Origin of the sequence: Aquimarina sp. AD1 (assembly GCF_003443695.1) — a bacterium.
Taxonomy (GTDB): domain Bacteria; phylum Bacteroidota; class Bacteroidia; order Flavobacteriales; family Flavobacteriaceae; genus Aquimarina; species Aquimarina latercula.
In genome coordinates this window covers 3,727,571-4,188,943 of record NZ_CP031966.1, presented here as the reverse complement: position 1 = coordinate 4,188,943, position 461,373 = coordinate 3,727,571, and the positions used below count along the sequence as shown (strand labels likewise).

Sequence of the window (461,373 nt, the reverse complement as noted above, 5' to 3'; positions counted from 1 at the left end):
GGAATAATACGCTTGCTAAAGCAAGCATCGTGACATATTATCAAAGAAGCAAGAAATAAAACTATTTATAACTATATATGCAAGTCTAATGACTTGCATATATAGTTATTGTGATGATAAAACATCAACTCTATTCTGTTATATTCACTTTATAACTTCAATCCATTTCCCTTTGGTACGTACAAGATAATCATTGTCGTACATTGCCTCACATTGAATTCCTGGTAAGTAATACTTTCCTAAATAAGAAGCATTTAACAATAAAGTTACTGTTTTACTTTCTCTTGGTTTTAAATCAAAATAAAAGTTAACACGATCATCACGAATATCCGTATATGTAACTTTATTACTTCTGAATGAACCAAAATCTGTAAATCGTGTATTCACAACTTCCCAACCCGAAGGAAAAATCTCCGTAAGCGCTATATCTTTCACTTCACTTCCAGAAGTATTAGTTATAGTTACTTCTGCGACAAAATCCGTTCCTTGTGATAATCGAGTAACATCAATAATTTTTCCATCTCGATTCTTATAATCTACGATAGCTTTAAAATTACTTTGTATTACTTTTTCTTGCCCTACTGGTAAAATTCCACTTGTTGCCAACTGTACAAAAATAGTATTGTCTTTATTGTTTTTAAGTAGTAATTTATTATTCTTAATAATAGACAACTCTCCAGATGACTGCAATGTTTTATCTGTATTGGCATTATTAGATTGCCCATTAAGTGTATAATTTACATCGATTCCTTTTCCACCTACATAAGCGGCATATTTAGCCATTGCCATTAAAGCATAAGAAGTAGTTTGGGTACTCATCCATTGCTTAGAAGATAACTCTTTAGCTAATTCTTCTGCTATCTTTTGTGCTTTTATTTTTTCATCCAATAATACTAATGTCTCTAAAGCCATTGCTCTGTTTCGATTAGTAGACCCATATGTATAATAATGATTTTTCCTTGGCTGAAAATCGATATTAGCGCTATTCAATAATTTATCTGCAGCACTCTTCTGACCGATAAGACCATAGGCAGCTGCCAATCTTAATTTTGCATTATTAGACAAATTCGATGTTTCCCTTAATCTATTCATAGAGGATAAATCTGGACTACCAGCTAATGCTAAAGTATACAGTCGATATGCCTGCGCTAAATCACTACCACCACTTCTCCAACGTTTAGCCTGTTGCTGCTGATAATTAATCCAATTACTTTTAAATCCAATAGGCAATACATATCCTTTCTTATTAGCTTCTAATAAGAAATGCCCCGCATATGTTGTCCCCCAATCATTAGAATTACTATATCCAGGCCAATAGGACATCCCTCCATTAGGCTGAATAAAACTTTTTAATCTATAAATAGCAGCTTCCATATGACGCTGTATCTTTTTCTTTTTATCTGAAGGTAATGTAAATACATCATTTAAATATAACTGCGGAAATGCTCCAGAAGTTGTTTGCTCAACACATCCGTGAGGATAACGTATCAAATACTTTAATCTACCTTCAAAATTCATTGGTGGTAAAGAAGACAATTCAATTGTAGTGCTATTGCTTCCATCTACTCCAAAAGATGTAAAATCTACTTCTTGTTGACTATTTGGTTCTAAAACTATGGTGGTAATCTCTGTAGTCATAGGATTAGGATTAATAATATCAATTGGAATACTGTAAGAAGCTTTTTCTCCGTTACCACTTGCTACTACTTCAATATCAGTAATAGATGCACCATCGATTACTTCTATATCAAAATACACCATCTTTTCATCTGGTTGAGCAAAAGAAATCTGTTTCGTAGGCTCTCCAATTACCGTAAATCCTTTATTTGGTTTTAAAGTTACATTCACATCCTTCACCTTTTTTTCCATCGCAAAAACTGTGACGGGAATGGTAACTTTTTCACCAGGAGTTATTTTTCTAGGAATAGATGTTAGCACCATTAATGGTTTTCTTACTGGTGTTGTTTTCTCTGTACTTCCGTAGGCAGCATTATTAGCATCAGAAGCAACAATCATAGTTCTAACAGAACCTATGTACTTTGGTATTTTAATTTTATGAGACTTTGTTTCCCCATTTTTTAATTCAAAAGGTCCTTTATAAACAACCATTGGTTTAAATCGGTTGGCTTTTTTTGCCTTTCCTCCTCCGGCTTCGGCATCACCTCCAATACTAAAAATTTGGTTGATACTTCCTCCATACGCTCCAATAATATCATCATACACATCCCAGGTTTTTACTCCCAACGCTTCTCTAGCATAAAATGTATTCCATGGATTTGGAGTTTTATATCTTGTAAGATCCAATAAACCTTCATCTACAATTGCAATAGAATAGGTCATTGCTTTACCATTTGTCTCACTAATTTTAACATCAATTGTTTCTTCTGGACGCAACACATCAGGCATCTTTACTATTGGTTCAATCCTAGTTGCTGGATTTTCGACAGAAACTGGAATAACTCCATATAGTCGAATCGGCAAATCATTCGCTGTAGCGTTATGCGCTTGCAATAATGTTATATGTATATATACATTTGGCGTATATATATCTTCAATAGGCAATTCGAATTTAGTTTCTCCTTTTTGCGGTGTAACCCAAAGAGAAGATAGTACTTCGGTACCGTTTTCTACAGTTACTAAAGCTCTTCCTCCTTCGCTAGAAGGAAATGTAACTGTAGCCGTCTCTCCAACATTATATGTGTTTTTATCTGCTGAGAACATAAGCATCGTAGCAGCAGATGGATCATTCTTGTTAGCTCTACCTGCCCAACCAGGCCAATCGATATAAATCGCTTTTCCGGTAGCATGCCCACCATTAGGATCTACTACTCTTACTAAATATCTACCCCATTCTGGATGCTTAATTTCAAAATTAAAATTGGCTTGTCCCTTACTATTCGTAGAAACTTTAGTTTTAAATACTTCATTTTGATACGATCCACGATTGTAGGAAGAAAGATTATCCTCTGAGGTATCCCACCACCATCGCCAGTTCACCTTATAAACATATACTTCTAGGTCTTTTACCGATTTAGGTTTTCCTTCTTTATCAACGGAAACTACCTCAAAATTATGTGTCGTATCCGTTAGCAACATTCCACGTGCTTTATCGCCTTTGGGAACATTCAGTCCTATATACGTGTCATATGGTGAAAAATCTTTAGAAATAACATCTGTACTAAAATCACCACCATTTTCGTAGACCTTAGTTATAAATGAGGCTCGTAGCATTCCGGCAGCTTTATTTTCTAATTTAGGTTTCATGGAAAAACTGGCTTTACCTTCTTCAGAAATCTTACCATTAAAAACTTCTAACTCTTCACTACTAAATCTTCTTGAAGGATCATCAAAAATATATCCTGGAAATGCTTTAAAACTTGTTCTTTTGGAATTAAAACGAACATTGATATCTGTTTGCAAATTCTTAGCTACTGCACCATGTAACCACAACACTTCTAAATCTCCATTGATACTTTTATTTGCTCCTAATACCTCATCGTCAAAACTTGTTTTTATTTTAAGACGATTTGGTTTTATAGTTTCTATTTTTAAAGCTTTAGAAAAACTCGCTCCTCCTACATTAACTTGAGCTTGCCAATTTCCAGTGGGTGCTTCATCAGAAGTTGTTACACTAAACTTATAAAAGTTCCCTACTCCTTCTGTTTTAGTTTCTTGATAAATTACTTTTCCATAAGGATCCTTTAATTTGAATTTTACAGGATGCCCTTTTGGTAATTTATTAGCATTATCATTAAGCATAAAAGAAAGGAATAAGGTGTCTCCAGGTCGCCATACACCACGCTCACCATATATATATCCTTTAATACCTTTCTGTAATCGTACTCCAGAAACATCAAACTTACTTACAGATAATGCATTCCCATCATTAAGTTTTACATATGTTTGTTGTTTTCCAGATTGAGCAATCGCAAAATATGCTTGTTTTTCTGCATCAAATCCAGACATTCCTTGCGCATCTGTGGTAGCAACACCAATCTCTTGTTGTTGATAGTTATAGAAAGTAACTTTAGTATTAGGAACTGGATTAGTGGTGATGATGTCATTAACTGTTACCATATACGAATTATTCAATCCCTTTTTTATAACTACTCCTAAATTAGAAGCTAGTACATTAGCAGCTATTTTCTTATTTCTATAAAAAGAATTACTACACGGATTATCTCTTTCACTCCAATCATAATCATAATAATCCTCATAATAATATTGTGAGCTATCCCAAAAACTAGACTCTTCTTCACTATCATAATTCTCTGATAATTCATTGATTGAAGTATCATCTGCACTCGCACCATCACATTTATATAGAGAATACGCTTTTCTATACTTTAGCTCAATTCTATAAATTGCTCCTGGATCAGGCGAGATCAGTTCTTTTAGATCTATTGCAAAAGCATTCCATTTACTCAAATTTAAAGATGTATTCTCTTGCAGATTAATTAGTTTTTTAGCGATTGGTCGTGCAACGCTTCTTAAGTTACTTGCTCCATTAAGATCATTATTTTGTAAAAACTGAAGTACATTGTTTTCAAATACTTTGACTACTTGTACTTCTACTGCCCGCAAGTTAATTGCCTCAAAATTAAATTTCAGATTCTCTGAAGTTGGTAAAATAACCCCGCTTTGTAACAACCTGACTTCTGGCTTTGGTTGCTGAAACGAAATATTTTCTGAATAGGTACTCTTAAGTTTATAATTGTCTACACTCTTAATACCTTCAAAAATGGTTACTTCTAACGTTCCTTTTAGTTCCTGTTTGGGGTATACTTTTAAATTCTGACCTATTACAGTATACTTTAGTCCTTTTGCTCCTTCAATGGCAACTAAACCATCAAAATTTTGATTTTTTTCCAACGGATCAGAAAAATTAATCTCTACATATTGTCCTTCAAAATTGGAAACAGATACGCTTATTACAGAAAAATTATTTTTCCCAGGAATGTTCAATGTGTTTTCACCTTCCGTATCGATATCAACTGATTTTCCGGACCATTTTACAGTCACCTCAGAATCATCTTCAAATCTTTGTATACTATCAATTCTAAAACTAAACTGACGGCTTTTATCTAGTGATTCTCCAAAATTAATTGGAATATTTTTTCCTTTTTGAGTAGCAGTAATTAGTTGTTTTGCCTTCTCGAAACTTAATTGATCACTGGCCGTAATCGTTCCATTTACATATTGCCAATCTTTACTATAGGATTGAAGATTTTCTGTTAGCACGGAGAACTGCTGCTTTAACGTTTTAACACTGAAGACAAACTCTTCATCTAAGTCTTCTTTTAGATCCTTAACCAAACTTTCTAAATTCAATGTAAAGGTATACTCCGTATCTTCTTTAAAACCATCTTCTGGTTTAAAAGCAATAGTTTGATTATTAACAGCAAATACTTTTCCTTTTACTTTCGGCGAAACTGAAAGGATTTTATCAGAAAGTTCTTGATTATCATCCCAACCCTCAACAGGTGTTTGCAACACTACATACACATTATCTAATACCGAAATTACACCGGTAGAAAGGTCCGAAACATAATCTTGATATTTATTTAGTTCTGAAGCATTTGCTTCAGCTAATGATTTAGCATCTTTCTTTTTACAAGAAAATATAATCGTAGCAAATAAGAAGAAGCATAGAATCCGTGATGATCGCATGTTGAATGATTTTAATTGACCATATAAATGTAAGACATTTTTACACGTACTGATCCCCTGAAAATGGTGATTTTTTGGATTTTAAGTATAAAAACCACATTTTCTCTTCAAATATGCTCACATACTTCTGTCTTTATAAAAATCAATTAAAGCAATTCTTGCCTGAAAAAATCTAAACGTTAAGTATACAATATTACCCTTATTATCCTCTAGAGCAATTGATTTATTTAATTCAAAATCATAGGGTTGATCTTTTCCTCCTTCAATAGCAATATTATCGGCGTACAATAACAACTTCTTATCGGACTTTGATACAGGTTCTATTTTACCAGAAATCCCAGGGACTTGTCCCGATTTATTGATAATAATCGAACCCGAATTGTTAGTTTTTTCGATAGTAACTTCTACATCTTCTTTTGGGTTCATACTATTAAAAACCACCGCTGGATATTCTGAATGGGCGATAAGAACTGTATATAATTTTCTTGTTCTAATAACAAAATGAGCTAGACCGTTCTCATCTGTAAATCCTTCGAGATATGTCGAATTGTTTGCTACTAAAACTACCTTCGCATGCTTAATCAGTTGCGACTTTTCATCAACTACCTTAATTGTAAAAATAAACGGTTTGGGACTAATCATGGTAGAGAGTTTCGACCATCGGTTTTTTAAAAAAGTTTGATCCTTTTTTAATTTATTCTCAATTAGAACGGCTAATTCTTCTGGAGTTCTATTTTCCAGATTAATATAACCGATAGTTTTAAGAATTCCAGGAATTTCTGTATCATCAAATCTAGCAGGTAATATATATTCCCTACTCTCCTGAAAAGCTCTTGCTTGCATCGAAACTCTCTCATGATTCGTCCATAATTTTTTATTATAAAAACTGGATACAAAAAGCACTGTATACCTTGCTTTATTCTGATAAATTTCTGACAAATACTCATATAAATTCTTTCCCCACAAATTAGCCTCTTCAAACAAGTCATAAAACACTTTAACTCCTTTTGTTTTTAAGCTATTCGCTACCTTCTCTACATACGCCCTATTCTCTCCTGCAAAAGATAAAGCCACATCATATTCATAACTTCTATTCTTCATCACTGACTATTTTTTTAACCTAAAACTGACTTATACAAAATTACTTTCTTTATTTGGAAATATTCCATTTTTTATTGGAAATATTCCAACAAAAGTTTTACTTTTAAACCGTAAAAATCAAAGCTTTTGGAACCAAAAAGAATTATAAAAGGAAGAGGTGCTCAAGAAAAAATTCATAATCGTTTTTCTGCCAATCATTACGAACTAAGAGATGACTTTCTCAACTATCTGCAAAAAGAAGGTGAACCGATTCAAAATAACAAGACAACATTCATTGAAACTTTTCCTAAGACTATTATCAATAAAGTAAGTAGTCCGGATGTTGGCATGCTATATTCCCTAAATCCATATCAGGGTTGTGAACATGGTTGCGTATATTGTTATGCCAGAAACTCACATGAGTATTGGGGATATGGAGTAGGTCTAGATTTTGAAAGTAAAATTTTAGTAAAAAAAAATGCCCCAGAATTATTAGAAAAAAAGCTTAAAAGCAAACATTGGAAAGCATATCCTATTGCTCTTTCTGGAAATACCGATTGCTATCAACCCGCAGAAAAAAAACTTGAAATCACAAGACAACTTCTTAAAGTATTTTTAAAATATAAGCATCCGGTAGGCATTATTACAAAAAACGCTTTAATTTTAAGAGATATAGATATCCTTTCTAAACTAGCAGAAGATAACCTTGTGTCAATTTTTCTTTCTATCACTTCCTTAGAAGAATCTACTAGAAAAATACTGGAACCAAGAACAGCAAGCATAAAAAAACGATTAGAAGCTTTAGAGAAATTAAATCAATTGGGGATTCCAACTAATGTTATGATGGCCCCTATTATCCCATCCATAAACAGCCACGAAATTCTGGCTCTTTCTAAAGAAGTATCTAATAGAGGGGCAAAAAGTATTGGTTATACAATTGTCCGTCTAAATGGTTCCATTGGTCAAATTTTTACTAAATGGCTAGAGCATACATTACCTGATAAAAAAGATAAAATATTACACCAAATTATGGAATGTCATGATGGCAACCTTAACGACAGCGAATTTGGTAGAAGAATGAAAGGAAGTGGTAAAATAGCTGATCAGATCCATCAAATGTTTACCATTGCTAGGAAAAAATACTTTACCAAAAAAAACAATATTCTTTTGAATTGTGACTTGCATGATTCTCATAAAGATGGGCAATTAAAGCTATTTTGACACTATTTTGGTTATTTTTGGTCCTTCACCCTAAGCTTATATGAGATTGCATCGTTTATTCATCTTATCTATTCTTTTGTTTTGTAATACTTTAATTTCTCAGGTTGAGAATATTATTGTTACAAAGAATGAAGAAGATATTCGTCTTCAGTTAGAAGCTCTTGATGAAAGTAAAATAGATGAAATCATTTCCTTAAGTAATATTTTATACAAAATAGCTTTTGATAACGATGATCCAAAAGGAATGATAAATGCTCTGGAACGTTTAAGCATTGCCAATCTTAATTCTGGAAATAATAATTTAGCTATTGAGTATCTCGACAACGCTTCTTCTATTGCATCCAAAAACGAAATGTACCAGAAACAGGTACAGATAATGAATCTTAAAGGAAATCACTACTTTGACATTGAAGAATACGATAAGTCAAGTTCTGCGTATTCAAAGGCATTATCTAAAGCAGAAGAGATTAACAATCCTTCTTATATGTCTGTAATTAAAACTAACCTTGCATTTATAAAACTAAGAACAGGTGATTACAAGACTGCTCTTAAAGAACTAAAAGATAGTGAAGAAGAACTTTTAACAAACCCATATAAAAGAAGTGAGGAAGGAGTTAATATCGGGATTATGTTATTTAATGCTCGAATTTCTGAAGCTTATATAAAATTAAATAAATTAGATTCTGCATTATATGCTAACAATAAGGGGTTGTCTTATACTGAAAAAGTAAAAGTTGATAATGTACATATTGATCTGTTAATGCATCGAGGTATTATCCATAAAAACAAAAAGGATTACACCAACGCCCTTACATTTCTAAACCAAGCAAAAGAACTATGTTACAAGGCAAATGATATTATCTTTCTAGGAAAAATTCTCAATTTACTCGCAGAATGTAAACTAGATTTAAAAGAATACAAAGGAAGCATTGAAGTATTACTCGAATCTGAAGAAATTCTTACCAAGAAATATAGTAACTCCGACGAGATAAGCAAATGTTATAAATTACTTGGTCAAGCCTATAAAATGGATGGTGACTTAAAAAAATCTAATTCGTATTATGAAAAACATATTTTAAGTTTAAGTAAACTCAATAATAAAAGATCATTAGCATCTAGAAAGGTTCAGGACATAACCATGAATGATTTTCAAAATGAAATAAACGATTTGGAAAATCAAAAAAAGAAACAAAAAAGCAAACTCACCTATTCTCAGATTGGATTAGTTCTTGTAGTTTTTGGACTTATTTTGGTGATATTCTTTTTTCAGAAAACAAAGAGAAAGAACAAAGAAAAATTTGAAACATTACACGCTGAAATCGAAAGAAAAGAAAAAGCAAATACTTCGGAAATAACTGTTAATGACCTTGCAATTAACGACCCCATTATTGACACTAAAGATAAAAAATTAGAATCCCGATCCAGTGAATTAGATATAAGTGATGATTTATATGAACAAATACTTATTGGATTAAAAAAAATAGAATCCCAAGAATATTATCTTAAAACAGATTGCAATCTATATAATGTAGCCAAGAAGATCAATACAAATACTTCTTACCTGTCTAAAGTAATTAATGCTCACTTTAATAAGAATTTCAATACCTATATCAATGATCTAAGAATAAACTATACAATCGTTCGACTTAAAAACGATTCTAAATTTAGATCTTATTCTATTAAATCTATTGCTAAAGATGTTGGCTATAAAAGTGCCGATTCTTTTTCTAAGTACTTTAAAATTCACACAGGACTACTCCCATCTTTCTATGTAAAACAATTAAATTCTAAAAATTGATCCATTAACTTTTACAAAAAAAATGAACAAATTACCCTAAATTTATAAAAATAGGGCTCTCAGTAATTTTTGGAAACCAAACTTCTTGTTTTATTATAAATAATTGATATTCAATTATTTATAATAATAAACCATACCCGTTTTTCTTTAAATTGGGTTTACCCCTCTTGTTATTACGGTTTTTTTAAAGGTACTTTGATCAAGCAATCAATTAAATAGTGGTTGTATCAAAATCTGATGAAAAAGCAACTTGTTTTATTTTCTATAGGAATTTTAGCCGGGATTTTAGTTTATGCTATGTATGTCGGAAATAAAGTAGAGGATAAATCAAACGCTATTCTAAAGGTATTACAATCTAATTGTGAATGTGATCAGGTAAAACAATTCTTATATGTAAAAGGCTTAGCAAGTTCGGAAAAAGGAATTTCTACAGAAACTGCAGAGTACGAATTAAAAAATTGTAAATATTCTGACTTAACCACAGAGGCAAATAGAATCAATGAATTATTAATTAAAAAAGTTGATGGATATCAAGAAATCGACAGGTTTACACTAGAATTTGTCAATCGAAATTCATCAAAACTAGTAACAATAAGTAACGGAAACATAAATCACTAATCATGATAGCACTTACAAAATTATTAATCGACTTTATTTTGAACTATTTTCTTTTTATAGTTGAATTTGTAATCAGCATTTTCGCATAATCAAAAAACGGACAATCAAATTCTATCAAAAAACGAGCATTTGGAATACAAAGAAGGTAGATAAATCATCAATGTCTGCCTTCCCATTCTTTAAAAAATTCTTCTAGAAAAGATTCCATAAAATGATGCCTTTTTTCTGCCATTTCCCTACCAGTATCTGTGTTCATTCTATCCTTAAGTAATAACAATTTTTCGTAGAAATGATTTATCGTTGGAGCAGTAGAGTTTTTATATTCTTCTTTGGTCATATTTAAATTAGGCGCTATTTCCGGATCGTATAGCGTTCTATTTTTAAATCCCCCATAATTAAAACAACGAGCGATTCCAATAGCCCCAATAGCATCTAAGCGATCTGCATCTTGTATAACATTCAATTCTGGGGATGTAAATTTCTGCTCAGTATTACCTCCTTTAAAGGAGATATTTTCAATAATAAGTACTACGTGATTAACAATATCTTTTTCTAGTTGAAGACTTTCTAAAAAGTTCCTTGCGACTTTTGGACCAATCGTTTCATCTCCATTATGAAATTTGGAATCTGCAATATCATGAAGTAATGCTCCAAGAGAAACTATAAAAACATCCACCTCTTCACTTTCGGCGATGGTTTTTGATGTTTTAAAAACCCGTTCGATATGAAACCAATCATGTCCTCCTTCAGCATCTTTCAGCGTATTTTTTACAAAATCAACAGTTTCATATATAATCTGCTCTTTGGTCATATACGCCATAATAATTTATTTCACTAAAGCAGGTTGCACCCATTTAAATTCAAAAACTTCTTCTGGAATTACCAATCTCTCACTAATACGTTGCATTCTAGCAGGTAATCTCATTACAAAATCACGTGCTTTTTCTGCCTCATCAGTAAGATCCACAAGTTTGTCAATTTCCCATTTATCGATCAAACGTTGCATAATATCAATATAATCCTGAGAAGTATATACTCCTATTCGTTGAGCGGCATTAGAAAACTCTTCAAAAGCACTTCCGATTGTATTTCCGGATTCTCTTAAAAAAACCGCTGGCATTACAATTTTATGCTTCATCATATCACTAAAAGCTACCATCATTTGACTTGGGTCTACTTCGAATATGTTTTTTACAAATTCACTATATGCATTAAAATGACGCATCTCGTCACCAGCAATAATTTTACACATTTTAGCTAGAGATTTGTTTGAATACCCTTTTGCCAACTTTGCCACTCTAGTATGCGAAATATTAGTTGCCAACTCCTGAAAGCTAGTATAAACGAAGTTTTTATAAGGGTCTCTATCGGTTCCGATATCAAACCCATCATTAATTAAATGTTGCGTTGTACGTTCAACTTCTATCATATTTACTCTTCCTGACAAATACAAATACTTATTTAAAGTATCTCCATGTCGATTTTCTTCACTAGTCCAATATCGTACCCATCTAGACCAGCCATTTCCTCCTTCTTCTTCGTGTTGATTTACCCCTTCTACATCCATTAACCAGGATTCATAGGTAGGAAGTGCTTCTTCTGTAATCGTATCTCCAACTAAAACGACCCAAAAGTCATATGGAAGTTCTTTTGCCAACTCTCTTAACTCCTTTACCTCATCAAAAAATGTATCTTCATTTTGTGAATCAGGTAAAAAATCTGTTGGCTGCCATACTTTATCTATCGGAATCAAAAATTTATCGATAAAAGATTCTATTTTCTTTTCCAATAATTGCATTACTTCTAATCTAATATTATCTATAGCCATGACTACTTATTTACGTTTTTATGGTAGAGATTACTCTCTTTTCTGCAATATCTAGTATTTCTTCTTTAGTAACTCCTTCTGAATTTATAGGTTCTTTGACTTCTAGAGTAAGATGTATTCCTACTCCCATAGGGAAATTACCAAATCTAACCAACTTCCAACTGTTATTAATAGTTACCGGAACTATTAAAGCTTCAGGAGCATTTTTCATTAATATTTTTAATCCTGTATGGGCAAAACTTTTAGGTTTTCCATTTCTACTTCTAGTTCCTTCCGGATAAATTACAGCTGAAAAATTATTTTTGGCAATATACTTCCCAAACCTAGAAATCTCTGGTATCGATTGTTTCGCATTTTTTCTATCTATTAAAGCATGACCTCCATTTCTTAAATTAAAAGAAATACTCGGGATTCCTTTTCCTAACTCCATTTTAGAGATAAACTTTGGTCGATGTTTATGCAAATACCAAGATATCAAAGGAACATCAAACATACTCTGATGATTTGATACAATAATCAAGGAACGATTTTTAGGTAATTTAAAAGAATTTTTAAAGCTAATTCTTACTCCTAAAACGTGTAAACAACGAAGCAGACAAAGGTTCATTAAATTAACCACACCTCTGTGTCCTTTTGCTCCGCCCAGTTTAACTCCCAACCATTGTAAGGGATGAAAAACTACTAATGTTAATCCAAAAAATAAATAGAAAACTATCGAAAGCGGATATGAAATTATCCTTTTTAATGCCCCCATAACTTCTCTTAGCAATTAATAATTTTGACTTGTGTTACTGCAGTGCAAGGTCTGATATTATTTTTTGTTTAGCAACAGTTTAAAGAACTAAAATCAAATCAATCAGTGAACTTTCTATTTACTACTGAAAATTTTTAGGTTTTTTTAATGAAAATATGTGGTAAAAGAAATGTTACACACCACTTAAATAAAACTTTTTTAAAAATTTCAGGCAACATTTTAGGGGAAATAATCATTAACATATGGACATATGCTTTGTGGATCTATAATTATTCAGAGTATTATATAATTTTAAAATTTACAGTATGTTACACAAAATCTTAAAACTAGAAGGAGCTAAATTATTAACTAAAAATGCATTGAAACAAGTGCATGGAGGAACTGGATGTCAATGTGATGGATACTCTAATGATAGTGGAAATGAACAAGGAAGTATTGAAGGTAGTGATTGCCAACCTTGCAAAAAAAGAAATAAAAAAATCCGGTACTAACCGGATTTTTATTTTTTATCTAAATATATTAGCAGTGCTCATTATAAGCATCTTTAAGGTTTTCTGCAATCATATCAGCAGGTCTCCCTTCGATATGATGACGCTCTAACATATGAACTAATTCTCCATTTTTAAATAACGCCATTGAAGGTGATGATGGAGGAAATGGGATCATATATCCACGTGCTTTATCAGTAGCTTCGCGATCCACGCCCGCAAATACTGTTACTAAATTATCTGGTTTTTTATCATTTGCCAAAGAAGCTTTCGCTCCTGGTCTTGCATTCGCTGCAGCACAACCACAAACAGAATTTACAACGACTAAAGTTGTTCCTTCTTTTGCAATCGCAGTTTCTACATCAGCTGCTGTTTGTAATTCATCAAAACCTATATTTGTTAGGTCTTCACGCATTGGCTTTACTAAATCTGCTGGATACATATTTCTTAACTATTTTTTATTTAAACTTTGATACAAAGATACAAATAATGTACCATATCAATATGACTGCCAAGTAGTCGTAAAACATCTTTACAACTATCTAACAAATCATTTTTTCGTAACATTTTTAATGAATATGTTACTAATTAAGTATACTCTAAATTGTGTAAATAATTCAATTATCTTTACACCCTCAAAATTGACTATGAATGATTAAATGGATTGCTGCTTTATTAGGAGGTATTTTTTTTAGATTTCCAGGAGCCATATTAGGTTTTATACTAGGCAGTTTGTTAGATACTACTACCAAGAGTAAAGGAAGTGGAGGATTTACTCAAGTATTCTCTCAAGAAAAAAAAGTAAGTCCCGGAGATTTTGAATTAAATCTACTTTCTCTTTCTTCAATTGTAATAAAAGCCGATGGTCGTGTAAATCAAACAGAACTAGATTATGTTCGTCAGTATTTCGTAAGTGCTTATGGAAAAGAGCGTGCTAATGCCACGTTTAGAACCTTTAATGAAATTATAAAAAGTAGAGAGATTTCTGCCCAACGCATCTGTTTGTTTCTTACCCAACGCACTCGCTATGCAGCAAGGTTACAAATTCTTCATTTCCTATTCGGAATTGCAAATGCAGATGGTAATGTAAGTAACGCTGAAGCAATAGAAATTCAGAAAATGGCTGGATTTATGCGAATAAATTTTAGTGATTTTGAAAGTATTAAAGCCATGTTCTTTAAGACCGGAAATCACGCCTATAAAATTCTTGAAGTTGAAAAAACCGCTACTGATGCAGAAATAAAAAAGGCATATCGAACCATGGTTAAAAAATACCATCCTGATAAAGTACAACATATGGATCCTGTGCATATAAAAGGAGCAGAAGAAAAATTTAAAGAAGTACAAAAGGCTTATGAACAGATCCAAAAAGAGCGTGGTCTAACATAATCATCCGTTTCTCTTTCAGAATAAAACTAATAGTTGTATATTATTTGGTTTAATATTTGATGCTAAAACAATATGCCTAAGCTAGTATTATTTATTTTATTAAGCCTATTATCTGCTAGTCAATCCTACAGTCAAGATTTTGATAGAATTGAAGCTATTGTACATTTATACCCTAAAAAATATAAAACTCCTAAAAAACTAGCAGAACAGATCTCCAAGGATTTTGATTCTGAAATAGATAAGGCCAAAGCCCTATATTCTTGGATTACAAAAAACATATCCTATGATTATAAGGAATCAGGAAAATATTACACTGATTATGCAAATTCTTATAAATCAGTCCAACACAACCCCTTTCCTAGCTTTCGTTCTACCAATTATATAGATTATCATAGGGATAAATCAGGATCTAAAAAGCATCTACAGACAGAGAAAAAATATAGAGAAAAAATATCTAAACGTGTTATATCTAGTGGTATAGCAGTTTGCGAAGGATACACTCAACTTTTTAAAGATGTCTGTGATCACCTTGGAATCATTAGCTTCTACGTTTTAGGAAATGGTAAAAATCAAATTCATCATATTGGAAAAGAATACCGCTCTGATCACGCCTGGAATATTATTGAAATAGATTTTAAAAAGTATTTAATAGATGCTACCTGGGGTAGTACAGGATATTACGATATCGATACACAAGAATTTATCGAAGAGCCTAATTATTTCTATTTCGGTACACCGGCAGAAGTTTTTATTAAGGGACATTACCCTAATTTTTATGAAAACAGCTTGTTAGTAGATAATATTAGTAAAGAAGAGTTTTCTAAAGCTCCATTATTTTATCAACACGAAAAATCAAAAGATTTTAATCTAATTTCTCCATCAACAGGAATCCTAAAAAAAAGGGAAGCAGTGATTCAAGAATTTATAATAGAATACGATCAACCTGTGCACTCGATTGTTTATTTGGTTAATAATCAACAATTCAGCTACAAAGGAAAAATAGCATATAATGACGGGAAAATTAGTTTTAATGTAGACTTATCACACCCTAATGCAAAAGAGCTTGTCATATTTATAAATGAGATTCCTATGGTAGGATTTAAAATTGAATAAATGAATCTACTTAATCAATCGATTCCAGACCATTTTAAGAAATTTACTAGTCGGCATTGTTGACATTATCTTTAGATCTTCTATCAACGAGGTTTCCTCATTTAAAAATTTCAAGATTTTATATGTATTATTTTTTCCGAATAATCGTGAAAATAAAATAGCACCATTCTGATTTTCTTTTGATAATAGATCTAAAAAGAATAGATCATAATACCAAAATTTAGTTCGTTTCTCAAATTTGGATAAATCCCCACGTCTTTTAAGAAACTTGATAAGCTTTTTTACCTTTTTTTCAGTGTTCAGAAAAGTAAATCCAGTACTAGCCTTTGTCCATCCTCCAGCCGTTCCAATATGAATAATGTTCTTAGAATTTTGTTTTCCAAACTCATATGAGGTCATTGGAATACATCCTACTTCTTTTTCTGTAATACAATACTCTTTGATCCCTGTAGTATTTAAATATGCTTTAATTTCTGTTTCATATTCTTCTTTAGAAAGAAGATCTTTAGAAAACAAGGTGTACTCAAATAAAGCTTCTGTTTTAGACATCGGCAATACATACATAAATCTTGTATTCCCCTTTTGATCAATGTCAAAATCCATAAAAGTAGCTGTCTCACTATCAAAAGTGGGGCTTACCACCTTTATAAACCATCCTATAAAATGTTGATTTAGTAATGGATATTTTTTTTGTGTTTTAAACTGTTTAGAAAATGGGATACTATTAAAAACCTTATCTCCTAAATACATTCTTTGATCAGTTTCTACCTCTACTATACTATCCTCATCTACAAATCCCATTACGGTTTCCTGTACTACAGTAATATTGGATTTTTTACTTAATTGCTCAAAAACATGATTGTAAAAGTCTTTACTACGAATCATCTTATACTGATATGGAGAAATATCTATTGTATCCGAGAAATCAGTACTTCCGAAAAAGATATTATTCCATTTTTTACTTACAACAGAATCCCAAGTTCCTTTTCCTTCTTCCCAAAAACACCAAGTACGATCATTTTTATTTTTTTCCTCTTTATCAATTAACAGTATTTTCTTTTTATCAAAAAAAGTATCATTAATTAAATAATAAGCCAATATCAAACCTGATGCTCCGGTGCCTGTAATAATATAATCATATTTCTGCATCTAGTAAAATAAGAATGTGGTAAAAAAGATAAATATAGCAATGAAAATATGAACCGAAATCGTGTATTGCAAAGTTTTATATACTTTTTGAAATAAAAAATGTGCTACAAAGGAAACTACGACCCATCCTATATAATTCTGAATTGGTACTATCTGTCCTTCAAACTCCCAAAAATCAAATCTTGGAGCGGAAACTTCGATGATAATATCCAATGCCACCATCAACACTGCACCAATAAAAGAAGAAATAGCTATGTTTGTGTGTATCTTTTTTGATATTGCTGCTGTACAATATACTAGTAATGCCCAGTTTACACCAATAATCCAAGGTACTCCTAAAATTTTACTTCCCAAGTTATTACCGTATTGATAGTTGCCAAAAATCAATCCATAGTTAACTCCCAGATACTCCGTAATCATTCCAATACCAAAAGGAATTAACAATGCTAAAATCAATTTTTTATTAATTCTAGAATTCCAAATCATTAAACCTAAATACAATAGTAAATTGAGAGGCGTTAATGGCAAGAACCAACTTTCATATCCTATCAGAATTCCAATTATTCCTGAAATATTAAACAACCAAATTAAAATTATGGATATAAGAAGTTTTCTTTCTAGACGCATAGTTTAATCATTAAAATCTTTTTCAATTAACTCAGAAACTATCTTACCAGACAATAAACACAATGGAATTCCTCCTCCAGGATGCACACTTCCTCCACAGAAATAAAGATTTTTAATATTTTTAGAAAAGTTAGGATGTCTTAAAAAAGCTGCATATTTATTATTGCTACTAGAACCATACAATGCACCTTGATAAGATTGTGTTTTGTTTTCAATACTTATAGGATCTAAAATCTCTTCAGTTTCTATTAACTCTTCAATATTTACTTTTAACAATTTTGATAATTTATCCAGAATATTTTTTCTAGACCGTTGTATTATTTCTTTCCAGTCTTGTCCTTCATTACTAGGAACATTAATCATAACAAACCAGTTTTCGGATCCTTCAGGAGAATCATTTGGTTCATTTTTAGCAGTAATATTTATATAAACGGTTGGATCATTACTTACTTCCTTCTTTTCAAAAATATATTCAAATTCCTTTTTATAATCTTTAGAAAAAAAGATGTTATGTAGATCCAATTCAGGAAATTCTTTTTTGATTCCCCAATAGAAAATTAAGGCGGAGCTTGATCTTGGTTGTTTCAGAGTTTTTTTCGGTGCTTGCTCATTTGGAAGTAATTTACGGTAAGTAGGAACTACATCCATATTGGATATAATTACATCCGCTTCTCGTATAAAACCATCAACAACTACTGCTGTTGCTTTTTTATTTGTAACAACTATTTGATCCACTTCTGATTCAAAATGAAATTTTACATCAAGATCAACAGCCAACTGATAAAGAGCTTTTGTAATACTATACATTCCTCCTTTTGGAAAAAAAGTTCCGTAGTACTGTTCTAAATGCGGAATCATAGACATAATTCCAGGCGTAACATAAGGAGACGAACCATTATAAGTTGCAAATCGGTCAAAAAACTGAACCAATCTTGCATCCTTAAATATTTCATCATTATAACTGTGTAATTTCTTATCTATTCCTAGGCTATTAATTCTAATAATAGCTTTTATAGTGTCCAAAGACAGATATGTGGATAATTTATGTAATGATTTTTCTAGAAATAAAGTAGAGGTCAAGTCATATTTTTGCTTACTAGATTTAAAATATTTAAAAATCTGATCCCTTTCTACTTCAAACTTCTTTTCTGCTTCTTCTGCAAATTTTTTAATATCGGCTAACGCTGTAAATCTAGTTCCGTCTTCATAAAAGTAATTACATACTATTTCTTTTTTGGAATACTCAAAATAATTCGAAATTGATTTCTTAGAGATAGCGAACAACTCTTCTAAAAACTGAGGCATTGTAAACAAGGATGGTCCGCAGTCAAAACGATATCCTTCTTTATGAATTTCGGCTAATTTTCCTCCAGGATAAGAATTAGTCTCATATACTTCTACACTAAAATTTTGACCGCTTAAACGGATTGCAGAGGCTAAACCGGCAATACCAGATCCAATAATTATTGCTTTCTTGTTTGACATATTATGTGCATAAAGATATTATGAAAAATTATAAAGCGAAGACAATTGCCATAATTTAGTATGGATTTTTATATATCTTTAATTTTAAACATATTTAAACTAACTTGTATCTAATAGATTTATTAGTTTGGAAAATCAAAAAATTGAAATAAGAAAACTCAAATTATCTGACACATTACAGTTGGCAAAACTAGCTAACAATAAAAACATATGGAATAACCTAAGAGATTATATCCCTTATCCTTACTCAGAAAGTGACGCCGAAACTTTCATTAATTTTACTCAAACACAAGATCCTCCACAAAGTTTTGGTATTGAATGTAACAATGAGCTATGTGGAGTAATCAGTTTAATCATACAAAACGATGTTTATAGAAAAAGTGCAGAAATAGGATACTGGATAGGTCAACCATATTGGGGAAATGGAATAGCCACAAAAGCGGTGAATCTTATAACCCATTACGGATTAAAAAAACTAAATTTAATTAGAATTTATGCTGGTGTTTTCGAAAATAATATTGCCTCTATGCGGACGTTAGAAAAAAACGGGTATAGTAAAGAAGGGGTTTTTCGAAAAGCGATTATTAAAAATGGTAAAACTTTAGACGAACACAGATATTTTATATTAAGTAAAAATCAAGAATAAAAATCCTCATAATGAAACAATTCATTTATCTACTTTTAATATTCTGCCCTATTTTCATAAAGGCTCAAGACACGAATAAAAAGGTAAAAACTCCTCAAATAGTTACCAAATTAAAAACTGGCAAAAAAGCTAATTTTGGAAATAAAAGTATACATTTTATAAAAGTATTAGAAGATTCTCGTTGCCCAAAAGGAGTATCCTGTATATGGGCAGGACAAGCAAAAATTTTGATTGGTCTCTATGAAAACGATACACTTTTAGAAGAAAAAGAAATCTTAATCAAGGCTCCTATTAAATCAAAAGAACTATTAAAGTCATTGGAGAAGACGGTCTATAGTCACAATCTAAGTCCTTATCCAATTAATTCTGAAAAAATAGATCCCTCGAACTACTATCTAGAACTATTGGTTAAATAAATAGTGCTAAAACCATGAGAGTACTTATCTCTATATTTAGTTTCTTTGCCAAATGATTTCTAACAAAGCCAAAGCTCATATTGCATTATTAAGTGTAAATATGATCTATGGAGCAAATTATCTTATTGCAAAAGGTTTAATGCCTGATAAAATAGGTGCATCCGCCCTAGTATTTCTAAGAATAAGTGGAGCTGGATTGTTATTTTTTATTTTAAAGTTTTTTGTAAAAGAACAGGCTCAGAAAAAAGATATTCCAAGATTAGCAATTTGCGGGCTTTTGGGGGTAGCAACAAATCAATTCTTCTCTATGAATGGATTAAGTTTGACATCTCCTGTAGATGCCGCTATCATAGTTACTGCCATGCCTATTTTCACAGTGATTATTAGTTATTTTTTGTTAAAAGAGCCTCTTACTTTATCTCGTGTTTTAGGTATATGTATTGGAGGTGGTGGCGCAGTATTATTAATATATTTAGGCAACTCAGGTTTAGGAACAGGATCGTTAAAAGGAAATATTTTTATAGGTTTAAATGCATTATCATTTGCTTTTTACTTAGTCCTAGTGAAACCATTAATGCAAAAATATAAACCAATTACTGTTATTATCTGGACTTTTTTCTTTGGATTTATCTTTATGTTTCCATTTTGTATTGGTCAATTATTAGAAACAGATTTTAATTCTTATAAAACGACCAATTGGATATCATTATGTTATGTAATCATAGGCCCAACGTTCTTAGCTTATTTATTAAATATGTTTGCTTTACAATTTGTAAAACCTACAGTTTCTAGTAGTTATATTTATGTACAGCCCGCAGTAGCCATGTTGTTGGTTGCAGGAATTGCCTATTTTATTATTGATAGTGAATATAAAGGAGATATAACAATAGTAAAACTGTTATGTTGTTCTTTAATTTTTGTAGGTGTTTATTTGATTAGCAGTAATAGCTCTCTAAAATGGATACGAAGAAAATAAATTACTTTTTGATAAGATGCACCATCAATAAGTGGACAAAACTATAATAAATATTATTAATGGTCTAATTGACTAGTGACAACCGCAGCCGTTCTTTCCACAACTTCCAGGCGTCTTTTTACTTGAAGTAACTGGCTTTGGTTTCCAAATAAATTTCTTAATCAAAAATCCTATTGCTATAGCAAAAACAACAAATACTAATATGTTCTGGACAAATAAATTCATAATTTCTTAGTCGAATAAAGATACAAAAACTTATTTTAAAATCTGATATGCCACCAATGCAACAGTATACGCTAAAACACTCATAAACACAAGCTGTACCATAGGCCATTTCCAACTGTTAGTTTCCCTTTTTACAATAGCTAGTGTACTCATACATTGCATTGCGAATGCATAAAACAATAACAGAGATATTCCACTTGCCAGGTTAAACAATGGGGTTCCCGTTACAGGATGGACTTCAGAAGCCATTCTATTTTTGATGGTTTCTTCCTCATCACTTCCTACGCTATAAATAGTTGCCAAAGTACCAACAAAAACTTCGCGTGCTGCAAAAGAACTAATGATCCCTATTCCAATTTTCCAATCATATCCTAACGGAGCTACAATAGGTTCAATAGCTTTACCTGCATAACCAATAAAAGAATATTCTAATTTATAAGAAGCAATTTTCTGATCTAGTTCTTCTTGAGAAAGATTAGAGTGCTCTGATGTTACTATTTCTTCTGCATTACTAAAGTTCTCATTAGGTCCGAAACTGGCTAAAACCCATAAGATAATCGAAATGGCTAAAATTATCTTCCCTGCCCCAAAAACAAACGCTTTAGTTTTTTCAATAACATTAAATATTACATTCTTAAACAAAGGCATTTTATACCCTGGCATCTCTATCACGAAGTAATTATTGCTTTTTATTTTTAGAATTTTATTTAAAATCCAAGCAGAACCTACAGCGGCACCAAAACCTATAAAATATAATAACATCAAAGTCAGACTTTGATAACTAAATATCCATCCAACCTTTTCATCAGGAATTACCAGTGCTATTATGATCAAATAAACAGGTAGTCTTGCAGAACATGTCGTAAATGGAACTACTAGAATCGTTATCAAACGTTCTTTCCAACTTTCAATATTCCTTGTAGCCATTACAGCAGGAATTGCACAAGCTGTTCCAGAAACTAAGGGAACAACACTTTTTCCACTTAATCCAAATTTTCGCATTACCCTATCCATAAGGAACACTACACGACTCATATATCCACTTTCTTCCAAAATGGAAATAAATAAGAATAAAAATGCAATCTGAGGTATAAAAATAACAATACCGCCTAATCCAGGAATTATACCTTCGGTTATTAAGTCTATAAAAGGTCCTGACGGCAAAGCTGATTTTGCGGTCTCGCTTAACCACGCAAATCCTTCGTCTATTAGATCCATTGGGTATGAAGACCAATCATAAATAGCTTGAAAAATCAACAACAATATGGCAAAGAAAATAAAGTACCCCCAGAATTTATGAGTTAATACTCTATCTAATCTAGCACGTATACCGGTTGCCGCTTTTTCATCAATTATCAATCCTTTTTTTAGAACTTGATTAATAAATTGATATCTTTTAATAGTTTCTTTTTGCTGAAATCGCTTGAGCTCACTTTCCGATTTGATCTCAAAATCTGGCGGAACTTCGGGCTTCTTTTTATCAATTTTTCTAAAATTGACATCTTGTGTAATTACTAACCAAAGTTTATAAATAGATTGATTAGGAAATGCTTTCTTAAGTCTATCAAAATATTCAGGAGCAAAAGTCAATGCATCTACACAAGGTTTAGTAGGTATTGAAGCATATGAAAGAATCAGCTTTTTAAGTTCATCTATTCCTTCATTTTTTCTAGCACTTACTAAAGCAATTTTAGTATTTAACTCTTTTTCGAGTAGTGGAATATCAAGAGAAATCCCTTTCCTACTCATTCGATCTGCCATATTAATGACTAGAATCGTGGGGATTTCTAAATCCTTTATTTGGGTAAATAATAATAGATTTCTTTTAAGGTTTTCTACATCACTTACGACTACGGCCACATCAGGAAAATCCTTATCTTTTTTATTAAGTAGAATTTCTATAACTACATTTTCATCTAAAGATGAAGCATTAAGACTATATGTTCCTGGTAAATCAAGAATATGTGCCTTAACTCCTCGTGGCAATTTACAAACCCCTTCTTTCTTCTCTACAGTAATTCCTGGATAATTGCCGACTTGTTGGTTTAATCCAGTTAGCAAATTAAAAACAGATGTTTTACCTGTATTTGGGTTTCCGATAAGTGAAACTTTAATCTGCTTGGCCATAAAAAGTAATCCTATTAAATAATTTCAATCTCAATTTGTGAAGCAATTTCTTTACGTATGGCGAGATGGCTACCATTGATTGTAAGATACATTGGGCATTGAAACGGTGCGGTTTGTAATAATTGCACCTCATTACCTGGCAAGCATCCCATTTCCAATAACTTTAATGGAATAGTATCAGAAGTTATTTCCTTAATCAACGCACGTTGACCCCTTTTGAGATTTGCTATAGTAATTTTCAAGCCTTTATTTAGAATAATTTTAAACAAGGCAAAAGTAGTGGAAAAATATCTATTGAAAAAACTATCTCTTAGAAAAACCTATTACGAGTTGTTAAAATATTCTTCCTGTCTTTTCTTTTTAGATTTCATTAATAAAAACCGTTTTAAACCTATTCAAAAAAGGGTTAACAACCCAAAAAAAGTCCAAAATCATTGAAATTCAAATTTTTCGGATATCTACGAAGGTATGTCGCTTTAATTTCATCATATCTAAATTTAGAAAAAGGTGGAAACTAAAAAGCCTTAAATAGAATAAAGTCTAATTAAAAAATTATAGAATGAAAAATTATAAAAAACTATTACTTCAAGCATTAATGATCTGCTTGGTTTCAATTATTTATTCTTGTGAAAAGAATAATTTAGAACAAGAAAGTTTGGACATATCTGGTCAAAATAAAAACGATAAAATCGAAAAATATGATCAATATACAGTTAGAAAACCTAAAAAAGATGGAGTTTATCTAGTTGCAAAAAACGAGCATACAGGTAGTCAATTATCTTACAAACTACATAATGCACATATCACAAGTTTTCAAATTCTGCAAAGAGATGGAAATACTATTATATTTGATAAACTAGTGATCCCTACAGCAGAAAATTTACCTCCTTGGAGACCAGATTGTCCTGATGGATGGGACGAAAAATTAATTTGCTACGTAAACAAGGATGGTGTTGCAGTTTCCTATACACGATGTACTCCTACCTCATTTACAATTGGCCTGGAGCCTGAATGGTAATATTATGGATAGAATTCATAAGATCACTTATTATTTTTTCCCTAGAAAAACACAGTTGTTTTTTAAAAACCCGAATTTTACACAAAAAGCAACTGTGTTATTTTACTCCTTCATTTTTTAAGACTTCTATATCTTCTAACAACCTTTCAATTTCTTCTAAATCAGTTCCGTCATAAAAGCCTCTAATACGCTTTTTCTTATCAACTAACACGAAATTTTCGGTATGAATCATATCATAAGGCCCACCATCACCATTCGATTTTGCTACTAAATATGATTTGCGTGCAAGATCATAAATATGCTTTTTGTCGCCAGTTACCAAGTTCCACCGAGTATCATCAACTCCTTTTCTAATTGCATATTCTTTTAATTGTGGTACCCCATCTGTTTCTGGAATTACCGTGTGAGATAATAGCTTAATATCTGGATCATTTTTTAATCTTCCCTGGATAAGTTTCATGTGATCTGTCATTATTGGACATATAGTCTGACATGTTGTAAAGAAAAAATCCGCAACATAAATCTTATCTTCATAATTAGACTGCGTAACTTTCTCACCATTCTGATTTAGAAGATTAAAATCTGCTATCTTATGGTATTTGCGTACATGCTGAACCGTACTATCTACTAATTCTAAACTCACCATATCTGGTTCATATACCTGTAAAATTCTTTTGGGTTTTAGAATTGAATAAATTATTGAAATAATAATCGCAGATAGTATAAATAAAACTATGGCAAAGAATTTGTACTTAGCAAAAAATCGAAGCATACTTACATTTTAGAGTTACAAAATTACAAGGTTTATCTTTTACAAAATTATGGTTTTCGCTAAAAAAATATTAAAACCGGAATCTGTATCCTTGATTTCTTTCATAAACTACTCTAAAAGGTTACTTTTGCGTGATTTAATTTTGAATAAGACCATATGAGTCCGATAATTATAAAAGCATTACAGCTATTATTAAGTTTGTCTATCCTAATCGTTCTACACGAATTAGGACACTTTATTCCGGCAAAGCTATTTAAGACACGAGTAGAAAAATTCTATTTATTCTTTGATGTAAAATACTCGTTATTTAAGAAAAAAATTGGAGAAACAGTTTATGGAATTGGATGGTTACCATTAGGTGGGTATGTTAAAATTTCTGGAATGATCGATGAGAGCATGGATAAGGAGCAAATGGCTGGACCACCACAACCATGGGAATTTAGATCAAAACCAGCTTGGCAACGATTAATTATTATGCTTGGGGGTGTTACAGTAAACATCATCCTTGGGTTTTTAATATATATGGCAATTATATTCACTTGGGGAATTTCTTATGTTTCTTCTGAGGATATACCGGATGGATATGAAGTTGCAGAAATATTTGAAGAATATGGGTTTAAAGATGGTGATAGAGTCCTTAAGGTAAATGGTGAAGATTTTAAAGATGCAAGAGATGTAAATATGTATCTTTTCTTAAGAGATGTAAAAAACATTACCGTATTATCAATTGATGGAAACACTAAAACTATCGACATCCCGGAAGACATTGGCACAACCATGTTTGAAGAAGGTGTTATGGAACCTTTTGGAATAAGACTAAAACCTGTCCTTGATACCGTAGTTGCTGATCGGCCTGCATATAAAGCGGGACTTAGAAATGGAGATGAAATTTTATCTGTTAATGGTAAAAAAATTAGTTGGTGGCATCAGTTTAAGAAGGAAGTAAAACCAAAAAAAGAAGAAGAAATTCAGGTTACCTTTCTTAGAGATGGATCGGAACAAACTATTTCTATAAAAACCGATGAAGAAGGTACTATTGGCGTATTACCAGTTTATTATAAGATAAATAAAGATGAGTTTTCGTTTGGAGAAAGTATCAGTGCAGGATTTAATTATAGCTACTGGAAACTTCACGATTATATTGCGCAATTTAAGTATGTCTTTACTAAGAAAGGAGCTACTCAAATTGGTGGATTTGCTGCCATAGGTAATTTATTTCCACCTGTATGGGATTGGGCTGCCTTTTGGAGTACAACAGCCTTTATTTCGATTATTTTGGCTTTCATGAATATTTTACCAATTCCTGCATTAGATGGAGGACATGTAATGTTTTTATTATATGAAATCATTGCTGGCAGAAAACCTAATGATAAGTTTATGGAGTATGCACAACTTGTTGGTTTTGTTATACTAATCGCTTTGTTACTTTTTGCAAATGGGAATGATATTTATCGAGCTATCTTCGAATAACAATAAAAAATCAAAAAAATCTTTTTGTGTTTTAAAAAATAGTATATATTTGCACTCGCAAAAGAGAAAAACACTTCTCGATTGTAAAGAGATATTCCTCCTTAGCTCAGTTGGTTAGAGCATCTGACTGTTAATCAGAGGGTCCTTGGTTCGAGTCCAAGAGGGGGAGCAAAAAAAGCCTAAACTTTAAGTTTAGGCTTTTTTGTTTTACAATTTTTTATTAAAGTTACATTTGGAAAAAACTAAAACAAGGTTGTTATAATACACTTATCTTTTTTAAGATTTAGCTCTATAATCTTTAGGGGTTTTTCTAGTGTATTTTCTAAACGCTCTATGAAAAGATGATTTGGAATTAAAACCTACTTCATACAAAATCTCCAAAACATGACTGGATCTTCTATTAGGGTCTTCAAGAATTTTGATAGCCATCTCAATTCTATACTCATTAATGAAATCAAAAAAATGCTTGCCAATATAACGATTAATCAAAATTGACAACTCCTGAGTTTCCATACCAACGCTATTTGCAAGCTCCTTTATGCTTAATGTAGAATTAAGAAAAGACTGATTAATTTCAATGTGTTGTCTTAATTTTACAATTTTTTCTTGAATTTCTTTCTGATCACTTACTTGATTCAAATTTATATTTTGAGAATTATTTAGATACAAATTTTTCACTAACTTATGTTTAGTATCCACCGCACGGAAAATTTCTGGAGAATACAAACTTTTTAGTATCAGCCAAGACACAAATAATACTAAATAAATAGTATGAAAAATTCTTATATTTAATATTTCCTCATGATTCCCAAAATAAATAATTGCCGTTCTGAAGAATGAAAAAATAAATAACAACACTAATAAAAAAGTTAACTGATTTAACCATTTGTAATTAAAATATCTTTTATCTGAATAATTTTCTAATAATATCAATTTATATTTTTTTAATTCCACACACATAAGTATCAAATAGAAGCTAATAGTAACCATATTTAAAAAAGCGTATAATTTTGCTTCTAAATGAGAATGGTATGATTGATAAAAAACCATTCGATCTGTTTCACTTACAGAAAAAAATCTTGGAATAAAAATTATGATTACCAAAACAAATGGTATTATATGTAATAAGTGTCCCTTGTTTAACTTAAAGTCAAGATACATAGATGAAATCAAGTACAAATAAAGTAGAGGCCCGGAAAAGAGCATAAATTGATCTCTTAACTGCTCAAAAATTAAAGGTGTTCTAATGTAATCAGAATAAAGAAAAACACTGATATGAATCGCCAATATCAACAAAAATAATCCCATTAACATATTGCTAACTTTATTATGTCTTTTACTTTTAACAGTAAACAAAAATAAAGCTAACACCAATGCAATGAAAAATGCAAGTATTGTGGCTTTTTCCAAAATAAAATCTTGACCCATAAAAGAAACAGTAGTATAAATGCTAAAATAAGCATGTTCAAATAACTACTGTTCAAAATGGATTATAAATACAATTTTGTTAATTGTTTTCTAATTCTTTTATCTTGGCGTTCATTTGGTCATTGTAGTTCCACTTATTAACCACATTCATCTTAATCGCACGTTTATAACCAGCTATAGCTCCTAAAGTATCTCCTTGTTTTTCGTATGTCTCAGCCAAACCTGCTTGAGGAATCCACCACTCCGGAAATGTCTTTAAAAGAATATTGTAAACATCAAATGCTGCAAAATCACTATTATAATTCAATGTATTTCCTATCCCATTTATATTCCACTTCAAATTATAAAACTCGGTTTCCAAGTTTTCTGAGATAAGTGTTTTAAGTACTAATTCTGCCTTTTCATATTCTTTATTCACCACTAAGCTCATAATATCTTCTTCCAAAGTCAAATCTTTAGTTTTTAATTCTGGAATTGTCATCCTAGCAATATCATCTATTATGATATCATAAGCTGGATGTAAATAACCATTTGAAAGTAAAATAATAGTTGTATTATTATCTAAAAACTTTCTAAATCCTACACAATTCCCCCCAGAAAAACCAACAGATTTCAGGTTATTTACCGGATAGATTCCCCACCCGTGCAAAAATTTATCTGTTTTGTTTTTATAATTAAAAAGTGTCCATAACATTTTTTTTGATTCACTATTAAGCAATTCATTATTATCTAATTTAGAATTCCACTTAACAAACTCATCAAGAGTAATGTTTAATCCATTACCAGAAAACCCTCTCGTCCCACTATTATTCTTGTCTTTATCAAACTCTTTAGTCTTATAATTATAGAAATACCTTGTTGCTCTTTTAGGAATATCATCTGTAGCATTAGATGAAAACAATACATTATCATAGTCACCATTAAATTGATTCTTAAGTACAAACTCTGCAAAAGACAATCCAGAGACATTTTCGATTATTTGAGAAAGAAGCCAATAATTAGTTTGATTGTATTCAAATTGATTTCCTCTTTCAAAATCCATTTCATCATTAGATAGTTTTTCCATTAACTGATCATCTGTTAAATCCCATTTATATCTAATCATATCAGGTAGTCCAGATGAATGACTTAATAAATTGTTGATTCTAATATCACGCCACTTAAGTGGTAAATTGTTAAGATATTTTGAAATTTTATCATTCAAGCTGATTTTTCCCTTTTCTATAAGTTGAAAAACAGCAGTAGATGTTATTAGTTTTGTTGAAGAAAACATTCTAAACAATGTTTGTTCATCAACATTCCTGTTTTGCTCCAATGAAGATTTTCCTTTATAAGTTTGATAAATTATACTATCATTTTGTATAACAGAAATAGCCAAACCTGGAATACTATGCAACTTCATTACATTGGTAACATAGGTGTCGATATTGTTTTTCAAGTTGCAACTTGTCTCTACATTTTTTTTATTAACGCATGAGACACTAATAATTACTAGTATTAAAACATGCAATAGGTTTTTTTTCATTTTTTTTTCTTTTAATTGATGATGAAGTACTAATAAAGAATGTATATCCTTTATTATTGAGCAATATTAATTTTAAGAAATGAATTAAAAGTCCCATTTAAAAAAAGCGAACTTATTTTTTCAAAAACTCCATCGTCAATTTGTCTACATCTGAACATATTATTTTCAGTATAAAACATTCTGAAGAAAAACTAAGAAACAATAAAACTTATCAATATTATCAAATATATTTTTTAACTTTAAGTTCATTCAAATCATTTTAAAAATGAAGAGTTTAAAAAAATTCAAAAAACTATCTAGAACCGAACTAACAAAAATAAACGGTGGTTCTAATAACACTACTGGTGAATGCAATGATTTTATTGACTCATCAACAACAATGGCAATGCCGGAACCCGGAAGATATTGTTTGTAAGATTAACATCTGTTAACTTTTATTCTATTATTAATTAAATCCTAAAATTTCATAAGAGTAATCTGCTCTTAAAAACCTAGGATTCCTTAAACTATCCGTCATATAGCTTTTACGTTCAGCGTTAAGGGATAAGCCCGTTTTATCTTCATATTTTGTATTAACAATATAACTATAAGTAGTCCCGTGATGTACCATATTACCGACTAATTTATACGTTAATACATCAAAATAATACCACCAAGTATTCGCAGAAGAACCATCATCATTAAAATAAGTAACTTTCACTATGTAGACTTCCTTACTATCTATTGTATCTATTCCAACGTAAGATAATATGACTTCCTCATCTAACAATTTATAAGGTTGCCAGATAACATAGTGTGCTGCAATAACAGATTTATAGTACTTTTCTTTTAAATCTGAATCACCTTGTATAACGTTATCAAAATACACACTAATTTTATCATCCTCGAATACAACTTTCTTTTGAACAGTATTCTCTACCCATACCATTTCTGCCCTAAATTTTGGACTGAATATATTTTTATGGGTTTGTATAATTTTCTTCTCTATAGCTCCAAGACTATCATATAAAATAGTAGTTTTTTTATAAGAGATCTCCTTTACACTCTTCCATTTTTCTAACCCACCATGTGCCTCTAATGATTTTAGTATTATTTCCTTAGGATTCAGTTCATTTTTACAAGACCGCAGAGACAATAGTATAACAGGGATAATTAGGAATACTTTTATGACCTTTAACATCATTATATTTTTTAAAATAGTTGAATTAATCTTTAGACTATATTCTACCTTATCACAAAGTAAATTATTAATATAACTTTATTTTGTTAAACAAAAACTTAATTATTAGTTTTGCCGAAAAGTAATAAAGGAAAAAATTATCTAACATCCCCTCCCCTAGATAATTACAATACTATTCTTAAAACCAAAGGCAACGAGATATAAACAATTCTCGATTATGTGCCTTTTATGTAATTGGTTTTTATCAATAATAGTATTATTTAAAAAATTGTAGAAAAAAGCTTTAAAATTAGGCTCTAGATTTTATAGAACTAACCGCTATACTTGGAATAAAATGATAAAAAAATTAATTTCTATTTATTTACTCCTTATGCTAGGGAATCAACTCTTATTTTCCCAAGTTGATCATGTAAGTTGGGAGTTTAGAGGAGGAAGTCTTCTTAATAATCCCGACGGAACATCTACAGGACCAGGACCAGTACCTGCAGGATTAGATGTCGCAACAATACCAAACACATCTATCACAAGAGGCCGTTTACGATCCGCAATATTGGGTGACCTAGATAATGATGGGGATCTAGATTTTATTTCTGGTAGCCAAGGAGGTACAGTACACTATTTTAAAAATGAAGGTACGATTACATCTCCAAACTGGGTATCGGCATCTATACCTACTTTAGATACTATTTGGATTGATAGAAATTTAACAGTAAGAAACCAAAATAGACCTCAACTTGCAGATATTGATGATGACGGAGACCTTGATTTATTTATAGGTACAGATTATGATTATGAACGCGACCGAAATAATGACGTTCTTTTTTATAGAAACATAGGCTCCCCTGAAATTCCTGTATTTGAATATATTCCGGATGGCTTACCGGGACTTGATAATCAAGAGATAGCCGAATTTCCTGGTTTAGGTTTTGTAGATCTTGATAATGATTCTGATCTCGATCTCGTAGCACTAGGTAGTGATAAACTAACTTATTATAAAAATATTGGAACCAAAAATAATCCCATTTTCGAACGGCAATCTGAAGCAAATAGTCCTTGGGTTGATGAAAGTGCTTTTAATAATATGGATGTTCCAATACCCGTTTTTGAAGATTTTGACAAAGACGGAGACTTAGACATGTTTTTTATGATTGATACTGGATTTGTTAGATGGTTAGAAAATACCGGAACATCTACAGTTCCTAATTTTGCTTCAGTTCAGAATATGTTTAATGGTGAATTAACTCGTGGAGAAATTGGAAGTTTCGCTACTATTGATTTTGGAGATGTTGATGGAGATGGTTTAAAAGATGCAATTCTAGGTAGTTTTAATGTAGCAAGGTTTGCCTGGTTTAAACAAATTCCAGTATGTATAGCTCCTAGTATTCCTAATATTTCTGCAACTACCGAGTTATGTGAAGGTGAAACGACTAATATCACCATATCTGGTGATCTTAATATTGCTTCCACCTGGTCTATTTATACGGACTCCTGTGGAGGAAATTTACTAGGAACTACCACCACAAACACTTCAACGTTCGAAGTGACTCCAACTGCCCCCAGCACTACATACTATATAAGAGCAGAAGATGGTAATATCACGTGTATAGATGAAACGACAGCTAATTGCTTAACAATTACAATAAACGTTAATCCTATTGATGATCCTAGCTTTAGCTATGACCAAGTAATATATTGTGAAAATCAACCAAATACAACTCCTTCTATTACAGGTCTAACTGGTGGAACATTTAGCAGTACAACTGGACTTGTAATTGATCCTTCTTCAGGAGTAATAAATATTGCGGATAGTAATGCTGGTGATTATTTAGTTACCTATACAACTAATGGAACCTGTCCTAACTCTAGTCAAACTAATATAAATATTACTGAACTTGATGATCCTAGTTTTAGCTATGATCAAGCAATATATTGTGAAAATCAACCAAATACAACTCCATCTATTACAGGTCTAACTGGTGGAACATTTAGCAGTACAACTGGACTTGTAATTGATCCTTCTTCGGGAGTAATAAATATTGCAGATAGTGATGCTGGTGATTATGTAGTTACCTATACAACTAATGGAACCTGTCCTAACTCTAGTCAAACTAATGTAAATATTACTGAACTTGATGATCCTAGTTTTAGCTATGATCAAGCAATATATTGTGAAAATCAACCAAATACAACCCCATCTATTACAGGGCTAACTGGTGGAACATTTAGCAGTACAACTGGACTTGTAATTGATCCTTCTTCGGGAGTAATAAATATTGCGGATAGTAATGCTGGTGATTATTTAGTTACCTATACAACTAATGGAACTTGTCCTAACTCTAGTCAAACTAATGTAAATATAACGGAACTTGATGATCCGAGCTTTAGCTACGATCAAGCGATATATTGTGAAAATCAACCAAATACAACCCCATCTATTACAGGTCTAACTGGTGGAACATTTAGCAGTACAACTGGACTTGTAATTGATCCTTCTTCAGGAGTAATAAATATTGCGGATAGTGATGCTGGTGATTATGTAGTTACCTATACAACTAATGGAACCTGTCCTAACTCTAGTCAAACTAATGTAAATATAACGGAACTTGATGATCCTAGTTTTAGCTACGATCAAGCAATCTATTGTGAGAATGAGCCAAACACTGCCCCAACAATTACAGGGCTAACTGGTGGAGTATTCAGTAGTACAACGGGATTAGTAATTGATCCTTCTTCAGGAGTAATAAATATCGCAGATAGTGATGCAGGTGATTATGTAGTAACATACACAACTACGGGAACCTGTCCGAACTCTAGCCAAACTAATGTAAATATAACGGAACTTGATGATCCTAGTTTTAGCTACGATCAAACAATCTATTGTGAGAATGAGCCAAATACAACCCCATCTATTACAGGGCTAACTGGTGGAACATTTAGCAGTACAACTGGACTTGTAATTGATCCTTCTTCGGGAGTAATAAATATTGCGGATAGTAATGCTGGTGATTATGTAGTTACCTATACAACTAATGGAACCTGTCCTAACTCTAGTCAAACAAATGTAAATATTACTGAACTTGATGATACTAGCTTTAGCTACGATCAAGCAATCTATTGTGAGAATGAGCCAAATACAACTCCAACAATTACAGGGCTAACTGGTGGAACATTTAGCAGTACAACTGGACTTGTAATTGATCCTTCTTCGGGAGTAATAAATATTGCGGATAGCAATGCTGGTGATTATGTAGTTACCTATACAACTAATGGAACTTGTCCTAACTCTAGTCAAACTAATGTAAATATAACGGAACTTGATGATCCGAGCTTTAGCTACGATCAAGCAATATATTGTGAAAATCAACCAAATACAACCCCATCTATTACAGGGCTAACTGGTGGAACATTTAGCAGTACAACTGGACTTGTAATTGATCCTTCTTCGGGAGTAATAAATATTGCGGATAGTGATGCTGGTGATTATGTAGTTACCTATACAACTAATGGAACCTGTCCTAACTCTAGTCAAACAAATGTAAATATTACTGAACTTGATGATCCGAGCTTTAGCTACGATCAAGCAATCTATTGTGAGAATGAGCCAAATACAACCCCATCTATTACAGGGCTAACTGGTGGAACATTTAGCAGTACAACTGGACTTGTAATTGATCCTTCTTCGGGAGTAATAAATATTGCGGATAGTGATGCTGGTGATTATGTAGTTACCTATACAACTAATGGAACCTGTCCTAACTCTAGCCAAACTAATGTAAATATTACTGAACTTGATGATCCGAGCTTTAGCTACGATCAAGCAATCTATTGTGAGAATGAGCCAAATACAACTCCAACAATTACAGGGCTAACTGGTGGAACATTTAGCAGTACAACTGGACTTGTAATTGATCCTTCTTCAGGAGTAATAAATATTGCGGATAGTGATGCTGGTGATTATGTAGTTACCTATACAACTAATGGAACCTGTCCTAACTCTAGTCAAACAAATGTAAATATTACTGAACTTGATGATCCGAGCTTTAGCTACGATCAAGCAATCTATTGTGAGAATGAGCCAAATACAACTCCAACAATTACAGGGTTAACTGGTGGAGTATTCAGTAGCACAACTGGACTTGTAATTGACCCTTCCTCGGGAGTAATAAATATTGCGGATAGTGATGCTGGTGATTATGTAATTACCTATACAACTAATGGAACTTGTCCTAACTCTAGTCAAACAAATGTAAATATTACTGAACTTGATGATCCGAGCTTTAGCTACGATCAAGCAATCTATTGTGAGAATGAGCCAAATACAACTCCAACAATTACAGGGCTAACTGGTGGAGTATTCAGTAGCACAACTGGACTTGTAATTGACCCTTCCTCGGGAGTAATAAATATTGCGAATAGTGATGCTGGTGATTATATAGTTACCTATATAACTAATGGAACCTGTCCTAACTCTAGTCAAACAAATGTAAATATTACTGAACTTGATGATCCGAGCTTTAGCTACGATCAAGCAATCTATTGTGAGAATGAGCCAAATACAACTCCAACAATTACAGGGCTAACTGGTGGAGTATTCAGTAGCACAACTGGACTTGTAATTGATCCTTCTTCGGGAGTAATAAATATTGCGGATAGTGATGCTGGTGATTATGTAGTTACCTATACAACTAATGGGACTTGTTCGAATTCATCTAATTTTGACATTACAATTAATGATTTAGATAATGCATCATTTTTATATCCAGCGTCTTCTTTTTCAACTACTGAATCAAATACAGCTCCTGTAATAACTGGATTAACAGGTGGTGTTTTTACATCCTTACCAGCGGGATTGGTTATCGATAATAACACTGGAGAAATAGATCTAACCAATTCAATACCTAACACCTATACCATTACATATACAATAGCCAGAACATGTGTTAACTCATCTAGTGTGAATATATTTATCATAGACAATTCACCTCCAACTGCAAGTATTACTTCTACTGAAAGTAATCCAACAGGTAATTCTTCATTTGAAATCACTATTACTTTTAGTGAAGAAATCAATGATTTTGATTTAAATGATATTATTGTTCAAAATGGAATTGTAAGTAATCTTTCTGGTGACGGATTATCCTACCAAGCTACGGTCACTGCAACCGAAACAGGAACGGTTACTATTGATATCAATACAAACAGTTTTACAGACCTATATGGCAATGGAAATATTACTACAACTCAATTTAGAATTAATTTTGATAATACTTTAGGTATTAATGACGAAAGTCTATCAAATCGTATTACTATTTATCCAATACCATCCAGAAATACAATCAATATATCAGGTGAAATCAGTTTAAATTTAAAACGTGCTGAATTTTTTGATATTCAAGGTAAACTAATATTTTCCGAAACATTAGATACCAATAGTATTACTAACAGCATTGACATATCTTCAATTCATTCTGGTTTATATTTAATGAGAATAATTTCTGAAACAGACTCGATAACAAAAAAAATACTCAAAGAATAAAATTATTCTTTGAGTATATAGTTGTATTAGAATTACGTTACTTGAATTGAAATATAGTGCATTAAAACTCAAACTTTTCAAATAACACTCTATTTTTCTATCTATTATGTTTTATTCTTAAATTTTCTTATCCCCCAAGCTACTTTATAGGTTCTGTATAATAGATCATACAATACCATTTCATGCAGACGATTTTTAGACCTAAACAATCGATTCATAAGCATATGAATATAACTACTCATCATGTCATCTAATTGATTTTTATCTACAATCGTCAATATTTCTTTAACCAAATCTTTACTACTTATACTTTTCTCATCTAAAGCATCAATAATCGGAGCGTAATCTGGATCTGAATCTCTTTTAAAACTTAGGAAATTTTTAATTTTATCATGTTCATTTCGGAATTTCTTATCCATTTGCTTCTTAAGCCCCTTATTCATTCCAAACTCAACACCAAATCCAGTCTTTAAACGTTCCAATAAAGCCAACTTATCATCTTCACTATAACCAAAATCCTGAAGCAATTGATCTATAGCTCTAACGCCAAATAACCATCTCAATTCTTCTCCTTCGTCCCCATCAATCATATCTAAAAAATCCACTATCATTCTGCTATCCAAAAAAAATAATTCTTCTGAGATACTCATAGTTTCTCCTCCATATCGCTCTACCTCTCTTTGATATGTATCCAATTGTATTTTCCATATAAGATCTTCATCAGAAAACTCTTTTAACGAGCCATATAATGTGTTTATAACCTCAGCAATATTTTCAGGTTTATTATAGTGAAATCTTACTCTAATATGATGTTTTGGATCGTTATATCTTATAAAAAACCACTTATCGATAATTCCTTTGTCTAAAAGATGCGTAGCAATTGGTTTAATAATATCGGTTAGAATCAGGTCAGAGGTTTTAGGTCCAGTGTATATTTTATAATACAACCACTCGCTACCTACAATAAAGGATCTTTGTACATCAACCATTAATTCTGTATATTTTTTAGCTTAGTTTCGTTATAAAAAGACACCACAATTTGATTTGTAAACGTATTTTCTCCTTCTTTTATAGAACTATCTTCGGAATGCAAAAATTCCTTTAATTTAAATCTTTCTCTCTTCTTTACTGTATTCAGCAACATTTTCATTGATGTTATATTCCTCGTATTAATTAACAATTCATTATCTCCATCTACGAGTAGTACAAATTGAGGTAGTTTTTTAGCATCAATAATTTTATGTAATTCGATCTTAAATTCATCATCATCCTTTTGAGATTTCAATAAATCAGCGATATCTAATGATGAAATATTCCAAGTTGCATTAGAGAATATAACATCTTTATACTCAACTCTTGGTAAAAAATCATACTCCTCCGAAAACGGTCCCCAATCAAAACCAATTCCACTTCTTACATTTTGCGTTTGCATATTTGCTAAAAACTGATAAATCGGTAAAGCATTACTCGAAAAATTATGGGCATTTGTTAAATGGGGAACTACTTCTTTATTAAATTTTTTGGAACGTAATTTTACTTTACCTCTTGGGCTTGCAGAAATCATTAAATCATCTAACAAAAGTTGATCTTGGTCAGTAATAATAGATTTTGCTAAATAAGGAATTTCATATTTTCTAAAATTAGGTCGCATCAAAATATTACCAACTCTTGATTCGGGTAAATGCACTATTTCTGCTACAATTTTGTCCGGATTTAACTTGGTTTCTAAATCAATTATTTCCTGAGTGTAGGTATTTAAAGACTCATCACCGTGACAAAAACGACCTAATAAATTGGCTGCGCTCGAGCCTCCACAACTAGACATTACTATTTTTTGTGCACTATCTATTTCTACTAATTCTACCATAGAAGAAATCGTATCTGGCAAATCCTGCCAGTTTTCTTCTAATCCTTCAAAATCCTTATCTGTAAGTTCTAATAAATGTTTTCCTTCTTTTATAGACGACACTAATTTTTTATGAAGAATTGATTGTATCGAAGACCATTTAACCTCTTTTACAGCTACTTTTTCTTGTTTATATGGCAGTAAAAGATCATCAATAATCTGACTCACATCTCCAGAGTCTTTATCTTGTAAAAAACCAATTCCTAGTTCTACATCAAGCGCTTTTGATAAGGACACCTCTCTGCTCTCGTAACGTTCATAAAAAGCTGATTTAAATCTAGAAATAAATGTTTCTTTTGGAGGCAAGGTTAATTTGTTAAGTAATGATAACCCTCTTCTTATTTTTCTTATCGTATCATAACTCAGTGTGTTCTTCTCCACCGATAAACTCATATCCGTTTGAAACATATATTTTAACTCAAAACCAGTTTCTAACTTCTTAAGAGATTCGCTAAGATCGATATATTCCTGAGCCGAATTCCCGATATTTTTATCAATATGTTCTAATGTTTCTCGAACATTTTCTAATTCGGAAACAATATGATCAGTTCCTGATAATTTCTGTAGAACAGGCATTATTTGATCTAAAAATTCTGGTCCAGAAACAGAAGGTTCTAATTCACTAATTAATAATTGACTTTCTACCAATTGATCGATATATCCAGAAGCTTCGTCATAGGTAATTTCATCGTCTATTAATACTTCTGCTAAATCACTAAGTAATGCTCCTTTTTTTACTTTAGTTAGTACTTTTTGTAAATATTCTGAGTCCTCCACAGCAACAATATGATGCACTCTTTTACTATTCACATAAGAATATTCTACATATCTAAGTTGTTTTCCTGCTTTATATATACTGGTATTAGGGTAAAACAAGAGTTGATTCCGGATTTTCTTATCCTTTACAATATCCTGTGATAACGCTACCAGATAATTCATATCTAATCGTGTATGCCGATTGTTCTTTGATTTATCAGAAAGTTCTATGGATGTGATGTTAGAAAATTCTCCAACCGCAGTACCGGCAAAAAGACCAAATGGCGTACATCTAGAAGACATCCTACTAAGATATTTCAAAACAGAATACATCATACGTTCTGATGCTGCTTTCTCCTTTATTTCTCCTTTTAGCCACTTTTCAAACTCTTGATATAATGAAGGAGATGCTAAAAAAATCGCTTCTTTAACAATTTTATCCGTACAAACTGTTTTTAGTTCTTCTTCACTTAATTCTTCGTTTTTAGTTAACTCTTTATAAAATGAAAAAGAAAAGAGTGGTGTTCTTAAAACGTACTTAGAAAAGTTTTTATAGCTCATAGTTTTGCTATTTGGAATTAACTGATTAATAAACACTCATCCCATTTCATCTCGAATGGTGCCAAATAAGAAATTATACTCAGTCCAATTCCTGCTACACCTTCTAATAAATTGATTTCTTTTCTCCAACCTTCATCCGTTCCACCAAACCATTGTTTATAACCTACATATCCATCTTCATGTATTGCCATTTTAAGCCCTTCTTCCATCCAAAAATCGGCTGTTTCTTTAAATATTGTCTTTTTTGTTTCTTTATACATATAATTATAAATCTGTACCATACCAAAGGTACCATGGCATAGGCCGTTATCTTTTACTTTAGCCTCTATAAGATCTCTTCTTTTACAGGAGTTTTCCACTGTGTCAATTCCTTTTTGAATAATTGTATCATCTTTTAAAACGTTTCCTACCCGCCATAAGGTTAAGCCAATTCCTAAATCCCCATAACACCATGCCAATCGCTCAACACTATTCTTTTCCTTGCCTTGATATACCCAACTTGGAAAAAAAGAAGAACAAGATACATCTTTGTTTTCATTACTTAGAATAAACTGTGTAGCTTTCTCTATTACAGGCATTACTTCATCATAAAAGTCATCATAAATTGCCAAACGTGATAAAAAGTTTATAATACTAGACATTCCATGGGAGAGACTTAAGTTACATCCTCTAATTTCTTTATTTTCATCTAGATAACTTTCCCATTTCATCATACCATCCTCTTTAATAGCAGCTCTTTTAAGAGAAGCCACAATCTCTAAAAGTTTTACTTTATAGTATTCTTTTAAATCTACAGATTTTGTCCTCTGATATCTTTTAAAAAAATAAAATCCAATCCCTATTACTCCATGAAGAAAATCATAAAATTTATCTTTCTCTCCCATTTGTACGATAGCACTGCTTAAATAAGCATCCAAATCCGATAGAAGTTCATCACTATCTATATCAATAAACTCTTCTTCCTCTAACAATTCTATCACCCAACCTGCTCCGGCAATTCCAGTACAGAAAGTAGGAAAACTATATCCTTCATTAATTTTTTCAATTACAGAAGATATCATTTCTACTCCTATATCAGCATGAGATTCTTGATTAGTAAACTTAGAATAATAAAAATTAAACAATGCGATTCCAGAAATACCTGATAAAACACCAACATGTTCATTCGTCTTATAATTTTCGGAAAGAATGGTACTTATTCTTTCCAGTTTATCTAACAATATAGGTTTAAGTGTATTCATTTGCTTTTCTTAAATAGTACTATAAAAAAACTGCCCAATTAAGGCAGTTTTCGCGTTTAAAGTATTAAAAAAACTTGTATTTAGATCTATAGTATGACATCATTTTTAAAAATATGTCAAAGTATGACCCATTGGTTTTAGAAACAATATCTTCCTGGAGGAGGACAGCTATTAAAAGCATCTAGGGTAGGACAACAATGTGTTGGATCAATACCACCCTTTATTTTATTAAGGTTTAAGTCACTAATCGTTTGTTTTTTAAGCTCCAATTTTTTCAATGATTTTTTCATGATATTGTATAATTTTTAAAATTACCTACTCTGTTTATGGTTTTCGGCTTCCCCATACCAAAATTGATTATTCTAAATATTCCATTTTGATTCTACAACCAAATTAACACAGAGTAGGAAAGCAAAAAAACATAGTTTCCTCATTTTGGATAAAATACGGAGCAAAAAAAGCCCCGTAATTTTACGGGGCCCTATATTTTATTTCTATTTGACTAAGGTATATGACTATGGTCACAACGTACATCAGAATCAGCGTGTTCCGTCGGTAAACAATCACCTCCTTTAATTTGGCGCAACCCAACATTATTAATTCTAGCAATAGTAAGCCTTTTCAAGGTTACCTTTTTCTTTAACTGTTTTTTCATTGTATAATATTTAAACGATCAAAATACCAACTGATATCATTACAAAATCGTAAAATTAGATAGATGAAATATAATTTTTATCATTACAAAATCATAGTTTATAAACCGCATTTTGTTCAAAATGCGGTGTTTATTTCCTTATATTAAACACTTTGTACTTTAGGGTGAAGTTTCTCTATATTTTTTATATAATACGACGGATTAAGTCCTGTTTTAGCCTTAAAATGTTTTGTGAAGGAATTATCACTCTTGTATCCTATTTCTGATGCAATGGAACTAATAGAAAATGATCTAAATTTTTTATCATTCTTTAATCTTTTAAGAGCGTAATCAATTCTTAGATCATTGATATAATCATTAAAACTCTTCGCTTTATAGGTATTAATAATTTTAGAAAGATACGTAGCATTTGTTTTTACCTTTTTTGCAATCGACCTTAAATTACAGTCTAAACTCAAAAAATATTCTTGTTCTTCCATCTTAAGCAATCCTTTGAGAACTTCGTTGATTTTTTCATCATCTATTAAAATCTCTTTTGCTACGTCTTTTCTATCAGTAGATTCTATTTTCTCTTTAGTTTCTAGATCTGATATTTTTTTTACAAGCTCGTTAAATACAATTTTATTCGATTTTTGTTTTCTAAAATACACTATTAATACCGTAATCATTATCAAAAAAACCAATGCCAAAATTCCAGAAATATATTCCTTATACTTTTGTTCTTTTACCCGTTTACTTTCTAATTTTTTGATTTGATCGCCCAATTGTTGAGTGTTTTGATCATATATTTTGTTAACAGTTTTGTCCTTATCTTTTTGGAATTGATCTTGTAATTCTTGGTGTCTAGTAAACCAATGAATAGATGCATCCCCATCTCCTATCTCCTTATAACTTTTAGCCAAAAGTACATGTGCATCAATGATTCTATTTTTTCTTAAATCACTTTCTTTTAAAGCATTTATAGTTTCTAGTAGATAATTAATAGCTTTATCATAAGATTTAATATCGTAAAAATAACTTGCCAAAAAATAATTAACGTTGATCCATTGATTTGATCTTTTACTAACCTTCAGGTTCTTTAAAATACCTTCTGCTTTATATAAAAAATTCAACGCTTGATTGAAATCTTTACTTTGATAAAAAACAATACCTTTTTTAATATATAAATCAGCAATAGCTATTTGATAATCCAAAAGTTCACTCATTTTTATACCTATATCAGTATACTTAAGAACAGAGTCAAATTTTTCCAAATCCAAATACACTTCACTAATAATAGTGAGTACATTAACATGATTTTTACCATTCTTAAATGATGTTTTATCAATAAAACTTAGTAATTTATTACAATCAACCAATGCGTTATCCAACTGATTCATGCGCCTTAAAACTATAGCAATATTGGATTTAGCAACAATCTCATTTTTAAGATCCCCTTTTTCTTGCGCCATTTCTAAGACCTTATGATACGCATCTAATGCTTCTTGATTTTGCCAATCTTGTAAATAAGAATTCCCCTGACGTTTATATGCCTCACATAGGGTTTTATCGTCATTATTGACTGAAGCAATTTTTATAGCTTTATCTAAATAAGATATACTCCTCTCCGACTCTTCTTTCTTATAGAAATAATATCCAATGTCGGAATATACAATGGCAAGATTTGTATTTGGTTTCCTAGATTTATTTAGAGCGATTTCATAAGCTACACTTTCATTGATCTTAGAAATCTTGATCAAATCAATTAATTCTGTAAAAGTTTTGTTTTCTAAACTATCAACTACTATTGAACCTTTTTCCTGAGCTTGAATTTTTAACGTCAAAACACCGGATACAAACAAACAATAAAGTAGAAACTTTGGGATATATCTATTAACAAAAAAAAACATTCAGATTGATATTGTGTGATCATCCAAATGTAATGATTCTTTTTAAGCTGTTTAGAATGTCCTATTCTGAAAAAGGAGTTCCCTTATCTAAAATTGATCGTACAACTTTGTGATTGTCCAAACCACTTTACTCTATTACGAGAAGCTAATTTATAAATTCCATCACGTAACATTCTTGGCACAAACGCTAAAAGAGCGGCTACCCTTTTCCATTTTGGGATTTTAGAAACAATTCTTAAAAAGCCGTCTGAATGTGTATGAGATCCATTTTCATCAATAAGAATTACGGTATCTAATTGCTCTGTAGGGTATCCATATTTTTTTAGGTATTCTTGACCTTGAGGTGATTGAAACGGAGTAAAATGGAAAAGATCTTCTGGAGCAAATTGCATTAACCAACCAACTACACCATTACACAGATTACATTCTCCATCGAATATAATAATACTTTTGTTTAAAGAAGTTTCCATTTTATTGATTTTTAAGTTTTTACAACCCTATAGTCGTATAAAACCATCAATCATTTCAATACTACGATGAGAATTAAGATAAATCTTAGGATTGTGCGTTGCAATTACTACCGCTTTATTTCTAGATCCGGTAATTTCCTTTAATAATTCAAATATCATTTCAGAATTTTTCTGATCCAAATTTCCTGTCGGCTCATCAGCTACAACTAAAGAAGGATCATTGATTAGTGCCCTAGCAATCGCTACTCGCTGTTGTTGTCCTCCAGAAAGTTGATATGATGGACGCTTTGCAAAATCTTTCATACCTACTTCTTCCAACAAGATAAAAGCATCTTTTTTAATTTCTTCTTTACTCTTTTCTGATAATTTCATCGCTGGAAGCATTACATTCTGCAATACGTCAAACTCAGGAAGTAAATAATGAAACTGATATACAAAACCAATATGTTGGTTTCTAAAATCGGTAAGTGATGAAGGCGTTAAGTCTTTAACATCCTGATTATGGATATTCAAACTCCCTTCAAAATCCATATCTAAGGTGGATAAGATATATAACAAGGTTGATTTTCCGCTTCCGGATTCTCCAAATACCGAAACCAACTCTCCTTCAGAAATTGACACAGAAATGTTCTTTAATACCTGATGCTTTTCTGGATCAAGAAAGTATTTGTTAATATGTTGTGCCTCTAATATCATATTCCTCTAATAATTGTTACCGGATCCACTTTACTTGCTTTTCTAGAAGGGAAATATCCAGAAACAATAGTGGTCAAAACACCAAACAAAAACCCTAAAATATAGTAAGACATTCTAAAATTAATAGGATATGTATCTACAATGATGAAATCAGAAGTATCCAATGGTGTTGTCGAAATCATATAACTAATTACATACCCTAAAATTCCGCCAAAAAATGCTCCTAAAACTCCAATGATCAATGATTGTATTAAAAAAATAAAAACAATATCATTGCTAGAATATCCAATAGTTTTTAATACTGCAATATCCTTTCTCTTCTGAATTACTGTAATATTTAGAATATTATAGATCCCAAATCCAGCAACTAAGAGTAAGGCAAAAGAAACAGACCAAGTAAGAATATCACGAACCTTATTCCCTATTACAATAGTCTTATTACTATCTTTCCAATCTTCTGTGGTAATTGTATCTATGTTCTTTATGAGATCTTCCTTAAGATTCACATTATTTCTGTCTTTTAGCTTAATATGAATATTGGTTATACCATTTTCATTTCCTAATAAATTTCGCAAAGTACTTGCAGAAACATATGTTCTAACATTATCAATAGTGGTTATCCCGAAACTAAAAATACCAGAAACTTTTAACGCTTGATTCTTTCCATTGGGAAGTATCATTTTAATTGTATCACCCACGGATATTTCTAATCTCTTTGCCAAGCTTATCCCTAAAAGAATTGTATTTTCATTTAACAAACTAGAAAAACCTTCTCCTGCTATCAAACGTCTTTCTAGATCAACCACGGTTTGCTCTTGGTCAGGAAAAACACCATTGATACTTCCTGGAAATTGCTTTGTATCACTAATTAAAATTGCTGGTGAAATTATCTGTTGCGCAAAAGATTGTACATTTTCATGATTTGCTAAAAACATATTGATTCTTTCACCGTTTTCTATATAGTTAGACGGTACTAATGAATTGTTTTCTAATTCGGTGTTTGTTTTTTTACTAACAATAATATCTGGACTACCATTAAAAACTGCATCATCCAAAAAGTCATTGACACCAGTCATGAAATTAATCATTACAATAAAAGTAGTCACACCCAATAACACACCAATAGTAGCTAAAAAGCTTTGCTTTTTTCTTGCAGAAAGATATTGTAATGCAATAAATACATTGGTTTTATTAAAAACTTGATTTGACATATTTCTTAGGTCGCTATAGCAAGAATATGATTACACTAATTAATAATAGTATATTTCTGTAATTTCGAACCTTACCAATATTCAAAACCAAAAACTAACTATTTATTTCTTTTACTACTTTTTGCAATAGGGTTAAAATCCAGACATAATTGTATCCAATATTCTAGGTCTTTATCTAAATCGAACCCATCTGGAGTAACAAATGCATACCCTTTCATAGGTCTACCAGTAAAATCCATAGGGTAACACCCTTCTCTTTTTATAGCATTTTTATATGCTTCCTCTCCAATGCGGGCCATCAGTAAATCTGTTTCCTTTTTTTTGTCATAATGAATCCCACAACACATCTTATCATCCACCATAAAGCAAAGCCCCCCCATCATTTTTTTAGTGTAAAAGTTAGCTCTTTTATCTCTAAAAATCTGGTTGATTCTATCCGCTAAATATTCATTATACGCCATTAATATATTGCTTTGGTTAAATATTCATTTATTGGACGCATTACCTGCCAATAATCCATAAGCTTATCTATCAGAGATTCACTGGTAATAAGCGCAGGAGATTCTTCGCCGACAAAATAAAATTGCTTATTAGCGATTAAAGGCTCTCTTTCATAAGCCTCTTTCCACTCTTTAGGGACGCGCTTTAGTGCTCGTCCTTTTATACTACCAAATTTTTGAACAAAATCATTGTCATTTAATAATTTTCTAAATCCTGAAGAATCTTGGCTAATTTTAGTTCGTATACCGTGTAATTGTTCTTTCGAAACACCAAAACACCCTCCCATCACACCTACCATTTCTGGGGAAAATCGTAAAAACATTCCCGGAACGCTCTTATCCTTGCGACCTCCTCTAGATACAAATGCTGTATAATGGATATTATATGGAGTTTTATCCTTAGAAAAACGAATATCCTTGTTAATACGAAGTATACAATCCTTTGCCTCTATTTCTAAGGTAGGATCATATTTTTGTATTTCCTGAATCATCCTATCTACAAAAACCTCGAAGGGTTTCTTAATACTTAACTCGTATCTTTTCTTGTTAGCATGAAACCATTCTTTATGATTATTTTGTTCAAGTTCTTTAAAAAAGTTTACAAAATCTTCAGTAAAATATTGCATAAGTGAAGTTATTAATATTTAAATATAGTCAAACCATAAATTAGAACGAAATCAAAGCGTATGTATAACTTCTATCTGTTTGTAAACACAAAAATTACAGGCGCTTTGATTTCATTCTAACGGATAGCTTTTTATATGTTAAGACATAGAATGAAATGCCACTCGATTACCTTCTGTATCCAGGAAAACAGCCATAAAGCCATTTTCTCCAATAGAAGTTTTGGGCATTAAAATTTTTCCCCCAGCCCTTTCCACACGAGCTAATGGAATAGCCAAATCATCACCTCCGTTAAGATATGCAAAGGTTCCTTCTTGAGAAGGTGTATTGCCATTTCCATGAGTGATACATCCCCCGACACCGCCTTCTTGATATGGAAAGAAAGCCATTTTAAACTCCATTTCCATCGGTTGTAATTCTGCACCTAACAGCTCATTATAAAATTTCACGGCTCTTTCAAAATTGGTACTTGGTATTTCAAACCAACTAATTGCATTCGACATAATAATATATTTTGTATTGATTAAGAATATCTCAAAGGTATATGATAAGAATCGTTTAGAAAAACATTATTTTTGACAAAACATAGGTTTCTAAAATGAAAAAGAACGAAGAATTATTCTACCTAATTAAATCATTAAGTAAAAGTGAAAAACGTTATTTCAGACTTAGCTCAAAAGGCGGAGAAGACTCGGAATACCTATTGTTATTTAATGCGATAGAAGAACAAAAAACATATAACGAGGCTATAATAAAAGAAACATTTGCAAACAAATCTTTTGTAAACCAATTAACTACTATAAAAAACTATTTAAAACAACGTATTTTACAGTCTTTGCGAAATTATCACGCTAGGATTTCTATACAGGCTGAATTAATAGACATCATCCGCAATGTAGAAATTCTGTTTCATAAAGGTCTATATACTATTTGCAACAGTGAACTAAAACGTGCAGAAAAAAAAGCAATTAATTTTCAGCAAAATATTGTATTGTTTCAAATTAAAGACTGGAAAAGAAAAGTACATCAGGCATTATACCCTCAGGATTTTGATTCTTTAAAAATTATTATTGTTGAACAGAAAAACTCACTGAATTCTGCTGTTGAATACAGCAATCTTCTATTAGCTAATGTCGACCCCATAAACTCATCTTTATCTCACAAAAAAACAAATCACTTACACAATAAAACACTAAAAACCTTACACCTATACAGAAAACAACTTGCCGCTAAAAAACATGAAAAAGCAAAAAACACCATAGAAAAACTACTAAAAGAATGGGAACAGCAGCCTGAGTTACTCAAAGAATATTTTACTACCTATTTCTCTGTATACAATAACTATCTAGGATATCTTGTCTTTAAAAAATTACATAAAGAAGCTTTTGTTAGGATCTTGGTTTTAAAACAGAAAGCACAAGAAATCAACTCAAATTCTGCTTCATTAATTAAAGAAAAACTTCGTCTTTATAACATCGAGCTTGAAATTCATCGATATCTAAAAGATCTGCACAACACACAAGAGGTAATCGAAAATATCCAAACCTTTATTAGACAAAACAAAAAAGTTATTCCTTATAATTATTGGCTATCATTTCGCTTTCAATTTTCTACCATTTATTTTCAGAAAAAAGACTATAAAGAATCACTTCACTGGATTAACAACATCTTAAACAATCAAACAAAAAAGGATCGAAAAGATTTGATTACATACACTTATTGGCTTAACCTTTTAGTTCATTATGAACTAGGAAATGGATTGACTTTAAGGTATTTAATTACGGCTATTAAGAAGCATATTAAAAAACGAAAAAACATAGCTTCCTATGAGATGCTAATATTAAAATTATTATCCAAAACGGTCGAGTACTCGGAAAAAGATAAGGAAATTGCTTTCCAGGAATTATCCTTCCGGTTAAAAGAAGATCCTATTCCAAAATTTATAATAGGATATGTCAATTTTAATGAATGGATCGATCAAAAATATTAAGTGTTCTAAGTTTCCAAAAGAGAAATAAATTAGTTAGATTTTTACCGGTAGTAGATAAAAAAGCCCATAGTGCAAAACTACAGGCTTGTTAAGTGATTTATACAACTTTATTAATCAGATTCATCAGGTTTAGAGTTTCCATACATTGGTAACCCTTCTATGGGGTATAAAATCTCTTTATTAAAACCATCAAACTTGTAATTAGATAATGTGAAATAATACACAAAACTATCTTCTTTCTTAGGTGACAGTAGTTGTATACTTATTTTGCTAGGTAAATATGCTCCAGAATCTGTTTTTTCACGATCAAATCTAACGGTACCATGTTGTAAACCTTTTGGCATGGTAATAAAAAAATCATTTATCGTGACTTCTGTAAGATCTATAAAACCAGTTTCTTTATTAATATAAATTAGCCAACGATCATATTGATCATTAGGTTCCTCGGACCCCCAAGTAGCATATACCAAATCATACTGTTTATTTTCGAACTCTTTTTCTCCTGCATACCTAATAATCGTTGCATCTAACATTCTAAATGGTGATTCTAATATGTAATGATAGGTTGCCAATCCCCAAATATATCGATCGTGTTCATGCTTTTTTATTTCGTTAGTTTTATCTTTGATTTTATATCCTTGCCAAGATTGTAATCCCTGTATAGTTCCTTTTTTTCTTCCTTCGAGGTATTGCAACTGCCCATCAAAAGTGTTAGTAGCGAAACGAAATTGAAGATCTTTTTTATTATTCCCTGGAAAAGCGTTCATAGGCATAACTAACCATCCTTTTTTCCAGTTAAATTGCGCCGTTACTTCATATACATCTGTTTTGGAAAAATTATCGTATCCCATTTTTTCCATAGAAGCCTGTAAAAGTTCTCTTCCTTTTGCTTCTGTTTGATTAGGATTACTTATTAAATAGTCACTTCGCAAATCAACAGATGAGCAAGATTGAATGATCAAAATAGCTGTTACAAGAGATATCAATTTGATTAATAATTTCATGATTCTTTGGATTTAAATTAAACACTGGTTTGCTTTTGTAAATTTTTTAAAGCTTTCTTCATTACTGATGGTAACATGACATTTTTGGCCATCCATTTTTTTATAATATTCCCGTTAGGATCATAATATTGAGTCCAAATGACTTCTGTTCCTTCCATTTTTTCAATAAGCTTAAAATAACCCAAATGATTCTTAACAATATGCATATCTGCAATCATATATGCATACCCATATGGTGGATCCCAATACACTATTTTTTCTTCTAATAAGTCAGGGCCGAATTGACAATTCCGCTCACATCCTTCTTTCCATTCACCGCTTTGATTGGCTATAGTAAGATCTACTTCTTTGATCATTGGCATCCAAGATGTCATTCCTTTGTGATCGGAAACTACATCCCAAACCTTATCGATTGGTGCATTGATAAACCTCCCTATCTCAAGTTGCTTGGGAGCATTGGTAAATTGATTTACATCTAATGTTTTCATAACATATATTTATAATTAGACCGTTCTACTTATTTTAATTTAAAAAAAATTAAACCCTTATAAACTTAAAAGTCATTTCTAACCAAGTATCCATATCTTTTCTAGATCTTTCTACTTTCATCTTGAAAAATGTTCCATAAAATCCAGAATGTAAATAATTAGCTATTTCTTTAGGAGTAAAACTATCTGTTATTTCCTTTACTTCCTGACCTTTTCTGGCAACCTCAGCTATTACATCCAGCCATTGATCAAATTGTTCCTTTGTTTCTTCAGCTAATGAATCATATAATCTTCCTGTTTCAATCCCTAAATTGTTAATCAAACATCCACTACAGAAATTATCTTCTTCGTTATATCCAATTAATAACTTATAAAATGACTTTAAGGTATTAATAGGTGTTTCCTCTGATTTTTGAAATATATCCTGAAGCCATTTCCTATTTCCTTCTCCATAGTATTGAATTACCTGTCTTGCAAAATCTTCTTTAGATTTAAAAAAGTTATAAAAAGATCCTTTTGGTATTCCCGCTTCCTTAAGAATTTGGTTGATTCCCACATGATGGTATCCGTTCTTTCGGATTACCTGATATCCGACCTCTAAAATCTCTTCTTTATTATGCTTATATCCCATTGCAAAGCAAATATATAAAATGTTTTTATAAATTAGACCAATTGGTTTATTTTAATATATAATTTAACTAAAAGGGTTGTCATTAACTAGACAAACCCTTTAGTTACCCTACTAAAATAATTATTACTTAACCACCTTTACTTCTGGATATCTCTTTTTAATTTCCTTATACCTTCCATTACTTGCATTTACTTTTTCTCCAGTCTCAACATAATGTTTTAAACCTATCAGCGTTCCTATCAGCGTTTTTTTAAAATTCCCTTTCGCAATTGCTCCGATAAATGCCGGTTTCGTTCTAAACTGAAACTCATAAGAGGCCGTAGAAGTTCCATTCCCATTATCTCTAACTCTATAATAGGCCTGGGAATTATCTATATCCAACGGAAACTTTTCTGCATCAATTACTATATTGCGCATCACCTTATTCTCATTATCAATCTCTTCAATTCTTTCATGTGTCCAACGTGTACCCTTTTCATTAAAACTACATTTACGTTTGGCACCGAGTTCACCCTTTAATGATCCATTAATATAATCAGAGGTGTATATATATGGAGAAAAATTAGAAATCTCCCCATAATCCAATACCATAGCTTCCCATACTCTATCTGGTGATGCTTTAATTTCTATTTCTACCTTAATGATTCGATGCTTCTTCGACATGCTCTGCGAAAAAGCAACCGTACTACATATGAACATAAAGGTTCCCAAAATCCAAGTTTTCATTGTTGCTTTCATAATTTATAATTTGATCTAATACTAAACAGTTTTTAAAGGATGCTTTTTAAAATACTTTACATCGGATTTCAGTTTCGCAGCTGTCTGTTTACCTGTTTCTAAATAATACCGAAGATCAACCATAGTTTGTATAATATCTTTTTTCAACTTGGGTACTATCATCCAACTCATCAATGCTTTTGGTATCGTTGCAAGTTCTATTTCGAGGTCTATCGAAACTTCCGAGGTATTTACACCTCTTTTATGAACTTTCCAGGTATTTCTAGCGCTCTTCATCATAGCTGGTAATCCATCCGCGTAATAAGTGTATGTCATATTATGCTCATCCACTTTTTCTATAATTTCACTAATTTCACCCCAAGTAGAATGGCAACTTCGCCCTCCTTCTAATGTATTAGGTACTTCACGTTTTTCGGAATGATTTACAGTACTTGCCCAATCGCATACTTGTCCATAGTCTTTCCACAACACTTCCCAAACTTTTGCTGCGGGAGCATCTATACTAATTATTTCTTTAATCTTCATCTTGTTTTAGTTTATACTTAGATGCAAATCAGAAAACGGTGTGACAAACAAGCATAAAAAAACCCAAACTTTTTGTTTGGGTTTTACATATATACCTAGCAGTTTCTAATTGAGATTCATAAGCTTCTTTACATGTTCATCATTCACAATGTCTTCTAAAAATGTTCTTTTATCAAAATTGTTTTTATATGGAAGTTTCTGATATAACTGAGCGTACTTATCATCTACATAATCTAACATCGTATCTGCCTGAGGTTTTAATAGATTTCTAAATTCAGAATACTCCTCACGATTGAATAACAAATTTTTACTGTCTATAGCCTTGCCTTTTATAGCATACGTAACTTTTTTATGACAACGACAGGGATTGTTTTTATTTACCAATCCACATTTATTATTCATAAAACTAAAAATATCTGCTCTAGCTCTTGATAATCGTTTCCTAAAATTACTCTTAGATATTCCCAAAATTTCTGAGCCTATAGTATGATCTGCATTGAACATCTCTCCAAGTATAAATGTAATTCGCTGTTCTTTAGTTAAACACAGTAACATCCCACTCATGCACATGTAATTCATTTCACGAATTACCTTCTTATTTTCCTCTTGCTCCAATGCCGTCAATGCAACATCAGGAGTATTACTTAAAGCGCGTTCCATAGTGTCAAAACTATCAAGTACCGTCTCTGCTGGTTTTCGTTTAGACATTAAAAAATGATTAGCAACGATTCTATAAAGCCAAGTTCTAAACGAACTTTCTCCTTTAAACTGTGAAAGCTTAGTAATCACTTTAATATTTACTTCTTGTGTCAAATCTTCTGCATCAGTAGGATTTTTAACCATTTTCCAAGCAATATTGTAGATATATGGTTGATGTTTTAGGACTAAGAACTCCAAAGATTTCTTATTACCTGATTTAGCTTCATTAACTAATTGAATATCTGTAGTATCACCACTATACTCTTTTAAAAAAGGATTCTCCATGATTATTTTTTACTTGGATGCAACAAAACAATATGTGTGACAACTATTAAAGATACTAATTTGACACTTCACTTTTACAAAGAGTTTACCATTGGATTAACAGTATATTAGATAGGCTATTAGTATCTTTAATTTATAGAACAAACTACTTAAAACCAAAACCATGAAAACCATACAATTCATTAAATTAGGAATACTTTGCACATCGGTAACTTTACTAAGTTGTAATCAGAAAAAAGAAGAGAATTTAACTACGGAAACTTCAATCGCTAAAACTGTAGAAGAAAAGCAACCTGAGAAAAAGGAAATTACTTATGATGTCACTAAACCTAAAACTATTATTAATGCAGTTGCCGAAGCTTCTGGAGGTTGGAACAACATTTGGAATCTTAAGGATGTAGAATACACCTATACCTACGAGCAAGCAGATGGAAAAAAAGACGTTTCTATCGAACGCTATATTTTTGATGGCGAATATTCTTGGGGTAAATACACCACACATCAAATAAATGTACTACCTGAAGGTGAACAGACCATCGTACAGAATTTTTCTAAAGGAACAGCTTCAGTAAGTATGGACGGTAAACCGATGACTGATGAAAAAATGATTGGAACTTCCGATTTCCTACGTCAGGTAAACTATTACTGGTTTATGATGAACTTTAAAATTGGCGATCCCGGAACCATTTATGAATACAAAGGTCAGGAAACCATTAACGGAAAAGTGTATGATAAGGTCTCCGTAGCCTATGATCCACAAAAAACGGGTAAAGAAGCCAATGATGCCTATATTCTTTACGTAAATCCGGAAACCAAACTGATAGATCAATTCTATTTCTCTCTACCCGCTTGGGGAATCAATGAGACTGTATTATTAATGAAAGTAACATATACCGAAATTGATGGTATACAAGTATCTACACATCGATATGCATATATCCCCAATGAAAAAGGAGAGTATCCTAAAGAGCCATCTTTATCTGAGATTTCTACCAACATAAAATTTAATAACGGATTTACTCCGGAAGACCTTAAAATCTAAGCAATTTTAAGAAACTAGTATAAAAAGGGATACCAGGCGGTATCCCTTTTTACATATGACACTGATATTGCTAATTCTATTAAAGCTGTCACACTTTCTTTTTTATAGAATCTAAAAAGTGTAATAACTTTTAAAATAATACATCATGAAACTTACAAAATTTTTATGCTTATTAGTAATAATACTATTAGGATCGAGGAATATTAATGCTCAAAAATCTAATGCCAATATCACCTTAACAAAGGTTGTAGATACTTCTGCCGATAATGTTTGGGATAAATTAAGACAGTTAGATGATATTGATAAATATTCGTCTGCTATTTCTAAAGTAAAATGGACTGGTGAAAAAGGAATCGGTGGCCAAAGAGTATGTACATCCGCAGACGGACAAGGATACTTTAAAGAAAGTATTATCGCGTTTGATGATCAAAATCGCACTTATACATATGCATTAGTAGAAGGTGTTCCCACAAAAGGAATGATTAACAACTTTAAGGTAATAGACCTAGGATATCAAAAATCCATGATTGTATGGACCAGTAACTATGATCAGTTTATGAAAAACCCACAAATGACTGAAAAGCAATTCTTAGGATTTTTAAACCAATCTGCTAGTGAGATGATTGCCAATGTGGCAATTGCCGCAGTAAAATAGTTTTGATCTGATGCCTTTAAATGATGTTTGAAACATAACATCCCCATTGTCACACTGAGCCTGTCGTAGTATAATATAAAAAAATTGTTTTAATCATCTTCGACAAGCTCAGACTGACATAAATATATCAACTAAATCTTCCATATATAAAATTTATTTTTCTTTCTACTTGAGTTAATAATCCGAAAGTTATGTTAAAGTGCTAAAAGCTATGTACACTTCTAAAAACTATCATATCAAAACAATAAAAACCAACGGAGGAAACGATTTTAAGAAATGGAATGGTTAATTGACATTTATTTTAATCTTCTTATTTTCAGTGTTTTAAATACAATAAACAAAACTTTAACACAATAAATTTTGAATTACTAGACGAGTGGTCATAATTTTGCTCTTTCAAAAATCAAAATGTCAAAGACCTTAAAACACGAAATCAAAGCGGATTATCTCCTAGAAAAAGGGGTAGAGATCATATGGTCCAAAGGTTATAATGGCACTAGTGTAAATGACATTGTAAAAGCAGCAGATGTACCAAAAGGTTCCTTTTACTTTTATTTTGATAGTAAAGAAGATTTTGCAATAAAAGCATTGGATAAATACTTTACTATGCAATTTTCTCCTGCCTTGGATATTCTTCAAAATAGTGATGGGTCTCCTAAAGAACGTTTACTAAACTTTTACCAATTCCGTATAAAAGTTTTAAAAGAACAATTAGAATGCAAAATGGGATGTCTTGGATGTAATTTAAGTAATGAAATGTCTGAGCATAACGAAAACATAAGGAATGCTGTATTAGATAGACATAATTTGGTGAAAACTGAAATAACCAAGGTTGTTAAAGAAGCCCAACAATCCGGCGAAATAAATTCTTCTATTAATGCAGAGGATCTAGTTGGATTTATTGAAGATGCAGGAAAAGGGGCGATGATAACAATGAAAGAAATGAAAGATTCATACCCTGTCGATAATCATCTGAATATGGTAACACACTTATTAATTAAATAATTTTTTTTTATTCTATTAATAGACGACTGGTCAATTATTAATTTATTTCAAAAATTTAACCAAAACTTGTCCAAGTAGAATAAATTAAAACGTCAATATATTAAACAATCATAAATCACACTAAGTCAACATAACATGACATATAGTCGACTGGTCAACTAAATTTAAAAAAATGAATACAATAAGAAAATTAGGCAATGCTTTTTCAAAAAAATGGGCAGAATTTGTTATCAAATTCAAATGGCCAGTTTTGATCGCAACTTTAATCTTAGCGATGGGGTTAGGTTCGCAAGGAAATATGGAATTTGATGGAGATTATCATGTCTTTTTCAGTAAATCAAATCCAGAACTAGAAGCATTCGATGCTCTACAAGAAAAATATACCAAGGATGACAATGTTGTAATAGTCTTAACACCGTCTAATGGTGATATTTTCACAAGAGAAAATTTAACTGCAATAGAAGAACTTACTGCCCAAGCATGGAACACCCCTTACTCTTCTCGGGTAGATGCTGTTACAAATTTCCAATACACTAGTGCTCAAGGTGATGATCTCTATGTAGACGATCTTTCCTATGAATCTTCTAACAAAACTGAAGCAGAAATTGAAGTAATTAAAGAAAAAGCATTAAAAGAACCACTTTTGGTAAATCGTATTCTTAATGAAACCGGCACAGTAACAGCAATCAACGTAACAGTACGACTGCCTGGTGAAGATAGTGCGAAAGAAATACCAGAAGTTACCGCTTTCATCCGCAGTACTATTTCAGATTTTAAAAATAAGTATCCAAACTTTGAAATCCATTCTTCTGGATTAGTTCCATTAAATACGGCATTCTTCGAATCCTCTATGAATGACCTTATGCTGACCATGATTATGTTAATCATTGTTATTATTACAACCTTCATTCTTACACGAAATATCTATAGTACTATTGCAACTTTTGTAGTAGTTATATTTTCAATTATGAGTGCTGTTGGATTTGTTGGATTAGCAGGTATAAAATTAACTCCTCCATCTTCTGTATTTCCTACTATGATATTAACATTAGCGGTTGCAGATAGTATTCACATTTTGATCACCATGCTTCAGAAAATGAGAAAAGATGGATTCTCCAAAAAAGATGCATTGGTAGAATCTATGCGACTTAATTTTATGCCAGTTTTCATTACTAGCTTAACCACAGTCATTGGGTTTTTAACTATGAATTTCGGAGATGTTCCGCCATTCTGGGATTTAGGAAATATTACCGCTTTCGGTATGACTATGGCGTTCCTATATTCCACTACAGCACTGCCCGCTTTAATGGCAATATTACCAATAAAAGTAAAAACTAAGGAAATAGCAACTTCAGAAAAAATAAGTTGGTATACCTCTTTAGGACATACGGTTGCTAAACAACCCGTAAGACTTACAATTATCTCAACAATTGTTATTGGTATTTTGACATTTTTAGCCACAAAAAATAGGTTTAACGATGAGTTTATTAACTATTTTGATGAGACTGTTACGTTTAGAACCGATACTGATTATATCAGTGAAAACCTAACAGGTATCTATAATGTAGAATTCTCTGTAGGTAGCGGAGAAAGTGGAGGGATTAACAACCCACAATATCTAAACAAACTAAATGAATTCGAAAATTGGCTCAATGAACAACCAGAAGTTGTACATGTAAACGCTTTTAGTGAAGTTGCTAGAAGAGTAAATCGTTCTATGCACGGTGATGATCAAAACTATTATAAGATCCCAAAAAGTCGTGAAGAAGCAGCTCAATACTTATTGCTATATGAATTATCTCTTCCATTCGGATTGGATTTAAACAATCAAATTAACGTAGATAAATCGGAAACACGTGTAACTGTCACCATCGAAAATATTAAAAGTGCTGATATGATCGCTTTTGCAGATCGTGCAGAAACTTGGTTACAAAACAATACACCAAAACCAATGCACGCAATAGGTGTGAGTCCAACATTAATGTTCTCTACACTTGGTTTTAGACAAGCAGACAGTATGTTTACTGGTAATATTATTGCATTGATTTTAATATCCCTTGTATTAATGTTTGCATTAAGAAATTTCAAATTAGGTATTTTAAGTATTATTCCAAATGTAACTCCTGTTTTAGTTGGTTTTGGTTTCTGGGCCCTATATAAAGCCCAAATTAATACAGGAATGGTAATCGTATTCGGAATGACATTAGGGATCATAGTAGATGACACTGTTCATTTTATGAGTAAGTTTTTACGAGCTCGAAGAGAATTAGGTTATGATGCTAAAGAAGCTGTGATTTATGCTTTTGAAACAGTAGGTAAAGCTTTAGTAACTACCACTATTGTCCTACTAGCAGGATTCGCAGTACTTTCTACTTCTTCTTTTGCATTAAACAGCTATATGGCAAGAATTACATTAATCATAATCTCATCAGCCTTAATCATCGATTTTATACTGCTTCCTTCACTTCTTATTCTAACTAGTAAAAAGAATGAATCAAAAGATGCTGTAAAAGATTTAAAACCACAAATACAACTTGACAAATAATTTTAAAAAATAAAATAATGAAAAAATTAATTTTAACAGGAATCGCTTTACTAAGCATTTCCATGACACAAGCACAAAGTGCAGAAGAACGAGGTTTACAAATTGCCAAAGAAGCCGACAAAGCCGATCAAGGTTTTAATAGTTCGATAGTAAATCTAAAAATGACTTTAAAAAATAAAAATGGCCAAACAAGCGAACGTTTATTAATTACTAGAACCTTAGAACAGTCTGATGATGGTGATAAATCCATGATTGTATTTAATAGCCCTAAAGATGTAAAAGGAACTTCAACACTTACTTTTACACACAAAATAGGGTCTGATGATCAATGGCTTTTTTTACCATCCATAAAAAGAGTGAAAAGAATTTCATCAAACAATAAGTCTGGTCCTTTTGTAGGTAGCGAATTTGCCTATGAAGATCTCTCCTCTCAGGAAGTAGAAAAATATAGTTATAAATTTCTGGAAGAAAACGGGAATTTACTTGTCGTAGAACAAGATCCTGTAGATCCAAAATCCGGATATACAAGGAGAGTAGTTACCTATAACAAAGATAAAGCATATCGTTTAGAAAAAGTAGAATTCTACGATCGCAAAAACTCTTTACTAAAAACACTTACCTACAGTGATTATAAATTATATAAAGGTAAATTTTGGAGAGCATTAACCTTAGATATGGTAAATCACCAAAGCAATAAAGAAACACAATTAAAATTTAGTGATTACAATTTCGAATCCGAATTATCCGAAGATGATTTTACACAAGTAGCTCTTAAAAGAGCTGGGAAATAATCTCAAAATCCTAGCACACATAAGACACGTTTTTAGTTCTGATCTTACTCTTTACCAAATGTCCTTCTAGTAATAAAGACGGTCTATGTGTGCTTAATAATATTATAAAAATGAAATTTAAACCCTATTTACTTCTTCTTACTCTACTACATACCATACTTATAATTGCCCAAGAAGAAGATAAAAAAGTTACCCAAGATTTTGAATTAGAATTAGAAGGAGAATACCGCTATTTTTATGACAACCCCCTTTTTGAAGGGCAAAAAGATCATTTTCCCTCGTTAGGTATAACCCCAGAATATTCGATAGCATGGAATAAAGGATATGAAAGCATTAATTTTAAAGGGTTTTTCAGACTTGATGTTGATGATGAAAGAACACATTGGGATATCCGAGAACTCTATTACCAGAAAGCTAATAAGAACTGGGAATTAAGTCTTGGGTTAAAAAAAGTATACTGGGGCGTAACTGAAAGCAATCACTTAGTCGATATTATTAATCAAACAGATGCCGTAGAAACTTTCGACGGAGAAGAAAAGCTAGGGCAACCCATGGCTCAATTTACTTGGACTACTGAAAAATTTGGTTCTTTTGATTTTTTCTATCTTCCTTATCATAGGAAACGAACTTTTTCAGGCACCAAAGGAAGACTAAGATTTCCTGTTGTAATTGATAAAAACGATTTAACTTATGAAAGTAGTGCAGAAGAATGGCGACAAGATATTGCATTTCGCTGGAAACATTACTTCAGTATTTTAGATATAGGAATATCTCACTTTTACGGAACAGGTAGAGAACCCTTATTTACATTTGATAACCTAGGAAATATCAATGCATTTTATCCAGTAATTAACCAAACAGGGTTAGATTTACAAATTACGCATGATGCTTTTTTATGGAAACTAGAATCTATCTATAGACATGTGGATGTCCAGGATTTCTTTGCTCTGGTTGCTGGCTTAGAATACACATTTTCCAATATTGATGGAGATGGTTTAGACATTGGTATCTTAGGTGAATACTTATATGATGAACGTGATGCACTTGCATTAAATGCATTACAAAATGATATTTTCATAGGAAGTCGTATTGCATTTAATGATACTCAGGATACTTCCATACTAATAGGTGGAATTGCTGATCTAGAATCTAGTAGCAAAATTTTCAGTTTAGAAGCTTCTAGACGTTTCGGAAGTACTTGGACAGCATCGGTCGAAGCTAGAGTATTTAGCAATATAGACCCAAACGAGTTTATATTATCAAACTTTAGAGAAGACAGTTTTCTTAGAATTTCAATTTCAAAATACTTCTAAACTAAGTTGAACATTTTAACTATTTTTTCTGATCAAAAGTTAATTTGTTACAAAAAAATAATATTTAATAATCATTTGGGTTTAACATAATGTTAATAATTTAAACACAAACTCAAATGAAAATCAACAAATCAATCTTATTGATGAGTGCAGCCTTTGCCGTACTCTCATGTTCAGAAAATGAACCAATTTCTGAACTAGAAAACCTAGAACCTGACAATCAAATCTTTGATGGCGCCGAAAGAGCAAATTTTGACAAAATTGGAACAACCGAAGAAGGTTTTTATGCAGGATTACCTATCAACTATGAACTAGTAGACGGAAAAAGAATTTTTGAAGGTGACATTATTCTTCCTAAAGACGAAGTCTATACAGAAGACTCTAATTTTGTATTAGAAGACGGACAAGATCCTTCTTTAAGCAGAAGTGTTGGACGTACCTCTGGAAGATGGCCTGATAATAAAGTTTACTATACCATAGCAAATGATCTTCCTAATAAAGCTAGAGTTACCAATGCAATTGCTAGCTGGGAAAACAATACGAATCTTACTTTTATTGAAAGAACTAACGAATCCAACTATATATACTTTAGACCTGGGAGTGGATGTTCATCAAGTGTAGGAATGGTAGGTGGAAGACAAAACATCAATTTAGCAAGTGGTTGCAGTACTGGAAACACTATTCATGAAATTGGTCATGCTGTTGGATTATGGCACGAACAAAGTAGAGCTGATAGAGATCAATATGTAACTATTAATTTTCAAAATATTCAATCTGGTAGAGATTTCAACTTTAAAACCTATGTAGAACAAGGATATGACGGAGACGAATATACTAGTTCTTTAGATTTTGGATCAATTATGATGTATGGAGCGTATTCATTCTCTAAGAACGGTCAGCCAACAATTACCAAAAAAGATGGAAGCACATACTCTGTACAGAGAAATGCATTGTCTACTGCTGATTTAGAAGGAATAGATAAAATGTATCCCGATGGTGGAGACGGCGGTGGTGAACCGACTTATGAAAATGGACAATACTATACAGTTTATGGACTAAGAGTATACCGATATAATGATAAATGGTACTACTACAGCTCCAGAGGATGGAGAGAAGTAGTTTATGTTAATGGGGCTTGGTATTATGCATAATCTATAATATCATATTAATAAATTGTTTTAAGCCTTAGGTCTATAATACCTAAGGCTTTTAATTTTTAGTTGCAACGATATTCCCTATTTTTGGTCTGTTATTGAAAATCTTATGATGAGATCATTTTTATATACAGTAGTTACCGTTACAATCATTTGCGTAAGTTGTAAAAAAGAAAATACTACTATACAAGAAGAAGTTGAAATAGTTAAGCTAGATAGTTTATCTAAAGAAAAAGTCGAAATAGATGTATTAAAACTATCTCCGCAAGCTTCAAAAGACATTGAAAACTTTGAGGATTTTCAGAATCTTAAAAAGTTAATAGTATCTATGAGCAAATCAAACCCTTTTTATATCAAAAAATACGCTGATAGTATGAATTTACTTGTTCAGTCTTTTAAAGAAAATGTGTCCGAAGATTTAAAGGTAAATAACATCAGTTCTAGAATCGCGGTACTAACAACGGAATCGGGTTTGTTATTACAACTTACTGAAACTACTAGTCAAGATTCTCAGAAACTTATGGACGCCAATATTAGATTACTTACAGCTTATAATAGTCTTATTATTCAGCTAAATGAATTATCATTAGCAATTCCAGAAAACATTGAAAAAGAACTTCTTAGAGAACGTGACATCCTAAGAGATTCCATTTTATCTCCAGAAGAAAAGAATATTGAAATCGAAGAATAAAATAATATGAAGAATTTAGTAGTTTTTATATGTTTTGCAATTACCATTACTTTTCAAGCCCAAACAAAAAAAGAAATCAATACCGTATTAGAACAATGGCATAAAGCTGCAGCTGATGCATCATTTGATTCCTATTTTGGTTTGATGACCAATGATGCTATATTTATTGGAACTGATGCTACAGAGAATTGGAATTTAGCTTCCTTTAAAGCATTCTCTAAACCTTATTTTGATAAAGGAAAAGCATGGAGTTTTAGCACGTTAGAAAGAAATATATTTGCACAAACTGACAGTAAATTAGCTTGGTTTGATGAATTATTAGATACTCAAATGGGAATCTGCAGAGGTAGCGGTGTGTTAGAGAAAACAACTAAAGGCTGGAAAATAAAACATTACGTCTTATCCATTGCAATACCTAATGAAAATGTAAAAGAAATTACTACGCTTAAAAAAAGTTTTGACAGTGATTTAATGGAAAAATTAAGAAGTAAGTAGTACTCGAAAACTAGAATATACTTTTACTGAATTCATCTATATTGGAATAACATCTAGTAGCACCATTCTGTAGTAGTTTCTCCTTATTCTTATCTCCAATACCAACAAAATCTAAAGATAAGTTTTGAGCCGTTTTTAGATCCCAAAGCCCATCGCCCACCGAGATAATCTTAGTAAACTCCGATATGTTATAAAAGGCTTTTGCTCTTTTCAAAGCATCCATTACAAAGCCTTCTCGTGATTCGTGTGTCATAGAAGTAGCCAGTAATAACTCGTCGTACCATATACTACATTGCTCTAATTTAAGCATTGCAGGTTTAGGAAGTGCTCCCGTAGCAAAACAAAACGGAATAGACTTATCTCTAAAAGATTGTATTAAAGATTGAGCTCCTTTAATTTCTTTTACCGGATCGAATTCTAGCATTTGTGTTACCAAATTATTCTCAAAGTCCCCTAAAAGATTCTCTGAAAGATCTTGTTTAAAACTTCGCTCATAATTATATCGCAACGCATAACTATCAGTATGATGCTTATAATTATTATAGTCTGTATCAATATTATTAATCCCCATACTCATCATAGCTTTGGTTACAGAGATTAAATACATAGGTACACTATCCGTCAATGTCCCATCAATGTCAAATATGTATAATGTATCTTTCAGAAGTGTTGTTTTTATATTATAAAGAATACTTTAAGGATAAAATAAAGTTTCTTCCTGCTCCGGCAATACCAGATGAATATGGTCGATAACGTTGATCAGTAATATTCTCAACTGTTAACGTTGCTTGTAAACTTTTAGTAAACTGATATCTTGATCTCACATTAAGTGTATACCAAGAAGGAGAATATGGATTTCCATTTTCATCTAATGCATATAAAAAGTCATTGTTTTGTTGAGAAGGAGCCAACTCTTCAAAATCAAATTGCCCATTATAAATTGCAGAAAAATCAATCATCCATTTATCATTTGTATAATTAAGATTTGTACTACCAAACTGAGGAGCAACATGTCTTGAAGGAGAAACTGATCCATCATCCAACTCTTCTTCTCCACCAGTAAATGTATATTTAGAAGAAAGGTTAAAATTCTTTATAAAATCATAACTAAAACCTGCCTCAAAACCATAAATCTGAGCATTGGCTGCATTCTGAATCGCTTGTACATTGCTTAGCTCTCCTCCAAAAATAATTTCAGTTTCTCCATTAAGAGAAAAATCTCTTCGAACTAAAGCATTATCCAATTGCGTATAATAGGTTGCCAAATCAATCTTGAAATTCTTACCAACATTGGCAGTCAACCCAATTTCTCCATTATAAGCATATTCTGGTTCTAAATCTGGATTTGGCACTACTACTGACCCTGGTTCCGAATCAAAAATTTTACCCACATCATCAATATTAGGTGCTCTAAATGCTGTAGAAAAATTAAACTTCCACTGTAAAATATCATTTGGTAACCAGCTAATTCCTGCCGTACCTGTAAAAGCCTCCGTATCAATATTTGCTTCTCTAAAAGGAAAGTCAAAAAACGTATCATCAAATTCTGAATACAGAATAATCCTATTGTATCGCAACCCACCTTGAAACCTTAATTTTTCAGTTAACTTACTTTTTAAACTGGCATATGCAGCAATGGACTGCCATGTAGACCCATCCGGATATCTAGATGGTGCGGCAACAACATCATTGGTAGAAATATTAAGTTCCGAACCCTCTGACGAGACTTGATTCAAGATATATTCCAAACCATAATATATCGTTGTTTTATCATCAAATTTCTTTTCAAAATCAAGATTTGCAGAATATGCATCTACATCCTCTTTTGTTCTTGATAAGATATCATCTCCAAAATCCCGATCATTTCTACTTTCCTGAAAATTCTGATAGGCAGCTGTAAATTTTACTTTATCGTATAATTTATTTTTCCATTTATTAGTTAATTGAAGATTTCCCATTAACCATTTTTGAGGTCCATAATACCATTCGGCAGATCTTAAACCCACATCACTACGACGGATCAATCGATCATATCTAGGATAATCAGAAGTTTTTGTATAAATAAATCCTGCATTAATATCCCATCTTTCATTAGGAATAAAATGTACCTTTTGCAAAAAATTAAATTGATTATAACCAGTAAAAACCTGACTTTTCGGGTCATCATTTTCAATTAGAGTATCAACACCATCTATTGTTTCTACATACTCATTTCGTAAATAATCATCAGGGCCATGACTTCCCATTGTAAGATCATCAAAATCTGTATAACTTACACTAGTTAGAAATGCCCACTTCTCTAAGCCTATATTAAAATCTACATGACCTGTTCTTTCATTACTCGCACTAGCATACCTAGCTATAGCATTTCCACTAAATTTATTCTTTCCTCGTATAGCTATTTTAGGTTGAGCTGTGTAAAAGTTCATCACACCTCCTACAGCATCACTTCCGTAAACTACAGAACCAGGTCCTAATATAACTTCTGTTCTATCTATTGTAAATGGATCTACAGATATCACATTTTGAACATTACCACCCCTAAAAATAGCATTATTCATTCGAACTCCATCCACCGTAAGTAATAATCGATTAGTAGAAAATCCTCGAATTATTGGACTACCTCCTCCCAATTGACTTTTCTGTATAAACACTTGCCCACTGCTCTGCAAAAGGTCTGCCGAAGTTTGTGGTGTAGAGAAAGAGATTTCATCAGATGTAATACTAACAATCTTTTGAGTAACATCTTTTTTATCCTGTTCCCACTTAGAAACAGAAATCACCACCTCTGACAATTGATTTTCATCCACCTCCAAATACACTTTATTTGATAAAGCTAGAATTTCAGATTTAGTAGTAGCAAAGCTTATGTGGGATATGTGAACAAAATATAGTATTTCTGTTTCCGAAAAATCGGAAATATCCGCTATACCATCAAAATCTGTTATAACAGTTTTTGATTTCGTTTTATTATGAATTGTAACACTAGGAATAGGCTGGTTATTTGACCTGCTTAGCACAGTAATACTTTGAGCAGTATTTTCCGTTACAAAAAATAAAGTGAATACAACAATTAAAAATAAGCGCATTACTTAACTAAAAATTTCATTCAAAATCGAAAGTGACTTTGGTTTTTTAAAACCGTGCAAATGTAGCTCAAAATATACTAATAACGTATTAAGAATCTCATTTCTTACCATTCTAGACATTTTAATACTCATACTTTCCTCAAATGTCGTGCCCAAAAACTTCTTGAGTACCAAAACACTATTTCCTTCGAGACAATAAATGTTAGAAGAATCCTCCTGAAAGCAACCATCTTGCATATTAAAAACCGATGAAGAAATATTAGATGTATCTGGATAAAACCCTAAATATTGTGTCAACTTTATTAAAAATGAAATATGGAAATTACCAATATTATCATGTGAATCTAACCACAAAAATGTTGTTTCTAAATAATGAAAAAGATCCTCATTTATTTCTTGTTCTTGAATTGTATTTTTTAATATTTCTGAAAGAAAAAATACTAATGAGCTTTTAACAAAATCAGTATGCAAAGATTGATAAGGTATTAGAATTTTAGCTTCTTTAATTCTTTCTAAAGTACCTTTATCTTTGTGATTTGCTTCAATTTCTAGTAACGTCAATGGCTGAAACAAAGAAGATCGTATTTTTCCTCTTTTAGATTTTAATATTCCTTTTAGCAAATAGGAACGTAATCCACTAGTTTTTGTTAATAGGGAAACTATTAAATCACTTTCTCCATAACGCAAAGAATGAATTACTATGGCTGGAGTATTTACAATCATTACCTAACTATCAAAAGCTTAGAAACAGTTGTTTCTGCTTGATCTTCTCCTGTAACTAAAATAAGATAAACTCCAGACGCTACCTTATGCCTTCCAAAAGCGGTAGTATCCCACTGAATACTTCCACCTTCACTAACTTCTTCATATACCAAGTTACCTTCGATATCAGTGATCTTTACATTTGATCTACTTGTTAAACCTTTTATTGTTACCTGCCCATTAAATCCTGGGCGCACCGGATTAGGAAATGCAACTACATTATCTAAATTATCTTCTGGTCCAGTAGCAGTTCCTTTAAACTCTAATAAACCTTTCTCAGTTGCAAAATAAACAGAACCCGTAGAATCATCTACTGATATATCTAATACATTATTTGTAGGTAACGGAGAATTATCAGCCGTAAAATGAGCTAATGTCTCTTGCCCATCAGAAGAGAAATAAAACACTCCTGATGATGCAGTAGCTACCCATTTATTATTAGACCCATCTGCTTCTATATCAGTAATTGTCTCATCAAATAATAATTCTTGAGGAACACCTTCATCATCTAAAATAATAATCTGACTTGCTTGGGGATTACTTTGCTGAAACACTCCAGAGGTATTAAACAAAACCCTTATACCTCTAAAAGTACCAATCCACAACTGATTATTCCGATCGACCTCTAAAGCAAGTACATAATCACTAGGAAGATTAGAACCCTCAGTCTCACCAGATAATTGAATTTGACTTTCTGTATCAGTATTGTAACCAATCACACCCGAATTAAATCCACCAACAAACAAATTTCCGTCTCTATCTATCACCGTATCCGTAAAACCTAAATTATTTAAAGCATTAGGTATTGATCTGCTTAAATTAACATTAAGCGTTTGTGTCGCACCAGGAGAAAATCTTTTCAAACCATTGTCAACCCTAGCGTTATTAACCCACAGATTTCCATCATTGTCAAAAACAGAGCCGTTAAGAAACACAAAAATTGGATCATTTGTTACAAATGACTCAAAACCACTATTAAGGTTGTTATATAAATTAGTTACTACATTATCATTGATCTCTAATAAACCACTACTTAAACTACTTATAAAAACCTGATCTTCATTATTGGGATTAATAGTAATATGAGATAAAGATGTAGCACCCATAACCTCATCTTTAGAAATATTTAACCATCCTTCAGAAGTGAGTTTACTTATCCCTCTTTGTTGTAATGGAAACGGGTTAAAATTCACATCATATTGACCAAATACTACCCACAGTTTACTATTTGATGCTTCTATCCCAAAAGTAAAATTACTTAATGGTCCTTCTGGAGATATTGAAGTTTTATTAGTAAGATCATTAAAATCAACTTGTAATAATCCTCTACTATCTGTTCCTAGATATAGTGTGTTATTAAAAGATAACGCGGTCTTTAACAAAAAAGAATCTCCAGTTGTACTAATTGCCGATGTAGTTTCATTAAAGCTTGTATCAAATACCGATGCTCGATCTGTATTAACAACTATTAAATTGTCAGAATCGATAGAAACATCTATTACATCACTAGAGGCTGTTACAACTGTAGTTAGAACTGGTCCATCAAGACGACTGATAAGGTTATTATTCTCCCATACCAAAATCTCCTCATTAAATAATGTAATTCCTCTATACTGTCCTGGAACTAATGTTATCCATTGGTTAAAATCAACTAAATTAAGGTTGTCAACATTTGCATTTAAAATTCCATTATTCGAAGTAGTTGCATAAATCACATTGTTTGAAACTACCGTTCCGGTTATATTTATTTGTGATCCAGCTGGACCCACAAAAAACGTATCACCAAATTCTATTCTTTCTAAATTAAACTCTACGATCCCAAACTCTGTAGAGACATACAATATATTACCATTTTCAAAAAAGTGATTGATCCTTTTCTGTGTTGGAGGAATCGTCGGTTTCTCTAAAATATCGATAAAAGTTATTACCTCATCATCAACTATTAGCTCTAACAATCCATTATCATAACCAATAACAGTAATATCAAATATTGAACTATGATAAATTGTAGATACTGTTTCTCCAGACAAACCATTTACAGTAGTAAAGGTTTCCGAAGTTCTTGTATCCGTATCGTAGATAAAAATTGTATTCTCAGAAGCAACATAAATTTTATTTTCTATTGCATAGGAATCGTTAATTTGAAAATAGGAATAATGCCCTGTCCATTGATTACTAAAATCCTGAGAAAATAGAAATACCGGAAAAATTAGAAGTATTAACTGTCTGAAGTATCGCATAATTACGGAGTGATATTAACGCTGCCTTGATAACACGCTAAAATACTAATTATTGCTTTCAAATAATGAAAAAAGCCGTTCTTTATAGTAAGAACGGCTTTCACAATAAATACTTATTATTATTTATATAACTCCTTGAGCTAACATAGCATCAGCAACTTTTACAAAACCTGCAATATTTGCTCCTTTAACGTAATCAATATAACCATCATCATCTGTTCCATATTGAACACACTTTTCATGAATATCGTTCATTATTTGTTTTAGCTTTTCGTCAACCTCTGTTCTTGTCCATTTAAAACGTAGAGAATTTTGGGTCATCTCCAATCCAGAAGTAGCAACTCCTCCCGCATTTGATGCTTTACCTGGTGCAAAAAATATCTTAGCTTTATGAAAAGCTGCGACAGCATCAGAATCACAAGGCATATTAGCTCCTTCACTAACACACATACATCCGTTATCAATTAATCTTGTAGCATCATCACCATTCAATTCATTCTGTGTTGCACAAGGTAATGCAATATCACACTTTTCACCCCAAGGTGTTTTTCCTTTATGAAATTTTGCAGAACTGTATTTTTCAGCATACTCACTTATACGTCCTCTTCTCTCATTCTTAAGTTCCATTACAAACTTAAGCTTATCATTATCAATTCCATCTTCGTCATAGATATAACCTGAAGAATCAGATAAGGTTACTACTTTAGCACCTAACTGAATAGCTTTTTCTGTAGCATATTGCGCCACGTTTCCTGAACCTGATACTAAAACTGTTTTTCCTTCAAAAGAATTGCCTTTGGTTTTTAGCATATTTTCTGCAAAATATACGGTACCATAACCCGTAGCTTCTGGACGAATCTCAGATCCTCCCCAGGTTAATCCTTTTCCTGTTAAAACTCCGGTAAATTCATTACGCATTTTACGATACATCCCAAACAAGAAACCAATTTCACGTGCACCTACTCCAATATCTCCAGCAGGAACATCTGTGTTAGGTCCAATATGTCTAAAAAGCTCACTCATAAAACTATGGCAAAAACGCATAATCTCATCATCGGATTTTCCTTTAGGATCAAAATCTGAACCTCCTTTACCACCACCCATTGGCAGCGTTGTTAAACTATTTTTGAACACTTGCTCAAAAGCAAGAAACTTAAGAATACTTAAATTTACTGATGGGTGAAAACGTAATCCGCCTTTATAAGGACCAATCGCAGAATTCATTTGAATTCTATATCCACGATTTACATGTATTTCTCCCTTATCATCTACCCAAGGTACTCGAAACATTATGGCTCTCTCTGGTTCTACCATTCTTAATAGAATGTTTTTTCCATTATATATTTCTTGTGTAGCGATATACGGTATTACAGTTTCCGCAACTTCTTGTACCGCTTGTAAGAACTCTGGCTCATGTGAATTACGAGCTCTTACTTCTTCCATAAATGCATCTATTTTTGCTTGCATATGTTAATAGGATTAAAAGATTCTTATTTAATGGTTAATTTATTTGGTCAAATATATGATATTATCAAAAAATTACATCTAATTTTTTGAATTTAATAACACTCTATCCAATAGCTTGCTCTAAATCTGATATTAGGTCGTTTACATCCTCAATTCCTACACTTAATCTAATCAGAGAATCGACAACACCAGTCTTTTCTCGTTCTTCTTTTGGAATTGACGCATGTGTCATACTTGCTGGATGTCCTGCTAAACTTTCTACTCCGCCAAGTGATTCTGCTAATGTGAAAATTTTCAAATTTTCAACAATTCTTATCGCTTCTTTATAATTACTGTTTTTTGTAACAAAAGATATCATGCCGCCGAAACCATTCATTTGTTCTTTAGCTACACTATAACCTGGATTATCTATAAATCCTGGCCAATATACATTTTCAATTTTAGGATGATTTTTTAGATAATTTGCTATGGTTTCTCCATTTTCGCAATGACGTTGCATTCTAACATGTAATGTCTTAATTCCTCTAAGAGCTAAAAAACTATCTTGTGGACCACAGACCGCGCCACTTGCATTTTGAATAAAATATAGGCGATTCGCAATTTCATCATCCTTAACTATCAAAGCACCCATTATCAAATCACTATGCCCTCCAATATATTTAGTAACACTATGCATTACGATATCGGCACCAAGATCTAAAGGTTGCTGTAAATAAGGTGTTGCAAATGTATTATCTACGGCTAATAGAAGATTATGTTTGTTAGAAATCTTACCAATTGCTTTAATATCAATAATATTCATCATCGGGTTTGTTGGTGTCTCTACCCAAATCAGTTTTGTTTTTTCATTAATATATTTTTCAACGTTACCCGAATTTTTCATTCCAATAAAATGAAATTTTATTCCAAAACCTTCAAAAATTTTGGTAAACAACCTATAGGTTCCCCCATAGAGATCATTTGTCGAAATCACTTCATCGCCAGGTTTTAATAATTTAAGTACCGCATCAATAGCTGCTAATCCTGATCCAAAAGCCAATCCATGTTTTCCGTTTTCAAGACTTGCCAAAGCATTTTCTAAAGATTTTCTAGTTGGATTATGTGTTCTACTATACTCAAACCCTTTGTGTCCTCCAGGAGTAGTTTGAGCATAGGTAGAAGTTTGGTATATTGGAGGCATTACAGATCCGTAAGCAGGATCAAGTATTTGTCCTCCGTGTATTGTTTTGGTATTAAACTTCACGATTCCTCGATTTTTATCAGTGTTCTTATTTTTTATATGTTCTTTCGATCAATTCTTATATTTCAGAACTGAAAAAAACCAACTTGTAATCTATTTTGTTAAAAAACTAAAACAAATTTATAACTTAATTCGTTCTAATCATATTTCAATGAATATCTTTAGTAGATGATTAACACAAAAACTAACACCAATCTTAAGTCACTTTTTTTAGCAGTAATCTCTATTTGTTTTTATAGCTGCCAAAAGAGTGAACCTTTAAGTTTTCATAAACGCACTATCGCCATTGATGATTATTTTGACTGCAATAGCTCTGATTGCGCTATTACAGAAATTTTTCTTCTCGAATCTATAAATGAAAATGAAATTGCAAAAAAAATCAATATTCAAATAGAAAAGGCTGCCAGTACTAGCTTAAACGTAGAAGATGACACCTCTATAGACAACATAGAAGAAGCACTTAAAAATTTTAATAACTCCTATCAAGAAATAAAAAAGGAATTTCCAGAAGAAATTATTCCATATGAAGCAAGTATAAACTGTGACATCAGTTATCAGAATAAATTCATTCTTTCTATTCTAATAGATTCTTATATATTTACTGGAGGTGCTCACGGAAGTGGCAATTCAAAATACATAAACATTGATGCAAAAACTGGTGCAATTATACCACAAGAAAAACTGCTAAAGAATGTAAACAACTTTTCAATATATGTCGAAAAAATATTTAGAGAGAAGTACGCTATTCCTAATGAACAATCTATAAATAGTACTGGCTTCTTCTTTGATAATAACACTTTTAGTTTGCCAAATAACATTGGGTTAACAGAGACCCATATTATTCTTTTCTATAACCAATATGAAATAAGCTCATACGCTGAAGGACCTATAGAATTAAAACTTAAAAAAGAAGAAGTAGTGGATTATTTTACGACTACTATTCTATAATGACTTCTTGAGCGCTAAAATGTATCCGAGATGTATTCCTTCATGAAAATTATTAAAATTGATAGCATCCTCTACAGATTTTAATACAAAACCAGTACTAGTAGGATATTCTTGATACCCTTCAAAAATACTACCATCTATGTCTTTTTCAGTTTTATCAATGGTAGTAAAAAGAAGTTCTTTTACTTTTTCTACCTCTTCTTTACTTACCAAACCTTCTGTTTTAGTCCCTTTACGATATTTAACAATCATCTCATCACTAATCATCATTGGTAATCCACTTAATTTGTAAGTAAGTAATTGTTGCGTAACCACTACATGAGCAATATTCCAAATCAAATTATTATTAAACCCTTGGGGAACTTTGTTTAGATCTTCCAATGAAAAGTTATCCATAATTTTGGCTAGTAATTTTCTATTGGTTCTTGTGATTTCTAATTGATCTCTCATATTTAAGTAGTAAACGTTCTTAATTTTTACCCAAAAATATGAGTTTTCAAAGAGAAATGAATTTCCTTTGTGTTGATTTTGACATTTTAAATATAAATCTGTGAAAAAAATATATTACCTATCAACTTGTGATACTTGTAAACGCATCATGAACGAACTAAACCTTTCTTCTGATTTCGTTTTGCAAGACATTAAATCAGAAGGCATTAGCTTAGTTCAAATAGAAGAAATGAAATCGTTAGCTGGTTCATATGAATCCCTGTTTAGTAAAAGAGCACGGCTTTATAAAGAAAGAGATCTAAAAAATCAAGCACTAGCAGAAGACGATTACAAAAATTTAATTCTAGAACATTATACCTTCTTAAAGCGTCCAGTACTATTATTTGATAATCAAATATTTATCGGTAATAGTAAAAAAGTAGTGGAAGCTGCTAATATTGCTATTAATGGATAAAAGAACGGCAGCATTACTAGCAGCTTTTGGTGCAAGTCTAATTTATGCAATCAATCACACCTTGGCAAAAGGTGTAATGCCCACTTACATTAAACCTTTTGGCTTTATTCTTCTTAGAGTAATTGGTGCTGCAGCACTTTTTTGGCTGGCATCAATATGGGCTCCTAAACAAAAAATTGATCGCGCTGATTGGCTAAGAATATTTGGGTGTGCTATTTTTGGTATGGTCATTAATATGTTGATGTTTTTTAAAGGACTTCAATTATCTACGCCAATAAACAGCTCAGTTATGATTACCATTTCACCTATTTTGGTATTCGTTTTATCTGCTATTTTTCTAAGTGAAAAAATAACATGGTTACGAACTGTTGGAATTCTACTTGGTTTTTCTGGAGCATTAGGGTTGATTCTCTTTGGTTCAGAAACTAGGCAAGATGCTCCTAATATTCCACTGGGTAATATTCTTTTTATTGTCAATGCTGCTTCTTATGCTATATATCTTGTATTAGTAAAACCCCTAACATCAAAATACCATTCTTTTACTTTAATGAAATGGTTTTTCCTTATTGGAGTTATTATTAATTTTCCTATTACCATTTCAGAATTTAGCGAAGTACAATGGACATCACTTCCTTATGACGTCATATGGAAAATGGCTTTTGTGGTCATTGGAACTACTTTTTTTACTTATTTATTAAATGTATTTGCACTTAAAACACTAAAAGCATCTACAATTGGTGCATTTATCTATTTACAACCTTTATTGGCAATAAGTTTCGCCATGGCAATGGGAGCTGATTCTCTTAATGCTGTCAAAATAATCTCTGCCCTATTAGTCTTCTTAGGTGTTTATTTGGTAACCAAAAAAACTAAAAAACTAGCTTAGGTCTTGTGGTATTTTTGCAAATTTTCTAGTGTCTTCTTTGGTAAGAATTTTAAAATTATCAGGACGCTCCACTTTATCCATAAACTGATTCATTTCTTCCGGAAGTGGTATTAATTTTCGAGTATTTAGATCTATCCATGCACCCATCATCTCACATCTCGCAAAGTTTCTTCCTTTATAATCATAAAAATTATGTAAAAATTCAAAGAATTTTCCATCCTCGCTCATTCCTGATAATTCTAAAGAAACTTTTACAGGTCTACCATAAAAAACCTCTTTAAAATAATAGATATGTTCGTAGAAAACTACTGGCCCAATATTGAATTTTCCCAAAGATCGTTGATCAAAACCCAACTCGGATAAAAAGGTCATTCTGGTATGTGCTGCATATTCTATATATGCTTTGTTAGCTAAATGACGATTTGCGTCAATATCATTCCATCTAATTTCGAATTCCTTTAAATACATAACTATTCATTTTTACGCTGTAAAAATACAAAAGACTTATTATGCTTGCATAATAAAAACCTGTTAAAAATTGTATCTCTATTCAACACCTCAAACATTTTTGAGCATAAAAACCTTTAGTAAATCAATATTTCTGAAATCTATAACTTCAAAATAAGACTCTTTAGGTTTTGAAAAGCTTTAGGGTCTTCTTATTTTAGGAAAAAAAATAACGAATGTACATCAAACGTAATATTGGCTGGGGACTTATTCTTCGCTTTGCATGGAGAAACTTACTTTTTTTCACTGTATATACCGCAGCTATTTTTTCATTATATCATTTTTTAGATTTACAATTTATAGACATTCCTTTTCAGCCACTTACCGTTATTGGAATTGCCGTAGCATTTTACATTGGTTTTAAGAACAGCCAAAGTTATGACCGTTTTTGGGAAGGTCGTAAAATTTGGGGAGGTATTGTTAATTATAGTAGAACGTGGGCAAATCAAGTTTTATGTCTAGTTAATGATAATCCTGAAACAAAAAAAGTACTTATTTACAGACATATAGCTTGGATTAACGCATTACGTATACAACTTAGACAACCTACTTCATTTTCCATAAAAGAAAATCCTTCTGTAGAGCGCCTTGTTAAAAAACACGGAGAGAAAAATCCCGCCTGTGATGCCACTAAAAGTTTTATTTCAGACGAAGAGTATTCTGATTTACTACAAAGAAAAAACGCGGCAACTCATTTAGTAAAAAACCAAGGATTACATCTAAAAGAATTATTAAACTCTGGAAAAATTACGGAATTCGACAAACAACTTTTGCACGGAATATTAGAGGAATTATATAATTTACAAGGAAAATGTGAGCGTATCAAAAACACTCCTTTTCCTCGTCAATATGCATATTTTAGCACTGTCTTTACCTGGATTTTTGTGCTATTATTGCCTTTTGGGCTACTTAATGTTTTTGAAAATGAACTCAGCGATATGGCACACCATATTAAACCTTGGTTTATTTTCTTAATGATTCCGTTATCTGTATTAGTATCTTGGATATTCACTACAATGGAAAAAGTAGGAAGTAATAGCGAAGATCCTTTTGAAGGAAGAATTAATGACGTTCCGATGACTGCACTTTGTAGAACAATTGAAATAGATTTAAGAGATATGTTAGATGAGAAAGATCTTCCTGAAAAAGTAAAACCGAAAGACAATATTCTTTACTAATGCCTTTAATAGAATCCACATACACTCCACCATATTTTTTTAAAAATGGTCACTTCTCTACTATATACCCTAATTTACTTAGAAAAGTAAACGATATTCTTCAGACGCGAGAACGTATAGAATTAGAAGATGGTGACTTTATTGATATCGATTGGAGTTATCCGTCTAATGGTGAATCTAATCAAAAAGTTGCTGTCTTAATTCATGGTTTAGAAGGCAATGCACAACGTCAATATATTGTCGGTTTGGCCAGGCACTTAAATAATAATCATTGGGATGTAGCTGCAGTAAATCTTAGAAATTGTAGTGGAGTCGTTAATAGACTATATAGATCTTATAATGCAGGTGTGAGCGAAGATTTAAGTTCAATTATCACCCATATCATCGAGAAAGAGTACAATACTATTTCGATATGTGGGTTCAGTCTTGGAGGTAACATAACGCTAAAATATTTAGGAGAGAGAGCAACCCCTACTCAAGTTAAATCTGCCGTTGTAGTATCTGTACCTTGTGATCTATATGACTCTTTAAAGGAGATCAATAAACCAAAAAACTTTGTTTATCAGAAACGCTTTATTAAAAGCTTAAAAGAAAAACTACACGAAAGGCAACAGGTTTTTCCAGAGCAAATCAGTAAATCAGATATCAATGCTTGTAAATCATTAATTGATATTGATAACTTATATACAAGCAAAGCTCATGGCTATACAGATGCTATTGATTATTATACAAAATGTAGTAGTAAACAATTTTTAAAAAATATTCAGGTTCCAACACTAATTATTAACGCTAAGAACGATACTTTTCTGGGAAATGCATGTTACCCAATTAAAGAAGCGCAGGAAAACAATAATTTATTTTTAGAGACACCTAGTTTTGGTGGACATGTAGGCTTTTATCTTAGAGGTCTAACTTATTATAACGAGCATAAAACCGTACAGTTTCTGAATAAATGGTAAGCGAACCAGATGTTTTTACCATAATTTGTAATATTTTACCTACATATTCGAATTAATGAAACAAACGTTAAGTCAATGTTAAGGTTTTGTGTAGTAATTTTTTATCCCTTTATCGAAAATCTTTTTTTAATTAGGAATATTTTAAGAGTTTTGGTCGTTTCCTTATAGAATTATCAGGGAAATCAAATTATCGCTAACTCAAACTCAATAAAAATGAAAAAAAGTTACAAAAACCTTACTGGGGGAAGGTTTAAAAAACTACACATGTTAGTTTTTTCTATGATGATACTTCTTTCGGCTGGAGCATTCGCTCAGGACAAAGCCCAGAGGTCAAAAATCATGTCAAAAAGTAATCTTTCTAAACTTAATCAACTACAAGCTGAGAATGCAGAAAAAGCTGCAATTCAAAAGAAAGAGGCTATACAAGCTGCAAAGCAAAATGGATGGCCTATTAAAACCACGCTAAAGGATGGAACTTTTTCTGAGCTGCAAAGACTTGCTCCAGATGGAAGTGCACTTTATTATACTACTTATAACGTAGACGCTGCGGAATCCACAAGAACGAATCATCTTAATATTGGAGGATCACTTGGATTAAACCTAGATGGTCAAAATATGACTGCCCATGTATGGGACGGTGGACATGCAAGAGAATCTCACCAGGAATATGATGGTGCTGGAGGAAACAATCGTGTTACTATCCAAGATGCCGCTTCAGAAGGAGGTACTCAATTAAACTTTCACGCTGCTCACGTAACTGGAACTATTACAGCTTCTGGTGTTCAAGCTGCTGCAAAAGGAATGGCTCCTCAGTCTAAAGTAAATGGATATATGTGGAACAATGATGTTGCTGAAGCTACAACTGCTGCTGCAAACGGAATGATCATATCTAATCACTCTTATGGATTTAGAGGAGATCTTGTACCAGATCAATATTTTGGTGCATATATAGACACTTCTAGAGATTGGGATGAAGTAATGTTTAATGCACCTTTCTACCTAATGGTAGTAGCTGCTGGTAATGATGGTAACCAAAATGGATATAACGGACAACCACTTGATGGAAACTCTTCTTATGATAAATTAACAGGACATTCTACTTCTAAAAACAATTTAGTAGTTGCGAATGCTCAGGATGCTAATATTAATTCAGATGGGTCTTTAAATAGTGTTTCTATTAACAGTTCTAGTAGTGAAGGCCCAACGGACGATTACCGTATCAAACCAGATATTACTGGAAACGGTACTGGGGTTTACTCTACATACGAAAGCAGCAATACAGCTTATGCTAGTATTACTGGTACTTCTATGGCATCACCTAATGTTGCAGGATCATTACTATTATTACAGCAACATTATAATAATACAAATGGTAGTCTTATGAGAGCTGCAACTCTAAAAGGTTTAGCTCTTCATACAGCAGACGATGCTGGACCTTCTGGTCCTGATGCAGTTTATGGATGGGGATTATTAAACGCTAAAAAAGCTGCTGAAACTATCACTAACAATGGAAATGAAACCAAAATTGAAGAACTTACGCTGAATAGTGGACAAACATATTCAATTACTGTAGATTCTGATGGTGTAAATTCTTTGATGGCTTCTATCTCTTGGACGGATCGTGCTGGAACAGCTGTTTCTGCAACTAATTCGAATGCAGCTGTGTTAGTAAATGATTTAGATATTAGAGTTACAAAAAACACTACTACATACAATCCTTATAGATTAACCGGTATTACAACAAATGGAACTGGAGACAATACTGTAGATCCATATGAAAGAGTTGATATAGCTAATGCTACTGGTACATATACTATTACTGTAACCAACAAAGGATCTTTGGTGGGAGGAAGTCAAAACTTCTCTCTTATCGTAACTGGATTAACAGGAACACCTGTTGTTTGTAATGCTACTGTTCCTGTAGGAGTAGGAGCTTCTAACATTGGTTCTGATTCTGCGACAATAAACTGGACTGCGATTCCTGGAGCATCTTTTGATGTAAGATATCGTCAAACAGGAACTTCAACTTGGACTACACAAACAGCAAGTGGTGTTTCATCTGTAATTTCTGGTTTAGCTGAGACTACTTCATATGAAGTACAAGTAAGAAGTAACTGTTCTGATGGATCTACATCTTCTTACAGTGCATCTACTACTTTTACGACTACCGAAATTCAATTAAACTATTGCGCATCTAATGGTAATAGTGTTGCTGACGAATATATTGGTAATCTTCAATTAGGAACAATTAATAATGCTTCTGGAGCAGGAAGTGGAGGTTACTCAGATTTTACTTCGATTTCTACCTCAATTTCCAAGGGAAGTGATTATACAATTACTGTAACACCAACCTGGACAGGAACTACATATAGTGAAGGATATAGTGTATGGATTGACTATAATCAAAATGGAGTTTTTACAGATTCTGGTGAACAAGTATGGACACAAGCTGCAACCCAAACTACACCGGTTAGTGGAAGTTTTACAGTACCGTCAAGTGCATTAAACGGAGATACAAGAATGCGTGTTTCTATGAAATATAATGGAGTACCAACTTCTTGTGAATCTTTTCAATATGGAGAAGTAGAAGACTATACTGTTACAATTGGAGCATCTACTGGTGATACACAAGCACCAACTGCACCAACAAGTTTAGCTGCATCTGACATCACTGAAACTACTCTAACTTTATCTTGGAATGCTGCTACAGATAATGTAGGAGTTACTGCTTATGATGTATATCAAGGAAGTACTATTTTAGGAGAAGTTACTGGAACAACTGCAAACGTTACTGGATTAACAGCAAGTACTGCATATCAATTTAGTGTAAAAGCAAAAGATGCCGCTGGAAATGAATCAGCGTTTAGTAATACAATTGATGTTACTACTGCGGACGCTCCAGATACACAAGCACCAACTGCACCAAGCGGATTATCAGCTTCTAATATCGAGGAAACAACCTTAACACTATCATGGAATGCTGCTACAGATAATGTAGGAGTTACTGCTTATGATGTATACCAAGGAAGTACTGTATTAGGAGAAGTTACAGGAACAACAGCAAATGTTACTGGATTAACTGCAGACACTACATATCAGTTTAGTGTTAAAGCAAAAGATGCTGCTGGAAATGAATCAGCATTTAGTAATACTATAAATGTAACTACTACTGGAGGATCTGGTGGAGGTGGTTGTACTTCAGGTATTTCCTCTTTCCCATATGATGAAGGATTTGAAAATACTTTAGGAGCTTGGACTCAATCAACTGCTGATGATATTAACTGGACTGTTGATGCTAGTGGAACACCTTCTAGTAGCACTGGACCTTCTAGCGCCACTCAAGGTTCTTACTATATTTTTGTTGAGGCTTCAGGAAATGGAACGGGATATCCTAACAAACAAGCTATCTTAAATTCTCCTTGTTTCGACCTTTCTGGTCTTTCAGAAGCAAGCTTCTCTTTCAGCTATCATATGTATGGTGCTACAGACATGGGAAGTATCGCTGTAGATGCAAGTACTGACGATGGAGCTACTTGGACAAATATTTGGAGTGAATCTGGAAATAAAGGAAATTCTTGGTTAACAGCTAGTATTGACCTTGCAACTTATGTTGGAGGAGGAGTTCAATTAAGATTTAACAGAATTACAGGATCTACCTGGCAAGCTGATATTGCAATTGATAATGTATCATTAACCAATACTTCTGGTGGTGGTGGATCAACAGATATCTGTGAAGGAGTTGCTGAATGGAGTAGTTCTCAATCCTATCAAACTGGGGATCAGGTTACGTATCAAGGAAACCTATTCGAAAGAACGGCTACAGGATGGACAAACCTTGGAGCATGTGGAACTACAACATCTTTTGTTACCACTTCTGATGACCCACAAGGACCTCCAACAGAATTACTATCTGTATATCCTAATCCATTGAAAGGAGCAATTCTTAATGTTCGTGCAGGAAACTACGGAACTCAAGAATATTCAATTCATAACATGTTGGGGCAAACGGTTCTTAAAGGAACTTTCTCTAACACAATTGATGTTCAAGCATTGGAAGCTGGAGTATACATGTTAAAAGTAAATATGGGAACGGTTCGTTTCATAAAAGAATAAAAATTTAAGACAGATAACCTTAATTTTTAATAAAGCCCTGAAACAATTTTGTTTCAGGGCTTTTTGTATACTTGTAATTCATAACTAGCTGATTTTAATCAATCATGAAATATTACGAAACTGACAGACTTAAATTACGCGCTGCAACTATAGAAGATGCTGATTTCTACCTAAAACTTCTAAATAGCCCTAAATGGATTCAAAACATCGGAGATCGCAATGTAAAAACCACTAAAGACGCAGAAACTTATATTACAGAAAAAATGACCCCTCAATTAGAGAGATTAGGGTATTCAAATTACACCGTAATTAGAAAATCTGATAATATAAAAATTGGTTGTTGCGGATTATATGACAGAGATGGTATTGAAGGCGTAGATATCGGTTTTGCTTTTTTACCAGAATTCGAAAAAAAAGGGTATGCCTATGAAAGTTCATTTAAAATAAAAGAAATTGGAATTAGTAAATTTGGAATTAAGAAAATTAGTGCTATTACAATACCAGAAAACACATCTTCACAAAAGTTATTAGAAAAACTAGACTTTACTTTTATAAAAATGATCAAAATTCCAAACGATGATGAGGATCTTATGTTATATGAATATCAAATAAATTCCTAAAAATTTTTGGTATAAGAATTCTCTAAATTGATACAATTATGAAAAACATCACACTTGTTTTATTTATAGCACTTAGCGTCGCGCTCACAGGATATATTCCAATTCATAAGTCAAGTATTGAGAATAAATTTTTAAGTCATGAAATAGACCTAAAACATCAGTGTTTAAAGTTTTATTGGAAAGATAAGTATGGAAAAAACTTTAGAAACTTTCAAAATCTCAAATCAGCATTGCAAAAAGAGAATAAAGAGTTAGTTTTTGCTATGAACGGAGGTATGTACAACAAAGATTTATCACCACAAGGATTATACATTGAAAACGGAGTGGTAAAATCCGAGACAGACACTCTTGACAAGGGTTACGGAAACTTCTACCTACAACCAAACGGTGTGTTTTATATAAACAAGGATAACAAACCTATTATTATTCCTACCAATAATATTAAAAAACTTGATCATATCGCTTATGCAACACAGTCTGGCCCAATGTTATTGATTAATGGAAAAATTCATTCTAAATTTAATCAAGGTTCTCCTAATGTTCATATTAGAAATGGAGTTGGAATTCTACCAAATGGAAATTTACTTTTTGCAATCTCTAAAGAAAAGGTCAATTTTTACGATTTTGCTAGCTATTTTAAAGAGAAAGGATGTAAAAATGCTTTATATCTTGATGGTTTTGTTTCTCGAGCATATTTACCATCTTCCAAATGGGAACAATTAGATGGTAATTTTGGCGTAATCATCGCAGAAATCAAATAATTAAAAATAAAAAACCTGTTAAACATTATAGGCTAACAGGTCATTCATCGCGACTTGGGGAGGTTGCGATTAATTAACAACAAAAAATCACATAACAAAAATTATCTTTTTTGTTAAAACAAAAATACTTTCTTTGCTAAATACATACAGTTAGAAATCAATTCGATTGTAGGTTTAACTGATTTCTGTAAACGATTTATACGCTTTTTCATAATAGGGCAATGTGTGAGGGTTAAAACTTAATTAAAATTTTAAAAGAGAACAATAATAAAAACTGTACTTCTTTATAGGGAATGCTAATATGCAAATTATTTTTCAAAATAACGTTTAAATGCCATTAAAATCGACAAAAAACACAAAATTTTAACATTTGTTAAGATTTTTATAGAATTTACAGGTTAAAGCAAAGGTTTAGGTAAGTAAAAACAACAGTCTTAAAGTAGGTTTATTCTTACAAATTAATTGTTTTATAACCTCTTTTACACATAACGTATTATTATTTGATTTATTATTCGTTCGTAATTATTTAATAAGCGTTTAGAATTATATAGTATCTGATTAAATCAATCCAAAATCATTTCTGGCACATTTCCTTCAATTATTAGATTCCCTTCTGTTGCATTTTGTATATCTTCTACACTAACACCCGGAGCTCGTTCTAACAATTTAAACCCCTTATCTGTCACTTCTAAAACTGCCATATTGGTCACTATTTTTTTTACACAACTTACTCCTGTTAAAGGCAACGAACATTTTTTAAGTAACTTAGAAGCTCCTGCCCTATTCGTATGCATCATTGCCACTATAATATTCTCTGCACTAGCCACTAAATCCATTGCTCCACCCATTCCTTTGACCATTTTGCCAGGGATTTTCCAATTTGCAATGTCTCCATTCTCAGCAACTTCCATAGCTCCTAAAATAGTTAAATCAACATGCTGTCCCCGTATCATATTGAAACTTGTAGCAGAATCAAAAAAAGAAGCTCCTGGCATTGTCGTAATAGTCTGTTTACCAGCATTTATAATATCTGCATCCTCTTCTCCTTCAAATGGGAATGGCCCCATTCCCAAAACTCCATTTTCACTCTGAAACTCCACTTCTATACCTTCTGGTATGTAATTAGCTACTAACGTAGGAATTCCAATTCCAAGATTTACAAAATACCCATCTTCCAACTCCTTAGCGATACGTTTTGCTATTCCATTTTTATCTAGCATAATATATTTTCTTATAATATTTATTTGAAATGTATATAATTTAATAAGGAAAAACTTATCTCTTACGCACTGTACGTTGTTCTATTCTCTTCTCATAATTATCTCCTTGGAATATTTTTTGAACAAAAATTCCTGGTATATGAACCTGATCAGGATCAAGACTTCCTGCCGGAACCAATTCCTCCACCTCGGCAACAGTAATTTTCGCAGCACCACACATACAAGGATTAAAATTCCTGGCGGTTCCCTTAAAAATAAGATTACCTGCTTCATCGCCTTTCCAAGCTTTTACAAAAGCGAAATCTGCTTCAAAAGCTTTTTCAAGTATATACATTTTACCATTAAACTCTCTGGTTTCCTTTCCCTCTGCTACTTCTGTTCCATAACCAGCAGGTGTATAGAATGCAGGAAAACCTCCTTGCGCAGCTCTACATCTTTCTGCTAATGTACCTTGCGGAATAAGTTCTACTTCTAACTCTCCACTTAACATCTGGCGTTCGAATTCTTCATTTTCTCCAACATAAGAAGAAACCATTTTTTTTATTTGTTTTTGCTGTAACAAAAGTCCTAAACCAAAATCATCAACACCGGCGTTATTAGAAATACAGGTTAATCCTTTAATATTTTTCTTTACCAATTCTGCAATAGAATTTTCAGGTATTCCACAAAGACCAAAACCTCCTAACATAAAGGTCATATTATCTTTTACTCCTTCTGTAGCTTCAACAACTCCAGCCACTGTTTTACGAATCATAGTGTTTAATTTTTAGCAGATTAAAAGTACCAAAAAAAACAGTACTAAAACGTTTGAATACTTATAGTTTTAGAAATAATTTAATTTTTTATACAGGAAATTAAAATTGGAATTCGTCTTGTACCTTATCCCTAGTTTCATAGATTTCACAATCTAACTGTACAGATAAATTTATAGGCTTTACAAATTCAGACTTAGACACTTGTAAACTTGTATCCTGATAACATTTTTGCATATACAGTGCCCATATTGGAAGTGCCATAGAGGCGCCACTTCCATAAGTTATAGATTCAAAATGTATTGATCTACTATCTCCGCCAACCCATACTCCCGTACAAAGATTAGGAACAATTCCCATAAACCATCCATCACTATTATTTTGAGTAGTTCCAGTTTTACCAGCTATTGGATTTTCAAACTTATAAGGGTGTCCTGTAATAACATTTTTATAAAGATATTGATTCGAAGTATCCGTTCTTAACGACCTACCTGATCCAGTTTCTGTAACACCTTCCATCAAATTAAGTGTTATATACGCTGATTCTTTGCTAATAACATCCTTACGTTCAGGAAAATTATCATACAACAAGGTTCCGTTTTTATCTTTGATATGAGAAACTATAAACGGTTTTATATATATTCCTTCATTTGCAAATGCACTATACGCCCCAACCATTTCGGAAAGCTTTATATTTTCTGTCCCCAACGCAATAGAAGCTACCGCATTTATTTCTGATTGAATTCCTAGTTTTCTCGTTAAATTAATCACAGTTTCCGGACCAATTCTATCCATTAATCTTGCAGAAACTGTATTAATTGATTTTGCCAACCCATTTTTGAGTGTTACTGATCCAATATAATTACCGTCTGTATTTGTTGGCGTCCAATCCTGACCAGATACCCCATGTTTTCCCACGGGTATAGTAATTTTAGCTCTTGGTACTTTATAGCAAGGAGAATACTTTAATTGATCCACTGCTGTAGCATATACAAATGGTTTAAAAGTAGAACCAACTTGTCTTGCGCCCTGATCTACGTGATCATACTTAAAATATTTATTATTAATTCCTCCAACCCAAGCTTTTACCTCTCCAGTTTGAGGATTCATCGACATTAATCCTGTGTGTAAAAACCTTTTATAATACAAAATAGAATCTCTTGGCGTCATAATAGTATCAATAACACCTTTCCAAGAAAATACTTTCATCTTGGTTTCTATATCGAAAGAAGCAAGAATTTCGTCTTCACTTTTGCCATTATCCTTCATTACTTTTCTTCTAGTCGAATTTCTAATAGCTCTATTTACAATGTCATCTTTTTGTTCTTTAGAAATCCCTCTAAAAGGAGTCGTACTATTTGTTATTTCTTGTTTATTAAACTCTTTTTGGAGATTGGTCATATGTTCTTTAACAGCTTGCTCCGCATATTTTTGCATTCTCGAATTTACGGTTACATAAATTTTAAGACCATCCTGATATATATTATGATATTCTAGCTTTCCATCTTCATTCTCGCCAATAGGATTATCTTTTATCCAATCCTCCACAAATTCTTTCACTTCTCTCCTAAAATAAGTTGCAGTACCTTCTGCATATCCTTCTGGCTTGTAATCAAGTTTTATTGACAACTTCTGTAAACTATCTTTTTGTTTATTTGTCAAATATCCATATTTGGCCATTTGGCTTAACACTATATTTCTTCTATCAATAGCATTCTCTAATCTTGTTCTTGGATTATATATGGTCGCACTTTTAAGCATACCTATTAATACGGCTGCTTCCTCTATTTTAATGTTTTTAAGTTCTTTATTAAAATAAATTCTAGAAGCAGATCCAATACCTATTGCTTGTCTAGCAAAATCATATTTATTTAGATACATTACAATAATTTCGTTCTTGGTATACTGTCGTTCTAAACGTGCCGCTATTACCCACTCTCTGATCTTTTGAGTGTACTTATCTATATTTTTTGATCTAAGACCAATGAAAAGTAACCTTGCTAATTGCTGCGTAATTGTACTTGCTCCTCCCTTACTTCCTAAAGATGCAAAAGCTCTAAATGTCCCTCTTGGATCAACACCAGAATGTTCATAAAAACGGACATCTTCCGTAGCAATTAATGCATCAACTAAATGCTTTGGTAAATCATCATACTTTATTGGAGTTCTATTTTCGTTGGGCTTAAAAATAGTTCCTAATTGAACACCATCAGAAGAAATAATCTGAGAAGCAAGATCATTTCTAGGATTCTCTAAATCCTCAAAAGTCGGCATCTCCCCTAAAACACCCCAACTAGCCAAAAGAAACAAAAAAGGGACAGTAATAACTGCTACAATAAAGCTAACCCAGAAATATTTAATATATCTCCGTTTATCCGAAAACGATATTTTTTTACTTGTAGTTATTTTAGAATAAGATTTCTCCATTTTATAACTAATGGATTTATTTACCTAAAGACCAAACTCATCTTCTATTGGATCTTCTATTTTAATGTTTTTCTTAAACTCCTTACAATCTACCTCTATTGTTAAATTTTCTGGCTTTTTAAATGCTGCTTTCGATACTTTAAGGGTTTTGTCTTCATAACACTTCCTCATATATAAAGCCCAAATTGGCAATGCCATTGTAGCTCCTTGACCATATCTTGTAGAATTAAAATGTGTAGCACGATCATCTGCACCAACCCAAACACCGGTACATAAATTAGGAACTATACCCATAAACCAACCATCACTTTGATTCTGCGTTGTACCAGTTTTACCTGCAATTGGATTTGTAAATTGATAAGGATATCCTGTTACCACATTCTTTAAATCATATCTATTGGAAGGTCCTGATCTAAGACGAGCCCCGGATCCTGACTGCGTTACCCCTTCTAATAGATTTAGTGTTACATAAGCTGCTTCTTTACTAATAACATCTCTCGTTTCTGGCTCAAATTGATATAAAGTGGTTCCATTTTTATCCTCAACACTAGTGATCATAACGGGTTTATTATAAATCCCTTCATTAGCAAACGTACCATATGCACCAACCATCTCAGACAATTTAAGGTCCACCGAACCTAATGCAATAGAAGCAACTTCTATAATCTCAGATTCAACACCAGATTTTTTAGCGAGTCTTACGATAGGTTCTGGCCCAATTCGATCCATCAAACGTGCAGAAATTGTATTTACCGATTTTGCCAAAGCCTCTTTAAGACTAAGATAACCCGTATATTTTGCGTCACTATTTTTTGGTGTCCAATCTTCCATTACACCATGCGATCCTGCAGGAATTGTAATCTGTGACATAGGTAATGTATCACAAGGAGATAATTTAAGTTGATCAATTGCCGTAGCATACACAAAAGGTTTAAAAGTAGAACCCACCTGACGTGCTCCTTGATACACATGATCATACTGGAAGTGTTTTATATCAACACCTCCGACCCAAGCTTTAACCTGCCCAGTTTGAGGTTCCATCGACATCATACCAGATCTTAGAAAACTCTTATAATACAAAATCGAATCTCTAGGAGTCATAATAGTATCGATATACCCTTTCCAGGAAAATATTTTCATCTCTGTCTTAACATCAAAAGATTTTAAAATTTCCTCCTCACTTTTATTCTGGGATAACATTTTCTTTCTCCTAGCCGAACTACGAATAGCTCTTTTTATAATTCCATTTACTTCTTGTTTAGTAAGATCTCTAAATGGTGCTGTTTTATTCTTAAGTTCTTGCTTATCAAACTCTTTTTGTAAGTTAGACATATGCTCATGAACAGCTTCTTCTGCATATTTTTGCATTCTAGAATCAATGGTTACATTAATTCGTAATCCGTCTCTGTAAATATTATAAAATTGCTGGTTTCCTTCTTCATCTTCTCCTTTTGGATTCTTTTTAACCCAGTTACCCATCCAACTTCTTACATACTCTCTAAAATAAGTAGCAATTCCATCAGAATGCCCTTCTGGAGCATAATCTAAATTTAAAGGTAATTGCTGTAAACTATCTTTTTCTTTAGTAGTTATATATTCATATTTTGCCATCTGAGACAAAACAACATCTCTCCTATTTTTCACTAACTCTGGCCTTCTTAAAGGGTTAAAGAGCGAAGAATTCTTAAGCATACCGACTAATACAGCAGCTTCTTCTTTTTTTAGCTCCTTTGGAGTTTTATTAAAATAAATTCGTGAAGCAGAACTAACTCCAATTGCTTGATTTAAGAAATCATACTTATTAAGATACATAGCCATGATCTCATCTTTAGTATACTGTCTTTCTAATCTTGCAGCAATTACCCATTCCTTAATTTTCTGGGTATACCGTTGCCAACCTTTGGATCTCGTACCTGTAAAAAGCAATTTTGCCAATTGCTGGGTAATTGTACTTGCACCACCTTTTTTACCTAGGAAGGCAAAAGCTCGAATGGTTCCTCTAGCATCAATTCCTGAATGATCATAATATCTAACATCCTCAGTCGCCACTAGTGCATCCACCAGATTAATGGATAAATCCTCGAAACTTACTGGTGTTCTATTTTCCTTAAAAAAAGTTCCTATTTGTTTTCCATCAGATGAAATAATCTGCGTTGCTAAATCATTTTGTGGATTTTCTAAATCATCAAAACCAGGCATCTCTCCAAAATACCCCCAACTTGCAAACAAGAAAATTAGGATTACTAAAAATATTCCTGAAGCAAAAGTGATCCAAAACCACTTAATATATTTAAGTACACTAATTTCTGGGGTTTTTGACTTTTTCCTAGTCGCTTTGGGTGTTGCTTTAGCCATTTTATTTAGGATTTTGTGCAAATTCGATTCTAAAACCTATATCTGTAATTCCTTCAAGAGAACTTATACCAAACGTCTCTCCATTTTTTCTCATTGCGTGTTGCAAAGTAATTTTATAAATTCCTTTTTCATTGAAATTTACATTCTCTTTATACCACAACTTACTTTCTTTTACATCGGAAAAACCAGTTCCAAGCCATTCTCCATTCGATGCTGCCATATCATATTCTAAAGTATCTGCAACTATTTTTCCATTAGGAAACTCCATCTCACTAATCAAAAAGATATTACTATATCTATAGTCATTTGTATTCCTAAGATTAATAAACAAATCATACGATTGTAATGAATCTAATACCGGTAAATCAAATGTAATTTTTTCATCTTTTTCCCAAGAACTCGATACGGTTTTATATTCATCAAAAACACGGGTGTCGTCACAAGAAGACAACACTATAAAAAGAAAAACCAAAGTTAAGAATCTAAGATTTATCATTATTCTTGCGTTGCTGTGGTTTACGTTTCCTATTATTACGTTGGTTATTTTTTTTCCTATTCGCATTTTTGCTTTCAGGAGTATTTGTATTAGTTTTTGATTTTGATTTTGATTTTGATTTTTGAGAAGTAGATTTATTCTTTTCTACTACAACCTTCTTTTTATTTCTGTTTCGGTTTTTATTTCTCCTTCTACTTCTTTTTGGTTGATCAAAACGTGTTAAACTATCTTGTCCTACAACGTTCTCAAAATCCACTTTAGTATCTTCAATTAATTCTGAAGCAAATTCTTCAAGGCTTGCAACCTTCTCTTTCTTTTTATTAGCGTCAATGATTTCATTTGCGTGATCAGCAGAGATTTTATGCCAATTCATCCATTCTCCTTCATAGGCATACCACAAATAACCTTTGAATATATCAATTTTCTGACATACTGCAGTACCCTTTTCTGTTTGTAATTTTATCTCTGTTTTAGGAAATTCATTTAAAGCATCTATATAAGCGTCTAATTCATAATTAAGACAGCACTTTAATTTACCACATTGACCAGCTAATTTTTGCGGATTTAGGGATAATTGCTGGTAACGCGCAGCACTTGTATTTACAGATCTAAAATCAGTAAGCCAAGTAGAACAACATAATTCACGTCCACAAGAACCTATACCACCCAATCGTGCAGCCTCTTGTCTAAAACCTATTTGACGCATCTCGATCCTAGTACTAAACTCTTGGGCGAATTCTTTAATTAATTGCCTAAAATCCACACGTTCCTCTGCAGTGTAATAAAAAGTACATTTAGAACCATCTCCCTGAAACTCAATATCCGAAATCTTCATTTGGAGTTTTAGACGAATTGCAATTTCTCTTGATCTTACTTGTATAGCTTGTTCTCGATCTCTAGCCTTTTGCCATATATCGATATCTTTCTGAGATGCTTTTCGATATATTTTTTTAACATCTTCACTATCGATATCTACTTTTTTCTTCTTCATTTGAATACGTACCAACTCTCCAGTAAGTGTAACAATACCTACATCATGTCCGGGAGAAGCCTCTGTAGCAACAATATCCCCAATACTCAAAGAAAGATTTTCTGTGTTCTTGAAAAAACTTTTTCTTCCGTTTTTAAAACGAACTTCTACACAATGAAAAGGTGCTACACCACCTGGCAGTGACATATTAGATAACCAATCAAAAACAGTTAACTTATTGCAACCATCTGTACCACATGTACCATTATTCTTACATCCTTTTGGTTGTCCGTCTTTCCCGGAGGAACAACTACTACACCCCATATTCTCTTGCTATATTGAAATTTGTCTATGACTAGTCATAACAAATATGATTCTTACTCAGATCAGATGCTCAATACATCCGACATCTTAATCGATAAAGATACTATGATTTCTGTTAAAACCATAGTATCTAAATCATTTTAGTATTATTGCTTATATTTCAGTACTTCTGAACGCCCTTTTTTAAAGATCTTATTGCTATTACCTTTACCCTTTCTTAAAGCTTTCTGTTCTTCATACGGTAAACTATTTATTTCTTGACATTCTGTAGAACAACAACTATCCATTTTGGATGCACATTCCTCACACTGGATGAACAATAAATGGCACGCCTCATTTTCACAATTAATGTGGGTATCACAAGGTTTTCCGCACTGATGACAATTAGAAATAACATCCTCAGAAATTCGTTCGGATCTTCGGTGATCAAACACAAAATTCTTGCCTAGATATTTATTTTCTAATCCTTTTTCTTCTACTTGTCTGGCATACTCTATAATCCCACCTTCTAACTGGAATACGTTTTTAAAACCTTTATGCTTATAATATGCACTAGCTTTCTCGCATCTAATCCCGCCAGTACAATACATTACCAATTTTTTATCTTCTTTATGATTTTTTAAATCTTCTTCAATTATATCTAAAGAATCTCTAAATGTATCTACATCTGGAGTTATTGCTCCTTTAAAATGTCCTATTTCACTTTCATAATGATTACGCATATCAACTAAGACCGTATCAGGATCTTCAATCAACTGATTAAACTTGTCTGCATCTACATGAACTCCTTTATTAGTAACATCAAAAGTTTCATCATTTAAACCATCTGCCACAATTTTTTTACGAATCTTTACTTTCAATTTTAAGAAAGATTTGATATCCTGCTCTCTTGCAATATTCAATCGAACATTTTCTAAGAAAGAGATACTATCTAAGTGTTTTTTAAAGGCTTCAAAATTTGGAGCAGGAACGGATAACTGACCATTAATTCCTTCTGTAGCGACATAGATTCTTCCTAAAACATCTAGTTCATCCCAATGTATAAAAAGGTGATTTCTAAAAATCTCAGTATTTCCGATATGTGCGTATTTATAAAAAGAGAGTGTAAGACGATCAGTACCTGCCTCATCAATAAGAGCAGCCCTCTCTTTTGCACTTAATTTGTTGTACAGTTGCATGCTATACTAATTTTTTAAGTTAAAAAGAATTTATTTTAATTTCTGCAAAAGTACAAATCATGGTTTAATATACAAGGATTGTATCGTATAGGAATAAAAAATGCCTTGAAAACCACTTCAAGGCATTTTTTGGGCTAATTCGTTATTTAATTAATTTACTTAATCTAAAACGACTAAAAATTAAATAACGAAGCTAGCCACCTTCTACTATACAATTACTAATAGAAGTAATCGTACACCCAACAAGGTTATGTCTTACGACTCTTTTAAGAAATTTCATCTACATCCTCCTTCTTCACTGTTTGTTCTAGTTTTGCTTTCTATGTAGATGCAGAAAAATAAAAAGGGTTGCGTTGGCATTCAAAAAAAATAATAAAATCTTCTTTTTCTGAATGAATAATCATTGTTAATAAATTAGTTAGATAAGTACAATTTTTAAAATGGGTATGCAAAAAACTTATAGTATTTTAGCCATTATCAATAACAAAAGAAAGTGAGCGCATGAGTACTGAAAAAGAAAAAGATGCAAAATTAAAAGCGTTAAAACTAACTTTAGACAAGCTAGACAAAGCTTACGGGAAAGGTACCGTAATGAAGATGGGAGACACTGCAGTTCAAGAAGTAGAGGTAATCTCTACAGGATCACTTGGATTGGATTTAGCTCTAGGTGTCGGAGGATATCCTAGAGGAAGAGTTATAGAAATTTTTGGCCCAGAGTCTTCTGGTAAAACAACACTTACAATTCACGCCATTGCACAAGCTCAAAAAGCTGGCGGAATAGCTGCTTTTATAGATGCTGAACACGCATTTGATCGTTTTTATGCAGAAAAATTAGGTGTTGATATAGATAACTTAATTATTTCCCAACCTGATAATGGAGAACAGGCATTAGAAATTGCTGATAATTTAATACGATCTGGAGCAATTGACATCATTGTTATTGATTCGGTGGCTGCATTAACTCCTAAAAGTGAGATTGAAGGAGAAATGGGAGATTCTAAAATGGGTCTTCATGCAAGATTAATGTCTCAAGCATTAAGAAAACTGACAAGTTCTATAAGCAAGACCAATTGTACTGTAATCTTTATCAACCAGCTTCGTGAAAAAATCGGAGTAATGTTCGGAAATCCGGAGACTACTACTGGTGGTAATGCCCTTAAGTTCTATGCTTCGGTTCGATTAGATATACGTAGATCTACCCAAATTAAGGATAGCAATAGTGCCGTACAAGGAAATAAAACTCGTGTAAAAGTCGTAAAGAATAAAGTTGCTCCACCATTTAGAACTGCTGAGTTTGATATTATGTATGGTATGGGAATTTCTAAAACTGGTGAAATTATAGACATCGGTGTTGATTATGAAATTGTTAAAAAGAGTGGTTCGTGGTTTAGTTATCAAGACACAAAACTTGGACAAGGTAGAGATGCAGTAAAAAATCTATTAAATGATAATCCAGAACTTATGGAAGAACTGGAAGAGAAAATCAAAGAAGCTATCAGTATTGTAAATGAATAAGTTACAATAGTATTCTATAAAAAAATCCCGGACATCCGGGATTTTTTTATACCTTATATCGAAGTTTCATCTAATATCAATCCTTCTAAAAATAGTATTCTCGTTAAAAAACTATCATCTAAACGCAACCATATCTATATCTAAACATCTATCTAATAGAATTTGGTATGTAAACCCCAAAATTAGTGGTATGAAAAATATAAAAATAATAGCACTATTCATTTTTACAATTTGTTTATCCAGCTGTTTGAATGATGATGATGCAGGAATCAATTTTTCTTATGAATTAGTTCCAATTGAAGAAGTAAGTATTCCCGACCAATTTGTAAGAGGAGACACCTATGAGATTACAGCATCTTACTTTAGACCTTCGGATTGTCACTCTTTTAGTGGATTTGATTATGATAGAGTTTCTAATGAGCGAACTGTATCCGTGGTAAATGTAATAGTTAATGATCGTACTTGTGAAAATCTCGAACAAACTGATTTAGTTGATGTATCCTTCAACTTTTTAGTTGGGTTTGAAGATTCATATATATTTAGATTCTGGCAAGGTAGAAATGACCAAGGAGAGAATCAATTTTTAGTTATGGAAATTCCCGTAGTGGAATAATGATTTCATAAATTCTGTTAATCAAAACAAAAACTGTTAGTGAGTTTAGACCAACTCATAAAAAAGTGTAAAAAACAAGATGCCAAGGCACAAGAACAACTGTATAGATTATACGGCAGTAAATTATTTTCTATCTGTCTAAAATATTCTAACAGCTACCCTAATGCTGAAGACACCTTGCAAGACGCTTTTATTACAATTTTTGATAAAATAGAGCAATATCGAGGTAAAGGTTCATTCGAAGGGTGGATAAAAAGAATCACCGTAAATACTGCTTTACAAAAATATCGTAAACAAAAAGTTTTTGAAATTATTGGAGAAGAACAGATAGAAGAGGTAGAAGTAGAAATCGATGAAGATACGGTTTCATTAGATTATTTATTAGAAATTATCCAGCAACTACCTGATAGATATAGATTAGTATTCAATCTATATGTATTAGATGGTTATTCTCATAAAGAGATAGCGGAGATGCTAGACATTTCTACCGGTACTTCTAAATCTAATTTAGCAAGAGCCAGAAATATTTTAAAAGAAAAAATAGAAACCAATCAAGAACATCACGTTCAATCAATTGAAGGATGAAGATGAGTGATAAAAAAAATATAGACAGATTATTTCAGGAGAAGTTCAAAGATTTTGAAGTTTCTCCTAATGATGAGGTGTGGAAAAAAATTCAAGCTCGAAAAAACAAAGATCGTAAACGAGTAATTTTTATACCATTTTGGTATCGTATTGCTGGTGTTGCAGCTATCCTAGCAGTTATTTTATCCGTGGGATCTGTATTTGTTACAGATGACTCAACAAAAGAAACTATTGTAAGTACCGAGGAAGAATTGAATGACCTAAAGCCTTTGTCTTCTGAGAAGCAAAATTTAGATTCTAAAAACTCTGATGATGCACTTGTTAATACTTCAGATAATAATGAATTTGACTTCAATGATGAAACTTCAGAAAGTAATAAAACAAACAACCAGGCCATTACTGAAAACTCTTTAACTAATGACAATAAAGAAGAAGAATCTTCAAAAAAATCAGAAGGTAAAAATACTTTTACCACTAATTCTTTTAAAAACCCTCCAGTAAATAAAAACAATACTGAAGGAATAACAAATATCAACGAAACAAAAAAGGAGATTGATAATATTAATGATGATTACCTCAGAAAAGATCAGACTATTTCAAAACAAAAAGTAACTAACACCGGTTCAATAACAGATATACAGAAAACAAATACTTCGCAGAAAAATACAGAAGAAAAACTTTCTGAATTTAAGAAAACAAATATTGAGAATACTATTGCAGATAATGCAATATCGTCAGGCAATAAAAAACAACAAGTCACTGATAATAAGGATAACACAAAATTTAAAGATTCTGAAGACTTTATAAAAAACACAGAAGAAAGTATTGCAAATAATACGGAGATCAATAAAAATAGAGAAATAGAGAAAACAGTTTCAGATGAAGTAATAGATCAAGACCTAGACAATGGCAAAAAATCAATCTTTGACGCTATAAAAGAAAAAGAAGAAAAAGAAGCAGCTGTAGCTAAAGCAGAGTCTAAAACAATCAAAAGATGGAATATAGCTCCTAATATAGCACCTGTTTACTACGATTCTTTTGGTGGTTCTTCCATAGACTCCCAATTCTCTGACAATAATAAACAAGGGGAAGTAAATCTTAGTTATGGAATACAAGTTGCATATGCCATAAATGAAAAATTAATTTTACGATCAGGTGTTAGCAAGGTTGATGTTGGCTACAATACCGAAGATGTTGGTTTTGGAATTGCCTCATTAGGAAGAGAAAATGGATTAAGCAATACCCAAAGTATAGTTGTCTCTGATTATCAAAATGGATCTGTTAGTTTAGCGCCTCCTCCAGGAGACGTTAACAGCGAAATTTTAGTGAAATCTCAGAATCCAGGATTACTTAATCATAGTATTGGATACATAGAAGTTCCTTTAGAACTTAAATATGCACTAACCAACTCTAAAGTTGGAATTCATATGATTGGTGGAGTTAGCACTCTATTTCTGGAGGATGATGAAGTATCTATTATTGCAGGTAGTTTTAGAAACGAAAATGTGAGCAGAGAGCAAACTGTCAATGATATTAGTTTTAGCGGTAATATTGGTATAGGATTTGATTATAAGTTATCTGATAAGTTTAAAATTAATATGGAGCCTATCTTCAAATATCAATTTAATGGTTTCAAAGACAGTGCAGACAATTTTAAACCATATTATTTTGGTATTTATACAGGAGTAAGTTTTAGGTTTTAAAAACAATGAAAAAGAAAATAACTAAAATGTGTTTTAGGTTATTTTAGTTGGTTAGGTTGAATTATTGCTCTAGGGAAGCAATGATGACAAAGCTGTTTCTGGGGAGAAGCAGCTTTTGTTTTTTTATAATTGATTGGATTTTAACTTATCCAAAATAACATTTCGTGCTATCATATTCAATTCTTTCTTACGTTCTTGAGTAAATCCTTCTGTCAAAATCTCTTTATGAACATAAGCTCTCATCTTACCAGGACTTCCGCTAAAGAAGGTGTAGGAAAATCTTCTTTTATTATCCAGAAAGGTTAAAGGAAGTATTGGGATTTGGTGATCGATCGCTAATCTAAAAGCTCCATCTTTAAACTCATCTAATAAAACCGACTCATCCTCAGGCACACCACCTTCTGGAAAAATACAGATACTTGTTCCATCTTGTAGTCTTGCCTGAGCACGATCAAAGACTTCTTTTCTACTTTTTTGACTACTTCTATCTACAAGAATACAAGTTCTCTTGTAGAAAAAACCGAATATTGGAATTTTCGCTAGTTCCTTTTTACCTACAAAAACAAAAGGATTCTTTACACAATATAACATTAACATGATATCTGCCATAGAAGTATGATTAGCAACAAACATATAGCTTCTTTGCGGATCTATTTTTGTTTCATTTTTTACTCTCGGTATAAACCCACTACCATACAAAACTATTTTAGCCCAAAACCTAGCCACAACAAAAAACTGTGCGTACCATTGTTCTCTTGAAGTTAGTATTAAAAGAATAGGAAACAGAATAATGATAGGAATTCCCATCATTATATAAAACCAAATACGCCAAAGAAGAATTAATATATTCCTAAGGACAACCATAAGCGCAAAAATACACAATTGGTTTGAGGTATCTGAACAAAAAAATTACCTTTGCCGGAAACTAAAAATTACTATGGCAAGAATTTTAACCGGAGTCCAGAGTACAGGAACACCTCATTTAGGAAACTTATTAGGAGCTATCATTCCTGCAATTCAAATGGCTAATCAGCCGGAGAATGATTCTTTCTTATTTATTGCAGATATGCATTCTCTTACTCAGATTAAAGATGCTAAAACACTAAGAGAGAACACCTACTCTACTGCTGCTACCTGGTTAGCATTTGGTTTAGATATAGAAAAAACGGTGTTTTATCGCCAGAGTGATATACCACAAGTAACAGAACTATCTTGGTACCTAAGTTGTTTCTTCCCATACCAGAGATTGACCTTAGCTCATTCTTTTAAAGACAAAGCAGATCGATTAGAAGATGTTAACGCAGGTTTGTTTACTTATCCTATGTTAATGGCAGCTGATATATTATTATATGATGCAGATATTGTACCTGTTGGAAAAGATCAGGAACAACATATAGAAATGACTCGTAATGTAGCAGAACGCATGCACAATCAGGTTGGAGAACTTTTTGTACTACCAAAGGCGCAATTTCAAAAAGAAACTATGTATGTACCAGGAACAGATGGTGCAAAAATGAGTAAATCAAAAGGTAATACAATCAATTTGTTTTTACCTGATAAAAAATTACGAAAAGATGTCATGTCTATTAAGACCGATAGCACACCTTTAGAAGAACCTAAAGACCCTGATACTTGTAATGTATTTGCAATATATCAACTAATAGCCACTAAAGAACAGCTATCAGAAATGCGTGCTAATTATTTAGGTGGTAATTATGGATATGGTCATGCGAAACAAGCTTTATATGAACTATTAATTGACAAATTCTCTGAAGAACGTAAACGCTACACATACTATATGGAAAACCTAGCGGAAGTAGATAAAGCTTTAGCCATTGGTGCTAAAAAAGCTTCAGAAGTTGCCAATAAAGTACTTTCTAGAGTGCGTGAAAAAGTTGGATATTAAATATCTTTGATTCATTTAGAATTAATAATTTCTAAAACAAAACTTAAAAAATGCAATCTCTTTATAAGTAGATTGCATTTTCTTTTTATAGTTATTCTTTAGAATCTCTTATATATATCTTAATTAAGCTTTCATTTTTTCTTAATACTAGAAAGAATTTGTGTATGATTAGTTACAGGTTAAAGAACTAACTTAGTAAATAATCCTTTGCCAAAACAATTAGCTATCGCAAAATATTAGGCAACTTTTTCCTCGTTTTTTTCGTAAGTTCAAGTTCAGGATATTTATTACCTAACTCCAATAAATCAGAGTGTTCATCTAATAAATACAAGTCAAAAAATTGTAATACTATTTTTGTAGTTACCTCATATGTTTTCCTTGGATTTATTGTTCCTGCTTCATTTATAAATTGTAAATTAATCATTAACGGAATATCCATAAAACTAGAATGTCCAGAATTCTTGATTTTAGCATTGTAAAAATCAGAAGAACTTCCATTATGATACGCCTGTATGTTTAAATTTGGGTGTGAATCATCCCATTCAGACGAAATTAAAGCAAATGGTTTGGTCATTATTGTATCTATCATTTTTCCCCATTGCATACCATCCACGTTAATTCCTGCTTTTATTCTGTCATTATCAAGTAATGCTTGACCTGCAGCTGCGCCTCCTTGAGAATGCCCAAATACGCCAATTTTCGTTGTATCAAGATGGTGTGCTAAAAAAGAAGATGTGTTCCATTTTTTTAATTCATCTATAACCAAAGAAATATCGTTACTATATCGCTCAGTTAGTTCAGCGCCGTAATAATTTAAAATAAGATTGTGAACAGTACTAAATTGTTCTTCTGGTGTTGTTGCCTTATTATAGTTTTGCATGGCATTCCAAGCCATTTCAGCCATTTCTTGATTATTCTGTTTTCTGTCGTATTCAGAATTAAAAAGCTTTATTTCTCCATCAGGAAAAAGTGTTCCTGTACTTTCATATGTATGATTTATATTTAAAACAATGTACCCGTGACTTACAATTTCTTCTATCAAAGCATAGTAGCCCGAAGCTTGAGAATAGCTCCCATGAGAAAAAATTAATACAGGGAATTTACCTGTAGCTACAGATGGCTTAATATATGTATGCGTTTTGACAATATCTAAATAATTAAATATGGTTTTAGGCAACCCATGTTTTACTGCAAAGCTCACTCTGTCCCCGTCATTAAGATAAGGTTCTGCTTTCTCATTATCTAGGATTGCAGGATACCATGCCTTTATCATCAATTCTCTTTTATCTCCTATATCAGAAGTCATTATTTCATCTTGGGTTGATTTTAAGTGAATATATTGAGAGCCAATATTGTATTTTCCAGTAGGTTTTGGCAAGTTAAAAACAGGTAGAATATAGGGTAACACCCAACTAAATAACAATAGTAAAATTAATACTATTCCTCTTATAGTTTTTCTAATCCAACCTCCATTAAAAAATGGATATTCTTTATACAAACACCAACCTAAAATTAGAACTAATAAGTAAGTAGGAATCATTTGCCATCGGTATCCTTCAAAAACAAAATGTAAAACAGTGATGCCTCCAATAATCAACAAGGGGATTTTTTTGTTTAATCGATAGCCTTTTGTTGAAATGTAAAAAGGAAAAATTGTGCTAATGGTAAGTAGAATGATTTCTAGAATTCTCATAAAAAAAATTAAAAGATTATTTCGCAAGATTCTTAATTTAATCTATTAGTAAAGTTAAAATAGACAGACTACTCTTTTAGGGAACCTTTCTACAGAATTAACCATTTCTAAGGCATCCTATTTGTTTAAAAAACAAAAATTAAACTAAAATATTAGTTCAAACTAATATTTTAGTTTATATTAGCAACCTCAAACTAAATTCTTAGTTTGGATCTATAAAAAATAGACAAATGAAACAATTAACAAAAGCTGAAGAAGATATTATGAAAATTCTATGGAATCTGAATGAAGGGAGTGTTCTATCCATACTCGATGAATTACCAGAACCCAAACCAGCTTACAATACTGTTTCTACAATCGTTAGAATACTAGAAGATAAGGGTTTTGTAAACTATCGTAAAGAAGGACGAATTCATATCTACATTCCACTAGTTAAAAAGACAGAATATAGTAACCAAAGTATTAACAAGTTAATCGATGGTTATTTTCAAGGTTCTTTTAAAAGTATGGTATCATTTTTCATGAAAAAAAATGATATCAGTATCGCAGAAATGGAAGAAGCTATGAGAGAAATTAATAAAGAAGAATAATATGATACACTATATATTACAGATCATAGGATTTCAATTACTTTTTTTAATCACTTATGATTTATTCTTAAAAAAGGAAACATTTTTCAATTGGAATCGTGGTTATCTTTTGATAACTCCTATTCTTAGTTTTTTACTTCCACTAATTCAATTAGATGTGATAAGACAACTTATACCTACATCTTATAACATAAAGTTACCGGAGATACTTACTACTGATTCTCCTATGCAGGTTCATCTGCTACCAGAAGTAGTAATCGGATCAGAGAATCAACTGTCCAACTATTTTTCCTTAATACCAATTATTGGATATTTATGGTATATAGGAATTACAATTAGCGTATTTCTATTTCTTTTCAAAGTATATAAAATATCTAAACTAAAGCGTTCCGGAAACAAAGTACATACTAAAAATATCACTCTAGTTTCATTACCAAATACTGATACTGCATTTTCATTTTTCAATACAATATACATCGGTAATGATCTTTCTGAAGTTAAAAAAAGTAATGTCATTATACATGAAAAAATACATGTAAGAGAATATCATTCTCTTGATTTAATTTTCTTCGAGATATTACGAATTATACTCTGGTTCAATCCATTGGTATATATCTACCAGAATAGAATAGCTACACTTCAGGAATACATTGCCGATTCTGAAGCAATAGCAGAAACCAATAAAAAAGACTATTACCAAGACCTATTATCTCAGGTTTTTCAAACAGAAAAAATTTCATTTATAAATACATTTTTCAATCATTCTTTAATCAAAAAAAGACTTGTTATGTTACAAAAATCAAAATCAAAAAAAGTTTATCTATTAAAGTACTTACTTCTTATTCCGATCATCAGTTCAATGCTTATCTATAGTTCTTGTTCGGAAGATTCACGTACAATAGAAAGTAAAGAAGTACCATTAACAACCCTTACACAAAGAGCCGAGTCCTTGTTAAGTAAAATAAACAGTGAAGGTACTTACTCCGAAGAAAGTAAAGAACTGTTTTCTATTCTTATGCAAGACATTGGAAATATCTCGGATGATCAATTAAAATCTGAAAAGATGGAAGTTTTTCAAAACTTAATCCAGACTATTACGAAATTAACCCCAGAGATTACTCAAAAAGAAGAAATAGAAGGCGTACCATTTATAAAAGCCGATGTTGTTCCTATTCATCCTGATTGTACTCACTTAACCGGAGAAGATGCTAAAAAGTGCTTTTCGCAGAAAATATCACAACATATTGGTAAAGAGTTTGACACTAAAATTGGTAATGATATTGGGCTTAATGGAAGATTAAGAATATATGCTAGATTTAAAATAAATAAAAACGGAGAGATTGAAGACATTCAGGCTAGAGGTCCACACAAGAAATTAGAAGAAGAAACTCTTCGCGTCATAAATACATTACCTAAAATGACACCTGGAATGAAAGATGGAAAAGCGGTAAGCGTTCTATACTCTTTACCAATAGTTTTTGAGATAAAAGAATAAAATAAATTCTTAGAATAGGCAATTTTTCTTTAAAAGCTAATAAAAAATACTACCCATCCTAGAGGATTAGTCTCTAGGGTGGTTAGGTTTAAGCATCAATTATCGAAGTTTATGAAAAGAATAATTTTTCACATAATTTTCCTTGGTTTTATCTGTAATAGCTATGCACAATCAAAACCATTATCAAAAGAAACTAAAGATTATTTAAAAAAGCAATTAGAAATAGTTTTTATGAAAGATCAATTGTTTAGAAAATTATATAAACAGGCAGAAGAACAGTTTGGTAAAGAATCTAATGAAATGGACTATTTTTGGGAAGTCGTCGAAAAACAAGACAAACTTTTGGAAAAAGAGGTCATTTCGATTATTGACACTTATGGCTGGTTAGGGATTTCAGAAGTTGGTCGATTAGCCAATACCACTTTATGGGGGGTTTTACAACATGGTTCGATTTCGTCAAAAGAGAAATATGCACCATTATTAAAAGAATCAGTACTACAAAAAGAATCCCAACCAACTCATTATGCTAGGCTTATTGATAGAATGTTAATTAACTCTAATAAGTCCCAACTTTATGGAACACAATATGAGTATAACTCTAAAGGAAAAATATCTTTTTTACCAATTAAAAGTCCTGAATCGATAAACAAAAGAAGAAAAGAAATTGGACTTAATTCAATTGAAGATTTCTCTAAATCAAAAAATATTCCTTGGACAATTCCTCAAAAAAAATGAAAAAGACATTTATAATCGTATTGCAACCGTAAAGTTGATTTATGATAACTAGGTCGAATACCTACAATTAATTAAACTAGATGGTCATTAGGAAATTATAAATTTACTCTGGCAATATAAAGATGTAAGAAGATATGGCGAATAAGTACTTTTACCTATCTACTCACATAACATAATTACAATAATAACCTGATTAGAGAGTTACTCTAACCAGGTTTATTTATTACCAACATTTTCACTAAATATTAGCGTTTGAAACCTTTTTCTACTGCTAAAATAACATTATAAGTTCCGTTCTCTTTATTATGAATCACAGGATATTCGCCAGCTTTTACTACATTACCTTGTAATCCCAATTCTTTGGAAGTCTCTGCATCCAAGACTAATGATTCCTTTACTGTAAAAACATTATCCTTAAATAAACCTTCCTCTTGATAAAATTGTAATCCCGCTATTTCTTCGTTTAATGCAAATGGCATAGCAGTTTCTCGTGGATCAATATCTAATTCTAGTTTATCTCTAAAAGAAAGAAAATCTCTAGGATCTATCTTTTCATAAATTATCCATGGATCAAAAATATCTATCCAACAAGGCACAATCCAACAAGGATCCACGATGATAGGGATACATATTCTCTTTACACCACAAACTCCATTAAATTGTGAGTAGCAATTACCTCGAAAGTTAAGCCCTCTTTCGAAAATGTAATAACATCGCCAAACAATGCCCCATTTACCCTGAACATCTGTTTCATTATCAATAAGATCAACTGTTACATTTTCATTTGCTTCCTCTACGCTTCCTTTTTCGCAGGAAAAGAACATGCTTGATAGTACTATTACCGCTAAAAAAAATACTTTTTTCATATTATTTGGTTTTAAGATTAGAATAAAAAACCCCACGACAATTGGATGTTGGCATTCCAATTATTGTAGGGGAATATAACGCTAAAGTATTATCAATTTAGAAACAATACGAGGGTTATTTAACTGTTTTTTAATAAGTTAAATAACTAATAATGGTAAAACCTTAAGTTTATGATACTAATACGCCTCGTTGTTCCATAACAGGAAGATCCCGAAAGGCACGTTCGTTTATTGTATTTTTTCTGAAGATGTATTTCTTATCATACAATTTTCCATCTGAAAAGAAGGAAACAGCAAATTCATTATTCATGGAAAACAATTCTTCCTGAATCATTTCTATTTTAGCCGATGATTTGGCATTCACGGTTCCAATACCGTGTCTAAGTAAAGATGTTTTTTTCTGGGCATCATACCCTTTTGTCACCACGAATACCATCTCTATAGGGGTATCTCTATCATTAATGATGTAAGAATTCCAATCGTCGCCTCCAAATTCATCATTCCACTCTTTCACAATGGCTATGTAAACATTTTTTACTAATGGTATTTCTATATCCTTTCTCAATTTATAATGCGGACTTAAATTGTTCTAAGAAACGTACATCATTTTCACTTAACATACGGATATCAGAGATTCCATATAATAGTAAGGCAATTCGATCGATTCCCATACCAAAAGCAAATCCACTATACTCTTCAGGATCGATATTACAATTCTTTAATACATTAGGGTCAACCATCCCACAGCCCATTATCTCTAACCAACCTGTTCCTTTGGTCATTTTATAATCTGTTTCGGTTTCTAATCCCCAATATACATCCACCTCAGCACTTGGTTCTGTGAATGGAAAATATGAAGGACGCAACCTAATCTTAGATTTACCGAACATTTCAGTAGTAAAATATTGCAACGTTTGCTTAAGATCGGCAAAGGAAACATCTTTATCTATATATAATCCTTCTACCTGATGAAAAAAGCAATGTGATCTAGCAGATATCGCCTCATTTCTATAAACTCTTCCTGGAGAAATTGTTCTTATTGGAGGTTTATTCTCTTCCATATATCGTACCTGTACGGAAGAAGTATGTGTGCGTAATAAAATATCTGGATCCGTTTGTATAAAGAAAGTATCTTGCATATCACGTGCTGGATGATACTCTGGTAAGTTCAGTGCTGTAAAATTATGCCAATCATCCTCTATTTCTGGACCTTCACTAACATTAAACCCAATACGAGAAAAAATATCTATAATTTGATTTTTTACTAAAGAAATTGGATGTCTAGATCCCAACGAAATAGGTTCAGATGGACGGGTAAGATCTCCATAGGCTCCTTTTTCTTCTTCCTTTGATTCTAACTCATCTTTTAAGGATTTTACTTTCTCTTCTGCTGCTACTTTTAGTGCATTTATTGCTTGACCAAATTCTTTCTTCTGATCATTGGCAATGTTCCTGAATTCTGCAAAAAAGTCATTTACAAGTCCTTTTTTACCAGAAAACTTTATTCTAAATATTTCAACTTCTTCTTTGGTCTTCGCAGAAAACTCCTCAACTTCTGAGATATATTCTTTAATCTTATCGATCATGATCTTTTTCTTATATAGAGGACAAATTTAAACAGAAATACAATAAATAGTACCCAAAATATAATAGAAGTTATATTTAAGAGCTTAATTTTTGTTTTTTTGTTCAATTGCTTCTAAAACTACATTATCTTTCAATTGATTTTTGCACACAAATTGTATCAAAAAGAAAACTGTATTCTCTCAAACTACCAAAAAAGAACACTATAACATCCACATCTCACTCTAATCAAGAAACAGAAATACAACATACGTTAAAGCTCGTTAAAAATCTTGATAAAACAGATAACATTGATTATATTTAAGTACAGTTTTTGTGCTTATAGAAACAACTATTGCTTAGCCTAAACTTCCCAAAAAAACTCCTTAACCAATAATTTTGAATCAATGGTAATGACTAAAAGTTAGTCATGTAATGTTTAATTTAAAATTGCCGGATATGAAAAAGTTATTTTTTGGAATTCTTATTATAGATATGAAAGGATTAAAAGAATTGATTAGCAATCTTCCTTCGGCCTCTTGGTATGCAATGAGAAGATAATTATACAATTAAAAACTTAACTATAAAAAAGGAGCCTTATAAGGCTCCTTTTTTATTAAATCTCATTAATAGCGATTATTACATGTTTTAATAGATAATTAAAAAAGTTACATCGTCAAACTAAAGAATATATTGACTTATAACAAAATAATTCACAATTGCTTCTTTCATCAAAATCGATTGTTCTCCTGCTTTAAGATTAGGAAGTTGTTCTTTTACAATATAATGTGGCCATCCTTCTTCATCAAAATAATCAAACTCATAATAACCATATGGCTCTAACAATCTACAAATTGCAATGTGCATCAAATCTAATTTTTCATCCTTTTTAAATCTACGATGTACTTGACCTAATTCTTGCACTCCAATCAAATAAATAATAGCGTCTAAATCTAACTCATCTCCATCGGCAAACTGATTAGATAACTTCATTACCAATTCTTCCCATCTTTCCTTTAATTTCTCATCTCTGGTCATAATCTAATTTTCCTCGCTTTTTATAAATACTAATTAAAAAATTAAACAGTACAAAAATAACGCTTAACTAAAAGACCAACCATCATTTTTTGAGAAAACTTAAAGCATCCATAATATCCTAACCCTAACAAATTATTGAAGTCTAACTGTATAAATAACTCGATTTTGATTTAAAACATTATATTAGTCTAAACAAAGCTGTCAATGAATTATATCGATATCATCTTAGGTATTTTACTGCTATGGGGATTAATCAAAGGGTTTAGCAAAGGGTTATTTGTTTCTCTTGCGTCTTTAGTTGCATTAGTAGCAGGGATTTATGTCTCTGTACACTTCTCACACTTGATAGGAGGTTATCTAGAGAAATACCTTAACTGGGGAGATGGGGCTCTTAAGTTAACTGCATTTGCCATTACATTTATTGGTGTTGTAATCTTAATATCTTTAGCCGGAAAACTACTGACAAAAATTGCAGATTTTGCCTCATTAGGTATCCTAAATAAACTTTTAGGTGCAGCATTTGGCGTATTAAAATTTGCCTTTATAGCAAGTGTAATAATTATATTTGTAGACGCGGCCAATCGATCCCTAAATCTAATTAAGCAAGAGACATTAGACTCTTCTATTCTTTATGCTCCTGTAAAAAAAATAGCACCTACAGTATTACCAAATATCCTTAGAGATACTACTAAGGAAGAAGACCAAAAAACTTAACTTATTTAGTTAAGCTGTGTTTTTTACATTATGTTCAATATATTCTAAGCAAGAATTAAAATCCTCAAATATATAATTCTCAGGTACTAAATCAGGAATAATATCTATATGTTCCATCATATATCTAGGCTGTTTAGGAAGCCCCACGAATAATACTTTGATCCCTTTTTCTTGTAACCCTAAAATGATTTCTTCCATGGTATATAATCCGGATTGATCCATATATTGCATTTTGGCTAATCGAACTACAACTACTTTGGAAGTATCAGGGATTTGAGCCGCTAAATTTTGAAAATCACTTGTAGAACCAAAAAACAATGGACCTTTAAGGTGCTTAATGAATACTTCCTCCTTAAGTTGGTCTGGGAAATTTTTCTCATCACTCCATGCTTCTTCTTTAAGCGGCTTAACATCAGATCTTTCTGCAGTTAAATCACCAATTTTTTTCATGAACATCAAACAAGCAATTACTAATCCAATACCAACTGCATACACCAAATTCCAAAATGTAGATAACACTAGTACAATCAACATTATTAAAACTTCAGAACTTAGTTTAATAGGTCCTAACTTAATATCCTTAGGCATACTTGGTACTGCCTTTAATCCCTTATAATCCATTACTCCAATACCTACTGTAATTAGAATTCCTGCAAGAACAGCTGCAGGTATTTTTGATGCAACAGGAGCCAATCCAAGCATAACCACAAATAAAATTAATCCTGCAATCATACCAGACAACTTAGTCTTACCTCCAGCATTTATATTAACTACAGTTCTAATAGTTGCTCCAGCACCAGGTATACCGCCAAACAAAGCCGCTATACTATTTCCAATTCCTTGTCCCATCAATTCCTTGTTTGGTTTATGCCTTGTTTTGGTCATATTATCCGCAATTACACTAGTCAACAAAGAGTCAATGGCACCTAAAAGGGCAAGTGTAAAAGCTGTAAATAAATAGGGAGTTATACTACTTAAACTAAATCCGGTAAATATCTCCCATCTTGGTATTGGTAAACCACTTGGGATTTCTTTTATAGGGCGATAATCCAACCCGAAGCCATAGGCAATCCCAGACATTACAACCAACGCTACCAATGTACTTGGAACGGCTTTAGTAATTCGTTTAAAACCATAAATTATAAAAATGGTTCCTAATGCAAGTAACAATTCTAACCAATTAATGTTTTTTAACGCCCGCGGAAGTACTTTAATTGCTCCATACGCTCCAGATGCTTCTTTTCCCGCAAGCGTTTGTGATTCTTTTAAAATATCTGCTTCAGAAATTATTTCTGCCTTAGTTATTGTTTGTTTAAAATCTTCTAGCACCAAAACACCCTTACCCGCCTCTTCTTTAAGAATATTTTTAAGAATTACTTCTTGCGCTTCTGGCTTAAATTTAGAAACAAACGCATCGTCTTCTTTAGGATAATATCCAACAGATGGTAATATCTGAGTAAGTAATATAATGACACCAATCGCAGTCATAAAACCAGAAACAACTGGATAAGGAATATATTTAATATACTTTCCTACTCCTATAGCTCCTAATAAAATCTGTATCAGTCCACATAATAAAAAGATCGTTAGAATAGCAGGTAATGCTTTTTCTACACTTCCGTCATTGGCGGCAATAATTCCTGCAATTACAACCATACTTACAGCGGTCATTGGAGCTGTAGGTCCAGAAATCTGAGTATTGGTTCCTCCGAATAATGCTGCAAAAAAACTTATAAAAATAGCTCCATATAACCCTGCAGTTGGTCCCAATCCGGAAGATACACCAAAAGCTAAAGCCAACGGCAATGCTACAATACCGGAAGTTAATCCACCAAAAGCATCTCCTTTAAAATTCTTAAAAAATCCTTTCATGCGTTTTATATTATTTTTAGACATACAAGAAACTCACCAAAAAAATTTACAAGAGTATCAAAATTTCATCTTGGTTTGCTTCATTGTATTAAGATTTATAATATCTTTTTTTACTTAAACACTAGTGTAAAACTATTAAAAATAAAACAAAAAAGCCGACACTAAATAATGTCGGCTTTATATTAGATACCTAGCATATCCTAGTTCTCATAAAAAGTTACACTTCCATCGTTAATATCATACATCCCTCCTATAATCATAATCTCGCCATTAGCTTCCATTTCTTTAAGAACTTCACTCTGATCCTTAATGTTTTGAATCGTCATATTTACATTTTGTTCAGCAACTTCATTTACAAAATCTATATTTTTTGAATTTCTTTCTGCTGGATCAGATGGTTCTGTAACAGCAGCTACTGCTGGCTTTATTTTACTTAATAAGGCAGTAAGGTTTCCTAACTTAGCATCATCACAAGCTCCCTTAACAGCACCACACGCAGTATGTCCTAAAACCAGTACTAATTTAGTTCCTGCAAGTTTACAAGCAAATTCCATACTTCCTAAAATATCTTCATTTACAAAATTACCTGCTACTCTTGCACTAAAAATATCCCCGATCCCTTGATCAAAAATTAATTCTGAAGAAACTCTAGAATCTATACAACTTAGAATTGTTGCAAATGGAAACTGACCCGACTTAGTGTCATTAACCTGATCTAATAAATCTCTATCAGCCATATGCTTTTGTTGAAACCTTTGATTTCCTTCTTTTAATAACTGTAATGCAGTTTGCGGTGTTATTGCCGCTTGTGTTTCTTTTGTATGTGCTTTCATAATATGTTTTCTTTAATTTACGTAGTTTTTGGTCTTAATTTAAAAAATTTAATGTAACTCTCAGGGTTTTCCGCAATTCCACGTTCTGATATTAATTGAATATCAATATTTCTTTCTTTTGCTTTATAAGCAAAATCCTCTAAAATCTCTATAATATCATTATCCAAGTACCTAGTTTTTCTAACATCTAAAGTAAGATATGTATCTTCTGGTAATTGATCCAACTCTTTCAGAATAGCTCCTTTATTAAAAAAGGTAACCTCTTCTGCCAAAGTCATTTTAATTCTATGTTTTCCATTACTCTTATCTTCGATATGTAAGAAATGAGAGTTCTGATAACTTTTAAATAATATTATTACGATACCTACTGCTAGTCCTAATCCTATTCCAACCAATAAGTCTGTAAGTACAATACCTAAAATTGTTACTATAAAAGGAACAAATTGTTTCCATCCTGCTGCCCACATTGCCTTAAATGTTGAAGGTTTAGCTAATTTATATCCTACAATAAAAAGAACTGCTGCAAGTACAGAAAGAGGAATCATATTTAACAATGTAGGAATTAAAATAACCGAGGTTAATAGAAAAAATCCGTGAATTATTGCCGACATTTTACTTTTACCACCAGATTGTATATTAGCTGAACTACGCACAATAACCTGTGTTATTGGTAACCCTCCTATTAACCCAGAAACTACATTACCAGCTCCTTGAGCCAACAGTTCACGATTAGTAGGTGTTACTCGCTTTTCAGGATCTAATTTATCGGTTGCCTCTACACATAATAAAGTTTCTAAACTAGCTACCAATGCAATAGTGAAACCTGTAACCCAAACATCTCCTCTAGTTATAACTCCAAAATTTGGAAAAGCAAACTGTCCCAAAAAGCTATCAAAGTTATCAGGTACCGGTACTGAAACCAAATGTTCGGTTGTGATTCCTATTGAAGAATCCTTTGTAAATACATAAAAAAGTATTCCTATAACTACTGCTACTAAAGGACCTTGAACTAATTGAAAGAATTTCCCCTTTTTAGATAACACATTACTCCATAAAATTAAAATTCCTAAACCTAAGAGTGCCACTATTGCAGCTCCAACATTAAAACTTCCGCTCAATAATGCATTAAGAGTTTTTAGTAATTCGGTAAATGTGTTTTCTCCATCAATTTGAAGAAAAGCAAAGTCACCTTCTGGGTTTTCATCAATACCAAAAAAATATGGTATCTGTTTTAATATAATAATAATCCCTATTCCTGTAAGCATGCCCTTAATTACAGAAGAAGGAAAATAATACCCAATAATTCCAAGTCTTAAAACTCCAAAGACTACTTGAATTAATCCTCCTAAAACAACAGCTACCAAGAAATTCTCATAGCTTCCTAAAGATGAAATGGCAGCGAGAACGATTGCTGCTAATCCTGCTGCTGGTCCACTTACTCCAATTTGAGAACCACTCAATGCTCCTACCATAATTCCTCCGACAATTCCGGCAATCAAACCAGAAAAAAGTGGAGCCCCACTTGCTAAAGCAATTCCAAGACATAATGGTAATGCCACAAAGAATACAACAATACTTGCTGGTATATCGCTTTTTATATTTTTAAAAACACTCATGATTTAATAATTAAGTTATTACCTGTTAACAGGTGATTGAAATTGAAATTGATTTAAACAAATCAAAACCTATATTCTCTTCTTACTGATTAAGAAAAAGAGAACTGAAATATTTTATGTAAATCTTATGAATATTCCGGAGGTGGTGTTACATACTCTAGATATACGGAAGAATTTCCGTAACTTAAATCAGGATAACCCAAAATAATAACATTAGATATCCTAGTTTGTTTCTCATCAAAATATTGAGAAATTTTATCTTTTTCTTTTAAGTCTTCTTTTTCTGAACCGTCTTTCTCATTCGATTCAGACTTCTCTTCTGAATCATCTATAGCATAACTAATCGAAGTAATATTTCCGCTATAAAAATCCAACAAGCCTAATGAATAGTTTCCGATGTTTAAAAGAAAACCGGAAATAATCAAAAATCTAGCAATTTTTATTTTTATAGCAGGCATAAATAATTTTTATGGGTTGTAAAAATAATAGTATTACTTTCAAAATTTGTTAAATCAATCGTAAAATTATTTGAACGATTTGTTCTTTCTCTACTTTAATCTTAACCGCAACGGAACAATTAGTATAATTTAACTTCATTGCTATTGTTTAAACAACATTAATGAAGTAATTTTAATTCACTTTGACAGCTAATACTTCAAATAGAATTATAATTATCGATGCTTTGCGAGGTTTTGCATTAGCTGGAGTATGCTTAGTTCATATGAATGAACAATATATTGCATCTCCTCCATCAGAAAGTCTTATGGAGGTAACTAATACCATTTTTGATCAAATTTTAGGTGGAATTATTGGGTTCTTTATTGTTGGTAAATTCTTTGCTTTATTTTCTATCCTTTTTGGTCTTAGTTTTTTTATCCAAATGGATGCGGCTAGTAAGAGAAATGAAAATTATGGATTACGATTTCTCTGGAGAGCTTTTTTACTTTTTATTATTGGATACATTCATCAATTGTTTTACAAGGGAGATATATTAACTATATATGCAATGCTCACTCCTTTCTTAATACCTTTTTACCATATTCGTAATAAATGGACCCTTTTAGTTGCCGGGCTATTTTTAGTAAGTATTCCTCGGTTCATTTCGTTTTACTTTTTAGGAAATGAAAGTCTTTTTGGATTTCCATCAATAATGGATGGTAATAGCGAAATGAACACAGCATATATAAACATTTTAAAAGAAGGTACTATTACAGAAGTATTTGCTACTAACGGGAAACAAGGAATGTTACAAAAAATAGATTTTCAGGTAGGTTTATTTGCCAGATTTTACCTAACCTTTGGTTATTTCTTAATTGGTTTATGGCTCGGAAAAATTGGGTTATTCCATCATTCAAAGGAAAAAATCCCTTTAATTAAAAAATGGCTTAAAAGAAGTTCAATATTTTTTTTAATTGCTATGGCTATAGCAGCAGGAATATTTGCTATTTCTCCACAACCTGTTGATTTTAGTAGTTGGTTACACGTATTGGGTATCAATGTTTATGATTGGTCTAATATTGCACTGACCGCAATTATCTTATGTAGTTTTATTCTCTTATATTACAAAAAAAGAGGGTACCGATTCTTTACTTTCTTTGAATCGTATGGTAGGATGGCACTAACTAATTACGTTCTACAATCAATTATTGGTACATTTCTACTCTTTGGATGGGGAATAGGCCTTATTGGAAAATTACAAACTATATATCTTATCATTTTTGCTTTAGCACTGATAATACTCCAAGCTTTAATCAGCAAAGTATGGCTACAAAAATTTAAGTACGGTCCATTAGAATGGTTATGGCGTAGCGCAACAAAAGGTAAGATTCAGTCTTTTAGAAAACAAACGTTATAACTCTTTTAAATCAGTAGCGGGAATCCATCCAATTTTTCCGTCGGCAAGTTTTATTTTTTTCCAATCGTTTACCGTTTCGGTCACTTTAACCTTTGTGCCTTCATGAAGCTCGAATACCTCTTCGCTACGAAGATTAGGTTCACTTTTTATAGTAGTTTCCTGAGCAAATACTATAGCATACTGATTATTTTCTATAAAACCATATTGTTTAAAAGCAAAGAAGATAGCAAATAAACCAACCACTAGAGATATCCAAGAACCAATAAAAAACAACCTCTTCTTAGAAGAAATACGTGTCACATAATACAATATAAATAATACTACAAAAAGAACGATACTTAATATCGAAATCCAAGCCCACATATCAAAACCAAACATATTTGTGAAACCATTAATGGTTCTAGAAATCACACCTTCTGGTATAACATCTATTGCATCGATAGTAGCATTATTGGCATAGGCAAGATTGTTTTTAATATCCTCATCATTAGGTGCTAGTTCTAATGCTTTTTCGTAGAAATATATACTTGGACCTATATTACTTAATTTATAGTTAGCATTTGCTAAATTATAATACAATGATGCAGACTCATTACCACTATTTATTATAGTTGTATATGCATCAATAGCTTGCTGATACTCTTCTTGATTATAAAACGTATTGGCCTTTTCGAATAATTCATCATTCTGGGCAAAGCCAATCATATTCATTAAGAAAACAACTATTACTACTAAATTCTTCACTACTTTCAATATTTTATAATTGTTTATCGATTGCCGAGATCACTCTAGACGCCTTATCATAATCCTGTTGCATAGCTGTTGTAGATGAAGGAGTATATCTAGCAAATTCACAGCTTTCTAATAATGCTATAAACTCTATAGATGTAGTATCATCTACTTCTTTTTCTTTTAATAACCGCTTAATTCGATCTTTACTCATATCACTAGTTTGGATATGTAATTTTGCTTTCAAATAGTTATGCAACGCTCGTTCCATTGCAATGTAAAACTCTTTCTGATTTCCTAGGTTCTTTTTAGCCTCAGAAAGATATTTTCTTGCAAGTTTATCTGCCTTACGTACTCTATTACCACTAACGTCACTTAATCTTTCTTCTCTCTTTTTTCCAAAAAACAAAAATAACGGAATCGCAAAAAGCGGAGCTGCAAGAGCTATCCAGTATCCTGTCGATTTAAAAAAATGTTTTTTCTCGATTGGTTCGAGATTAGCATTCAATTTTAAAAACCTAAACTGACTTCCCGTTTGAGTAACTAATTTTTTATTGTTACCTGTAGCTTCTAAATTTGTAACAATACTTCCACTATCAGGACCATTCTTTACATTAATTACTATTTCTTGAGATGTTATTCTTTTATAGGTTTCGGTTTTTAAATCGAAATACGAAAAAGAAACAGGAGGAATTGGATAGGTTCCTTTAAACTGAGGAACCAATGTATAAGAATCAGAAATATTCCCAGACATTCCTGTCATATTCGTTCTCACTCTTTCATTATGCTCTGGTTCATATTGTTCTAAACCGTTTGGAACACTTAATTTAGGTAGATCAAATAGTTTAAGATTTCCATTACCCGAAACCAAAATCTTAGTCTCTAGGGATTCTGTCGCATCCAACTCAGTTCTATTAGGAGTAATTTTGAAATCAAAAGACCCAACTGCACCAGAAAAATCGTCTGGTTTTCCTTCTATAGGAAGCGGTTTTACATTAATTGTTCTGGTACCAGCAGCAACCGTTTTATTTACTGTAGAATACAACTTGCCTCCAAAAATATCACGACGATTTGTAGGAACATCGACCGCAATTGATAAAGTTAAAGGCTCTATATCTAATTTTCCTGTTTTTTGGGGATATAACACTGTTTTACCACATACAACAAAGTTATACGGTTCTCCTTTGTACTCACCTCTTTCTACTTTTAACTGACCAATCTTAATCGCCTGACTCCAGAAATCACTATATTTTGGATTATCTATTTCTCTTAAATTACTAATTTGTATTCTTGGGCTTACATACAATTTGTATACTACTGTGATAGCTTCATTTAGATAAGGATTGGATTTAGAAACCTCTGCAACTAAATGTAGATTTTCACTAGCAACATAATCCGCATTATTTCCATCTTTTGGCTTTTGCACTGCAGCAGTTACTTGTACTTTTACTGGTAATGTTTTATAGGTTTGTCCATCAATTTCTATAGTCGCTTGACCAATTGTAAAATTACCTCTTTTTGTAGGAGAAAGGAAATAACTAAATGTCTTGGCATATGATCTTTTACCATTGATCCAAGAATTACTAATGGATTGATTAGGTCCTCCAACAACAGTAAATCCTTTAAAACTAGGTTGTGTAAAATTATCACCGTCTTTATTCATTTCAAAATCGACGCGTAATCTTTCATTGATACCCAGTTTTTTCTTACTCAATTTAGCCTCAAACTTTACTTGAGCGATCCCAAGCTGGGTTATTGCTAAAAATAATGTTAGAAAAATTAATTTTATATTCATCCGTTTTATATACTTTTTAGGAACAAATGATATCTAGAGTGACAAAATAGTCAATATCAAAATGTAATGCTCTTAGTCGCATAGATTTCATTCGCTTACCAATCTTTTTCAGTTTTTGTTTTTGTTCCTTTAGCTTTTTTAGCATTTATTTTATCTTGTACTTTTCTTTCTTCATTGTTCATTGCCTCTAAAAGACTTTTTACTTGCTGAGGAGATAATTGACCTTGCGCTTGTTGTGGTTGCTTCTTTTGTTCTTCTGGCTTACCATCTCCTTCTTTCTTATCTTCTTTTTTGTCTTTACCGTCATCTTTAGGATCACCTTTTTCATCTTTTTTATCTTCACCCTTTTGATCCTCTTTATCGTCTCCTTTATCTCCTTTTTTATCCTTATCGTCTCCTCCTTCTTTCTTATCTTCTTTATTTTCGCCCTCTTTCTTATCCTTGTCCTCTTTATCTTTTTTGTCGTCTTTATTCTGATCTTTATTATCCTTGTCCCCTCCTCCTTTATCTTCGTTTTGTTGTTTTTCTAATAATTGTTTTGCTAGTGCTAAATTATATCGTGTCTCATCATCTTTAGGATTATTACGTAAAGCATTCTTATAAGCCGCTACTGCTTCTTTATATTTTTTCTGTTCCATATAGGTATTACCTTGGTTATGGAATGCCTTATGTTTTTCTACTTTTGAAGTTGCTGTTTTTACAGCTTCGGTATATCGTTGGTGTGCTTCATCATATTTTTCTGTGTTGTAATATGCATTTGCTAAATTGTACTTAGCTGTTGGATCTACCGGATTTTTGGATATTGCTTTACGATATTCCCCTTCTGCTTTTGGAAAATTACCATCTTTAACCAACACTTCATTTCCAGTCGCTACAAATCGATCTGCCTCTGCTATAGCTTCTATTCGATCTTCTTCTTGCGAAAAAGTAATCCCGAATTGAAAACATAGTACTATAATCAGTAAATTTTTCATAACGTTTTTATTTTATTCTGTATCAAGCTTTAACAAGCTTATTCCTTCAATATTTTATTGCTCATAACTTATTCTTCATTAAACAAGTTTAGCCTTTTAACCCAAGAAGTTTTTCTTTCTAATAAGAAAATATCTAAGAATAGCAATAGTAAACCTGCTCCTAGAAACCATTGGAACTGATCTTTAAAATCTGCAAATTGTTTGGCTTCAAACTCTTTTTTATCCATGCCTTGTAATAATTCTGTCACATTTTCTACCACTGCATTTGTACTAGAACCATCAATGTATGTGCCATTTGCTTCATTAGCAATTTCCTGTAAAATTGTCGTATTTAATTTTGTAATAACAGTTTCTCCCTGACTATTTTTCTTATACGATTGGACTATTCCGTTACGTTTTATCGGAATTGGGCCTCCTTTGGTTGTTCCAACACCTATTGTAAATATCTTAATGCCTTCTTTAGCTGCTTCTTCTGCTATAGATGCTACATTTCCTTCATGATCTTCTCCATCGCTTATAATGAATAATACTCTATTCGTCTGTTCCTCATCATCATAATAGGTTTTTGCTAGTTCGATAGCTTCATTAATAGCAGTTCCCTGAGAAGAAAGCATATCCGTATTCATTGATTGTAGAAACATCTTCGCAGATCCATAATCTGTGGTTATTGGTAATTGCGGAAATGCACTAGCTGCATATGCAATAATACCTACACGATCACTTGCTAAATTATTAATAATCTGAGTTACTAATTGCTTTGTTTTCTCTATTCGATTTGGCGCAATATCCTCTGCGAGCATACTTTTAGAAACATCTATTGCAAATACGACATCAACACCTTCTCGTTTTACTGTTTCTAATTTAGTTCCTACTTTGGGATTGACCAAAGCAATAATAAAACAAGCAAAAGCTAAACTAATAACCACAATTTTTAGTATTGATTTAAAAATTGATTGATTAGGGCTTAATCTTTTTAATAATTCTTTGTCTGCAAACTTTTTCTGAGCCGTTTTCTTCCAAATTAAAACACCAAGAAACAACACAATTACTATTGGTATTACCAATAATAACCAGAAATATATTTTTTCTTCTAATAGATACATTTTATTATTCTTAGTTACAGCAAACACTGTAATTTATATACGAACCAACTACACTTAAAAAGTTTAGTATGCTGTATATTTAATTTTTTATTTTTAAAGCAAAAGCATTTATTTTTTCTTTCATTTCTTGAGAAAGTTCTTTATCCCGAACCCAAGTATGTATATCTCCTAAATACTGCATTCCCAGGTATTCAGCACTTCTGGAAAAAGGAAGAGGGAATTCCATTACTCTATCATCATCATTACTGCAACTGATCATCGCCATCTCTTTTCCTCTTAACATTCTTCCGAAATCTTTTTCCTTATACAGATAATCAGAAATTCTGTCTAAAAACACTTTCATAATTCCGCTCATTGTATACCAATATACTGGCGTGGCTAAAACTATCGTCTGATAATTCCGTACTATATTTTTAAAAATTATTTCAAAATCATCATTGTTGTTAAAATCGTAATCAAAGTAATTTATTTCTCTTTGATTTAAATCAACCATTTCAAAACCAGTCATTTCTTTTAAATAAGAAACTACAATACCGGTATCTCCATTACTTCTCGAACTTCCTTGAATTATGATTCCTTTTTTCAACTACTGTACTTTTACTTAAATAAAACTTCTAAACACGGTAAATCTCAACAAAAATTCAACCAACAATAACAATCCAGCTAATAACACTAATGGTCGAAATTTTTCTTCATAGTTATAAAACTTAAACTCTTCTACATCTGTTTTTTCTAGCTTATCAATCTCCTCATATATCTGTTCTAGTTTCTTATTATTGGTTGCTCTAAAATATTTTCCTTTGGTCACTTTTGCAATTTCCTTCAAAAGTTCTTCATCAATCTCAACCTTTACATTTCCATATTGAAATGATCCATTTGGTCTAATAGCAACTGGTGCTAAAGCCATTCCATTAGTTCCAATACCAATCGTATAGGTTTTAATGCCATACTCAACTGCCAATTCTGAGGCTATTTTAGGATCAATAAAACCAGCATTATTAGAACCATCAGTAAGTAATATAATTACTTTGCTTTTTGCTTTGCTGTCTTTTAGTCTATTTACAGAAGTAGCCAATCCCATACCAATTGCCGTACCATTTTCTAAAAGATTATTATATTCTATTTCTTTCATTGCACTAAGCACAATCGCCTTATCACTAGTAATTGGTGTTTTAGTAAAACTTTCTGCTGCATACATAACCAATCCAATTCTATCATTTGGTCTGCCTTGGATAAACTCTGCCGCAACATCCTTTAAAGCTTCTAAACGATTAGGTCTTAAATCTCTTGCAAGCATACTTGCAGAAACGTCAATCGCCATTACTATATCAATCCCTCGAGTTGTTTTCGTTTTAGTTGATACATCGACAGTTCTTGGTCTTGCCATCGCCGTAATGATTAATGCTAAAGCAATTAATCTCAACAACAGCAATAATGGCTTAACCTTAGCCAACCAACTCCCTGATACTTTAAATCCTTTAATACTGGAGATTTTAAGCTCAGCTTGTTGTTTATTTCGTTTCCAGATATACCAAGCAATCGCCAGAGGTAGTGTTAAAAACAACCAAAAGAACTGCGGATTTTCAAATGTAAAATTTTCAAACATAGTTATTTGGCGTTTCTAAGTTCTACAGAGTTTATAATACGTTGGGCAACTTCTTTAGCATAACGATCTTCTTTATCATAAACTACCATTATCTGTTGGAAACCACCATTCTCGGCAAAATTAAGCATCAAATAATCGCTTTTTTGTTCTTTCTTGGTTACTGTATTTACAACCTCTAAATTCCCAAAGACCTTTATACCTTTTGCTCCTGCCAATGTTTCGTACTCTTCATCTTTTACGGTAATATTTTTAGCTCCTTGCGATTCGAAATTACCAACGACTCCTTCTACCACTTTATTTAAATCCACTTCTGTTTTCTGGTTGTATTGAACCGTCGAAACGGAGATAAAAAAGTTTCCTACCAAACTTCCGTATATAAAGGTTTCATTTCCTTTTAGAATTTGTTTTTGTTCTTCAGTTAATTGAAAATTATTTCTAATTAACACTTTGGGAGTAGATATCGTAACTGGTGGCGCTCCATAAGCACTACTGATCCACTCTGTTTCGGCTAACTCTTTCGTTGGATGCCCTAAGATTGAATCTTTCACAACATCATACCCTTTTACAACAATAAAAATCATTAATGTAATTGCGATTACACCAACACCTGCTATACTTCCGAAAATAATTTTTCTTCTTAGTTTTTTTTCTGCGACAGTTTTTCGATATTCTTCATCCGCCAGCAATTCTTCCTCAGTTGGTTCTGGAATTGCATTCTTTGTCTCATTTATTACTTTTTCAATAACATTTCTATCGGCTTTAGCAGTACCAATATCAGGTTTGGACTTAGCAAACTTTGCCATATCAGCCGTTTTTAGGACTGATTTAAGTTCTTCGATTGTATGCTTATCTAAATTTAATGATCCTGTTTTAATTTCTTCATCAAGTCGAGCTATTAATTCATCCGTAGTACTTTCCATTGCATGATCATACACTTCTTCGTCAATATACTTACGTGCTGTATCACTCAATTGAGAATAATATTCTTTATGAGAATCCTGCTCTAACAATTGTGATTCATCAATTCTTTGTAATGCTAAAATTGCTCTTTCATAAGGAGGAAGCTCATCTTCCTTTGCCTCTTTTCGCTTTTTTCTTCTTAAAACAAGAAATACAATCAACCCTATCAATGCTAGTGGTATTAGAATCCACCACAAATACTTTTTCCAGTTAAAAAAAGAAGCATCTACATCCACTATCGGTTTGATCTCAAACATTTTTTGTTTTATAGTATCTACAACTACATCTCGAACCTCTACTTTTAATGAATCTGTAAAAAATGATCGATCCCCTATCATCACTTTTTGTCTCGGAATTGTGTAATGCCCAGAATCAAATTGTGTTAACGCATATTCTTTGATTAGATTAAATCTATTTCCGTTTTTTGTAGTATCTGTTTTATAGGATTCTATAACTTCGAGTGGCGAAAATGTTTGCCCTTCTGGAAAAATTACAATTTCGGTAGAATCTACTTCAACCTGCATTTTGTATCTAATTTCTTCACCGATTTTTATTGATGTAGAATCAATACTAGTTGCAACTTGTGCAATACCATGAAATCCAGAAAAAACAAGAAAGAGGATCATAAATATTATCTTTCTAACTTTTTTCAAAAGCTGAATATCATATGTTTTATTACTAATTAGTACTTTATAATTACTCATTCTTACTTGTAGCCTATCCTCTCCTTTTAAAATATCCTAATAATTTCTTTACGTAACTCTCATCCACTCTACTACTTATCGAACCTGCACCGCTTCTAGTAAAACTATCTTTAAAATAATCTACTCGATCTTGATAATACTTTCCATAATTGGTTCTTATTTTCTTAGAGCTCGTATTTACCAAAAGTAACTCTCCCGTTTCTTCATCTTCCATCTGGACCATTCCTAAATTAGGAATCTCCTCTTCGCGCTTATCATATACTCGAATGCCCGTAACATCATGTTTTCCTCCAACAATTTTTAACGTTTGCTGATAATCATCCGCAATAAAATCAGAAAGCATAAATACAATTGCTTTCTTTTTCATTACGTTTGATAAGAATTTCAATGCTTCCGTAATATTAGTTTGTTTACTCTTAGGCTCATATTCTAATAATTCTCTAATAATTCTTAACACATGAGATCGTCCTTTTTTTGGTGGAATAAAAAGCTCGATTTCATCAGTAAACAAAATCAATCCTATTTTATCATTATTCTGAGTAGCAGAAAATGCTAATGTCGCAGCAACCTCTGTAATAATGTCTTTCTTAAATTGTTGTTTGGTTCCAAACAATTGTGATCCAGAGACATCTACCATTAACATCATTGTCAATTCTCGTTCTTCTTCAAAAACCTTAATATATGGTTCATTATAACGAGCAGTTACATTCCAATCAATATTACGAACATCATCCCCAAATTGATATTGTCGAACTTCGCTAAAAGTCATACCACGGCCCTTGAAAGTAGAATGATATTCTCCTCCAAATATATGGTCACTCAAGCGCCTTGTCTTGATCTCAATTTTTCGAACTTTTTTTAGTAACTCTTTGGTATCCATTTTTTGTTTTGTCATTTCGCACCCGATGCGGAATCTATCAAATCATACTTTCTAACAAATAATAATGAGATTCCTGCCTTCGCAGGAATGACAATACTATGGAACTTCAATCTCGTTTACAATCTTATTGATGATATCTACTGAAGTAACATTTTCTGCTTCAGCCTCATAAGTAATTCCAATACGATGACGTAATACATCGTGCACTACAGCACGAACATCTTCTGGAATAACATATCCTCTTCTTTTTATAAAAGCAAAACATTTAGCAGCAGTAGCCATATTAATACTTCCCCTTGGTGAAGCTCCAAAACTAATAAGAGGTTTTAACTCTTCCAAGCCATATTTCTCAGGGAAGCGAGTAGCAAAAATGATATCCAAAATATATTTTTCAATCTTTTCGTCCATATATACTTCTCTTACCGCTTCCTGAGCTTTAATAATTTGCTCTACGGAAACTACAGGATTTACTTTTTCAAAAGAACCTTTAAGATTTGCACGAACGATTAATTGTTCATCCTCTAATTTGGGGTAATCAATCACCGTCTTTAGCATAAAACGGTCAACCTGCGCTTCTGGTAGTGGATACGTTCCTTCTTGCTCAACTGGATTCATAGTCGCCATTACCAAGAAAGGTTTATCTAACCCGAAGGTCTCATCACCAATTGTAACTTGTTTCTCCTGCATTGCTTCTAACAAGGCACTCTGCACCTTGGCGGGAGCACGGTTAATCTCATCAGCTAACACAAAATTTGCAAAAATAGGCCCTTTCTTGATCGAAAAGTCATTTTCTTTCATATTAAAAATTAGTGTACCTGTTACATCTGCAGGTAATAAATCTGGTGTAAACTGGATACGACTAAAACTTCCGTGTACGGCTTTTGAAAGGGTATTTATAGCTAAGGTTTTTGCTAAACCAGGAACACCTTCTAACAAAATATGTCCTTGTCCTAGTAATCCTATTAATAATCGCTCGACCATGTGCTTCTGGCCCACGATTACTTTATTAATTTCTAAAGCAAGTAAATCTACAAATGCAGATTCTTTCTGTATTTTTTCATTGATTGAAGCAATATCAATAGAACTATTTTCTTCCATCTATTCTTTTTTTTAAAAGCGTGAATTTAACATTCATGTTTCAGCATTGCAAATTGTTAAATTATTTTTCTTCTTCTTGTTAATTATAGGTTAAATGTGTTGTCTTAAAATACGCTTACGCCCAAATTTTACAGTATATTTAGATCTTTTTACTGAAAAAACGGACGTAACAATTTTCATCGCCTTTCGCGATGATGTTTCTTAAAGACGAAAGTCTTTAAATAATGTTGCAAAAATCTAAATGAAAATTACCTATTTTATGAAAACAGCATTGATAACTGGAGCTACAAGTGGCATAGGAAAATCAACAGCTTATGAGTTTGCCAAAAAGAATATAAATCTAATACTTTGCGGAAGAAGACAAGAACGGTTAGATCAAATGAAATCCGAATTAAGTAAAACGGTAAAAGTCCATACGCTCTGCTTTGATGTTAGAGATAAAGAAAGTGTTTTTAAAAGTATAGAAAACTTGCCTCGAGAATTCGATACCGTAGATATATTAATTAACAATGCTGGGAATGCACATGGATTAGATCCTATACAGACTGGAGAGATCGATGACTGGGACGCTATGTTAGATATAAATGTAAAGGGACTACTTTATGTATCCAAAGCAATTATTCCTAAAATGATTTCGCAAAAATCCGGACATATTATCAATATTGGTTCTATAGCAGGTAAAGAAGTTTATCCTAATGGAAATGTCTATTGTGCCAGTAAACATGCCGTTGATGCTATTAATAAGGGAATGCTGATAGATCTAAATAAACATGGTATAAGAGTTGGAGCTATACACCCAGGATTAGTAGAAACTGAATTCAGTAATGTTAGGTTTAAAGGAGATGATAAAAGAGCTGATACCGTTTATAATGGTTTCGACCCTTTGAGGCCTGAAGACATTGCTGACATCATTAGTTTTGTAGTTACAAGACCTTACCACGTAAACATTTCTGATCTTGTAGTTTTACCAACAGCTCAAGCTAACAGTACAATTGTAAATAAAGGTTGATAATTTCTTTATCTTCAGAGTATTGTATGTTCGGTAAAAATACCTAAGTTTATGTAGGGAAAAAGAATATTGCAATATGTATGAGGAATGATTAACAAACGTCTTTTAATAAAAAATCTTTTAGCGCATAATGATGAGAACAGTTTTTATGACAAAAAACGCAAACTTAATATTGGTGAAAAAGAAGGTAAGGCTAAATTCCTAAAACATATATGCGCTCTTTCTAACTCCAATCCCAAAAACAACTCATATATTGTCATTGGAGTTGAAGATGAAGATAACCAAATCATAGGAGTAGATTTTTTTGATGACAGTAAGATTCAAAATCTCGTAAATGCTTACCTATCGAACCCTCCTATTGTAGCTTATGAAAACATTCCATTCCCTCACCTACCTAGTGATAAAGTGGTTGGACTAGTATCGATTCGTTCTCAAGACGGCAAGCTATGTTCTCTGCGCAAAAACATTTGGAAATATTATGGTGGCAGTGTCTTTTTTAGGGATGGAAGTATCAGTATGCCTAAAGTATTTGACATAGAAATCAAAGATGTTAATTCTGACATTGTTGAGTCCATAGAGAGTCATGCTCAAAACAATATTGAATTAACATTAGATGGAGTATTTGATTTTATGAGCTCCAGAAAAGATTACAATCCTACGTATAAAGTATTTAAAGAATACTTCGTAGTATGCTGGTCTGCTAAAGAAAAACATGTAAACGAAGAGGTATACTATTCTAGAGTAGATATTGCTTTAATCAACGAGCAAGTAAAATTATTTTATTCCCAGTTTGACGAAATAAGCATCTCTATTACTGAAGATGAATTTAAAATAATAGAATATGTTCAGCTTGGTTTGCAAGAAACATATAATTACTACCCTCTAGAAGAAGTAACTATTAAATTTAAGAACAATGTTAGTTATGATATAGAAAGTAAGATTTTATTTGAACCTCCACAATTTGATAGGAAAACATTGTATCATCTATACAATAGTAACAATGCTTTAATCGAAAAACTAAAAAAGAAAATGCCATTAACTAGAAATGAGCAAAAAGACATTCTTAATCTACCTGTAACCTATCTTTTATGTTATTTTAATGATTTTAATGAAGCAAAAGATAGATTAGAAGAAGCTAAACCTTACCTAAAAAATTATACTGATAGTAAAGTATATTCATTATATAAAGAAAGTATGCGAATCTTGAGAAAAGTAAGATACAATTAGATAAAGACTATACACCTTAAAATAAATAAGGGAAAATCAATTATCTCCCCTTATTTATTAAAAACCCTAGTTATTGCTGTAATAAATCAAAAACTTGTTGTGGATAAGGACTATTAAACATTGCTCCATGACCTCCAGTATCAATTTCTATTACCTTAGCCATTCTATCACTAAGAAATGTCTTTTCCGTAGTCAACAATCCTCCTGTTTGAAAATCATCTTTTGCAAAAACATAAATCACATTAGACAAATCTCCTGCTGTAATCTTTAAAGGAAAACGCTCTCCGCCGATAACTCCTAAAAATGAAAAAACAGAGGGGCAGGATTGTTTTATATCATTATATTCTTCCAAAATATCTGTCCTATCTTCTTCTTTTGGTGTTGTTCCATTTAAAAAGTAATAAGGATTCCCTTGCAAAAAATTATCAGGTACTTCTGGTTGCATTTCTAAACGAGCCGCCATGATTACAAATTTATCCGCAGTAGTATTTCCTTTCTCTGCAATATATTTTGTTACCAAAAAACCTCCAAACGAATGTCCCATTACATATACCTTCTTTCCCTTGGACTTAAAATTCTTAATTACTCTATCTAGCATCTCTATACTCACTTTATTTTCTAAATCAGCTTGTTCCTTTTTCAATGCTTCATTCATACATAAGCTATTATTAAGTGTAAGTGCTTGATGCATATATACTCTATAATAGTTCTTAAATAAATCGTTGTAATCTGTATTAAAACTACCATTAAGCTCAAAATACTCATCATCTAATTCCTTATCTGGTCCTCCTTGTTCATAGATAACAACTGTATCAGCGCTTTCATTTCCTTTAGCACTAAATAATTTTGTAATATCATCTGGTATTTTGGTAAGTGCATTTTGTATATCTAATTCTTCTAACTGTACTGAATCGTCATCATTGTTACAATTGACTAATAACAAAGCAATAGTAAATACATAAATTATTTTTTTCATTTTGGATAAATTTTTACAAAAGTCACTTCGACTTTCTTTATTTATATTTTATTCCCAAAACACATAACTCATAAAATACCCTAAAAAAACTTTCTAATATTTTATTCTTTCTCAATCTTACATTATTATCTACATCTAAAACCTTTTAGACAATATTCAAAAAAATAACATTTTACTCTTATGTAATACCTTTAAAAATGTTGTAAAATAGTATCTTCAAGTCCTCTTAAAATCAGAAGTGTAAAATGAGTAGAAATCTTGTTATTGGAGATATACACGGAGCTCTAAAAGCTCTTAAACAATTAATTAATAAAGCAAGTGTAACAACTGATGACACCTTAATCTTTCTTGGTGATTATGTTGATGGGTGGACAGATAGCGCCCCGCTAGTTTCGTTTCTTATCGACTTGCAAAAAACGCATAACTGTGTATTCATAAGAGGCAATCACGATGAACTCTGTTATACTTGGTTAAAAGAGAAAAAATATAATCCAGAATGGATAAAACACGGAGGTCAGGCCACTATGGACTCCTATCAATCCTTATCAAAAGAAGAAATTGAGACCCATCTTTATTTTTATGAAAATCTTCTTAATTATTATATTGATGATCATAATAGACTATACCTACATGCAGGTTTCACGAATATCCATGGACCACATCGAGAATATTTCAGCAAATTGTTCTATTGGGATCGAACTTTATGGGAAACTGCTCTTTCTATAGATCCTAAACTAAAGAAAACAGATCTCGCATATCCAAAAAGACTTTTACTTTTCGATGAAATTTATATTGGTCATACTCCAGTGACTAGAATAAACAAAACAACTCCTGTAAACGCAACTTGTATTTGGAATATGGATACAGGAGCTGCTTTTAAAGGCCCACTTACCATAATGGACATAGACACTAAAGAGTATTGGCAAAGTAATCCGGTATATACCTTATACCCTGATGAAAGCGGAAGAAATTAAAAACATTTACGCCTATAAAATCAATCTAAAATCGCTCATTAGAGCGATTTTTTTATTCTTGATGTTTACCTAATCATATAATACTATACTAATAGGAAACTAAAAAACGTAACGCAATGAAAACCTCAAAAATTTTATTAGTATTTCTATATGTTATTAGTATAGCATGTAATACAGAAGACGACGTAATTACAAATGATTTCTCAGACATTTCTTTGGCTTTTGATTTAAAAACTCAAGAAGATCAAATGGGTGGGTTTGCCGAAAACTCCATGGTAGTATTTGAAGGAAAAGTATGGTCTGTAGGTGGTGACAACGCTTATACCGCAGAAGACATATACTCAAGTGATGTTTGGTCTAGCGATAATGGTATTAATTGGATATCTGTTACTAGCAATATCTTCGAAGCAAGATATCGTCATACACTTACTGTTTTCAATGACCAAATGTGGTTAATTGGTGGAAAAAATAACTCTGATGAACTTTTATCCGATATATGGAACTCCGACGATGGTATTACTTGGTCTAATGTAACAATGACAGCCCCTTTTGGTAATATGTCCGCTCATACTACTACAGTATTAAACAACAAAATGTACGTAATTGGTCCTTCATCTGATCGAACTAATATGATTGTGTGGTCCACTACAGATGGTATTAATTGGACAGAAGAAACCGCAAATGCTTTTCCAGTTAGAGGGAATCACCAAACAGTAGCCTTTAATAATACCCTATACGTTATTGGAGGTAGAAATGAAACCGACAGATTTAATGAAATCTGGTCAAGTAACGACGGAATAAACTGGTCTTTAGTGTCTATTTCATCTTCAATTTTCAGCGCTAGAGATTTACATACTGCAACTGTTTATAACAATAAAGTATGGGTTGTTAATGGAAAATCAGATGCATCAAGAGTTGTTAAGGATATTTGGTATTCTTCTGATATGCTTAATTGGACAGTGTATGATGGAATTATTCCTTTTGAAAGCTCGCATTCTCATACTTGTCTGGCTTATGGAGAAGAACTATGGCTGTTTGGAGGTTACATAACATCTGGAACCTCTGGAGAAATCTGGACAATTGATGAAGATTAAAATTAAATAAATCCCTTTATAATTATGAAAACGCTCTTATTAATTTTCGCAATACTTATTACAACTAATAGTATCTCTCAAAATGATTGTAGTCAATTTTATCCTTCCAAAGTTGGGACTAAAATCACAATGCATCATTTTAATAAAAAAAACAAATTAACATCTGAAACAAACTATGAGGTTTTGGAAGTGAACTCGTCAGGATCAGATTCTAAAATTAAAATGAATATGTCTATGAACGATTCTAAGAAACAAAAAATTATTACCGAAACACAATTTATTGCAATCTGCGATGGAGGAACTACTAGATTAGATCCTGAATCTATAATTTCTCCGGGATTATTTAATCAATATAAAGATATGGAATACAGCATTAAAGGAACTGGAATTGATATTCCTAATTCAATCAGTATTGGACAAGAATTACCCGATGGCCACGTAACCATGTCAGTGGATGCTGGTGTAATGAGTATTGATATGACAGTAGATCTAAAAAAACGTAAAGTAGCATCAAAAGAGACTATTAGCACATCTGCAGGATCATTTGATTGTTATGTAATCACCTATGTCAACGAAACTAATATGAGTATAGGTATGAAACAAACATTTTATGTAAAACAATGGATTTCTAAAGGTGTTGGTTTAGTACAACAAGAAACTACTAAATCAAATGGAAAATTACTTAGTAAATCTGTTTTAGCTAGATTACAATAGACATATTTTAACCATTTACATAAGAGAATCTAATAAAAAAAGGTTCTCTTTATTGTAAATAAAAATAAGACACCTTATACCGACACAACCTCATCATCATCTAATAATTCTTCTTGTCGTAGACGTAATAGAATCTGTGCTACTGCTACTGTGTCCTTTTCACAATAAATTACAATTCTGTCTATATCGTTTTCTTCATAATAAACCTGTCTTACCTGACTACCATCAATATCATCCTTAGGAGAAGGAATCCCTAAAATGTTGGTCAATAACTTTAATGAAGTATAATGTTTATAATCCCCAAATTTCCATAAATCCAAGGTATCTAGATGTGGAACTTCCCAAGGTTTTTTACCAAACAGATTTAGCTTAAATGGTAAGCTGATATTATGAATAATCATTCTTCTAGCTATATATGGAAAATCAAATTCTTTACCATTATGTGCACAAAGTAAATGATGTGGATGATTAAAATGTGTTTCTAATAAATTTTTGAAATCTATCAACAATTGTTTCTCTTCTCCGTAAAAAGAGGTAGTTCTAAAGGATCTTATTTCTCCTTTAAAGGTAAAATATCCTACAGAAATACATACAATTTTTCCGAACTCTGCCCAAATTCCTGCTCGATCATAAAATTCTTCTGGAGAGAATTCTTCTTTACGTTGATATTTGGTTTTATCAGCCCAAAGATATTTTTTCTCATCTGTTAAATTATCAAAATTCTCTTGTTCTGGAACTGTTTCTATATCCAAAAACAAAACGTGTTCTAAATTAATCTTATGAAGCATTCTCTAACATTTTATAAGCCTCTTCTATATAAATGAAAAAATCCTCACTAAAAGATCCTTGCGGCCCTCCTCTATGATGTCCTAAACGTACAATAATTATATTATCTTCTGGAATAGTTATTACATACTGTCCCAAAATCCCTCTCATTACAAAAATATCTTTGTTCAAATGATCTGATAACCAAAAGCCATATCCGTACATATCATCATTTTCGAAACGTTTTTGGGTTGTTATTTTTGTAAATTCCTTTGGTAGTATTTGCTTTCCATCAAACTTTCCGTCATTTTTAAATAGTACTCCAAAACGAGCAAAATCCCTTGCATTACTAGCGATACAACAATAGGTTTTCTCCATACCACTATCCTCACTATCTACCTGCCATAAAGCATCTTGTTCCATACCCATAGGTTTCCAAAAGCTTTCGCTTAAATATTCTGACAAAGTCTTGCCAGTTGCTTTCTCTATCACCATTCCTAATAGCTGTGTACTCCCACTTAAATATTCAAACTCTTTACCAGGTTCGTTCACTACTTCTAACCCATTCATAACATCTCTTAATTCTGGGTCATAATATGCTCTTGCAGTTATAGAAAAAGGACTTGTATAATGCTCTGTCCAGTTTAATCCCGATGACATAGATGAAAGATCCCCTACAGTTGTTTTAGCAGCTAATCCTTCGGAGAATTTTGGCAAAAAATCTCCAATCGGTTGATCCAAACTTTTGATATAACCATCCATGATCGCCTTTCCTAGCAAGGCTGTTGTAATACTCTTTGCCATAGAAAAAGAATTCGTCTTAGACTCCGCACCATAACCTTCTGCATAGTTTTCATACCAAATCTTATCATTTTTAATAATCATAAAAGCAACGGTCCCCATTGCATCATTGGTAGTATTTAATCTTTTAGTAGGAATTACTTTATTATAATTGGTATGCAATTCCCATGGAATTGGTTTATCTCCTTTTTCTATTGTGTGATTATCAAAATAAGTATAATCATCTATATAAGCAGTGGTATGTCCTGTCATATATACTACACGAACTCCTTTTAGAATATAATCATAATCAAAAATATATAACAAAATCACACAAAGTAGTATAATCGCCAGAAGACCTTTAAAAAGTTTTTTGATAATTCTCATCTGAATTAGAAATTTTAATCCTCTAAGGTATGAAAAATAAAATCTCTGTTTAGAACAAAAAAAATGCCCGATTCATCGGGCATTTTAATTAAAGATAAACAATTATTATGACGATAATTTAATTCGATTAGGTTATAATAGTGTAGATATATAACTTATAAGAATGCTTGTTGAGTTTGTGTTATTTTTTTGAAATATCAGTTTAATATTTCACATCTTTTATTTATAAGCTACATCTAAAAACAGAAATCTATAATTAGGGCATATGTATTACAAAATAAAGTCTCACTAAAAGCTAATCCAAGTAAACTAAAGACTATTAATCGCTATTTCAAATTTAGGAGTTATTTGTTTCAATCCTTTTGGGGAATATTTTTTTGGTATGATTCAATGTATAAAATGCAGATTTTAATGTATGAGCAGACAAATTTAAAATCATGTTCGAAAAATAGTATTCTAAAAAAATTAAATTACGTTCAATTTCTGATATAATTCTTTCTTAGAATCTCTCGCTATTGGTAATGATTTCTCATTAGACATAACAACGTATCCTCCTTGTTCTTTCACCAAGGTATTAACGTGATCTAAATTAATTAAATAGGATCTATGAATTCTAAAAAAACCAAAAGGTTGTAACTTAGATTCTATATATTTCAGGTTCTTAGATATTACTATTTCTTTCTCATTTTTTCTAATAAACGTAGTGTAATTACCATTACTAATACAATAAAGAACACTAGGTATTTTTATAACATGTGTGCCTTTAGAATCTGTAATAGAAATTTTAGGAACTTCGTGAATTTTAGCATAAAGTTGATTAAAACTAGCTATTGGATCTTCTTTGTCTTCACTCTTTTCTTTTATAGGAATTGCCTTATCTATTACTTCTACTAATAGCTTAGGATCAATAGGTTTTAATAAATAGCCTAACGCATTATATTTATATCCGTCTACGGCATATTGATTAAAGGCTGAAACAAAAATGATTTTAAAATTAATTTCTTCGAGTTCATCAAGAATATCAAAGATTGTAATGGATCCTAATTGTACATCCAGAAAAACCACATCTGGGTTAAGATTAGACAGACCTTCTAGTATAGATTTTTTATCACCTGCCTCCCCTATAATTTCTACCTGAGGGCAATATGTACTTAATAAAAGACTTATGTTTTCTCTAGCCTTTTTTTCATCATCAATAATAAAACATTTTAACATTTGATCCATTATTTCTTAATCTCTTTAACTATAGGCAATGTAATAATTACTTCTGTTCCCAATGAATTACCCATACTATCATACAAATCATTTATAACAATATTAGACTGCCCTTTTACCATTGTATTTAAAATATCTAATCTTTCATTTGTGTTTTCTGTGGCAATGGACAAATGAGATACATCAGTTCCTTTTTTCTTTAGTTGTTCTGATGCTTCTCTACCAATTCCATTGTCTACAACTTTACAAACAACCATATCCTGTTCTTTCAGCAATGTTATATTTAATTGCCCTGCAACAGAAGAATGTGAAAAACCATGAATTATTGCATTTTCAATAAACGGCTGTAAAATCATAGACGGTATTCTAGGATTACTTTCTACAAGGACCGGATCCACATCGAAACTAGCTTCAAATTCTTCCTGAAATCTTCCTCTTTGTAGATTTACATAGGATCGAATAATTTCTAGTTCTTTTTTAAAGTTAATATATACACTATCCGAACTATTTAAAACATTTCTTATTAATCCCGAAAGTTCCGTCATATATTCGTTTGCTCTAATATTATCATTTTTTAAAATATAATTCTGTAAGGTATTAAAGCTGTTAAACAAAAAATGTGGGTTCATTGAAGATCTCAACGAAGTTAATCGTGTATGCGTTAATTTTTCATTTATTTTATAATATTTAATACGATTAATATACCCTCTATATACTAATACCAGCACAGTAACTACTAATAATAGTCCAAGGAAATAACTTTGCCATTTCGTCTTACTAACTTCTTTTTCTATTTTTAGATTTTTCTCTTCTAGTCCAGAAATGACTTCTTCTTTAGCTAATAATAAATTCTTACTTTCACTTTTCGCTAACTCTTTACTTACCTTAACCTTTAATTGCCTAGATTCCAGCAATCTTATATCTCGTAAACACTGAACACTTGCTTTTAAATTTCCTGTTGTTTCATATAGCCTTGATAAATCTTCTTTTACCGTAATTAAATCAGAAATATCGTTTTTCTTTTCGAAATTATTTTTAGAAATTAAAAAGTACTCAAGTGCTTTATCATAATTTCCTAAATCATATTGTATTGCACCCATGGTGTGCATTAATCCTGGATATAAATCATCTCCATCTTTATACGTCAAATTATCATTATCCCACTCTATATTAGTTCGTATTACCTCTAGTGCTTCTTTGGGCATTTTTTTTAAATAATATGACCAAGCAATATTATTATATACCATAATGCAATGTCTGGTCGACAATGAATTTTTCTCACAACCTACAGCAGCTAATCTAGAATAGTATAATATAGAATCAGCTTCTTTATCATTAAAAGACGCCGATAAATTTAAGTACGTAGCTCCTTTCCGTTTTTTAGTATCCTCTGGATCAATGTGTGTTAAGGCTCTTTTGAAATCAATTTTAGCTTGATCTTGATCACCAATATCTAAGAATAGTACACCTCTATTTAATAAAATATCCCACTGATAATCCGAATTGTCATCTGAAGAAGCCAAGGCTAATGCATCTCCATAATACTCTAAGGCTTTTATATATTCTCCTATTCTATTATGTAATAAACCTAATCTATTTTTTACATACATCAAGCATTTTTTATCATTCTGATTCGCACAATACTCACTTAAAAAATTAAGTACATTCATGGCTCTCAGGTATTCTCTAGTACTATCCGTAAAAAAGCGTTCAATTTTATAAACCATCCTTTTTACACTATCAATATCCGAGCTATTCTGAATTAGTTCAAAAGCATTATCGTACTCTTTTTTAGCACTTACAATGTCATTTGCTTTAAATAAGCTATCTCCTGTTTTTAGTATTTTCTGAAGAGACTCTTTTTGCAACTTTATAGGTTGATTTAACTCTTTATCTAGGGCTTCTTGAGATACAACATTAAAACACCCAAAAAAAAGTATACTAATCGAAATGAAAAAGGTTCTAAAAAAAGTCATTAAAAAAGGGATTGTTGCTTTACAGGGTTTTCATGATCTAATAACCATTTTTTGCGCCACAATCCTCCAGCATATCCGGTAAGAGAACCATCACTACCAATAACACGATGACATGGAACAACCACCCAAAGCGGGTTTTTTCCATTCGCAGTGGCGGCTGCTCTTATACATTTTGGATCGCCAAGTCGTTTAGCTATATCTAAATAACTTACTGTTTTTCCAAAAGGAATATTAGAAAGCTCTCTCCAAACTCTTTTCTGAAAATCTGTCCCTGTTGGATTTAAATCAATATTGAAATCGGTTCGATTCCCTTCGAAATAATCTTGTAGTTGAGTAACTACATCTTTAAGTTCGTCTGGAATTTTATCGGAAGGTACTTGTTCTTTATCTGCTGTTATAGAAATCTTAGAAACACCGTTTTCATCACCTGTAATAGAAGCAATACCTAAAGGAGTTTCTATGAAAACGGTAGAAATCACTCTTCTTTTTTATCATTCAGAATACCTAAACGTCTTGCTCTTGTTTCCCAATTTTTTCGGGCAAGGATTTGCATATCTGTTTCTGTATCACTTTCATCGACAATCTCTAGACCAAGTAGCGTTTCTATCAAATCTTCCATAGTTACTAATCCACTAACGGAACCATATTCGTCTACCACTAATGCTATATGATTCTTAGTCTGAATCAAATCATTGAGTAAATCTGGAATAGGTAAATTTCTATTAGTAAATATGATTGGTCTTTTTATTTCTCCAAGAAGTTTATGACCGTTCTGGTTGGCCATTTCTTTAAAAATTTCATCTTTTAATACCTGTCCTGTTATATTATCAGCTTTATCTTTATAAACGGGTATTCTAGAAAATCTAAGATTTTGATTCTCTTTAAAAAACTCTTCTACTGTTGTATCTTCTGAGGCAGTTTTAATAACTGTTCTCGGTGTCATTACATCTTTAGTAAAAATCGTTTTAAAATTTAAGAGATTTCTAATCACTGTAGACTCCGATTCTTCAAAAACACCTTCTTCTTCAGCTATATCAGCCATGGCTGTAAAATCTTCTCTGCTCAATACCGATCCATGATGTCCTTTTCCCCCTATCAGTTTTGTTGTTAACTGTAATAGCCATAAAATCCCTGTCCATTTAAGTGGCCAGATCAATACGTTTAATGCTTTAGAAGTAAAATTAGAGAGTTGTTTCCAATACGTAGCACCAATAGTTTTTGGTATAATCTCTGAAGCAACTAATATCAATATGGTCATTATAGAAGAAACTACTCCTACCATTAGATCTTCTGTCATTTCTATTCCAAAAATCTTACGAGTTTCGGTTCCATACATTTCTGCATATGCGACTTTTGCTTGCACACCTACTAAAATAGCTCCTACTGTATGAGCAATTGTATTAAGTGTTAAAATAGCAATTAGCGGTCGATCAACATCTTTCTTTAGTTTTTCTAATGCTGTTGCGTATGCTTTTCCTTCTTTTTTCTTAACATTAATAAAGGTAGGAGTGATACTTAGTAATACCGCTTCTAGTATTGAACATAAAAAAGAAAAGAAAATAGATACGACTCCGTATACAAGTAATAATGCCATAATTATAATTAGTTGGTTTTGCTAAAGTACGGATTTGGTATTCATTTGCGAAAATAAAAATATAGAATACTTATTACCAGCCCACATACTTTGGCGGTTTTATCTCATTGAGATTTAGATATACAATTAATTGACCTCTATGATGTGTTACATGATCTTGGAGTAGATTTAAAATCTGAAGTTTAGACTTTGGTCCTGCAAAAAAATCGACTTTAGCAGTTAATGATTCTTCTGATACCTCTGTTACTCTTTTAGATACTTCATCAAATGAATTTTTTAGAAACTCAATGATTTCATTTTTAGTATTTGGAGCATTATCTGCAAGTTTCTTCCTGTCAAAATCTTCTTCCGAGAAGTATGTAGTACTTAACCATAACATATTACCACAAATATGTAGCAATTGATTTTTAAAATCCATTTCTCTTTCTGTCGGCGCAAATGCATATTTTTCTTCTGGCATTGCATCAGCCATCTCTAATAAATATGTTTTAGAATTATTCCATTTTTCTAAAAATGCGGATTTCGGTGTTATTTGCTGAGACATTGCGGTATATGATGTGAGAAAAAGAAGTAAATATATCTTTTTCATTACTTGGTTACTTCGTTCATATACAACTCTATCGCCTTTAACTCATCGTCACTGAATTTTTCTAAACGCACAAAGTTTGTTTTCATAACTGCATAGTTATCTGGATCTACAATTGGATCTTTTTTCTGTCTAAGAAAACCTATAATATCACCATTCTGTTCTTTGTATATTTTCATGATATCGTTAACACTCGGACCAACAGATTTTTTATCCAATCTATGACAAGAATAACAATTACCTTTTCCTTTAAATAGCTTTTCGCCTAATACAAACTCTGGAGATTTTTCCTTTTTCTTTCCTCCAATTACTATTTTTTCTTTTTCAGGTTTTTTTTCTGATTGGCAGCTAGTTGCTATAAATGCAATGCTTAAGAGCGCAATAAAAATGTTCTTCATTTGTGTGATCTTATGAATTAAATAAATTATCAATATCCTTCTTAAATCTTTCTAATAAATCTTTAGAAAAACTATTAATTACCTTTTCTTCTTTAGAGCCAATACCATCCTTTGCTTCCGCGATTTTGGTCAACGCATATATCATAAAATCGTATTCTTCATCCGGACCGTTATCCGAAAACACCTCAATTACTCTTTTATAAAGTGTTTCGATATCACTATCATTTGCATTTTCATAATCAAAAGACCATTTAATTTCTTGTCCTTTTGGATGTGCTTTTAATATTTCTTCTAGCGTATGTACTTCTTCTTTTTCAATCACACCATCACTCATTGCAATTACATACAATAATTCTCCAAATGTCTGATACAATCGATCCCTACTTACCATAGCTATTTTATATTTAAATTTAACCCAAAAGTTTAACTACATCTTTTGCAAAATAACTTGCAATGATATTTGCTCCTGCTCTTTTAAAAGCAATTAATTGTTCCATCATAATTGCATTGTGATCTAGCCAACCCTTTTCTGCTGCCGCTTTTAACATAGCGTATTCTCCACTTACCTGATATACCGCAACTGGAACGTCTACAGCATCACTAACATCTCTTAAAATATCCAAATACGCCAATCCAGGTTTTACCATCACAATATCAGCACCTTCATCAATATCCGCTAGGGTCTCTTTAATAGCTTCATCTCTATTAGAGAAATCCATTTGATATGTTTTTTTATCTCCAAAACCAGGCGCAGAATCTAATGCATCTCTAAAAGGGCCATAAAATGCCGACGCATATTTTGCACTATAGCTCATAATACCAGTGTTCTTATAGTTTTCAGTTTCTAGCAATTCTCTTATTGCCAAAATCCTACCATCCATCATATCACTTGGTGCCACAAAATCTGCTCCTGCTTGTGCATGGGACAAAGACATTTTCGCTAACACTTCGCAAGTTGGGTCATTTACTATGTATCCTTCTTCTACAATACCATCATGTCCGTATGAAGAATATGGATCAAGTGCTACATCCGTCATTACTAACATCTCAGGAGCTACATCTTTTACCGTTTTAATTGCACGTTGCATTAATCCATCCGGATTCAACGCTTCGGTACCTTTATTATCCTTCAGGTTATCAGGAACTTTTACAAAAAGTAATACCGCTTTCAATCCCATATTCCATAAATCTTTGACTTCATCTTTTAATAAATCAAGACTATATCTATAATATCCGGGCATGGAAGCTATTTCTTGCTTTACACTAGTGCCTTCTACTATAAAAAGCGGGACTAAAAAATCATTTGGGGTTATTATATGTTCTCTAACCAAAGATCTAATTGATTCTGAGGTTCGTAATCTTCTATTTCTACGTAATTGATACATTAATTTTGCTAGTAATTTGTAAGAATTGTAAATATACCAACTTATAACGTAATTTCTAGGTGATCATTTTCACAAAATTAAACCAATTGTGTAACAAACTCTTAACAACACCTACTAACTATTTAATAGATAAAATTGCTAAAACATATTTCGTATGCTCACAATAAAAAATTTAAATAAAACGTATCCAAATGGAACCAAGGCTCTAAATAATGTTAATCTAACATTAGAAAAAGGAATGTTTGGTTTATTAGGTCCTAACGGTGCTGGAAAATCTACATTAATGAGAACGATTGCAACACTGCAATTGGCTGATACTGGATCTATTGATTTTGATGGCATTGACGTTTTTAAACAACCAGAAGAGTTACGAAAAGTATTAGGATATTTACCGCAAGACTTTGGGGTTTATCCTAAGGTTTCTGCAGAGATGATGCTTAATCACATTGCTAAAGTAAAAGGAATTACCAATAGCACAGAACGAAAAGGATATGTTGCTGATTTATTAAACAAAGTAAACTTATATAAATTTAGAGATCGTAATCTTGGTGACTATTCTGGAGGAATGCGACAACGTTTTGGAATCGCTCAAGCTTTATTAGGAAATCCAAAATTAATTATTGTTGATGAACCTACTGCTGGTTTAGATCCATTAGAGCGTAATCGTTTCCACAACCTACTAAGTGAATTAGGAGAAAACGCTGTGGTTATACTTTCTACACATATCGTTGATGATGTAACAAATCTATGTGAACATATGGCGGTATTTAATGAAGGAACTATACTAGCACAAGGAAATCCGCAAGAACTTTCTGCTACTTTGGATGGGAAAATATTTAAAAAGCAAATAGAAAAATCGCAATTACAACAATATCAAAATAAATACACTGTACTCTCCAATTATCTTAGAGGAGGTCAGTTTTTTGTCAATATATACAGCGAAAATACTCCTGAAGAAGGTTTCGAAAAAATGAATAATGGTTTAGAAGAATTCTATTTCTATAGTATCAACCAAAATCAAGAACAGGAGGCATAATTATGAAAGAAATATTCTTATTCGAATTACAGTATCGGTTCCGTAGGCCTGCTACCTGGATTTATGCTGGATTAGGTATGTTAATGGCGGGTTTATTAGCATATTTAATGCAATCATCTACTGCTCAGTTTGTAAACAGTCCCAATAATATTGCTGAGATTATTGGTCCTATTTCTGTTATTTCTATTTTCTTTTATGCAGCTATAATGGGTGTTCCCATATTTAGAGATCAAGATCATAAAACAGCACAAACCTATTTTACCTTTCCAATTACACAAAAGTCCTATGTATTAGGCAGATTCTTTGGTAGTTTTACTATTGTTTCGTTACTAAATATCTTTATTGTCCTTGGAGCGATTATTGGATTTACAATGGGTATGTTAGCCGAAAGACCGGATTATGGAGATTATGATGTTTTTAATATATCATCCTACCTACTGCCTTTTATATTTTTATTACAAGTTAATGCATTTTTAATTGGTGCATTATTCTTTTCTCTTATGGCTTTTTTTAGAAAAATGTCAATTATATATTTAGGAGGGATATGCCTTTTGCTATTGTATACATTAGCTGGTAACTTTTTAGGTGATATTGATAATGAATGGTTAAGTGTGTATTTAGATCCCTTTGGAGGAGAGGCATGGAGCTATGTGAAAAAATATTGGTCAATAAATGAACTAAATACCAATCAATTGCCAATTTATGGTAAGTTTTTATTAAATCGAATGATTTGGCTAGGAATTGGTATTGCATTTTTTCTGATTGCATTTTTTAGATTCGATTATAAAAAATTTCTTGTTTCTAGCAGTAAATCTAAAAAAGTAAATACTGATGAATACGTTCCATCTATGATTAGTTCAATTAATCAGGTATTTAACAAAAAAACAGCTAGAAAGAATTTGTGGTCTTTAAGTAAAATTGAGTTCTTATCGATAATTAAAGACCCTGTTTTTTTAGTTTTGGTTATAATCGGAGTTGTAACATCTATCATTCTTATCTACTTTAATAATGAAACCTATGGAACCCCTAATCTTCCAATTACTAGATATATAATTGATAATATTACCGTTGGAATCACATTACTATCCATAGTAATTTTAATTATTTATGCAGGAGAAGCTGTTCATAGAACGCGTAAAAATAAAACTTTTGTTTTTTATGATGCTTTACCAATAAGCAACCAAAGTTTATACTTTTCTAAAGTATTATCACTAATAGGAATCTCATTAGTATTGACATTAATCCATATTTTGATTGGTATTTTATATCAGACATTTAATGGTTATTTTGATTATGATCTAGGCACATATATTACCTATAATTTCATGATCACCTTTACCAATTTTTTAATGACTACCCTACTAGCGTTTTTTATCCATGTATTGGTCAATAATAAGTTTCTAGGATATTTTATCGTTATATTGATTTATATTGGATCCCCTCTATTAATAACTTTAGCCTTTAAAAGCGACAACCCATTGATTCGTTTCAGAGGAACTACACCTTTTTTTATAAGTGATCTCAACGAATTTGGTCACTATCTTAAAGGTATTTTTTGGTTAAAATTATATTGGATTTTACTAACCGCCATTCTTTTATTAATCGGAATGTTGTTTTGGACACGAGGATTCTTTTCTTCTGCAAAAGAAAGACTAACGCTCGCTAAAAGAAGGTTGAACTTTAAGATGGTTGGAGCGCTAATGATGGTTATTATTGCTTTTGTATCCGTAGCTGGCTATAGTTATTACAACCTAAAAGTTTTAAATACTATTGAGGATGGTGATTTCTTTAACAAAATAGCAGCAGAAGCTGAAAAAAAATACTCAAGACTTATTGATCAACCACATCTGCAAGTAACTGACCTCAAAGCTTACATTGACGTTTTTCCTGAAAAAAGAAATGTAAAGGTAAAAGGAAAATTTAAACTGATAAATAATTATGAAACCGCAATCGACACCATGTTGTTACAATTACAATATGGTAACGAGCATACTTCATTAGAAGATGTTATTTATAACAACAAAAAAGTCTATCCAGTGATAATAGATTCTGTTAACCGTATGTACTTTTACAAACTACCAAATACGATGCTACCAGGAGATAAAGCTGAATTGATTATTGATATCTCAGCGGAAACCAAAGGGTTCGCTAATCGGAGAGAAACCCAAATATTAAATAATGGATCTTTCTTCGATAGCTCTATTTTCCCAAAGTTTCATTATGATAGAAGTATTATTGATAATGGAATCCGAAAAAAATACGGATTAAAAAAATTAGATTATTTGTTTCCTCCGAGAACAGATTCTATAGCATTAAAGAAAAATTTATTCAATGAAGATGCAAACTATATTAATTTTGAAGCTGTGGTCAGTACCTCATCAGATCAGATTGCTATTGCACCTGGTAAATTAGTAAAAGAATGGAAGGATAATGACAGATCATATTTTCATTATGACTTAGAGTCTCAGACTGATTTGTTCTTTAATGTTGTTTCTGCCAGATATGATGTAGAACAATCCATTTGGACAGCTCCAAGTGGAAAAAAAGTGGATATAGAAATCTATCATTCTCCCAAACATAAAAGAAACCTTAAATACTTTATTGATGGAACGAAAGCTGGCTTAGAATATTTTTCTCGGAATTTTCATGAATACCCAAATTCAGTTCTGAGAATTGTAGAGTTTCCTGCGCATGCAACTTTTGCACAGTCTTTTGCAACTACAATTCCATATTCCGAAAATTTTGGATTTTCTGCCGATTTTGACAAGGCAAAAGATTTTAACTATGCTTTTCGTGTAACCACACATGAGGTAGCACATCAGTGGTGGGGACATATTGTAACACCAAGCAAAACTTCTGGAGCCAATATTATTTCTGAAACTTTAGCCGAATACTCTTCATTAATGACTATGAAAAAGGAATATGGAGAAAATGGCATCAAAAACTTTCTAAAATATTCTCTAGATAATTATTTAAGTAATAGAGCTTTTAGTTTTAAACCGGAACGTTCTTTAATAAATGTAGAAACAGCGCAACACATTTGGTATCGTAAAGGTTCTATGATCATGTATGAATTACAAGATATTATTGGTGAAGAAAAAATCAACAAAGCATTAAAAAGATTCTTAGATGAGTATAAAAATTTCGAAAAAGGAGTATATCCTACTTCAGAAAATTTATATGATGCAATTTATCGTGTAACTCCAGATTCTCTTAAATATGCTGTAAAAGATGGTTTTAAGGAGATTGTTTTATATGAAAACAGAATCCGAAAAGCCAAAACCAAGAAACTAGAAAACGGTACGTATGAAACTACATTTACAGTTGATTCTAAAAAAATCTATTATGATGATGAAGGAAAAGAAGAACGCACCGACGATAAAACAAATTATATAGAAATTGGATTATTTGGTAAAGACATTGTAGATGATCAAGAAGTGCCACTTAAAAACCCATATTATCTAGAACGAAAATGGTTACAACCAGGAGAAAATACGTTCACCATTATAACGGATAAAAAACCTGAAAAAGCAGGAATTGACCCATACAACAAGCTAATAGACAGAAATTCTAATGACAATTTAGGAGGAATAGAAGAATAAAATGTTTTAATATCTAAAAATTAAAACAACAAGATGTCTCTTGTAAAAATTTAGTTAGTTAAATGTCGAAAATCACGATATGAAACAATAGTTTCGATCGTGATTTTCTTTTTATCATAATTTCATTATAGACAGAATTTCAGAAATCATTATAAAAATCTAATATCGCTTGTAAACCTAAGAAAAGAATTCCATAAATCTTTTACTACACCCATTAAAAATTAACATTACTAGAGTCTATATTATTACTTATACGACATTCACAAAAAAACCTTCTGTAATCATATAATAAATAAACTCCTCAGCAAGATCTTTTTTTAGATAATGATATAAATCATTTAATCGAAAAATTTCGAGATTATTCAAAAATGAATAATCTCCTTCTAATACTATAACCTTATTATTATGTCTAAACTCAGTTGAATTATCTAAAGGTTCCATTACTACTTGTTTTCGCATGAAATAATATTGATCGGAATTTTGAATGTCTAATTCAAGTAAAGAATTAAGATATAAATCTCTGGAACTGTATTTATTTCCCTTATTTTTCTCCCTGATATTTAAAATTGAACTTTTGACAGTATATTTCTTTACTTCTTCGATTAATTTATCTTGAATAATATTTACGTTCGATGTAAGAGTCTTGGTAAAAAAAGGTTCGGATTTTATTATTGATTCTAATATTTCTCTAGCAATATCTCTATTTGTAAATGGGTAAATGCTTACTGTAATGTGTAGAGAGTTTTTTTCGGAATAAACCTTATGCGCGTAACCTCTAGGTAAATAAAGCAGATCCCCTTGGTTTAGAGTGATTTTTTGGGGGGTATTGTGCTCCAGATCAACCAATAAGCTATCATATGAATAATCAACAGGATATAATTTTTCAATACCTGGATATAATTCCCATATTTTTGAACCATATATCTGTATTATGAAGACTTCCTGAGTATCATAATGCAAAGGAAAAGCTTGATTATTTTCTGGAGTTAAATACACATTACTTGATATAAAATCTATGAATGGAATGTTTTCCATTATATCTTTTTCAAAATTCAAAATATTTCTTTCTATACGCGATAATCCATCTAAAACTATTGAATATCCTTCTTTAAACTTTTCAAAAATATCATCAATAGAAATGATATGTTCATTATTGTATTTATCAAAGTTGCTATATTTTCTGAAATCAATACTTTCATCACATTTAGCTAATTTTAGATATTTGGGTGTATGAATATTATTATTAAGCGTTTTGTCAAACTTTAATAAAGAATACATTTTAGCATAAAAATCCGGATTTTTTCTCTTAATATGAAGGTACTTCTGAGAGTAAAAATTATCAATAAAATCCGATAATTTAAAAGGTGATATTAAATCTTCAAAGTTTATGTAACTCATTGTTTAATATTTAAAAATTTCTGTTTTTTTAAGTAATATGATGCATTCAAATAGGATTTATATTCATGTAATCGTTGTTTATTTTTAAAGTGCCTATTTAAGCTCATATGAATCAAACTAGTTATATAATCATATTTTCTATTCTTATCAGAATTCAAAAAACCTTCGTTTATCATTATAAAAAAATCTTTAGGAACGTCAAAAGAATGATGAAATATGCGAAAATCATCTTGTAAGTTTCTTACTTTGGACATTATATCTTTTTTTTGTTTAGAATTAAGCTTCAATTCTGAAGAGAATGCCCTAATGTTATACTCGCATAATTTAATCTTATCATTAATGTTTAATTCAAATTTTTCGAAATAGTATAGAATTCTATTAACTCCAATCATCATTTCATTTTGTTCCTCATTTCTTGATAGTCGATTAATATAATCCTTCGAATCTGCTATAAATATTGTTTCTGTTAATTTTAAAAGTTCTTTACCTCCGTATCTATTTAATTCTTGTAAGTATGGGACAATTTTATATGTTGTTATCCAAGAATTTTTGACAAGAAAGTCTACTATATTCATAATCTTCTTTCTTCTAACGAAATCTTCTGAATCAATTTTAAATCTAAAACGGATATGATTGTTTGGATAGTTATATCTAACAAAAAAGAAATCTAAAATCTCTGTAAATACAGAAAATTTCTGAATTATATCACATTCTATACTAGTGTTACAATATATTTCAATACAAAACCAATCTGAAATTAAAGAAGCATTCGTTATGTAATCTTTTTCAAATAGAAATCTATTGAAATTTGGTTGCTTCCTTTGGTAATTAACTTTGTTTTTCACTACTGACAACAATTCGTGAGATAATCCTTCTTTTTCTTCATTCTGAACTATAGAATCGTAAGAATTATAAATTAATTCACTAACATATAAGATTCTGTGTTTATTTAAAGATTTGTATAATATCATTAAATCCTCATTATTTGATATCTCAATTATCAGATTGCCTTTACTATCAGGAATAACTAGATTCTTTTCAATTTTATATTGGTCTAATTTTTTAAATAAAACTGTTTTAAACTCCTCAAAATCATTATAATCTCCAGCTGTTAACAACAGCTGCGAAGGGTACAAAAGAGTATATTCATCTAGAAATATTCTAGGAACAAACGGTATTAATAAATCAATATGATTATTTAAATCGAAGCTTAAAGAATATATTTCAGCATTTTGATATTGTAAATCGCAAAGAAACTGGTATACAAGATTTGATATTTTAGAATAATCAATAGCAGAAGTTAATCTTGGAACTACTGTTTTTTTTAATGATTTTGAATATAAATGAAAATCATTACCATCAAAATGTAGAAATAAATCTTTTAACTGAATATTTCTGTCATCCGTAGGCACTGTATTTACAGAAATACTATAATCATAGTATTTTTTTCTGGCAAGTATATTAATCGCCCGAGCTTGTGGAACTAGATTTATTTCTGCTAAAACGCTATCCTTGTAATTAGACTTTTCAAAACCCGCTACTTCTCTACAAAGCTCCTCTGTAGTATTGTTAAACCTGGTAATTAAATTTAAACCATTAGCACCACCCATTGATTTAATATAACAAATTTGTTTTTTGCTTTTTTTACATTCTAAAATTTCAAAAATAACTCCAAAAGTTTTTAGTTCTTTTGGAATAATTGCCTCATTTTTAAGTGTATTATTATCTGTTTGTAATATTAGATCATCGTTTGATTGTATACACAATTGAGCTAAAATATCTCTACTAAATTTATTAGGCTTCGATTCCAAATCTTCATAATTCATTCCATAATTAGAGTCAAAAACCTTATTTAATGGGGTTAAACCATCGCAAAATGTATGATAGAATTTATTTCCAAATTTTTTTAATTTATCATTAATTGGAGTGTGTTTACTATTAACAAGAGAAAATTGGATATACTTAATCAAACTCTTCTGAATTCGTCTATTAATACCACCATTAAAAGAACTAAAAGATGTTGTTGAAAAAGCTTTTGAATAATCTCCAAGTTCATTTTTTAAATTCTTGAAATCATTTTCAATTGATTTTATAATTGGAGATAAATCTTGATTTTTAGTGATAGGTCTTTTTGCAAAATTTGATAGAAATTCAGATTTGAGATTACCCGTCTTAATTTCTTTATTATATGGAAATAGAAATTTATCAGAAATTATCATTCCAATATCAAACAATTGTAGCAAATAAGATTTTATACTATCCTCATCATAATCATTTATTTTTGTTAATTCGAACAAGACGTCATCAATAGTCTTTCCTGAATAAAACTTAGTCAAGATAAAATTAATATCATCGTCATAATCAAGTTCAATATATTTTGTTTCCAAATATCCACTTTCTTTAAATAAAGATCGTTCAAACCCCATTCTATTATTGTCAAATAATCTTATGGAAGGGTTTGGATAGAATTTATAGCTGTCTATATTCTCGTCTAATGTTTTAATAGAAATTTTATTAAGCAAAAAATTATCATAACAAGAATCAATGATTAAATTATTATTTTTATTGATAATTGTTTCTTCAGTATTAAAAGGAATAATACCTACTGAACTAAATATCCCAAATGGCACAGGATTAAAATGTGCTCTTTTAAAATATTTAGACAACGTTTTTCTAGTTTTGTTATTTATTTTTAGATTATCGTGCAGGTCATATGAAGCTATTAGAACTGATAGCTTGAATAAATCATTAGTATTATAAAAACCAAGAATATCTTTGTGATTTACTCTGTAATTGTCAATACTAAAGTTATTTGACCTAACAACAACTTGCTTAAGAAAGGAAATTTTTAGCATAGATTTAAATATTTGACCCAGGAAAGATCGGTTTTATTAGATAATGCTAATAAGATTAAACCTAGACCTGAAGCTCCTTCCAAAACATTAATTTCTTCAATGTAATTTTTTCCTTCAAAAGCCTTAAATGTTTGATAATTCTCCGTTTGTTCTTCTATTTTATCAATCCAAAAATTTAGAATTTTATCATTAGATAAATTCCTGTCTCTTATATATAAAAAATATTGCAAAAATATCCCCGAACTACCATGACATATGCCGAAATCCTTAATCCCAGTTTGATTAAACGGTATTTTGAATGTATCTTCTAAAATTAAAATACCTTCTTCTATAATTTTCGTGTCATTTAATAGATTGCCGCAATTAATCATGGTGTATCCAATTCCTATATCTCCTTGACACCAGGCCAATCTACTTTTTACTGTTCTCAATTGATCTATATTATGAAAATTAGGATATTTATGAATTTCCTTTCCTTTATATTGATTCAAGAATTCTAATAAAGCACTAATAGCATCATAGACTTTTTGGTTTTTGATCTGTAAAAGATTTGATAAAAAGACGATATGAGAAAGAATACCGCTCACACCGTGTGCTAATCCAAAATAATATGCTTTTGAACCATCCCATTCGCGCATTTCAATTACATTATTAAGATTATTATTTATTTTCGTCAAAAGAGTATTAAAATACTGATCTAAAAAAACATAAGCCTTTCTATTTTTAGTCAAAGAATATTTTTCGGCAAAATATAGACTGATTCCTATAGCTCCGTGTAGTAAATCGTAATTATCATTTTTTTCCTCAATTTTTAAGGCGTTAACTAAGATTGTTTCAATATCTTGAAAATATTCTTCCGTAATATTTACTATTTTATTACACCGTAAAAGAGCAATGCCATATCCTGTTAAACCAGAACACATGGTGGGCAAAACATCTTTTTGTGATATGATATTATTTATTTTAGTTATGATATATGTCATTTTATCTTCTAAATCATTTTTTTCGATAAAAGTTTGACTTTCTAACAATTCTTGATAAAATAATAAAATGCCCGATAATCCATTTAGTAGTCCAATTCTTTCTTCTTTCTGAACACCTCTCCAGACAAATTCTTCAATATGATATAAACTTTTTGCCATAATTAATTGCAATTTGTAAAACCTATAAACTTAAGGTCAAGGTCTTTGATATTTACTGATTTGGCTCGTTGTTGTTTTAAGTTAAAACCTCTTTTCATATTCATCAAAGGTCTCTTAATCGGTTTAGTGTCATTATATGAGATGTCATTCGAAACTAAAGTTTTAGTGTTAAAAAAAGATTTACAAGTACTATTACCCCCCTCATAACAGCGCTCAAAACTATTTGCAATCTGAAAAAGATTAATGAAATATTTACCATTGATCTCCTTATAGGTCTGAGTTATTTTGTGTGTAGAACTGACGGTATAATTGGCTCTTTTCGGTTTATATTTTTCTCTCACAATACAATGTTCGTATTTTACGATAGCATAAGATTCTGAGTCTATATAAATAAGTCCAGACGAATTTTTAGGTGCTGGATACCCATAGCCTGTAGAATATGCACCAGGTTTATTGTTTACAAATTGGATTTCATAAACCTTTTTTTTATTATAAATTTTACTACCGATAAGTTTTAAATCATAGGATGATGTTCTATATAATACATTGGACTTGCTTAAAATAATGTCTTTATTTAAAGTAATCCATAAGTCACCTACTCCTCGCCATTTTTCTTTACTATATTTATCTGGCAAGTACGAAAGTTTCAATATTTCAGCAAATATGTTATTCTCAACCGTATTTGAACCATACAGACCTTTCGAGTTATATGTGTCGATTAGGGCTTCTTCATAAAAAGAGGGATTATTATCTTTATCAAATCCTTCAACCTTATATTTAAAAATTTGATTATAGGGGTTTTGAACATAATTATCTCTTATTCTTTTTTTTGCTTCTTTCATTATTTTAGTAGCTGTTAATTTTCTTTTTGATAAAATCACTACCTGATCAAGCTCAGTAATTTTATCTTTTTTTAGGTATATTTTTTCTAAAGATTTTATAGAATCAAAATTAATACTACTGGTAATGTAGCCAATTCCAGAAAAAGAGATAACTCCTTTGTTTTTTATTTGATCTCCAACGGATATCGAAAAAAACCCATTCTCATCTGAAACGCTACTTCTATTACTAACATTAAAATAAATATCGGCATATGGAATCGGCTTTTTGGTTTCCACATCCAATACGAAACCTTTAAAAGTTTTTATATCATCTACAGGGTCCTCCGACAAACTGTTTTCTTCTGAATAATCATTTTTTTTTGGAGGATACATTTCTGGCACAAAACATATTCCATCATATACATTGGACCAATTCGCTAAAATGGGTAGATATCCTAAATTAGATGAATACAGTTCTTCATTATTGAAATTATCAAGATCCACATAAGAAGTAGTTCCATTGTTTTCGTTTAATTTTTTTTCAATACTATTTTCAGGAGGTAATACAATAGGAATGATTTTGTCGTGTAATCCTAAATAATTTCCTTGAAAAGAAGTAAAAGCTATACAGTAAAGGGTGTTTTGATATTTTTTTTTCAAAAAATACCCCATAGGCTTAGCTAATTGTAATTCTTTGATTTCGTTTATTTGTTCTTTTAAGGAAACTTGATTGTGTCCAATGATTTTTTTTTCTTGAACATATATTTTCCTTATATAATCTTCTGTTTGCTCGGTGTACTTAAAATTAAAAACTTCGTTTCCGAAATGATAGTTTGCACCCCAGAGAATAAACTTTTCGTTAGGGTATAAATTTTTTAAAAAGAAAAAATTATTTGCCATTTGTAGGTCTCTTTCGTTTTGTACGGGTAATTTTTCGTCAAGTTGTGCAGCATATAAAGATTTTAAATCATTGATAGCACTTTTGTAGGATTGGACGATTACCTTTTCTTTAATTCTCTTGTTTTCTATAGCATCTAAAAAACCTAAGATTTTCAAAAGTTCCTGTGTAACTTTGTTAAACTCCTCAGATTGATATAAATATTCCTCAAAATCATTAATTACTAATAGTTTTTCTATTTTTTCTAAGTTCTTTTCTGAAACCTTAATATTCCTATCTCTCATCATAATTCTTAAATCCTGTATAAAATAATTTTTAAACAATGTTGAACCCTGTGAATCAAATCCCAAAATTTTCATTTCTTTATGAGCTAGAACATAATCTAATAACTCCTTGAAAGCTTTGGTTTCAGACCAGATAGAATATATTCCTTTTTTATATACAGATATAGGTTCTTTTCCTGAAGAATACAGTTCATAAGCCTTGTACACGTCGTACAGGCCACTTTCGAAAGCAACTATTTTAAAACCAAGATGTTGATGTAAATATTTAATCAATTTTACTTTTTCATCAAATGTAGCTCCATCTCCATGTGTTTGTTCCCCTAGCAGTACAATGTCTACTGAAGCAAAATCAACGTCAGAAAAAAACGTATTTCGATTTTGAGAATATACGTATTGTATATTCAGAAAAATTAGGATAGGAAATAGAGTATGTTTTGATTTTAAAATAAATTTCATAAATACTTTTTTTAGATAAATTTAATAGTTTGTTTTTTTAATAATATGAAATTACAAATTGTGTTAAAGTGTTTTTGATATTAAATGTTTTGACATAAAAAAAACAAGTTATTAGAACAAATATACTGCCCAATAAAAGTTTTTTACCTTATTGGACAGTAATAAAATACACTTATTTTGTATTAATAGACTGTGCCATTAGTGCAGACTTCATTAATAGCTCCCCAATCTTTAGTATGTAGTCTAAGACATCGATTTCTCTGACTACAAGCATTTCCAATAGATAAGAAACCTCCTTCGACAGATAGTTGCTCTTGTCTTGAAACTTTTTTTACTTTCAAATTTTTTAATTCTAGTTTTTTCATTTTTTTATTTTTTTTATAGAGCTAATTCATCATTTTCCTCACATCCACCGCCATGTGCGTCACCGTCATAACAACGAGTCTGAAGCCTATCGCAATGATTTCTATGACTGCAAGCGTGACCAATTGAGAGGAAACCTCCTTTAATAGAAGATTTGCTCTCTCTTGAAACTTCTTTTACTTTTAAGTTTTTTAATTTCAATTTTTTCATATAAAAAGTATTGAATTATTACCTACTCTATTATAAAAGGCTTTTCGGTTTCCGCCTTGTCCGCTGCGCAACGGTTTATCTTTAATTATGGAACTTGTTTCAGGCTTTTTAGATTAATTAAGTTTCTGATTTGATCTGTCTTCAATTAAGGTTTCTATAATACTATGTCTACTTATTATAAAATGTTACCGCCTAGATTAAAAAAGTTTAAGTTTATTTTTAGAAATTCATAAAATAACTTCTTAAATTTCTAAAAACTGCTCCTAAAATATCAGTACTCGATGTGACAATTTAATATCTTTATATCTAATCTGATTTATCTTACAATCTTATTAGCGCTTTTTATTGCTTAATACTTTGTACTCTCTATCGTCACCTATTTCCTACCCGCTAGCACACTGCCAACTCATCATATAATGGATCGTTTTGTACCATCTGAAATAAACGATCTTTAATCATACACTTCTTTTTTCTGGTATACCCTTCCGTATACCCAGTACTATTAGCTATGTCACGCATACTTTTCCCTTCAAAAAATAATCCTAATACCAATCTGCTGCTATCCGTAAGTTTAGTTATATGTTTATAAAACACTTCTTCTTGATCCCTAATAGTCATCTTATCGTACAAAGACACATCATTGTCCTCTGCTTTTTTAACGATAGGCTCATTGTATTCTAACATTCTTTTTTTTCTTGATTGATTTTTCCAAATATTTTTACAAACCCCAATAAAATATGCATGAATCGACTGGTATAATTCTAGATCCCCTGTTCGTAATTTATGATACACTAATATCATTGCTTCCTGAAAAACATCTTCTACATCCTCGGTAGTGCCGTGGTATTTTAGAATGATTTTTCTAACAGATGGTAGATTTTTCTTATAAAATGATTTTAGAACATCATCATTGCCTGAGATGAATCCTTCTACGATATATTGATTTTTTGTTGAGTTCATATGTTATTTCCCTTACTTTACTTTTTTGCTCTTTTTCTTTAAAATTTGAATGTAAAACCCCTATCGATGACAACAGACATCGCCTATAAAACTTAACAACCCTTGGTTGCAACAGGTTATTTAAAAACTTTAATTATTGAGTTATTAGGATCAGACTAATTAGTTTATTTTTTAAACACTAAGCCATTTAAGCTCATTACGGAATCCTATAAGATTATTATTAATTTTTATAGTAGTTTTGTCACTGATCAGATTTTTGAACTACGTTTTATGTTGAGACAAATATATGTATGAGAATTACGTTAATGCAAGAGCACTTGGTCGTGATTTATGAATCTAGAGCAGATAATTTATAAATCTAGAGTAAGACTATAGTAATTAAAAGAAACATAATCAAGTTTTTATGTTTTCGTGAAAAAATTAAATTTAACTCTAGAACAAAAAGTAATTATAATATTAAAAGACATAATGTGCTCTAAAAAATATATTATTTCGACTAAAATTTCAATAGTAAAACTATATCTAGATTAATTAAAATTTGAAATAATAAAATTCAATAATTAATTAAAATAATAATAGTTTTTAATACATCTTTTATGAAAATTAATAAATCATCATTTTTTAACTACATATTATAAGTTCCAACTAATTACAAATTATAATGCCAAAAAATCCTGATAAAATAATTTGTTATTTCCTTTTATTTATTAATTGTTATGTTTTCTCACAAAAACAGATTAATAACGTTATTCCTGATTCTCTTAAGGAACTAGGCTACAATAGACTATATCAAACATATAAATCTAATAAAGAAAATAATAAAACCATAGCTTATAAATATGCCTTGTCTTATTTAAAAAAAGCAAAAGAGAACAACAGCAAAATTGAAATTGTTAAGGGTTACCATTATGTTGGGGCTTTATCTTCAAATGAGAAGTATCTAAAATATTTAGATAGTGCAATTGCAAAAGTTAAAGATCGTCATAATTTCGTATATCCTTCAAAATCATATTTATTTAAAGGCTATGTACATTATGAAGATAGAGAATTTAGAAAAGCAATAGATAATTTACTTATATCAAATAAACTAGCAAGAAAACAAGGTAATTCCAACCTTATGTTCTACAGTAATTATATGATTTCAATTTTAACTGATCGTATAGGGAATCATCAGGATGCAATAAACATATTAAAAGAATATCCAAAATATCTTAAGGACAAAGAAATTACAAAAACAGACACTACCTTATTATTAAATACCTATCACGCGTTATCTGTGGCTTCATACAAAGCAAAAAAAATAGATTCTTCAGCATATTTTAATAGTATCGGTATATCAAAATCTTTAAAATCCAAAAAGAAAGATTTTTATAATCTATTTGTATTAAGTTCTGGTGTTACTCTATATGGGGCAAAAGAACTTTCAAAATCTTTAGATAGTATTGAAAAAGCAATTCCTTTCTTAAAAAAAATGGATAACAAACCTAATTTAGCAGTAGCCTATTTTTATAAAGGTAAAATTCTATATGAAACTGATAGAAAAGATGAATCAATTGTATATTTAAAAAAATTAGATACAATTTTTCAAATTCAAAATGATGTGTTACCTGATATTAGAGAGGGATATGAATTACTTATAAAGTATTATAAAGAAAAAAAACAAATCAAAGAACAATTAATATATACGGAAAAACTTGTTGAAGTTGATAAAGTCCTAAATGATAATTATAAACACCTACAAACAAATATTATAAAAGATTATTATACTCCCATATTGATTTCAAAAAAAATTGATAAAGAAAATAAAGTTTTTTGGAAGATAATTTATAGTGTTTTTACTCTTCTATTTGTTACATTCTTTGGTTTCATATTTAATTATTATAGACAAAAAAAATATAAATTGAAATTTAAAACTCTTTTAGAAAAACAAGAAGTTCAAAAAAACAAATCAAATATAAAAACAAATCAAAACAAACTAGATAAACTAAAAATATCCAAAGAAATTATTACGCAAATAATAGATGGTTTGCATATTTTTGAAAGTGAAAAAAAATTTCTAAATTCTAAATATTCATTGTCTATTTTAGCCAAAGAACTAAAGACAAATTCTTCCTACCTTTCTAAAATTATAAATTTCACTAAAAACAAAAACTTCTCAAACTATATTAATGATCTTAGAGTTGACTATGCAATTAATGAATTAAATAGCAATACTCAATTTAAACTATATTCTATAAAAGCAATCTCTGAAGAAGTAGGCTTTAAAAACACAGAATCATTTTCTAAAGCATTCCACAAAAAAACAGGATTATATCCTTCATATTTCATAAAACAACTGAATAAAAAATAGTCGATATTTATAAATAACGACATATACCCTAACAAACCAAATCCATTCTCTAACAAATTCTTATTAAATTTGAGCAAAACTAAAACAAAAAGAAATGAAAGAAAAAAAATTAAAATTGGAGAAAACACGTATTGCTCAACTAAATAATAACCAAAAAAAATCAATTAAAGGAGGAGATCCTTTAACTACAAATCCTACAAATAGCACTGATAATACTTGTACAGACCCTAATGGTGATAGTGATCAAAATCAAGTATGTCTATTAAGGTCATTTATTAAATGGTAACAGATTTGCAAAATTGTTTTATATGAGTTCTGTATTTTTAATTATATTAAGAGTATTTCTAATCATACTAATTAATATCTTTTTTGCTATTTTTCCCCATTTATTGCTTAAACCATTTTGGCATATGGAGTCTGATTACTTAGTATATGTGACAATTTTTGAAGGAGTATATACTTTTTTATTACTTCCTATTATCCTTATTAAAATAAATAAATTTTTGTTTAATAAGTTTACTTTTAAAAGAATTCAATATCTTCTAACAAGTTTAATAATAGTTATATTTTCAATTTTAATATCTGACTTTTTCCACAGTAAGAATTTTGGAGATATGACAGGGCAAGGAAATGATCCTGATATCGGATCAATGATTCTAAGTATTATTATTCCCCTAATTGGAATAATAATAGTTGTAATTGATATAGGAGTTAAACTCTTAAAAGAAATTAGAAAAATAACATAGAGTATTAAATGGTAATCTGATTTGAAAATCACGATATGAAACAATAGTTTCGATCGTGATTTTCTTTTTTTAACACTTTGTAACAATTTATTCTACCATCCGTCTTCTTGGTATATTTATTGATCAGGCAACCATTATAAATTTATTTGCGTCTATATAAATACGTACATCAAAAAACGAAATCATCAAATCATGAATATCAAAAAACTTACAGTAGTATCAATAACTCTTTTATCAAGTTTGGCTTTATCAGCACAAACTATCAGCTCAACTATAATTGATAAAAAAACAAACGAACCAATTCCTTATGCTACTATACAACTATCAGAACATAAAGGAATCATTACTAATGAAGAAGGAAAATTTAGTATAACTCTAGACGAGCAACTAAAGCAAATAGATTCTATTTATATTTCTTCTATGGGATATCAAAAAGTAGGTATCGCATTAAATACCATTACAGATAGCATTATCTATATTGAACCCAAAGCGATAGAATTAAGTGGTGTTTTTATTTCTAATAAGAATCTAAGTATTGATGAGATAATTGACAATGTAAAAGAAAATGTAGGTCAAAACTACAGCAAGGATTTATCTCACAAAAAGCTTTTTTACCGACAATCTGATTTTAGTGATCTTAATAAGATGAATATTAAATTCAAGAAATCAACTATAAAAGAATTCAACAAGAAGTTTATAGATAGTGTGATTTCGATAATTCCGAGAAAATCGGCTTATTACACAGAAGCATTATGTGATCTCTATGGTAATTTTGATAAGCAAAAGCTTAACATAATAAAAGGCGCAGAACTGTATGATAAAAGTAATGATGGATCTATGGAAGCGTTATCTGAAAAATTAGAAGATATTCTAAAGAAGAATGTGAAACCTAACTCTTACCTAAAAATCAAATCAGGCTGGATATTAGGTACTAAAGTACAAATGGATTCTATCTTTGATGCTAATGAAGAAGCAGCTGAAGTAAAAAATGAAGTAGAAAAACCTAATAAGAATCAAGAAAATTATTTTCTAAACTATAGAAAATCATCTTTAAAGAACCTTCTATCCAGTATGTTTTTTCAGGAAGACTCCAAATTAAACTTTATCGATAAATCTGGACGTTATAAATTTGAATTAATAGATTACACCACCATCGATGATAGTAGCGTATACATTATTAATTTTGAACCTAAAAGAGGTGCGGATTTTAAAGGAACCATCTACGTGAACACTCAAGATTTTGCAGTAATGAGAGTTGACTATGAAAACGTAAAGAATCTAAAGAATTTTGGATTACTTGGTATTAGTTTTCATGATACGATGTATAAAGGTAAAACGATTTTTACTAAAGGTGCAGATGGAAAATATAGTGTTCGATATATAGAAAAAACAAGAGGAAATGTTTTTGGTATCGACAGACCACTTAAAATCATCGAAAAAAATAAATTCGTAAAAGGTAAACGTAAACAAAATGAACTATCTCTAGGACTAGATATCGGTGCTGGCGAAATTAGTAAATACGAAGTAGTAGTTTTCGACTCTCAACCTATTACAGAAAGCGAATATGAGAGTAGTAAAGAAAATAAAAGTATCAAGCCACAATACTTATCTAAATACGATCCAGAATTTTGGAAAGGATATAACATTATAGAACCAAATACTGCTATTAAACAATTTACAGCGATAGAAGGAGAATCATAAAATATTAGATCATATTGTTTTACCAGGTTTATCTAAAGAACTATCATAAACAATACTATTATTAGTGCTTCTAAATAATTCATCTCATTTGTTGTTATAAATCAGTAAGTATCTCGTCTTATTTTAAGAATATATTACCATAATGGTATAGTTTTTCGTCGTAACTATGTAATACATACGACGAAAACTATACTTTTATAGTATAATTTTACCAATCTACTGATCCTATGAAAATGAATAAGATTGTATTATTAACCCTTGGGATATGGATGATCGCTATCTCAATGAAAGCCCAAACCATAAGTTCTAAAGTATTTGATAAAAAAACCAATCAACCTATTCCCTATGCTACTATCCAGATTGGAGAAAATCAAGGCGTAGTTACAAATGAAGAAGGAAGCTTTAATATTACTTTAGACGATATTCAATCTAAAATTGACTCTATCTACATATCTTCAATGGGGTATTCTACAGTGGGAGTTGCAGTACAAAATATTACGGATAGTATTATCTATATAGAACCAAAAGCAATAGAATTAAAAAGTGTATTTATATCCAATAAAGATCTAGATATTGATGATATCATAGATAATGTGGATGATAATATGGAAGATAATTATAGATCAGATCTTTCCAAAAACAGATTATTTTTTAGAGAAACCAATACCAACTATATTAAAAAAATGGATATTGAGTTTAAAAAATCTACCATAGAAGAGATCGATGAAAAGCTTGTGGATAGTATATCTAAAGTAATCCCTAAAAATTCTGTTTTTTACGCAGAAGCATTATGTGACTTTTATGGAAATACGGATAAACAAAAGCTTAATGTCATTAAAGGAGCTCGGTTATATGACAAAAACAATAACGGTTCCATAGAAGGAGTCTTTAAGAAAATGGAGAAGATCTTTAAAGATAATGTAAAGCCTAATTCTTACATAAAGATAAGATCAGGACTCTTTAGCCAAAAAGTACAGGTAGATTCTATTCTAAAAGCTAATCAGGATGCTAAAGATATAGCAGATGGAATTGAAAACCGCAAAGAGAATTTCTTCTTCAAATCCAGAAAAATGAATCTTAAGAATCTTTTTAACGAAACATTTTATCAATCAGACACCAAATTAAATGTAATTAAAAATTCTGGCAGATATATTTTTAAACGTGTAGATTATACTATTTTAGGTGATATTGGAGTTTACGTAATCAAATTTACACCTAAAAGAAGAGGAGATTTTAAAGGAACTTTATATGTCAATACAGAAGATTTCGCAGTTATAAGAATTGATTACAAAAATGTAAAACGCTTACGGAGCTTTAACTTATTAGGTGTAAGTTTTGAAGAAAATGGTTATAGTGGTACCACGATTTTTGAGAAAGGTTTTGATGGTAAATATGGTGTAAAGTTTATCGAAAAAATTACTGAAAATAAATTCGGGGTAGATAGGCCATTAAGTATCATAGAAAAAAATAAATATGTAAAAGGAAGGAATAAGCAAAATCAGTTATCTCTTAATCTTGATGTAATTAGTTATGCTAAAAATAAATATGAGATAATTGTGTTTGACGCTAAAAGTATTTCTGAATCTGAATATAATACCAGTAAGGAAAATAAAAATGTACAGTCCACTTATTTATCTCAATACGATCCAAATTTCTGGAAAGGATATAACATCATAGAACCTAATACTGCAATCAAGCAATTTAAGGCCATAGAAGAAGCAATAGAAGATGAGTAAAATATTACTCTATTAATTTCAATGTCTTTAACAGTGCTTCAAAATAAAAATCTTCTTGTTCCGAGATTATGGTAGTCTTATAAGCAGTATTCTTAAGAATATAATACGAGGAAGATTCTATATCTAAATCATTTTGATGTGAGTTTACTATGTTTTGAATAAAATCATTGATTAACAATACCTCATCATACGTAATCTCTCGTCTCAATGTTGGTTGATCACTTTTATATACTAAATAATCATCTCTAAAACTAATTGATTTCTTTGTCTCTCCTAATTTATGAAACTCGAAAGTAAAATCCTGAGAAGCAAATATCTTATTAATATTCTCCACAGTAGGCTCCACTTTTCGAGCGCAGCTAGCACTAACCAAACAAATTGTTATCAGTAAAACTTTTCTCATAAATTCATATTGATTTCTAAAATACAAAAGACTTTGCGGTTAAGACAAAAAAAAGGTATTGATCAGAACATCAATACCTTTATAGTTTTTAAATAAAACCAATTAACATTATTGGAATTATTGCGTTATTTCGAAGCTAATCTTTTAATAGAATTTTCGAAATCTACGTTCTCAAGATTACTTATTAGCAGCCCAATACCACCGGATCTAGACGCTACAATATACTCAGCTTGATATTTCTTTTCTAATTTATATCCTTTCAGATATTTTAACTTTACAATCTTTGATGTTGGAGTAAAGAAAAATCTTCCGTGGATTCTTTTGTAACGAACTTCTTGGCTAAGTGCTTCGTCTTTTAATTGTCTACTTAAGGCTTCTACCACTGTAGCAGCTCTATGCTCATCTAATTGAAAATAATCACAAGCATAAATAAACACATAATTTTCCACATTTTTCTCATCAACAAAAAGTTGAAAGTCAACATTTTTGTCTTCAATTTTTTTCAATTCCTCTAAGGCAATCTTTTTAAATTTAGGGCTATCCGTAAGGGAATCTAATCTAACTTTAAATTGATCTGGACTTGTTTTTTCGTACCCCTTCGTAAGCATTATTGTATTCTTACGAAATTCGATTGTGTTTTTTGAGAAATTTGAAAATTTGGTTTTCTGCTTACCTCCCTCGAAATATTGACATCCGGTCAGAAGGATCACAGTTAATAATAGTAGAATTTTTTTCATAGGGTTCTGGGTGTTAATTGGTTAAAAATTTATTACTAAGCCCCATAAGTGCGTGCAATATAATAAAAAAAACCTTATTATCAACACTTTATCCTAATTTTTATGCATTTTAACGAATTAATATTTAACTATTACCGGTTTTTCAATTGTTTTTCGTAGGATTACACCCACTCAATTGGATTCTTTAATACTTCTAATAATCGTGCCTCTTCTGTACCTGCTTCTGGATGAAAATCGTACCTCCACTGTACTTGCGGTGGTAAACTCATCAAAATACTTTCAATTCTACCATTTGTTTTTAGTCCAAAAAGTGTTCCTTTGTCGTGCACAAGATTAAATTCCACATATCTACCACGTCTTATCTCCTGCCAATCCTTTTGTGCATCCGAATAGGTTATTTCTTTTCTTTTTTCTACAATAGGTACATACGCTTCTAAAAAACTATTGCCAACTTCGGTTACAAAATCATACCAATCTTGCATACTCATTTTTTCAGTTTTCTTACAATAATCAAAAAACAAACCTCCCACTCCACGTCCCTCATTTCGATGGGCATTATAGAAATATTCATCGCATTTTTTCTTATACAAAGGATAAAACTCTGAATCATGTTTATCACAAGCTATTTTAGACACCGTATGAAAATGTTTGGCATCTTCATCAAATAAATAGTACGGTGTAAGATCCTGTCCACCTCCAAACCAACTATCTACAATAATACCATCGGCATCATACATTTCGAAATATCGCCAATTAGCATGTACCGTTGGTATCATAGGACTTTTAGGATGCAGAACTAAAGATAATCCACACGCAAAAAAATCTACATCGCCTACCTTAAAATAACTTTGCATGGCTTTAGGCAACTTGCCGTGAACTCCAGAAATATTGACTCCTCCTTTTTCGAAAACTCTACCATTTTCTATTACACGCGTTCTACCTCCGCCTCCTTCCGGTCGTTTCCAGATATCTTCTTTAAACTTAGCGGCACCATCCAAGCTCTCTATACCAGCTGTAATAGTATCTTGTAAATCTTGTATGTACTGATAAAATTTTTCTTTCATCTCTATTATGCTTCAATTTTAGAAACTTTTTGTTGAGTATCTACTTTAATAAGACCTTCCCTATCTAATATTTTAACTGTTTCTGAAGATGCAGCGACTACAGAAATTGGTAACGTTATTATAAATCCGATTATAGGAATAAATAACATCAGCATAAATACAATACCATTGCCAATTGCTGTTCCTCTATTTTTTCTAACAAATTCAATACTATCCTTGTATTTAAAATGGCGTTCCATTGTATAATCTATATTACCAAAACCAACATAATAAGCCTGTACTGCAAAGATTAATATAGTAGCTAATATTCCTATTACAGGAATAATACTTAGGATAAGTAATGGAATAATAAAAAGTAATTCTCTAAATAAGTTTCTAACATTGATACGAATACCTCTCATCAATTGCTGTCTAAACGAAGTATTTCTATGTTCATGATTAGCGTGTTTATCCCCTAAAAGATGTGCCTCTACCTTTTCTGAAACTGGACTCATAAAAGGAGCGGATAATGCCATTACAATATGTTTATATAGCACCAATCCCAAAGCCAATATCAATAGAATACTAAAATATTTACTGATCACCGTAAATGTCTCAGAACCCCAATCCCATACCCAAGCTTTAGCTATCACACTACCCAAAGGATCAGATAAAAACCAAGCTAACGTAACAAATAGGATTCCTGTTAAAAAACTAATAAGAATAGGGATACCGAAGTATTTCCATAGACCCAATTTTGATATTAATGCAAAACCTCCAAAATATGCTTTGATACCATTAATTATATTTTTTATCATAATCAGAAAATTTGGTTAACTCCTTATAAGTATTACTTTTAATAGTTTTGTTTCAAAATTTTATAGATATTCTAATGGGTTTACTCTGAAAGATATACTAAATCTTCAGAAAAACTTGTTATCTCTTCAATTCCTATAACTAGTTTCGCTTGTTGTAGTTTTTCTTCTATAAAGGCAATTACCTCACATTCCGTAGCAATTTTAAGTATTCTAAAATATCTTCTCCCCAATTGATTGTTATGTAAATCCATTGCTTTTGGAACATCTCCATTAGGTGCTAATTTCTCGTGCAATGTGGTTACCTTATCTGACCAAGTAATGGCTTTAATTTCATCTTTAGAAATCTTAAACACGTTCTGACAGATTAATACATTCCATATCGCGTGTCTAAAGGCATTTGCTTTTCCATTCTTATGATGATTTTGTCCATATAACGAATCGCAGATAACCAGTGTTTTTTTAGTAGCTCTTAATGTTGGAAATATGTATTGTGGTTTTTTTAATACTAAGCCAGCAACCTTAAATAATTGCCAGAAATTAAACTTCTTAATCAGGCTCCAAATTTTCATTCTACACCTTATACTCTTTTACGGCATCTACAAAAGCTTTGGCATTATCTACAGGAATATTTGGTAAAATTCCATGCCCTAAATTTGCTATATATCGATCTTTACCAAATTCGTCTATCATCTGCTTAACCATCTTTTTAATATCTGATGGAGGAGATAATAATCGAGACGGATCAAAATTTCCTTGTAATGTAATATTTCCACCGGTAAGGTATCTCGCATTTCGTGCCGAGCAAGTCCAATCAACGCCAAGAGCAGCTGCTCCTGAATTAGCCATCTCATTTAATGCAAACCAACAGCCTTTACCAAAAACAATAACTTCTGTTTCATCCTTTAGAGCATCCACAATCTGTTGAATATATTTCCAAGAAAATTCCTGATAATCCACAGGAGAAAGCATTCCTCCCCAACTATCAAACACTTGAACAGCATTCACTCCAGTAGCTACTTTTTTCTTTAAATAGGCTATGGTAGTGTCTGTAATCTTTTGTAACAACTGATGCGCGGCTTGTGGTTGTGTAAAACAAAAACCTTTTGCTTTATCAAAATTCTTAGAACCTTGTCCTTGCACAGCATAGCACAATATTGTCCAAGGTGACCCCGCAAAGCCAATAAGTGGAACTCTGTTATCTAACTTTTCCTTTGTCAAAGAAATAGCATCCATAACATACCCTAACTCTTCATCAATATCCGGAACAATAACTTGATCCACATCAGCCTGAGATCGAATTGGGTTTGGCAACCAAGGACCAATACCATCTTTCATCTCTACTTCGATATTCATAGCCTGTGGAATTACCAAAATATCACTAAATAGGATTGCTGCATCTGGACCTATGATATCGATAGGTTGAACTGTTATTTCTGATGCTAACTCTGGTGTTCTACATCTTGTAAAGAAATCGTACTTCTTCTTTAACGCCATGAACTCTGGTAAATATCTTCCTGCCTGACGCATCATCCAAACTGGAGGTCGATCTACAGTTTCTCCTTTTAAAGCTTTAAGAAATAAATCGTTTTTTATCATATCCGTTTATAAAAGTATTTTACCGTTTGAACAAGAACATTCTCAACGGTTGGTTTGTTAGCAACAATGCAATTCTTAGTATGTTTTTTAGCTTCAGAAGCTGTTGTATTTCCTATACAAAAAGCCATGCTTTCATCTACTGTGTTAGTCATAGTATAGCTTTGTACTCCTGATGGACTAAAAAACAATATCCCTTCGAATGTACGGTCGAACTTCTTAGATTTCATATGTGTTTTATACACTACAATTTGTTCTAATTGAATGGTATTTTCTTTTAGAGTTAAAGGTAATTCCGCTCTTCTCATATTTCCGCAAAAAAAGTAAAACTGCTCCTTTTTATAGCTTTTTACTATAATTTTGGCCAAATTTGAAGCATTCTGAGCTATTTCTACAACTTTTTGTCCATTTTCTTCCAATAGTTTTTTAGTATTCTCTCCAACACAGAAACAATTTTCTATAATAAATTCAGAGTTTTGAATAGCCTTTACTGCATTCTTACTGGTAAAAATGGCATTCTTTATATCTCGATTAAATTCAAGCTCCAATAACTCAATTTCGATTGCGTTATACTCAACAAATCCAATTCCAGAATTTAACAACAATTCTTTTTGAGAAGAGGAGAGTTTTCTTGTGGATAATATGGTAGCATTAGCATTCAATTATTGTAAGTCTGCTTTAATTTTCTTCATTAATTCTTTACCACCTTTGTTTAGAACTTCCTGAGCACATTGTATTCCAAACCCATCTCTTTCGGTAAGGTTAATCGATTTAGCAATATCAATTTTTTCTTTTCCGTCTAAACTCATTAAAACTCCTGTGAAATTGATTTGATCATCTTTAATAGTCGCCAAAGCTCCAATTGGCGCGGTACAACCTCCTTCTAGTTTTCGTAGAAATTCTCTTTCTATATGCACACATACTTTAGATTCTTCGTGGTCAAGATGAGAAAGTGCCTCTAAACAATATAAATCTTCCTCTTTGGCTACCACTAACATAGCTCCTTGAGCAGGAGCTGGAATCATCCAATCTAGGTCTAAATAATTCTTTGGTTTTAAGTTAATTCGCTCTAATCCAGCAGCCGCAAAAATAGCTCCATTCCAATCATTATTTTCTAACTTTTTCATTCGGGTATTTACATTTCCCCTTAGATCTACAACAGAATGATCTGGATATTTATGCAACCACTGCGCTTGTCTTCTTAGGCTTCCAGTGGCAATTGTTCCTTTCGATTGTAAAAAGTCAAGTCCTTTGTGTAATAGAATATCCTGTACATTAGCCCTTTCTAAAACCGCTCCTTCTACAATTCCTTTTGGTAAAGCTGTAGGAACATCTTTCATAGAATGAACAGCAATATCAATATCATTATTAATCATCGCGATATCCAAGGTTTTGGTAAAAATTCCGGTGATTCCTAATTCATACAATGGTTTATCTAAAACAATATCTCCTGTAGACTTTACAGGTACTAATGTTGTAGTATATCCAAGGTTTTTTAACTTATCTTGTACCGTATGAGCTTGCCAAAGCGCTAACTCACTATCTCTCGTACCAATTCGAATTGTTCTATTTTGCACTACTTATTGTGTATTTGGAATACTTTCTGAATCAATTCTATACTTTCATCAGAAGAAGTGTTTTCATCTTTAAGATGACTTGCAAAGTGATTTGTAATTTTTTGGATAATACGATCACTAATTATTGTCGCCTGTTCTTCGTTAAAATCCGAAAACTTTTTGCGTTGTAAATTGATTTCCGCATCCTTAAAAGAAGCCAATTTATTTTTTAATGCCTTTATTGTTGGTGCGAATTTTCTAGTCTCTAACCAACTATCAAATTCCGACTTAACTTCATCAATAATACCTTCTGCTTTAGGGATATGGACTCTTCTTCGTTGCAATGTATCATCTGTAATTTTAGACAAATGGTCCATATGGACTAAAGTAACATTTGGTAATTCTGTGACATTGATATCCACATTTTTTGGAACAGACAAATCCAAAATAAGTAATGGCTTATCCGTACTAATACTATCTTTAGTAATTGTAGGTTTTTGAGCCCCAGTAGCCACAATTAATACATCAGAATGATCAACTTCTTGTTTAAGATTATCATAATCTTTAACTATCAGGTTAAATTTTCCTGCTACTTTTTCAGCCTTATCTCGAGTACGATTAATTAAAACAATATGATCATTTTTAGTATGCTTTACTAGATTTTCGCAAGTATTCCTTCCTATTTTTCCAGTACCAAATAACAATATATTTTTATCAGATACATAAGGAACACGTGCCAAAATGTATTGAACCGCAGCAAAACTAACCGATGTTGCACCGCTAGAAATCTCAGTTTCATTTTTGATACGTTTACTAGCTTGGATAACCGCATTTGTCAATCGTTCTAAAAACGGATTGATCATTTGGATTTTCTTAGAAGCTCGAAAACCTGCTTTTATTTGTCCTATAATTTCGAAATCACCCAAAATCTGACTATCCAATCCAGTTCCTACTCTAAATAAATGCGAAACTGCCTTGCTGTTTTTATGAACATATGCAACTTTCTCAAACTCCTCAACAGTTCCATGTGTATGTTCACATAAAAGTTTAATCAATTGAAACGGATGTTGTGCAAAACCATACAGTTCAGTACGGTTACACGTAGACATTACTAAAAGTCCTTCTACTCCTTCTTCCTTTGCCTGCTTAAGAATTAATGTCTTTGCTTCTTCATTTATACTAAAATGACCACGTATCTCAGCATCAGCTTTTTTATAGCTGAGACCAATTGTATAAAAATTAGCTCCTTTAGTACGTAGGTGAGGTTCCATTGGGTTGTCTCAATTTTTTCCGTAGCAAAAATATCCCAGATCCACTCTAAAAAATAACGCTAGAAGTTTTTTAAGTATCGAAATACGTTCTTTATGGCTTCAAAAACACAAAATCACGTAAAAACACCTATTTTTGTATAAGTACCAAAGGTTGTTAATTCAATTGTTTAGATTTGTTCTAAATAAATATTATTGTAAATATGGAAATACAATTAAAAAATAACGCTCCAGGAATTCTTGAAGAAACCATTATAGAGGATGGTTTTTATATTCTCAAGTTTCAAAATGAAACTAATGATAGTCAACGTATTATAAGAGATATTGATAGTAGTTATATTCAATTTCATTTCTGTATTAAAGGTAGCATGAAATTTAATTTTAATAATGGAAGCTATGCAATACCGCTACCAGAAAAAAAATCTCTTCTGCTTTACAATCCACAACGTGATTTACCAATGAACCTAGAGATGGAAAAAGATTCTTGTTTGATATCTCTTCTAATTTCCATTAAAAAATTTCATTCTTTATTTTCAAAAGAAGCAGACTATATTCCATTTTTGGGAGAGGGAAATAGAGATAAAAAATATTATACCGATGCAGATGTTTCTCCTTCTATGGTCGTAGTTCTAAACCAAATTTTAAATTATAATTTACATAATTCTATCAAGCTATTGTATTTTAAAGGCAAATCTTATGAATTATTAAGTTTATATTTTAATAAACCAGAAGATGCGGATATTGATCAATGTCCTTTTCTTGTTGACGAAGAAAATGTTCTTAAAATCAAACAAGCAAAGGAAATTATTATTTCGAAAATGGCAGAACCTCCAACACTTCAAGAGTTGTCTAAAGAAATTGGATTACCCCTTAGCAAGCTCAAAGATGGTTTTAAACAAATTTATGGAGAACCAGTATATGCTTTTTTATTTGATTACAAGATGGAAGTAGCTCGTCAATTATTAGCTTCGGGAAGTCATAATGTTAATGAAGTAGGGTTAAAAGTAGGATATAGCACAGCAAGCCACTTTATAGCTGCATTTAAAAAGAAATTTGGGACTACCCCAAAAAAATATGTCATGAATCTTAGTTAACTTATTGGTCTAATGGTTCCTTAACAGGAATTCCTTCTCCTTTTTGTAAAGAAACTATAGAATCATACATTCCCTTATCATCCTCATCCGCACCTCCTAATACGGATACAAACTCGAAATGCTCCAACAATTCTAGGATAAAGGGTAATTTATCCTTTTCTACGTCTACAATAATACGTTTCATCTCAATGCTTTTTTGATATTATAAAAATAAGAAAATATTATCTGAGAGTTCCTTGTTTATAATAATTTAACTTGCCAATAAAATTTACAAACAACAAAAAACATGAGCGTCTTATACATTTATTTCAGCATATTATCAACAATCATGCTATCAATAAGTCTTATTATAATTTTATGATCTATCCATAGAATAGTTTGTATTTTTACCTCTCGAAAAAGAAAAATTATGAGTAAAGGAGTACTTCTTGTCAATTTAGGATCCCCTGATAGTACGGATCCAAAAGATGTAAAGAAATATCTTGGCGAATTTTTAATGGATCCCCGTGTTATAGATGTACCATTATGGGCAAGAACTTTATTGGTTAAAGGTATAATCCTTAATACACGTCCAAAAAAATCCGCAGCAGCTTATAAAAAAATATGGTGGGATGAAGGTTCTCCGCTTATTGTTCTTTCTGAAAGACTACAGAAAAAAGTAGCTGAGCGAACTTCAATTCCTGTTGGGTTAGCAATGAGATATGGATCTCTAAACATCAAAAAAGGATTACAAGAATTACATGACAAAGGAGTGGACGAAGTTCTAATAATTCCTTTGTATCCCCAATTTGCAATGGCAACCACCGAAACTATTTTAGTACTTGCCGAAGAATTACGAAAGGAGCATTTTCCGCAAATGAAATTTACGGATATTCCTGCATTTTATGATAAGAAGGAATATATTGAAGTATTGTCTAATAGTATTGCTGAAAAAATTAAAGATTTAGACTATGAACATCTTCTATTTAGCTATCATGGAGTTCCAGAAAGACATATAAGAAAAAGCGATGTTAGTAACGGAAACTGTAAAATGGATGGGAAATGTTGTTTTAAAAAAGGATCCGTACAACACGAATTTTGTTATCGTCACCAATGTGAAATGACAACTGTACAAGTAGCTAAAAAATTAGGGCTAAAGAATGGCACATATTCTACATCATTTCAATCTAGATTAGGTTTCGATCCTTGGTTACAACCTTATACAGATAGAACTATCGAAAGAATGGGAAAAGAAGGAATTAAAAAAATGGCAATTGTTACTCCGGCATTCGTTTCTGATTGTTTAGAAACACTTGAAGAAATAGCCATGGAAGGCGAAGAAATTTTTCACGAAGTTGGTGGTAAAGAATTCACTACAATCCCTTGTCTTAATGATCGTGATGATTGGTCTGATGTTTTGGGGAATTGGGTTAATGAGTGGACTGAAGCCAAAACCCCAGTTCTAAAATGACAAAAACAAGCTCTGAAGCTTTAGGAACACAACCCATTGGGAAACTCTTAATACAGCAAGCTGTTCCTGCATCCATAGGAATATTAGTCATGTCACTAAACATGATCGTTGATACTGCTTTTTTAGGAAACTGGATAGGCGGGTTAGCAATTTCGGCAGTACAAGTAGTTCTTCCTTTTACTTTTTTTATAGGAGCTATTGGTTTAGCAATAGGTATTGGAGGCAGTTCCGTTTTATCAAGGGCATTAGGATCTGGAGATCAAGATAAAGCATTAAGGGTTTTTGGAAATCAGACGACACTTACTTTTTTAATTTCTGGTTCATTAGCATTAATTGGATTATTATTTCAAGATTTTTTTATTGGTTTTCTGGGGGCCGAAGAATCTTTTAAAGAATACGCTCTTGTATACTATAAAATTGTTCTGTATGGTATTGTGATGTTATCCATGTCTATGATGGGTAATAATGTAATTCGCGCAGAAGGCAAACCAAAATTTGCGATGGTCGCTATGATATTACCAGCTATAGGTAATATTTTTCTAGATTATATTTTAATTAATGTTTTGGGATATGGAATGGAAGGAGCAGCCTGGGCCACTTTTATTAGCTATGCTATTTGCTTTGGATTTATACTATGGTTTTTTGTTGCTAAAAGCGAACTAAGATTAAATCTAGAATGCATAAAACTAAAAAAGAAAATTGTAAATGAAATAAGTGGTTTAAGCTTTGTAACCTTAGCCAGACAGGGCACCATTGCTGTTTTGGGAATTCTATTAAATAATGTACTTGGTAATTATGGTGATGAATTAGATATCGCATCTTACGGAATTATCAGAACAGTACTGATGTTTGCTTTATTCCCTGTAATTGGTGTTAATCAAGGATTTATGCCAATTGCCGGATATAATTATGGAGCAGAGAAATTTCAACGTGTCCGAGAATCTATTAATACGTCTATCACTTATGGAGGAATACTAGCTATTTTAATATTTACCATTATCATGGTTTTCCCGCAACAGTTTATCTCTATTTTTGTGAGCACTAAAGAATCATTAGATCCTGAAACACTTGCAAATAACAAAGAGATCCTAAATAGGACTCCTTCAGCATTACGAATTGTTTTTCTTGCAACTCCTGTAATCATTGTACAACTTATAGGATCAGCATATTTTCAGTCTATAGGAAAAGTAATCCCTGCACTATTGCTAAGCTTGACAAAACAAGGCTTCTTTTTAATTCCACTTATCCTATTATTACCTACATTTTTTGGAATTTTTGGAGTTTGGATTGCGTTCCCTATAGCCGATGTACTCTCTACAATTCTTACGGGATATTACTTAAATAGAGAGGTTAGAAAAACTTTGGTGCTTCCAAAAAATGTTTAATTAATATAAGCACTAGATAAATCAAATATTTTATTTTCTATATTTAGATTTTAGTTTTGAAATATCCTTTACAACATTGTTATCAATAATAAAAAATGTATTGAATGAAACAAACCTTCGTCATTATTATTCTGGTATTTATTAATTGGACGTCAGTTTACACACAGGATATAGACATAAAACTCTATCAAAATATTCCGATGAGGGATGGTATCAAACTATCTGCAAACATCTATTTTCCTAACACTACTAAAAAATCGTATCCGGTAATACTTATATATACACCATATGTTAATGATGAGGCAGTTGAAAGAGGAATGTACTTTGCCAAGGAGGGTTATGTCTTTATTACACTCGATCTTAGAGGTAGAGGAAATTCTGAAGGAGAATATAGACCATTTGAAAAAGATGGGATGGACGGTTATGATGCCGTCCAATGGATAAGTCAACAGGATTGGTGTAATGGAAACATTGGTATGATGGGAGGGTCGTATCGAGGTATGGTCCAATGGATGACCTTAAAGAATAAACCAACAGCACTTAAAACCATTGTCCCCACTGCAGCAGTTGGACCAGGTATTGACTTTCCAAAATATGATGGAATATTTAGTAACTATGCTCTACAATGGTTAAATTTTACAGGTGGTAAAAGTAGAAATAACAATTTGTTTAATAATGGAACTTTTTGGAGTAATAAAGCGACTAAAAAATATAAAGAGTTTATTCCATATAAAGATTGGGATCTCCTAGCACTAAACAAACGTAATCCCGTTTTTCAAACCTGGATTTCTCATCCAGATTTTGATGAATACTGGCAAAATTTTTATCCTACTCCAAAAGAATATGAATCATTTGATCTACCTATTCTTACCATAACAGGAGCTTTTGATGCTGACCAACCAGGTGCAATGACCTATTATGAAGATCATATGAAATACGGAAATCCAGCGGGTAAAACCAATCATTATTTAATTTTTGGACCTTGGTCTCATGCCGGCACACGTAAACCAGAAACGGAATTGGGAGGTCTTACCTTCGGAAGTGATTCTAAACTGGATATGAAAAAACTCCATTTGGAATGGTTTAATTGGACACTCAAAAATGAGAAAAAACCAAGGTTCTTAAAAGATCGGGTAAACTATTATATAATGGGCCAAAACAAGTGGATGTACGCCAATCAAATGGATGCTATTTCAAATGACACGATCACTTACTACTTATCTAGTCCAAATTCTGATGCAAAATTATTAATTGATCCGGGACATCTTTCACCCCAAATATCCTCAGTGCCTGACACTGATATTATTGCATATGATCCTTTGGATACGGAAAATACAGCAAGTTATTCGGGATCGGATTACTATACAGCACCGATACCAATAGAAGAAAAAGGAAGAATACTATATGTCTCTAATAAACTAGATAACACCACCACAATAATCGGAAGATTCGAAGTAGGGCTATATATATCTTTAGATGTTCCAGATACAGATCTACAAGTTTCACTAAACGTAGTTAATGAAGTTGGCCAAGTTAAATATATAGGATCTGATATGCTTCGGTTAAGATATCGCGAGGGATTGAATCAACCAAAATTAGCAGTGCCTGATGAAGTCTTCTTCTGTAAATTTGATACACCGTTTATCACAGCTCTTGAATTAAAAAAAGGAAGTAGATTTATTTTTTCTATCAATTCTATAAACTCTAAGTATTTACAAAAAAATTATAACTCTGGCAAAGACGTTTCGCTGGAAACAAAAGAAGATGCTAAAAAAGCAGAAATTACAATTTATCATTCTCCAGAAAACCCCAGTTACATAAAGATCCCTATAAATAGTAAAAAGTAATCTAGGAAATTCTTCTAAAACAGATTAACATTAGTATAAATCGGTTTGAAATCATATTATCAAAAATAGCAATTGAATCAACTAAGGTTAAAATTACGTGAAAATCTTTCTCAATAGCCATTTATTCCAGATTTTAGTAGACCATCAAATCTACTAATTATGAATTTTTATGTACTAAGGCATAATCTCTAAACTCAACTAAATGTACTCAAGAATTTTTACACTTACTCTGATTGCTATTCTTATGATTGGCAATTTTTCATCATTAAACGCGCAAACATTTAACGAGGAACTATACGATGCATTAGAATATCGATTAGTTGGTCCTTTTAGAGGAGGTCGAAGTGCCGCTGTAACAGGTGTTCCTGGAAAACCAAATCTTTTTTATTTTGGAGCCACTGGTGGTGGTGTATGGAAGACAACCGACGGTGGACGTACCTGGGAAAATATATCTGATGGTTTTTTCGGAGGATCGATTGGTTCTATTTCTGTTTCTAAAAGTGATCCTAATGTTATTTATGTTGGTGGTGGTGAAAAAACACTTCGCGGAAATGTATCTTCTGGTTATGGAGTATGGAAAAGCGTAGACGCTGGAAAAACTTGGAACCAATCTGGTCTTCCTAAAAGTAGGCATATTCCAAGAATAGCGATACACCCAACCAATCCAGATATTGTATATGCCGGTGTTCTAGGAAATATTTATAAACCTACTCAAGATCGCGGTGTTTATAAAAGTATTGATGGTGGAAAGACTTGGAATAAAGTATTATTTGCTAATCAAAATGCTGGTGCAGTGGATCTAACATTAGATCCTAATAATCCTAGAATTCTGTATGCATCGACTTGGAATGCAAGAAGAACACCTTACAGCTTAAGCTCTGGAGGTAATGGTTCTGCACTATGGAAAAGTACAGATAGTGGAAAAAATTGGAAAGAAATATCTAAAAACAAAGGTTTTGCAAAAGACACCTTAGGGATTATGGGAGTTACCGTTTCTCCTGTTAATAGTGAAAGAGTATGGGCAATTGTAGAAAATAAGGAAAAAGGTGGTGTTTATAGAAGTGATGACGGCGGCGAAACTTGGAGTCAACTTAATAGTGATCGCAGTCTTCGTCAACGTGCTTGGTATTATTCTCGTATTTACGCTGATCCAAAAGACAAAGATGTCGTATATGTAGTTAACGTATCTTACCATAAAAGTAAAGATGGTGGAAAAAACTTTAGTAGTTTTAGAGCACCACACGGCGATCATCATGATTTATGGATCGCTCCAGAAAATCCTAAACGAATGGTTATTGGTGATGATGGTGGTGCGCAGATCACTTATGACGGTGGTGAAACTTGGAGTACATACCATAATCAGCCAACTTCTCAATTTTACAGAGTTACCACCGATAATAGTTTTCCTTATAGAATTTATGCAGCGCAACAAGATAATTCTACTATTAGAATTAATCACAGAAGCACAGGTTGGTCTATTTCTGAAGATGATTGGGAATCTACAGCAGGAGGAGAATCTGCACACATTGCTATAGACCCAAAAGATAATGACATCGTTTATGGAGGTAGTTACGACGGGTTCTTAACTAGAGTAAATCATAAAACCGAAACCGTAAGATCTATTAGTGTTTGGCCAGACAACCCAATGGGGCATGGAGCAGAAGACATGAAATATCGTTTTCAATGGAATTTTCCGATTATGTTTTCAAAACACAATCCAAATAGATTATATACTTTTTCAAATCAGGTTCACGTAACCGAAAATGAAGGTCAAAGCTGGAAAGTAATTAGCCCTGATCTTACTAGAAATGACCCAAGCAAACTTAAATCTTCTGGAGGTCCAATTACTCAAGATAATACATCTGTTGAATATTACTGTACTATTTTTGCTGCTGCTGAAAGTCCTATAAAAGAAGGATTATTATGGACCGGAAGTGATGATGGATTAGTTCATGTAAGTAAAGATGGTGGAAAAAACTGGAGTAATGTGACTCCAAAAGGGATGCCAGAATGGATGATGATCAATAGCATAGAACCTAGTAGTTTTGACGAGGGAACTTGTTATATTGCAGGTACTCGTTATAAGTCCGGGGATTTTGCTCCATATCTTTATAAAACTACAAATTATGGACAATCTTGGACTAAAATTACTAGTGGAATAGCTGGTGAACATTTTACACGTGTACTTCGTGCAGATCCAAAACGAAAAGGACTATTATACGCCGGTACAGAAACAGGAATGTACATTTCTTTTAACGATGGAATAAGCTGGAAACCGTTTCAATTAAATCTTCCTATTGTACCAATAACAGACCTTGTCATTAAAGACAATAATTTGATAGTGGCAACGCAAGGTCGAAGTCTTTGGATCATCGATGATCTTACCGTATTACATCAACTTAGTAATAGTTTAAAAACTCAAGAAAACATCCTATTCAAACCTAAAAACACATATAGAATGCGTGGTGGTGGAAGAAAAGGTTCTAAAACCGAAGGAACCAATCATCCTAGCGGTGTAATTACTTATTTTAACCTTAAAAACTTTGATAAAGAAAAAGATACCGTTTCATTAACATATTTTAATACTAAAGGCGATACTATCAAATCTTTTAGTACTAAAGCAAAAGAGAAAAAAGATAAATTAAGTGATCTAAAAAAAGGATCCAATCAATTTAACTGGAATATGCGTGGTGATGGTGCAGAAAAATTAAAAGGAATGATTTTATGGTGGGCAAATCTTGATGGTCCTAAAGCTGTTCCTGGAAATTATAAGGTAAGCTTAAATGTAAATGGAAAAGAAGTTTCGCAACCGTTCACCATTTTGGCAGATCCAAGAGCAGAAGCTACAGCGCAACAAATGCAACAGCAATTCGATTTTATTACTAGCGTAAATGAAATGGTAGACAAAGCACATCAGTCCATCAAAAAAATAAGGAAGATCAACAATCAATTAAAATCTTTCTCGAAACAATATAAGGATGATGACAAGACAAAGGATTTAGTTACTAAAGCTAAAGATTTACAAAAGCAGTTTGGAGAAATTGAGAAAGCGCTATATCAAACTAAAAACCGAAGTGGTCAGGACCCTTTAAATTTTCCTATAAAATTGACCAATAAACTAGGGCATTTAAACTCATTAGTAGGAATGGGAGATTTTGGACCAACAGCACAAGATATAGCTGTAAAAAATGAACTTACAAAACAGATTAACGAGCAACTAAACTCTTTTGATAAATTAATTTCGGAAGAAATAAAAAGCTTTAACTCAGAATTCAATACCTTGCAGCTTAATTATCTTTTTGTAGAGTAATACATGCAAGAATACTATAACTATATAAAAGCCCTGCACCTAATCTTTGTTATTACATGGTTTGCAGGGCTTTTCTATATCCCTAGATTGTTTATTTATCAAATCGAAGCCTCTCAAAAACCTTCTCCTGATAAAGAGATTTTAGGTAATCAACTAAAATTAATGGCTAAACGCTTATGGTATATTATCACATGGCCATCAGCGATATTAGCAACAACTTTTGCCATTTGTCTTTTGATTTTAAGGCCTATGCTTTTAGATCTTCCTTGGATGCACGTAAAACTAGGGTTTGTTGTTTTACTAATTATATACCATCTTAAAAGCCATCAGATATTCAAACAACTACAAATTGGTGTTGTTACATGGACCTCTAATCAAATGAGGTTATGGAATGAAGGAGCTACCATTATACTCTTTGCTGTTATATTTTTAGTAATTGTTAGAGATGCAGTTAATTGGATTTATGGAGTTGTTGGTATTCTATTGCTTGCTATTTTATTAATGCTTGGAATAAAGTTTTACAAAAGAATAAGAGAAAAAAATCCAAATGCTTAAAAATATAGTTTCCCATTACAATTGAGCTTTTTCCCAAAAACATATTCAATAAAAAATAATCATACTGTCACAATAAGACAAGCAGTATCTGATGATGCGTCAAATTTATTAAAACTAAAACTTCAATATCTAAAAAATACTGAGACGCTCCCTTTATTCGAAAACGAATATCCAAATGACATTGATCAAGAGAGAGATTTTATAGAAAGGTTTCAGTCAGAGAAAAACAGTATTATTTTGGTAGCCTTATGTGATGATGTAATGATCGGAAATATAGATCTCACAGGAAGTTGGCGAAAAAAAATGGAACATACTGGAATGATCGGAATGGGAATTCATACGCAGTGGCAAAATCAAGGCATTGGAACATTATTGCTTCAAAACGCAATAGATTGGGCACATCAAAACGAAATATTAAAAGTAATTTGGTTAGAAGTATATGAAAGTAATCAATCTGGAATTGCTTTATATAAGAAAACTGGCTTTACACAATCAGGTATTATTCCTAATTTCTTTCTAGAAAAAGATGTATATATTGATAAAATTATTATGTACAGAGAGGTATAGCTACTAAAAATCATCTAGATCACGCCTAAAATCATTCTCAAGAGCTTCACCTCACTACTTTTATGTATCTTCGTGTAATTTTTTAATCCAGTACTGATATAAGCATATGATCAAATCAATGACAGGTTTTGGGAAGTCTATCCTTCAACTTCCTACAAAGAAAATTACTATTGAGGTAAAATCTTTAAACAGCAAAAACTTAGACCTAAACGCTAGAATACCTTCTCAATATCGCGAAAAAGAGCTGGAAATGCGTAAAACCATTGCTAAAACCTTAGAAAGAGGTAAAGTAGACTTTAGTTTATATGTAGAAGTAACTGGAGAAGAAAACTCAACTAAAATTAATGAATCTATTGTAAAAGATTACATGAAACAACTAGGTTCTATCTCTGTTTATGCAAAGCAAGAAGAATTAGAGTTGATAAAAATGGCCGTTCGAATGCCAGATGCTTTAAAAACAGAACGTGCAGAAGTTGACAAAAAGGAATTTGAAGCTATAAAAGGAGGTTTATCTGATGCTCTTAAAGCTATAGAAAACTATAGGCTTGATGAAGGAAAAGCTTTAGAAAAGGATTTTATTACTCGCGTTAAAAACATTGGGGATTTACTTGAAAAAGTAATTGCAATTGATCCAGAGCGTATCGAAGTAGTTAGAGAACGTTTACACAAAGCAGTCTCTGAATTAAAGGAACAAGTTGACGAAAATCGTTTTGAACAAGAATTGGTATATTATTTAGAAAAATTTGATATCACAGAAGAAAAAGTACGACTTGCCAACCATTTAGAATACTTTACTACCACTATAAATACTAAAGATTCTAATGGTAAAAAATTAGGATTCATTACACAAGAAATTGGTCGAGAGATTAATACTATTGGAAGTAAATCTAATTATGCTCCAATGCAACAACTGGTAGTTCAGATGAAAGATGAATTAGAAAAAATCAAAGAACAGTTGCTAAATATTTTATAGCGATTTAGGACTATATTTTATAAAAAAGTGGATTTACATAATCCTTTACCCTTCTGGTAAAATTTATATAGATGAAACAAGGAAAACTTATAGTATTGTCTGCACCATCAGGCAGTGGAAAAACTACTTTAGTTAAATATTTACTACATAAAGAAGAATTAAATTTAGATTTTTCTATTTCTGCTGCTTCTAGAGAACCGCGAGGTGCAGAAGTACACGGAAAAGATTATTATTTTCTTTCTTTAAGAGAGTTTAAAGACAAAATCAAAGCAGATGAGTTTTTAGAATGGGAAGAAGTATACCGAGATAATTTTTACGGCACCCTAAAAAAAGAAGTGCAACGTATCTGGGACAAAGGAAAGCATGTAATTTTTGATATTGATGTAGTTGGAGGATTAGATATTAAAAGAATCTATCCTGATCGTACACTAGCTATTTTTGTAAAACCACCAAGTATTGAAGAATTAAAAATTCGCCTTAAAAAACGTAAAACTGAATCAGAAGATAAAATCAATATGCGAGTTGCCAAAGCGTCTACTGAATTAGCTACTGCTCCACAGTTTGATGCTATCGTTACCAATGATGATTTAGAAAAAGCAAAAGCAGAAGTGTTACAACTAGTCAAAAAATTTATTTTAGGATAAATATAGATTTCTAATGAAAAAGATAGGTTTATACTTCGGAACATTTAACCCTATTCATGTGGGTCACTTGGCTATTGCGAATCATATGGCAGAATATTCTGATCTTGATGAAATATGGATGGTCGTAACACCTCATAACCCTTTTAAAAAGAAGAGCTCCCTATTGGATAATATTCATAGATTAGAAATGGTATATAGAGCTACCGAATCCTATCCTAAACTAAAACCAAGTGATATTGAATTTAAACTACCTCAGCCAAATTATACAGTTCACACATTAGCACATCTACAAGAAAAGTATGATAACCATCAATTCAATTTGATTATGGGAGAGGACAACCTTAAAAGCTTCCATAAATGGAAAAACTACGAGGTTATTCTAGAAAATCACAATGTTTATGTATATCCTCGAATTTCTGAAGGCATAACGGATCATCAATTCAAGAATCATATTAAGATTCAAAAAGTCAATGCCCCTATTATGGAAATTTCTTCAACCTTTATACGAAAAGCCATTTCTGAAGACAAAAACATCAGACCACTATTATCCAAAGAAGTGTGGGAATATATTGATGAAATGAATTTCTACAGATAACCTAAAAAATTCTTATGTAAATTAAGAACTACAGAGAATTGATGTGTTCCTATATCAGGAAATGGATTTCCATTAGTTGATATATTGTAACCATAAAATATATTTACATCACCGAAAATACCTAGACCAATCTTAGGGGTAATTACAAAATCATTAGTGTCAAAATTAGTTTGGTATTTTCCCTCTACACCAAGATTTAGTAAAGGGATCATATTTATTTCATATCCTATTTTTACTCCATAAACATCATTACCACTTATGGGAGTCCATTCTATAGCAACATAATAATCGTTAGAAAAAAAACCAACATCACTATAAGTGCAGGTATGTCTTGATAATCCAATTTCTGAATAAAAAGAATTCTGAACACCTGCACCAACTCGTGCCGAAAATCGTTTATAGGTAGTAGAACGAGAATTTGTCCTATACCCCATTTCTGTAATGCTATCTTGAGATTTTGAATTTACTCTTGATTTATCTTGGCCAGAAACAAATGAAATATAAAATAAAGTAATTACAACTAGGAAGAAACCTTTTCTTTCCATAACAACTTATTCCCCAGGAAAATCAGCTTTTCTTTTTTCTAAAAACGCCGTAGTTCCTTCTTTAAAATCCTCTGTTCCAAAGCAATTGCCAAACTCTTTTATTTCTGTTTTAAAACCATTCACACCATCTTCATAAGCCGCATTCACCGCATTAATTGCAGCACCTATAGCTACCGACGAATTTCTCATAATTTTACTTGCCAACTTTTCTGCAAGCGGTAACAATTCTTCTTGTAAAACAACATGATTTACCAATCCATAATTTAAAGCCTGATTAGCATCGATCATTCCTGCTGTCATAATCATTTCCATAGCTCTTCCTTTACCAACCAATTGAGGTAAACGCTGGGTCCCTCCATATCCCGGTATTACCCCTAAAGACACTTCTGGCAATCCCATTTTAGCATTATCGCTTGCAATTCTAAAATGTGCGGACATAGCTAGCTCCAATCCACCACCAAGTGCAAAACCATTTACAGCTGCAATTACCGGTGTTGATAAATTCGCAACAAAATCAAAAAGTAATTCTTGTCCTTTGGCCGCCAATTGACCTCCTTGATCAACAGAAAAATCAGCAAATTCGCTAATATCAGCACCTGCTACAAAAGCTTTTTCTCCGCTTCCGGTTATAATAATTGCTTTCGTTTTAACATCTTTATTTGCCTCATCAAACGCATCATGTAATTCCTGAATTGTTTCCTTATTTAATGCATTTAATTTTGATGGACGATTAATGGTAATCGTTGTTATACCACTATTGTGAGTTGTGAGAATATTATTATACATTATTTATATTGTTTATTTATTATTTTAAATCTCTTTCGAAGTACAAATAGAAGTACATTCCCACTCCAAAATCTTCGACATCCGTAGATACCAATCTCCATCCATCTTTAGCATAAAGATCTAATTTTTCCTGAATATCTTTGGAAGAAGATTTTAAGATATGTTCTTTATCCAAGGTAAGTTTTGAATAGTAAATCAAAGATTCTAATTTATACTCTTTCATGATTTTTTCGTTAATATATTCGTATTACAATTTTGGGAATTTCACTTTAAAAACTGTTCCCTTTCCTTCTTGAGATGTAAAGGTAATACTTCCGTTATACGTTTCCACAATATTTTTAACCATACCCAGTCCTAACCCCATACCACTACTTTTGGTTGTAAATTTGGGTTCGAATATTTTCTTTTTGTTTTCTTCAGTAATCCCAACTCCATTATCAGCAACCGTAATCACAACATCATCTTTTTCTGTAAATACATTTACCATAATTTTCGGAGTATGATCCTCTGATATTGCTTGTATTGCATTTTTTACCAAATTTGTTACCACACGTATTAATTGGGTTCTATCAAACTTGGCAATAATTTCTTCTTTTTCTGATGGAAAAACAATGTAATGTTCATTAAAAATATCCAAAGCCAACCCCACAATTTTTACAACATCCAAAGTTTCACTTTTCTGCGCTGGCATTTGAGCAAAATTAGAAAATGCCGAAGCTATTGAACTCATAGTATCAATTTGTTGGATTAATGTATCACTATATTCTTTTACTTTTTTCTCAATAGTAGGATCGTTAGGATCAAACTTACGCTCAAAACTTTGAACAGTCAATCTCATAGGAGTAAGTGGGTTTTTAATTTCATGAGCTACTTGTTTTGCCATTTCTCTCCAAGCGGCTTCCCGCTCACTTTTAGCCAACATTGCCGCACTTTCTTCTAATTCATCGATCATACTATTATAGGCATTCACAAGTGAATAAATCTCATCACTAGAATCACCTATTCTTATTCTCTTATTACGTTTATCTAAACGGGTCTGATCTATTGTATCAGAAATAGTTTTTAGAGATCTAGTTATGTATTTTGATAAAAAATAAGCTAAAACTATTGCAATTAAAAGCATTAATAAATACACTTGACCTAATCTTGTAAGAGATTCCCATAATTCACGAGAAAAGAAATTATCATCTTCTAAGTATGGTAAATTAAGGATCGCTAAAGGTTTTGATTTATAATCCTTGATATATGTGTAAGAGGATAAAAAATGTTCTCCATTTTTTTCTGAAACTCCTAGGTATCTTTTTTCATATCCACTACCTAAAGTGTCGACAATATGTTGGTTAAGCTGTTTATCAACTGTATCATTAACAAAAGTCTCTTCGGATTTAACCAATAATTTACCAGAAAGACTATAAATATTAATTGGTAATGTATGCTCTTGAGATATTTGATTGATTTTCTTCTTCTCTTTAAAAATTAGAGCAACGTTCTCTTCTGTAACAGGATAGGTAGTACTACTTAATGCATTATTTATAGCTATTTTAATCCGTTCTTCCTTTCTTTCCAATCGCTCACGATGATATTCTTCTGCTTCTTCTTTATATTGATATACAGTAATAGCCGCAACCAATACAGAAGCCAACAGAACTAACACGGTCATAGAAATAAAAATCCTCGTTCTAAGAGAGAGTTTGGTAAGCTTCATAGTATTCTTTGAGACGTAAATATAACAAATATCACACCAAAAAAACTTTAAAACAACGCTAGATTATAACCTAGCTACCTTATGTTTTATAGGAGGTAATTGACTAAATTTACTTAGTTTTGATACTATGGACAATGAGCCTTTACTTTCTGTCAAAAACCTAAATGTTTCTTTTTCTTCAGAAAAGAAAGAAATACAGGTACTATATGATATTTCATTTGATATAAAGCCCAACGAAATACTCGGTGTAGTTGGGGAATCCGGTAGTGGGAAATCAGTTACTTCTCTGGCAGTTATGGGATTACTTTCAAAAAAAACAGCAAAAGTTTCTGGTAAAATTTTCTACCGTGATAATGACTTACTTGATTTTGACGATAAAAAATTACGTTCTATCCGTGGTAACGAAATTGCTATGATTTTTCAAGAACCTATGAGTTCTTTAAATCCTTCAATGAAATGTGGCAAGCAGGTTATAGAAATTTTATTACAACATACTAAGTTTACCAAGTCCGAAGCCAAAGAAGAAGTACTCTCTTTGTTCGAAAAAGTAAAACTTCCAGATGAAGTTCGTGCCTATAATTCTTATCCTCATGAACTAAGTGGCGGTCAAAAACAACGTATAATGATTGCCATGGCAATTGCGTGTAAACCGAAACTACTTATTGCCGACGAACCTACTACCGCACTAGATGTTACAGTGCAAAAAGAAATCATTAGTTTACTCAAAGAGCTTCAGAAAGAGTACAAAATGAGTATTCTATTTATTTCTCATGATTTATCATTGGTTTCTGAAATTGCTGACAATGTTTTAGTAGTTTACAAAGGAAAAATGGTAGAACAGAATACTACTTCCGAAATCTTTAATAGCCCTCAAAAAGAATACACAAAAGCATTAATTTATGCAAGACCATCTTTAGATATTAGGTATAAAAGATTACCGACCATACAAGATTATCTAAACGATCAAAAAAAAGAAAGACAACAAATTACCAAAACAGACAGAGAAGAGCATCATAAAGAATTATATAGCAACACACCATTGCTAGAAGTAAAAAATGTAGAAAAAACATTTTTCTCTAAAGTTGGTTGGTTTGGTAAAAAGGAGTTCAGAGCAGTTGACGGAGTTAGTTTTTCGTTATACGAAGGTGAAACGCTAGGTCTTGTTGGAGAATCCGGATGTGGAAAATCTACTTTAGGAAATACCATTCTTCAATTGGATAAAGCTGACCAAGGAGAAATTTTATATAAAGGTCAGGATCTAACAGAACTTTCTCCATCATCTATACGAGTTCTAAGAAAAGATATCCAATTGATATTTCAAGATCCATTTGCTTCACTAAACCCTAGAATGACTATTGGTAAGGCAATTATGGAACCCATGAAAGCTCATAAATTATACACTGATGATACTGAACGTAAAAAAGAAACAATTAGCCTCTTAGAAAGAGTTGGACTGGATCCTTCATATTTTAATCGATATCCTCACGAATTTAGTGGCGGGCAGCGTCAAAGGATTGGAATTGCCAGAACCATAGCCCTTCAACCAAAGTTAATCATCTGCGATGAATCCGTAAGTGCTCTTGATATATCAGTTCAGGCTCAAGTTCTTAATTTATTAAATGAATTAAAAGAGAAATTTGGATTTACTTATATATTTATTTCTCATGATCTTGCTGTAGTAAAGTATATGTCAGATCAATTATTGGTTATGAACCAAGGTAAAATTGAAGAACAAGGTGATGCAGATATTATCTACGAAAACCCTAAAAAAGAATACACAAAAAAACTCATCAATGCCATCCCAAAGGGTATTTGATATAATTACCACAACATTTCTTTTTAAGAATTATCATCACCAATGATGTTTACTTATTTGTTTATAAGCACACCAAGTTTTAAATAACAAAACTTAACGTGATGAAAACAAATAGCATAAAAAATATCAAAAAGATAGTCTTAGCAATTGCAATATTATTCTTTATTTCTTGCGAAACCGACATTCCAGAAACTGATACAACTACTCCTACTTTTTCCTTTAATATTTCTGGGGATGGTTTTAATAGAACATTTACTCAAGATGATGATTTTTCTAGCATACAACTTAACTTGCGCACAGATACAACATATGATTTTATCTTTTCGGGAGCGGATACTGGTGGCGTAGAGAGAATCTCTTGGCAATATCCACATGATTACATCGAGTTTTCCGAAGAAATCCCTGCACCTTGGGAAACCACTACGCTTACATTTCTTTCTAGCTCTATCTATTGGAATGGTGATCCTACTAATCCAACAACCGGGAACATCTTGGCAGGAAAATTAGTAACTAATGGAGAATCAATAAGTATCTCATTTTCTTTTCTTGTAAAAGATTTTGGAGGATTAGATGGTTCGTCTAATACTATAGAGAAATCGATGACTATCTATATAGACAATCAAAATACAGAACTTATTTCTTTATAATCCATATTTGGTCAAATATCTTTCCTATCCAAAGACCTATTCAAAAACACTTGAATAGGTCTTTTTAAATCTAAATGTTTACCTCTTGCTATAAACCTACACTAATAGCAAACATTAAACTTAAAATGATGAAAACAACAATGAAATTTTTAACGTATGTAATAATGGCTTTTGCCTTAGTATTAACTTCTTGTGATGGAGAAGATGGAGCAAATGGACTCGATGGAGCCATTGGTCCAGCAGGTCAAGACGGAAATGCTAATGTACTTGTAAAAACAGTAGATAATGTAACATGGTCAGCCGGAACCTATCTTGGAGGGGCCGCAAATGAATTTGTTATTACAGATACTGACATTGATCAAGATATATTAGATAATTCGTTAATACTAGTCTATTTTCAATTATTTGGAGATGACATATGGTTTCCTATGACATATAATTTCCCTTTTTCAGATGGTACAGATGAAGTCATAACATTTACCTACAGTCTCGATACATTGACTATATACGCATTATCATCTTCGGGACCGCTAAACGCACAAATAACAAAACTAAAATATGTTATCATAGAAGGTACAGCAACCAGTAGTGACAATTTTGAAAACTTTGAGGACCTTCAATCTTTCTATAATCTGGACTAGTCAATATAAAGTCGACAGCATAATCCTTTGCTACCCTTTATTTGTACTTTGCAACCTTAATATGCCTTGCATATTAAGGTTTGCTTTTTTAGAATTAATCTAAAATTAATTTTTACACAAGCATCCTATTTTGTAGTTTTAGAACACGAATTATAAATCAACTCACCAATGGGAATTTTTGACGAAATAAAAAAGAAGCTAAGTAATGAATTTATAGATATTGTAGAATGGTTAGATAATACACAGGATACCATTGTACATAGATTCGAACGTTATCAAAATGAAATAAAAAATGGTGCTCAATTAATCGTAAGAGAAGGGCAAACAGCTGTTTTTATTAACGAAGGTCAATTAGCCGATGTATTTGAGCCTGGAACCTACACTTTAAATACTCAAAACTTGCCAATTTTAACAACATTAAAAGGTTGGAAGTATGGATTTAATAGCCCGTTTAAAGCAGAAATATATTTTGTGAACACACGTCTTTTTACAGATGAAAAATGGGGTACAAAAAACCCAATAACATTAAATGATGACCGTTTCGGTCTGGTAGAAATTAGAGCCTTTGGAACGTATGCATTTAAAGTCAGTGATCCAGGTAAATTTATAGTAGATATCGTAGGTACAGATGCTAATTTCACGAGTTTTGAAATTAACGAACATCTTAAAAGTTTAATCTCTACTCGTTTTACTGATACTGTCGGAGAGGCTAACTTTCCAATAGAATTATATGCCGCTAACACTACTGAACTATCAGAAACCTGTCAAGAAGTAATGCAACCAGAATTTAATTCTGTTGGTATTTCCTTGGAACGCTTCTTTATAGAGAATGTTTCTATGCCGGAAGATCTGAAAAAAGAAATTTTTGAATATAGTAGAATTGATAAGATTGACCTTGATAAATTAACCAAATTCAAAACTGCCAAAGCGATAGAAGCAGCCGCTGCAAATGAAGGAGGTACCGCAGGAGCAGGAATGGGAATGGGAATGGGATTTGTACTAGCACAACAGATGGGCGGAATGATGAATCCAATGGCAACACAACAACAAGCACAACCTCAGCAATCTGCACCAATTGCTCCACCGCCAATGCCAGTGCAAGTGCAATATTTCTATGCGATAAACGGACAACAAGCCGGACCAGTATCTTTTGATCAGTTAAAATCTCTATTTGCTAATAGGACAGTAAATAAAGATTCTCTAGTATGGAAACAAGGAATGGCAAATTGGTCCGCTATAAAGGATGTAGAAGAATTAAAATCATTTTTAGGGGGTAATACTCCTCCTCCACTTCCGGGAGCTTAATAAAATAAATATGCTTTTTATCCTTTCTTTCGTTTTACCCGAAAGAAAGGATAGTTTTGTACAACCTCTACTATCATAATTCCTGAATGGAAGAAGAAAAAAAAATATTTTCTGAACAAAAGAAATCTTGTGCTAATTGTGGTGCCGAATTAACCTATAAACCTGGTACCTCTGAAATTAAATGTGATTATTGTGGTCATGAAGAAACCATTGATCAACAAGAAGATGAATTTAAAGAACTTGAGTTAAAACCTTATCTCGAGGAAATGGGATCTCTTTCTCATTCTGAAGAGATTACAATGCTTCATTGTAAAAACTGTGGTGCTAATCAACATATAGAAGAAAATTATAAATCATTACACTGTGTATATTGTACCATGCCTCTAATCATAGAGGATGCATACAAAGAAGATTGGATTCTTCCTGGTGCTGTACTCCCTTTTCAATTTGATCAAAAAAAATCACATGAAATTTTTACAAAATGGGTAAAAGAATTATGGTTTGCTCCAAATAATCTTAAAAAAGCTGCTTTGGACCCTGAGCATACTAAGGGTCTATACCTTCCCTATTGGACATTTGATGCTCAGTTATACGCGACGTATACAGGACAAAGAGGAGATTATTATTATGTTAGCGTTCCTTACACTAAAACAGTAAACGGAAAAACTGTTAGAGGCACGAGACAAGAACAAAGAACAAGATGGACTCCTGCAAGCGGAAGTGTTAGTGGTTTTGTAGATGATACACTGATAAAAGCATCAAATCAAAGGAAAAATCCAATTCCTTCGAAAATCGCCCATTGGAATCTTAAAGCATTAGAACCTTTTAATACTAATTTTTTAGCTGGCTTTGTTACAGAAAAATATACTATACCATTAAAGGATGGTCATTTATCTTCTACCCAAGAAGCAGAAAGAATAGCACGTTCGTGGTCGCGTCACGATATTGGAGGTGATACGCAAAGAGTACATTCTGTAAATATGAGTCTATCAGAAGAAACATTTAAGCATATTTTGCTTCCTGTCTATATTAGCGCCTACCAATACAATGGAAAGAAATATAATTTTTTTGTAAATGGACAAACTGGAAAAATATCTGGAAAAAGACCCTATTCCTTTTGGAAAATATTTTTCTTTGTACTTTTTATAATAGCTCTAATTTTATTAATTATTTGGTTAGCCGACACCTATGGAAATCAACAATAAGAACTATTGTCTATATTCATAACCAACTATCTCGTACATAGTTTGATTAAAATTCATACAAGGTTTTTCCCTAATTATAATGAAAATATCCTTACTCAGTTTTGACTTTAAATAAGTAATATCTTTTGATATTCCTTTTCTTAAAGCAAGTATTATTTCTTTATTAATCGAAACCCTATTTACCAAACCCGAACCCGAACCTTTAATTTCTTTGATCTTAACGTTTACTGCAGCTTCTTGGGAAACATCACAAATTAGTTTATTACTATAAAGCTCCATAACCTCAACTGTTAGATGAATGGTATTTGGAGCTATCTGGTTTTGAGTAAATACATTAGGCTTAGGCATATCACCATTGTTAGTATCTCCAAACTTTGGCTTCTCTACCTTTGGCTTTTCGGTTTTGTTTTTCGCATTTTCTTGGGCGATACTGTTCGATTTACAAGAAAACAAGATTGCAATCAACCCTATGTACATAAGTTTATTCATAATCTTAATATAAAAAAAGGAGTCAATTATATCAACTCCTTTTTTCTTAATTAATTGTTATTAAAACTTGTAGCTCTATCTCTTAAGTAATTTAACTACAGTATTTGTATTAGTTCCTGAGATTTTCGCATAATACAAACCAGAAGCCAATCTCGATGCATCCCAATTTACGTTAGCATTAGAGTTAACATCAGATATTGTATGCACTAAATTACCAGTACTATTAAATATATTAATATCTACATTTTTGCTTGATTTGGAAATCGCATCTCCAAAATTAAAGAAGAATGTATTATTAGATGGATTAGGATAAACAGAAATCTCATTTACTAAGTCTAATGTAGTTAACGTAACCTCTAATTCAGGTTCTACTACATCTTCATTAGAACTTATAATATCTCCAAAAATTTGGAATGTTTGATCTAATGGATCTCTTCCTAATGCAACTGTTGTAGCAGTCCAATCTATAGCTCCTGTACCAAAAAGGTTAGCAGGATCTCTAAACTGACTTACTTCACCTACAACATTCTCCTGTGATGCCCAAAACCATTGGTTCCCACCATTAAAGGCAAGATTAGTATATATTGATATCCAATACTCTCCACTCTCTAAAGTAACCGCTTCTGGAAGATCTATATTTAAATTTGAAATATTTGGTTCTGAAATAGGAGCAATCTCTCCACTATTATAAACTTCTGCACCAGGAATCCCTCCTTCATTTTCATAAATAACAATACTTACGTTGTTCAATGCAGGACTTCCATTTACAGCACCAAAAGCTACTATCCTATTAATATTCCATGTATTACCCGCTGGAACTGTAAAATCATCAGCAGACTGCGCTAGACCATTAAAATCTAAGAAGTTCTGAGAAGGTATTGTAGATACCTGTGTATTTGTTTGTTCATAGATAGAAGGTTCAGATACTGTAACTGTAAAACCTTCAGCTACTTGTTCTTCTCCCGAAGTAGCAATTAGACCTATTGAAGCTGAACCGATACTATCTGGCGCATATGATAGGGTAAGTGTATTACCTGTTAATGTAGCTGTTACTAATTCTGGGTCAGAATTAGTTAATTCAATATCAATTGGTAATCCTTGAGATTGCACAAATAAACCTGTTATATCTATACTTGTATCTTCACTATTTTCACTAACACCAAAATCATCTAATAAAAAGGCAGTAACCAAGTTAGATTCTGGTAATGGATTAGCAGTTACAGGAAAACGAGCACTAAACAATCCACTTCCGTGAGCAGCTACAGCAATAAATCCGTCTTTTCTTGTAACTACTTCATCGGCTACTGAATTACCAATTGCAAAATTTTCTTTTCTCCAAACGGTATTTTGCCCATTTAACCTTCTAGTAGAATATAAACCAGTACTTGTTGCAGCAAATACTCTTTGTAATCGAGCACCAAATCTACCTGCGCTACTACCTAAAAAAGCAGTACTTCTTACAGAAGGCCCATTACCTGATCCATCCACATTTTCTTCTAAGTTACCACTAATATTTGCCCAAGTATCTCCACCATCTTCTGTAATAAATACACTTGGAATTCCGTAATTAGAATAGGTAACAATTACGCGATCGACATTAGACGGATCGATATTAATATCATTAACAAAACCTCCTGGTAATCCTTTTCCAGTTGAGATATCAATTGCTTGCTGACCGTCTATATTCGCATTATCCATTCTAAAAACAATTCCAGAGTTTGTACCATAGTATAATCTATTAGCTACTGGAAATTTAGACACATCTAAAGAAGTAATAGTAGATCCATCAGGAGTTGAAGTATTCGTAAGATTTACCCAATTCTCTGTTGCATTTGTATTTGTAAATAAAGGCAATCCATCTAGGTCGTTATTTCTCCATATCGTACTTCCTGCCGGCATATACATGATATTATCATTATTAGGGTCAAGAATAAATGGGTTAACAAAAGCAAAACCTGAGGCTCCTGCAGGTTCTACAGCAGAGAATGATTCAAATACTCCTTCTTCGTCAAAATTAAATCTAAACACATTACCTCTCTGAGAAGAAACATAACGCGTTCTACCATTATCCGCAATTGCACTATAAGCTCCATCTCCTCCAAAATCTGATTCCCAAATGGCATCAGAATCCGTGGAATTAGTAAACCAAGTACCATTATCTTGGAATCCAGCTACTAAATCATCTGTATTTGGCTCTGGATCAAATGCTACGTGATATGGTTGTGTGGTAATGTAACCATTGTTTAACGATGTCCAAGCTACTGGTTCTACACCATCATTAGTAGCTGTAATATCTTCTGTAACATAAACTCCACCATCATTTCCTGATAATACTTTATTAGGATTTGAAGGGAAAAATAATAATGCATGTTGATCTGGATGTTGATTTGTATATAGACTTACATTATTTAATGGAGAATATCCAGCTATCCAACTTTCTTGTCCAGTAGGAGTAGTAAATCCTGTAGTAGATCTGTACACATTAGTTCCTGCAACAAATACTAAATTGCTATCTGTAGGATGTACCTTTACTATCATATTATACTCTCCCTGTAGATTTAAATTTCCTACACTTCCACCAATACCAAAAGGCAAGTTTACACTTAAATCAGTCCATGTTCCTGCTGCAAGATCATATCTATTTAATAAAGCTGGAAATCCTCCAGAATTGTTTTGTGTAAGAAAATACACAGTATTCTCATTAGAAGGATCAATTCCCATAACAGTTCTTCCATACGCAGGTACAAATCCTTCTGGTGTGATATTTGTCCAAGTGTCTCCATCTGTAGAAGTAAAGAATCCAGCTGTTGGATCAGTATCAGAGTCCACTGTAGCATATATTTGACCTGTAGAAGAAATTGCTACTTCCGCTTTACTATCAAAACCACCAGTTAAAACTTCTGTAAATGAATTTCCTCCATCTTGAGATCTTTGAATACCAGTAATTGTACCTAAATAAATATCTCCGTTGGTAGGATCAATAGCTATCGAATTAATTAAATCAAAAGGTTCATTTGTATTAAATATACCAACATCAGGATTTGCTGTAGCTGTTAACAGTTCGAATGTACGTCCTCCATCTCTGGATTTGTATACTCCACTACCTTGATAAAATGCTCCTCCAGCACTTGCTGAATTTCCATAACGTTCTCCAGAAATGTAATACCAAGTAAAACTATGTCTTGGTCTTGGATCTTGCACAATTCCCGTAATACTAGGATCTTGGAAAGATCTCGTAACTTTTCTCCAAGTTTCTCCAGCATTCTCCGTTCTCCATAATCCTCCAGATACTTCACCTGCTAAGATTACATTTTCATTTCTTCTATCAATTGCTAACGCACGAGTTCTACCTCCTACGTTGTACGGCCCTCTATTTTTTCAAAAAGAGAATCTACCTGATTTAGCAGCAGTTTGTATCGATTTTTGTGATTCATCACTTAAATTGATCTTTTCTGAGAACTGAACCTCTGCTTTTCTAATTCCATCTGGTATTTTACCTGTAGCAGGGTTTTTTAATCTCATCAAGTCAAATTGTGATCTTTCTATAGCATTATCCGCTTGTCTTTCTAGAGGAGTTTTAGCATCAGTAGATCCTTTTTTACTATCAAACATTTTTGTTTGCTTATACAATTGATGTCCTTTATTAGGTTTTTCATCAGCTGTAGTCTTTAATTGTTGTGTTTGTGAGGTTGCAGAGAAGGTTGCTAAAGCCATTACGCAAACACAAAAACCTCTTTTGAGGTGTTGTAGAGTTGAATTCATATTTAAGTTAATTTTGTGTGAATACCAAAACTAACTCATTGACCTTAAAACATTTGTTAAAATATTATCAAAATATAATACTATCTTGTTAATTTGGTTGAAGAATGATTTCTCTGCTTTGTGTAATTACATGACAAATATCTTTATCAACTATTATTGGTATGGTAGAAGTAAATGTCTCGTAATTATTGCCACTTACAGTAATTACATAGTTCCCTGTTCTCTCAAAAGCGCCAACAAATGAATTTGTGTTTTCAAAATTTACTAATGTTTCGGTATAATCACCATCCGTAGCAATCACAGTAATTCCTGAAATTAAAAAAGAATCATTTATTGTTGCGTCTTTTATTGTAATATCTAAACCTGCTCTAAGCTCATCTGTACAGAATACCGGATCTAGTGTATCTTGTTCGTCTAGGTTACACCCGGTACAAATTATTAATAATATAAGTACTAATTTCTTCATATTCCTTTGCATATTTATTAAGAAGATGCAATTTAAACCATCTGGTTGCGTCTTCATTTCCGCGAATATATATAATCTATTTGATTCTTGTTCACTTTAGTAAGTTTGCAGATGATGAATAAAGTACTGCTAAGATCTATAAAAAAGTAATAAGGCGTCTATTTTAAAAAAAATAGACGCCTTATTAAAAAATATAATTTCAACTATTATAAATCAAACTTAATACCTTGTGCAAGAGGTAATTCTGTTGTATAATTTATAGTGTTTGTTTGTCTACGCATATATACTTTCCAAGCATCAGAACCAGATTCTCTTCCTCCTCCAGTTTCTTTCTCTCCTCCAAAAGCACCTCCAATTTCGGCACCAGAGGTTCCAATATTTACATTAGCAATTCCACAATCCGATCCTGCATGAGACAAGAATCTTTCTGCTTCGCGTAAATTATTAGTCATTATTGCCGAAGATAATCCCTGAGCAACACCATTCTGAACCTCAATTGCATTTTCTACATCACCACTATATTTTAATAAATATAAAACTGGAGCAAATGTTTCGTGTTGAACAATTTCGAAAGAATTATCAGCCTCCGCGATTGCAGGTTTTACATAACATCCACTTTCATATCCTTCTCCAGAAAGAACACCACCATCTACTACAATGTTTCCTCCTTCTTTTACTACTTTTTCCAAAGCATTTTGGTATCCGCTTACAGCGTCTTTATCAATAAGGGGGCCTACATGGTTATTCTCGTCTAAAGGATTTCCAATACGCAATTGCTTATAAGCGTCTACGACAGCATTTTTTACTTTATCATAAATTGAGTCATGAATAATCAATCTTCTCGTCGAGGTACAACGCTGTCCTGCTGTTCCAACAGCACCAAAAACAGCTCCAATCACAGTCATTTTAATATCAGCGTCCGGAGTTACAATAATCGCATTATTTCCTCCAAGCTCTAATAATGATTTCCCTAAACGTTCTCCAACTGTAGCTCCAACAATTTTACCCATTCTAGTAGATCCTGTCGCAGAAATTAACGGAATTCGTTTATCAGTAGTCATCATTTCTCCTACTTTATAATCTCCGTTAATAAGACAAGAAACTCCTTCTGGAATATCATTCTCTTTTAAAACTTTAGCTATTATATTTTGACAAGCAATACCACAAAGCGGTGTTTTCTCACTTGGTTTCCAAACACAAACATCCCCGCATATCCAAGCTAAAGCCGTATTCCAAGCCCAAACAGCCACAGGGAAGTTAAAAGCAGAAATAATACCTACTATTCCTAATGGATGATACTGTTCATACATTCTATGCCCAGGTCGCTCTGAATGCATGGTTAATCCATGTAATTGTCTAGATAAACCAACAGCAAAATCACAGATATCAATCATCTCCTGAACTTCTCCCAGTCCTTCTTGATAAGATTTACCCATCTCATAGGAAACTAATTTACCAAGAGGCTCTTTTAAAACCCTTAATTCTTCTCCAAACTGTCTAACAATCTCTCCTCTAAGCGGAGCAGGCATTAACTTCCAAGATTTAAAAGCCGATTGAGCCTTTTCTATTACTTTCTCATAATCATTATTTGTGGTAGTAGTGACTTTTCCTATTAAGTTACCATCTACTGGAGAAAAAGATGAAATTTCATCACCATTAGAAAACCAATCAGAACCTGTAGAAGTTCCTTTATTAAGATCAGAAACACCTAATTGCTTTAATGCTTCTTCTATTCCAAAATCTGTTGCTATAGCTGCCATATTTTTTGAATTATATTTTTAGAGACCGTAAAGATACTGCGTTTTGAAGATATATTAAATTTTGACCCGTTATATTGATGATTTTGAATAATATTCTAAAAAAACCTTATTAAAAAAATCAATCTTCTATTAAAATTAAAAGTTTCAAATTAAATTGACTCTTTATGGTTCTGTAACAAATCTCTTATCTACTGGCATTTCTGCACCACAATTATTACAAGTTCTTAACGATTGACTACCATAAAAATGTTTAAAATGTTTAAGAAAATCCTTTTCAATATCATTTAGCTTAAAGTAAACCTCGTGTAATTTAGTATTACAATTATCACAAAACCATAATAATCCATCTTCAGCCTCTAAATCAACACGTTTTCTTTCTATTACCAAGCCTATAGATCCCTCGTGACGTACTGGAGAATGGGGAACTTTTGCAGGATGCAAGTACATATCCCCTGGTCCTAATTTCATAGTTTCTTTTTTACCATTCTCTTGTATATGAACTTCTATCTCGCCTTCTAATTGGTAAAATAGCTCTTCTGTTTCATTATAATGATAATCCTTTCTTGCATTGGGACCAGCAACAATCATTACGATGTAATCTCCCGCATCTTTGTATAAATTTTTATTACCTACAGGAGGCTTAAGTGTATCTCTATTTTCTTTTATCCATTTATCAAGATTAAAAGGTTTTCGAATTCCCATATTTATATCAATTTGAAACATAAAATTAAGCAAATCACTTGAAATCTTTATAAAAACCAAAGTAATCTTCTCTAAAAAAGCAAAAGCGAACCTAAGTTCGCTTTTGTAAAGTTTAACAACCAGTTTCTTCATATTCTGTACTCCCATCAATTGGACAAGGATCAGAACAAGATTGTGTAATTAAAATTGGGAAAGGACTATTTCCTGGTCTAAAAACACACGCACAACATTCATCAAAAAAAGGAAAGCCTCCTCCTTGAATAGATTGTTGTTCCGTCTTACTCAATTTTTTGCTGTTGTCGATGTTTAAGATTTTTTTAAGCATATGATTAATTTGATTTGTTGAATTATTAAAGTTAGGGAATAATACACCAAATCAATAGTTTTTAAACAGAACACATCCTCATTTTGATCAAAATGAGCACTTATTATCAAGTGTTTATGATTTATTTAGCACGCTAGGTTACAAGGGAATATTCTTTAGTTCTTATATCAATTGAAATATCTTGCTACTAAAAAGAAATCGCCCAGACAAGATTTCTCTTGTAGAGCGATTTCCAACTAAATAACCAACCAAAAAAATTTATATCGTCTAGTGCGACTTATTTTATTTTGTAAGCTTCATAAAATCAGCTTTTTTTAATCTTCTTTTGTCATTCTGAGATGGTTTTCCATCTTTAGAACTCTTAAATTGAAGGTATCCTCTACCCACAAATTCATAAATTGTTCCAGAAGCAGGATGTAATAATTCTATCTTACTATCATTTATAACGGTTAACTCGAAATATTCATTGCCCAAATAATCGTAATCAAGTGTTAAATTTTTCATATAGAAATTATTAGGCACATCATCTACCGCATAATAGCCACTATAATCGTAGTATATATCATTGATATTAGACACATTAACGTCTTCAGAACTTTTAAAATTATCACCTGATCCATAATATAAAAATTGTAAATAATTTTCGTTATCAAACTCATTTAGTGCTCCAAAATCACTTGTATACACTTTTTCCCAAGTAACATATTCATGTAAGAAGTAATGTATGTTATCATAAAACACTCTATCATAATCAAACGTATTTCTTTGATACCCTATTAGATAATAACTAGTATTAGTAACTCCATCATATAATCTAATTTCATTATTTCCATATTGAGTGACATCAAGACTATATACACCATCAATATCATGACTAATATCGACCTCCATTCTAAACGTATTATAATACCCAACATCCAATCCAAAACCATTTCCATTACTCCCAATTCCTACTAAGTTATTATTAGCATAAAAGGTTCCATTCTTAAAGGAAACGGTAAACGCTTTCTGAAGAAAAGGAATTTCCCCATTACCTTGTGTACGTTCTATATCCACGTACCAGATTTCATATGTATTTAATAGTTCGTTTAATGTAATTGCAGGTTCTTCAATAAAAACATCATCTTCTACTACTACTTCTGTTACACAAGAAGTTAGAAGCATTGAACTAATCATAAAAGCCGAAAGTAATTTTAAAGTCTTCATAAGCTAAGTGTTTTTCAATTTTATCTGCTCTTTTTATTGTTTTTCAATTGTCAGATAGGATTCGCCATAGAACATTTAGTTTTGCACCAACATATTGTAATGGCTCATTTCATAATCTAGAAACCAAAACGTGTGCCAAAAACTCATTTAACTGGTTATCAAGTGTTTATTTTGAGTTGTATTTTCCTTATTTTTGAACTCACAATCATTTTACATGGATAAAGAATTAAAATTTGCTGTGATCGGTGGTGGTAGTTGGGCTACTGCTATCGTAAAAATGCTTACCGAAAATCTAAATGAAGTAGGCTGGTATATGCGAAGTGTATATGCTTTAGAACACCTAAAAAGACAACAGCACAATCCAAATTATTTAAGCTCAGTAGAGTTTAAGATGGATCAACTTAAACTTACTAATGATATTAATGAAGCAGTTACCTATGCGGATTATTTAATTTTTGCGATACCATCGGCTTTTTTACATACCGAATTGCAAAAGCTTACTGCATCCTTAGAACATAAAGTTATTTTCTCTGCTATTAAAGGAATTGTACCCGAAACAGGTTTAATTGTTGGAGAGCATTTCCATGATATTTATAATATTCCTTTTAATAATATCGGCGTAATTACAGGTCCTTGTCATGCAGAGGAAGTCGCTCTCGAACGCCTATCATACCTAACAATTGCATCTAACGATGAAGACAAAGCAAAAATCGTTGCCAAAAACCTAAGTAGTGAGTACATCAAATGTAAAGTAAGTGATGATATTATTGGTACGGAGTATGCTGCAGTATTAAAAAATATTTACTCTGTAGCAGCAGGAATTGCCCATGGATTAGGATATGGAGATAATTTCCAAAGTGTTTTAATGAGTAATGCTATTCGCGAAATGAAACGTTTTATTAAAAAAATTCATAAAATGAAACGTAATATTAACGATTCGGCATACCTAGGAGATCTACTTGTTACTGGATATTCTATTTTTTCGCGTAATCGCATGTTTGGTAATATGATTGGTAAAGGCTATACCGTAAAAAGTGCTCAAATGGAAATGAATATGGTTGCAGAGGGATATTATGCTGCAAAAACTGCTTATGAACTGGATGCTACCAGTAGTACTCGTACTCCAATAATTGATGCAGTACACGATATATTATATGAAAACAAAAATCCTAAAAAAATATTCAAGAAACTGGCGGACAAGTTGGACTGATAATACTATCTAAAATTTAAATAATTGGGTAAAAAATAAAAGCCTTTATCGATAAGCATATTAATGGACAATCAAAACAAAACCATCAAAAAACAACCGAATAACCCATTACACGGAATGAAGTTGTTAACTATATTAGAATTGCTTGTAGACCATTATGGTTGGGAAGGATTGGCTAATAAAATTTCTATCAATTGTTTTAAGAATGACCCATCTATTAAATCTAGTCTTAAGTTTTTAAGAAAAACACAATGGGCACGAGATAAAGTTGAACGCCTTTATCTAGAATTAGATAGATATGAATAAATAAGATCAAAAATAAGGTTTCACAATGTTTGCGTGTATTTCTCAAATATCAATAAGAAACCCTTATGCACTTATTAGTATATATTTCTTTGTAACTTTATACATATGAAAGAACTTATCGAAAAATTTTATACTGGATTAAGCGAAGGAAATGCAGAGAAAATGATTTCTTGTTATCACGATGATATTGTTTTTGAAGATCCTGGTTTCGGAAAATTAAAAGGTGAAAGAGCCAAAAAAATGTGGCAAATGCTTTGTAAAAATGGAAAAGATCTTAAAGTAGAGTTCTCTAAAGTAGAAGCAGATGATCAAAAAGGTTCTGCACACTGGGAGGCTTGGTATAGTTTTAGTCAAACAGGAAGGTCTGTTCATAATAGTATCGATGCCGAGTTCGAATTTAAAGATGGTAAAATCATAAAACATACTGATCATTTTAACCTACACAAATGGGCTTCGCAAGCAATTGGCTGGAAAGGAAAATTACTTGGAGGAACTAGTTTTTTTAAGAAAAAACTACATCAACAGACAAATAAATTACTTGATAAATTCCAAGCATCCTAAGAATGAATACTTTAGAATTTCCATCACCAATAGTTTCAGTAGATTGGGTATTTAAGCATTTAGATCACCCAGATCTTATTATTCTTGATGCAAGTATTAAAAAAGTGACTTCTTCTGTCGCATCTGATCAAGAATTACAAATTCCAAAAGCTCGATTTTTTGATATCAAAAAATCCTTTTCTGATCAAGATTCGAACTTACCAAATATGTTTCCTTCTTCTGATTTTTTTGAAAAAAATTGTAGAAAATTAGGTATCAACACTAACTCAAAAATTGTAGTGTATGATACTTTAGGTATATACTCAAGTCCAAGAGCCTGGTGGATGTTTACCTCTTTAGGTCATAAAAATGTAGCAGTACTTAATGGTGGATTACCTGAATGGATAAAAAGCGAACTACCTACTGAAAACAAAGGGTCTGCGACCAAATTTCCATTAGGAAATTTTAAAATAAACGATCATTCCAAATACATTGTTAACGCGAAAAACATTTTATTTGAAATGAACAGTACAAAATCTCTGATCCTTGATGCACGTTCTTTTGGCCGATTTAAAGCAATTGATCCAGAACCCAGAAACGATCTAAAAGGCGGACACATTCCTAACTCATTAAGTTTGCCTTATACAAAGGTATTACAGCATGGAAAAATGCTTCCAACAAAAGAACTAATAAGACTATTGGATGATTTTGAAATTGAAAATAAAAAATTGATCTTTAGCTGCGGTTCAGGTATTACTGCTTGTGTGATTTTATTAGCAGCTCATCTTGCTGGATACACTGACTTGTGGATTTATGATGGCTCTTGGAGCGAATGGGGCCAATTAAAAGATGCTCCAATTCATTGTTAATCTATTTAATACAACCCAAATCATTACCTATGCGATATTTTTCATTATTACTACTTTCAGTTTTATCTATTATTCAAAGCAATGCACAATCTAAAAAATTCGGGTTACAGGATTTTTACACCTACAATTCCGAATTGGAGTATACCGTAGACTCTATCTATAATACACTTTCAGAAAGACAACAAGTAGCTCAAATGATCATATCATCAGCTGGAGAATTAGGAAAACCAATGGCTACAGTGAAAAAATTGACCGAAAATGACGCCATCGGAGGTGTGGTCTTTCTTAAAGGAAGTAAAAAAACACATACAGAAAGTATTAACACCTTAAACACAATTTCTTCTAAAAATAAGACACTGCCTCTACTTTTTAGCATGGACGCAGAGCCCAGTTTATTTGCCAGTCGAATTAAAGGAGCAAAAGACGTTGGAAAAACAATTGACATAAAAACCGAGGCACAATCTGATGCAGTAGTTAATACAATTAATACAGAACTTAGAGAAATTGGAGTACATCATAATTACGCACCTGTTTTGGACATAAGTGCTAGTAATGAAGCGATTAAATCCAGAAGTTATGGTAGCGATAAGGATGCAGTAATTACTTTGGCCAATCAATTTATAAAATGTACGCAAGCAGGTGGAATCATCGCCACTGCAAAACATTTTCCTGGTCATGGTTTGGTAAAAGGAGATACGCATAAACAAAGTGTTTATATTGATGGTCCATTACAGGAAGTAGATAATTATAAAAAGATTATTGAAGATGGTGTATTATCCATTATGATTGCGCACATAACCATCCAAAATAACGAGAAATATGGAACTGATGGATTGCCTTCTAGCTGTTCTAGAAAAATTATTACAGGATTACTAAAAGAAGAAATGGGGTTTAAGGGAATTATAATTTCTGATGCTTTAAATATTATGAAAGCTGTTACTATTCTTAATAACGCACCTTTATTGGCTTCTAAAGCGGGTTGTGATCTAATTTTAATGCCTCAAAACGAAAATGCCACCATAAATGCAATTCTTTCTGAAATGAAAACAAACCCTGCTTATAAAAAACAAGTTGTTCAATCCGTTAAGAAGATACTTCGTTTAAAGGTTTGTGGAGGGGTTATTTAAACAGATACAATTACTTTAAAAAAACTAAATATTATAAAATTGACCAACTGTTTAAACTGTGAAACAAGTTATAAAGGAAACTTTTGCCCAGAATGTGGACAAAAAAGTACCGTAGAAAAAATTACCTTTTCTTTTCTGGTTAATGATTTTGTATCTAGATTCATGGATATAGATAAGGGAATGTTATTCAATCTTCAGTATTTAACTACATCTCCTAAAAAAACAGTTTTTAATTACATTCACGGAAAACGAAAAAATGTTTTTAATCCCGTAAGTTATGCCTTGATTGCTACCTCTCTGAATTTAGTAATAATTTCTTTATTTGAAATGCATTGGGTAGACACTTCTAAATTTGAAAATTTCGAAGGAGAATTATATTCTAATAGTTATGAAGCAGGTAAATTTATTGGGACTTATATAAAATTCTTTTGGTTACTTAATATTGTATTTCTTAGTTTATTTTCCAGATTGTTTTTCAAAACATTTAGTTTTTTAGAACACCTTGCTATTAACTGCTTTATAGTAGGGCATGTAACTTTACTTGGTATGCTATCTTATACTATTTTAAGATTTCCTATAGTTTTTGATCCTATTGTATTCATATATATCATATTGCTTAGTTTTATGATTTTCCAAAAAAAAGGAGAGAGATTCGAAACAATAGTTGCTTCTATTTTTTCTGTATTTTTTTCTTATCTACTTTTCTACATTATTCCTTTCATTATAGTATTTCTAACTAAATAGATGATTTACAAAATCATAAAGTTTAAAAATGCTTAAATTAGATCAAAATTCATACTACATGAATAAAAATGTATATTCAATTCTTCTTATAGTTTTTATGCTCTTTTTCGGGTGTTCATCAGATGATACCTCTTCCTTAGAAATTATTGAAGAAGAAGATCAAACTGAAGAAGTTAAAACATTCTCTTTTTTAGCATTAGGAGACTCTTATACATTTGGCGAGGGAGTTACAGAAGATCAGACATGGCCGTTCCAACTAAAGGATGCTTTTGCTACACCTTCTAAAAAAATTGATGATGTGAAAATTTTTGCCACAACTGGGTGGACTACAACCAATCTTATAGCGGCTATGGAAGAAAGTAGTTTACAAAGTCGTGATTTAGTTTCTCTAATGATTGGCGTAAATAATCAATTCCAAAGAGTAGATTTTACAACCTTCGAATTAGAGTTTAATGAACTATTAAGTAAAGCAATATCACTTGCCAATAATGACAAAGATCGCGTAATTGTTATTTCTATACCTGATTATGGTGTAACACCTTTTGGTTCTAATAATAGTGAAATAATTGCATCAGAAATTGATAACTATAATGCTTACATAAAACAAAAGTGTATCGAGCAACAAATTGCGTTTATTGATGTTACTCCAATCTCCAGAGAACTCGGAGACTCAGAAGGAGCTTTGGTTGCAGATGATTTACATCCAAGTCCGTTTCAATATAGTTTATGGGTAGAAAAAATAGTGCCTGTTGTTAAAGAAATACTTGAATAATCATATAATTTCAAACAATTTTCCAGGTAATGGTCGTATTACTCCTTTTAACTCAAGATTGAGCAAAACGGAAGCCACTTTAAAGGTTGGAATTTTACATTGTAACGCAATCACGTCCAGTAACTCTTTTCCATTTTTGCTAAGAAAGTCATAAATCCTTTTTTCATCACCTTCTAACTCCACAAAAAGTTGTTTTTGCACGATAGGTTGTTCTTTTTCTTTCAATTCCCAATTGAGCATATAAATCAAATCTGCAGCACTAGTTAACATATGTGCTCTTTGTGTTTTGATAAGCATATTACAACCGGCACTTAGTGAATCACTAGCTCTTCCTGGTACAGCAAATACGTCTCTGTTGTAAGAATTTGCAATTTCTGCCGTAACTAAAGAACCGCCCTTATCTGCACTTTCAATTACTATTGTAGCTTCACTTAATCCCGCAATAATACGATTCCGTCCCAAAAAATTCTTTCGATCAAAAGTATCCGTACTCCAAAAATCTGTAAAGAACCCACCATTTTCCTCTATTTGTGCTATGTATTTTTTATGTGCTTTTGGATATATTTGATTTAATCCATGAGCAAGACATCCTATCGTTTGTAATTTATGCTTTACAGCTGCTCTGTGAGCAGTGATATCAACACCATAAGCAAAACCCGAGACTATTATGGGGTTTAAAGGAACAATCGTTTCAATTAGTTCTTCGCAAAATTTTACCCCATAATTAGTAACTTTTCTAGTGCCAACAATACTAAGTATCCTTCTATTTTTTAAATCAATATTTCCTTTGCTAAATAAAACTACAGGACCATCTATACAATATTTCAATTTTTCTGGATAATCAACTTCGTCATAAACAGTATAATTGATATCGTTGTCCTCCACAAACTTCAACTCATTCTCTGCGGCATTACGATGTTTTATACTATGTATTTCTTTGATTCTAATAGTTCCAATACCATCGATCTTTAACAAATTAGCAGGTTTTTCTTTCAAAACGGCTTCTGCAGAGCCTATTTCTCTAATCAGTTTCTTAATAGAACTATCTCCAAGATTGGGTACTTTCTTTAAGGTAAGTAAGGCAATTAATTTTTCTTTAGTCATAAACTATTATAAGTCAGCACAAGTAACGAAAAAAAACAAAACTGTTAATAAAATCAATGAACCTACTTAGTATTAAACCCTATTTTTTTTACCTTTGACTAACCAAAATAACCAACTAATTCTTCAAGTTAAGCTAACCAAGATTCGTATAATCTTTAAAATGGTTTAAACTGAAAATATTGAATAAGATTTTAAGATAGGGGGACGATGAATCATACAGCAAAATACATAAGTGAATTATTATATAGATACGAATGTGTAATCTTACCAGGATTTGGTGCTTTTTTGACAAAGCGACAACCTGCTATGATTCAGGAATCTACTCATGCTTTTTTTCCTCCTCAAAAAATTATTTCTTTTAATAGCCAACTACAAAACAATGATGGTCTATTAGCCAATTACATAGCAACTGCAGAAAATATATCCTATACTGATGCTGTTGCAAAAATCCAGCGTTATGTTTTGTCACTTAGAAATAAGATGGCGAATGGTAAAAGACTTGAATTGGATGGAATTGGTTCTTTTTACACTTCTGTGGAAGACACTTTACAATTTGAACCTTCTCAGAATACAAATTATTTAACGGAAGCATTCGGCTTAAACTCTTTTATATCTCCTTCAATTCTTAGAGAAGAACAAAAAGTTACTAAAAAAGTAGTAATGCCCCAGGTAACCAGAGAAACTTATAAAGAACAGGTCGAAGCAATTGAAGAAGTTACACCAATTGCATTCACTCCTGAAAGAAGAAGAGAACGCCCTTATTTAAAATATGCCGCTGTTGCTGCAATTGGACTTATCATAGGCTCTTTGGGCTTATACCAAGTTAATACTCAGACCAATTTAGAAAATGGTCGCATGTTAGTAAAAGCGGAAGAGGAAATTCAAAACAGAATCCAAGAAGCTACTTTCGATATTACAAGTCCCTTACCTGCTATTAATCTTAACATCATTAAAGCGGATGCAGCTTCTGCTAAGAACCCAGAAAACAAAAATATTGAAGTTGTAAATACTTCTGGAAAATACCATATTGTAGCTGGAGCATTTAGAATAAAAGGAAATGCCAATAAAAAGGTGCAAAAGCTAAAATCAAAAGGGTTTGATGCGCGATTAATTGGCATTAACAAATATGGATTACATCAAGTTGTCTATAACACTTTTGAGGATAGATTAGAGGCCCTTAAAGCATTACAAAAAATAAAAAAACAACAAGATCGTCGTGCTTGGCTATTAGTTCAAAAATAATAACAATTGTTTTTTAGTTGATTTTCACTCTCAACGGTATTGTCTTGTTACTTTCTATATTAAATTTTGAAATCTAGGTAGATTTCTTTTTATTTTTCGCAAAAGCATTGAATATTTATTAATTTACCAAAGACAGCTGAATATCAGTTTTCTGTATTAGTATAGTCGTTAGTTAATCTTACCTGATTATCTTTGCCCAAAATTACCAAAATTCATGGAATCCAGATATCCTTCAGAATCTAGAACTATATTGACTGATCTTGTTTTACCGGGAGAAACTAATCCTCTTAACAATCTTTTTGGAGGTGAATTATTAGCTCGTATGGATAGAGCTGCCGGTATTGCTGCAGGAAGACATTCTAGAAGAATTGTAGTAACCGCCTCAGTAAATCATGTAGCATTTAGCAAAGCCATCCCTTTAGGAAGCGTTGTAACCGTAGAAGCAAAAGTTTCTCGTGCATTTAAATCGTCTATGGAGGTAGTAATAGATGTTTGGATAGAAGACCGCCAAACAGGAGATAAAACGAAAGCAAACGAAGCCATATACACCTTTGTTGCCGTTAACGAAAGTGGATCACCAGTTTCTGTTCCTCCGATCAAGCCAGAAACTGAATTGGAACAACAACGATACGATGCTGCACTGCGCCGTAAACAACTTAGTTTAGTATTAGCAGGTAAAATGAAACCTAATGATGCTACCGAACTGAAAGCGCTGTTTACTTAGATTGTTAAAGGAATCCAGCTCCTAATGCAATTGAGATTAGGATTAACATAATAGCCACAACTATCTGAAGAAATTTTAAGGTTACTTTTTTCAATAACTTATTCCCTAAAAATGCGCCAGCTATAGCCGATAATGTTGCACAGGTAACTAATGGAAGGTTTTCTGTAATACCCGATTCTGATACATTGGTGGCATATACACTAAGTCTAGTAAAGTCTACAAAAGTAGAAACCACCACTGCAGTTCCTATAAATGCTTCTTTAGAAAGTCCCGCTTTTATAAGAAAAGCTGTTCTTAGCGCTCCTTGATTACCGGAAAGCCCTCCAAAAAAACCACTTAAAACCCCTCCTAGAGGAAGTTTCTCTTTGCCAAATTTTAGATTCGAGAAATATGGTATCAAATCCATACTCGCGAAAATTATCAATAAAATTGATATAATAAACTTTACCGGATATACCTCAAACTCTTTATCAAATAATGTATACGTAAAAAGTGGTTGTATATCAGGAATATGTATCAACAACCAAGCACCTGCAAAAGCAGCTATTACAGCCGGAATTCCAAATCTTAGTAACACCGACTTATTTGCATTTCTTCCTACCAGAACTAATTTAAAAACATTATTAAAGAAATGCACAATACCTGTTAACGCTATCGCTATTTCTACAGGAAAAAAAATCATTAATACTGGTGTTAGAATGGTTCCTAAACCAAATCCAGAAAAAAAGGTAAGTATTGAAAGTAAAAAAGCTACAACCGAAATAATAACTATTTCCATGTTATCATTACATTTTATAAATCCAAGATTGTGGATTTAGTTTTTTAGTGTCTTTAAAAATTAAGAATTTCATAATGGCGCGACCAGTGGTTGGGTTTACACGTACTTCTCCTATACTCTGTTTAGTTAACAATTTCTGACCTTCCTTTACAGAAATATTCTCCAGATTATAATACACTGTGATATAGTTACCGTGTCTTACGTGAACCAATCTACCTGCACCTTTTAATTTCTGAATTGCCATTACTTCTCCTTCGAAAATCGCTCTAGCTTTTTCTCCAGGTCTTGTTTCTAACTCTACTCCACTGCTATTAATCTGAATATTCGGTAACGTTGGATGTGGTTGACGACCATACTTCCTAGTTAATTTACCGGTACCTACTGGCCAAGGAAATTTTCCTTTATTAGAAGTAAAATTATCCGCCAACTTCTTATCCTCTGGAGTTAATGCAAAAGTTGTAGCCGATCCCTTCTTAGAAGCTTTCTTTCCAGCCTTCTTATTTGCTTTAGCAATAGCTTCGCGAATTAATTTTTGAATAGCTTTATCCAATGCGCTTGCCTGCTCTTGTTTTTTCTTTATCTCTTTTTTATATGTCCCTTCTTTTTTCCGAATAGACGCCATCAAGGATTGTTGCTGTTGTTTTTCTTCTTTAAGGCGTTCTTGAGCATCTCGATTTTCTTCAACTAATAACTGCTTATTTTTCTTTCGTTCTAATAAGTCTTTGTTTAATGTTTGTAATTCTTCGGTACGGCTTTGTATTTGATCCGCCTGCTCTTTACGATGCTCATTATACTGCTTCATATATTGCAATCGTTTATAAGCTTGCGCAAAATCGCTTGAAGACAGTAAAAACATAATCTTACTTTGCTGAGATTTACTTTTATAAGACTTTACAATCATTCTTGCATAATCTTCTTTTAAAGCTTTCAACTCATCGCGATACGACTCCATTTTCTTCAGGTTATTATTTATCTCTCTGGTCAATAAATTTGCCTGTTGATTGGTAATCTTAATAAGGTTTTGCCTAGTACTTATCTGGGAACTTAACGTTTCTACCTCATCTAACACGGAACGTTCTTTAAGTTTTGTATCAGCAAGCAATACCCGCATCTGTTCAATCTGCTCTTTAAGACGGCGTCTTTGCTCTTCAAGCTGCTGCTGCTTGGTAGTTTGAGAAAAAGAAGGAATACTCATTAAAAGCATCCCGAAGATATATATACACTGTTTTAACCTCATTCTATAGTCACTTGCTCGTATCCTGATGGTATTTTAAACGGAAAACTTACCTTAGCATTGTAATCAACACTACGATATTCTATCATAATAGAAGTTTTCGCAATACCTTCTGTAGCTAGAACACTGATTTCTTTCGGAAAATCTTGATTTCCTACCTTTTGGTAACTATTATAGTTAATAAGAAGGTTTCTATTTTCTATTGGTTGTTTCAACTGTTGGGAAAAAATCTTAAAATTATCTGGATTTAAAATAAATAATCGCTCGAATAACGCTAACTCCTTTTTAGGTTGAAGTCTATATTTTTGATTTTCTACTGAAGAAATATACTTGTCATCTCTTAGGTCAAAAAGCGCTTGACCAATCAATAATTGTTGTACTTTATTAAAATCCAAATCAGTCCCTAGCCAATTACTTAACAACACAAAATCACCTTCAAAATAAGTATTATTGATCTTTTCATAATAGCTCACCTTATCAGGCGTAATGAGAGCTTTTGCCAGAGTTATTCCCAAAAGCTTAGCACTGACCCATATTTTCTTATCTTTTTCAAGACGTATTGTTACATTAGGGCTAAATGATTGTTTCCCATCATTATATCTAACTTTTACCTTAGCGTTGATTGTAGAAAAGTTAAAAGCTTTATCGTAATGATTAGATATGATTTTTTCGGTTTTCAGTTTTTTGATATTAGATCCTGAAATAGCTTTGGTTCCTTTACAAGACTGAAGTATAACTAACGAAATACATAATAGATAAAATATTCTATTCATTACCTTTTATGATTTTTTTTTAAGTTGAACTGATCGCTCTTTATACTCTAAAGCTTTTGCCTCATTTCCCATTTTCATATATGCTTCTCCTATTTGATCATGGAAGTCAGATTCCATTTTAAAATCATCAATAATATAATCCATACCGATACCTAAAATATCTATAGCTTCTTCATAATTATTTAAATTAATTAGAGAAACTCCACTTACTAAATATAGAATTGGCTGCGAAGGATACATTTCTATTGCTAATTCACTTCCTATTTTGGCTTTTTCATACCTCTTTAAATCTAACTGCAACAACAGCATTTTTCTTAAAATCCCAAAATTACTAGCGTTATCTTTAATTCCTCTCTCATAGTAATTAAGTGCTTGCTCTTTTTTGTCTTTTTCATAAAAATAGTTTCCTATTTCCGTAAACACTTTACTACTTCCTGAATCATCAGAAAAAACTTTGGTTACTTCAATAAGTTGAGTTTCATATTGCGGGTTTTTGTCCACAAAAATCAAAAAATCATTTATTACTTTATACTTAGATTCTTCGTCTATCTTATCGCTCGATAAGATAATTTTCATAGAATTAATAGCTTCTTTTGGTAAGTTATCATCCAAATAAAACTTATATAATGCTAAATGAGCCAACTCTGACTTAGGCTTCTCTTTTAACAACATCTGAGCCGTTCCGTATGCCTTTTCGATCTGATTATCTTGACTGTATAGATAAATTAAATTCAAATAATTCTGCTCTTCCTTTGGATTAGAAGCTATTTTCTCTTGCAATCTTGTAATTTGAGAATTAGGATTACTTATTTTTAAGGTTATTTTTTTTCTTAATTTATCTCTATATGAATCTAAACCCAATTCCTCTATCAATTCATCTACAACTATTAGAGCATCATCATAACGAGTTTCTAAAAAATAAAGATTGGCCAATTGTTCTTTGTACATACTATCGAAAGTCACCAATTTTTCAACAACCTCTATAGATTCTGTGTACTTTCTTTCTGTAAAATATATTTCGAATAATAACTCCAAAACATATCGATCATTAGGTCTTTCTTTAAGAACTTTTTGCAAATTTACCGTTGCTTTATCATATTGTTTTAGCTCCAAGTAATTTCTACCTAATTCATAATACAAAACAATTGGTTTTGGATTTGTCGAAATACATCGCTCTAACGCTATGATTGCTTTATCGTAATTTGTGATTGCTCTTTGCTTTAGCGCTTCAAAAAAACTTTCCCTAAACACATCAGACACGTCTCCGAGATCATCCAAAATCTCTATTTTTTTGAGCGATTCTGGTTCTTGAGCTAAAACACTATTAACTCCTCCTCCAAGAAAGATCAAGCAAATTAAAATATGTCTCCAAAGTTTAGGCATATAAATCATTCAAAGTAATATAAATCAAGTATTATTCTAAAGTAGAATAGTCTCCGATACTAATGGTGGTGTATTTTCCATCATAATACACATGATTCCCTATCATAGCATTGTCTAAGGTAGCATTTTTTACGATAGTTTGGTTCTGTATTAAACTATTTTTAATAGTACTATCTTCAATACTACAACCGTCTCCAATTGAAACATTAGGTCCAATGGATCCATTTTTAATTACAACCCCTTTCCCTATACAACAAGGAGGAACAACAGTAGCATTTTCTAAAACAACATCGTCGCTTATTAATTTTTCTTCATCTTTTTCCAAAAAACCTAGCATTCTAGAATTCGTTTCTACCGTAACATTTTTGTTTCCACAATCCATCCATTCTTCTACCTGACCAGGAACAAAAACTTTGCCATCTGCCATCATTCGTTTAATACCATCATTAATCTGATATTCTCCACCATTGATTATATTGTGATCCAACACATACTGCAATTCATTTTTTAACACAGCAATATCTTTAAAATAATAGATTCCTATCACAGCTAAATCAGAAACAAATTCTTTTGGCTTCTCTACCAATTCTACGATCTCTTTATTCTCATTAAGCTTTACTACTCCATACGCTTCTGGTTGATCTACTTGTTTAACCCAAATCACAGAATCCGCTTCTTTATCAAGATTAAAATCTGCTCTAATCAATGTATCGGCATACGCCACAACGGCTGGACCTGATAAAGAATCTTTAGCACACATAATCGCGTGTCCTGTTCCTAAAGGTTGGTCTTGTCTATAAATAGAAGCCTTAGCACCTAATTCTTCTGCTAATTCTGTTAAACTCACTACCACATCATCACCAAAAAACGCAGGATCTCCTAACACAAATGCTATTTCTTCTATTGGCTCTCCTAAAACCTTAGCAATATCAGAAACTAATCGATGAACAATTGGTTTTCCTGCTACCGGAATTAAAGGCTTTGGAACTGTTAATGTGTGAGGTCTTAATCGAGAACCTCTTCCTGCCATTGGAACAATTATTTTCATTACTTACTTATTTTTTGATTGGTTGATTTTATTTAATATTTTTTAATTGTACTGTTTTTTTACTTGGCAAATATTCCTATTTAACTCCAGTACTTCCAAAGCCACCTTCTCCTCTAGAGGTTTCGGTAAGTTCAGTCACCTCTATCCACTCAGCTCTTTCGTGTTTTGCAATAACTAACTGCGCGACTCTTTCTCCATTTTCTATAACAAAATCTTCATTGGATAAGTTTACCAAAATAACTCCTATTTCACCTCTATAATCAGCATCGACAGTTCCCGGTGCGTTTAATACCGTAATTCCTTTTTTAGCAGCCAATCCACTTCGAGGACGAACTTGTGCTTCAAAACCAACAGGCAATTCTATAAACAATCCCGTTTTTACAATTGTTCGTTCTAATGGTTTTAATGTTATTGATTCTGTTATGTTTGCTCTAAGATCCATTCCTGCTGAAGCTATGGTCTCATAATGCGGTAACTTGTGCGATGATTTATTAATTATATTTATTTGCATATCTACTATAAAGCTCTTTCTAAAATGTTGATTATCTTTTTAATATTTGTTTTAATTCCTTTTTTTCTGAGGCATACAAAACTACTAAAAACACTACTAATAAAGGGATTGAAATCATATAATTACTATCAAAGACGTAAAACGAAATAATTGAAAAACTGATCGATAACGCCAGATACATCCCCATTTTTTTTAGATCGTATGGAATTGGGTAATATTTTCTTCCCAGATACCAAGACACTAGCATCATCGTCCCATATGCCGCTAAAGTAGCGATAGCCGAACCAACATAAGTGTATTTAGGAATTAATAAAAAGTTAAGGAGTAAAGTAATAATAGCTCCAAAAACCGATATATACGCTCCAAACCTTGTTCTATCCGTTACCTTATACCAAACCGAAAGATTATGATAAATTCCTAAACAAAAATTAGCTAATAAAATGAATGGAACAATTTTTACTGCTTCCCAATATGCTACATCTCTTAAAAAAGCAATTTTTAACAGATGAACAAATACAATCACAAATAGAAAAATAAATGATCCTAGAATTACGAAATACTTAGTAATTCTAGCGTATGTTTCTGGGGCATTTTTATTATCGGCATAATTAAAGAAAAACGGTTCTATTCCTAACCTAAAAGCAGTAGCAAACAATGTCATAAACAATGCTAATTTATAACAGGCAGAATAGACCCCTACCATATGCTCGGCGACATTCTCTGGTAATAATTTATCTAATAGAATTCTATCAAAAGTCTCATTAATTGAATATGCGATTCCTGCTATCAAAATTGGCAGGGCATATCTCATCATTTTTTTCCAAAGAACCTTATCAAAGTGATATTTAATTTTAATATAAAATGGTAACAAAACCATTAATACAAATCCACTTGCAATAAGATTAGAAATAAATATATAACTGATTTCATAATCATCTTTACAAATCCAATTAAATAAAGAAAAATGAAATGAAAGTTGTTTTAAATAGAGTAAGAAAAATATATTTAACCCAAAGTTAATAGCAACATTTGTTATTTTAATAATCGCATACCTAATAGGTTGCTCATTGGCTCTTAACCAAGAAAATGGTATAATAACTAAAGCATCTAGAAGCAATATCCATATTACTAAATTTATATATTCTAATTTAATATCTGTCCAAATTGATATTTGCTCTCTTAAAAGGATGGCGATCACCAAAAATATCAATGATGAAGTTATTAATGATATAGCAGATGTACTAACCACCTTTTCTTTATTAGATTCTTTATTAAAAAACCTAAAAAAAGCAGTTTCCATACCATATGCTAAAACTACATTGAGCAATACGAAGTATGAAAAAATAATCGAAACCTTACCATATTCTTCTGTTGGTAATTGATTGGTATATAGGGGTACCAAAAGAAATGACAACATGCGTGGTAACACAGTTGCCATTCCGTATATAAAAGTTTGCTTAAAAAGTTTTTGAAAAATCCCCAAGTGCTTACTATTGTGATTCTAAAAATACAATTTTATTGTCTTGGCTGCATAGGATATGCTTTCAATTCTTTTTTTGGTAATTTATCAATTCTAAAATATCCTTCTTGTCCATTCTTAGAGTACGCTATGATGCATTCTCCTTCTTTAAGCTCAAAAGGTATTTTTTCTTCGATCTCCGGAACTTTATTGTTGTATTCCTCCTTTTGATCACTACTCATCACGATATCCTTTTTAACCGTAATAGGATCTGTATAACGACCTACATAAACAGATTCGTTTTGTTTACGTTTCAACTGAACCGCTTTTCCTTTAAAATAAGCATTCTCCAATGTAACATTTGAAGCAGGATCTACTGGAAAATAAAGCATAAAGCCAGCACCACCACCTTTTACTCCAGAAACCCAATCTTGGAAATACGGTGAATTTAAAGCTACTGGAGCTGTTTTATCAATTTTTTGGCCTGTAGCGCATTGCCCGAAAGTCATCAAAATACTTAATAATCCGACTTTGGTCAGCAGTTTTCTAAAATTTATTCTTTGTCCCATTTTTCTTTTAAACGTTCACGATGTTTTTGTTTCATTTTCTTAATATCCTTGGTATTAAAAACAAAGTTTATACCAAAGTTAAAAGCAACTCCAGAAAATAGCTTCGTATCATCCCCATTTGTAATATTTAATCCATACATATAAGGAAGACCAAATTCTAACTCTAAGCACTTTGCAAATTTATAATTTATTCCGGCACCAGCAGAAAATAATAACAAACCTCCACTATTATCTTCAATTGCCGCATCTGCAGGATCATTTGCTTCATATCTGATAGCTCCAATCCCGACTCCAGATTCTAAATAAAAACTAAATTTACCACTATTAATTGCATGTTTCCTAAAAGAAGGTATAAAACCATAAGCCTGCACTTCGGCATCTATTCTATTTTCCTGCTCTATATCTTGTGGTAATAATATAAAAGCTGATGTATTAACTGCGAAATGTTCCGAAACATAGAACGATAAACTTGGTTTAGCTACTATACCGCTATAACCATCACTTAGATCCAAAAGTGGAACCGCAGAAATTCCCATTTTAATATCTCCTGCTTTATACAAAGTTTCTGATTCCTGCGCATTGGTAGTAGTTACTAATGATACAATCATTAGTAAGATAAAAAGTCTAATTGTTTTCATTTTTCTTTTTTCCTTTAAAGATAAAAAATGAAAACAAGCTTTGTCATAAAAAAAACAAAAAACCCCATACACCAAAGTATATAGGGTCTTAATCTATTTTATATTTTTATTGAAGGTCAAAAACCAATGTTCCTGAACCTGTATTATTACTATACCCTGCAACTTCAACATAATAATTACCAGGAGATAATGTTCCAGTAATCTGGTAATAATCACTTCCACTTATGTAATTACCACTAGCGTCATATAAATAAATATAATCATCATAATTTTCATTGATAATTTCAAAAGCATAAGAAGCCTCAGAATCAACACTAAATTCATACCTAATTTTTCTATCAATTTCGCCTGTTGTATTAAAATCAAATGATTGATTAAAAGGTACTGCAAGTGCGCCAAGATCAATATCAGATTCGTTCGGAGAGCTAAGTGTTATATTTAAAGTTCCAGATATATCATTATAGTCTTGATTGACAATTTCTAAATAATAACTTCCGGCATTTAAATTCTCTCCATAAATATCTCTATATCCGTAGTTTATATAATTACCATTACTATCATATAAATTTAAATATATTCCTGTTTGAGTTGTAAACGAATACCCTGTAGTGCTATTAATCTCAAATAAATACCGAATCTTCCCATCAGGTTCTGTTGTAGACACATTAAATTCTACTGAATCTGTATAAGGTATTGACAATGTTCCTAAATCAACATCTGTGGTAGTAGGATCTTTTAAAACCATTGTAAAGGAGCCAGAATTAATATCGTTATAATACTGATACACTTCTAAATAATAGGTTCCGGGTTGAATCGTCTCAGCAAACGCTCTCCTATAACCAGATGTAATAAAGTTTCCGTTTACTTCCCTAAGCTCGAAATTAATATTATTCTGAGAAAAAACCGAAAAACCTGTTTCCTCACTAATCTGAAAAGTATAACCTATTTTATTATCTGGTTCGTTATTTGGTAAAGAAAAGTTTAACGCCTCCTCATACGGGACTCCTAAGGTTCCCAAATCCACATCTGATTCTTTTGGATCTTTTAAAACAAAAGAAAGCGTACCAGATAAGTTCGAATTATTATAATAATTTTCTATTTCTAAATAATACGTTCCTGCGGTCAACGATTCTCCATACAATCTTTCATAACTTCCATTTATATAATTACCTTGGTCATCGGATAACCTTAACTGTAAATATTCACTAGACTGAATTACATATCCAGTATTTTCATCTATCTGAAAAGTGTAACCGACTCTACGGTCTACTTCTTCTTGATTAATTACATACTCCATAGAACTATCATATGGTAATGATAATGTTCCTAAATCAACATCTGTAGCTCTAAAGTCAAAAGATTTACTAATTTCCGTTATACCACCATCTCTATCATTTGCAACAACTTTAATAATAATTTCATCATCCACATATTGAGAATAATCAGTGTTATAATATATATTACCCAAACCGTCATAATCATCTGATCCAATAATGTAATTTTCTCTTAAAACAACATCATTAAGATACACGTCATAAGATAAGATATCATCATCCTCATCTATCGCTGGATACCAAGAAACCTCTAACCAGTTATAGTACGAGAAATCAAAATTAATATTTGCAAACTCGAACGTACTTGGATCTCTATTAACAAAGACATTTCGTTTTACAATCGATTCATCAGAAACACCACCATTAGTATCATACGCCTTAATACTAATTGTTAACTCTAGATTTAATCCTTTTTGTAGATTATTAGACCTATTTGTCAACAAACTGGCCACATTAAATTCTGTAGATAATTCCGATGTTTTATCAGCAACTACCCTATCATTAATTACTACATCATATGATAGTTCATCGTTATTAGCATCTTCCGCTTCTGCCCAACTTATTCTTACAAGGGTGCCTTCAATTACTTCTGCTTCTATATTCGACACTTCCATTGGAGGAAGGTTTCCAATTGCATCATCATCACTCCCACATGACGATATAATAATAAGTAAGCATACATAAAAAAGGTTGATAATTTTTTTCATAAAAAGTGGTTTTAAAAATTAATGTTTAGTACTTGATAGTAAGTGCCTAAAACAGGGAAAATGTTACCCCTAGAAATCACTTTTTACTGATATTTCAACGAAATCTGGAAATAAAAAAAACTCGACATAATTAATGTCGAGTTTTTAGGATATATTCTCTTTTTTAAGACTATTTATCGATTTCCAACAAACATCTAATTATGAGTTCAACGCTTCTGCACCACCAACGATCTCTAAGATCTCATTAGTAATAGAAGCCTGTCTAGCTTTGTTATATTGTAATTTTAAAGAATCTCTTAATTCAGTAGCGTTATCTGTGGCTTTATGCATCGCTGTCATACGCGCTCCGTGTTCAGAAGCAAAAGAATCACGAATTGCTTTATAAAGCTGTGTTTTTAAAGATTTTGGAATTAATTCTTCAACTATTTCCTCTTTAGATGGTTCAAAGATATAATCTAAGTTAGCACTTTTTTCGCCTTCAGTTTCTACTGGTTTAATTGGTAAAAACTGCTCTGTTGTAACTATTTGCGTAGCTGCATTCTTAAACTTGTTATATATCACAACAATTTTATCATAAGAACCATTCGTAAACATTTCCATCAACTCTTCTGCAATAGCAGCAACATTAGCAAACGTAAGATCATCAAACAATTCACTTTTGTTAGCCACAACGGTATGTGTTTTGGAAACTATATCATTTACTTTTTTACCAATGGTAACAAAGTCAACTTGTTTACCAGCATACACATTCTCATATAACTCTCTAGAAGCTTTAACAATGTTAGAATTAAAAGCACCTGCCAAACCACGATTAGAAGCAATTGCAACTACTAAAACTTTGTTTACCTCACGTTGCTCAGAGAATGAACTTGCATTATCTCCTTCAAGAGAAGCACTCAAACTCTGTAATAATTCAGTAAGCTTGTCTGCATAAGGACGCATAGCAGTAATTGCCATCTGTGCTTTGTTCAACTTTGCTGCCGATACCATTTTCATGGCACTGGTAATTTGCATCGTTGATGATACAGAGGTAATTCTACTACGTAATTCTTTTAAATTTGCCATCTTTCTTAGTATTGAGTATTGATTAGCTAATAACTAAGTACTTCTAAACAATACCTTTCTAATATTATAACTTTATATAAAATACAGAGTACTAAAAATCTTAATACTCTGTACTCAATACTATTTACTTATATTTTGCTGAAATCTCTTTACAAGCTGAAAGTAATACATCCGTTACTTCGTCTGTTAACTTCCCAGCCTTTAAAGTGTCTAAAGTATCTCTATGTTTAGCATTAAGATATTCTATAAAGTCACTTTCGAATTCTTTTATTTTATTAACAGGAACATCTCTTAATAAGTTTTTAGATCCAGCATAGATAATTGCAATTTGATCTTCTACTGTATAAGGGTCATTCTGAGCCTGCTTTAAGATTTCTACGTTACGCTTACCTTTTTCAATTACGTTTAAGGTAGCTGCATCTAGATCAGAACCAAACTTAGCAAATGCTTCTAGTTCACGGAACTGTGCTTGATCAAGCTTTAATGTACCTGCTACTTTCTTCATTGATTTAATCTGAGCCGATCCACCTACACGAGATACAGAAATACCTACGTTAATTGCTGGACGAACACCGGAGTTAAATAAATCAGAAGTTAAGAATATCTGACCATCTGTAATAGAAATTACATTAGTTGGGATATATGCAGAAACGTCACCCGCTTGTGTTTCAATAATTGGTAATGCAGTAAGTGATCCACCACCTTTTACTTTGTCTTTTAATGAATCAGGTAAATCATTCATATCTTTTGCAATACTATCATCAGCAATTACTTTTGCAGCACGCTCTAATAATCTAGAGTGAAGATAGAATACATCTCCAGGATATGCCTCACGTCCTGGTGGACGACGTAATAATAATGATACCTCACGATATGCAACCGCTTGTTTAGATAAATCATCATAGATAATCAAAGCAGGACGACCTGTATCACGAAAATACTCACCAATTGCAGCACCTGCAAACGGAGCATATACCTGCATTGGAGCAGGATCAGAAGCATTCGCAGCTACAATTGTAGTATACGCCATTGCTCCTTTATCTTCTAATACTTTAGCAATACCTGCTACTGTAGATGCTTTCTGTCCGATAGCAACATAAATACAGTAAACTGGCTCACCAGCATCATAAAATTCTTTTTGATTAAGGATTGTATCGATACAAACTGTTGTCTTACCAGTTTGACGGTCACCAATCACCAATTCACGTTGTCCTCTACCTACTGGTACCATTGCATCAATAGACTTAATACCTGTCTGTAATGGTTCTGTTACCGGCTGACGGAAAACTACACCAGGAGCTTTACGCTCTAATGGCATTTCAAAAGTTTCACCCTCAATCGCTCCTTTTCCATCAATAGGATTTCCTAAAGTGTCCACTACACGACCTACAATTCCTTCTCCAACATTAATAGAAGCAATTCTTTGTGTACGTTTAACCGTTACACCTTCTTTTACATCTGTCGAAGAACCTAAAAGTACTACACCAACATTATCTTCCTCAAGATTCAGTACGATTCCTTCTAGTCCAGATTCGAATTCTACTAATTCTCCATATTGAGCGTTAGACAATCCGTATACTCTGGCGATACCATCACCAACCTGTAATACTGTACCTACTTCTTCTAGTGAAGCTGTAGCTTCAAATCCAGATAATTGTTGTTTTAATATTGCTGATACTTCAGCAGGATTCACCTCTGCCATTTTATAATAGTTTGTAAAAATGAGTAAACCTACTCATTCTCTTATTATTAAATTTATATAATTGAAGTAATTTATTAATTACTTAATTCTCTTTTTAAACTTGTTAGCTTATTAGCTATACTCGCATTATACTGCAAATCACCTACTCTTAGAATAAAACCACCGATGATGCTCTCATCAATAACATTTTCTATAGTCGCTTCGTTTCCTGTCAATTCTTTTACTTTAGCTAAAACTTTTGAACTTAACGTTTTATCTAAAGGAACTGCAGTGGTTACCTTAGCAACTTGAGTATTATTTAATTGATCAAATAAAACGATATACTGCTTTGCCACATTATCTAGCAAGCTTACTCTTTTATTTTCTATTAATGTGTCAAAAAGTTTTTGTGTAAGATCTCCTGAACTTTTAAAAATCTCACGCAAAGAAGCTAGCTTTACTTCGCTTTTGATCAAAGGACTGTTTAATACCATTTTAAGATCAGAACTACTATCAATAGTAGCGATAATATTTTTCATATCTTTCTGAACATCCTCAGTGGCATTTTTATCCTGAGCCAAACTCAAAACTGCCTTAGCGTAACGTATTGCTGCTCTACTCATCTTATGATTAGTTTAAAGTAACATCTCCTAACATAGACTCTACTAATTCTAGTTGTTTGTCTTTGTTAGCTAATTCTTTTCTAACTACTTTTTCTGCAATTTCTACAGATAGTCCCGCAACTTGACTTTTAAGGTCAGCTATCGCAGCTTTCTTTTCACTTTCTATTGTAGCTTGTGCTTGTGCAACAATCTTATCAGCTTCCGTCTGCGCTTCAGATTTTGCGTCTGCAATCATGCTCTCTTTTAATTGTCTTGCTTCTTTAAGCATTCCATCTCTCTCAGCACGTGCTTCATTAAGGATACGCTCATTATCAGCCTGAAGGTTTTGCATTTCTTTTTTAGCCGCCTCAGCAGACTCTAATGCATTTTTAATTCCTTCTTCTCTATTATTAACTGCCTCTAGAATTGGTTTCCAAGCAAATTTTCTTAATAATAATAGTAACCCTACAAACAATAGTATCTGCCAAAAAAACAGACCAAATGAAAAATCATTTATTAACTTATCCATAATTAAATATGTTGTTTTCTTTAATTTTTAATTTCAAAGTAAACAATAGCTGTAACCAACCGTTACAGCTATTGTTTGTAAATTAAGCTGCAAATAATGCAGCAAATCCAATACCTTCAATAAGTGCAGCTGCAATAAGCATAGCTGTTTGGATTTTTCCTGAAGCTTCTGGTTGACGAGCAATAGCTTCCATTGCCTGACCACCGATTCTACCAATACCTAAACCAGCACCGATAACAATCAAACCAGCTCCTACATAATTTAAACCTTCCATAATAAAGAATTAAAAAAATTAAACAATTAACGTTTAGTGATGTGCCTCTTCATTGGCTGAACCAAAATAAAGTGCAGACAACATCGTAAAAATATATGCTTGTAATGCTGCTACCAATAATTCTAATATTGATAACGCAAATGCTAAACCAAATGATAATGGACTACCTATCCAGTTCTTAAATAAGAACATCATACCAATAATACTCATAATCACTACGTGACCTGCGGTCATATTCGCATACAAACGGATCATTAATGAAAAAGGTTTGATAAAAACACCTAACAATTCTATTGGCGCTAAAACTATTTTCATAAATGTTGGAACACCTGGCATCCAAAAAATGTGTCCCCAATAATTTTTATTTGCAGTAAGATTCGTAATTAAGAATGTTAATAACGCTAAACCAAAAGTTACTGAGATATTTCCTGTAACGTTAGGAGCTAATGGAGTCATCCCTAACAAATTCAACAACCAAATAAAGAAAAAGGTTGTCAATAAAAAACTCATATACTTCCCGTGATGCTTTTTTCCTATATTAGGAATTGCAATCTCATCTCTTACAAATACAACTAATGGCTCAAGAAAACGACCTAAACCAGTTGGAATACCATTATTCTTTTTGTATGACTTTGCTAAACCTCTAAACATAAAGAACATTATTATCGCTATAAAAAGCATACTAACAACGTTTTTTGTTATTGAAAAATCTAATGGTTTTGCATTGGTAGCGTGATGATCCTCATCATAATTGATGGTACCGTCTGCATCCGTTTTATATATTTTACTATGATATAATTTGTAGAAATTACCGTCAACCTCAGCAACAGTTTCTCCATGATGGAATTTTGATGAAGAAAAAATCTTAAGACCATTATCCCATAAAATAACAGGCAATGGAAAACCAACATGAGTTCCTTTTTCTCCATCAGACCAAAGTGTGAAATCATGTGAATCTAAAAGGTGATGATCTCTATAAGCATCCATCTCCTCAGGAGTGTCAACCTGTCCTCCTTTTTCTATTTTCTCAGTATCTTTTGCCGCCAGATTCAAAGAAGTGAGAATCAAAGCTAAAGTCATAAAAATTCTAACTACACTAATTTTTTGCATTCTAGGTCAGATTTCGGTTCCTAAATTTCGGTGCAAATGTACATAATTAAGTTAGATTCTTAAACTATTTTACACAAATAAGTTTGAGAATATTTCAAAATAATTAAGCTATTGATTTTCAGCTATTTATTAGAATTAAGAATTTTAGAAACATAGTACACTTCCAAAATTAAACTAATCACATAGGGTGTAAAAAAGTCAAGAAAAATGCTTTTATCCATCACTATACCATTGAGCTTAGTAATGGCTACAAAAACTCCTAATTTAATGAAGCTTCCTGCTAAAAAAATAAAACCAATCTGATCTTTAAACTTTTTTCGAAAAATCAAAATTACAGTAATTAATATGATCGTATATACCGCATTAAAAATATATGAAAGATTAATAATTGCAGGATTATTATTGATTGAAAAAAAACTTCCAACCCAAATATGTACTCCGTATACAACTAATAAGACTAAAAGAAAAATGCTTAAAAAGCTAAGTAAATTTTTAATCATTTATTTAGTTTACTAAATTTTAATTGCTTTTTTGTTTTTAAAAAAGGTGTTAGGAAAGATTTTCTGAAATAATTATTGTAAAAACAACTTATTTCTTAGGATTATTAATCCTATCTAATTGCTTTATAACCAAATATAATGATGATGCTACCCCAAAAAGAACTAACCCCATTGTGCACCAATTTTTTTCGAATTGATAATAGGCATCTAATTTCTTACCTGCATATGCACAGACAAAAATGATCGCTCCCATTTCAAAAGCAATACCAGTTAGAGCTAAATATTTTCTAAGCTGATTTCCCTTGTTTTTGCCCATCTTGTTTGCCTCCAAGAGATTTTACACCACCTTTCATGACACAAGATGCATTGAAAGTCGCTCCTGGCTCTACAGCTAATTTACCTACAGAAACTTCTCCTTCGATATGTGCTGTTGGTTTTAAGGAAAGTGTTCCTGAAATCACAAGATTTCCTGAAAACTTACCTTCGAAATCAGCATCAGAACATTCTAATGTTCCCTGAATAAAACCTGATTTTCCGACTACTACTTTTCCTGTGGTTTTAAATGTACCTTCTATAGTACCTTCTACCCTAAAACCACCTTCGGAGACTACATCTCCTACAATTTTAGTTCCTTCTGAAATTTTGTTTTGATTTCTTGAAAAATCTGTTAAAGCCTGATCTTTTCCTTTTTTATTGTCTGAAAACATACTAATCGGGGGATTAAATTATTATTCTGATTTAGGTTGCAAATAACTATCTAGGTTCTTATGTATCTGGATGATTCTATAATTTTTAGAAGTAACTAAAAAATATTCTTTATCTACCTTCTGATAGTATTTCTTCCTACGGTTCCATTTTGTCATATCTACTCCTCTGGTATCTTCTATTTTACCCAGAATCAAAAGTTCTGCTAGACCTTCTGCACCTAATTTATCTCTTTTGGTATGAACTACCACAAATTGTTGATCTTTTGTATAGATATCTAACGATACTTTCATTTTATCATACCTAAGATCTTTTAAAATAGCTTCTAATCTCTCTTTAAGCTCTTGAGCTTGATTATCTCCAAATCTAGAATACTCATATACCAACTTATGGTTTTTTTCTTGATCCGTACCTTCTAACACAAAATCCCTATTCTGTATTTGTGGTATTGTTGTTTGATATATTAATTGTGCCTTTTTACCTTCTGGACTTTGTGGGTAATTAAGCGATACATAATTCAAGGCTTCTTTATACGCCTCAAAACCTTGGTAACGACCAATCGCTTGCGCTTTTAATAATTCAAATTTTGGAACAAAATCTTCTCCACCAAACTTAGTAATCAACTCATCACTTTCTTTTATTACTGAAGCATATTTTTGGCCCTTAAAATCCTTATACAATTTATTATACAAAGATTTTGGGCTATTTTGATCATCTTTTAATGCTTCATCAGGATTTTGAAGAATTTTAGCATAACGTGAATCTCCATGTGTATTAATAATATCTTGCTTAAGTGCATTCGATTTTTCTACGTTGCCTTGTAAAACATAAATTTTATATAAATTATATTTAGAGGGAACGATTAGACGCTCTTCTGGATTACTTTCTAACAGACCTTCAAACTTATCTGTTGCTAATTCATATTCCTGAAATTTCTCCTTATAAATAACCCCTAATTGATAGTAAGCAAAGTTTCTATCGGTTTGCAAACTATCCAAAACAACCTCATCTGTTGGTAATTGGGTAATATACGTTTGTGGATCAAAAGCAGGATCCGACTCAATCGAATACTCTTCTACTTCACCCTGTTCTTCATTAGAAACCGCTGTTGGATTTGTAATACTGGATATCCTCCAATTATCCTGCAATTCCCGATTTCCATAAGTTCTTTTAAAAGCAGTTTTACCATAAGCTACCGTAGTAGGATTATAAAAATAAAACGTTCCTCCTTCTTCTGGGTTTGGTCCGCCACTAGCTCCTAATCCAGTACTTGGTCTATTAAATCGTTGTTCGTTAGGAAGTTCTCCTTTTATTCTTGCAATTTCTGCCGCTTCCTCAGCTGCAATAGCTTCTGCCTTAATTTTCTCAGTATACTCAGAATAATATGCTAATCTTTCTTCTGGAGACATCGCTACAGCACTAAGAATACTATCATTAGTTTGCGCAATTCCTTCATATAAAATTACATCGTCTAAATTGACTCTTTTCTTTTTTAATACACGGTATTTTTTAGAATCAACAACCATTCTTTCCAGGGTACTATCATAATAAGCACCCGCTACTGCATATTCCTTATCATCAAAATTTATATCTCCTAGTGTTTTATAGTTAAGTGATTGTAAATATGTATCTTCAGAATCTGTTCTTAAAGATTTATTATAAAATTGCACCGCTAAATCTATAGAATCTAGTGTATTAAAATAAACGGCTTTCTGATTATAAATTTTATCAAGGAAAGGTCTATTTTCGCGATTCTCCTCTAAATCTGTTAAAAGCTCTAAAAACTCTTGTTTATTTCCTGTTTCGTAATTAAAATTTCTGGCTTTTGCCATATACGCATTTAGCATATATCGCCTAGGTGTTTTTCTGTTCAGATCAATTACTTGATCGAACGCATAATTAGCACTATCCTTATATCCTAACTGATTTAACAACTGACCCTTTATATAAAGATACCTACCTTTTTCTTCATTATTTTTTGAGTGAATCGCTGCTTTACTAATATACGTAACTGCAGAATCCTTTTGTTCTAGATTAATATATGCTTGCGCAATCATCGCCACTGCATCAGAGTAATCTTGAGCTTCCATATATTCTTCTTCCACCATCTTCATTAAATCCTCTATAGCCTTCTCATTATTATCTAAACGAAGATTGGCTTTTGCTCTCCAAACCTTAGCATGATTGATATTATTACTGGTTGGATATTTATATAGAATATAATTAAAAGCTTCTAAAGCTGGAATAAATCGTTGTTCGTTATACCTCGCTTTTCCTAAAAGTAAAAATGACTCATCAATTTTAGGATTTCGCTCTCTATCATCAATAAGCATGCTATGCTTTTGTATAGCTTTAGCTGCCTTTTCCTCTGCTTTATCAAAATTTTGATTAAGAACTTCATTAGGAAGCCTAACATCTTCACCAACAATTAATCTTTCTACCGGAAGTAATTCCCAAAAATTGTCTTTATATGTTTGAACAATATCCTGCTTTCCTTTCTCAAAAGCCACTCTTCCGTTATAAAGTGTATTGTTTTTTGTAGTTACATCGTGCCAAGTCCTATTAGTCCATTTGTCTTTTTTACGCGAACAACTAAACCCAATAACAATTAGGAGAAATACAACGATGATTTGTGATAAATTTCTGTTCAAATCTGAATAATTTATACGCTGATAACTTAAAAACTTGCGTTTTAGTGCATCAGAACGGCATAAAAACCTTGCGTGAAATGTAAAAATACATTTCTTCTAGTAAAAAACCTCTGAACAACACATTTTTTTGTTGTTTCGATAGTTTTAATAAAAAAAGCATCGCTAACAAAAGATCAGCGATGCTTCAAAGTTTCCCGAAAACTTAATTGCTTATACTTATTTATTAAAATGCTCCTCTAATTCCTTTAATGTTTCTGTAGAGGTTGCAAGATCTTTAACTACTTCTCCTTTATCCAATACCACAATACGCTCACACACTTCTGTTACGTGCATCAAATCATGACTAGAAACCAAAACAGTAACATTAGGATCTGCAGCCAAATCTTTGATGATTTTCTTTAAACGAATCTGAGTTGTAGGATCCAGGTTGGCAAATGGTTCATCCAGAATAACAACTTCTGGATTTCCTATCAATGCAGCCACTATTCCAGCTTTCTTTTGATTCCCTTTAGACAAATCCCTTAAATACTTCTTTTGACCTAATATTTCTCCGTGAAAAAAATCTTCAAACTCTGCTAACAACGCATCTACATCTGCTTTATTTTGGCCTCGAAGTTCTCCTATGAAATAGAAATATTCCTCTGCTGTAAGATAACCGATCAAAAATGTTTCGTCGATAAATGCCGATGTGATTGATTTCCAATCTTCACTCTCGCTTACTTTTATCCCACTATTTTCTATATGACCTGTTGTTGGTTTAATAAGATCCAATAAAGCACTAAATAAAGTTGTTTTCCCGGCTCCATTATTTCCTACTAAACCAAAACTATCTCCCTTAGGAATTTCTAAATGCTCAATATTTAATACCGTATTCCCTGCATATGTCTTTGTAATATTATGTACTCCTATCATCTTCTTATTTTTTTTGTTTGTATGCCCAGATCGTTTTATACTTCTCTGTTCTATAAATTCTTTCAATTTTATCAAAAACCATATTCCTAAATGCAAAACCAGCAATTCCAGCAACAGCAACCAATGCATAACCTGCATATGGACTATATGCATAATGTCCTATTGCATATAACACCATTGGTAATGCAAGTTTTGGCAATGATAACATTAATGTTTTCATATTAAAGGATTGTTTGTCTCCAAAAGCCTTTTTATTACTAGTTAAATCTATTGGAGTTTTTACATAAGCACCTGCCCATAATACGACGTGTGCATTCATTCCCATATTATAGATCGCACCAACAACAACCGCTAAGTATGCCTCCCATCCAAAATATAAATATCCTGATGCTAGAACAGCAGAAATAAATGTCGCTATTACCATTAACCACCATTTTGAAGAAAGATATTCTCGGTATTTAATATTTTGGCTCATCATTAATGGATAATAAGAACTATCCCAACTTGGAACGAATTGTCCAAAACTCATTAAAAATCCACCAGAAACAAAAATCCCTGCAAATATTTTCCAAACAGGTCCTTCATATGCTTCGACAGCTCCTGTGAAGAATAACAGACCATAAAAAAGAAATAACGCACTCACTATTACTGTTGATCTTGCTCTTTTATTTCTTTTAATAAGCTTAATATCATTTTTTAGAAATACTGCGGTTTTACCAAATCGATCCAACCATTCTAAATTTTCTGTTTTTACAGTTTTAGATTTCGTTGCCAATCCAGCATCCAGATACAAATCCTTTACAAAAGACTTAAATGCAATAATATAAAGTGCAATCGCAGCAACTACTGGAATAACTACTAAAAACTTTGATTCGTATAATCCCTGAAAAAACGGTGCTGTATACTGTGTAACATCAAAATATCCGAAATAATGCAATCCACCTAATAACGCCATAACGCCACCAACTCCATAAATAAGATTGTCTTTATTGTTTAATAAGATATTAAGGAAATTATTACCATATATCAATGCAATCAATCCTATATTCCATAACAACACGTTTAATACAGGTGCATCTCCATTAGCAATCAAAAGAACTGAAAATGGAACAAAAAAGAAGGCATGAATAATATTAAAAAACGATGACATTGTCTTACCCAAAGCAAATGATACAATTTTGCTTTTACTAAAAGGTAAAATCAATAAAGGTTTAATATTGATAACAGGCATTTTTTGTAACGCATATCTAAAAATAAGATCAAATGCCCACCAATAGATCAAAAATCTATTTACCACTTCTAATGGATCTAGACATAAATCTTTGCTGATATATTTATAGGCAATAAAACTGCCTCCCATCATCATTAAAATAAAATATACCGCCCAAAATCCCATGAAGATTTTCATCCAAACTCCCGAAGAAGCAGATGCAGATCGCCAAAAAGATTTCCACTGTAAGGATATAAAATGTTTAAACATAGTTGTATTAGTTTTAAAAGAAGTAGGAAAGACTTCTTACACTATTTAGTAATCAAAAAATGGATTTTGTTACAAAAACAGTGAAAGAAAAGTTAAAAAACTATGCATTTTAAGGGCAGAAGAACAGATTGTTATATCAGTTGAAAGCGTTTTTTATAATAAATCACTAATGAAATCATTGTTTTTAAACTACAAACAAAAAATATGGACATAATCACTAAATTGACAAAATAAAACAATGAAGGTTCGTCTAAATAAGGAATAAAATAATAGTTAAACGAAAAAAAGATAGATACCAAAACCACAAAATTTCCAATAAAAGAAAACTTCTTTTTACCAAAAACTACAATAGGAATAAGACCAACTAAAGCCATCAAAAACGTTGGAAAAAAAGTAATTATAAAACCATCAATATGAAAATACTTATAGAGGCTATTGAAAATCCAAAAACACAGTACACTACCAAGTATTACTTGCCAAGAATATAAGTTTCTTAGAAATTTTTTACATACACTTTTAAAAATTTTAGAGTTAAACGGTCTACTTCCTTGTTTTTCTAAAGAAGCTTTATTTTCTATCATATAGTCTTTAAAAATATCATAGAAATCTCGGTTATCTCCTTGATTCATTGAATTTTCTATTTCTGAAGCTACGTGATCTATCATTTCAATTCGTATATCTTCATAGTGAATATCAGAATTAGATAAATACGTATCTATGAATTGTATGTCTTCAATAGTAAGTTTTTTCATGATTCCGATAATAATTTATAGTGTTGACTATATTCTTTTTCCATTTTTTGATACCCTCTAAAATTCACAAAAGTGAAGAAAACTGCAATCAAAGTAAATAATGTATACGAATACAAAAAGATATCTGTGTGTATTATATTGGGATCTATTTGTTTAAAAATATTTAAGAAATTGGGAAAATAAATCATTAATCCCAGCCAGCCAGAATAGACTACTAAATTAAGGGATTGATTTTTTCTTTTTTTGTATTGATCAGCCCAGACAAAAATGCAAGGAATCAACATTAAAATGACACTTCCGAGAAACATCATTTTCCACCCTATTCCTTCTGCAAAAGAAAAAATCAAACCAACCGCTACCAAAAAAGGAATCATAACCTTATAATCTCTTAGAGTTTCTTTAGCAACCTCAAGATTCGTTCTTCGAATCTTTTTTGTAATATGTTTTCTCTTTTCTATCAATAACTTTTTGTACCCTCTACTATCTTCATAAATAGATTTTCCTGATTTATTTACACCTATATCCCAAGCATAAAAAGATACTTTATTGCCGAAGCTTTTATGAATTTGCTCCATCGCAGTTTCAAAAGAAATATTATGCTGCAATCTTTGTTCAACTTCACAAATAATATGATCTAATAATTCTATTCGAATATCCCAATACTTTACCTTATTAGATATTAGATATTCTTCTATAAACTTAATCTGTTCTTTGGTTAATTTGCTCATATTAATTTATGCTCCATTTTGGGTTAATAATGGTTTGCATAGTGCGGATGTATTCTTCTAATTCTGTTAACCGATTAGCAGTTTCCTTTGTACCCTTTTCTGTGAGTTTATAGTACTTACGAAGACGATTATCTACTTTTTGCATTTCCACATCCAACAATCCTTCTGCCTCTAGTTTATGTAATGCAGGATACAAGGCACCTTCGGTTATGTTCAATTCTCCTTTAGTAATTTCTTTTACTTTTTGGGTAATCTCATACCCATACATCTTGTCACTCTCTTCCAAAAGTTTAAGAATAATAGTATTCAAACTACCTTTATATAACTTAGAATTGCCCATTATTACAAATATTAGAACGCAAATATATACATAATTTTCTTATGCATAAGTTTTTTAGGTATATAAAATTATGTCAAAACCATTATATGCAATAATGCATTTGTTATTTTTGCGCAAAATAATTTGTAAAAGATTAATTACTATTAAAGTGTAAACTGAAAACTTAATTATTAAGAGTTCAGTTTAAAGTATACCTAATTGCTATGTCAGATTTCCATACGCTTACTATAAAAAACATTACTAGAGAAACTCCAAAAGCTGTTTCCATAGAATTCGATATTCCTTCAGAGTTAAAAAACGATTATTCCTTTATTTCTGGTCAATATATAACTATCAAAACTCAAGTTGAAGGTAAGGAAATAAGGAGGGCGTACTCTATTTGTAGCTCTCCAAAAAGTCATTCTCTTCGTGTTGCGGTTAAAGAGATCGAAAACGGAACTTTCTCCGCAATAGCAAATAATAAATTACAAGTCGGTGACACACTAGATGTGCACACACCAGAAGGTAATTTTACCCTAAAATCAGATCCAACTGTAACTCATAGTTATGCCGCCTTTGTTGCTGGTAGTGGAATCACTCCTGTAATGAGTATGATTAAAAGTGTTCTAGAAGAGGAACCTAATAGTAATTTTGTTTTGGTATATGGTAATCAGACTCCTACAGAAACAATTTTTTCTAAAGAACTTCTATCACTACAGGCAAATTATCCTGATAGATTATTTATCGAATTTTTCTACAGTAGAAGTCAAGAAGAAGGTGCCCGTTTTGGAAGGATAGAAAAATCTACAATCAACTATATCACCAAGAACAAATTTAAAGACACAAACTTCCAAGCATTCTACCTGTGTGGTCCAGAAGAAATGATCAATACAGTAACAGATGTTTTATTAGAAAACGGAATCCCTAAGTACAATATTCATTTTGAACTTTTTACCAGTAGTAGTACTTCTAACACAGAAGTTGATGCTGTTTTAGATGGAAAAACTAGTATCTCTATATTGGTTGATGATGAAGAGTTTAGTTTTGTTATGGATCAGAAAAAAACCATTCTCGACGCCGCTTTAGAAGAAGATATTGATGCTCCTTATTCTTGTCAAGGTGGTGTTTGTAGTTCGTGTATTTGTAAAATTACTGATGGTACTGCTGTAATGGAAAAAAATAGTATTCTTACCGATGGAGAACTTGCTGAAGGTTTGGTACTAGCTTGTCAGGCGCATCCAACCTCTTCTTCTATAAAAGTAGATTTTGATGATGTTTAAATTATCAATTAGAAAATAAGTAAGGTTTTTCTTTTTAAAAATTGATGCTACATACTCTATGGCTTTATAGTAATTCGGCGAAAACGTCTACAATTTAAGTATTGCATTAACCACAGTTTCGGGTTCAATAGTATTCATCACATCTTCATATCCTTCGGGAACTTTGTTTCCATAAATTGATGTAGGGATTTGATCATACTTTGCTAAATTAGGAAGAATAGCATTTTCCATAGGTTGTCCAAAAGGCATAAATCCAGCAAATGGATGAGTAACACCCCAAAGTGTTATGGTAGGAATCCCATACATGGCCGCTAAATGTGCATTACCACTATCCATGGATAACATTACGTCTAAATTTCCAATTAGTTTTAACTCATCTTCAAAAGATAACTTACCTGCAATATTGATCACGTTTTTATATTTGCTTTCAATATTATTAAGCAAGTCAATCTCTTTTTTACCGCCACCAAAAAGGAATATTTCATAGATATCACCTTGATCGAGTTGTTCAATTACCTCAATCATAAACTCTAAAGGATATACCTTGCTCTTATATTGAGCAAAGGGAGCAATTCCTAGCCACTTTTTAGTAGACTTCTTTGTGAACTTTAGAATTTCTGGGGTTAATGCCATTTTTTCTGGAAAAGAATGCTCTCGTAAATCAATAGGATATCCTAATTTACCAAAAACATCTGCATACCGCTGATGCGTTGCTTTTAATTGCTTAAATTCTTTATTCTTTGATCGGGTTAACGCCTTTTTTTCTGCTCTTCCTTTATCTACTTGTACTACTTTTATCCCATGAAGAGAGAAAAAATTCTTAAGTACATTAGATCGTAGTACATTATGCATATCTGCCACAGCTGTTATCCCCAGGCCTCTTAATTCCTTTGATAGCTTTGACAATCCAAAAATACCTTTATGCTTCCCATTAACATCGCCGTGATACACTTCTAAGTTATCAATTCCGGTAAAAATTGGTTCAAAAAATTTTCTCGTTAGCACAGTTATTTTTACAGTCGGGTATATTGCTCTAAATGTTCGTAATACAGGCACAGTCATAGCCACATCACCCATTGCAGAAAGCCTAATAACCAGAATATGAGCATCAAATCCCTCTGAAAGGGCTTTGCTTTTGTTTGATATATTTTTTACTTTATTCAAAAAAACATTACTATTTTTCTCCTCGTAAAACCGGATTTAACTCATCATCATTATACATTTTCATCTGTTTGTAAACCTTCATGTACTTATCACCTTTCTCAATATCCGTAAGCAAGGTATCTATTGCTGTAGAAAGATCTACTTGCTGTTCTAATAATACATTATACTTTTTTTGACAAGCAGCCTTATGAGTATCCGATGCACCTTCTCTAACAGTCTCTTCATGCATATGATATACTTTAAGCGCTAATATCGATAATCTATCTACTCCCCAAGCCGGACTTTCTGTATTGATCGTAGCATCTTGTTTAGGAATAACATCTTTATATGTTTCTAAAAAATAGCTGTCGATATACTCAACCATATCCGTACGGTCCTGGTTAGATGCATCAATCTGCCTTTTTAGTTTTAAAGCTGCGATCGGATCAATTTCTGGGTCACGAATAATATCTTCATAATGCCACTGTACGGTATCAATCCAACATTTTCTATATAACAAATGTTCTATTTGTTGTGATTTACTATCATATGGATTTGAAAATTCCTGATCTACACGATCAATCACATGATACATGTCTATAACTTCTTTAAAAATTTTGTTTGCTTTATCTGTAAACATTATACTTATTTTTCTAAGATGTGTAAATATTCTTTTGTTTCTGTGGCTTTGTGGTTTCTGTTTTCCGTTTTATCCGCTTTAAACCTCTTATATTTTGTAGTTACTAAATCGTATCTACCATAACGTTCCATAATTTGTCTTATTTCTTCTTCAGACATTAAACCTTCATTGTTATAGCTAAGAAAAATATAAGTAAACTGCGAATTCTTGATTAAATCTTCAAAAACCTTTACTACTAAACCTTTTTTACAATAATTAGATCTTTGATAAGGTCTTAAACCAGTCTTTCCAACTGGGACAAAGGTATCATATTTTGCAATAGTATTTAGTATATGATAATTGGCTCCATATTGTCTAGCATTATACGGTGGATCAAGATATAAAATGTCTCCTTCTATTTGCTTTATCAATATATTACTATCCTCATTATAAACCAGATGCTTGTTTTCTGTGAAGTCAAAATTTGCTGGAACGAGCTCTAAATTTTTCTGAGCAGTTTTTTTTAGGCCCTTTAGATATGATGCATATACAGAGGCCGTATTAGCAACTTTATCGGCTCCTTCTAAAAGTGATACTAGTAAAAAATAATAGGTATTTTCATCAATTTCTTTACTATCCTTCCATTTTTCAATTTGTATTCTTGCCGCATCAATTTTAAGTCCATTATCATCACTAAAATACTGACGTCCAGACAAACTTCCGTTACAATAATTATTGTAGACAAAACCTTTTTTTCCTTGCAAGCGGTTTAATTCTGCAATGTAATCCAAAGAATTAATCTCTTCGCTATTTCCAATATAATTCCGGTTTAGCGCATAACTATAATACTCCAGGTCATTTGCAATCACCTGTTTTACAATAGTTTTAAAACTTCTTCCAACTACACCTGTTCCTGCAAAAAGATCACAAAAAACTTTATCTTCTAAATCAGCGCCTACTGTTTCAAAAACAGAAGTTCTAATAAAATTAGAGAGTTTGTATTTTGAGCCGATATAATTCATCGTTTATTAAGTCAATTTGCTTGTCCCTTAACAGCCCAAATCAAACCAATCTTACTGATTTGATAAGGTTGTAATTGTAGTCTAAATAATCTTGAATCATCAAATGTAGCAACATATACCGAGATTATATCTCTAAGCCAAGAGATTTGTGCTTTTAATTTCCAGTGTTCATGATCATCTGCATATAAAACTATAAAAATGATATTTTCTGAATTCTTTTTTGGTTGTTGACTTGAACTATTAGCTAACCAGTACATTAATTCTTTAGAATTTTCTCTTGTATACTGCAACGATTTCCCAAAACCTTCAGGAAAGACAATCATTTTAAAATCAAATAATTTGTTTCCATCATTATCGGTTGAAAATATATTTCTCGAATTTGATAAAATTAGCTCTATCGCTATATCACTCCAGTAGTCATACCATCGGTTTATAGTATAATTAAAAAATTCCTCCTCTTTAACTTTATACTTAATTGCCGACTTCGAAATTTTAGAAACTACATTTTCCCATTTTACCGTAGTATAAATAAAATTACCATAATCATCCCAAAGATGATTTTGCTTTTTATTCCATTCACAGTTAATAGATAATCTATGTTGTAATTCTGATTCTATAATATCTAGATAAGGATCTTTCAAAATAACAGCGTCATAAATGGCAATAATAGAAACACCCAAAGATTAATTTCTTTTACAAATTTTCCATGATCAATCTCTAAGTAAGTTGTTCCAATAATTGCTAATGGAGCCGCTATAAAAATCATTTCAGAAGTGTTTTTATGCAGAGCTATCATAACAACAATTAATGAAATCAATAATTGTGCAATAATAAGTTTTAAAATAGGTTTTGATTTTGTTGGTTTTCTGCTATATTTTATCAAATACACTGTTAAAAAAAACAGTATACAAATTATTAGTACTCCAATTGAAAAGAATCCTTGATCACTAAAATATCCTTCGAAAGAAAACGATATTGGCGCTACATAATCAGTAATAGCAAAGAATGAATCATAAAATAATAAGGTAAAACAATTGGATAACATATAGACGGTTAGTAACCCTATAAACGGAATTATCCAGTTCCTATAATTTTTAGATTCAAAATATAATACTCCCAAAAAAACTATGACAATAAAAGCTATGCTCCAGAAATAGGCTAAAGAAGCCAAACCAATATATAAAGAAGCATTTAAAACATTAGATTTAACATACTTGCCATTTCTTAAACTTAGTATACTTCTCATACTCAAAATAACAAATAAGTTTGACAACAGAACACTAGGGTTAACTAATGACATTGGCAAAATCCCCGTTAGAAAAGCAAATAGTAATATTGTGTTTGTACTTTTATATGTTAAATCATTCTTTTGCGTAACATGATTTAATATGAGCATCGTGAGGATATATGCAACACAACTAGCAAAAAAGATCATAATTTTAAAATAATCCAAGTCGATACCATTTCGGTAATGCGCTATTATATACATTACAAACATGTATAATGCAACAATTATAAAATTAATTGGTTTTGATTTATTAAAAAAGCTTGATAACACTACTATTTTTTATATTTTTGCGCTAAACAATATATTATTGTTTTTAATTATAATATAACTAATTTATAAAAAGTTTTTAGTTAGCTTTTTATAATGAAAACGAAGATCATATCATGAAAGATTTTTTTGAAGCGATACAATCCCTATTTGTAGATCTGCTTTTAGCTCCAATGGATGCTCTAAGAGCTTTAGAATTAGAGAGCTGGAGTGCTGCGAATATCATAAATTGGATGTTTATGCTTATTGGTTTTGTAGCTTTTTTATATTGGATGAAGGAATTAAAGAAGTTTAACGACAATGACGAAGAAGATAGAGATCCAAAAGCTCACTCATTTTTAAAACCATAATATCTATTTATTAGAATAAAATATTGAGGAAATTTATCCTCTTTTACATAAAAAAGTCAAGTGTTCTTAAACACTTGACTTTTTTTATACGATTTGATTTAAATAGAAAACTCTATAAATCAAATCCTAAATCCTTTCTATAATACATTTTATCAAAATGCAATTCTTCGATGTTTTTATATGATAACTTAAGTGCTTCTCTAAAATCATCATGGAATGAAGTTACAGCAATAACTCGTCCACCATTAGTAACCACTTTATCAGCTTCTATTTTAGTTCCGGCATGAAAGACAATAGAATCAGCTATTTTATCAACACCCGTGATTTCCTTTCCTTTATCATATGATTCTGGATATCCTCCTGATACCGTCATTACGGTTGCGGCACTTCTAGGATCTATATCGATATCTATTTGATCCAAAGTTTGATTTGATACATGATTAAATAAGGATACTAAATCCGTTTTTACTCTAGGTAGCACCGCTTCCGTTTCTGGATCTCCCATTCTTACATTATACTCTATTACTTTAGGATCATCACCTACCTTTATTAATCCAATAAAAACAAAGCCCTTATAATCGATTTCTTCCTTTACTAAACCTTCTACTGTTGGTTTGATGACTTGAGTTTCTATTTTATTCATAAAAACATCATCCGCAAAAGGAACCGGAGAAATTGCTCCCATTCCTCCCGTATTAAGTCCTGTATCTCCTTCTCCAATGCGTTTGTAATCTTTTGCCGTTGGTAACGTAACATAGTTTTTACCATCCGTTAGTACGAAAACACTTAATTCGATTCCATCTAAGAATTCTTCAATCACTACTTTTTCACTTGCAGCACCGAACTTTTTGTTCGTAAGCATATTTTCAAGTTCTCTTTTAGCTTCGTCTATATCTTGAAGAATAAGAACTCCTTTACCAGCAGCAAGACCATCCGCTTTTAAAACATATGGCGGATTTAATGTTTCTAAAAACTCTTTCCCTTCTTTAACTGTCTCTGCTGTAAAACTTTGATATGCTGCAGTTGGTATATTATGTCTAAACAAAAATTCCTTAGCATACTCTTTACTACCTTCTAACCTAGCTCCTTCTTTTGATGGTCCAATAACAGCAACTTTGTTTAGTTCATCATCTTGTGAAAAGAAATCCGTTATTCCTTGTACCAAAGGATCTTCTGGTCCTACCACAACCATTTCTATTTCTTCTTTTAAAACAAGAGCTTTGATCGCCTCAAAATCTGTAACTGATATTGCCACATTCGTTGCAATGGCAGCTGTACCTGCATTTCCTGGGGCAACAAATAATTTTTTACATAAACTGCTCTGAGCAATTTTATAAGTAAATGTGTGTTCTCTTCCTCCAGATCCTAATATTAAAATATTCATTTTCAAACGATTATATGATAGCTAAATTTTATGCGATCAAAAATAGTTCATTAGCTGTTTTCTTGCTAATAATTTCGTGGTCTATTTTACATTTTTAAACTATTATACCGGAGTATTACGTATGATTCTGCTGCTTAAAATGCTTCTCTTCTTAAGTAATAATGGCATTATAATAGAGAAAAATACAATCCCATTAAATCGTACCAACATGGATTCGAATACAAGTGAAACAAATAATATTAAAAATACTGAAAATTCATTTCGACTTCTTTTCATACGTATTGCCAAAACAACAAAAATGAATATTAACACTCCTAATCCCACTACTCCTGTCTGAAGTAATGTTTGAAGAAACTGATTATGAGCATTATACTTATTTTCAAAATTATAGATGTACCCTAATTCTTTATATTTTTTAATTAACACATCATTTGCATCCCCAATTCCATATCCCAATAGTGGTGCTTCTTTAATTAGTTCAGCACTAGACTTCCAAGATAACAGTCTTGCTTTTTCTGAAGTAGAATTCGCATATTCCATTGTCATTCCAAAGTCTTTAACTTTTGCATAAAAATCAAACACACGAGGATTATTGACAAACACTAAAATTCCTAAAAGGAACATAATAATCATTGTATGCTTTCTACTTTTATCAGAAATATTAAAAATCAAAAGTAAAGACATTACCGTAAGGATCATATATGCTGCTATAGAAGCCAACAAAAACAGATATAGAAATAATACAAGAACGATCGCAGTTCTCAATTTTGTATCTAAACTGTTTTTTAAATAATAACTTAATACTAATAATATATATAATGAGAGATAACTAGGGTTAATTAGCTTAGAGAACTCATCACCAATAAAATAGTTCCATCCATTTATAATTGCATCTAAAAAAGTATTGAGATCTGCCATTGAAATTTCTAAAGAAAACCCTCCTTTTATTATTGACATTGAATGGGAAATTGCAATTGAAAAATTTATGAAAAATGAGATAATCAATCCTAAAAGCAAAAAATCAAATAACTTTCTTACAGAAGACGCATCCTCTTTTACAAAAAGAAAAATTACAGGAAACAAAAGCAACGATAAAGATCGTTGTAGTAAGTTTAATCCACCAAAAATATTATCTGTATATATTAAACTAAATAGCATTATAATAAAATACAAAGGGAATAATAATAGGGCTTTATTCTCTAAAACAAACTTCTTCCTTGATTGAAAAATATTCACTATTCCAAGGCCTATAGAAACAATAAAAAATGGGGTAGGGAGATTAATTCCTAATGGTAATAGAAGAAATGCTATATATAAACTATTCCAAAAAATAGTAAGTACCAAACTATCGTCATGTTTGTAAAACATTTCAGTTAGGGTATATATATTTTTATCTAATCTCACTTTTTTAGCACAGTTTATTGGATAAATTGTTTTGTATAAGAAGCTATTAGAAAATAAGACCTCATTAGTTTTTACCTTCTCTTAATTTAATTACAAATTCACTAATATGCTTTCTCTTGTCCTTTGATGAGATTTAATATTGTATCAATTATAATTTTTGAATCTAACAATAATGACCAATTTTCTATATAAAAAATATCGTACTTGATTCTATTAACAATATCCTCATCATTTTCAACTTCTCCTCTATATCCTTTTACTTGTGCCATTCCTGTAATTCCTGGTTTTACTGAATGGCGGAACACAAAATTATATTTATCTATTCTTTTACCATAATCCTTGGTATATGAAATCATATGTGGTCTCGGTCCTACAACAGACATATCACCAAAAAGCACATTAAAAAATTGTGGTAACTCATCTATACTGGTTCTTCTTATAAAACGACCTATTCTGGTAACTCGATGATCTTCTTTTTTAACTTGAACAAGGTCAGAAAAATTTTCATCTCTCATTGATCTAAATTTATAACAAACAAATTCTTTGTAATTAATTCCATTACGTCTATGGCTATAAATTAATGGGCCTTTAGATTCTAGTTTTATTAAAATATATAACAAAGGAATTAACCATGAAAGCACCAAAATGATAACCAATAAAGAAAAAACAATATCGAAACCTCTTTTAATAGCTCTATTTGTTGCGCTGTTTAATGATACTTCTGGAATTGATAGAACAGGTAAGTATTCATAATAATCGGTTTTAAGACGTTTAGAAAAAATACGTTGCGAATTGGGTATAAACTTGAGAACACTGTAATTCTGATCTGCATATTTTACATATTCATTTACCACTTCATCAGAAATTTCATCTATTGAACAATATATTTCATCTACATCCTCATTTTTTAAAAACTCAAAACTATCCTCAATTTTACTATTAAGTTGATCTGAAAATACCTCTAAGACCTGATAACCTAGATCTTTTCTTTTCTCAAAAAACATCTTTAATTGTTGAGCACTTTTATTATTCCCAATAATAATTACTCTTCTATTATTTCCGCCCAAATAAGAACGATATCTTCTAAGAGCATAATATGTAATCACCTTAACAACACCTACTGAAGAAATAGTTATTACAATGAAATCAAAAGTATCTTTTACGGAAAAGTAATTTATTTTTAATAATCCGAAGTAAGCATATAAAAGTATAAGAATTAATAGCCCTTGCCGGAGCAAAAGCGAAACAACTGTAACTATCTTAGTAAATCGATAAACTTCATAAAAATTTAATAAGTAAGAAGAAATCAACCAAACAATTGATAAAAAAATATAAAGTTGATTAGTAACAATTTCATTTAAAAAATAAAAAGAAGAAACTAATAAAATAATTAGATCAATTACAATAAGTATTGGCCTAATTAAATATGAATATCCTCCTCTTTTATGATGCATTAGATATTAAGAATAAGATGAAAAATCTTTATGTTCACTTCTATATAACTCTTCCTTAGATAGACTCTTAAAATACTCTAAGGTTTGCTTCATTCCTTCAGATCTATCAACCTTTGGTTCCCAGTCCAATATTTCTTTTGCTCTCGTTATATCAGGTTGTCTTTGTAAAGGATCATTAACTGGTAATGGTTTGTAAATTACCTTTTGATCAGTACCGGTAAGTCCAATAATCTCTTCTGCAAAATCACTAATTGTAATTTCATTTGGGTTTCCAATATTAACGGGATATACATAATCACTAAACAGTAATCGATAAATTCCTTCTATTAAATCGTCGACATAACAAAAAGAACGTGTTTGAGAACCATCACCAAAAACGGTAAGATCTTCTCCTCTTAAAGCTTGTCCAATAAAGGCTGGAACCACTCTTCCATCATTTAATCGCATTCTAGGTCCGTATGTATTAAAAATACGTACGATTCTTGTTTCTACTTTATGATACGTATGGTATGCCATAGTTATAGATTCCTGAAATCTCTTTGCCTCATCATACACTCCACGTGGTCCAATAGTATTCACATTGCCATAATAATCTTCTGTCTGAGGGTGAACTAATGGATCACCATATACCTCACTAGTTGATGCTATTAAAATTCTTGCATTTTTCTCTTTAGCTAAACCGAGTAGATTATGTGTTCCAAGAGATCCAACCTTCAAGGTTTGAATAGGAATTTTAAGATAATCTATTGGGCTTGCTGGAGAAGCGAAATGTAATATATAATCTAAGTCACCTGGAATATGAACAAACTTTGAAACATCATGATCATAAAATTCAAAACTCTTTAATTTAAAGAGATGCTCTATATTTTTTAAATCACCTGTTATCAAATTATCCATTCCAATAACGTGATACCCTTCTTTAATAAAACGATCACAAAGATGTGACCCTAGAAAACCAGCTGCTCCAGTAATTAGAACTTTCTTCATTTTATAATTTTAATATCTTTTCTTCCAATAGAAAAGTATGTAATTTCTTCTTTTTCCAGATCTGTAAGATCATATAAGTTTCTACCATCAAAGATAACTGGATTTATAAGATTATTCTTTATTCTATCAAAATCCGGAGTCCTAAAAATACTCCACTCCGTACATATCACTAAAGCATTTGCACCATCCAAAACTTCATACATTGATTTTGAAAATGTAATTTTGTTTTCATATTTCCTAGCTACATTATCCATAGCTTCAGGATCAAAAGCTCTTACATTAGCTCCTTTGCTCAATAAAACTTCTATTACATCTAACGCAGGTGCTTCTCGGATATCATCTGTCTCAGGTTTAAATGCCAGTCCCCAAATAGCAAAAGTTTTGCCCTTAAGATCATCGTTAAAATAATTCGTGATTTTTGGAATTAACGCTACTTTTTGCTTTTGATTTACTTCGATTACAGATTCTAATATTTTAAAATCGTAATTATCATCCTTTCCGGATTTATGTAATGCCTTAACATCCTTAGGAAAACAAGAACCACCGTAACCAATCCCTGGAAATAAAAAACGCTTTCCTATTCTAGAGTCTGTTCCCATACCCCTACGAATCATATCGACATCAGCACCTACCTTCTCGCAATAATTAGCTATTTCATTCATAAACGTAATCTTCGTGGCTAAAAATGAATTTGCTGCATATTTAGTTAATTCTGCAGACTTTTCATCCATAATCAATATCGGATTACCAGATCTAACATAAGGCTTATATAGCTTTTGCATAAGCTCCGTAGCCCTATTAGATGAAGAGCCAACAACAATTCGTTCCGGCTTCAAAAAATCATCAACGGCAAACCCTTCCCTTAAAAATTCTGGGTTAGATACTACATCAAAATCACATTTTGCGTTTACTGATATAGCTTTGTGAACTTTTTCTGCAGTGCCAACGGGAACAGTACTCTTATCTACAATGACCTTATATTCTGAAATAATTTTACCTATTTCATTTGAAACCCCTAAGACATATGATAAGTCAGCAGAACCATCCTCATCTTCTGGAGTAGGTAAGGCTAAAAAGATAATTTCTCCGTGATCTATTCCTTCTTTTAGAGAAGTTGTAAACTGTAACCTATTGGCTTGGATATTTCTCTCAAACAATACATCTAAATGAGGTTCGTAAATAGGAACTTCGCCATCCCGCATTTTTTGAACCTTCTGTTCATCTATATCAACACAAATAACCTCATTACCTGTCTCAGCTAAACAAGTTCCTGTAACTAATCCAACATAACCCGTTCCTATTACCGATATCTTCATCTATTCTTTTTATCCCTTTAACAAATTAATACGCTTTATCTTCTCCCTTAAAAACATTAACCACTGTTTGTACAATAATATAAATGTCTAGTAATATGGACCAATTTTCTATATAAAAGATATCATACTTAGTCCTATTCACAATATCTTCATTAGTTTCGATACCACCTCTATATCCTTTTACCTGCGCTAAGCCAGTTATTCCAGGTTTTACTAAATGTCTAACCATGTACTTAGAAATTTTTGTGCTGTAAAGTTCATTTTGTTTCCATAGATGAGGTCTAGGACCAACCACTGACATATCACCAAATAATACATTGATAAACTGAGGTAACTCATCAATACTAGTTCTTCTTATAAACTCACCTACTTTTGTAATGCGTGGGTCATTTCTAGTTGCAGAATTCTCAGATTTAGAATTCATACGCATCGATCTAAACTTATAACAAAAAAAACCCTTTTCTTTTATTCCCGGCCTATTTTGACTGAAAAAAACTGGGCCTTTGCTTTCTAATTTAATAATCAACCCTAAAACAGGTATTAACCAAGAAAGTATGAGTAATAGAACAAATAAAGCTAATACAAAATCAAACAACCTTTTACCCCAACTTTTAACCGGATCATCTAACGGAATTTGGCGCAAAGATAATACTGGAACTAAATCATAATAATTTAAATGTAAATTTTTTGAAAATAATTCTTTAGTATCCGGTAAAAACTTTAGATTTTTCATATTAACATCACAAAACTCTATATAGCTTTTTACCTGATCGTTATCTAATTCATTTAATGAGCAATAAACCTCATCAATTTCTTTTTCTATAATATAACTAAAACTTTGTTCAATCGTTCCTATTTTATCTTCATCAAATTGATCCGTAAAAAAACCTTTGTATCGATAACCATACCCTGGCATAGTATCAAAAAAATTCATTAATCTCTTTGTAGATTCATTGGACCCGATCACTATAACATTACGATAATTACTTCCAGTAATAATCCTGTATTTTTTAAAGATTTCATACAAGAAAATCCTCCAAATATTGAGTACAATAAATAACCAAATAAAGAAGTATAAAACATTCGACCAATGGACATTCGATTTTGAAAGATAAAAGTAACTCAATATTAATAAGACTATTATTACGGATTGTCTTAATAATAAAGAGATTATTTCAGGAATTTTGGTAAACCGATATATCGCATATACAGAAATCAGAAAGGACAATATAATCCAAAATAAAATTATAAAACCTATATCCAATAAATTTTTGGTTAAAAGAAAATATGCCAAAAAAGAAACAATTAATAGGTCTATACCGTATAAAAGTGGCTTTATATATTTTGAATATCCACCTTTATTCATAAATACTTTTTTCGTGATTCTCCTCAATTAAACTATCATCATTCATCTTATTCTTCCAACAATTATATAGCTGTTCTATTGTTTTTTTAAATTCCTTTTCGAACCGTTCTTTACTAAAAACCTCCGCTTGCTTACGAATTATGTACTTATCAAAAACTTGTTCATGTCTTTCAAAAAATTCAATTGCTCCAAGTAATGAGCCAATAGTCTGTTCTTTAAAAAAAACTCCCGTATTCTCCTCCACTAAATTATCTGTTATAAAACAACCTTTAATTGTTTCTAAAACCCCTCCTTTTGCAAAAGCTATAACAGGAACTCCACAAGCCTGCGCTTCAATTGGCGCTATCCCAAAATCCTCCTCCGCTGCAAAAACAAAAGCTCTAGCTTTTCTTAATATTTCAATCATTGCTGTTTTCTCAATATGCCCCATTAAATCAATATTTGAAGTAGCCAGCTTCTTTATTTTTTTAAAATCTGGACCATCTCCAATCACAATAAGCTTCTTGTTTGTTTTAGAAAACGCCTCTACTATCAAATTTATTTTTTTATAAGGCACCATTCTAGAACATGTAACATAATAATCTTCCTTCTTGTCTGATATTGTAAAAGATTTTGTATCCACAGGCGGATAAATCACTATTGATTCTTTATTATAAATTTTTTTTATTCTTGCAGCGATATAATGAGAAATTGCAATATAATGATCTGGTCTGTTAGCAGTACTTACATCCCAAATTCTAAGTTTATGAAGAAAATATTTCGCTATAAAACCCTTTATCCCCTTATTAAGTCCACTTTCTTTTAAGTACTGAAAATATAAATCCCAAGCGTACCGAATTGGCGAATAAACATAACTTATATGCAATTGATCAGGTCTGGTCAACGCTCCCTTTGATATTGCTGATGACGAAGAAATAATCAAGTCATATTCATTTAAATCAAATTGTTCAATCGCCAACGGGAACAAAGGTAAATAAGAACGATATTTTTTTTTACCAAATGGCAATTTTTCTATAAAAGAGGTATTTGTTTTTTTACCTTTAAGAACTTTTTCTCTCTGCTCATCAGTTAAGCTATCGATTAAGGTAAAATGATCAAAGTCATCCCAAATATTTGTAAAGCTTTCAATACATCTCTCAGCACCGCTATATTGTGTATACCAATCATGTATTAAAGCTTTTTTCATTTTCAACATTTGTAAATTAATTATTGAATTTAAAGTTTTACTAAAAAGCTACAAATAAAAGAATTACCGTTATTATTAACGAATGCTTGAAAAACTCTAATTAAACAAAGTTAAGGCAATTTAGTCATATTAGAAGGAATTTGATACGAAATGAAGTATTCAAATAAATCACACTTCTTTAGGGGTAAAAACATATTTAATTGTGCTTTTTTTGTAAAATTGAAAATCAAATCATTACTTATTAGTTTCTGAATTAAACATTTTTATCAATGTGTCTTCCAAACTATAATTTTTTGATAAGTTTCCTATAAAACTAAATAGTTTAGATGAGTCTCCTTTCAAAATTTTTATTTCATTTTTTCGAATAAATTTTGGATTTACTTTAACTTCTATTTCGTGATTTGATATTTTTTCAAGAAAAAAAAGTACTTCCCCTATCGTATTCGTTCTTCCTGTACAAATATTCACAATTTCTGAGCTATTTTCTGACAACAATAACTTATAATAACAATTCACTAAATAATCAACATCATTAAACTCCCTATAAACGTCCAAATTTCCAAGTTCAATTGTTTGTTTCTTATTCTTAAAATGAGATACTATTTTAGGAATAAGAAATTCCAATGATTGTCCAACACCTGTATAGTTGAATGGTCTAGTTATAATAATATTAAGTTTAGAAAAATAAGCTTTAACCATATTTTCCATAGCCAATTTACTATTTCCATAATGATTAATTGGATTGGGGCATAAATCTTCTGAAAGTGTATGACCAGAACTTCCATATACCGAAGCACTACTTACAATAATTATCTTTTCAGGATCTAAATTGGATTCTACAATAGCATTCAAAAGATTTAATGTTCCGAAAATATTAACCGTATACATTTGCTCTTGATTAACATCTCCAACGAAAGAAATAGCTGCAGTGTGTATTATATAATTTGGTTGTAAATCTCTTATGATTTTATCAATTTCATCCTTTTTAGTAATGTCACATAAAAAATGATTTTTATTTTTTGATGTTTGAAAACTTGTTCCGAATACGCTCCAGCCCTGATCTATAAAGAACTTCTCTAAATGCATACCGGTAAAACCAGTAATACCAGTGATAAAAACTTTTTTGTTAAAATGATCCGCCATTAGTATTTCTTTTAATATCACTTTTTACCATCATTTCCGCAAGTTCTTCAAGAGTAGTTTTTGTTTCCCAACCTAAGTTTTCTTTTGCTTTTGATGCATCTCCAATTAAAAGATCTACCTCTGCCGGTCTATAAAACTGTGGATTTACTTTTACAATTTCCTTTTGTGTTTTTAAATTAATTCCAACCTCATTTTCATTACTTCCTTCCCAACCTATATCGATACCAACAGTCTTAAATGATAAAGTAACAAAGTCTCTAACAGTTTTTGTTTGATTTGTTGCCAATACATAAGTATCTGCAACAGGTGCCTGTAACATCATATGCATCCCCTCTACATATTCTCTTGCATATCCCCAATCTCTCTTAGCGTTAAGATTTCCTAACTCCAATACATCCTGTTTTTTTAAATATATTTTGGCTACAGCATCTGTAATTTTTCTTGTCACAAATTCTTTACCTCTCAATGGAGATTCGTGATTAAATAAAATTCCACTAGTTGCAAACAGGTTATATGATTCTTGATAATTTATAGTAGACCAATGTGCAAAAACTTTAGCTACTCCATAGGGGCTTCTAGGGTGGAATGGAGTTTCTTCATTTTGAGGAATTGCATTAACTTTTCCAAACATTTCTGAAGTTGATGCCTGATAAAATTTAATTTTAGGGTTTATTATTCGAATCGCTTCCAATAAATTTAAAGCACCTATTCCTGTAATATTAGCAGTAGCTATTGGCTGCGTAAAGGAAACTCCTACAAAACTTTGGGCAGCCAAATTATAAATTTCATCTGGTTCTACTTCTCCAATTATTCTATATGCACTCGATAAATCAATCAAATCATATTCTAATAAATGAAGATTAGGGTGATCTTCTATTCCCAACTCCTCTATTCTCCAAAAATTAGTCGAGCTTGTTCTTCGGTATGTTCCATACACCTTGTAGTTTTTCGTTAATAGCAACTCAGCCAAGTATGCCGCATCCTGACCAGTAATCCCAGTGATTATAGCTTTTTTCATTATATTTTTCTAATTTGTACGCAATAAACTACAGTTATCCAAAAGTTTATGTTTTTAAGGTAAACTCAGAACAGAGTATTTTAGTATCGAAAAGAAACCATATGTTAGAAGAATCTTTCTAATGCCATAAAAATAATAATACGCACTTACTTTGACAAGTTGTATACTTTATTCTTGCTCTGGGAATTTCTAACTATATAGTTCCCATATATTAATTCTTTTTCATTTTGATTACTAGCCAATATTGGTAGTCTTAATTAATTATTAGCTTATATTATTTCTAATAATCAAAATAAAATCTTCTGCTGATTTATTCCAAGTATATTTATTTGCATTTATAAAACCTTTGGACACTAAAAAATCCCTCTTAGTATTATTATTTAATACTTCAAGAATTTTATTTTTAATATCAGAAACACTGTTCGGGTTACAATATGCTACAGAATCCTGATAAACTTCAGGCAATGAGGTCACATTTGAAACCAAACATGGAGTACCACATTTCTGTGCTTCTAATGGAGGAATACCAAAACCTTCGAATAATGATGGATAAACAAACAGCTCTGCTTTATTATATAATTCAACCAATTCTTCATCACTTAAATATCCAGCAAATTTTATCTTTTCTTTATTTCTTAGGTCAGGAATTTTTAAATCCGAAAAGGCAGTTCCTCTCGCTCCAACTATTATCAACTTATGCGGGATATCCAATTCATTAAAACCTTTAATTACCCGTATCATGTTCTTCCGAGGGTCTAAAGAAGAGACCATTAAAATTATAGGTTCTTTACTTATTTGTTTTTGTACAAATATTGATGACGGTGCAGCATATACAACATTAATTTTCTCTGATAAAATGTTATAGGTCTTAATAAGATCATTTTTTACATACTTACTATCAGTAATGATATGTTTTGAATTTTTTAAACTTCTAGGTATAAACAAATTATAAGTCAATTGAAAAATTTTAGAAAACCACTCTGGATGATGCTTAAACGCAAGATCATAAACCATCATGATTTTATTTTTATACCTAACAGGTCCAATTCCCACAAAATTGATTAGCAAAGGAGCACCTTTTCTTTTTAAAAAGAAAGGTAAATCTATTTGTTCCCATAACTGACCCTCTAATTTTCCTACAGCAATACTATTAAATTCCTTAAAAAGAGGATTTAACATCGCTTTTCGAGGAGCTAGAAAGACTATTTTTTTTCCTAAAATCTCCTTCGGTAATAATTTACATATTTCAATAGCATACCTTTGAACACCTGTTACTTTTTGTGTTAAAAATCTAGCATTGATATAAATCATATTTCTATTTTATTTTTAGAGGATAACAGAATAAGTGAAGCACATAAACCAAAAAATAAAACCCCGTCCGAACGGGAAATTATGTTTTCTGTAAGCATAACAATACATATGACTGTCAAAGCATAAAATAAATGACTACTTCTTGATATTATTACTTTTCTAAAACAATAAAACAGAAAACAACAAAAAGAAAATAATGCCATAATTCCTGAACTAATCAAAAAAAACAAATATTGATTGTGCGAATTATAATCCTTCCATTGATAAATTTTAGCACCTATTTTTTGATCATAACATTTGGATAAATTTTCTTGAATATCTCCAACTCCTAATCCAAACAACCAATTATCTCTTGCAACAATTCCTGAACAATAATAAATACCTGTTCTTACATTTGTAGAATTGTAATTGTATATATCATTCCCTTTTGTTGGAAAAACAAAAATATTATCTAAAACTTCTTCAAACCTTGTTTGCATAGGTTTGAAAGTAACTAATAAAATAAAAAAACATCCTAAAGAAATACATCCTAACAAAATCATCTTCCTAAGATTAAAATGTTTGAATATTATCATTGTCATAATTCCTGCAATAAAAAGTGCTATCAAAGGCATTCTTGAAGAAATTAAAACCATCCAAAAAAACATAAATAAAATTATAAAAACTCTAAAGATTTTTTGTGTAACGGAATTTGAATTAAATCTAAGTTTATGATAATTAAAGTAGACAACAAAGGATATCCATAAACCCTGATAAATAGGATGTGAATCCACAAGTTTAGTGATAAAATTCCTTAATCTCCTTATTTTTACTTGTTGAATTTGATCTTGACTTATATTATTTAAATGATGTAAGTTGTTTCTTTTAATTTCTATCAAACTGAGATCATTTGTTAATATATCAAAATTAAACCCTAAGCAAATAACCTGATACAAAACAAAAATCATTACTGAAAAACAAAATAAACTAGTAATCCAATCAATTCTTTGTTCTGTAAAAATTTCTTTATTTAAATAAAATATTATAGGGATCAATACTATAGGAAACATTCGGATCAACCTTTTTACTCCATCGGAGATGTTTTCCGTATACCACAAACTAAAAATTAAAAAAATGAAAGATGTGGATAAAAAGATGATTAATAACCTACTTGTTTTATCTGTTCTTATAAATGGAAAAGAAGAACTCCTTATCAAACATAAGGTTCCTAAAAAACTCCAAACAGCAATAATTACAGATCTAATTCCAAAGGATAGTATTGGAAAAATAGATAAAAAATATGAACATATTAAAAATAGACTATTAATACTAAATCCTGACTCTAATCCAAAAAGGTGTCTATAGCTAGTTAACTTCATAATTTTTATCATCTACCCAATATCTAAAAACCAATCCAAGACATATACTCATCACCGGTAATTCAATAACATTTGTAGTTACACCATACCCAAACACATAAATTGAGAGTATATAGAATAATTTATATGCTTCCGTTTTCGTTACTTCCTTATTGTAAACGCCTTTAACCAAAAAACCGTATATAACGAACGCTCCTATACCAAAAATCGCTATTAGATATACAAATAAATTATCACCTGGATGGGACAGTTCTGGTTCAAAAAAGTTTTGAGGAACTCCTATCCCTCCTATGCCTCTTCCTGTCAATATATTTCCTGATTCTGAAATTAATTTATAAGCTTCTGGCCAAGTACCCTCTAACCTCATTTCAAAAGATCTTAAAAACTTAATGCTAGTAATATCATCAATAGAAAATGACCAAGCAAGTAAGGGAAGCGCAAGATTAATACACAATATAGTAATCAATCCAATTTTTTTTGAATAATCTGAAATATAATTCCAAAATAGTACTAGTAACGAAATAAGAATATATGCAATTAAAATTCCTTTAGTATCTGTAAAATAAATAGCAATACCTGCTAATATCCAGACAAGGTTAATTCTAAAATTCTTTAATATATACATGATCCCTAGAAAAAGTATATATCCGGCTGTTTCGAATGAAGATCTCCCTAGTCCAGAAAGCCTTCTTGTTCCTAGAGATGTCCAAAAACGATTACCTTCAATTGTCTTTCCATAAACCTCGTACTTAAAACCTTCCCAAGGAAAAATAAAAATAACATTAAGCAATACACCCACAATTCCTATAATTAATATAATCGTATAGAAGTTTTTATTATTTAATATTCTTTCAAAAAAAGGATACATTACAAAGCCATAAAAAAGAGGAATCAAAATATAAATTCCCATAAACACCTGAAGAAGGGTATTTGTATAAATTATACCTACTAAAAATGCTAAAAAAATCATAATTGCCAATAATAGAAAAATTCTCTTGACATTAATTTGATTCAAAAAATATGTAAAATGAATACCAACAACTATAAGCATTAATAGCTGAGCAATATAAACAATAGGGGAAAACGGGGTGTCTAATAGATAAAAACGAAAAACCGAATTGAAAATGCCTAATAGAAGTACTATGTAAAAAGTGACACCTTCTAGATTAAAACTAATTTTCATTAATCCTCATATTATTAAACTTATCTGAAACGACTAAATTTTGGTAAATTTACATTTTTATATCCTACTTAATGACTTGAAGGTAACTTTTCCCAAACTTGAAAATGCCCATCTCTTTTAATCAATTTAAAATTTAGACTAGAGAGAATATCTTCACATTCTTGAGCTTCTTCATTAGTTAATATACCTGCAAACGGATGAACTTCGAAAAAAATCATTTTAAATTTTTCAATTTCTAGTTTTTGACTTCTAAAAAGATCTAATTCACCTCCTTCTATATCCATAATCAAGGTGTCAAAAGTAAGTTTATATTTTTCTTGTAATAAATCAAATGTAATACCCGGTATATTAACGTGGTTTCCCGTTTTTCTTTTAATACTTCCTCCTACAATTAAATCGTGAATGTAGAATTGGATTTCTTGTTCTTTTGAAATTACTGCATTCTCAGTAGAAAAAAAGCAATTATTATCTGCTCTATTTTTATTAATCCAGGGCATCAAATTTGGATTCGCCTCCAAAACTATATGCTTCCTCTTATCTTTAAGTATTTTATTAGTTAAACAGGATACAAAACCTAAACATCCACCTAACTCAATTACTGTCGCATCAGGAGGCAAATATTTAGAAAGATATTCTGCCTCTTCAGTCTCGTAATTATTAAAAACAAAACGTCCTCTAAATTTAAAGTCTGTTAGTGAGAATGGTATTGTAATAGAAACACCGTTATTCTTATATTTCTTAATAAAATAGGTGAAATAAAATCCTGCAGAAATAAGCATCACATTTTTAGGAAATAATTTTATATTTCTTAATAAAGCGACAACACTGTTGGGTAATGAATTTTTTATCCGTTTTTTAATTTTTACCATTACTCTAATTCTTTCGTTGTATTTGTTTAAAACTGTTCTTTCACAAAGGGAGATGAATCAATTTTTTAATTCCTCATATACTTTTATATATTGATCAATCATACTTTCTAAAGAAAATAACCTATAAATGTAATCCATATCAAAGTTAAATGTATTTAACTCCTTTGGGTTTTCTATTATTAATTTTAGTGTGTTTTTTAAATCCTCATTTAAAGGGTTAAAAGTAAACTTAGAATTATTACTTAATATTTCCTTTATACCTCCTTTGTTACTTCCTAAAACAGGAACATTACTTAATATTCCCTCTAATACGACTCTTCCAAATGGTTCTTCCCATAGAGAAGGTACAACCAAAACGTTTATAGTATTAAAAAAAGTTTCCTGTTTTACATATCCCATAAATTCGACTTTTTCATCTGGTAAAAAAGACAATAAAAAATCTTTATATGATGATTCTACTCTGCCGGCAATATATAGTTTCCAATTATTATAATCCCTAAACCCCGCCAGAACTTGTATTAAAATCTCAATTCCTTTAGCTTTATTTACCTGCCCAATAAAACCAAACTTCAAAAAAGTTTGATTCTTAAAATTCGATTTCAATGATATCTCTTTTGTGGTATCAAATCCATTATAAATTACTTTTTTAGCTGAAGGTTTAAAATATCCTTTATCTAGGTGATCCTTTAATATAAAATTACTGATTCCAACAACACTATCTACAGATTGAGACTTAGTCTTCTTTATAACAGAAAAACACACACACTCCATGCATTGTTTTTCGCAATTATCATTCTTGAACTTATTGGTTTTAGGACACTGTAAATAATAATCTCTAAGTGTATGTACAACTTTAATTCCTTTACTCTTAGCTATATCCCAAATGGAAACAGAGAAACCCATTAGATTATTGGTGTGGATAATATCAGGATCAAACTCATTAATTATTTTAAGAAAACTAGTATTATATTTTTTATTATATATATCCGTAAAGTGCCATTTCAGTTTTTTAACTTTTGACTGATCTACCTGATCAAAAGGCCAAAACACATTTTTTAATGCAAGTCTATATACTGGTATCTTATTTACATATACTTCTTCCTCATTTTTTCCTAGGGTTAAAATAGCAACATCAATTCCTCTTTTATACAATCCTTCTGCTATCGTCTGAACAGAGATTTCTGCACCTCCAACTTTAAATGGCTGATATAATGTATTGACAATTAAAACCTTCAACTAAATATTTTCTTTTCTTTGAACAAAGTTTTGATTTCTTTCTTGAAAAACAAAAAGCAAAAAACCAGAACAACAACAAAGATGATGATTTTTATGCTTAAAAAATGATAGATTTGGGCATAGGATATATAACTTACAAGTGATAAAGCATAAAACCCTAAAGGTATAAAGATCATATAGAATACTTGGTATTGTATTTCGACAAACCTATTATAAAAAAAACTAAGCGATACTGATAATAAAAATTTACCTATCAACGTCGCTACTGCTGCTCCAAAAATTCCGTACCGAGGAATTAATATAATATTTAGAATGATATTTATCACAGCTGCTAATATTGTAAATACTGGTATAATTCGATTTCCTCGACCTTGAATATCGTAAAACAAAGCACTTGCAAAAAAATAGTACACACCGTGGTATACAAATGCAAATGCAATACAAGGTATTACAATCCAAGAAATATGATATTCTTTTGGTGTAATTAACATTATTACTTCTTTACCGAAAAAAGATAATCCCAAAGCGACTATGCAATAAAAAACAATAATCAATTTTGCAATTTCTGGAATTGACTTTTGGCTATTATCCTTTATTTTTTGATTAAACCAGGGAACAAAAGCTTGATTTATTCCTGAAGCAATTAAAAAAACAATACTACCGAAGTTATTACCGATACTATAAATACCTACTAAAGATGTATTCAACAACTTATTAATGATTATTCTATCAATAAGCATTGTCGTAACTCCTGATAAGGTATGGGGGATTAATGGAAAGGCATATTTTAAAGACTTCTTAAGTATATCAACATCAATTCCAAAGGTTATATCTTTCCTAAACCTTGATAAAGTATAGATAAAGAAAACAACATTAGTTATTGCTAAAGACCCCAAAACTCCTTTAGCACCCATATTGAAAAAAATTACACTTGTTAGTAGTAAAATAATATTTACCAAAAAAAATATTGCATTATTTTTTCCAAAACGAACTCCTTCTTGTCTTGATTGTAATGAACTCTGATATATAGTATAACAAGGGTTAAAAATAACAGATACCAAACCAAGAGCCATAAAAGGAAAAAAATCAACGTCTTCTAAAAATGGTAGTAATAACCACTTTCTGCCTAAAAAGATAATTAATGTAACTACAAAACTATTCAGTAAAACAAAAGTAATTATAGTCCCAAACAGTTTTTTTACCTTATTTTGATCATCTTTAAACTCATAATAAAACCTATTTAGCGTACCGGGAAGTGATAGTAAATAAAAGACATTCAGAAAGGCATTAATTGCAATAACAATTGCTACAACTCCATAATCATATGTGGACAAATAAATTGTCAGCACAGGGATTAGAATAAAATTAATCCCTTTTTGAAGTAGCATTAAAATGCTATAAATTCCAGAATTTTTAAGAAGTTTTTTTTGACTCAACTCATTAAGTATTTCATCAATAATTATTAATTAATTGAATATTTTCAGAATTTCGATTCGTTTCAAAAAGATTATTGATTTCCGATTTTCTATATAATAATTTATCCGTAGGAATAAAAAAAGATTTGAGTTTTAATTCATCCCCCAGAATAATTGATAATGTCTCAGCAACTGATGAGAAAAATAGCCCAACTTCCTCAGGAAACTGAGAAGAGAACAAAAAATGTAACTCTAATGGTAATTTATTTTTTATGATCACCCAATTAGGCATTTTTGCAACTAACTCTAAAACTTCATCAGATTCATTTCTGTGTGCATAATATTCTACTGTAATTCCTTCCGGGTATCGTTTTTTATAGTAGTCATCAATATTATTCAACAAACTAAGATAAAAATCTAACGTTAGCAATTTAGAATCTACTAGACTTTGTCCAACAAAAGCAATTTTCTTTTCAACTTTAGAACTCTTTTTACTTTTGAGACTTCTCATGTAAGAAAAAGTATTCTCTAATACGTGAATATGATTTTTCACTTCAACTTTCTTAGCATAATATGAGAAAAAAGTATATTTCTTAGATAATAGATATGGTTTCACTGAAAAAAAAGCATACAGCAATGTTTTTAGTTTAAAAGCTTTTGTGCTATAACCAAACCTGTTTAAAAAAGAGATATCATCTAACGTTCTTGTTCCATCATCAACACAAATATATTTTGTGTTATATAAGTTTGCAAAAGCAGCTTGGTATATAGATCTGAAATGACCTATAATAATATACTCGTAGTTATTATATAACTTATGTTTTTCTAAATTTTTTAAAAATAACATTCTTTCTAAGAAATTTAGATTTTTTGGTATTTTAATAATTGATAGGGCTGTCTTAATTTTTAGCTCTTCTAGTAACAATTTTACCTGTCTTTCATTAGTGATATTTCCATCACTAAAAAAAGTAATATCTGTACTTTTAATCTCTAAATGTTCTTTTGCTTCAATAGCATTAATCAACTGTAAAGGAGAAGCTATTATAAGTTTTGCCTTCATAAAAGTTTATCTAAAGAATTTTTGCTAAAACTTCTTCATAAAACTCTCTAACAACACCTTCTCCTCCTTTTCTAGATAGTTTTATAATTCCTGGAATATTCCTAATCTTCCTTAAAGCATTAGATGGACAAGCTGCTAACCCGACTGCACTCAATAATTCAAAACAATTAATATCGTCACCGATATAAGCTACATCTTCAATCGTAACACCTTCTTTTTCACATATTTCTAAAGCAGCGGATAGTTTTCCTCCATCTCGTTTTCCTTGATATAAATAATCAACTTTCAATTTATCTGCTCTTCTTTTTACCAACTCAGTATTTTCTGATGTTATAATAGCTGTTTTTACTCCGCTTTCACGGATCAATTGAAAAGCCATTCCATCATGAGTATTAAACTTCTTTAACTCGTCTCCATTCTCACTATAGTACATTCCGGCATCTGTCAATACTCCATCTATATCAGAAATAAATAATGTAATTTTTTTCTTTGTTTGTTCAGAAAGTATATACTTTTTCATTAAAATTTCTGCCCTCTGCCAATCATCTTCTTCATCAAGTTCTACATCCGTATATTCAGGCATTAAACATATTCCTATATTACCCGAAAGTCTATTACTTGATTCTTTAATCTTTCCAACAGTATTTATATAAAAAGCCCCATTTTCCATATATATTCCTTCAAAATCTTGCCTTCTAGGTCGACTATAAGGATCATAATTTATAGGATCACCATTCCCTTTCCAAAAAAAACGTTTTGATAACACACAAGAAAGCACACTATCATACTCTTGTTTATCAAACATCTTAATTCCAGCAGTTAAATCTTTTGCTGATAACAAAGGTGATGTCGCTTGAATCAAAACAAATGCATCTTTTTTATCTAATTCTCTTACTTCTAAATACTCTAAAATTACACTCTCTGTTGACGAACTATCCTGAGCATTACTGCTATTCCTTCTATATACAGATACTTTATTAAAACCAAAAGAATTTACTTCAGTTTCTATTTGTTCGTGATCTGTGGCGATAATAACCTCATCAATTGACTTAGTTTCTACAGCGGCTTTAATAGTCCAATATACCAATGGCTTACCACAAAACTCCTTAATATTCTTTAAAGGAATGGATTTACTGCCTCCTCGAACGGGTATGAATGCAATGGTTTTCATTGTTTGCGATACTTGAGTTTGTCTCTTTGTACCCGTTCTATTTCTAGAATTTCTGTTTTTTTATAATTCAATGCTTTAAAAGTTGCGAATAAATCCCTACATAACTTTCTTAATCCTGTTGGCTCTAAAGAAGCCGCATGATCAGTACCTTTCCAGGTTCGATCTTTAGTAAAATGCCTTTCCACCCAAGTTGCTCCTAACGTGTAAGCGGCATTGTCAATGGCAATACCTAAATGATGTCCAGAAAACCCAATATCTTTTACTCTGTTACCATACTCATTCTTTAATCGAGAAATTTCCAATAAACAAACATCTTCAAATGGCACCGGATATCCTGATGTACACGAGTAAATAACCAATCTGTGTTTTGCTTGATCTGTTTCTTCAAAAAAGGATATAATTTGTTTTTCTTCATCTTGGTTTGTCATACCAAATGATAAATGTACCTCTCCAGTATATTCATCTCTTAATACACGTAGCATATCAAAATGATTATTACACGCAGAAGGAACCTTTAGCATCGATGGATTAAAAGTAATCATTTCTCTTGCAGAAGTAACATCCCAAACTGAGGTAGAATATTCTATCCCTATTTGATCGCAATAATTCTTAAGTTCTTTATGTTGTTCAACCGAAAACTCAAGAAATTCTCTATGTGCTCCATAGGTATCTCCATAAGAATTACTTGGATTGGGGTGTGGAGCATAATATTGTTGTTCGGTAAGTAACTCTCTATTATTCCTCTTCTGGAACTTAGCGACATCAGCATTACATTCTTTCGAAAGACGTAATAGCTCTTTAGCTATTTCCATATCTCCTTTATGATTGCAACCTATCTCCGCAATTACTTTCGGTTTTTTATACTCCATATTCATTATATTTAATCTATTACGAAATAGATTAATAATTATTGTTATTCCCTATGTTTTATGTTTACAATAAAAAAAGAAAATTGTTTGTATCTCAATAGATCAAAAATACCTAAAATATGTTATAGATTTCTTATAAATGAATATTTACTAATGTAGTTTCGGCTATTGGGTCTTCTAAGAAATTAGTGTTTTTATCATAATAAGGAAAATTTAACCAAAAAATGGTATATCAAATTTTAATTCTTTTTCTTCTTTTGAATTAATTTCCCTCCTCCTTTTTTCATTTCACTTTTTATGTTATCTACTTTCTTTCGAAGCAATATTTTCCTTTTAATATTAGCAAAACTATAGTCAAACCTATAAAAAAGATATGCCATAACAACAACAAAAGTTATAAGAAATAACACCAAATAAAAATTATAAGAAGTACTACTTAAAATTATCATTAATATTACGAAAATAAGGTTAAACCCGCCGATAATAAAACTTGCTTGTTTGTGTGATAATTTAAAGGTGTCTAATAGTATATGATGTGTATGATTTCTATCTGGTGAAAATGGACTTTTTTTATTAGCTACTCTTATTGTAAATACCCTAGCAGTATCAAACAATGGAACAATTAATATGCTAATAGCTATTAATGGTATATTCTCTAAAAGAAATGGTAAATTGTTGTAGGATTCAGGGGATAATGCCAAAAACTTTAACGTTAATATACTGATAATAAAACCGACAATTAAAGAACCTGTATCGCCCATAAAAATCTTTTTATTAGAAGATAGGTTATAACTTAAAAAAGCAATCAAAGAACCATTTAGAGCTAATGAAATAAGAACGTAAAAATATTCTCCCGTTAAATAAAAAATAGTAGTATAAATTACTAAAATAACAATTCCAACAATGGATGCTAGACCATCGATACCATCAATCAAATTGTAAGCATTTATAATGGTTAACATCATGAATCCACCAACCATATAATACACATAAACAGGTATATCATATATTCCTAAAAATCCATTTAACGTAGTTATTCTAAAGCTTTCGTTACTTAAAATGAAAGTAATAGCAGCTAATTGTGCGGCTAATTTAGTATATGGAGAAAGCACCAATAAATCATCTTTTAACCCTACGATAAAAAGAATTGTTAAGCCTGGTATAAAATAAATAGCTTCATCAAATTTATCCCAATTATGTAGAAAAAACAATGCAAAAATAAGTGTATAAAAAAAAGAAACTCCACCTAAAGTAGGAGTTCTTTTAACATGAGAACTTCTTATGTTAGGGTTGTCCATAAGATTTTTGTACTCTACCAAACCAATTATTTTAGGAATGGTAAAAAATGTAAGTAAATATGCTCCTACAAAGAAAACTAACGGATAATAAAATTCCAACACAAAAATTTTAATGTACAAAGATAGCTTAAATTTTATGATTTATCTTGAGGGATCCTAATTACCCAAAATACCTATTTATATAATATTTTTTCACACCATTTAAGGCCCACCAAGTAAAATAATATATTGTTCTAAAAACTCCCAGTTTTTGATATTTATAAAGAAAAACCAAATGCTTAAAGATTAGTTTTCTTTTATTATTTGTAGCAGAGCCCTTTACTTGTCTATAAAATGCTAATTCTTCATCTAATGGTATAGATTTTACTCCAGTTTTCAGAATTGATAACCAAAGACCATAGTCCTGTTTTCTTCTTAGATTTGGCATATAAAATTTACCAATTTTTTTAACATTATACATCGCTGTAAGGCAACTTATTTCCGTTCTCTTAAGCAAATCATAATATCCTATTGGTCGGCTACTTACATGATAGGTTTTATTAATTTTATTTCCATCTTCATTTATAAAACCATAAGAAGCATGAGAAAAAGAAGCATCATTTTTGAGCATAAAATTAACGTGTAGTTCTAGTTTCTTAGGTAACCATATATCATCACTATCCAGAAATGCAATTATCTCTCCACTACTCTCTTCTATGGCTTTATTTCTTGCAATACCAGAGCCTGAATTTTCTTCAAGTTGAAATAATCTTATTCTACTCTCCTTTTTCTGAAACCTTTTTACAATATCTATTGAATTATCCTTGCTACAATCATCAACAATAATCATTTCCCAGTTTTCATAGGTCTGACACAGAACCGAATCAATTGCTTTTGCCACAAATCGTTCTGAGTTATATAGTGGAGTAATGATAGATACTTTTGGTTTCATTAGATCTGCAAGTTTTAATGTTTTTGCAAAAGTAATTTAATATTTCAAATTAACGTAAGTGACTAATTCAATTCTTTTATTATCTTTAACTTGTTTCTTCTTCAAAAGAAGCATTGACAATAACAAAATAATATCTAAAAACAACATCGACAAGAAAATTTCCTGAGAAAAACAAATTAAAAATACTATAGTAACAAAGAGTTTTTCCAAGAGATCATTATTAGAAAAGATGTATCTGACAAAAACTAATAAAACTACTCCAAAAAAAGAACAATATTAAAGATATAAATATTTCATTATATACAATACCTCCAAAAATACATTTCGACTCATTCCAGTCTCAATTAATAGAAGAGATTACTTCAACAGACAAATTACTTCTGCTTGAAATTATTATAAATCAAGCCGTGTTCATTTGACTTTTACTTCAAATAGAAAATACTTTGTTGTTAGGAACACTTAAAGGTAAAAATCTCATTTTAATTGATTAATTATTGCAAATCTATAATACAAATCAGTATATAACAACACTGGAGCCTTTTTACAAGAACTATCAAAAAAATTAAATGATTGGATAAGTAGTTTTTTCTGTTGTCGTTTGGTTAACTTGTTCTGAAGATTATGCATCCAAAAAAAGGATGCCACTGAGATATTCAAATCTTTAATATTATTCTTTTTAAAATTTCCTATTGAATTTCTAACATTAATTGAACATTTATTGACATTAATTTGTTTAAAAACAAAATTTACAAGTTTATTAAAACGCATTTCTACATCTTCATCTTCATTTATTAATAGATATTCTTGAAGCAGAAAAGATTGTACCAATAAGTACGGAACATTTAGTCTATTTCTCCAATTAGAAGGAGCTTCAGGCCAATAACCGTTTTCTTCATCAACTGGGATATAGTTTTTTAAAATATTATCTCTATAAAGTTTAAATAAATCAAAATAAAAAATATCGCAAGTAGAATGATATAAAGAATACATGGCAAGCATAGCTGCCATGTTATGGTTTGTTGCAAAAGCGTGTGGTTCTTTTAACCAATTACAAGCTTTTCTTATTCCTTTTTTGACTATAGTATTTTCCAATATATCTGGATGTTTCTCACTAATTTTGCCAATACCGTGTAAAAACAAGGATGTTCTAATATGACTGGGTCTATTATTTTGAAGAAATGCACCGTTTTCACCCTGTAAGTTATCAAAACTAAACTCAATTGCTTTCTTAATTCTTTGATTATAAAGTTTAACATTTTCTTCCTCCATAAAGAAATAAAATGTTATCGCTTCATTATATCTATTGTCAATATTCTCTAATGCATCTCCCCAATATCCTTTATCATTCCAATTTTTTTCTAATTCCATCATATTGCTTTTTAAGTAATTAGAAATTAGCTCATCGTTATCTTGTCCTTCAGAACTAATTACTTGAAAAAGAAATGAAAGAAGGATTAATAGCCTAATTTGATTAAAGTGGAGTGTTATCATTTAGACAAAGGTTTCTTATTGTACAAATAAAATATATGATTAATTAATGCATATAGAGTAACGCCATACGCTCTAATCAAATAATCTTCAACGAACATTAGAGAGATAAAGGATAAAGATAAAAATAAGTAAATTCTCGTCTTATCAGCAAAAGACAACTTAATGTTTATAAATAATGAGTGTAAAAACAAAATTAACCCTAAAACACCAGTATTTAAAAGTGTTCTGAAATAAAAATTATGGGCGCTTTTAGTGTTCTCAATATCAAATTCTTTAACTTTATAACACTCATTAAGATAATTCTGAACGTCTCCAACACCTACTCCAAATAAAAAATTATCCTTTACTATATCAAGACTACAAGAATAAATCTGCAACCTTTTAAAAGTAGAATTCCCAGCTAAAAATTTAATATCCTCGTTAATAAAAGTAAAAAACAAATTGTAAAAACGAGCATTAATAACTTTAATTTGAGAAATAAGCAAAAAAGTCCCTATCCCAATTAACAAAAACAAGATTGATTTAACCATTAAGGATATCTTCTTAGAAAAGAAAACCAGAAAAATCAAACTTAAAAAAAGAAGTATTAAGATTATTTTAGATGCCAAAATAGCGATCGCTAATAGAAATACTAATATAATTGGTAGATTAATAAATATTTTTTTAAACTCAAAATTATTCAACAAGTCATATAAAAGAAGAATTATCGAAAACAGAAAAAAAACAGACGTATAAATTGGATGAATATCAAATATGAGAAAATCTCCTTTAATTATATGGTATACTACTGAGCTGGTAAATACTTCTGAAATGCCTTTTTTTATAAACACAAACAAAATTATATATATCGCTAAACACAATGAAAAGCTTATATATGATTTCAAGACTATTTTAAGTTGTTTTATCCCTATATCTTTACCTAAAACACTTAAAACAGGAAATATTAGCAAAGGCATTGCATGCTGAAGGGTTTTAAATCCAGTAGATTTATCCTGTGACCAAATCAGAGAAATTAAAAACAAAAGATAAAAGCTTATTTGTGAAAAAAAATATAATCTGTTCTCTTTTGTAAATCTTTTTAATGGTTTGTTATAAAATTCAATCAAACACAATAACGCATAAAGAATTATAGATATAGACAATATACTATAAGGCAATACTGGTATTGCAGATAATAATATTAAAGCATAAAAACTTTTGTTTTCCGAGATACTACCTAACCTTATTCCCACTAAATCTATATTTGATATAATTAAAAATAGTGGGGTGAGAGTAATACGAATTTTCCGGAATCTCTATATGTTTTGTTCTAGGTAATTCAATTCCCCTGTTTACTTTTTTTAAAACTCTTATTTGCTGTTTTGCAATCTCGATCATGCCTTTCCATCCTAAAGTTATATAACTATCTCCCTCTTCAATATTGATAATTCCTTGACTTATTAAATCTCCAGTATCAACTCCGCTATCAAGCCAAAAAACAGAGTATCCAACCTTTTCAGGTGCTTTATTATAAATTGCCCAAAAAGATGAATGAATTCCTCTGTAGGAAGGAACAATTCCAGGATGACCTCCAATTATATTTCCATTAACAATAGTTCTTATTTTCTTTCCAACCCAATACGGAGTATGCACCACAATTATGTCCGGATTTTGAGATTTTATCCAATCAAAGGTTTCTTTTTTATGGTAATTCTCTGTGTAATGTATTGGTTGATTCCATGAATTAATAGAGTCTCTAATTAAAGGTTCATCATACAATTCTAATTTTATCTTCTTGTCCTTTTTAGAATTTACAAGTTTATATATAACTCGTTGAACTATCTGAAAAAAAACTTTAAAAACACCTTCTTTTTTAATCGCTATTTTTAAATAGGAAAAATCTATTCCTTGAGTCTTTTTATCAGCTATACAGGCTCCAACAACGTTAAGTTCCTTATCTTTTATAAAAAGAAACAGTGTGTTGAGATTATGTAGACTTGCACCTGTAAGTAATAATATTCTTTTACCCTTCACGATGTTTATTATTGTTATGAATTACTGAGTAAACAGGAAATATCAATGTTTTGATATTATTTTTAACTTTTCTTGTTAAAAGCTCTTTCTTTATATCTTTGAATTGAATATACCTTTCTATTTGATTTATATTTTTTCCTTTCTTGGGACATACTCGTCCTATGATATATCTGTTTTCCTCAACACAAGCAATCTTTAGGCTGGGGTCGGAATTAAACACAAAACTATAACCTTCATCAAAAGCGGTTTTATAAGTGTTCCTATTAGCATCGCCACCAGGAATCGAACAAGAAGTGATTTCTAATCCTAATAAATCTTCAAGTTTTTTTTTGCTTGTCCTCCATTCTGAAATCATTTTATCTTTAGATAAGCTTTTAAAGACATTGGGATGCGAATGAGAATGTGACCCTATTATATGTCCTCTATTTTGTAGTTCACGAATATCCTGTTCGTTAACAAAATATTTATTATTTATCATGCTGGTAGTTATAAAAAAATGTCCCCTCATGTTTTTTTCTTCTAATATGTCCGCAGCTTGCAATGCAGATTTACCACCATCATCAAAAGTTAAAAAAATAGTATCTTCCTTCTTATTAAATGGATAATCATTAATCGTTAAAACTCTTTTACCTGAATTTTTAACCAAATCTATATGAGCAATAAACTCCTTCAACGGATGCTTATAAGGATTAGCAGATTTTCTTTGAAAACCAGTCTTTTCCGGAAAGTCAGTTACTTCATGATAAAGCAAGGTTAAAGTTTTTTCCATAATTATAAATTTAATATAAAGGGGATTAATTTTTTTTCTTCATCCTCCCAAAACTTCTCATTTAAAGAATGATTAACTTGAGAAGTTTTAACTTTATTAATGACCGGCCTATTATTGTTGATCTTAATTAATAATGATTCTATGGCCAATTTATTATAAGGATCGACCGTAAAGCCCAAATTGTTAGCAATTACAAAATCTCCCAGCTTTGTATTTTCTGCAAAGATACAAGGTTTATTAAAAATCAGTGATTCAAAATACTTATTAGAAATAGCATATTTAACATTAAAATCTTTACTAGGATAAGCCGCCCAAATCAAATCCGTTTTTAAAAACAGCTTACCAAGATCATCATAATTGTACCAACCCACTTCTAATGTTACATTTGGATATCCTTTTTGTTTCTTGTATTCTATAAGTTCTTCTGCAAAACCAGATCCCTTTATTATAAGGTTCATATTTGGTAAATTCCCAACCGCATCCATTAGAATCTTTAGGCTTTTTATATACCTTAAAGTACCTAAAAAAGCTACAGTTAACTTTCCTCCCTCATTATTGATTGATTTATAATCTTTCGTTATATATTTTAATGGTTTGTTTTCAATAACAACAGATGGAATTTTACTGCTATAAAATTCTTTGAAAAATCGCGAAGCATAAATAATACCATCTGTTCGTAATAAAGCTATAAGCTCTAATATTCTAAAAAACTTACGCACTACAAAATACTTATGCGTAGGCATATCTAAGTTATCATATACAAGATTTTGATTTTTCTTCTTAAGTAAAAAACATAAGAACAGCATATCCCAATGAGACGCTATTAAAACATCATAGTCCTTTTTTTTAAGTTGTTGTTTAATAAATTTATAGTAAGAATAAATACTGATTAGCTTCCTAAATTTATTCCTTGATATTTTAGTAAAAACAAAATGGTTTTTTTCATTTGTTACTTCCACACCATTCCTATTCCACATTATAGAATCAACGTCCTGATCATTATTAACCAAACTGTTTTCAATTCTAAAACTTCTAGTTTGAAGAGGATAAAGGTTTTCTACAACTAGTATTTTCTTATTGAATTGCATTCGTTATTTTTTTTCTTATTTCTGAATCATTATGAGCTTTTAGAAAAATTGAATTATCAGAATTTCTCACTAGTTGTTCTTCCATAAAACCAAGGGAAATATTGTTGGGATATAATCTATACATTTCCCTACCATATAGACCTTGAGGGTTAATTAGTATTATTTTCTTATTTAATGACATGCTTTCATAAAAAACACCACTTACTCTATATTTATAAGGAATATCGAGCACTACATATTTAGCTTTTTCCAAAATTTCAAAATAATTATCAAAATATGGTTTTAATACAACCATTTTATCATTAAACTTCCTTTTTGATTTACTCTTTATATATAATTTCAAGTTATTATCTGAACTAAATTCTAATAAATTATTAAAATGCTCGGAATCTATATTTAAATTTGGTGCAAAAATAATATTACTTTGTTCAAATTCCTTATAATTTGATGGATTATAATTCAAAGCGTGCGGAATATAAAATGTCTGATTTTTAAGGTTATAAAAGTGTTTCTGTATATATTTTTCAAATACAAAAAATGCGACTCTTTTATCGATCTTTTTTAAAAACCATTGACTGATTCCTTCTTTATCAATATTATTGTGAAGATATACAAATGTTCTATTTCTTACATTCCACGATATAGAAAAAGAAATGTTTTCAAACCCTGTAATTATTATCTTAGTATGTTTGTCTATCTTTTTCTTAACATTTTTAATAATAACTAGTTGCTTTACTATAAATGAATATCTATTCCCGTATTCGAAAAGATAATTTTTGATCTCTATATTTCTTTTATTTCCTATCAACTTACAGTATCTAGATGAAGAAATAAAGATTATTTCATATTCTTTAGAAAGAATTTCTATAACTTTTTTTACGAAAAGTATATGTCCCTTCTCGGCTAGTAAATCAACTATATATAGAGGTTCTTTTTTCATTAGGATATTTATAGTTAATGGACAAAACTAAACCAATTACTACGCCTACAAAAATAAAGTTTTTCATACCGTAAGAGAATGTGGTAATTATATAAAACGGTGCCGAAATTGCTAACCATTTTAGATTTTTATATTTAATTAATACAAAAAATGACATTATGCAAAAAATGAGAAACAAAACTAAACCAACAATTCCCATTTTAATAGGAATGTACGAAATTCCTCCATGCCCCTTTTTATAGTGCTGGAGTTTTGTTTCTACTTCCGAATAATCCTCTTCTTTTAACCTTATCTTATACTTTTTAAAAAAATTAGTTTCATTATCATCAATGTAGCTACCATAGCCTTTTCCAATTAATTGGAAAATCATTCCCGCTTGTTTGAGGTTTTCAAAAGATATAATAAATTCTACAGCTCTAACCCTTGGAGACTTAGGGATTGAAGACACATCTCCTTCAAACATTTTAGGAATTGCTGTTTGAGCTTGATATATTTTGAATTTCGTTAGCTTACTACTCGTTTGATAAACAATAAAAGCACCTAAAAAAACTAAAACTACAAATCCTACTTTCTTTATCAATGATATTTTAATAATAAAAAATAACATTACAACAGATATAGCTATAAAAAGGATATTTAAACTACTGGTATAGGTGTACTTTGCTTTTAATGAAAAAACAACTATATGTAAAAGAATAATTAAGAATTTACGTGGTATTTTTAAGAATAGAATTGGAATAATAGATATAAAATAAAACTTCTCAAATTCGTCAAAAAACAGATTTTCTTCACCCGCAGTTATAATTGAGACTAATGTTAGCGCTGGATAAAAATATATTACATAATGCGCTAAAACTTGTAGGACATTTGTACGCTGTTCCTTACTAAAACCAATAATTATAATTATAAAAAAGTAAAATATGGTAAATGAAATCAATTCATTAACATACCATCCAAATGAATATTTAAAGTAAAAACCAAAAATAGCATTAAGAATGTATAAAATAAAAATAGGTGCTAAAAAGAACAAACTCTTTTTAGGCAAGTTAATTTTTATCATACTAATTAAAGCAAAACAAATGATTAGCAGGTATATAAAATTTATGCCACCCAATTCTGTGGTGTAAACACTATTAAATTTAGAATGATAACTTCCTAATAGTAATAATAGAAATACGGGTGTATAGTTATGCTTTAATAAGTTTCTTAAAGCATATAAAAACAATACTGAGATAATTATATAACCTAAAACACTCTCTCCTATTGCTAAACAAAGCAAATGCCCTATTAAGAAAACGTATTCTTCCTTTGTAAGTTTACTTAGCTTAAAAAGCATTCTACTTTTTTATAAATATTGTTTTAAAATACTAACATTTTTATAGGCTAGTGCTTTTTTAACTGAAAGTATCTCCGCTAAATCAGCAAATTCACTATTTCTAACATTTTCATGCATCTCCACTAGTTTCTCATAAGTAATAACTTCTACATGAGAAAAATAGTTTTGATCATTTATTTCTGTAAAAAACCTATCTATTTTAGGACTATAACTTAAAGCTAGGCATTTTTTATTGTATAATTTTGAAAGTACCATACTATGTAGTCTTTCTGATATATTTAACTCTGCTCCTGCAATAAGTTCTATTTTTGATTCAAAAGACGGGTTCTCAAAAAAGGTAATATCACTATTTTTATGTTTTTTTATTAACCTATCATATACATTTCTATTTACATTATAATCCTTAATACTATCTATTGGCAAAAAAAATATTTTAAGCTTTCCATCATCTTCAATAATTTTTTCAATAAACTTTATAACACTTTCTTTACGAGCAATTAAAGAATCTTTTGTGTAATAGCTCGTTAAGTCCCTTAAACTTACTAAAACATATGGTTTTTCAACCTTTATTTTATATTTATTAATATCAAAAATATAAGAAAGATCACTTGTTAAATAAATATTATTGTTTTTACTTAAAAGGCTAGCTTTCTCAAATGATTTTTTATCTCTAAAAGAAGCAAAAGCCATTCTATTTAGTAATAGTTTAGATTTAAATATGGAATTTTTATTCGTTAGGTTTCCAATTCCAATTCCAACATAAGCAAATTTTCTTAAAAGCAACATGTTTATAAAAAAATAAAGGAAGTTTCCTACCCCATCCTCATCAGAAAAACACGTGCCTCCAGACCAAATAGTTAATTTGCTGCCTAAGATTGATTTTAAGTATAATTTTAAATTGCCTAACTTATTATTATTCTTAAAAAAATAAATATTGATGTTTTTATGTTTCTTAACTATCGACTTAATATTTTCAGTCTCTTTAGTAAGAACATCAATCTCCAATTTTGGATATGATTTTTGTATGTTCTCAATTAAACAGTCTAGCATTAAATCATCTCCCAGATTATCATACCCTAAATAACCAACTATTGTAATTTTCCTATTCCGCATCTTTTCTTATTCTCTTTAAAATAGGCTTAAGTCCATGCTTATCTTTATTAAACAAATAATTTTTTGATTCTAAATTTAAACTGGCATAATTATCAATATCCACTCTTTTTTTAATAACCTTAGCTGGGTTACCACCAACAATAGAGAAAGGTGGTATGTCTTTCACTATTACACTTCTCATTCCAATTATAGAGCCTTCTCCAATTGTAACACCTGGTAATATGCTTACACTATCACCTAACCAAACATTATTTTTTATTGTTACCTCTTTTAATAAGTGCACCTCATCATAAGGTAAATATTTAGCATTTATATAATTATGATTGTAAGTATATATGGTTAATCTAGGTCCACTAATAACACCATCTCCTATTTTTATTCCTCCTAATCCATGTAATCTAGCTTCTGGTCCTATATAAACATTATTTCCAATTTCAACATTTTCGGGATATTCCACATATGAACCTTTCCAAACAAAATTGGAACCAACCTTACCTAGGTTTTTCTTTATCTTTTTAATTTTTAGTTTTCTTAAAAAACTTTTAACTAAGCTATAAACCATTTTTTAAATCCATATTTAAAGCAATAATAAATCCTATATGTCAACATCATAAGAACAGACATAAGAAATACGTAAACTATATTAAAACTGGTAATCATTTCAAAATAAAACAAAAGTAAAACACCTATACAATATGACACAAAAGCTACTACAAAGCTATAACCTAATAGTTTATTTAAATTATTAACTACTAAAATAGAAGTGTTAATTATCGGTCCAACAGCTCTATTAATTATGGAGAAACTTAAAATAAATAGATAATCAGTAGTTGGTAACATTTCAATCCCTCCAAGGAAAATAACAACCCAATCAGACATAAGATATAAAATAATAATCGCAACAAACGAAAGCACTAGTGAAATGTGAAGTGCTTTTCTTGCAAGTTTAAAATTTTTACTTTTTGCGACGTTCGGAAAAATAGCGTTAGAAAAGTTTCGGAAAAACATTGCTGAAAGATTTACAAGTTTTTCCGCTAAATCATAATACGCCAGTTCTACAGTTCCTACAAATCGGCCTATAAGAAAAGAGTTGCTCTTTGCAGTTACACCACCAAGGATATGAGACATAAAAAGGGGAAAGCTTTCCTTAAGTGTTTCCTTAATCTCTATTCTTTTTGGTAAAAGAAATTTAATCTTATCCATAACAAAAATTTTATAAAAGGAAAAAACACCACTTATTAAAGCTCCTATAAAGTAAGCAACAAGAATATTAGTATAATCTTGGGTTTCATTAACCAAAATGAAAATTAAAATAAAAGAAACAAGTTTTGATAAAAAATTACAAATGGCTATAAATTTCATATTCTCAATTCCCTGAAAATACCAAACAGGTATCATAATCTCATTTAAACACAAATAACTAGCAAACAACAATATAAGAGGCTCTCTTGAAAATTGATCTGTAAAAAAAATAATTACGAAAAGAAGCAAAATAGATACTAAATAAAATACAACTTGAATTGTAAAAATGGTACTAACAATTTTTCCTAAACTCTTCTTAGAATCTCGATTAGTAGAAACTTTGTTGGTTCCATAAAAGTGAAAACCATAATTTATTAACAATCCAAAGAAAATAGTGATACTTTGAGCAAATAAAATGATACCATAATTTTCTTTACCCACTGTCCTTATCAAATAAGGATATATTATCAAAGGAAATATTAAGTTAAAAACCTGTATAACGGATAAGTAGCCAAAATTACTAAATATTCTTTTGGTTTCTTCTGGAAACAAATTTGTCAATTTTTTAGCCTTGTTTTTTATCATTTATTTATAAGATCTTCCTACTTATTGTTACAATTAATTATGTGCTAATCAATCTTACAATCACCTGTTTTAATTTGGTCTATTGTCGGATTATAATAATTATCATATATCCTAATTTCTGAGGGAGGGTTCAATTGTGCCACATTTTGCAAAGCACAAAAATCTCTTAATGCAGAATTATTATTTATAGACCAGCTATTTGTCTCTTTTATGTTTGACAAACCATTTAATGAAGTTAAACTGTTGCAACGAATAACAGTTAAATCTTCTAATTTATTCAAATTCGTAAAATCACCTAACATGCTTAGCTTATGACAACCGAGGAGCTGTAAACGCTTCAGTTCAGTAACATTAATAAAATCACCTAACGCACTTAAATTATCACAAGAGCTGATATCTAAAATTTCAAAATTCAAGGTATTTAAAGTTTCTAATGAAGTTAAATTTTTATAAGATACAATGCTCAAATCTTTCAGTTTAGTCATTTCGGGAAAAGTATCTAACGAAGTTAATTCATTACAAAATGAAATTTTCAAAGTTTCTAACTCATTAACATCTAAATCATCTAAGAGATTTACAATACAACCACTAAACACTATACCTTTCAACCCTTTCGCATTTTTTAAACCCGCCAAAGAAGTTAGATTAGAAGAGTCCGATATCTCTAAGAATTCTAATTCGGTAATATTAGAAAGACCATCTAATGAAGTTAAATTTCCATAAGACCTAATTGTCAAATCTCTCAACTTAGGCATTTCGGGAAAAGTATTTAACGAAGTTACATTACAACTTAAAATTTCCAAAGTTTCTAATTCACTAACATCTAAATGCTCTAAGAGATTTACCTTGCAACCACTAAGAACTATCCCTTTCAACCCTTTCGCATTTTTTAAGCCTTCTAAAGAAGTTAGATTAGAAGAGCCTGATATCTCTAAGAATTCTAATTCGGTAATATTAGAAAGACCATCTACTGAAGTTAAATTATTAAAATTTTTAATAACCAGTTTTTTTACACTATTAATAGTACATAACTCTTCAAGATTATTACTATCTAATCCGTATTGTCCATCAACCTCTAAAAACTCAACTTTTGTATATTCATGATTTGCGAAATCGTCGTATCTTGCCTGCGTCTTTAGAAAAACTTGATTTAAAAACCCCCCAACATGAATCTTTTCATATATAAGTTTTTCGAACACCACATTAGAATTTGCTAATTCATTATCGAATTCATCTAACACATATAATTTATAATAATAATCTTTTCCATGTACAACCTCTTCGTCTACAAAACCAGTATCCGATAAATTGTTTGACTGATATATCAATTCTCCTTTATCTATTTCAAAATTATCTGTTTCTTTCTTGTATAATTCATACTGATCAAAATTTCCTAATTCAAATTTATTCCAGTTTAATCGTATTGTTTTTATTCTTGGAGATAATGAATTAATCAAATTAATTTTTTTATCGTGCAATAAGAAAGTATCCCCATATTCTATATCATCTATTTTACAAGCTAAAAGTGATTCGATTATGTCCGAAGAGTCAAGAAAAAACCTGTATTTTACTACTCCAATTTCCTTTATAAAGTCGCATTTAGGTCTATGGTAATATCCTCGATTAAGGTTTAATCTCTTATGTTTTGTTGCTAAATCGAAAAAAACAGTGTCCTTAGGCATGTCATCTAAATCTTGATCAGATAAGCTGCAGTTTTTAATTATATAATCGGAATCACCTCCCAATACTGAAATATATCTTTTTTGTTTTGTATAATCAAATAAATTTGCGTCCTTATCAATAGTATAGTACTCATAAAATGTACTAATATCATCAGGTCTATCACCTAAGGTCTCGTATGGTGTTTTTATAGCTTCTACCTTATAAAATTTAATATTATCAATTAAGGTATCCGAGATAACTCTTTTATCCATAATGTATCTCTGATATTCATTCCCTGGAAACATTACATCCCTTGTATCGTAAATTCCATCATAAACCCAACGATTACCAATTTTCAAAGGAAAATATACGGCGTCCTTATGAGTTGTTTCTTCGATAACTTCGATAACCTCCATAACAATATCATCATCTTTCTTACAACCTACTAGTAAGGATAAAAGCAAAGCAATTAAAATTGTATACTTTAAAAAACTCATAATCAGTTCTTTTTAATATTATCTTATTTTAAATTATCAATCTACATCTATTCAATATCATTCAATAATGGAATTATAGAAAATCAAATTTTCATTTCAAACGTTTTTTATAAAGTCAACTATTTTTCCACATGCTTTTCCATCACCATAGGGGTTATGAAGCTTACTCATACCTTCATAAGATACTTTATCTTTTAATAATTTTTCTGCCTCAAATACTATTCTATTCTTATCGGTTCCAACAAGTATTACTGTTCCCGCATTGACTGCTTCAGGTCTTTCTGTCGTATCTCTCATTACCAAAACTGGTTTACCTAAACTAGGTGCTTCTTCCTGTACCCCTCCACTATCCGTAATAATTAAATACGATTGATTCATTAACCATACAAAAGCCGGATACGATAATGGTGAAATTAAATTAATATTTTCTATCTTATCTAAAAGCTCATATACTGGCTTTTGTACATTTGGGTTTAAATGTACAGGGTAGATAATTTGAGTATCAGGATTATTAGTAGCAATCTCTTTTAATGCCTCACAAATATTGACAAATCCTTGTCCATGATTTTCTCTTCTATGACCTGTAACCAATATTAGTTTCTTATTTATCTCTACAATTGATTTAAGTTCTTCTATTTCCTCATCATTAAAACCTGAAGAGTCAACCTTATTCACACTAAACTGTAATGCGTCAATAACGGTATTACCCGTAATCAAGATTGAATCTGATGATTTATTTTCATTAATTAAATTCTGCTTAGATGTTTCGGTTGGTGAAAAATGAAAATCAGAGACTACACCGGTTATACATCTATTCATTTCTTCAGGAAAGGGGGATTTCATATTATGAGTTCTTAATCCCGCCTCAATATGACACACCTTTGCTCCCGAATAAAATGCTGATATCCCAGAAGCCATTGTAGTTGTTGTGTCTCCATGAACGTATACGTAATCTGGTTCATATTCTTCCAAAATCGGTTTTAGTCCAGTGATAATATCTCCCGTTAGGGTATAAAGATTTTGATTCGGTTTCATAAGATCCAAATCATAATCAGGAATTATTTCAAAAAATGATAATACCTGGTCCAGCATTTCTCGATGCTGCGCAGTGATGCAAACTTTTGTTTCAAAGATATTTGTATGATTTTGAAATTCCTTTACTAAGGGAGCCATTTTGATCGCTTCAGGCCTTGTTCCAAAAACAATTAAGTTTTTTATTCTATTGTTTTCACTCATTATTATCTAATATCTTATCAGGTTTGAATTAATTAATCTAGTTTAAATCCTTTATAACTCATCAATATAAACTTCTAGTAGTTTCATGAAATCACTTTTAAAACTAATTTCTTTAAAATTAGCAGGGACCATCATTGTTTCTCCAATCGATATAGAATTTGAACAAGAATCACTAATTATCTCTCCCTCTCCCTCAATACACATAATAATTACGAAAGAATCTAAACTAGAGTAATCTTTAACAATCTTATTATTTATTTCTAAAAAGTTTGTGGTAAAATAATTACAGTGAGCTATTTGATTTGAGATGTTTTTTCTTTGATCAAAAACTAACTTGAAGTCATTATTAATTTCATATTCTAGAGCATCTAGTGCTAACTCCGTATGTAACTGCCTTGTGTTTCCGTTACTATCTTTTCTATCCCAATCATAAACCCTATAAGTAACATCAGAGGTCTGCTGAATTTCTGCTATTAAAGAACCTGCCCCAATCGCATGTATTTTACCGGCTTTAATAAAATAACTATCTCCAGCAACTATATTCTCAAAGTTTAATAATTCTGTAATCTTTCCTTCTTCCAAATACTTTTTATATTCTTCTTTGGAAGTATTCTTGTTGAAACCCACTATTAAGTTGGAATCATTATCCGCCTGAACTACATACCACATTTCAGTTTTCCCAAAGGAATTGTGCCTTTTCATTGCTAACTCGTCATTAGGATGTAATTGAACCGATAAATTCCGTTTAGCATCTATAAACTTAACCAAAAGAGGAAATTGATCACCAAATTGATTATATACTTTATTCCCAAGTAGATTTTTCTTATGTTCTTTAATTAGATCAGCTAAATTAGCTCCTTTGAGATTACCATTAACAACTACTGAAATATCTTTGCCAACAGTTGAAATTTCCCAACTTTCTCCAATATTATTAAGGTGAGTCTCTTTATTCAGAATAGTTTTTAGTTTATTCCCTCCCCACATTTTTTCTTTTAAAATTGGACGAAATTTTAAAGGGTATAAAATATTCATTTATTTCTATCATTAGTTTTTTCAATGATTCTTTCCAATTCAAAAGATTCAAATCAAAGGAATTTAAACTCTTTTCTTTACTCAGAACGCTATATCCTGGACGTTTGGCAAAAGTAGGGTAATTATCTATTTTTTCAAGCTTTATTGTTTCTAGTTTGCCTAATCTTTTAACTATTTCTCGCGCAAAATCATACCAAGTAGCACTACCCGAATTACTGAAATGATAAACTCCAAATTTTTTACTTTTTATTTCGATAATTTGCAGCAAAAAATATCCTAAGTCATTAGCGTTGGTAGGAGTACCCACTTCAGAAGTGGTAATCGCCAGTTTCTTTTCCGTCTTACACTTCTCTCTAATAGCTTTATAGAAATTTTTACCATATTGTGAATACAACCAAGAGGTTCTTATAATAAAATATGACTTTAAAATTTCTTCAATATACTGCTCTCCTGCCAATTTAGACTTACCATATTCATTGATAGGATTGGGCACATCTTCTTCGGTATAAGGAGTATTCTTATGACCATCAAAAACATAATCTGTAGAAATATGAATTAAAGTTGCATCATACTTCTTACAAATTTCTGCTAAATTCTTAACTCCTTCCGCATTTACTAAATAAGCCTTGTCAGGTTCTTTTTCCGCTTGTTCTACATTAGTATATGCAGCACAATTAACTACATAATCCAAGGAATTATTCTTAAAAAACTCAGCAATGTTTTTTTTATTGGTAATATCCAAAACCTTCGAACTAGCAAAACGAAAATCTATAGTCGGATGCCCCATCTCTAATGCTTTTATACATTTTCCTAATTGGCCATCCCCACCTGTTACGAGAACTCTCATATTATTTTCTTCCTTAGATCTCATTTTAAAAACTCATCCTATTTAGTTTAGCAATGTCTAATCAAGTAAACCTTCTAATCATTGCCACTATTATAGTTTTTTAAATATTTATTCACTAATAGAAGTATAAGAAATAAAAAGGTCAAGAAAACTAAGCCGATTGGCAATAACACCTTTTTCTTTAAAAAGAAATCATTTACTAATCCTCCTTTATCAGGAAAATCAGAAATTACATTAATGATATTACCTGAATCCGCTTTTCTTTCATTCAACTTAATAATTTCTGCATTAAGTTGTTTAACCTCTTTAAGCAACGTGATTTCCGATCTATCTAAGTTTTGATTTTCAGAACTCAAATTTATATTCGTTCCAGCTGTGTTTTCGGGTTTTTTAATCTCTAACAATTTCAGGTTTTGATAAAACAATTTAAGGGAATCTAGCTCAACTAATTGTTTTCTTGTTACTGAATCACTAATTCTGAGATTTAATTCATTAGTTTGTTTTTGAATATTGAAATAATCATTATTTTCAATAGAACGAACTATCGCATTTTGACATTTTTTTGCAACTTCGGGATTCTTTGATTTTAACTCAATCTTATGGAACCTAGAATTAATGTTGTTAAAATTCTTTAAATATTCTTCATAACTCAAACTTGCTCTTGATATCGAATCTAATGTAGAAACAAAATCGCTAAATTGTTTTAATTTTTGATTATCATCAGAAAATGCTTCTATTTTAATTTTAGTTATTGTTTCTGCTTCTTTATCAGATATCTTTAAAGAAGCTGCTAACGTCTTATAAGCTCCTTCCTTTGCCAATTCATTATAAAACTCAATATTATTATATAATTGTTGAGAACTGTCAAAGTTTGGTTCAACAATCATTGAAGACCTATATACATTTTCCGAAATGGAATCCCAGTACCAGCCTATTGCTAAACCAATAATTCCAGCAATTACAAACTTCAAAAAATGAATTCTAATAAATTGAAGAACTAAAATAATTGTATGAAATATTACTTTAAAAATATTAGCTATGAATCGAAATAATTTATTGAACCCATCACCTATTAGTTTAAATAATTGACCAAGGTCAATTTCTTCAGAACTGTTTTCTTTATTACTCATAATCGGTTACTATTGATCTTTTTAAAAGTGCCCCAAAGGTACTGTGTTTTAGATAAAAAAAAAGAATTTTATATCATTTATTTAAATCATTAAAGCTTTGTAAAACCTTATCTTTAGGTGATAATAATATTTCTGATGATTTTAATTTCCAATCAATTCCTAAATTAGAATCGTTAAAAATTATACCAGATTCAGCTTCTTTATGGTAATAATTGTCACATTTATAATTAAAAATCGCTTTATCGCTAAGTACTACAAAACCATGTGCAAAATCTCTTGGAACAAATAGTTGATAATTATTTTGATCATTCAGTTCAATCGAAAAGTATTCTCCAAAAGTTTTAGAATCGGGTCTTAGGTCTACAGCAACATCTAGCACACTACCTTTTGTAACCCTTACCAATTTTGCTTGCGCATATTTACCTTTTTGAAAATGTAATCCCCTTAACACTCCTTTTGAAGAAATTGACTGATTATCTTGCACAAAATCTATTTCTAGTTTTGTTATTTCTTTAAACTTTTTCAAATTAAAACTTTCGAAAAAAGAACCCCTTTCGTCTTCGAATATTCTTGGCTTTATTATAAAACAACCTTCTAGAGGCGTTTTTTCAATTTCCATACTTAATCTAATTGCAATAAATATTTACCATACCCGCTTTTAATAAGTGGTTTTGCTAAATTTTCTAGTTCATTCTTAGTTATAAACTCTTTTTTATAAGCTATTTCTTCAATTGCTCCAATTTTTAAACCTTGTCGCTCTTCTATTACCTGAACAAATTGAGAAGCTTGCATAAGAGAATTAAAAGTTCCAGTATCTAACCAAGCCGTTCCTTTATCTAAAATACTAACCTTCAACTTACCTTTTTCTAAATAAGCATTATTAATGTCTGTTATTTCCAATTCTCCTCGATCACTTGGTTTAATATTTTTGGCTATTTGAACAACTTCATTATCATAAAAATAAATTCCAGGAACTGCATAGTTTGATTTAGGATTACTGGGCTTTTCCTCAATAGAAATAGCATTTCCTTTATCATCAAAATCTACTACTCCATATCGTTCGGGGTCCTGTACGTGATATGCATATATGATTCCGCCATCGGGATCATTATTACTCTCTAATAACTCTTCCAAACCCGAACCATAAAAAATATTATCTCCTAAAATCAATGCTACTTTATCATCTCCAATAAATTTTTCGCCAATAACAAAAGCTTCTGCTAGTCCATTTGGTTCTTCCTGAACTGCATATTCGAAAACGCATCCATATTTCTCACCATCACCTAACAGTTTCTTAAATAACGGTAAATCTAATGGAGTAGATATTATCAGTATTTCTCTTATACCTGCGGACATTAATGTGGAAAGTGGATAATAAATCATAGGCTTATCATATACAGGCATTAATTGCTTACTAATCGCCAACGTTAATGGGTGTAAACGCGTTCCTGATCCTCCTGCTAATACGATTCCTTTCATTTTTAAAATTTATAGATTCCAGCCTACGCTGGAATGACAATTACAAATTGTACTTCTCTAAATACCAGTGTATTGTTTTTTCAATTCCTGACTCAAAATTCTCTTCTGCACACCACCCCAATTCGTTTTCAATTTTAGAAGCATCAATTGCATATCTAAAATCATGACCTGGTCTATCTTTTACATAAGTAATCAGGTCTGAATAAGATTTCTGACTTTCTAATGGTTTAATCTTATCTAGAATTTCACATATTGTCTTAGCAATATATATATTCTCTCGTTCATTTTTTCCCCCGATATTATAGGTTTCACCCAGCTTACCTTTTTCTAAAACTAAATTAATTCCTTTACAATGATCCAAAACATACAACCAATCACGTATATTCTTGCCATCACCATAAATAGGAATACTTTCTTGGGAAATTGCTTTTCTTATAATCGTTGGAATTAGCTTCTCATTATGTTGTCTGGGTCCATAATTATTAGAACAATTTGTAGTAACCACGGGTAAACCGTATGTATGAAAATAACTTCTAACCAACATATCAGAAGAAGCTTTAGATGCGCTATAGGGACTATTAGGAGCATATGAAGTTTCTTCAGTAAACAATCCTGTTTTTCCTAAAGTTCCATAAACCTCATCCGTAGAAACATGGAGAAATCTAGCATTTTCCATTCCCGTTTTAAAAACATTAGGAGCCTCCATCCAATTTTTATACGCAGCTTGAAGCAAATTGAAAGTCCCAACAATATTAGTATCTATAAAAGCTCCTGGATTTGTTATAGAATTATCTACATGAGATTCTGCTGCAAAATGAACTACACTATTAATTTTATACTCTTCAAAAACCTTTTGTACAAATTGAGTATCACAGATATCTCCTTTTACAAAAGTATAATCGCAGTCCTTCCGGATTTTAATATTTTCTAAGTTGGCAGCATATGTAAGCTTATCTAGATTAACAATCTTGATGTCTGAAAAGGTCGATAGGTAATTCAAAAAATTTGAACCTATAAACCCTGCTCCTCCGGTTACTAGCACACTTTTAAACATAAACCTAATTGTTAATGAAATTTTCTAATTTTCTAGAAGAGTTCTTTATTAAAAAAATAAAGGATACAAGAACACAAAGTAATATTGGTAATAGAAAGATTAATCGCTTATGTATTGCCACAGGATCCCTTACTACATTTCCGTAATCTACAACATCTACCAACTGAGTATCTAATTCCAAAATTTTTTCTTGGTCATTAATTGTTTCTAATAAAGATGCTTTTTTATCTATTAAAGAAGCTATTGTAGGTATTTTTGATTCATCTCCAAAAACTATCATTTCGTTAGTTTGAGCAATTGGGTTTTTGTTTAATTTATTTAAATATTCTTCAATAAAAACCAATGTGTTTTTATTTTTTTCTAAATCGGATTTTGTCTGTTTTTGAATCAAAGAAAGTTCTTTAGCGTAATATTGATTAGCACTTATAAAACTTAATAACTGTTTAGAAATTTTAGCATTATTCTTATTCTCATTTTTAAATACTAAGGTCAATTTATGGTTTTTAAAAAAACTTTTATACTTCTCACTTTTTAAAACCTCATCTTCATATCCGTCCATAAATTTATTAAAATAATTTTGACCCGTATAAATGATTTGTAGTTTATCCAAAACATCTTTTGATTCAATTATTGGCTCTATAACTATCTTTTTAAGATCCTTTATATCAGATGAATCTAAATCTATTTCCTTTAGGAAAAGTCTATCTTTAAATTTAATATGTAAATTTTCAACAAAATCATATATGTAAGGAATAGTACTATATTTTGGAGCTAAAATAATTTCTTGTTTATGCCTCTTGTTTAAAACTAAAGCCTTCTCAATAAAATAGCCGCCAATGGCTCCCAAAATGAATAAAATTGAAAACAAAACCCATTTTTTCTTGTAAAATAATAGAGCTTTTATCAAAAGTTTTAACAACCCCTTCAAGCCTTTTACGAGAGACCTAAAAAACTGTCCTAGATCTATTTCTATATTATTTGTTTTTTCCTGGGTCATTATTCTTATCCTTCTTTAAATATTTGCTCTAAAATCTTTTCGGTAATCAAATATGTAGGTTTTACTCCTGTAGTCCCTAATCCTCCTGATGCTAATGTACTTCCTGTTTCTAATGGATTATCAGAAGCGTAATAAGCATAATTCACTTTTACATCAGAACTTATGCTTCCTCTTAACTTAGAAGCAGATTGAATGGCTTTTTGATAATGAGCTCCTTCCATTTCTAACCCTATAACATTCCAAGTAGAATCATGAAAAAACTTTAATATATCTCTGTTTTGCAACGATGTTCCTAATACAGTTATCATTGCTCCTTCATATATATCAATACCTTGACCTTCTAAATCTCCCTTCTTTAATCCATTATCAAAAGGGTAGTTATCAGCAGTACCTTCAAAAACGTGAGCGGACGGTATCATAATATCACCTTTTCCTCCTTCTAAAATACCCGCTTTTCCCATTAGGGAAACAGATTTGACATTCAAATATTTTACTCCATCAGGTTTAACATAAGGTTTCAAAAGTTCATCCATCGTTTCATACGCTTGCTCTCCAAACGCATAATCCATTACTATAATAACTGGTTTATCTTCTTTCTTAACATCTTTTATAAAAGAAGCATAGGTGTCACCCGTATAATTAGCGCTATCAAAAATCTGAACATTTATATTAGTTCCGCTTTGATCTTCTATGTAAGTCATCCCTTTCTGTAACGCCAATTTTTCCACCTTAGCTCTTAACTTGTCACTCTTATCTTCACTTAGCAACTCATAAATATCAAAAGTAGTCTTATTCTTTAATTCCGTTTTTAAGGCAATTGGTGCATACATTGTATTCATTACACTATGCATATTAGCACTTATAACGTGTATTGGCCTATCCAATAAGTCTAGCTCTTCTAACTTGTTTTTGATACTATTTGCCCATCTTTCTCCATGAATATGGTGCCCCAACCGTTCTCTTAGAACCGGACTAAAAGTAACAATCCTTTTATTTTCATTTACAGATTCGTCAATAGCTAACTTACCTAACCAGTATATTATATGAAGAAATCGCTCTTTATTTTCAGGGCAAGAAAAGCTATTGTAAATAGAAGTCACCTCCTGGAAAGTTCTTCCTAAAATATTTGCTGTATGTGTAAGTGCAACTTCTCTTTGCGCCTTGGTAAGTTCTTTTTTAGAAGAAACAGCTTTTTCTAATTTATCCCAATCCCTTGTAACATTTCCTTCTTCATTAATCACCACTCGATTCATTATCTTATGAGATTCTACAAATAAAAACGTTAAGTGGGTAAGAATATCATATATCTCGGATCTACCTCGAGTGATCTCTATATTCATCTGCTCTTCATCAATCCTGTAGCAGTTTCTTCTTCTTTTTGGAGGGACAATCGCTTTAAAATGAGAGTTTTTATAACCTTCTTCACTAGTAAGATTTATATATCTACACTCTTCAATACCAATTGGTAAACGATCAATTACATACAACAAACCATCTAATTCTACTTTTTCCTCAGCGACAGAACCATAAATTTCTGGTCGAAGCGTAAGCAATCCTTCTCTTAAAGTATCACCGGAAACTCCCATCGGTTTATAAAAACCTCTATTGAATAAATGTCGCATTGTAATATACATGCGTTCTATTGCGCTGGAACTTTCCTGTGCTCTTGTTCTTCCTTTTAATTTTTGACTTGTCATAAATTTTTCCTAACAAATATATAACTTATTTACCTATACTGATTCCTAAGGAATCTACAATCTTTCTATCATTAGAAAGCCTTGGTAACTTATTTTGTCCTCCCAGTTTACCAATAGATTTCATATATAAATTAAAACCATCTCTTGGAACCGACCTAACTTTTAAAGTTCTCAATACATTACCAACGATAAGATCATCATAATACGTATTTTGTTTTCTCAAAGAATTGTCAATCTCAATAGCAAAATCATCTAGGTTTTGGGGATTTTCCTGAAACTCTATAAACCATTCGTGATATGGTAATTCTGAGTCTTCTGGATTAATCTGTGGTGCTACTGTAAATTCTTTAATTATAGTACCTGTTATTTCTGTTGCTTCTTTAATTGCTTGTTCTACCTCTTTACCAATTACATGTTCTCCAAAAGCAGAGATAAAGTGTTTGATTCTACCAGAAACCACTAATCTATATGGTGAAGTTCCTGTAAACATAACCGTATCTCCAATATTATAAGCCCATAGACCTGCATTAGAAGAAATAAGCATTACGTAATTTACTCCGACTTCAACCTCTCCAATTGTTAGTCGCTTGTGGTTTTCTTCAAAAAACTCATCAGCTTTTATAAATTCATAAAACATCCCAGAATCCAACTGCAAAAGCATTCCTTTTTCATTCTGTGTATCCTGAAAAGCAAAAAAACCTTCAGAAGCTGGATATAACTCAATACTTGCAACTTTTCTTCCTATTAGTTTTTCGAAAGTAGCCTTATATGGTTCAAAATTTACACCTCCATATATAAATAATTCGAAATTTTTAAAAAGCTCTCCAATTGGTTTATCAGTCTTCTTTTTAAGTTTTTCAAAATACATTTGCACCCAAGGAGGAATTCCGCTAATAATAGTCATGTTTTCATTAACCGTTTCCTCTACAATAGCATCTACCTTAGTTTCCCAATCATCAATACAATTCGTCTCCCAACTTGGTAATCTATTTTTCTGAAGATATTTGGGAACATAATGCGCAACAATACCAGAAAGTCGACCTAAATTAATTCCGTTTTTTTCTACAAGTTCTGGGCTTCCTTGTAGAAATATCATTTTTCCATCAACAAAAGCCGCATTCTTGCTTTCTGCTACATAACATAGTATTGCATTCCTTGCGGCTCTAATATGAGTTGGCATAGAATCCGATGTTAAGGGAATATACTTTACTCCACTAGTGGTTCCAGAAGTTTTAGCAAAGTATATCGGTTTTCCCGGCCATAATACGTCCTTTTCTCCCTTTACAACTCGATCAACATACGAACGTAGCTGCTCATAATCCCGAACAGGTACTTTTTTAATAAAATCATTATGAGTTCTTATACTACCAAAATCATGGTCTTTACCAAAAGCAGTATTACTCGCTGAACTTATCAAATTATCGAAAACACGTTTTTGTGCAGTTACGGGATTCTTTGCCCATTTATTTATCTTTTTGCGAATGCGCTTTGCAAAAATCTTTGCCCCTAATGATTTAATAGACATTGTATCTTATTATTCAAAATCAATAAACTTTGATGGATCTGTCGGATATCCATCTCTCCATAATTCAAAATGCAAATGCGGACCTGTAGAAAGTTCTCCCGTAGATCCAGCGGTTGCAATTACTTCTCCTGACTTTACCAACTCGCCTTGCTGTTTGGTTAAAGAAGCATTATGCTTATAAACCGTAAGAAGACTGTTTCCATGCTCCAATATAATCACGTGACCTGTTTCTGAAGTCCATTCTGCAAAAATTACAGTTCCAGCTGCCGCAGCTTTAATTGGAGTGTCTTTTGGTACAGCAATATCAATGGCATAATGTTTCTCATTAACATTATACTTAGATGTAATACTTCCTTTAACAGGAGGAAAAAGCGAAAAATCAGTACTTGATTTTTCACTCTCAAACAAACTATATTTATCTTCTCTAGATACCTCTTCTCTAAGTTTTATATCCTGTTCGGATGGGTTTAAATCAACCTCATCTGGATTTAATTTTTGAGACTGTACAGCAGAATCTATATCAAACTCAACAGTTTTAACATCTCCGTTAAGTACTTTTTTAATAGAATTATAATATTCCTGATTAACTGCTAATACAGTTTCTAATGAATCTGCCGTAGAAACCAATCTAGTTGCTTTTTGATTAAGAGAGGTCGAAGAATATCCAGGAATATATTCTCTCAGTGGTGTAAACGCTATCAAAATAGTTGTACAAGAAACCAAAACAATAGAAGTAATCATTAACAATACAAATACGTTAAGCCTGGTCAGCTTAAATGATATTCGTTCTTCGAAAGTATCTTCATTAAGAATTACCAATCGATACTTGTTTAATAGCTTCTTAGTAATTCTTTTTGGTTCTTTTTTCTTTTTAGCCATACATCAATCTAATATCGACAGTTGTGTTAGATACGCAAATATACATATTCTCCTTGCGGATAAAAATGCCAAATTTTATATTAAAACGTTATTTAAAAGTGAATAGTCTTATTATAAGGTGTGAATATTCTCTTAAAAGAAGTTTTTAGCTGTCTAAAAATGCCTTTTTTACCTAAATCTTATTAACTTTGTATTCTAAATTTAAGAACATGATGTCATTAAGTGTATTTTTAGGAATGTTAGGCCCGTGGCAAATTGCATTGATAGTTGCTGTGGTTTTACTTTTATTTGGAGGTAAAAAAATTCCAGAATTGATGAGAGGTTTAGGAAGCGGAATCAAAGAGTTTAAAGACGCCTCTAAAGAAGAAGAAGATCCGAATAAGATAGAAGAGAAAAAATAATCTATAGTTATATAGTAGAAAAATGCCCAGCTTATTAAGTTGGGCATTTTTTATTAATGAAATCCTTGTTTTCCCAAAAGAACTTACTCTTATAGTAATTAAAACACCACAGCTGTTAACGATTTGTGAAAATTATACCTCCATTTTAAAAACATCTCACATCTAGCTCATTTACAGCATATAAATAAAAAATATTCTCCTAAAAACATCAATAAAATCGTTGTTTTGACACAAAAAGCATTTTGTTTTTACGGTAAAACCATAAAATTTGTGTATTTCATCGAAATAAAAAACCACTTCATCTAAAAGTTATTCATATGTTTTATAACACCATTATTTCGTGTTAAATTTGAATCAAATAAGTAAGTAACTTCATAAAGCCCCAAACTATGAAAACTATATTTTTTACCATCGTAATTTTATTTTCTTTCTCAACTATTAGTGCTCAAGAAACTACTGTTCAAAACACTAATGAAAATACAACTACTGTTAAAGCATCAAAAGTAGATTTTTATAATGCACTTATAAGGGCAAATAACTTTGACATTACTATCAAGGAAAACAAGAAAGAAGTTACTAATACTACTAAAAAAGACTTTTATAACCTTTTATTAGAAAAAAACGGTTTTAATACTGATACTCAAAAAACAACAAGATTAACAAATCTTGTAAACAAAGAAGAAAATACAAGAATCACTCAAAAAAATGCTACTGTAAGTTTACTACCGTAATTATTGGGGCATAAAAAAATATAGTAAATACTCCTTTTATACAAAAGGAGTATTTTTTTTGACTTTATTTAAACGTTTTAATCAATTAACGAAAGTTGAATCCTTTTTCTAGATAGATCTACACTCATCACAGTAACCGTTACATGTTGGTTTAATTGGACTACAGCATTCACATCACTTATATAATCATTTGCAAGTTTAGAAATATGTATTAATCCACTTTCTTTAATACCTATATCTACAAAACATCCAAAATTCGTGATATTGTTTACGATGCCTGGTAATTTCATTCCTGATTTTAAGTCATTAATCGTTTTTACATTTGGATCAAATTCGAAAACGGTTGCCTTCTTTCTTGGATCAACGCCTGGTTTTTCTAATTCTTTTACAATATCTGTTAAAGTAGGTAATCCAACATCTTCAGAAATATAATCTTGTAACCTAATTTTAGTTATTGCAGTTTTATTTCCTATTAATTCTTTTAAGGAAACTCCAGCATCTTTTGCCATCTTAGAGACTAACTTATATCTTTCTGGATGTACCGCTGAGTTATCTAATGGGTTTTTTGGTTCTGTTATTCTTAAGAAAGCTGCAGCTTGTTCATATGCCTTTCCTCCAAGTCTAGGCACTTTTTTTAATTGCTCTCTGGACGCTAACGCTCCATTTTCTGATCGATAATTAACAATGTTTTCTGCAAGCTTGTCTCCGATTCCGGACACATAACTTAATAATGGTGCACTGGCCGTATTTACATTAATACCCACACTATTTACACAACTCATTACTACCGTATCCAATTCATTTTTTAGTTTGGTTTGATCTACATCGTGCTGATATTGGCCTACTCCTATTGCTTTAGGATCGATTTTAACCAACTCTGCCAATGGATCTGCTAATCGTCTTCCAATAGAAACTGCACCACGAACTGTAACATCATAACTAGGAAATTCTGCTCTAGCAATTTTTGAAGCTGAATATACAGATGCACCACTTTCATTGACCATAAAAACTTGAATCTGTCCTTCGAATGGAATTTTTTTAATAAATGCTTCTGTTTCTCTAGCAGCAGTACCATTTCCTATCGCTATCGCTTCAATTTTATAAGCATTTACTAAAGATCTAATCTTTTTTATAGCATTGGTCGTTTCACGTTGTGGCGGATGTGGATAGATATTTTCATTATGAAGTAAATCTCCTTGCTTATCCAAACAAACAACTTTACATCCAGATTTAAAACCGGGATCTAACGCTAATATTCTTTTTTGGCCTAAAGGAGATGCTAATAGCAATTGTTTTAGGTTTTGAGCGAATACTTTAATTGCATTATCATCAGCTTTTTCTTTTGCTAGATTTAATACTTCGGTAGAAATCGCTGGCGCGAGTAATCTTTTATATGCATCAGCAATTGCTAAAAATAATTGATCCGTACAAGCTTCTACATTAGAAGTAATCATTACATCATCAATAATATCTAATGCATCATTTTCTGGAACTGTAATTTTTACTCTTACTATCTTTTCGTTTTCTGCTCTAAGAATAGCCAATAATCTATGCGAAGGGCATTTATGCAATGGTTCTTCCCACTCAAAATATTGTTGATATTTCTGAGCCTCGTCTTCATCTTTTTTTGTTTTAATAACTTTAGAAGATATTGCAGCTCTACGTTGGTATAATCTTCGAAGTCTGTTTCTTATCTTTTCATTTTCATTTACCCATTCTGCAATGATGTCCCTTGCGCCTTGTAATGCTAGTTCTTCATTAATGATTGTATCATTAAGATATTGAGATGCCACAAAAAGAATCTCCTCTTCTCGTTGCTCCATGATTATTTTTGCCAGAGGCTCAAGTCCTTGCTCCTTAGCAACGGTTGCTTTCGTCTTTCTCTTTTTCTTATACGGAAGATATAGATCTTCTACTTCGGATAGCGTTTGTGCAGCTTCTATTCGCTTTTGTAACTCTGGAGTAAGCGCTTCTTGCTCTATTATAGAAGCAAGTACACTTTCCTTTCTTTTCTGTAAGGTCTCAAAAACCGTTTTATACTTTACAATTTCACCAATTTCTACCTCATCTAAATTACCAGTCATTTCTTTACGATATCTAGAAATAAATGGAATTGTGGCACCATCATTTAATAATTCGATGGTTTTGGTGATTTGCTTTTCAGAAACAGGAACCTGTTTAGCGATATAAGAAACAATATTCATTAATTACATTTTTTAAACCGCTAAATATATATAAAATTACCTATTTCTACTCAAATTTAATGGACTTGATAATCGCCTCCAATTCGAACATGAAATTTCTTTTTCTTACTGATGGAGCCAAAACAAAACCTTCTATTACCAATTGTCTATTATTCGCTACATCATCGATTGTGTAGTTTACAAAAGGTCCTGCCATATAACGATCTTTGATTTCCCAAGTTCCCTTAGTTTCGAAAGCAAATTTATCATCTAACTTAGTTTCAAAAAGATAAGGTGCATATGCTTCTTCTGTAATAAATTTTCCGGAATTAGTAGGTATTTTTAATACTCCTATAGAGTCTCTTACTTTAATAATTTTAGCAATTGTACTAGAATCTTTAGGGATACTTCCTAGAGGAAGTTCATATATCATCAGATTCATATCTCCATTTGTAATATCTTTACGCAACCAAAAGAATTTATCTTCTTCTTTAGCTATACGATATGCAGAAGGAATTTTAAACGTAATACCCATCTTTTCTTTTAACTGCGGAATATATTCTACCGATTTTTTAATTCGATATTGTTTTTCTCGCATTTCTACTTTTTTATACTTTGCGATCATACCTGCTGACCGTTCTTGGATCAGACGAATAATCTCATCCTGACTAGTTCCAGTAATTACATATCCTAATTGTGGAGTTGCGTATTTATTATTTGCAACATATACTTTAGACTCATCGCCTTCTTGAATTTTTAGAAACGTACGATATCTTCTAGCTAAACCGGTAAAAACGTCTGGAGGAATTTGTCTCATAGAAAACAACGGCTCTTCTTGTGGTAAACCAGGAACTTCTGCTCCAAAATACTTACGTATTGTATCTCCTAAACTACCTGTCCAAAGTTCATTATCTATAATTACAGATAGTTCATTAATCTTACCTATGGATTGTGCGAGTGAACCATTAATTTTTTCTGAAGTATTCTTTTTAGTTTCTGTACAACTTACTATACAAAATACACAAATGATGGCTAGAGCTAGTTTTTTCATAATACAAATATACTTGGGATGTTATAATATTAAAAATAATACTATCCAGATAACGGATATACTTCGCGTTATAACATCATAAACCGTTCCAATTGCATTTTTTTAGTCAATAAATGACGATTAAGATTTCGATAATTTTAACTTCATACCAGGTTTGATTCCGGTACCGCTGATATTATTCCAACTTCGCAGATTCTCTATCGAAACTCCTTTGAATTTTTGTGAAATGCTCCATAAGGTATCACCCGATTTTACTGTATACGTTTCGGAACTACTAGGATTCGTACTTGCAACTGCTTTTTGTGTATTTATTTTCTTTTTTGGTCTATCAACTACGGGGCGTCTTGGATAAATAGTTAATCGCTGTCCTATTCTAAGATTGTTACTACGTAACCCATTCCATCGTTTTATTTGGCTAACGCGTACACCATATCTTCTGGCAATTTTCCCCAAAAAATCACCGCTACGTACACGGTATCTTATTTTATCATTAGCTTCAATAAGCTTAGGGAGTGGTTTTTCTCTCTTATTAAACTCTTCTTGTGCTAGCGCATATATTTGGTTTTCATTAGCAACGAATTTACCTACTTGATCCAACGGCAAACGCAAAACATAGTTTTCATCTTTTATGTGAGGAATAATATCTAACTTATATGAAGGATTCAAAAATTGTAACTCCTCCATATTAATATCCATAACCTCGGATACCTGATCCAAGGTAATCATCTGCTTCACTTTAATTGTATCTGTTTCAAAATAAGCAAATTCTGGTTTTCTTGGTTTAAAACCATGTTCTTCCGCATATTCAAAAATATACATTGTAGCTAAAAATGCTGGTAAATACCCCGCAGTTTCTCTTGGCAGATTATGACGAATATTCCAGTAATTTGTGTATCCCCCACTTCGCCTGATCGCCTTTGTTACATTTCCTGGTCCTGAATTATAAGATGCTAATGCCAAATCCCAATCACCAAATACACGATAAAGACTTGCCAAATATTTACAAGCAGCCTGCGTAGCCATAATAGGGTCCATTCGTTCGTCTACATATGAACTTACCTCTAATCCAAACATTTTTCCGGTTCCAAACATAAATTGCCATAATCCTGTAGCTCCAACTCTTGATTTCGCTCTAGGTTTTAGCGCAGATTCTACTATGGCTAAATACTTTATTTCTAATGGAATATTTTGGTTATCTAATTCTTGTTCAAATAATGGAAAATAAAACTCGCTCAATGCCATCAATCTCTCAAGATGCTCATGGCGATTTTTTAGGTAATTTTTAATCACACTTTCTAATGAGGTATTGTATTCAACGTTAAAAGGTGTACGTGCATTTAATCTTGCTAATCTGGCCTTTAATGTATCTGTTGGAAGATCTACATATTCGACAGGCTTATAATCCAATTCGGTAACTGATTTATAAATAGTATCAAACAAACTAGAATTATACAATTCTTGTTTCCAAATAGAATCTAACTTGGCCAATTGAGGATGATCCTCAATCGCATACATCACACTATCTTTAACACTTGTTTTAGTAAATGTAGTTGTTTTAAGCTCTCCGACCGCACTAATAACTTTAGTGGTATCTACTACCTGAACTGTATCTTTTTGTAATGTTAATTCTTTATCAAGTGTCACTATTCTTGAAGGTTTCGCTTTAGAGCTTACGGATGGGATTGTATCTTGTGCTTGTAACGAAACTAGACAAAAAAGAAAACTAAGATAAAACCAACAATTTTTAATCATTTCAGATATTGTTTACAATTACTCAAACTAACGGATATTTAATGGTAAATAGTGTCAACCTTCAACAAGTTATTAACAACGCTGCTGCGAAAATCGCATTTTTTTTCTAAAACGCAAAAAATCAACAAGTTAAAAACATAAAAAAATCAGTCGAAACGACTGATTTTTAATAACTTTTGAGTTTATTAAGACTTTTCTTACAATAATTTAGTCGATTGTTAATTTTCTATAGCAGCAATACCCGGAAGTGTTTTTCCTTCTAGACTTTCTAACATCGCTCCTCCACCAGTAGAAACATAGCTCACTTTGTCACCAAATCCAAATTGCTTTACCGCAGCAACAGAATCGCCACCACCTACAAGAGAAAAAGCTCCTTTTTCTGTAGCTTCGGCAATAGAATGTCCTAAGGCAATTGTTCCATTAGCAAAATTTTCCATTTCAAAAACACCTAAAGGTCCATTCCAAAGTATTGTCTTAGAATCTAGAATTACTTGATGAAAATTCTTTATCGTTTCTGGTCCTGCATCTAATCCTTGCCACCCATCAGGAATTGTATCTACACTCATTGCCTTTGTATTAGCATTATTATCAAATGCATCTGCCCCAATTACATCAACCGGCAAGTGTATTTGCACTCCTTTTTCTTCAGCTTTCTTTAAAATCTCTAATGCTAATTCTTGTTTATCATCTTCGCAAATAGAGTCTCCTATTTTTCCTCCTTGCGCTTTAATAAATGTATACGTCATCCCTCCACCAACAATCAAATTATCTACTTTATCAAGGATGTTTTCTATAATTGTAATTTTAGAAGAAACCTTAGAGCCTCCAAGAACAGCCGTAATTGGTTTTTCTCCACTTTTAAGTACCTTATCAATACTCTCTATTTCTTTTGCTAATAAACTTCCGAAACATTTATTTTCTGGAAAAAATTGCGCCACAATCGTTGTAGAGGCATGTGCTCTATGCGCTGTTCCAAAAGCATCGTTAACATAAACATCTCCTAGTTTTGACAATTGTTCTGCAAAATTAGTATCACCAGCTGTTTCTTCCGTATGAAATCTTAAGTTTTCTAAAAGTAATACCTCTCCCGGGTTTAATTGTGCAACTGCTGCTTCTGCTACTTCTCCTACGCAATTAGATACAAATTTCACCTGTACCCCAATTACATCCGCAACTTGCTCTACAATATGATCTAATGAAAACTCATCCTGAACTCCTTTAGGACGACCTAAGTGCGACATTAAAACAGCACTTCCACCATCTTCTAATATCTTAATAATAGTTGGTTTAGCAGCCTGAATTCTCGTGTTATCAGTTACTTTAAAATTTTCATCAAGTGGAACATTAAAATCTACTCTGATTAATGCTTTTTTATTTTCAAAATTGAAATCATTAATTGTCTTCATCGGATTGGATTGATTTTGGTAAACGAAAATAATTTTATTTCCTCAAAAACACTGAAAACAAATTGAAAAATTAAACTAATTTTTCTGCAAACTTCCACTTTTATCGATTTTTAGCAAAAAGAGAGCTTTCAATGAAAAAATCACATTTTATTTATATCTATTACACGCGATACATATTGTACATTATTAAATTATATTTGCTTTATGCTTTTTTCAAAAATATTAGGGCTTTCACATATCAAAAGCTACCTCACCACTAGTGTAGAAAGAGGTCGTATTCCTCATGCTCAACTTTTTGTAGGACCTAGTGGTAGTGGCACCCTACCTATGGCTATTGCCTATGCTCAATATATTTTATGTCAAAATAAAGAAGGTGAGAACACCGGAGGTAATTCCTCTTGTAATATAAAGTTTGATCATTTAGCACATCCCGATTTGCATTTTGCATATCCTGTGGCTACTAATGATAAAGTAAAAAAACATCCTACTGCGAATCACTTTGCTGAAGAATGGAGAGCTTTTATAAATGACAATCCTTATGGAAGTATTTTTGATTGGTACCTTTCATTAGGTATTGAAAAAAAGCAAGGACAAATTGGTGTTGATGAAGCATTGGATGTTGTAAAGAAGTTATCACTAAAAAGTTACGAAGGTGGTTTTAAGGTCATGCTAATCTGGATGGCTGACAAAATGAATATCGCTGCTTCTAATAAACTGCTTAAACTAATTGAAGAACCTCCAGAAAAAACCGTTTTCATCTTAATTACGGAAAACGAGGAGCAATTGATACAAACCATAAGGTCTAGATGTCAAGTACTACACTTTCCTCCTTTGGGTGAACAAGTTATAAAAGATGCCTTAAAAGCATTGGAAAATGTTTCTGATACAGAAGCTTTAAAAATTGCACACCAAGCAAATGGAAATTATAGTAAAGCATTACACCTATTACATCACGATGGTGGTGATGAACAGTTTGAAGACTGGTTTATACAATGGGTGCGAACAGCTTTTAGAGCTAAAGGAAATAAATCTGCAGTGAATGATTTAATCAATTGGAGTGAATCTATCGCAGGATCAGGAAGGGAAACACAAAAAAGGTTTTTAAACTATTGTCTTGATTTTTTTAGACAAGCATTATTATTAAATTATAATGCAGAAGATCTTGTATTCCTCGAACCCAAAACTAATGGTTTTAAGCTTAAGAATTTCGCACCATTCATTCACGGTGGTAATATTATGGATATAAGTAATGAATTACAAGACGCAATTTATCATATAGAACGCAATGGTAACGCAAAAATCATCTTGACTGATCTATCTATTAAACTTACTCGATTATTGCATAAAAAAGCTTTATAAGCATTTTTTAGAATTTCAAAACTAAACTCAATTTTATGGACAATTTTATGACTCATATTGTTTCAATTACGATTTTACTGTTTTTACTTATCACTTTTTTACAATCTGGTATCGATAAAATTGCAGACTGGAAAGGAAATCTAGGTTGGTTAAAAGAGCATTTTTCAAAAACATTTTTAAGAAATATGGTACCGACCCTTCTAGGGTCTGTTTTAATTATTGAAATCATCACTTCAATCCTATGTATTGGTGGTATCTATCATTTAATAATGGATAATCATACTGGATTTGCAATTGCAGCAATGTTCGCTGCATGTATCACTCTTTTAATGCTTCTGTTTGGTCAACGAGTTGCTAAGGACTATCCAGGTGCTTTAACTATTACATGCTATTTTATAGTAGCTGTTTTTGGGTTATATGTAATTACCTCATAAAAAAAGAGCACTATAAAAGTGCTCTTTTTGTTTACTTTAAAACTTATACTATATTTAATACGTACATCCACATTTACTTTGTCTACATCCGAAATCTATTCCTAAAGTAATCATATGCGATCCTGCTGCATTACTGGCATCAAATACTTCATTCACATTTACTTGATATCCATAGGCAACATAGAAATTAGATTTTTTAATACCAATCATCGGAGAAACAGATAACGGTTTAAAATCCTGATCTACTAATGACCTTAAACTTATTCCAGCCCAATAATAATCTCCTCTATGTAACTTACGTACTTTTAAATTAAGATCCGCTGTACTTCTACCATCACCAGCAAAGTTCTGATATAACACTGAAGGCTCTACTTCTATATCGCTAAAGCGATCATAAAAAGTATATCCAGAATACACATAGTAGTTCTGTATAGAAGAAGGTTCCGTAGGATTAAAATCATCTATTTGCTTCTGTAGTAAATTCACCGCATTAGCACTTAAGAAGAATCTTCCTAATCGATACAATACTCCAATATCAAAGTTGGAGTTATTTACTGTAACATTCTCTAAACTTTCACTAGGCGGCATATTAGGGTCTCCATCATTGAACTGAGATGTGTCTATTCCAAACTGAGTAAACTTATAACTAATACCAAAGGATAGGTATTGATTGGTATACTCATTTAGTGTCAAGTGGTGTGCAAAAGATAATTGTACACCTTTTTGAGAAGTTGCTCCATTTTTATCATTAAATAAAATAGCTCCTACACCCGAACGATCAGAAATACGACCATCTATAGACACTGACTGTGTTCCTGGGGCATCAGCAATATCAACCCACTGTTCAAATCCCGAAGCTCGAACCTGCCAACAATCTCCAATACCTGCATAAGCACTAGATATTAAATATGGATTATCTGCAATATATTGGTTTTGAACTGGTGCAAAAAACTCTTGACCATAACTTCTATTACCAACTATAACTGTTATTAAAACTATAGCTATTATTATATGTCTTGTGTACGTTCTCATACTTATTATCTATATAAAGTAAAGTGACCTGTAAACTCTCTGTTATCAATGTCATTAAGAATAATGGTAAACCAATAATCTCCTGATGGCAACTCACTTCCTTGGTAAATTCCATCCCAACCGTTATTGGTTCCTTGATCTCCAACAAACTCAGCTAATAATCTACCATATCTATCGAATACCTTAACTTCCATATCATCAAAGAAGAATGGATCTCTAAACGGATCTTGTCTAGGATACCAGGTATCATTTGTACCATCGCCATCAGGTGTAAAGTAATTCGGAATGATGATGTTAATAAAAATCAACTCTTGAACTCCAACTACCTCACAACCCATATTATCTACAACTCTTAATGCATACTCCGCAGTTTCATCAATAGAGAAAATATTATCATCTAATTCTCTATAATCCGCATCGGTTAAATCATTCACCGTTTGCCCATTAGGTATGATTGCTACAAAATAAGTGTAATCTCCACTACCTCCTGTTACAATAATTTCATACTCATTAGGATCCTGAGGATTATTTGTCATCTGAGCAATTGGTGTTGCTAAAGGAATATATTCTTCTATTGTTATTGATCCTAAATCAAACACACATCCTGTAGGAGTATAAGTCATAGTTCCTTGATATTCTCCTGGTTGTACAATGAATGTTGGAGATAAACTATCTCCTGGACTCACACCTCCATCTAGTGATACTAGGTTGTAAAGAATATCAGTGTCTACAGAGTCATCGCCTAAAATAAAGTCTATGTAATATATAGGTGGTTGATTTATCGAACCATCTGTATTTATTATTGGACAATCAACTCTAGGACTCATTACTCCATTAAGAATAGCTCCTTCTGGAATATCCACTGGTAAGTTTATTCTACAATCATTAGCATCTCTAATAAAGATCGTAGTAGTTCCGCCTGGAAGGTCCATATAAGTCAACACTCCGTCCATAAAATCTCCATCATTATTTGTGATATTTGTTGAATACGGTGGTGTACCTCCGGTAATATCGATAGTAACCGCTCCATCACTATCACCAAAACAAGTTTCTGGCGTTATTGCTCCCACAATATTAGCCATTAACTGATCAGGCTCACCGATAGTTACATCATATACTTGTCCACAACCATTAGCATCCTGTGCAAATACCTGATACGTTCCAGGAACTAAATTGGTAAACGTATGTTGGTTAGGAACATTGTCCGATTCATCGTTAAAGAATTGACCTGGATTTGTACTTATTGCAAAAGAATAATCTGGTGTACCTCCAGCCGCAAATACAATAATAGATCCATTATCCTCTCCGAAACAAACCACATCTGTAATTTGAGGTGGAATATTTTCAAACTCCGCAGGATTTATAATATCGAAATCTACTTGAGCAACACAATTTCTATCACTTCTTACTAAATATGTATAGTTTCCTGGTGGTAAGTCAATAAATTCACTATTATTTTGAGGACCCCAAGTTTGAGTAGTAGTATTATTCGTTAACTCAAAAATATAGTCTCCAATACCTCCGGTAACAGTAGCATTAATAACAGCTGTAGCTTCATTAAAACAGTTAATATTTGCAGCAGTTGTATCTAAAGCAATCATTATCTGATTAATTGGTATTACAGGAACTGGCGAAGATAATTGAGATCTACAACCATTTACATCCTCTACAAAGAATTGATACTCTCCTGCTCCAAGGCCTGTAAAAATTCCAGATCCTCCATTTGCTACTTCATTACCATCTTGATCAACGTAATAATATTCAATGATTGCTACATCACTTGTTCCACTGATTGTTACATCAATTGTATTAATATCACACGTAACTTCTGTAACACTATCTATACTAACAGTAACTTCATTTGGCTCATTTATAATAGCAGTAGTTGTCGCTGTACAATTTAAATTATCAGAAACTGTAATCGTATAAGTTCCTGCACCTAGATTATTGAATACATTAGTAGGCTGTGGTCCACTAGTAGTAACTCCATCAGGGAATGTTAAAGTATACAAATAAGTTCCTGGTCCTTGACCTCCACTAGCAACAACAGTAATACTACCATCAACATCCTCAAAGCAGGTAACACTGCTATCCGCTATTGGATCAACAATTATAGCATTAGGTGACTGTATGGTAAACTGCTCATCATCGGTACATCCTTGACTATCTTCAGCAGTAACCGTATACAATCCAGCAGTTAGATTTTCGAATAACCCTGTTGTATTAGAAATAGCGCCAGGAGTTAACGTATATGTAACTGTTCCTTGTGCTCCAGTAACAGACGCTTGGAAAGATCCATCACTACCAGGAACACAAGACTCTACCGTGTTGATAGCTGATATAGCTGTTACAATTGGTGCACCAGGTCCTGTAATTGCAACAACATTCGATCGTTCTGTACACAATGGATCCGCGGTTTCCACAATTTCTACAATATATACACCTTGTGGTAAATTAACCGGTAAAATATATGGATTTGGATCCGTTGTTGTATCTCCTGTTCCAGAGAACGCTGTTGGATTCCCATTTTCATCAAGAATTGTAAAATTATATGGTCCTGTATATCCAGTTATCGATATATTGATCGTACCATCTGCATCTCCTAAACAAGTTTCAGGTGTTTCCTCAGCAGCTACCAATTCTACAAAATCGAATTGATCAATTTCATGAGTAACAGTAATCGTACACATCGTAATCTGATCTGTAATTCTAAATGTATAAATACCTAAAGGTCTTGGTAACACAAAATTAGCTGTTGACACACCAGCAGGTGTATCTACAGGTGCAGGTGGATTAATCACTGTACCAGTATTGTCAATTAATTCAAACAAGAAATCCCCTGAACCTCCCTGTACAGATACAGTAACTTCTTCATCAACAGCACAAGTGATATCTGTTACGATAGCAACAGCAGGATTTGTCATTATTGGGAATGGTGCTACTGTTTCCGTTTCAGTTACAGGATTTGTAGCACAGCTATTACTATCCGTAACTGAAATTAAATAATCTCCTTCTTCATCAGCAGTAATTTCATAATCTATTTCAGGAGTACCTAAATTAGCGTCAGCGATATCTAATTCAGTTACAACTACTCCAGAAGGTGTTTCATAAGAAATACTATATGGTGCAGTTCCAGCTGTTATTGTTACAGTAATTATAGGGAATACTGAACTATTATCTGGAGCACAGCTATATGCACTTTGAGAAATTGCTACAGCAACTTGCGTAGCATTCGCAACCGTAATAGCAACCTGACCAGAACAACTTCTATCTGAGGTTACCACAACTACGTAATCTCCAAATGGTAAATCAGTAAATACTGGATTATCTATTTGATCAACTCCAACCTGTTGCGCTAAATCAGGGTTTCCTGTTCCATCATCAACATATATTTGATATGTGTAAGGACCATCTAAATCAGTACCTGTTTGTAATGTCACGGTAACTGTTCCATCGGTCGCTCCTATACATGATACAGCAGTTGACGTTGCAGATGGAATAGGATCCAACGGCACCGTTAATTCTGGAACATCTATTGTAATTGTACACGGCGTAGTAATCGCAGCGATATTAACATCTGTAATTTCCACTATATAATCACCCGCAGCGATTGGAGTAAAAATATTATTTCCTACCTGAGGTCCAGCAACAATTGCGTTTGTAGCTTCATCTCTTAGGGTAAAAGTGAAATTACCTGGATTGACAGCAAAATCTGATCCACCATTAACTGTTACTGTTATTGTTCCATCAACATCTCTACAAGTAGGGTCCGTCGTGAAATCTGCAGTAGCAGTTAATTCTGGTAATATCGTTATTGATTCCACATTAGAAGGACATCCATTTTCATCATATGCAGTAACCGTATAAGTTCCAGGAGTAGCTACAGTGAATGTATGCGCAGTACTTCCGTTATTAGCATCTTCTATAACACCTGTATCTAATTGGAATCTTAATATTCCTGAACCTGGCGGTACCGGAACATTACTAGTTCCTGATGCAGATATTACATAACTTCCATCATGAGTACATACATCATCCGCCGTAAGTGGATTAAGTACAGGATTATCAGTTCTATTTACCGTAACCACTATAGAAGCAGGATTAGAAGTACAGGAATTATCATCCACAACACTAATTGTATAATCGGTACTAGTGCCCGTAACAGGTAAATCAAATATTCCTGTTGTGTTTGTAGTTGTAAATGTTCCTCCACTTGGCACATCTGTTGCAGTAAAAGTATAAGGAGATGTTCCTCCAGAAGCTGTTACTACAACTCTTCCATCTTCATTACAATTTGCATTAGTATTAGAATCTAAGGCTAATAGTAATTCTGTAGGTTGAGCAATATTGACAACATTAGACGTATCATTACAAGTAGAAACAGGATCTATAATTGAAACCTGAATACTTCCTGCTTCTAAACCAGTTATGGTAATAGGGTTCTGTACAGTGGTATCTGCACCTATAGGGCCTGTAACGGTTCCTGTAGTCGTATTTGTTACTGTATAATTATAAGGACCTGTATGCCCTGTAACAGTAAGTTCAATATTTCCGGTAGCATCTCCAAAACATAGAATATCTGGAGTAACTACTGCAATATTTGCTTCAATAGTATCATATGGCAATATTTCATAAGGAGCTGTATCAATTGAACAACCAGTTCCTGTATCCGTGACTCTAAAGATATAATTACCAACTCCAGGAAGGAAGAATGATGCACTAGTAGTAGTAGCACCTCCTGACGCAACTCCTAATTGAGAAGGAACTGCTCCATTAATTTCAACAAAATCATAAGGTCCTGTTCCTCCTGTTACAGTAACTGTAACTTCTTCAGTATTTGTAGCACAATCTATTGGTGTTACCTGATTAACTACCGCGTCCGTCATTATCGGGAATGGAGGTATATTAAACGGCACCAATACATTTGGACAATCATTAGTGTCAAAGATTGTGAATGTATAATTACCTGCTTCATTTGCTATAATCTGAATACCTGCTATTCCCGTATCCGTATCCAATGTTGCAGGATCTACAGGGCCAACTACGTCTCCAGATGGATCTGTATATGAAATTGTATATGGTGAATTACCTCCACTAAAGTTATCTACTGTAATTACAGGTAAGTTAACATTAGCACCAGTACATCCATATGGCGACTCCAAAGTAACACTAGCTGTAGCTAGTGTAGGCTGATCGATTATATAATCTTCAGTATCCAAACAAATCACATTTAAAGCTCCGTTTGGCTTAGTAACCCTTACTTCAATAGTATACGTTCCAATACCCAAACCTGAGAATACAGGACTTGTTTGAAATGGAGTTACATTTGCTACTGGTGCAGAAATTCTATATTCATAAATAACCGCTGGATCAGCATCTGTCGATGCCGCTGTTAATGCAGCCGTTATTACACCATCCATATCACCTATACAAGTAACGAATGTTGTTTCTGGCACTAATACTGGTGGTGTTGGTGCATCAATACTAACTGGTGCAGAGAACGAACAGAAAGGAGCTGTTCCTCTTCCGGCATCGGTAACTACAACAACGTAATCTCCTGGTGCTACTCCTGTAAATACGAATGGACTCGTTCCTACAACTCCTGCTTGAACAACACCTCCAAAGGAATCCTGTAGTTCAAATGTCAAAGCTCCTTGATCATTACCAGATGTAATAGTTGCTGTTATTTCTCCATCCGCGTTTTCACAATCTGGAGCTGTTGTAAATGTAGCGCTTACCACCAATTCGTCATATACTGTTACCGGTGTAGAGACAGAACAACCAGACTCATCTGTAACTGTAATTGTATAGGTTCCTGGAGTAGATACTATAAACTGATGGTTATTGTTATCTATACTACCTGTAACAGCAGTTCCTCCATCTATTTGGTACAATAATGTTCCTAAACCTGTTCCATCTACATCAATTACATTGCTATTGTCATATGCACAATCATCTACAAAATCGGCTACTACCGTTGGTAATGGATTTACCACTACGGTAACATCTACAGGACCAAAACTACATCCATTAAGATCTGCTACCCAAATATCAAAATCTCCCGCAGTATTACCTAGATCAATTGTGTTATCATTTAATGGATACGTACCTGGATCACCAGCACCATCGGCCACTACAGCATATGTATATCCATCCGTAGTTGGTGGTATTCCAAAAGGTGTACCGCCATCAGTATCCATAATTACCTGTGCATTCGTACCACAACTATTAGCTGCGGTAAGATTGGTAGCTACAGAAGTTAGTGGATCTGGAAGATCAATTTCAAACTCTTGTCTGTTCGAACATAATGTTCCATTATCTTCTCTAACTATAACATAATATCTTCCCGGAGGGAAATTAGAAATGGTTACTGGAACCGTCGCAGGAGATACTACCGCTGAAGTACCCGAAAAAGCAGCTCCTAAAGAAACATTTGTAAACTGATCAAATACTTCCCACGAAACAGATGTAACAGTAGGATCATAACCAGAAATCTCAAAACTTATTTCCCCATCATCCAATGCTGGTGCTTCATTACATGTAACATCTGTTGATGTAAAATTAAGAATGTCTGGATCAGACGGAGGCATTACCGGTGGCACCAATTCTTGGTATAAACAACCCGTAGCGTTATCTCTTACTTCTAAGATATAAGTTCTATTAAACTGAAGAACATCAAAAACACCTGCCGTCATCCCTCCATAACGATGAATTCTTATTGGTGTTGTTGCGTCTACCACGGTAGCATTTAAAGGTTCATCATTTAAAGGTACAAACGTACCCAATGGTCCAGTCTCTCCTACAATTCGAATATCAAATCCAGGTGGTGGATTAACCGGAATCGCTGCAACACCAGAACCGCCTTGTACACTAATATCAAAAATAACACCGTCAAGGCAATTCCCTGTTGGCACTACAGATTGGATCAAATCATCTGGTGGAGAAAAAATATTAAATGGTCCAATAGGGTCCGGGTTGGAAACACAACCATTATCATCTTCTACAAAAATGAAATACTGACCAAAATCTAGGGAATCAAAACGAACTGTTGTTGACGCTGTCGGTCCTACTGTACTAAGTATAGTAGAAAAATCAACAGCATTTACCAAACTATACGTATATGGTCCTGTACCTCCTGCAATTTCTAAATCTATTGCTCCTAACTCGGTAACAATAACAGATCCACCGCAGGTAACCGGTGTTTCCACTCTACTTACCTCTACTATCTCATCTGGAGCTATTATCTCTACTGTACCTGTTTCAAGACAACCTCTAGCACTTCTTACAGTAAAATCATACACTGCTTCTGAAAGATTAGGGAAAGTTATTTGTGTTCCTGTAATCGTTACAAAAGTTCCTGTATTCTCGAAATCAATTTCATAAGGAGTTTCTGTACCATTAACTATAATTACAGCAGTACCTGTATCTCCAAAACAATCTACATTAACATCGTTCGCTGTTATTGCAATTGGTGCCGGATCTGTAACTGTAAAAGGAGAAGTAGTAAATGTACATCCTCTATCATCAGTAACTCTAAAAATATAAGTTCCAGCTCCTGAAGTAGCTACATAATCAACAAATGGTGTAGTACCATTAGTAATGTGATCTACAAAAGCACCTCCATTAAATGAAACCGCAATGTCATAAGGCGTGTATCCTCCATTCACAACAAAAGAAAAAGAAGCATCTTGAGGAACACCTGCGGCATTACACGCAATATCTGCTACTTGAGTAACATCAAGTGAAACTGCCTCTGCAATAGTTTCCGTAAGTGTTACTGGACAACCATTGCTATCTGTTATTGTAATTGTATATGTTCCTGCCTGTGTTAATGCAGGCGTTGTAGTAAAAGTAGTAAGCGCACCCACATTAGTGTCAGGTATTACTATCGTTCCACCTAATGCAACATTATAAATGTAATCTGGGGTTCCAGAGTTTGTTCCGTCAATGTTTATAGTAAAACTTACCGTTCCATCATCTAAACAGAAATCAGAACCAGTATCTACTGTAGCTGCTATCTGTGGTAATTGATTAATATCTAAAGTTTGTGTAGCAGATACACAAGAGTTACTATCTGTTACTATAATTTGATATCCTGTTCCGTTCGGAACATTTAAATAAGGATCAGTAACTGGTCTACTTGGACCAACAGCAGTTCCTCCTGAATCATTTAATATCCAAGTGTAACCAACACCACTTCCACCCATCACATTACTAATGCTAACTGTACTTGTATTAGCAACACAATCTTGATCAATAGGATCTATAGTAAAAGTAATAACGTCAGGTTCTCCAATAATTACTTGATCTGTAGCCGTACAATTAGTCCTTTCATCTGTAACTAAAATATCATATGTTCCAGCTGCTAGTATATCACCTGTTGGAATAGTTGCGGCATTTTGACCTGTTGCCTGTGCAACAATAGTACCACCAATAGAAACCTCATATTCATATGTTTCTGTAGTCAAATCAATTCCTGAAACTGTAAATGATAATTCCCCTGTACTTTGTCCATTACATAAAGGTTCATTTACAATAGTAGCATTCACTGCTATTAAATCAATAGTAGGGACTGTAAATGTTTCAGTATATACACATCCGTCAGTATCTGTTCTAGCTAAAAATGTATATGTTGTTCCAGAGGTTAAACCCGTAAACACATTAGATACCTGAGGACCTACTGTTATTGGAGCGGTAATTTCATACATTACAGTACTCGTTCCATCTAAAGTTGGAGTCAATGTAACATCTGCTTCTAAAGCAGGACATTGAACTTGTGTAGCAGCAAATTCTAAATCTGTTACTTGCACTAGTGGATCAATTGTTAACTGACCTAAGTTTATTGGACAGGATACCGTATTAGCATCTCTAATATATAATGTATAGGTTCCATCTGTTAATCCTGTAAATATTCCTGTGGTATTACTAAAGTCAACTCCATCTATACTATATGCATATGGTGCAGTACCATTTGCGGGGTTAGATACTGTAATCGTACCTAATTGAGGAGTTGTACTCGATCCTGTTGCATCACATCTATATTCTTGAGTGATATCTATATCCGCTGTTATTGCAACTGGAGCAACAATTGTGGCGTTGACATCCAATGTACAAGCAGGACTAGCTCCCGATCCATCAGTAATAGTTATTGTGTGTGGTCCTACTGGAACATTATTAAACGTTATTGGCCCAGTTCCTGTTGGTCCTTGCGTAGTAGTTGCGTCTCCATCCAACACATACGTGAATGGTCCTTCTCCTGCTGTAACCGTAATTTCTATACTTCCGTTATCAGTAGGACAATCTGGATTTGTAATTACAGGTGCACTTGTAGCAATAGCTTCATATGCTGTAACCGTCTCTGGATTAGAGAAAGCTGTACATCCTTGATCATCTGTAACCTGAACAACATATGTTCCTGGTGTTGAAATTGTATGAGGAGATGTAATATTAGCTTGTACTAATGTTGGTGGTGAACCTTGAGCATATAAATCAAACTGCGTATACACTGTACTTCCTCCTACAGGAACAAAAGTTAAACTAGCATCTTCATTACAATTAATATCATTAGCCAAATCTGCAGTTATCGTCAGTTCCGGATTTATCGTAAACGGTAATGCCGCAGTAGAACAATTTGTAGCTGTATTTGTAACAACTACTGTATAATTTCCTGGCGTTAGATTAGGAATCTCAAATGTGTTTGCTGGAGCAGGTGTTGCTACCGGTAAAAACGTTATCAAAACTCCTGTTCCTCCATTAAGACTATACTCAAAAGGACCTAAAGGAGTAGGTATTCCTGGAGTAATTGTTACCCATTGAGTTGCTTGATCCGTTCCATCATAACAATTATCTCCTCCTGTTGCCAATGCTATTGTAGGCGAAGCAGATTGAGTAATTGATTCTGTATTATTAATTTCACAAGCCGCAGCAGAATTACCATCTCTTACAAAAATAGTATATGTGTCAACTACAAGGCCTGTAAATACATTATTTGTGTTAGGGTAATCGACAATTACTCCACCTCCACTATCTACTAATCTATATTGATAATTTCCTCTTCCTCCATTAGCAGTTACCGTAATAGTACCAGTATTGGCACCACAATTAGTCTCAGTAGCCACTGTGGTAAAGGTAAGTGGTGTTGCTGGCTCTGTTATATCTACAGTTGCTGTATCAGAACAGTTTAACGGTGAACCTGAACCTCCTGGATTAGTATCTGTAACAGTAATAATATACGTTCCTGCGGCTAATCCTGTAACATTTACCGGACTTGTAGTAATACCATTCCCCGAGTCAACAGTAGTTCCTCCAAGTGTAACTGTATAATCAAAAGAAGTACTATTTGTTACCGTAAAAGATAACGCTCCATTACTTTCGCCCACACAAACTACAGGTGTAGTTTCTACTGCATTAGTTATATCTATAGGATCAATTACATCTACTCTGTAATCATCACTAAATGTACATTGATCATCACTTCTTCTTGCAGTAACAGTGTAAGTTACTCCTTGTGCAATTGTATAACTATTTGTAGTTAAAAACCCTGTGTTTCCTGTAGCACCTGTTCCTGTAGCTGGATCAGGAGAGACATCATATTCATAAACAACTCCAGCTGTTATATCAGCAGCTGATAATGCTGGTTGCGCTTCGAAACTTACTTCTGAACTTTGACTTGTACAATCACCGTCTCCATCCGTAAAGGTAATAGAATCAATAGCTACAAGTGCAGGTACATCAATAGCAAACGGAGCTGCACAATCTGCACTTCCTTGGTTTCTAATGTATACTGTATAAGAACCATCTATACTTACCAAAATATCAAATGGAGTAGTTGTTACATTTGTAAAAGTAACATTATCTAAACTCCACTCATAAGAACCAGAACCTCCTGCTATATTATCTACTTGAATAATAGCGTCTTCGCTACCAACGATACAACTTAATGGTCTTTCAAGAGTCACATCAGCTGTGATTCCTGTTGGGGAACTAATAGAAAATCCATATTGTGTAACTGGACATATTATTGCCTCTGGTACTGGAAAAGAACAGTCAGGATTTGTAATTGCAGGTGTAGTATTAGCATGGGTTACTTGAACTACATATGAATTACCATCAGGAACTCCCGTAAATGTAATCGTTTGACTTCCTGTAGAACTAATATCATTAACCAAAGTCCATAAACTTGGATCTTCATCACTCGGATCAGCAGGATCACTAATACCGTTACCACAATTTGGATCCGCAGCACAATCCCAAAGTTGATATGTATATAATCTTCCTGCTACCGTTGGTGAAACATCTACCTGTATTTGTCCTGTATCTCCAGGACAAGGAGGTTGAGTAACAGTAACATTGTCAATTACAATTGGCTCATATGGTGATATATTATCAATACTTGCAGAAATAACACAAGCTGGTGAACCACTAGGAATACTATTATCACTTATTCTAAATGTATATGTAGTAGCTGGATTTGCAGGACTAGGAATCTCGAAAATATTACACGCTACAAAATTACCATCACCGTTATCATATAAATAATCACCTGAACCATTTAAAACATTTACTTGAACTAAAGCTCCACTATCACAAGTTTCAGGTGCTAATAATACTACTTCCGCGTCAAAAGCTGGAGCAGGATTAATCGTAACAGTTGCATCAAAAACACACTCTGGTGTCGGCCTATTTGAAATTACCTCTACAGTATACGTACCTGCTGGTAAATTATTTTGTGTATAATTACCGTTGTTTGCACTACTATTAGGTACAATTATAGGATCTGCGGCTCCTAATGCAGCACTTGAAATCGTATATTGATATTCAGGTATTCCACCTGTAACAGTTATATTAATTCTTCCAAAACCTGTTCCATTATCATCATTAACACAAGATGGGTCAACTCCTGTAACACTAAATGTTGGGTCAATCGAAGGAACATTTATTGTTTCAGAATACTCACATCCTGGAAAAGTAGTATCAATCGCATACACAGTAACATCACCGGCAGTAGATATAGGAAAAACACCAGTGGTATTTGTATAAGGACCTCCAGATGTTAAACTAAACGCAAAATTAGTAGGTACATTTATTACACTAACACTACCATCACTACCACATTCTATTGGGTTCATGGTTAAGTCTGGTTGGTAATCGTTCTTAAATACACTAAAATAAAATGGTATAATACATCCACCATCAAACTCTGCAAGAATTCTATAATCACCTGCTTCAGAAACAGTATAATCTTCTGTATCTCCTCCTGTAACCTCAACCCAATTGGCATCAGTACAATTACCATCTAACAGAGAACAAGGATCGTTAGGATCTAAAACACATGATCCCGAAGGGGTTAGTCGTTGCCAAGAAATATCATCTAAGCTAGAAGGATCAAAATTAGTTTCGAGTAATTGTGTCTGATCACCACACAATAAAATTTGCGGTATAGGAACACCACTACAATCTTCAGTAACTATGGTCGTGCCATTTACATAATCCAGAACAGGATTCGTAATATCTCTAAAAGCAGTTACTGTAAATTCTTCTGTAAGAGACATACAACTAGGGTCAACACCATCTGTATCTTCTTTAATAACTGTATAAACACCTGTTTGAGGGTTTGGTACATTAAAAAAGTTAACCGTAGTAACTACAGGTGTAGCAATACCAGGCCCCGACCAAGTATATTGATTATAACCTGTACCTGCAACTAAAAGTAACTCATCATCACAAAAAGTTACGTCTAATTGACATGCAGGAACATTAACAAGTATATTAGAAGCTTCGTTTAATTGATCTCCACAAACTCCTAATTGAGAGCTACTAGTAGTACTTCCAAGAGTACCAGACTGTAATCCAGTATAGGTAGCCGTGGCAGAATTTGTAATAACATCGGAACAAGCATCTCTTAATTCTTCACAACTACTTACTAATTGTGCTCTAAATCGTATAAAAATTGGCCCATCTCCAACTCCAACTGGTTCGTCATTTCTAGTTTCTACAATACTTGCAGGTATATTGAACTCTAGTACACCTGGTGACGTTTCTGTATAAGTTACTCCAGGTGGTAACGTGGCATCAACTACTCCTAATAGATTTGTATTAGGGGGTAATATATCTGTGATAATAACTGTTCCATCAACAAAATCTTCATTACCAATATTTTCTATTTCTAAATCGTAAAAAACTTCATCTCCCAGTTCGACATTATTTCCGGTTATTTCCGTAGTACCATCTAAATCAAAAACCTTTTTAATAATTCTTAGTTCAGGCTCTATAATAGTAACAGAAAAAGCATTAAAAAAAACACTATATCGATCTCGATCTGTGAACAACTCAAACGTCGCAGATGTTTGTCCATTACCTACAAGATCTTTTGTGACATTTGGAAGTTCAAAATAATCCATATCAAACCCTTGCGTATTCTCCGAATTAGGAGTTCGGTCTGTAATATAATTACCATCAAAAGATATAGATCCATTAAAAAAATTAGTCGTTGGATTAGCACTTGCATTTCCTTGTCCTAAGGCAGTAAGTCCTCCAGATGTATTCACTATTCTTAATTCATCTCCACCCAAACTAGTATCACCTTCTAATGAAGAAGTACCAAATCTTACATTAACAGGTTCACTAGCTCCTGTAGGTGTCGTAAACCCACTATAGGTAAACTGTAATGGAGTTTGACCACTAAAAATCTGAACAAACCCATCACTCGTACTAATAAACTTAGCCGATTCTTGTTGATCTTCATAAATAGCAACTATAAACCAACCTCCACAGGCACCATCACCACCACTGGTAAAACCTTGTGTAGCATTCATGTTAGCTACCGTATAAGTACCAAAATTATTGTCAGGATCTAATAAACTTGTTACATCCGCATAACAAACATAAGGAAGTTCGTCATTTGCATTATCTCCTAAAGGATTCGTAGGTGTATTTCTATATCCATCAAAAACAACACTGCTTGCCGTTACATCTACATATGTTCCTCCTGGTACCTTAAATTTTATATCTCTAAAATCTGCAGGACCCTGTTTTCTTGGATCTGTAAGGGGTAGGTTGTTTAAAATATCATTTCCTTCATCCGTTGATAGCGTAGCTAGAACTACATTACTCTGTGCCTGCAGTAAAGGTATTAAATCTCCACCGGCAAAATTGGCATTATTTATATCATCATTCCCTACTGATACAGAAGGAATGTTTATTGCCGGACCATTCCCTGTAAGTCTAGGCAAAAGCCCTCCATCATTTACTATTACAACTCCAACCGCACCTGCATTTTGTGCATTAACTACTTTTTCTCTTAGTGAGCAGCTTCCACCATCTCTAATCACAGCTATATTCCCCGATAGCTGTGCTCCATTAGTAATCCCACAACCATTGACAGGTTGAGCTACTACTAAATATGAAGTTACAGGATTTCTTTGTATATCAGAATTGTCATTACTAAACTCCGAGTTTCTGGCAGTATACTGTTGAGCGAGAGGACCGTTATTAATTATTAAAGCTGTATTGGTATCCGAGTTACTAGATATTTCATTATTACTAAAATTATTTGGACTATTACCTCTTGCCATATAATAATTAGCCGACCAATATAATCCGGCATATACTAAACGGCTACAATCTTCTCTAGGTACAGTTAAACCCGCTTCACTAGAGCTAAAAGTAGAGTCATCATTATCAACATCTATAAAAGCCGTAACATAGTTACCATTATTATCATTACCATTATAATTCCTATTTGGATTGGTAAAGGTGGTCCCATTATCATCTTCTATTACACCGACAATATCATTACCGGTCATTACCATGTTTCCTCTAATATTATTGAATTGAGCTCCTGGTCTTGGAGTAAGAGGGACCGATTCTTGCGCACTTATATTACTTATGGTACTGATAATAAATAATATTAACAGTACAGCTTTTTTGGGGAATAGTGTTTTCATAAGCTGCTTTTTATTTGAGTTGAGTTATTCATTCTAATATTTTTTTTGGGGTGCTCACTATTCTATTTTTAATATATATAGATCGCCGTTATATGTATTATTTACGTTAGAAAATAAACTTTGTTTTGCATTATCTAATGTGTCAAATTTGTTTAAATAAACATATATGTAATTATCTTTTGGATTTCTAAAAAACTTAGGCTCCAAACCTTGAGATTTCAGTCTTTCCATTCCTCTTTCAAAATAATTTTCTCTTTTGAAAATATTGGTTATTAAATAATAACCATTCTCTATATTATGTCCTCCGATATAGGATAAACTTTCTGTTAAAACCGTGTCATCTTTTACTGTATCCTTAATCAATCTTGATTCTTGTACTAGCCTTTTTAAAGATTCTACCCTACTCTTAGCAATATTTAAAATCCACATATCACCAAAGTATTTATTTCCTATGTTGTTTAAATAATTCTCTGCCGCTTCCTCTTTATTAGCATAATACTTAATCGCAACATATTGATATTGGTTTTCCGGATTTAAGATTACCTGAGAATCATTAAATCCTAAATCTTTTAACTTATTAGTAAAACTTTCTGCATAAGTTCCTCCTCTAAACACATTACCAATCAAATAAAACCCTTCTGGATATCCTGGTATATATTTAGTAGCATACTTAGCTTCAGGTCTTGTTGCTTCGGCGAACTTTATAAATCTATTTTTAGAAGTAAGTCTTTTAGAGCTTGTAGGGTCATTGTTTTTCTTAACCTCTTCAGCTTCATCACTCATGCTTACTAAAGACTCCAAAAGTTTATTAAACTCTCTCTTATCCAAGTTTTTTGATGATGTTAATAGAGAATCTCTCGATGCAATTAATTTATCAGTAATTCTACTACTATTATCTAACTCCTTTTGTATTTCTTCTAAATCTTCACCACCATCATTTTCAGCCTCTGCTTCCTGTCTCTGTCTTTCTTCTTTTGCCAATCTTGCAGCTTCAGCTTCTTGTCTTTGTCTCTCTTCTTCAGCTAATCTTGCAGCTTCCGCCTCTTGTCTTTGTCTCTCTTCTTCAGCCAATCTTGCAGCTTCTGCCTCTTGTCTTTGTCTTTCTTCCTCAGCCAATCTTGCAGCTTCTGCCTCTTGTCTTTGTCTTTCTTCTTCAGCTAATCTTGCAGCTTCTGCCTCTTGTCTTTGTCTTTCTTCCTCAGCCAATCTTGCAGCTTCCGCCTCTTGTCTTAATCTTTCTTCTTCAGCTAATCTTGCAGCTTCTGCCTCTTGTCTTTGTCTTTCTTCTTCAGCCAATCTTGCAGCTTCTGCCTCTTGTCTTAATCTTTCTTCCTCAGCCAATCTTGCAGCTTCTGCCTCTTGTCTTTGTCTTTCTTCTTCAGCCAATCTTGCAGCTTCTGCCTCTTGTCTTAATCTTTCTTCCTCAGCCAATCTTGCAGCTTCTGCCTCTTGTCTTAATCTTTCTTCCTCAGCCAATCTCGCAGCTTCCGCCTCTTGTCTTAATCTTTCTTCCTCAGCCAATCTTGCAGCTTCTGCCTCTTGTCTTAATCTTTCTTCCTCAGCCAATCTTGCAGCTTCTGCCTCTTGTCTTAACCTTTCTTCCTCAGCCAATCTTGCAGCTTCCGCCTCTTGCCTTAATCTTTCTTCCTCAGCCAACCTTGCAGCTTCTGCTTCTTGTTTTAATCTCTCTTCTTCAGCTAATCTTGCAGCTTCTGCTTCTTGTTTTAATCTCTCTTCTTCAGCTAATCTTGCAGCTTCTGCTTCCTGATCTTTTTGTACCGAAACTTCTCTTTCTAGTGTTTTCTGAGACTCTTCTCTTCTTCTCTGCTCTGCCATCTCCAGCTCTAACTTCTTCTGAGCCGCTAATCTTTCTTCCTCAGCCTTTTGCTCAGCTATTTCAACTTCCAATCTCTTCTGAGCAGCCAATCTTTCTTCTTCAGCTTTTTGTTCAGCCATTTCAACTTCCAATCTCTTCTGAGCAGCTAATCTTTCTTCTTCCTCTCTAGCCGCTTGAGCTTCTGCTTGTTTTCTAGCTTCTTCTGCAGCTACTTCTTGTCTCTCAAGCTCAGCAGCTTGTTGGGCAAGTCTAGTTGATTCTTCTGCTTTTCTTCTCTCTTCAGCTTCGGCTTCAGCAGCAGCTTCTTGTTGTTCTGCTTCGGCTTCTCTAGCAGCTTCTTCTGCAGCTATTCTAGCCTCTTCTGCTTGTATTCCTGCAGCTTCTTCTGCTTTTCTTCTCTCTTCAATTTCTAATTCAAGATTTTTCTGAGCAGCTATTCTTTCTTCCTCAGCCTTTTGCTCTGACATCTCACGCTCTAATTTCTTTTGAGCTGCTAAGTCTTCTGCTTGCTTATTGAGTAGTTTTACTTCTTCTTCTCTTTGTAAAGCTAATTCTCTTGCTTTTCTAGCTTCTTCTTCTTTAGCTTCTTGAATAGATCTCTCTAATCTATTCATTGTTCTTTGTGCCTGACTCAGAGAATCTCCTCCTGTCCTCTGTAGTTCTCTTATTATTTTATTTTGATCTAAGATCTCTTTCTTAAGTCTTCTAATTTCAGAATCCCTCTGTAATGAACTTTTTGAAGAAATATTTCGTCTTTTCCTTCTACGTTCTTCTTTAGCAAAATTAAACGCCAGTCCAAATTCGTGTGTAGCTCCGAACTCAGCAGCCGTAGCATCTCCACCGATACCTGGTTCAACAGTATAGCCTATAGAAACCACTTTTGTAATATTTGCTCCAATTCCTATAGAACCTCCATAAAAACTATTATAACCAAGTTGTGCCCATCCGTATTTTGGTATTTCGAATAACACATTACCTCCATATCTTAAATCCTGTTCACCTGGTTTAGAGGCATAAACCATTCCACGCAATTCATTATCAATTCTTCTCCAATCTAATTCTGTTGTGTACATTACATGACCTGAATATTCGAAATTATCAGTTAGTAATTCGCTCGCAGTAAGGTTATAAGTAACTAGGTTTCCAACGGATACACCAACATCGAAATTACCATAATTGAAGTTTACACCAGGACGTAATAAAAACACAGAGCTATTTTCGTAATTATTAATTATGTCATCATTTACTTGTGCCTCATCAAGATTACTTTTTAAAGCACTTTGGGAATAACTTAAATTTACCCCAAACGTAAAATTCATGTCTCTGTTAAGTTCTATATTATATGCATAATTTAATGTAGCGCCAAAAAACCTAAATATCCCGACATTCTGCTGAAACAAACCAATACCTATTCCTGTTTTTTCCTCGAATCTAGCAGAATAATTAAGAAAATATGTCTGAGAATTATCACTAAAACTTGCTCTAGGGTTTCGATTATATATGTTTATTGAATTTTTATTTTCTCTTACCAAAGAAAAGGTAGGATTAAACATAAATCGATTATACTTAAGAGAATTATGTAACGGAATATCTGAAGGCAATATACCTGATGTATTAGATGATCCATCTTGTGAATGCACAAGGTGTGAGCAAAAAATTAATGTGGATATATAAAGTATTTTTTTAATCATAAATTATCTCATTACTGTAATTGTCCCCTTTTTAACGACTGTACTACTTCTAGAAATTATATAATAATAAATAAGTTCACTTGCTTGAGATGCAGAATCATTTGGCCAATCTGCATTATAGCCTCCAGTTTTTTGGAAATCTATTTTTCCATTCGATGAATAGATAGTAACTTCTACATCATTTTCGCTAAATGAATTCGGTAAAACCCATGAATCATTTGCAACATTTCCTCCAGGTGTAATAACATTAGGGATTAATTCTGATAATGCCGCTGGTCCTCCAACCACGGCAGTTTGTGTATCAACCGTACATAAAGAAGTACTTATTCTGGCAAAGTAGTTTCCATCTTCTGTTACCGTTAACGTATTTGTTGTTTCGCCATCTATTAGAACTTCTTCTCCATTTTCAATTATATACCACTCATATGTAAAATTCGCATTTAATGGCGCTGTCAACACAACAGACTCTCCTGGTTCTAAAACCGGAGGCGTAATATCCAGTACTATATCGCTAGATAAAAAGTCAATAGGTAAATTATTAGAGACAGCATCTGGTAAACCTCCTGGTCTAAAAACAGCTCTTAATTCAAAACTTCCTCCGCTATCTGAACGACTAACATCTAACGACAAAGAAGTCTCACCAGTTGAGACTCCATCATTAAACCATTCGAAATCGAAAAAATTAAATTGTTCCGTTGTCAGTGGAACCCGATCTCCTGTCGAGGTTATTCCGACCATTTCGGTCAATGTAATTGTAATTGGATCCTGTTCACAATCAACAACTTCGTCTGGCGCTATGACAATATCAAACCTTTCGGCTGATCTTATTATAGTTTCAGAAAACAACATTGTCATACATGGGTCATCCGGAAATAGTGCATCAATCTCTATTCTATAATCCCCAACCCCATTTACTGGTACATCAAAAGTAATTGTTGGACCTGTTGTAATTCCTTGAATTAAAACATTTGTATCTCGTATCCATCTAAATGTACTTCCGATTGGGGCATCAGTTTCTACAGTTAAAGTTAATATCTGTGTTGGTAACAATATCAAACCTTCTGGAAGTGGAGCTGTAATGCTTGAGCCCTCATTAGTAACTGTTACTAGGTCAGTAATTAGCGTACAATCCTCACTTAATTCTATTCGTAAAGTATACTCTCCACCGAAATCATTATCGGGTAAAATTATGTTTGGAGAAATTTCTCCATCCAATTCTTCACCATCCTTTATCCACTGATAGTTATATGAAAAATCTATTAAACTTGCTCTTAATTCTTTGAACTCATCAGGGCAAAACGAAAAATCATCATCCGTAACTATAGTAATATCATCAGGATTAATCAACGAAGCATCCACAGCATTCGATCTATTAAGGGGATTGAAAAAGTTATTACATAATCCTAGAGGAACTCTTGCTATATATCTTCCTACTTCTGTGATTATTAAAGATGGGCTATTTTCTCCGGGAATTATTGCTCCATCCTTTAACCACTCCCATTTCAATGTGTTTACATCTACCGAGTTGTCATTTTCATCTCTAACTTCAACAGCTATCTCCTTAGCAAATGAGGCTACATTACAAAAAATTATCTCATCCCTTCCATTTAAAATTATTTCTAAATTATCATCAAAAAAATGAAATGCTATTGCATCAGAAATTTCACTAATTATATCAACCTCTGAAGCTCGGACCCGTATTCTAAAATCATCACTGTTAGCATTAGTGGGTACCGATATATCTGTGAAATTGATGTTAGAAGTCGCAGCGGTTCCATTATTTGGACCCATAACTCTTCCTAATTCTGTTATGTCAGATTGATTTGCAAAACTTCCTGTAGCGTCTGAAAGTTCCAAAATAAACTCATTATTTGTTGGTAATGCATTACCAGGCGATAACTCCGCAGTAAAATCAAAACCATTAGTCAAAGTACCACAGGCTTGTGGAGCAGAAGTAAGAGATGGCGGACCTATATTACGCTGCGCTTTGGCAACATGGATTCCCATTGCCAAAACGATCATGACGATTAAGAGGTTAAGTCTTTTATTCATAGCTATCACATCAGTTAAATTTGTGTGAATATATGCAACATTAATCAAGCGATTTGGGGCGCTTGTTGATAATGTTGTTAATATAAATATTGTAAAGTCATAAAATTATGAATTAAAAATTTATATCAAACCAATTTTTCGTTTTTTTTTGTAATAATATTCTTACTTCGTTTTGAAGAGTATGATTACATCTCTAAAAACATAAAGTATTAGTAGTAATTATTTATATTAAAACATTGATTATCAATATTTTATATTAAAAAAATATACATTAAAAGTTGCTTAAAAAAGCAAGGTTTTACATTTTTTACCGACAAAAATCAAAAATTTTTTGAATGAAAAAGTGAAAAAAAAAATAATTTTTTGATGTTATGCGCACATCATAAACACCTAAAAAAGGCAGTTTTTGCCGATTAAGTGTACTAATTTTTTAGAATTATTAACCAAATTTAACGTTAATTATTACAGAAAAGCTTATCATAAATATCACAAACATGTTTGGAGAAAAAATTGCAATAATTTTCCTTAAATATTATCTAAAAAGGATATACTTTTTATTAACAAACGTTTAAATAAATAAAAGGGAATATTCCCTGAAAATATACATAAAAAAACCCCGAAATTAGTTCCGAGGCTCTAAACTTTAAACTATCTAAATATTACTCATTAGATGTCTTTTCTCCGTTAAGTTCTTCTATAATTTTATCTGTAAGATCTAATTCTTCCTTAGCGTAAAACAAGTTTTTCACCTCTGTTTCTCCATAGATATAAGTATATCCATTTTTCTTACCATACTCTTTTATAAAACCTTCTACTTTTGAAATTATAGAATCTATTTCAGCTTGACTACCTTGCTGAATTTCTTGCATTCTTGTTTGCTGTTCTCTTTGTAAGCCCTGTTGTTTCACCATCAACTCCTGTTCTTTCTTTTCTCTATTCGTTTGAGACATTGATTTCATAATATTTTGGTATCCCTGTACCTCAATCTGAAATTGCTTTGCTTTCTCTTCTAATTCTGCACGTACTTCATTATTTTTCTTAGTCCACTTTTCTTTAGCGGTCTTCATCTCATTAAAATCAGATACTACTTTTGTATTATTTACAAAACCAGTTTTCTCAATTTGCTGATTGCAAGAAGTCAATCCTATTATCGCAACAGCAATCCATATAAAATTTCTCATTATTCTAAAATTTAGTTCTGCGCAAAAATATCAAAGTTAGATTGATGTTATACCTATAAGTACATCAAATTAATCTGATATAAGAAAAAACAATAATAAAAGAGTTTACTATTGTAAAAATCAATAATTTTTAACTAAAAACCAACGATTTTAAGCCGTTTTTATAAAAAAGGAAAGAGTATTGCTACAAAACATTAAAAAACACCCTCAAAACTTCTTAAAAAAAGAAATCATCCGTTTTTAAGAATATAAATATGAGAAGAATATTCTTTTGATCCTTTTGCTTTAACATTAGAGAGAAAACCAATCCAAACTGCTCGAAAATAGTTCATCGCACCATTTTTATATTTCTCCGATAACAATGCAACATAAAACGAATCGAAAACCAACGGTACGATTTTCTTTAAGTTAATATTTTCTTTTGCAAAAAGCTTTTCTATTGACGTTTTAGAAAAATGCCATAAATGCCTTGGTACATCATAAGCCGCCCAAAATGATTTATAATAACCAGCGTCAAATGATCTAAAATTAGGAACCGCTATTATTATATACCCACCAGGTTTTACCAATCGTTTTAACTCTTTTACCTGAATCTCTAAATCAGGAACATGTTCTAATACATGCCACATAGTAACAACATCATAATTATGCGAAGGTAAATCAGTAGTATCTGGTTCTAAAATAATCTTCTTTTTTCGCGCAATTTCTCGAGCTTGTTCATTTGGCTCTACACCTTTTACCTGCCAACCTTTCAACCTAGCTTGCACTAAAAAATCTCCTGTTCCTCCACCTATATCCAAAAGAGTACCAGAACCTTGATTTAAACTTGATATTAATTTGACCTTTTTATTAAGTGAATATTTCTTAACTAAGTGATAAAGTTTCTCAAAAAAGCTTCGTTTAGAATCCGTATGAGAAATGTAATCATCACTTTCGTAATATTTACCTAAGTTTTCAACACCAGGTTTAGGCAATGTTATTAACATATCAAGATCCTTATCTTCATATAGCTTAAACTTTTCTCCAGAAACTGTAAAATCTTTACACTCTATATAAAAATCCAATTTTTCCTTATTCATTTTAAATCGAAAACTATTTTTTAAAATTACGCTGCACTTTTTAAACTACGTATAAAACAACCCAGCATTTTGTCAATTTTAAAATACTGAAATTATTCAAAACATTTTAAATCCAAATCAATTACATGTTCCACGTGGAACTATAATTTTGTAGCATCGTAAATTTCCACATCTAACATTTCACTTAGTGAATTTGCTATACTTAATGCTTTTTTATAATCACTAGTTCTATACAATGTAACTTTTCTGTTATCTGTAAAAAAACGTACAGCCAACTTATCATGTCTTTCTTTGGTTCCTATTCCACTAACAGCTCCCCATTCATTACTTGAACTTACGGAACCATAAAAAATAGAGATATAACTAGGAAATTCCAATTCCAAATTAGTCTTAAACAAAACATAACCAAAAACAGAAAATAGTTTTTGATTATTAAAGTCTTTGTTTATTTTATAAGATGTTGAAAATCCAAAAACCAAGAATGAACCTATAAAAAAAAACACTCTTCCGAATAATGGTTCAGAATCTAAAAACAATCCCAATACAGAAATAACAAGAACAATTGTGGTAAGAATTTTTCCTTTCAGAGCTCTTTCTTGTTTACATATTACACTTTTCATTATCTACCCATATACACTAATAAAACAGAAATATCACTAGGAGAAACTCCGCTAATTCTAGAAGCCTGAGAAATTGTAGCTGGTCTAATCTTACTCATTTTCTCACAAGCTTCATATGAAAGAGACTTTAGTTTAGTATAGTCAAAATCTTTTGGGATTTTCACATTTTCTAAACGATTAAGTTTGTCAGCATTATTTTTTTCTTTTTCTATGTATCCAGAATATTTAACTTGTATCTCCGTCTGTTCTAATACTTCCTTATCCAGATTATTTTCTTCAATATAGTTCGACACTTTACTAAAGCGTTTCATGTCATCTAATGTAATCTGAGGACGCGCAAATATTTTAAACATCTTACCACTTTGACTAATCGGTGAAGACTTTTTATCTTCCAAAACAGGATTTGCTTCAATAGGTCCAACACTAGTTTCTCTAAAAAAGTTAACAAACGCGTTTGCCTGCTTTTCCTTCAGCTCCATTCTTTTTAATCGCTCATCTTTAGCCAAACCAATTTTATGAGACATCGGTGTTAGTCTAAAATCCGCATTATCTTGTCTTAATAACGTTCTATACTCTGCTCTGGAAGTAAACATACGATACGGCTCCTCTGTACCCTTAGTAATCAAATCATCTATAAGAACTCCTATATAAGCCTCGCTTCTTTTTAGTGTAAACTCATCCTGTTCTTTCACCTTAAGAGCAGCATTTATGCCAGCCATTAAACCTTGAGATGCTGCTTCTTCGTAACCAGTAGTACCATTAATCTGTCCAGCAAAAAATAATCCTGAAACCAATTTAGTCTCTAATGTGTGCGTTAATTGCGTTGGTGGAAAATAATCATACTCTATTGCATATCCTGGTCTAAAAAACTTTACGTTTTCAAATCCTACAACAGATCTTAACGCTTTAAACTGAACATCCTCTGGTAAAGACGTAGAAAAACCATTTACATAAACTTCGACTGTATTCCAACCTTCTGGTTCGATAAACATTTGATGTCTTTCTTTATCAGCAAATCTATTTATTTTATCCTCAATCGAAGGACAATATCTTGGTCCAATACTTTTTATTCTACCATTAAACATCGGTGATCTATCAAAACCTTCTCTTAACAAATCATGCACTTCTGTTGAAGTATATGTCATATAACAAGATCTTTGATTCACCAATGGTTTAGATAAATTAGAATAGCTAAACTTTTCAGGATTATCATCACCTGGCTGCTCTGTCATTTTAGAATAATCCAATGACCTACCATCAACTCTAGGTGGTGTCCCAGTTTTCATTCTTCCTGAATCAAATCCTAAATCAACTAGCTGTTCTGTAATTCCTGTAGCTGCTCTTTCACCAGCTCTACCTCCACCAAATTGCTTTTCACCAATATGAATCAATCCATTCAAAAAAGTTCCATTAGTTAACACAACAGTCTTGGCTTTTACCTCAATTCCTAACGAAGTTCTTACACCTTTGATTTTATCATTTTCTACAATAAGTCCACTTACCATATCCTGATAAAAATCTAAATTCGGCGTTTGTTCTAATAAAAGCCTCCACTCTTCTGCAAACCTCATTCGATCGCTTTGAACCCTTGGACTCCACATTGCTGGTCCTTTTGACTTATTCAACATTTTAAACTGAATGGCCGTTCGATCACTTACGATACCACTGTATCCTCCTAACGCATCAATTTCTCTAACAATTTGTCCTTTTGCGATTCCTCCCATCGCAGGATTACAACTCATTTGAGCTATATTCTGTAGGTTCATTGTTATCAACAACGTACTACACCCTAAATTTGCGGCTGACGCCGCAGCTTCGCTCCCAGCGTGCCCAGCACCAACTACTACTACATCATACTCTTTATCAAACATAACACTATAATTTGTTCCACGTGGAACACTCTCTATATTAAAAAATAAAATGTTCCACGTGGAACATTAATAAATGAAAAACTAAAGATGTTCCACGTGGAACATCTTTAGTTTTTCATTTTCTTTTTGTCTCATAAGAATTTCCTCCTCCTTCGTTTTGTCCTTATATCCACAAAAATGCAACACCCCATGAACAATCACTCTTCTCAATTCATCCACAAAACTTACACCATAATGGTCAGCATTTTCCGAAACTCTTTCCAAAGAAACAAAAATATCTCCAGCAACAATATTTCCCAAACCATTACCAAAACTAATTATATCGGTATATGTGTCATGGTTCAAAAAATCCTGATTTATTTGTAATAAATATTCATCATCACAAAAAATATAATTGATCTCTCCAAGCTTCTTTTCTTCAGAAATTAAAACCTTTTCCAACCAAGAGCTTACAGCCCTCTCATCAACATCATAACCAGTAGTTTCGTAAAAATAATTAATCATTAGTCTTTCTAAAATATTCCTGCACTTTACGCTTATAATTCTCGCGCAAAGGTAATACTTGTCTGTTTAATATTTCCGTTGTATTAAAATATTGTTTCGCCTTCAATATTTGCTCATTATTATCATTACTGAATTTCTTATTATTACTTCTACTTTCTCTCCTATCCTCTTCTCCTTGTTCTATAGTAGCATCCTCTAATTTGAGTAATTCATGTTTTAAATCCATCATCTTACTCAAGGTGTTGTTATTAAAACCTTTCTCCAACAACTCACCCTCAATCTGCTCCATTTTATTTAAAAGCCCACTTCCTTTTCCTTTTCCAATTCCTTCCTTCTTCAACTTGTCTTCTAATGCGTTACGCAATTGTTGTTGTTGCTTATATATTTCATATAACTCACCATTCATATCCTCTTTTTGCATCTCAGATTCACCTTGACCATCTTTTCCATTTTTTCCTTTCTCACCTTTTTCCTTTCCTTCTTTGCCACTTCCTTTACCTTTTCCCTTTTCTCCATCTTCACCAGATGATCCACTATTAGATTCCCCTTTCTGTTGACCTTCTTTTTTTCCTTTTCCCTTTTCAGCACCTTCCTTCATTTTCTCATTTAACTCACCCTGCTTTTTAATGATATCTGGTAATTGGAACCCTTTAGACTTATTCCCGCTTTTACCTTTTCCTTTAGCTGACATACTGTTTTGCATCTGATCCAAAATTATACTTAGAAAATACGCCAGATCATTAGAACCAGTTACCGCATACTGTTGATTAGCCGTTCCCTGAATCACTTGATTCTCCGCCAAACGCTCTAATGACTTGTCCAAATTAAACTCTATATCCGTAAGCTTACCTGTAACTTCATCAGATATTTTAGGCCTACGCAACGCTAATGCATACAAACTGTCATCTATATGTATAAAATTTTCTCTTAATACACTTTGCCTTTTTAATTTGCCAGAATATGTTGGGTTATCATTATTAATTCCTTTAAATTCTTTCATCAATCCCTCCTGCTCAATTGAAAAATCGACCAAGTTGTCTAGAATTTGTCTCAACATTTCCATATCCTCTTGTTCCTGTTCTCCTCCACCCATCTGCATTTGCATCTGCATACCCTTGCTCATTTGCTTCATTTTTTCAGCTGCACTCTTTTGATTTTTTGTAGCCTCAGATTTATTTTTCTTCTCTAAATTATCACTCGCATCTTCTTGTTCTTTTGTCACATCCTCCTCGTCCTTTTTGTTTTCATCTAACTTCATTGGTTTCTGTAAATCCTCATTATCCTTTCTAAGATCCTCCATCTCTTCCTTAAACTTTTCAAACTCTTTGTTCAAACCCTCCTGCTTTTCTTTTGTATTTTCCTCTCCCTTTTCAGATAATTCCTCCTGCTTCTCAGCCATTTCGTTCAACTTATTAGCTAACTTTTCATGCTTTTCTATCACATAATACCTTTTCGTTAATTCTAATAATTGCTCCAAATTTTTCTTTAAATTCTTATTCTCCTTTGCCAGTTCCTCCAGCTTCTCCGTCAGCTCCTCCTTTTGTAATTTTTCTGCTATCTTATTTATTTCATCTAAAAGCTTCTCATTTTTCTTTAGCTTTTGTTCATTGCGTTCTAACATTTCCTTTAATGCATCTTTAAAAGGTTCCTCTTCCTTTTTATCTTCCATCTGCTCCAAATTATCCTTCAACTTTTTAGAGAAATTCTGCATCATCTTCTCCTGTTCCTTTTGCCTTTTTAAATAATCCTCGAGCTTCTTTTTGTCATTATAATCCAATTGCTTTTTCTCCTTCTGAAGCTTACTAATACTTTTTAAATCCTGTTCTTGAGACTTAAACTTTTTTAATGATTTATTTAATCCAGATATAGCCTGATTCTGTTCATTCAGTTTTTTCTCCTCCTCTTCATTCGTGGTTAATTTTCTATAACTAAAAACCTGGCTTTTGGTGCTCTTACTTTTATTTATTTGGTCATTATCAAAAACTTCGAAATAAAACTCGTAATTAACCCCTTCCTTTAAATCCAAATTTCCAGGAAACACGTGAATAAATTCATCAAATACCGAAGAATTTATACCTATACTTTTTGTTTCTTTATTTGATTCCTGATCGCTATCATAATACACCAACCTTAGACCATTAAGACCATAATCATCACTAACTCTACCAAAAAAATACATAGTATTATTATCTACAGTATCCTTTTCTGCTGTCAACTTAATCTCTGGATATTGATCTTTTATTACATTTACATTGAAGGAAATATTATCATAATCATGCACATTTTTATTAGATGTTGTAATCCTATAATCCCAATTGCTATATAAAACATTTCTATATTTAAAATTAGAATCACTCTTTTCGAAAACATACGAAGAATCCATAGTAACCATTTTTACTTTTTCTGTATTTCTAGTTCTAACTTTCCATTCCACTTTTGTTCCTTCCGGTACAATTGCATTACCCGAACTTTGTAAGGCTTCATCCTTTTTTCCGGTATATGAAGGATAATCCAATTGCATAACAAAATCTAATAATGTTGGTACTGGTACTACCCCTAATTCATAGTCCTTTGAAACAACATCATTAGAAGACAAAACAAAATCTATAGAATTTTTTGGTTGCGTAAATATATATTCATAAGATCCAACTCCTGTATTCTTTAAAAAATAAATCTCATCGTTATATTTTATCTGCACCTCTTCAGGAAGAACCTCTCCAACAGTTTTAACTTGTAATAAAAAATCCTTGTTTTCTAGAGCATTTAGGGATTTATTAACCACGAAAAACTGAAACGGCGCTGGAGGTTCATATGCCGTTTCGTAATTAACTACACGTTTATAACTCTCCGAAAACCAACTACCACTATTAAAAAAACTTACTATTAAAAAAACTAAAACAGGAATCAAGGCATATTTTAAATATTTAGCATTTTTCTTAAAATCTATAGCTAATTTAAAAGGTATAGGTTTTAATTCTAAAGACTTCTGTTCTATGCTTGCCAAGAGTAAAGATGAAGAAGAATCATCATTATTTAACTGTAGTAAGTTTAATAATTTATCATTAACATTTGGAAAATGATCACCTATAATCTTCGAAGCATTTTCATAATTAATTCCATTAGCTATTTTTAACAACTTAGCAGCTGGTATTAAAATAAATTTTATAAACAGGGAAATTTCCACAACAACAAACAACCAAAACAACACAGTTCTCCAAGTACTATTTAACCAAAAGGCATACTCTATTAACAACGTAATCAAAAAATATAATACTCCTATAGCAAAAAATAGTATAATCCCTTTTATCAATTCGTTGATATAATATTTTCTAATAAACTGCTCTAATTTCTCCTTTATGAATTCAAAACTACCCATAACTCTCTCCTTTTCTATTTCAGTAATCTATAAAACTACAACTTTATTTCTTATAGATTTGTTATATTTATTATAATTCAAACCCCTATACAGTAACTTATTATGAAAGATTTAAAATATATATCCGCATACACCATTCCTGTTGTTGCATTTCTAAGCATATGGTTACAAGGAATCTATACTTATTTAACTCCTATATATGTATTTGGGCTAATTCCCTTTTTAGAATTATTTACATCCGCATCCAATGAAAACTTAGAAGAAGATCTTCGTTTATCTAAATCAAAAAAACGTCTTTTCGATTGGTTACTTTACATCAATCTTCCTCTGATATATTACATTTTATTCTATGCCATATATACTATTACTAAGAATACCTTATCCCTCTATGAAATTATAGGTATCATAATATCAACAGGAATAGTTCTTGGAGCTAATGGTATTAACGTGGGTCACGAGCTAGGTCATCGTTTTACAAATGAAAGGTTTATAGCAAAAGCACTACTACTACCCTCCTTATATATGCATTTTTATATCGAACACAATTTTGGTCATCATCTAAAAGCAGCTACAACAGAAGATCCAGCTACCGCCAAATATAACCAACCTGTATATTTATTCTGGATCACTTCTGTTATAGGTCAATATATAAGTGCTTGGAAAATTCAAACCAAATTATTAACCCAAAACAATCTCTCTTTTTTCTCAATCAAAAATGATATGTTTTGGTATCTAATTATTACAACACTATACCTAGGATCTATATACTTCTTTTTTGATCTTTACGGTTTTTACATCGCAATTTCTAGCGGAGTTATTGGATTCCTATTGTTAGAAACTATCAACTACATAGAACATTATGGTCTTAAACGAAACAAAAACACTTCTGGTAGATATGAAAGAGTTAGAGAAATTCACTCCTGGAACTCTAATCACTTATTAGGGCGTATACTACTTTTTGAACTTACAAGACATAGTGATCATCACTATCGTGCATCTAAAAAATACCAAATTCTTGATCATCATGATAAGAGCCCTCAGCTACCGTTTGGTTACCCAACTTCGATGGTAATTGCGCTTCTCCCTCCTCTTTGGTTTATACTTATGAATAAAAGAGTACCTACCGAAATGAAACCATAAATTATTTATAGTTTTTTATATATATTTATTAGATAAAATCTTTTTTAAACACTTATTTTAGATCGTATCTTTGCCATCACTTTTGCACGTCTTATTCAGCAAAAAACAAAGATTATGACAAAAAACATCAGGGTACGATTTGCCCCAAGTCCAACTGGACCTCTTCATATCGGTGGAGTAAGAACTGCTCTATTTAATTATCTTTTTGCAAAAAAAAACAAAGGAACATTTGTTCTTAGAATAGAAGATACTGATCAAAATAGATATGTTCCAGGTGCTGAAAATTATATAACTGAATCATTAAACTGGTGTAATATTCCATTTGACGAAGGCCCAGGTAAAGAAGGTAATTTTGGTCCATATAAACAAAGTGAAAGAAAGCACTTATATAAACAATATGCTGATCAATTAATAAAAAATGGTCATGCTTATTATGCCTTTGATACATCCGATGAGCTTACTGAACACAGAAAAAATCATGAAGCAAAAGGTAAAACCTTTATATATAATTGGCATAACAGATCCAAGTTAAATAATTCGTTGTCGCTATCAGATAACGAAACAAGACTAAAAATTGAATCTGGTGATCCATATGTAATCCGTTTTAAATGTCCTACAGATGAAACTTTACATTTAACTGATGAAGTACGTGGAGACATTACTATAGATACTAATATATTAGATGATAAAATATTATTTAAAAGTGATGGAATGCCAACGTATCATCTTGCCAATATAGTAGATGATCACTTAATGCAAATCACTCATGTTATTCGCGGGGAGGAATGGTTACCTTCTTTAGCTCTGCATGTATTATTGTATAGATCTCTAGAATGGAAAGCTCCTAGCTTCTCTCATCTACCTCTAATACTAAAACCAACAGGCAAAGGAAAATTAGGTAAAAGAGATGGAATCACCGGGGGGTTTCCTGTTTTTCCTTTACAATGGACAGATCCTAAAACTAATGAAGAAGCCTCTGGATATCGTGAAGATGGATATTTACCAGAAGCAGTCATTAACATGCTTGCTTTTCTTGGTTGGAATCCTGGAACAGAGCAAGAACTTTTTTCTTTAGAACAATTAATAAATGAGTTTGATCTAACCAGAGTTAACAAAGCCGGAGCAAAATTTGATCCTGAAAAAACTAAGTGGTTCCAACAACAACATTTTCAGCTAGCTCAGAACTCGGTACACGTGGAACAATTGCAACAAATACTTTCTGAAAATAATATTTCTACTTCTTATGATCTAAATGACGTAATTGAACTAATAAAAGAACGAGCTGTTTTTTCTAAAGACCTCTGGGATCTTAGTAAGTTTCTGTTCATTGCTCCTTCAGAATATGATGAAAAAGCAACTAAAAAAGCCTGGAAACAAGAAACTCCTGATTTAATGCACGAGCTCACCAGAATAATTAGTGATATTCATGATTTCAACGCGGAAAACATTTCTAATACAGTTAAAAGCTGGATAAAATCTAAAGAAATTGGATTTGGTAAAATCATGATGCCTTTACGAATTGCGTTAGTAGGATCATTACAAGGTCCTGACATCTTCAAAATTATAGAAATTATAGGTAAGGATGAAACTATAAAACGAATCGAAGCTATTATAGAAAAACTATAATATTTATAAATTTCTAAACTATAAAAACACCCCTCTATCTTAATTAGATAGAGGGGTTTTATCTTATTAGTTGTAACAATTTACAATAAATATATACTGATATAATATATATTATAAATAATGTCAACAATGGGAAAGCAATATAAAGTTCTTAAATTATCAAATTTATGGTCAACCGAAAAACTACGAAAGCAAGCTGAAGATACTCTAAATAAAGCTTCTCAAGAAGGATGGGAAATTATCTCAGTCGCCTTCGGAACTTCTAGTAGTTCAGGCATGTCTACCGCAATGATAACTATAGCAAAATAATATGCAATGATTTACAATTAATTAGTAACTTCATTTCAACTATTAACTTTTAATATAAAAACAATGGGACTATATTTAATACCGCTAGTGATATTCGGTTTTATAATTCTTATATCAGGAATATTCACAGTAAGACAACAGACCTCAGCTGTCGTGGAACGCTTTGGTAAATTTTTAAGCATTAGAAATTCTGGACTACATTTCAAAATTCCAGTTTTTGATCGAATAGCAGGTAGAATAAATCTAAAAATTCAACAGTTAGACGTTCTAGTAGAAACGAAAACTAAAGATGATGTATTTGTTCGTTTAAAAATATCAGTACAGTTCCAAGTAATTAAAGCTAAAGTATATGATGCTTTTTATAAATTAGAAAATCCACATGATCAAATTACCTCATATGTGTTTGATGTAGTTCGTGCAGAAGTTCCTAAAATGAAGTTAGATGATGTATTTGAAAGAAAAGATGATATTGCTATTGCCGTAAAACAAGAGCTTAATGAAGCTATGGTGAACTATGGTTATGATATTATTAAAACATTAGTTACCGATATCGATCCAGATCTTCAGGTAAAAGAAGCTATGAATAGAATTAACGCTGCCGAACGTGAAAAAGTTGCAGCAGAATATGAGGCTGAAGCTGAACGTATTAAAATAGTAGCTAAAGCTCGCGCAGAAGCCGAGAGTAAACGATTACAGGGTCAAGGTATTGCAGATCAAAGGAGAGAAATTGCTAGAGGATTAGAAGAAAGTGTTGATGTTCTAAATAACGTGGGTATCAACTCTCAAGAAGCCTCTGCTCTTATCGTAGTAACACAGCACTATGATACGTTACAGTCTATAGGAGAAGAAACTAATAGTAACTTAATATTATTACCCAATTCTCCACAAGCAGGAAGTGATATGTTAAATAATATGATTGCTTCTTTTACTGCTTCTAATCAAATAGGAGAAGAAATGAAAAGACAAAATGCTAAAAAAGGTATCGGTGGAAAAAAACCAGATGCATAGAATTATCTTATAAAATAACAAAACCCGATCACATATTATGATCGGGTTTTATTTTTTATAAGTTTAATAATAATCTCTGTTTACAAATCACTAATTTTGCTAAAAATTGAATTGGACGGTTTTAAGAGCATTTTTATAGCAAATAGATAAGATTATATTATGCAACTTTTATTTTCCCTTACAGTCTTTAATATAAACCCATTTTTAATAAGGAAAAACTATGTAAAAACTAATGATATAGTTTTTTCTGATATAACAAAAAATAGTTTTTACAACAAACAAAAATGAAAAATTACCTATTTATACTTCTTTTGATTTCCGGAAGCATTTTTTCCCAAAATGTTAACACATTAAAAAAACAAGCAATCCGAGATGCAAAAGCTATTTCTGAAGCTTCCCTTAAAAAAGATGTAAATACTCTTTTGGACTATACACATCCAAAAATTTTTAAAAAATATGGTGAAGAGCAATTAAAAAATGATATTGAGCAAGTATTTAGAACAATGACTGCTCAAAAGATTAAAATTGTTAGCTCAAAAATTAATGGTGTATCAGATATAAAAAAAGAAAAAAAAGAATACCGATGTCTAGTTAAGAATACTATAAAAATGGATTTTAATGGACGCGATGTAACATTAAAAAGTTCTTTATTTGGTTTTTATGACAAAAAGAAAGAAAAATGGTACTTTATAGAATCTAATAAATTACTTGATGATGAGGAAACCAAAAAAATATTTAAAAATTTCGAAACTGAAATTGAAATACCTCAAGATGAGCATATAGCTGCAGATTATTAGATAAAAAAAAGAGATGAAAAATGATATTCATCTCTTTTTTTTATCTAATAATATATTTCTAACCAATACTATATCTGCTAGCTATAATTTGCGCTTCTTTACTTAAAAGTTCATTAGCATCTTCTTTTCCTTTTAATAGAAAATCCACAGCTTCTTCATCTGGCTTTATATTTTTAGTTTCTAGAACAACACCTAATGCCAAAGTTATTACAATACGAGTACCTATCTTTTTAGCGGCAGTACCATAGAGTGGAACCAATTCGTCTATTTCTACTTTTTTCGCAGCTTCTAAAATCTTTATTTTAAGCGCTTCTCGCTTCTCTTCAGGTAAATTAGTATACTTCTTCCCTGCTCTCTTAATTTCATCTATTGCAAGTACTTCTCGTTGCTTATTAGGTTGTGGTTTGTTGCCGTTATTCGCTTGTTTATTCGAAACAGGTTTAACTTTAGCCCAAGTATCCCTAAGACCTACCGTTTTATTAAAAACTAAAGCATCCGATTTACTATCTGGGTCTACATTAAAATAACCTAACCTTTGAAATTGAAATTGTTCTAATAGATTGACCTCTTTAAGACTTGGTTCTACATAACCTGTAATAACATTTAAAGAACTTGGATTAATAAAATCCATAAAATCTTTTTCCTTATGACTATCAGGAGCTTCATCATTAAACAAACGATCATATAACCTAATCTCTGCTTTAATAGCGTGTTTTATAGATACCCAGTGCAATGTTCCTTTAACATTACGCTTGGATTCCTCTGTACCACTACCCGACTTACTTTTTGGATCATATGTACAACGAATTTCTATAATGTTTCCTTGATCATCTTTAACAACGCTTTCTCCATTAATTATGAATGCATTTTTTAGACGAACTTCTTTTCCTAACGTCAATCTAAAATATTTTCGACCTGCTTCTTCCTTAAAATCGTCTCTTTCTATATATAATTCTTTAGAAAAAGGAATTTTTCGAGAACCTGCCGTTTCATCTTCAGGATTATTCTCTGCTTCTAACCATTCTTCTTCATTATCAGGATAATTAGTAATTACTAATTTTACTGGATCCAACACCGCCATTACTCTAGGAGCTGTTTTATTAAGATCTTCTCTCACACAAAATTCTAATAAAGAAACATCTATAACATTTTCTCTTTTAGCTACACCTACAGTTTCTACAAACTTTCTTATGGATGCAGGAGTATATCCTCTTCTCCTTAAACCCGAAATAGTCGGCATTCTTGGATCATCCCAACCTTTTACTATATCATCATTAACTAGTCGCAACAACTTACGTTTACTCATTATTGTATAGCTCAAATTAAGTCGTGCAAATTCTCTCTGTTTAGGTCTTATGCTCTCATTATTATAAATTTGATCCAAAAACCAATCATATAATTTTCTATGTGGTTTAAACTCTAAAGAACACAATGAATGTGAAATATTTTCAATATAATCACTTTCTCCATGAGTCCAATCATACATAGGGTATATACACCACTCATCACCTGTTCTATGATGAGACTTCTTTAATATTCTATACATCAACGGATCTCTCATCAACATATTAGGATCTGCCATATCAATTTTGGCTCTTACCACATGTGCTCCTTCATCAAATTCACCTGCTTTCATTTTACCAAATAAATCCAAATTTTCCTCTACCAATCTATCTCTAAAAGGACTATTAATACCTGGTTCTGTAGTCGTTCCTTTTTGTTCCGCAATTTTTTCTGAAGACTGGCTATCCACATATGCTTTTCCCTCTTTAATCAAGGTTACAGTCCAATCGTATAATTGCTGAAAATAATCAGAAGAATAACATTCTTTATCCCATTGATATCCCAACCAAGAAATATCCTTTTTAATAGCATCTACATACTCTTGCTCCTCTTTTGCTGGATTTGTATCATCAAAACGAAGATTTACAGGTGCATCATAAGTCAAACCTAAACCAAAACTAATTCCTATAGCTTTAGTGTGACCAATATGTAGATATCCATTGGGTTCTGGAGGAAAACGAAAACGTAAATCCTTTGGATTCATTCCATTCGCTAAATCTTCTTCTACAATATGTTCTAAAAAATTGAGTGATTTTTTTTCTTCTGTCATTGGATAAAAATAAAATACAAAACTACCTAATATTTCTAATGATACACAACAATTGTTTCATATCTATTTCAATGTTACACTATCAATACATAAAAGGGTTATTTTCCTGTAAATTCTTTTGAAAGATTCTATTACCTTTGAAAAAAAAATTTGTGGGTTTAATTACGCTTAAAAACATCAAGATATATGCATATCACGGATGTCTGGTTGAAGAAAAAAAAATTGGTTCTGATTATAGAGTTGATTTAAAAATTAAAGCTAATTTAAATACATCTGCCAAATCAGATAATCTTTCTGATACTGTTGATTATGTGCATCTTAATCACATTGTAAAAGAAGAAATGGCTATTCGTTCTAAACTATTAGAACATGCTGCAGAACGAATTTTAACTCGTATATTGAAAGAGCTACCTCTGGTGAATAAAGCGACCGTTGATGTTTCTAAAATTAACCCACCTATAGGCGGTAATGTACAAATGGTTACAATTACTAGGAGTAAAAAAAGATAAATAAATCTGAAGTAACCATAAATTTTTTTACATTTGCCCTCGAAGATGAAAAGGGTGTCGTGGCCGAGTGGCTAGGCAGTGGTCTGCAACACCATCTACAGCGGTTCGAATCCGCTCGACACCTCAAAAAAAAGTCCTGTAAAAATTACAGGACTTTTTTTATTAAAAACCGGATTCCGGTTTAATTTTTTCGATCTTATCTTGAATTCTTTTTTCCATCGTTTCTGGCAAAACCCCTTTTATGATAAGAAAAACTCCAAAAACAACCATAATAATACTAATAGTTCTTTTTATTAAATAAGTACGTTTAGGTGTTAATTTTCTTTTTAAACGTTTTGCTAACAACATTTTAAGCACATCTATAAATAAATATGTCCCTAAAACCATAGCAAAAAAGATAAAAATCCTATTGGTATTCATATCCATCTGAGGTCCTGCAACCACAATAATTCCTATCCAAAAACCTAAAACTCCAATATTTATGAAATTCAATAAAAATCCTTTAAAAAAAAGCACAAAATAATTGTGCTTATTAATAATCTCAACTGATGTATCTCTAAGTTTATTATAATTTTTTCTTTCCTTAATAAATGATATTGCACCATAGGTAGCTAATAACATGCCTCCAAAAACGAACAAAGCAGGATCATCTTTTATTTTTTCTAAAATCTGATTCGTACTAAAATATGCTATTAAAATAAAAACAATATCAGCAAATATCACTCCTAGATCGACTGCTAAAGCTGCTCTAAATCCTTTTATAGCGGCGGTTTCTAGTAATACAAAGAATACTGGCCCAATTAAAAAGGCTAATATAAATCCTAAAAATATTGCTGCTTGAGCGTCTTGAAACATAAAATGTAAGCGTATTTCTTACAAAGTTAGAAAATACTACTTAGTTTACCTCTATAATCTTACCACCAAAAACTTTTTTTCCATCCACTTCTTTTGGATTTCCATAAATTCTAATCGTACCTCCTGCAGCTGTATTTGCTTTTACATAATCACTAGCATTTACATTTGCTCTTCCTCCAGCACTAATTTTAACCTGTGTGCTTCTAGTTTTTAAATCTTCTGCAATAAATTGTCCTCCTGCTTTTACGGTAACTTCTTGTTCATCTACTTTTCCTTCTAAATGCAATCCACCGCCACTTACAGCTCGTGCTAATAATTTTTCTGCTTCAATCTCTGCATATATATCACCACCTTCTTGAGCTCGTAAATCTAATTCACCGCCAATAAGTACTTCTTTAACTATTATTTTTGCCCCTTCATTTACATCTAACTTCTTAATATCAGTATAATAAACAATAACCTTTGTATCATTATTATCCCAAGTATTACTTAAAGACATCTTAATTTTAAGTACGTTATCCTTAATAACAACATCCACTTCTTTTCTACTAATTCCTGAAACTTCTACTTTATTTTCAGATCCCTTAATGAGTTTCACTTCTATTTTATCAAAGACTTTAAGTTCATTAAAATCTCCAACATTTTTTGTTATAACCTTTTGTGCGTTTAATAAGGATACCACAAATAATAACGAAAGAAATATTACTTTTTTCATTTCCTAAATAAATTTAAAATTGATAAATGTGTGATTTATATTTTGATTAACGATTACTATTATTCTTTATTCTATTTCTTGTTTACTTCCTAATAGTGTAAAATCCAAATGCCTTTTTACAAGGTCTGCATTTTTCACTTTCACATATACTTCATCGCCTAATTGATAAGTTTTTTTAGAATTTTGACCAACTACAGCATATTCATCTTGATCAAATATGTAATGATCATCATTCATATCTTTTAGTCTAATCATTCCTTCACATTTATTGCTAATAATTTCTACATAAATACCCCATTCAGTTACACCAGAAATTACTCCAATAAATTCCTCATTTTCATGATCTTTCATGAACTTAATCTGCATATATTTTATAGAATCTCTTTCTGCACTTGCAGCTAAATTTTCCATAGAACTACTATGATTACATCGTTCTTCATATTCCTCTTCTGAAGCTGATTTTCCACTATCTAAATAATGTTGTAGCAAACGATGTGCCATAACATCAGGATAACGTCTTATTGGTGAAGTAAAATGAGAATAATAATCAAAAGCTAATCCATAATGTCCAATATTATGAGTTTTATACTCCGCCTTACTCATACTTCGTATTGCTAATGTATCTACTAGATTTTGTTCTTTTTTACCTTGAACATCCTTTAATAAACCATTTAATGAACTTGTAGTAGTCTTACGATCTCTTAAATCTAATTTATAACCAAAGCGACCAATTACATTCTGCAATGCAGCAAGTTTTTCGTCATTAGGTTCATCATGGACTCTATATACGAAAGTTTTCTTTGGATTTTGTTTTCCGATGTATTCTGCAACCTTTTTATTAGCAAGTAACATAAACTCTTCAATAAGCTTATTAGCGTCCTTAGAAGTCTTAAAAAACACTCCTACGGGATTGTTTTCTTCATTTAAGTTAAACTTTACTTCTACTTTATCAAAGGAAATAGCTCCTTGTCCCATTCGTTTAGCACGCATTATTTTAGCTAACTCATCCATTTTTAATACTGCTTCTGCTATTTTTTGATCTGCTTTATATTCTTTTCCAGTTAAAGAAATATCTTTTGGTATAACATTATCATTGGTTTCTATGATATGCTGAGCCTCTTCGTAAGCAAAACGTGCATCTGAATAAGTAACAGTTCTTCCGAACCATTGATTTTTAATTTCTGCTTTATCGTTTAATTCAAAAACAGCAGAAAATGTATACTTCTCTTCATGAGGTCTTAAGGAACAAGCATTGTTAGATAAAACTTCTGGTAACATAGGCACTACCCTATCCACTAAATAAACAGATGTTGCTCTTTCGTAAGCTTCATCATCTAATATCGTTCCTGGTTTTACGTAATGCGATACATCTGCAATATGTATTCCTATTTCATAATTACCGTTTTCTAAAACTTCAAACGATAATGCATCATCAAAATCTTTCGCATCTTTAGGATCAATTGTAAACGTTAATATTTTACGCATATCCCTACGCTTTTCAATCTCAGCATCCTGAATTGAAGTATCTAAATCATTAGCAAAAGTTTCTACTTCTTCTGGGAACTCATACGGTAATCCGTATTGCGCTAAAATTGAATGAATTTCTGTATTATGTTCTCCAGGCTTACCTAGAACTTTTATTACTTTACCAAATGGAGAATCTGCTTTTTCTGGCCAATCCTCTAATTTAACCAATACTTTATCTCCATTTTCGGCATTTTTTATTTTATTCTTTGGAATAAAAATATCCGTATACATTTTACCATCTTGCATATTTACAAATGCATAATTTTTCTGTATCTCGATAACGCCAACAAATTCATCTTTCTTTCTAGAAATTATTCTAGAAATTTCTCCTTCACTCTTACCTCTTCTTTTTCTTTTGTAAACATACACTTCTACCTCATCACCATTAAGAGCTTTATTAAGGTTATTATTTGGAATAAAAATATCATCTTCTAAATCTTCCACTATCACATATCCAGTTCCTTTTGATGTAATTTCTAATACTCCAGAATATGTGTTAATATTGGGTACAATTTTAAATTTACCTCGATCAATTTCCTCTATTTCCTTTTTTGCCGCAAGCTGTGCTAGTTTTTTAATAATTTGATTTCGACTACTAGGGTCATCTACACCAAATTTAGCTGCAATCTGTTTATAATTAAATGTTTTAGTAGGTTCTGCTTTAAGTATTTTTAGTATTCCTCTGGTAATATTTTCTATTTTAGGAGACTTTTTTCCTCTTCTTCTTTTTCTTTTCATTAATGTCTTTTAAATAATATCATATAAAATTACAGCTTATCTTTTAACATATCTTGTTTTCTATATAAACTTTTATTAAATATTGAATTTTGTTATTGTTTATAGTTAAAAAAATATATTATCTGTAAATCAATAGATTACAAATAATTAATATCAACAAATCTTGTTGTTTTTCTTAAAATTTACTTAATTTTAATATACCAAGATTGTTATTTATTCGTTTGGGGTTAAGTATATGACATATAAAATCAAAAAAATTCATAAGATTATATTCCTATTCTTACTAATATTTTTAGTGGGTATATATTATTCTACGGTTTATATAGGAAATACAATGGATCAAAAAACAGATACCGACGAAAAATCAGAAATCAATGGAGGTATACATTCTGATAAGGAAGCTACACAAATCAACTAATTGTTTTTTTAGATAATTTGTATATTTAGATAATCTATTACCTGGATTATTTCTATGAAAGATTTTATTACAATTGCCACCTTTACTTATCCAAACGATTATGCAATATTACGACTTCTTTTGGAAAGAGAAGGAATTTCTTATTTTTTTGAGAATGAAACAATGATAGGAGTTTTTCCATTTTACTCCAATGCATTAGGAGGAATCAATCTAAAAATTCATTCCAAAGATAAAATAAGAGTTCAAGAAATAATAGATGATCTTAATTCTAATTCTCATCTAAGAATCATCTAAGAATTATAAATTCTATTTTAAAGTAGTTTTCAACATATATCATATATAATACTTTTTCTTTCTTTAAATTTAAAAAATAAAATAGTGATTATTATGTAGTGTTGATAGCGGTATAACTTTTGTAAATTTTAGTTGCTTATTAAGTTAGTTTAATTTTTCAAAACTATATTAACAACATATGAAATGGTTAAGTTATTGAGAATCTTATAAAACTAGATTTTAATTAACAGCTGTTCATAGTTTATAAACACATGTTTTTATTAATATTTTTACGGAAAAACCATAGTTGATAACAATGAATTAATGTTTAAAAACTTCACAAGAAAAAGATGCTAATAAATTTTGATTTGTGATAACTAACCTTGTATTCTAATAATAATTAAAAGAACCAAAAAAAGTTTCTCAATTTTAGGAACTATTTATCCACATCTAATGTTAACACACTATAAGGAGTTATTAACATTGAGGTAACATTAAGGTAATTTATTGATTTTTTGAACTTTACTTTTTTTCTTTGAATTATCTTTGTTATTAATAAATAATCTGAAAAAATCAATAAATAATTTAAAACTTAAAAGTTGTGAAAATAGCTATCGGAAATGATCACGCAGGAACCGAGTATAAATTCGAAATAATAACTTACCTAGAATCTCAAGGTATAGAGGTTATAAATTATGGTACTGATGAAAATAGCAGTGTAGATTACCCAGATTTTGTTCATCCCGTTGCAAAAGATGTGGATGGTAGTGTAGTTGATTTTGGAATATTAATATGTGGTAGTGGGAACGGTGTTTCTATGACAGCTAATAAATACAAAAATGTACGTGCTGGTTTATGTTGGACTAAAGAAATAACAGAATTAACACGATTACATAACAATGCTAATATAATAAGTATTCCAGCTAGATTTACATCATTACCACAAGCTATAGAAATGGTAAAAACATTTTTAGGAACTGAATTTGAAGGAGGTAGACATCAAAATAGAGTAGAAAAAATATCTATGTGCTAAAACTTTTGCTATGAGTGATATTTTGTTTCAAGTAAAAAGTTTTGAAGAACTTTCTACATCTGAATTATATAAGATTTTGCGCTTACGTGCTGAGGTTTTTGTTGTAGAACAAGATTGTGTTTATCAAGACGTTGATAATAAAGATCAAAAAGCACTTCATGTTATTGGTTATAAAAACAATAATATTGTTGCGTATACTAGAATTTTTGACGCTGGTGATTATTTTGAAAAAGCGAGTATCGGCAGGGTTGTAGTGTCAGAAACTGAAAGAAAATATGGTTATGGTCACGATCTGATAAATCAAAGCATAATAGCAATAAAAGATCAATATACGAAAGACGAGATTAAGATATCGGCACAGTGTTATCTTAAAAATTTTTATAAAAAACACAATTTTAAACAAATAGGAGAAGAATATTTAGAAGATGGTATTCCCCATATTGCTATGGTAAAATCATAAAAAACCAGTCTTAAGACTGGTTTTTTGTTTTAAAATAGGAATTTATTTATTCTAAGATTTTATCATATTTGGTTTTATTTCCTAAAATTTCCTTGCTTTTTTTAATTTCTGGATTATGTGTAATATAATAGTCATATAATCCTTCTCGATATGTGTAACGTTTTACAATTTCATCTGTAAGTAAGTTTTTAATTTCAGTTTTATAGATATCTAATCCTTTTTCTTTAGAAGTTTTTATAGTTGCAAGTAATGCATTATAACTTTCAGAGATATCGGTATCTAATTTTTCTTTTTTAGCAACTTGTAATGATTTTCTAAGCGATTTTTCTGTATCTGTTTCATAATTAAATTCACTTTTTTTGACAAAATTTTTAAAATCTTCGTAATCTTTATCTGTGAATTTAAAATTGCTAACATCTATATTTTGATGATTATAGTAGTATTTTGTTCCATAATCAAATATAGCATCTGACTGAAGTAATGATGTTGTTATATTACTAAACTTAGATGTTTCCATTTCTATGTCTGGTTGAATACCACCACCATCGTATACAGTCCTTCCGTTTTTTGTTTTAAACGCTTTAAAATCTTGTTCATTAATTCTTACAGCCTTGTTGTTTTCATCACGATTCCAATAATCTAAAGCTTGTATACATCTTCCGCTGGGTGTGTAATAACGTGATATTGTTATTTTTAACTGTGTACCATAAGTTAATTTTTTAGGACGTTGTACTAATCCTTTTCCAAAACTTCTTGCACCTATAACAACTCCTCTATCTAAATCCTGTATGCTTCCTGCAACAATTTCGCTAGCAGAGGCGCTTCTACCGTTTACTAAAACTACTAAAGGAATATCGGTGTCAATAGGTGTTTTTTTAGTGAAATACTCTTTATTATATTTCTTTACAACGGATTTAGTAGTTGTAATTAATTCTCCTTTTGGAACAAATATGTTGGTAACATTAATAGCTTCACTAAGTAATCCTCCTGGATTACCTCTAAGGTCTAGAATTATTTTATCAGCACCTTTTGCTTTTAGGTCTTTTAATGCAGCTATGGTTTCTAATGATGCTTTGTTATTAAATTTAGATAAAACAATATATCCTGTATTATCATCAAGTAAAGTAGAAAATGGAACCGCTTTTACTTCAATTTCTTCACGACTTAGGATTGTATTTTTTGTTTGATTTTGTCTTTTGTATGTAATTTCTACTTTAGTTCCACTAGCTCCTTTAAGAAGCTCTCCCGCATCTTCTTCGAAATCTGACACAACTACATCACCAATCTTAATGATTTCATCTCCGGCTTTAAGACCAGCTTTATCAGCAGGATAATCTTTATAAGGTTCTACAATAATTATTTTGTCCTTTACTGTTTTTACAGAAGCTCCAATTCCAGTATATTCTCCAGCGTTTCTAATTTTAGAAGCTTCTACATCTTGTTCATTCCAGTATTTAGTATATGGATCAAGATCGTCTAACATCGCCTTAATCGCAGTATCCATAAGTTCTGCAGGATTTGTTTCATCCACATAATTCATGTTTAATTCTTTAAACATGGTAGTGAAAATTTCAATCTGTTTAGCAATTTCGAAAAAATCAGATTTAAAACTTACTGTTGATAGTAGTATAACAAGTGCAAGAGTAGGATAAAGAATTTTCTTTTTCATATTATGGATCTTTATTACTAGTAATAATAGGTTGAAAATTATTGGTTTTCAATTTCTTTACTACTGAACTTTTGTAATATTTCTTTTATTTTAGATTCAACAATTATAGAATCCGGCATTTTATTGCCGGTGTATAAAAACATAAAAGTAAAGTGATGGGTAGTGTTCTTGTCTACAAGATACTTATTTTTTCTATAATTTTCTCTTAATAAACGTTTAATACGATTACGATCCACTGCTTTTTTAAAATTTCGTTTACTAACGGAAACAGTTGCTTGAATTGGTAAGTTTTTTTCTGAAATAGATTTTCTATAAATAAGTCGAATAGGATATTTACCAATTGATTTGCCTTCAGAAAAAAGGAGCTCTATTTCCTTTTTACTTTTAAGTTTTTCATTTGTACTAAAAGTCGCTTTCATGAGGCAGTAAAAGTACAGATAAGATTTGAAATGAATATTTTATAGACAGAAAATCCGGTACTATTGGTTTAGCACCGGATTTTAATATTAAAAATTTAAGTAATCTATTTTTTGATAAAAACGATTGCTTTTTGTTCAGAAGCAGAGTTTAATTGTAAAATATAATTACCTTGAGCTAAATCACTTACATTAATTTGTTTATCATTATTTAGCACACCATTTTTTAATTGTTTTCCGTTAATACTGAAAACTTTATAATCTAATCGATTTTCTAAAAGTGAATTTTCTACTACTACATTTAATACATTATTAGCAGGATTAGGCCAAGCTAATATGCTAGAATCTAAAGGATCGGTATCATCTACAGAAAGTGTTGATGTTTCTATAGTTGCTTCGTACATACCATTACCATGAGTACCTATTAAAAGTTTATTATCCGCTGGTCGATAAGCCATTGCACTAACAACAGCAAAACCAATTTGATTCGGTGCTTCTATTTCCCAATCTTCGTTAACTGGATCAGTAGAACTATATAAACCTCTAGCTGTACCTACAAAATATCTTGTTTCATTATTAACTTCTGTAATACTGACAGATCGTATAGAAAAATCTGCTAAATTTCTTTCAGCTATAGTCCATAATGGGGTCGCAGAAGTTGCATTGTTAGTTATGTATATATTCGTTATACCATAATTAGAATAAGTAACCATTACTATATCTCTATTGTTTGGATGAACTGCTATACCACTAACAGAACCACGGTCGGTTCTTGCTTGAGCTGGTGTAATATCTACAGTACTACCTAATCCAAAAGCACCTTGAGGGTTATCTAATCTAACCAAACTTCCTGAACTACCTCCCATTAATAAATAACTTGTTGAAGCATCATAAGCACCCCAAGTAACAGAAAATTGTGTAATATTTTCATTTGCAGGACCGCTTGAATTGGTAGCTGAACTCATAGTACCCATATTTGCCCAACTATCTGATGCAACCGCACTGGATTCTGTAGTTCTATAAAGATTTTGTCTACCAGCGTAATATAACGCATTATTATTGCTTGGATCTAAATAAAAATACGTGACAAACTGGCTATTAGATCCATCGGGTGTAATTTCTTGTCCATTAGGACAATCTCTAAACATTCTCCCATTTTGAAAACCATAAAAGAATGGAAGACAGGTGTCATCATTAGAAATAGCTACCGCAACACCATCACCACCTGCTACACTAGACATGGATGTAAGATCAGGTCTTCCAAAATCAGTACCACCTGCTGTAGTTCCATTATCTTGCGCACCACCTATAACAATATCGGATCCACTATTCGGGGTTATTGCTACATTATAGTATTGATATGTTTGATAGTTGTTATTTAAGTTTGTCCATCCAACGGTTGCTACAGTGGCGTCAGCTCTATGAATTCCTCCATCGGTACCACTAAATAAAATATCTGGATTATTAGGATCAAAAACAAGTGCGTGAATATCTGGATGGTGTTGGGCTCCTCCTCCTAAATTATACAAACTATAACCCGAATTATCTCTGTAACCACCAATTCTAGTAAATTGGACAAAATCAGTAATATTTGATGCTCTATATGCATTAGTTCCACCTATAACTACAAAATTTTCATCATCTGGTTTTACGCTGACAACAAGGTCATATCCACCTTGTACTGCAATTGGATCATTTCCGGATGAATCACCACCTGGTTCATCTGGCATTCGAGTAGAAAAATCAGTCCAAGTTCCTGTACCACTATCATTCCATCTCCATAGACCAGCTTCTATTAATGATCCCGATACCGTAAATAGAGTATATACGATATTTTCATTAGATGGTGCAATTGCAAGAACTGTTCTACCACTTGCACCAAAACCAGGGTCAGTATTAGAACCAATTCTTGTAAAAGTATCAGTTCCATTTTCTGATCTCCATACACCACCAGTGCTCGAAGAAGATCCGGAAAATGCAGCATATACAATTCCAGTACTGGTAATTGCTAAATCAGAAAAGAAATTACCACCAGAATCTAATTCAACATTCCAAGTGCTGCCATCAAATCTTCTAATTGCCCCACCAGCTCCAGCATATAAATCACCAGTAATTGGATGTACAGCAATTTTATACATAAAATCAAAAGGAGAATCATTTGCTTCTTGAGTTGAGGCAGTACTAGGCATTTGATTCCAAGTTATACCATTATCTGTAGATTGCCAAATTCCTTGACCTAAAAAAGTAGCTCCGTTTCCGGAAGCACTATTACCTTGACTTTCTCCTGTTCCATAGTACCAAATATTTTCAAACCCAGTTCTTGGATCTTGAGCAATAGTAGTTACATTATGAATTTCATTATTTGAAGAAACCTTAGTCCAACTTGCTCCTCCATCAGTAGTTCTAAAAACTCCACTACTTACTCCACCAGCGATTATTGTATTACTTGTTGCATCGCCTCTATCAATTACTAAAGAACGTGTTCTACCTCCTAGATTAGAAGGGCCTCTGGATATGTAAGAAGCATTACTAGCTGCTTTAGAGTTTTTAGATTGAATCGATAGATCACTAGAAATAACTATTTCTTTTTGCTTTTCTTCAGCAGGTATTATACCTGTTGAAGGATTTGCTTGAATATTAAATTCATGTTTCCATCTTTCTTCTGCAAAACGACGCCTTTCTTCCATCGTTTTTCCTTTCTTTTTTCCTTCTTTTTTAAAAGGGACAAATTCCTTAACAGCTTGATTTTTGTTAATTTCATCTTTACTAAAATAAGTAAGAAATACAACAAGGGAAATCAAAATTACTGAAATAGGTATTAGTAATTTTCTTTTTTTCATACGTAATAGTTTAATTATTCTGACAATTTTTATTTAAATAATACTTTCTAACATTTTAGATATAACAGTTAAGCAATATAAAACCCTAAAAAATCATAATAAAACATTAAAGATAGCCAAAATAAGGGCTTTTTTAACAAAAAAACAATGATCTCATTTATTTAACACTAAATGAGTTAAGATCATATTCAAAAAAAAAGACCCTCTATATATATAATTATATAAGGGTCTTTATAATATTTTAGGGAATTATTATTTATTGAGAGAAATTATTATTGTTGATATTTATATCTGCCATTTGTTTAGTAATGTCAATTTCAATTGACTTTATAGTAGATTTATATTTAGATATTTCCAGTGAATAGTTCGGGTGGGTCCAAGTCCAATCAGATAAAATTGTACGATTCATTTTAGGAAATGGATTAGTTTTATTTTTCCTCATCATTCTTAGTGGGATATAGAAGGATTCTTTGGTTCCATCCATATACTCTATATACAAATCAACAGGCATTGGCATTAGTCCAATACGCTCTAATGTAATTGAAGTGGTATTCCCTTTTTCCGAAACTTCTTTTATTCCATAGTCTACTGTATTTGTAGTTTGGGTCCAATCTGTAAGATACCAATCTAGTTGTATTCCTGATACTTTTTCTGCTATTCGTTTAAAATCATTAGGCGTAGGGTGCTTAAATTTCCATTCATCAAAATATCTATGGATTGTTTTTGATAAATTTTCTTCTCCTATTACATAACCAAGTTGTGCCATAAAAACCGCTCCTTTAGCATATGCAGACGCTCCATATGCTCCATTTCTTGTATAACGGTCAGCATGTGTGGATTGAGGTTGTTCTATACCAGAAGTAGCCAATTGAAAATATCCTCGATACATTCCTGTCATTGGATTATTTTTGTTTTGTTCCATTACTTTATCCATTGCTAATGTAGAAATGTAGCTCGTAAAACCTTCGTCCATCCATTCATGTTTGGCTTCGTTTGTAGCTAATATGTGTTGAAACCAAGCATGAGCCATTTCGTGAGCTGTAACTCCTACTAAACTTCCAAAGCTTCTTCCTCCTGTAATCAAAGTACACATTGCGTATTCCATTCCTCCATCTCCTCCTTGAATAATAGAATATTGGTCATATGGATACTTTCCAATTGTAGTACTAAAATATTTCATTAAGTCTACAGACTTAGGTTGTAATTTTTTCCAGTTTTCTAGATATTCCTCTTTGTTTTTGTATAAAAAATGAAGTACTGGTCCATCAGGAACTTGAACTGTATCATGGATATATTCTGGGTCTGCTGCCCAGGTAAAGTCGTGGACATTAGGAGCTATAAAGTGCCAAGAAAGTTTTTTTCCTTTGCGTTTTATTTTAGTCCCTGGTTTTTCATAACCATATCCTATTTCTTGTGGGTTCTGTAAATATCCAGATCCTCCTAAAATGTAATTCTTATCAATGTTTATAGTAACATCAAAGTTACCCCACACTCCATGGAATTCTCTAGCTATATAAGGGTCTGCGTGCCAGCCTTCAAAGTCATACTCAGCCATTTTAGGATACCATTGAGTCATTGATAATGCTACGCCCTCACTACTATTGCGTCCAGAACGACGTATTTGATTTGGAACTTGGCCATCAAAATTCATGGAAAAAGTAACTTTTTTTCCAGGAGCAATAGGTTCATTGAGTTCTACTTCTAAGACAGTTCCGGCTATTTCATAAGTTACTTCTTTTCCGTTTTGTTTTAAAGAAGATATTTTTAAGTATCCTATTTCTTCTGGAGTAAGTTTACTAATTCTATCCATTACCCTAGGATCTGGATCCTCAATATTTCTAGAGCGAACATCCATCTCACTTCCTGGTTGGAATGCATTGAAATAAAGATGATAAAAGACCTGATATAATGAATCAGGTGAATTATTTGTATATACAAGTTCTTGTGTTCCTTTATACTGGAAATTTTCTACATTCATATCCACGTTCATTTTGTAATCAACGTGTTGTTGCCAATAACTTGTATTGTTTTGTGCTGAAACACCTAAAACGGATATTAAGAATCCAATTGAAATTATTTTAGAGATCATTTTGTTTTATTTTGATAGTTTTTCCGCCAAAATCAAAGCGTTATATAAATTTACCATTTTTCCGGATTTAGATAATTCTGTAAATTTATTAGATTTAGTTTCATCACCCCCTATTATTACGGTGGCAGTTGTACTTAATCCACTATCCATTAATATTTGTTTTACTTGAGAAGCTTTTAATTTTGGATAATAAGATCGAATAAGAGCGGCAACACCAGAAACTGCAGGTGCAGCCATAGATGTTCCTTGAAGATATTCGTATGTATTAGATGGGGTTGTGGCCCATATTTTAACCCCAGGTGCAAATGCATCTACATTGTTTTTTCCATAATTAGAGAAATTCGCTACAAGATTAGATCCGTATTTATAATTTAAAGCTCCTATTGTAATAAAATTATTAGAAATTTCAGATGAATTATCAATTTGATCATTTGGATATACAAGTTTTTGATCTAAATCTAACCCTTCATTACCAGCAGCATTAACAATCAACACATCATTTTCCCCAGCATATTTAATAGCGTCTCTAACCCATTCTGGGTGTGTAGAATAGTATTTTCCAAAGCTTGTATTAATAACTTTCGCTCCATTGTCTACAGCATATCGAATCGCTAAAGCAATATCTTTGTCATATTCATCACCGTTAGGAACTGCTCTAATTGCCATTATTTCTACATTTTTGGCGATACCATTAACTCCTTTCCCATTATTTCGCTCAGATGCTATAATTCCAGAGACGTGAGTTCCGTGTTTTATCCCTTCTTTATCGGGATTAGGACCCATAACATTATTATTTCCATAATTAGTATCAGTTATATCATCTACATTATCACCAACTTTAGTTCTACCATCAAATTCTACATTGATATGATAGTTTAATTGTTCCGTAAAATGATCTACACCACCACTTAGGTTTTCGATAAAATCTGGTATGGTCTCTCCTTCTTCTAAAAACCCAAACATATGAGAAAGCAAAGCAATGTATTGTTGCATTTCTGGTGTATCCGCTTTTACGGCAAGAAGTTCCTGTTGCGAATAATTTTCTTTACCAATTACTTCGCTAATCTTTTTATGAGAAGGTTTTACTTGTTGTAAAATCTGTTCGTATTGGTTTTTACTACCAAGAGCTTGTTGATACTCTTTTTCTAAATCGGCTTTAGCTTCTATATACATTTGGTATTCTTCTTTATCAGAAGAAGCAACAGAAGCTAGATTTTTCCCTTCATATTTTGGTTTTAATTTTTTAACGATTCTGGTATATTCAAGATTCTCATTTTCAGAATCTCCTAAAAAATTCCAACCGTGGATGTCATCGATATATCCATTTTGATCATCGTCTTTTCCATTATTTTTGATTTCCTTAGGATTAGTCCAGATCACATCGTCTAAATCTTCGTGTTCAATGTCAACACCACTATCAATAACTCCAACGATAACCGTTTGACCAACTTTATTTTTGATTAGTTCATCATACGCCCTGTTAACACTCATTCCGGGTATTGTATCTTTTATTAGATCACTAGCATTCCAATTTTTTAATTGAGTCTCGGTTAATACTATATTTTTTAATGGAATAGAATCAATATTTTCTATAGGAGTGGACACTATAGCTGGAGTTCCACAACTACTTAATATAATGGATGATGTTATTGAAGCAATTAGTAATTTATTAGACTTGGGAATCATAGAATTTTTAATTAAATATTTCATTACAAGTAAAAGTTTCTTTGTATCGTACACCTTTATCGGTTTGTTGTACAGTAATTATTTCATTATGTGCATCGTGTTCCATAAACAAATACCAATTATTTAAGGCCGCATTTTCCAAAAATAATTTTTTCTCCGGTAATGTTAATAATGGTCTAGTATCATATCCCATAACATAAGGTAATGGAATGTGACCAGCTGTAGGCAATAAGTCTGCCATAAACACAATTGTTTTTTCTTTATATTTTATGTGCGGGATCATTTGTTTTTCTGTGTGACCATCTACAAATAATACGCCAAACCCTAATTCAGTGTTTTTTTGAAATGTTTCTCCTGTTCTAGAAATAAAATGAAGGTGTCCACTTTCTTGAATAGGAAGAATATTTTCTTTTAAGAAAGAAGCTTTTTCTCTGGCATTAGGTTCTGTAGCCCAACTCCAGTGATTTTCATTACTCCATACTTTAGCATTTTTAAATGCTAATTCATAACCAGTTTTATTTTTATTCCATTGTACCACACCTCCGCAATGATCAAAATGTAAATGAGTAATAAAAACATCTGTAATATCATCTCTATTGAACCCTTTTTCTTTTAGAGACTTATCTAAATTATCATCTCCCCAAAGAGAATAGTATCCAAAAAATTTATCTGATTGTTTATCTCCCATTCCAGAATCAATGAGAATCAGACGATCTCCATCTTCAATTAATAGGCATCTTGCAGCAATATCTATTAGATTATTAGCATCAGCTGGATTTGTTTTGTTCCACAGGACTTTGGGAACGACGCCGAACATGGCGCCACCATCAAGTTTAAAGTTTCCTGCTTTTACAGCATGTAATTTCATAATTGGTATAAAAATCTTTGCAAAATAGAAAAAATGCTAAGGATCAGGATTTAATTTGTAGACTTTTTAACAATATTTCATCAGAATTGATCCGATAAATAATTTTTTCTAACGCAATAATATATTAAATAGAACTTTATTTTCTTTTACTTTGACGTGGATAAGGATTAAATGGTAATCAAAGAAATCTATCATTATCATAGATCGGTAACTGTTATTATTACTATTATCAGAAAATGAAACTGCGATAAGTAGCGATTTTAAACTTATAATCTAAAAGTTTGTTCAATACAGTTATGTCTAAAAAATAAGAACGGAACAGATTGTTAATTTTCCTAATTATAAAATTGATGAGAGATATGCATTTCTAAAAAAAATCTCATATTTTGCTAATCATTATAATTATAGTAAAAGCATGGTAGAATTAGCGGGTATAATCATATTAGGAATTTTAGCACAATGGGTGGCTTGGAAATTTAAAATCCCAGCAATTTTACCTCTTATCTTAATTGGACTTTTGGTAGGACCGGTTGCAACTTTATACACAGTAGATGGCACTAAATTAATACAACCTATTTATAACGGAGTAGAAGGATTATTTCCTGGAGAAAGTTTATTTTACTTCGTTTCTTTAGCCATTAGCATTATTCTTTTTGAAGGAGGTTTAACTTTAAGAAGAGATGAAATCCTAAATGTTGGCCCCGTAATTCTTAAATTAATAACAGTAGCCGTTGTGGTAACCTTTTTTGGAGCTGGATTGGCAGCTCATTTTATTTTCGGCTTAAGTTGGCCAATATCATTTTTATTTTCTTCTTTAATTATTGTAACAGGCCCTACGGTAATAACCCCTATTTTAAGAAATATACCATTAAAAAAAGACATTTCTGCTGTATTAAAGTGGGAAGGAATTCTTATTGATCCAATTGGAGCATTAGTGGCTGTTTTGGTTTTTGAATTTATAAGTGTTGGAGAAGGAGAGGCATTTACGAAAAAAGCTTTTATAGAATTCGGTAAAATAGTTTTATTTGGTTTCACTTTTGGTTTCACTTTTGCTTATGGCTTGGCTTTTGGAATTAAGAAAAAAATAATCCCACATTATTTATTAAATGTTTTCACCCTTGCAGTAGTGTTAGGTGTTTTCGTATTATCAGATGTATTTGCGCATGAATCAGGTTTATTATCCGTAGTGGTAATGGGTATGGTATTAGGTAATATTAACCTTCCTAACTTTGAAGAGTTATTATATTTTAAGGAATCATTGAGTGTGTTGTTAATTTCGATATTATTTATTCTTCTGTCGGCCAATATCAATATTGAAGAATTACAGTTAATATTCAATTGGAATGCTATTTTACTTTTTGCAGCTGTCGTCTTTATTGTCCGACCTTTAGGTGTTTTTCTTAGTTCAATTAATTCGGGACTTAAGATTAATGAAAAATTATTTATTAGCTGGGTAGGACCGAGAGGAATTGTAGCGGCAGGTATTGCCTCATTATTTGGTCTAAAACTTGCTAAAAATGGAGTGCCAGAGGCAGAGTATATTACACCATTAGTTTTTATGATTGTATTAGGAACGGTTCTTCTAAATGCAACAACGGCAAGATTGTTTGCTAAAGTTGCTGGGGTATTTCTTACAAAATCTGAAGGGATTTTAATTATTGGAGCATCAAAAGTTTCACGATTAATAGCCACATATCTTAAGAGTAATCAAAGACACGTAGTATTAGTAGACAGTAATCGAGAAAATATTAAAAAGGCCAAAAGTTTAGGTTTAGACGCATTAGAAGGAAGTATTTATAATGATCAATTAAAAAACAATATAGAATTAAACGATATAGGCTTTTTAATGGCACTTACAGGAAATAGTGATATTAATAAGTTTGCTATTAATCAATTTAAAGATCAATTTGGAGAAAATGGGTCTTTTAGGTTGGTTAGTTCTGAAGAAATGAATGATCCAGAAAATAACCCTAATGAAGGTTTGTTTTCTCATACGGATGATTATGATAAGTTAATGAATTTAGCCGAAAAGTATCCAGGTATCCAGGAAATTAATATTGATGATAAATCTCATTACGATTCATTAATCAATTTAATTAAACAAGATGAAGATATTATTCCTTTGTTTATCAAAGATTCCGCTAATACAATTAGAATTATATCTGCATATAGCGAAAAGATGGAGGAAATTAATGGGGATAGTTTTTTAGTTTATATTGGGAAGCCTATTGACGTGGAAGAGATCAATTAACTCGATGAAAAGTAAGAATTTTCGTCAAACAACACAAATTTAACAGAATTTTTTGTTAATAATAAATTAATACTCTATATTCGACTTTTTAAAATTTAAATTTTTAAAACCCAAATTATGAAAAAACTTATGTTTGTTGCCGTTTTTGGAATGGCTTTAGGATTAACTTCTTGTGGAGAAGATGATGTAGTAGATTTTGCTTGTGATGCAGCTAGAGATAGTTTGCGTGCTACAGTACAAGTTTCTATTGATGCCTATGAAGCTAATACATCTTCTACATCTTTATGTGAAGCTGCAAGAACTGCAATCGAATCTTATAAAAGTAACGAATGTGGAGATGATGCTTTCGATGGAATTTTAGCTGATTTACCAGATTGTTCTACTCTAGATAACGACTAGTATTAAAAGAGTTATAAAAAAAAAGAGGCTATTAAGCCTCTTTTTTTATTAATCGTTATTTATTGTTTTCCTTTATGAGATACACATAAACAGGAAAGTGATCACTATAACCTCCAGTATATGCTCCGTTTGCAAAACTTCGATACGGATATCCTTTATACCTACCTCTTGGATTAGCCAGATAGTTTTTATTATAAACTCCTGCTTTATAGTATTTATAGGAACTATAATCTTTATCAAGTAATCCCTTAGATATAATAATTTGATCAAATAAATTCCAACTATCTCTCCAAGCAAGAGATCCTATTCCCTTTTTAGACATGTTATACATTGGATTATATAATCCTTTTAGTTTCACATCCTCTTTTTCGGCTTTAGCTGCCAGTACTTTTTTTACACTAGAGTTATCAGGATCATCATTAAGATCTCCCATAGTTATAACTTTGGCATAAGGATCTATATCAAAAAGTGAATCAATAATTTTCTTATTTAATTCAGCAGCCTTTTCTCTTTTACGTCGGCTTCTAGCTTCACCTCCACTTCTTGATGGCCAATGATTTACAATAACATGTATTAAATCCCCATCGAGGTATCCACTAACTAATAATTGATCTCTGGTATATACTCTTTTAGTAGGATCATTTGAGCTATAGATCAATAACTCGTGTTTACTGGTATTGATTGGTCTAAATAATGCTTTTTGATATAATAACGCAACATCTATACCTCTTCGATCTGGAGAATCAAACTGAACTATACCATAATCTTTTGGTAAAAGCACAGGTTCATTAGCTAAGTCTTCAAGTACCTTTCTGTTTTCTATTTCTGCTACTCCTAAAATTACAGGTGCATTTTTTGTTACATCGGCACCTATTTCAGAAATTACCTTAGCCATATTTTTTAGCTTATCTTTATAGATGTCTTCAGTCCAATGATCTTTTCCATTAGGTGTTCTATCATCGTCATAGGTTATAGGATCATCTTCGGTATCAAAAAGATTTTCAACATTATAAAAAGCAATTGTGTTAACTTTGTACGTTTTCTTTTCTTGACAAAAAATAACAAGCAAAGGACATAATAAGAATGTTATGGTAAGCAAATATTTTAATTTCATTATCTAATTGATTATTAACTTATTGTAAAATGTAATCCAAATTTTGAGCCAAAATTAGCTTTTCTATTTAAAACATGTACTTTTGCGCGGCAGAAATGTTAATTTTTTAACTAAAACAACTATTAATGAAAGTGTCACAACTCAAAAAGAATCTTTTCTTTTTAATGATTTTTTTAAGTTCTGTTGGGATGTCTTATGGACAACAAACAGGATTGAAAGGTAAAATTGTTGACGCATCTTCAAATGAAAATCTTTCGGAAGTGTTAGTTATTATTGAAGGAACAGAGGTTTCTACTATGACTGATATTTCAGGAGAGTTTAATTTTGGGAGTGTTCAATTACCTTTGGGAGAACAAATTGCGGTTTTATCTAAAAATGGATATATCACAAAACGTTATCCTATTGTTATTAATGAAGGCAGTGTTTTAGATCTAAAAACGATAGATCTAGATTATGATGTAAATCAAGAACAAATCCAAATAGGTACCATTAGCCTTACGGATAATGAACTAGATGAAGGCGATGATGATGCGTCTGCGAATGTATCAGGTTTATTACAAGCATCAAGAGATGTATTTCTTAGTGCAGCAGCATTTGATTTTAGTGCTACATTTTTTCGCCCAAGAGGTCTTGGAAATGAAAATGCAAAAGTCCTTATCAATGGGATTGAGATGAATAAACTTAACGATGGTAGACCTCAATGGGGTAATTGGGGTGGATTGAATGATGTACAGCGTAATCAGGAGTTTTCTATGGGAATTTCTGCTAACGACTATACATTTGGAGATCTTGCTGGAGCAACAAATATTATTATGAGAGCTTCTCAATATCGTCAGGGAGGTAGAATATCTTATGCCGCTTCTAACAGAAGTTATACTGGTAGAATGATGGCTAGTTATAGCTCTGGATTAATGAGTAATGGTTGGGCATATACGGTTTCATTAGCGCGTAGAATGGGTAATGAAGGCTATATTGAAGGAACTTTGTATGATGCGAATTCTATCTTTGCTTCTGTTGAGAAAAAGATTAATAATAAACATAGTATAAACCTTACCAGTTTTTATACACCTAATCGAAGAGGAAGGTCTACTGCAATAACTGAAGAAGTATTTAGGTTAAAAGGAAGACAATATAACCCAAATTGGGGGTATTTTGATGGAGAAAAGAAGAACTCCAGAGTACGTGAAATCGAGGAACCAGTATTTATGTTAAATCATTACTGGAATATCACTGATAAAACTACTTTGAACACCAATGTAGGATACCAAACAGGTAAAATAGGAAATAGCCGTTTGGACAATGGAGGAACCGACTTGGTTAATTTTAATGGACAGGAAACATATACAGGAGCTGGAGCTAGTAGAGATACGAATCCAATTCATCAAAGTTACTTACCTAGTTCTTTCTTGAGTGATCCAAATCCGACACCACTTGATTTTCAAAATGCTTTCTTAGCACAGCAAGCATTTGTAAGAGATGGGCAGTTAAATTGGAATCAGTTAATAGAAGCAAATCAATTAAATGCGCAACAAGGACTTAATGCTACTTATATTTTATACGAAGATAGAATTGACGATACACAATGGAGTTTCAATTCTATTTTAAATAGTCAAATTACAGATAATATTAGTATTAATGGAGCTATTAATTATAGGACTTTAAAAAGCGAAAATTTTGCAGAAGTTCTTGATTTATTAGGAGGAACAAGATTTTTAGATGTAGATTCTTTTGGGACAAATATTGATAACGATGTGCCGGTAGATCTTGGTTTTACACCAGAAGAATTGGCGGATAGAGCACAAAGTGATTTACGTAATCGTAACCGTACAGTTGGTGTAGGTGATAGGTATGATTATAATTATGAGATTGATGCAGATGTTGTAAGCGGTTTTGCGCAGGCTCAGTTTAAAACTAATAAAATCGATTTCTTTTTAGGAGGAAATATTTCTCAAACTACTTACCAGAGAACAGGGTTGTTTGAAAATGGATATTTTCCTGGCGAAGGGCGTTTAGGTTCTTTTGGAAAAAGTGACAAATTAGATTTCACTAATTATGGTGCTAAAGGAGGTTTTACTTATAAAATTAATGGACGAAATCTAATAGATGTTCACGGAACTTATTTTACAAAAGCTCCAACCATTCGTAACTCTTTTGCTAATTCAAGACAAAACAATAGAACAATTGCGCAATTAATAGAGGCAGAAGAATCTATTACAGGAACACAGGAAAGTGAAAAGGTACAATCTATTGATGTTGGTTATATCTTAAGAACTCCTAAATTGAAAGCAAGATTGACAGGATATTATACTAAAATAGAAGATGCTACTGATATATCTTTCTTTTTTACTCAAGCAATTTCTGGTTCTGATGTAGGTTTTGTTCAGGAGATTCTTACAGGAATAGATAAACAACACTTTGGAGCAGAATTAGGAATAGAATATCAAATAACACCAACGATTAAATTAAAAGGAGCTGCGGCAATAGGTCAATTTACTTATGCTAATAATCCTGACTTATTTTTAGCAAGTACCAGTAGTTCATTTTTAGGAGAGTCAATCACCGAAGGGTTGAATGGTACACGTTACGAGGGTAAATCAGCGTTAAAAGATTATCGTATTGCTGGTGGTCCACAGAATGCAGCACAATTAGGTTTTGAGTATAGAGATCCTAATTTCTGGTGGTTTGGTACTACAGCTAATTACTTTTCTAATGCTTATATAGATGTTAGCCCTTTTGCAAGAACATCAAACTTTAATCAAGATGTGGATGGATTACCATTTAATGACTATGATGATAGTATTGCAAGAGATTTATTAAGACAAGAGCAGTTTGATGATTATATATTAGTTAATGCAGTAGGAGGTAAGTCTTGGAGAGTAAAAGATTATTACATAGGGTTCTTTGCAACGATTAATAACATTTTTGATAAGCAATACAGAACGGGTGGTTTTGAGCAAGCTAGAAATGCAAATTATAGATTGGCTGTAGAAGAATCTCAGAGAGAAACTCCTGTTTTTGGACCTAGATACTTTTATGGATTTGGTACTTCGTATTACCTTAATGTATACGTAAGATTTTAATGATGAACACAACAAAAAAATATTATAAAATGAATTCAAATAATTTAAAGAAACTAATAAGCATTTTGGTTTTGGCAGTTACGTTTACTGCTTGTGTACAAGATGATGATTTTAATACTCCGGGATTGGTCATAGAGGAACCAACATTTCCTGCAAATAGTACATTTGTTCAAATAGGTGGTATTTTAGGAGATTTAGCACAAGCGCAAAATGATGATGGGCCAGAAGCCAAAGTTACCTTTGAAGTCGAAAATCAGTATTTAGAAGGATATGTAGTATCAAGTGATAAAGCGGGTAACTTTTTTGAAGAGTTAGTTATTCAGAATTCACCAACTACTCCAACAGCAGGGTTAAGAGTATTAATAGATGTAAACCCTTTATTTACAAGTTATGAGTTTGGTCGTAAAGTATATATTGACTTAGAAGGTTTATCAATAGGTACAGAAAATGGAGTAGCAACTCTTGGAGTACTTTCTAGTGATGAGGTAGATCAAATACCTTCTTTTTCTCAGGAAGATGTAATTTTAAGATCAGCAGAGATGGCTGAAATTACCCCTTTAGAGATTACTTTCGAAGATTTTTCTGATGATCTTACTAACCTATATGTTAAGATTAATAATTTACAGTTTAATAGAAATGATGTTTTAGGAGATGACCCTCTTACGTTTGCAGGAGAACCAAGTGATGATTTTGATGGAGAGAGAAATATAGAAAGTTGTGATAATGGAGCTACAGCAGTTTTAAGCACAAGTACTTTTGCTGATTTTAAATCATTAACCTTACCAACTCAACAAGGAAGTTTTGAAGGTGTTTTAACTAAAAATTTCTTCGGAGATACTTTTAACTTAGTGTTGAATGACCCTACAGGATTAGTTTTTGACAATGAAAACCGATGTGATCCTGACGTATTAGAATGTACTGGAACTAGTGGAGGAGCAAATGTAATTTTTACTGAAGATTTTACAGGAGTAAGTATTAGTGATCTAGAAAATTCTGGATGGTTAAATGTAAATACTACAGGTGGAACTTTAGATTATGTAGTAGGAAGCTTTAGTGGTAATCAATATGCACAGATTACTGGGTTTAGTTCTGGAGAAAATCCATTTGAGGTTTGGTTAGTAACACCAGAAATCGATTTAACTGCTTCTACAGCAGAAGAATTATCTTTTGATATTCAGGCTAATTTTGACAATGGAAATATCCTTACTGCTTTTATTACAGATAACTTTACAGGTGATGTAACAACTACAGAATGGTCACAATTAGATGCTTCTATTCCAACAGGACCAAGTGGAACATTTGGAAGTTTTGAAGGAGTAGGACCAATTAATATTTCTTGTGTTGAGGGTAATGTAAGAATAGCGTTCCGTTACGCAGGTGCAGATCCAGGACCAACTACTAGATATCATATTGATAATATAGAGATTTCAGGAAACTAAGAACTTCTGTATTTTATAATAGCAAAAGCTCTCTAAAAAATTCTTTAGAGAGCTTTTTTTATTGGTTTTAGAGTATATTATTAATAGTCGAAAGTAACCGAGTAAGCGCTATTCTTTTTTGTTTTTACTCGCATTCTAAATTGGTAACAAGGATTCTTTGTATGTGAAAAACTCTGATTGTTGTTTATTTTTTTCCACTCATTTTGAATCGTAGCCCAACTACTTCCGCTGTAAGCTTTGTATTTAAGACCATAATAAACTCTTCTCCAAACAGAATGTCTTGCAATTTCTGCAATCTGTGACTCTCCAACAGAGCTATAGTGGGTATAATATTGCCAGCTAGCTTTTGAAGTGTTGGTTTGTGGATGATTAAAGTTAATTGCGTATTTCGAGGTTGGATTCGCTCTAGTAAGTTGTATTAACTCAAAAGCAATATCATTACCGGATTCTTCATAAGAGACATTTTTTTGATCATCAGTTTCTTTATCCACATCTGGCTGAGTTAGATCCATTTTATTATGACGAACTAAACTTTGTTTTAAAGTTTCATTAGCATTGATTTCCATTAGACTAAGGTTTATACTAGAATAGTTGATTAATGCTGTTTCATTATTCGCATGAATTCTTATAATTCCTGTACTACCCTCTTCTGATGTCACAGTAACATCTTTATGAAAATCATAAACGCTATTTAAAGAAAATTCGGTTTCTAAAGCTGATTCTTCCATGATTTCATTTGACTCATCTCTATCGCAGGAAATAAAAAATAATAACCCTATGATTGGTAATGCATAAAATAATTTCTTCATTTGTTTGGTTTTTAAGAATAATTAAATTGATTTGTTTAGTTTTTTGGATACAATAAATCCTTTTTCTTCACTGTATAGGATTAATAAATTACTTTTTTTAGAAACTATTCTTGGCGCCTTTGGTGTTTCTAATCCAATAGATGGTTGATCTTTATAATTTAGTTTATCGTAATTAGTGAGATTAGAATTATAAATCCTGAGTCAAAAGTATGTCGGGGGTAATGACTGACAAAAACAAAAATTAATTTAGCGGAATTTTCCGCAAATTAATTTACTGAAAAACAGTTGGTTGCGGTTTGGTTAAGGGTTAGTTCCCATTAAAAAAAGGGTTATATAACCCTTTACCATAAGGTGATTTCACGTTATGGTATAAAGGTATTTATGGGTTTTTTTGTTGTGGGAATTACGTATTATGTTTTAGGCATATATATACAGGAAAGTGATCGCTATAACCTCCTTTATATTTTCTTCCCGCGTAGGTTCTATATGGATTTCCTTTATATCTCCCTTTATAGATTTTTAGAAAACTATCATCAAAAATATTGGCTTCAGAAAAGCTATGAGTATTTTCTTCATACCTATGGAAGTTATTACTAAAAATGATTTGATCAAATAAATTCCATTGACGTTTATAAGTTAAGGTACCACGATGTCTTGTGTGTAGACGCTCCATTGGATTATAAAGATCCTGTAATACTAGATGTTTTTTTACACTTTCACTATCAGGGTCGTCATTAAAATCACCCATAACGATAATTTTTGCTTCGGGATCTTCTTCTGTAATTTGATTTATTATTTCTCGATTTTTATCAGCTGCAGCTATACGCTTATAAGAGGTAAGTTCTGCTCCATCTCTTCTAGAAGGCCAATGATTAACCAATATGTGAATTTTTTCGGTATGCAAAGTTCCCGTTACCCATAGAATATCACGGGTAAAATCTCTTTCACCGAATTCATTATTCACCAAGACTTGAATACTTTCGGAATAAGTAACTGTAAAAATTTCTTTTTGGTATAGAAGTCCAACATCGATTCCTCGTTCATCAGGAGACTCGTAATGGATTACACCATAGTTTTTATTGATTAGGTGTTTAGTTCTTGCAAGATCTTCTAAAACGGCTTTATTTTCGACTTCTGCAACACCTAAAATAACCGGAGCTTTTCCAGTTTTTGGAAATCCAATATTAGAAATAGCAGTTCCTAGTTTGAACAACTTTTTTTGATATCTTTTTTTATTCCATTTCTTTTCTGAGTCTGGTAAAAAATCATTATCCAAAGTATTAGGATCATCTTTCGTGTCAAATAAGTTTTCTAAGTTGTAAAAAGCAATTGTATGTAGATTTGTATGTTTCTTTTTAAAATAAAGCTTTGAAGACATGCAATTAAAAATTTATTGTAAACGCCTAATGTACAAATTCAAATGCATACAATATTGTACCTTTGTATATTAATTATAGAAATAAAGAATAGAAGAATATCGCTAGATAAATAGGCGCGGATGATAGAAAAGGAAAAAACAGTATACGAAAAAGCAATTTTAATAGGAATAATCACCAAAAATCAGAATGAAGATAAGTTAACTGAGTTTTTGGATGAATTAGAATTTCTAACATATACAGCAGGTGGTGAGGTGGTAAAACGTTTTACCCAAAAAATGGATATACCCAATTCTAAAACCTTTATAGGTTCTGGTAAGATGGAAGAGGTATTGGCATATGTAGAACAGCATGATATAGGGACCGTAGTTTTTGATGATGAGCTTACACCAGCTCAGCAACGTAATATAGAACGAATTTTAAAGGCAAAAATCATAGATCGTACTAATTTGATTCTTGATATTTTTGCTCAACGTGCGCAAACTAGTTATGCCAGAACTCAAGTAGAACTTGCTCAGTATCAATATCTATTACCTAGATTAACGGGTTTATGGACACACTTAGAGCGCCAGCGAGGAGGTATTGGAATGCGAGGACCTGGTGAAACTGAGATAGAAACAGATAGAAGGATTGTAAGAGATCGTATTTCTTTATTAAAGAAAAAGCTACTTACAATTGATAAACAAATGGCTACGCAACGCGGTAATCGTGGTAAGATGGTTAGGGTAGCTTTAGTTGGGTATACCAATGTGGGTAAGTCTACCTTGATGAACGTGATTGCCAAAAGTGATGTTTTTGCAGAGAATAAACTTTTTGCAACCCTAGACACTACAGTAAGAAAGGTTGTTATTGGCAATCTTCCATTTTTATTAAGTGATACAGTAGGTTTTATCAGAAAATTACCGACCCAATTGGTGGAAAGCTTCAAAAGTACATTAGATGAGGTTAGAGAAGCTGATTTGTTGCTTCACGTGGTAGATATATCACATCCTCAATTCGAGGATCATATAGATTCTGTAAGCAGGATTTTAGAAGAAATTGATAGTGTTGATAAACCAGTAATTATGGTTTTTAATAAGATTGATGCTTATGAACACGAAACCATTGATGAAGATGACTTAACTACAGAAAAAACAGAAATTCACTATACGTTAGATGAATGGAAACAAACCTGGATGAGTAGGATAGGAGATAACGCTTTGTTTATATCTGCAATTAATAAAGAGAACATAGATACTTTTAGAAAAAGAGTATATAAAGAGGTGAGAGATATACATGTAACTCGTTTTCCTTATAATAACTTTTTGTATCCTGAATTTGTGGAGGAGTAGCATTAGTTAATTAAAACTCATAATTAAGCCCTAATCCAATCACTTCGCGTATCTGGAATCCGCTTGTAGCATTATCATCGTATATTGCTTGAAAAGCGAAGCTCCCAGATATGTATTTGTTGACTACTAAGTTTAAGTTTAGTGTATAATCAATATCTACATTATAAGGGTCTTCGATGTAATTAGAATACAGATTAAGAATGTTTTCTACAGTTACATTTTTAATGACCTTAAATTTAGCGTAAGCAGCCAAGGACCCACCAAATTCAAATCGGGAACTTTTGCTTGCATCTACTCCAAAATAATCACCATCTACGTAATCAGGAGTAGTTGTAAATTGATCATCTACAAAAATCATACGAGAAGTAACAGGAGCAATATTAAAGTTAAAATCATCACTCTTTTTCCAAAGTAATCCAGGACCAATCTGTATAAAAGCTGGAGAAAAGAAATGAGTTTCTTCAGTACGTATGGTTTCGTCAGTATCAGGATCTTTGGTAAAACTATATCCTTTTGCAAATTGAGATCTAAAATTAATAAATAAAGAATAGTTCCAGTTGGTCTCTCCAATTCTTTGCCCTAATCGTGAGTTTAGTTCTATTCTATCATTCGTTTTTCGAGCAAAATTTTCTCCTTTTAGAAATGTAAGACCATAATCCGCTAAAATTTTGTTGTCCCAAGTAAGGCTGTTTTTTTTGTAATTGAATTCATAATTTAGAGCAGTATTACCTGCAATATTAGAAGTCCCACCTCCTTGCCAATCAAAATTAAAGGCAGATTGATTAAAGAAAAATGAAAATTTACCAAATGATTTCCATCCCACATGTGGTTTTTTGACAGGCTTAGGGTTTAATTTTTTTAAGAGATTGTTTAAAACAATAATATTAAGTTCTTTAGTAGTGTTTTGGAGTAAACTGTCTAACGACCTGGTCAAACGAACTTGGATAGAATCCAGTTGTTTTATTTCTTTCTTCTCTTGTCCACTGATATTGGAAAGAGAAACAAACAAAAAAATAAATAAAACAATCCTTCGCATGGTATACATATAAATGGGCACAAATATACTTTATGCATATAGCTTATTCAAATATGAATAATTTGAATTAAAAAACGTATTTCGTAATGGTGATTGTTATGATTAAAAAACTATTATTTATTTAGATTAGTATATTTATTTAAAAAATTATAGTAATCTACTAAGATGAACATAAAACTTATCAAAGCTAAAGACGTAGATATTGCTTTTTTGTTGCAATTAAGAAAGCAAACAATGATTGAACATTTAGAAAAAGCAGGAGTGTTTTTATCAGAAGATGGACATGTATCTAGAGTGAAATTTCATTTTGATAGTTCACATGTAATATGTCTAAATGAAGCAAGAGTAGGTGTGCTTAAATATATCGAAACAAATAATAGTATAGAAATTCTTCAGTTTCAAATACTACCGAAATATCAAGGAAAAGGAATTGGAAATTATTTACTCAGTTATATTATACAATTGTCTAGAGATGCAAATAAAAATGTACGGTTAAAAGTATTAAAAGAAAATCCAGCTAAATTTTTATATGAACGAAATGGTTTTAAAATTTATGATGAAGATCAATATGAGTTTCATATGGAGTTTATAAAATAACGGGAATAAAAAAAGGATCATCTAGTAATAGATGATCCTTTTTTGTGAATATATTTTTATTTACTCTAGAAAGAGTAACTCAATCCAAGATTCCAGAAAGATTGTAATTCGTTATCAGTATTTTCTAAAGTAGGAGTAACAGTTGGAGGAGGAACAGCTAAAGCTGCTTGTCCTAAAGCATAATTAAATGCTTCTTGTTTGTTTCCTCTAAGACCAAAATCAAATCCTACACCAATAGATTTCCATAAAGTATAAGAAAAAGAATTGGTCCAAGTCCAGTTAGAGTAATCTCCATCTTCATAACTTAAGAAAGCGGATAGGTTAGTTTTAAAATTAATTGCTCCTATCTTACGAGTATAATCAGCAACTATTTTTGCACCAAGAGAAGACTCATATTCTGCTGCACCTTTACTAAACACAAAGTTATAGTTTAAAGGATGTACAACAACAATTAAATTACTAATAGGAGTCCAAGTGATACCGACACCAAGATCTAAATATCCAGGGTCATTAAAATTATTTAAAACTGTAGTTCTGTATTCTCCTAAAGTAGAAACTGCAAGAGTTTCTGTTAATTTATATCCAAATAAAGAAGAAATATTAAATACATCGGTTGATTCTCTAAAGCTATCATCGTCAGTTGGATCATCTCTATCATCTAATTTTACCCAAGCAAGATTAACGTTAGCGCTATTTCTCCAGAAATATTTATCTTGTAATAAGTTAGCGTATGCATTTACGGTAACACCAATAGTACCTGCATCATTATTAGGAATTCCTTGCGAGAACCAGTTATTAAATCCAGAAAGGCTTCCTCCGATGGTACCAAAAGCTCCGATTTTCCATCCTGGTAAAGCATCTATTTGTGCTTGGATAGCATTAGCTCTTCCCTGGATAGCGGCAATAGAATCTTTTTTAGCTGATAATGTTGTTTTCAATTCTTCTTCTGTTTGTGCAAGACCAATTTGGATACCTGCTAATAGAAAGATAAATGTGAATACGATTTTTTTCATGATTAATAGTTTTAAGTAGATTGTTATATAACAAAAGTATTCTAAATTTATGAATTAACTTTTGTAAAACAAGTTCAAGGTTTATGCAAAATTTTGCGTTGGCAAATATAAGTGAAGTAACGTTTTTCGATTTAATTCAATACAATTGGATATATAATTTTCGATGAATAACCAATTTTAGCGACGAAATGAATTATTTTCGTTTAAAAAGGGGTACAGATGAACAGGCTTCCCCATACATGATACTTTTGGCAACTGGTTGTAATTTTTGAATAAGTTCAATGTATGCGCTCTCAGGAACCGGTTTATTAGAACAACCTTTAATGATTAGTAATTTGTCTTGATATTCTGAAACATCAAGTTCATTAATAATATGAGTAAAAAGGATAGTCTCTAGATTCTCTAATGAGCCAACAACGACTTTTTTTGCAAATGGAATTAACCTAGTTGTTAATAGTAAATAAGCCCAACCTGGAATGATGGCGTCAGTGGAACAATGTAAGGCAACATATTTATTCTGATATTGACTCCATTCATGATTAGATACGCTTTCTCTAAAATCTTTTTCTTTGAGAATAAAACCTTCAAAAAGCCAATCTTTTATATCAAACAAGAAACGATCACCTTCTGGATAATAGTCTTCCAAATCAATGGTGATTAGTTTAGTGTTGTTAGCGACTCTATTGATAATTTCTTCTGCCATGGGTTAAAAGTTATTTGTTTTTAAAGCATGCCTAGTTCTAATTTTGCTTCTTCACTCATTAAATCTTGCGTCCAAGTAGGTTCGAATGTTAGTTCTAGTTCTACATCATTAACAGCGTCTAATGATTTTACTTTTTCTTTTACTTCCTCAGGAAGTGATTCTGCAACTGGGCAGTTAGGAGAGGTTAATGTCATAAGAATCTTAACATCATAGTCTTCATTTACGAAAACATCATATATTAATCCTAATTCGTATATATCAACAGGAATTTCTGGGTCATAAATTGTTTTAAGTACTCTTACAATTTTTTCTCCAAGCTCTGTGGTATCTATATTAGTATCACTCATAGTATATCTTTAGTCGATTTCGACAGGCTAAACCTGACGGTAAAAGACGAATTAATTTAGTTGTGTTTGGTATGCGATAGCATACATTTTTAATTGTTTGATCATGCTCACCAATCCGTTTGCTCTAGTTGGTGATAAATGCTCTTTTAAACCAATTTCATCAATAAATCCAGTATCGGCTTCTATAATATCTTTAGGGTGCTGACCAGAAAATACTCTAATAAGAATTGCGATAATACCTTTGGTGATAATGGCATCGCTATCTGCAGTAAATTCGATTTTTTCATCATTCATTTCTGCATGAACCCAAACCTTACTCTGACAGCCTTTTATGATGTTTTCATCAATTTTATATTTTTCTTCAATCAATGGAAGCGATTTGCCTAGATCTATCATATACTCATAGCGTTGCATCCAATCATCAAACATACTAAACTCATCAACAATCTCTTCCTGAAGTTTTTGTATTGACATATACTTACAATTTTTTACAAAAATACAACAAGAATCCTTGCTATTCAACACTTTCGGTTAATGATAAGATAGTATTAACTTAATAAGTCAATTTTTAAGACAACATCATTTTTGCTTTTTTCACTGCTGCTACCAGAATATCAATTTCTTCTTTGGTATTATAAAAAGAGAAAGAAGCTCGAATGGTTCCTGGTATTTTGTAAAAATCCATGATAGGTTGTGCACAATGATGACCTGTACGAACGGCTACCCCTAGTTTATCCACAATGGATCCAATATCATATGGATGAATATCATCTATATTAAAGGAAATAACGGATGTTTTGTTTTTAGAAGTTCCATAAATTTTTAGCCCTTCTATTTCTAGAAGTTTCTGAGTTCCGTAAGCTAATAATTCATTTTCATATTCGGCAATATTATCAAAACCGATATTATTCATATAGTCTAAAGCAACGCCAAAAGCTATACCACCACAAATATTTGGTGTTCCGGCTTCGAATTTATGAGGAAGACCCGCATAGGTAGTTTTTTTAAATGTAACTTGATCAATCATTTCTCCTCCACCTTGGTAAGGAGGTAATTTAGTGAGCCATTCTTCTTTTCCGTATAACAATCCAACGCCTGTAGGTCCACAAAGTTTATGAGCAGAAGCTACATAAAAATCTACATCAAGATCCTGAACATCGGGCTTGATATGCGGGCAAGATTGCGCACCATCTATTAATACTGCTGCGCCTACTTTATGTGCTTTTTCTATGATTTCTTCTATAGGATTAATAGTTCCTAAAGCGTTAGAAATATGATTGGTAAATACAAGTTTTGTTTTGTTAGAAAGTAATTGATCGTAAACATCCATTAACAATTCGCCTTCTTGATTCATTGGAATCACTTTTAGAACAGCTCCTGTTCTTTCACAAAGCATTTGCCAGGGAACGATATTCGAGTGATGCTCCAGAGCAGAAACAATAATTTCATCTCCTTTGGTAAGTAGATTAGTAAATCCAGTAGCTACAATATTAATACTGTGCGTTGTTCCAGATGTTAGAATGATTTCATGAGGATGTGCAGCGTTAAAATGGTTTTGTACTTTTTTACGAGCAATCTCATATGCATCCGTGGCTTCTTGTGATAATGTATGTACGCCACGATGAATATTTGCATTGTAATTACTGTAATAATCTACAATAGCATCAATCACAATTTGAGGAGTTTGCGATGTGGCTGCATTATCAAAATATACTAAGGGTTTTCCGTTTACTTCTCTTTTCAAGATAGGAAAATCTTCACGTATCTTATGTACATCTAGCATATCAATTTCTTTCTGCAAAAATAGGAACTATTTCTAAGTGATATTGTTTATTTTTAAAAGGATTTAACACTTTACACAATGAAGCGATTTAAAAAGATTTTAGGATATGGATTTATAGTAATAATTGGACTATTAGTTGTTGCTATATTTTGGAATTACCCAAAACTTACAATACTTTCTGGATACTCTGCTAAGAATATGGCTTCTTCTGTTTTTATAGGGAATCGTAGTGTGGAGTTTACAGATATCAATGATAATAATTTTGCTCCTGTTAATTTAGCAGATGATCAGGTGAATATGACTAAAAAATCGGCAGTGGCTTCGGTTTTTGGGCTTAATGAACGAAAGGCTATTTATAGAGAAGGATTAGGAAGTGTAGTGATTGATGATGATTTTGATGAGAACGCTTCCTATTTAATCCCTAATAGAAGCAAGATTAAAACGAATTTACCATTTCCTTATGGTGATTTATCTCAAAAGGACACCGTTTTTAGTGCCGTTGATTATCAAAAGATAGCGAATATGGTTTCATCTGTTTTTGATAAAGAAGGAGAAAGCATACAAAAGACTAGAGCTGTTTTGGTAATACATAAAGATCAGATAATAGCAGAGAAGTATGCAGATGGATTGGATGAGAATTCCGTTTTATTAGGATGGTCCATGACTAAAAGTATTTTAGCTACTAATTATGGAATATTACAAAAACAAGGTAAAATAGATATTAATGATAAAGCTCCAATCAAGGAATGGGAAGATGATGAACGAAAAGAAATTACAATTAGTAACCTATTACAAATGAATTGTGGATTGGAGTGGGATGAAGATTATGGATCGATTTCTGACGCAACTACCATGTTGTATCTTGATAAGGATATGACTAAGCCTCAGATTTATAAAGAAGCAATTCATAAACCGAATGAATATTGGTATTATTCATCAGGTGTTTCTAATTTGTTGTCTGGGGTTTTAAGAGAACACTTTGATAGTTACCAAGAGTATCTTGATTTTCCGTACCGCGAATTTATTGATAAAATAGGTATGCATTCTATGCTTATAGAAACTGATATGGCGGGTAATTATGTGGGTTCTTCCTATGCGTGGGCGACAGTTAGAGATTGGGCAAAATTTGGTTTGTTATATCTTCATAAAGGGAACTGGAATGGGGAACAAATTTTTAATCCTGAATGGGTTGATTATGTTACCACTCCAACTGCAACTTCCGAAGGTGATTATGGAGGCCATTTTTGGTTGAATGCTGGAGGTTTTTATCCAGATGCTCCAAAAGACATGTATTCTGCCAATGGATTTCAGGGGCAACGAGTATTTATAATTCCTTCTAAAGACCTAGTAATTGTTCGTTTTGGATTGGTTGGAGATGCAGGTGTGGATTTTAATAGGTTTATAAAGGAAATTACCGAAGCCGTGAAATAAAAAAACCTCAACAAATATATGAAGAGGTTTAGTAAATTTTATAATTCTTTATTGTTACAAATCGAAACCAATGTCAACTCCAAGCTTGTTAGCTATTAGTTTATTGATTCGTTGTTTTAGTTGAGGTATTTTTACACTTTCTAAAACATTGTTAGCAAACGCATACATAAGTAGCGCTCTTGCTTCTTTCTCTCCAATTCCTCTAGATCTCATATAAAATAGGGCTTGATCATCTAACTGACCAATAGTACAGCCGTGAGAACATTTTACGTCATCCGCAAAAATCTCTAGCTGAGGTTTAGAGTTAATCGTTGCTTTATCACTTAATAAGATATTATTATTAGATTGAAAAGCATTCGTTTTCTGTGCTTCTTTGTTTACAATGATTTTACCATTAAAAACACCAGTAGCTTTTTCGTCAAAAATACCTTTATAATCCTGATGACTTTCACAATTAGGCTCTGTATGATGCACTAATGTATTGTGATCTACATGTTGTTTGCCTTCAATAATTGTAACTCCATTAAGTATAGAGTCAATACCTTCTCCGTATTGATAGAAATTTAGATTATTTCTAGTAATATTACCTCCAAAAGCAAATGTATGCACAGAAGCAATACTTTGTGCTTGCTGCTTTATAAATGTGTTATCTATTAAAGAAGCAGATTCATTATCGTTTTGTATTTTGTAATAATCAACAATAGCTCTTTTGTCTACAAAGATTTCTGTTACAGAATTTGTAAGTACAGGATTAGGTGTTAAACTTTGGTGGCGTTCAATAATCTGTACATGTGAATTTTCTTCTACAACGATTAGATTACGAGGTTGTAAAAGTTGAGTTGATTCTTTTCCTGTAGAAAAATGAATTATTTGTATGGGCTTATCTGCAAGCTTATTTTTAGGAATATATATATAAGCTCCTTCTTTAGAAAAAGCAGTGTTCAATGAAGTTAAACCATCTTTTGGTGCAACTTTATTAAAATAGTTGTCGACTATCGGTTTATACTTATCATGATTTAGAGCAGATGACATTAAACATACATCAATCTTATCGTGTGTAGTCTCTGATAAGTGAGAGGAATATTTACCATCAATAAATACTATTTTATATGTATCTAAATCATAAAGAAAGTATTTTTTTACATCTTTAAATTCTAGTGCATTTTCTTCTTTAGGGAAAATACTGTAATCGTGTTTCAGTATAGAATTTAGTGAAGTATATTTCCAAGCTTCTTCTTTTTTCGTAGGGAAGCCTTTTTCTTCAAATACCTTTATAGCTTGGCTTCTGATATCATGAATAGGCGCATCTACATCTACCGTGTTTTCAAAAGCAAGAAAAGAAGATACTAATTTTTCTTTCAGCTCCATAATTATGCGTTTATCTCTTCTTTAATCCAATCGTACCCTTTTTCTTCTAATTCTAAAGCAAGTTCTTTAGTTCCAGATTTTACAATTTTACCATCATATAAAACGTGTACATAATCTGGTACAATATAATCTAATAGTCTTTGGTAGTGGGTAATGACAATAACAGCATTGTCCTTACTTTTTAATTTATTTACTCCATTAGCTACAATTCGTAATGCATCAATATCTAAACCAGAATCTGTTTCATCCAAAATAGCAAGTTTAGGCTCCATCATTGCCATTTGGAATATCTCATTACGTTTTTTCTCTCCACCAGAGAAACCTTGGTTAAGCGAACGAGATAAAAATTTACGATCAATATCTAATAGTTCAGATTTTTCTCGAATTTTCTTTAACATATCCTTTGCGGGCATTTCTTCTAACCCTTGTGCTTTTCTAGTCTCGTTAATTGCAGTTTTCATAAAGTTAGTAACCGTAACTCCAGGAATTTCTACAGGGTATTGAAATGAAAGAAATACACCTTTATGGGCTCTTTCTTCTGCAGCTAACTCTTCTATATCTTCACCATCTAAAAGAATATTACCTTCTGTTACTTCATATTCTTCTTTTCCTGCAACAATACTTGCTAATGTACTTTTACCAGCACCATTAGGACCCATTATTGCGTGTACTTCTCCTGCTTTTACATTTAGGTTAAGACCTTTTAAAATCTCTTTATCTTCAACGCTAGCGTGTAAATCCTTAATTTCTAACATCTTGTATTTTTGTTTCTTTTAAATAATTTTTTTAATGATTATGACCTTCATGTCCTGATGCATCAGGCTGTAATGTCGAATCCGAAGACTTTATTTTAGTAGGCAATTCTGAAGTTGGTTCACTAACACCAACAATTTCTTTTATTTCTACAACTTCTGGCCAGCCATCTTCTGTGTTTTTCTTCACGACTCCTTTAATTACCACAGGAACCATATCATATTCTTCTCTTTGTAAAGGCTTTATTTTTTCGTTTAATTCATTAGCTAAATCGTCAATGATTACACCATAAATAAAATCTTTACCTTTTATAACACCTGCATTATCAATCAATATAAACTCTCCACGTATTAAAGTGGTTTCGGAATCTGATGATTGAGATTTTTCGTTTTTACACGAAAAAATTAATAAGCTTACGATGACAAGGAGAAATGATTTTTTCATTTGTGTGAATTAGTTAGTTATACGCTTTATCCAACAGAACCTTCAAGAGAAATTTCTAGAAGTTTTTGAGCTTCTACCGCAAATTCCATAGGAAGTTTATTTAATACTTCTTTACTGAAACCGTTAACGATTAGAGCAATTGCTTTTTCTGTATCAATACCTCTTTGATTACAGTAAAATATTTGATCTTCTCCAATCTTACTTGTAGTTGCTTCGTGTTCTATTTGAGCAGTTTTATTCTTTGCTTCAATATATGGAAACGTATGAGCTCCACATTCATTGCCCATTAGTAAAGAATCGCATTGAGAAAAGTTTCGAGCATTGGTTGCTCTACTATTAATTTGTACCAATCCTCGATAACTATTTTGGGATTTTCCAGCAGAAATTCCTTTTGATATGATGGTACTTTTAGTGTTCTTTCCTAAGTGGATCATCTTGGTTCCTGTATCTGCTTGCTGAAAGTTATTAGTTACAGCAATAGAATAAAATTCACCAACAGAATGATCTCCTTTAAGAATACAGGATGGATATTTCCAAGTTACAGCTGAACCAGTTTCTACTTGAGTCCAAGAAATTTTAGCATTTGTTTCGCAAATCCCTCGTTTAGTAACGAAATTGTAAACACCACCTTTTCCTTCTGCATTACCAGGATACCAGTTTTGCACTGTAGAATATTTGATTTCTGCATCATCCAATGCGATTAATTCTACAACTGCAGCGTGTAGTTGATTTTCATCCCGTGAAGGAGCAGTACAACCTTCTAAATAACTTACATAGCTACCTTGGTCAGCTATTACTAAAGTACGCTCGAATTGACCTGTTCCTGCTTGATTAATCCTAAAATAGGTAGATAGTTCCATTGGACATCTCACACCTTTCGGGATATAACAAAAAGATCCATCGCTAAAAACTGCAGAGTTTAAAGCAGCATAAAAATTATCTTTTTGAGGAACAACAGATCCGATATGTTTACGTACTAGTTCTGGATGTTCTTGTATTGCTTCAGAAATAGAACAAAATATAATGCCTTTTTCTGCAAGAGTATCTTTAAAAGTGGTGGCTACAGAAACAGAATCCATAACAATGTCTACTGCCACACCTGCTAATTTCTTTTGTTCATCCAAAGAGATACCTAATCTTTTGAATGTATCCAGTAATTCTGGATCTACTTCATCAAGACTGTCATATTTTGGCTTTTTATTAGGTGCCGAGTAATAAGAAATATCTTGAAAATTAGGTTTTTCGTAATTTACGTTTGCCCATTCAGGCTCTTCCATTTGTTCCCACACTTTAAATGCCTCAAGTCTCCAGTCAGTCATCCATTGAGGTTCATTTTTTTTCTTTGAAATCGCACGAACAATATCTTCATTTAGACCAACAGGAAATGTTTCAGATTCTATATCGGTATAAAATCCGTACTCATATTCTTTGGTTTCTAATTCTTTTTTTAAGTCGTCTTCAGTATATGCCATCTTGCTAAGTCTTAAGGGGTAGCTTAAGATCTTTTTTTAAATTTTTAAAGGGAAAAACTTTCTCCGCAACCGCAAGTTCTGTTTGCGTTTGGGTTATTAAAAACGAAACCGGTTCCGTTAAGACCTCCGGAATATTCTAGGGTAGTACCAATAAGGTATAAAAAGCTTTTTTTATCAACAATTATTTTTACACCGTTGTCTTCAAAAACTTTATCTCCTTCTTCTTGAGTTTTATCAAATTTTAAGTCATATGATAAACCGGAACAACCTCCACTTTTAACACCTACACGGACGTAGTCTGAAGAAGCGTCATAACCGTCATCACTCATCAATTCTACGACTTTCTTTTTAGCTGTGTCTGATACCTTAATCATATTTTATAGATAGATTAATTCTAAATTGAATGCAAATATACTACATAAGTAGGTTTTATTTACATAACCTAACATTTATCTAACATATATTGGAATAGGTATAATCTATAATCAATATACTTATGCGTGTGTTTAGTATTTATTTGTAAAATTTAATATTGATTTAAATCAAAAATGAGATTTGATTTTCTAACTGTGATTAATACTTTTTCACAAAACTATAATATTATAATAACATTTTTTTATGACGTGTAATAACAATTTTAACGTTCCTTGAACTAAGGAAATCAATAGAGGAGAGTTGCTTTTTTTGGAATCGTAAATTTTTTTGAAATGAATTCAATTAAGTCAATTTTAATCGATGACGAGGAAGATGCTATCCAATCATTAGAATGGAAAATTTGTCGATATTGTCCGTATATTGAAATTGTTGAGACAATTTCTAATCCTTTAGAGGCTATAAAAATCATGGAAAACACAAATCTTGATTGTGTTTTTATAGATATAAAGATGCCAAATCTTACTGGCTTTGATATTTTAGAGGCATTACACCAAAGAGACTTCTTTGTTGTGATTACATCAGCTTTTGAGAATTATGCTTTAAAAGCGATACAATTTTCTGTGTTTGATTATTTATTGAAACCTATTGATAAGGATGATCTAATGCGCATCTATAAAAAACTTTGTCAGCATATTAATATTAATAACCCTTCTCAATCAACTATAGTAAAACTTTGTGTAAATGGGGTAATTCATTTTTTAAAAAAAGATGAGATTATAATGTTAAAAGCAGAAGGAAATTATACTAAGGTATTTTTAATTGATGACCGTAAGTTGTTTTTATCAAAAACCTTAAAAGAGGTTACAGAGGTATTGCCAGAAAGTTGCTTTTTTAGGGTACATAATTCTTATTGTATTAATCTACGTCATGTACAGGAATACAGAAAGAATCAAGGAGGTATTATAATTATGAGTAATGGTCAGCATGCTAGTATTAGTAGAAATCGAAAAAATGAATTTCTAATAAAGATGCACTAAACCTTTTTTTGTTTGGATTTTCAAAACTTCAACATATGGTTACAAGGAGTATTATTTGTGATTTCTTTATATCCTTTATTGATATACTTCAGAAGTAAAAACAAAATATTTCTTTTTTATAGTCTTTATGTAATTTGCCTTCTTTTTTATTTTTCATATTACGGATCCATTGTTTTTTACGAATTGTTTTTTTCTTATAGAAAGCCAATTATATTCTATGGAGTTCAGTTTTTGGCATATTCTTTTTATATCTCGTTCATGCGAGAATTGTTAGAAACTAAAAAATATGTTCGTAAATGGGATTACATTTTAAACGTTACAAGATGGGTTTTTATAGGTTGTGTTTTTTTGATAGGAATATTAGACGTTTTAGTATCATCAAAAGAACTTTTTGTATTTGTTGCTCTTGTTCTGGTTTTAATGACGGTTTTTGCTTTTGTAAGCTATTTTAAGGTATATAAAATTGAAGCTTCTCAAGTCAAATTACTTATTGCAGGGTCATGTATTTATGTGATTATGGCCAACATAAGCCTTTACTTTTCTTATACTAGATATAATAAATCATTTGATTCTATAATTTTTATGGAAATAGGAGCAATTCTAGAAGTTTTGATTTTTGCTTTGGCGATTGGTAATAAAATTAAGAAAATCTCCGATGATAAAAAAGAAACTCAATTGAGGTTGATGAGGAGTTCATTAGAAGCTTCTGAACTTAAAATAATAGCGCTTAAAGCACAGATGAACCCTCATTTTATCTTCAATGTTCTTAATTCAATAAACAATTATATTCTTAAAAATGATATCGAGAAAGCATCAGATTATTTAACTAAATTTTCAAAGCTAATTAGAAGAGTATTAAAAAATTCTACGGAAAGAACAATTTCATTATCGCAGGAGATAGAAGTTGTTAAAAGTTATGTCGAATTGGAAAGATTAAGAATTAAAAGTGATTTTTCTTTTTGCTTAGAAAAAACAACAGACCTCTCTAAAATAAAAATTCCTCCGCTTTGTTTACAACCATTTATTGAAAATGCTATTTGGCACGGTTTACAATCTAAAAAATCAGAAAAACTATTACAAATTAAAATTAAACAACCTGACAAGGAAAGTGTGGAAATAGAAATTGTAGATAATGGCATTGGAAGAAAAAATGCGTCAGAATTAAAAAACACTTCGGATAACGGCTCGTTTGGATCAAAGGTTACAAGGGAGAGAATTCTTGCGATACATCCTAAAAATAGATTGTTTATAGAGGATTTTGAAAAAGAAAACGTATTAGAACCAGGAACTAAGGTTACTATTCATTTACATAAATAGCAAGCTATCATTCTTTATGAACCATCTACTAAATATTTTAAACCATCTACTAATATTTAGAATTCTGTAGTACTTAACTTCTATAACTTTGATAGTGTGTCTATTTTGAATACGCAGGTATTTAAGGACAAAATTGATTTTGCGCAAATCAAGAAACCTAAGAACTATATTGTTCACTAACTCTTAAAACAATTTTATGAAAACCGTAAACAAAGTTATCGTTAAAATGATGCAGATTGCATTGGTTTTAATGTTTGTATTTTCTTGTACAAAAGATGAAACAACAGAGGTGTATCAAGAACCGGATGCACTGGTGGAATCTGAATATGGACTAGAAGCTATTTCTGATAAAGAAATTCCTCAAGAAGTTCTAAATCAGCTAGAAACAACAAAAGATAATTTGGAAAAATACATGAGTGATGTATTACAAATTGTTGATTATACCATCATAGGAAAAGTTCCTAATGCGAAAAGTTTAAATATGACTTTTGAAGCAATATCAAAATCTTCTTCGACTGTAGCTTATGGTAATATTATGGATCCCGAAACAGTTGTTGTTGGGAATTTAAACAAGTTGCTTCCTAGTAAAACGGAGGAAGGAACTGATCTTTTAAAAGAATATGCATCAGATCAAATTAAAGTAGGAGATAAAGCAATCGAATTGACTTGGAACTATAAAGGAGAAACTTTCAAAACAATAACATTTTATAATGATGAAGGTATTACTTGGGATAATCTTATGATAGGTCTTATTATGATGAATCCTGAACCTGAAATGGAACTTAAGAATAATGCTAATGAAAAAGCTGGCGTTAGGTGGAATTCATACAAAAGAAGCTGGTATGGAAATTGGCTTTGGGGTTCTAGAAGAGGAACTATTTATTATGAAATTACAGTGTATCATACTAATGGTACAGTCAGTAATACTGATATTACTGATTATGGACATATGAATATTGGATCTGCTAAATCAGAAAGTAGAGTGTTAAAAGAAACAGGGAGTTATGGTAGAGGTCAATATGCCTTAGGTCTTTGTACACCAATCGCTTCATTAAAATTTAACGAAGACAATTTTGAGGTTTCTGTAAGCGGAGTAGGAAGCAATATTATTTCCAATGGAACTAAGTCTCTTTATCCAAATTAGATAGGGTTAGAATATTAAAATTAAGATATAAAAAGAAAGCTGTGAATAAATACTATTTGTCCACAGCTTTTTTTAGAATTCAGAAAAACGATTATCGTTTACAAAATTATCATCCGTTAATGTTTTTAAAAAGGAGATAATTTGATTTTTTTCTTCTGCAGTCATAGGAATTCCTATAATTGTTCCATCAGTATTTTTAAAAATAGGATCTATTGTTTCTGAGTCAACCATACCGTCACTATAATGATCTAGTACATCATTTAATGTTTTTAACCTACCATCGTGCATGTAAGGAAAGGTTAATTCGATATTTCTTAACGTAGGCACCTTAAACTTATGTAGATCAGAAGCAAGACCAGTAACACGGTTTCGGCCTATATCATTATATTCTGGATCCACTGGTAATCCGTTATTACGATATGATTGATCTGTCGATAGTGTTCCAGAATGGCAAGAAGCACATTTAGAGGTGAATAATTCAAAACCAGCAGCTTCATCATCAGTAAAAACAGACCCTTCGTTTCTCTCAATTTTATCGTATTTAGAGTTTGATGAAATCATCATAATCATAAATTGTGATAACGCTTTGAGTAAATTTTCAGAGTTGATTTTTTGATCTTCAAATGCCTCGGCAAACAGCGTTACATATTCGGGTTGTTCTTCGAGTTTTTTAATAATACCTGAAAAAGACTCATTCATTTCTACTTCTGCGGTAATAGGAATAATAGGTTGTAGATCTAAATGTATGGCAGCACCATCCCAAGTAAATTCTTTCATAAATGCGAGGTTGTGCAATGGTTGTGCATTGCGTGTGCCAAGGGCCCCATTTACTCCATGACTTACGATATGTGTATGATGTGTAAAAGCAAAATCTTGAATATGACAGAATCCACAGGATATAACACCATCAGAAGATAAGCGACCATCATAAAATAGTTTTTTACCTAATTCGAATCCTTTTTCTGTAGGAGGATTAAGAGTTACATTATACGTTGGTTCTGGGAAGTTGGACGGAATTGTAAATTCCAGCTCCGGATTTTGATTAATAGGTACATAGTCTTCTTTATCAGAACCACATGCGACTCCAAGAAGAATTAAGACTATGTAACCTATTTTTTTTATCATTTAATTAGAACTGTTTATAGTAAACATTGTGCTTATATTTTCTGCTAAAATAGGTGCATTTATAGGATCTACTTGAACATCACTTTTTTGCTGAAGAGAATGAGTATTTGTACTGTCAAAAATTTTAGAAACATCTGTATCAATTGATAAGTTAGAAGTAACCTGATCTTCAATGGTAATAGTATTGGATATATCTAATGTAATTTCTTTATAATTATCCAAAACTTCTCCATGACTTCCTATGTGTAACAAAAAATCACTAGCAGTTCCTCCTTGAGGAGTAAAGGAACCTTCAAACTTAACAAACTTGTAACCTGCGGACCAAGACCACAACATTCCTTGTTCTTCTGCTGTTGGAATAAAATTAGCGACCCCGTTTAGAGGATAATTAGATTGATCAACTCCAACACCGAATTTGATTTTAGTATATTCACCAGTATCAATATTGCTAAGCGAAATTTGCTTGCTCGATGATACCTCTTCATTAATTAAGAAATAACTATCTGCAACTGGATATATAAACTCATCTCCGTTTTCTTTTATCAAAACAATATTACTAATGATATATTTTAGTTCAGAAACGGTATAATTTTCATTACTCTGGTTATCGTAAGATTCTGTATTTAGTACTAAAAGTTCAGAACCAACTTTATTAATGAAATCTATATCTAAAGCACCAAACTTAGGAGTATTGTCGATATCTATTACATTTGGATCATCATCTTTACAAGATAATATAGTTATTAGAGTGAGCATTATTAGCGTGAGTTTTTTCATTTTTTGTGTTTTTATTATTTATATTTTATAATTAAGAGGTCTTTAGATCCTTTATTATTTGGGATGTCAAAATCATTACTTTCTGAGTTCCCAACTACTACTATTTTTTTATCCGAAGTTTGGATACAACTAAAACCAATATCATTCGCACTTCCACCTGTTGTTTCGTTCCATAATATATCACCATTGGCATTAATTATTATATTCCAGAGGTCAGCCTGACCTTTATTGTCTGAAACATCTTGGTCAGTACTTCTAGTGTTTCCTGTGAGTATAAAATTCCCATCATCCATTCTATGAATTCCTCTACCGGTGTCAAATTCTGTTCCACCAATAGATTTTTGCCATATAAGATTACCTGTGGTATCAATTTGTATGACCCATAAGTCCGCAACTCCCTTGGCATCAGTTATGTAGCCATCATTACTTCTAGTATCCCCTACAATAATATATTTTCCATCGCCTGTAGCTTCTATTGTATAGCTAGTATCAATTTGCGAGCCTCCAAAAGATTTTTCCCATACTAGGGCTCCTTCAGAATTAATTTTTATAATCCAAAAATCGTAACTACCATTGTTATTGGTGATATTTACATCTATACTCTCAGATGAACCAATCATAATATAACCTTCATCTTCTGTTTGTATTACATCGTAACCCCTATCATTACCAGTTCCTCCAAAATAATGATTCCATTCCTGATTTCCTTCAGCATCCAGTTTGATTCCCCAAAAAGAACTACCACCGTGCAATGTGGTAACATTTTTGTTAGCCTTCCCACGATCATTAATATCTGCTGCCTCAATAAAGCCAGTAATAAAATAACCATTATTTGCAGTTTGTATGACAGAAAAAGCTTGATCAATACCACCAAAACCAAAACTTTTTTCCCAAGAAATTTCTCCTGTTACATTTGTTTTGATCATCCATAAATCCTGAAGTCCCGCATTGGTACTTACATCCTCATCATTACTTCTACTATACCCAACTATTACAAACCCACCATCTGTGGCTTGTATTAGTTTTGTTGCGCTATCCTCATTGGTACCACCATAAGTTTTGCTCCATAATAGATCGCCATTCTGGTTTAATTTAAGCAACCAATAATCACTATCTGTTGCTGTTTTATCAATGATATCGCCATCGAGACTTTGCGTAAACCCAGCAATTGCATATCCTCCATCTAGTGTTTCTACTACAGATACTGCACTGTCTTCATTGCTTCCACCAAAAGTTTTGCTCCATTCTATCTCACCCTGAAATTCACTATCTGGGGTAATTACAGGTTCATTGGTGTTGTTATTATCTTTGCTGCAACTTATCAAATTGATTAGTATAATAAAGACGGTTGAGGTTTTAAAGAAGTTCATTAATTTTTCATTTCGTAATTTGAGGTATACTTTACAAAATTACTGTTGTGAGTAACAAAATAAATTTTCACTGTTTTTTAAAAAACATAAATTTCTTTAATAACGAATTCAAAGCCTTATTTATTATTTATATTTTATTATTATAATATCCTTATTTCCTTGATTATTCGGAACGTCTATATCATTGCTTTCAGTACTACCAACTATCAAAATCTTTTTATCTTGCGTTTCTGTACATCCTACTGCAAATTCTGCTAAAGATCCACCAATGGTAGATTTCCATATGATATCTCCAGTACTATCAATTAGAATATTCCAGATATCACTTTGACCCTGATTTTCATCAACATCTCCGTTATTACTTCTGGAATTGCCGGTGATAATAAAACCACCTTCTTGTGTAGCATAAATTCCTCTTGCCGTATCGAACTCTGTTCCTCCTAATGATTTTTCCCAGATTAAATTCCCATTATCATCAATTTGAATCATCCATAGATCGGCGTTTCCTTTAGCGTTAGAAATATCACCATCAGAACTTCTAGAATCCCCTACAATAATATATTTTCCATCACCAGATGTTGCAATTGCGTATCCAACATCAATTTCAGAACCTCCAAAAGATTTTTCCCAGACTTTAGTTCCTTCTGCGTTAATTTTAACGACCCAAAAATCATAGCTGCCATTAGGAGCACTAATATCAAAATCATCACTTTCCGAAGACCCTATCATTAAAAAACCTCCATCTTCGGTCTGTACTGTGTCATAGCTTCTATCATTATTTGTTCCTCCAAAATAACGTCTCCATTCTTTGTTTCCTGAAGCATCTAATTTAATTCCCCAGAATTCTCCAACTCCATGTTTTTCAAAAAATGTTTTATTATCATTTCCCTCACCATTACTAGCTGTAACATCCAGAAAACCGGTGAGGAAATACCCATTATCAGTAGTTTGTACAACAGAAAATGCACGATCAATACCAGGAAACCCAAAAGATTTTTCCCATTCTAAATTTCCGGAAGCATCAATTTTTACAATCCAATAGTCTTGTAGTCCTGCATTTTCACTTACATCACCATCAGTACTTCTACTATAGCCAACTAAAGCATAACCACCATCTATGGTTTTAATAATTCTTTGTCCACGATCATCTCCAGTACCACCATAGGTTTTACTCCAGAGAATAGTTCCTTCCGTAGAAAGTTTTAAAACCCAAAAATCACTATCGGTGGCATCTTTATCGGTTATATCACCATCAATACTTTGTGTGTATCCAAAAACAACATAACTCCCGTCTTCAGACTCTATAATGGATAAAGCATCATCTTCTCCACTTCCTCCAAAAGTTTTAACCCATTCTACGGTTCCCTGAAAACCGTCATCTGGATTTACAGGAGGTGTAGAAGTTGTATTATCATCACTGCTACAACCTACAATACTTGTAACAAGAAAAACTAATAGAAATTTATGAAAGAACTTGAATTTACACATGTGTTAGTATTAAATTATCTTTTTATTAAACGTTTGGTAATCTGGTTATTATCGTTAAAAACTTTTAAAAGATAAACTCCAGAATTTAAACTTGAGACGTCTATTGTTTTTGTAACGTTTCCTTTACTTATCAATTGTCCGGTAATGGATATAATTTCATACGATGCTGTTTGATCTGTATTTAAAAATACTTCTAGGACTTGACCAAATACTGGATTTGGGTATATTTTCAACGCCAGAATATCTTCATCCTCATTACCAAAAACCGGAATGATATTAGAAGTTACTATCTGCTCATTATTAGATCTTCCACAAGAACCTTCATAGATCTTTACAGAAGAAAACTCTGAGGTATTACCAGAACCACTATCATTGTCATTTATAAATACCAGTCTGTCCATTGTTCCTGTATAGAAACTACCTACTGGAATTACATATGTTGTAAAATCATTACCGGAATAGTTATCATAGTTGGTAACACCGTAATTTTGTGTACCATGAACTTTGAAATATCTAGTGGAAGTTAAGGTGTTATCATTTTCAAAACCAATAGCATGAATTTCTCCTTGAGACGAGCTTCTAAACTCAAATTCAATTACGGTATTGGGAGTTACAGTATAGTTATAAGGAATATATTTCCAAGTATTATTGGTTAAAGATAATGTTGTACCTGTATTATTTACAACAAAGTCGCCAGCTGAATCCTGATTGGAGAATGGCGTGATCTGAAAATCTCTAAAATCAATACTATCACAAGTTGGAGGAGGAGTGTTACCATCCGTAATATTCACATCATCTAAGGCAATATCGCTCTGCCATCCCTGAGAACCACTTCCTGTTATAGTAATAAATCGTAATTGAACACTTGCTTCTCCAGAATATGAGGATAAATCTATTGTTGCAGCATTCCAGTTGTTTCCTTGATCTCCGTTTCTGTTAAAAATAGATGACCAATTTCCTTGGTTGTCAATTCTTGCTTCTACTGTTAAACTGTTAATAGCGCTTCCTAACATGTGATACTGAAATGTTAAGCTCGGTGATGTAAGATTTGTAAAATCTAAACAAGGAGAATTTAAAACTGCGCTTTTGTTTGGATAACCTGTTCCGTTACCAGAAGCTTCTACATAGATATAGGTATTACCATCTGAGGCAGTGGTTGGACCTGTCCCTGTGGAAGGAGTACCTCCAGAATCTCTAGTCCAATTTAGGTCATCATCAGAAGCATTTTCCCAAAACCCAAAACTAGATTCAAAACTTTCACTAAACGGAAAAGAATTTACGACTGAAGAACAGTCATCTCCACCACCATTTCCGGGTTCACTTTTTCTTACTAAGAAAAAACCACCTTCTATGTCACTTATAACTATATTTCCACTGTTGAAATATGGATATATATTCCAAGCTCCATTAAAAGAAGCACTATTACTAGATGGATACGTGTCAAAATATCCAATTTCATTAATATTTGTATTACCTATATCTGCAATATCAATAACTCTAAACCCAGCTCTATAATTAGCCAAATAAAACTTATCTCCTTTTACATATCCATTATGATCAATAGCTGGAGTAGGTCCATTATATATCATATGTTGTTGCGGATTATCTAGATCTTCAAAATCAAAAATAATAGTCCTTGTATTAAAACCTACACCTTGCTCATCTGTCTCGTCTCCTAAAAGAAAATATCTCATATCATCAGTGAACCACCCTTGGTGGGTATATCCAATATTTGTATACTGTATGGTAGAAATTGTTGTTGGATTCGATTTATCGGTAATATCAGCAATTACTACTTCGATCTCATTACTTCCGATAAGAATTTCTCTTCCGTTATAATCTGGATCAGGACCGTTATAGGTAACTACTTGAGCATCGTGAGTATAAGCTCTTTGGCCTCCTGATAAAAAACCACCAGCATTGGTTGGGTTTTTAGGATCTTGAATATTCACAAACAAAGGTCCTCCGTTGTAGGGCCCAGAACCTCTTTGTGCTCCTACAATATAAGCAAATCCAGTATCTTCATTAATTACAATATTATGTGCGTTTCCAAATTGAGTATATCGAGTATCTGCAGAAAAAGTAGTAGGAGGATTAGAAACGTTACGCAATCTAGTAAGATCAAAAACCTGCATACCGTGACCAGAAGCTTCACTTACGATAAAAGCGTGATTATTATAAACCTTAACATCTCTCCATAGACTATTACCTGTTGCGGTAGGGAGTTTTCCCAGATAAATTGGGTTAGTGGGGTTAGAAATATCTATAAATGCTGTACCATTGTTTAAACCAATAATTGCATATTCTTTGGATGTTTGCGTATCTGTCCACCCCCAACTGTCATTTCCAGAGCTAGCGTTCATTTGAGAAAGTGAAATAGTAGACATAAGATCGTAATCTTTACATGGATAAGATCCGGCAAATCCATTGGTACAAGGCGTTTGACTATGGCAAATAGTAAAGCATACTAGGAAGCAAAGAGCTAAGGTTAGTCTTTTCATGAGTTTGTGTAATTTTAGAAGTTAGTTAAACTAGTTAGTTAGACTAGCGAATTACACAAAATTAATCTAAAAAAACCCAAACTCGGTCCTAGCTTTCCACACTATTTATCCGGTTTAACCGTCTCGTAATCAGTATTTAATTTAATTGCTTTAAATTTATAAGCTATTTGTTGCGTTATTATTTAATAATCAATTTTTTAGTTACCTCATTTATTTTAACAAGATATATTCCTGGTGCGTATGCTAGAGATAATGTAATATTTTTAGCATTATTCGAGTTATGAAACTCTTCGATTTTCTTACCAATGACATTATAAATTTCTATTTTTTCTAAGCCTGTAATATCTCCTCCATCTATTGTAACACTCGCATTTGTAGGGTTAGGATAAATTGCAAAATTTGATTTTTCTTCAAAATCATTTACACTTAGGGTATTAGTTTGTCTAACGAGTAAAAACCCTCTTTCAATATCGCTAATTACGATATTACCACTATTAAAATAAGGATACACATTCCAAGCACCATTAAATGCTGCATTATCATTGGAAGGGTAGGTGTCAAAATAACCTATTTCATTAATATTTTTATTTGCTATATCTGAAATATCAACTATTCGTATACCAGATCTGTAATTCGCTAAAAAGAATAGATTTCCTTTTACATAACCGTTATGGTCGATAGAAGGAGTAGGACCGTTATAATTCATATGAAATGCAGGGTTATCTAAATCTTCGAAGTCGAAGATTATAGTTCTGGTATTAAAACCTACACTTGTTTCATCAAGCTCATCTCCTAAAAGAAAATAACGCTGATCCTCTGTAAACCAACCTTGATGTGTATAACCTACACTAGAATAACTAATCGTAGAAATAGTAATAGGATTATTTTTATCAGTTATATCCGCAATTACAATTTCTATTTGATTACTTCCAATTAGTATTTCTTTTCCAATATAATCGGTATCTGGACCATTATAAGTCACTACTTGTGCATCATGGCTATATGCATCTCCTCCTGATGAAATAAAACCTCCAGCCGCTATTGGATTTTTAGGATCCCTAATATCAACAAAATGAGGTCCTCCACTAAAAGTTGAAGTTCCCACAGCATATGCAAATCCAGAATCTTCATTAATTACAATATTATGTGCGTTTCCAAAACCTGTATATCTTGTGTCCGAAGTAAACGTCTCTGGAGGATTTGTTATATTTCTTAGTCGAGTAAGATCAAAAACTTGCATTCCATGACTAGAAGCTTCACTTACAATAAAAGCATGATTTTGATATACTTTTACATCTCTCCAAGAACTATTAGTCGTTGCTGTCGGAAGTTTTCCAAGATATATTGGGCTTGTTGGATCTGAAACATCGATAAAAGCTGTTCCATTATTTAATCCGATAAGTGCATATTCTTTTCCGCTGGCAGAGTCTGTCCATCCCCAGCTATCATTTCCTGAAGTTGCATTCATCGTAGATAATGGAATTTGAGACATCAAATCATAATCATCACAGGGAAAAGAGCCTGCTATTCCATTTTCACATATTGTTTGAGATTGTAAAATGAATGATAAAAAAAGGAAACTAAGTAGGGTTGTTTTTTGCATGGGTTGAGTTTTTAAGAGTATAATTATGTTATTTTTATGGAGTACTTTCTTTTACTAATATAAATCCAGAGTTGATATCGCTAATTACAATATTTCCACTTTCGAAATATGGATATACATTCCAAGCACCGCTAAATCCAGCACTATCGTTTGATGGAAAGGTATCTATATATCCTATTTCGGTCATCGACATAGATGCAATATCTGAAATATCAATAATTCTAATACCCGCTCTATAATTAGCTAAATAAAACTTATTTCCTTTTACATATCCATTATGATCAATAGCCGGAGTTGATCCCAAATAATTCATATGAAATTTTGGATTATCCAAATCTTCAAAATCGAATACAACTGTTCTAGTATTAAAACCTACTCTTTGTTCATCAAGCTCGTCGCCTAATAAGAAAAACCGTTGATTCTCTGTAAACCATCCTTGATGAGTGTATCCGATATTTTCATAATTGATAGTAGAAATGGTTATAGGATTATTTTTGTCAGTAATGTCAGCAATTACTATTTCTATCTGATTACTACCAATTAGAATTTCGCGACCGGTATAGTCAGTATCAGGGCCATTATACGTTACTACTTGTGCATCATGGCTGTAAGCATCTCCTCCTGATGAAATAAAACCTCCTGCCGCTACAGGGTTTGTAGGATCTTGAATATTTACAAAATGAGGTCCTCCTCCAAAAGTAGATGTTCCTACCCCGTATGCGTAACCGGTGTTTTTATTGATTACAATATTATGTGCGTTTCCAAAACCAGTATATGTTGTATTAGCAGTAAATGTTTGTGGTGGATTAGTTACATTTCTTAAACTAGTCAAATCAAAAACTTGCATTCCGTGGCCAGCAGCTTCACTCACTATAAAAGCATGGTTTTGATATACTTTCGCATCACGCCAAGAACTATTTTCTGTTGCTGTAGGTAGTTTTCCCAGATAAATAGGGGATTCAGGAGTAGAAATATCAATAAAAGCAGTACCGTTGTTTAGACACATAATTACATATTCTTTTCCGTTGCTAGGATCTGTCCAACCCCAACTATCATTTCCTCCAGTTGCTCCCATTTCCGAAAGTGATATTGAGGAAACGAAATTAATTCCACAACTTTGGTAAATCCCTCCGTCACTTTCAGTTGAGCAAGCTATAATTGGAGTATTTGTATTGTCATCATCATTACTACAGCTTACAAAAGATAAAAGGATCGAAATAAATACGACGGGACTAAAGTATTTTTTCATATTTAATTTAATAGAATTAATTATTAACGAAGAGTACATATATATAACAAGTTAATTAAGAAATACCCTATAAACCCATAGTATTAAAGCTACTTAAAAGGTAATTTAGAGGGATTATTTTTTATCCATACTTTGGTTAAAAAGGTAACAAAATTTTATGACTGTTGATATAAAGATGTAAAACGAAGAAATTATTAAAAATTAAGTTTGTAGGGATATAGTATTGAGTACGCAATGGAAATAAAAGAAGTATCTATAGCTAGAAATTGGAGTTAAGTGTTGGCTTTGATAGCACTTATAATTTAATTGTACTCATTTTATAGAGGAAGAAGTAAGGAGAATGTTTGTAATTAGATTTGGAATTATTAAAATCCCGATTTTCGGGATTTTTTTGTGCAATCAAATCACCTTGTTCCCTACCTTTGCATTTATGATTGAAGATAAAAATACATCTAGAACATCGCTTTCTGAATTAGGAGAATTTGGATTGATAGATCATTTGACAAAAAATTTTAACATTCAACAGGAATCTACTATCGTAGGTATTGGTGATGACGCAGCGGTATTAGATTTTAAGGATAAAAAATGTGTTCTTACTACGGATCTTTTGATTGAAGGTGTACATTTTGATTTATCTTATGTGCCTCTTAAGCATTTGGGTTATAAGGCAGTAATGGTAAACCTTTCTGATGTATATGCGATGAATGCAATTGCCACACAGATAACAGTTTCTATTGCGGTATCAAATAGATTTCCTTTAGAAGCATTGGAAGAATTATATTCAGGAATTAAAACTGCGGCAAAAATATATAACGTGGATGTAGTTGGTGGTGATACAACTTCTTCAACTACTGGTTTAATGATTAGCATTACTGCAATTGGACAAGCGGATAAGGATGATTTAGTGTATCGTAATGGCGCTGGAGAAAGCGATTTGTTAGTTGTTTCAGGAGATTTAGGAGCCGCTTATTTAGGTCTTCAAATTTTGGAAAGAGAAAAACAAGTATATAAAGCAAACCCTAATTCTCAACCAGATTTGGATCAGTATTCGTATTTAATAGAGCGACAATTAAAACCAGAAGCTCGAAAGGACATTAAAGAACTCCTTAAAGCTTTAGATGTAAAACCGACTAGTATGATAGATATTAGCGATGGTTTATCTTCGGAAGTTATCCATTTATGCACAAAATCGGGAGTTGGTGTTAATCTTTATGAAGAAAAAATACCTTTAGATCCTGTAGTAATTTCTACTTGCGAAGAGTTTAAATTAAATAGCACAACGGTTGCACTTAGCGGAGGTGAAGATTATGAATTACTATTTACAATTAAACAAGATGATTTCCCAAAGATTAAAGCAAACCCTAATCTTACAGTTATTGGTCATATGACTGATGAGAAAAGTGGAATCGGATTAGTAACTCGGGCTAATGAAAAAATTCAATTAATGGCACAGGGATGGAATCCTATAAAAGAATAATTTAAGAAGCAGCTTGTAAATTTATTTTGCCTTTAGTTCTTGCTGTTTTTTTAGCATGCACAGACGCTAAAGCATCATTAATTTCTTTTAGTTTAGGAGTCATAACTTCTAGTCTTCCTCTACTATTAGTGGTAGCTTGTTCTCCACAATGTGTGCAGGTAAATTCTTTTATATGATGGGTAACTTGCTTGGAGGTTACATAATTGTGACCAAATAAAGCGCAATATATTTTTGATATGGAGAATGACGAATGTGGGGTATATTTCTTCATATTTTAGGGGTTAAAAGTTCATTATCAATACAATAATAGCATTTTTTTAGTTATTAACAATTATTTGTAAGAAAAATTTTTGAAAAAACTTCATTTTATACATAAAAATTGTATTTTATAGTGTTTTTGTCTCTTAAAAATGTATTTAATCGAATAATTAAGGGTTGGATATGGTGTTTTTATTACAGGGTTAAATAGTTAATAACTAAGGGAAAATAGCTTATTTTTTTGACAGAAAATGGTCTAATGATTTTAAGAGATCTGCTTTGTTCTCAATGTAAGACATATGACCACCATTAAAAGAGGTGAAATCTGTATTACAGCGTTTGGATTCTCTAAGATTTTGTTGATAAGACAATACAGGATCATTTTTGCCGGCAAAAATGATCTTAGGCTTATTAAACCTCATTAATGTTTCTGTATGATCTTTTCTAATTTTCATACCTTCTAAAGCAGCTATAATTCCTTGCAATGGATTTTTGGAGGCTTCGTTTTTAATTTTTTCAATCTCAGTTTTGTATTTAATTCGATTTTCTTCTGCAAAAAGATTTGCAATTGCCATGCTCGTATATGCACCAGGGTTTTTCTTTACAATATCAATTGCGCGACTACGATTTATTTTTCTTTCTTCACTATCTGGAAATGATGTAGAATTTAGTAATACGAGTCCTGATAATTTTTGAGGAAATAAATCTAAATAGGATAATGAAACATATCCTCCCATAGAATGACCAATTAATACTAGTTGTTCTTTTGTGATGTGTCTTATCACGCTATCAACTGCTTTAGCCATATCTTCCATTTTATGAATATAGCCTAAACAATCAGTTTTTCCGTGTCCTAATAAATCAATTGTAATACAAGTATGTGTATTAGAAAAATAGGAAACCACCTGATCCCACATGGTTAGATTTTCTAGAAAACCGTGTAAAAAAACTAAAGGAGAACCTTTTCCTGAAACATGATAATTAATTTCAATCCCTTTATATGCTATTGTCATTTTGAAATTTTATATTTCAACTTTTAATAATTATTCGCTAAAGCGATATAAACGTAACCAAATGCGATTTAATAAAGAAACTTTTATAACAGGATTTGCATTGTTCTCTATGTTTTTTGGAGCAGGAAATTTGATTTTACCACCTAATCTGGGCTTCAAAGGAGGAGATATGTGGTTTTGGGTTACGATTGGTTTTGTCATATCAGCAGTTGCACTTCCATTGCTCGGGATTTTTGCTCATGCAAGGTTACAAGGAACAATGTTAGATTTTGGAAAAAAGGTTTCTCCAACATTTAGCCTTATTTATTGTTTGATTGTATATGCTATTTCTATTTCATTGCCATCGCCTAGAACAGCTTCTGTAACTCACGAAATGGCAATTCAACCATTTTTTGGAACAAGCTCTTTACTCACGAGTAGTATTTATTTTGCTATTGTATTGTTCTTCGTACTTAATCGATCTAAAATTTTAAATATTCTGGGTAAATTCCTTACTCCTATTATTTTTATTGTAATTCTTAGTATAATATTGATTGGGATTTTTTCTATTCATTCTCCAATGAATGCTTCTGTTTTTGAAACTCCAATAGTGGAAGGGTTATTAGAAGGATATCAAACATTTGATGCAATTGGTGCGGTAGTAGTTGGTGGAGTAATAATTATTTCTCTTCAATTAAATGGAAGAAAAAGTTTTGAAGAAAATCGATTATTAATACGTAATTCTGGATTAATTGCGGGAATAGGTCTTTTTATTGTTTATGCAGGACTAATATATTGTGGAGCATTATTTAATAATGATTTTGAACAGGGAATCAGTAGAACAGAACTATTATCTGGTTTAAGTGTGAAAACTTTAGGGAATATAGGAAGTACTTTTTTAAGTGTTTTAGTGTCTCTTGCTTGCTTTACCACAGCCGTTGGAATTGTTACAGGAACAGCAGATTTTATAAAAGGAGTATTCAGAAAGTCTCAATTGGCATATATTATAACTGCAATAGTAGGATGTATACTTGGTGTAGTTATGGGGCAATTGGATGTACACGATATTATTATCGTTGCGATACCTGCTTTAATGTTTATATATCCAATAACGATTGTATTGATTCTATTAAATGTTTTACCAGATAAATTTACTTCTGTACTTGTATTTAGGGCTGTAGTTTTTATAACTATGTTATTTAGTTTACCAGATTTTTTAGCTTCGATTGGTTTCAAAGAACAAGTTCAGAATATTTTGGAAATTATTCCTTTAGGTAGCTATAGTTTGGCTTGGTTATTACCGGCTATTCTTAGTTTTATAGTTAGTAGCATTTTTATCCAATTAACTTCTAAAAAATAAATTAATCTTATTTTTAAAAAGTAAACGACATACGGTATTTCCTTTTTTATTAAATTCGCGTTCTTTAACATTTAATTAAGAGTGTTAATGTGGGGAATTTTAAAAAAGGGAAAATTTATACCGATGAAAAAACTATTATTTATTGTAGTAATTATTTTACTAGTATCTTCTTGTTCTAAAGATGATTATATTCCTATTGAATCTGATCTTGATGTAGAGTTATTAAATGTGTTAGATGAGGCTTCTAACGGAATAGGAACGTCTTTTTTTATGTTGCCAGAGAGTAATGATTATGTAAGTATTCCTCAAGATCCTTTAAATCCAATTTCTGAAGAAAAAGTTGTTTTAGGAAAATTATTACTACACGAAACTGCTACTGGAGGAAACCCAAAGATTACTGAGATGAAAGCAACATACTCTTGTGCTTCTTGTCATCAAGCGGCAGCTGGTTTTGCTGCTGGTGTACGACAAGGTATTGGAGAATGTGGAATAGGTTTTGGGATACGAGGAGAAGAAAGAGTAGCAGATACAACTGTTCCTAGAGATTCTATTGATGTGCAACCGATCAAATCTCCAACATTACTAAATGTAGCTTATCAGGATGTTATGCTTTGGAATGGACAGTTCGGAGGAACGGGAACAAATGCGGGAACAGAAGTTAGTTGGACAGAGATTCAAGAAAATTTTTTAGGATTTCAAGGTGTAGAAGTTCAGGCAATAAAAGGACAAAAAGTGCATAGACTACAGATAGATGATGAGTTTGTGAATACTTTTGGATATAAAGAACTTTTTGATGCTGCATTTCCTGATGTGGCAGAAAGTGAAAGGTATACAAAACGCACTGGAGCTTTGGCTATTGCTGCTTATGAAAGAACTTTATTAGCAAACAAATCACCTTGGCAGAATTGGTTAAAAGGAAATAATGAATCACTTACTGATTCTGAGAAAAAGGGAGCGATTGCTTTTTTTGGAAAAGGAAGATGTTATGAATGTCATACAGGACCTGCATTAAATGATAAAAGTTTTTATTCTTTTGGGATGGGTGATTTTGATAATGTAAATGGTGCATTGCTTTTATATGATGTAAATATTGATAAGGTTAAAAGAGGAAGAGGTGGTTTTACGAATAATCCGGCGGATGATTTTAAGTTTAAAACACCAACACTTTATAATTTAATAGACAGTCGTTTTTATGGTCATGGAGGAACATTTACTTCAATAAAAGATGTAATATCTTATAAGAATGAAGGTGTACCACAGAGCACAGAAGTACCATTAGAAAATCTAGCTCCTCAATTTGGTACTATACAATTAACAGCAGAAGAAATAGATGATATGACTTCATTTATTGCCAATAGTTTAAGAGATCCCGAATTAACTAGATATGTTCCTGAATCTATAAATTCTGGAAATTGTTTCCCAAATAACGATAATGTATCTAGAACAGATTTGGGATGTGACTAATTTAAGGTAGCAATCCACCAAGTATTACCGTAAGGATCTTTAAAACCTGCTCCGCGAGCTCCGTAATCTTCTTCCATTGGTTCCATAAGGGATTTGGCGCCTGCATCTATCGCATTATAATAGGTCTGATCTGTATCTTTTACATATACATACATGGATGTGTTTTGTGCTGGGTAGGTTGTAGAAGCTTCTGTTATCATTAAGGTGGTATCACCAATCATTACTTCGGAATGTTCGATTTTATAAGAAGGATCTACTTTTCGAATCATTTCCTGCGCATTAAATATTTTTCGAATAAAATCTATAAATTCTTCTGCATTTTTAACAACCATATAAGGCATTGCTTGTTGATGTCCAGCTGTAATTTTCATTCGTTGCATTCTGATGCTTTAAGGTTTTGATATGCAACGATGAAACGGGTATAAATATTCTATAAAATTTCAAAAAACGTTCATAAAAAACCCGATAGTTCTAGAACTATCAGGTTTTTTATCTGTTTTGATATTAAAATCTAGTTTTATGACTAGTTCATCAATTCTTCTATTTCTTCTGCTTTTATAGGAATGTTCGCCATTAAATTAAAAGGCTCTCCTTCTTGTTGTATAACAACATCATCTTCTAATCTAATTCCAAAGCCTTCTTCAGGAATGTAAATTCCCGGTTCTACTGTAAATACCATATTTGCTTGCATAGGCTCGGTTAAGATTCCATAATCATGTGTATCTAAACCAATATGGTGTGAAGTACCGTGCATAAAGTATTTTTTATATGCTGGCCAATCTGGATCCTCTTTTTGCACATCGGCTTTATCAATAAGTCCAAGACTTAATAATTCTGAAGTCATAATTTTACCGACCTCTATATGATAATCTGCCCAAATAGTGCCTGGTACTAACATTTTAGTAGCTTCATTCTTAACGCGTAAAACAGCATCATAAACTGCTCTTTGTCTATCTGTGAATTTACCTGAAACAGGAATTGTACGACTTAAATCACTGGAGTAATTGGCATACTCTGCAGCAATATCCATTAAGATAAGATCTCCGGCTTTACATTGTTGGTTATTTTCAATATAATGTAAAACGTTTGCATTATTACCGCTAGCTATAATAGGAGTATATGCAAAACCTTTAGATCGATGGTTTATAAATTCGTGCAGTAATTCCGCTTCAATATTATATTCCCATACATCTGGTTTTACAAAACCAAGTAATCTTCTAAACCCTTTTTCAGTGATATTACAAGCGGTTTGCATTAGATCAATTTCTATTGGATCTTTTACAGAACGTAAGCGCTGTAAAATGGGATTGCTTTTGGCAACAGAATGAGCTGGATATTTTGCTTTCCACCAAGTAGTGAAACGATCTTCTCTTGTTTCGGTTTCAACATTTGCTCTATAATGCTCATTCGTATTTACATATACAGTGTCACATTGTGTCATAATCTCAAAGAATATTTTTTCGAGGTCTTGTAACCAATACACAGTTTTTATTCCAGAAGTTTCAAAGGCTTTTTCTTTAGTTAGCTTTTCACCTTCCCAGATAGCGATTAATTCACTCGTTTCTTTTAGGAATAAAATTTCACGATGTTTTTCATTTGGCGCGTCAGGAAATAATACCAAAATACTTTCCTCTTGATCAACACCACTTAAATAAAAAATATCTCTATGCTGTTCAAAAGGCATGGTACTATCGGCACTAATAGGGTAGATATCATTACTATTAAAAACGGCAATACTATTTGGCTTCATCTTAGCCGTAAAGTTCTTTCTGTTCTTTATGAAAAGGTTTTTGTCTATTTGGTGATATTTCATGTGTTCTATTTTAGTAAAGATGTGTTTTCAAAAATAGAATAAATATTTGCGTAATAAAAAAGGGAACTCATAAGATTTGAGTTCCCTTTATAAAGTATCTAAATACCTAATATTTTATTACCTAAAACAAGTATTTTATTTACTTATTGCTTTTTTAATAAATCCAATAATGGCCATTAAAACACCACCACCAACACCACCACCAGCAACACTACCTAGTATTCCTGCTATATCCATTCCTCCAGAAGTGTCAATTCCGAGATAACTTAATAGATAACCTCCTATTCCTCCTCCTAGAATTCCAAGTATTGAGTTTCCAATTTTTCCAAAAGAAGCATTTTTTAATAATGAGCCAGCAATATTTCCGCCTACGGCTCCACTGACTAATTGAATAATTAACGGCAAGTATTCTTCCATAGTTGTTTAATTTATTGGTTAGTTGTCAATAAATTAACAAAAAAACCGCAACAAAAGCAAAAAATGAATAAATCAAGAATTTGTTTTTGAAGAATTGTTTAAAACGTATTGTTAAACAATATCTAAAAATTTTGACACTATTTTAGCATTCTATACTTTCAGCCAACTAAATTTCCATCGTAATGAAAACATATAGCTTAACTTTTTTACTATTACTCGGTAGTATTTCGATTTTTTCTCAACAATTAGCAACCTCTGCTGATGAAATTCAGAAAGGTTTATTACAAAAAACAAAGCTCGAAAAATCGTCATTAGTAAAAAATGTTCCTTTTGAAAATATTGGTCCTTCAGTAATGAGTGGCCGTGTAGTTGATGTGGATGTAAACCCTAAAAGCACTACGGAGTTTTATGTTGGTTATGCCTCTGGTGGTTTATGGTACACTAACAATAATGGAACAACTTTCGAACCTGTTCTAGATAATGCAGAAACTATTAATGTTGGTGATATTGCGGTTGACTGGCAAAAAGGAATTATCTGGGTTGGTACAGGAGAAAATAACTCATCAAGGTCATCATATGCTGGAGTGGGAATTCTAAAATCGACTGATAAAGGGAAAACCTGGAAAAATGTAGGACTTACAGATTCTCATCATATAGGTAGGATCATACTAAATCCATCTAATTCTGATGAGGTTATTATTGGTGTAACTGGTCATCTTTATTCTAATAACGAAGAAAGAGGAATATATAAAACTACCGATGGTGGTATAACTTGGAAAAAGACCTTATTTATTAATAACGAAACTGGAATTATTGATGTTGCTTATGCTCCCAATGATTTTAATACTATGTATGCAGCGGCTTGGGATAAGGATCGTAAGGCTTGGAATTTTGAAGGTAATGGATCAGGTTCAGGAATTTATAAAAGTATAGATGCAGGTAATACTTGGAATAAAATTTCATTAGAAGGAAGCGGTTTTCCAACAGGAAATGGTGTTGGTAGAATTGGTTTGGCTGTTTTTGATTCTAATACTTTATATGCGGTTCATGATAGTCAGTTTAGAAGAGACGGAAGTAAAAAAACTGAAAAAAGTTCTGGACTTACTAAAGATGATTTTAAGGCAATGTCTGTTGATACATTTTTGAGTTTAGAGGATAAAAAGTTAAATAGATATTTAAAAACAAATGGATTTCAGGAAAAGTATCGTGCAGAAAATGTGAAGCAAATGGTACGTAGCGGTTCTGTAAAACCGATCGATTTGGCAAAGTATTTAGAAAATGCAAATGCTGCACTTTTTGATACGCCAGTGATTGGCGCAGAAGTTTATAGAAGTGATGATGGGGGTAAAACTTGGAAGAAAACGCACAAAGAATATTTAGATGATATTTTTTATAGTTATGGATATTATTTTGCTCAAATACAAGTTAATCCAGTAAATAAAGATCACATTTATATTTCTGGAGTACCAATTTTGAAATCTAAAGATGGAGGAGCAACGTATAAAAGCATAAGTGCAGAGAACGTTCATGCAGATCATCATTCACTTTGGATAAATCCAAAGAATCCAAATCACCTTATTAACGGAAATGATGGTGGTGTAAATATTACTTATGATGATGGAGAGAATTGGATCAAAGCTAATCAACCAAGTGTAGGACAGTTTTATGCAATTAATGTAGATCATGAGAAACCGTACAATGTATATGGAGGATTACAAGACAATGGAGTTTGGGTAGGTTCTGTAACCGCTCAAGAGAATGTTTCATGGCACCAAAGTGGTCATTATCCTTGGGAAAGTATTATGGGAGGTGATGGAATGCAGGTGCAAATCGATAATAGGAATAGTAATGTTGTGTATACTGGTTTCCAGTTTGGGAATTATTTTAGACTTAACCGTGATACTGACGAACAAACGTATATCCAGCCAAAACATGAATTAGGAGAATCTCCATACAGATTTAATTGGCAAACACCTATTTTATTATCTCCACATAATCAGGATATTTTGTATTTAGGAGGAAATAAGTTAATGAGATCTATGGATCAAGGAGATGAATGGACAGCAATTTCTAAAGATTTAACCAAGGGTGGTAAAAAGGGAAATGTGGCGTATGGTACATTGACTTCTATTTCTGAATCTATGTTTCAGTTTGGATTAATATATACGGGAAGCGACGATGGCCTAGTATATGTAACTAAAAATGCAGGAGGAAATTGGAATAAAATCTCAGATAGTTTTCCGGCAGATTTATGGGTGTCTAGAGTGGTTGCTTCTAAGCATAAAAAAGAACGTGTTTATGTAAGCTTAAATGGATATAGATGGGATGATTTTAAAGCATACGTTTATATGAGTGATGATTATGGGCAAAGCTGGAAAAATATTGGGAAAGAATTGCCAATATCAGCGGTTAATGTGATAACAGAAGATCCTAAAAATGAGAATGTTTTATACATAGGATCTGATAATGGAGCATATGTTTCGTTGGATAGAGGAAACACTTGGCAGGTTTTTTCTAAAGGAATACCAAATGTAGCCGTTCATGATATAGTTATACAACCAGTAGCTAATGATCTTTTATTAGGAACTCACGGAAGAAGTATTTATAAGACTAATATCGAACCATTACAGAATTTAACTTCTGAGGTTTTAACTTCTGAATTATACTTGTATCCAATGAGTTCAATAAAAGCTTCTCGACGATGGGGAAGCTCTTGGAGTAAATGGTTAGAAGCGTATGAACCTTCGACAACGGTTAAGTATTATGCAAAAACTGCAGGAAAAGTCACAATAAAAATAGCAACAGAAAGCGAGAAAATACTTCAGGAATTTTCTTCTAGTTCGGATAGAGGATTGAATTATGTAGAGTATGATCTTACTATTTCTGAAAAAGGAAGAAAAGCACTTTTAAAAGAGTTTCCAGATGAAGATATATCCAAAAAGAAAAATGGTAAATATTATCTTCCTGTTGGAAAATATGAGATTGTTATTTCAAATGGAAAACAAATAGAAAAAGTTCCTTTTGAGGTAAAATAAAGTATATACTTGGATTTATTGCGGATAGGATTTATATTCACATGTACAAAAGCAATTAACCTTTTATTGCTTTAGATAAAAGTTTATTAACCAACGTAATGAAAATTAATCTGTACAATGCGGCAATCTTTTTTGCATGCATAGCAATCGCTGCTATCGCATTATGGAGGTTTTATGTATATTGGAAAAAGAATAATAAGCCTAAATATTTTAATAGGTTTTTAGGATCAAAATCTTTTGACAAAGTTTCTAAAACTAAAGAATCTGAGGAAGAAGCTGTTCAAAAAGCAATTCAGAATTTTAGAATGTCTGGATTAAATCATATGTTTTCTGAAGAAGAATTAGAACTGATACATTATGATAAACCTTCTCAGATTACAGGAATATTAAGTTATTTTTCTACATCATTATTTGATAAAGATAAATTAGATGATGTATTATGGGATATTGTAGAGAATTGTATTGCTTATCTACAATTAGAAGATTGTATCATATATATATTAGATGATTCGAAAAAAGTACTTGTTCAAAAGGCGGCATTTGGTAATAAAAATCAAGGAGAACGTAAGATTTTAAGTCCAATAGAAATTTCTTTAGGTCAAGGAATCGTAGGGCAGGTTGCACAATCTGGAGATTATGAATGTGTTTACAATGTTGCATATGACGAAAGATATGTAGTGGATGATATTAGTCGTAGTTCAGAGTTAGCAGTTCCCATTACTATTGACGATAAAGTAGTTGGAGTATTAGATTCTGAACACTCGCAAGAAGGGTTTTTTAATGAACATCATATTCTGTTATTTCAATTAATTGCTAAACTTACAGCAAAGAAGCTTGCGCAGATTAATGTTGAAAACACTACAAACATAACTAATGATAATCTATATTTTAAAGAGCTTGATTTTTTAATGAAAGAAGCTAAAATTTATAGAGACGCTAGTTTGGGATTAGAAGGAATCTCCAAAATGCTCAAAATTAGCAGTAATTACTTATCTCAAATGGTTACCGGTTTGAGAGGATCTGATTTTTCAGATTATGTAAATAGTTTTAGAGTCGAAGATGCTAAGTCTAAACTAAAGAATCCTAAATTCGTAAAATATACAACACTAGCTATTGGTTTAGAATCTGGTTTTAATTCTGAATCAAATTTTTATAATATTTTTAAAAAACACGTTGGTGTTTCTCCAAAAGAATATAGACAATCCGAGCAGGAGGTTAAATGAATTAGAAATAAGTACTCAATTTTTTAGGATAAGATATTGTAAAAAAAGTTGTTCTTTTACAGTAAAGGACGATTAATTATGCGTTCTGCTAAATTGTATTAGACTCCTTAAAACTAATGAAGTACATACATAAATTAATAGTGTTTGGTGCTTGCTTTCTATTGTCTTGTTTTCATACTTACGGACAAGGAGAGGTTACTTATAATGTTAAATCTTATAATGTTTTTAATGGATTATCTAATAATTGGGTTTCTGATATATTCCAAGATGAAGATGGTTTTATGTGGTTTGCTACCCAATATGGACTTAATAGGTTCGATGGACAATCCTATAAAAAATATACTTACACATCAAAAAATTCGAGAAGTTTATCAGGTAATTGGGTAAGATCTATACTTCAGTTAAGTGATGGCAAACTTTATATAGGGACTTTAGGTGGGGGAATAGATATTTTAGATCCACATACTGGAGTATTCGAAAATCTTGAGAAATTAGAAGGTAAGAAAGACATATTAATGGTCAATAATTTGATCAAACATGGAAAAGATAATCTATGGATATCCTCTACAAGTGGAGCCTATAAATATGTTCCTAAAACTCAAAAATTAACTTCGTTTTATAGCAAAAGATCATCAAATATTTCGGTTCTTAATGAAAGAATGTCATTAATAGCGACTAAAGAAGGCTTGTTTGAGGTAACGGATACTATTACAAAAAAATTAGAGCTATTTAATGGAAGACTGATTACTAATATTCTTACTTTATCCAACAAGAGAACTATAGTATATATTGCTAATGAGTTATATAGTATAGAAAAAAGAAATGACCAATGGGTAAAAGAAAGACTTAATTTTGATAGCTCATATATCAGTAAGCCAACAGACAAATCATTCATTTTTCAAGACAATCGAGATTGGATTTGGCTAGCTGCAGGAAAAAATATATGGAAATTCTCTCCAGATTTTAAGACACAAATTGTACTTAATGCAGAGGATTTATTAGGATATGATTTTTCGGATAGGTTAAGGCTTCTTTGTATTTTTCAGGATAGGGATGATAATTTTTGGATAGGAACTAATGCAGGTGCTTTTCAACTTATAGAAAATAAACCTTTTAGACATCCTGAGATAGGAGCAATCGGAAACGTTAGAGAGATTGTAGAGTGTCAAGGTAAAATGTGGTTTACATTACCTGATGGATTGTATAATTGGGACAAGTCTAAAGGAACACAATTAGAAAAAGTTATTGATTATAGAATGACATCTTTGGTATGCGCATCTAATGGTTCAGTTTATGGATTATTTAAGAATGAATCTGTTGGAATATTAAAGATAGATGCAGAAAACGAACGCATAGTTGAGCAAATATTTGAATCTGAGAAAATAGTAGGGAATCCCTGGAGGATTGTTGAAGATTCAAATAAACGTTTGTGGATTACTCAATGGGATTATTTGATGGTTTATGATACCACTGATGGCAGTTATTTTAGATTTAAAGTAACTAAGAAAAATATAGGAATTATTGATTTATTTTTAGACAAGGATGACAATTTATGGTTAGGGACTATAAGCGGAGGTCTTCTTAAGTTTTCTAATGCTAGCGAAATTGTAGAATCTTCTAATTATAATTTTAAGCGTTTTGTACATAATAAGGATGATTTAAATAGTATTAGTTCTAGTTTGATTCAATCGTTACATCAAACAGAAGATGGAAAGCTATGGATGGGAACTGATGGAGGTTTAAATAGCATGGATATCGAAGAAGAGAAGTTCACCCGATATATGCGAAATGATCGAATGCCAAGTGATAAAATATTAAATATTACTAGTGATAAAAATGGAGTATTATGGTTAAGTACAATAAGTAACGGTATAACTTCATTCGATCCTGAGAAAAATAAATTTAATACATATACTGTCAAAGATGGTCTATATGATAACTCTATGTTGTTGAGTTCTATTTACCGAGAAGAAGATGGATATATCTGGATGGGAAGTGAAAGAGGTGTAAATTATTTTAATCCAGAACAAGTAGAGGTTACCTCTGATTATAAACCAAATTTGGTTTGGTCATCTTATGCAAAACACCAAAAGGATACAGTTATTACAAGATATTTTCCGAATAAATTAAATGATGTTATTAAGGTTGGTCCTGATGATCAGAACGTTAGTTTTCAATTTTTAGCTTTAACTTTTAAAGAACCACAAAATGTTAGATATCAATTTTGGCTGCAAGGGTTTCATAACGATTGGCTGCCATTACAAGAGAAAGGATTGATTACACTATCATATTTACCCAAAGGAAAATACAAATTACACGTTAGAGCATCTAGTTCAGAGAATAAATGGGAAGTAGCACATGAACCAATATCCATTTTAGTATTGCCTCCTTGGTATAAAACTAATTTAGCTTATATTTTATATGGTTTATCTTTATTACTGTTGATTTTTTCTTTTTATAAAATCCAGTTAAGAAGAAAAATAGCTGAAACAGAGAAAGAGCATGTTTCTAGTTTGGCTGAGGTTAAAACACGATGGTTTAATCAGATTGCCCATGAGTTTAGAACACCTCTTACGGTTATTTTAGGAGCTGTAGACCAGATAAGAACTAGATCTGCAAAAGATGGTTTGGGTAAAGAAAATAAGCATTTACATCAAATTCAAAATCAGGCAAATCATTTATCGAATCAAGTGCATCAAATTTTGGAAATTGCACAGATGCAAGAGGATCAATTAGAAATTGATGAACAGGTAGGAGATTTTATTTCTTTTCAGAAATATCTTTTGTATTCATTTAAATCTCTTGCCGAAGAAAAAGAAATTTCACTTACATTTTCTAGCAATCAAGAAGAATTGTTAATTTATTATGATGATGATAAGTGGAGAAAAATCACTACCAACTTAGTTTCTAATGCTATTAAATATAATAAAATTGGAGGAGAAGTTTCTTTACAAATTAAATGTATTGAAGATGAAGAAAATTCTATCGTCAATGTTATTGCAAAGGATTCTGGGATTGGGATTTCTTCCGACTTTATAAAAATTCTATATGACCCTTTTACTAGATCTCAAACAGAAAATCAAAATGGTGTAGGGCTTGGATTAACATTAACCAAGGAGCTAGTAGAGTTAATGAAAGGTACTATTAAAGTAGAAAGTAAAGAAGGGTTCGGAACTGTTTTTACTATTAGTGTGCCTGTAATTAATGTTAATAAAACTCAGAATTCGGAAGAGATAATTATTTCCGAAGAATCATCTTTACCCATTGTTTTAGTAGCAGAAGATCATAAAGAAGTGCAAGAATACATAGAGTTTTGTTTAGCATCAAGCTATAAGGTTCTTGTGGCAAATAATGGACAAGAAGCTTGGGATTTATGTCAAAAACATCTTCCTGATCTGGTAATCTCTGATATTATGATGCCTAAATGGGACGGTATTAAATTAGGTACTATGATTAGAGACAATATAGCAACGAACCATATTCCTCTTATTTATCTAACAGCTAAGGCTAATCAAAATAGTCAAATCGAAGGTTTAAAAATTGGTGCAGATGCGTATTTAGCAAAACCGTTCGATAGAGAAGAATTATTGATTAGAGTAAATCACCTGATAGAAACAAGAAAAATATTAAGAGAAAAATATGATCGGGAGGATGTGGGGAATGTCTCGGAAAATCAGGTAATAGATAGCTTTATACAATCTGTCATAGACAGCATTAAAAACCATATGGATAATGATGAATTTAATGTGCCATTATTAGCAGAAGAACTACATATGAGTAGAGTTCATTTATTTAGAAAAATTAAAAACCTTACTGGTATGTCTCCGACTAAGTTTATTCGAAAAGTTCGGTTACAACATGCACGTGATTTATTGAGAAATAATGAGTTCACGATTGCAGAGATCGCATATCAAACAGGGTTTAAAGACCCTGCTTATTTCAGTAGAGTTTATGTAGAAGAATTTGGAAAGCCACCTTCAGAATCAAGAAAGTAAACCACAAAACCTCAGTGTTTATAGTAGATAATCCATTCATGTAACTGTAGTACAAGCATTCGTAACGACAGTACAACAGAGGATTTAATTCTTGTTTTACCTTGCTTTTGTAATTGAAAGCAATCAATTCCTGTTTGAATAATATAGCCGCTTTTTTTGTGACTTAATTCAAGCAGTTTTGGTAAGGACAAAAAAAATCAAAATGGACATTAAGAAAAAATCAGGCAATAGTACTGCCGAAGAAATCACTCGTAAGTTTATAATAGTATGTTTGTTATTTGCTATAATTGCAATTATAATATCTATACTAGATCGTAATTCAATATCAATAAGTCGTCTATATACAGAATTAAACATTTGGTGTATTCTAATCACATCCCTTCTTTTCTTATTTTTTGAGACTAAAGAAACATCAGAATTGTTATTAAATGATTCTTTTATTACTTCCTTTGATCAGCATAATGCTTTAAATCTCCAGAAGACTAAAAAGAAAGTATATCCCAAAAAGGAAAACAAACCAACAGAGAAAAGTATCAATAGATTATCAATCCCCTATATTGATGAGGTTTTTGATGAATTTGAAGATGATTATTTGCAAAACGCTCCGATCCAAACAATAGCTATACTAAGTTATTTTGCAACATCACTTTTTGAAAAGAATAATGTAAACGATGTACTCTGGGATATTGTAGAAAATTGTATTTCTCATCTTCATCTAGAAGATTGTGTTATTTATATGTTGGACAAAGAAAAAGAGTATTTGATTCAAAAAGCAGCTTTCGGAAACAAAAACAATGGAGAGAAGAAAATTGTTAGTCCGATAAAAATTAAGATGGGAGATGGTATTGTCGGAAATGTGGCAAAATCCCAAAGGTATCAACGCATTAATGATGTAAGTAAAAACAAAGCTTATATTGTTGATGATGAAACTAGAATGTCCGAACTATCAGTACCAATATGTATTGAAGGGAACATTATAGGTGTTTTAGATTCGGAACATTCGGAAAAAAACTTTTTTACCAATGATCATGTATTCCTATTCCATTTAATAGCAAAGCTCACAGAAAAAAAATTAAAGCAAATCTGTGGTAATAATACTAGCTGTAATATAACAAATGATAATACATACTATAAGGAACTTGAATTCTTAATGAAAGAAGCAAAATTATATAGAGATCCTAATTTAGGTTTAGATAGTGTAGCACATAAATTAAAAATTAGTAGTAACTATTTGTCTCAGTTAGTGAATAAATTAACTGGAAAAAATTTCGCAGATTATATAAATACATTTAGGGTAGAAGATGCTAAATTAAAATTAAGGAATACTAATTTTATAAATTATACCATTGTTGGTATTGCTTTAGAATCTGGATTTAACTCTAAATCTACATTTTATAGTTCGTTTAAAAAAGTGACTGGTATTTCCCCTAGTGTTTATAGAAAAACAGGTTAAAAATGTCCCAATTCTTTGAAATTCAAACTTTCCGGATACTTCACGCTTTAAACTGATCTACATTTATTGTCCAGAGTATGTTATAGTTCATTCTGATAAAGATGCTACAAACATTTTTTGATAATAAATTTGAATATTATGAAAAAGAATAATTTTTTATATCTGTTCCTAGTAATAGGTTTAATAATAATTAGTTGCAAAAATGATGATGATTTAATCGTTTTACCCCAAAACCAAAATCCAGGAAATTTCTTAATAGGTGTTAGTCAAGTTACAGCAAATAGTTCGTTATTAAATTGGGATGCTGCAATTGACCCAGATGGTGATACTGTTTCGTATGAAATAACACTAAACGGAGCTGAAATAGCCTCCTCTCTTACAGATACGGAGTATTTATTAGAAGAACTTTCTCCTAATACTAATTATAATGGAACTGTTATAGCTTCTGATGGAAACAATGGTACTACTCAAAGCACTTTTTCATTTACCTCAGCTGAAACAACAGGGGATATGGTAGCAATTGCCTGGGAGAAATCCTTTGGAGGTTCTGAAATTGATGTTGCATATTCAATAGCACTTACCACTGATGGAGGATATGTAATAGCAGGAGTAGCCAATTCTGATGATGGTGATGTAGGAGGGAATAATGATGCAGACGGTTTTTTAGGAGGGGATTTTTGGGTAATTAAATTAAATGGTTCAGGAGATTTATTATGGGAAACTAATATTGGAGGCTCTTCGAATGATGATGTTTATAGTATACAACAAACATCAGATGGAGGATATATTGCAACAGGATCTAGTAATTCTCAAACAAGTATTGATGGAAGTCCTTCTTTTTTCGATTTTTGGGTTATAAAATTAGATGCATCCGGAAACGTGATTTGGGAAAATAATTATGGAGGAAGTGGAAATGAGGGTGCGAACTCTATTAACGAAACATCAGATGGAGGATATATCGTTGCTGGTTTCGCTGGTTCATCAGATGGAAATGTAAGTGGTAATAATGGAATGATGGATTTTTGGATCATAAAAATAGATAGTTTAGGAGCTTTAGAATGGGAAAAAAACTTTGGAGGGAGTGAGTTTGATATCGCGAATTCAATAGAGCAAACTAACGATGGCGGATATATAGTAGGAGGATATACGGAATCTTTTGATGGTGATGTAAGTAATCATTATGGTGACAGAGATTACTGGATTATAAAATTAGATCCTTCTGGAAACCTTGTCTGGGAAAAATCTCTAGGAGGCACATTAGAGGATTTTGCTAATGATGTTCATCAAACTATGGATAACGGGTATATCGTAGCAGGATTTTCTGAATCCTCTGATTTTGATGTTAGTAATAACAACGGAAAAAAAGATATGTGGATTGTTAAGTTAAATAGTTCAGGAGAAATAGTTTGGGAAACCAGTTTGGGAAGTTCAGAAAGTGATAGCGGTCAATCTATTCAGCAAACTACGGATCAAGGATATGTTGTCGCGGGTTACTCTGGAGCAAGTGATGGAGATGTAAGTACTAATAATGGTGGGTATCGAGACTATTGGATTGTTAAACTAAGTGATTTAGGAGAACTATCTTGGGAAATTAGCGTTGGAGGTCCAGAACCAGATTATGCCAACGCAATTCAGCAAACCAACGATGGTTATATTGTAACAGGATATGTTCAAGGGCCTGGAGGTGATATTAGTGGTTCTGGTAAAGGTAAATGGGATTATTGGGTAGTAAAGTTAGAATAAACAGTTAGACAAAATTATGTAGTGATAGAGTTTTTTTGTCCAATTTGCTTTTCATTACTTGTGGATCCTCATTATCTAACCTAACCGCAGTGATGAGGATCCTTTTTTTAAATTTAAGATATGAAACGATTTACATTAATTTTAGTATGTACCATTTCTACTTGTTTTTTTGGGTATTCTTGTTTTTGGGATTATGACACTATAGAAATGGAAAGAATGCAGTTTCCAGATGTAATTGAATTAATATCAGGAAAGTTTTTAAGGCATTCACCTGAGTTTTATCAATGGCGAATACAAGATAGAAAGGAAAAACTAGAGAAATCTCCGGATAACTTAGAACTATATGATGATCTTGCCGTTGCGTATTCAAAAATTGGTGATGATCCTAAAGCAATTCAAATTATTCTAAAAAAGGATAGTATCGCTCCTAATAACTATAAAACATATGCTAATCTCGGAACTTTCTACATCCATAATAATCAATTAGAAAAAGGAATAGAATATATTGACAAAGCAATTGCAATAAATCCAGAAGCTCATTTCGGAAGAGAAATCTATCAACGACATTTAGTAGAATATGTACTAAGTAAAAGGAAAAATGGAAAAGTTGTTCTTCCATTATCATTGGGATTTGATGATACTCGTGGAGGTTTTCCTATAAAGACATTTGATAATTTTTATACTTTTATAAGTGATAAATACAATAGTAAGAAAGCAGATACTATAGAAAAGAAATTATTGCCAAAAGAAGAACTTCAAAAAGCAATCAAGGGTGTCATGGGGATGATGAAGTTTGGTAATTATGACTCACCAATTTTACTAGAAGCCCTAGGAGATTTATTAATGGCAAGTGGTTGGAAAAGTGGAGCAAGACAATTAGCCGCAAGAGCATATTTTAAGGCTTCTTACCACAGCAAGGAAAAAGCTACAAAGGAGTTGTATGATCAGAAGATTGCACTTACACTCTATTACCAATATACAAAAAGAAGAGGTAATCGATTTACAATCGATGAGCTAGAAAAATCATTAAAAGAGGAAATTACAGAAGGAACTGCGTATTATGAAAAAATACGTAAAGACGAGATCAGGTGGATAGAACTTGGCAAAGATCCGGAGATTGAGTTTTCAAAAAAATATTATCAAGAACCATCACTTGGGACACTAATTCAGGAAGCAAGTACTTCAATAGATATAGTTGAAAATAATTATCAAAAATATAAACCAGATGAGACGACTCATCTAAAACTATCGTCTAAAGACACTATTTTTTTGAAGGATAATCTAGAAACTGAAACTGATACAAAGCTAGAAAAAGAACAAAAGGCAACAGATAATAATCAAACGAATATACCTACCATAGTTTTTTTCATAATTCCTGTTGTTATTATCATTTTAGTGTACGCTATTAAAGTTCGTGGAACAAAATTTTAGTAAAACTCTTTTGCAAAAGAAATCATATCTAAAATGAGGTATATAGTATTTTTTATTGCGTTAGTTAGTATTTCCGAATCTCATGCGCAACATTGCCCTTGGGATTTGTCGTCAATTGTAATAGTTGATGTTCGTGAATCTAAAACAGGGAAAACAATCAATGGTTTGAAAATTATTGTAACAGATTCTAAAGGAAATCCGTATGAAAATGAATCTTATGGAGAAAACGGAACAAATGAATTGGTGTTTACTCAAAATATAGACAAGATTATACAGAAACGCTCTAGTTTTAATCAGTTCCCATTATGTAATGGTTGCTATATACTAATAGTCTCGGGAAAAGGGAAATTGTATGAGAAATTTATAATGATAAAAGATACTACTTTCAAAAAAGGACAACATTTTCAAACCAAAATCGTAAAAATTAAGCCGGAAAATACTCAAAGCCTCTGTAGAGAAAGCCCTATTTGGAGTAACAATGATTTTTTAAACAAAATGAAGATTAATGTACTATTAAAAAAGAGGGGTCTTCCATAATAGATATGACATCTTTAAAAGTCCTAAATAATATCCGGATTCTTTGAAATTCAATGTTTTCGGACATCTAAGAGCAAGAGTCACAATACTTTTAATGTATTAACTAAAAATTATTTTACATGAAAAAACAAATCAAAAAACTAGCACTATTTTGTATAATAGCACTAGTTGCATCGTGCTCAAAACCTGAATTAGATAATACAGATGAAACCTTAGCTACACCAAAGGTCGAAATTGTAGAAAGTGCAAAAGACTGGGGATTTCCGGGTGATGATGAATGGCAAATTCCACATCTTGTTGGGGTGTACGGTCCTTCTTCTTTAGATGCCTATGAGGTAGGAACGTATTCATATTTTCTACCAAAAGATGTATTAGCTTCACTTCCTAGTAGCCTAAGAGGTTTTAGAATAAGATTTTGGGCAGAAAATACTTTTGGATTTCTAATACCAATTCAAACCGATAACGTAGGTGCTAGTACTTCAAGCCTTAGTTTTCCTGTGTATGGAAGTGGCAGCACAACTAGGTGGCGCATAGAATATATGGTATATAATAAAAAAACAGGATCAGTTGTTGATTCAAAATTTAAAGATGTCTTAGTCACTAATTAATAAAATAACCAAGTGGGTTGAATACTCAACCCACTTGGTTATTTTATGTATTTGTAAAAAAATATCCGAATTCTTTGAAATTCAAACTTCTCGGACATGTAAGGTAAAATTGGAGTTTATTTTTGATCATATGTTATTAAAAACGTGTGATATGAAAAATAGATTTAAATACATTTTTAGGCTATTAACAGTTTTTTTGATTGTTTGTAGTTGTGAATTAAAAGAAGAAGATATACATGAGGAGGCTTCTCAGGTTTCTTCAGAAAAAATGCTCCCAGTAGGTGGAATTACGCTTCCAAATACTGTCGTAAATGAAGAAACTCCATATGGAGGAAGAGCAGCTCATACTTCAGCCGTGTTTGATGATAAAATGTGGGTGATTGCGGGCATCCGAAACCAATTTACGTATAACGATGTTTGGAGTAGCAAAGATGGTAAAAATTGGGAAGAAGTAAATCCTAATGCATCATTTGCAGAGCGTTATGGTCATGCTATGACTGTAGCGGATAAGAACATGTGGATTGTAGGAGGTACTCAAGGAAATCAGTACTTTAATGATGTTTGGCGCAGTACTAATGGAAAGGATTGGATACAGACTGCAAAAAATGCTCCTTTTTCTGCACGTAGATGGCATACGCTGGCAAGCATAGAAAACAGGATATTTTTGATTGGTGGGTTAAGTGATAATTTTGATGTAAAAGGAGATGTGTGGATTAGTAGTGATGGAGTACAATGGAACTTGGTAACGAATCTAGCTCCATTTGGCAGGCGATATGGACATGCAACGGTGGTATATGATAATAAAATATGGGTTATCGGAGGATACGACAATAATGGAAATTACCTAAATGATGTTTGGTATTCTATAAATGGATTTCAATGGAATTTAGCTACGGCTAGCACTCAGTTTTCTCCTAGAAGAAATCACGCTGTTACCGTAAGTGAAAAAGGAATGTGGTTAACAGCAGGTATAGGTCCTAAAAATGATTATTATGATGATATTTGGTTTAGTCAAGATGGGATTGCTTGGGAGCACGTGAATGTGAAGAAAAAATTTCCTTCTAGAGGATATCATACTTCTTTATATTTTGCTAATAAATTATTAGTTCTTAATGGTTTTAGTCTGGAAAATGGTGCTACATATTTTCAGGATTTGTGGGGATATCAATAATACTTGATAAGGTAAAAACAGGCTAGGTTTCGATATGAGATTAATCAGGTTTTTAATGATTTTTATGCTAGCAATAGGTTGTGGTGATGATGATTCTTTAATCGATCAGATTTCTCCATCTTTTAGTATTACACCTATACCAATTGATCAGGTTAGTTCATTTATTCCATTTGGCGAGTCGTTAACTCCAACTCAACAAAACCCAGCGATTGAATATTTCACCAATCAATCGGATATAGAGGTAAGAGCGGTTAGTGATGGTGTTGTAGAAGATATCAGAATGAATATAAATATTGAGGATTTCGAGGTATGGATAAAACCAAGTAATAATTCTAACTGGCTCATTATTTATGACCATGTATTGGATATAAATATTTCTGTTGGTGATCAAGTGGATGCAGGTCAGATTATTGGTGTTATTGGTATTGGAAACAGGACAGAACTTCAAGTAAATGATGATCAAAATATAGCAAGGTGTCCACTACAATTCGGAACAGAAAATTTTGTACAACAACACATTAACTTTTCTGAAGAATGGTGTACTACAGAAACAGTTATTCCTTAGTAGGTCATCGACAAAATTTAATATGAGTTAAATAATTGCTTTATAGATTGTTAAGGGTGTGGGAATGAATTACAGTAAAAAATATAATTATCTTGATTTTAGAGAGTTTTTACAATATCCCTATTACCAGAAGATAGCGCGATTGAGCAGTGCAAAAAGATTACTTGAGTATCAAGTCGAATTCATTGATATATACTCAAAATATATCCCACTATATCCTTCGGTCAAATGCGAACGCTTAGAATTTTTATATCTCTGTTATAGAACTGTGCAGGCTATGGATGAAAAACTGTTTCAGGATTTTATCAATTTTAATTGGAGAGGAATAGTATGGGCTTGTTGGACAGGTTGCATAACGCCATATCCAAAATCATATATGATAGAACAGCTAAAAGAAATAGAAGATGATCTGCCTTATAATAAATGGTTAATAGAAACTGCTGTCAACATTTTATCCGGAAAAAGTAAGGATGATGAATTATATAATTACATATCTAAATTAAAATATTTCATAGGATTAATGCCAAGAGTGGAAATACCTTTACGGCCATTACCTAGTGAAAAACAATTACATAATCAGGAAATATTTAGAAATAGATTAAAAACAATTTATCAGACGAAAGGCACAAATGAAGCAATCATTTTTTTTCAAAAAAATAAGTCTTCAATTTATGATGTGAACTATAAAGAGTGGCTAAGAAATATATCCAAAATAAAGTAAAAAAAAGCTCTTTTAAATTCGGTTAACAACTTAATATTTATATAAATAATTTAAAAAAAAACGTTATGAACTTGATAAAAAAAATACTCATAGTTTTCATACTATGTCAAGGCTTTTTAAACGCACAACAACAAAATTCGATTTCGGTTATTGGTGAAGCGAATAAAACAAATGAAATCAACACCTATATTGTAAATGTAGAATTTAGGGAAGTTATAGGTTATAAGAATAGAAATAATATTAATATAAAAAGCAAAACAGTAAGCGAATTAGAAAAGGAATTTGCAGCTGCATTAAGCAAAGTGAATATTAATTTCAGTCGTTTCGAAGAGGATATAATGTATCGTATTTCTTCTTATGATTATACAAACTCTTCTTTTTATTTTTACAAGACAACTTCGTTAGATGAAGTAAAAAAAATAATAAGTCAAAAAATAGAAGGTGTCACTAATACTAAAGTAGATATTATTGCTAAGGAAATGACCAATGAACAAATTGGAAAATTAACTAAAGAGGCTGTAGATGATGCGAGAAAAACAGCTGATCAGATAGCTATCAATATAGGAAAGAAAGTTGGAGACGTTATCCAAATTGAAAACCCAAATAACAAATACAAATATTATAATGCGGTGGCCGTAAAGGAGCCAACAAAGTATTATATTAAGGTAATTTTTGTACTAGAATAATTATGATGAGAATAGTTCAAATGAATCCAGTTTTATTAATGTGCCTATTATGTTTCCTAGGTTTAAGTTGTAATACTAAATCAAAGAATTTAGAAAAGGTTTCTAGTATTGAAACCAAAGTAGAGGATACACTTGCTATAGGATATACCTATTGGTGGCCACAAAATGGTCCTTTTATTGGTAATTGTGGCGAAAAATACAGTCTGGTTTTTCTAGGAACTATTAATGAAATTTATAAAAAAACTGAATTACAGCAGTATACATCTCAAAGAGGAATCATAAGAATAGGTGAAGTATTGATTTCAAAAAAACTTAAAAACAATAATTACCAAGAAGAAACATACATTTCTTCGGATTGTTTTGCTAATGTAGATGTTAAGAAAGGAGATAAAGTGATCGTTTTTTGTTATGAATATGAAGGTAGTAATAGTATTCCTGGTGGAAAATCAATACTAAAGATTAACGACGGTAATGATCCAATTGTAACATCAATAAAACGATACATTCAATCAGACCAAAATCCTCTGTCTATCGAAGATGATGTACACATTTGGGATGAAATAGAACTTGGATCAGAACTGAGACAAATTATTTCTTGTAAAAAAACTATTCTCTAAAATTAAAACCCAATGATAGAAAGTTTTTCTGGATATGAAAAAATTGCTAAGAATTTAAAAGGTTTTGATGCTCATGATTTTAAATCTTTGGATAAGTTAGATTGGGTTGCGACAGAAAAAATACACGGTGCAAATTTTAGTTTTATCTATGAAAATAGAGAGCTTACATTTGCTAAAAGAAAGGAATTACTGACCTGGAAAAGTGATTTTTTTGGTTTTCAACTAGTGGTAAAACAAATCGAAAGTAATATTCTTGAGCTTTTTGAAGAGTTAAGCTTACAATATAAAGCAACAAGATATATTATTTATGGAGAGCTTTTTGGAGGCATATATCCACATGAAAATGTTACTCCAGATAAAAGAGTACAGGCTATACAAACGGGTGTTTATTATGATCCTTCTATAAATTTTTTCGCCTTCGACATAGCAATAATTTCCGATGCTAAGTACTATCTATCATACAAAGAAAGTATAAGGTATTTTGATAGATATAATATATCATTTGTCAAACCACTATTCGTTGGTAAATTATCAGAGGCTTTAAATTTTAATATATCAATAAATTCTAAAATACCGCAAGAGTTAAACTTACCCAATATATCTGATAATTTAATCGAGGGAATAATAGTAAAACCATATTTATACAATAAGTGTAAATAAGAGACCAGTCGTTAAAATTAAGAACAATAAGTTCGAAGAAGAAAAGAAATTCCATCAGGCAAAAAAGTGGGTTTTTACTGAAAACACAAATTCTTATACAGAAGAACTATCATTTTTAATATCTGAAATACGGAATTATTTGACTAAAAATAGATTAGATAGTGCTATTTCTAAAATTGGGGCTATGGATCACAATAAGAAGCAAAGAATATCTGAATTAGAAAATGAATTTCTAGAAGATACTTTGCTGGATTTTAATTTGGATAATAATGGGATTTTAGAAGGTATGGATACAATAGAAAAGAAGTGGGTTATAGATCGAATAAGAGGAGATATTAGGCAACTCATTTCGGACTTTGGTAAAGAATAAAACTAATAAAAACCCAAGTTATGATTTTAGGTACCAGTACTTTGTGTTTAATTGAAAAGACACACACATCAAGGTAAATAGTTTTTAATCATCATTGCTTTTTGGAGGAACTGCTGGTTCATTTTTTTTAAAGCTATTGATAATGAAAAAGGGTTGATTATTAATCAACTAATTAAGTTACCAGAAACAAAAGCCACTATATCTCCTAATTCTTCAAATCTAAAACCGTAGCTAGTGTAGTGATAGATATATGTTAGGTATCTTTAATTGAAGACGGTATTAATTATCTAAATACGTCCGAATTTATTGAAATTCAAACTTTTCGGATAGTGAAAAAACCACCCTTATTTAAGTTTGCTTCATTAACATTAAAAACTTTTATAAAATGAAAGCAATGAAAAAATTAATTGGATGTGTGATGATTGTATTACTATCCATAGGCAGTATCTCTTGTGAGGGAGAAGATGGTGCGGTAGGACCGCAAGGCGAACAAGGTATTCAGGGTGATCAGGGTCCGCAAGGAGATCAAGGGGATCAGGGTGATCAAGGAGATCAAGGGGATACAGGAACAGCAAATGTTGTGTATTCTGATTGGATTGCCAGAGATTTCGAAGTTAGTGGACCGCAACCATCCAACACACAGTTACTAACTACACTTAGTTCTGCTGAGTTAAATCTTAGTGAAGATGTAGTATTAGTTTATGGGCGTCGTGAAGTAAACGCTATTTTGTCTGAGGTATATCAACTTCCTTATGCTCTCACTAGCCAACAGGAATATTATACTTTTCAGGTGGCAAATTTTACAACTGGTGTAACTATACGAATTGAAGTATCAGCATTGGATAATGATGGAAATAACAATTTCACTTTTTTCAATGACTTCAGATATGTCATAATTCCTGGTGGAGTAGCTGCTGGAAAATCTGCAACGGACTATGAGAACATGTCATATGAAGAAATAGTTCAGCTTTTTAACATCCAATAATCGTCCTAGAATAATTTAAAAAACTCTGAGTCTTTTATCTCGGGGTTTTTATAAATTTTTATGAGTATTAGGGATTCAGGTTAATGAGAAAAAATATTGTATGAGTGAACAAGTATCGAGGAGTAGAAATTCATTTTTCATTACAGAAGAAAAGAAATATAAATATTTGGGAGGGCATTTGACCATAGATGATTTTAAAATAAGAATACCATCCATAGGTTTAAAAAGAAAGTTCACCACTATAGCGCTATTGAGCATATTTGAAATCAATGAAGTTTATATCAATGATAGTTATTTATTAATTCTTCATTTCGAAGGTGGAAAAAGAAATATTAGTAGCAACCTAATGTCCAAAAAGGATGAATATTTAGAAATTAAAAAATTGATTTTGATTAAATCAAATAACAATGGTATAAGTTGAAATTACCCTGAAAACATGGAAGATTATAGGTGTAGTTTTAAGGAAAACTATAAAAATTAAAACACTATGATAATTTTTGGCAGCAGATCAGTTTATGTAACATCTAAACAATCTACTGGATCTATTTGTCCAAGTTGTGGTACTAAAGGTTCATTAAGGTTAATTGTGTTTAGAAGACATGTTCATGTTTTTTGGATTCCAATATTTCCCATAGGTAAAAAAGGAATGTCTCAGTGTCAGCATTGTAAAAATGTTCTTAATATAAAAGAGATGCCTGAACCTATAAAACAAGAGTGTATTACTTTAAAAAATAAAACTAAAGGGCCGATTTGGCAATTTGCAGGATTGGGAATACTCATAGTTATGATCCTTTGGGCTGCACTAATGACGAATATGAAATGAATAAAAGACTTATTTATTATAAGGAATTTTTATCCACCCAAATACGTCCGGATTCCTTGAATATCAAATATATCGGACATGTAAAGAACAAGTAACATTTATGTTTGTCGTATAATTTTAAAATAATAAAAGCGATGAAAAATTTAGTAAAATGTTTGATAATAGTTACAATATCACTGTTCATATTTTCTTGTTCTGATGGAGAAGATGGTGCTGTTGGTCTTGCTGGTCAAAATGGGATTGATGGAGTTGATGGGGTCGATGGAGATACGGGAACGGCAAATGTTATTTATTCTGATTGGATTCCTAATGGTTTTTCTGTTGGAGGAGGTTTAAATCAAAAAGTTTTTACTCTGGCTAACAGTCAAGAAATTATTGATTTGGATATTGACCTTGACATAAGTGTAGTGTTAGTTTATGCAAGAGGAGAAAGTGTTCTTTTAGCAGTAGGATTGGAAGCTGTACCGCTGCCGTATGAGTATCGATCAGAAGAACAATTATATACATATTCAATTGATAGTGGTCAAATAAGAGTATTAGGTTTGGTTACAGGTGGAAATAGTAATGATTTTGATTTTTTCGAAGATTACCGATATGTTATAATACCTGGTGGTGTAGCCGCAGGAAAATCAGTAGCTGATTATAAAAACATGACTTATGAGGAAATAGTAGACCTTTTTAATATTAAATGATGACTCTTAAGAAATTAAAGATTTACAGCTTTTCCAATAAATCACTAAAACTAAATAACAGATGAAAATAATTAAATATATAGGAATATTATTATTTGTGGTAATTATAAGTGCTTGCAGCAGTGATGATGACTCTAATAGTATAAGTATTGAGTATGAACAAAATTTTATTGAGACTAGCTTTTTGGAGGAAGGAGAAACGAGCCCTGCAACAATAAATATGTTAGAAGAAAATGGAACATTCTCTGCTACAACATTACCGTCATCAGATGGAGTTGACCTCGTAGGAAATTTTATTTTTATTAATTCGGAAACCGGAGTACTTAGTTGGAATAATTCTTTACCTCTTGGTGAAATTAATGTATTTGTTACAGCATTGAATGAATTTGGAACGGGCTCTGTAACGATAACAATTAACAATGTGTTTACTGGGCGAAATAAGTTTATGACTGGAGGCTTCAATAATGATACTTCAGATGATCCCTTCTCATCTATTATTGAAGATAATCTCCTTTTTAAATTACGAGATGATGGTGTGGTAACATTACTTTCTGAGTTCGAATCAACTGTAGTTGGTGGCGGAAATTGGAAGGCAGAAGGAGATACTATAAGGGCTTCATATACACATATCGATTATCCAGGAGAAAATCTAGTAATGAAAGGTGTTTTATCTACAATATTACCCGATGATCCTGCAATTGATTCTGAAATTGTATTTTCTGGGTTATGGGGGAAAGGACTTGATGAGAATGATAATATCGAAGAGTTAATGGGAGCATTTAGTTTTAAAGATGATTTCTAAAAATTAAAAACTTTTTTATTCTATAATACGTATTTGTGTAAGTCACACCTCACCCCTTTTTAAAAGAGCAGTAGGCTTATAAGTTTTAAAGCTTACTGCTCTATAATAATAACGTTTTAATTGAAGAATAGATGAAGACAATAAAATATATAGGAGCATTATTTTTTTTTATTATTATAAATGCTTGTAATAATGATGATGACAACAATGGATTAAGAGTTGTATATGAAGAAAGTTTCATTGAGACCAGTTTTTTAGAAGCTGGAGAAACGTTACCACCAGCAGTGAATTGGTCAGAAGAGAGAGGAACATTCTCTGCTACAACATTGCCGAACACGGCACCAGATGATTTATTTTCAAGAGATAATTTGTCTATTGATGAAGAAACAGGTGTACTTTCTTGGGATAGATCGATCCCGTTGGGTGAGACAGAAGTTTTTATAACAGCATCTAATTCAATAGAAAGCGCAACAATAACCGTTACTATTAAAAACTCTTTTGTCGAAGGTCTGTTTTATGGAGGATTTAATAACGACGTAACCGATAATTCAAACGAGTCTTTTGGTTCTGGTAATTCTATAAATTTTACAAAAGAAGGAACAGCTGGGTTATTAGGTATTAGTGATGGTGATATATTTTCTATGGAGGGGACTTGGATTATAGATGGATCAATTATGATAGTCAATTTTGATAATAACAATCGTGTATTGAAAGGTATTGTGAATGGTAGAAGAGGTGAACCGGCAGCTACGTTTAACGGAGAATGGGGAGAAGGGTTGGATCAAAATAATAATATCGAAAACATCAATGGAGCGTTTAGGTTTTCACTAGAGGGAGAGTGATGAGAAATTTTCTTTACCTTTTATTATTTAGTAACTTTTCTGTAATTGGTCAAGTAACACTACAAATAGAAACAAGTCGAATTACAGGAGTAGCTCCATTATATGTTTTTTTTGATGCAACACAATCTGCAGGTTTAGATGGAACTAATGATTTGACAAATTCCGATTTCTCTTGGAATTTTGACACTACCAATACAGATGCTGATGGTACTTGGGAGATTTCTAAAGGAATGGTAGCGGGACATGTTTTTGAACAACCAGGAATATATACGGTACAATGCACGGTAACAGATCCTCAAGGGAATGTAGATATGCAAACTATTACCATAACAATAACTTCTTTTACAGGAATAACATATTACGTATCAGAAGATGGGGATAATTCTAATGATGGAGTTACTGCAGAAACCGCCTGGGAGACTGCAGAACATGCCATACAACAACTTAGTAGTAATGAGCAAATATTGTTTAGAAGAGGAGATACTTTTGATACTAATGGGGAAAATATTGAAGAACTACAAAATGGACCTATTATTATTGGTGCATATGGATCAGGGAACTCTCCAGTTTTAACTTCTAATACAGAAGAAGTTTTACAATTAATAAATTCTTCTGATATAAGGATTATGGATCTTCATTTAATACCACAAGGTACTGGTCCATTTGGAGCAGGAGCAATTACAGTTTTAAACAACTCCGAGAATATTGTAGCACTTCGTTTGGAAATAGAACAAACTACAGGAAGAGCAATTTACCAAGATGAATCAAATCTTTTTGGAGTTTTTGATTCTCAATTACATGATTTTGGAGTTATAGGTGTATTCTCTGGTGATAGTAATCGTTTTTCTTTTGTGGGAAATACAATAGATCAATTAATAGGTACTGCGCAACCCGAACATGGCATCAGGATTCAAGGAGGGGAAAAGCAGTTTTTAGCACATAATATATTAACAAACTTGGTAGATACCAAAACGGCTATCACTGTTAGAGGTGATGGACAAAGGCATGTTATGATTTATAGAAATAATATGGATAGAATATTAGGTGTTAATCCTCAAAATGCTCAAACTATTGCCGCAATTTCTGATGTGACTATAGAAGGTAATTATATTGGTCAAAATTCGGATTACGTTGGTCAATCCTTTGGACCAACGATAAATGGAATTAATATAGAAGCGACTAATGTCACTATCAGAAACAATGTTATTGATGGATATCGCAATGCGGTTTTTATAGGTAATGACGGTAATGGTGTACTTTCTGGTGAAGTAGATGTGTTTCATAATACAGTAAATTGGAGACCTGTAACTCCAGAAAGCGGAACATCTGGTCGAATTGTAAGAGTTAGAGATGCTTTTGAGGTAAATATCCAGAATAATGCTATTTCAGTTTCTAATGAAATGGAAGGAGAAATTCTAAATCAAGACGGCCTTAGCACAAATATCTTTACCAGTAGTAATTTAGTTACTGAAAATCCGAATTATATCTCAGGAACTTTGCCTGAATCAGCGGCAGATCAAAACAATATTTTAAATTATATATCCACTGAATTCAGCCCAATGGTCAACCAAGGAAGTAATAGCATACCAGTCTTTTTTGATATAATGAATAATCAAAGACCATCTGGTTCTAATAAAGATATAGGAGCTTTTGAATTTATAGATATTAATCTATCTATAGAAGAAAGCTTACAGGAAAGCTTTTTCATTTACCCAAATCCAGTTACTGATTATATTTATATAAACAGCATCAATGCCATATATGATCTAGCTTTTACGGATATAAATGGCAAACTATTGTTTAAAAAGGAAGGATGTAAATTCCCAATATATATAAGAAATTTTCCACAAGGTTTATATTTTTTATCTCTGAAAAATGAAAAAATGGTGGTAACCTATAAAATTATAAAACAAACTATTCCAAATTAAACTAACTTAGTGTCAAACTTTTATTATTATGGCACTAACCATGGGAATCCCAGCTTTACTTTTTCCAGCAATATCGTTAACCATGTTGGCTTATAACGCTAGATATTTGGCAATAGCAGCATTAATAAGACAGTTGCATAAGGAATACCTAAATTCACCATCAAAAAACACCGTATTACAAATTAAAAATCTTAGAAAACGATTGTGGTTGATTAGAAATATGCAAGCGATCGCTATTATTAGTTTTCTTACGAGTGTAATTACTATGTTCTTATTATATGTAGAAAATAATAGCTTAGCGAATTTAATATTTGGGATAAGTTTATTTGCTTTGATGATTTCGCTTTTATTATCATTTATAGAAGTACAGATTTCTACAAAAGCATTGTCTATAAGGTTGGACAGAATAGAAGAAAACAATTAGAAATCCTTATATTGTTAGAACCTTTATATTTTAACCAACTTTAAATGCTCCAGAATGAACTTTTTAACAATGTGATGCAAGACTTCAATACGGGTTATTGGGAGTTGCATATCGATCCGTATAGAGAAAATTGGTCAGAAAGATTTTATGAAATTCTTGGATACTCTAAAGATGAGGTCCAATCAAATTTTGATTATTTTTTAGAGCATCTTATTCACAAAGAAGATATTGATGTCTTCAGAGATAATTTCTTGAACTATCGAATAAATACGGTTAATTTTAAACAGCATATTAAAATATTAAATGCTAAAGGAAATTATCAATTATTTCGTTGTGTTACTAATGATGCATTACCTGTAAATATTAAGGCAGAAGCTAGTTTTGTTTTTTTCTTCGAAATTAAACTTGAACCAGACAAGACTATAAAAAAAGATAATTTCTACTATAAAGAGACTGCTCAAATGACTGCTACAGGCAGTTGGTATGTAGATTTTCATAAAAAAGAAAGTTCTTGGGATTTTGAAACTTATAGGATACTCGAGTATCCGGAAGATTATAAACCATCTCTAAAAGATTCGGCAAATTATTATTCTGAAGATCATAGACAATTGGCAGCTGATTGTTTTTTTAATTGTGCTATGATGGGAACTCCATTTAATACCGAAATTAAAATGGTTACTGCTAATAATAGGGAGTTTTGGGCAAGAGCAATCGGAAAACCAATATATAACGAGAACAAAGAAATTATTGGTATTCGAGGAGTTTTTCAGGACATTGATGATATTAAAAGAAAAGAAGTTAGTTTACAGAAATCAGTGGACATTATTGCCGCCCAGAATTCTAGATTATTCAATTTTGCGCACATTGTCTCACATAATCTTAGATCACACACAAGTAACTTGTCCTTATTAGTTCAGCTTATAGAAGATATTGATGATCCCAAAGAAAAGGAGGAGTTAATTAAAGAAGTGAAGACAATTTCGACTAACTTAAATACTACGATAGAACATCTTAACGAGATTGTTACTATACAGACTAATAATAAACAAGAAAGAGTACCGATTAAATTTAAAGACGCTTTAAAATTGGTAGTAAATGGTATTAGTCATATGATTAGCAATAGTAATGCTGATATACAAGCTGATTTTAATGAAGTAGAAGAGATTGCCTATATACCGGCGTATTTAGAAAGTATCTTACTCAATTTAATAACGAATGCAATAAAATATAAACATCCAGATAGAGAACCTATTATTTTTATAAAGACATATGTAGATGATGGAAATAAGTTTTTAAAAGTTTCTGATAATGGTGTAGGTATTGACCTGAAACTCTTTAAAGATAAAGTGTTTGGGATGTATAAAACTTTTCATTACAATAAAGATGCTGTTGGCATCGGATTGTTCTTAACAAAGAATCAGGTAGAATCGATGGATGGTACTATAAGTGTAGAAAGTGAAGTGAATAAAGGAACTACTTTTACAATAGGATTTTAAACACACATAATTCTTATATAATGGGCGATAAAATAGAATTGGCATGCATTATCGATGATGATAGTGTCTATGTAAATTTGGTAAAACGAATAATTGAAGCAAAACAGCTTTGTAAAAATTTATTAGTTTTCGAAAATGGAAAAGAAGCTTTGAGTTATTTTGAAGCTATTTTAACTAATGTAAGCGAAGAAAATATTCCTGAAATAATTTTTTTAGATCTAAACATGCCAGTTATGGATGGTTGGGAGTTTTTAGAACAATTTATCAGTATTAAAAATAATTTTGGGAAAGTTATTACACTATATATTGTTAGTTCTTCTATTAATCCACTCGATATTACTAAGGCAAAGAACATAAAAGGTGTAAAGGATTACTTAATTAAACCTGTAACAATTGAAGACTTAGAATCGATCTTTAGTGTAGCGTAAAAGAAAAAAGACTTCTTATTAAGAAGTCTTTTTTATAACATTTAGATATTATGAGGTATGCTTACATCTGCGATACTCTTAATGTATTTACCATTCCTTTTTCGGCGACTGGCATTGCGGCAAGATTAATTAACATGTCGTTTTTTTCAACAAAACCTCGTTCTAAGGCTAAATTGTTAACGTCTTGTACTGTTTCATCAGTACTCACATATTTATCATAATAGAAGGCTTTTACTCCCCATAATAGACTAAGTTGAGAAAGAATTCTTCTATTACTGGTAAAAACTAAAATATGAGCTCCAGGTCTCCAAGCAGAGATCTGAAAAGCAGTATATCCACTATTAGTAAGTGTGCAGATTGCTTTAGCCTCTATATCGTTAGCCATATGTGCAGCGTGATAACAAATAGATTTGGTAATAAATCTATTTGTTCTAATATGAGGTGGACTTTGAGGTACTTGTATTAATTCAGAGTTCTCAACACTATTAATAATTTTGGTCATAGTCTCAATAACCTGCACTGGATATTTACCAACAGAGGTTTCACCTGATAGCATAACCGCATCCGCACCATCCATAACAGAATTAGCAACATCATTAACCTCTGCACGTGTTGGGGTTAAACTATCAATCATAGTTTCCATCATCTGAGTGGCAATGATTACTGGAATTCTTGCTGTTTTAGCTTTTAAAACTAGTTTCTTTTGTATAAGAGGAACTTCTTGAGCAGGGATTTCTACTCCAAGATCTCCTCGCGCTACCATTAAACCATCGCAGTATGCAACAATTTTATCAATGTTTTCTACACCTTCAGGTTTTTCGATTTTAGCAACAATAGGAATTTTATGTTCACTATGTTCTTTAATTAAATCTTGTAATTGAATAAGATCCTGTGCGTGACGCACGAAAGATAATGCGACCCAATCAACCTGTAGACTACAAGCAAAAATAGCATCCTTAATATCTTTTTCAGTAAGAGCCGGTAATGAAATATTTGTATTAGGTAAGTTCACCCCTTTTTTAGATCTTAGAGGTCCACCTTGAATTACTTTGGCCTTTACGGTATCTTTATTATTAGAGGAAACTACTTCGAAAATTAATTTTCCATCGTCTAGTAAAATTCTTTCTCCTGATTTTACATCTTTAGGAAAAGTGTCATAGTTCATATAAACACTTTCTGCGGTACCTTCAAAAGGCTTTCCTGTGACAAAATTAATATGATCACCATCATTAACAATGACATCTCCTTTCATAACACCAACCCTTAATTTAGGGCCTTGTAAGTCTGCTAAAATAGCTGCATTGTAGCCATGTTTAGAACCTAAATCACGTATCATTTTAACTCGTTCTTTTACATCTTCATAGTCAGCATGAGAAAAATTAATTCTAAAAACATTTACACCCGCATCTAGCATTTTTTTCAATACATCTTTTGTACTGGTAGCGGGTCCAAGTGTTGCCACTATTTTAGTTTTCTTAGTTTTCGGCATTATTCAAATATTAAGTTGTTCTTTGATTTTAGTTGTGTATAATCTACTACGTAAGCTGTAATAATTTGTGGTATAGTAAGTAGATTAGTAGTTAATGTTTTACTTGAAAACTGAGAAGTTTCAGCTTCTATTTTCAGAAAGTAATCCACATTTTTTAGTTCTGGGATGAGGTGTTTGGTAACATAGCGTTCTTCCGTTGCCTCAGCAAACAAACCTTCTGTTGGCGCACTATCAGATTTAACTTTTGTCTTAAATTTATTTCCCAAAAGACTATAAGTATTATATTGAAAATGGTCATGATATTGAAACAGAGGAAAACTCGCCGATTGGGCATCATATTCAAATTTTATATCTTGATCTTTTCTGAAAAGTCTAAGATCCATATATTTATTTAACGCAAAAGCTAATCGATATGAAGCTAGCGAACTATGGATGGCAATTAGATCATAATCATCATCTTCTAGGGTATCTAAAATTAACCTTTGGATTGCCATTAAAATTTATATTTTTCCAGAATTATCGAGAAATATACAAATAAAATCTCCTTAGGAGTTTAATAAAACATAAAGATATTGTACGAAAACGATTGAGTTAGTATCTTTTAGGTAAGCATGGGTAAAAGTGACGTTAAAATGACAATTTTATAATCTATTAACAGCTTTTTAGAATAGAAATAAAAGAAAACTAAATTTTTATGGGAAATTAATTTTGGATTGAAATGCGAAATATGCTCTTTTAGAAGCTTTTTCTTCAGCTTTCTTCTTAGAAGTTGCTCTTGCTTTTGCTACTACTTTTTCATCGATCCAGAGTTTTACCGCAAAATGTTTCATTTCATCTTTTCCGGTATCTTCATAGATTTCATAGTTAAAATTCTTCTTTACCTTTTGACACCATTCTATCAACAAACTTTTATAACTAATAATTTGTCCTTCTAGGCTTTCAATGTCTACATAAGGATTGATAACAGATTCGTGTATAAAACGTTCACAATAAACAAATCCTCTATCTAGATAAATTGCCCCAATTAATGCTTCGAATAGATTACCATGAATATTTATACCAAATTGAGATTTTGGGATATTAGTTCTTACTAGTTCTATTAATTTAAGATCTTTTCCTAGTTCGTTTAGGTGTTTTCTACTTACTACTTTAGCTCGCATCTTGGTAAGATACCCTTCATTACCTTCAGGCACTTCTTTAAATAAATGGGCAGCGATAACGCTACTAAGCATGGCATCTCCAAGAAATTCTAGTCGTTCATAATTAACCGCATTTCCTTTTTTATCCTTAAGGTTTAGAGATCGATGCGTAAAAGCTTTTTCGTAAGGGCCAATGTTTTTGGGCTTAAAGCCTACGATATTTTGAATTTTAGAAAAAAAATTCCCGTTCTTATCAGAGCGGGAATTTAATATGTTGCGAATAACACTCATTATTATTCGTCTAGTTTTTTAAATAATACACAAGCATTATGACCTCCGAAGCCAAATGTGTTACTCATTGCATACGTAATCTCACGTTTTTGAGCTTTGTTTAGTGTTAAATTTAACCTGTTGTCTATGTTTTCATCCACAGTAGTGTGATTGATCGTTGGAGGCACGATGCTATGTTGCATTGCAAGTATAGAAGCAATTGATTCTATAGCTCCAGCTGCACCAAGTAAGTGTCCAGTCATAGATTTTGTTGAATTTATATTCATGTTAGGTGCGTGATCACCAAAAACTTTAGTAATAGCTTTCAATTCTGCAACATCTCCTAAAGGAGTAGATGTTCCATGAGTATTTATAGCATCTACTTGTTCTGGGTTTACACCTGCATCTCGTAAACAATTAAGCATTACACGTTCTACTCCAATCCCATCTGGATGCGGGGCAGTCATGTGATAAGCATCACTAGACATTCCACCACCAACAACCTCTGCATAGATTTTTGCGCCACGTGCTTTTGCGTGTTCATATTCTTCAAGGATAAGAGCACCACCACCTTCTCCTAAGACAAAACCATCTCTGGTTGCATCAAAAGGTCTCGAGGCAGTTTCCGGACTCTCATTTCTTGTAGATAATGCATGCATAGCATTAAATCCTCCCATACCAGCAATTGTAACTGCTGCTTCACTTCCTCCTGTTACAATGATATCGCAATGTCCTAAACGAATATAGTTTAGAGCATCGATCATAGAATTGGCTGATGAAGCACAAGCCGAAACCGTGGTATAATTAGGTCCCATAAAACCATTTCTAATAGAAATGTGACCAGGAGCAATATCGGCAATCATTTTTGGGATGAAGAAAGGATTGAAACGCGGTGTTCCATTTCCATTGGCATAACCAATTACTTCTTCCTGAAAAGTTTCTAATCCACCAATACCAGCACCCCAGATAACACCAACTCTAAATTTATCAACCTTCTCAAGATCGATAGCAGCATCTTTTATAGCTTCTTCAGAAGAAACAATAGCGTACTGCGCAAACTTATCAAGTTTACGTGCTTCTTTTCTTTCGAAATAATCTGTGGGATTATAATTTTTGACTTCGCAAGCAAATTTAGTCTTGAAATGTTCGGTATCGAAATATGTAATGGGTGCGCAACCGCTTTTACCATTTACTAATCCATCCCAATATTCTTCAATATTGTTACCGATGGGCGTCAATGCCCCTAGTCCTGTGACTACAACTCGCTTAAGATTCATATTGTGTTGTGAAGTTATTACTTTGCGTCTTCAATATAAGATATTGCTTGACCAACTGTTGCAATGTTTTCAGCTTGATCATCTGGAATCTGAATATCGAATTCTTTTTCGAATTCCATAATCAATTCTACAGTGTCTAACGAATCAGCGCCTAGGTCATTTGTGAAGCTAGCTTCAGTTACAACCTCATTTTCGTCTACTCCTAATTTGTCAACGATTATCGCTTTTACTCTTGATGCAATGTCTGACATAATGTTTAATTTTAATTTTTTAATTAGGTGGCAAAAATAAAAAACTTTATTTTAAAACCCCACAATCCGCTAAAAATGTATTTGTATTTTATCAAATATATGGAAGTATTGGCTTTTTGCTACCTAAAAATGGATAATAATTATTTTTTTTGTGCTCTCTAAAACAACTCTATCTATGAAGCGTATCATAATTTTTGCTTCCGGTTCCGGTACCAATGCCGAGAATATAATTAAATACTTTCAAGAACGGAAAAATGCCGAGGTTACACATGTGTTTTCTAACAACCTGCGTGCCAAAGTTTTAAAACGTGCTCATGACCTTAAGGTAAAGGCCTTACACTTTGATAAAGAATCATTTTATACGTCTAATGATGTATTAAATATATTAAAGGACGCACAGCCTGATGTAATAGTTTTGGCGGGATTCTTATGGATTTTTCCTAAAAAGATTATTGATATTTTTCCTAATAAAGTGATTAATATACATCCAGCATTACTTCCTAAATATGGTGGAAAAGGAATGTATGGTAACCACGTGCATGAGGCAGTAGTAAGAAATAAGGAAAAAGAAACAGGTATAACTATTCATTATGTGAATGAACGTTATGATGAAGGTGCCATTATTTTTCAGGCAAAAACTCCTGTAGAGCAGCATTACTCAGCTGATGATGTCGCCAGGGCAATTCATGAATTAGAATATAAACACTTTCCTATCGTTATAGAAGAACTTTTGTTTTCTGAAGGAGATAAATAATTATGGCAAAAAAGGAAAAGTTTTATGTTGTCTGGGAAGGACACAAACCTGGAATTTATACCAAATGGGATGATTGTAAAGCTGCGGTAAAAGGATATGCTAGTGCAAAATTTAAGTCATTCGAATCTTTTGATTTGGCCAAAAAGGCATACAATGGTAATTATGAAGATTATAAAGGGAAAAGTAAACCTAAATCTTCTCTTACTAAGGAACAATTGGCAAAAATAGGAGAACCTAACTTGTATTCTATTGCAGTAGATGCAGCATCAAGCGGAAATCCTGGTAAGATGGAATATAGAGGCGTGGATACACAAACAGAGAAGCAACTTTTTCATCAAGGTCCTTTTCCTCAGGGAACAAATAATATAGGTGAATTTTTGGCTTTAGTACACGGATTGGCATATCTAAAAAAGAAAGGAAGCGATCGAATTTTATATACAGATTCTAGAATTGCTATGGGTTGGGTGCAAAAAAAAATGTGTAAGACAAAACTAACACGTAATTCTAAGAATAGAGAGATGTTTGATTTGGTGGATCGTGCAATTCTGTGGCTCAAAGAAAATAAATATACTACTACAATTGTGAAATGGGAGACCAAAGCATGGGGAGAAATTCCAGCTGATTTTGGTAGGAAATAAAATTCCGAATACTACCTAATTACTATTGTTAAAAAAAATGCTCTGAAATTTTTATCAGAGCATTTTTTAATATTTTACTTGTTTTGTGAATGATTTTTATCCACCACAAGGTCCTAGGTTACTCCATCCTGAAGCAGTTCTTTGGTATAAATCTCCATTATAAGTCACTTGATCTCCGGTAGAATACGAAGTACTACCATTGTATGGAGCTACACCATCACAAGGATCAGTGCTAACGGGACCACACGCTCCAAGATTAGACCATCCACTAGCAGTTCTTTGGTATAAATCTCCGTTATAAGTTACTTGATCTCCAACGGAATATGAAACACCTCCGCTATATGGAGCTACTCCGGCACAAGGATCACCACCTGTATCAGGAAATGGATAGATGGAACCAATAAAAGCTTTGTCGGTTGCAGATAATTGATTGTTAGAACCTACTCCAACTCCATCCAATGTATGCTCTGCAGGAATTGGGTAATGCATAATTGATAGGGGATCATATGTACTATAATTAGTAATACTAGCCTCATAACGTCTAAAAAGGTTATTGTCAACCTGTGCTCTAGACCAATTATTTGGTGGTCCAGCATAGTATGCGTAAACAGTTTCTTTATCCCAATTAATTCCAGCAACAGGATTCTGATGCTCATGAATTAATCCCAATGCATGTCCGAATTCGTGGATTGTTGTTCTTCTAAATTCTGCATCCGTGGTACTATCATTAAACCACCCAAAATGCATACTATGTGCAAAATCGTTAGAATCAGTTCCTAAATAAGACCATGAACCTGCTTCATTTGCATATTGACCTTCTCTAAAAGCAATTTTGATGTTTGCACTACTGTTTGAAGAAACCCATTCAAACTTAAGGTTTGCATAGTCTTCCCATTGCACAGCATATTGTCTAACCTTAGATTGAACAAAGCTGCTTCCGTTTAAAAATTTTATTCTAATCGTTTGACCTGTTTCCCATTGTTTATCTTTAACGCTGGTAGCTTTTGCGCCATAAGGAGAATCCCACTTAGCGATACATACATGTGCACTTTTAGCATAATCAATTTCATTCGTTTCAAAAACATCTTCTGTATCCTTATCACAATTTGAAAGAGAAAATGAGACTAGTATAGCCAGAGCTAGTCTGGCGAACTTATTTGTTTTCATAATGTAGTTGAGTTTGTTAAATATTTCATAAAATTAACACAATTTTAGTAAGAAAACAAGTTTTTTTGAAGGAAAATAATTTTTAACCGTAAAATTATTATGGTAAAATCATAAAAACATCAATTAATATCAGTGCTGATAAAATTGTTAAAATTGAATAGAAGTACCCTGTTGTTTATACTTCAGGGTACTTCTATTTATTGCTTATAATGGTGTTATTTAAGCAATAAGTTTTTGTGATTATTAGCTACCGCATGCTCCAAGGTTATTCCATCCACTTGCAGTTCTTTGGTATAGATTTCCTTGATAGGTCACTTTATCACCAATAGAATAAGAAGTACTACCACTATATGCAGCTACTCCATCACAAATATCAGTACTAGGAACACTATCACAAGCTCCAAGATTATTCCATCCACTTGCAGTTCTTTGGTATAAATTACCTTGATAAGTTACTTTATCACCTACAGAATAAGAAGTATTATTATTATAAGCTGCTACACCATCACAGTTGCCTCCACCAGAAGTAGTACCTGGATAAATAGAAGCTATAAAAGATTTATCTGTTGCTGATAGTTGCGTATTACTTCCTACAGCAACACCATCTGTAGTGTGTTCTGCTGGAATAGGATAGTGCATAATAGATTTTGGATCGTATACACTGTAGTTCGAAATATTAGCATCATAACGTCTGAAAAGATTATTGTCTACCTGATCTCTACTCCAGTTGTTAGGTGGTCCTGCGTAATATGCATATACTGCTTCTTTATCCCAGTTTATGCCCGCTACAGGATTCTGATGTTCGTGAATTAAACCAAGTGCATGTCCAAATTCGTGAATAGTAGTTCTTCTGAATTCTGTATCGGAAGTATTGTTGTTAAACCACCCAAAATGCATACTGTGCGCTTGATTATTCGAATCGGTTCCAAGATATGACCAAGATCCTCCATCATTTGCAAATTGGCCTTCTCTAAAACCAATTTTAATGTTTGCACTACTATTAGACGCCACCCATTCAAATTTAATGTTAGCATGATTTTCCCATTCTATAGCATACTGTCTTACTTTGGATTGAACAAAGTTATTTCCATTTAAAAACTTTACTCGGATAGTTTGACCAGTTTGCCACTGTTTGGCTTTTAGGCTAGCAGCTTTAGAATTGTTGTCGCCTGTGTTCCATTTTTCGATACAAACATGAGCTGATTTTGCAGCTTCATTTTGATTCGATTCAAAAACATCTTCAGAATCTTTTTCACAATTAAATAATGAAAATGAAATCAAAGTTGTTAAAACCAGTTTAGTTAATTTGGCTTTTTTCATAATAATATAAAGTTTGTGTATTAGTTATATAGAAAACAGTTATAAATATGAAGACCCTACCTTTTCTAGGTAAAATATCTTTCATTAAATATTTTATTTACAAACGATTTTTAGTTTTTTAGGAAGTAATTATGAGGTGTAAAAAGTTTATATTAAGTAACAATACGTTCTTTTAAACACATGAAGATTATTGAAGTAACCAAGTTTGTTACAATCATATAATTACTTAAAAGTAAAGCGTATATTTGCAAAAAAATTATAAGCTATTTTATGAGCAAATTATTGATAGTAGGTTCTGTTGCTTTTGATGCAATCGAGACGCCTTTTGGCAAAACAGACAAAATTTTAGGTGGAGCAGCACCTTATATCGCACTTTCGGCTTCTAACTTTAATATTCCATCAGCAATTGTTTCGGTTGTTGGAGAAGATTTTCCTAAAGACTATTTTAAAACACTAGAAGAAAAGAATATTGATACTTCTGCAATAAAAATTGTAGAAGGTGGAAAAACTTTTTTCTGGAGAGGTAAGTATCACAATGATTTAAATTCTAGAGATACTTTAGAAACGCAGCTTAATGTACTTGCAGATTTTCAGCCGGTTGTTCCGGATAGTTATAAAGATGCTGAGATTGTAGTATTAGGTAATTTAAACCCACTGGTTCAGCTTAGTGTTCTTGAACAGTTTGAGGTAAAGCCAAAGTTAGCAATACTAGATACTATGAACTTTTGGATGGAAGATGCATTTATCAATGATTTGCATAAAGTAATTGCCAAAGTAGATGTTATTACTATCAATGATGAAGAAGCAAGGCAGTTAAGTGGTGAGTATTCTTTGGTTAAAGCAGCAAGAGTGATCGAAAAGATGGGGCCTAAATATGTGGTGATTAAAAAAGGAGAACACGGGGCACTGTTATTTCATAATGGTCAAATTTTCTTTGCTCCTGCATTACCATTAGAAGAAGTTTTTGATCCAACTGGAGCAGGAGATACTTTTGCAGGAGGTTTTGCAGGATATTTGACTAAAACAGGAGACCTTTCGTTTGAGAGTATGAAGAAAGCAATTATTCACGCTTCTAATTTGGCTTCCTTTTGTGTAGAGAAATTTGGAACGGAAAGAATGGAGAATTTAAAACGGGAAGAAGTTCAGAAACGACTTCAGCAATTTAAGGAACTTACGCAGTTTGAAATAGAATTGTCTTAATGATAAATAATTAGCCCTGCTCGTTTCGTGTAAGGGCTTTTTTAATTGGCTATTAATATTAGACCTACGATATACAAACACAACAATAGAATTTTTGGAATACAATGAGTGATGCCTTAAAACATGAATGCGGAATAGCATTTATTAGACTACTAAAACCATTAGAGTATTATAAGGAGAAATACGGAAGTGCATTTTATGGAGTAAATAAAATGTATCTGATGATGGAAAAGCAACATAATCGTGGACAAGATGGAGCTGGATTTTCAAGTATCAAATTAGATACACCTCCAGGAGAGAGGTATATAAGTAGAGTTCGTTCGAGCGACTCTCAGCCAATTCAGCATATATTCTCCCAGATTAATGATAGAATTAATAAAGAACTTGTCGAACATCCAGAGTATGCTGATGATGTTGATTTACAGAAAAAAAACATTCCATATATAGGAGAGGTTCTTTTAGGTCATGTTCGTTATGGAACTTTTGGAAAAAACAGTGTAGAAAGCGTCCATCCGTTTTTGAGACAAAATAATTGGATGCATCGTAATCTTATCGTGGCGGGTAACTTTAATATGACTAATAATAATGTGCTATTTGATAATTTGGTACGATTAGGTCAGCATCCAAAAGATCATGTTGATACCGTTACCGTGATGGAGAAAATTGGACATTTTTTAGATTCTGAGGTAGCTAAATTATATAAGAAACTGAAAAAAGAAGGTTTTAGTAAAGTTGATGCATCTCCACAAATTGTAGAAAGATTAAACGTTGCCAAAATACTTAAAAAATCTTCAAGAGATTGGGATGGAGGATATGCAATGGCAGGAATGTTAGGACATGGAGATGCTTTTGTGCTTAGAGATCCTGCAGGAATAAGACCTGCTTATTATTATCAGGATGATGAGGTAGTTGTAGTGGCTTCAGAAAGACCAGTAATTCAAACGGTGTTTAATGTTCCTTTTGATAAAGTGATCGAATTGGACCCTGGAAAAGCCATTATTGTTAAAAAGAATGGAAAAACATCTATAAGTAAGATCATTGAACCTTTAGAAAGAAAAGCGTGTTCTTTTGAACGTATTTATTTTTCTAGAGGGAGTGACGCCGAAATTTATGAAGAAAGAAAAAAACTAGGGAAACTTATAATGCCACAGGTGTTAAAAGAAATTAATCACGATACAGTGAATACAGTGTTTTCTTTTATTCCTAATACTGCAGAAACTTCCTTTTACGGAATGGTAGAGGCAGCTCAGGATGAACTTAATAAACAAAAAAACGAAACGATACTTTCTGAAAAAGAGTCATTAACAGACGAACGTTTGTCAGAAATACTTTCTGCTAGACTTAGGACAGAAAAATTAGCTATTAAAGATGCTAAACTAAGAACGTTTATAACAGAAGACAGTAGTAGAGATGATTTAGTGGCTCACGTATATGATGTTACATATGGTGTAGTAAAATCTGAAGATAATTTGGTGATCATAGATGATAGTATCGTAAGAGGTACTACACTAAAGAAGAGTATTATCAAGATGCTTGATAGACTAAAGCCAAAAAAGATTATTGTAGTTTCTTCTGCACCGCAGATTCGTTATCCTGATTGTTATGGAATTGATATGGCCAGGCTAGAAGGGCTTATTGCTTTTAAAGCTTCATTAGCTTTACTAAAAGAGAATGGTAATTATGATTTAGTAGAACAGGTATATGAAAAGTGTAAAGCGCAGGAAAATCTTGCAGATGAAGATGTTCAGAATTTTGTGAAAGAAATATATGAAGGTTTTACGGATCAAGAAATAAGTGATAAGATCGCTGAATTGTTAAGTGATGAAACAGTAAATGCAGAAATAAAAATTATTTATCAAACTGTGGATAATCTACATATTGCGTGCCCTAAGAATTTAGGAGATTGGTACTTTACAGGAGATTATCCTACTATTGGGGGTAATAGAGTAGTGAACAAAGCATTTATAAACTTTTTCGAAGGTAAAGATGAGCGAGCGTACTAAAAAAATAATTTTCTGCGTTGTTAAAATCAGTTAATTTGTGTATTTCAACAAGTATTTTAGCTTTTCATCTAAAACATTTTTACACAATGAAATAACGCTTTATATTAGCAGAGCCATAGCATAAGTAGGTTAAGTTCATGGTAGATTTGGGGCAAAAAAAGGTGGAATTTCCACCTTTTTTTATTTTATAATATTTCGTAAAATATTTATATAAAAAAAGAGTCGTATATACAATACGACTCTTTTTCTTTTTTATATGACTGAACTATTATTTGCCCTTAGCGTATCTGGTAGAAACTTCATCCCAATTAATTACATTAAAAAAAGCATTAATATAATCAGGTCTACGATTTTGGTAGTTTAAATAATAAGCGTGTTCCCAAACATCTAACCCTAAAATTGGAGTACCTCCACAACCAGTGCTTGGCATTAAAGGATTGTCTTGGTTAGGAGTTGAACAAACTTCTACTTTACCGCCTTCTAGAACACAAAGCCAAGCCCATCCAGAACCAAATTGTGTTGCTGCTGCTTTAGAAAAAGCATCTTTAAAAGCTTCAAAAGAACCAAAAGCATTATTTATTGCATCAGCTAGCTCACCAGAAGGAGCGCCTCCTCCATTTGGAGACATGATTTCCCAAAATAAGCTGTGATTATAAAAACCACCACCATTATTTCTAACAGCTCCATTAGACATATCTAGGTTTATCAGAATGTTTTCTATAGTCTTACCGTCTAAATCTGTACCAGAAATAGCCGCATTTAATTTACTAGTGTATCCAGCATGATGCTTATCATGATGAATTTCCATGGTACGAGCGTCTATATTAGGTTCTAGTGCATCAAAGGCATAGTTTAATTTTGGTAATTCGAATGACATAATCTATTTTTTAGTTAATAAGAAAAAAATGAAACCAAATTTAGGAATAAGAGCGATGAATAAAAATTAATATCTGTTATAAATTAATTAAATTGATTTTTTTTCAAACACCTTCTTATGATCTAATAGAGTTAAATTTATTTTTAATAGTAATTCGACTTTGAAAACTACGCTTTTTTGATACTTTAGTAAAAAAACAGACTTGAAATCTCCATATCCCTTTACAATTTATAACGCAGCAGCAGGCGCTGGAAAAACCTATACATTAGTAAAGTCATATTTGATAGCACTATTTACTGGTGAGTATCAAGATGCTTATAAAAATATTTTGGCGATTACTTTTACAAATAAAGCTGTTAGTGAGATGAAAACTAGAGTTTTGGAAAACCTAGTTGGGTTAAGTAATGTAGAACTATCATCAAAGTATCAATCTTTAGTGGATGATATTATTAAGGAAACTGGTTTAGAGGAACAAATAATAAAGAAAAAAGCCGATAGGATTCTTAAAAGCATATTGCATAATTATGCAGCTTTTGATATCGTAACAATAGATACATTTACGCATCGAGTAATAAGAACATTTGCCCGCGATTTGGGTATCCCTATGAATTTTGAAATAGAAATGGATACTGAATCACTAATTGAAGAGTCAGTCGATGCTATTATAGCTAAAGTAGGAGAGGATAAAGAGCTTACAAAAACGATTATAGATTTTGCATTAAGTAAATTAGAAGATGATAAGAATTGGGATATTACAGTTGAGTTAAATAAGATAGCACGTCTATTATTTAGTGAAAATGATCGTATGCACTTGGATAATCTTTCTGATAAAACAGCAGAAGATTTTAAAGGCTTAAAAACGACTCTGATTTCAAGAATTTCAAAGGATAAAAAGAGTATTATTTCAAGTTCTAAAGAAATTCTGGATCAAATAAGAGAAAAAGGAATAGAACATAAAGATTTTACTCGTGGATCAATTCCGGCCCATTTTAAAAAATTAGAACAAGGGGATACTAATGTTGATTTCAAGGCTTCTTGGAAACAGAGTATTCAAGCGGCTTCATTTTATAGCGCTAAGTTGGATGTAGTTAAGAAAGAATCGATAGATGCAATACGTTCTTTGATCGAACAAGTTTTTTTAGATACGAAGCAAAAAATTCTTACGATAAAGCTTTATGAAAATATTATTAAAAATTTAATTCCGCTTTCTGTATTAAATATTATTAATAAAGAACTTCAAAATATTAAAAAAGAAAGAAGTATTTTACTGATATCGGAGTTTAATAAAATAATAAGTGAAGCAATTCAAGACCAACCTGCGCCCTTTATATATGAGAGACTAGGTGAACGTTATAGGGACTATTTTATAGATGAGTTTCAGGATACCTCGGAGCTCCAATGGAATAATATGATCCCTTTAATTGATAATGCAATATCTTCTGAAACATTAAGTGGTAAAAGAGGGCAATTGACGATAGTAGGAGATGCTAAACAAGCCATATATCGATGGAGAGGAGGAAAAGCAGAACAGTTTATTGATTTGTCCTTGGATCAAAATCCATTTTCTATTGAAGAAAAACAGGTTCTGAATTTACCCAGAAATTATCGCAGTCATCAAGAGATTATTAGGTTTAATAATGATTTATTTACTTTTTTATCAAATGATTTCAGTAATGATTTACATAAGAAATTATATCTACTAGGAAATAATCAGGAATATAATGATAAGAAAGAAGGATATGTAAAACTTTCTTTTATAGAGGCTAAAAACGTAACAGAAGAAAATGAACTTTATCCAGAGAAAGTCTATGATTCGGTTTTAGAACTTAGGGGAAAAGGATATTTGTTAAATGAAATATGCATCCTAACCAGAAAACAAAAGGAAGGAGCTTTGATTGCTGATTTTTTAACAGAAAAAGGGCTTTCGATTATTTCATCAGAAACGCTATTGCTTAAAAATGATCCTAAAGTATGTTTTGTTATCGATATGCTTACTTGGTTTGTGTATCCAGATGAACTGTTGTCTAAAACAAGAATTTTAAATTTTATTACAGAGGAGTTTTCTATTTCAGAACAGCATCGTTTTTTAAGCAAATTAGTTTTTACAAATAAAAGAGAGTTTTGCGATCAACTTAAATTATTAGGAATAGATTTTAGTTTTCATCAATTAGATATAAAGCCTTTTTATGAAGCCGTAGAATACATAGTAAGTAGCTTTAAACTCACGGAAGCATCACCAGCATATGTGCAGTTTCTTTTGGATGTAATTTTTGCGTACACTCAAAAAAACGCAGAAGGTGTTGTAGGGTTCTTATCTTACTGGGAGCATAAAAAGGAGAAATTAAGTATCATAGCTCCCGAAGGAGAAGAAGCAATTCAAATAATGACCATACATAAATCTAAAGGATTAGAATTTCCTTGTGTGATTTATCCATATGCGAATATTGATATTTATAGAGAAATAGAACCAAAAACATGGTTTCCGGTTTCTAAAAATGATTTTAATGGGTTTGAAGAGGTTTTTATAAACTATAGCAAACAGTTGTCAGAATATAGTATAAAGGCAGAACAGATTGTGCGGGAGCATCAATCTCAATTAGAGTTAGATACTTTTAATTTATTATACGTTGCTTTAACGAGAGCAGAAGAGCAGCTATATGTTATTTCTAAAGCGGAAATTAACAGTAAAGGAGAAACAAATTTCAATAAATTTTCAGGGAAACTTATTAATTATTTAAAACATATTGGTAGATGGAATAATGAACAACTGTTGTATGAATTTGGGAATCCTAAAAAACCAGATACAGAAGGTATAGTTAATGATTCAAAAACAAAAAACATAGTACTTCGTAGGCTGGAGAATTCTCAAAAGAAATACAAAGTATATGTCGTAACTAATTCAGGAAAACTGTGGGGTACGTTGCAGGAATCTGCTATAGAAAAAGGAAATGTAATTCATGAATTAATGGCTTCTATTTATACCTATAAAGATTTAGATAGCGTGGTGGAAAATGCATTAGAAACCGGCTTAATAAGTCATTTAGATAAAGAATCGCTTCATAAGGAGTTAAAAATGGTGTTAGATCACCCAGAACTCTTTAAATATTTTTCGGATAGTAATATCGTACTAAACGAAAGGGATATCATTTCAAATGGTCAGATCTATCGACCTGATAGAGTTACAATTGACTCTAGCGGGTTTGCTTCTGTAATTGACTATAAGACAGGGGAGTATAGTTCGTCTCATGCTAAACAACTTGAGGAGTACAGCATGCTTCTTCAAAAGTTAGGATACAAACTAAGTAAAAAGATACTAGTATATTTTAACACCGAAATCACTTTAAAATATATATAAATAACAATTATTTTCGTAATTACTAGTAGAAATTTACGGATAAAAAATATTTTTATCTTATAATTGTACCGTAATTATAAAAATTAGAATCATAAATTTCAGCTTAATACGTCATTTTTTTCACATTTGTAAAGGGCTTAGGGACTTAAAATAAGGCTTCAAAAACTTCGCAAAGGTCGATATACACTGGCCTATTAAGAAAAATTTATTAGTTTTGTCTTTGACAGTAATTTTTAACATATTACATTTGCTCTAATTAACACTTAAAAATTAAATTATTGAATATGAAACATCTTAGCAGATTTTTAGTGGCTTCGTTATTAGTACTTGGGTTTAGTACTGCGAATGCACAGGATGAAAATAACCCTTGGGCAATATCGATTGGCGTTAATGCTGTTGATATTTTTCCTACTGGAGGAGATTTACCTGTACAGGGAGAAATCTTTGACGAGTTTTTTAATGCCACGGACCACTGGAACATTCTTCCATCTGTATCTAAGCTATCGGTGGGTAGATATATAGGAGACGGATTTACTTTTACGGTCGCTGGTACAGTTAATAAAATTGATAAATTTGGAGAAAATCCTGATGGATCTCCAACTCCTAACCCTGGTGATTTGTCTTATTACGCAGCGGATGGAACAATAAGTTATAGTTTTAAAAACGCAATAAAATCTAAGTGGTTTGATCCATACCTCGGTGTAGGTGGAGGTTATACTTGGGTTGATGAAGTTGGTGCTGGAACTTTAAATGGTTCTTTAGGTCTTAACCTATGGTTAACAGAAAACCTTGCGTTCAATCTTCAAACTACTTACAAGCATGTCTTTGAGGACTATGAGACTGGTGGTTATCCTCCAACTCATTTCCAACATTCTGCAGGAATTACTTTCGCTTTCGGAGGTAAAGATACTGATGGTGATGGTGTATTTGATAAAGACGACGAGTGTATCGACGTTCCTGGTTTAGCTGAATTTAATGGATGTCCTGATACTGATGGTGATGGAATCACTGATGCTAAAGATGACTGTCCAGATGTTGCTGGTACAGCTGAATTTAACGGATGTGCTGATACTGACGGTGACGGAATTGCTGATCCTAAAGATGAGTGTCCTACAGTTGCTGGTTTAGCTAACTTAAACGGATGTCCTGATGCTGATGGTGATGGAATCACTGATGCTAAAGATGGTTGTCCTAATGAAGCTGGTCCTGCTGCTAACAACGGATGTCCTTACCAAGATAAAGACGGTGACGGAGTATTAGACAAAGACGATAACTGTCCTGATGTTGCTGGTACTGTTGCTAACAATGGTTGTCCTGAAGTAACTGAAGAAATTCAGAAAACATTAAATGAGTATGCTGCTCAAGTATTATTTGATTCAGGTAAATCAACTATCAAAGATCAGTCTACTAAAGTATTGAACGATATTATTGGTATCCTTAAGGAGTATCCTACTGCTAAATTCGTTATCGAAGGGCATACAGATAGTCAAGGTAGAGCAGCTAACAACCAGAAATTATCTGACTCTAGAGCAAATGCTGTTAAGACATTCTTAACTAGTAATGGTATCGATCAGTTCAGATTATCTGCTGTTGGATATGGAGAAGATAGACCAGTTGCATCTAATAAAACAAGAGCTGGTAGAGCACAAAACAGACGTGTTGAGATCAACTTAGTGAAGTAATTATTTTTCACTAAATAAATAATACATAGATAAAACGTCCCGATTATTCGGGACGTTTTTTATTTTTAATAGGTGGATAGTTTTTTAAAAGAAGTCATATCAGAAATACAGGCAAAAGATCACGATATTAGTGAGCTTATTTTTGTTCTTCCTAGTAAAAGAGCAGGACTTTTTCTCAAAAGAGAATTGCTTAAACTATACAGTGATAAAACCTTTTTTGCTCCTATAATATATAGCATAGAAGAATTTATTACAGAATTATCTGGATTACGTCAGATCGATACAATTCAAACGTTATTTGATTTTTATGAAACGTATTTAAATACACATGCGCATTTAGAAAAGGAAAGTTTAGAAGTTTTCAGTAGCTGGGCCCAGACTTTGGTACAGGATTTTAATGAAATTGATAGATATTGTATTGATAACGATAGCTTTTTTTCTTACTTAGCGGGAATTCAGGATTTGAATCATTGGTATCTTCAGAAAGAAAAGACAGAATTGATACAGAAGTACATTAGCTTTTGGAATAATCTGTCTGAATATTATAATAATTTTAAAACCAAACTACTTGATAAGAAAGTAGGATATCAAGGTTTATTATATCGTAAAGCTTCAGAAAATGTAACTGATTATATTGAGAAGAATACTAAGAAGCATATTTTAGTTGGATTTAATGCATTAAACAATGCTGAGCAAATAATTTTTCAATCATTATTAGAAGCTAAGATTGCGGAGGTATATTGGGATGCTGATACATTCTTTTTAGAGAATAAGTATCACGAAGCTTCATTATTTATACGAGATTATAAAGATAATTGGGAGTATTACAAGGACAACTCATTTAAATGGATAAAGGATAATTTTTCTTCTTCAAAGGATATTAAGCAAATTGGTGTTCCTAAAAATATTGGCCAAGCTAAATTAGCTGGACAAATACTAAGATCTATTCCATCAAAGGATTTAGAACGAACGGCATTGGTATTGGCAGATGAATCTTTGTTATTACCTGTTCTTAATTCATTGCCAGACACGATTGAGTCTTTAAATATCACAATGGGATTACCACTTAAGGAAGTGCCTGTATCTTCATTTTTTGAATTGTTGTTTTCGCTTCATAAAGCAACTCACCACAAAGGGTTGTATTATAAATCTGTGGTAGAGATTTTAAATAGTCAACCAGCACAATGGTTATTGGGCTCTTTTGCTAATGAATTAATTAGCAAGATTTCAAAAGAAAATTTGGTTTATGTTACCGTAGAAAAATTGCAAAATGAAACTGATGACAAGAAAAATGAAATACTTAAGCTTTTATTTGCTCCTTGGAAGAATGCATTAAATGCAATTGAACAATGTAGAAAAATTATTCAATTATTAAAAAACGGTTTAGACAAAGAAAAATCTCCATTAGAATTAGAGTATATATATCATTTTCATGTTGTTTTTAATAGATTGTTAGTTTTGTGTAACAGTTATCAATATGTTACAACAATAGCTTCTTTATACTATTTATATAGAGATATAATTAATGCAGAAACGTTAGATTTTAGAGGAGAACCTTTTAAGGGTTTGCAGTTGATGGGAATGTTAGAATCACGTTGTTTGGATTTTGACACAGTTATACTTACTTCCGTTAACGAGGGTATTCTTCCTGCAGGAAAAAGTATGAACTCCTTTATACCTTATGATCTTAAGAGAGCATATAGCCTTCCGACATATAAAGAAAAGGATGCAATATATACGTATCACTTTTATCGTTTAATTCAGAGAGCTAAGACGATATATCTTATTTATAACACAGAAGATGATGGTGTTGGTGGTGGAGAAAAAAGTAGATTCTTATATCAGCTCGAAATAGATAAAGTTGATAAACATCAATTGTCTAAATATATAGCTTCTTCAGAAATACCAAAATTAAGTCACGAACCCATCATTATTTCGAAAGAGATATCCATTATTGGTAGAATTAAGGAATTAGCTTTGAACGGATTATCCCCTTCAGCATTAACAGCTTATATTAGAAACCCAATTGATTTTTATTATAAATATATATTAGGGATCAAAGAAAGTGATCAAGTAGAAGAAACGATAGCTGCTAATACACTGGGAACAGTCATTCATAATACACTGGAGGATTTATATAAACCTTTAGAAAATAAGTATGTATCTATTACAGATGTTCAGAGAATGATTACTAAGATTGATGAAGTAATCAAGTATCATTTTCATAAAGAGTATTCTAAATTAGACATTACCCAAGGTAAAAACTTACTTATTTTTGAAGTGGCAAAAAGGTATATTTATAATTTTCTAAAATCAGAAGAAAAACTTCTGATATCAGGATCGGAGTTAAAAATTATAGCGATAGAAAGTAATTTAAAAACTGAATTGAATATACCTGAACTTGATTTTCCAGTTTTTATAAAAGGAAAAGTAGATCGCATTGACGAACTAGACGGTGAGTTAAGGATTATTGATTACAAGACAGGTAAGGTCAATAAAAGTGATGTCGTTTTAATGGATTGGGAAGTGATCACTAATGATTATAAGTATAGTAAAGTGATACAAATACTGGCATATGCGTATATGCAGCATAATGAACAGCCACTATCGTCATCTTTTCAAGCAGGAATTATTTCTTTTAAAAATCTTAAAGAGGGATTTTTGAAATTTGGGACTAAAACATCTGTAAGAGGGAAAGTTGATTATGAGGTTACCTCAGATATATTTGACGAATATTTATTACAACTTAAAAAATTGATTATAGAAATTTCTACCTTAGAAATTCCATTTACAGAAAAAGAAGTTTAGTTATGATTACGGCAAAAAGGAATATAATACTTAAGGGGGAACATAATAAACCTATTTTAACGGATGTTTTTTATAACAATAAAAAAGACAAACAACCTATCGTTATTTTTTGTCACGGATATAAAGGCTTTAAGGATTGGGGTGCGTGGGATTTGGTAGCCAATACTTTTGCACAAGCTGGTTTTTTCTTTATTAAGTTTAATTTTTCTCATAATGGCGGTACAATAGAACAACCAATGGACTTTCCGGATTTAGATGCATTTGGAACCAATAACTACTTGATAGAATTAGATGATTTAAAATGTGTTTTAGATCAGGTTACTTCTGTGAGTTTTGAATATCAACAATATGTAAATCCGAATAATATTGTTCTTATAGGGCATTCTCGCGCAGGCGGAATCACAACGATTAAAGCATCTGAAGATTCAAGAATCTCTAAGCTTATTACCTGGGCAGGTGTGTCGGATTATGAAAGTAGATTTCCTAAAGGTGCTACATTTCAATCTTGGAAGGATGAAGGTGTGTTTTATGTAGAAAATGGAAGAACAAAACAGAAAATGCCTCATGATTTTCAATTTTATACCACTTTTGTCGAAAATAAAGAAAGACTCACTATTGCTAAAGCTGCTAAGAATGTAAAAGTCCCTTACTTGATTATTCATGGTACAGAAGATCCAACGGTAAGTATGAAAGAAGCAGAAGATTTGAATAGTTGGAATCCTAATAGCGAACTGTATTTAGTTTCTGGAGCGGATCATGTTTTCGGAGCAAAACATCCTTGGAGTCAAGAGAAGATGCCTGAAGATTTATCAACGATCACCAAAAAATCTATAGAATTTGGAATACTTTAACACACTTTAATTATTGAATTTGGAAGGATTTTGATTTTTTTTTGTTTATTTGCGATTATGAAGTCTAATAACAGACATATCATTGCTACTGTTTTACTGATATTATTCAGTTTTATACAGTTATCAGACTTACACATTGTAGGTCATGATGATAATGAAGTAGATTGCGAGATGTGTCAATTAGCTCCAGAAAATCTGGATGATAATTTTATACCTATAGGTGTATTAGAAACACCAAATGTAGTTTCTATTCCAGTTGATCGTATTCAGATCAATAGTTTTGATATCTATTTTGATAGAGAAACTAATTATTCTTTTCTAAATAAAGCACCACCTTTAGTTTAAATACTAACCAATCAGGTGTTGATACCTATTTACTATTGCCCAACTTGCAATAGCGACCCTTTTTTATTTTTAAAATGAAACGAAACATATTATGTATTGTGTTTCTTCTAGTAGTTAATCACATATTCGCTCAGGATTGCAATAAAACGCTTTCTGGCCGTGTAATTGATTTTCACGACGGAGTTTCTCTAGAAGGAGCAACAATTACTTTTAATAATACAATAATTAAAACTGATAGTAACGGGATGTATAAAATTTCAGGGCTTTGTGCCACATCTTACGCTTTTACGATATCGCATGAGGATTGTAATTCTCAGGTCGTTACTATTGATATAAACGAAATTTCGAATAAAGACTTTTATTTAGAACACCATTTAAACGAATTGTTAGAAGTGAAGGTTTCTGGCAATAATAGAACTAAAACATCCTCTTCGCAAGAAGAGACTATTAATAAAAATGTTATTGAAAGATATAGTAGTGCAGCTTTGGGAGATGCACTTAGAGAGATTACTGGTGTTTCTTCTCTCAATACGGGCTCTACAATTGTAAAACCAATTATTCAAGGTTTAAGTGGAAGTAGAGTATTAATTATGAACAACGGTGTACGTATGCAGGATATGGAGTGGGGAGATGAACATGCACCTAATGTAGATATTAATACTGCTGGTAGTGTAACTGTTGTTAAAGGAGCAGCAGCACTTCGTTATGGTGGAGATGCTATTGGAGGAGTCATTGTTATGGAACCTAACAAGGTTCCGGCCAAAGATACATTGTTTGGAAAAACTGTCGTTACAGGAGCTTCTAATGGCCGAGGTGGAACGATTTCTTCCGAAATAATAAAAGGATATGAATCTGGTTGGTTTTGGAAAGCCCAAGGAACCCTAAAAAGATTTGGTGATGTAGAAGCACCTGATTATATCCTGTCTAATACTGGTATTTTTGAAAGAGGCGGATCTTTGTCCTTTGGAAATAATAAATTTACACAAGGTTGGGACGTTTATTATTCATACTACCAAAATGAAATAGGAGTTCTAGCTGCATCCCATATTGGAAATGCAGATGACCTTATTGAATCTATTAATAGTGGAGAACCATCTGTTATAGAAAATTTCACATATACTATCGATAATCCAAAACAAGATGTTACACATCATCTAGGTAGATTACGTTACTTTAAGAGATTCGAGAAATTAGGTAAATGGACTACTCAATACGATTTCCAACATAACCAACGTTTTGAATTTGATATTAGACAAACAGAAGAGTTAAGAAAAATTCCAAGTTTAGATTTGGAACTTACAACACATACACTGACTTCGGATTTTGTTCTAGATGCTAAATTTGATTATAATTTAGATTTTGGAATAGTAATGCGCTATCAGGATAATTTTGCTGACCCTAGTACAAGAGCAAGAAGATTGATTCCAGATTATGATAAATATGATGCGGGATTATTTATTTCTGGTAAATATGATATCAATGATAATGTAACAATTGATGCGGGTGTTCGATATGATTATAACCAAATTGATGCAAAGAAGTTTTATATAAAAACTAGATGGGAAGAACGAGGGTATGATCAAGAATTTAATGATCTTATTATTGCGGACGAAGGTACGCAATGGCTTACAAATCCTAAGTTTGATTATCATAGTATTTCGGCGACTACAGGATTTAATTATGTTTTCGGAGATAGTTATGAATTAAGAGGTAATTATGCATTAGCTCAGAGAGCGCCAAACCCTTCAGAATTATTTAGTGATGGTTTACACCATTCAGCATCTAGAATCGAACTTGGAGATCTAAGGATTGATCAAGAAACATCTCATAAAATTTCATTTTCTTTTCAGAAAAATGATGATGATTTGAGTTGGGAAATAGCGCCATATGCTAACTTTATTAATGATTATATACTATTAGAGCCTACGGATGTTGAACTTTCTATAAGAGGAGCATTCCCAGTTTGGGAATATCGACAAACTAATGCGAGATTATTAGGTGTCGATGCTAAACTTACTAAGAAATGGTTTGCCAATTGGCAAACTAATCATAGATTCTCATTGGTTAAAGGAAAAGATACTGAGACTGAAATACCTCTTATCAATATTCCAGCAGCTAATTTTAGCAATAGTATTGTTTTTCAAAAAGAGGAGTGGATGGGCTTAGTGATGAGTCTTGAAAGCGATTATACTTTTAGACAAAATGAATTTCCTGATAATATCATTGTTTTTTCACCTCAAGAACAAGAAGACGTTCTTTTAGATATTAATACACCACCTGGTGATTATCATCTTTTACATATGAATGCAGATATTTCGGTTCCTTTTTTTAAACAAAATGAGTTGAATATTGGGATGACCGTTAATAATATTACAAATAAAAAATATAGAAATTATTTGAACCGTCAACGCTATTTTGCAGATGAAGTGGGACGAAACTTTTTATTAAGATTAACTTTTAACTATTAAATTTTAAAATGATGAACACACGTAAATTTTTATCAATGTTAGCAATTGCAAGTGTATTAATGTATTCTTGTTCTGACGATGATGATAACCCTGTAGTAGTAAATGAAGAAGAAGTTATAACTACTATGACTGTTACCCTAACTAATGGAACAGATGTAGTTACTTTAGTATCTCGCGACTTGGATGGACCTGATGGACCTAATGCGCCTGTGATTACTGTATCTGGATCGCTATCAGCGAATACAACATATACTGGAGAGGTAGAATTACTTAATGAGAGTGAAACACCAGCAGAAAATGTAAACGAAGAAATTGAAGAAGAAGCTGATGAGCACCAATTCTTTTTTGAAGCAGCGGGTACTTTAAATGCAACAACAATGTATACGGATACAGAAGCAGATTATCCTCCTAATACTGGAACTAACCCAGTTGGGATTACTTTTGATCTAACGACAACAGATGCTAGTACAGGAAGTTTCACTGTAACACTACGTCATGAGCCTACAAAGCCTAATGATGGAACCTTAGCTGATGCTGGTGGAGACACAGATATTGCACAGTCATTTGATTTAACTATCGAGTAAAACTATAAGAAGTATAAAAGTAAGTTGAGTTTGTTTTTATAAAACAAACGTTTTTTCAAGACAAGGCTCTTGAGAAGTAGTTACCTCAAGAGCCCTGTATTTTGATTGCCAGCAAAAGAAATACATAATAGTATAACATAAAATATATCATAATTGAAGCAGCCATAAATCATAGTATAATAATAAGTTGAGTTTGTGTATTTTATTATTAGTACAGATTTGTTTCAATTTAGACCCTTGGAGTATTTTATTCCAAGGGTTATTTTATGCTCTTATTTGGCTTAACACTCTTTGATTTTTTTTATCGTTGTAAAATACAAAAAAAGATAATAAAAAGTTCAATGGATTCTCGAGGTTAATTCCAAAGATATTTTTTGTCTCAAAATTTTAACCATAAAATATTAAGTTCGGTACGAACTTTGATTAATTCTTGTCAAATATTTATTAAAATATTCGCTTTAAGATTAAAAATAGCTAATAATATGGTAACAAATTAGTGAGAAAAGACACTAATATATAGTAAAGGTTGATTTTTAGTGGTTTAATCTCAAAGATTTTAATGAGATATTATGACATCGTTAAATATGTATTACCACTCAAAATTCGTAATGAAATTTGAAGATTAGAGCTTATATTCGCGGCGTAAAAACCTAACCAAAAAAACAGCAAAATTGAAACAATCATAATTATGTATAAGTTGAGTTTGTGTTAAATATTATAATTTAGTTTCAATTCAGACCCTCAGGAAGTAGTTAGCCTGAGGGTTGTTTTTTTAGGTATATGTTCAAGTCTATATAATTTAGGTTGTTGGATTGACAGAAAGAAGTGTACTACTTCAAATTATTTCCTAAAAACATATATTCACCCTACATTTGTTTAGAACCTCAGTTTATCACCATTTGATTCTTAATAAATGCGCATCCTTTTTTATCTCACATATTTTTTAGCCCCACTTTCTTTATTTGCTCAAAATGAATTGGATACAATTGCTATTATTAAGGAAGTTCAGTTCAGTTTATCTGTAGATAGTATTGCCAAATATCAACAGTTATCTGTAAAAGCCCATCAAAAAGGAGATTTTGAAACTTATAAGAAATACTGCGAAGCTATTTTAGAAATTGCTAATACTCATGAATTAGATGATTTAAGGAATCAAGCTTTAGTTAATTTAGGGATATATTATAGCAATGTAGAGCAGTTAGATAAAGCGATCGAAAAATACTTAATCGTCTTAGATAACCTAAGTAAACTTCCACAAAATAAAAGAGCTGAACTTACAGTTTTAGCGAATTTGGGTAATTTATATAACAAAATAAATGAGTACGATAAGACGATTGAAACAATGAATCAAGTGATTGCTATTGCTTCAACAATCGATCAGTCTGATGTATATTTATTGACCGCCTATAATGCCTTAGGAAACGCTAGTTCTAGTAAAAAAGAATATTGCCAATCAGTAGAATATAGCCTAAGGGCAAAAGATCTGGCAGTGAAATTAAATCGAAAGAGCTCAATTATAAGTATTCTTTTAAATTTGAGTGATAACTTTTTGGCGCTCGAAGAATATGATAAGGTAGTTTTTTACTGTAAAGAGGTATTAGCTGCTATAACAGAGGAAGATTCTAAAAAGCAACAAGCTAACGCTCTGATACTAATTGGGGATGCTTTGGTCCGCAATAATGAGCCGTTAGAAGCTTTTCCTTATTTAGTGGAAGCAAGAGACCTTTCTATAGCTGGTAACTTTTTTAAAATACGAAGGGACAGCCATAAATTACTTGCTAAAGTATATGAAGTAAAAGGAGATTTTAAAAAATCTTTGGAAGAGCAGAAGTATTATACAGAAGCTAATGAAGAATATCTCAATACACTTTCTAGAGCACAGAAAAAACAATTAGAACTAGAATCAGAAGAAAAGACTGAGCTATTAACTGAACAGACAGAAGAACTAGAATTTCTTGCTAAAGAAAAGCAGCTGTATTTGTTTTTAGGATCTTTATTAGTTATTCTGTTGATAGGCTCTTTTATTATATATAAAAAAAGAAGAAAGAAACTTATTTTCGAATCTCTGAGACTAAAGGCAGATAAAGAACTTTTGACGAATGAGAACGAAGCGTTACAGGTGAAGCTAAAAAGGATTGCTAAAAACACGAAAAAAGAAAAAGACACCAACACTACCTCCTACCAGAATTCTTCACTTAATTTAGAAGATAGAAAATTATATATGCAACAAATTTTGGATTATATGGATACTAAAAAACCATATTTAAATCATGAAATTAAACAATCTGATATTGCAAGTGATTTGTCTATGAGTGTTCATCTTTTTTCTGAGGTGTTAAATGTATGCTTTCTTCGAAATTTCAATAGCTTTATTAATTTATATAGAGTAAGTGAAGCAAAGTCACTGATGAAAAATCCTAAATATAAACAGTATAAAATTTTATCTATTGGGTATGAGGCAGGGTTTTCTAGTAAAACTTCATTTAATCGAGTTTTTAAAAATCTTGTTGGATCAACACCTTCTGAGTATCAAAACACACACGCTACGTTGGATTAAGATTTCGGAGGTTATCCGGTTATTCTTTCTTTGTTCGTTAAAGCAAGCCTAACATATACAGGTTTCAAATTATAAAATGGAACCATTTTTACAGTATTTCTTTTTAAAATTGACTTGGCATAATGATGTGATTAAAAAGTGTGCATTTTGATCAGGTTAAAAAAGAAGAATACCCTAATGTTAGGAAGGAAAGAGAATATAGAACTATATAAAAGTTTTGAAAGTAAGTTTGTCTCTCCATATAACCAAGTAAGAGAGTTGATAAAAGTGCAATTATATAAACGAATTGTATCTTCTAAGATATCTGTGAATGTTAAAAAGAAGCCTTTAGTAGTTTTTTACTTTGCGTCCAATGGTATAGACTTGCCTGAAGAGGATTGGACATATGAAATGAAGCAAAGTGCCAGACAGTATGCGATAGACTATCCGGTTCCTGGTGCTGAAAAGAAATACTCCAATTATGGGAAGACTATGCGATTTTTATCAGTAGTAACAGCGATATCAATCAGTGTAATTATTTTATATATATATAATATAAATGCAATTGAACTTGAGAATGATTGTATTGAATTTACGAGTTTACCTAAAATAGAAGATAAATACTATGGTTTGCTGATTCAGCCAGTATCTGATTCGGATTTGCCCGAAAAAAGTTATGGTTGGATAAAAATAATAGATGTGAACCCAGCAGATAGTATTGTTAGTTATAGAATAAGCTTTGACTTAGGAACGGTTACCGTTAACACTTTAGATACTGATTATACGAATTTTGAATTCATAATTTTCGAAGGTAAGTTTGGAGTTATAGGAGATCGTGAAATAAAGATTGTGTCACCAGATAAAAAAATGAAATTCAAATCTCAAATGATTCAAGATGAAATTAGAAATTATAAAATTTCTGCTAATTAGTAATAAGATGTTAACTTGTAAAGTGAAATAGATTAACTTATGAAAGTTCCATTTTATGTTTTTTTGGTCTTTACTTTGCTCTTGCTAGGTTTGTTTATCTATAATGCATTTTTTGCATATCACGGAGCGGATGGTTTGAGTGGTTTTTTTGAAGGTATAATACTTGGAGGAGGTTTTATAATTTGTATGATTATTACAATATCATTTGGCAGTGTTATGTTTCTTCCTAAAATTTCGGCATTAAAGCGCTTTGGTATCGTAACAGGTCTTTCTGTTTTAGGCATTGTATTTTTTTATCAGCTTTTTTATTGTAATAACTGTGGATTAATATCTGTTCGGTAAATCCGTTTAAAGATTGTAAGAACTAATATCTATAGGATAACATTGAATAAAATGTGTAATAAAAGATCTTTAGAAGTAAAAGAAAGGTATTTAGATTTGAGGTAAACAATATGTAATTAATTTAGGTCTCATGAAATTGAAAACATTAGGAATATTAAAGCAGGATATTGGTAATTGGCCTTTAGAAAACGATTGGATAACTACACAACCAATTGCAACTCCTTTCTTTGATCAAAAAGAAGTATTATATCGATTGGATTTTACCGAGGTCTCGGAAATGGATCCAATTAGAGTAGACCAAGTTCTTTTCAATTTTATGAATATTGATGAATCTGTTAAAATAGAAGCGACTAAAAAAGCATTTGATGATTGGATAACATTTAATGATGCCGTAGGTTATCTGGATACAATAGAAACCTATCAAATGGCATCTAATAAACCAGGATGGATGATTAGTGCATTGAAACGAATGTTACCACTTTTAGATCTTACAGAACCTAATAAAGTTTGGGATCATATAACACCAATAGAAATTATTATTACCAAAGATCGACATGAGAGAAATGAAAACATTTACGTTCAAATCTTGTGTAATTGTCTATGGCAAGAAGAACATGGTTTACAATTTGTATTAAAAGAAGGAAACGAGCTAATTAGAGTTAGTGATCAAGACGGGGATTTATTTTAGAAGTTTTATACCCTAATATATTAAGCTTTCTGGCTTAATCCTTGAAAAATAGCAGCCAGAACTTTTTTGGAATATACCTGTATTAATTAGTTCTTTTATTACGAAGGTAATTGTTGTTCTATTTATTGTTTTTACGAAAATTTAACTACAAGTTTTCGTTTATATCCATAATTTATCCATTCTAATCAACATAGATTTTAGATTTTTATATCCAATAACGAAAATGCTACATGTATTATATAGGATTCGATATAGGAAGTTCATCGGTTAAAGCTGCATTGATTGATGCAGATAACGGTAAAAGTATAGCCTCAATAAATGAACCAAAAAATGAGATGGACATTATCTCAGTAAATAGTGATTGGGCAGAACAAAATCCTGATTTTTGGTGGGATAATGTTTGTAAAGCTTGTAAACGGTTATTAAAGGAAAATGCAGTCGCTTCAGAATTAGTTCTAGGAATAGGTATATCTTATCAGATGCATGGACTTGTTTTGATTGATGCTAATGGCGAACTATTACGAAATTCTATTATTTGGTGTGATAGCAGAGCGGTTCAAATCGGAAATAAAGCTTTTAAAGAATTAGGAGAAGAAAAATGTAAAGAAAACCTCCTTAATTCTCCAGCAAATTTTACTACATCCAAACTAAAATGGGTACGAGATAATGAACCGGATATTTATAAAAAAGCGTATAAATTTATGCTACCAGGAGATTATATAGCATATAGGTTTACTGATCAAATTAACACTACAAAATCTGGACTTTCTGAGGGAATTTTATGGGATTACAAAAAACAAGAACCCGCTAAATGGTTGTTAGAATATTATGATATTGATACAAGTCTTATTCCGGATATTGTTGATACATTTTCTAATCAAGGAGAACTTAGTAGTAAAGGAGCAGAAGAAAGTGGTTTAAAAGTAGGAACCCCCATTTTTTATAGAGCAGGTGACCAACCTAATAATGCACTATCTCTTAATGTTTTTAATCCAGGAGAAGTGGCGCTTACCGGTGGTACATCTGGAGTAATTTATGCTGTAACCGATAATTTATCAGGTAAAGAACCTGTAAAGTATAATAATTTTGCTCACGTCAATTACAGTGAACAAAAACCTGTAATCGGTAAATTGTTGTGTGTGAATGGAGCAGGTATCCAATATAGATGGTTAAAAAACAACCTTAATCTGGAGACAAGCTCATATCAAACTATGAATTCACTTGCTTCAAAAATACCCGTTGGGTCAGATAATCTGCAGTTAATACCTTTTGGTAATGGAGCAGAAAGAATGTTCGATAATAAAACAATAGGAACCCAGATCTGTAATATCAATTTAAATAAACATACGAGATCCCATATATGCAGGGCGGCTTTAGAAGGAATAGCATTTTCTTTTGTTTATGGGATGGAGATTTTAAGAAAAGATGGTACCAATATAGAAGTAATACGAGCTGGAAATGATAATTTATTCAGGTCAGAAATATTTTCTAATACGGTTTCTACTTTAATCGACCAAGAAATTGAAATTTATAACACCACTGGCGCAGTTGGCGCTGCAAGAGCAGCAGGATGGGCAAAAGGAACATTCGATGATATTGGAGGTATGATTACTAAAAATGATAAAGTAATGACCTATCATCCTCTTCAGAACAAAGAGGATTATCAGTTGGCATATCAGAATTGGAAAAAAGAACTTAATAGAATTTTAATAGATAAAAAATGATTGTACTAGGAAACCAAGAATACTTTAAAGGGATTGATGAAATTAAATTTGAAGGAAAAGAATCTGACAATCCATTAGCATTTAAATATTATGATCCAGAAAGGATTGTAGCAGGAAAAACGTTAAGAGAGCATTTTAAATTTGCTATTGCGTATTGGCATACTTTCTGTGGTCAAGGTGCTGATCCATTTGGTTGGGGAACTCAGAATTTTTCTTGGGATAAGTCGTCAGACCCTATTCAGGCAGCAAAAGATAAAGCAGATGCAGCATTTGAGTTTATTAGTAAGATGGGGTTTGATTATTTTTGTTTTCATGATTTTGATTTGGTACAAGAAGCTCCAACATTTGCTGAGTCAGAAAAAAGATTGGCTACAATCACAGAGTATATAAAAGAAAAAAAGAAAGAATCAGGTATCAAATTATTATGGGGTACAGCTAATTGTTTTTCGAACCCAAGATACATGAATGGAGCTGCCACAAATCCTGATTTTAATGTACTGGCTAGAGCTGGAGCTCAGGTTAAATTAGCTTTAGATGCCACAATAGCATTAGACGGGGAAAACTATGTTTTTTGGGGTGGTAGAGAAGGCTATATGTCTTTGCTTAATACAGATATGAAGAGAGAATTAGAACATTTGGCACGGTTTTTAACAATATCAAGAGATTATGCTAGAGCACAAGGTTTTAAAGGAACATTTTTTATTGAGCCAAAACCAATGGAACCAACAAAACATCAATATGATTTTGATACAGCGACATCAATTGGATTTTTAAAAGAACACGGACTGGACAAAGATTTCAAGATTAATATAGAAGTAAATCATGCTACGTTGGCACAGCATACCTTTCAGCACGAATTAGAAATAGCGGCAAGTGCAGGTATGTTAGGTAGTATAGATGCTAATAGAGGTGATTATCAAAATGGATGGGATACTGATCAGTTTCCTAATAGTATTTTAGAAACTACAGAAGCTATGTTGGTGTTCATAAAGGCAGGAGGACTTCAAGGTGGAGGCGTTAACTTTGATGCAAAAATAAGACGAAATTCTACAGATATGGAAGATGTGTTTTTAGCACATATTGGGGGAGCAGATGTTTTTGCCAGAGCTCTAATTACAGCAGACAAGATTATTACTTCGTCTTCCTATGAAAAATTAAGACAGCAACGTTATAATTCATTTGATACAGGAAAAGGTAAAGAATTTGAAAGTGGAACATTGCAATTAAAAGACTTATATGAAATAGCTATTAATAATGGTGAACTTTCTTTGCAAAGTGGTAAACAGGAATTGTTCGAAAACATTATTAATCAGTATATTTAGTCAGTTTATAGTAGCCTTAAAACTATAATACCATAAATTATTATGACTCAAAAAACTGGGGATGTCGCAAAGGATACAATTTGTGTTGCTATTACATTGCAAAATACCAATGGAGCTAGATTAAAACTCACTAATTATGGAGCATCAATTGTAAGCTTAGAGATTCCTAATAAAGAAAATCAATTGGTTAATGTAGTTTTGGGGCTAGAGACTGTAGATGAATATAAAGAAGTATCGTATCACCCAAGTGCTAAGTTTTTGGGAGCCTCAATAGGAAGATATGCAGGTAGAATTAGTAATGGAGATTTTGAGATTAACGGCTATAAATACGAAATACATCAAAATAATGGAGTTCATTTACATGGTGGACGTGAAGGCTTTGATAAAAAGTTTTGGAAAGTAGATTCAATTAATCACAATACCAATATGGCTATCTTTTCTTATAACAGTAGGCATTTGGAAGAAGGATATCCAGGGAATTTAGAGGTGAAAGCAATATATCATTTGTCAGAAGATAATGATTTAACTATCACTTATAAAGCTGTTTCTGATCTTGATACTGTAGTAAATCTTACCAACCATGCGTATTTTAACCTCAATGGTTCCGGAGGGATTTTAGATCATACATTATTATTAGATTGCCCCGAATATTTAGAAGTTGATACGAAACAATTACCAACTGGAAAAACAAAATCTGTAACAGGAACCAAATTCGATTTCTTAACTTCAACCTCTTTGCGAAGATTAATAAATTCAGGTCATATCGATGATACTTTTATTTTTAATATGAACAAAAGTAGCCATAATAGAATCAGCTTAGAGTCCTCAGTAAGTGGTTTAAAAATGGAAGTAAAGACAAACCAACCAGCTGTTGTAATTTTTACACCAGAAAATTTTCCGGATTGGAATTTTAAAGATCAGGTAAAATATGATCGTTTTCCTGCTATTTGTTTCGAAACTCAGAATTATCCTGATGCACCTAATCATAAACACTTTCCCTCTTCGTTGCTAAAAGCGGGGAAACACTATGAGAATAAAAGTGTTTTTAAGTTTTCTGTTGTTTAAAGAAAACGAGTGCTCCTACCCTATTAGTGTAGGCGTTTTGTAGAATCTCTTTCTATGAGATTTGTTTTTATTACTTTGGTTGTATATGACGTTTCGATATTTTCATTTTCTATTTTGTCTATAAGTATTTTTGCAGCAGCTTCTCCTAGATAAGTACTATGCTGACTTATCGTAGTTATTGCTGGTGTTACATGACGTGGAAGAACACCATTGGTAAAACCAATAATCGAAATATCTTCTGGCACTTTATATCCTTTATATAACACCATCTTAAGCGTACTAATTGCAGAATCTTCTTCTAGACATAAAATGGCATCTACTTTTTTAGCATCAAGAACTATTTTTAGTAAGGTATCTATATCATTAAATTCATCGACCTTAAGTATTAAATCTTCATCAATAGGAATATTGGCTTCTATAAGGGCTCTCTTGTACCCTTCTAATCGATGTTTTCCCACACTAAGTTGATGTATATTAGAAACAATGGCAATATTTCTGCAACCTGTTTTAATGAAATAATTAACGGCATTGAATGCTCCTTCATCATCATTTACAATAACTTTATCACATTCGATTTCGTCAGTAACTCTATCAATCATAACAATAGGAATCCCTTGATCTATCGCATTTTTAAAATGATTAAAATCTTTTTTTACCTGAGTCTCTTCTGCGATTGATAATATGAATCCATCTAAATCAGAATTCTTTAAGAGTTCCATAGCAGTAACTTCTTTCTCACGAGATTCATTAGAAATACAAGTAATTAAATTATATCCTTTTTCAGTTGTTATTTTTTCGATACCAACAAAAACTTTGGTAAAAAAATGGTTAAGCATATTGGGTATAATTACTCCAATAGTTTTGGTGTTTTTTTGTTTTTCATAAGTAAAATTGCTTTGATTCGATTTATATTGTAGTTCATTAGCATATTCCTGAATCATAGATTTAGTTCTATTACTAATTTCATAACTATCATTTAGAGCTTTAGAAACCGTAGCAATAGACACATTGAATTCTTTAGCAATATCTTTTAATGTAATTCTCTTTTTTTTCATACTAGTTTTAAAGACTGTTTTTAGCTAAGCAACAGTTATTCGCAGCTTATTTTGAGTTATCAAAACTTTATCTTTAATTTCAATAAATTATTCGCAAAAACTAAGTAAATCAACCTTATTCGTAAAGTAATCTTAATAATTTAATTTACCATAGAGTGTAATTCTAATTGCAACAAAATTTGCAAAGATTGCTTCAAATATTTTAGAATTCTCTTTTTTAAGTCAGTTATAAGTATTCTGAATATTTGTTTTTCTAAGAAAGAATCTAAAAAATATTTTTTTTACTAAATGTAGATTTAGTAACAACGAAAGTTAATGATTTAATTGCTTGACTATCAGTTTTTTAATGCCTAACGAAAAGTTTTCGTAGAATTTAATTTAAAACGGACTAAATTATCAATTGTTTTTATAATGAATCATAATTTTGAGCATTAACTAAATTTTTAACACAAATTCAGACGTATTATTAAAAAATACGATTTTTTGAATTATTCTAATTTAAAAACATGTAATTATGAAAACATTTTTAAGCATTTCAACATTTTGCCTGCTGTTCTTTACTAGTTGTTCCGATGATTTAGGGCAATCTAGTATCTTAGAAGACTTAGAAAGCGAGCAGAAATCGATTGATAGTAATGGTTATATTAGTGACAATCGCACCGATGGATATAATCAAGGTTATTTTTGGACTATTTATAAAGAAGGTGGTTGGGGTAGATTAAGATTTCCCTATGCGAATCAATATGGTGGAAATTTTGAAATTGAATACAAAAACAATCAAGATATCGTCGGAGGAAAAGGATGGTCAACAGGTAATGGTAGAAGAATAAATTATAATATTGGACTATTACAGGGGTCATATAATTTTGTCGGAGTGTACGGTTGGACCCAAACACCCTTGATAGAATATTATGTTGTAGAAAAAGGAAGTATTACGGGTCAAAATCAGAATAAGAATTATACTGTAAATGGCAAGAATTATAAATTTAAGAAACAACTAAGATCCAATGCTCCTTCGATTTTAGGAACTAAAACTTTTTATCAATACATAAGCGAACATGGGAATGCACCTACAGGTTCTAATCAGCAAGTTCATATGCAAGCACATATTAATCATTGGAATGCACATGGTGGCCACAAACCTCAATGGGGTAACCTAAGAAATTTCGATTATCAAGTCTTTGGTATTGAGTCGTACACTGGTGGATGGGGAAAAATCAATGCGAGTATATGGTAATAAGTACATGAAAAATTAGAGCATAAGGCCATAATATACTATGGTCTTATGTTTTGTTATTTCTAAATGTAGTAATCATTAAAAAGCATTATTAATTAATTTTTGACATTTTCATGCAGAAGATTTTATTCTATTTTGTTTTAGGAGTTTTAATACTATTCTATTCGTGTGTCTCAAAGGATTCTAAAAGCCATGTAAATGATAATTTGATTTTAATAAAAGGAGGATCTTTTGTAAACAAAAAATCAAATTTATATGGTAAAAATGTTGTTGTTAATGATTTTTATATAGGTAAAAGTGAAGTTACACAAAAGGAATGGAAGGATATTATGATAAATAACCCATCCAGATTTAAAGGGGATAGTTTACCTGTAGAAATGGTAAGTTGGTATGATTGTGTAGAGTTTTGTATCAAAAAAAGTATTAAAGAAGGATTGCTGCCTTATTATAAAATTTATAAGGACTCCGTGGATGAATTTAACAAATCCGAGTTCGATAGTATAAAGTGGCTGGTTAAGAAAAATCCTAAAGCGAATGGATATCGTCTTCCTACAGAAATCGAATGGGAATATGCTGCTGGAGGAGGCCAGTTAAGTAAAAACTATTCATACAGTGGTGATGATACTGTAGAAGAAATAGCTTGGTATTGGAGAAATAGTGGAGATACTATCTTAATAGAAAAATGGGATTATCGACGTTTAGAACAAAATCACTGCAGAACACATCCAGTAAGTTCTAAAAAACCGAATGAACTCGGTTTATATGATCTAACAGGAAATGTTAGAGAATGGTGTGATGATTGGTACGAGGATGATGGAATACCTCGTGGACATTTTCGTTCGCAAAGAGGTGGTGGTTGGATAGGTCTAGAATTACATTGCAAAAATGATGATAGAGGTTACTTTGAAGCAGACGGAATCGGTCCGGATCAAGGTTTTCGTGTATGTAGAAATAAAGTTTAGTATTATTAAAATATAACTACTGATCTTTTTAATAGATATAATCCTTTTGAGTTTTAGACATTCTTTTTCTTTTTTATTACCAAATCACTGTCAAAAAAAATAAAATTCGAAATACTTAAATAAATATAGTTTTCTACGCATCATAATTTATAGTATTCGCTTCAAATCTTCCATTTAATTGATGAGCCTCATAATAGTTTTGGTTTTTACTTAAAATTTTAAGTAAAAATTAAACGATTTGTTAAACGATGTTTCTGAAAATTGCTAATCGTTCATAGGTTTGCAAATGTTTTCTACAGTAACATAGTAGATCAGAGAATCATTTAAAATTAGATAATACAAATATATTTAACCAAAAAGGATTTATGGAATCAGTCTTAGAACAATTAGATTGGGTAGTATTAGGTGTTTACTTTTTAGCACTTATTGGGGTAGCTATCTGGGTGATATTACAAAGAAATAAGGATACAGCAGATTATTTTTTGGCTGGACGTAATGTTGGTTGGTTTGTGATTGGAGCATCAATTTTTGCTTCTAATATTGGATCCGAACATGTAGTTGGTTTGGCTGGTACAGGAGCAGAATCAGGAATGCCAATGGCACATTATGAATTACACGCGTGGATCGTATTATTATTAGGTTGGTTATTTCTACCTTTTTATATGCGAAGTAAAGTATTTACTATGCCCGAGTTTTTAGAAAAAAGATTTGACAGTAGGTCAAGATGGTTTTTATCGATTTTCTCGTTAGTTGGATATGTAATCACTAAAGTATCAGTAACGATATATGCTGGGGGAATTGTAGTCTCTGAACTCTTAGGAATACCTTTTTGGTATGGTGCAATTGGTATTGTAGTTTTTACTGGAGCATATACTATAGTAGGAGGTATGAAAGCAGTGATTTATACAGAAACTTTACAAACCGTAGTTTTAATTGCCGGGTCGTTAATTATTACGTATTTAGGATTACAAGAAGTCGGTGGTTGGGAAAACCTTCGGACTACAGTAGGTTCGGATCATTTTAATATGTGGAGACCGATGTCGGATCCAGATTTTCCTTGGACAGGATTGTTATTTGGTGGAACTATTGTTGGTATTTGGTACTGGTGTACGGATCAATATATTGTTCAGCGAACGTTAGCAGCTAATAATATAAAAATAGGTAGGCGTGGAGCTATTTTTGGAGCATACCTTAAGATTTTACCAATTTTTATTTTTCTGATTCCTGGTATTATTGCTTTTGCCTTAGCAAAACAAGGTGTTTTAACTTATGATAAAGCAGATGAGGTATTTCCAGTCTTAGTTAAAACGTTATTGCCTACAGGACTTAAAGGATTGGTTGCAGGTGGATTAATGGCTGCATTAATGAGCTCATTAGCATCGGTATTTAATTCTTGTTCTACGATATTTACAATTGATATTTACAAAAAATTAAAACCTACTACTCCAGAAAAGAAGCTATTAAATATAGGAAGAGTGGCAACGGCATTGGTAGTGGTTTTAGGAATCATATGGATTCCTATTATGAACAAAATAGGTGGAGGTGTTTTATATCAATATTTACAGAGTGTACAATCATATATCGCACCACCAATTACCGCCGTATTTATATTAGGAATAATCTGGAAAAGAGTAAATTCCAAAGCTGCAATTGTAACCTTGTTTTCTGGTCTTTTGATAGCTGCTTTTAGAATCACAGCGGAAATTGTAAAAGATGATTTGTCAGGTATTGCATATCAGTTTGCTACTATCAATTTTGCGCATATGGCTATTTTCATGTTTATCTTTTCGGTAATAGTCTGTATAGTTACTAGTTTAGTTACAACCGCTCCAGATTATACTACTATTAAAGGCCTAGCATTTGGAACATTGTCAACAGAACAGAAAGAAGCAACTAAAAATAGTTATACACCTACCGATATTGTTTTATCAGTATTATTGGTAGTAGTAGTAGTTTCTATATTAACTTATTTTACGGGTTGATAATGCTTTGATAAAATCTTGTTCTTTACCCTTAACTAGATTAAAAATTGATTAAGTATGATAAAACATGCTATATTTATTCCTAAGCCCTGGAATATAAAATGATGAATAGTAAAAGTTTTATAGCGTGTATATTGTTTTTTTGTTGTTGTCTAAATTACGTTTGGACACAGCAAAAATCCAATGATTTCAATTTTGTTAATATTGGGGATGGTATTTCAAAAATAGCAGTACCTGTAATTGCTCAGGATCATAATGGTTTTATTTGGATTGGAACAAGTGGAGCAGGTTTACATAGATATGATGGGATTGACTATGTTTCTTACAAACATGAATTAAAGGATACCACTTCGCTTAGTAGTAATTTTATTTATAGTTCGTTTGTTGATAAGAAGAATCGGTTTTGGGTGGGTACAGAAAATGGATTAGATCTTTATGATCGAGAAATGGATCAATTTAAGAGAATTGATATTGTGTCTCAAATAAAAGATTTTAATCAAATCAATATTGCGGTTGGTAGTATAATCGAAGATTCAATAGGAAACATTATTGTTGGTACTTTTGAAAGAGGGTTACTTACATTAAATCCGGAAACGGGAATAATAAAACAGATAATTAACCTTGATATTGATCACAAAAATGGCCTGCTGGATATAAATGATCTTGAAAAAGATAAGCAAGGAAATATATATGCAGCAACTAGTCTTGGATTGAGAATATATAATCCCAATACAAATACATTAAGTCTTTCTGTTTTTAATACCGAAAAAGAAAAGCAATCTGTAGCAGTTCCTATCAAATCTCTGTTAATCGATGATAACAATAATATATGGTTGGGGACTATATCTGACGGTATCTATAGAGTAAAAAAATCTTCTGATGTTATTTACGAGATTAATAACTTTCCTTTTACTACAAAACGAGTATTGTCAATGATCGCTAATGCCGATGGATCAGTAATATTTGGAACTGAAAATGATGGACTATTTCATATTGAAGCAGATGGTAATCTAATAAAAAATTATCTTTTTGATAAAAATAATGAAAACAGTATTCGATCTAACTCTATATGGTCTTTATTCTTAGATAGTAATGAGAGGATATGGATGGGGTATTATAATAAGGGTATCGCAGTATATGATAAATTATATGATAAATTTAAAAACATAGAAAGCCTAGCGAGTAATCCTAATTCTTTAGAGGCAGGATCTGTTACTGGTATTGTGCAGGATAGTTCTGGATTACTATGGATTAGTATGGATGGAGGAGGAATAGATGTATACAATAGAGATGATCAGAGGTTTATTCATATTAATAAAAATAGTAATAAGGAATTCTCAAACCTAACAGCTTACGATATTCAGACCATATTTATAGATAGCAAAGAAAATGTATGGGCAGGAAGCTGGAATGGAGGTGTTTTTTTGCTTAAAAAAGGAACAAAACAGTTCGTTAATTATACAATAGAAAACACAGATGGTGCATTAGCCTCTAATAGTATATTAAGTTTTGCAGAAGATGCTAATGGTATTATTTGGATAGGTACTTTTTTTAGTGGAGTAATTTCTTATAATCCCACTACTAATAATTTCGTGCATCATAATTCAGAGGAATTTTCTAATTATGGTATCCATACTAGTGATATTCGAAAGATACTAATAGATTCTAAAAATAATTTATGGATAGGAGCTGCTAATGGATTATATAAAGTAACACAAAATAGTAATGGTCAATTCTCTGTAGAGTTTCTAAGAGATAAGATGAATAGTAAATATCAAAATGAATCCAACTCCAATCATATACTATCAATTTACGAAGCTACTGATGGATCTATATGGATTGGCACTAGAGGATCAGGTTTGTGTAGATACGATCCTAATAAGAATAGTTTTGTCTGGTATAACGAGTTGTATGAATTAAAAGATGAAAATGTATCTGCGATAATTGAAGATGAAGATAATAACATTTGGATGAGTGGTAATGTAGGAATCCATAAGTTAGATCTTAAAAAAGGAGAAATTACCGACTATAATTTTAATGACGGTTTATTATCAAATGATTTTAACTTTAATGCAACATTTAAAGATAATGAAGGAAATATTTATTTCGGTAATTATGAAGGTATAGATTATTTTAATCCTAAGGACATCAAAACCAATAGTAGCTCTACTAATTTATATTTAACTGATTTTAAAATTTTTAATAAAAAGGTATATCCTAATCAAGAAGGTTCTCCTCTAAACAAAGTAATTTCTGAAACTGATAGTATTTCTTTAAGTAACGAACAATCCGTTTTTACTATTGATTACACAGGTATTAACTATACACGTTCTGAGAAGAATCAATATGCTTACTATCTAGAAGGGCTAGAAGATTCTTGGAATTATGTAGAAAATACAAGAAGTGCTACATACACAAATCTAGATCCCGGAAATTATACCTTTAAATTAAAGGTAGCCAATAACGATGGTAAATGGAATGAAACACCATTGCATTTACAAATAGAGATATTACCACCTTGGTGGAAAACAAATTGGGCATTGATATCTTATGTTCTGTTATTGCTATTCGGAATATACCTTTTGAATAAGTTAACTCAAAATAGAATTAAGGAAAAACAATTAATAAAATACGAAAGAGAAAAAAGAATTAAAGAAGAAGAGTTACATAATAAAAAGCTACAATTCTTTACGAATATATCTCATGAATTCCGTACACCACTAACGCTTATAATTAATCCATTAGAGGATATTCTTAAAAACGAAGGGTTAAATCTTCCTAACGAAGTAAATGAAAAACACCTAATTATTCATAAAAACACAGATAGATTATATCGGTTAATTAATGAATTGATGGATTACAGAAAACTTGAGCTTAATAAACTAAGTATAAAAGCAATAGAACTTGATATCATTAATTTTGTTCAGGATGTGGTAAGCTATTTTGTAGTAGAAGCTTCAAATAAAAAGATAGATTTAAATATAACACACGAGGTTTCTGAATTAAAAGTATGGGTTGATATAGGAATGTTGGAGAAAATCATTTTTAATTTATTATCAAATGCTTTTAAAGTTACACCAGAAGGGGGAACTATTACCATTAGTATAGCGATAAAAGAAGGAGAGAAAACCCATCAGGATGCCATATCAGAGTCATTCGAAATAAGTGTGTCAGATACTGGTCCTGGGCTAAAAAAGGAACAATTAGAAAAAATATTCGAGCGGTTTTATCAAGTGGATAACCTAAATAAGTCATATTACGGTGGTACAGGAATAGGGTTAGAAGTGGTAAGAAGTTTTGTAGAACTCCATAAAGGAAAAGTAACCGTTGATAGTATCGTAAATCAAGGAACCACGTTTTCAGTAATTTTACCATTAGGGAAGAAACATTTCAGCGAAGATGAAATTGTTATTAGCGATAAAACTTCTGATATTCTAGTAAAAACAAAATTTATAGGTAACGTTCATAATAAGAATTTAGAAAATAAAATAGAAGAAGAACAAAAAACCAATAGGTTATTAATAGTCGAAGATAATACAGAATTACGAAACTATTTAAAAAGAGAATTGAGTAATAATTATAGAGTGTTTGATGCAAAAAATGGTACCGAAGGTCTCGAATTAGCCAAAAAAGAAGTGCCAGATATCATTATTACAGATGTAATTATGCCAGAAATGGACGGCTTCGAGTTTTGCTCAAATATTAAGAAAAATATAAAGACCAGTCATATTCCTATTTTAATGCTCACAGCAAAAACAATGGCAGATGATCGATTAAAAGGAATAGAATCAGGAGCAGATGTGTATTTGAATAAACCTTTTGATATGAGGGTTTTAAAATCATATTTAACGCAGATGCTTACTATAAGACAGATAGTTTTTAATAAGTATTTTAGTGATGTTAGTGATGCCCAAATCAATGAAAACAATACATCTCTAGATAAAGAGTTTATACAAAAAGTATTAAACCATATTTATGAGAATTTAAGCGATCCTAACCTTAGTGTAGAATCATTATCCTCAGAACTTCACCTTAGTAGAAGTCAGTTTTATAGAAAGATAAAAACACTGACAGGGCAAACGGCCAATCAGTTTTTGAGAAATATTAGACTTCAAAAAGCAAAACAGATTTTAGAAAGTGGTTCTACTAACGTTAGTGAGGTTTGTTATAAGGTAGGGTTTTCTTCTCCATCTTACTTTACAAAATGTTTTAAAACTCAGTTTGGAATCCTACCTACAGAAGTGCCAATAAACGAATAGTCTTATGTGTATAAAAGCATAAAAAAAGTTGCTTGATTAAACACATAATTCCACTCTTTTTTAGAAATTAACTAAACATATTTATAAGAAGGTTACGCAATGTATGTAATCAATATGCTTTATAAAAGCATAGCAGAAAGAAGCATCTATAAGATAGATGCTTCTTTCACCTTGATTTAAGGATATGTTCTTAGATTTTGTTAATGTAATACCGCATTTGTTATCGATATAATAATAAATAGAATTAAAAATTACATTGCTAGCAATTAGCTCCCTTTCTAACCATTCCCCCTGTTATTCTTGTTGCTCCCTTTGGCTAAATTGTTGCAATTCACCTCTTTCAATGTTCGAATGCAACAAATGTTTTATTATATGCTTTATCTGTTGCATCCTTTTTTTAATCTCATACATAAATTGTTAAAAAATTGTGAATTAGTTAAATATAGTGAACAAGAAATATTCAAATATTAAAATTTTGGGCGAGATATTTTTAATTATCGTAGTGCTCGGATTGTTTGTTTTTATACTTGACATGATTTCATAAAAAAACCAGCTTTAAAACATAACAATGATAAGAAGAGAATCTAAAAATAGATTAAAAAAACCTTTAAGAATTAGTAGTTTAATTATTATCTCAATTATTCTTCAGTTGAGTATAGGGTGTGAAACGAAAAAAGAAACAACATACAAGTTTAAAGATCCTAAATTGTCTATTAATGAAAGAGTAAGTGATTTAATAAGTCATATGACACTTTCAGAAAAAGTATCTCAAATGAGATATGATGCACCTGCTATCGAACGCTTAGGTATTCCAGCTTATAATTGGTGGAATGAGTGTTTACACGGTGTGGCTAGAGCAGGTGAAGCTACAGTATTTCCTCAGGCAATTGGTATGGGGGCTACTTGGAATGCTCCACTATTATTCGATATAGGCACCGTTATTTCCGATGAGGCTAGAGCAAAACATCATCGTTTTATTAAAGAAGACAAAAGAGGGATATATCAAGGATTAACTTTTTGGACCCCTAATATCAATATTTTTAGAGACCCTAGATGGGGAAGAGGTCAAGAAACTTATGGAGAAGATCCTTATTTGACCGGAAGAATGGGAGTAAATTTTATAAAAGGGCTACAAGGAGATGATCCAAAATACCTTAAA

Annotated in this window: 395 protein-coding genes and 2 tRNA genes (2 of these 397 only partly in view); 158 read left to right on the top strand and 239 right to left on the bottom strand. The window is 31.8% G+C overall.

What is annotated here, in order from left to right; all coding sequences use genetic code 11:
• Window positions 1-59 carry the end of a YbhB/YbcL family Raf kinase inhibitor-like protein gene (locus tag D1815_RS18075; RefSeq protein ID WP_118388712.1) on the top strand. Its footprint begins 499 nt before the window's first position, so only the last 59 of its 558 coding nucleotides appear in the window; its start codon lies off the left edge, out of view; the stop codon is at window positions 57-59.
• Window positions 60-144: 85 nt separating this feature from the next.
• Here the strand turns inward: D1815_RS18075 and D1815_RS18070 are convergent, their stop codons facing one another.
• Window positions 145-5,670, bottom strand: a complete 5,526-nt coding sequence (locus tag D1815_RS18070) for an alpha-2-macroglobulin (protein WP_118388710.1) — start codon at window positions 5,668-5,670, stop codon at window positions 145-147.
• A 117-nt stretch (window positions 5,671-5,787) separates the two neighbouring features.
• A complete protein-coding gene (locus D1815_RS18065; RefSeq protein ID WP_118388708.1) occupies window positions 5,788-6,771 on the bottom strand; it encodes a TIR domain-containing protein in 984 nt (327 codons plus the stop codon).
• A gap of 126 nt (window positions 6,772-6,897) precedes the next feature.
• On the opposite strand from D1815_RS18065, the gene D1815_RS18060 reads away from it, so the two are divergent.
• The 3 genes from D1815_RS18060 (at window position 6,898) to D1815_RS18050 (ending at window position 10,387) form a co-directional block, all read left to right on the top strand.
• Entirely contained in the window at window positions 6,898-7,971 is a 1,074-nt protein-coding gene (locus D1815_RS18060; RefSeq protein WP_118388706.1) for a PA0069 family radical SAM protein, read from the top strand.
• A 40-nt stretch (window positions 7,972-8,011) separates the two neighbouring features.
• Window positions 8,012-9,769, top strand: a complete 1,758-nt coding sequence (locus tag D1815_RS18055) for a helix-turn-helix domain-containing protein (RefSeq protein WP_118388704.1) — start codon at window positions 8,012-8,014, stop codon at window positions 9,767-9,769.
• Window positions 9,770-10,006: 237 nt separating this feature from the next.
• Complete coding sequence (locus D1815_RS18050) at window positions 10,007-10,387, top strand: hypothetical protein (RefSeq protein ID WP_118388702.1); 381 nt, start codon at window positions 10,007-10,009, stop codon at window positions 10,385-10,387.
• A gap of 157 nt (window positions 10,388-10,544) precedes the next feature.
• Here the strand turns inward: D1815_RS18050 and D1815_RS18045 are convergent, their stop codons facing one another.
• The 3 genes from D1815_RS18045 to D1815_RS18035 are packed head-to-tail and all read right to left on the bottom strand — an operon-like array spanning window position 10,545 to window position 12,984.
• Entirely contained in the window at window positions 10,545-11,198 is a 654-nt protein-coding gene (locus tag D1815_RS18045; RefSeq protein WP_118388700.1) for an HD domain-containing protein, read from the bottom strand.
• A 15-nt stretch (window positions 11,199-11,213) separates the two neighbouring features.
• On the bottom strand, window positions 11,214-12,215 hold the full coding sequence (locus D1815_RS18040) for an acyl-ACP desaturase (RefSeq protein ID WP_118388698.1): 1,002 nt from the start codon (window positions 12,213-12,215) through the stop codon (window positions 11,214-11,216).
• 10 nt (window positions 12,216-12,225) lie between these two features.
• A complete protein-coding gene (locus D1815_RS18035) occupies window positions 12,226-12,984 on the bottom strand; it encodes a 1-acyl-sn-glycerol-3-phosphate acyltransferase (protein ID WP_027393224.1) in 759 nt (252 codons plus the stop codon).
• A 290-nt stretch (window positions 12,985-13,274) separates the two neighbouring features.
• Here D1815_RS18035 and D1815_RS18030 point away from each other — a divergent pair, with 290 nt between their 5' ends.
• Complete coding sequence (locus tag D1815_RS18030) at window positions 13,275-13,460, top strand: hypothetical protein (protein WP_118388696.1); 186 nt, start codon at window positions 13,275-13,277, stop codon at window positions 13,458-13,460.
• A gap of 28 nt (window positions 13,461-13,488) precedes the next feature.
• On the opposite strand, the gene D1815_RS18025 is transcribed toward D1815_RS18030, so the two are convergent.
• Complete coding sequence (locus D1815_RS18025; RefSeq protein WP_027393223.1) at window positions 13,489-13,899, bottom strand: BrxA/BrxB family bacilliredoxin; 411 nt, start codon at window positions 13,897-13,899, stop codon at window positions 13,489-13,491.
• A gap of 209 nt (window positions 13,900-14,108) precedes the next feature.
• On the opposite strand from D1815_RS18025, the gene D1815_RS18020 reads away from it, so the two are divergent.
• Both D1815_RS18020 and D1815_RS18015 read left to right on the top strand, forming a co-directional pair.
• On the top strand, window positions 14,109-14,846 hold the full coding sequence (locus D1815_RS18020) for a TerB family tellurite resistance protein (protein ID WP_118388694.1): 738 nt from the start codon (window positions 14,109-14,111) through the stop codon (window positions 14,844-14,846).
• 72 nt (window positions 14,847-14,918) lie between these two features.
• Window positions 14,919-15,959: a transglutaminase-like domain-containing protein gene (locus D1815_RS18015; RefSeq protein WP_118388692.1), complete on the top strand. Its 1,041-nt coding sequence runs from the start codon at window positions 14,919-14,921 to the stop codon at window positions 15,957-15,959.
• A 6-nt stretch (window positions 15,960-15,965) separates the two neighbouring features.
• Here the strand turns inward: D1815_RS18015 and D1815_RS18010 are convergent, their stop codons facing one another.
• From D1815_RS18010 to crtD, 3 genes are read right to left on the bottom strand one after another with little or no spacing between them, the layout of a single operon-like run.
• Window positions 15,966-17,108, bottom strand: a complete 1,143-nt coding sequence (locus D1815_RS18010) for a lycopene cyclase family protein (protein ID WP_118388690.1) — start codon at window positions 17,106-17,108, stop codon at window positions 15,966-15,968.
• Window positions 17,109-17,735, bottom strand: a complete 627-nt coding sequence (locus tag D1815_RS18005) for a carotenoid biosynthesis protein (protein WP_027393219.1) — start codon at window positions 17,733-17,735, stop codon at window positions 17,109-17,111. It lies immediately after the preceding gene.
• Window positions 17,736-17,738: 3 nt separating this feature from the next.
• The gene (gene crtD, locus D1815_RS18000; RefSeq protein WP_118388688.1) at window positions 17,739-19,220 is read right to left on the bottom strand and encodes a 1-hydroxycarotenoid 3,4-desaturase CrtD; all 1,482 of its coding nucleotides are present in this window, start codon (window positions 19,218-19,220) and stop codon (window positions 17,739-17,741) included.
• Between the two features lie 127 nt (window positions 19,221-19,347).
• Between crtD and D1815_RS17995 the strand changes: the two genes are divergently transcribed.
• Genes D1815_RS17995 through D1815_RS17985 form a run of 3 tightly spaced genes read left to right on the top strand, consistent with a single transcriptional unit; the run spans window position 19,348 to window position 21,258 of the window.
• Window positions 19,348-19,866 (top strand): GNAT family N-acetyltransferase, encoded by a 519-nt coding sequence (locus D1815_RS17995; protein ID WP_118388686.1) that lies wholly within the window; start codon window positions 19,348-19,350, stop codon window positions 19,864-19,866.
• 11 nt (window positions 19,867-19,877) lie between these two features.
• Window positions 19,878-20,282: a hypothetical protein gene (locus D1815_RS17990; protein WP_118388684.1), complete on the top strand. Its 405-nt coding sequence runs from the start codon at window positions 19,878-19,880 to the stop codon at window positions 20,280-20,282.
• Between the two features lie 52 nt (window positions 20,283-20,334).
• A complete protein-coding gene (locus D1815_RS17985; protein WP_118388682.1) occupies window positions 20,335-21,258 on the top strand; it encodes a DMT family transporter in 924 nt (307 codons plus the stop codon).
• Between the two features lie 255 nt (window positions 21,259-21,513).
• Here D1815_RS17985 and feoB read toward each other — a convergent pair whose 3' ends face one another.
• Together feoB and D1815_RS17975 are read right to left on the bottom strand one after the other, a co-directional pair.
• On the bottom strand, window positions 21,514-23,610 hold the full coding sequence (feoB, locus tag D1815_RS17980) for a ferrous iron transport protein B (protein ID WP_027393215.1): 2,097 nt from the start codon (window positions 23,608-23,610) through the stop codon (window positions 21,514-21,516).
• Between the two features lie 14 nt (window positions 23,611-23,624).
• A complete protein-coding gene (locus D1815_RS17975; RefSeq protein WP_027393214.1) occupies window positions 23,625-23,852 on the bottom strand; it encodes a FeoA family protein in 228 nt (75 codons plus the stop codon).
• 317 nt (window positions 23,853-24,169) lie between these two features.
• Between D1815_RS17975 and D1815_RS17970 the strand changes: the two genes are divergently transcribed.
• A complete protein-coding gene (locus D1815_RS17970; RefSeq protein ID WP_118388680.1) occupies window positions 24,170-24,628 on the top strand; it encodes a hypothetical protein in 459 nt (152 codons plus the stop codon).
• A 97-nt stretch (window positions 24,629-24,725) separates the two neighbouring features.
• Here D1815_RS17970 and D1815_RS17965 read toward each other — a convergent pair whose 3' ends face one another.
• Window positions 24,726-25,400, bottom strand: coding sequence for an SCO family protein (locus D1815_RS17965; RefSeq protein ID WP_118388678.1), 675 nt, complete (start codon window positions 25,398-25,400; stop codon window positions 24,726-24,728).
• A 156-nt stretch (window positions 25,401-25,556) separates the two neighbouring features.
• On the opposite strand from D1815_RS17965, the gene rseP reads away from it, so the two are divergent.
• Together rseP and D1815_RS17955 are read left to right on the top strand one after the other, a co-directional pair.
• The gene (rseP, locus tag D1815_RS17960) at window positions 25,557-26,870 is read left to right on the top strand and encodes an RIP metalloprotease RseP (RefSeq protein WP_118388676.1); all 1,314 of its coding nucleotides are present in this window, start codon (window positions 25,557-25,559) and stop codon (window positions 26,868-26,870) included.
• A gap of 95 nt (window positions 26,871-26,965) precedes the next feature.
• Window positions 26,966-27,039: transfer RNA gene (locus tag D1815_RS17955), tRNA-Asn, on the top strand.
• 107 nt (window positions 27,040-27,146) lie between these two features.
• Here the strand turns inward: D1815_RS17955 and D1815_RS17950 are convergent.
• Both D1815_RS17950 and D1815_RS17945 read right to left on the bottom strand, forming a co-directional pair.
• Window positions 27,147-28,298, bottom strand: a complete 1,152-nt coding sequence (locus tag D1815_RS17950; RefSeq protein WP_118388674.1) for an AraC family transcriptional regulator — start codon at window positions 28,296-28,298, stop codon at window positions 27,147-27,149.
• A gap of 79 nt (window positions 28,299-28,377) precedes the next feature.
• Window positions 28,378-29,823: a serine hydrolase domain-containing protein gene (locus D1815_RS17945; protein WP_118388672.1), complete on the bottom strand. Its 1,446-nt coding sequence runs from the start codon at window positions 29,821-29,823 to the stop codon at window positions 28,378-28,380.
• Window positions 29,824-30,088: 265 nt separating this feature from the next.
• Between D1815_RS17945 and D1815_RS23750 the strand changes: the two genes are divergently transcribed.
• Window positions 30,089-30,238, top strand: coding sequence for a hypothetical protein (locus tag D1815_RS23750; RefSeq protein WP_158594519.1), 150 nt, complete (start codon window positions 30,089-30,091; stop codon window positions 30,236-30,238).
• Between the two features lie 30 nt (window positions 30,239-30,268).
• On the opposite strand, the gene D1815_RS17940 is transcribed toward D1815_RS23750, so the two are convergent.
• Window positions 30,269-31,003 carry a DUF6503 family protein gene (locus D1815_RS17940; RefSeq protein WP_118388669.1) on the bottom strand — a complete coding sequence of 245 codons (735 nt, stop codon included), beginning with the start codon at window positions 31,001-31,003 and terminating at the stop codon, window positions 30,269-30,271.
• 334 nt (window positions 31,004-31,337) lie between these two features.
• On the opposite strand from D1815_RS17940, the gene D1815_RS17935 reads away from it, so the two are divergent.
• A complete protein-coding gene (locus D1815_RS17935; protein ID WP_118388667.1) occupies window positions 31,338-36,539 on the top strand; it encodes an Ig-like domain-containing protein in 5,202 nt (1,733 codons plus the stop codon).
• A gap of 104 nt (window positions 36,540-36,643) precedes the next feature.
• Here the strand turns inward: D1815_RS17935 and D1815_RS17930 are convergent, their stop codons facing one another.
• From D1815_RS17930 to D1815_RS17885, 12 genes are all read right to left on the bottom strand, one after another.
• Window positions 36,644-37,528 (bottom strand): thiopeptide-type bacteriocin biosynthesis protein, encoded by an 885-nt coding sequence (locus D1815_RS17930; protein ID WP_118388665.1) that lies wholly within the window; start codon window positions 37,526-37,528, stop codon window positions 36,644-36,646.
• Complete coding sequence (locus D1815_RS17925) at window positions 37,528-39,762, bottom strand: lantibiotic dehydratase family protein (protein ID WP_147404029.1); 2,235 nt, start codon at window positions 39,760-39,762, stop codon at window positions 37,528-37,530. The genes D1815_RS17930 and D1815_RS17925 overlap by 1 nt, the downstream gene beginning before the upstream one ends.
• A 17-nt stretch (window positions 39,763-39,779) precedes the next feature.
• A complete protein-coding gene (locus D1815_RS17920; RefSeq protein ID WP_118388661.1) occupies window positions 39,780-41,003 on the bottom strand; it encodes a lanthionine synthetase C family protein in 1,224 nt (407 codons plus the stop codon).
• Window positions 41,004-41,140: 137 nt separating this feature from the next.
• Window positions 41,141-41,293, bottom strand: coding sequence for a hypothetical protein (locus tag D1815_RS23745; protein WP_155839727.1), 153 nt, complete (start codon window positions 41,291-41,293; stop codon window positions 41,141-41,143).
• Window positions 41,294-41,505: 212 nt separating this feature from the next.
• Window positions 41,506-41,658, bottom strand: a complete 153-nt coding sequence (locus tag D1815_RS23740) for a class I lanthipeptide (RefSeq protein WP_158594404.1) — start codon at window positions 41,656-41,658, stop codon at window positions 41,506-41,508.
• A 143-nt stretch (window positions 41,659-41,801) separates the two neighbouring features.
• Window positions 41,802-43,481, bottom strand: a complete 1,680-nt coding sequence (locus tag D1815_RS17915; RefSeq protein WP_158594403.1) for a helix-turn-helix domain-containing protein — start codon at window positions 43,479-43,481, stop codon at window positions 41,802-41,804.
• A 149-nt stretch (window positions 43,482-43,630) separates the two neighbouring features.
• Entirely contained in the window at window positions 43,631-44,017 is a 387-nt protein-coding gene (locus D1815_RS17910; RefSeq protein ID WP_035086021.1) for a thiol-disulfide oxidoreductase DCC family protein, read from the bottom strand.
• 27 nt (window positions 44,018-44,044) lie between these two features.
• On the bottom strand, window positions 44,045-44,713 hold the full coding sequence (locus tag D1815_RS17905; protein WP_027394264.1) for an ABC transporter ATP-binding protein: 669 nt from the start codon (window positions 44,711-44,713) through the stop codon (window positions 44,045-44,047).
• Window positions 44,710-45,924, bottom strand: coding sequence for an FtsX-like permease family protein (locus D1815_RS17900; RefSeq protein ID WP_118388657.1), 1,215 nt, complete (start codon window positions 45,922-45,924; stop codon window positions 44,710-44,712). Before D1815_RS17900 ends, D1815_RS17905 begins: the two co-directional genes overlap by 4 nt.
• Before the next feature lie 98 nt (window positions 45,925-46,022).
• Entirely contained in the window at window positions 46,023-46,385 is a 363-nt protein-coding gene (locus D1815_RS17895) for a TfoX/Sxy family protein (protein ID WP_027394266.1), read from the bottom strand.
• Window positions 46,385-47,050, bottom strand: coding sequence for a DUF2461 domain-containing protein (locus tag D1815_RS17890; RefSeq protein ID WP_118388655.1), 666 nt, complete (start codon window positions 47,048-47,050; stop codon window positions 46,385-46,387). Before D1815_RS17890 ends, D1815_RS17895 begins: the two co-directional genes overlap by 1 nt.
• Window positions 47,051-47,188: 138 nt before the next feature.
• On the bottom strand, window positions 47,189-47,551 hold the full coding sequence (locus D1815_RS17885) for a VOC family protein (protein WP_118388653.1): 363 nt from the start codon (window positions 47,549-47,551) through the stop codon (window positions 47,189-47,191).
• 95 nt (window positions 47,552-47,646) lie between these two features.
• Here D1815_RS17885 and D1815_RS17880 point away from each other — a divergent pair, with 95 nt between their 5' ends.
• Complete coding sequence (locus D1815_RS17880) at window positions 47,647-49,038, top strand: hypothetical protein (protein WP_118388651.1); 1,392 nt, start codon at window positions 47,647-47,649, stop codon at window positions 49,036-49,038.
• A 110-nt stretch (window positions 49,039-49,148) separates the two neighbouring features.
• Here the strand turns inward: D1815_RS17880 and D1815_RS17875 are convergent, their stop codons facing one another.
• The 6 genes from D1815_RS17875 to D1815_RS17850 all read right to left on the bottom strand — a co-directional run bounded on the left by D1815_RS17875 (window position 49,149) and on the right by D1815_RS17850 (window position 53,408).
• Window positions 49,149-50,042: a hypothetical protein gene (locus D1815_RS17875; RefSeq protein WP_118388649.1), complete on the bottom strand. Its 894-nt coding sequence runs from the start codon at window positions 50,040-50,042 to the stop codon at window positions 49,149-49,151.
• 17 nt (window positions 50,043-50,059) lie between these two features.
• Complete coding sequence (locus D1815_RS17870) at window positions 50,060-50,530, bottom strand: SRPBCC family protein (protein WP_118388647.1); 471 nt, start codon at window positions 50,528-50,530, stop codon at window positions 50,060-50,062.
• 49 nt (window positions 50,531-50,579) lie between these two features.
• On the bottom strand, window positions 50,580-51,161 hold the full coding sequence (locus D1815_RS17865; protein ID WP_118388645.1) for a TetR/AcrR family transcriptional regulator: 582 nt from the start codon (window positions 51,159-51,161) through the stop codon (window positions 50,580-50,582).
• A gap of 123 nt (window positions 51,162-51,284) precedes the next feature.
• Complete coding sequence (locus D1815_RS17860) at window positions 51,285-51,899, bottom strand: SRPBCC family protein (RefSeq protein WP_027394273.1); 615 nt, start codon at window positions 51,897-51,899, stop codon at window positions 51,285-51,287.
• Between the two features lie 21 nt (window positions 51,900-51,920).
• Window positions 51,921-52,424 carry an SRPBCC family protein gene (locus D1815_RS17855; protein ID WP_027394274.1) on the bottom strand — a complete coding sequence of 168 codons (504 nt, stop codon included), beginning with the start codon at window positions 52,422-52,424 and terminating at the stop codon, window positions 51,921-51,923.
• Between the two features lie 105 nt (window positions 52,425-52,529).
• Entirely contained in the window at window positions 52,530-53,408 is an 879-nt protein-coding gene (locus D1815_RS17850; protein ID WP_118388643.1) for an RNA polymerase sigma factor, read from the bottom strand.
• Between the two features lie 163 nt (window positions 53,409-53,571).
• On the opposite strand from D1815_RS17850, the gene D1815_RS17845 reads away from it, so the two are divergent.
• The 9 genes from D1815_RS17845 (at window position 53,572) to D1815_RS17805 (ending at window position 63,099) form a co-directional block, all read left to right on the top strand.
• Window positions 53,572-54,450 carry a DUF6503 family protein gene (locus D1815_RS17845; RefSeq protein ID WP_118388641.1) on the top strand — a complete coding sequence of 293 codons (879 nt, stop codon included), beginning with the start codon at window positions 53,572-53,574 and terminating at the stop codon, window positions 54,448-54,450.
• Between the two features lie 145 nt (window positions 54,451-54,595).
• A complete protein-coding gene (locus D1815_RS17840; protein WP_027394277.1) occupies window positions 54,596-55,105 on the top strand; it encodes an SRPBCC family protein in 510 nt (169 codons plus the stop codon).
• Between the two features lie 408 nt (window positions 55,106-55,513).
• Complete coding sequence (locus tag D1815_RS17835; RefSeq protein WP_027394278.1) at window positions 55,514-56,110, top strand: TetR/AcrR family transcriptional regulator; 597 nt, start codon at window positions 55,514-55,516, stop codon at window positions 56,108-56,110.
• 172 nt (window positions 56,111-56,282) lie between these two features.
• A complete protein-coding gene (locus tag D1815_RS17830; RefSeq protein ID WP_118388639.1) occupies window positions 56,283-58,655 on the top strand; it encodes an RND family transporter in 2,373 nt (790 codons plus the stop codon).
• 17 nt (window positions 58,656-58,672) lie between these two features.
• Window positions 58,673-59,446: an outer membrane lipoprotein-sorting protein gene (locus D1815_RS17825; RefSeq protein WP_027394279.1), complete on the top strand. Its 774-nt coding sequence runs from the start codon at window positions 58,673-58,675 to the stop codon at window positions 59,444-59,446.
• A 110-nt stretch (window positions 59,447-59,556) separates the two neighbouring features.
• Complete coding sequence (locus D1815_RS17820; RefSeq protein ID WP_118388637.1) at window positions 59,557-60,759, top strand: hypothetical protein; 1,203 nt, start codon at window positions 59,557-59,559, stop codon at window positions 60,757-60,759.
• Window positions 60,760-60,875: 116 nt separating this feature from the next.
• On the top strand, window positions 60,876-61,910 hold the full coding sequence (locus D1815_RS17815; protein ID WP_027394281.1) for a M12 family metallopeptidase: 1,035 nt from the start codon (window positions 60,876-60,878) through the stop codon (window positions 61,908-61,910).
• Window positions 61,911-62,022: 112 nt separating this feature from the next.
• Window positions 62,023-62,604 carry a hypothetical protein gene (locus tag D1815_RS17810; RefSeq protein ID WP_158594402.1) on the top strand — a complete coding sequence of 194 codons (582 nt, stop codon included), beginning with the start codon at window positions 62,023-62,025 and terminating at the stop codon, window positions 62,602-62,604.
• Between the two features lie 6 nt (window positions 62,605-62,610).
• Window positions 62,611-63,099 carry a nuclear transport factor 2 family protein gene (locus D1815_RS17805; protein ID WP_118388635.1) on the top strand — a complete coding sequence of 163 codons (489 nt, stop codon included), beginning with the start codon at window positions 62,611-62,613 and terminating at the stop codon, window positions 63,097-63,099.
• Between the two features lie 10 nt (window positions 63,100-63,109).
• On the opposite strand, the gene D1815_RS17800 is transcribed toward D1815_RS17805, so the two are convergent.
• From D1815_RS17800 to D1815_RS17775, 6 genes are all read right to left on the bottom strand, one after another.
• On the bottom strand, window positions 63,110-63,745 hold the full coding sequence (locus tag D1815_RS17800) for an HAD family hydrolase (protein WP_369899414.1): 636 nt from the start codon (window positions 63,743-63,745) through the stop codon (window positions 63,110-63,112).
• A 34-nt stretch (window positions 63,746-63,779) separates the two neighbouring features.
• Entirely contained in the window at window positions 63,780-66,188 is a 2,409-nt protein-coding gene (locus D1815_RS17795; protein WP_118388631.1) for a TonB-dependent receptor, read from the bottom strand.
• A 3-nt stretch (window positions 66,189-66,191) separates the two neighbouring features.
• Window positions 66,192-66,911: a DNA repair protein RecO gene (gene recO / locus D1815_RS17790; RefSeq protein ID WP_027394286.1), complete on the bottom strand. Its 720-nt coding sequence runs from the start codon at window positions 66,909-66,911 to the stop codon at window positions 66,192-66,194.
• Window positions 66,911-69,190: a two-component regulator propeller domain-containing protein gene (locus D1815_RS17785; protein ID WP_118388629.1), complete on the bottom strand. Its 2,280-nt coding sequence runs from the start codon at window positions 69,188-69,190 to the stop codon at window positions 66,911-66,913. Before D1815_RS17785 ends, recO begins: the two co-directional genes overlap by 1 nt.
• 123 nt (window positions 69,191-69,313) lie before the next feature.
• Window positions 69,314-70,657, bottom strand: coding sequence for an NADP-specific glutamate dehydrogenase (gene gdhA, locus D1815_RS17780; RefSeq protein ID WP_118388627.1), 1,344 nt, complete (start codon window positions 70,655-70,657; stop codon window positions 69,314-69,316).
• Between the two features lie 103 nt (window positions 70,658-70,760).
• A complete protein-coding gene (locus D1815_RS17775) occupies window positions 70,761-71,936 on the bottom strand; it encodes a cystathionine gamma-synthase (protein WP_255420164.1) in 1,176 nt (391 codons plus the stop codon).
• 129 nt (window positions 71,937-72,065) lie between these two features.
• Between D1815_RS17775 and D1815_RS17770 the strand changes: the two genes are divergently transcribed.
• A complete protein-coding gene (locus D1815_RS17770; protein WP_051336229.1) occupies window positions 72,066-72,845 on the top strand; it encodes a DUF3298 and DUF4163 domain-containing protein in 780 nt (259 codons plus the stop codon).
• On the opposite strand, the gene D1815_RS17765 is transcribed toward D1815_RS17770, so the two are convergent.
• Window positions 72,840-73,295: a DinB family protein gene (locus D1815_RS17765; RefSeq protein WP_027394291.1), complete on the bottom strand. Its 456-nt coding sequence runs from the start codon at window positions 73,293-73,295 to the stop codon at window positions 72,840-72,842. The two genes, D1815_RS17770 and D1815_RS17765, sit on opposite strands and share 6 nt — an antisense overlap.
• A 100-nt stretch (window positions 73,296-73,395) precedes the next feature.
• Here D1815_RS17765 and D1815_RS17760 point away from each other — a divergent pair, with 100 nt between their 5' ends.
• Window positions 73,396-73,749, top strand: a complete 354-nt coding sequence (locus D1815_RS17760; protein ID WP_027394292.1) for an arsenate reductase family protein — start codon at window positions 73,396-73,398, stop codon at window positions 73,747-73,749.
• Entirely contained in the window at window positions 73,742-74,635 is an 894-nt protein-coding gene (locus D1815_RS17755; RefSeq protein WP_118388625.1) for a DMT family transporter, read from the top strand. Before D1815_RS17760 ends, D1815_RS17755 begins: the two co-directional genes overlap by 8 nt.
• Here the strand turns inward: D1815_RS17755 and D1815_RS17750 are convergent.
• Window positions 74,627-75,103 (bottom strand): thioesterase family protein, encoded by a 477-nt coding sequence (locus D1815_RS17750; protein ID WP_027394294.1) that lies wholly within the window; start codon window positions 75,101-75,103, stop codon window positions 74,627-74,629. The two genes, D1815_RS17755 and D1815_RS17750, sit on opposite strands and share 9 nt — an antisense overlap.
• A 215-nt stretch (window positions 75,104-75,318) precedes the next feature.
• On the opposite strand from D1815_RS17750, the gene D1815_RS17745 reads away from it, so the two are divergent.
• The 5 genes from D1815_RS17745 (at window position 75,319) to D1815_RS17725 (ending at window position 82,773) form a co-directional block, all read left to right on the top strand.
• On the top strand, window positions 75,319-76,320 hold the full coding sequence (locus D1815_RS17745) for a bestrophin family protein (protein ID WP_027394295.1): 1,002 nt from the start codon (window positions 75,319-75,321) through the stop codon (window positions 76,318-76,320).
• The gene (locus tag D1815_RS17740; protein ID WP_118388623.1) at window positions 76,320-77,279 is read left to right on the top strand and encodes a YheT family hydrolase; all 960 of its coding nucleotides are present in this window, start codon (window positions 76,320-76,322) and stop codon (window positions 77,277-77,279) included. Before D1815_RS17745 ends, D1815_RS17740 begins: the two co-directional genes overlap by 1 nt.
• Window positions 77,280-77,492: 213 nt before the next feature.
• A complete protein-coding gene (locus tag D1815_RS17735) occupies window positions 77,493-81,392 on the top strand; it encodes a S8 family serine peptidase (protein ID WP_233557465.1) in 3,900 nt (1,299 codons plus the stop codon).
• Between the two features lie 104 nt (window positions 81,393-81,496).
• Window positions 81,497-82,012 (top strand): GNAT family N-acetyltransferase, encoded by a 516-nt coding sequence (locus D1815_RS17730; protein WP_118388621.1) that lies wholly within the window; start codon window positions 81,497-81,499, stop codon window positions 82,010-82,012.
• Window positions 82,013-82,050: 38 nt separating this feature from the next.
• The gene (locus D1815_RS17725) at window positions 82,051-82,773 is read left to right on the top strand and encodes a phosphodiester glycosidase family protein (protein WP_118388619.1); all 723 of its coding nucleotides are present in this window, start codon (window positions 82,051-82,053) and stop codon (window positions 82,771-82,773) included.
• Between the two features lie 563 nt (window positions 82,774-83,336).
• On the opposite strand, the gene D1815_RS17720 is transcribed toward D1815_RS17725, so the two are convergent.
• From D1815_RS17720 to D1815_RS17690, 7 genes are all read right to left on the bottom strand, one after another.
• The gene (locus D1815_RS17720; protein ID WP_118388617.1) at window positions 83,337-83,993 is read right to left on the bottom strand and encodes a CoA transferase subunit B; all 657 of its coding nucleotides are present in this window, start codon (window positions 83,991-83,993) and stop codon (window positions 83,337-83,339) included.
• Window positions 83,994-84,048: 55 nt separating this feature from the next.
• Window positions 84,049-84,747, bottom strand: coding sequence for a CoA transferase subunit A (locus tag D1815_RS17715; RefSeq protein WP_118388615.1), 699 nt, complete (start codon window positions 84,745-84,747; stop codon window positions 84,049-84,051).
• 100 nt (window positions 84,748-84,847) lie between these two features.
• The gene (locus D1815_RS17710; protein ID WP_118388613.1) at window positions 84,848-87,172 is read right to left on the bottom strand and encodes a transglycosylase domain-containing protein; all 2,325 of its coding nucleotides are present in this window, start codon (window positions 87,170-87,172) and stop codon (window positions 84,848-84,850) included.
• Between the two features lie 24 nt (window positions 87,173-87,196).
• A complete protein-coding gene (locus D1815_RS17705) occupies window positions 87,197-89,527 on the bottom strand; it encodes a penicillin-binding protein 1A (protein WP_027394303.1) in 2,331 nt (776 codons plus the stop codon).
• Window position 89,528: 1 nt separating this feature from the next.
• On the bottom strand, window positions 89,529-90,023 hold the full coding sequence (locus D1815_RS17700; protein ID WP_118388610.1) for a gliding motility lipoprotein GldH: 495 nt from the start codon (window positions 90,021-90,023) through the stop codon (window positions 89,529-89,531).
• Window positions 90,010-91,317 (bottom strand): regulatory iron-sulfur-containing complex subunit RicT, encoded by a 1,308-nt coding sequence (locus tag D1815_RS17695; protein WP_118388608.1) that lies wholly within the window; start codon window positions 91,315-91,317, stop codon window positions 90,010-90,012. Before D1815_RS17695 ends, D1815_RS17700 begins: the two co-directional genes overlap by 14 nt.
• 146 nt (window positions 91,318-91,463) lie before the next feature.
• Window positions 91,464-92,495 carry a rhodanese-related sulfurtransferase gene (locus D1815_RS17690; protein WP_118388606.1) on the bottom strand — a complete coding sequence of 344 codons (1,032 nt, stop codon included), beginning with the start codon at window positions 92,493-92,495 and terminating at the stop codon, window positions 91,464-91,466.
• 501 nt (window positions 92,496-92,996) lie between these two features.
• Between D1815_RS17690 and recA the strand changes: the two genes are divergently transcribed.
• The 4 genes from recA (at window position 92,997) to D1815_RS17670 (ending at window position 96,911) form a co-directional block, all read left to right on the top strand.
• The gene (gene recA / locus D1815_RS17685) at window positions 92,997-94,010 is read left to right on the top strand and encodes a recombinase RecA (RefSeq protein WP_091406197.1); all 1,014 of its coding nucleotides are present in this window, start codon (window positions 92,997-92,999) and stop codon (window positions 94,008-94,010) included.
• 190 nt (window positions 94,011-94,200) lie between these two features.
• On the top strand, window positions 94,201-94,623 hold the full coding sequence (locus D1815_RS17680) for a hypothetical protein (protein ID WP_027394308.1): 423 nt from the start codon (window positions 94,201-94,203) through the stop codon (window positions 94,621-94,623).
• 39 nt (window positions 94,624-94,662) lie between these two features.
• Window positions 94,663-95,208, top strand: coding sequence for an RNA polymerase sigma factor (locus D1815_RS17675; RefSeq protein WP_027394309.1), 546 nt, complete (start codon window positions 94,663-94,665; stop codon window positions 95,206-95,208).
• Window positions 95,209-95,210: 2 nt separating this feature from the next.
• Complete coding sequence (locus D1815_RS17670) at window positions 95,211-96,911, top strand: hypothetical protein (protein WP_147404027.1); 1,701 nt, start codon at window positions 95,211-95,213, stop codon at window positions 96,909-96,911.
• 123 nt (window positions 96,912-97,034) lie between these two features.
• Here the strand turns inward: D1815_RS17670 and D1815_RS17665 are convergent, their stop codons facing one another.
• The gene (locus D1815_RS17665) at window positions 97,035-97,775 is read right to left on the bottom strand and encodes a 1-acyl-sn-glycerol-3-phosphate acyltransferase (protein WP_118388602.1); all 741 of its coding nucleotides are present in this window, start codon (window positions 97,773-97,775) and stop codon (window positions 97,035-97,037) included.
• 73 nt (window positions 97,776-97,848) lie between these two features.
• Between D1815_RS17665 and trpS the strand changes: the two genes are divergently transcribed.
• The gene (gene trpS, locus D1815_RS17660) at window positions 97,849-98,817 is read left to right on the top strand and encodes a tryptophan--tRNA ligase (protein ID WP_027394312.1); all 969 of its coding nucleotides are present in this window, start codon (window positions 97,849-97,851) and stop codon (window positions 98,815-98,817) included.
• Between the two features lie 223 nt (window positions 98,818-99,040).
• Here trpS and D1815_RS17655 read toward each other — a convergent pair whose 3' ends face one another.
• The gene (locus tag D1815_RS17655; protein WP_027394313.1) at window positions 99,041-100,510 is read right to left on the bottom strand and encodes a hypothetical protein; all 1,470 of its coding nucleotides are present in this window, start codon (window positions 100,508-100,510) and stop codon (window positions 99,041-99,043) included.
• Between the two features lie 230 nt (window positions 100,511-100,740).
• Between D1815_RS17655 and D1815_RS17650 the strand changes: the two genes are divergently transcribed.
• The 3 genes from D1815_RS17650 (at window position 100,741) to D1815_RS17640 (ending at window position 103,330) form a co-directional block, all read left to right on the top strand.
• Entirely contained in the window at window positions 100,741-101,100 is a 360-nt protein-coding gene (locus D1815_RS17650) for a BlaI/MecI/CopY family transcriptional regulator (protein WP_118388600.1), read from the top strand.
• A gap of 1 nt (window position 101,101) precedes the next feature.
• Window positions 101,102-102,595 (top strand): M56 family metallopeptidase, encoded by a 1,494-nt coding sequence (locus tag D1815_RS17645; RefSeq protein WP_118388598.1) that lies wholly within the window; start codon window positions 101,102-101,104, stop codon window positions 102,593-102,595.
• Window positions 102,596-102,706: 111 nt separating this feature from the next.
• A complete protein-coding gene (locus tag D1815_RS17640) occupies window positions 102,707-103,330 on the top strand; it encodes a DUF6624 domain-containing protein (protein ID WP_027394316.1) in 624 nt (207 codons plus the stop codon).
• 245 nt (window positions 103,331-103,575) lie between these two features.
• Here D1815_RS17640 and D1815_RS17635 read toward each other — a convergent pair whose 3' ends face one another.
• From D1815_RS17635 to D1815_RS17620, 4 genes are all read right to left on the bottom strand, one after another.
• Entirely contained in the window at window positions 103,576-104,196 is a 621-nt protein-coding gene (locus tag D1815_RS17635) for a hypothetical protein (protein WP_118388596.1), read from the bottom strand.
• A gap of 169 nt (window positions 104,197-104,365) precedes the next feature.
• Window positions 104,366-104,761, bottom strand: coding sequence for a hypothetical protein (locus tag D1815_RS17630; RefSeq protein ID WP_027394318.1), 396 nt, complete (start codon window positions 104,759-104,761; stop codon window positions 104,366-104,368).
• A gap of 1 nt (window position 104,762) precedes the next feature.
• Window positions 104,763-105,782 carry a phenylalanine--tRNA ligase subunit alpha gene (pheS, locus tag D1815_RS17625; RefSeq protein WP_027394319.1) on the bottom strand — a complete coding sequence of 340 codons (1,020 nt, stop codon included), beginning with the start codon at window positions 105,780-105,782 and terminating at the stop codon, window positions 104,763-104,765.
• A gap of 658 nt (window positions 105,783-106,440) precedes the next feature.
• Window positions 106,441-106,797, bottom strand: a complete 357-nt coding sequence (locus D1815_RS17620) for a hypothetical protein (RefSeq protein ID WP_027394320.1) — start codon at window positions 106,795-106,797, stop codon at window positions 106,441-106,443.
• A gap of 204 nt (window positions 106,798-107,001) precedes the next feature.
• Between D1815_RS17620 and D1815_RS17615 the strand changes: the two genes are divergently transcribed.
• On the top strand, window positions 107,002-107,511 hold the full coding sequence (locus tag D1815_RS17615; protein WP_027394321.1) for a CvpA family protein: 510 nt from the start codon (window positions 107,002-107,004) through the stop codon (window positions 107,509-107,511).
• A gap of 9 nt (window positions 107,512-107,520) precedes the next feature.
• Here the strand turns inward: D1815_RS17615 and D1815_RS17610 are convergent, their stop codons facing one another.
• From D1815_RS17610 to D1815_RS17595, 4 genes are all read right to left on the bottom strand, one after another.
• The gene (locus tag D1815_RS17610) at window positions 107,521-109,383 is read right to left on the bottom strand and encodes a SulP family inorganic anion transporter (protein WP_027394322.1); all 1,863 of its coding nucleotides are present in this window, start codon (window positions 109,381-109,383) and stop codon (window positions 107,521-107,523) included.
• Between the two features lie 200 nt (window positions 109,384-109,583).
• Window positions 109,584-110,216 carry a carbonic anhydrase family protein gene (locus D1815_RS17605; protein ID WP_118388594.1) on the bottom strand — a complete coding sequence of 211 codons (633 nt, stop codon included), beginning with the start codon at window positions 110,214-110,216 and terminating at the stop codon, window positions 109,584-109,586.
• A gap of 17 nt (window positions 110,217-110,233) precedes the next feature.
• Entirely contained in the window at window positions 110,234-111,832 is a 1,599-nt protein-coding gene (locus tag D1815_RS17600; protein WP_118388592.1) for a SulP family inorganic anion transporter, read from the bottom strand.
• Window positions 111,833-111,957: 125 nt separating this feature from the next.
• On the bottom strand, window positions 111,958-112,290 hold the full coding sequence (locus tag D1815_RS17595) for a hypothetical protein (protein WP_027394325.1): 333 nt from the start codon (window positions 112,288-112,290) through the stop codon (window positions 111,958-111,960).
• Between the two features lie 182 nt (window positions 112,291-112,472).
• On the opposite strand from D1815_RS17595, the gene D1815_RS17590 reads away from it, so the two are divergent.
• A complete protein-coding gene (locus tag D1815_RS17590) occupies window positions 112,473-113,687 on the top strand; it encodes a DUF418 domain-containing protein (RefSeq protein WP_118388590.1) in 1,215 nt (404 codons plus the stop codon).
• Here D1815_RS17590 and D1815_RS17585 read toward each other — a convergent pair.
• The 9 genes from D1815_RS17585 to D1815_RS17545 form a co-directional block, all read right to left on the bottom strand.
• Window positions 113,682-114,431: an SH3 domain-containing protein gene (locus tag D1815_RS17585; RefSeq protein ID WP_027394326.1), complete on the bottom strand. Its 750-nt coding sequence runs from the start codon at window positions 114,429-114,431 to the stop codon at window positions 113,682-113,684. The genes D1815_RS17590 and D1815_RS17585 overlap by 6 nt on opposite strands.
• Window positions 114,432-114,444: 13 nt before the next feature.
• Entirely contained in the window at window positions 114,445-116,211 is a 1,767-nt protein-coding gene (locus D1815_RS17580) for a BatD family protein (protein ID WP_118388588.1), read from the bottom strand.
• A gap of 95 nt (window positions 116,212-116,306) precedes the next feature.
• Window positions 116,307-117,185 (bottom strand): tetratricopeptide repeat protein, encoded by an 879-nt coding sequence (locus tag D1815_RS17575; RefSeq protein ID WP_118388586.1) that lies wholly within the window; start codon window positions 117,183-117,185, stop codon window positions 116,307-116,309.
• Between the two features lie 68 nt (window positions 117,186-117,253).
• On the bottom strand, window positions 117,254-118,288 hold the full coding sequence (locus D1815_RS17570; RefSeq protein ID WP_118388584.1) for a VWA domain-containing protein: 1,035 nt from the start codon (window positions 118,286-118,288) through the stop codon (window positions 117,254-117,256).
• Between the two features lie 79 nt (window positions 118,289-118,367).
• A complete protein-coding gene (locus D1815_RS17565; protein ID WP_118388582.1) occupies window positions 118,368-118,874 on the bottom strand; it encodes a flavodoxin family protein in 507 nt (168 codons plus the stop codon).
• 15 nt (window positions 118,875-118,889) lie between these two features.
• Window positions 118,890-119,894, bottom strand: a complete 1,005-nt coding sequence (locus tag D1815_RS17560) for a VWA domain-containing protein (protein ID WP_027394331.1) — start codon at window positions 119,892-119,894, stop codon at window positions 118,890-118,892.
• 2 nt (window positions 119,895-119,896) lie between these two features.
• Window positions 119,897-121,480, bottom strand: coding sequence for a protein BatD (locus D1815_RS17555; protein ID WP_147404161.1), 1,584 nt, complete (start codon window positions 121,478-121,480; stop codon window positions 119,897-119,899).
• A gap of 91 nt (window positions 121,481-121,571) precedes the next feature.
• Window positions 121,572-122,438 carry a DUF58 domain-containing protein gene (locus D1815_RS17550; protein ID WP_118390063.1) on the bottom strand — a complete coding sequence of 289 codons (867 nt, stop codon included), beginning with the start codon at window positions 122,436-122,438 and terminating at the stop codon, window positions 121,572-121,574.
• A gap of 96 nt (window positions 122,439-122,534) precedes the next feature.
• Window positions 122,535-123,536 carry a MoxR family ATPase gene (locus D1815_RS17545; protein WP_027394334.1) on the bottom strand — a complete coding sequence of 334 codons (1,002 nt, stop codon included), beginning with the start codon at window positions 123,534-123,536 and terminating at the stop codon, window positions 122,535-122,537.
• Between the two features lie 259 nt (window positions 123,537-123,795).
• Here D1815_RS17545 and D1815_RS17540 point away from each other — a divergent pair, with 259 nt between their 5' ends.
• Both D1815_RS17540 and D1815_RS17535 read left to right on the top strand, forming a co-directional pair.
• On the top strand, window positions 123,796-124,545 hold the full coding sequence (locus D1815_RS17540; RefSeq protein ID WP_118390061.1) for an SDR family NAD(P)-dependent oxidoreductase: 750 nt from the start codon (window positions 123,796-123,798) through the stop codon (window positions 124,543-124,545).
• An 87-nt stretch (window positions 124,546-124,632) separates the two neighbouring features.
• A complete protein-coding gene (locus tag D1815_RS17535) occupies window positions 124,633-125,772 on the top strand; it encodes an ATP-binding protein (protein WP_027394336.1) in 1,140 nt (379 codons plus the stop codon).
• A gap of 70 nt (window positions 125,773-125,842) precedes the next feature.
• Here the strand turns inward: D1815_RS17535 and D1815_RS17530 are convergent, their stop codons facing one another.
• The gene (locus tag D1815_RS17530) at window positions 125,843-126,748 is read right to left on the bottom strand and encodes an alpha/beta hydrolase (protein WP_118388578.1); all 906 of its coding nucleotides are present in this window, start codon (window positions 126,746-126,748) and stop codon (window positions 125,843-125,845) included.
• A gap of 245 nt (window positions 126,749-126,993) precedes the next feature.
• On the opposite strand from D1815_RS17530, the gene D1815_RS17525 reads away from it, so the two are divergent.
• From D1815_RS17525 to D1815_RS17515, 3 genes are all read left to right on the top strand, one after another.
• Window positions 126,994-127,722, top strand: coding sequence for a metallophosphoesterase (locus tag D1815_RS17525; protein WP_118388576.1), 729 nt, complete (start codon window positions 126,994-126,996; stop codon window positions 127,720-127,722).
• Window positions 127,723-127,838: 116 nt separating this feature from the next.
• Complete coding sequence (locus D1815_RS17520; protein WP_118388574.1) at window positions 127,839-128,816, top strand: kelch repeat-containing protein; 978 nt, start codon at window positions 127,839-127,841, stop codon at window positions 128,814-128,816.
• A gap of 24 nt (window positions 128,817-128,840) precedes the next feature.
• The gene (locus tag D1815_RS17515) at window positions 128,841-129,530 is read left to right on the top strand and encodes a hypothetical protein (protein ID WP_118388572.1); all 690 of its coding nucleotides are present in this window, start codon (window positions 128,841-128,843) and stop codon (window positions 129,528-129,530) included.
• A gap of 74 nt (window positions 129,531-129,604) precedes the next feature.
• On the opposite strand, the gene D1815_RS17510 is transcribed toward D1815_RS17515, so the two are convergent.
• The 10 genes from D1815_RS17510 to hemB all read right to left on the bottom strand — a co-directional run bounded on the left by D1815_RS17510 (window position 129,605) and on the right by hemB (window position 138,616).
• Window positions 129,605-130,318: a 3'-5' exonuclease gene (locus D1815_RS17510; RefSeq protein ID WP_118388570.1), complete on the bottom strand. Its 714-nt coding sequence runs from the start codon at window positions 130,316-130,318 to the stop codon at window positions 129,605-129,607.
• Window positions 130,308-131,462, bottom strand: coding sequence for a serine hydrolase (locus tag D1815_RS17505; RefSeq protein WP_118388568.1), 1,155 nt, complete (start codon window positions 131,460-131,462; stop codon window positions 130,308-130,310). Before D1815_RS17505 ends, D1815_RS17510 begins: the two co-directional genes overlap by 11 nt.
• Before the next feature lie 465 nt (window positions 131,463-131,927).
• Window positions 131,928-132,677: a LytTR family DNA-binding domain-containing protein gene (locus D1815_RS17500; protein WP_158594474.1), complete on the bottom strand. Its 750-nt coding sequence runs from the start codon at window positions 132,675-132,677 to the stop codon at window positions 131,928-131,930.
• 8 nt (window positions 132,678-132,685) lie between these two features.
• On the bottom strand, window positions 132,686-134,653 hold the full coding sequence (locus tag D1815_RS17495; RefSeq protein ID WP_118388566.1) for a histidine kinase: 1,968 nt from the start codon (window positions 134,651-134,653) through the stop codon (window positions 132,686-132,688).
• On the bottom strand, window positions 134,653-135,129 hold the full coding sequence (locus D1815_RS17490; protein ID WP_108802846.1) for a methylated-DNA--[protein]-cysteine S-methyltransferase: 477 nt from the start codon (window positions 135,127-135,129) through the stop codon (window positions 134,653-134,655). The genes D1815_RS17495 and D1815_RS17490 overlap by 1 nt, the downstream gene beginning before the upstream one ends.
• Window positions 135,129-136,247: a CNNM domain-containing protein gene (locus tag D1815_RS17485; protein ID WP_118388564.1), complete on the bottom strand. Its 1,119-nt coding sequence runs from the start codon at window positions 136,245-136,247 to the stop codon at window positions 135,129-135,131. The genes D1815_RS17490 and D1815_RS17485 overlap by 1 nt, the downstream gene beginning before the upstream one ends.
• 73 nt (window positions 136,248-136,320) lie before the next feature.
• Window positions 136,321-136,836 carry a DinB family protein gene (locus D1815_RS17480; RefSeq protein WP_027394347.1) on the bottom strand — a complete coding sequence of 172 codons (516 nt, stop codon included), beginning with the start codon at window positions 136,834-136,836 and terminating at the stop codon, window positions 136,321-136,323.
• Window positions 136,836-137,231 (bottom strand): c-type cytochrome, encoded by a 396-nt coding sequence (locus D1815_RS17475; protein WP_118390059.1) that lies wholly within the window; start codon window positions 137,229-137,231, stop codon window positions 136,836-136,838. Before D1815_RS17475 ends, D1815_RS17480 begins: the two co-directional genes overlap by 1 nt.
• 10 nt (window positions 137,232-137,241) lie before the next feature.
• The gene (locus tag D1815_RS17470; protein ID WP_027394349.1) at window positions 137,242-137,622 is read right to left on the bottom strand and encodes a TerB family tellurite resistance protein; all 381 of its coding nucleotides are present in this window, start codon (window positions 137,620-137,622) and stop codon (window positions 137,242-137,244) included.
• A gap of 19 nt (window positions 137,623-137,641) precedes the next feature.
• The gene (gene hemB / locus D1815_RS17465) at window positions 137,642-138,616 is read right to left on the bottom strand and encodes a porphobilinogen synthase (RefSeq protein WP_118388562.1); all 975 of its coding nucleotides are present in this window, start codon (window positions 138,614-138,616) and stop codon (window positions 137,642-137,644) included.
• A 154-nt stretch (window positions 138,617-138,770) separates the two neighbouring features.
• Between hemB and D1815_RS17460 the strand changes: the two genes are divergently transcribed.
• Complete coding sequence (locus tag D1815_RS17460) at window positions 138,771-139,652, top strand: ABC transporter ATP-binding protein (protein WP_118388560.1); 882 nt, start codon at window positions 138,771-138,773, stop codon at window positions 139,650-139,652.
• Window positions 139,653-139,654: 2 nt separating this feature from the next.
• The gene (locus tag D1815_RS17455) at window positions 139,655-143,254 is read left to right on the top strand and encodes a M1 family aminopeptidase (protein ID WP_118388558.1); all 3,600 of its coding nucleotides are present in this window, start codon (window positions 139,655-139,657) and stop codon (window positions 143,252-143,254) included.
• Between the two features lie 249 nt (window positions 143,255-143,503).
• On the opposite strand, the gene D1815_RS17450 is transcribed toward D1815_RS17455, so the two are convergent.
• The 7 genes from D1815_RS17450 to D1815_RS17420 all read right to left on the bottom strand — a co-directional run bounded on the left by D1815_RS17450 (window position 143,504) and on the right by D1815_RS17420 (window position 152,641).
• Window positions 143,504-144,652, bottom strand: coding sequence for a JmjC domain-containing protein (locus D1815_RS17450; protein ID WP_118388556.1), 1,149 nt, complete (start codon window positions 144,650-144,652; stop codon window positions 143,504-143,506).
• Window positions 144,649-147,507 carry a thiopeptide-type bacteriocin biosynthesis protein gene (locus D1815_RS17445; RefSeq protein WP_118388554.1) on the bottom strand — a complete coding sequence of 953 codons (2,859 nt, stop codon included), beginning with the start codon at window positions 147,505-147,507 and terminating at the stop codon, window positions 144,649-144,651. The genes D1815_RS17450 and D1815_RS17445 overlap by 4 nt, the downstream gene beginning before the upstream one ends.
• Window positions 147,501-148,649 carry a lanthionine synthetase LanC family protein gene (locus tag D1815_RS17440; protein WP_118388552.1) on the bottom strand — a complete coding sequence of 383 codons (1,149 nt, stop codon included), beginning with the start codon at window positions 148,647-148,649 and terminating at the stop codon, window positions 147,501-147,503. Before D1815_RS17440 ends, D1815_RS17445 begins: the two co-directional genes overlap by 7 nt.
• Window positions 148,650-148,651: 2 nt before the next feature.
• A complete protein-coding gene (locus D1815_RS17435) occupies window positions 148,652-151,108 on the bottom strand; it encodes an erythromycin esterase family protein (RefSeq protein WP_118388550.1) in 2,457 nt (818 codons plus the stop codon).
• Between the two features lie 182 nt (window positions 151,109-151,290).
• A complete protein-coding gene (locus D1815_RS17430; protein WP_118388548.1) occupies window positions 151,291-151,473 on the bottom strand; it encodes a hypothetical protein in 183 nt (60 codons plus the stop codon).
• 13 nt (window positions 151,474-151,486) lie between these two features.
• Window positions 151,487-151,681 carry a hypothetical protein gene (locus tag D1815_RS17425; protein WP_118388546.1) on the bottom strand — a complete coding sequence of 65 codons (195 nt, stop codon included), beginning with the start codon at window positions 151,679-151,681 and terminating at the stop codon, window positions 151,487-151,489.
• 390 nt (window positions 151,682-152,071) lie between these two features.
• Window positions 152,072-152,641, bottom strand: a complete 570-nt coding sequence (locus D1815_RS17420) for an RNA polymerase sigma factor (protein WP_118388544.1) — start codon at window positions 152,639-152,641, stop codon at window positions 152,072-152,074.
• Window positions 152,642-153,302: 661 nt separating this feature from the next.
• Between D1815_RS17420 and D1815_RS17415 the strand changes: the two genes are divergently transcribed.
• From D1815_RS17415 to D1815_RS17395, 5 genes are all read left to right on the top strand, one after another.
• Entirely contained in the window at window positions 153,303-154,991 is a 1,689-nt protein-coding gene (locus D1815_RS17415) for a helix-turn-helix domain-containing protein (protein ID WP_118388542.1), read from the top strand.
• 94 nt (window positions 154,992-155,085) lie between these two features.
• Complete coding sequence (locus D1815_RS17410; RefSeq protein ID WP_118388540.1) at window positions 155,086-155,277, top strand: class I lanthipeptide; 192 nt, start codon at window positions 155,086-155,088, stop codon at window positions 155,275-155,277.
• Window positions 155,278-155,299: 22 nt separating this feature from the next.
• Entirely contained in the window at window positions 155,300-155,737 is a 438-nt protein-coding gene (locus tag D1815_RS17405) for a hypothetical protein (protein WP_118388538.1), read from the top strand.
• A gap of 192 nt (window positions 155,738-155,929) precedes the next feature.
• Window positions 155,930-157,438 (top strand): carboxypeptidase-like regulatory domain-containing protein, encoded by a 1,509-nt coding sequence (locus D1815_RS17400; RefSeq protein ID WP_118388536.1) that lies wholly within the window; start codon window positions 155,930-155,932, stop codon window positions 157,436-157,438.
• 233 nt (window positions 157,439-157,671) lie between these two features.
• Entirely contained in the window at window positions 157,672-159,174 is a 1,503-nt protein-coding gene (locus D1815_RS17395) for a carboxypeptidase-like regulatory domain-containing protein (RefSeq protein ID WP_233557486.1), read from the top strand.
• Window positions 159,175-159,178: 4 nt separating this feature from the next.
• On the opposite strand, the gene D1815_RS17390 is transcribed toward D1815_RS17395, so the two are convergent.
• The 9 genes from D1815_RS17390 to hemA form a co-directional block, all read right to left on the bottom strand.
• The gene (locus D1815_RS17390; RefSeq protein WP_118388532.1) at window positions 159,179-159,577 is read right to left on the bottom strand and encodes a hypothetical protein; all 399 of its coding nucleotides are present in this window, start codon (window positions 159,575-159,577) and stop codon (window positions 159,179-159,181) included.
• A 125-nt stretch (window positions 159,578-159,702) separates the two neighbouring features.
• A complete protein-coding gene (locus D1815_RS17385; RefSeq protein WP_027394356.1) occupies window positions 159,703-160,314 on the bottom strand; it encodes a hypothetical protein in 612 nt (203 codons plus the stop codon).
• A gap of 161 nt (window positions 160,315-160,475) precedes the next feature.
• The gene (hemF, locus tag D1815_RS17380; RefSeq protein ID WP_118388530.1) at window positions 160,476-161,378 is read right to left on the bottom strand and encodes an oxygen-dependent coproporphyrinogen oxidase; all 903 of its coding nucleotides are present in this window, start codon (window positions 161,376-161,378) and stop codon (window positions 160,476-160,478) included.
• A gap of 5 nt (window positions 161,379-161,383) precedes the next feature.
• The gene (locus D1815_RS17375) at window positions 161,384-162,175 is read right to left on the bottom strand and encodes an EI24 domain-containing protein (protein WP_108802752.1); all 792 of its coding nucleotides are present in this window, start codon (window positions 162,173-162,175) and stop codon (window positions 161,384-161,386) included.
• A gap of 80 nt (window positions 162,176-162,255) precedes the next feature.
• Window positions 162,256-162,744, bottom strand: a complete 489-nt coding sequence (locus D1815_RS17370; protein ID WP_118388528.1) for a hypothetical protein — start codon at window positions 162,742-162,744, stop codon at window positions 162,256-162,258.
• 1 nt (window position 162,745) lies between these two features.
• Window positions 162,746-163,771 (bottom strand): uroporphyrinogen decarboxylase, encoded by a 1,026-nt coding sequence (gene hemE / locus D1815_RS17365; RefSeq protein ID WP_118388526.1) that lies wholly within the window; start codon window positions 163,769-163,771, stop codon window positions 162,746-162,748.
• Window positions 163,768-164,430: a uroporphyrinogen-III synthase gene (locus tag D1815_RS17360; RefSeq protein WP_118388524.1), complete on the bottom strand. Its 663-nt coding sequence runs from the start codon at window positions 164,428-164,430 to the stop codon at window positions 163,768-163,770. Before D1815_RS17360 ends, hemE begins: the two co-directional genes overlap by 4 nt.
• Window positions 164,431-165,345: a hydroxymethylbilane synthase gene (gene hemC, locus D1815_RS17355; RefSeq protein WP_027394362.1), complete on the bottom strand. Its 915-nt coding sequence runs from the start codon at window positions 165,343-165,345 to the stop codon at window positions 164,431-164,433.
• Window positions 165,345-166,595, bottom strand: coding sequence for a glutamyl-tRNA reductase (gene hemA / locus D1815_RS17350; protein WP_118388522.1), 1,251 nt, complete (start codon window positions 166,593-166,595; stop codon window positions 165,345-165,347). Before hemA ends, hemC begins: the two co-directional genes overlap by 1 nt.
• A 200-nt stretch (window positions 166,596-166,795) precedes the next feature.
• Between hemA and D1815_RS17345 the strand changes: the two genes are divergently transcribed.
• Entirely contained in the window at window positions 166,796-167,686 is an 891-nt protein-coding gene (locus tag D1815_RS17345; RefSeq protein ID WP_118388520.1) for an AraC family transcriptional regulator, read from the top strand.
• Window position 167,687: 1 nt separating this feature from the next.
• Here the strand turns inward: D1815_RS17345 and D1815_RS17340 are convergent, their stop codons facing one another.
• Window positions 167,688-167,870 carry a hypothetical protein gene (locus D1815_RS17340; RefSeq protein WP_027394369.1) on the bottom strand — a complete coding sequence of 61 codons (183 nt, stop codon included), beginning with the start codon at window positions 167,868-167,870 and terminating at the stop codon, window positions 167,688-167,690.
• A 225-nt stretch (window positions 167,871-168,095) separates the two neighbouring features.
• On the opposite strand from D1815_RS17340, the gene hemH reads away from it, so the two are divergent.
• The 9 genes from hemH (at window position 168,096) to nadD (ending at window position 179,012) form a co-directional block, all read left to right on the top strand.
• Window positions 168,096-169,136, top strand: coding sequence for a ferrochelatase (gene hemH, locus D1815_RS17335; protein WP_118388518.1), 1,041 nt, complete (start codon window positions 168,096-168,098; stop codon window positions 169,134-169,136).
• Entirely contained in the window at window positions 169,133-170,521 is a 1,389-nt protein-coding gene (locus tag D1815_RS17330; protein ID WP_118388516.1) for an MATE family efflux transporter, read from the top strand. Before hemH ends, D1815_RS17330 begins: the two co-directional genes overlap by 4 nt.
• A gap of 104 nt (window positions 170,522-170,625) precedes the next feature.
• The gene (locus tag D1815_RS17325) at window positions 170,626-172,368 is read left to right on the top strand and encodes a CocE/NonD family hydrolase (RefSeq protein ID WP_118388514.1); all 1,743 of its coding nucleotides are present in this window, start codon (window positions 170,626-170,628) and stop codon (window positions 172,366-172,368) included.
• Between the two features lie 244 nt (window positions 172,369-172,612).
• Window positions 172,613-175,678 (top strand): glycosyl hydrolase, encoded by a 3,066-nt coding sequence (locus D1815_RS17320; protein ID WP_233557488.1) that lies wholly within the window; start codon window positions 172,613-172,615, stop codon window positions 175,676-175,678.
• A 3-nt stretch (window positions 175,679-175,681) separates the two neighbouring features.
• Window positions 175,682-176,233 (top strand): CopD family protein, encoded by a 552-nt coding sequence (locus tag D1815_RS17315; RefSeq protein WP_027394374.1) that lies wholly within the window; start codon window positions 175,682-175,684, stop codon window positions 176,231-176,233.
• A 21-nt stretch (window positions 176,234-176,254) separates the two neighbouring features.
• Window positions 176,255-176,800, top strand: coding sequence for a GNAT family N-acetyltransferase (locus tag D1815_RS17310; RefSeq protein WP_027394375.1), 546 nt, complete (start codon window positions 176,255-176,257; stop codon window positions 176,798-176,800).
• A 106-nt stretch (window positions 176,801-176,906) separates the two neighbouring features.
• On the top strand, window positions 176,907-177,773 hold the full coding sequence (locus D1815_RS17305) for a YicC/YloC family endoribonuclease (protein WP_118388510.1): 867 nt from the start codon (window positions 176,907-176,909) through the stop codon (window positions 177,771-177,773).
• A gap of 71 nt (window positions 177,774-177,844) precedes the next feature.
• Window positions 177,845-178,417: a guanylate kinase gene (gene gmk / locus D1815_RS17300; protein WP_027394377.1), complete on the top strand. Its 573-nt coding sequence runs from the start codon at window positions 177,845-177,847 to the stop codon at window positions 178,415-178,417.
• A gap of 13 nt (window positions 178,418-178,430) precedes the next feature.
• Complete coding sequence (gene nadD / locus D1815_RS17295; protein ID WP_118388508.1) at window positions 178,431-179,012, top strand: nicotinate (nicotinamide) nucleotide adenylyltransferase; 582 nt, start codon at window positions 178,431-178,433, stop codon at window positions 179,010-179,012.
• Here the strand turns inward: nadD and D1815_RS17290 are convergent.
• Genes D1815_RS17290 through D1815_RS17275 form a run of 4 tightly spaced genes read right to left on the bottom strand, consistent with a single transcriptional unit; the run spans window position 179,003 to window position 182,048 of the window.
• Window positions 179,003-179,557 (bottom strand): hypothetical protein, encoded by a 555-nt coding sequence (locus tag D1815_RS17290; protein ID WP_118388505.1) that lies wholly within the window; start codon window positions 179,555-179,557, stop codon window positions 179,003-179,005. The two genes, nadD and D1815_RS17290, sit on opposite strands and share 10 nt — an antisense overlap.
• Before the next feature lie 6 nt (window positions 179,558-179,563).
• On the bottom strand, window positions 179,564-180,346 hold the full coding sequence (locus D1815_RS17285; RefSeq protein WP_118388503.1) for an enoyl-CoA hydratase/isomerase family protein: 783 nt from the start codon (window positions 180,344-180,346) through the stop codon (window positions 179,564-179,566).
• A gap of 16 nt (window positions 180,347-180,362) precedes the next feature.
• Window positions 180,363-180,566 (bottom strand): DUF4177 domain-containing protein, encoded by a 204-nt coding sequence (locus tag D1815_RS17280; protein ID WP_118388501.1) that lies wholly within the window; start codon window positions 180,564-180,566, stop codon window positions 180,363-180,365.
• A 24-nt stretch (window positions 180,567-180,590) separates the two neighbouring features.
• Window positions 180,591-182,048, bottom strand: coding sequence for a PAS domain-containing sensor histidine kinase (locus D1815_RS17275; protein WP_118388499.1), 1,458 nt, complete (start codon window positions 182,046-182,048; stop codon window positions 180,591-180,593).
• Window positions 182,049-182,175: 127 nt separating this feature from the next.
• Between D1815_RS17275 and D1815_RS17270 the strand changes: the two genes are divergently transcribed.
• From D1815_RS17270 to D1815_RS17250, 5 genes are all read left to right on the top strand, one after another.
• Complete coding sequence (locus tag D1815_RS17270) at window positions 182,176-183,864, top strand: ABC transporter ATP-binding protein (RefSeq protein ID WP_118388497.1); 1,689 nt, start codon at window positions 182,176-182,178, stop codon at window positions 183,862-183,864.
• 101 nt (window positions 183,865-183,965) lie between these two features.
• Window positions 183,966-184,511, top strand: a complete 546-nt coding sequence (locus D1815_RS17265) for a hypothetical protein (protein ID WP_027394384.1) — start codon at window positions 183,966-183,968, stop codon at window positions 184,509-184,511.
• A 140-nt stretch (window positions 184,512-184,651) separates the two neighbouring features.
• Window positions 184,652-185,152, top strand: coding sequence for a hypothetical protein (locus tag D1815_RS17260; protein ID WP_147404065.1), 501 nt, complete (start codon window positions 184,652-184,654; stop codon window positions 185,150-185,152).
• A 168-nt stretch (window positions 185,153-185,320) separates the two neighbouring features.
• A complete protein-coding gene (locus D1815_RS17255) occupies window positions 185,321-186,457 on the top strand; it encodes an SPFH domain-containing protein (protein WP_027394386.1) in 1,137 nt (378 codons plus the stop codon).
• 86 nt (window positions 186,458-186,543) lie between these two features.
• Entirely contained in the window at window positions 186,544-187,662 is a 1,119-nt protein-coding gene (locus D1815_RS17250) for a DNA helicase PriA (RefSeq protein ID WP_118388495.1), read from the top strand.
• Window positions 187,663-187,665: 3 nt separating this feature from the next.
• On the opposite strand, the gene D1815_RS17245 is transcribed toward D1815_RS17250, so the two are convergent.
• From D1815_RS17245 to D1815_RS17210, 8 genes are all read right to left on the bottom strand, one after another.
• Window positions 187,666-188,151 carry a hypothetical protein gene (locus D1815_RS17245; protein ID WP_118388493.1) on the bottom strand — a complete coding sequence of 162 codons (486 nt, stop codon included), beginning with the start codon at window positions 188,149-188,151 and terminating at the stop codon, window positions 187,666-187,668.
• Window positions 188,152-188,226: 75 nt separating this feature from the next.
• A complete protein-coding gene (locus D1815_RS17240; protein WP_118388491.1) occupies window positions 188,227-191,352 on the bottom strand; it encodes a T9SS type A sorting domain-containing protein in 3,126 nt (1,041 codons plus the stop codon).
• Window positions 191,353-191,529: 177 nt separating this feature from the next.
• Window positions 191,530-191,913, bottom strand: a complete 384-nt coding sequence (locus tag D1815_RS17235; RefSeq protein WP_147404063.1) for a hypothetical protein — start codon at window positions 191,911-191,913, stop codon at window positions 191,530-191,532.
• Between the two features lie 88 nt (window positions 191,914-192,001).
• On the bottom strand, window positions 192,002-192,379 hold the full coding sequence (locus D1815_RS17230) for a hypothetical protein (protein ID WP_027394389.1): 378 nt from the start codon (window positions 192,377-192,379) through the stop codon (window positions 192,002-192,004).
• Window positions 192,380-192,585: 206 nt separating this feature from the next.
• The gene (locus D1815_RS17225) at window positions 192,586-194,139 is read right to left on the bottom strand and encodes an aldehyde dehydrogenase family protein (protein ID WP_027394390.1); all 1,554 of its coding nucleotides are present in this window, start codon (window positions 194,137-194,139) and stop codon (window positions 192,586-192,588) included.
• Window positions 194,140-194,301: 162 nt separating this feature from the next.
• Window positions 194,302-194,841, bottom strand: coding sequence for a 3-hydroxyanthranilate 3,4-dioxygenase (locus D1815_RS17220; protein WP_027394391.1), 540 nt, complete (start codon window positions 194,839-194,841; stop codon window positions 194,302-194,304).
• A 112-nt stretch (window positions 194,842-194,953) separates the two neighbouring features.
• Window positions 194,954-195,166 (bottom strand): hypothetical protein, encoded by a 213-nt coding sequence (locus D1815_RS17215; protein WP_027394392.1) that lies wholly within the window; start codon window positions 195,164-195,166, stop codon window positions 194,954-194,956.
• Between the two features lie 282 nt (window positions 195,167-195,448).
• On the bottom strand, window positions 195,449-196,372 hold the full coding sequence (locus tag D1815_RS17210; protein WP_118388486.1) for a nicotinic acid mononucleotide adenyltransferase: 924 nt from the start codon (window positions 196,370-196,372) through the stop codon (window positions 195,449-195,451).
• Window positions 196,373-196,586: 214 nt separating this feature from the next.
• Here D1815_RS17210 and D1815_RS17205 point away from each other — a divergent pair, with 214 nt between their 5' ends.
• The 7 genes from D1815_RS17205 to D1815_RS17175 all read left to right on the top strand — a co-directional run bounded on the left by D1815_RS17205 (window position 196,587) and on the right by D1815_RS17175 (window position 201,940).
• The gene (locus D1815_RS17205; protein WP_027394394.1) at window positions 196,587-197,582 is read left to right on the top strand and encodes an NAD(P)H-dependent glycerol-3-phosphate dehydrogenase; all 996 of its coding nucleotides are present in this window, start codon (window positions 196,587-196,589) and stop codon (window positions 197,580-197,582) included.
• A gap of 63 nt (window positions 197,583-197,645) precedes the next feature.
• Entirely contained in the window at window positions 197,646-197,888 is a 243-nt protein-coding gene (locus D1815_RS17200) for a VF530 family DNA-binding protein (RefSeq protein WP_118388484.1), read from the top strand.
• 105 nt (window positions 197,889-197,993) lie between these two features.
• The gene (locus tag D1815_RS17195) at window positions 197,994-198,449 is read left to right on the top strand and encodes a nuclear transport factor 2 family protein (RefSeq protein ID WP_108802724.1); all 456 of its coding nucleotides are present in this window, start codon (window positions 197,994-197,996) and stop codon (window positions 198,447-198,449) included.
• A gap of 2 nt (window positions 198,450-198,451) precedes the next feature.
• Entirely contained in the window at window positions 198,452-199,297 is an 846-nt protein-coding gene (locus tag D1815_RS17190; protein ID WP_118388482.1) for a sulfurtransferase, read from the top strand.
• Between the two features lie 29 nt (window positions 199,298-199,326).
• Entirely contained in the window at window positions 199,327-200,424 is a 1,098-nt protein-coding gene (locus D1815_RS17185) for a glycoside hydrolase family 3 N-terminal domain-containing protein (protein ID WP_158594477.1), read from the top strand.
• Between the two features lie 39 nt (window positions 200,425-200,463).
• The gene (locus D1815_RS17180) at window positions 200,464-201,168 is read left to right on the top strand and encodes a DUF3667 domain-containing protein (protein ID WP_118388478.1); all 705 of its coding nucleotides are present in this window, start codon (window positions 200,464-200,466) and stop codon (window positions 201,166-201,168) included.
• Between the two features lie 58 nt (window positions 201,169-201,226).
• Window positions 201,227-201,940 (top strand): SGNH/GDSL hydrolase family protein, encoded by a 714-nt coding sequence (locus D1815_RS17175; RefSeq protein WP_158594463.1) that lies wholly within the window; start codon window positions 201,227-201,229, stop codon window positions 201,938-201,940.
• On the opposite strand, the gene dprA is transcribed toward D1815_RS17175, so the two are convergent.
• Window positions 201,941-203,044, bottom strand: a complete 1,104-nt coding sequence (gene dprA / locus D1815_RS17170; RefSeq protein WP_118388474.1) for a DNA-processing protein DprA — start codon at window positions 203,042-203,044, stop codon at window positions 201,941-201,943. It abuts the gene before it with no gap.
• Between the two features lie 207 nt (window positions 203,045-203,251).
• Between dprA and D1815_RS17165 the strand changes: the two genes are divergently transcribed.
• The gene (locus tag D1815_RS17165; RefSeq protein ID WP_118388472.1) at window positions 203,252-204,286 is read left to right on the top strand and encodes an SPOR domain-containing protein; all 1,035 of its coding nucleotides are present in this window, start codon (window positions 203,252-203,254) and stop codon (window positions 204,284-204,286) included.
• A 214-nt stretch (window positions 204,287-204,500) separates the two neighbouring features.
• On the top strand, window positions 204,501-205,010 hold the full coding sequence (locus D1815_RS17160) for an acyl-CoA thioesterase (protein ID WP_027394402.1): 510 nt from the start codon (window positions 204,501-204,503) through the stop codon (window positions 205,008-205,010).
• A 4-nt stretch (window positions 205,011-205,014) separates the two neighbouring features.
• Here the strand turns inward: D1815_RS17160 and D1815_RS17155 are convergent, their stop codons facing one another.
• From D1815_RS17155 to D1815_RS17035, 25 genes are all read right to left on the bottom strand, one after another.
• The gene (locus D1815_RS17155) at window positions 205,015-205,788 is read right to left on the bottom strand and encodes a sulfite exporter TauE/SafE family protein (protein ID WP_118388470.1); all 774 of its coding nucleotides are present in this window, start codon (window positions 205,786-205,788) and stop codon (window positions 205,015-205,017) included.
• 7 nt (window positions 205,789-205,795) lie between these two features.
• Window positions 205,796-207,025 carry a murein hydrolase activator EnvC gene (locus D1815_RS17150; RefSeq protein WP_118388469.1) on the bottom strand — a complete coding sequence of 410 codons (1,230 nt, stop codon included), beginning with the start codon at window positions 207,023-207,025 and terminating at the stop codon, window positions 205,796-205,798.
• On the bottom strand, window positions 207,022-207,795 hold the full coding sequence (locus tag D1815_RS17145; RefSeq protein WP_118388467.1) for a DUF4292 domain-containing protein: 774 nt from the start codon (window positions 207,793-207,795) through the stop codon (window positions 207,022-207,024). Before D1815_RS17145 ends, D1815_RS17150 begins: the two co-directional genes overlap by 4 nt.
• A gap of 6 nt (window positions 207,796-207,801) precedes the next feature.
• Entirely contained in the window at window positions 207,802-209,178 is a 1,377-nt protein-coding gene (locus tag D1815_RS17140; RefSeq protein WP_158594462.1) for a lipopolysaccharide assembly protein LapB, read from the bottom strand.
• Between the two features lie 31 nt (window positions 209,179-209,209).
• Window positions 209,210-210,226, bottom strand: coding sequence for a sugar nucleotidyltransferase (locus D1815_RS17135; RefSeq protein ID WP_108802712.1), 1,017 nt, complete (start codon window positions 210,224-210,226; stop codon window positions 209,210-209,212).
• Between the two features lie 76 nt (window positions 210,227-210,302).
• The gene (dut, locus tag D1815_RS17130; protein WP_027394408.1) at window positions 210,303-210,737 is read right to left on the bottom strand and encodes a dUTP diphosphatase; all 435 of its coding nucleotides are present in this window, start codon (window positions 210,735-210,737) and stop codon (window positions 210,303-210,305) included.
• A 31-nt stretch (window positions 210,738-210,768) separates the two neighbouring features.
• Complete coding sequence (locus tag D1815_RS17125; RefSeq protein ID WP_118388463.1) at window positions 210,769-212,220, bottom strand: lipopolysaccharide biosynthesis protein; 1,452 nt, start codon at window positions 212,218-212,220, stop codon at window positions 210,769-210,771.
• 32 nt (window positions 212,221-212,252) lie between these two features.
• Window positions 212,253-212,765 carry a hypothetical protein gene (locus D1815_RS17120; RefSeq protein ID WP_118388461.1) on the bottom strand — a complete coding sequence of 171 codons (513 nt, stop codon included), beginning with the start codon at window positions 212,763-212,765 and terminating at the stop codon, window positions 212,253-212,255.
• On the bottom strand, window positions 212,750-213,403 hold the full coding sequence (locus D1815_RS17115) for a hypothetical protein (RefSeq protein WP_120650331.1): 654 nt from the start codon (window positions 213,401-213,403) through the stop codon (window positions 212,750-212,752). The genes D1815_RS17120 and D1815_RS17115 overlap by 16 nt, the downstream gene beginning before the upstream one ends.
• A gap of 106 nt (window positions 213,404-213,509) precedes the next feature.
• Window positions 213,510-215,444, bottom strand: a complete 1,935-nt coding sequence (locus tag D1815_RS17110) for a hypothetical protein (protein ID WP_118388456.1) — start codon at window positions 215,442-215,444, stop codon at window positions 213,510-213,512.
• A gap of 198 nt (window positions 215,445-215,642) precedes the next feature.
• Complete coding sequence (gene atpG, locus D1815_RS17105) at window positions 215,643-216,509, bottom strand: ATP synthase F1 subunit gamma (protein WP_027394413.1); 867 nt, start codon at window positions 216,507-216,509, stop codon at window positions 215,643-215,645.
• A 124-nt stretch (window positions 216,510-216,633) separates the two neighbouring features.
• Entirely contained in the window at window positions 216,634-218,211 is a 1,578-nt protein-coding gene (gene atpA / locus D1815_RS17100; RefSeq protein WP_027394414.1) for a F0F1 ATP synthase subunit alpha, read from the bottom strand.
• A gap of 74 nt (window positions 218,212-218,285) precedes the next feature.
• Window positions 218,286-218,813: an ATP synthase F1 subunit delta gene (gene atpH, locus D1815_RS17095; protein WP_027394415.1), complete on the bottom strand. Its 528-nt coding sequence runs from the start codon at window positions 218,811-218,813 to the stop codon at window positions 218,286-218,288.
• Window positions 218,814-218,820: 7 nt separating this feature from the next.
• A complete protein-coding gene (locus D1815_RS17090; RefSeq protein WP_027394416.1) occupies window positions 218,821-219,321 on the bottom strand; it encodes a F0F1 ATP synthase subunit B in 501 nt (166 codons plus the stop codon).
• A gap of 82 nt (window positions 219,322-219,403) precedes the next feature.
• Entirely contained in the window at window positions 219,404-219,595 is a 192-nt protein-coding gene (gene atpE, locus D1815_RS17085; RefSeq protein WP_027394417.1) for an ATP synthase F0 subunit C, read from the bottom strand.
• 33 nt (window positions 219,596-219,628) lie between these two features.
• Window positions 219,629-220,705 (bottom strand): F0F1 ATP synthase subunit A, encoded by a 1,077-nt coding sequence (gene atpB, locus D1815_RS17080; protein ID WP_118388454.1) that lies wholly within the window; start codon window positions 220,703-220,705, stop codon window positions 219,629-219,631.
• Between the two features lie 122 nt (window positions 220,706-220,827).
• Window positions 220,828-221,205 (bottom strand): hypothetical protein, encoded by a 378-nt coding sequence (locus tag D1815_RS17075; RefSeq protein ID WP_118388452.1) that lies wholly within the window; start codon window positions 221,203-221,205, stop codon window positions 220,828-220,830.
• Window positions 221,206-221,293: 88 nt separating this feature from the next.
• Window positions 221,294-221,521, bottom strand: a complete 228-nt coding sequence (locus D1815_RS17070) for an AtpZ/AtpI family protein (protein WP_051336234.1) — start codon at window positions 221,519-221,521, stop codon at window positions 221,294-221,296.
• Window positions 221,493-221,912, bottom strand: coding sequence for a polymer-forming cytoskeletal protein (locus D1815_RS17065; RefSeq protein ID WP_027394421.1), 420 nt, complete (start codon window positions 221,910-221,912; stop codon window positions 221,493-221,495). The genes D1815_RS17070 and D1815_RS17065 overlap by 29 nt, the downstream gene beginning before the upstream one ends.
• Before the next feature lie 21 nt (window positions 221,913-221,933).
• Window positions 221,934-224,561, bottom strand: a complete 2,628-nt coding sequence (locus D1815_RS17060) for a hypothetical protein (RefSeq protein WP_233557595.1) — start codon at window positions 224,559-224,561, stop codon at window positions 221,934-221,936.
• 216 nt (window positions 224,562-224,777) lie between these two features.
• Entirely contained in the window at window positions 224,778-225,473 is a 696-nt protein-coding gene (locus D1815_RS17055; RefSeq protein WP_027394423.1) for an ABC transporter ATP-binding protein, read from the bottom strand.
• A gap of 4 nt (window positions 225,474-225,477) precedes the next feature.
• Window positions 225,478-226,953 carry a DUF5687 family protein gene (locus tag D1815_RS17050; protein ID WP_118388450.1) on the bottom strand — a complete coding sequence of 492 codons (1,476 nt, stop codon included), beginning with the start codon at window positions 226,951-226,953 and terminating at the stop codon, window positions 225,478-225,480.
• A 131-nt stretch (window positions 226,954-227,084) separates the two neighbouring features.
• Window positions 227,085-227,705 carry a hypothetical protein gene (locus D1815_RS17045; protein WP_118388448.1) on the bottom strand — a complete coding sequence of 207 codons (621 nt, stop codon included), beginning with the start codon at window positions 227,703-227,705 and terminating at the stop codon, window positions 227,085-227,087.
• A complete protein-coding gene (locus tag D1815_RS17040; RefSeq protein WP_118388446.1) occupies window positions 227,702-228,433 on the bottom strand; it encodes a hypothetical protein in 732 nt (243 codons plus the stop codon). The genes D1815_RS17045 and D1815_RS17040 overlap by 4 nt, the downstream gene beginning before the upstream one ends.
• A gap of 1 nt (window position 228,434) precedes the next feature.
• The gene (locus D1815_RS17035) at window positions 228,435-228,773 is read right to left on the bottom strand and encodes a PadR family transcriptional regulator (RefSeq protein ID WP_118388444.1); all 339 of its coding nucleotides are present in this window, start codon (window positions 228,771-228,773) and stop codon (window positions 228,435-228,437) included.
• Between the two features lie 203 nt (window positions 228,774-228,976).
• Between D1815_RS17035 and D1815_RS17030 the strand changes: the two genes are divergently transcribed.
• A complete protein-coding gene (locus D1815_RS17030; protein WP_027394427.1) occupies window positions 228,977-230,032 on the top strand; it encodes a ferredoxin--NADP reductase in 1,056 nt (351 codons plus the stop codon).
• Between the two features lie 87 nt (window positions 230,033-230,119).
• Here D1815_RS17030 and D1815_RS17025 read toward each other — a convergent pair whose 3' ends face one another.
• The 5 genes from D1815_RS17025 to D1815_RS17005 are packed head-to-tail and all read right to left on the bottom strand — an operon-like array spanning window position 230,120 to window position 234,305.
• Window positions 230,120-231,196 carry a glycosyltransferase family 9 protein gene (locus D1815_RS17025; protein WP_233557642.1) on the bottom strand — a complete coding sequence of 359 codons (1,077 nt, stop codon included), beginning with the start codon at window positions 231,194-231,196 and terminating at the stop codon, window positions 230,120-230,122.
• 10 nt (window positions 231,197-231,206) lie between these two features.
• Entirely contained in the window at window positions 231,207-231,815 is a 609-nt protein-coding gene (locus D1815_RS17020; protein WP_118388442.1) for a DUF4254 domain-containing protein, read from the bottom strand.
• 5 nt (window positions 231,816-231,820) lie between these two features.
• A complete protein-coding gene (locus tag D1815_RS17015; RefSeq protein ID WP_118388440.1) occupies window positions 231,821-232,816 on the bottom strand; it encodes a DNA adenine methylase in 996 nt (331 codons plus the stop codon).
• Window positions 232,817-232,827: 11 nt separating this feature from the next.
• Window positions 232,828-233,496, bottom strand: coding sequence for a hypothetical protein (locus D1815_RS17010; protein WP_118388438.1), 669 nt, complete (start codon window positions 233,494-233,496; stop codon window positions 232,828-232,830).
• Complete coding sequence (locus tag D1815_RS17005) at window positions 233,454-234,305, bottom strand: DUF6427 family protein (protein ID WP_240337529.1); 852 nt, start codon at window positions 234,303-234,305, stop codon at window positions 233,454-233,456. The genes D1815_RS17010 and D1815_RS17005 overlap by 43 nt, the downstream gene beginning before the upstream one ends.
• Window positions 234,306-234,487: 182 nt before the next feature.
• Here D1815_RS17005 and D1815_RS17000 point away from each other — a divergent pair, with 182 nt between their 5' ends.
• Entirely contained in the window at window positions 234,488-234,721 is a 234-nt protein-coding gene (locus D1815_RS17000; protein WP_027394435.1) for a hypothetical protein, read from the top strand.
• A gap of 112 nt (window positions 234,722-234,833) precedes the next feature.
• Here D1815_RS17000 and purD read toward each other — a convergent pair whose 3' ends face one another.
• From purD to D1815_RS23735, 11 genes are all read right to left on the bottom strand, one after another.
• The gene (purD, locus tag D1815_RS16995; RefSeq protein WP_118388433.1) at window positions 234,834-236,105 is read right to left on the bottom strand and encodes a phosphoribosylamine--glycine ligase; all 1,272 of its coding nucleotides are present in this window, start codon (window positions 236,103-236,105) and stop codon (window positions 234,834-234,836) included.
• 102 nt (window positions 236,106-236,207) lie between these two features.
• The gene (locus D1815_RS16990) at window positions 236,208-237,473 is read right to left on the bottom strand and encodes an O-antigen ligase (RefSeq protein WP_035086053.1); all 1,266 of its coding nucleotides are present in this window, start codon (window positions 237,471-237,473) and stop codon (window positions 236,208-236,210) included.
• Between the two features lie 137 nt (window positions 237,474-237,610).
• Window positions 237,611-238,963, bottom strand: a complete 1,353-nt coding sequence (locus D1815_RS16985) for an exopolysaccharide biosynthesis polyprenyl glycosylphosphotransferase (RefSeq protein ID WP_118388430.1) — start codon at window positions 238,961-238,963, stop codon at window positions 237,611-237,613.
• Window positions 238,964-238,969: 6 nt separating this feature from the next.
• Entirely contained in the window at window positions 238,970-239,950 is a 981-nt protein-coding gene (locus D1815_RS16980; protein WP_118388428.1) for a UDP-glucuronic acid decarboxylase family protein, read from the bottom strand.
• Window positions 239,947-241,266, bottom strand: coding sequence for a UDP-glucose/GDP-mannose dehydrogenase family protein (locus tag D1815_RS16975; RefSeq protein WP_118388425.1), 1,320 nt, complete (start codon window positions 241,264-241,266; stop codon window positions 239,947-239,949). Before D1815_RS16975 ends, D1815_RS16980 begins: the two co-directional genes overlap by 4 nt.
• Before the next feature lie 25 nt (window positions 241,267-241,291).
• Window positions 241,292-242,632 carry an undecaprenyl-phosphate glucose phosphotransferase gene (locus D1815_RS16970; RefSeq protein WP_027394441.1) on the bottom strand — a complete coding sequence of 447 codons (1,341 nt, stop codon included), beginning with the start codon at window positions 242,630-242,632 and terminating at the stop codon, window positions 241,292-241,294.
• Window positions 242,625-243,818, bottom strand: a complete 1,194-nt coding sequence (locus tag D1815_RS16965; protein ID WP_027394442.1) for a glycosyltransferase — start codon at window positions 243,816-243,818, stop codon at window positions 242,625-242,627. The genes D1815_RS16970 and D1815_RS16965 overlap by 8 nt, the downstream gene beginning before the upstream one ends.
• Window positions 243,819-244,052: 234 nt before the next feature.
• Window positions 244,053-244,961: a GDP-mannose 4,6-dehydratase gene (locus tag D1815_RS16960; RefSeq protein ID WP_027394443.1), complete on the bottom strand. Its 909-nt coding sequence runs from the start codon at window positions 244,959-244,961 to the stop codon at window positions 244,053-244,055.
• Window positions 244,945-245,979, bottom strand: coding sequence for a GDP-mannose 4,6-dehydratase (gene gmd, locus D1815_RS16955; RefSeq protein ID WP_118388423.1), 1,035 nt, complete (start codon window positions 245,977-245,979; stop codon window positions 244,945-244,947). Before gmd ends, D1815_RS16960 begins: the two co-directional genes overlap by 17 nt.
• A gap of 264 nt (window positions 245,980-246,243) precedes the next feature.
• Window positions 246,244-247,290, bottom strand: a complete 1,047-nt coding sequence (locus D1815_RS16950) for a glycosyltransferase family 1 protein (protein WP_118388421.1) — start codon at window positions 247,288-247,290, stop codon at window positions 246,244-246,246.
• Entirely contained in the window at window positions 247,287-247,937 is a 651-nt protein-coding gene (locus tag D1815_RS23735; RefSeq protein ID WP_162897371.1) for an O-antigen ligase, read from the bottom strand. Before D1815_RS23735 ends, D1815_RS16950 begins: the two co-directional genes overlap by 4 nt.
• A 466-nt stretch (window positions 247,938-248,403) precedes the next feature.
• On the opposite strand from D1815_RS23735, the gene D1815_RS23730 reads away from it, so the two are divergent.
• Window positions 248,404-248,634 (top strand): hypothetical protein, encoded by a 231-nt coding sequence (locus D1815_RS23730; RefSeq protein ID WP_147404423.1) that lies wholly within the window; start codon window positions 248,404-248,406, stop codon window positions 248,632-248,634.
• On the opposite strand, the gene D1815_RS16940 is transcribed toward D1815_RS23730, so the two are convergent.
• The 31 genes from D1815_RS16940 to D1815_RS16790 all read right to left on the bottom strand — a co-directional run bounded on the left by D1815_RS16940 (window position 248,635) and on the right by D1815_RS16790 (window position 283,292).
• Entirely contained in the window at window positions 248,635-249,558 is a 924-nt protein-coding gene (locus tag D1815_RS16940; RefSeq protein ID WP_158594524.1) for a hypothetical protein, read from the bottom strand.
• A gap of 341 nt (window positions 249,559-249,899) precedes the next feature.
• Entirely contained in the window at window positions 249,900-250,700 is an 801-nt protein-coding gene (locus tag D1815_RS16935) for an FkbM family methyltransferase (protein ID WP_118388415.1), read from the bottom strand.
• Between the two features lie 57 nt (window positions 250,701-250,757).
• Window positions 250,758-251,936 carry a glycosyltransferase family 4 protein gene (locus tag D1815_RS16930; protein ID WP_118388413.1) on the bottom strand — a complete coding sequence of 393 codons (1,179 nt, stop codon included), beginning with the start codon at window positions 251,934-251,936 and terminating at the stop codon, window positions 250,758-250,760.
• Window positions 251,933-253,372, bottom strand: coding sequence for a lipopolysaccharide biosynthesis protein (locus D1815_RS16925; protein ID WP_120650602.1), 1,440 nt, complete (start codon window positions 253,370-253,372; stop codon window positions 251,933-251,935). Before D1815_RS16925 ends, D1815_RS16930 begins: the two co-directional genes overlap by 4 nt.
• A gap of 16 nt (window positions 253,373-253,388) precedes the next feature.
• Entirely contained in the window at window positions 253,389-254,411 is a 1,023-nt protein-coding gene (locus tag D1815_RS16920) for a hypothetical protein (RefSeq protein WP_118388408.1), read from the bottom strand.
• Between the two features lie 10 nt (window positions 254,412-254,421).
• Window positions 254,422-255,582 (bottom strand): acylneuraminate cytidylyltransferase, encoded by a 1,161-nt coding sequence (locus D1815_RS16915; protein ID WP_118388406.1) that lies wholly within the window; start codon window positions 255,580-255,582, stop codon window positions 254,422-254,424.
• Window positions 255,579-256,451, bottom strand: a complete 873-nt coding sequence (locus D1815_RS16910; protein ID WP_369899323.1) for an N-acetylneuraminate synthase family protein — start codon at window positions 256,449-256,451, stop codon at window positions 255,579-255,581. Before D1815_RS16910 ends, D1815_RS16915 begins: the two co-directional genes overlap by 4 nt.
• 239 nt (window positions 256,452-256,690) lie before the next feature.
• Complete coding sequence (locus D1815_RS16905; RefSeq protein ID WP_240337527.1) at window positions 256,691-257,848, bottom strand: glycosyltransferase family 4 protein; 1,158 nt, start codon at window positions 257,846-257,848, stop codon at window positions 256,691-256,693.
• 61 nt (window positions 257,849-257,909) lie between these two features.
• Window positions 257,910-258,680: a glycosyltransferase family 2 protein gene (locus D1815_RS16900; RefSeq protein WP_118388402.1), complete on the bottom strand. Its 771-nt coding sequence runs from the start codon at window positions 258,678-258,680 to the stop codon at window positions 257,910-257,912.
• 474 nt (window positions 258,681-259,154) lie between these two features.
• A complete protein-coding gene (locus tag D1815_RS16895) occupies window positions 259,155-260,171 on the bottom strand; it encodes a hypothetical protein (protein ID WP_118388400.1) in 1,017 nt (338 codons plus the stop codon).
• A complete protein-coding gene (locus D1815_RS23955) occupies window positions 260,168-261,127 on the bottom strand; it encodes an O-antigen ligase (protein WP_240337526.1) in 960 nt (319 codons plus the stop codon). The genes D1815_RS16895 and D1815_RS23955 overlap by 4 nt, the downstream gene beginning before the upstream one ends.
• Before the next feature lie 256 nt (window positions 261,128-261,383).
• Window positions 261,384-262,184: a formyltransferase family protein gene (locus D1815_RS16885; RefSeq protein WP_158594508.1), complete on the bottom strand. Its 801-nt coding sequence runs from the start codon at window positions 262,182-262,184 to the stop codon at window positions 261,384-261,386.
• Window positions 262,174-262,953 (bottom strand): polysaccharide deacetylase family protein, encoded by a 780-nt coding sequence (locus D1815_RS16880; protein ID WP_118388394.1) that lies wholly within the window; start codon window positions 262,951-262,953, stop codon window positions 262,174-262,176. The genes D1815_RS16885 and D1815_RS16880 overlap by 11 nt, the downstream gene beginning before the upstream one ends.
• A gap of 2 nt (window positions 262,954-262,955) precedes the next feature.
• Window positions 262,956-264,041: a glycosyltransferase gene (locus D1815_RS16875; RefSeq protein ID WP_118388392.1), complete on the bottom strand. Its 1,086-nt coding sequence runs from the start codon at window positions 264,039-264,041 to the stop codon at window positions 262,956-262,958.
• On the bottom strand, window positions 264,028-264,981 hold the full coding sequence (locus D1815_RS16870) for a hypothetical protein (RefSeq protein WP_118388390.1): 954 nt from the start codon (window positions 264,979-264,981) through the stop codon (window positions 264,028-264,030). The genes D1815_RS16875 and D1815_RS16870 overlap by 14 nt, the downstream gene beginning before the upstream one ends.
• The gene (locus D1815_RS16865; protein WP_118388387.1) at window positions 264,953-266,317 is read right to left on the bottom strand and encodes a hypothetical protein; all 1,365 of its coding nucleotides are present in this window, start codon (window positions 266,315-266,317) and stop codon (window positions 264,953-264,955) included. Before D1815_RS16865 ends, D1815_RS16870 begins: the two co-directional genes overlap by 29 nt.
• A 9-nt stretch (window positions 266,318-266,326) precedes the next feature.
• Complete coding sequence (locus tag D1815_RS16860; protein ID WP_118388385.1) at window positions 266,327-267,430, bottom strand: polysaccharide pyruvyl transferase family protein; 1,104 nt, start codon at window positions 267,428-267,430, stop codon at window positions 266,327-266,329.
• A complete protein-coding gene (locus tag D1815_RS16855) occupies window positions 267,420-267,992 on the bottom strand; it encodes an acyltransferase (protein WP_118388383.1) in 573 nt (190 codons plus the stop codon). The genes D1815_RS16860 and D1815_RS16855 overlap by 11 nt, the downstream gene beginning before the upstream one ends.
• Window positions 267,977-269,257 carry an oligosaccharide flippase family protein gene (locus tag D1815_RS16850; RefSeq protein ID WP_118388381.1) on the bottom strand — a complete coding sequence of 427 codons (1,281 nt, stop codon included), beginning with the start codon at window positions 269,255-269,257 and terminating at the stop codon, window positions 267,977-267,979. Before D1815_RS16850 ends, D1815_RS16855 begins: the two co-directional genes overlap by 16 nt.
• Before the next feature lie 44 nt (window positions 269,258-269,301).
• Window positions 269,302-271,416 carry a hypothetical protein gene (locus tag D1815_RS16845; protein WP_118388372.1) on the bottom strand — a complete coding sequence of 705 codons (2,115 nt, stop codon included), beginning with the start codon at window positions 271,414-271,416 and terminating at the stop codon, window positions 269,302-269,304.
• A 96-nt stretch (window positions 271,417-271,512) separates the two neighbouring features.
• A complete protein-coding gene (gene wecB / locus D1815_RS16840) occupies window positions 271,513-272,652 on the bottom strand; it encodes a non-hydrolyzing UDP-N-acetylglucosamine 2-epimerase (RefSeq protein WP_118388370.1) in 1,140 nt (379 codons plus the stop codon).
• A gap of 51 nt (window positions 272,653-272,703) precedes the next feature.
• The gene (locus tag D1815_RS16835) at window positions 272,704-273,684 is read right to left on the bottom strand and encodes a type I phosphomannose isomerase catalytic subunit (RefSeq protein WP_118388368.1); all 981 of its coding nucleotides are present in this window, start codon (window positions 273,682-273,684) and stop codon (window positions 272,704-272,706) included.
• Window positions 273,620-274,555, bottom strand: coding sequence for a dTDP-4-dehydrorhamnose reductase (rfbD, locus tag D1815_RS16830; protein ID WP_369899322.1), 936 nt, complete (start codon window positions 274,553-274,555; stop codon window positions 273,620-273,622). Before rfbD ends, D1815_RS16835 begins: the two co-directional genes overlap by 65 nt.
• Before the next feature lie 50 nt (window positions 274,556-274,605).
• Window positions 274,606-275,661 carry a hypothetical protein gene (locus tag D1815_RS16825; protein ID WP_118388366.1) on the bottom strand — a complete coding sequence of 352 codons (1,056 nt, stop codon included), beginning with the start codon at window positions 275,659-275,661 and terminating at the stop codon, window positions 274,606-274,608.
• Window positions 275,662-275,734: 73 nt separating this feature from the next.
• Window positions 275,735-276,280 (bottom strand): dTDP-4-dehydrorhamnose 3,5-epimerase, encoded by a 546-nt coding sequence (rfbC, locus tag D1815_RS16820; protein ID WP_118388364.1) that lies wholly within the window; start codon window positions 276,278-276,280, stop codon window positions 275,735-275,737.
• A gap of 2 nt (window positions 276,281-276,282) precedes the next feature.
• Window positions 276,283-277,140 (bottom strand): glucose-1-phosphate thymidylyltransferase RfbA, encoded by an 858-nt coding sequence (gene rfbA, locus D1815_RS16815; RefSeq protein ID WP_118388362.1) that lies wholly within the window; start codon window positions 277,138-277,140, stop codon window positions 276,283-276,285.
• 40 nt (window positions 277,141-277,180) lie between these two features.
• On the bottom strand, window positions 277,181-278,194 hold the full coding sequence (rfbB, locus tag D1815_RS16810) for a dTDP-glucose 4,6-dehydratase (protein ID WP_118388360.1): 1,014 nt from the start codon (window positions 278,192-278,194) through the stop codon (window positions 277,181-277,183).
• A gap of 4 nt (window positions 278,195-278,198) precedes the next feature.
• On the bottom strand, window positions 278,199-279,191 hold the full coding sequence (locus D1815_RS16805; protein WP_118388358.1) for a hypothetical protein: 993 nt from the start codon (window positions 279,189-279,191) through the stop codon (window positions 278,199-278,201).
• A 5-nt stretch (window positions 279,192-279,196) separates the two neighbouring features.
• On the bottom strand, window positions 279,197-280,888 hold the full coding sequence (locus D1815_RS16800; protein ID WP_027394480.1) for a hypothetical protein: 1,692 nt from the start codon (window positions 280,886-280,888) through the stop codon (window positions 279,197-279,199).
• A 25-nt stretch (window positions 280,889-280,913) separates the two neighbouring features.
• Window positions 280,914-282,413 carry a GH3 auxin-responsive promoter family protein gene (locus tag D1815_RS16795; protein WP_118388356.1) on the bottom strand — a complete coding sequence of 500 codons (1,500 nt, stop codon included), beginning with the start codon at window positions 282,411-282,413 and terminating at the stop codon, window positions 280,914-280,916.
• A gap of 9 nt (window positions 282,414-282,422) precedes the next feature.
• Window positions 282,423-283,292 (bottom strand): M23 family metallopeptidase, encoded by an 870-nt coding sequence (locus tag D1815_RS16790; protein ID WP_027394482.1) that lies wholly within the window; start codon window positions 283,290-283,292, stop codon window positions 282,423-282,425.
• Between the two features lie 209 nt (window positions 283,293-283,501).
• On the opposite strand from D1815_RS16790, the gene tatA reads away from it, so the two are divergent.
• Together tatA and D1815_RS16780 are read left to right on the top strand one after the other, a co-directional pair.
• Window positions 283,502-283,693: a twin-arginine translocase TatA/TatE family subunit gene (gene tatA / locus D1815_RS16785; protein WP_027394483.1), complete on the top strand. Its 192-nt coding sequence runs from the start codon at window positions 283,502-283,504 to the stop codon at window positions 283,691-283,693.
• Window positions 283,694-284,082: 389 nt separating this feature from the next.
• The gene (locus D1815_RS16780; protein ID WP_118388354.1) at window positions 284,083-284,424 is read left to right on the top strand and encodes a hypothetical protein; all 342 of its coding nucleotides are present in this window, start codon (window positions 284,083-284,085) and stop codon (window positions 284,422-284,424) included.
• Window positions 284,425-284,501: 77 nt separating this feature from the next.
• Here the strand turns inward: D1815_RS16780 and D1815_RS16775 are convergent, their stop codons facing one another.
• The 4 genes from D1815_RS16775 to pgk form a co-directional block, all read right to left on the bottom strand.
• Window positions 284,502-286,628 carry a Tex family protein gene (locus D1815_RS16775; protein ID WP_118388352.1) on the bottom strand — a complete coding sequence of 709 codons (2,127 nt, stop codon included), beginning with the start codon at window positions 286,626-286,628 and terminating at the stop codon, window positions 284,502-284,504.
• Between the two features lie 46 nt (window positions 286,629-286,674).
• Complete coding sequence (locus D1815_RS16770; RefSeq protein ID WP_118388350.1) at window positions 286,675-287,658, bottom strand: DUF4837 family protein; 984 nt, start codon at window positions 287,656-287,658, stop codon at window positions 286,675-286,677.
• Between the two features lie 120 nt (window positions 287,659-287,778).
• Window positions 287,779-289,410 carry a LysM peptidoglycan-binding domain-containing protein gene (locus D1815_RS16765; protein WP_027394487.1) on the bottom strand — a complete coding sequence of 544 codons (1,632 nt, stop codon included), beginning with the start codon at window positions 289,408-289,410 and terminating at the stop codon, window positions 287,779-287,781.
• A 218-nt stretch (window positions 289,411-289,628) separates the two neighbouring features.
• Window positions 289,629-290,816 carry a phosphoglycerate kinase gene (pgk, locus tag D1815_RS16760; RefSeq protein WP_118388348.1) on the bottom strand — a complete coding sequence of 396 codons (1,188 nt, stop codon included), beginning with the start codon at window positions 290,814-290,816 and terminating at the stop codon, window positions 289,629-289,631.
• A 204-nt stretch (window positions 290,817-291,020) separates the two neighbouring features.
• Between pgk and D1815_RS16755 the strand changes: the two genes are divergently transcribed.
• Window positions 291,021-292,175, top strand: coding sequence for a DNA polymerase III subunit (locus tag D1815_RS16755; RefSeq protein WP_118388346.1), 1,155 nt, complete (start codon window positions 291,021-291,023; stop codon window positions 292,173-292,175).
• Between the two features lie 35 nt (window positions 292,176-292,210).
• The gene (locus tag D1815_RS16750) at window positions 292,211-292,609 is read left to right on the top strand and encodes a DoxX family protein (RefSeq protein WP_199726729.1); all 399 of its coding nucleotides are present in this window, start codon (window positions 292,211-292,213) and stop codon (window positions 292,607-292,609) included.
• A gap of 54 nt (window positions 292,610-292,663) precedes the next feature.
• Here the strand turns inward: D1815_RS16750 and D1815_RS16745 are convergent, their stop codons facing one another.
• The 10 genes from D1815_RS16745 to D1815_RS16700 all read right to left on the bottom strand — a co-directional run bounded on the left by D1815_RS16745 (window position 292,664) and on the right by D1815_RS16700 (window position 322,797).
• Window positions 292,664-293,641 (bottom strand): type IX secretion system membrane protein PorP/SprF, encoded by a 978-nt coding sequence (locus D1815_RS16745; protein ID WP_118388344.1) that lies wholly within the window; start codon window positions 293,639-293,641, stop codon window positions 292,664-292,666.
• 5 nt (window positions 293,642-293,646) lie between these two features.
• A complete protein-coding gene (locus D1815_RS16740) occupies window positions 293,647-308,586 on the bottom strand; it encodes a T9SS type B sorting domain-containing protein (protein WP_118388342.1) in 14,940 nt (4,979 codons plus the stop codon).
• 57 nt (window positions 308,587-308,643) lie between these two features.
• On the bottom strand, window positions 308,644-312,114 hold the full coding sequence (locus tag D1815_RS16735; RefSeq protein ID WP_118388340.1) for a PorP/SprF family type IX secretion system membrane protein: 3,471 nt from the start codon (window positions 312,112-312,114) through the stop codon (window positions 308,644-308,646).
• Between the two features lie 3 nt (window positions 312,115-312,117).
• Window positions 312,118-314,166, bottom strand: coding sequence for a gliding motility-associated C-terminal domain-containing protein (locus D1815_RS16730; RefSeq protein ID WP_120650505.1), 2,049 nt, complete (start codon window positions 314,164-314,166; stop codon window positions 312,118-312,120).
• 659 nt (window positions 314,167-314,825) lie between these two features.
• The gene (locus tag D1815_RS16725) at window positions 314,826-315,347 is read right to left on the bottom strand and encodes an OmpH family outer membrane protein (RefSeq protein WP_027394497.1); all 522 of its coding nucleotides are present in this window, start codon (window positions 315,345-315,347) and stop codon (window positions 314,826-314,828) included.
• Window positions 315,348-315,577: 230 nt separating this feature from the next.
• A complete protein-coding gene (locus D1815_RS16720) occupies window positions 315,578-316,426 on the bottom strand; it encodes a bifunctional 2-polyprenyl-6-hydroxyphenol methylase/3-demethylubiquinol 3-O-methyltransferase UbiG (RefSeq protein WP_118388336.1) in 849 nt (282 codons plus the stop codon).
• Window positions 316,427-316,566: 140 nt separating this feature from the next.
• Window positions 316,567-317,046 carry a hypothetical protein gene (locus D1815_RS16715; protein WP_118388334.1) on the bottom strand — a complete coding sequence of 160 codons (480 nt, stop codon included), beginning with the start codon at window positions 317,044-317,046 and terminating at the stop codon, window positions 316,567-316,569.
• Window positions 317,046-318,917 (bottom strand): tRNA uridine-5-carboxymethylaminomethyl(34) synthesis enzyme MnmG, encoded by a 1,872-nt coding sequence (gene mnmG, locus D1815_RS16710; RefSeq protein ID WP_118388332.1) that lies wholly within the window; start codon window positions 318,915-318,917, stop codon window positions 317,046-317,048. Before mnmG ends, D1815_RS16715 begins: the two co-directional genes overlap by 1 nt.
• An 81-nt stretch (window positions 318,918-318,998) precedes the next feature.
• The gene (ybeY, locus tag D1815_RS16705; RefSeq protein WP_027394501.1) at window positions 318,999-319,421 is read right to left on the bottom strand and encodes an rRNA maturation RNase YbeY; all 423 of its coding nucleotides are present in this window, start codon (window positions 319,419-319,421) and stop codon (window positions 318,999-319,001) included.
• The gene (locus tag D1815_RS16700) at window positions 319,414-322,797 is read right to left on the bottom strand and encodes a DUF4175 family protein (RefSeq protein WP_118388330.1); all 3,384 of its coding nucleotides are present in this window, start codon (window positions 322,795-322,797) and stop codon (window positions 319,414-319,416) included. The genes ybeY and D1815_RS16700 overlap by 8 nt, the downstream gene beginning before the upstream one ends.
• 102 nt (window positions 322,798-322,899) lie before the next feature.
• Here D1815_RS16700 and D1815_RS16695 point away from each other — a divergent pair, with 102 nt between their 5' ends.
• From D1815_RS16695 to D1815_RS16675, 5 genes are all read left to right on the top strand, one after another.
• Window positions 322,900-323,937 (top strand): alkane 1-monooxygenase, encoded by a 1,038-nt coding sequence (locus tag D1815_RS16695; protein WP_118388328.1) that lies wholly within the window; start codon window positions 322,900-322,902, stop codon window positions 323,935-323,937.
• Window positions 323,938-324,051: 114 nt separating this feature from the next.
• Window positions 324,052-325,563, top strand: coding sequence for a glutamate--tRNA ligase (gene gltX, locus D1815_RS16690; protein WP_118388326.1), 1,512 nt, complete (start codon window positions 324,052-324,054; stop codon window positions 325,561-325,563).
• A 129-nt stretch (window positions 325,564-325,692) separates the two neighbouring features.
• Entirely contained in the window at window positions 325,693-325,872 is a 180-nt protein-coding gene (locus tag D1815_RS16685) for a DUF4177 domain-containing protein (RefSeq protein ID WP_027394505.1), read from the top strand.
• Between the two features lie 63 nt (window positions 325,873-325,935).
• Complete coding sequence (locus D1815_RS16680) at window positions 325,936-326,880, top strand: SPFH domain-containing protein (RefSeq protein WP_027394506.1); 945 nt, start codon at window positions 325,936-325,938, stop codon at window positions 326,878-326,880.
• 284 nt (window positions 326,881-327,164) lie between these two features.
• Window positions 327,165-327,677, top strand: coding sequence for a hypothetical protein (locus D1815_RS16675; protein ID WP_118388324.1), 513 nt, complete (start codon window positions 327,165-327,167; stop codon window positions 327,675-327,677).
• 58 nt (window positions 327,678-327,735) lie between these two features.
• On the opposite strand, the gene D1815_RS16670 is transcribed toward D1815_RS16675, so the two are convergent.
• The gene (locus tag D1815_RS16670; RefSeq protein WP_118388322.1) at window positions 327,736-329,790 is read right to left on the bottom strand and encodes a glutamine--tRNA ligase/YqeY domain fusion protein; all 2,055 of its coding nucleotides are present in this window, start codon (window positions 329,788-329,790) and stop codon (window positions 327,736-327,738) included.
• A 152-nt stretch (window positions 329,791-329,942) separates the two neighbouring features.
• Here D1815_RS16670 and folB point away from each other — a divergent pair, with 152 nt between their 5' ends.
• Together folB and D1815_RS16660 are read left to right on the top strand one after the other, a co-directional pair.
• On the top strand, window positions 329,943-330,299 hold the full coding sequence (gene folB, locus D1815_RS16665) for a dihydroneopterin aldolase (RefSeq protein WP_027394509.1): 357 nt from the start codon (window positions 329,943-329,945) through the stop codon (window positions 330,297-330,299).
• Window positions 330,300-330,352: 53 nt separating this feature from the next.
• A tRNA-Cys gene (locus D1815_RS16660) sits at window positions 330,353-330,423 on the top strand.
• A gap of 38 nt (window positions 330,424-330,461) precedes the next feature.
• Here the strand turns inward: D1815_RS16660 and D1815_RS16655 are convergent.
• The 3 genes from D1815_RS16655 to rnr form a co-directional block, all read right to left on the bottom strand.
• Window positions 330,462-331,154: a LysE family translocator gene (locus tag D1815_RS16655; RefSeq protein ID WP_027394510.1), complete on the bottom strand. Its 693-nt coding sequence runs from the start codon at window positions 331,152-331,154 to the stop codon at window positions 330,462-330,464.
• 40 nt (window positions 331,155-331,194) lie between these two features.
• Window positions 331,195-331,869 carry a head GIN domain-containing protein gene (locus tag D1815_RS16650; protein ID WP_027394511.1) on the bottom strand — a complete coding sequence of 225 codons (675 nt, stop codon included), beginning with the start codon at window positions 331,867-331,869 and terminating at the stop codon, window positions 331,195-331,197.
• A 66-nt stretch (window positions 331,870-331,935) separates the two neighbouring features.
• On the bottom strand, window positions 331,936-334,134 hold the full coding sequence (gene rnr, locus D1815_RS16645) for a ribonuclease R (protein WP_118388319.1): 2,199 nt from the start codon (window positions 334,132-334,134) through the stop codon (window positions 331,936-331,938).
• Between the two features lie 295 nt (window positions 334,135-334,429).
• On the opposite strand from rnr, the gene D1815_RS24015 reads away from it, so the two are divergent.
• From D1815_RS24015 to D1815_RS16625, 4 genes are all read left to right on the top strand, one after another.
• Entirely contained in the window at window positions 334,430-334,552 is a 123-nt protein-coding gene (locus D1815_RS24015) for a hypothetical protein (RefSeq protein ID WP_255420143.1), read from the top strand.
• Window positions 334,553-334,606: 54 nt separating this feature from the next.
• Window positions 334,607-334,846, top strand: coding sequence for a hypothetical protein (locus tag D1815_RS16635; RefSeq protein WP_027394514.1), 240 nt, complete (start codon window positions 334,607-334,609; stop codon window positions 334,844-334,846).
• Window positions 334,847-335,426: 580 nt separating this feature from the next.
• Window positions 335,427-335,858, top strand: a complete 432-nt coding sequence (gene rpiB / locus D1815_RS16630) for a ribose 5-phosphate isomerase B (RefSeq protein WP_027394515.1) — start codon at window positions 335,427-335,429, stop codon at window positions 335,856-335,858.
• 10 nt (window positions 335,859-335,868) lie between these two features.
• A complete protein-coding gene (locus tag D1815_RS16625) occupies window positions 335,869-336,318 on the top strand; it encodes a GNAT family N-acetyltransferase (RefSeq protein ID WP_027394516.1) in 450 nt (149 codons plus the stop codon).
• Window positions 336,319-336,364: 46 nt separating this feature from the next.
• Here D1815_RS16625 and D1815_RS16620 read toward each other — a convergent pair whose 3' ends face one another.
• The 6 genes from D1815_RS16620 to D1815_RS16595 form a co-directional block, all read right to left on the bottom strand.
• Entirely contained in the window at window positions 336,365-337,987 is a 1,623-nt protein-coding gene (locus D1815_RS16620) for a S41 family peptidase (RefSeq protein ID WP_118388317.1), read from the bottom strand.
• Between the two features lie 38 nt (window positions 337,988-338,025).
• On the bottom strand, window positions 338,026-338,406 hold the full coding sequence (gene rnpA, locus D1815_RS16615; protein ID WP_027394518.1) for a ribonuclease P protein component: 381 nt from the start codon (window positions 338,404-338,406) through the stop codon (window positions 338,026-338,028).
• Between the two features lie 104 nt (window positions 338,407-338,510).
• Complete coding sequence (locus D1815_RS16610) at window positions 338,511-341,243, bottom strand: T9SS type A sorting domain-containing protein (protein WP_027394519.1); 2,733 nt, start codon at window positions 341,241-341,243, stop codon at window positions 338,511-338,513.
• 256 nt (window positions 341,244-341,499) lie between these two features.
• Complete coding sequence (locus tag D1815_RS16605; RefSeq protein WP_118388315.1) at window positions 341,500-343,332, bottom strand: M1 family metallopeptidase; 1,833 nt, start codon at window positions 343,330-343,332, stop codon at window positions 341,500-341,502.
• 6 nt (window positions 343,333-343,338) lie between these two features.
• The gene (locus D1815_RS16600; RefSeq protein ID WP_118388313.1) at window positions 343,339-345,042 is read right to left on the bottom strand and encodes a S8 family peptidase; all 1,704 of its coding nucleotides are present in this window, start codon (window positions 345,040-345,042) and stop codon (window positions 343,339-343,341) included.
• Window positions 345,026-345,886 carry an MBL fold metallo-hydrolase gene (locus D1815_RS16595; RefSeq protein WP_118388311.1) on the bottom strand — a complete coding sequence of 287 codons (861 nt, stop codon included), beginning with the start codon at window positions 345,884-345,886 and terminating at the stop codon, window positions 345,026-345,028. The genes D1815_RS16600 and D1815_RS16595 overlap by 17 nt, the downstream gene beginning before the upstream one ends.
• Before the next feature lie 415 nt (window positions 345,887-346,301).
• On the opposite strand from D1815_RS16595, the gene D1815_RS16590 reads away from it, so the two are divergent.
• Both D1815_RS16590 and D1815_RS16585 read left to right on the top strand, forming a co-directional pair.
• Complete coding sequence (locus D1815_RS16590) at window positions 346,302-348,137, top strand: sodium:proton antiporter (protein WP_027394523.1); 1,836 nt, start codon at window positions 346,302-346,304, stop codon at window positions 348,135-348,137.
• Between the two features lie 117 nt (window positions 348,138-348,254).
• Entirely contained in the window at window positions 348,255-348,536 is a 282-nt protein-coding gene (locus D1815_RS16585) for a hypothetical protein (protein ID WP_027394524.1), read from the top strand.
• Between the two features lie 55 nt (window positions 348,537-348,591).
• Here the strand turns inward: D1815_RS16585 and D1815_RS16580 are convergent, their stop codons facing one another.
• The gene (locus D1815_RS16580; RefSeq protein WP_027394525.1) at window positions 348,592-349,650 is read right to left on the bottom strand and encodes an endonuclease; all 1,059 of its coding nucleotides are present in this window, start codon (window positions 349,648-349,650) and stop codon (window positions 348,592-348,594) included.
• Between the two features lie 125 nt (window positions 349,651-349,775).
• On the opposite strand from D1815_RS16580, the gene D1815_RS16575 reads away from it, so the two are divergent.
• Entirely contained in the window at window positions 349,776-352,730 is a 2,955-nt protein-coding gene (locus D1815_RS16575; RefSeq protein ID WP_233557594.1) for a TonB-dependent receptor, read from the top strand.
• Between the two features lie 29 nt (window positions 352,731-352,759).
• Entirely contained in the window at window positions 352,760-354,169 is a 1,410-nt protein-coding gene (locus D1815_RS16570; RefSeq protein WP_118388307.1) for a DUF5689 domain-containing protein, read from the top strand.
• A gap of 80 nt (window positions 354,170-354,249) precedes the next feature.
• Here D1815_RS16570 and D1815_RS16565 read toward each other — a convergent pair whose 3' ends face one another.
• Both D1815_RS16565 and D1815_RS16560 read right to left on the bottom strand, forming a co-directional pair.
• Window positions 354,250-354,978, bottom strand: coding sequence for a hypothetical protein (locus tag D1815_RS16565; RefSeq protein ID WP_118388305.1), 729 nt, complete (start codon window positions 354,976-354,978; stop codon window positions 354,250-354,252).
• 403 nt (window positions 354,979-355,381) lie between these two features.
• Window positions 355,382-356,356 (bottom strand): endonuclease, encoded by a 975-nt coding sequence (locus tag D1815_RS16560; RefSeq protein ID WP_118388303.1) that lies wholly within the window; start codon window positions 356,354-356,356, stop codon window positions 355,382-355,384.
• Between the two features lie 120 nt (window positions 356,357-356,476).
• On the opposite strand from D1815_RS16560, the gene hflX reads away from it, so the two are divergent.
• Window positions 356,477-357,685 (top strand): GTPase HflX, encoded by a 1,209-nt coding sequence (gene hflX / locus D1815_RS16555; RefSeq protein WP_027394530.1) that lies wholly within the window; start codon window positions 356,477-356,479, stop codon window positions 357,683-357,685.
• Between the two features lie 10 nt (window positions 357,686-357,695).
• Here the strand turns inward: hflX and D1815_RS16550 are convergent, their stop codons facing one another.
• On the bottom strand, window positions 357,696-358,721 hold the full coding sequence (locus tag D1815_RS16550) for a DUF3078 domain-containing protein (protein ID WP_118390047.1): 1,026 nt from the start codon (window positions 358,719-358,721) through the stop codon (window positions 357,696-357,698).
• A gap of 165 nt (window positions 358,722-358,886) precedes the next feature.
• Between D1815_RS16550 and D1815_RS16545 the strand changes: the two genes are divergently transcribed.
• The gene (locus tag D1815_RS16545; protein WP_118388301.1) at window positions 358,887-359,318 is read left to right on the top strand and encodes a GNAT family N-acetyltransferase; all 432 of its coding nucleotides are present in this window, start codon (window positions 358,887-358,889) and stop codon (window positions 359,316-359,318) included.
• A 65-nt stretch (window positions 359,319-359,383) separates the two neighbouring features.
• Here D1815_RS16545 and D1815_RS16540 read toward each other — a convergent pair whose 3' ends face one another.
• The 5 genes from D1815_RS16540 to D1815_RS16520 form a co-directional block, all read right to left on the bottom strand.
• Window positions 359,384-360,331 (bottom strand): DUF3078 domain-containing protein, encoded by a 948-nt coding sequence (locus D1815_RS16540; RefSeq protein WP_027394532.1) that lies wholly within the window; start codon window positions 360,329-360,331, stop codon window positions 359,384-359,386.
• Window positions 360,332-360,524: 193 nt separating this feature from the next.
• Entirely contained in the window at window positions 360,525-361,034 is a 510-nt protein-coding gene (locus D1815_RS16535) for a DUF2480 family protein (RefSeq protein WP_118388299.1), read from the bottom strand.
• Between the two features lie 20 nt (window positions 361,035-361,054).
• Window positions 361,055-361,381: a DUF59 domain-containing protein gene (locus D1815_RS16530; protein ID WP_027394534.1), complete on the bottom strand. Its 327-nt coding sequence runs from the start codon at window positions 361,379-361,381 to the stop codon at window positions 361,055-361,057.
• 51 nt (window positions 361,382-361,432) lie between these two features.
• The gene (locus tag D1815_RS16525; RefSeq protein ID WP_118388297.1) at window positions 361,433-361,855 is read right to left on the bottom strand and encodes a SufE family protein; all 423 of its coding nucleotides are present in this window, start codon (window positions 361,853-361,855) and stop codon (window positions 361,433-361,435) included.
• 94 nt (window positions 361,856-361,949) lie between these two features.
• A complete protein-coding gene (locus tag D1815_RS16520; RefSeq protein WP_118390045.1) occupies window positions 361,950-363,164 on the bottom strand; it encodes an aminotransferase class V-fold PLP-dependent enzyme in 1,215 nt (404 codons plus the stop codon).
• A 78-nt stretch (window positions 363,165-363,242) separates the two neighbouring features.
• On the opposite strand from D1815_RS16520, the gene D1815_RS16515 reads away from it, so the two are divergent.
• On the top strand, window positions 363,243-364,595 hold the full coding sequence (locus D1815_RS16515; RefSeq protein WP_118388295.1) for a serine hydrolase: 1,353 nt from the start codon (window positions 363,243-363,245) through the stop codon (window positions 364,593-364,595).
• A gap of 54 nt (window positions 364,596-364,649) precedes the next feature.
• On the opposite strand, the gene sufD is transcribed toward D1815_RS16515, so the two are convergent.
• From sufD to D1815_RS16490, 5 genes are read right to left on the bottom strand one after another with little or no spacing between them, the layout of a single operon-like run.
• Window positions 364,650-365,963: a Fe-S cluster assembly protein SufD gene (sufD, locus tag D1815_RS16510; protein ID WP_027394538.1), complete on the bottom strand. Its 1,314-nt coding sequence runs from the start codon at window positions 365,961-365,963 to the stop codon at window positions 364,650-364,652.
• Between the two features lie 2 nt (window positions 365,964-365,965).
• The gene (sufC, locus tag D1815_RS16505) at window positions 365,966-366,718 is read right to left on the bottom strand and encodes a Fe-S cluster assembly ATPase SufC (RefSeq protein WP_027394539.1); all 753 of its coding nucleotides are present in this window, start codon (window positions 366,716-366,718) and stop codon (window positions 365,966-365,968) included.
• A gap of 31 nt (window positions 366,719-366,749) precedes the next feature.
• Window positions 366,750-367,160: a hypothetical protein gene (locus D1815_RS16500; protein ID WP_199726747.1), complete on the bottom strand. Its 411-nt coding sequence runs from the start codon at window positions 367,158-367,160 to the stop codon at window positions 366,750-366,752.
• Between the two features lie 26 nt (window positions 367,161-367,186).
• Window positions 367,187-368,632, bottom strand: coding sequence for a Fe-S cluster assembly protein SufB (sufB, locus tag D1815_RS16495; protein ID WP_027394540.1), 1,446 nt, complete (start codon window positions 368,630-368,632; stop codon window positions 367,187-367,189).
• A 44-nt stretch (window positions 368,633-368,676) separates the two neighbouring features.
• Window positions 368,677-369,006, bottom strand: a complete 330-nt coding sequence (locus D1815_RS16490) for an iron-sulfur cluster assembly accessory protein (RefSeq protein WP_027394541.1) — start codon at window positions 369,004-369,006, stop codon at window positions 368,677-368,679.
• Window positions 369,007-369,339: 333 nt separating this feature from the next.
• Here D1815_RS16490 and D1815_RS16485 point away from each other — a divergent pair, with 333 nt between their 5' ends.
• The 3 genes from D1815_RS16485 (at window position 369,340) to D1815_RS16475 (ending at window position 372,505) form a co-directional block, all read left to right on the top strand.
• Window positions 369,340-370,044 (top strand): LytTR family DNA-binding domain-containing protein, encoded by a 705-nt coding sequence (locus D1815_RS16485; RefSeq protein ID WP_118388293.1) that lies wholly within the window; start codon window positions 369,340-369,342, stop codon window positions 370,042-370,044.
• Window positions 370,045-370,056: 12 nt separating this feature from the next.
• Window positions 370,057-371,361, top strand: a complete 1,305-nt coding sequence (locus D1815_RS16480) for a sensor histidine kinase (RefSeq protein WP_118388291.1) — start codon at window positions 370,057-370,059, stop codon at window positions 371,359-371,361.
• Between the two features lie 196 nt (window positions 371,362-371,557).
• Window positions 371,558-372,505: a hypothetical protein gene (locus D1815_RS16475; RefSeq protein WP_118388289.1), complete on the top strand. Its 948-nt coding sequence runs from the start codon at window positions 371,558-371,560 to the stop codon at window positions 372,503-372,505.
• 72 nt (window positions 372,506-372,577) lie between these two features.
• Here D1815_RS16475 and D1815_RS16470 read toward each other — a convergent pair whose 3' ends face one another.
• The 7 genes from D1815_RS16470 to D1815_RS16440 all read right to left on the bottom strand — a co-directional run bounded on the left by D1815_RS16470 (window position 372,578) and on the right by D1815_RS16440 (window position 382,618).
• A complete protein-coding gene (locus D1815_RS16470; protein WP_027394545.1) occupies window positions 372,578-373,627 on the bottom strand; it encodes a cytochrome-c peroxidase in 1,050 nt (349 codons plus the stop codon).
• Window positions 373,628-373,630: 3 nt separating this feature from the next.
• Complete coding sequence (locus D1815_RS16465) at window positions 373,631-374,407, bottom strand: MbnP family protein (RefSeq protein ID WP_118388287.1); 777 nt, start codon at window positions 374,405-374,407, stop codon at window positions 373,631-373,633.
• A 14-nt stretch (window positions 374,408-374,421) separates the two neighbouring features.
• Window positions 374,422-375,777: a hypothetical protein gene (locus D1815_RS16460; protein WP_118388285.1), complete on the bottom strand. Its 1,356-nt coding sequence runs from the start codon at window positions 375,775-375,777 to the stop codon at window positions 374,422-374,424.
• A gap of 123 nt (window positions 375,778-375,900) precedes the next feature.
• Window positions 375,901-377,265 carry a hypothetical protein gene (locus D1815_RS16455; RefSeq protein ID WP_118388283.1) on the bottom strand — a complete coding sequence of 455 codons (1,365 nt, stop codon included), beginning with the start codon at window positions 377,263-377,265 and terminating at the stop codon, window positions 375,901-375,903.
• 14 nt (window positions 377,266-377,279) lie between these two features.
• Window positions 377,280-379,766 (bottom strand): choice-of-anchor B family protein, encoded by a 2,487-nt coding sequence (locus tag D1815_RS24105; protein WP_118388281.1) that lies wholly within the window; start codon window positions 379,764-379,766, stop codon window positions 377,280-377,282.
• 178 nt (window positions 379,767-379,944) lie between these two features.
• On the bottom strand, window positions 379,945-381,369 hold the full coding sequence (locus D1815_RS16445) for a choice-of-anchor B family protein (protein WP_118388279.1): 1,425 nt from the start codon (window positions 381,367-381,369) through the stop codon (window positions 379,945-379,947).
• 34 nt (window positions 381,370-381,403) lie between these two features.
• Complete coding sequence (locus D1815_RS16440; protein WP_118388277.1) at window positions 381,404-382,618, bottom strand: choice-of-anchor B family protein; 1,215 nt, start codon at window positions 382,616-382,618, stop codon at window positions 381,404-381,406.
• 430 nt (window positions 382,619-383,048) lie between these two features.
• Between D1815_RS16440 and thiL the strand changes: the two genes are divergently transcribed.
• A complete protein-coding gene (gene thiL / locus D1815_RS16435; protein ID WP_027394551.1) occupies window positions 383,049-384,095 on the top strand; it encodes a thiamine-phosphate kinase in 1,047 nt (348 codons plus the stop codon).
• Between the two features lies 1 nt (window position 384,096).
• On the opposite strand, the gene D1815_RS16430 is transcribed toward thiL, so the two are convergent.
• Together D1815_RS16430 and D1815_RS16425 are read right to left on the bottom strand one after the other, a co-directional pair.
• A complete protein-coding gene (locus D1815_RS16430) occupies window positions 384,097-384,366 on the bottom strand; it encodes a hypothetical protein (protein ID WP_027394552.1) in 270 nt (89 codons plus the stop codon).
• A gap of 220 nt (window positions 384,367-384,586) precedes the next feature.
• Window positions 384,587-385,366: an alpha/beta fold hydrolase gene (locus D1815_RS16425; protein ID WP_118388275.1), complete on the bottom strand. Its 780-nt coding sequence runs from the start codon at window positions 385,364-385,366 to the stop codon at window positions 384,587-384,589.
• Between the two features lie 61 nt (window positions 385,367-385,427).
• Between D1815_RS16425 and brnQ the strand changes: the two genes are divergently transcribed.
• Both brnQ and D1815_RS16415 read left to right on the top strand, forming a co-directional pair.
• The gene (brnQ, locus tag D1815_RS16420; RefSeq protein WP_118388273.1) at window positions 385,428-386,705 is read left to right on the top strand and encodes a branched-chain amino acid transport system II carrier protein; all 1,278 of its coding nucleotides are present in this window, start codon (window positions 385,428-385,430) and stop codon (window positions 386,703-386,705) included.
• A gap of 123 nt (window positions 386,706-386,828) precedes the next feature.
• The gene (locus tag D1815_RS16415; protein ID WP_118388270.1) at window positions 386,829-388,169 is read left to right on the top strand and encodes a cytochrome-c peroxidase; all 1,341 of its coding nucleotides are present in this window, start codon (window positions 386,829-386,831) and stop codon (window positions 388,167-388,169) included.
• On the opposite strand, the gene D1815_RS16410 is transcribed toward D1815_RS16415, so the two are convergent.
• The 3 genes from D1815_RS16410 to D1815_RS16400 all read right to left on the bottom strand — a co-directional run bounded on the left by D1815_RS16410 (window position 388,166) and on the right by D1815_RS16400 (window position 390,399).
• On the bottom strand, window positions 388,166-388,549 hold the full coding sequence (locus D1815_RS16410; protein WP_027394556.1) for a glyoxalase/bleomycin resistance/extradiol dioxygenase family protein: 384 nt from the start codon (window positions 388,547-388,549) through the stop codon (window positions 388,166-388,168). The two genes, D1815_RS16415 and D1815_RS16410, sit on opposite strands and share 4 nt — an antisense overlap.
• A gap of 143 nt (window positions 388,550-388,692) precedes the next feature.
• Window positions 388,693-389,982, bottom strand: a complete 1,290-nt coding sequence (locus D1815_RS16405) for an aminopeptidase P family protein (protein WP_118388268.1) — start codon at window positions 389,980-389,982, stop codon at window positions 388,693-388,695.
• 135 nt (window positions 389,983-390,117) lie between these two features.
• Entirely contained in the window at window positions 390,118-390,399 is a 282-nt protein-coding gene (locus tag D1815_RS16400) for a hypothetical protein (RefSeq protein WP_027394558.1), read from the bottom strand.
• 182 nt (window positions 390,400-390,581) lie between these two features.
• Here D1815_RS16400 and D1815_RS16395 point away from each other — a divergent pair, with 182 nt between their 5' ends.
• The 25 genes from D1815_RS16395 (at window position 390,582) to D1815_RS16280 (ending at window position 417,634) form a co-directional block, all read left to right on the top strand.
• A complete protein-coding gene (locus D1815_RS16395) occupies window positions 390,582-393,434 on the top strand; it encodes a glycosyl hydrolase (RefSeq protein WP_118388266.1) in 2,853 nt (950 codons plus the stop codon).
• A gap of 98 nt (window positions 393,435-393,532) precedes the next feature.
• The gene (locus D1815_RS16390; protein WP_118388264.1) at window positions 393,533-394,657 is read left to right on the top strand and encodes a helix-turn-helix domain-containing protein; all 1,125 of its coding nucleotides are present in this window, start codon (window positions 393,533-393,535) and stop codon (window positions 394,655-394,657) included.
• Window positions 394,658-394,773: 116 nt separating this feature from the next.
• Window positions 394,774-398,652 (top strand): hybrid sensor histidine kinase/response regulator transcription factor, encoded by a 3,879-nt coding sequence (locus D1815_RS16385; protein WP_118388262.1) that lies wholly within the window; start codon window positions 394,774-394,776, stop codon window positions 398,650-398,652.
• Between the two features lie 202 nt (window positions 398,653-398,854).
• On the top strand, window positions 398,855-400,105 hold the full coding sequence (locus D1815_RS16380) for a helix-turn-helix domain-containing protein (RefSeq protein WP_118388260.1): 1,251 nt from the start codon (window positions 398,855-398,857) through the stop codon (window positions 400,103-400,105).
• A gap of 138 nt (window positions 400,106-400,243) precedes the next feature.
• Window positions 400,244-401,848, top strand: a complete 1,605-nt coding sequence (locus D1815_RS16375) for a fibronectin type III domain-containing protein (RefSeq protein WP_118388257.1) — start codon at window positions 400,244-400,246, stop codon at window positions 401,846-401,848.
• Between the two features lie 120 nt (window positions 401,849-401,968).
• Window positions 401,969-403,279 carry a hypothetical protein gene (locus D1815_RS16370; protein ID WP_118388255.1) on the top strand — a complete coding sequence of 437 codons (1,311 nt, stop codon included), beginning with the start codon at window positions 401,969-401,971 and terminating at the stop codon, window positions 403,277-403,279.
• 33 nt (window positions 403,280-403,312) lie between these two features.
• A complete protein-coding gene (locus tag D1815_RS16365; protein WP_118388253.1) occupies window positions 403,313-403,816 on the top strand; it encodes a hypothetical protein in 504 nt (167 codons plus the stop codon).
• Between the two features lie 119 nt (window positions 403,817-403,935).
• A complete protein-coding gene (locus tag D1815_RS16360; protein ID WP_027394562.1) occupies window positions 403,936-404,424 on the top strand; it encodes a hypothetical protein in 489 nt (162 codons plus the stop codon).
• Between the two features lie 151 nt (window positions 404,425-404,575).
• Window positions 404,576-405,595 carry a kelch-like protein gene (locus tag D1815_RS16355; protein WP_158594450.1) on the top strand — a complete coding sequence of 340 codons (1,020 nt, stop codon included), beginning with the start codon at window positions 404,576-404,578 and terminating at the stop codon, window positions 405,593-405,595.
• Window positions 405,596-405,629: 34 nt separating this feature from the next.
• Window positions 405,630-406,160: a peptidoglycan DD-metalloendopeptidase family protein gene (locus D1815_RS16350; protein ID WP_118388249.1), complete on the top strand. Its 531-nt coding sequence runs from the start codon at window positions 405,630-405,632 to the stop codon at window positions 406,158-406,160.
• Window positions 406,161-406,224: 64 nt separating this feature from the next.
• A complete protein-coding gene (locus D1815_RS16345; RefSeq protein ID WP_120650373.1) occupies window positions 406,225-406,881 on the top strand; it encodes a hypothetical protein in 657 nt (218 codons plus the stop codon).
• 65 nt (window positions 406,882-406,946) lie between these two features.
• A complete protein-coding gene (locus D1815_RS16340) occupies window positions 406,947-407,567 on the top strand; it encodes an SIMPL domain-containing protein (protein WP_118388245.1) in 621 nt (206 codons plus the stop codon).
• 2 nt (window positions 407,568-407,569) lie between these two features.
• Complete coding sequence (locus D1815_RS16335) at window positions 407,570-408,184, top strand: hypothetical protein (RefSeq protein ID WP_118388243.1); 615 nt, start codon at window positions 407,570-407,572, stop codon at window positions 408,182-408,184.
• 12 nt (window positions 408,185-408,196) lie between these two features.
• A complete protein-coding gene (locus tag D1815_RS23850) occupies window positions 408,197-408,844 on the top strand; it encodes an RNA ligase family protein (RefSeq protein WP_205486645.1) in 648 nt (215 codons plus the stop codon).
• Window positions 408,845-408,983: 139 nt separating this feature from the next.
• Window positions 408,984-409,214: a hypothetical protein gene (locus tag D1815_RS23935; protein WP_240337525.1), complete on the top strand. Its 231-nt coding sequence runs from the start codon at window positions 408,984-408,986 to the stop codon at window positions 409,212-409,214.
• 394 nt (window positions 409,215-409,608) lie between these two features.
• Window positions 409,609-410,199 (top strand): hypothetical protein, encoded by a 591-nt coding sequence (locus D1815_RS23840; RefSeq protein WP_147404347.1) that lies wholly within the window; start codon window positions 409,609-409,611, stop codon window positions 410,197-410,199.
• Between the two features lie 100 nt (window positions 410,200-410,299).
• The gene (locus D1815_RS16320) at window positions 410,300-410,620 is read left to right on the top strand and encodes a hypothetical protein (protein ID WP_118388240.1); all 321 of its coding nucleotides are present in this window, start codon (window positions 410,300-410,302) and stop codon (window positions 410,618-410,620) included.
• Between the two features lie 66 nt (window positions 410,621-410,686).
• On the top strand, window positions 410,687-411,022 hold the full coding sequence (locus D1815_RS16315) for a zinc-ribbon domain-containing protein (protein ID WP_108804671.1): 336 nt from the start codon (window positions 410,687-410,689) through the stop codon (window positions 411,020-411,022).
• Window positions 411,023-411,156: 134 nt separating this feature from the next.
• Window positions 411,157-411,714: a hypothetical protein gene (locus D1815_RS16310; RefSeq protein ID WP_118388237.1), complete on the top strand. Its 558-nt coding sequence runs from the start codon at window positions 411,157-411,159 to the stop codon at window positions 411,712-411,714.
• Between the two features lie 61 nt (window positions 411,715-411,775).
• Window positions 411,776-412,516: a hypothetical protein gene (locus D1815_RS16305; RefSeq protein WP_118388235.1), complete on the top strand. Its 741-nt coding sequence runs from the start codon at window positions 411,776-411,778 to the stop codon at window positions 412,514-412,516.
• Window positions 412,517-412,647: 131 nt separating this feature from the next.
• On the top strand, window positions 412,648-413,358 hold the full coding sequence (locus D1815_RS16300) for a hypothetical protein (protein WP_118388233.1): 711 nt from the start codon (window positions 412,648-412,650) through the stop codon (window positions 413,356-413,358).
• On the top strand, window positions 413,358-415,286 hold the full coding sequence (locus tag D1815_RS16295) for a T9SS type A sorting domain-containing protein (protein ID WP_118388231.1): 1,929 nt from the start codon (window positions 413,358-413,360) through the stop codon (window positions 415,284-415,286). The genes D1815_RS16300 and D1815_RS16295 overlap by 1 nt, the downstream gene beginning before the upstream one ends.
• A 28-nt stretch (window positions 415,287-415,314) precedes the next feature.
• Complete coding sequence (locus tag D1815_RS16290; protein WP_027394579.1) at window positions 415,315-415,710, top strand: DUF2721 domain-containing protein; 396 nt, start codon at window positions 415,315-415,317, stop codon at window positions 415,708-415,710.
• A gap of 44 nt (window positions 415,711-415,754) precedes the next feature.
• Window positions 415,755-417,206, top strand: a complete 1,452-nt coding sequence (locus D1815_RS16285) for a PAS domain-containing sensor histidine kinase (protein WP_027394580.1) — start codon at window positions 415,755-415,757, stop codon at window positions 417,204-417,206.
• A 20-nt stretch (window positions 417,207-417,226) separates the two neighbouring features.
• Window positions 417,227-417,634 (top strand): response regulator, encoded by a 408-nt coding sequence (locus D1815_RS16280; RefSeq protein WP_027394581.1) that lies wholly within the window; start codon window positions 417,227-417,229, stop codon window positions 417,632-417,634.
• 61 nt (window positions 417,635-417,695) lie between these two features.
• Here D1815_RS16280 and pyk read toward each other — a convergent pair whose 3' ends face one another.
• The 5 genes from pyk to D1815_RS16255 form a co-directional block, all read right to left on the bottom strand.
• Entirely contained in the window at window positions 417,696-419,123 is a 1,428-nt protein-coding gene (gene pyk, locus D1815_RS16275; protein ID WP_027394582.1) for a pyruvate kinase, read from the bottom strand.
• Window positions 419,123-419,617: an IPExxxVDY family protein gene (locus D1815_RS16270; RefSeq protein WP_027394583.1), complete on the bottom strand. Its 495-nt coding sequence runs from the start codon at window positions 419,615-419,617 to the stop codon at window positions 419,123-419,125. Before D1815_RS16270 ends, pyk begins: the two co-directional genes overlap by 1 nt.
• A 198-nt stretch (window positions 419,618-419,815) precedes the next feature.
• Window positions 419,816-420,553 (bottom strand): ribonuclease III, encoded by a 738-nt coding sequence (gene rnc, locus D1815_RS16265; protein WP_027394584.1) that lies wholly within the window; start codon window positions 420,551-420,553, stop codon window positions 419,816-419,818.
• Between the two features lie 2 nt (window positions 420,554-420,555).
• Window positions 420,556-421,809 carry a beta-ketoacyl-ACP synthase II gene (gene fabF, locus D1815_RS16260; protein WP_027394585.1) on the bottom strand — a complete coding sequence of 418 codons (1,254 nt, stop codon included), beginning with the start codon at window positions 421,807-421,809 and terminating at the stop codon, window positions 420,556-420,558.
• Between the two features lie 17 nt (window positions 421,810-421,826).
• A complete protein-coding gene (locus tag D1815_RS16255) occupies window positions 421,827-422,060 on the bottom strand; it encodes an acyl carrier protein (protein WP_027394586.1) in 234 nt (77 codons plus the stop codon).
• 175 nt (window positions 422,061-422,235) lie between these two features.
• Between D1815_RS16255 and D1815_RS16250 the strand changes: the two genes are divergently transcribed.
• Window positions 422,236-422,814: a phosphoribosylglycinamide formyltransferase gene (locus tag D1815_RS16250; RefSeq protein ID WP_118388229.1), complete on the top strand. Its 579-nt coding sequence runs from the start codon at window positions 422,236-422,238 to the stop codon at window positions 422,812-422,814.
• Window positions 422,815-422,816: 2 nt separating this feature from the next.
• A complete protein-coding gene (locus tag D1815_RS16245) occupies window positions 422,817-423,452 on the top strand; it encodes a viroplasmin family protein (RefSeq protein ID WP_118388227.1) in 636 nt (211 codons plus the stop codon).
• Window positions 423,453-423,548: 96 nt separating this feature from the next.
• On the opposite strand, the gene D1815_RS16240 is transcribed toward D1815_RS16245, so the two are convergent.
• Together D1815_RS16240 and D1815_RS16235 are read right to left on the bottom strand one after the other, a co-directional pair.
• Entirely contained in the window at window positions 423,549-424,619 is a 1,071-nt protein-coding gene (locus D1815_RS16240) for a matrixin family metalloprotease (RefSeq protein WP_120650225.1), read from the bottom strand.
• Window positions 424,620-424,862: 243 nt separating this feature from the next.
• On the bottom strand, window positions 424,863-425,939 hold the full coding sequence (locus D1815_RS16235) for a carbohydrate-binding protein (RefSeq protein ID WP_120650227.1): 1,077 nt from the start codon (window positions 425,937-425,939) through the stop codon (window positions 424,863-424,865).
• Between the two features lie 270 nt (window positions 425,940-426,209).
• Here D1815_RS16235 and D1815_RS16230 point away from each other — a divergent pair, with 270 nt between their 5' ends.
• Complete coding sequence (locus D1815_RS16230; RefSeq protein WP_027394589.1) at window positions 426,210-427,139, top strand: PfkB family carbohydrate kinase; 930 nt, start codon at window positions 426,210-426,212, stop codon at window positions 427,137-427,139.
• 104 nt (window positions 427,140-427,243) lie between these two features.
• Window positions 427,244-429,142 carry an amidophosphoribosyltransferase gene (locus D1815_RS16225; RefSeq protein ID WP_118388225.1) on the top strand — a complete coding sequence of 633 codons (1,899 nt, stop codon included), beginning with the start codon at window positions 427,244-427,246 and terminating at the stop codon, window positions 429,140-429,142.
• Window positions 429,143-429,410: 268 nt separating this feature from the next.
• Here the strand turns inward: D1815_RS16225 and D1815_RS16220 are convergent, their stop codons facing one another.
• Window positions 429,411-430,019: a superoxide dismutase gene (locus D1815_RS16220; RefSeq protein WP_027394591.1), complete on the bottom strand. Its 609-nt coding sequence runs from the start codon at window positions 430,017-430,019 to the stop codon at window positions 429,411-429,413.
• A gap of 202 nt (window positions 430,020-430,221) precedes the next feature.
• On the opposite strand from D1815_RS16220, the gene D1815_RS16215 reads away from it, so the two are divergent.
• The 14 genes from D1815_RS16215 to D1815_RS16150 all read left to right on the top strand — a co-directional run bounded on the left by D1815_RS16215 (window position 430,222) and on the right by D1815_RS16150 (window position 450,719).
• Entirely contained in the window at window positions 430,222-433,374 is a 3,153-nt protein-coding gene (locus D1815_RS16215; RefSeq protein WP_118388223.1) for an exodeoxyribonuclease V subunit beta, read from the top strand.
• A gap of 284 nt (window positions 433,375-433,658) precedes the next feature.
• Entirely contained in the window at window positions 433,659-435,056 is a 1,398-nt protein-coding gene (locus tag D1815_RS16210; protein WP_118388221.1) for an OmpA family protein, read from the top strand.
• Window positions 435,057-435,128: 72 nt separating this feature from the next.
• A complete protein-coding gene (locus D1815_RS16205) occupies window positions 435,129-437,864 on the top strand; it encodes a PD-(D/E)XK nuclease family protein (RefSeq protein ID WP_118388219.1) in 2,736 nt (911 codons plus the stop codon).
• Window positions 437,865-437,866: 2 nt separating this feature from the next.
• A complete protein-coding gene (locus tag D1815_RS16200) occupies window positions 437,867-438,715 on the top strand; it encodes an alpha/beta hydrolase family protein (protein ID WP_369899317.1) in 849 nt (282 codons plus the stop codon).
• A gap of 57 nt (window positions 438,716-438,772) precedes the next feature.
• Complete coding sequence (locus D1815_RS16195) at window positions 438,773-439,060, top strand: hypothetical protein (RefSeq protein ID WP_120650229.1); 288 nt, start codon at window positions 438,773-438,775, stop codon at window positions 439,058-439,060.
• Window positions 439,061-439,134: 74 nt separating this feature from the next.
• Complete coding sequence (locus D1815_RS16190) at window positions 439,135-441,528, top strand: TonB-dependent receptor domain-containing protein (RefSeq protein ID WP_118388215.1); 2,394 nt, start codon at window positions 439,135-439,137, stop codon at window positions 441,526-441,528.
• A gap of 11 nt (window positions 441,529-441,539) precedes the next feature.
• Window positions 441,540-442,112 carry a type 1 periplasmic binding fold superfamily protein gene (locus tag D1815_RS16185; protein WP_118388213.1) on the top strand — a complete coding sequence of 191 codons (573 nt, stop codon included), beginning with the start codon at window positions 441,540-441,542 and terminating at the stop codon, window positions 442,110-442,112.
• A 913-nt stretch (window positions 442,113-443,025) separates the two neighbouring features.
• Window positions 443,026-444,669, top strand: coding sequence for an AraC family transcriptional regulator (locus tag D1815_RS16180; protein ID WP_118388211.1), 1,644 nt, complete (start codon window positions 443,026-443,028; stop codon window positions 444,667-444,669).
• A gap of 177 nt (window positions 444,670-444,846) precedes the next feature.
• Complete coding sequence (locus D1815_RS16175) at window positions 444,847-445,578, top strand: hypothetical protein (protein WP_027394600.1); 732 nt, start codon at window positions 444,847-444,849, stop codon at window positions 445,576-445,578.
• A gap of 39 nt (window positions 445,579-445,617) precedes the next feature.
• Window positions 445,618-445,920, top strand: coding sequence for a hypothetical protein (locus D1815_RS16170; protein ID WP_118388209.1), 303 nt, complete (start codon window positions 445,618-445,620; stop codon window positions 445,918-445,920).
• A gap of 130 nt (window positions 445,921-446,050) precedes the next feature.
• Window positions 446,051-446,608, top strand: a complete 558-nt coding sequence (locus D1815_RS16165; RefSeq protein WP_027394602.1) for a hypothetical protein — start codon at window positions 446,051-446,053, stop codon at window positions 446,606-446,608.
• 230 nt (window positions 446,609-446,838) lie between these two features.
• Window positions 446,839-448,332, top strand: coding sequence for a xylulokinase (locus D1815_RS16160; protein WP_118388207.1), 1,494 nt, complete (start codon window positions 446,839-446,841; stop codon window positions 448,330-448,332).
• Complete coding sequence (gene xylA / locus D1815_RS16155; RefSeq protein ID WP_118388205.1) at window positions 448,329-449,654, top strand: xylose isomerase; 1,326 nt, start codon at window positions 448,329-448,331, stop codon at window positions 449,652-449,654. The genes D1815_RS16160 and xylA overlap by 4 nt, the downstream gene beginning before the upstream one ends.
• A 42-nt stretch (window positions 449,655-449,696) precedes the next feature.
• On the top strand, window positions 449,697-450,719 hold the full coding sequence (locus tag D1815_RS16150) for an aldose epimerase family protein (protein ID WP_081415661.1): 1,023 nt from the start codon (window positions 449,697-449,699) through the stop codon (window positions 450,717-450,719).
• 23 nt (window positions 450,720-450,742) lie between these two features.
• Here the strand turns inward: D1815_RS16150 and D1815_RS16145 are convergent, their stop codons facing one another.
• Complete coding sequence (locus D1815_RS16145; protein WP_027394606.1) at window positions 450,743-451,774, bottom strand: LacI family DNA-binding transcriptional regulator; 1,032 nt, start codon at window positions 451,772-451,774, stop codon at window positions 450,743-450,745.
• Between the two features lie 514 nt (window positions 451,775-452,288).
• Between D1815_RS16145 and D1815_RS16140 the strand changes: the two genes are divergently transcribed.
• The 5 genes from D1815_RS16140 to D1815_RS16120 all read left to right on the top strand — a co-directional run.
• Window positions 452,289-453,011 carry a glycoside hydrolase family 11 protein gene (locus D1815_RS16140; RefSeq protein WP_118388203.1) on the top strand — a complete coding sequence of 241 codons (723 nt, stop codon included), beginning with the start codon at window positions 452,289-452,291 and terminating at the stop codon, window positions 453,009-453,011.
• Between the two features lie 113 nt (window positions 453,012-453,124).
• Window positions 453,125-453,973 carry a formylglycine-generating enzyme family protein gene (locus D1815_RS16135; RefSeq protein ID WP_118388201.1) on the top strand — a complete coding sequence of 283 codons (849 nt, stop codon included), beginning with the start codon at window positions 453,125-453,127 and terminating at the stop codon, window positions 453,971-453,973.
• Between the two features lie 365 nt (window positions 453,974-454,338).
• Entirely contained in the window at window positions 454,339-455,955 is a 1,617-nt protein-coding gene (locus tag D1815_RS16130) for a sodium:solute symporter (RefSeq protein WP_027394608.1), read from the top strand.
• A gap of 104 nt (window positions 455,956-456,059) precedes the next feature.
• Window positions 456,060-460,214 carry a hybrid sensor histidine kinase/response regulator transcription factor gene (locus D1815_RS16125; RefSeq protein ID WP_240337524.1) on the top strand — a complete coding sequence of 1,385 codons (4,155 nt, stop codon included), beginning with the start codon at window positions 456,060-456,062 and terminating at the stop codon, window positions 460,212-460,214.
• A gap of 568 nt (window positions 460,215-460,782) precedes the next feature.
• A protein-coding gene (locus D1815_RS16120) for a glycoside hydrolase family 3 protein (protein ID WP_118388197.1) crosses the window boundary here: on the top strand, window positions 460,783-461,373 show its 5' portion. The gene runs 2,079 nt beyond the window's last position; 591 of the gene's 2,670 nt are visible here — the first part of the coding sequence; the start codon lies at window positions 460,783-460,785; the stop codon falls past the right edge of the window.

Excerpts from the sequence above, each read along its gene's own strand:
- D1815_RS18070 (WP_118388710.1), bottom strand. The coding sequence starts at position 5,670 with ATGCGATCATCACGGATTCTATGCTTCTTCTTATTTGCTACGATTATA.
- D1815_RS18065 (WP_118388708.1), bottom strand. The coding sequence starts at position 6,771 with ATGAAGAATAGAAGTTATGAATATGATGTGGCTTTATCTTTTGCAGGA.
- D1815_RS18055 (WP_118388704.1), top strand. The coding sequence starts at position 8,012 with ATGAGATTGCATCGTTTATTCATCTTATCTATTCTTTTGTTTTGTAAT.
- D1815_RS18050 (WP_118388702.1), top strand. The coding sequence starts at position 10,007 with ATGAAAAAGCAACTTGTTTTATTTTCTATAGGAATTTTAGCCGGGATT.
- D1815_RS18045 (WP_118388700.1), bottom strand. The coding sequence starts at position 11,198 with ATGACCAAAGAGCAGATTATATATGAAACTGTTGATTTTGTAAAAAAT.
- D1815_RS18040 (WP_118388698.1), bottom strand. The coding sequence starts at position 12,215 with ATGGCTATAGATAATATTAGATTAGAAGTAATGCAATTATTGGAAAAG.
- D1815_RS18030 (WP_118388696.1), top strand. The coding sequence starts at position 13,275 with ATGTTACACAAAATCTTAAAACTAGAAGGAGCTAAATTATTAACTAAA.
- D1815_RS18025 (WP_027393223.1), bottom strand. The coding sequence starts at position 13,899 with ATGTATCCAGCAGATTTAGTAAAGCCAATGCGTGAAGACCTAACAAAT.
- D1815_RS18020 (WP_118388694.1), top strand. The coding sequence starts at position 14,109 with ATGATTAAATGGATTGCTGCTTTATTAGGAGGTATTTTTTTTAGATTT.
- D1815_RS18015 (WP_118388692.1), top strand. The coding sequence starts at position 14,919 with ATGCCTAAGCTAGTATTATTTATTTTATTAAGCCTATTATCTGCTAGT.
- D1815_RS18010 (WP_118388690.1), bottom strand. The coding sequence starts at position 17,108 with ATGCAGAAATATGATTATATTATTACAGGCACCGGAGCATCAGGTTTG.
- D1815_RS18005 (WP_027393219.1), bottom strand. The coding sequence starts at position 17,735 with ATGCGTCTAGAAAGAAAACTTCTTATATCCATAATTTTAATTTGGTTG.
- crtD (WP_118388688.1), bottom strand. The coding sequence starts at position 19,220 with ATGTCAAACAAGAAAGCAATAATTATTGGATCTGGTATTGCCGGTTTA.
- D1815_RS17990 (WP_118388684.1), top strand. The coding sequence starts at position 19,878 with ATGAAACAATTCATTTATCTACTTTTAATATTCTGCCCTATTTTCATA.
- D1815_RS17985 (WP_118388682.1), top strand. The coding sequence starts at position 20,335 with ATGATTTCTAACAAAGCCAAAGCTCATATTGCATTATTAAGTGTAAAT.
- feoB (WP_027393215.1), bottom strand. The coding sequence starts at position 23,610 with ATGGCCAAGCAGATTAAAGTTTCACTTATCGGAAACCCAAATACAGGT.
- D1815_RS17970 (WP_118388680.1), top strand. The coding sequence starts at position 24,170 with ATGAAAAATTATAAAAAACTATTACTTCAAGCATTAATGATCTGCTTG.
- D1815_RS17965 (WP_118388678.1), bottom strand. The coding sequence starts at position 25,400 with ATGCTTCGATTTTTTGCTAAGTACAAATTCTTTGCCATAGTTTTATTT.
- rseP (WP_118388676.1), top strand. The coding sequence starts at position 25,557 with ATGAGTCCGATAATTATAAAAGCATTACAGCTATTATTAAGTTTGTCT.
- D1815_RS17950 (WP_118388674.1), bottom strand. The coding sequence starts at position 28,298 with ATGGGTCAAGATTTTATTTTGGAAAAAGCCACAATACTTGCATTTTTC.
- D1815_RS17945 (WP_118388672.1), bottom strand. The coding sequence starts at position 29,823 with ATGAAAAAAAACCTATTGCATGTTTTAATACTAGTAATTATTAGTGTC.
- D1815_RS23750 (WP_158594519.1), top strand. The coding sequence starts at position 30,089 with ATGAAGAGTTTAAAAAAATTCAAAAAACTATCTAGAACCGAACTAACA.
- D1815_RS17940 (WP_118388669.1), bottom strand. The coding sequence starts at position 31,003 with ATGTTAAAGGTCATAAAAGTATTCCTAATTATCCCTGTTATACTATTG.
- D1815_RS17935 (WP_118388667.1), top strand. The coding sequence starts at position 31,338 with ATGATAAAAAAATTAATTTCTATTTATTTACTCCTTATGCTAGGGAAT.
- D1815_RS17930 (WP_118388665.1), bottom strand. The coding sequence starts at position 37,528 with ATGGTTGATGTACAAAGATCCTTTATTGTAGGTAGCGAGTGGTTGTAT.
- D1815_RS17925 (WP_147404029.1), bottom strand. The coding sequence starts at position 39,762 with ATGAGCTATAAAAACTTTTCTAAGTACGTTTTAAGAACACCACTCTTT.
- D1815_RS17920 (WP_118388661.1), bottom strand. The coding sequence starts at position 41,003 with ATGAATACACTTAAACCTATATTGTTAGATAAACTGGAAAGAATAAGT.
- D1815_RS23745 (WP_155839727.1), bottom strand. The coding sequence starts at position 41,293 with ATGAAAAAATCATTGAAAAAATTGGAGCTTAAAAAACAAACGATTAGT.
- D1815_RS23740 (WP_158594404.1), bottom strand. The coding sequence starts at position 41,658 with ATGAAAAAACAGTTAAAGAAAAAGGTAACCTTGAAAAGGCTTACTATT.
- D1815_RS17910 (WP_035086021.1), bottom strand. The coding sequence starts at position 44,017 with ATGGAAACTTCTTTAAACAAAAGTATTATTATATTCGATGGAGAATGT.
- D1815_RS17905 (WP_027394264.1), bottom strand. The coding sequence starts at position 44,713 with ATGATATTAGAGGCACAACATATTAACAAATACTTTCTTGATCCAGAA.
- D1815_RS17900 (WP_118388657.1), bottom strand. The coding sequence starts at position 45,924 with ATGTCAAATCAAGTTTTTAATAAAACCAATGTATTTATTGCATTACAA.
- D1815_RS17895 (WP_027394266.1), bottom strand. The coding sequence starts at position 46,385 with ATGGCGTATAATGAATATTTAGCGGATAGAATCAACCAGATTTTTAGA.
- D1815_RS17890 (WP_118388655.1), bottom strand. The coding sequence starts at position 47,050 with ATGCAATATTTTACTGAAGATTTTGTAAACTTTTTTAAAGAACTTGAA.
- D1815_RS17885 (WP_118388653.1), bottom strand. The coding sequence starts at position 47,551 with ATGTCGAATGCAATTAGTTGGTTTGAAATACCAAGTACCAATTTTGAA.
- D1815_RS17880 (WP_118388651.1), top strand. The coding sequence starts at position 47,647 with ATGAAAAAGAACGAAGAATTATTCTACCTAATTAAATCATTAAGTAAA.
- D1815_RS17875 (WP_118388649.1), bottom strand. The coding sequence starts at position 50,042 with ATGAAATTATTAATCAAATTGATATCTCTTGTAACAGCTATTTTGATC.
- D1815_RS17870 (WP_118388647.1), bottom strand. The coding sequence starts at position 50,530 with ATGAAAACATTAGATGTAAATCAATTTACCAATGCTCCCAAGCAACTT.
- D1815_RS17865 (WP_118388645.1), bottom strand. The coding sequence starts at position 51,161 with ATGGGATATAAGCATAATAAAGAAGAGATTTTAGAGGTCGGATATCAG.
- D1815_RS17860 (WP_027394273.1), bottom strand. The coding sequence starts at position 51,899 with ATGAAAGCAACAATGAAAACTTGGATTTTGGGAACCTTTATGTTCATA.
- D1815_RS17855 (WP_027394274.1), bottom strand. The coding sequence starts at position 52,424 with ATGAAGATTAAAGAAATAATTAGTATAGATGCTCCCGCAGCAAAAGTT.
- D1815_RS17850 (WP_118388643.1), bottom strand. The coding sequence starts at position 53,408 with ATGGAGAATCCTTTTTTAAAAGAGTATAGTGGTGATACTACAGATATT.
- D1815_RS17845 (WP_118388641.1), top strand. The coding sequence starts at position 53,572 with ATGAAAACCATACAATTCATTAAATTAGGAATACTTTGCACATCGGTA.
- D1815_RS17840 (WP_027394277.1), top strand. The coding sequence starts at position 54,596 with ATGAAACTTACAAAATTTTTATGCTTATTAGTAATAATACTATTAGGA.
- D1815_RS17835 (WP_027394278.1), top strand. The coding sequence starts at position 55,514 with ATGTCAAAGACCTTAAAACACGAAATCAAAGCGGATTATCTCCTAGAA.
- D1815_RS17830 (WP_118388639.1), top strand. The coding sequence starts at position 56,283 with ATGAATACAATAAGAAAATTAGGCAATGCTTTTTCAAAAAAATGGGCA.
- D1815_RS17825 (WP_027394279.1), top strand. The coding sequence starts at position 58,673 with ATGAAAAAATTAATTTTAACAGGAATCGCTTTACTAAGCATTTCCATG.
- D1815_RS17820 (WP_118388637.1), top strand. The coding sequence starts at position 59,557 with ATGAAATTTAAACCCTATTTACTTCTTCTTACTCTACTACATACCATA.
- D1815_RS17815 (WP_027394281.1), top strand. The coding sequence starts at position 60,876 with ATGAAAATCAACAAATCAATCTTATTGATGAGTGCAGCCTTTGCCGTA.
- D1815_RS17810 (WP_158594402.1), top strand. The coding sequence starts at position 62,023 with ATGATGAGATCATTTTTATATACAGTAGTTACCGTTACAATCATTTGC.
- D1815_RS17805 (WP_118388635.1), top strand. The coding sequence starts at position 62,611 with ATGAAGAATTTAGTAGTTTTTATATGTTTTGCAATTACCATTACTTTT.
- D1815_RS17795 (WP_118388631.1), bottom strand. The coding sequence starts at position 66,188 with ATGCGCTTATTTTTAATTGTTGTATTCACTTTATTTTTTGTAACGGAA.
- recO (WP_027394286.1), bottom strand. The coding sequence starts at position 66,911 with ATGATTGTAAATACTCCAGCCATAGTAATTCATTCTTTGCGTTATGGA.
- D1815_RS17785 (WP_118388629.1), bottom strand. The coding sequence starts at position 69,190 with ATGCGATACTTCAGACAGTTAATACTTCTAATTTTTCCGGTATTTCTA.
- gdhA (WP_118388627.1), bottom strand. The coding sequence starts at position 70,657 with ATGCAAGCAAAAATAGATGCATTTATGGAAGAAGTAAGAGCTCGTAAT.
- D1815_RS17770 (WP_051336229.1), top strand. The coding sequence starts at position 72,066 with ATGATTAACACAAAAACTAACACCAATCTTAAGTCACTTTTTTTAGCA.
- D1815_RS17765 (WP_027394291.1), bottom strand. The coding sequence starts at position 73,295 with ATGAGAGATCAATTAGAAATCACAAGAACCAATAGAAAATTACTAGCC.
- D1815_RS17755 (WP_118388625.1), top strand. The coding sequence starts at position 73,742 with ATGGATAAAAGAACGGCAGCATTACTAGCAGCTTTTGGTGCAAGTCTA.
- D1815_RS17750 (WP_027394294.1), bottom strand. The coding sequence starts at position 75,103 with ATGTATTTAAAGGAATTCGAAATTAGATGGAATGATATTGACGCAAAT.
- D1815_RS17745 (WP_027394295.1), top strand. The coding sequence starts at position 75,319 with ATGTACATCAAACGTAATATTGGCTGGGGACTTATTCTTCGCTTTGCA.
- D1815_RS17740 (WP_118388623.1), top strand. The coding sequence starts at position 76,320 with ATGCCTTTAATAGAATCCACATACACTCCACCATATTTTTTTAAAAAT.
- D1815_RS17735 (WP_233557465.1), top strand. The coding sequence starts at position 77,493 with ATGAAAAAAAGTTACAAAAACCTTACTGGGGGAAGGTTTAAAAAACTA.
- D1815_RS17730 (WP_118388621.1), top strand. The coding sequence starts at position 81,497 with ATGAAATATTACGAAACTGACAGACTTAAATTACGCGCTGCAACTATA.
- D1815_RS17725 (WP_118388619.1), top strand. The coding sequence starts at position 82,051 with ATGAAAAACATCACACTTGTTTTATTTATAGCACTTAGCGTCGCGCTC.
- D1815_RS17720 (WP_118388617.1), bottom strand. The coding sequence starts at position 83,993 with ATGCTAGATAAAAATGGAATAGCAAAACGTATCGCTAAGGAGTTGGAA.
- D1815_RS17715 (WP_118388615.1), bottom strand. The coding sequence starts at position 84,747 with ATGATTCGTAAAACAGTGGCTGGAGTTGTTGAAGCTACAGAAGGAGTA.
- D1815_RS17710 (WP_118388613.1), bottom strand. The coding sequence starts at position 87,172 with ATGGAGAAATCTTATTCTAAAATAACTACAAGTAAAAAAATATCGTTT.
- D1815_RS17705 (WP_027394303.1), bottom strand. The coding sequence starts at position 89,527 with ATGGCTAAAGCAACACCCAAAGCGACTAGGAAAAAGTCAAAAACCCCA.
- D1815_RS17700 (WP_118388610.1), bottom strand. The coding sequence starts at position 90,023 with ATGATAAATCTTAGATTCTTAACTTTGGTTTTTCTTTTTATAGTGTTG.
- D1815_RS17695 (WP_118388608.1), bottom strand. The coding sequence starts at position 91,317 with ATGGGGTGTAGTAGTTGTTCCTCCGGGAAAGACGGACAACCAAAAGGA.
- D1815_RS17690 (WP_118388606.1), bottom strand. The coding sequence starts at position 92,495 with ATGCAACTGTACAACAAATTAAGTGCAAAAGAGAGGGCTGCTCTTATT.
- recA (WP_091406197.1), top strand. The coding sequence starts at position 92,997 with ATGAGTACTGAAAAAGAAAAAGATGCAAAATTAAAAGCGTTAAAACTA.
- D1815_RS17680 (WP_027394308.1), top strand. The coding sequence starts at position 94,201 with ATGAAAAATATAAAAATAATAGCACTATTCATTTTTACAATTTGTTTA.
- D1815_RS17670 (WP_147404027.1), top strand. The coding sequence starts at position 95,211 with ATGAGTGATAAAAAAAATATAGACAGATTATTTCAGGAGAAGTTCAAA.
- D1815_RS17665 (WP_118388602.1), bottom strand. The coding sequence starts at position 97,775 with ATGGTTGTCCTTAGGAATATATTAATTCTTCTTTGGCGTATTTGGTTT.
- trpS (WP_027394312.1), top strand. The coding sequence starts at position 97,849 with ATGGCAAGAATTTTAACCGGAGTCCAGAGTACAGGAACACCTCATTTA.
- D1815_RS17655 (WP_027394313.1), bottom strand. The coding sequence starts at position 100,510 with ATGAGAATTCTAGAAATCATTCTACTTACCATTAGCACAATTTTTCCT.
- D1815_RS17650 (WP_118388600.1), top strand. The coding sequence starts at position 100,741 with ATGAAACAATTAACAAAAGCTGAAGAAGATATTATGAAAATTCTATGG.
- D1815_RS17645 (WP_118388598.1), top strand. The coding sequence starts at position 101,102 with ATGATACACTATATATTACAGATCATAGGATTTCAATTACTTTTTTTA.
- D1815_RS17640 (WP_027394316.1), top strand. The coding sequence starts at position 102,707 with ATGAAAAGAATAATTTTTCACATAATTTTCCTTGGTTTTATCTGTAAT.
- D1815_RS17635 (WP_118388596.1), bottom strand. The coding sequence starts at position 104,196 with ATGAAAAAAGTATTTTTTTTAGCGGTAATAGTACTATCAAGCATGTTC.
- pheS (WP_027394319.1), bottom strand. The coding sequence starts at position 105,782 with ATGATCGATAAGATTAAAGAATATATCTCAGAAGTTGAGGAGTTTTCT.
- D1815_RS17620 (WP_027394320.1), bottom strand. The coding sequence starts at position 106,797 with ATGACCAGAGATGAGAAATTAAAGGAAAGATGGGAAGAATTGGTAATG.
- D1815_RS17615 (WP_027394321.1), top strand. The coding sequence starts at position 107,002 with ATGAATTATATCGATATCATCTTAGGTATTTTACTGCTATGGGGATTA.
- D1815_RS17610 (WP_027394322.1), bottom strand. The coding sequence starts at position 109,383 with ATGAAAGGATTTTTTAAGAATTTTAAAGGAGATGCTTTTGGTGGATTA.
- D1815_RS17605 (WP_118388594.1), bottom strand. The coding sequence starts at position 110,216 with ATGAAAGCACATACAAAAGAAACACAAGCGGCAATAACACCGCAAACT.
- D1815_RS17600 (WP_118388592.1), bottom strand. The coding sequence starts at position 111,832 with ATGAGTGTTTTTAAAAATATAAAAAGCGATATACCAGCAAGTATTGTT.
- D1815_RS17595 (WP_027394325.1), bottom strand. The coding sequence starts at position 112,290 with ATGCCTGCTATAAAAATAAAAATTGCTAGATTTTTGATTATTTCCGGT.
- D1815_RS17580 (WP_118388588.1), bottom strand. The coding sequence starts at position 116,211 with ATGAATATAAAATTAATTTTTCTAACATTATTTTTAGCAATAACCCAG.
- D1815_RS17575 (WP_118388586.1), bottom strand. The coding sequence starts at position 117,185 with ATGAAAAATTTACTGATTATAGTACTATGTTTTCAATTCGGGATTACT.
- D1815_RS17570 (WP_118388584.1), bottom strand. The coding sequence starts at position 118,288 with ATGTATCTATTAGAAGAAAAAATATATTTCTGGTTATTATTGGTAATA.
- D1815_RS17560 (WP_027394331.1), bottom strand. The coding sequence starts at position 119,894 with ATGTTTGAAAATTTTACATTTGAAAATCCGCAGTTCTTTTGGTTGTTT.
- D1815_RS17555 (WP_147404161.1), bottom strand. The coding sequence starts at position 121,480 with ATGATCCTCTTTCTTGTTTTTTCTGGATTTCATGGTATTGCACAAGTT.
- D1815_RS17550 (WP_118390063.1), bottom strand. The coding sequence starts at position 122,438 with ATGGATACCAAAGAGTTACTAAAAAAAGTTCGAAAAATTGAGATCAAG.
- D1815_RS17545 (WP_027394334.1), bottom strand. The coding sequence starts at position 123,536 with ATGGAAGAAAATAGTTCTATTGATATTGCTTCAATCAATGAAAAAATA.
- D1815_RS17540 (WP_118390061.1), top strand. The coding sequence starts at position 123,796 with ATGAAAACAGCATTGATAACTGGAGCTACAAGTGGCATAGGAAAATCA.
- D1815_RS17535 (WP_027394336.1), top strand. The coding sequence starts at position 124,633 with ATGATTAACAAACGTCTTTTAATAAAAAATCTTTTAGCGCATAATGAT.
- D1815_RS17530 (WP_118388578.1), bottom strand. The coding sequence starts at position 126,748 with ATGAAAAAAATAATTTATGTATTTACTATTGCTTTGTTATTAGTCAAT.
- D1815_RS17525 (WP_118388576.1), top strand. The coding sequence starts at position 126,994 with ATGAGTAGAAATCTTGTTATTGGAGATATACACGGAGCTCTAAAAGCT.
- D1815_RS17520 (WP_118388574.1), top strand. The coding sequence starts at position 127,839 with ATGAAAACCTCAAAAATTTTATTAGTATTTCTATATGTTATTAGTATA.
- D1815_RS17515 (WP_118388572.1), top strand. The coding sequence starts at position 128,841 with ATGAAAACGCTCTTATTAATTTTCGCAATACTTATTACAACTAATAGT.
- D1815_RS17510 (WP_118388570.1), bottom strand. The coding sequence starts at position 130,318 with ATGCTTCATAAGATTAATTTAGAACACGTTTTGTTTTTGGATATAGAA.
- D1815_RS17505 (WP_118388568.1), bottom strand. The coding sequence starts at position 131,462 with ATGAGAATTATCAAAAAACTTTTTAAAGGTCTTCTGGCGATTATACTA.
- D1815_RS17500 (WP_158594474.1), bottom strand. The coding sequence starts at position 132,677 with ATGTTAAAATGTTTTATTATTGATGATGAAAAAAAGGCTAGAGAAAAC.
- D1815_RS17495 (WP_118388566.1), bottom strand. The coding sequence starts at position 134,653 with ATGACTTTTTTTAGAACCTTTTTCATTTCGATTAGTATACTTTTTTTT.
- D1815_RS17485 (WP_118388564.1), bottom strand. The coding sequence starts at position 136,247 with ATGGCATTATTACTTGTATACGGAGTCGTATCTATTTTCTTTTCTTTT.
- D1815_RS17480 (WP_027394347.1), bottom strand. The coding sequence starts at position 136,836 with ATGAAAAAGATATATTTACTTCTTTTTCTCACATCATATACCGCAATG.
- D1815_RS17475 (WP_118390059.1), bottom strand. The coding sequence starts at position 137,231 with ATGAAGAACATTTTTATTGCGCTCTTAAGCATTGCATTTATAGCAACT.
- D1815_RS17470 (WP_027394349.1), bottom strand. The coding sequence starts at position 137,622 with ATGGTAAGTAGGGATCGATTGTATCAGACATTTGGAGAATTATTGTAT.
- hemB (WP_118388562.1), bottom strand. The coding sequence starts at position 138,616 with ATGTATCAATTACGTAGAAATAGAAGATTACGAACCTCAGAATCAATT.
- D1815_RS17460 (WP_118388560.1), top strand. The coding sequence starts at position 138,771 with ATGCTCACAATAAAAAATTTAAATAAAACGTATCCAAATGGAACCAAG.
- D1815_RS17455 (WP_118388558.1), top strand. The coding sequence starts at position 139,655 with ATGAAAGAAATATTCTTATTCGAATTACAGTATCGGTTCCGTAGGCCT.
- D1815_RS17450 (WP_118388556.1), bottom strand. The coding sequence starts at position 144,652 with ATGAGTTACATAAACTTTGAAGATTTAATATCACCTTTTAAATTATCG.
- D1815_RS17445 (WP_118388554.1), bottom strand. The coding sequence starts at position 147,507 with ATGCTAAAAATTTCCTTTCTTAAGCAAGTTGTTGTTAGGTCAAATAAC.
- D1815_RS17440 (WP_118388552.1), bottom strand. The coding sequence starts at position 148,649 with ATGGCAAAAAGTTTATATCATATTGAAGAATTTGTCTGGAGAGGTGTT.
- D1815_RS17435 (WP_118388550.1), bottom strand. The coding sequence starts at position 151,108 with ATGAAATTTATTTTAAAATCAAAACATACTCTATTTCCTATCCTAATT.
- D1815_RS17430 (WP_118388548.1), bottom strand. The coding sequence starts at position 151,473 with ATGAAAAAACTAGAATTAAAAAATTTGAAAGTAAAAAAAGTTTCAAGA.
- D1815_RS17425 (WP_118388546.1), bottom strand. The coding sequence starts at position 151,681 with ATGAAAAAATTGAAATTAAAAAACTTAAAAGTAAAAGAAGTTTCAAGA.
- D1815_RS17420 (WP_118388544.1), bottom strand. The coding sequence starts at position 152,641 with ATGAACTCAACAAAAAATCAATATATCGTAGAAGGATTCATCTCAGGC.
- D1815_RS17415 (WP_118388542.1), top strand. The coding sequence starts at position 153,303 with ATGCCAAAAAATCCTGATAAAATAATTTGTTATTTCCTTTTATTTATT.
- D1815_RS17410 (WP_118388540.1), top strand. The coding sequence starts at position 155,086 with ATGAAAGAAAAAAAATTAAAATTGGAGAAAACACGTATTGCTCAACTA.
- D1815_RS17405 (WP_118388538.1), top strand. The coding sequence starts at position 155,300 with ATGAGTTCTGTATTTTTAATTATATTAAGAGTATTTCTAATCATACTA.
- D1815_RS17400 (WP_118388536.1), top strand. The coding sequence starts at position 155,930 with ATGAATATCAAAAAACTTACAGTAGTATCAATAACTCTTTTATCAAGT.
- D1815_RS17395 (WP_233557486.1), top strand. The coding sequence starts at position 157,672 with ATGAATAAGATTGTATTATTAACCCTTGGGATATGGATGATCGCTATC.
- D1815_RS17390 (WP_118388532.1), bottom strand. The coding sequence starts at position 159,577 with ATGAGAAAAGTTTTACTGATAACAATTTGTTTGGTTAGTGCTAGCTGC.
- D1815_RS17385 (WP_027394356.1), bottom strand. The coding sequence starts at position 160,314 with ATGAAAAAAATTCTACTATTATTAACTGTGATCCTTCTGACCGGATGT.
- hemF (WP_118388530.1), bottom strand. The coding sequence starts at position 161,378 with ATGAAAGAAAAATTTTATCAGTACATACAAGATTTACAAGATACTATT.
- D1815_RS17375 (WP_108802752.1), bottom strand. The coding sequence starts at position 162,175 with ATGATAAAAAATATAATTAATGGTATCAAAGCATATTTTGGAGGTTTT.
- D1815_RS17370 (WP_118388528.1), bottom strand. The coding sequence starts at position 162,744 with ATGAAAATTTGGAGCCTGATTAAGAAGTTTAATTTCTGGCAATTATTT.
- hemE (WP_118388526.1), bottom strand. The coding sequence starts at position 163,771 with ATGATAAAAAACGATTTATTTCTTAAAGCTTTAAAAGGAGAAACTGTA.
- hemA (WP_118388522.1), bottom strand. The coding sequence starts at position 166,595 with ATGGAACCTCACCTACGTACTAAAGGAGCTAATTTTTATACAATTGGT.
- D1815_RS17345 (WP_118388520.1), top strand. The coding sequence starts at position 166,796 with ATGGAAATACAATTAAAAAATAACGCTCCAGGAATTCTTGAAGAAACC.
- D1815_RS17340 (WP_027394369.1), bottom strand. The coding sequence starts at position 167,870 with ATGAAACGTATTATTGTAGACGTAGAAAAGGATAAATTACCCTTTATC.
- hemH (WP_118388518.1), top strand. The coding sequence starts at position 168,096 with ATGAGTAAAGGAGTACTTCTTGTCAATTTAGGATCCCCTGATAGTACG.
- D1815_RS17330 (WP_118388516.1), top strand. The coding sequence starts at position 169,133 with ATGACAAAAACAAGCTCTGAAGCTTTAGGAACACAACCCATTGGGAAA.
- D1815_RS17325 (WP_118388514.1), top strand. The coding sequence starts at position 170,626 with ATGAAACAAACCTTCGTCATTATTATTCTGGTATTTATTAATTGGACG.
- D1815_RS17320 (WP_233557488.1), top strand. The coding sequence starts at position 172,613 with ATGATTGGCAATTTTTCATCATTAAACGCGCAAACATTTAACGAGGAA.
- D1815_RS17315 (WP_027394374.1), top strand. The coding sequence starts at position 175,682 with ATGCAAGAATACTATAACTATATAAAAGCCCTGCACCTAATCTTTGTT.
- D1815_RS17305 (WP_118388510.1), top strand. The coding sequence starts at position 176,907 with ATGATCAAATCAATGACAGGTTTTGGGAAGTCTATCCTTCAACTTCCT.
- gmk (WP_027394377.1), top strand. The coding sequence starts at position 177,845 with ATGAAACAAGGAAAACTTATAGTATTGTCTGCACCATCAGGCAGTGGA.
- nadD (WP_118388508.1), top strand. The coding sequence starts at position 178,431 with ATGAAAAAGATAGGTTTATACTTCGGAACATTTAACCCTATTCATGTG.
- D1815_RS17290 (WP_118388505.1), bottom strand. The coding sequence starts at position 179,557 with ATGGAAAGAAAAGGTTTCTTCCTAGTTGTAATTACTTTATTTTATATT.
- D1815_RS17280 (WP_118388501.1), bottom strand. The coding sequence starts at position 180,566 with ATGAAAGAGTATAAATTAGAATCTTTGATTTACTATTCAAAACTTACC.
- D1815_RS17275 (WP_118388499.1), bottom strand. The coding sequence starts at position 182,048 with ATGAAGCTTACCAAACTCTCTCTTAGAACGAGGATTTTTATTTCTATG.
- D1815_RS17270 (WP_118388497.1), top strand. The coding sequence starts at position 182,176 with ATGGACAATGAGCCTTTACTTTCTGTCAAAAACCTAAATGTTTCTTTT.
- D1815_RS17265 (WP_027394384.1), top strand. The coding sequence starts at position 183,966 with ATGAAAACAAATAGCATAAAAAATATCAAAAAGATAGTCTTAGCAATT.
- D1815_RS17260 (WP_147404065.1), top strand. The coding sequence starts at position 184,652 with ATGAAATTTTTAACGTATGTAATAATGGCTTTTGCCTTAGTATTAACT.
- D1815_RS17255 (WP_027394386.1), top strand. The coding sequence starts at position 185,321 with ATGGGAATTTTTGACGAAATAAAAAAGAAGCTAAGTAATGAATTTATA.
- D1815_RS17250 (WP_118388495.1), top strand. The coding sequence starts at position 186,544 with ATGGAAGAAGAAAAAAAAATATTTTCTGAACAAAAGAAATCTTGTGCT.
- D1815_RS17245 (WP_118388493.1), bottom strand. The coding sequence starts at position 188,151 with ATGAATAAACTTATGTACATAGGGTTGATTGCAATCTTGTTTTCTTGT.
- D1815_RS17235 (WP_147404063.1), bottom strand. The coding sequence starts at position 191,913 with ATGAATTCAACTCTACAACACCTCAAAAGAGGTTTTTGTGTTTGCGTA.
- D1815_RS17230 (WP_027394389.1), bottom strand. The coding sequence starts at position 192,379 with ATGAAGAAATTAGTACTTATATTATTAATAATTTGTACCGGGTGTAAC.
- D1815_RS17225 (WP_027394390.1), bottom strand. The coding sequence starts at position 194,139 with ATGGCAGCTATAGCAACAGATTTTGGAATAGAAGAAGCATTAAAGCAA.
- D1815_RS17220 (WP_027394391.1), bottom strand. The coding sequence starts at position 194,841 with ATGGGAATTCGAAAACCTTTTAATCTTGATAAATGGATAAAAGAAAAT.
- D1815_RS17215 (WP_027394392.1), bottom strand. The coding sequence starts at position 195,166 with ATGCTTAAAAAAATCTTAAACATCGACAACAGCAAAAAATTGAGTAAG.
- D1815_RS17210 (WP_118388486.1), bottom strand. The coding sequence starts at position 196,372 with ATGAAGACTTTAAAATTACTTTCGGCTTTTATGATTAGTTCAATGCTT.
- D1815_RS17205 (WP_027394394.1), top strand. The coding sequence starts at position 196,587 with ATGGATAAAGAATTAAAATTTGCTGTGATCGGTGGTGGTAGTTGGGCT.
- D1815_RS17200 (WP_118388484.1), top strand. The coding sequence starts at position 197,646 with ATGGACAATCAAAACAAAACCATCAAAAAACAACCGAATAACCCATTA.
- D1815_RS17195 (WP_108802724.1), top strand. The coding sequence starts at position 197,994 with ATGAAAGAACTTATCGAAAAATTTTATACTGGATTAAGCGAAGGAAAT.
- D1815_RS17190 (WP_118388482.1), top strand. The coding sequence starts at position 198,452 with ATGAATACTTTAGAATTTCCATCACCAATAGTTTCAGTAGATTGGGTA.
- D1815_RS17185 (WP_158594477.1), top strand. The coding sequence starts at position 199,327 with ATGCGATATTTTTCATTATTACTACTTTCAGTTTTATCTATTATTCAA.
- D1815_RS17175 (WP_158594463.1), top strand. The coding sequence starts at position 201,227 with ATGAATAAAAATGTATATTCAATTCTTCTTATAGTTTTTATGCTCTTT.
- dprA (WP_118388474.1), bottom strand. The coding sequence starts at position 203,044 with ATGACTAAAGAAAAATTAATTGCCTTACTTACCTTAAAGAAAGTACCC.
- D1815_RS17165 (WP_118388472.1), top strand. The coding sequence starts at position 203,252 with ATGAATCATACAGCAAAATACATAAGTGAATTATTATATAGATACGAA.
- D1815_RS17160 (WP_027394402.1), top strand. The coding sequence starts at position 204,501 with ATGGAATCCAGATATCCTTCAGAATCTAGAACTATATTGACTGATCTT.
- D1815_RS17155 (WP_118388470.1), bottom strand. The coding sequence starts at position 205,788 with ATGGAAATAGTTATTATTTCGGTTGTAGCTTTTTTACTTTCAATACTT.
- D1815_RS17150 (WP_118388469.1), bottom strand. The coding sequence starts at position 207,025 with ATGAGGTTAAAACAGTGTATATATATCTTCGGGATGCTTTTAATGAGT.
- D1815_RS17145 (WP_118388467.1), bottom strand. The coding sequence starts at position 207,795 with ATGAATAGAATATTTTATCTATTATGTATTTCGTTAGTTATACTTCAG.
- D1815_RS17140 (WP_158594462.1), bottom strand. The coding sequence starts at position 209,178 with ATGCCTAAACTTTGGAGACATATTTTAATTTGCTTGATCTTTCTTGGA.
- D1815_RS17135 (WP_108802712.1), bottom strand. The coding sequence starts at position 210,226 with ATGAAAATAATTGTTCCAATGGCAGGAAGAGGTTCTCGATTAAGACCT.
- dut (WP_027394408.1), bottom strand. The coding sequence starts at position 210,737 with ATGCAAATAAATATAATTAATAAATCATCGCACAAGTTACCGCATTAT.
- D1815_RS17120 (WP_118388461.1), bottom strand. The coding sequence starts at position 212,765 with ATGGGACAAAGAATAAATTTTAGAAAACTGCTGACCAAAGTCGGATTA.
- D1815_RS17115 (WP_120650331.1), bottom strand. The coding sequence starts at position 213,403 with ATGAAAACAATTAGACTTTTTATCTTACTAATGATTGTATCATTAGTA.
- D1815_RS17110 (WP_118388456.1), bottom strand. The coding sequence starts at position 215,444 with ATGAAAAAAATTATCAACCTTTTTTATGTATGCTTACTTATTATTATA.
- atpG (WP_027394413.1), bottom strand. The coding sequence starts at position 216,509 with ATGGCAAATTTAAAAGAATTACGTAGTAGAATTACCTCTGTATCATCA.
- atpA (WP_027394414.1), bottom strand. The coding sequence starts at position 218,211 with ATGGCAGAGGTGAATCCTGCTGAAGTATCAGCAATATTAAAACAACAA.
- atpH (WP_027394415.1), bottom strand. The coding sequence starts at position 218,813 with ATGAGTAGAGCAGCAATACGTTACGCTAAGGCAGTTTTGAGTTTGGCT.
- D1815_RS17090 (WP_027394416.1), bottom strand. The coding sequence starts at position 219,321 with ATGGATAAGTTAATAAATGATTTTTCATTTGGTCTGTTTTTTTGGCAG.
- atpE (WP_027394417.1), bottom strand. The coding sequence starts at position 219,595 with ATGGAAGGTTTAAATTATGTAGGAGCTGGTTTGATTGTTATCGGTGCT.
- atpB (WP_118388454.1), bottom strand. The coding sequence starts at position 220,705 with ATGCAAAAAATTAGTGTAGTTAGAATTTTTATGACTTTAGCTTTGATT.
- D1815_RS17075 (WP_118388452.1), bottom strand. The coding sequence starts at position 221,205 with ATGATTAAAAATTTACTTAGCTTTTTAAGCATTTTTCTTTTAGTCTTA.
- D1815_RS17070 (WP_051336234.1), bottom strand. The coding sequence starts at position 221,521 with ATGGGCAAAAACAAGGGAAATCAGCTTAGAAAATATTTAGCTCTAACT.
- D1815_RS17065 (WP_027394421.1), bottom strand. The coding sequence starts at position 221,912 with ATGTTTTCAGACAATAAAAAAGGAAAAGATCAGGCTTTAACAGATTTT.
- D1815_RS17055 (WP_027394423.1), bottom strand. The coding sequence starts at position 225,473 with ATGATAGGAGTACATAATATTACAAAGACATATGCAGGGAATACGGTA.
- D1815_RS17050 (WP_118388450.1), bottom strand. The coding sequence starts at position 226,953 with ATGTTTAAACATTTTATATCCTTACAGTGGAAATCTTTTTGGCGATCT.
- D1815_RS17045 (WP_118388448.1), bottom strand. The coding sequence starts at position 227,705 with ATGAAAAAACTTACTATTGAAGACATACAATTCATAGATACGTATTTA.
- D1815_RS17040 (WP_118388446.1), bottom strand. The coding sequence starts at position 228,433 with ATGAGCAAATTAACCAAAGAACAGATTAAGTTTATAGAAGAATATCTA.
- D1815_RS17035 (WP_118388444.1), bottom strand. The coding sequence starts at position 228,773 with ATGGGCAATTCTAAGTTATATAAAGGTAGTTTGAATACTATTATTCTT.
- D1815_RS17030 (WP_027394427.1), top strand. The coding sequence starts at position 228,977 with ATGTCAGATTTCCATACGCTTACTATAAAAAACATTACTAGAGAAACT.
- D1815_RS17020 (WP_118388442.1), bottom strand. The coding sequence starts at position 231,815 with ATGTTTACAGATAAAGCAAACAAAATTTTTAAAGAAGTTATAGACATG.
- D1815_RS17015 (WP_118388440.1), bottom strand. The coding sequence starts at position 232,816 with ATGAATTATATCGGCTCAAAATACAAACTCTCTAATTTTATTAGAACT.
- D1815_RS17005 (WP_240337529.1), bottom strand. The coding sequence starts at position 234,305 with ATGTATATAATAGCGCATTACCGAAATGGTATCGACTTGGATTATTTT.
- D1815_RS17000 (WP_027394435.1), top strand. The coding sequence starts at position 234,488 with ATGAAAGATTTTTTTGAAGCGATACAATCCCTATTTGTAGATCTGCTT.
- purD (WP_118388433.1), bottom strand. The coding sequence starts at position 236,105 with ATGAATATTTTAATATTAGGATCTGGAGGAAGAGAACACACATTTACT.
- D1815_RS16990 (WP_035086053.1), bottom strand. The coding sequence starts at position 237,473 with ATGTTTTACAAACATGACGATAGTTTGGTACTTACTATTTTTTGGAAT.
- D1815_RS16985 (WP_118388430.1), bottom strand. The coding sequence starts at position 238,963 with ATGCATCATAAAAGAGGAGGATATTCATATTTAATTAGGCCAATACTT.
- D1815_RS16980 (WP_118388428.1), bottom strand. The coding sequence starts at position 239,950 with ATGAAGAAAGTTCTAATTACTGGAGCAGCTGGTTTTCTAGGGTCACAT.
- D1815_RS16975 (WP_118388425.1), bottom strand. The coding sequence starts at position 241,266 with ATGAAGATATCGGTAATAGGAACGGGTTATGTTGGATTAGTTACAGGA.
- D1815_RS16970 (WP_027394441.1), bottom strand. The coding sequence starts at position 242,632 with ATGAATAAAGGTGGATATTCAAAATATATAAAGCCACTTTTATACGGT.
- D1815_RS16965 (WP_027394442.1), bottom strand. The coding sequence starts at position 243,818 with ATGAAAAAAGCTTTAATACATGATTGGTATACACAATATAGCGGTGCT.
- D1815_RS16960 (WP_027394443.1), bottom strand. The coding sequence starts at position 244,961 with ATGGCGGATCATTTTAACAAAAAAGTTTTTATCACTGGTATTACTGGT.
- gmd (WP_118388423.1), bottom strand. The coding sequence starts at position 245,979 with ATGAAAAAAGCTATAATCACTGGGATTACTGGTCAGGATGCGGCATAC.
- D1815_RS16950 (WP_118388421.1), bottom strand. The coding sequence starts at position 247,290 with ATGATTTATATCAATGCTAGATTTTTAACACAAAAAGTAACAGGTGTT.
- D1815_RS23735 (WP_162897371.1), bottom strand. The coding sequence starts at position 247,937 with ATGTTTTTTTGGATGGTTTTAATTTCTTCAAGAATGCCTTTGATAGCA.
- D1815_RS23730 (WP_147404423.1), top strand. The coding sequence starts at position 248,404 with ATGAAAGATGTGGATAAAAAGATGATTAATAACCTACTTGTTTTATCT.
- D1815_RS16940 (WP_158594524.1), bottom strand. The coding sequence starts at position 249,558 with ATGGGAATTTATATTTTGATTCCTCTTTTTTATGGCTTTGTAATGTAT.
- D1815_RS16935 (WP_118388415.1), bottom strand. The coding sequence starts at position 250,700 with ATGGTAAAAATTAAAAAACGGATAAAAAATTCATTACCCAACAGTGTT.
- D1815_RS16920 (WP_118388408.1), bottom strand. The coding sequence starts at position 254,411 with ATGAAGGCAAAACTTATAATAGCTTCTCCTTTACAGTTGATTAATGCT.
- D1815_RS16915 (WP_118388406.1), bottom strand. The coding sequence starts at position 255,582 with ATGAAAACCATTGCATTCATACCCGTTCGAGGAGGCAGTAAATCCATT.
- D1815_RS16910 (WP_369899323.1), bottom strand. The coding sequence starts at position 256,451 with ATGGAGTATAAAAAACCGAAAGTAATTGCGGAGATAGGTTGCAATCAT.
- D1815_RS16900 (WP_118388402.1), bottom strand. The coding sequence starts at position 258,680 with ATGAAACCAAAAGTATCTATCATTACTCCACTATATAACTCAGAACGA.
- D1815_RS16895 (WP_118388400.1), bottom strand. The coding sequence starts at position 260,171 with ATGATAACACTCCACTTTAATCAAATTAGGCTATTAATCCTTCTTTCA.
- D1815_RS23955 (WP_240337526.1), bottom strand. The coding sequence starts at position 261,127 with ATGCCTTTGCTAATATTTCCTGTTTTAAGTGTTTTAGGTAAAGATATA.
- D1815_RS16880 (WP_118388394.1), bottom strand. The coding sequence starts at position 262,953 with ATGGAAAAAACTTTAACCTTGCTTTATCATGAAGTAACTGACTTTCCG.
- D1815_RS16875 (WP_118388392.1), bottom strand. The coding sequence starts at position 264,041 with ATGCAATTCAATAAGAAAATACTAGTTGTAGAAAACCTTTATCCTCTT.
- D1815_RS16870 (WP_118388390.1), bottom strand. The coding sequence starts at position 264,981 with ATGAAAAAAGAACCTCTATATATAGTTGATTTACTAGCCGAGAAGGGA.
- D1815_RS16865 (WP_118388387.1), bottom strand. The coding sequence starts at position 266,317 with ATGCTTTTTAAGCTAAGTAAACTTACAAAGGAAGAATACGTTTTCTTA.
- D1815_RS16860 (WP_118388385.1), bottom strand. The coding sequence starts at position 267,430 with ATGCGGAATAGGAAAATTACAATAGTTGGTTATTTAGGGTATGATAAT.
- D1815_RS16855 (WP_118388383.1), bottom strand. The coding sequence starts at position 267,992 with ATGGTTTATAGCTTAGTTAAAAGTTTTTTAAGAAAACTAAAAATTAAA.
- D1815_RS16850 (WP_118388381.1), bottom strand. The coding sequence starts at position 269,257 with ATGATAAAAAACAAGGCTAAAAAATTGACAAATTTGTTTCCAGAAGAA.
- D1815_RS16845 (WP_118388372.1), bottom strand. The coding sequence starts at position 271,416 with ATGAGTTTTTTAAAGTATACAATTTTAATTGCTTTGCTTTTATCCTTA.
- wecB (WP_118388370.1), bottom strand. The coding sequence starts at position 272,652 with ATGAGTGAAAACAATAGAATAAAAAACTTAATTGTTTTTGGAACAAGG.
- D1815_RS16835 (WP_118388368.1), bottom strand. The coding sequence starts at position 273,684 with ATGAATATTTTATACCCTTTAAAATTTCGTCCAATTTTAAAAGAAAAA.
- rfbD (WP_369899322.1), bottom strand. The coding sequence starts at position 274,555 with ATGAGATCTAAGGAAGAAAATAATATGAGAGTTCTCGTAACAGGTGGG.
- D1815_RS16825 (WP_118388366.1), bottom strand. The coding sequence starts at position 275,661 with ATGAGTAATAAAGAAAACAGTTCTGAAGAAATTGACCTTGGTCAATTA.
- rfbC (WP_118388364.1), bottom strand. The coding sequence starts at position 276,280 with ATGGAAATTGAAAAAACGCCTCTAGAAGGTTGTTTTATAATAAAGCCA.
- rfbA (WP_118388362.1), bottom strand. The coding sequence starts at position 277,140 with ATGAAAGGAATCGTATTAGCAGGAGGATCAGGAACGCGTTTACACCCA.
- rfbB (WP_118388360.1), bottom strand. The coding sequence starts at position 278,194 with ATGTTTAAAAGTGTGCTAGTAACCGGAGGAGCAGGGTTTATAGGTTCA.
- D1815_RS16805 (WP_118388358.1), bottom strand. The coding sequence starts at position 279,191 with ATGACCCAGGAAAAAACAAATAATATAGAAATAGATCTAGGACAGTTT.
- D1815_RS16800 (WP_027394480.1), bottom strand. The coding sequence starts at position 280,888 with ATGACAAGTCAAAAATTAAAAGGAAGAACAAGAGCACAGGAAAGTTCC.
- D1815_RS16795 (WP_118388356.1), bottom strand. The coding sequence starts at position 282,413 with ATGTCTATTAAATCATTAGGGGCAAAGATTTTTGCAAAGCGCATTCGC.
- D1815_RS16790 (WP_027394482.1), bottom strand. The coding sequence starts at position 283,292 with ATGGCTAAAAAGAAAAAAGAACCAAAAAGAATTACTAAGAAGCTATTA.
- tatA (WP_027394483.1), top strand. The coding sequence starts at position 283,502 with ATGATGTCATTAAGTGTATTTTTAGGAATGTTAGGCCCGTGGCAAATT.
- D1815_RS16780 (WP_118388354.1), top strand. The coding sequence starts at position 284,083 with ATGAAAACTATATTTTTTACCATCGTAATTTTATTTTCTTTCTCAACT.
- D1815_RS16775 (WP_118388352.1), bottom strand. The coding sequence starts at position 286,628 with ATGAATATTGTTTCTTATATCGCTAAACAGGTTCCTGTTTCTGAAAAG.
- D1815_RS16770 (WP_118388350.1), bottom strand. The coding sequence starts at position 287,658 with ATGAAAAAACTAGCTCTAGCCATCATTTGTGTATTTTGTATAGTAAGT.
- D1815_RS16765 (WP_027394487.1), bottom strand. The coding sequence starts at position 289,410 with ATGATTAAAAATTGTTGGTTTTATCTTAGTTTTCTTTTTTGTCTAGTT.
- pgk (WP_118388348.1), bottom strand. The coding sequence starts at position 290,816 with ATGAAGACAATTAATGATTTCAATTTTGAAAATAAAAAAGCATTAATC.
- D1815_RS16755 (WP_118388346.1), top strand. The coding sequence starts at position 291,021 with ATGCTTTTTTCAAAAATATTAGGGCTTTCACATATCAAAAGCTACCTC.
- D1815_RS16750 (WP_199726729.1), top strand. The coding sequence starts at position 292,211 with ATGGACAATTTTATGACTCATATTGTTTCAATTACGATTTTACTGTTT.
- D1815_RS16745 (WP_118388344.1), bottom strand. The coding sequence starts at position 293,641 with ATGAGAACGTACACAAGACATATAATAATAGCTATAGTTTTAATAACA.
- D1815_RS16740 (WP_118388342.1), bottom strand. The coding sequence starts at position 308,586 with ATGAAAACACTATTCCCCAAAAAAGCTGTACTGTTAATATTATTTATT.
- D1815_RS16735 (WP_118388340.1), bottom strand. The coding sequence starts at position 312,114 with ATGATTAAAAAAATACTTTATATATCCACATTAATTTTTTGCTCACAC.
- D1815_RS16730 (WP_120650505.1), bottom strand. The coding sequence starts at position 314,166 with ATGAATAAAAGACTTAACCTCTTAATCGTCATGATCGTTTTGGCAATG.
- D1815_RS16725 (WP_027394497.1), bottom strand. The coding sequence starts at position 315,347 with ATGAGAAATTTTATATGGATTGCTGTTGCGATAATAGGATTGACTTCT.
- D1815_RS16720 (WP_118388336.1), bottom strand. The coding sequence starts at position 316,426 with ATGAATAAGGAAAAATTGGATTTTTATATAGAGTGTAAAGATTTTACA.
- D1815_RS16715 (WP_118388334.1), bottom strand. The coding sequence starts at position 317,046 with ATGAAAAGTGTAATATGTAAACAAGAAAGAGCTCTGAAAGGAAAAATT.
- mnmG (WP_118388332.1), bottom strand. The coding sequence starts at position 318,917 with ATGTTTGATAAAGAGTATGATGTAGTAGTAGTTGGTGCTGGGCACGCT.
- ybeY (WP_027394501.1), bottom strand. The coding sequence starts at position 319,421 with ATGATTAATTATTTTTACGAAACTACTGGTTATGATGTTGATGAGAGG.
- D1815_RS16700 (WP_118388330.1), bottom strand. The coding sequence starts at position 322,797 with ATGGGTAGTTTTGAATTCATAAAGGAGAAATTAGAGCAGTTTATTAGA.
- D1815_RS16695 (WP_118388328.1), top strand. The coding sequence starts at position 322,900 with ATGAAAGATTTAAAATATATATCCGCATACACCATTCCTGTTGTTGCA.
- gltX (WP_118388326.1), top strand. The coding sequence starts at position 324,052 with ATGACAAAAAACATCAGGGTACGATTTGCCCCAAGTCCAACTGGACCT.
- D1815_RS16685 (WP_027394505.1), top strand. The coding sequence starts at position 325,693 with ATGGGAAAGCAATATAAAGTTCTTAAATTATCAAATTTATGGTCAACC.
- D1815_RS16680 (WP_027394506.1), top strand. The coding sequence starts at position 325,936 with ATGGGACTATATTTAATACCGCTAGTGATATTCGGTTTTATAATTCTT.
- D1815_RS16675 (WP_118388324.1), top strand. The coding sequence starts at position 327,165 with ATGAAAAATTACCTATTTATACTTCTTTTGATTTCCGGAAGCATTTTT.
- D1815_RS16670 (WP_118388322.1), bottom strand. The coding sequence starts at position 329,790 with ATGACAGAAGAAAAAAAATCACTCAATTTTTTAGAACATATTGTAGAA.
- D1815_RS16655 (WP_027394510.1), bottom strand. The coding sequence starts at position 331,154 with ATGTTTCAAGACGCTCAAGCAGCAATATTTTTAGGATTTATATTAGCC.
- D1815_RS16650 (WP_027394511.1), bottom strand. The coding sequence starts at position 331,869 with ATGAAAAAAGTAATATTTCTTTCGTTATTATTTGTGGTATCCTTATTA.
- rnr (WP_118388319.1), bottom strand. The coding sequence starts at position 334,134 with ATGAAAAGAAAAAGAAGAAGAGGAAAAAAGTCTCCTAAAATAGAAAAT.
- D1815_RS16635 (WP_027394514.1), top strand. The coding sequence starts at position 334,607 with ATGAAAGATTTTATTACAATTGCCACCTTTACTTATCCAAACGATTAT.
- D1815_RS16625 (WP_027394516.1), top strand. The coding sequence starts at position 335,869 with ATGAGTGATATTTTGTTTCAAGTAAAAAGTTTTGAAGAACTTTCTACA.
- D1815_RS16620 (WP_118388317.1), bottom strand. The coding sequence starts at position 337,987 with ATGAAAAAGAAAATTCTTTATCCTACTCTTGCACTTGTTATACTACTA.
- rnpA (WP_027394518.1), bottom strand. The coding sequence starts at position 338,406 with ATGAAAGCGACTTTTAGTACAAATGAAAAACTTAAAAGTAAAAAGGAA.
- D1815_RS16610 (WP_027394519.1), bottom strand. The coding sequence starts at position 341,243 with ATGAAAAAAAGAAAATTACTAATACCTATTTCAGTAATTTTGATTTCC.
- D1815_RS16605 (WP_118388315.1), bottom strand. The coding sequence starts at position 343,332 with ATGATCTCTAAAATAATTTCAATTGGATTCTTAATATCCGTTTTAGGT.
- D1815_RS16600 (WP_118388313.1), bottom strand. The coding sequence starts at position 345,042 with ATGAAATATTTAATTAAAAATTCTATGATTCCCAAGTCTAATAAATTA.
- D1815_RS16595 (WP_118388311.1), bottom strand. The coding sequence starts at position 345,886 with ATGAAATTACATGCTGTAAAAGCAGGAAACTTTAAACTTGATGGTGGC.
- D1815_RS16590 (WP_027394523.1), top strand. The coding sequence starts at position 346,302 with ATGGTAGAATTAGCGGGTATAATCATATTAGGAATTTTAGCACAATGG.
- D1815_RS16585 (WP_027394524.1), top strand. The coding sequence starts at position 348,255 with ATGAAAAAACTTATGTTTGTTGCCGTTTTTGGAATGGCTTTAGGATTA.
- D1815_RS16580 (WP_027394525.1), bottom strand. The coding sequence starts at position 349,650 with ATGAAATTAAAATATTTGCTTACCATAACATTCTTATTATGTCCTTTG.
- D1815_RS16575 (WP_233557594.1), top strand. The coding sequence starts at position 349,776 with ATGAAAGTGTCACAACTCAAAAAGAATCTTTTCTTTTTAATGATTTTT.
- D1815_RS16570 (WP_118388307.1), top strand. The coding sequence starts at position 352,760 with ATGAATTCAAATAATTTAAAGAAACTAATAAGCATTTTGGTTTTGGCA.
- D1815_RS16565 (WP_118388305.1), bottom strand. The coding sequence starts at position 354,978 with ATGAAGAAATTATTTTATGCATTACCAATCATAGGGTTATTATTTTTT.
- D1815_RS16560 (WP_118388303.1), bottom strand. The coding sequence starts at position 356,356 with ATGTCTTCAAAGCTTTATTTTAAAAAGAAACATACAAATCTACATACA.
- hflX (WP_027394530.1), top strand. The coding sequence starts at position 356,477 with ATGATAGAAAAGGAAAAAACAGTATACGAAAAAGCAATTTTAATAGGA.
- D1815_RS16550 (WP_118390047.1), bottom strand. The coding sequence starts at position 358,721 with ATGCGAAGGATTGTTTTATTTATTTTTTTGTTTGTTTCTCTTTCCAAT.
- D1815_RS16545 (WP_118388301.1), top strand. The coding sequence starts at position 358,887 with ATGAACATAAAACTTATCAAAGCTAAAGACGTAGATATTGCTTTTTTG.
- D1815_RS16540 (WP_027394532.1), bottom strand. The coding sequence starts at position 360,331 with ATGAAAAAAATCGTATTCACATTTATCTTTCTATTAGCAGGTATCCAA.
- D1815_RS16535 (WP_118388299.1), bottom strand. The coding sequence starts at position 361,034 with ATGGCAGAAGAAATTATCAATAGAGTCGCTAACAACACTAAACTAATC.
- D1815_RS16530 (WP_027394534.1), bottom strand. The coding sequence starts at position 361,381 with ATGAGTGATACTAATATAGATACCACAGAGCTTGGAGAAAAAATTGTA.
- D1815_RS16525 (WP_118388297.1), bottom strand. The coding sequence starts at position 361,855 with ATGTCAATACAAAAACTTCAGGAAGAGATTGTTGATGAGTTTAGTATG.
- D1815_RS16520 (WP_118390045.1), bottom strand. The coding sequence starts at position 363,164 with ATGCTAGATGTACATAAGATACGTGAAGATTTTCCTATCTTGAAAAGA.
- D1815_RS16515 (WP_118388295.1), top strand. The coding sequence starts at position 363,243 with ATGAAGCGATTTAAAAAGATTTTAGGATATGGATTTATAGTAATAATT.
- sufD (WP_027394538.1), bottom strand. The coding sequence starts at position 365,963 with ATGGAGCTGAAAGAAAAATTAGTATCTTCTTTTCTTGCTTTTGAAAAC.
- sufC (WP_027394539.1), bottom strand. The coding sequence starts at position 366,718 with ATGTTAGAAATTAAGGATTTACACGCTAGCGTTGAAGATAAAGAGATT.
- D1815_RS16500 (WP_199726747.1), bottom strand. The coding sequence starts at position 367,160 with ATGAAAAAATCATTTCTCCTTGTCATCGTAAGCTTATTAATTTTTTCG.
- sufB (WP_027394540.1), bottom strand. The coding sequence starts at position 368,632 with ATGGCATATACTGAAGACGACTTAAAAAAAGAATTAGAAACCAAAGAA.
- D1815_RS16490 (WP_027394541.1), bottom strand. The coding sequence starts at position 369,006 with ATGATTAAGGTATCAGACACAGCTAAAAAGAAAGTCGTAGAATTGATG.
- D1815_RS16485 (WP_118388293.1), top strand. The coding sequence starts at position 369,340 with ATGAATTCAATTAAGTCAATTTTAATCGATGACGAGGAAGATGCTATC.
- D1815_RS16475 (WP_118388289.1), top strand. The coding sequence starts at position 371,558 with ATGAAAACCGTAAACAAAGTTATCGTTAAAATGATGCAGATTGCATTG.
- D1815_RS16465 (WP_118388287.1), bottom strand. The coding sequence starts at position 374,407 with ATGAAAAAACTCACGCTAATAATGCTCACTCTAATAACTATATTATCT.
- D1815_RS16460 (WP_118388285.1), bottom strand. The coding sequence starts at position 375,777 with ATGAACTTCTTTAAAACCTCAACCGTCTTTATTATACTAATCAATTTG.
- D1815_RS16455 (WP_118388283.1), bottom strand. The coding sequence starts at position 377,265 with ATGTGTAAATTCAAGTTCTTTCATAAATTTCTATTAGTTTTTCTTGTT.
- D1815_RS24105 (WP_118388281.1), bottom strand. The coding sequence starts at position 379,766 with ATGAAAAGACTAACCTTAGCTCTTTGCTTCCTAGTATGCTTTACTATT.
- D1815_RS16445 (WP_118388279.1), bottom strand. The coding sequence starts at position 381,369 with ATGCAAAAAACAACCCTACTTAGTTTCCTTTTTTTATCATTCATTTTA.
- D1815_RS16440 (WP_118388277.1), bottom strand. The coding sequence starts at position 382,618 with ATGAAAAAATACTTTAGTCCCGTCGTATTTATTTCGATCCTTTTATCT.
- thiL (WP_027394551.1), top strand. The coding sequence starts at position 383,049 with ATGATTGAAGATAAAAATACATCTAGAACATCGCTTTCTGAATTAGGA.
- D1815_RS16430 (WP_027394552.1), bottom strand. The coding sequence starts at position 384,366 with ATGAAGAAATATACCCCACATTCGTCATTCTCCATATCAAAAATATAT.
- D1815_RS16425 (WP_118388275.1), bottom strand. The coding sequence starts at position 385,366 with ATGACAATAGCATATAAAGGGATTGAAATTAATTATCATGTTTCAGGA.
- brnQ (WP_118388273.1), top strand. The coding sequence starts at position 385,428 with ATGCGATTTAATAAAGAAACTTTTATAACAGGATTTGCATTGTTCTCT.
- D1815_RS16415 (WP_118388270.1), top strand. The coding sequence starts at position 386,829 with ATGAAAAAACTATTATTTATTGTAGTAATTATTTTACTAGTATCTTCT.
- D1815_RS16410 (WP_027394556.1), bottom strand. The coding sequence starts at position 388,549 with ATGCAACGAATGAAAATTACAGCTGGACATCAACAAGCAATGCCTTAT.
- D1815_RS16405 (WP_118388268.1), bottom strand. The coding sequence starts at position 389,982 with ATGAAATATCACCAAATAGACAAAAACCTTTTCATAAAGAACAGAAAG.
- D1815_RS16400 (WP_027394558.1), bottom strand. The coding sequence starts at position 390,399 with ATGGAAGAATACTTGCCGTTAATTATTCAATTAGTCAGTGGAGCCGTA.
- D1815_RS16395 (WP_118388266.1), top strand. The coding sequence starts at position 390,582 with ATGAAAACATATAGCTTAACTTTTTTACTATTACTCGGTAGTATTTCG.
- D1815_RS16390 (WP_118388264.1), top strand. The coding sequence starts at position 393,533 with ATGAAAATTAATCTGTACAATGCGGCAATCTTTTTTGCATGCATAGCA.
- D1815_RS16385 (WP_118388262.1), top strand. The coding sequence starts at position 394,774 with ATGAAGTACATACATAAATTAATAGTGTTTGGTGCTTGCTTTCTATTG.
- D1815_RS16380 (WP_118388260.1), top strand. The coding sequence starts at position 398,855 with ATGGACATTAAGAAAAAATCAGGCAATAGTACTGCCGAAGAAATCACT.
- D1815_RS16375 (WP_118388257.1), top strand. The coding sequence starts at position 400,244 with ATGAAAAAGAATAATTTTTTATATCTGTTCCTAGTAATAGGTTTAATA.
- D1815_RS16370 (WP_118388255.1), top strand. The coding sequence starts at position 401,969 with ATGAAACGATTTACATTAATTTTAGTATGTACCATTTCTACTTGTTTT.
- D1815_RS16365 (WP_118388253.1), top strand. The coding sequence starts at position 403,313 with ATGAGGTATATAGTATTTTTTATTGCGTTAGTTAGTATTTCCGAATCT.
- D1815_RS16360 (WP_027394562.1), top strand. The coding sequence starts at position 403,936 with ATGAAAAAACAAATCAAAAAACTAGCACTATTTTGTATAATAGCACTA.
- D1815_RS16355 (WP_158594450.1), top strand. The coding sequence starts at position 404,576 with ATGAAAAATAGATTTAAATACATTTTTAGGCTATTAACAGTTTTTTTG.
- D1815_RS16350 (WP_118388249.1), top strand. The coding sequence starts at position 405,630 with ATGAGATTAATCAGGTTTTTAATGATTTTTATGCTAGCAATAGGTTGT.
- D1815_RS16345 (WP_120650373.1), top strand. The coding sequence starts at position 406,225 with ATGAATTACAGTAAAAAATATAATTATCTTGATTTTAGAGAGTTTTTA.
- D1815_RS16340 (WP_118388245.1), top strand. The coding sequence starts at position 406,947 with ATGAACTTGATAAAAAAAATACTCATAGTTTTCATACTATGTCAAGGC.
- D1815_RS16335 (WP_118388243.1), top strand. The coding sequence starts at position 407,570 with ATGATGAGAATAGTTCAAATGAATCCAGTTTTATTAATGTGCCTATTA.
- D1815_RS23850 (WP_205486645.1), top strand. The coding sequence starts at position 408,197 with ATGATAGAAAGTTTTTCTGGATATGAAAAAATTGCTAAGAATTTAAAA.
- D1815_RS23840 (WP_147404347.1), top strand. The coding sequence starts at position 409,609 with ATGAAAAAATTAATTGGATGTGTGATGATTGTATTACTATCCATAGGC.
- D1815_RS16320 (WP_118388240.1), top strand. The coding sequence starts at position 410,300 with ATGAGTGAACAAGTATCGAGGAGTAGAAATTCATTTTTCATTACAGAA.
- D1815_RS16315 (WP_108804671.1), top strand. The coding sequence starts at position 410,687 with ATGATAATTTTTGGCAGCAGATCAGTTTATGTAACATCTAAACAATCT.
- D1815_RS16310 (WP_118388237.1), top strand. The coding sequence starts at position 411,157 with ATGAAAAATTTAGTAAAATGTTTGATAATAGTTACAATATCACTGTTC.
- D1815_RS16305 (WP_118388235.1), top strand. The coding sequence starts at position 411,776 with ATGAAAATAATTAAATATATAGGAATATTATTATTTGTGGTAATTATA.
- D1815_RS16300 (WP_118388233.1), top strand. The coding sequence starts at position 412,648 with ATGAAGACAATAAAATATATAGGAGCATTATTTTTTTTTATTATTATA.
- D1815_RS16295 (WP_118388231.1), top strand. The coding sequence starts at position 413,358 with ATGAGAAATTTTCTTTACCTTTTATTATTTAGTAACTTTTCTGTAATT.
- D1815_RS16290 (WP_027394579.1), top strand. The coding sequence starts at position 415,315 with ATGGCACTAACCATGGGAATCCCAGCTTTACTTTTTCCAGCAATATCG.
- D1815_RS16285 (WP_027394580.1), top strand. The coding sequence starts at position 415,755 with ATGCTCCAGAATGAACTTTTTAACAATGTGATGCAAGACTTCAATACG.
- D1815_RS16280 (WP_027394581.1), top strand. The coding sequence starts at position 417,227 with ATGGGCGATAAAATAGAATTGGCATGCATTATCGATGATGATAGTGTC.
- pyk (WP_027394582.1), bottom strand. The coding sequence starts at position 419,123 with ATGCCGAAAACTAAGAAAACTAAAATAGTGGCAACACTTGGACCCGCT.
- D1815_RS16270 (WP_027394583.1), bottom strand. The coding sequence starts at position 419,617 with ATGGCAATCCAAAGGTTAATTTTAGATACCCTAGAAGATGATGATTAT.
- rnc (WP_027394584.1), bottom strand. The coding sequence starts at position 420,553 with ATGAGTGTTATTCGCAACATATTAAATTCCCGCTCTGATAAGAACGGG.
- fabF (WP_027394585.1), bottom strand. The coding sequence starts at position 421,809 with ATGAATCTTAAGCGAGTTGTAGTCACAGGACTAGGGGCATTGACGCCC.
- D1815_RS16255 (WP_027394586.1), bottom strand. The coding sequence starts at position 422,060 with ATGTCAGACATTGCATCAAGAGTAAAAGCGATAATCGTTGACAAATTA.
- D1815_RS16250 (WP_118388229.1), top strand. The coding sequence starts at position 422,236 with ATGAAGCGTATCATAATTTTTGCTTCCGGTTCCGGTACCAATGCCGAG.
- D1815_RS16245 (WP_118388227.1), top strand. The coding sequence starts at position 422,817 with ATGGCAAAAAAGGAAAAGTTTTATGTTGTCTGGGAAGGACACAAACCT.
- D1815_RS16240 (WP_120650225.1), bottom strand. The coding sequence starts at position 424,619 with ATGAAAACAAATAAGTTCGCCAGACTAGCTCTGGCTATACTAGTCTCA.
- D1815_RS16235 (WP_120650227.1), bottom strand. The coding sequence starts at position 425,939 with ATGAAAAAAGCCAAATTAACTAAACTGGTTTTAACAACTTTGATTTCA.
- D1815_RS16230 (WP_027394589.1), top strand. The coding sequence starts at position 426,210 with ATGAGCAAATTATTGATAGTAGGTTCTGTTGCTTTTGATGCAATCGAG.
- D1815_RS16225 (WP_118388225.1), top strand. The coding sequence starts at position 427,244 with ATGAGTGATGCCTTAAAACATGAATGCGGAATAGCATTTATTAGACTA.
- D1815_RS16220 (WP_027394591.1), bottom strand. The coding sequence starts at position 430,019 with ATGTCATTCGAATTACCAAAATTAAACTATGCCTTTGATGCACTAGAA.
- D1815_RS16210 (WP_118388221.1), top strand. The coding sequence starts at position 433,659 with ATGAAACATCTTAGCAGATTTTTAGTGGCTTCGTTATTAGTACTTGGG.
- D1815_RS16200 (WP_369899317.1), top strand. The coding sequence starts at position 437,867 with ATGATTACGGCAAAAAGGAATATAATACTTAAGGGGGAACATAATAAA.
- D1815_RS16195 (WP_120650229.1), top strand. The coding sequence starts at position 438,773 with ATGAAGTCTAATAACAGACATATCATTGCTACTGTTTTACTGATATTA.
- D1815_RS16190 (WP_118388215.1), top strand. The coding sequence starts at position 439,135 with ATGAAACGAAACATATTATGTATTGTGTTTCTTCTAGTAGTTAATCAC.
- D1815_RS16185 (WP_118388213.1), top strand. The coding sequence starts at position 441,540 with ATGAACACACGTAAATTTTTATCAATGTTAGCAATTGCAAGTGTATTA.
- D1815_RS16180 (WP_118388211.1), top strand. The coding sequence starts at position 443,026 with ATGCGCATCCTTTTTTATCTCACATATTTTTTAGCCCCACTTTCTTTA.
- D1815_RS16175 (WP_027394600.1), top strand. The coding sequence starts at position 444,847 with ATGTTAGGAAGGAAAGAGAATATAGAACTATATAAAAGTTTTGAAAGT.
- D1815_RS16170 (WP_118388209.1), top strand. The coding sequence starts at position 445,618 with ATGAAAGTTCCATTTTATGTTTTTTTGGTCTTTACTTTGCTCTTGCTA.
- D1815_RS16165 (WP_027394602.1), top strand. The coding sequence starts at position 446,051 with ATGAAATTGAAAACATTAGGAATATTAAAGCAGGATATTGGTAATTGG.
- D1815_RS16160 (WP_118388207.1), top strand. The coding sequence starts at position 446,839 with ATGTATTATATAGGATTCGATATAGGAAGTTCATCGGTTAAAGCTGCA.
- xylA (WP_118388205.1), top strand. The coding sequence starts at position 448,329 with ATGATTGTACTAGGAAACCAAGAATACTTTAAAGGGATTGATGAAATT.
- D1815_RS16150 (WP_081415661.1), top strand. The coding sequence starts at position 449,697 with ATGACTCAAAAAACTGGGGATGTCGCAAAGGATACAATTTGTGTTGCT.
- D1815_RS16145 (WP_027394606.1), bottom strand. The coding sequence starts at position 451,774 with ATGAAAAAAAAGAGAATTACATTAAAAGATATTGCTAAAGAATTCAAT.
- D1815_RS16140 (WP_118388203.1), top strand. The coding sequence starts at position 452,289 with ATGAAAACATTTTTAAGCATTTCAACATTTTGCCTGCTGTTCTTTACT.
- D1815_RS16135 (WP_118388201.1), top strand. The coding sequence starts at position 453,125 with ATGCAGAAGATTTTATTCTATTTTGTTTTAGGAGTTTTAATACTATTC.
- D1815_RS16130 (WP_027394608.1), top strand. The coding sequence starts at position 454,339 with ATGGAATCAGTCTTAGAACAATTAGATTGGGTAGTATTAGGTGTTTAC.
- D1815_RS16125 (WP_240337524.1), top strand. The coding sequence starts at position 456,060 with ATGAATAGTAAAAGTTTTATAGCGTGTATATTGTTTTTTTGTTGTTGT.